The sequence below is a fragment of the Nocardia implantans genome (assembly GCF_035544775.1).
GTDB classification, from domain to species: Bacteria; Actinomycetota; Actinomycetes; order Mycobacteriales; family Mycobacteriaceae; genus Nocardia; species Nocardia implantans.
Genome location: NZ_JAYKYQ010000003.1, coordinates 1 through 461,373, shown reverse-complemented (window position 1 = coordinate 461,373; position 461,373 = coordinate 1). Strand labels below are relative to the sequence as shown.

Sequence of the window (461,373 nt, the reverse complement as noted above, 5' to 3'; positions counted from 1 at the left end):
ATTCGCGAGACGGTGGTGACCTCGACGTCCATCCGCTCCCCCTCGTGCAGCCCGGCGGTGATGAGCGCGATCGCCTCGTCGTTCAGGCCGCTGTTGCGCAGATAGATCTCGGTGGCCCGGTCGTCGGCTTCGCGGTCGGCGTAGAGACCTGAATTCGCCGACGCCCGTGGGTACCAGGTGAACGACGCGTTGCCGGGCGCCGCGCCGACCGCGACCGGCAACGGCACGCCGCCGGGCACGTGCGCGGCGATATTGCGCTGCAGACAGTCGAAGGTCGCCGGGGCGGGCTCGGCGGCGATCACCCGGACGCCGGGGCAGGTGTCGGCGAACATCATCGCGCTCAGCCCGATGTTCGCGCCGATGTCCAGTGCGATGTCCCCTGGCCGCAATAGCGCGGCCGCCAGCCGATAGAAACCCTCGGTCGACATCTCGCCCCACAACATCCGCGCCTCGGCCGGACTGGTGCAGGCGACCGTCCTGCCGTCTTCGAGCCGGAGTTGCTGGAGTTGTTCGAGAGTCCTCAGCATGCGTTCAAGAACCTTTCGAGGATCGGGCCGATGACGGCCAGAGCGTGCGGGTGGGTCAACTCGAGATGTCGTGCGTCGATGACCGTGTTGTGCAGGTCGCCGGTGACGAACGGCCGCCACGTCCGCGCGGCGGCGTCGTGGTCGGCGCGATCCTTGCCCGCGGTGAAGAAGACCAGATCGCCGTCGAAGACCTCCGGCCGGTATTCCTGGGCGATGTCGCTCGCGGTCCGGAAGCTCTCCATCACCCGGCCGACCTGGTCGGCGGTGAACATCCCGGTGGCGGTGACCTGGTCACGGATCACCGCCCAGGCCTGCTCGTGGGTCCGCGCGCTCACCTCGGCGCCGAGATCGAACAGCTCACGCCAGCCACCGAGCAGATCGGCCATCAGTTCGCCGGGCGCGGGCTCGTCCGCGGCGCCGCTCATCGATGCGGCCAGCGACTCGGCGTCGCCGACGGCGCTGTCCATCATGGCCAGCATGCCGACCTGCTGTCCCTCCCGCTGGAGCCGGACCGCGACGGCATGCGCGATCGCACCGCCCAGCGACCACCCCAGCAGGTGATACGGGCCGCTCGGCTGCACCCGGCGGATCTCGGCGACATAGCGTTCGGCGAGTTCGTCGACCGAATGCGCACCGGGTTCGCCCGCCACGACATGGGGATCCTGCAAGCCGTAGACCGGTCGGTCCTTGTGCAGGTGCTCGACCACGCCGCCGTAGAACCACGCCAGCCCGCCCGCGGGGTGCACCGCGAACACCGCAGGCTTCGGGCCGTGGGCGCGCAGTGGCAGCAGCACCTGCAGCCCCGAGCCGCCCGCCGTGCCGTCGGCCCTGGCCGCCAGGGCTCGCGGCGTCGCGTCGTCGAACATCCACGGCAACTGGATGGTCACGCCGCGCCCGCGCAACTCGGTCACCACCATGGTGGCCAGCAGCGAGTTGCCGCCCAGATCGAAGAACCCGTCGGTCGCCCCGACCCGCTGGACGCCGAGGACCTGCGCGTAGACCTCGCCGATCACCTTCTCCGTGTGGGTCCGCGGCGCAACGAACGCGGTCGTCGGCTCCTGGAACTCGGGGTCGGGCAGTGCTTTGCGGTCGAGCTTGCCGTTGACCGTCAGCGGCAGCGCGGGCAGCACCATGATCGTCGCGGGCACCATGTAGCCGGTCAGCACCTGGGCGGCGGTCTCGCGGACCTCGGCCGGGTCGATCCGCTCGCCGTCGACGCCGACGACGTAGCCGATCAACTGATCCACACCCCGCTCGTGCCGGTGCACCGTGACCGCGGCCCGGGTGACGAGCGGGTGCCGCAGCAGCGCCGACTCCACCTCGCCGAGTTCGATGCGGAAGCCGCGCAGCTGCACCTGGGCGTCGGCCCGTCCCGCGTACGCCAACTCCAGTCCGCTCCCGGACTTCCGCCACCGGCCGACGTCCCCGGAGCGGTAGAGCCGGGCGCCGCCGGGCTCGAAGGGATTCGCGACGAATCGGCTCGCGGTCAGCGCCGATGCGCCCAGATACCCGCGCGAGAGCTGGCCACCGGCCACGTAGATCTCTCCGGCGACGCCGATCGGCGCCGGCCGCAGCCGGTCGTCGAGGACGTACACCCGCAACCCGGGCAGCGGCACACCGATCCCCGCCGAGCCCGGCCGGGTCACCTCGGAGAACGTGACGTGCACGGTCGTCTCGGTGATGCCGTACATGTTGATCAGCCGTGGCGTACCCGGCGCGTGCGCGGCGAACCAGTCGTCCAATCGCGACGCGTCCAGCGCTTCACCGCCGAAGACGACATAGCGCAACGCGAGATCGCCTGCGGGGCAGCCGGACTCGCGATAGCGGCGCTCCGCGTCCATGAATCCGTAGAATGCCGACGGCGTCTGGCTCAACACCGTCACTCCCTCGCGCGCCACGACGTCGACGAACGCCTCCGGCGACCGGGAGGTGTCGTAGTCGACCACGACGACCTTGCCGCCGGACAGCAGCGCGCCCCAGATCTCCCACACCGCGAAATCGAAGGCGTAGGAATGGAACATCGTCCACACGTCGTCGGGTCCGAGGTCGAATCGCTCGGCCGCGTTGGTGAACAGGGTGACAGCTTCCCGGTGGCCGACCGTCACACCCTTCGGGCGGCCCGTCGATCCCGACGTGTAGATCACGTAGGCGACATTGCCCGGCCGCGCGCCCGATACCACCGCGTCGGAAGCGTCCGCATCGTCGCTCGCGCAGTCCTCGACGAACAGCACCGGCGCGGCGCACTCCGGCACCCCCGCGGACAGTACCGCCGAGGTCAGCACCGCAGCCGGACGAGCGTCGTCGAGCATGAATCGCAATCGCTCCGGCGGATACGCCACATCCAGCGGCAGATATCCCGCACCCGCGCGTACGACGCCGAGCAGGCCAACGATCAGATCCGCCGAGCGCGGCAACGCGACGGCCACAAGGGTTTCCGGACCCACGCCCAGCTTCGCCAGCCGAGCCGCCACCGCGGCGGAGCGCCGATCCAGCTCCGCGTAGGTCAGCCGCGACGCGCCGTCGGTCACCGCGACCGCGTCCTGGCGCGCGGCGGCCTGGGCGGCGAACAGTTCCGCGAGGGTCGTCTCCGGCACCGCGACTCCGGCGCCACCGGCCGCGCCGAGCAGCTCGCGACGCTGCGCCGGACCCACGAGGTCGATGTCGCCGACCGCGACGTCCGGGTTCGCGGTGACCTGCTCCAGGATCCGCACGAAGGCCGCCGCGAACCGGATCATCGTCTCCTCGACGAACAGATCGGTGGCGTAGGTCAGGCGTCCCCGGATACCGTCCGCCTCACCCTCGGCGCCGGACCGTTCGACCAGATTGAGGTTCAGGTCGGCCTGCGCCGGTTCGAAGCCGTTCTCGACCGGCTCGACGGTCAGCCCCGGCAGCCGCAGCGCGGCCTTGCCGGGATTCTGCACATCGAGCGTCACCTGGTACAGCGGCAGGTGGGCCGTTGACCGCGGCGGATTGATCGCCTCCACCACCTGTTCGAACGGCACATCGGCATGCGCGAACGCGGCCAGATCCGTTTCCCGCGTCGCGGCGAGCAGTTCGGTGAACGACCGGCGCGACGACACCCGTGACCGCAGCACCAAGGTGTTGACGAACATGCCGATCAGATCATCGAGTTCGCGCTCCCCTCGGCCTGCCACCGGGGTGCCCACCGCGACATCGCCGACACCGGCCGAGCGCGACAGCAGGACGCTCAGCGCGGCGTGCACGACCATGAACACCGTCGCGTTGGCCGCGCGCGCGACCGCGCCGATGCGCTCCTGCAACGCCGCGGGGATCTCGAAATCCACGGTCCGGCCGCGCATGGACGCCACCGGGGGACGCGGCAGGTCGGTGGGCAGTTCGAGCAGTTCCGGCAGCCCGCTCAGGGTGTCGGTCCAGAAGCGCAGCTGCCGGGACATGACCGAACCTGGGTCGTGCTCGTCACCGAGCACCTCGCGCTGCCACAGCGCGTAGTCCGCGTACTGCACCGCGAGAGCGGGCCAGAACGGTTGCGTGCCTTGCCTGCTCGCCTGGTAGGCCATCGCCACATCCCGCGCCAGCGGCAGCATGGACTGTCCGTCGGCGCAGATGTGGTGCACGGCGATGACCAGAACGTGCTCGTCGTCGCCGAGCCGGAACAGCGCCGTGCGCAGCGGCGGCGCCTGCGTCACGTCGAAGCTCGCCGAGACGGTGGCGAGCACGCGCTCCATCAACCGCTCCGGCTCGACCGGCACGGCGGTCAGACCGGTCGCGACCTCTTCGACGGGGACCACGACCTGATGCGGCGTCCCGTCGGTCATCGGGAACTTGGTCCGCAGCGACTCGTGCCGGTCGATGACCAGCTCGCACGCGCGCCGCAGCGCGTCGATGTCGAGTTCGCCTTTCAGGCGGATCACCAGCGGGATGTTGTACGCGCCCACGGAGGTGTCGAGCTGGTTGAGGAACCACATCCGCTGTTGCGCCAGCGACAGCGGCACCAGCGCCGGACGGCTGCGCGGGACCAGCGGAACCCGGACCGTCCGCTCGGAAGCGTCGAGGCGGGCGGCGAGTTCCGCGACCGCCGGGGCTTCGAACAGGTCGCGAACGCCGACGGCGACGCCGAGCGCGGTGCCCAGCTGGGCGGTCACCCGCGTGGCCGACAACGAGTTGCCGCCGAGGTCGAAGAAGCTGTCGCCCGCCCCGACCCGGTCGAGGCCGAGCACGCTGCCGAAGACTTCCGCGACTTGCCGTTCGGTCTCGGTACGCGGAGCGGTCCAGGCCCGCGCCGCAGCGAACCGCGGTGCGGGAAGCGCCAAGCGGTCGAGCTTCCCGGTTCGGGTGAGCGGGAATTCGGCGAGCACCATGCACACGTCGGGCACCATGTGCGCGGGCAGCCGCAGCCGGACGGCTGCCCTGACCTCCTCCGGATCCACATGGTCGGCGCCGACCAGATAGCCGACGAGCCTGCCGACGCCGCGTTCGTCCTCGCGCAGCACGACGACCGCGTGTTCCACATCGGGGTGCGCGGCGAGCGCGGCCTCGATCTCACCGAGTTCGATCCGCTGCCCGCGGATCTTGACCTGGAAGTCGCTGCGACCGAGGTATTCCACGGTGTGCTCCGGCGTCCAGCGGGCCAGGTCGCCGGTGCGGTACATGCGCGACCCCGGCGCGCCGAACGGATCGGCGACGAACGAGCCCGACGTCGCCGCGGGCCGGTTCACGTATCCGCGGGCCAATTGCACACCCGCCAGGTACAACTCACCGACCACGCCCACCGGCACCGGACGCAGCCTGGCATCCAATACGACGGCCTCGACGCCGCTGATCGGACCACCGATCGTGACGGTCTCACCGGGATGCAGCGGGCCGCTGATTCCGGCCAGAATGGTCGTCTCGGTCGGACCGTATCCGTTCAGCAGTCGCCGTCCCGGCGACCACTGCGTGACGATCTCCGGCGTCACGGCCTCGCCACCGGCCATCAGCACCCGCAGGGACTCCAGCCCCTCCGGCGACATCGTCGACAGCACGCTCGGTGTCATGAACGAATGCGACACCCGCTGTTCGCGAATGAATTCCGCCAGTTCGGGGCCGCCGAACACCTCCGGCGGCGGTACCACGAGCACCGCGCCGTTGGCGTGGGCCAGCAGCAACTCGAGGACCACGACGTCGAAACCGGGAGCGGAGGCGTTCAGTACCCGCGAGCGGCTGTCCACGCCGAAACGGTCGCGTTCCACGGCCGCGAAATTGGCCAGCCCCTCATGGGTGACCGCCACGCCCTTCGGCGTCCCGGTCGAGCCCGAGGTGTACAGCACGTACGCGGTGTCGCGGATGTGTGGCGTCCGCGTCCGGTCCGTGTCGGTCACCGCGGCCGGCGACCGCGCCTCGATCGTCTTCCTGGTTTCCGGATCGTCGAGCACCAGTCGCCGGACCGGGCCGGACACCAGTTCTCGCGACGCCAGCACCGTGACCGCCACCCGCACCTGGGAATCGGCGACCATGTGCCCCACGCGTTCGGCGGGGTTGCGCGGGTCGACGGGCAGGAAGGCCGCGCCGGTCTTGGTGACCGCCCACATGCCGACCACCAATTCGACCGATCGGGCCATCGCCAGCGCCACCTGGTCGCCGGGACCGACGCCCCAGTCGATCAACTCGCGCGCGACCCGGTTCGACCAGGCGTCCAACTCGGCGTACGACATCGTCCGTCCGATCGAAACCACCGCTGCCGCCTCCGGATCCACCGCGGCGCCGGCGGACAACAGGTCCGCCAGCAGGCGGGGCGGCGCGGCGGGTCCGCCCGTCGCGGGTACGAGGGCACGGCGTTCGGCCGCGCTCAGCAGGTCGACCGCGTCCAGCCGCGCCTGCGGATCGCGCGTGACGGCGCGCAGCACGGTCGCCATGCGGGCGGCCAGACCGGCGGCCGTCCGGTCGTCGACGCGGGACTGCTGATAGCGGATCCTGACGTGCAGCTCATCGGTCTGGTGAGCCTGCACGGTGATCGGGTAGTGCGCGGCGTCGCTTCCGTCCGCCGCGACCACCCGCATGCCGTCGATGTCCGCGTCGCCGAGGCCGCTGCTGTCGACCGGGTAGGACTCGAAGACGACCAGCGTGTCGAACAGCTGGGCAGCGCAGGCGGCCGAGAGGATCCGGGACAGCTCGACGTCGTGATGATCGAGCACGCGGGTGTTGTCATCCTGCAACCGGCGCAGCGCGTCCTCGATGGTGCACGTCGGCGGGACGTGCACCGCGACCGGGATGGTGTTGATGAACAACCCGATCATCGACTCCACGCCCGGCAGGTCGGCGGGACGTCCCGACACCGTGCTGCCGAACACCACGCGCTCGGCGCCGAGCAGATTCCCCAGGACCACGGCCCAGGCGAACTGGACGATCGTCGCCATGGTCAGCGCCCGCGCCCGGGCGAAGTCCACCAGTTCCGCGGTGACGGCACGATCCAGCACCACCGCCAGGTCGACCGGGATGCCGACCGTCGTGTGCGTCCGCGCGTCGGCGACCACGGTGGGTTCGGTGAAATCGCGCAGGACCTCGCGCCACACCTCGAGCCCGGCCGTCGGCTCGCGCCGATCCAGCCATTCCAGGTAGCCGCGATACGACGCCGCGGCGGGCAACAGGTTCGTCCGCGCGCCGACGGCGTACAGGCCGATCAACTCCCGCCACAGCAATGGCAACGACCAGCCGTCCAGCAGCAGGTGGTGCGCCGTCAGCACCAGCCGGAAGTCCTGCGGCCCGACCGCGATGAGCAGGAATCGCAGCAACGGAGGATCGGCGGGATCGAACGGGACCGCTCGCTCCGCCGCGATCAGCTCCTCCGGTGTCGTCGCGTCGCGCAACTCGACGCGCCGCCAGCGCACGGCCGTGGACGCCGGAATCACCTGCGCCGGAACACCGTCGGCCGTGCGGACGAAGGCAGCTCGCAGGTTGGGATGGCGCTCGAGCAAGGCCGCGGCGGAGCGCTCGAGCCGATCCTCGTCGATCACACCGGCGAGGGTGAGCGTCGATTGCGCCGTGTAGACGTCCAGGTCACCCGCGGCGAGCTCGGCGTGGAACAGCAGGCCCGCCTGCAGCGGCGCCAGCGACCAGACCTCGCCGAGGGTTCCGTAGCGGCCGGCGAAGGTGTCCAGATCGGATTGGGCGACCGTGACGAGCGGAACGTCGGCGGGTGAGAGTCCCCAGTCCTCGTCGGCGCGGGCCGCCGTGGCGATGGCGGTCACCGCACCGGCCCATTCGGCGGCGAGTTCGGCGACGTCGTCGTGCTCGAGCAGCCGGGACGCGTAGCCGATGTGCGCCGACAGGCGCGGTCCCGCCGCGGTGTCCTCGATGTGCACGTCGATCGTGACGGCCGCTGCCGCGGGCATGTCCGGATCGAAGGCTCCGCGCCGGTCGAACGACTCGTCGGTCGGAATCCACGCCAGCTCCGACAGGGCCGTGAGATCGACGCCGACCCGGCCGAGATTGTTGAAGCTGATCTGCGGCTCCGGCAAGGCCGCGAGCCGGTCGCGGGTGTCCGCGTGGAGGTAGCGCAGCAGGCCGTAGCCGATCCCCTTGTCGGGGATCGCGCGCAGCTGGTCTTTCACGGATTTCACCGCGGCGCGCGGATCGTCCGCGTCGACACCGCTCAGATCCAGCGCCACCGGGTAGGTGTCGGTGAACCAGCCCACCGTGCGGGAGACGTCGGCTCCCTCGGCGATCTGTTCGGCGCGGCCGTGACCCTCCAACAGGACTTTCACACCCGCGTGCGCGACACCGCGCCGGTGACGCCAGCGCGTCGCCGCCACGGCCAGGCCGGCCAGCAACGCGTCGTCGACGGTGCCGTGCGCCGCCTCAGGCACCGCGTCGAGCAATGCCGAAGTGACCTCCACCGGAAGCGACAGCGTCAGATGCCGCACGGTCGAGTGCGTGTCGATGGCGGGATCCAGCGCCGCGCCGCCGAGCAGCGGGTCGGGGGCAGCGCCCATCCGCCGCCACAGTTCGAGCTCCCCGACGCGGGCCGCGGCGGCGTCGGCCAGCGCGTGCGCCCACCGCCGCATGGACGTGCCCTGCGCGGGCAATTCCACCGCGCGTGCCTGTGTGACCTGCTGCCATGCGGTCGCGAAGTCGGGAATCAGGATGCGCCAGGACACGCCGTCGACCGCCAGGTGATGGATCACGATGAGCGCCCGCGCCTCCGCGTCGAGGCCCGGTTCGGGCAGCAGGCACACGACCTGCACCATCCGGCCCTCGGCCGGGTCGAGCCGGTCCGACGCCTCGGCCAGCGCCGCTTCCACCACCGCGGTGAAACCTTCGCTGCCCGGTGCATTGTGCGCGCCGAAGGTGCGGGTCAGCACCGCGCCCGCGGCATCAGCTGCGGTCGGGGGCGGTACCTGCATGCACTGTTCGCGCAGCCGCGCGCGCAGCATGTCGTGCTGTCGCAGCACGGCCAGCACGGTCGCGGTCACGTCGTCGACTCGCGCGTCGCTCGGCAAGCGCACCAGCATCGACTGCGCGAACCTGGGTGCGGCGCCGAGGCGTTCGGTGAACCAGCGGACGACCGGCGTGAACGGGATCTCGCCCACGCCGCCGCCCGGCAACTCGGCCAGGCCGATCCGTCCGGCGGCCGCGGCGACCCGCGCCAGACCGCGGACGGTCTTCTGCTCGAAGATGTCGCGTGCCGTCACGACGACGCCCGCGGACTTCAACCGGGACGCCAGCTGGATCGACAGGATGGAATCGCCGCCGAGGGAGAAGAACGAGGTGGAGACACCCACCGACGCGACGCCGAGCACATCGGCGAACGCCGCCGCGATCGTGCGTTCCAGATCGGTCGACGCCGCCTCGGCGTCGACCGCGGCGGCGCGGAAGTCGGGCTCCGGCAACGCCTTCCGATCGACCTTGCCGGTCGAGGTGATCGGCATGCGGTCGAGCACGGTGAGCACCGACGGCACCATGTGCGCGGGCAGCACCGAGGCGACGTGTTCGAGCACGGCGTCCGGGTCGGCGGCCGTCGCGGCCTCGGTGACGATGTAGGCGGCCAGCACCGGCTGTCCGCCCGGTCCGGTGCGGCTGACGGTCACCGCGGCGGCCACCGCCGGATGGGTGAGCAACGCGGCGTCGATCTCGCCGAGTTCGATGCGCTGGCCACGGATCTTGATCTGGAAATCGCTGCGGCCGACGTATTCCAGCGTGCGCCGCGCCGTCCAGCGCACGATGTCACCGGTGCGGTACATCCGCGCGCCCGGCCCGCCGTAGGGATTCGCGACGAACGCGCCTGCCGTGACCGCGCGCCGGTTGAGGTATCCGCGCGCCAACTGCGCACCCGCAAGGTACAGCTCCCCGGCGACTCCGACCGGCACCGGACGCAAGCGCGCGTCCAGCACCAAGGCCTCGGCGCCGCGGATCGGGCCGCCGATCGCGATCGGATCACCCGGCCGCACCGGATCGCTCATCGTGATCACGATGGTCGTCTCGGTCGGGCCGTAGATGTTGTGCAGCCGCCGTCCGGGCGACCACGTGGCGATCAGCTCCGCAGGCACCATCTCGCCGCCGACCGCGAGCATCCGCACCGACTCGAGACCGGCGGGCGCCATGGTCGCCAGCACACTCGGCGTCAGGAACGCGTGCGTCACCTCGTGTGTCCGGATCAGTTCGGCCAGCTCCTGGCCGCCGAACACCTCCGGAGGCGAGATGACCAAGGCCGCGTGGGCGGCATGGGCCATCAGCGCTTCCAGCAGCACCGCGTCGAACGCGGGCGCCGCCACCTGCAGTACCCGCGACGTGCCGTCGACCTGATAGCGATCGGTTTGCTCGGCCGCGAAGTTCGCCAATCCGGCATGCGTGACCACGACGCCCTTGGGCGTTCCGGTCGAACCGGAGGTGTAGATAAGGTATGCCGCGTCCTCGATCCGCAGCGCACGTCCGCGCTCCGCGTCCGTCACCGCGTCACCGGAACTCGCCGCGATCCGCTCCGCCGTGCGCGGATCGTCGAGCACCAGCCAGCGTACGGCGTCGGGCAGCTCCGCGCCGGCGGTCGCGACCGTGATCCCGATGTCCACACCGGAATCAGCGATCATGTGCGCGATCCGCTCGGCGGGGTAGCGCAGATCGATCGGGACGAACGTGGCGCCGGTCTTCGCGATCGCCCACATGGCGACGTGATAGCCGACCGACCGGGGCACGGCCAGCGCGACGAACGCCCCGGGCCGGGCACCCTGGGCGAGCAGATGACGAGCGAGCCGGTTGGCCCTGGCATCCAGCTGTGCGTAGGTGAGGGTTTCGGTGTCCCCGATCAGGGCGACCGCGTCCGGAGCGGCGGCCACGGCCGTGGCCAGCAGATTGGGAAGCAGGCACGGCCGCGTACCCTCGCTGCCTCGTGCGGGCACCAGACGTTCGGTATCGGCGGCGCTCAGCAGACCGATGCCCGCGATGGCTCGCGCCGGATCGGCGGTCACCGCTTCGAGGACGCGAACGAACCTCTCCGCCAGCGCATGCGCGGTCGACTCGACGAAAAGATCGGTGGCGTAGATGATCTCGCCGTCGATTCCGGCGGGCCGGTCACCTTCGCGGCGCTCGGTCACCAGCACGGTGAGGTCGGCCTTGGCCTGCGCGATGCCGGGGTCCATGACCTCGACGCCGATCCCGGGCAGCTCGAACCGGGCCGCCGCGGTGTTCTGCAATCCGAACATCACCTGGAACAGCGGCGAATACGCCGTGGAACGCGGACGCCCGATGACGTCGACGAGCCGTTCGTAGGGCAGGTCGGCGTTGGCGAGCGCTTCCAGGTCGACATCCCGCACCGCGGCGAGAAGTTCCCGGAACGAGCGGTTCTCGTCGACGCGGGTACGCAACACCACGGTGTTGACGAACATGCCGACCAGATCGTCGAGTTCGGGCCTGCCGCGTCCGGCCACCGGAGTGCCGACGGAGATGTCGTCGCTGTGCGCGGTGCGCGCCAGCAGGAACGCCAGCGCCGCGTGCAGCACGACGAACACGGTGACGCCCTCACGGTGGGCCAGCCGCACGATCTCGTCGTGCAGTCGCGCCGGCAGCTCGAAGCGGACGTTGCCGCCGTCGGTGGAGAGGGTGGCAGGCCGCGGCCGGTCCGTCGGCAGGGCGAGCAACTCGGGGGAACCGTCGAGAGCGTCGGTCCAGTAATCGATCTGCCGCGCGATGGGCGAGGCCGGATCGTCCTCGGAGCCGAGCAGTTCCTGCTGCCACAGGGCGTAGTCGGCGTACTGCACCGCAAGCGGTTCCCAGCGCGGCGCGTGGCCGCTCACCCGCGCCCGGTACGCGGCGAACACGTCGCGGGCCAGCGGAGCCATCGACGCGCCGTCGGCCGCGATGTGATGCACCACCACCACCAGCACATGCTCCCGCGGCGCGGTGCGATACAACCGCGCCCGCACGGGCACGGCTTGCGCGATGTCGAATCCCGCCTCGACCGCGGCCCGGATGCGATCGGCCAGCTCCGTTTCACCGGCGACCGGCTCGGCGTCGAACGCCAGGTCCGCGGCGACGCTCGCGACGTCTCGCACGAGCTGGCAGGGTTCGCCGTCGACGAGCGGATACACCGTCCGCAGGGGTTCGTGCCTGGTCACCACGTCGAGGAACGCGGCGCGCAGCGCATCGGCGTCCAGCGGGCCGGTCAGGCGGGCCGCGAAGCAGATGTTGTAGGCCGCCGACTCGGTGTCGAACTGGTTGAGCAACCAGATCCTTCGCTGTGCCGCCGCCAGCGGGACCGCGGCGGGGCGCTGCCGCGCGGTCAGCGCGACCACGGTCGACCGGCTCCGCGCCGCGATCCGCTCGGCCAATGCGGCGATGGTCGGCGCGTCGAAGACGTCCTTGATGCCGACATCGACACCGATACCCGCCTGCGCCCGCGCCGCGAGCTGCGCGGCCGACAGCGAGTTGACGCCGATCTCGAAGAGGTTCGCGGTCACGCTCACCCGCCGCGCGCCGGTGAGCTCGGCGACCAGGCGCGCCAGCACCGCCTCGGCGTCGGTGCGCGGCGAGACGAACTCGCCCTCGTCGAACACCGGCCGCGGCAGCGCCGACCGGTCGAGCTTGCCGTTGGCGGTGAGCGGCATCGCGTCGAGCACCTGCACGACGTCGGGCACCAGATAGGACGGCAGGGTGCGCGTCAGCTGCTCGCGGACCGTGCGCCCGTCGGTCACCGCGCCCGGCGCCAGCGTCACGTAACCGACGATGCGATCGGTCGTCACGATGGCCACCGCACGCGCCACCTGCTCGACCGCGCGCAACGCGGCTTCGATGTCGCCGGGCTCCACCCGCTGACCGCGCACCTTCACCTGGAAGTCACTGCGCCCCAGGTACTCCAGCTCGCCCGTCTTGCGCCACCGCACCAGGTCACCGGTCCGGTAGAGCCGCTCCCCCGCCGCGCCGAACGGGTTCGCGACGAAGGCGCCGCAAGTGAGGCCGGCGCGCGCGTGGTATCCGCGCGCCAATTGCACACCCGCGACGTACAGCTCACCGACGACACCGACCGGCACCGGCCGCAGCCGCGAATCGAGCACGTACACCTTCATCCCGGCGGCGGGCGCTCCGATCGGCACCGCCGCCACGGCCGCCGCGCCCGGCGCGCACCGCTGCGCGGTGACCACCTCCGCCTCCGCGGGGCCGTACCAGTTCACCAGCTCCGCGTGCGGGAAGACGGGCGCGGCGGCGTCGACCGTGCGCTGCGCCAGCGCCTCACCCGCGACGAACACCCGCCGGATCGACGGCAGTTCCGCGACGCCTGCCGATTCCAGCAGGACGTCGAGCATCGAGGGGACGAAGTGCACGGTGGTGATCTCGTGCCGTGCGATGACCTCGGCCAGGTATGCCGGGTCGCGATGTCCGCCCGGTTCGGCGACGACGATGTGCGCGCCGGTCTGCAACGGCCAGAACAATTCCCACACGGCGATGTCGAAGGTGATCGGCGTCTTGTGCAGCACCGCGTCGGACGTTCCGTGCGGCCACTGCCGCTGCGCCCACGCCAGCTGGCTCACGGTGGCGGCATGGGTCAGCGCCACGCCTTTGGGGACGCCGGTGGACCCGGAGGTGAACAGCACGTAGGCCAGATGGTTCGGCCGCAGCGGTGTGCGCCGCTCGGTATCCGTGATCCGGGCGCCGGACAGGCCGCTCACGTCCATCCGGTCGATCCGCTCGTATGCGAATCCGTCTGGCAGGCCGCGCCCGTCGTTCTCGGTCGTGAGCACGAGCAGCGGATCGGCCGCGCCGAGCACGTGCGCGATCCGCGCGCTCGGGTGATCCGGGTCGATGGGCAGGAACGCGGCGCCCGCCTTGACCACCGCGTACAGAGCCGTGACCAGCTCGGCCGACCGGCGGACGGCCACCGCCACGACCGTCTCCGGCCCGGCGCCGCGACCGATCAGCCAGCGGGCCAGCCGGTTGACGCGTGCGTCGAAGTCCCGGTAGGTCGCCGTGCTTCCGTCCGGAAGCCGCAGCGCCGTCGCGTCCGGGGTGCGCGCGACCTGTTCGTCGAAGACGTCGACGAGTGTGCGGCCGGGTGCGGCGGAGCCACCGGTGTCGTTCCACCGCTCCAGCACTCGGGACCGCTCCGCCTCGTCGAGCAACGCGATCTCGCCGACCGTGGCCGCGGCATCGCAGGCCGCGGCATCGAGGATCCGGACGAGCCGGTCGGCGAAGTGGCGCACCGTGTCCTCGTCGAAAAGGTCCGTGGCGTAGGTCAGGCGCAGCGTCATTCCGGTCGGCTCGTTGTGCGTGCCGTGCCCTTCGCTGATCATCAGCAGCAGGTCGTAGATCGCCGCGCTGTCGCCGGGGTCCACGTTCTCCACGGTGAGCCCCGGCAGCTCGACACGAGCACGCGCCATGTTCTGGTAGGCGAGCAGCACCTGGAACAACGGTGTGTGCGCGGTCGATCGCACCGGGTTCAGCGCGTCCACCAATTGCTCGAACGGCACGGTGGCGTGGTCGAACGCCTCGATGTCGGTGCGTCGCACCTCATCCAGCAGGTCGGCGAAGGTCTGGTCGAGCGTGACCCGCGACCGCAGCACCAAGGTGTTGACGAACATCCCGACCAGGTGGTCCAGCGACCGGTCGCCCCGGCCCGCGTGCGGCACGCCGATGGTGACGTCGGCGCTGCCGGACAGCCTCGACAGCAGCACCGCCAATGCCGCGTGCACCACCATGAACGTGGTGACGCCGGACCGCCGTGCCAGCGATTCCACCCGGCCCTGCAGTTCACCGGGTATGGCGAGGTGCAGTACCGCGCCGCGCTGCGACTGCTCGACCGGCCGCGGCCGGTCGGTCGGCAACTCCAGCAGCTCGGGTGCGCCCGCGAGGCGGGTTCGCCAGTAGGCGATGTCGCGGGCCACCACCGAGTCCGGGTCGTCCGCGGAACCGAGGACCGCGCGCTGCCACAAGGCGTAATCGGCGAACTGCACCGGCAGCGGCGCCCAGTCCGGCGCGACGCCGCCGGAGCGGGCGCGATACGCCGTCACCAGGTCGGCGGCCAGCGGCGCCACCGAGAAGCCGTCGCAACCGATGTGGTGCGCGGCCAGCGCCAGCGTCCACGCCTCGTCCGACAACTGGTACAGCGCCACGCGCAGCGGCACACCCTTGGCCACGTCGAATCCGGTTCCGCAGAATTCGGCCAGCCGGTGCGGCAGTTCCCGCTCGCCGACCGCCTGCGGGGTGAGATCGACCGTCGCCAGCACGTCCTCGGCGTTCAGCACGACCTGCGTAGGCGTGCCGTCGACCGCCGGATACATGGTGCGCAGGCTCTCGTGCCGCTCGACGACATCGCCGACGGCAGCGGTCAGAGCGGCCGGTTCGAGCGCGCCTTCCAGCCGGATCGCCAGCGGCACGACGTATCCGGGCGCCGCGGGGTCGAACTGGTTGAGCAACCACATCCGGGTCTGCGCGTGCGACAGCGGGATGCGGTCCGGCCGCGTCATCCGCGTCGGCGCGGGCAGACTCGGCACCGCGCGCAACCGCGCGATGCGCTCGGCCAGAGCGGACACGGTCGGGGCCTCGAAGATGGCGCGCACCGGAATGGTCACGCCGAGGACGTCCCCGATCCGGCTCAGCGCGCGCGTCGCGACCAGCGAGTTGCCGCCCAACTCGAAGAAGTCGTCGTCCGCGCCGATCTCGGGCCGGTCGAACAGTTCCGCGAAAACCGCGGCGACGGTCTGTTCGACCAGGCCGCGCGGCGCACGGAACTCGGCATCCTGGATGCTCGCGTCCGGCTCGGGCAATGCCCGGTAGTCCACTTTGCCGTTGGCGTTGAGCGGAATCGAGTCGATCCGGGTCACCGACGACGGCACCATGTAAGCGGGCAGCCGGTCCAGCAGCGCACCGCGGACCTGCCGGACGTCCAGCGCGGCGTCCGCTACGACGTAGGCCACCAGACGCTGCTCGCCGCCGTCGGCGCGGACCTGCGCGACGGCCGCGCGCACGTGCTCGTGCGCGATCAGCGCGGCTTCGATGTCGCCGAGTTCGATCCGCAGGCCGCGCACCTTCACCTGCGTGTCGGCTCGGCCGACATAGCGCAGGTTCCCGTCCTCGCCCCAGCGCACGAGGTCACCGGTGCGGTAGAGGCGCGCGCCGTGCGTACTGCCGAACGGATCGGCCACGAACGTCGCCGCCGTCAGATCCCGCCGTTCGTGGTATCCGCGAGCCAACTGCGCCCCGCCCAGGTAGAGCTCGCCGGTGACGCCGACCGGCACGGGATGCAATCGGGAATCCAGCACGTGTACGGTCACATTCGCCTCGGGAACGCCGATCGGCACGGCCGCGCCTTCGACCGCGTCGATCCGGTGCGCGGTGACACTGACCGCCGCCTCCGTCGGGCCGTACAGGTTGTCGATCCTGGCCTCGCTGAAACCCTGGAAGCGCCGGGCGATCTCGGCGGACAACGCCTCACCGATGCACAGGACGCGCCGCAGAGCCGGGAATTGGTCCGGAGTGGCCACATCGAGGAACGCCGCGAGCAGCGACGGCACGAAATCGACTGTGGTCACGCGGTACTCGGCCATCAGCCGGGCGATCTCGCGCGGATCGCCGTGCGCGTCGGGACCCGCGACGACCAAGGCGGCGCCACAGGTGAGAGCGGAGAACAGCTCCCAGACCGAGAGGTCGAAGGTCACCGGGGTGCGCAGCAGCATGACGTCGCCGCCGCCGAGCCGGTAGTGCTCGCGCATCCAGCGCAACTGGTTGACCACCGCGGCGTGCGGAACGGCGACGCCCTTGGGTACACCCGTCGAGCCGGAGGTGTAGATGACGTAGGCCAGATCCTCCGGCCGCAGCGGCCGGGTCCGGTCGGCATCGGTCAGCGGCGAGGCGTCCAAGCGCTCGTCCTCCAGATCGCCGAGCGTCCAGACCGGCACGTCGCCGGGCAGGTTCGCCTCGTCGTCCGAACGGGTGAGGATCGCGCGGGGACGCGCGGCGGAGAGCACGGAGCGCACCCGGTCGGCCGGATGGTCCGGATCCAGCGGCAAGTAGGCCGCGCCGGCGGCGTGGACGGCGTACAGCGTGACCAGCAGATCCACCGAGCGGCGCATCGCCACCGCCACGATGGCGTCCGGCCCGACGCCGCGCCCGATCAGCGCGCGGGCCAGCGAATTCACCCGCGCGCCGAATTCCAGGTAGTCCAGCCGGGCGCCGTCGGCGGCGTCGAGCACCGCAGGGTGTTCCGGCGTCGCCGCCACCTGCGCGGCGAACAGGTCCGCGATCGTCGCCGCTGGAGCCTGTGTCCGCACGCCGCTGGAGCGGGCCGCGATCCGCCGCGCCTCCCGCGCGGTCAGCAGATCGACGTCGCCGATGGCGCGGGTGGGGTCACCGACGACGGCGCGCAGCAACAGCAGGTAGCGATCGAACATGGACCGGATCGTCGCCTCGTCGAAAAGATCCGTGGCGTAACCGAATTCGACGGCCATGTCACCCGGCTCGCCATCCGCGGCCAAGGCGTCGACCAGATTCAGGTGCAGGTCGTATTTCGCCACGCTCGGGTCGGCCATCCGCGCCGACACGGTCAGTCCCTCGAACCGCACCGTCGGGATCTCGATGTTCTGGAACGAGAAGCCCACCTGCGTCAGCGGCGCGTGCGCGGTCGAGCGCGGCGGGTTCAGCACCTCCACCAGACGCTCGAACGGGATGTCGGCGTTCTCGAACGCGGCCAGGTCGGTGGCCCGCACCTGATCCAGGATCCGGACGAAGGACGCGCCTGGCTCGATGTGCGTCCGCAGCACCAGCGTGTTGACGAACATGCCGACCAAGCCGTCCAGCCCGGGCTCGCCGCGGCCGGCGATCGGTGTGCCGACCGCGATGTCCCCGGTGCCGGACAGCCGCGCCAGCAGTGCCGCGTAGGCCGCGTGCATCACCATGAACACCGTCGCGTCGTGGCGGCGGGCCAGCGCGACCACCGCGCGGTGCAGCTCCGCGGGGACGATGGCCGAGACGGTCGCGCCGCGGAAGGACTGCCGCGCAGGCCGCGGACGGTCGGTGGGCAGATCCAACACCTCGGGCAGGCCGGCGAGGGCCGCCAGCCAGTACCGGGTCTGGGCGACGGCCGGGCTGTGCGGATCGTCCTCGCTGCCGAGCGACTTCCGTTGCCACAGCGCGTAATCGGCGTACTGCACCGGCAACGGCGCCCACTGCGGCGCCTCGCCCCCGACCCTGGCGCGGTAGGCGGTCATCAGGTCCGCGGCCAGCGGCGCCAGCGAGGACCCGTCGAAGCTGATGTGATGGACGACGAGCACCAGGGCATGGTCGTCGGGCGCGCTGCGCAACAAGGCGACCCGGAACGGCACCTCGCTGGTGACGTCGAAGCCCACGGCGACCTCGGCGGCGACGCGAGCCTCGACCTCGTCGGCCGCGACCGGCACCGGCGTCAGCGCGGGCAGCGCCGTCGGCACCGAGACGATCACCTGATGCGGCCCGCTGTCGCTGTCCGGGTAGACCGTCCGCAGCGCCTCGTGCCGTTCCAGCACATCCGCGATCGCCGCGTGCATGGCGGCCACGTCGAGGTCGCCCGACATCCGCACGACCAGCGGGATGTTGTACACCGCCGAGCCGGTGTCGAATTGATTGAGAAACCACATCCGGGCCTGGGCGGGCGAGAGCGGGATCCGGGCCGGGCGCTCCTGCGGCGCCAGCGGCGTCCTGGTCGCCGCGTCGGCGCTGCGCAGCCGCTCCGCCAGCGCCCCGATGGTCGGCGCCTCGAAGATCGCGCGCAACGGCACCTCCACGCCGAACGCGCCGCTGAGCTGCGCGGCCGCGCGGGTGGCCGACAGCGAGTTGCCGCCGAGATCGAAGAAGCTGTCCAGCACGCCGACGCGTTCGATCCCGAGCACGCCCGCGCAGATGTCGGCCACGATCTGCTCGGTGGCGTTGCGCGGTGCGACGAACTCCACGGCGGGAGCGAATTCCGGTTCCGGCAGGGCGGCGCGGTCGACCTTGCCCACCGACGACAGCGGCAGCCGGTCGAGCACCACGACCGTGTCCGGCACCATGTGCGACGGCAGGCGCTGTGCCGCGTACCTGGTCAGTTCCGCGGTGTCGACGGCCCCGTCGGCAGGCACCACGTAGGCCGCCAACCGCGAGCCGGTCTCGGCCTGCACGCCCACCACGACCGCCGCCGCGACGGTGGGATGCCCGGCGAGCACGGCTTCGATCTCGCCCAGTTCGATGCGCTGGCCGCGAATCTTGACCTGGAAGTCGGTGCGCCCCAGGTACTCCAAGGTGTGATCGGCCGTCCAGCGCGCCAGGTCGCCGGTGCCGTACATGCGGGTGCCCGCCGGGCCGTACGGATTGGCGACGAACGTCGCGGCGGTAGAGGCGGGACGGTTGAGGTACCCGCGCGACAGCTGCACGCCCGAGACGTACAACTGTCCGGTCACCCCGACCGGGACGGGCCGCAACCGGTCGTCGAGTACCACCGCGTCGACGCCGCGGATCGGGCCGCCGATGGTCACCGGTTCGCCGACGCACAGCGGGTCGCTGATCGCCACCATGATCGTGGTCTCGGTGGGGCCGTAGCCGTTGTGCAGCCGTCGCCCCGGCGCCCAGACGGCGACCGTCTCGGCCGACACCGCTTCCCCGCCCGCCACCAGCACCCGCAGCGAATCGAGTCCGGCGGGCGACATCGTCGCCAGCACGCTGGGGGTCACGAACGCGTGCGACACCTCGTGCGCGCGAATCAATTGCGCCAGCTGCGTTCCCGCGAACACTTCCGGCGGCGACACGACCAGCACCGCGCCGTTCGCGTGCGCCATCAGCAGCTCGAGCATCACCGCGTCGAAGCCGGGCGCGGCCACCTGCAGCACGCGTGACCTGCGGTCCACCCGATAGCGCTCGCGCTGCTCGATCGCGAAGTTCGCCAAGCCCTCGTGGGTGACCGCAACGCCCTTCGGCTTGCCGGTCGAGCCCGAGGTGTACACCACGTAGGCCGCGTCGGCCACGCGGCAGGGGCGCACGCGATCCGCGTCGGTCACCGCGGCCGCAGACTGCGTGGCGAGGAACGCCTCGGTGCCCGGGTGGTCGAGGACCAATTGCCGCACATGGCCGGGAAGCAGGGCGCACGACGCCTCGACGGTGAGCGCGATCTCGATGTTCGAGTCCGCGACCATGTGCGCGACCCGCTCCCCGGGATGACGCGGGTCGATCGGCACGAACGCCGCGCCCGCCCGCGCCACCGCCCAGACGCCGACCACGAACTCCACCGACCGCCCCATGGCCAGCGCGACCTGATCACCCGGTCCGACACCCCAGTCGATCAGCACCCGCGCGAGACGATTCGACCAGTCGTCGAGCTCGCCGTAGGTCAGCACCCGGTCCCCCGCCACCACGGCGGGCGCGGTGCGCTCGCCGACCAGCAGCACGTCGGCCAGCACCCGGGGCGGCTCGGCGCGGCCGCCGGAGGCCGGGACCAGTCCCAGACGCTCGACCCCCGACAACAGGTCGACGTCGCCGACCCGCGCGCGTGGGTTCGTGACGAACGCCTCGAGCACCCGATTCAGCCGTTCGGCCAGCTCTTCGACGGTTTCCCGATCGAACAGGTCGGTCGCGTAGTTGACGCGCAGCGGGACATCGCCGCCCGCGGCGGTGTTCTCGGCCACGGTGACGATGAGGTCCACCTTCGCCGGTTCGGCGCCTGGATCGAGCAGCTCGACGGTCAGCTCGGACAGCTCCAAGCTCGCCCGGTCCATGTTCTCGAACGCCAGATACACCTGGCACAGCGGCGCGTACGCCAGCGACCGCTTCGGATGCAGTTCGTCCACGAGCCGCTCGTAGGGCAGGTCGCTGTTGGCGAAGGCGTCCACGTCGATGCCCTTGACGCGGGTCAGGAACTCGGTGAACGACTCATCGGCGGACACCTCGGTGCGCAGCGGCACGGTGTTGACGAACATGCCGATGAGCGGCTCGAGGGCGCGTTCACCGCGACCGGCGACCGGTGTGCCGACGGTGACGTCCGCCGAGCCCGACATCCGCGCCAGCAGCACGGCCAGGGCGGCGTGGACGACCATGAACGTCGTGACGTTGGCCGTGCGCGCCAGCCGCTCGACCCCGGCGAAGGTCTCCGCGGGGATCACGGTGTTCGCGACGTCGCCGCGCATGGAACGGCGGGCCGGACGCGGCCGGTCGGCGGGCAGCTCGAGCACCGGCGGCATTCCCGCCAAACGCTGTGCCCAGTACCGCAATTGGCGGGCAGCGCGGGAATCCGGATCGTCCGGGTCGCCGAGCAGGCTGCGATGCCAGACGCTGTAGTCGGCGTACTGGACGCTCAGCGGCTCCCAGTCCGGGATCTTCTTCTGCGCCCGAGCCTCGTAGGCGATCGCGACATCGGCCGCGAGGGGCCGCAGCGACGAGCCGTCGCAGCAGATGTGGTGCAGCACCACGGCCAGGACATGCCGCGTGCGGTCGGCGGTCGCCAGCAGCGCCACCCGGATCGGGGCGCGTTCGCGCAGATCGGTCCCCACCGACGCCAGGTCGCGAATCCGGTCCTCGATGTCGTCCTGGTCGGTCGGCCGCGGCGTCAGGTCTAGCCCGGCGACGACCTCGTCGGCCGGCAGGATCACCTGTGCCGGTTCGCCGTTCACGGCGGGGTAGACGGTGCGCAACGACTCGTGCCGATCGATCACGTCGGTCAGCGCCGCACGCAGCGCCGCCACGTCGAGACGTCCGGTGAGCTGCACGATCAGCGGGATGTTGTAGGCGGCCGAGGCCGGGTCGGTCTGGTTGACCAGCCACATCCGGTTCTGCGCCGGGGCGAGCGGAATGGGATCGGGCCGGGCCGCCGCCCGCAGCACCGGCCTGCCGGAGCGGTGTCCGTCCTCGATGTGTGCGGCCAGTTCCGCGACGGTCTGCTTGACGAACAGGTCGCGCACGGACACGTCGCACCGGGTCGCCTCCGCGATGCGCACCGCCGCGCTGGTCGCGGTGATCGAGTTGCCGCCGAGTTCGAAGAAGCTGTCGAACACGCCCACCCGGTCGGTGCCGAGCACCTCGGCGAACACGTCCGCGATCGACTCCTCGACGATCGTCCGTGGCGCGACGTACGCCGCGGCCGAATCGAACACCGGCTCGGGCAGCGCCCGGTAGTCCACTTTGCCGTTGACGGTCAGCGGCACCGCGTCGATCACGACGACGCTCGACGGCACCATGTATTCCGGCAGCATCTCGCCGACGTGGGCACGCAGGGCATCCGGCTCGCAAGTGGCGCCGACGGCGGGCACGACGTATCCCACCAGCCGGGCGGCCTCCGTGCCGGGCAGATGCACGACGACGACGGCCGCGGCGACGCTGCCGTGGGCCAGCAGCGCGTTGCGGATCTCGTCGAGCTCGATGCGGAACCCGCGCAACTGCACCTGCTGGTCGGCGCGGCCGCGATACTCCAGCTCGCCCTGATGGTTCCAGCGCGCCACGTCACCGCTGCGGTAGAGGCGCTGCCCCGGAGCGCCGAAGGGATCGGCGACGAAACGCGCCGCGCTCAGCGCGGGCCGGTTGAGGTAGCCGCGCGCCAGCTGCGTTCCCGCGACGTAGATCTCGCCCCACGCTCCGAGCGGGCACGGACGCAGCCGCTCGTCCAGGACATAGGTGCGCAAGCCCGGCAGCGCCGGACCGACCGTGCTCGGCGCGCCCGGAACGGCGATGTCCGGCGTGAGGGCGGTGTAGGTGACGAAGACGGTGGTCTCGGTGATCCCGTAGCTGTTGGCCAGCACCGGCAGGCCGGGGTTGTGCTCGTACCAGTCGGCCAGCCCGGCGGGATCGAGGGCTTCGCCCGAGAGGACGACCAGCCGCAGCGACAACTCACCCTCCGGTTCACCGGCGTGCGCGTACCGCTGCCGTGCCGCGGCGAATTGGTAGAAAGCCGAGGGCGTCTGGCTGAAGACGGTGACCTTCTCCCGCGCCGCGAGGCGCACCACGTCATCCGGAGAACGGGCCGTGAGGCCGTCCACGACGACGATCCGGCCGCCGGTGACCAGCGGGCCGAAGATCTCCCAGACCGAGTAGTCGAAGGCGAAGGAGTGGAACAGCGTCCAGACGTCGCCGAACCGGATCCCGATCTCCGCGCACGAGTTCACCAGGTAGGTGGACACGGCGCGGTGGGTGATCGAGACGCCTTTCGGGCGGCCGGTCGAGCCGGAGGTGTAGATGACATAGGCGAGGTGGTCGGGGCGCAGCAAGCCGGTCCGCTCGGCCTCGGTGATCGGATCGGCGGATTCCCGCGCGGCGAGAACGTCGTCGAACAGCACCACGCGGCCGGGATCGCCAGGCACGTGCTCGCGCATCTCCCGCGTGGTCACCACCGCGATGGGGTTCGCGTCGCTCAGTACGTATTCCAGCCGCTCGGCCGGATGGGCGATGTCCAGCGGAAGGTACCCGGCGCCGGATTTCAGCACGCCGAGCGCGGCGACGATCAGGTCGGCGTCGCGGGGCATCGCGATGGCCACCAGCGCTTCCGGCCCGGCGCCGAGCGCGATGAGCCTGCGGGCGAACCGGTTGGACCGTTCGTCGAGTTCGCGGTAGGTCAGGGTGGTGGACTCCGCGGTCACGGCCACCGCGGACGGCGTCGCCGCCGCTTGCCGGGTCAGCAGATCCACCAGTGTGGCCGAGGGGGATTCGCCGTCGCGGCCCGCGAGTTCGGTCACGATGCGCTGTTGTTCGGCGGGGCCGAGGAGCTGGATGTCACCGATGCGGGTGTCGAGGGGGACGTCCATCATCCGCTGCAGGAAATCGAGGAATCGGTCGGCGTGCGACTCGAGTTCGTCCTGCCCGTAGAGATTCGGATTGCCGTGCAGCTCGATCAGCAGCGGCGCGTCCGCACCGGAGCGATACAAATTCAGCTGCAGATCCTCGAGCGCGCCCGAGGTCAGCGCGCGGTAGCGCCCGACGGCCGAGCCGAGGCGGATCTCCGAGTCGAAGAACAGGATGTTCACGATCGGGCCGAACGAGTTCGCCGCCGAGTCGATCGCGGCGGAGTCGCGGCGCAGATCCTCGAACCGGTACAGCTGGTGGCGCATGGCCGAGACGATCTCGGACACCGAGGCCCGCACCAGCTCTCCGACGGTGGTCGAGTGGTGCACGGCGAAGCGGATCGGCACCATGTTCGCCAGCATCGCGGCGGCGTTGCGCAGGCGCTTGGTCACCCGCGCGGTCACCGGAAGCGACAGCGCGACGTCTTCCGTGCCGGTCATCCGGGCGAGGAACGCGGCGAACGCCGCGATCACCACCTGCGCGGCAGAGGCGTTCACTTCGTCGGCGAAGCGGTCGAGCCGGTCGGTGAGATGAGCGGGCAGCTGCAAACCGGCGACGCGATCGATCTTGCTGGAGCGGGCCGTGCGGCCGGACAGGCTGACCGGCTTCGGCAGATCGGAAACCTTGTCCAGCCAATACGCTCTGTCCGCCTCGTATCGCGAGCTGGCGCGATAGGCGTGCTCCGCGGCGACGATGTCGTGCAGGCTCGCCGCGTCCAGTCGCGTCGGCGGCCTGCCCTCCAGCAGGGCGTTGTAGTGCTCGGCCATCCGGGTCAAGCTGTTGAAGGCGCCGTACCCGTCGATCACCAGATGATGCGCGCGGCCGTACCAGAAGTAGTGGTCCTCGCCGACCCGGATGAGCCTGGTCTCGGTGAGCCGGTCGCGGCTGAGATCGACCGCCTTGGTGTTGTAGTCGCGGCGCATCCACTCCATCGCCGCCGCGACCGGATCCTCCGCGTCGCTGAAATCCAGCACCGGCTCGTCGTAGATGATGGTCCGGTCGACGAATTGGTAGGGCCTGCCGTCGGATTCGATCACGCGCACCACGAGCGACTCGGTTTCGTGACCGCCGTCGTTCACCGCCCGGGTGAACGCGTCGTAATCCACCGGCCCCTCGATCTCGACGCAGTGTGCGATGTTGACAGCCGGCGCACCGGGCATGTGGTCCGCGAGCCACATGCCGTATTGCGCACTCGAGAGCGGAATCAGACCCGGCTCGCCGTCGGCGCTTCCGTCTGACTTCAGATGCATCGCATGAACCCCTTATTCCTACCCGGACGCGCGAAGGTATGGCGGAAGCCCGCCGGGCTCTCCGCGTCCGAAATCCGGCTTTCTCTGCACTTCGTCTACTCAGAAGCGGCGCTACCCCTGCCGTACGCCGCGCCGTTCAGGTTTCGCGTGTAGCACGATCGGCCGGTTCCCGTATCCGAATCGGACACCCCGACCTCTGCGGCGGCTCCCACACCTCCCGTTTGTCGGCATTTCCAGTCGTCTCAAAATCTGAAAACAGAACTTTTGAATCTGCGGTGGAGCATCGACACTCTGGTGGGACAAGCTATCTGACAGCAGCCTGGCTCAGTCTAGTCGTATCAAACCTGTGGACCCCGCACGGAAGCCGGGTGTTTCGAATCCCGATTCGAGCAATGCAGACCCATGACACACCTCGCACGGCACCACGGACCTTACGCCCCATCCTCCGAGAAGAGCCTGGTTCCGAGGGACGAAGCCAACGAAGGACACCTGCGATCGGGCATCGTACATGCCGGGTCAGGGCGGCAAACAAGCCGGGACGGCCAAGACCGCCGAGGTGGCCGAGAGTGGACCGCAAATCCTCACCGCCCACACCTCCACTCGGTTGCCCAATTACCGATCCGTACATCAGCAATAAACCGGCAATCTGCCATTTATGCCAAACTATGCCACTATTACCAATCATCACCGAGCGCCGCCACTTTTATCCGATCCCGGATTCCATCACGCCGGAAATCAGTCACACCGGATTACTCTCCTGCAATACATATTTCCGTTCGGCAGTGTACTCATATCGGCCCCGCCGATCGCCTTTCGCGGTATCGCCCGCCTCGAAGAGGGCTTCCGGAGCAGGACGGGTCGCAGCGGCAGTTCCGCGTCCGCGACGATTTCCACGCGTTTGCGAGCGGCCGCCGATCAGCGCCCGCGAGCAGATCTCGCCCCGGTCAGGCCGTGGATGCGACGCGGCGGGCGGTTGATCGAGCATTGCTCCGGCGACCATGCCGGAGCAATGCAGGACTTTCGCGCCGGGCTCGCACCGGCACGGCGTCCAAGGCATTTCGACCGCAACCGAACCGGTCGGCGGCGAAGCCGCGTACCGGTCCGCCGGATACGTCTTCGCAAAGAATTCTCGGTAGGAGAGTGCGGCAAATTGGCGCGCGGTCTCCCACCGCAGGCGGGGCACGACGCCGACGGACAAATCACCGGCACCACGCGATCTCTTGAAACGCAGCTGTCACCCGCCCGGAGCGACCGAGCCCATCACGTGGATCTGTGACCGCCGCCCACCACCAGGCGTCTCGGCGGTCATGACGATCTTCCTCCGGCGAGGGCTACCCTTCCTCGCCGAGCAGCCGGACTCCCGTCACGATCGTGGGTTCGATCGCGACGACGGTGTCCATGACCCCGTCGGCCCACGGGCGAAGCAGGCGCGTATAGCGGGCGATTCGTTCCGGATCGGTGACCGTGCGGGCGAGACCGGTCACGACGACCGACCAGCCCGCATGGGTCACCGCGTCGATGTCGTCGGCCTCGTAGGCCACGACGACCGAGGGATCGGCACGGACGGTGTCGGTGAGCCGCGAGGTGACCCGGGTTCGCACGATGACCACACCGCCGTCGACGAAATGGTTGACCGGGCGGATCGCGGGCAGCGCGTCGCGGGTGTACACCACGCGGCCGTAGGCGACGCCCGCCAGCAACCGCAACGCCTCCTCACGGTCGATCTCGACCACCGTACGGGCCTGCGCGCCGTTGTCGGCGAGGCCGTTGGAGGCGATCATGAACTCGCCCCGGGGCGCGTCGCGTGTGCGATTCCGGTCTTCACTCGCCACCACGGCCTCCCGTACCATCACCGAGTCCCCCTGCCGGACAGGGCAGAAAGTCCCCGATCCGTCCTCTTCGCACGGCCGATCCCGGAGGCAGGCAGACCACGCCGGAAAGGCGCGTCACGGCAAGGTCACCTCCGGCCTGGACGGTCGCCGGATCCCGGCACGCTCCCGCAGCCGCCGGATCTCTCGCTCGATGCCTTCGGCGAGCACGGCGACGTCGGGCGCGGTGTCGTAATCCCCGGTGATGCCGAAGGTCAGGTGGCCCGCATAGCTGAGGACCGCGATCGCGGTGCGCAACCGCATCGCGATCGGCATGGCGGGCAGCAGCTGCGAGACCACCTGCCCGCGCACGGTCAGTTCTTCCCGCGGACCGGGCACATTCGTCACCAACGCGCCGACGGTTCGTTGCGGAAACCGCGCCAGCAGACGGAAAGTCCACGCCAGGGGCGCGAACGGCAGCAGGCCCGCCAACGCGAGCACCGAGTCCTCCGCTTGCGCTTGGCCGCCCGACTTGTGCCGGTTCATCCGCTCCCGGATCGTCTTCAGCCGCTCCACCGGGTCGGCGATTTCGATCGGCAGGAACGGCAGTACCGCCGAAACCCGGTTGTCCAGGGTGTATTTCGCCTGTTCGGACCGCATCGAGACCGGGACGAGGATACGCAGTTTGTCCGGCGACAGCCGTTCGCCGCGGCCGACCAGCAGTTCACGATAAGCGGCGGCGACCGCCGCCAGGACGACATCGTTGACCGTGACATCGAACGCCGCACCGATCTCATGGACATCCGCCAAGGCGGCGCGGGCCACGACATACCGGCGCTGCCGTCCGATGGGGCCGTTGAGCGAGGACTCCACGGCAGGCGACACGAGGGCGGACAGCAGCGGAGCCAGGCCCCGCGTCATGGCTGCCACCGACCGCGGCAACACGACGGGCAGCCGCGACACCTCACGAACCAGATCCGGCCAGCGCACCTCGGTACGCCCCTGCGGCTCGGCGGTGTCCCGCGGCTCCCCGGTCACGGCATCGCAGAAACTCTGGAACACCGAGATCCCGGAAACGCCGTCCACCAGGCTGTGATGCGCTTTGACCAGCAGTGCCCAGCGGTCTCCCGCGAGGTGTTCGACGACGACGCACTGCCACAGCGGATGATCGCGATCGAGTCGCTCCTCCAGCTCCGTGGCCACCAGTTCGCACAACGCGGTCTCGTCACCCGGCGTGGGCAGCGCGGTCCACCGGATGTGGTGCGCCAGATCGAAATCCGGGTCGTCCTCCCACACCGGCACGGTCAGGTCGAGCGGCGCGCGGCGCACCTTCTGGCGCAGGCGCGCGTTCCGCTCCACCCCCCTCGCGACAACGCCGCTCAGCTCGGAGCGGCTCGGCGGGGCTCCGGCGACGATCGCCACCGCGCCGATGCCGAGACTGATGTGCCGGTCGGCGTCCTCTAGTTCCATGAAGCCCGAATCGAGGGGGCGTAATTCTGTCATGCGGATGCTCGTTCAAGTCGCTTGGTCCTTCCAGCATCGCGCGGGGCGCGGGCGCAGATGATGGCCGAAGGTCACCGAATGCAGAGCACTCCGGCCACGGCGCGGGCCGCCGCGGGGACCTCGGTCGCCGGGGGGGACCGCAAGCGCTCGACTCGGCGGCGCAGGCAGGAGAAGAATCGGCGTATGCGAACCGTACTCATTCTCGGTGCGGGGTTCGGAGGGCTGGAGCTGGCCACCCGTCTGTCGGATTCGCCGGCCGACGAGTTCCGTGTCGTCGTCATCGACCGGAGCGACTCGTTCACCTTCGGCTTCGCAAAACTGGACATCCTGTTCCGTGACCTGTCGCCGGAGACCGCGCGGGTGCCGTACTCCCGCTTCACCCATCCGCGCGTGGAATTCCGGCAGGAGGAGGTCACCGCGATCGACCCGGTGGCCCGCCGGGTACGCACCGATCAGGCGGTCTACGACCCCGACATCCTCGTCGTCGCGCTGGGCGCCGACTACGACCCCGGGGCGACCCCCGGCTTCGCCGAAGACGGCTACGAGTACTACTCGATCGAGGGCGCCCGCCGGTTGCGCGAACGCATCGCGCGCTTCGACGGCGGGGCCGTGGTCCTGGCGGTGCTCGGTGTTCCGTTCAAGTGCCCGCCCGCGCCGTACGAAGGCGCGATGCTCCTGCACGAGACGCTCGCCCGGCGCGGGGTCAGGAGCCGCACCGACATGCGATTCCTCACCCCGATGGACGCACCGATCCCGGTGTCGGCCGACACGTCCGCCGCGATCGTCGAAGCGCTGGCCGGGCGTGGCATCGCCTACGCGCCGGGGCGCGCGGTGCACGCGCTCGATCCGGCCCGGCGCATGGCGCTCACCGAGACCGGCGATGTGCCCTACGACCTGTTCATCGGAATCCCCAAGCACCGGGTGCCCGCGGTCGTCGCGGCGTCGGGGCTCACCGAGGGCGGGACGGACGGCTGGATCGCCGTCGACCCGCACACCCTCGAGACGCCGTATCCGGGCGTCTACGCGCTCGGTGACTGCGCCGACGCACCGGTCCCCCGGGCGGGTGTGTTCGCCGAGGACGCCGCGGGCACGCTCGCCGCGGCCATCGGGGCGCGGTTGCACGGCCTCGCTCCGCCGGAACGCTACCGTGGGCGTGGCACCTGCCACATCGAGTTCGGCGGCGGGCTGGTCGGCAAAGTGGAGGCCGATTTCCTCTCCGGCCCCGCGCCGGTCGCGCCGTTCACCGCGCCGTCGGCGGAACTCGCGCGGGAGAAGGCCGCCGCGGCCGAGGCCAGGCTGCGCCGCTGGTTCACCGGCTGACCGGCTCGTCCCCGTCCGGTTCTGCCGCCCGCCAGGCGCGGGTCAGCACCCTGGCGATCTCGGCCAGACCGGATGCCACGGTCATCCGCCAATGCGTCGTCGGCACCAGGTGGTTGTGCACGCGTCCGTCGACCACCTCGCTCCAGATCGACGCACCGAGACAGCCGGTCGGATCGTCGAGCGCGGCGGTGAAATAGATGACGTCGCCCCGGTAGACCGGCGGGTCGTAGGCGCCGCGCAGCGCGACCGAGTGCACGGCCGCGTCGAGGATCCGGGTGACGCGGTCGGAGCCGAACGACGCGAAGGGTTCCGGAAGTCCGGCCATTCTCTCCGGCAGCGCGGCCCAGTCCACATCCGCGACGCTGCCGAGATCGCCGGCCTGCTCGCCCAGCAGACCGCCGATCAATTCGGCCACCGGGACCTGGCCCGCGTCACCCGGCGGCGTGCCGGGCGGATCCGCCATGTAGCTGTCCATCACCGCGAGCAGCGCGACTCGCTCGCCTTCGCGTTGCAGCTGGACCGCCATCTCGTGCGCGATGACGCCGCCGAAGGACCAACCGAGCAGATGGTAAGGACCGGTCGGCTGTTTCGCGCGGATCAGCTCGACGTAGCGGCGGGCCCATTCCTCGATCGAACCCGGCATGACCGCGTCGCTCGCCAGCACGGGAGTCTGCAGACCATAGAGCGGTCGTTGCGGGTCGAGGTAGGCGGCGAGCCCGGCATACGACCAGGAGATTCCCGACACCGGATGCACGCAGAACAGCGGCGCGGCCGAACCGCCCGGCCGCAGCGGCAGCAGCAGGTCGAAGGCCGCCTCGGTCTGGACTTCGCCGCTCGCCCGGCGAGCCAGGTCGGCGACCAGTTCCGCGGGGGTGGGCGCGGTGAACACCCGCATCACCGGAATCCGCGTGCCGAGCGCGGAGGACAGCCGAAGGGTCAGCTTCGCGGCGAGCAGGGAGTTGCCGCCCTGTTCGAAGAAGTTGTCGTCCATGCCGAAGCGCTCGGCGCCGAGCACCGCGGCGAAGGCGGCGGCGACGGTCGCTTCCACGGGAGTGACGGCCGCGCGGAACTCGCGGGCGCGGAAGACCGGCGCGGGCAGCGCTCGCTTGTCGAGCTTGCCGTTGGGGGTCAACAGGAGAGCATCGATCACGACGATCGCGGCGGGCACCATGTAGCCGGTCAGATACGCGGCCACCTGGTCGCGTACCTCGGCCGGATCCGGCCGCGCACCCGGCTCGGGCAGGACGTAGCCCACGAGCTGATCGCCGAGCGTGGGATCGGTCCGGACCAGCGCGACGGCCTGACGCACACCGGAGCACCGCACCAGCGCCGCTTCGATTTCCCCCAGTTCGATCCGGAATCCCCGCAACTGCACCTGCTGGTCGCCGCGGCCGGCGTAGGCCAGCCCGGCCTCGCCGCCGAAGCGGCCCCAGCGCGCGAGGTCACCCGAGCGGTACATCCGTGAGCCGGGCGGTCCGAACGGATTCGCGACGAAGCGCGTCGCGGTGAGTCCTGGCCGTCCCGCGTAGCCGCGGGCGAGCTGATCACCGGCGACATAGATCTCGCCGGGAGTGCCGGTCGGGGCCGGTCGCAAGCGGATGTCCAGCACATGGGTGTCCAGCCCTGGCAACGCGCGGCCGATCAGGCTGGCCGGGCTGTCCGTCAGTTCCGCGCCGACGTCGAGGAACGAGACGTGCACGGTGGTCTCCGTGATGCCGTACATGTTGACCAGTCGCGGCGAGTCCCCCGGATGGCCCTCGCGCCAGCGTCGCAGCTGCCGCAGATCCAGCGCCTCACCGCCGAAGATCACATACCGCAGCGCGAATTCACCGGATCCGGCCGGGGCGTCGCGGTCGGCGTCGATCAGTTGGCAGAACGCCGACGGCGTCTGGTTCAGCACCGTCACCCGCTCGCGAATCAGCAACTCGCGCAACAGTTCCGGTGAGCGCGATGTCGCGTAGTCGACCACGACGACGGTGCCGCCGGTCACCAGCGCGCCCCACAGTTCCCACACCGAGAAGTCGAACGCGAAGGAATGGAACAACGTCCAGACGTCGCGCTCGCCGAATTCGAACAGCGGTTGCGCCTCGGCGAACAACCGCACCGCATTGCGATGCGTCACGCCCACGCCCTTCGGCACGCCCGTCGACCCCGAGGTGTAGATGACGTAGGCGAGGTTGTCCGGCAGCAACGGCGCAACCCGGTCGGCGTCGGTGATCGGATCGTCGGAGAACTCCGCCGCCTCCTCCAGCAGAACGGTGGGCAGTGCGGTGTCCGGAAGGGCCGACCGCTCGGCGGCGGTGGTCAGCACGCACACCGGCGCCGCGTCGGCGAGCACGAAGGCCTGCCGCTGCGCCGGATAGCTGAGGTCGACGGGCAGGTACGCGGCACCGGCGGCCAGCACACCGAGCAACGCGACCGGGAGCTGTTCGGTGCGCCCGACAGCCACGGCGACAACGGTTTCCGGCCCGGCTCCGGCCGCGATCAGCGCGCGGGCGACGCGATTCGCCTGCCGGTGCAACGCGCCGAAGCTCAGCGTGGCGGCGCCGCACCGCACGGCCTGCGCCTCCGGTGCGCGCCGAGCCCGCTCGGCGATCAGCTCGGGCAGGGTCGGCGCGGGGGCGATCCCGGCCGGCGGCTCGTGCGACCGCGAGACCGCCGGGCGGCGTTCGCTCTCGTCCAGGATGTCGATGTCCCACACCCGCACCGAGGGATCTTCGGCGACCGCGGACACGATGCGCTCGAACCGGCGAGCGAAGGCGCGCACGGTCGCTTCGTCGAACAGGTCGGTGGCGTAGGTGAAGGTCACCGCCGATTCCGTCCGGCCGTCGCCGCGCACGCGTGGCTCGACGACCACGTGCAGGTCGAATTTGGCCGTGATCGCGCCGTTGTCCACGGCGGTGACCGTCAGCTCCGGCAACTCCAGGTCGGGCTGCTCGATGTTCTGGAACGACAGCATCACCGGGAACAGCGACGCGCGCGCGCCCGTTCGCGCGGGGTCGGCCTCCTCGACCACGCGCTCGAAGGGCACATCCGCGTTGGCGAAGGCCGACAGAGCCGCCGCACGGGACCGTTCGACGAGATCGTGGAACGTCAGGGCGGGCTCGACGTCGACGCGCAGCGCCAACGTGTTGACGAACATCCCGACCAGCTCGTCGAGCGCACGTTCACCGCGCCCCGCCACCGGGGTGCCGATGACGACGTCCGTGCCCCCACACAGACGCCCGATCAGCGTGGCGAGCGCCGCGTGCAACACCATGAACGGCGTCGCGTTGTGCTCACGCGCGATCTCGGCCAGCCGCTCGTCGACCCGCGCCGGGATCGTGCAGCCGGTCGACGCGCCGCGGGCCGAGACCGTCGACGGCCGCGGGCGGTCGGTGGGCAGTTCCAGCGGTCCGGCGAGCCCGGCCAGTTGCCCACGCCAATACGACAATTGGTGCGCCGCGACGGAATTCTCGTCGTCATCGGATCCGATCGCGGCATGCTGCCAGATCGCGTAATCGGCGTACTGCACCGGCAGCGGCGACCAGCCGGGCGTGCCGCCGCCGCGCCGGGCCGCGTAGGCGGTCACCAGGTCGCGGGCCAGCGGCGCGAGCGACGACCCGTCCGCGGCGATGTGGTGGGTCACGATGACGAGCAGGTGATCTTCGCCCGAGGTGAACAGCCGCAGCCGGACGGGCGCGGCCGCGGTCACGTCGAAGCCCGCGGACATCAGCGCCGCCACCACGGTCGCGACGTCGGTGATTCCGTGTTCGATCGCGATGCCGTCGGGAAGGGCCGCGCCGGTCGGCAGGACCTCTTGATACGGCTGCCCGTCGGCGTCGACCGGGTAGCGGGTGCGCAGCACCTCGTGCCGTTCGATCACGTCGGCGATCGCGTGGCGCAGCGCGGGCAGGTCGAGGGCGCCGGTCAGCCGGACGGCGAAGGGCATGTTGTAGGCGGGCGAGTCCGGCTCGAGCCGGTTGAGCAACCACATCCGCTGCTGCGCGAGCGACAGCGGTATCCGATCCGGCCGTGGCGAGCGCGTCAAAGGCGCGCGAGCGTTTCCTGCCCCACCGGCGGCCACCTTCGCGGCGAGTGCGCTCACCACGGGCGCCTCGAACAGTTCCCGCACGGTGACCCGCGATCCGAGCACCTCGTTCACCCGCGCGACGGCCCTGGTCGCGATCAACGAATTGCCGCCCAGCGCGAAGAAGTCGTCGTCGATGCCCACGCGTTCGACACCGAGCAGCTCGGCGAACACCTGCGCGACGGCTTGTTCGACGGGCGTGCGCGCCGCCAGGAACGCCTTGGTCTCGACCGCGGGCTCGGGCAGCGCCGAGCGATCGAGTTTCCCGCTCGCGTTCAGCGGCAGCGCGGTCAGCTCCACCAGTGCGGACGGGATCATGTAGGCGGGCAGGACCGCCGACATCCCGGCCACGAGTTCGCCGCGATCGACGACCTGCCCCGGTCGCGCGACCACATAGGCCGCCAGCCGCTCGCCCGACGGCGAGGGCACCACCGCCGCGACCGCTTGACTCACCGACGGCTGCGCGAGCAACGCGGTCTCGATCTCACCGAGTTCGATGCGCTGGCCGCGGAATTTGACCTGGAAGTCGGTGCGCCCGAGGTATTCCAGGCGCTGGGGCTCGTCGGCGCGCGGCGCGCGCCAGAGCGCCAGATCGCCGGTGCGGTACATCCGCCTCCCGCGCTCGAACGGGTTGGCGACGAAACGGCCGGCGGTCAGCGCCGCCTGCCGCACGTAACCGCGGGCGAGCTGATCCCCGGCCAGGTACAGCTCGCCCGGTACCCCGGCCGGAACCGGCCGCAGGCGCGAATCCAGCACGTATACCTGCGTGTTCCACTGCGGCCGGCCGATCGGCAGCGTCGCGCCGTCGCCTGTTCCGGCGGGCCAGTACGTCACCGAGACCGCCGCCTCCGTGGGGCCGTACAGGTTGTGCACCCGCGCGCCGGTGACCGCGCGGACCGCCCGGACGGTCTCCGGCGCGAGCGCTTCCCCGATGACGAACAGATCTCGCAGTGTCGCAAGGCGTTCCGGCGTCGCGTGCGCGGCGAACTCGGTGAGCATCGAGGGCACGAAATCGGTGACCGTGACGCCGTGCGCGGCGACGGTGGCGGCGAGGTAGTCCGCGTCACGGTGCCCGTCGTGGTCGGCGAGCACGAGTTTCGCGCCCGCGCGCAGCGGCATCAGGTAGCCCCACAAGGCGACGTCGAAGGTGGCCGCGGTCTTCTGCAGGTACACCTCGCGCGGACCCAGGGGGTACCGGTGGAGCATCCACTCGATCTGGTTGTCGATCGCGGCGTGCGAGACCACCACGCCTTTCGGACGTCCGGTCGAACCGGATGTGAAGATCACATAGGCGGGGTGCTGCGGCCGCACCGCCCCCGAAAGTTCGCCAGGATCAAGGGCGGCGCCCGAGCGCTGATCCGCGCCGAGGTCGTCCAGAAGCAGGACGGCGACATGATCGGGCAGCGGAATCGCGTCGGCGGACCTGGTGAGCACGCAGACCGGTCGGGCGAGGTCGAGCACGTGCGCGATCCGCTCGGCGGGGTGATCCGGGTCGAGCGGCAGGTACGCGCCGCCTGCGGTGAGAATCGCGTACATGCCGGTCACGAGGTCCAGCGATCGCCGGACCGACAGCGCAACAACGGTTTCGGGGCCGACGCCGTGGTCGACGAGCACCCGGGCGAGCCGGTTGACCCGCTGGTCGAACTCGCGGTAGGTCAGCCGCGTGTCCGCGTGGACGACCGCGATCTCGTCCGGATACCGGGCCACCGCACGCCGGTACCCGTCGAGCACCAGGCCCGCGGCGACCGGGTGCCCGGTGTCGTTCCACCCAGTCAGGATCGTGGTGCGCTCCACGGGGTCGAGCAGTTCGATCTCCCCGATCGCCCGATCCGCCGAATCCGCGACGGCCGCGAGGATCGCGCACAGCCGCCGGGCGAATGCCGCCACCGTGGCCTCGTCGAACAGGTCGGCGGAATAGGTGAACGCCGCCGAGATGCCCAGCGGCGTCCGCTCGTCCTCGTGCGGAACCATGGTCAACTCGAGGTCGAATTTCGCCAGCGGCAGCGCGAAATCCACCGGGGATACTCGCAGGCCGGGCAGTTCCAGCGCCGTCGGGGTGAAGTTCTGGAAGGTCAGCATGGTCTGGAACAGCGGGTGGTGCGCGCTCGACCGCACCGGGTCCAGCACCTCCACCAGGCGTTCGAACGGCACGTCGGCATGGCCGAACGCCTCGATGTCGCGGCCGCGTACCTGCTCGAGCAACTCGGCGAAGGTGTGGCCGGGGTCGATTTCGGTGCGCAGCGCGAGCGTGTTGACGAACATGCCGATCAGGCCGTCCACCGCGGTCTCGCCGCGACCGGCCACCGGCGCGCCGACGGTGATGTCACGGGTGTTCGACAGCCGGGCCAGCAGCACCGCGTAGGCGGCGTGCGCGACCATGAACAGTGTCGCGTCGTGGCGGTGCGCCAGCCGCTGCAGCGCGGCGTGCACCGTCGCGTCGATCTTGAATTCGTGAGTGGCGCCGCGTCCGGAGAACACCGAGGGGCGCGGCCGGTCGGCGGGTAGGTCCAGTCGTTCCGGCAGGTCGGCCAGCCGCTCTCGCCAGAAGCCGATCTGACGGGCCAGTGTCGAGTCCGGATCGCTTTCCGCACCGAGCGTTTCGCGCTGCCACAGCGCGTAGTCCGCGTACTGCACGGGCAGCGGCTGCCAATCCGGAGCGCGGCCCGCGATCCGGGCCGAGTAGGCGCTCATCAGGTCGGCGGTCAACGGGCCCATCGAGGAACCGTCGGCGGCGATGTGATGGACCACGCCGACCAGCACGTGCTCGGTCTCGCTCGAGCGCAGCAGACGCAGCCGGATCGGCGGCGCGGCCGTGACGTCGAAGCCGTCGACCACCGCGGCCACCGTGCGTTCGAGGATCTCGGCCTCGCCGACGTCGAGCACCCTCAGCTCGGGCACCGCGCCCGGCTCCGAGATGGCGTGCACGCGCTGGGTGCCCGCCCCGTCGTACTCCGGATAGCTGGTGCGCAGCACCTCGTGCCGCTCGACCAGATCCCGGATCGCCGCCCGCAGCGCGTCCACGTCCAGCTGTCCGCTCAACCGCACCGCCAAGGGGATGTTGTTGCTCGCTCCGGCCGGGTCGAAGCGATTCAGGAACCACATCCGTCGCTGGGCATACGACAGCGGCACCCGCTCCGGTCGCGTCATCGGTCGCGGCGCCGGATGAGCGACTCGGCCCAGTTCGTTCAGTCGTTCGGCCAGTCTCGCCACCACCGAGGCCTCGAACAGCAGCGTGACCGGGACACGAACGCCGAGCGCGGCGCCGAGCCGCGCCGCCGCCCGCGTCGCGATCAGCGAATTGCCACCCAGTTCGAAGAAGTCGTCGTTCGCGCCGACCCGGGCGGGGCCGCACTCGCCCGGCGGGAGGAGCAGCGCGGCGAAGACGTCGGCGACCATCCGCTCGGTCGGCGTGGCGGGCGCACGGAACTGCCGGGTGGCGAGCACCGGCTCCGGCAGCGCGGCGCGATCCAGTTTGCCGACCGGCGTGAGCGGCAGTTCGTCGAGCACTGTGATCGCGGCCGGAATCATGTATGCCGGAAGGGTTTTCGCCAGGAGATCGGCCAGTTCGGCGGTGTCGAGCCGCACCCGCTCGCCGCCGTCGGGAGCCCCTTTCGCTCGCGGTAATACGTAGGAGACCAGCGCGGTGGCGCCGGACGGGAGTGTGGTGCCGATGGTCGCGGCATAGTCGATGTCGGGGTGGGCGGTCAGCGCGTTGTCGATCTCGCCGAGCTCGATCCTCAGTCCGCGGATCTTGACCTGGAAGTCCACCCGTCCGTGGTGTTCGAGGAGTCCCGCCGAATTCCGCCGCACCAGATCGCCGGTGCGATACATGCGGGAGCCGGGCGTCGCGGCGAACGGATTTGCGACGAACCTGTCGGCGGTCGTTCCGGGGCGTCCGAGGTAGCCCTGCGCCAGCGCCGGTCCGGACAGATACAGCTCCCCGATCACGCCGGTGGGCACCATTCGTAGCCGCCCGTCCAGCACATGCACACCCAGGCCCGGTACCGGAGTGCCGATATGGGTCGCGTCGCCCGGACCGAGCGCTTCGGTGCCGGTGGCGAAGATGGTGGTCTCGGTCGGGCCGTAGACGATGTAGAAGGACCGGCCGCCGGTCGCCCACCGGGCGGCCAGCTCGGGGCCGACGCGCTCGCCGCCGCACAGGATAGCCCTGAGGTCGTCCAACCCCGCCGGATCGATCGATTCCAGTGCCGCGGGGGTGATGCACAGATGCGTGACCCGCTCGCGCCGCAGCAGATCCGCCAGTTCGACACCGCCGAACACCGTGGGTGGCGCCACGACCAGCGTCGCGCCCGCCGAGAAGGCCAGCAACATCTCGATCACCGAGAAGTCGAAGCTCGGGCTGCACAGATGCGAGACTCGCGATGCCCGGGTCACCGCACGGACGGCGAGCTCGTGTTCGACCAGCCCGGCCAGCCCGGCGTGGGTCACCGCCACGCCTTTCGGCTTGCCCGTCGAGCCGGAGGTGTAGATCAGATAGGCGAGGTGCTGCTCGGTGAGGGGACGAATCCGATCCAGGTAGCAGATCGAGTGGCCGGGTTCGGCGGCGACTTCTGCCAGGTGGGTTTCGGAATCGAGTTCGATCCACGTCATGCCGGGCGCGGTGAGCGCCGCGCGATGCGCCGAGGTGGTGAGGCCGACGCCTGCGCCGCAGTCGGCGATCATGTGCCCGACCCGGTCCGCCGGATAGGAGGGATCGACGGGCACGTAGGCGGCGCCGGTCTTGGCGACCGCCCACACCGCGAGCACCGACTCGATCGAGCGGGTGACGGCCACCGCGACGAAGTCACCCGGTCCCACCCCGAGCCCGATCAGGTAGCGGGCCCATCGCGAGGACATCTCGTCCAGTTCCCGGTAGCTGAGCTCACGCTGATCGGCAGGATCGCCCGTCGGATTGTACCGGACAGCCGCCGCGTCGAAGGCCGTGTCGACTGCCGCGGTGAGCAATTGCGGGAAAAGGAGATTGCGTGCTCGGGAGTGCTGAGCGCGACGTGCGGAACGGCGTGTCGGGGTCATGCGGCGGCGAGTTCACTCTCTGGTCGATCATCATCCGCTCTGGCTATGGAGCCAGAAGCGGCGCTTCAAATGCGTGAACCATGACCCGAGCGTGCAGAACGGACCTTAGCGAAGACCGATCGGATCGGCGCGCCCAGGTTGTGAAAGGTCTCAGGGTTACCCCGCGCGAGATTGGGCTATGACATGGTGTGATGTGAAAAACACTTGTTTGGGCAGCGCGAACAGGCAGTGTCTTTTGTGGCGAAGATAACTTTCCATCGTCATCTGCTATGACTCGGTCGGCTCGATACTCCAGGGCTGCCGCACGCCCAGAACGGCGCGATCGCGCGAAACCGATCCTTCGACCGCGAGCGAGGAGCAACCGTGCAGACACCATCCGTCCATGTCGCCTCCCTACGGAAGGGCGAGCAGATCCACCGCAGCGAACTCGGCTCGCTCACCCGGCTCACCGCCGACAACTTCCCGATCCTCAGCGGGCTGTCGATCAAACGCCTCACGCTCGCGCCGGGCGCGATCCGCGAACCGCACTGGCACGCCAACGCCACCGAACTGACCTATTGCACCGCGGGGCGGGCACTGGTCTCGGTGCTGGACGACGCGAGCAGATTCTCGTCGTTCCTGGTGAGTGCGGGCGAGATGTTCCACATCGACTCCGGCGCGCTGCATCACGTGGAGAACGTCGGCGAGACCGAGGCCGAGTTCATCCTCGCCTTCCGGCACGAACGACCGGAGGACTTCGGATTCAGCGCGAGCCTCGGCGCCATGACCGATTCGGTGCTCGGCAACACCTACGACCTGCCCGCCGCGGACTTCGCCAGGATCCGGCGCGACACCACCGCCAAGCTCGTCGTGCGACGCGAGGGCGAGCCCGACATCCCGCACGCCGCCCACTACGGCGACCCGCACCACTTCGCGATCGAGGCGATGCCCGCGCCGGTGGACTCGCCGGTCGGGTCGGCTCGCACCGCCCGCGCCCAGTTCTGGCCCGCACTGCACGACATCTCGATGTACTCGCTGCGGGTGCGCGAAGACGGCATGCGCGAACCGCATTGGCACCCCGTGACCGCCGAAATGGGTTACGTCCATCGCGGCTCGGCGCGAATGACGATCATGGACCCGGACGGCGCCTTGGACACCTACACCGTGCGCGAGGGCGAGGTGTACTTCGTCCCGCGCGCCTACCCGCACCACATCGAAGTCGTCGACTCCCCCGAGATCCACTTGCTGATCTTCTTCGACCAGCCCACGCCCGCCGACATCGGATACCGCGCCTCGATGAGCGCGTACTCCCGGAAAGTACTCGCGGCGACATTCGGCGTCGCCCTCGACGAACTTCCCGACCTGCCCTTCACACCGACCGATCCGTTGATCGTCACGCGCAACAACGCACTCGCCCCGTAATCACGCCTGAGCACCCGCCGCCCACAACCTTGCGCTCGACCATTCCCCGTCGATTGATCGTCAGGTAATTTACCATCCAGTCAATTCAGCGAGGAGCGATGCGGTGGCGACGAGATCGTGGTGGGGATGGGGCAACCGGGAAGACGCGGTGACCGGCGCCGAGCGGGAAACCCTCACCCGGCGCGTGGCGGCGCTGCTGCCGGAGGCCGAGTTGACGGTGCACGAGGCGCCGGATCTGATGTCGTTGCGCGTCCCCGCACCTCGCGTCCGGGTCCCGGACGCGCTTGCTCCCTTGGCTTCCGACGAGCTCGGCGATCGGGTCGCGCACGGCCACGGGCAGGCATTCCGCGATGTGGTGCGCAATCTGCTCGGCCGTCTCGCCCACGTGCCCGACCAGGTGTTGCGGCCACGAACCGAGCAAGACGTGCTCGACATCCTGGACTGGTGCGCGAGCGCCGACGTCGCCGTGGTGCCGTTCGGCGGCGGGACATCGGTGGTGGGTGGTGTCGAATTCCGCGAGGCCGACGCCTACGCCGGATCGGTGTCGCTGGACACCGGCCGACTGAATCGAATCGTGGAACTCGACCGCACCAGCCGGGCGGCGCGGATCCAAGCGGGCATCCTCGGCCCGGCGCTGGAGGCGGCATTGCGACCGGACGGGTTGACGCTGCGGCACTTCCCGCAGTCGTTCGAGTTCTCCACGCTCGGCGGCTGGCTGGCCACCAGGGCGGGCGGCCACTACGCCACCGTCTACACCCACATCGACGACATGGTCGAGTCGATGCGGGTGGTCACGCCCGCGGGGATCAGCGAATCCCGCAGACTGCCCGCGTCGGGGGCCGGTCCCTCACCCGATCGGTTGTTCCTCGGCTCGGAGGGCGCGCTCGGCGTCATCACCGAGGCGTGGATGCGTGTGCAGGACCGTCCGCGCTGGCGATCCGGAGCCTCGGTGGTGTTCGGCGACTTCGCAGCGGCCGTGGCCGCGACGCGCGCCATCGCCCAGTCCGCGTTGTATCCGGCGAACTGCCGATTGCTGGATCCGGTGGAGGCGTTCCTCAACGCGGGCGCCGGCGCGGCGGGCGGTGTGCTCGTCCTCGGCTTCGAGTCCGCCGACCATCCCGTCGACGAGCCGATGCGCCGTGCGGTGCAGATCTGCCGCGAGCACGGCGGCGAGATTCCGGACGGCGTCCGCACCACCGATTCGGCGGAGGACTCGGTTCGCACGGGCGCGGCCGACACCTGGCGCTCGGCGTTCCTGCGCATGCCCTACCAGCGCGACGCGCTCGCCGCGCAATCCATGATCGTGGAGACCTTCGAAACAGCGTGCACCTGGGACCGTTTCGACGCCCTGCGGGCGGCCGTGCAGGAAGCGACCACGTCCGCGTTCCGATCCGCCGGTGTGACGGGGGTGTCCACCTGCCGGTTCACCCATGTCTACCCGGACGGGCCCGCGCCGTACTTCGGCATCTACGCCGCGGGCCGATGGGGGCGGACCGTCGAACAATGGGACGAGATCAAGGCCGCCGTATCGGAGGCGCTGCACCGCAACGGCGCGACCATCACCCACCATCACGCCGTCGGCCGCGACCACCGCCCCTGGTACGACCGCCAGCGCCCCGACCCGTTCGCCGCGGCGCTGCGGGCGGCCAAATCGGCGCTCGACCCCGCGGGCATCCTCAATCCCGGCGTGCTGATCGACCCCATCGCGCACCGGCCCGTCGGGGAGGACCGGTGAGCAGGCCGGGCACCAAGGGCGTACCGCGCGAGCGGCGCGAGGAGCAGATTCTCGACATCGCCACCACCGAGTTCGGTGAACGCGGCTACGCCAAGGCTTCGGTCGCCGAAATCGCCTCGGCGGCGGGCGTTTCCAAGCCGCTCGTATACGCGTACTTCGGCTCCCGCGACGGACTGCACGCGGCTTGCGTACACCGCGCCGGGCAGGGACTGGTGGACGCGGTCGCGGCTGCGCAGTCCGCGCGCGGTGCGCACGACCGGGCGCTGGCGACCCTGACCGGGATCTTCCGCGCGCTCGATGGTCGAACGCAGAACTGGAAGATCGTCTACGACCCCACACTGCCGCGTGCGAGTGCGGCCCACACGGTGGCCCGGCACTATCAGGACGCCTTGAACGGCATGGGATCGGCCGGGGTTTCGGAAGTTCTGGCCGACGCCGGCATCACCGACCCCGACGATCACTCCCTGCTGCTGGCGCTCTGGTTCAGCGTCGTGTCCACCACCATCTCCTGGTGGAGCGACCACCCCGGCCACACACCGGAGGACATGACCCGGCGCTGCCTGCGCCTGTTCACCACGATCCGCGCGACGGCCGCCCCGCGGACCTGATCGTGCTCACCATTGGTTCCAGTGCAGGACCTCTTCGCGGGCAACACGTTTCGCGGGACGGAAATCGGTGCCGACGGTGAAGGCGAGTGGGAGGAACGCCGCCAGCATGATCTTCTCGTAGGGCACGCCGAGCGCGTCGGCGAGTTCTCGCTCCAGCGGCGCGTGCGCGGTGGTCCACACCGTGCCGAGCCCGCGGGCACGGGCGGCGAGCATGAAACTCCAGACCGCGGGGAGGATGGAGCCCCAGGTCATGGACTGTTCCAGCACTCCGGCGCGGTCGGTGCGGCCTTCCACGGCCGGAATCACGAAGGCCGGCACCCGATGGATGTTGTCGTACAGGTGCTGGAAGCCTTCACCGATGCGTCGCATCGACGCGGGATGAGCGGACATGCGCCGCACATCGGCGGGAGTGAGCGGCTGTCCCTCCGCGACATGCACGGCGCGGCGGAAGATGTCGGCGACCACCGCGCGCCGCGCGTCGTCGGTGACGACGAGGAAGTGCCATCGCTGACGGTTGCGTCCGGTCGGCGCCTGGGTCGCCAGGTCGACGCATTCCTCGATCAACCCGCGCGGCACCGGCCGGGTGAAGTCGAGACGTTTGCGCACAGCGCGCGTGGTGGACAGTACTTCGTCCGCGGAAAGGTGCAACGACATGACGCCAATCCATCTTCTCGAAAATAGTCTGCTGACAGATGATCTGTGACAGTACGGTTCATTCGATCTGGCGTCAAACGATCTGCCGACAGACGATTTGCTAAGCTGCGTCCATGCCGAGCAGGACCGATCACGCACAGGGCGAGTACCTGCGCAGGCTCGCTACGGAGCGCCCGGACATCGCCCTGTGCCGCGTGTCCACCGCTGTCGCCCGCGCGGCCGAGACGCACGCGCAGCAGCAGGGTCTCGGCGTCGGCCAGCATCTGGTGCTGAAGATGCTGGCCGATGTCGGCCCGCGATCGCAGCGCGTGCTCAGCGAGACACTGCGCATCGACCGCAGCGTGATGGTCGGCATCGCCGACGACCTCGAGGCAGCAGGCTACGTTCGGCGGGAAAGAGATCCCGCCGACCGGCGGGCCTACGCGGTGACGATCACCGAGGCCGGACAGCAGGCGCTGGCGAGAGCCGAAAAGGCGGTTCCCGACTACCTGAGCCGAACCTTCGCGGTCCTCGAGCCGGAGGAGCGCCAACAGCTGGTCCGGCTGCTCGACAAGCTCCTGTCGGGCGCGAGCTGAAGGTCCATGGCGGCGCGGAGTTCAGGCGCTCGGCGTCAGGGCGCGCAGCGGCTTGTCGAGTTCCCGGCGATAGAAGTCGAGGAAGCCGTCGGGGTCGGGGCCCGCGTTCTGCATCACGAGATGGTCGAAGCCTGCATCGGTGTACTGCTTGGCGGCGTCGAGGTAGCGGGCGGGGTCCGGGCCACAGGCGAAGTTGTCGAGGATGTCATCGAGCCGGACGGTGGTGGTCGCCGCGGCGAAATTGACCGGATTCGGCAACTCGCTCATCACCTTCCATCCGGTCACCGCCCAGCGGCTGGTATCGAGCGCGGCCTTCGCGGCCGTCTCCTCGTCGGGCGCCCAAGCCATGCCGACTTCCGCGTACCGGGGGCCCGCGCCGCCCGCCGCGCGGTAGCACTCGACGATTTCCGACTTCGGCTCGGTGGCGAACAGGCCGTCGCCGAGTTCGGCGGCGACGCGGGCGGCATCCGGCCCGCCGCCGGCGACGGCGATCGGCGGAAGTGTCTCGGGCAGATCGAAGACGCGGGCCTCGGAGAGGGAAAGGAACTCCCCGTCATAGGACTGATAGCCGCCGCTCCACAGCAAGCGGATGATCTCGATGGCCTCGCGCAGCATGCGATGCCGGATGCGCACGGAGGGGAATTCCCGGCCGACGACATGCTCGTTGAGACGTTCACCCGAGCCGACGCCGAGGGTGAACCGGTTGTCCGACAGGATCGCCAGGGTGGCCGCCGCCTGCGCGATGATCGCGGGGTGGTATCGCAGAATGGGGCAGGTCACGCCGGTCGCGAGGCCGATCCGTTCGGTCTTCGCCGCGATGGTTCCGAGCACGGTCCAGGCGAACGGCGAATGCCCCTGATTGTCCAGCCAGGGATGGAAGTGATCGCTGATCTCGACGAAATCGAAGCCAGCCTCTTCCGCTCGAATCGCTTGCCGGACGAGCTCGTTCGGACCGAATGCCTCGGCCGCCAGTTTGTACCCGATGCGCATCGCCACCTCCTGGTTTCGACTGGGAGCGGCCGGTCACCGCACGAACCGGCTCTCGGCGCGCGTACCCGGCACGCGGCGGCGAAAACTTCCCCGCGCCCGGCTCCGGTCCGCCCCCGATCGGCGACACGGCGTCGCGCCGTCGGCTCAGTCCCGGGTCGGCCAGTAACTTGCCGCGTGCCTGCCCTGCGGCACATAGGTGTTCTCGTCGTCGACTTCCGTGACACCCAGATGCAGCAGTAGCAGCACCGTCACCAGGCTGATGCTCACGATCAGCGGGGTGAGCAACTGCGTCGCGCCCGCCCCCGAAGGTGCGTGCATGTGCTCGGCCTCGTGCACATGCATCGCGAACATGCCCGTGTAGTGCATGCCGGACACCGCGACACCCATGACCAGGGCCGCGCCGACGGTGACGAGCGTGCTGCGGGTGTGCAGCGTGAACCACAACGCGGCGGTGGCAGCGACTACGGCGATCACCATGGACAACGCGACGATCCGTCCGTCGTAGCCGATCGTCGCGTCGGATTTCATGGCGTACATGCCCGCGTAGTGCATCGCCCCGACGCCGAGACCGGTAATGCCGCCGCCGGCCAGCAGTCCCACCGCTCCCAGCGCTCGCTGGTGGGCGATGCGCAGTCCGATCCAGACGACCGTGATGGCGATCAGCGCGCTGATCAGGGTGAGCGGAACGTCGTACCGGATCGTCGCCCCCTCGATGGCGAAGCCGAGCATGGCGATGAAGTGCATCACCCAGATGCCGGTGCCGCCGATCGCGACCGCCGCGGCGATCAGCCAGCCGTCGCGCGCGGAGCCAGTGCGCGATCTGGCCACGCAGCGGAGTCCTAGCAATGATCCGGTGAACGACATGACATAGGCGATGATGGGCGTTAGCCATCCCTGGCTGAAGTGATCGATTTCCAGCACGCGACACTCCCTCGCTGGATAGATTCGGACATCACGGACACGAGGCCCGAATCCCACATAGTGGAACTGCAGGTAGATAGTTTAGAGTACTACTATCCTCTTTAAAAACATAGGACGAGTTTCGGATAGCGGGAAGTGCGCTGGTGGCTGACGAAGCGGCAGCCCTTCGATCCGCCATCCTTCTCTCCGAGTGCCTGCGCGACCGCCAGCTAGCCGCTGGCTTCCACAGGGCGACAGCGTGCGGTCCACACCTCTCGCGCGCGACCCGCGGAAGAGCTCCGCGACGCGGTCGAGCGCCGGATGCACGTGCGGATGCGATGGCCCGCACGGCAGCAGCGCCGTTTCGGCGAACAGCTTCCGGCACAATCGCAGTTAACGCCGGCGAAGGGACAACCGCGCCGAGCGGACCTTCTGCGGCACAGCCCCGCCGGGCCTCCGATTCACCAGTGATCACCCTTTCACGGGTGGCACGAACGGGATGATCGAGGCACCGGTCCCGGCCCTCCTACCGCAGCGCGACAAGGGAATCCCGGTAGCGGCCGACGTCGATCCCCACCGAAATCGCGACATCTGGCGAACTTTCAGCGTTTCTTGATATGTCTCACCCGGGTAACGGCGTATGGTCGCGCTATGCCGACAGTGACGTCGATCGATACCGGAGCCGAACACCTCGCCTGCTGGGTCACCGTCGTCGGGCAACGCCTCAACGGGTTGCCGACAGCAAACCCGCGTGTCCAGCTCGCCCACGCCATGAGCGGCTTCCTCGCGATCGGGCGGGCGAGCATGGCCCTGCTGACCACGTCCGCCAATCCCACCGATATCCGAGACCACGATCTCGTCTTCGAGATCACGGCCGACGCGGAACGCTGGCTCACCGACGCGGCGACCGAATCGGTCGTCAACCGGATCACCGACCGGGGTGAGCACATTCAGCGCTATCTCAGCCCGGCCGCACTCGACACCGTCGCGAAAGCTCGGCTGCGCCGCTGCGCGCAGGCAACGGCGATCCATACCCGCGATCTGCTGACCGGGATCGACGCCGATCCGGACGCGTCGGAGGAGATCCGTGATCTGGCCCGTGATCTCGCCGCCCGCGCGAACGTCATCGCCACGGTCTACGCCGACGACCCGCAACAGCTGCTCTCGATGTCCAGCAGGTGACTCTGGCCACCGCGCGGCATCCGCTCGCGCTCGGCGAGCCGGCCGTGCCGTTCCAGGACGTCGGCGAGTATCACCGGCGCCCACGGGACCCACGCACCGCGTTCCCATCGAGACCACGATGATCGACAATGGGATCATGACGACGGTGCTGCTCGGCGGCGACGTCATGCTGGGGCGGGGTGTGGACCAGATCTTGCCGCATCCCGGTGACCCGAGGCTGCGCGAACGGTACGTCGACGACGCGCGAACCTACGTCGAACTGGCCGAGCGCGCGCACGGCGCGTTCCCGCACCCGGTCGGATACCGGCAATTGTGGGGCGATGTACTGCCGCTGCTCGCCCGGCTCGACCCCGAGGTGCGGTTGCTCAACCTGGAGACGTCGATCACCGCCGACGGCGCGTTCGCCCCCGCGAAGGGCATTCATTACCGGATGCACCCGGACAACGTGCCCGCGTTGACCGCCATCGCCCCGGTGGTCTGCGCGCTGGCCAACAATCATGTGCTCGATTTCGGGATTCCCGGGTTGGCCGACACCCTCGAAGCGCTCGACGCCGCCCATATCGGCCGCGCCGGCGCGGGGGCCGACCTGGCGGGCGCGCGTGCCCCCGCCACGGTGGAACTCGCCGACGGCCGCCGCGTGGTGATCGTCTCGGTCGCCGCCGGATCCAGTGGTGTCCCGGAATCCTGGTCGGCTCGACGCGACCGGCCGGGAGTGTGGCGAGTGGGCTACTCCCCCGGCGCCGCGGCAGCCGACGACGTCGCCGCCGAGGTGGCGGCGCACAAGCGCGGCGACGACATCGGCATCGTTTCGGTGCATTGGGGCCCGAACTGGGGCTACGAGGTCACGGGAACCGAAAGACAGTTCGCACACCGGTTGATCGACGCCGGAGTCGACTTGGTGCACGGGCACTCCGCGCATCATGCGCGTCCGGTCGAGATCTACCGCGGCAAACCGGTCCTCTACGGGTGCGGCGACGTCATCGACGACTACGAAGGCATTCGCGGCCACGAGCGGTACCACACCGATCTGCATCCGCTGTATCTCGTATCGGTCGATCGTTGTCCGGCGGAGATCCGGCTGATTCCACTGCAGGTGCGGCACATGCGCCTGGAATGGGCCCCGCGCGCCGAATCCCGCTGGCTGTGCGCGAAACTCGAGGACATCAGCCGCGGTTTCGGCACTCGTGTAATGCCCGGAACCGACGATATGCCACGGATATTCAGTGCCGCACGACAGTGAGGTGGCGCTGGAACCACTGCACCGCCGAGTCGGCGACTTGCTCGAGCGCACCGGGTTCCTCGAACAGGTGTGTCGCGCCGGGAACGATGTCCAGTTCGCTCGGGCACGGCATCCGTAGCTGGGCCTCCCGATTCATCTCCAGCACCCGTCTGTCGTTGCCACCCACGATGAGCAGGGTAGGCGCGCGTACCGCGCCCAACCTCGCACCGGCCAGGTCCGGACGACCGCCGCGGGATACGACCGCCGCGATCTCGGCGCCGGGTTCGGTCGCCGCCCACAGCGCCGCGCCCGCGCCGGTGCTCGCACCGAAATATCCGGTCGGCAGGCCACCGAGTTCCAGGCGCGTCCGCAGCCAGCGGGTCACCTCGACCAGCCGATGAGCGAGCAACGGGATGTCGAACACGCGGGCGCGGTCGCCTTCCTCCTCGGCGGTCAGCAGGTCCACCAGCATCGTCGCGAATCCGGCGCGATTGAGGGCCTCGGCGACGAACCGGTTTCGCGGACTGCGCCTGCCGCTGCCGCTGCCATGCGCGAAGGCGATCAGCGCGGTGCGCTCCGGCGGGACAGCCAGGATCCCGGCCAGCCGGGTGTACTCCGACGGCACGATGACCTCTTCTGTCCGCGTCGAGGACCGGTGTGCGAACGGCATCGAACACCTCCTGCACTCCGGCGTACCCGATCGGGCCGGTCGTGCGCAAGAGGGGAAGGGCCTTCGTCCGCGCATGGGCGCGGTGGCGGCAGAGCGGTTCGGGCGAAGCTAATCGGGCCCGCCGGGCGACGCCGGCGGCCGCTCCGTGTCCGCGGCTTCGGCCGGCCGCTCCGACCTCACGACCTGGACCCGCAACGGAAGCCGGAACAGGTTGCCCGATCGGTTGCGGACCCACTGGGTGACGGCCGCGACCGCGGAGCCGAGCGATGTCGCGCCCGCGAGCAGCGCCCACGGCGTGAGCGTCGCCGAGGTGTAGGCGACCTGCCCGATTCCTGGCACGACGAGCCTGCCGTTGCCGAACGCCCAGTTCATCAACGATCCGATCTGTCCACCGAGATCGTTCCTGCGTCCGACCATCGCCTTCAGCTCGGCGCCCTTGCTGTTGATGTAGAGCACGGTGCACACCACGAACAGCGCGGCGACCACCGTGGCCAGCGTCGCCAGCCGATTGAGCGCCTCCAGCCGGAGGCGCAGATTCACCACCACCGCGAAGATCGCGATGATGATCGCCGCACAGGCCAGCAGTGCCCAGAAACCGGTGATCTTGGCGCCGGGCGGCGCCGAGCGCGACCAGACGTTGAGGAACCGCGTGGTGATCTCCATCCGGCCGAACGCGTTGGTACTGACCTTGCCATCGGCGCCCGCGGCGGTGAGCCACGGCTGGAACAGCAGCACGAGCGTCACCAGGCCGCCGACCGCGGCCCACACATAGCCCCAGTATCCGCGCAATGCGGCCAGAATCGCCTTCGCCGGCACCACGGCGCCACGGGCCGCCCGGTTCTGCTGGGCGGAGCGGTCGTCTCGCGTTTCGTCCGACTGCCAGGGCGTTGGCTGCACCATTGCCTCAGTTTAGGGTCGCGTCACTGTCCGAATTCGGCGCCGACTCACCGCCGGTGGGAAGGCTCCGAATACAGATCCGGCGCGGGCGCCACCAGAACAGACGACCTCCGGTAACGATCGCGTTACCGAGTGACGCCACGCCGCACCGAACCAATCGCACAGCGCCGCCGGGGCAACAGTATCGGAGGCTAGTAGATCGCCGCACGACAAGATCGACGACCGGCAGGTCTCCGATAGGCAAAGGTGACCGGGCCACATATCGAAGCACGCAATACGGGCAGTTATAGGGCAGAAAGAAATCTGCCGGTACGTTATCCGGCCGAATCGGCTGCCGCTGCCCCGAAAACAACACCACCGGTGATGTTCCTGTTACGTAAGGCGGGGGAACTTGACGTTTCCTTGCCTGGTGCTCACCGGACTATGGGTGAAGCATGAAATCCGTGAGTCAGAGTTAGGTTTCATTCGAGTCGAAGGATGCGCAATGTCCACCAGAATCAAGAAATTCGTCGCCGCGACCTCGATGGCCGCCTCCTTGGGCGTCCTCGCGGCACCCGCGGCAACCGCCGAAACGACGCCGACGAACACCGCGACACCGGTGTGGGGCTCGGTAGTGTTCTGCATTCCGCTCTTCAGCGCCGTCTGGTGCATCTGAGAACACCTGGTGTGCGGCCGAGCCGCGTTCCGGCGGGTCGCATTCCGGTGGGAAGTCTTTTCCAATTCCGCCGACCGGCGGCGGGCGAAGCATTCCGCCGGGTCTCGCGCAAACCGACGTAAGGGAGGCAGAGCACCGTAGTTGCCGCCGCACGTGGATCGACCGTTGCGGCGGCACTGTGCGATCCTCGCCGGGCCGGTGTCGGGAGTGCGTGTAGCAGCTCTTGACTTCAGGTCGACCTCAACTCGCAAGCTGAGCGCATCACGAGGAGAGGTGACCATGACAACGTTCGGAGCAAAGCAGAGCCGAGGCTACGATCAGCGGGCTTCCCGGCTGCTCAAAGGCCTGTACCGCCGGATCGCCGCGGACATCGACGCGGACGCGCCAACGGGGGCGTGGGTGCTCGATGTCGGCACCGGGCCAGGAGAATTGCTGGCGCGGTTGGTTTCTCGGCGACCGGATCTGCACCTGCACGGCATCGACCTCTCACCACACATGATCGACCTCGCCGAGGCGAAGCTGTCCGGTGGCACGGTCGAACTCTCGGTCGGGGACGTCGCCGCGCTCCCTTACCCCGACGACAGCTTCGACTTGGTCGTCTCCAGCCTGAGCATGCACGAATGGCCGGATGTCGGCCGCGCGACAGCCGAACTGGCACGAGTATTGCGCCCGGGCGGCGCCGTGGCGATCTACGACTTCCGGTTCCTTCGGTCGGCGGCCGCGCTCAGCGCGTTGCGCCGTTCGTTCGATGCGGCGACCGTACGTCGCGAACCGGTGCGTCCGCCGCGTCATCCGGTCGGGCTGTACACACGCCTCACCGCCCGTACCGCCTAGAGTGCGGAGCATGGCTGGCGACGACATGCCGATCGGCGAGTTCGCAGCGCGGTTCGGTCTGGCCACCCATGTGCTGCGGCACTGGGAGGACGCCGGATTGCTCGCGCCGCGGCGGGACGGGGCAGGCCGTCGCCGCTATGGGGACGACGATGCGGAAACCGTGGCGATGATTCTGATCGGCAAGCAGGTGGGTTTGTCACTGGAGGAACTCGCCGCGCTCTTCGCCGAGGCGTCCGACCGCTCCGCTCGCCGCGATCTGCTGCGCGCACACCGCGACCAGCTCGTCCGCCGGATCGCCCAGGCCACCGCGGCGCTGGAGACCATCTCCCACGCGCTCGACTGCGCCGCCGCGGACTTCAGGCAGTGCCCGCATTTCCAGGCCAAGGTCGCCGACGCGCTGACACTGGTCACGAACCGGTCAAGCCGACGAGGGTAAATCGTTATGGCGCATCGAATTCCGCCCTGACGGCGCAATTCGCCGCCACACGGTGGCCGCGCGGTGCATCGGCGGCGACAGGGGGTGCTGCACCGCTTTTCCGGCATTAGGATCGAGTCCTGCGAACTCGGACACAGCAGCCATTGACACTTCGACTCGATAGAGGTGCCCCGTGAGCAGGACGATTCGGATACCCGCGGTGGAACTCGCCGATCATGTCGGCGAATCCGTCGTCGGGTACGGCACTCTCACCCAAGCAGGAGTGGTCCAGCCGGGCGGCGACCTCGTGGTCGCGGTCTTCGGTGTGGAAACCAACCGGCGCGAAAAATCCTTCACGCCGGGTCAATTGGTCGAATTGGAGGTCACCGACTGACCACGGCGGCCGGCTTCGGGCGCACCGGCGGGTGGGGTGCCGTTCCGCACTCCGCCGCGCCGTCCGCCCGATTCAGCCGATCAATGCGTTCATGATCGTCCCGGCGCTGGTGGCGATGACGCCGCCGAGCATGCCGCCCGCGACCATCTTCGCCGACGCCAGTGGACCGCCGTTCCATTTCTCCCAGGCGAATTTCCCACCGGCGTAGGCGATTCCGGTGACGCCGGAGAGAATTACGAACCACGTGAAATACCGGAACAGCTGGAGGATTTTTTCCGAGTTCGGGGGGGCCTCGGGGACCGGGTCGTCCACCTGAGCCAGGAGAAATGCTTCGACTGCCGTATGGATCGTCATTGATCTGTCTCCGTCGCGTATCCGCAGGACAAGTTATACGCAATCGCTATGACGTTCGAAGTATCGCGATCCCGATCGCTCGCGTCAACCCCTAGCCTGGGCGAAATCGCCGCGACGCCATCGTTCGTGTGCGCAACCGTGTCAGATGTCCACGGACGGGTAGTGCGTGCATGTGAGCTGCAACGGTGACTGGACGGCGGGCGGTGACCTCGACCCGGTGGCCGCGCGGGCGGTGATCGAACAAGCCAAAGGCGCGGTCATGCTGGTCTACGGTCTCGACGCCGACGAAGCGTTCGCCATTCTGCGCGTGCGATCTCAGGAGACCAACACCAAACTGCGTGTTCTGGCCGCCAACGTCGCCGCCGAGCTACCGTCGGTCGGCGTGCCCGCGGTGACCAGCGAACTGCGCAGCCGAGTCGACCGGCTGCTGTCGACGGCGCACGAACAAGACCGATGAGCGCTGCGGCTACCGCTTGCGGGCGACGGCGAAGACGCGCCGGAAGGGCAGCCAGGTGGTTCCGTCGGCGCGCCGCGGGTAGGCGCCGCGCAACAGGGGGGCGAGTTGTGCCGTGAATTCCCGCCACTGTGCGTCGTCGAGGGCACCGCGCACCGGCCGCAATGCCGTGCCGGTGACCCATTCGAGCACCGGATCGTCACCCGTCAAACGGTGCAGGTACGTCGTCTCCCATGCGTCGACCGCCCCGCCCGCCGCGGCGAGCAGATCGGCGTATCCGGCGGGATCGAGTACGGCCCTCGGCTCGAGGATGCCCGCTCGGGCGAGGCTGTCGCGCCACTCGTCGCGGGCGGCCACCTGACGGATCGCCCGGTGTGATGCCGCGTCGAAATTCCCGGGCACCTGAAGGGCCAGGAACGCTCCCGCCCGCAGCTGCCGCATCCACCGCGACAGCAGATCCGCATGCTCGGGCACCCAGTGGAGGACGGCATTGCAGATCACGACATCGGTCTGCGCGCTCGGCCGCCAGTCCTGCACCGACCCGAGCGTCGCATCGAGGCCGCGATCTCGCGCGGCCGCGACCATCTCCGGCGACGAGTCCAGCGCTTGCACGCGCGCGCCCGGCCAGCGCCGCGCCAGAACCTCGGTGAGATGCCCTGGACCGCAGCCCAGGTCCACCACCACCCCGGGTTCGGCCGCGGTGACCCGGCTCAGCAGGTCGAAGAACGGGCGCGACCGGTGATCGTCGAAGGCGAGGTACTGCTGGGGATCCCACATAGGCCACTCCGAGACTCGCTACCCAAACCGTACGCACGTACTGTACGCCTGGCGTCCGCTCAGAAGAAGGTGCCCGAGAACGGCAACGACTCGGTGGCGAACAGCGCGTCCGCGTCCGCGACCGCCCCGGGGCGATGCTCGTCGACACGGCCGGCGAAAGCCAGCTCGCGCCACGTGGTTGCGCCCAGATAGACCGCCGCGAGATCCGCGATCCCCGCGGTGAGGTCCGCGCTTTCCCGGACTCGTCGCACGCCCTCGCCCGCGATGCGATATCGGCCCGAGTTCGACGGCAGAATCGGGTCCACGACCTCCACCACCACCGCGGCGGCGTCGCGAAACGTGCGGCCCGCCAGCGCTTGCCCGACATCCACCAGGCGCAACCAGGTCTCGTCCCTGGTCGAAACCACGCGCAGCGCGCGTTCGTCGGTGAGCAGATGCCGCAGCGGGCTGTCCAGGGCGACGAACGGGAACACGAAGGTATCGACCAGGTCGATCGACAACAGCCTGCGGATCAGGCCGCGATACGCCGTGGGCGTCGTCGCGACGAAATCGTTGACCACCACTTGTCTTTCCGGCCGGGACAGCCAGCTCTTCGGATCGACCGGCTGGTAACGGACGAACCCGTCTTCAGCGCCCGCTGGGCCGTGGACCAGGCAGTAGCTCGGTTCCGTGCTCAGCAATTCCTGCAATCGCCACCAGTATTCGGGGCGTTCGACCGCGCCGGTCCATGCGACGTCGGCCGTCGCGTAGATCTGTGGGAGCAGTTTCCACGCGGCGGCGCCGTCGACGAAACGCACCGGACCGCAGGGCGGCACCGTGTCACGCAGCCGGGCCCGGTGGCGCTGCAACTCCACCCGCGCGAACGAACTGGCGATGCCATAGCCGAACCGCTCGTAGATCCCGCCCTCCGAGGCACGCAACGTGGCGACCGCTTCGCCCCGCTCCGCGATGTCGGCGAGTTGACGGTGCAGCAACGCGGTGAGCGCTCCGCGGCGGGTGTGCGTCGGCAGGACTCCGACGTGGGTGACCGCAGCGTGCGGCAGGCGCGCGCCGCCGGGAACGACCAGCCAGCTGGTATACGACTCCGCGGTGCCGATCAGTTCGCCATCGATGAAAGCGCCCAGCGTGCGGCCGGGCTCCGACAGCTCCGCAGTGGGGGTCATCGGCGGCAAGCCGACCATGGCCGTGCGGAAAAGGGCATTGGCGGAACGGATATCGTCCTCGGTCCGGAGGGTGTGCACTGCGACGGTCACGACTCGATCTTGCCCGAGCCGTTGAAGGGCGCTGACCTGCGCGCACGCCTTGGGCGGAGATTCGATCCGTCAATCACGGTTTCGTAACGGAGCGCCGTGGGTATCTCATAGCTATGACGGATTACCGACCAACCCGCATCGCCGGTGTGGATCCGGGAACCGGCGCGCTCGCTTTGACCACGTGCCTGGCCTTTTCGATCGGCATCGCCACGCTCACCCAATCGGCGCTCGCCACCCTCCTGGCCTGCCTGAGCATCGTGGCGGGACTCACACTCGTGCTGAACATCCTGCCGCGCAAGGCCTGACGACACCGACCTTGCCTCGCACGCCGAATCCTGGTGGCATCTACCCGGGACATCGACGTCAAATCGGAGGCAGGCATGCTGTCGTTGCAGGAGATTTCGGATCGACTCGAGATCGAAGACCTGATGGTGCGATATTCGCACGCGGTCGACACTCGGCAGTGGGACCTGCTGGACGAGGTCTTCACCCCCGATGCGCACATCGACTACTCGGCCATGGGCGGCTCGGTGGGCGATCTGGCGGCGACGAAGCGATTCCTGGCCTCCGTCCTGCCGAACTTCCCGGCCTTCCAACATCTGATCAGCAACTCGTCCATCCGAGTCGACGGCGACACCGCGACCGGGCGGACGATGTGCCACAACCCGATGCTCGTTTCCGGCGGCGACGGACCACCGACGATGATGCTGTGCGGCCTCTGGTACCTGGACACATTCGTCCGCGTGGACGGTCGGTGGCGGATCAAGGAGCGCGTCGAGGAGAAGAGCTTCCTCTTCGTCGCGCCGTCCGCGCCCGGCATGGGCTGACGCGACCGGAGCCGCTCGATGCGCCCGCGCCTCAGCGCGCCGACAGGGCCGAGGACGCCGCCTCGGATGCGCGGGCCTGATCGCCGGGCGAGAGGTCGTCGTCGCCCGCGACGTTGCGCCTGCTGGTGACCAGGAACAGCACGACAAGCACCACGCTGAACCAGACATAGGTGTTGCCGATGAAATGCTGCCACGGCGTCCACGCGGTCTCCCGGTGCTCGCCGTCGGGCAGCCAATTGTGCGGGCCGATGACGAACACCGCCGCGGTCACCACGAAGGTCACCCACCACCCGATCGCCCGCCTGACGGTCAGGCGGGAGGCGTAACCGGCCACGGCGAACAACGCGGGCGCGATCCACACCCAGTGGTGCGACCAGGAGATCGGCGAGACCAGCAAGGTGAAGACGGCGTTGATGGCCAGCGCGAGCGCGGGCAGGTCGGCGGCGCGGCGCATGGCGGTGACGACCAGCGCGAGCAGCAACGCGCCGAGGACCAGCCAGATGATGGTGAACGCGGGCTCTGGCACTTGGAAGCGAGCGAACACCGCTTGAATCGACTGATTGGTATGGAATGCCGAACCGCTCAGACCGGACACATTGCCCAGCCCCCCGAACCAGTACTTGACCGATTCCTTCGGCAGGATCGCGAAGCCCAGCGCCGTCGCGGCCGCACCGGTGATCGCGGCGGTCGCGGCCGCGCGGTAGTCGCGCCGGACCAGGAAGTAGAGCACGAACGCCGCGGGCGTCAGCTTGATCGCGGCGGCGACGCCGATCAGCATGCCCCGGGGCCAGCGCGGCTTGTGGGTGAGGCAATCGGCGGCGACCAGGGCCATCAGCAGCAGGTTGACCTGTCCGAAGTCCAGGGTGGAGTGGATCGGCTCCAACAGCAGCCCCAGCGGAGTCGCGCACGCGGTGGCCCAGACCGCCAGCCCCCGCTGCGACTCCTGCGGCCACACCCGCCGCGCCACCAGATACAGCGTCAGGGCCAGCGCGGCCACCGACGAGACGAAGAAGCTGAACGCGGCCACGTCCCACGGCAGCATCGCGAACGGACCGAGCGCGAGCGCGGCGAAGGGCGGGTAGATGAACGGCAGGCCCGCCCCGATGGTGGTCTGCGGCAATTGCCCGTACATGTCGGCGCCGTGCCGCATGGCATCCACGCCGAGGCGATACACCTGCAGGTCGATGAACCCGCCGGTGATCTTGTGGAACGGCCAGACCGGTGTCAGCAGACAGAACGCGGAGAACGCGAGCGCCAGGACCGGCGCCGGGCGCAGTACGCGCGCGAGTCGACGGTTCTGGGACATCGGCGTTCCGGCGGTGGCGGTGACACTACTCATCCGCGGCGACTATACCGACCCCGGTCCGGTCGTTCACCACATGGGAGGCAGATTCGCGGCTGTCGCGTGAGGGTCGCGGAAACGGGTAAGCCGCCACCAGCACACGGCGGCAGAGGAGGTCGGTCATGGCGACGAAGGCGCCCGGCGCCGCGATGTACGTCCCCGAGGACGCGGACCTGACGCGGCTGCGGCAGGCGGCCTGCGGCTGCCGCGGGTGCGATCTCTACCGGCACGCCACCCAGACGGTGTTCGGCGCGGGACCGCGGGACGCGGAGGTGGTGCTGATCGGCGAGCAGCCCGGCGATCAGGAGGACGTGGCAGGCCTGCCGTTCGTCGGTCCGGCGGGCCGGCTGCTCGATCGGGCGCTGGCGCAGGTCGGCATCGACCGCGACGCGGTCTACCTCACCAACGCGGTGAAACACTTCAAGTTCGTGGAGCGCGGCAAGCGGCGCATCCACAAGCAACCCGGCCGCACCGAAGTGGTCGCCTGCTCGGCGTGGCTCGACGCCGAACTCGCCCTGCTGCGTCCGCGGTTGGTGGTGTGTCTCGGCGCGATCGCCGCGCAGGCGGTGCTCGGCCCCACGTTCAAGGTCAGCACGCGTCGCGGCGAAGTGGTCGAGACGGCGGATTTCCGTGCGATCGCCACTGTGCACCCGTCCTCGGTGCTGCGCGCGCCCGACCGCACCGCCGCCTACGACGCGTTCGCCGCCGATCTGCGCATCGTGCGCGAACAACTGGGAAAGCCCGCGGCGGCGCGCTGACCGCGCGGCCGGGGAAGGAGTGAGCGGATGAGCACCGACGAGATCGACCCCGAACTGCTCGAACTGGCCGCCAAGGTGTTCGATTTCGCCCGGCGCGGCGACACCGCGCGGTTGGCCGCGTACGTGGACGCGGGCGTGCCGGTCGACCTCACCAACGACGCGGGCGACACCCTGCTCATGCTCGCCGCCTACCACGGACACGCCGATGCCGTGGCGGCGCTGCTGCAACGGTCGGCCGATCCGGACCGCCCCAACGACAAAGGCCAGACCCCGCTGGCCGGAGCGGTGTTCAAGGGCGAGACCGAGATCGTCCGGCAACTCGCCGCCGCGGGTGCCGACCCCGACGCGGGCACCCCGAGCGCCCGCGACGCCGCGGTCATGTTCGGCCGGACCGAGTTGCTGGAACTCTTCGGCTGAGCGGGCTACCCGCGCTCGCGCACCGCGGTGACGGCCTTGCGCGCCGCCACCAGAACCGGGTCCCACACCGGGGAGAACGGCGGCGCGTATCCGAGGTCGAGCATCGTCATCTGCTCGACGGTCATCCGGGCGGTCAGCGCGACCGCGGCGATGTCGACGCGCTTGCCCGCGCCTTCGCGTCCCACGATCTGGGTGCCGAGCAAGCGTCCGGTGAACCGCTCGGCGAGCATCTTCACGGTCATCGGCGCCGCGTCCGGGTAGTAGCCGGCGCGGCTGGTGGATTCGACCGTGACGGTCACGTATTGCAGGCCCGCCGCGTGCGCGTCCTTCTCGCGCAGGCCGGTGCGGGCGACCTCGAGCGCGCAGACCTTGCTGACCGCGGTGCCGACGACGCCGGGAAACAGCGCGTATCCCCCGCCGATGTTCGCGCCGATGATCTGACCGTGCTTGTTGGCATGGGTGCCGAGCGGGATATGACGTTCCCGGCCGGACACCAGGTCCAGCACCTCGACGCAATCTCCGCCCGCCCAGATGTTCTCGTGCCCGCGCACCCGCATGGCGGGATCGGTCCGCAGCCCGCCGTACTCCCCCAGCGGCAGACCGGCGGCGCGGGCCAGTCCGGTCTCCGGGCGCACGCCGATGCCGAGCACCACCACATCCGCCGGGTATTCGGCGGTGTCGGTGACGACCGCGGCCACCCGGCCGTCGTCGGTCCGGAACTGCGACACCTCCGCACCGCCGACCACTTTGATGCCCATTCCGCACATCGCGTCGCGCACCAGGGCTCCCATGTCGGTATCGAGCGTCGACATGGGTTCGGTGCCGCGGTTGACCATCGTGACGTCGTAGCCGCGCCGGATGAGGGCCTCTGCCATCTCCACCCCGATGTAGCCGGCCCCGACCACGACAGCCCGCTTGCCGCGGGTCCGCTCCAACGTGTCCAGCAGCGCCTGCCCGTCGTCGAGGGTCTGCACGCCGTGCACACCGTTCGCGTCGATGCCGGGCAGCGCGGGCCGGATCGGGCGGGCTCCGGTGGCGATGACGAGCTGGTCGTAGGACATCCATGCCGAATCGCCGGTGTCGCGGTCGCGGTAGCGCACGCGCGCCTGTTCGACATCTATCTCGGTCACTTCGGTGTGCAGCCGCAGGTCGATCTCTCGGGACCGATGTTCTTCCGGTGTGCGGGCGATCAGTGCGTCCCGGTCGGCGACATGGCCGCCGACCCAGTACGGAATGCCGCAGGCCGAGTAGGAGGTGAACCCGCCGCGCTCGAAGACCACGATTTCCAGCGCGCTCGCGTCCTTCATCCGGCGCGCCTGCGAGGCCGCCGACATTCCGGTCGCGTCACCGCCGATGACCACCAGTCGCTCGCTCATGGCTAAACGCTACGTTCGGCAGGCCCGGGGCGGGCACGTGGGCCGGGCACCCGCGCGAATTTGCTGGTTGGGCTGCGGGTGACCGATCGGTACTTCACACTGATCTTCTGGCAAACGTGGTTATGAGGGCCGCGTTTTCACCCGGGAGCGCGACATGACCGAGACCCGACCCCCTTCCGACGACGAACGCCGGCTCGCCGAACTGGGCTACAAACAAGAACTGGCCAGGTCCTGGTCGGGTTTCTCGAATTTCGCCATCAGCTTCACGATCGTGTCCATCCTGACCGGCGGATTGGCCAGTTACGGCATCGGTCTGGCCAACGGCGGCCCGATCACCATGGCCTGGGGCTGGCCGCTGGTCTCGGTCATGGTGCTGTTCGTCGGGCTGGCCATGGCGGAACTGGCCTCCGCCTATCCCACCTCGGGCGGGCTGTACTGGTGGGCCGCCGAACTGGGCGGGCCGGTATGGGGCTGGTTCACCGGATGGTTCAACCTGATCGGGCAGATCGCCGTCACCGCGGCGATCGATTACGGCGCAGCCATCTTCACCACCGTGGTGCTGAACGTCGTCGGAATCGACATCGGCACCGACCGCACCGCGATCTTCCTGGTGTTCGCCGCCATCCTCGTCTTGCACGCCGTTTTGAACGTCATCGGCCCGCACCTGTCGGCGGTGATCAACAACGTGTCCGCGTGGTGGCACGTGGGCGGCGTGGCGATCTTCGTGGTCGTCCTCGGTTTCGGAGCGCAGCACCATCAAAGCGCCCGATTCGTCTTCACCGAGACGGTCGACAACAGCGCCATCGGATTCGGCGGGGTGGCGTTCAGCTTCCTGCTCGGCCTGCTGCACGCGCAGTACACGTTCACCGGCTACGACGCCTCCGCGCACATGTCGGAGGAAACGCACGACGCGTCGCGGATGGCGGCCAAAGGCATCATCACCACGATCGTCGTGTCGGCGATCGCCGGATATCTGCTCATCATGGCGGTGACCTTCGCCATCCCGGATCTGGACGCCGCGCTGGATCCCGCGCAGAACAGCGGCTATCCCGTCATCTACATCCTGGAGAACTCGCTGAGCGGCTTCTGGTCGGGTCTGCTGCTGATCATCGCGGCGGTGGCGCAATTGTTCTGCGGATACGCCTCGGTCACCTCGGCGTCGCGGATGCTGTTCGCGTTCGCGCGTGACGGCGCGGTGCCGGGTTCCAGGTTCTTGGCGCGGCTTTCCACGCGCAAGGTCCCGGTGCACGCGGTGCTGTTCATCTCGTTCTTCGCGTTCCTGCTGCTGATTCCGTCGATGCTGGTGCCCGCGGCGAACGCGCCGACCGCCTACGCCGCGGCGACCTCGATCGCCACCATCGGGCTCTACATCGCCTACGGCATTCCGATCCTGCTGCGGCAGCGGCACGGGAGCCGATTCCGCACCGGCCCATGGCGATTGGGCGCGTGGTATCGCCCGGTGGGTGTGGTCGCCTTGGGCTGGATCGCGCTGATCAGCTTTCTGTTCATCCTGCCCACCGATGCCCGCGGCTATCCGTGGCACAGCGAGTTCACTTGGAACACCGTGAATTACGCACCGATCGCACTGGTCGGCGTAGTGGGCGCGATCGGCATCTGGTGGCTGGCGTCGGCCCGGACCTGGTTCACCGGGCCGAAACGGACGGTGGACGAGCCGCCCGCAGACCGGCCGGAGGAACAGGCGCAGGCCAACGCCTGAGGCGCGATCCCGGCCGGTCGCGGCCTCCCTGTTCTGGCGTGTCGAGATTGTCGGTCGCGGTCGCTAGGGTGTGTCGGCATGGAAAGGACCGACCTGGTGCGTTTTTCGCCCGCCGGGAGAATTGTGTTCCCGGGAAATCCGTGGCCGGAAGGGCACGCGATCGAGGAGTTCGCGTGGACCGGCCGCATGGACCAGGCCGGCAGCCTGTGGTTCGATCTGCACCTGCGCTCCGCCGCGTACAACGCCGAACGCGACCCCGACCACGGCGAGGAGGACGGCGAGGACTGGTTGTCGCCGATCGTCTGGCAGAACTATCACAGCTGCACGCTTTCGTCCACGTACTGGGGCGAGGACGACGCCACCGGGTTGCGCGCCGCGGCGCCCGGCCGGCCCTTTCTCCTGAAATCCGCACAGCCGCAGTGCCTCACGGTCGACCCGCTCCCCCTCGCGCGCGCCGACGACATCGAAGGCCTGGCGTTCAACATCTATCTGCTCGGGCACGACTCGGTCGCCGACCAGGAAGTGTCGTTCACCCGGCGCCCCGACGGCAGGCACGACATCGACTGGCGGGGTCGCATCGCGCTGACCTATGCGGGGCAGGTGGAATTCCGGTACGGATTCCGCGCCCGGATCTCCGGAGCCACCCTGGAGTACATCCGTTTTCCCGCGGAGATCTCCGCCGATCGAGCGCTTCGCCAGCTCGGCGCGGTGCTCGACGCTCCGGAGGAGTTCGAACTCGGCCTGGTCGACGGGCAGCCGGCGTGGGTGTCGAGGGATCCGGCTTAGCGCCTTCGGCGTCGGCTCACCGGTCGCCGGAATGACCCGGCAGCACGCAGACCGCGTCCAGGCCGAGCACATGGTTGAGCCGGCCGAACGCCAGCCACGATCCGATGCTCATGCTCAGTTCGACCACTTCGGCCTGGCTGTAGCGGGCCAGCATCCGGCCCCAGAACTCTTCGTCGAGGTGGTGGTGATCGGTGGCGTATCGCTCGGCGTATTCGGCGGCGAGCCTGGTGCGTTCGTCGAAGGCGTCGGTGGTGCGCCAGTTCGCGACGGCGTCGGCGAATTCGGGCTCGACCTTGCTCCCGTCGCGTTCGGTGCGCCAGTCCATGCAGAACAGGCAACCGTTGATCTGCGCGATCCGCAGCCGGGCCGCCTCGAACTCGCGCAGGCCCAGCGTGCTGTGCGAGTACACCGCCAGTGAGAAATTCGAGGCGGCGACGCCGATGCCGGGCACCATCTCGCCCCAGACGTAGCCGATCGGATCCTTGCCCTCGGGGACGTCGATGATCATGGATGTTTCCTTCCGAGTTTGCCGACCGCGGGACGCAGTGGGACATCCAGTGCGTCGTAGAGTCCCGGTTCCGCCGCCACCAGCCAGTCGATGGCGCCGACCAGGCGGCCGACGGCCGTGGCGTTTCCGCCCGCGGAGCGATTGCCGTCGTCGTCGGTCGCCTCGACGGTGACTTCGATGCGCGGGTGGCCCTCGATGATCACCCGGTGTGCCCCCGCGCCGCCGTCGGCGGGTGCGGGCCAGTCCGGCGCGCAGGACGGATGGATGCGGGTGACGTGCTCGACGATCAGCCTCGGCTGCCCCGCGACGATGCCCTGCACCTCGAACCGCACGGCGCCCTGGGTGCCGGCAGCGAACTGCCCCATGGAGGTCGTGGTCACGGTGGTGTCCAGGGCGCGCCGGTCCAGCGTCTCGCGGATCTCGTCGAGTTCGACGCCGAGCGCCCGTGCCATCAGCCGAATCTGCCCGCCCCACACCATGGTCGGCACCGACGGCGCGAGCATCGGCGGCTGGTAGTCCATCGGCTGGCCCATGCCGACCAGGTAGCGCACCGAATCGGGCTGGTCGTAGGTGGAGTAGTCGAAGATCTCCTGGCAGCGGATCGCCTCTACCGTGCTGCCGAGCCCGCTGATCAGCAGTGGCAGCACGTCGTTGCCCCAACCGGGATCGATGCCGGAGACGAACAGCGATCCGCCGCCCTCGGCGATCGCTGCCAGCACCGGGTCGCGCACCTGCGGCGGTGCGTTGCGCGGATCGTAGAGGGCGTAGAGAGCGGGCGTGACGACCACCGCGCCCGCGCGCAGCGCGCGCACGATATCGGCGAGCGCCTCGTCGGGCCGGATGTCGCCGGACGCCGCGTAGACCACCGCGCCGGGGCGCGCGCCGAGAACGCCGTCGATGTCGCTGTCGGCGGCGACGCCGAGTTCCCGCCCGAGTCCGGCGAGTTCGCCCGCGTCGCGCCCGATCTTCGCGGGATCGCGCACCAGCACCCCGGTCAATCGCAGCGCGGGGTGAGCGTCGACGGCCCGGATGGCCGCCCGGCCGACGTTGCCGGTTCCCCAGACCACCGTGGAGATCATCGATCGAGCGTAGCAAGCGCTTGGTCGGCTGATCGGCGTTCCGGAAAAGCGGTCCCGTGCCCCGCCGGCACGCGCCGCTCGATTCCGTGCGGACGGTCCACGCCCCACTGCGCACCATTGGGAAATAGCGCGAACTCCCCGGTAGCGTTGGGGCTCGGGGCATTACCTACCGCCTCGGGATTGCGGCGCGGTTCCGGTTGGCGGCGAGTACGGTATACCCCGCCGCCCGGCGCGGGGGCGGCGGTCGGGATCGGGTGGAAAGGCAGGCGCGCGACAGTGAACGAGCGGTATTCGTCGTGGGCTGCCCGGAATACGCCCGAAGAGCTGCCGCTGGCCGCGCGTTATCAGAGCGCGGATCCGATCCGCTGGCACGGCAGCATGGTCTACCCGATGTACACCGAGCAGGTCGGCCCCGCGCCCACCACCGTCACCTTGACGATGATCTCCGCCGCACCGCCCGCCGGACTGCGCGGGCTCGGCATGGGACTCTCGGTCGTCGACGGCTATCTGGACCTGCACGGACGCTCGCTCGCCGGAGTCGACGCGTGGAGCGACGCGCTCGCCGCGGGCGTCAGCTTCGACGTCACGCCCACCGCGCCGGTGACCCTGGTGACCCTGACACCGGTCTGGGTGGACGAATTCGGCACGCAGAAGTCGTGGGCAGGCAACTACGGGATCGTCGTCGAACACCGGCCCAACGGTCACGTCGTGTTGTGGTGCAGCATCGGCGAGGGGCCGCCCAACTTCGCAAACCTGGTCGTGGAATTGTCCACCGCTCCCACGCCCGTCGCACCGCAGCCGCCCGCGACCGCCGCGCCGATCGGCACGAACCCGCCCACTGCGCATCCGGTCTCGTCGGCGGGCCCGCCCACCCTGCCGACCATGCCGGTTCCGCGTATCGACGCCGCTCGCCTACCCAGGGCTCGTGCCGAACGGCCCGCCGCGGATCCGTCCGCGGCCGTCGGTGGCGGTCAGGGCAAAACGACGCAGCACGCCCCGCCGCGCCGCGCCGGTAGTCTCTTCGTGAATTTGCAGTCGTCCCGCGCCGCACGCTCCACTCCGGAAACTCCGCATCCTGCTCCCGGCACCCGAACCCGGGACGGCGCGCACCCGGCGCCGAGTTCGCCCGCCGAGGAATTCGTGGCCAGCGCCGCGCACAGCGGGCACGATTCCCGCGCCGGTGACATCGCACCCGAAGCGAATGGCGGTTTCCCGTCGCCCGGATCGCAGCCGCGGGCCGAGATCTCCGCCCAGCATCTCGATCCGCGCCCCAGGACGGCGCCCGAACGGCCCGCGGCGGACTCGTACGGAACCTTCGGACCGCCGGTCGCGCACACGTATCCACCCGAGGACCCGGCACGCTCCAGTACCGGCCGGCTGCTCGGCACTACGCACCCCGCATCGAGTGCTCCCCTCCCGGTGAACGGCCCGGGCACCGCATCCAGCCCGATCGTCGCGAACCCCTTGACCGCGGACCCGTACCGCGCGCTCGATGCCATCGGCACGCACACCCGGCCTCAGGCGGAACCTCCGCTTCCTCGATCCGGGTCCGTGCCGGTAGGTCCGCAAGCTACTCGAACTGTTCCGGGCCCCGCCGCGATTCCCCCGGCGGCGGACGGTCCGCGCTCCGCGTCGGGCGCGCAGGTCGCGAATTCGCGCGCCGCGGCGGAGCCGTATCGCGCCTTCGACCTCGCGGGCACGCACACCCCGCCCCCGGCGCAGACTTCGCCGTCGGATTCGGAGCCGAATCACACGGCGAGTGCATCGAACCTATCCGCCGGTGCACAAGTATCGCCGGCGCCACCCGCGGCTCGAGAACCCGTCCCTGAGGTGGACACGGCGGTCACCACCGGCAGCCCCGCGGCGAGTGCGCCGAGTACCGGAGCCCTCGATACCGCGTCGGCGCCGGAAGGAATTGCGCAATCCGCCGAACGCCCCGCCGCCCCGGCCGACGCGCCCACGCCTACCGGTGAGTCCGGGCAATCGGGCGACCCGGGCTATCGCGGGGCGCTCTACGACCTCGGTGTCGCGATGTACCGCCGCGGCGAGGAAGACCAGGCGTGCGGGCTGTGGACGCAGGCCTCCGATGCCGGGCACGCCGGCGCCGCGTACGAACTCGGCATGGTACGGCTACGGCGCGGCGATCCCGTCGGGGCCGAATCCTGGTGGCGCACCGCCGCCGACCGCCGGGAGCCGCGCGCCATCGCCGAACTCGCCGATCTGCTCGACCAACTCGGCAAGCACGCGGAGGCCAAGTCGTGGCGGGTCTACGCCGCCGAGCAGCGAGACCAGGACGTGGTGGGTCAGTCGGCGGCGCGCTGACCCCGATCCGAAAACAAGTGGCGGGCAACCGCGCGGACGTCATACGGTGCCGGACATGTGCGGTAGTCCCGGGATGAGCGGAGCGTACGCGGTCGGCGCGTATTACATCCGGCTGCGTACGGGGGCTCGGGCTCTGCCGGCGCACCGTAGCGCTCCGATCATCTCCTGATCCCTTCGAGCGCGATGCATGCCTGCGACCGATAGCGGTCGCGGGATTCCTCGTGCCCTGGCATGGGTCCGGGCGAATCGACCTTTCCGATTCGACCACTACTCCGTTCGGAGGACACCCATGTCCCGCCATCGCTCCCTTTCGCGCGCCCACGGCGGCGAGAGCCACCCGGCGACCACGCGAAAGCGGCTGTCGCAGAACTTCCTCACCGACGCGCGCGCCGCCCGGCTGATCGTGCGCGCCTCCGGCGTCGCCGCCGGTGACCTCGTCCTCGAAGCCGGACCCGGTGACGGCATGCTGACCAGGCAATTACTGGGCGCGGGCAGCCGGGTCCGCGCCTACGAGAAGGATCGCCGCTACGTGGCGCTACTGCGCCGCCGATACGCGGACGAGCCGCGAATCCGGTTGTACCACCGCGATTTCCGCACTGTGCGCCCGCCGCGGGAGCCGTTCGCGGTCGTGGCCAACGTGCCGTTCGCCGTCACGACCGACATCGTGCGCTGGTGCCTGGCCGCCGACGGGCTCACCTCCGCGACTCTGCTCACCCAGCTCGAATTCGCCCGCAAGCACTCCGGCCACTACGGCCGGTGGACCAAGCTCACCGTGACCTATTGGCCCACGACCGCGATCGAACTCGGGGCGCGCGTCGGCAGGTGCAGCTTCCACCCGGTTCCCGGCGTCGATGCCGCCATCCTGCGATTGCGCACCCGGCCTTCGCCGCTGCTGCCACGCGAGCAGCTCGGCGCTTACCGCAGGCTGGTCGAGCTGGGATTCTCGGGGGTCGGAGGCAGCGTGGCCGCGTCGTTGCGGCGGGAGTTTTCCGCGCGTGCGGTGCGCAGCGCCTGCGGGGCGGCCGGGATATCGCTCGACCAGCCGGTCGGGCTGGTCGCCCCGGATCGCTGGGTCGCCCTGTTCCGCGCGCTGCCCGCCTGAGGAGAACCAACCCGCTACACGAACGTATCGGATACATTCATGCATCGAGACGAGGACAGGAGCAGCGTGACCAACTTCGGCGACTACCAGAACGAGATCTACTTCCAAGGGCTCGGGGGCGTGCTGCCCGATTTCCCCATGACGTACGCCGACCTGGAAGCCAAGGCACAGGCGGCGCTGCCACCGGGCATCTGGTCGTATGTCGCGGGCGGAGCGGGCGACGAACTCACCCAGCGTGCCAATGTGACGGCCTTCGAGAAACTGGGCCTGATCCCCCGCATGCTGCGCGCGAGCAAGACACGCGACCTTTCGATCGAGTTGTTCGGCATGACGCTGCCGACGCCGATCTTCCTGGCTCCGGTCGGTGTGATCGGACTGTGCGCCCAGGACGGGCACGGCGACATCGCCACCGCCAAGGCCGCGGCGCGCACGGGCGTGCCGATGATCGCCTCCACCCTCACCGTCGACCCGCTGGAGCAGGTGGCGGCGGAGTTCGGCGACACCCCCGGGATGTTCCAGCTCTACACCCCCACCGATCGGGATCTCGCGCAGAGCTTGGTGCAGCGGGCGGAGGCGGCGGGATTCAAGGCCATCGTGGTCACCTTGGACACCTGGGTGCCGGGCTGGCGTCCGCGTGATCTGTCCGTGTCCAACTTCCCCCAGCTGCGCGGCCACTGCCTGGCCAACTATTTCAGCGATCCGGTCTTCCGAGCCCTGCTGCCGAGCCCGCCCGAACAGGATCCCAAAACCGCCATCCTGACCTGGATCTCGCTCTTCGGCAATCCGTTGACCTGGGACGACCTGGCGTGGCTCCGGTCGCTGACCGATCTGCCGCTGGTCCTCAAGGGCATCTGCCATCCCGACGACGCGCGGCGCGCCAAGGACGCGGGCGTCGACGGCATCTACTGCTCCAATCACGGCGGCAGACAGGCCAACGGCGGCATCCCGGCGATCGAGCATCTGCCGGAGGTGGCGGCGGCCGCCGACGGCCTGCCGGTGCTGTTCGACTCCGGCGTCCGCACCGGCGCCGACATCGTCAAAGCGCTTGCGCTCGGCGCCACGGCCGTCGGCATCGGCCGCCCCTACCCCTACGGCCTGACCCTCGGCGGTGTCGACGGCCTCGTGCACGTGGTGCGTTCGCTGCTCGCCGAAGCCGATCTGCTGATGGCGGTGGACGGCTACCCGACGATCGCCGACCTCGGCCCGGAAGCGATCCGGCGGCTGGACTGAGCAACGGAGAACCCGCGAAAACGCCTCGTGCGACCCGCCCCACGGAAGGGAGCGGGCCGCACGAGCGAGGCGGTCGGCGGATCAGGCCGACAGCGGCGTGAAGTCGCGGCTGCCGATGTACTCCGGTCGCGGCGCGGGCGCGGCGAACGGCTCGACCAGCGTGTTGTGCACGCTGTTGAACACTACGAAGATGTTCGAGCGCGGGAACGGCGTGATGTTGTTCGACGATCCGTGCATCAGGTTGGAGTCGAACAGCAGCGCCGAGCCGGCCCGGCCGGTGAACTGACTGATCCCGTACCGGTTCGCGAGGGCGGTGATGTCATCGGTCGTCGGTACGCCGATCTCCTGTTCCTGCAACGACTCCCGGTAGTGCTCGGCCGGAGTGCTGCCCAGGCACGGCACGAAGGTGTGGTGCGAGCCCGGCATCACCATGAGACTGCCGTTGATCGGATAGTTGTCGGTCAGCGCGATCGACAGGCTCACCGCGCGCGGCGCCGGCATGCCGTCCTCGGCATGCCAGGTCTCGAAATCGGAGTGCCAGTAGAAACCGGCGCCGCGGAAGCCGGGCATGTAGTTCACCCGGCTCTGGTGCACGTACACCGGCGACCCCAGCACCTGCTCGGCCAGCCCGAGCACCCGCGGCTGACGCACCAGTTCGGCGACCGCCTCGCTCAGCTTGTGCACCTCGAAGACCGAACGCACCCGGTTCGACGACTTCTCCACGATGACACGGTCGTCGTCGCGCAGTGCCGGATCGTTCGCAAGCCTGCCGATCTCCTCGCTGTACTCGGCCACTTCCGCGGGAGTGAGCAGCTGATCCAGGATGGCGAACCCGTCGGCGTCGAACGACGCCAACTCGGGGCTCTCGATCTCCCCCCACACCGCGGGGTCGGCCCGTTCCAAGTGCGGAGCGGGCGCGCCGAGACGGGTCGGGTAGCGATCGTAGCGAGCCGTCTCGGGCGGTGTTTCGATGTGCTGCAGAACCATAGGTGTGCTCAACCTCCGATCGTCGCGGTGACCAGCGGGTAGACGCCGTTGCTGTCGTGAACCTCCTGCCCGGTGACCGGCGGGTTGAACACGCACATCATCCGCATCCTGGTGCGCGCCTCCAAGCGGTGCCGCTCGTGTCCGTCGAGCAGGTACATCGAGCCGGGCCCGAGTTCGTAGGTGACGTCGTTGTCCAGATCGGTGAGCGTGCCCTCGCCCTCGATGAGCCACACGGCCTCCACATGGTGCACGTAATGGAACACGTGCACCGTCCCGGCGTCGATGGTCGTCTCGTGGAAGGAGAAGCCGACGCCGTCGCCCCCGAGGACGATGCGCTTGCTGCGCCAGCCTTCGCCCGCCACGTCGCGCTCGGTATCGGTGATCTCCGCGGTGGTGCGCACGATCATGCCAGCGCCCCCATCCCGCCGCACACCGACTCGACCGCGCCGGTGAGGATCTGCAGGCCCTGGTCGAGTTCGTCGTCGGTGACCGTCAACGGCGGCAGCAGCTTCACCACCTCGTCGGTCGAGCCGGAGGTCTCCACCAGCAGCCCGCGCTCGAAGGCGATCTGGCAGACCTTGCCCGCCTGCGAGGGATCGTCGAACACCACGCCCTGCACCAAGCCGCGGCCACGGGTCGAGACGCCCGGGAAGTACTCGGCCAGTTCGCCCAGAGCGCGTGCGACCTTCTCACCCTTGGCCCGCGTCGCCGTCTGCAACGTGTCGTCGGACCAGTAGTGGCGCAGCGCGGTCGTCGCGGTGACGAACGCGGGGTTGTTGCCGCGGAAGGTTCCGTTGTGCTCGCCCGGCGACCATTCGTCCAGTTCCGGCTTGAACAGCACCAGCGCCATGGGCAGCCCGTAACCGCCGATCGACTTCGACAGCGTCACGATGTCGGGCGTGATGCCCGCGATCTCGAAGGAGAAGAACGGTCCGGTGCGGCCGCAGCCCATCTGCACGTCGTCGACGATCAGCAGGATCTCCCGCTCCGCGCACAGGCCGGCGAGGTGGCGCAGCCACTCGGCGCGGGCGACGTTGACGCCGCCTTCGCCCTGCACCGTCTCCACGATCACCGCGGCGGGACGGTCGAAGCCGGAGGAGGTGTCGTCGAGCACCTTCTCCATCCACTGGAAGTCGGCGGTGGTGCCGTCGAAGTAGCCGTCGTAGGGCATGTGCGCGGCGTGCACCAACGGCACACCGGCCCCCGCGCGCTTGGCGGCGTTGCCGGTGACCGACAGCGCGCCGAGGGTCATGCCGTGGAAAGCGTTGGTGAAGCTGACGATGGTCTCGCGACCGGTGACCTTACGGGCCAGCTTGAGCGCGGCCTCCACCGCGTTCGCACCGGTCGGTCCGGGGAATTGGACCTTGTAGTCCAGGCCGCGCGGGGTGAAGAGCCTGTCGCGCAGCGTCTCCAGCAGTTCCCGCTTGGCTCCGGTCGACATGTCCAGGCCGTGGGTGATGCCGTCGCTGGCGATGTACTCCAGCAGCGCGCTCTTGAGCACGTCGTTGTTGTGGCCGTAGTTCAGCGCGCCCGCGCCCGCGAAGAAGTCGAGGTAGTCCTTGCCTTCCTCGTCGCGCAGCCAGCTGCCCTTCGCGGTGGTGAACACGGTGGGCCAGGCGCGGCAGTAACCGCGCACGTTCGACTCCAGACTCTCGAAAACGGTGGTGTCCGCGTTGATCATCGGTGATCCTCCTCGGTGGTGCGGGCGGTCGGGGCGATGCGATACAGGTCTTCGGGTGCGTGGCTGTCGGGGAAGACGCCCGCGTCGAACAACGGGCGCTTGTGCACTTCGGCGCCGCGCGTCGCGGCCACCGACGTGAACAGCGCGACGGAACCGGCGTTGTCCGGCGAGATGGTCGTTTCGAGTACCGAAACCCCCTGAGCGGCAACACTGTTGAGCAACGTATTGAGCAGCTGGGCACCGATGCCGCGGCCGCGCAGCGCGCGGTCCACCGCGATCTGCCAGACGAAGACGGTGTCGGGCGCCTGCGGACGGACGAATCCGATCACGTATCCCACGACGCGCCCGTCCGACTCGGCGACCACCGAGGTGCCGGCGAAATCTCGGCACCACAGCAGGTACGCGTAGCTCGAATTGACGTCGAGCACCGCGGAATCCTTGGCGATCCGCCACATCTGAGCGCCGTCGGCCAAGCGAGGCGTGCGCAGGACCACGGCCGGTCCGGCCCCTTTCCGAGCCGGGGCGGCCCGGAGAGCGGCCGCGGCGTTGCCGACGCGCGATCGCTCGATCTCCGCTGGGGACAGGGTTGGCGATGACATACAACTCCCTCGTCTGATCAGCACTACTTATCCAGGCTCGCCAAGCCACTTTGAGGTGAACCTGTCGAGTTCTTTACGGTCGTATTACGGATGGATGTCGCCGAGCCGGGGCAGGCGCACGACGAATCGCGCGCCGCCGCCGGGACGGTCGGTGCAGCGCACCCGGCCACCGTGCGTGGCGACCGTCTCGGCGACCAGCGCCAAGCCGATCCCCGTCCCGTCCGGTGAACGGCGCCCGCTGCGGGCGGTGGCGAATCGTTCGAAGATGCGCTCGCGGTCCGCGGCGGGCACACCGGGGCCCGCGTCGTCGACGGTGAGCACCGCGTCGGTGCCGTCGCGATCGACGGTGACCGCGACCACGCCGCCGCCGTGCCGGTCGGCGTTGTGCAGCAGGTTGGCCACCGCGCGCTCCAACTCCACCTTGCGGCCGCGCACGGTGACGTCCTGACGCACCGTGAGCAGTTCGGCCGGATAGCGGCGGTCGGCGAGGGTGTGGACCAGCAGGTCGCGCACCGACAGCGGCTCGGCGTCACCGTGGTGCATGCCCGCTTCCACCCGCGCCAGGGCGAGCAGATCGTCCAGCAGCTTGCGCAGGTGCTCGACCTCGGCGGTGACCAGTCCCAGCGCCCGCTGCGAGCGTTCCGGCAGATCGCCCCGGTGCCGGTTGAGCACGCCGACGCCGGCCATCAGGGTGGTCAGCGGCGTGCGCAGCTCGTGGCTGACGTCGCCGAAGAGCCGGTGTTCGCGCTCGATGCGTCGTTGCAGCGAGTCGACCATGGTGTTGAACGACTCGACGGTGATCGCCAGATCCTGGTCCCCGGTCGCGGGCAGCCGCTGGTCGAGGTCGCCGGAGGCGATTCGCGCCGCGGTGCCCGCGAGCTGGTGCAGCGGCGTCAGCACCCGCCTGCTCGCCCACCAGCCGACCGCGGCGCCGATCGAGGTGACCACGACGGCGCAGCAGATGAGCACGTTGCGCAGCAGATCCAGATCGGCGTTGAGATCTCCCGGCGACTCGCTACCCGCGTGCGTTCGCTGCCCTTCCAGGTAGCCGCGGCTGATCACGAAGACCGAAACGACCAGGACCAGCGACATCAGCGCGGCGATGGTCGCGAAGGCGGCGGTCACCCTGGCGCGGAGGCTCCAGGCGTTCGGATTCCAGCGTTCGGCGTCCGGACAGCGCTCAGCGGCGCACATCGAGGCGATAGCCGAGCCCACGCACCGTCACCACGACGCGCGGATCGGACGGATCCCGCTCGATCTTCGTGCGCAAGCGGCGCATGTGCACGTCCACTATGCGCTCGTCGCCGAAAAAGCCACGGTCCCATACCCGTTCGAGCAACACCGTCCGGCTGAGCACACGGCCTGGCGTCTCGGCCAGCTCACACAGCAGCCGGAACTCGGTGAGCGTGAGCCGGATCTCCTCGTCGCCGCGGCGCACCACCCCGCTGTCGCGGGCCAGGATCAGCGGCGCCGTGTCGTCGGCCTCGAGCACCATCTCTTGTGGCGTCTCCCGCTCGGCGGTCAGCCGGGCGCGGCGGCGCACGGCGCGCATGCGCGCGGTGATCTCCTTGATCTCGAACGGCTTGGTCACGAAATCGTCGGCGCCCGCTTCCAGCGCGGCCACCACGTCGTGGGTGTCGTCGCGAGCGCTGACCACGATGATCGGGACGTCATGGTCGCGGCGGATCTCCCGGATACATTCGAATCCGTCCATGCCGCCGAGCATCAGATCGACGATCATCACATCGGGAACACCATTGCTGCGCAGATGAGTGAGCGCGTCCTCGGCTTCCTCCGCCTCGTCGACGTCGTATCCCTCGTCTTCCATAGCGAGCCGTAACGCACCACGGACCCGGTCGTCGTCTTCCACGATCATCAGGTTTGCGCTCAAGACCTTATCCCTTGCAGACATGCGCAAGCGCGTCACGATGCGGACAACCGCACCCCCATACCGACGCGACTTTCCGCTTTTCGAGCAACCTTTGCTCGGCTACGAGTACCCCTGAGCCCGGCCGGTAAACATCCGGCAGACCGAGACGGGGCCTCGTGGTCGTTCCATCGACGCTATACGGCCGCCCGATTCCGGCAGCATCGGGGCGGCAGCGCAGTTCGTCTTCCGCGCGCCATCGCATTACACGGAGAACGATTTCGATCGTGAAAGTCGCACGCCAACAGCCTATTTCGAAGGCCCGATCCTGACGGTCCGCACCGGAGCTAACCGCAGGCGCGGCAACGGGACTCGCAAGGCAATCATGTCGTGCGTCACATCGCTTCCGCTGCGCCGTTCACGAACGCGCGGCCGTGACCGGTCTCACGGCCGCGCCAGCGCCCGACCGGCTATCGCGGCGGCTCCAAACGGTTGAAGTTGCTCGGCGGATCGTCGGCATCGCGCTCCACATACCAGAAGCGCAGTTTCCTGGCATCGAACGTGGCGAACCACTCGTCCCACCCCACCCGGCGCAGCACGGCGCCCCCGTAGCCGGGAAAGTCGAATCGCAACACCCCCAGCCGCCCGTCCTGCTCGCTGCCCGGCACCGTCGCGGGCCGCGCTCCGCGCTGGGCGGCCCAGCGGCGGATGACGTCGTGGTTCCTGGTGACGGAGATCCCTCGGGACTGCGTCGACGCCCCCGGCCCACCCGGTCCGAACCGCGGATTCCGGGTGCCTGGGCGGCGCTGGTCGGTCATGACGAGCTCCTCGAGCCATCGGCATCTGTTGTCCGGCTCCTGTCTGACTACCCGTTGGCCAGGATCGGCAAACTGGTCGGCCGCACCGGCGCCGGGCGCGGACCGGTTGGCCCCGTGATCGGTGGGTAACCGGCCGATGATCGGCTGGTCGAGCGCGGTCGCCGACTTCGCGCGAGCCGGTCACCCGAACGAGGAGGAGTTCGCATGTCCACCGACAGCGCGGCACAACCGGTCCCGCCCACGCCCGAGCCGGATCCCGTTCCGCCGATCCCGGAACCCGATCCCGTGCCGCCGATTCCCGATCCCGACCCCATTCCGGAGCCGAGTCCCGTTCCGCCGGAACCCGATCCGTCTCCGCTGCCGCCGGTGCCCGGTCCCGCGCCGCGTCCGCCGGGCCCCGGCCCCACGCCGACCCCGCCGGTGCCGGATCCCGGCCGTCCCTCGCCGGACCCCGGTCTCCCGGGACCGTCACCGGACCCGGCTCCGCCGAATCCGGTGTAGCGGGTCTGCGCTCAGTCGCGCAGCGCCTGCTCGCGCAGCGAAGTCAGGGTCCGGGAAAGAATGCGCGAGACGTGCATCTGCGAGACCCCGAGCCGCTCGGCGATCTGGTTCTGGGTCAGCGACTCGAAGAATCGCATCGTCAGCACCTGACGCTCGCGTTCGGGAAGCTCGCCGAGCAGCGGCCCGACCGCCATCACGTCCTCGACCAGGTGATAGGAGGGCTCCTCGGCGCCGAGGCTGTCCAGGAGCGGCTGCGCGGCGCTCTCGGCGTCCTCGCCGGTGGCCGCGTCGATGGACGAGGACTGGTAGGCGTTGCCCGCGATCAGCGCTTGGGTCACCTCCACCAGGTCGACGTCCAGCTCCGCCGCGATCTCCCTGGCGCGCGGCATCCGGCCCAGTCGCTGCGACAGCGCCTCGACGGTCGGACCGATGCTCAGCTGGATCTCCTTGGTGCGGCGCGGCACCCGCACGGCCCAGGTGTTGTCCCGGAAGTGCCGCCGGACCTCGCCCATGATCGTCGGCACGGCGAAGGACAGGAACGACGACCCGCGCGTGACGTCGAAACGGTCGGCTGCCTGCACCAGCCCGAGGCGGGCGACCTGCAGCAGGTCGTCGAAGTTCTCGCCGCGGCCGGCGAACTTGCGCGCGATGTGCTCGGCCAGCGGCAGGCATCGTTCGATCAGTTCCCGACGCAACGGCTCGCGGCGCGCATCGCCGGGGTCCAGCGCGGCGATCTTCTCGAACAGCGGCTCGATGTTGTCGTAGGTGTCCCCGCGCGACCTCGGTTCACCCGCCATTCGGGGCACCTCGCACCCAGCTGAAGTCGATCACCGTCGGATACCCGCCGAGCACGCTGTCGTAGGAGCCCTGCGCGGCCGCGATCGAGTCGGTCAGCGTGCGCACGATGTGCCAGCCGAGCCCGGCGTGCCCGAGCACCGACTCGGTGACCGCCACCGACGAGACGTGCACGAACATCTTGCCGTCGTCGTAGCTGAACTCGCAGTCGATCGTCGAGCCGGGGGCGGCGTCGATGATGAGCGAGGTCGCCACCTCGTCCAGCGCGAGCCGGATGTCGGTCACCTCGTCCAAGGCGAAGTCCGCGATGAGGGCGACCGTCTCGGCGAGCGCGCGCAGCATGGTCAGCTGTTCCAGCCGGGCGGGCACCCGCACACCGACTGTCGTCGTGTCCGTCGAGGATCGGGAAGTCGACTCCCCCATTGGCCCATCACCACCTTGTCCTCACAGCCACTCCACTGTGGCCTGCGTACCGCACACCCTGGCGCCACGGACTGTGGAGCGGAAATATCGCCACGTTCCTCGTTCGGGGACGTACCCGCCGCGCTGGGATCGAAACGCCGGTCAGGCGTCGTCGATGCGCTCGTGAGCGGTGAGCAGCAGATGATCGAATTCGGTTCGCAGCCCTGCCGTCACGCCGGCCAGACCGGGGAGATCGGCGACCAGCCGCGCGGCCAATTCACGCAGTTTGACATTGGTTTCCTGCGATCGCCAGCTCAGTACCCGGAACGCCTGTTCGGGGCCGACGCCATAGATCAGCATGAGCGCGCCCTTCGCCTGCTCGATCACCGCGCGGGCCGCGTACAGCTCGGGCAGGGCGTCGTCCAGCGTTTCCTGCCGGTGCTCTGCGAGGGTGTCGGTGACGTCGATGTAGTAGCCGGAGGTGCCAACCACCAGCCCGGTGTCATCGATCATCCGGTCGGCGACCAGGATCACGTGGTGCACGGCGCCTGCGGTGTCGATGATGCGGTGGCGACTGGAGAACGGTTCCGCGTCGGCGATCGACCGCGCCAAGGCGCTGGCCACCGCTTCGCGATCGTCGGGGTGTTTGTGCTCGAGCAACAACTCCGTCGTCGGGGTGACCGCCCCGGGCGCGTAACCGTGCATCGATGCGACTTCGTCCGACCATTCCCACCGCTGGCCGGCGAACCAGAAACGAAAAATGCCGACACTCTGCGGCGTCCCGGTACCGATCACCCGGTCCAGCGCGAAGGCGTTCTCGGGCTGGACCGACCTGCTCTCACTCACTGCTGAAGTATCCGATGCCGGTGCGCCCGGTGTGACCGGATCGGCACGGGTCAGTCACACCGGCGAGCACGGCTTCGTGTGGGCGGCCTTCGGCTCAGGCGTCCAACGCTGTGCGCATGGACGGGTAGCGGGGGAACTGCGACCGTACGCCGGTCACTTCCAGTGCCCGCTCCACTCCCGGCCCGCCCGCGACGATCCGCAGATCCGGACGACCCAACCCCTCGCCGCGCAGCGCGCCGAGGCGCACGGCCGCGCGCAGACTCAGGAATCTCGCCCCGCGCAGATCGATCACGACCGCATCGCACGGTGACTGCAACGCACGCTCGACCGTCTCGAAGAATTCGGCCGACACGGCGGCGTCCAACTCGCCTTCGACCCGGACCACCACACATTCGCGACGGCGGTCCACCCGCTGTGCCCACAACCGGTTGTCCCGACGACGTCCCGGTCCCGAACCATTGAGATGCACGCCGTCGGCGTGGTCCCGTAGCAGAGAAATGGCAGACAAGTCGAACCTCCCGTGTAGGGGGTATCCAGTCCTCCGCGACGGCCGGGGAAGGGCGGCGCGAGCGCGAACCGGTTGCCGTGCCGTCCCATCGACCGGCTGCGCCGAATGCGTCGAACCGGGGTCGGCTGTGATCTCAACCTCCCTACAGTGTGGCACGACCGACCCGTTCCCGACAGCGTTCGGTAGGAGAACGTGACCCGCCGCCGAAGGGCCCGCGACCGGGACGAACCGACCGTTCGGCCCGATATCTGACCGCTGACGTGGGGTTTCATCGGGCGGCCTGCGGGCATATCCCGAACATATTCCCGAACGTCACGCGATGCCGGTCGTAGGGCAACCGCGCGTACTCGCGCGTCCGGATGCTGCCCGCGACGAGAGAACGGAGCACCCGGTGAAGATTGCCATGGTTTCCGAAGACGCCAGCCCGCTCGCCGAGGGCAGCCCCGCGGACGGGGGCGGCCGCGGCGCCTATGTAGCGGAATTGTCGGCGGCGTACGTCCGCCGCGGCCACGACGTGACGGTCTACACCCGGCGCATCAGTCCGCGCGCCCCCGCCGAGCTGCTGGCCGACGGCGGCTATCGCGTCGTCCACGTCCCGGCCGGACCGCCGACTCCCCTGCCGAGCGACCGCACGCTGCCCTACCTCGGCGACTTCGGCACGGTGCTGCGGCGGCACTGGAGCACCGAACGTCCGGACATCGCGCACGCGCACTACTGGAAGTCCGGGCTCGCCGCCGAGCTCGCCTCCCGCGCGCACGGCATCCCGGTGGTGCTGACCTTCCACGGGCTCGGCACCGTGCAGCGGCGTTGCGAGGGTCTCGCCGACCCGAGTCCGCGCTCGCGGATCAGGTTCGAGCGGCTCATCGCGACGCGGGCGGCGCACGTGGTGGCGACCTGCTCCGACGAGGTCGCGGAGCTGGCCAGGATGGGCGTGCCGCGTTTCCGGACCTCGATCGTGCCGCACGGGGTCGATCTCACGACGTTCACCCCGGAGGGCGCCGCCGCCGATCGGCACGCCACGCACCGGTTGCTGGCGGCCGGAGAGCTGGTGCGCCGCAGCGGATTCGACCCCGTGATCCGGGCGCTGCCGCAGCTGCCGGACACCGAGCTGGTTATCGTCGGCGGTCCGGCCGCCGACGACGAGGACGACGCCGAAGGCCGCAGGCTGCGCCGGATCGCGTCGGAACACGGTGTGCGGGAACGGCTCCGGTTGGCCGGCCCGGTGTCGCGGCCGATGCTGCCCCGGCTGTACCGCTCCGCCGACGTCGTGGTCTGCACGCCCTGGTACGAGCCGTTCGGCCGGGTGGCGCTGGAGGCGATGGCCTGCGGGAAGCCGGTGGTCGCCACGGCCGTCGGCGGTCTGCTGGACACCGTGGTCGACGGCGTCACGGGACGATTCGTCGCTCCGCCCGAACCCGATGCCATCGTGCGGGCGGTGCGCCCGCTGCTGGCGGACTCGACGTTGCGCGAAACCTGGGGCGCCGCAGGTTATCAGCGCGCCGCCAGCCGCAGTTCCTGGGATCGGGTCGCGGTCGAGACGCTCAGCGCCTATCACCGCGGCGCTCCCGCGCACGCGGGCGAGGTCGTCTCGTGGGCCCGGTGACCCGGTAGCGCCGGCTCAGTAGTGCTCGGCGCGGACGTCCTCGGACGCGCTGCGCCAGCGCCACGGCGCGATCAGCCAGGTGGACACGAACAGCGCGACGGCGGCGACACCGGTCACGATCGCCGCGGCCACGCCGGTCACGTAGTCGACCACGAGGATCACCGCGCCGATCAGCGCGAGACCGAGCAGGGCGACGCCCGCCATCGCGCAGCGGTGGGCCGCCGCGACGACATTGCCGAGCCGGTGCCTGCGGAACAGGATCCGGTGCCAGGACACCGGTGCGATCAGGAACACGGTGGCGCCGAGCACAGCGGCCAACGTCGCCAGATACAGCGCTCGCATGCCCGGTGTCAGCGTGCCGAACGACGCCTGAAACGGCAGGACCAGCAGCGCGCCGAACAGGAATTGCACGCCCGTCTGCACCACGCGCAACTCCTGGACCAGGCTCCCCCAGTTCCGGTCCAGTCGTTCCAGCTCGGTCTCACCGCGCGCACGGCGGGCCCAGCCGTCGTCCTCACTTCCGGGCACGCGCGGCCTCCTGGCGATTGCGCTTCTTGATCGCCTCGACGAGTTCGCCCTTGGTCATCCGCGAGCGCCCGGTGACCTCCAATCGCCGGGCGATGTCCAGCAGGTGCTCCTTCGACGCGTTGGCGTCGACGCCTTCGGCGGTCTCGCCCCGCGCGCCCGGCCCGTGCTGGCTTGCGCGTTCATCCGACGGACCGCGGCGCGCTTTGGGCTCCCAGTGGTCGCCGACCTTCTCGTAGCTGTGTTTCAGCGCGGCGTAGGCGACACGGTGGGCGCGCTGTTCGTTGCCGTCGTATTGCTCCAGCGCCGCGTCGTGCGCCTCGGCGAAGGTGCGCTGCGCCTTCTCCTCCGACCGTTCCAGCGTGCTCGGCAACTCGGACTTCTTCACCTCGCCGCGCGCTGTCGTCTTGGGCATGTGTCGCTCCCTTCCCTGCTCGCGAGATCGGTCCGAAGTGGTCCGGAAACCCGGGGCGGGGCCACACCGGGCCCTCCGGATATCCGGACGCATACCCGGTGAAACGTCGATTAACCCGGTGTCCGCCGGGTACCACCGCTGCATGGCCGTTACCACCGATCAGCTGCTGCATGCGCTCACCCGCACGGTGAACGCGCTGGCGGCGACAGATATCCGATTCGCGGTGGCGGGCGGCTGCGCGGTCTACGCCCGTGGCGGCCCGGCCTCCCAGCACGACGTCGACATCTTCGTCAAACCCGCCGACAGCGCCCGCGCGATCAACGCGCTGGCTCGTGCGGGCCTGCGGGTGTGCGACCCGCCGGAGAACTGGTTGCGCAAGGTCTACGCCGACGACGTGCTGGTCGATGTCATCCACCGCCCGAACGATCGCGAGGTGACCGACGAACTGCTGGAGCGGGCCACCGAGATGCGGATCGGACCGGCGAAGGCCCCGGTGATCAGCGGCACCGACCTGATGATCGACAAGATGCTCGTCTTCGACGCGCACCGCCTGGATCTCAGCCCGATCCTGCACATCGCGCGCGACCTGCGCGAACAGATCGACTGGGAGGTGGTGCGCGAACAGACCAAGGCCTCGCCCTACGCGCGGGCGTTCATGGGCCTGCTCGACGATCTCGGCATCACCCGCACCGGAAAGGTGGAGTAGATGGAGCAGCCGCAATACCTGGTCGCACGCTTGCGCCGGGCGCTGGCCGAGGATCCCCGCACTGCCGAACTCGGTGTGCAGGTGACCATTCGCGGCGACGTCGTGGTGCTGTGCGGCGAGGTGAGCAGCGAGAACTGCAAGCAGCAGATGGAAACCGTCGTCCGCGAGCAGCTTCCGCACGCGCGCGTCCACAACGACGTCCATGTCACCCGACCCACGGCACCCGTCGAGACCGAGACGCTGGAGCCCGACGTATCCGAAAGGAGTTGAGCCGCATGCGGATAGCCGCCGTCGGTGACGTACATCTCGGCGCGGACTCGCGCGGCCAGTGGCGGCCCGCGCTGGAGGGACTGTCCGAGCGGGCGGATGTGCTGCTGCTGGCGGGCGACCTGACCCGCCACGGCGCCGTCGAGGAGGGCCGGGTCGTCGCGGAGGAGTTCGCCGAGCTGGGGGTGCCGGTCGTCGCCGTTCTCGGTAACCACGACTATCACGGCGACGCCGACCAGGAGATCAGCGCCGTGCTGGCCGACCACGGCATCACGGTGCTGGAGGGCACCTCCGTGACGCTGAACGTCGACGGGAGCACGCTCGGGGTGGCGGGCGCGAAAGGGTTCGGCGGCGGCTTCGCGGGCAAATGCGCGAGCGTCTTCGGTGAACCCCTGATGCGCGAATTCGCCGGACACACCGTGGACGTGGCCGCCGCGCTCGGCGACGCGCTGGCCGATCTGAAGACCGATGTCACCGTCGCGCTCACGCACTACTCCCCGATCAGCGACACCCTGCACGGCGAGCCGAGGGAGATCTATCCCTTCCTCGGCTCCTACCTGCTCGGCGAGGCGATCGATGCGCACGGCGCCGACCTGGCGTTGCACGGTCACGCGCACGCGGGCACCGAGCGCGGCACCACCCCGGGCGGCATCCGGGTGCGCAATGTCGCCCAGCCGGTGATCCGAGCGGCCTACGCGGTCTACGACATGCACCCGGCCGCGGTGTGAGTGCCGCCGGACTCAGAAGTCGGTCGAGATCGCTTCCACCGTGCTGCCCGACTGGGCGTTCTCGACGGTGGTGGCGACGTCGGCCTGCGCGATGATGCCGACCAGCCTGCCGTTCTCCAGCACCGGCACCCGGCGCACCTGATGCTGCGACATCACCGACATCACCTTGCGTACGTCGTCATCGGCTTCGACGGTGACCAATTCGCCCCCGAGTTCGCCCGCGTCGACGCCGAGCGGGTCCTTACGCTGGGCGATCACTTTCACGACGATGTCGCGATCGGTGAGCATTCCTTTCAGCTTGTCGTCCTCACCGCAGATGGGCAGAGCGCCGACGTTCAACTCCGCCATGCGCTGCGCGGCCGCGACCACCGTGTCGCTGGAGCGAACGCACTCCACGTTCGGGGTCATGATCTCCCGTGCTGTTGTCATCGGGATCCTCCTGGAACTTCTCGCGGGTACGAGCGGCCGGGAACGGGGCCGCTCGCTGAGGTGCTACCCCCGTTTCGGACGCCATAACGCGGGCATTCGACCGGTACGGCCGCCCAGGACGGCCCGCGTCGAACACCGCGGGCCACGGGCTGCCCGCGCACCGAAATCGTTGCCGCTCAGCAGAAAGGACATCCGATGCTGCCAGCACCGAACGAGCCGACCGCGGGATCCGGCCCCGGAGAGCAGCACACGCCCCGGACCCACGGGTTCCCGGACGACACCCGCACCATTCGGACACATGCCGGAGAATCCATCGAGGACGCCCGCAACTGGCCGGGCATCATCCTGGTCGCCGTCGGGCTCGTGGCCATGGCGCTGACGCTCACCGCAGCCGGGTACGGGTTCGAGGGGTGGGCGGTGGTGGCGGGGATCGTCTGCGGCGTCTGCATCATCGCGGGCGTCTCGGTGATCGTCGCCGAGCACCGCCGGGTCAAGGCACGGGAAGGCAAGCGGCTGCGAGACGCCGCCGGTCACTGATCGAGCGCTCACATCCGCCCGCCGGGAACGCGCCTTCGCACTCCAGGAGAAAGAAAAGATGAGAAACCAGCCCAACCGGCCCTTGGGTCACTTCACCCTGCTCGCCTGCGCCTTGGCCGCGGGCGCGGCGCTCACCGCCTGTTCGGTCGACGACGGCGATTCGGCGGCGGACACGCCCGCACCCGCGACCGTTTCGATCACCATGCCCGCGCCGAGTAGCCGCCAGGTGCCGAACACCGACCAGATCACCGCGGAAGCGGCGAAGCAACTGTGCGACATGATGGGTGCCGACATCGACACCTGGCGCGGCCAAGGCGCCACGGTGGCCAAAGTGACGTTCAACGGCACGGTGCACAACTGGGCGGCCCGTAACGGCGGGCTCAACGACGTGGTCGTCACCGATCGAGGCACGATCGACACCATCACCACCCAGACCTGCCCCGAGGTGCGCGAACAGGCGCTGCAGGCGCTCGGCGTGCCGGACCTGTCGTCGGCACTGGCGGGGTTCGGCCGATGAGCGCCGCGCGCCGGGTGGGCGTCGCCGTGCTGGCCGCGCTGGCGGTGTGCGCGGCAGGCTGCGGCGACGAGCCGGAGAAGATCGTGAACAAGGGCGGCGACACGCCGTGCAACGAATACGTCGCCCAGGACTCCGACAAACAGCGCATCACCACCGAGAAGTTCCTGGAAGAGGAGCGCGAGGGCAACGAGACGCCCGACGCCAGGACCGTCGACGCCGCGATCGCGGCGATCAAGCTGATGTGCGCGGCGCAGGCCAACCCGGACACCCCGATCCGCAAGGCCGACCTCACCGGCATCTTCGTGCCGAAATGACGGTCTTGCTCGCGCTGCGGGCGCACGGGTTGCGGGAACTGCTGACCGCGGTCCCCGCACTGCGTGCGCTGCGCGACGCGCGTCCGCGGCACCGGCTGGTCCTGGCCGCGCCGGGATGGCTGCGCCCGGTCGTGGAACTGGCCGCGTGCGCCGACGAGTTGCACGCGACGCCGATGGCGGGCGGGTTGCGCTGGAACGCCCCCGCGCCTGCCTTCGCCGTCAATCTGCACGACGCCGGAGCCGAGAGCATACGCGCGCTGCTCGCGACCGACCCGGAAAGCATCATCACGCACCGCCACAAGGACTTTCCCCGTGTACCCGGCCCGCTGTTGGAGCCCGGCCTGCCCGACACGGTGCGGTGGTGCAGGCTGCTGGAATGGGCGGGCATCCCGGCCGACCCGGCTCGACTGGACATCACACCGCCGCCGGAGTGCACCGGCGAGCGCCGCTCCATCGTCGTCTACCCGGGCGGGGCGCCGGCTCGGCGCTGGCCGGCCGACCGCTTCGCGGCGGTGGCCGCGGGCTTGCGCGAGTGGGGAGCGCCGGTGCGGATCGTGGGCAGCGCCGCGGACCGTCCGCTCGCGCGCAGCGTCGCCGAACAGGCCGGTCTCTCCGAGAACGATGTGCTGGCAGGCGAACTCACGCTGCGCCAACTCGCCGTGACGGTGGCCGACGCGTCCTTGGTGCTCAGCGGCGACACCGGCGTCGGGCATCTGGCCACGGCGTTCGGCACGCCGTCGGTGCTGATCTTCGGCCCCGATTCCCCCGCGGTCTGGGGACCGCCCGCGGAACGGGCGGCCCATGTCGCCCTGTGGGCCGGACACCCCGGCGACCCGCGGTCGGACACGCCCGCGCCCGGGCTGGCGATGATCAGCGCCGCCGAAGTGCTCGCCGCCGCCGATCGGCAACTCAGCAACCACGTGCGAGTGTGAGAAGGACGCCGCACGGGCGTTTCACCCCGTCGAGACCGGCTATCTCGGGCATATGACGTCCCTATGGTTGCACGGCGCGCAAGTTCCGGCGCGGTTGCGGTTGACGCCGGGATCGCGCTTCGACACGGTGGTGATCGGCGGCGGGCTCACCGGACTGGTGACCGCACTGCTGCTGGCCGAGAACGGCGTCGAGGTGGCCGTGGTCGAAGGAAGGCGCGTCGGTGCGGGCACCACCGGCGCGACCACCGGCAAAGTCAGCCTGCTGCAGGGGACGCGCGCTCAGCAGATCGCCCGGCACCACTCCGACGACGTCCTGCGCGACTACGTGGCGGCCAATCGCGAAGGGCAGGAATGGCTTCTGCGGTTCTGCGCGGCGCACGGCGTCACCGTCGAGCGGGCCGCGGCGTTGACCTACGCACAGGACGACGACGAATTGTCGGCCGTACGAGCCGAATACGCCGCGACACAGAAGGCGGGCCTGCCCACCGAACTGCTCCGCGAGGTGGACGCCCCTTTCCCGGTGCGCGGCGCGGTGCGCCTGGCCGATCAGGCCCAGCTCGATCCGATGGCGCTGCTGGCCGCGCTCGCGGCCGACGTGGAGTCGCACGGCGCTCCGATCTACGAATCCACCCTCGTGCGCGGCGTACATCACGGCGGCGGCGGTGAACTCGTCGTCGCGACCGAGCACGGCGATCTCGGTGCGCGCCGGGTGGTGTTGGCCACCGGGACACCGATCCTCGATCGCGGCGGATTCTTCGCCCGCCTCACGCCGCAACGCTCCTACCTGACGGCCTTCCGCTTGGACCGCCCGGCTCCGCGCGATATGTACATCAGCGCGGGCAGCCCGACTCGTTCCCTGCGTCGCGCCCAGGGACCGGACGGCGAGTTGCTGCTGGTGGGCGGCAACGGTCACGTCGTCGGCCGCGGCGGTTCGACCCGGGAGAAGGTGGAGGATCTGGTGAACTGGGCTCACACCTGGTTCCCCGGCGCCGAGCTGACGCACCGCTGGTCGGCTCAGGACTACTCCCCCGTCGGGGAGCTTCCCTATGTCGGTCCGCTGCTGCCGGGGCAGAACGACATCCAGCTGGCCACCGGCTACGCCAAGTGGGGCTTGACCAACGGGGTCGCCGCGGCGATCGCGCTGGTCGGACGCCTCACCGGAGCGACACCCCGATGGGCGGGCGCGCTGGCGAGCTGGCGTCCGGACGAGTTCAAGGCGCTGCCCGCGGCGACGAAGATCAACGGCGCCGTGGCGCAGAAACTCTCCGCGGGCTGGCTGCGGGTCGCGACCCGCCACGACGGCGCCGCTCCGGCCGAAGGCTGCGGCACCGTACTGCGCGAGGGCTTGCACCCGACGGCGGTGTGCACGGTCGACGGCGTCACCAACCGGGTCTCGGCGGTGTGCCCGCACCTGTACGGCATCCTCGATTGGAACGACGCCGAGCGCACCTGGGACTGCCCACTGCACGGCTCACGCTTCGCCGCCGACGGCACCCTGCTCGAGGGCCCGGCCACCAGCTCGCTGACTCCCCTGCACGTGCCGCGCGACAGCAGGTGAGGGGCGGACGGGCTGCTCAGTCCGCCAGCGGCGTGGCATCGGCGAGGATGCGATCGACCGTCTGCTCGACCGTCAGATCCGACGTGTCCAGCCAGAGCCCGATCCGGGGGGTGTCCTCGCGCAGCACTCGGTCCAATCCCGCGACGGTGAATGCGTCGTAGGCGTCTTTCGCGCGTCCGGCCTCTCGCGCAACGACCACGTCGGGGCGCGGCGCCAGCACTACGACGTACAGCGGTCGCGTGACGATCAGCTCCGCGGTCCAGGGCAGGAATTCGCCCAAGACGACATCTTGCAGCACCGCTGTGAACCCGGCATCGGCGTAGGCGTCGGCCGTCGCGGCGGCCAGGGTGTGCCGTAGCCGCAGCTGGGCCAGCGCCTCCGGCGAGGGGTCCGCGCTCATCTCCGCGCGCCCGTTCACGACGAACCGCCGGAAGACGTCCCCGCGCACGTGCGCCGAGCGCGGCAGCCGTTCGGCCAGCGCTTGCGCGACGGTGGATTTGCCCGCGGCCTGGATGCCGGTGATCAGATAGACAGCCGATGCCATGACAACGATCATCGCGGCCCGCCGCACGGCCGATTGCCGCGGCCCCGCCGCGCTCAGTTCGCGGGAGCGCCGGCCCGCTGCGCGACGTAGCGGTTCATCGCCCAGTTCAGTCCGCGCATCGCGACGTTGTACGCGGGCGGGAAATACCGCTGCGCCCAGAAACCCACCCGGATGTCCGGCGAGGTGAACACGAGATAGCGGTTGCGCTGGACACCGCGCACGATGGACCGCGCCGCCGCCTCGGGAGTGACCGCGTGCCGCATGAACAGCGCCATGCCCCGCTGCACCGCCTCGGCCGTCCGATCGACCCCCGCGATGTCGACGCTGTCGACCATGGGGGTGGCCATGGCGCCGGGACACACCAGGCTCACACCGATGCGGTGGCGCGCCAGATCGAAACGCAGCACCTCCGACACCCCGCGCAGGCCGAACTTGCCCGCGCTGTACGGCGCATGCCACGGCAGGCCGAACAGCCCGGCCGCCGAGGACACGTTGACCACGTGACCGCCGCGTCCGGCCGCGATCATCGCGGGAACGAACGCTTCGATCACGTGGATCGGGCCCATGAGGTCGATGTCGATGGTGCGCCGCCACTGCTCGTGGGTCAGCCGGTCGACGGTCCCCCAGGTCGCGATTCCGGCCACGTTCATGACGATGTCGACGCTGCCGACCACCTCGTGCACCTTCGCCGCCAGCGCGACGACCTCCTCGTAGTCGCTGACATCGGCCGCCTCGGCGAGGTGGACGGTCGCGCCTGCGGCGCGTGCGTCGGCCGCGGTCCGCGCCAGGCCGTCGGCGGCGATGTCGGTCAGCACGAGCGAAGCGCCTTCGGCCGCCGCCGCGAGCGCCGTGCTGCGGCCGAGACCGCTGGCCGCGCCGGTGATCAGACAGGTTTTGCCGGCGAACTTCGTCATAGTCGACGACCATACGCAACCATGAACACCGCTGTCTATGGAACCGAAGGGCTCTCCCCGGGAACGGGCGCGAGCGCGACCGTGATGTTGTCGCCGCCGCCGCACCGCAGCGCGAACTCCGCGAGCGCGCGGGCCGCCTCCGCGGGCGGCTTCCCCGCCACCTGCCCGGCCAGCGCGGACGGCGATGGCGAGTAGTTCCACAGTCCGTCGGAGCACAGCAGCAGCACGCCGGGGCCCGAGACGCGCACCGTCCGTACGCAGTTGTCCGCCCACGGCTTCGGCGGGCTGTCGGCCCCGAGCCAGCGGATCAGCGTATGCGCCCGCGGATCGGCCATCGCGGCGCGCTCGTCCATCGCGCCCGCCTCGACCAGCGCCTGCGCCCACGAGTCGTCGACGGTCAAGCGCTCGGCTCGCTCGTCCCCCTGGGTCGATGGCAGCCAGTAGGCACGGCTGTCGCCGACATTGGCCACGGTGATCTCGGTTTCCGCGCCGCGGTGGGCGAGGACGGCGGAGACGTAGGTGCACGAGGGCGCCGGGCCGTCGGGCACGTCCACGTCGCGCACCGCCTGCGCCGCCGCCGCCAGCCCGGCCATGATCGCCTCGGCCGCAGGCTGTCCGGTGGCGAGCGCGGCGGCGGTGGCGCCGACACCGGCCCGCACCGCCGCCCCGGAAGCCACCTGCGGCCGCGACGAGGTCGACACGCCGTCGCTCACCGCGATCACGACGGCCGTATCAACCTCCGCCATCACGTTCGGGAGCACCCCGGCCGCGACGGCGTCCTCGTTGCGCGCGTGGACGATGCCACGATCGGTGAGCACAGCGACCGCGCCGAGATCGGTGTCGAAGCGATCCCGCACCGGCCCGGACCGGCCACACCGCGCGCAGCGTCCGTCGGCGTAGAAGTGGTCACCCCCGCAATCGGCGCACGAGGTCGCCTCGGGACCGGGCAGCGCTACGTATCGATAGCCGAGTTCCGAACCGCAGGACGCGCACCGCTCGCTGTCGAGTCCGACAGCCGAGCATCCGGCGCAGCGTAGGTCGGCGCCTTCGTCGTTCATCGGACGGCTCCCCCGGCCGACGCCGCGGCGGCATGCTCCGGAAGTCGTTGGCCCAACCGTAACCACAGTGGCTCGTTGCTGGTGCGAACTTCCACACCCTCCTCCTTCATCTCCCCGGCAGGCCGACTCCGCTCGCGATAGTACGGGAGCGTTCGGGCCCGGGATTCCCGCGCCGGATCGACCTGCCCGCTGCCCGGCAGCACGATAGCCCACGGTCTGCCCGCGTCCACCGGGCACGGCACGCGGCGCCGGGCGGTCGGCACGACAGCAGCGTGCGTCGCTCAGACCGGCTCGGGTGCCCGATACGAGCGCCGCCCCTGCGAGCGGAACGTCTGCGGCGGACAGCCCTGCCAGCGACGAAAGGCCCGGATGAAGGAGGCGGCCTCCGCGTACCCCAGCCGCGCGGCGACCTGTTCTGTGGTCATATCGGTATGCGCGAGCAGCAGCTCCGACATGGTCTGGCGCACCTCGTCCAGCAGCGCCCGGAACGAGGTGCCCTCCTCGTGCAACCGCCGCGACAGCGTGCGCGAACTCATGAACAGCCCGAGGGCGACCGTCGCCTGATCGGGGATCTCCCCCGGAGTGCGGACCAGCCGGTCGCGCACCGACGCCGCGACGCCGGTGCGCGAGCGGCGCCGGTCCAGCACGTCGCGGCACAGTTGCCCGCAGTTGTCCCGCGCGGCGGCGCTCGCCGGTGGCAGCGGCCGGTCCAGTAACCCGCGGTCGAAGACCACCGCGCTGGTCGGCGCGCCGAAAACCGGCACGACGCCGAAGACCTCGCGGTATCGCTTCATGTCGTGCGGGCACGCGTGCCGGAAACTGACGCGCCGCACCGGGACGCCGACGGCGAACAATTCGCGATCGAAGGCGGGCAGCCCGGCCAGGGCCGCCTCGGCGAAGAACGCCTTCATACCGGGCGGGATGCCGGTGTCCTCGAACACCAGCCGCGCTTCGCCGTCGGCTTCCTCGACGGCCAGTCGCCCGCACGGCACCGTGCGACCGACGTAGCGCGACCCCACCTCGATCAGCTCGCGCAGTGTCCGGCTGCCCAGCAGGGCGAGGCGCCACGGCCCGCGCGACCGCGGATCGTGGCGAACCGCCGCGAGACCGAGCCCCGGCTCGTCGCCGAACCGGCCGAGCACCGTGTGCGTGACCCGCAGTTCGTCCTGCACGGTGACCGTGGCGGACGGGTCGCCCAGCTCGGCGGGCGCCAGGGCCGTGCCTGCCAGGCACTCGGCGGCCGTCATGCCCCGCTCCGCGGCGATGCGGACGAGAGCGCGCACGCCGGCGGTACTGCGGAGGAGATCCGGATCGACCATGGCTCGTATCCTCGATGAAGCGGTACTGCGCGGTGTCGGCGCAATGTATCAATCGGGTGTCGCGCGTATCGGCGGTTCGCGCAAATGCCGTCACGACAACCCCTGGCAATCGGCTGTTTTCGCTCGCCGCACCGGTCGCGGTGTCCGGTATCGTGCGAGATCCGCGCACTCAATCCCGCACGGCGATACCGATGGAACGCGCGAAGGCGGGCGCGAGATCCATCAGCTGCGGAATGCTGATCGTGGCGCCGCGCAGACTGTCGAGCCCGTCGGTGATGTCGAGCGCCGTCGCGCCGCGCAGGTCCACCTTCGTCAGGCGGGCATTGCGCAACGAGAGCCGCGCCAGTGCCGAGCCGGGCATCGTGATCTCGGTCAGCGCCGCGTCGGCGAAGTCGCAATCGCGCAGCACGCAGTCGACGAAAGACACCTCGCGCAAGCGGGCGCGGCGGAAGTTGACCGCGTCGAACTTGCAGCCTTCGAACCGGACCCGCCGCAGGTTCGCCCCCGCGAAGTCGACGCCGGACAGCGCGCCGGCGACCATCTCCCCGTCGAGCCATGTCGTGTCGGCCAATTCGGTGCCGACCCAGCGGACGTGGCGCAGCCACACATCGGTGAACCGGCTGTAGCGCAGGGTTCCCCGGGTGAAGGTGTTCGAGACGAACGCCGACTCGTTGAAGCGCGCGTGCGGCACGTCGAGGTCCTCCAGTGCACCGCCGTCCAGCCGGACGCAGTCGTAGTCGCCCTCCGCCTCCAGGTCGCCGTCCAAGGCGGTGAGGTACCGCGCGTAGGGCAGGTCGTCGAGTTCGCGCGCCATGCACTCCTCCAGTTCGGCTCGAGGATCGGTCGGCCCCGAGTATTCCGGTGCGCTGTGACAAGTTCGGGCGCGCAGTGAGGATCACTCGGCGTCGGGCTCGAGCCGGGCGGCGCGGGACAGCAGGTAGCGCTGCTGCGGGATGCTCGTCGTCCGCCGCGCGGCGGTCAGATACGCCTCGCGGGCACGGGCGATGTCGCCGAGCAGCTCCAGCAGGTGCCCGCGCACGGCGTGCAGCCGGTGGTCGTCGGCGAGACGGTCGCCGAGGTCCTCCGCCAGCTTCAGCCCCGCCGCGGGTCCAACGGCCATCGCCACCGCGACCGCGTGGTTCAGCGCGATCATCGGATTGTCGGCCGCCGCCAGCAGGCGTTCGTAGAGCAGTGCGATCTGCGGCCAGTCCGTGGCGGCGTAGCTGGGCGCCTCGTCGTGCAGTGCCGCGATCGCGGCCTGCAACTGGTACGGCCCCGGAATCCCCCGTGGCAGTGCGGCGGTGATCAGCGCGATGCCCTCCGCGATCGCATCGGCGTCCCACAGGCCGCGGTCCTGATCCTGCATCGGGATCAACTCGCCGCCGGGGCCCGTGCGCGCGGCGCGGCGGGCGTCGGTGAGCAGCATCAGCGCCAGCAGCCCCGCCACTTCGTTGTGCTCGGGCAGCAGGCGATGCACCAGGCGGGTGAGCCGGATCGCCTCGGCCGACAACTCGACTCGATGCAGACGGGGGCCGGAGGTGGCGGCGTAGCCCTCGGTGAAGATCAGATACAGCACATGCAGCACGGCGGCCAGCCGGTCGGCGCGGTCGGCCGCGGACGGAGGGGCGAACGGCACGCCGCTGGCGGAGATGGCGCGCTTGGCCCGGCCGATGCGTTTGGCCATGGTCGCCTCCGGGACCAGGAAGCACCGGGCGATCTCCGCGGTGGTGAGGCCGCCGACCGCGCGCAGTGTGAGCGCGACCTGCGAAGTGGGAGACAGCGCGGGGTGGCAGCACAGGAACAGCAGGATCAGCGTGTCGTCGGCGTCGCTGGGCTGCCGGTCGGCGGGCGGCGTCAGCCAGTCCTGCGGCAGCATCCACCGGGCCACGGTCTCTTCGCGTCGCCTGCGGGCCTGCTCGGCGCGCAACAGATCGGTGAGCCTGCGCGACGCGACGGTGATCAGCCAGGCCAGCGGCTTGGCCGGGACACCGTCGGCCGGCCACTGCGTCGCCGCGGCGAGCAGCGCCTCCTGCACCGCGTCCTCCGCGGTGTCGAAATGACCGTACCTGCGCACGAGCGCGGCGAGGACCTGCGGCGCCAGCGCGCGCAGCAGGTCCGTCGCCGCGGAATCGGGCACGCGTCGCTCAGCCGAGTTCGGGGGCGGCCTCGGCGATCGGGCGCACATCGGCGTAGACCGATTGGAGCACGTGCGCGGGCGCCGGGCACTTGTTCAGCTCGGAGGCGATTTCGGTGGCGCGGTCGAAGCTCTCGCATTCGACGATCCAGAATCCCGCGAGCACTTCCTGGGTCTCGGCGTAGGGGCCGTCGGTGACGAACGGTTTTCCGTCCTTGACGCCCAGCCTCCTGGTATGCACCGGCTCCACCAGGCCGCGGGTCTCCACGAGTTCGCCCGATTCCTCGAGCCTCTTGTTGAATTCGGTCATGAACTGGGCCATTGCCGCGAATTCTTCGGCGGTCCACGCGGGCTTGCCGGTGTCCTTGCCCACCATGCCGTCGTAGTCCCGCTGAGAGGCGTAGCTCAGGATCATGTATTTCATGGCGGTTCCTCTGCGTCGTCGGCGCCCTGGTGGCGCCGCTCGTCTGGAACGTCGGAGCCGCCGACCATTCTCGGACATCGCGGTGGACGCGCAGACCATTTCCGGGACGTGAGCTCGAGAAGACCATGCGGACGAGCCGGGGCACCGCGACCCGGAGGGTTTGGAACCCGGTCGGATAGGTACTATTGTTCTCATACCTTCGGCAGTCGCTCGCGTGCCGATGCGGTGGAGAGGAGTGGGTCGTGGCCGATGCGGATGGGCATCCCGATATCGAGGAGTTCGACCTCTCCACGGTGCTGGCCGCGCTCGCCGACGACAATCGGCGCAGTGTGATCGCGCAACTCTATGCGGAGCCGGAGGGCACCGAGCAGTTCTGCAGCGTGTTCGGGATGCCATGGGCGCCGTCGACGCGCACGCATCATTTCCGGGTGCTGCGCAAGGCGGGGCTGATATGGCAGCGTGATGTCGGCAACGGCCGGATGACGAGGCTGCGACGCGAGGACATGGAAAAGGTGTTTCCCGGCCTGCTGGCGGCGATTCTCGCCGCCGACAGGGGTCGCCATCCGGCCGCGCCCGCTACCAGGTGACCGGCAGCGATGTCGGTCGGTGCACGAGAATGCCGGTCTCCCAGGGAATCCGGTCCTCGGGAACGGCCAGCCGCAGGGTCAGCAGCTCGGTGACGAGCCTGCGCAGCACCTCGGTGATCTCCATGCGCGCCATGGCCGCACCCATGCAGTGGTGCATGCCGTAACCGAATTGCAGGTGCCGCTTGCCGTTACGGGCCGGGTCGATCACCGCCGGGTCCGGGTACACCTCGGGATCACGGTTGGCCGAATGCGCGTCGGCGTAGACGATGTCGCCGGGATACAGCGTCCCCTGCGACAGCGCGAGTTCACGTGTGCTGACGCGCGGGAAGGTCGAGATCCGTCCCAGCGGAAGCAACCGCAGGAACTCCTCCACCGCGGTGGGAATGGCGTCCGGAGCGTCCACCAGGTACTGCCACAGCTCCGGCCTGGCGAGGGCCACGTAGGCGATCTTGGTGATCACCGACAGGATGTTCTGATCGCCGCCGACCAGCGAGCCGAGCAGGATCGCCGCGTACTCCCCGTCGGTGACCGGCGGCGACACGGAATCGCGTGCCGCGAGCAGGTCGAGGATCAGGCCGGGCCGCAGCTCACGCCGCCCGGCGACGAGATCCTCGATGTAGTGGTACAAGGTCCAGAAATCGGCCAGCAGTTTGTCCACATCGCTGTCGTCGCCGAGTTGCATCTCCCGCGACAGATGCCGGAAATAGGCGAGGTCGGCGGTCGGGATGCCGAGGTAGTCGATGTTGACGCCGATGGTGACCGGATCCAGCAGCGCGCGAACGAGATCGGCCGATCCGCGCTCGTGCTGTGCGCGCAGGTCGGCGAGCGCGTCGTCGAGCACCCGGTGCACCGCGGGCACCCGCCGGGCCATGGTGGCGGCACTGTAGGCGGAAGCCACGAAACCCTTGAGCCGCCCGTGATCGGGGTGGTCGAGGTTGAGCAGCATTTCCGTCGGCATGATGGTCGGCAGGAAGCTCGGGCCGTCCTCGACGTTGGTTTCGGCGCGCGCGAAGCTGAGGTCGGTCAGGACCGCGTGCACGTCGCGGTAGGCGGTGACGTGCACGGCGGTGTGACCGCTGGGGAGTTTCACCTGCGGAAATCCGCCGGCGGAACGCTGCGGTAGCGGTTCGATCATCAGGGGCGGCGCGATATTGGCGATGCCGTCGAGATCGACGCGGACCGCGTCGAGTGCGTGGGTCATGAGGTGACTCCTTCCGGGCTGGAACCGATGTCACGGTTCTCGGTGGCTCGTGTGGTGCCGCGCACCGCGACGATGAGGATGGTGAGCACCACGAGCAGGGCGATGAGGACGCCGACGGTGACGGTGAAGGCGCAGCGGTAGACGTCGGGGTGGCCGAACTGGCCCGCGGCGGTGTCGTCGGCGGCCTTCCCGCTGAGCCGGGTGCCGACGACCGTGGACAGCACGACGGCGTATCCGGCGACGAACAGCGCTTCGCTGCCGATGCGGAAGAAGTTCAGCAGACCCGCGGCGGTGCCGCCCCGTTCGGCGGGCACCACGGACAGCGCGTGGCCGTCGACGAGACCGATGGGCAGGCCGAAACCGAGGCCGAGCAACACCATCGGCACGATGATCCAGGCCACCGAACGGTCTTCGGAGAGCGCGAGCACACCGGCGTTGCCGAGGATCGCGGCGCCCAGCGCGAGGTAGACCACCCGGCCGACGGTCAGTGCGGGGAAGCGGGTGACGAGCTGTCCGACGGCCACCGGCGCGACGAAGACCGGAATGGTCATCGCGAGCATGAGCAGTCCGGAGGCGCCCGCCGAGAGGTCGGTGATGCCGCTCAGCGCCGAGGGCAGGTAGGTCAGCAGGGTGACGAAGCCGATCGATCCGGCGACCGGGACCAGGCACATGGCCAGGAATTCCCGGTTGCGCAGCAGGCCGAGATCGAGGATCGGACCATGTTCGGCCACAGCGGGTTTCACGGCGGGCAGCACCCGTGTGCCGACGCCTGCGGCCGCGAGGATCACCGCGTGCACCAGGAAGACGCCCCGCCAGTCCAGCAGTGCGATGAGGATGCCGGAGATGGTGGGACCGAGCGCGAGACCGAGGCCGTTCACGGTGCCGAAGACGGCGAACGCCTTGGTCCTGCGTGGTCCCTCGTAAGCCGCCGACAGCAGCGCGGTGGCGCCGGTCAGGATGGCCGCGGCGCCGATGCCCGCGACCACGCGCGCCAGGTCGAGGACGAACAGGTTCGGTGCGGCGACGCTGCCGACACTGCCCGCGACCACGAGCGCGGTGCCGATCCCGAAGGTGCGCCGATGTCCGATGCGGTCGCTGACCGCACCCCACAGCAGCGTGGTGAGGGCGAAGGCGACATTGAATCCGTTGACGACCCATTGCAGCGCGGCGGGATTCGATCCGAGGTCGCGCGAGATGAGCGGAAGCGCGATGGCGGTGCCCGCGATGGCCATCGGCGTGACGAACTGGGCGGCGAGCACCACGGGCAGTGTCGCACCGCTGGGCGGCGCGCCGCGGGTTTCGGTTTCGGTGGTGACGGTCGACATGGATACCCCCTGGGGCGGTGGTCGGGTGGACTCAGCACGGCGGGAGGACTTCGGAACGCGCGTGAGGTACCACCGGGCTGATAGGTACTATGATGTTAGTAGCTACGATTAACTTCGTACAACTGTGTTGCCCCGGACCAGATCCCGACCTCGCCCCAGGAGCATGTGATGAGCACGGCGCACCGGCCCGGACCGGATTTTCTCGACACCGATGTGCTGGTGGTCGGCGGTGGCCCGGTCGGCATGCTGGTCGCCGCCGAACTGGCGCTGCAGCGCGTCCGGGTCGTCGTGGCCGAGACCCGCACCGAACCGGACCCGCGCCCGCGGGCGGGCACGGTGCACGCCCGGTCGCTGTCGCTGCTGGCACGCCGCGGATACCTCCCATCCCTGGATCCCGAAGCGATACAGCGTGATCCGCACGGTGTGCGCCGGACCCCTTTCCAGTTCGCGGCGCAACCGGTGCTGACGATCAGCGCGCCCAGCGTCGAGCCCGGTCCGATCGCAGGCATCCCCCAGGCACGGCTGGAGGCGGCCTTCGAGGAGCGCGCGGGTGATCTCGGCGCACGAATCCTGCGCGGCCATACCGTCACCGGCCTCGAGGTCCGCGACGACGCGGTGGAGGCCCAGGTGGCCGTCGAGGACGAACATCGCTCGCTGCGCGTCCGCGCCCGCTACGCCGTCGGCGCCGACGGCGCCCGCAGCCTCGTCGCCCGAACCGGCGATTTCCCGGCGCAGGTGTACCCGGCGACCATGAACGCCATTGCCGGGCTGGCGATCACGGCCACCGACGGCGGGATTCCACCGGGCTGGCATTCGACGCCCACCGGATGGACCCTGCACAATCCGAATCCACACGGTCCCGCGCGGATCATCGCCATGGATTTCAGCGGCGCCATCGACCACCGACCCGAGCCCGGCGCGCGGGAGTACCGGCAACGGCTGGAATACGTGCTCGGCGCACCGCCCGCGCTGAGCGGGATCAGCCATCTCACCCGGTTCAGCGACCACGGCCGCTACCGCACCCGCCTGCGGGACGGGCGGCTGCTGCTGGCAGGCGATGCCGCGCACAGCCACTACCCCCTCGGCGGGCAGGGCCTCAACACCGGCATGCAGGACGCCTTCGCGCTGGGCTGGCGACTGGCTCGCGTCGTCGCCGGACACGACCGGCCCGCCGTCCTCGACGAGTACTCGCGCGAACGGGTCACCGTCGCGGCGGCGGTGGTCGCCAACACCGTGCTGCAATCGCGGATGATGAACCCCCGCGAGCCCGAGCTGCGCGCGGCGATGCTGGCCGTACTCGCGGTCCCGGCGGTCCACGACGCCGTCGCGCAGCTCATCAGCGGCCAGTTCCAGTCCGGATTCCAGCACGATCTGGTGGTCACCGAGGCAGGCGGCGGCGTGCGGACCCTCACCGAACTGCTGCGGGCGGGCCGGTTCGTGGCGATCCGGCCCGACGAGCACGTCCCGGTACCGCACGCCCCCGCCGACGCGATCACGGTGACCGGCAAGGTGTCTCCGGATCAGACGTGGACCTGCGCGCTGGTCCGTCCGGACGGCTACCTTGCCCGCGCCTGGTGAGCCGGCGCTCAGCCCGGCCATCGCTCCAGCACCTCGCGCACCTCGGCGATCGCCTGGCCGGCGGCACGGAACCGCACCGCCTGCCAGCCGGCTTCCCGTGCCGCGGCGCAGTTCTCCGCGAGGTCGTCGATGAGCAGGCACCGGCCTGCGTCGACGCCCGCCTGCTCGGCGGCGATGGCGAAGATCTCCGGATCGGGCTTGCGGAACCCGACCTTGCACGAATCGACCAGGGCGCTCAAAACCCCGTCCAGATCGATCATCTCGTGCCAGTAGGGCTCCCATTCGACGACATTGTTGCTGAGCACCCCGACCGGAATTCCGCTGTCGGCCAGCTCGATCGCGAAGTCGCGGACCACGCTGTTGGCTCGGTGGCCGGCGAACCACTGCCTGCCGAAATCGGGTTCGCTGCGGGAGAGGTCGAGCTCGGGTTGCTTGGCCCTGAGCACGGCGTGCAGCTTGCCGACCCACTCGCGTTCGTCTAGCAGCGCCAGTTCGATCGGGGCCAGCGGCGCGAGCCCGTATTCGGCGCCCACCTCGGCGATGGCGAATTTCAGCAGGTCGGGCGGAATGCCCGCGACCTCCTCGTAGCGCAGGAACAGGTCATCGAGCGGCGGGGAGAGCACCCCGCCGAAATCGAACCAGACGAACGGCCCCGCCGTCTTCGCGGCGGTCACTGGACCATCGTCCCGACGTCGGCCGGACGGAAGCGCAGCTCCACCTCACCGGCGGCGATCACGTCCGCGCCCTGGGTCAGGGCCACCTGCGCACGTACGCCGCCGCCGGCACCGGGAAGCGGGGCGACGGTGGCCCGTGCGATGGTCTCGCGCTCGAATTCACCGAACTTGGTGAACTCGATCCCGAGCCGCTGCATCACCATGCGGCTGGTGTCCAGGCCGAGGACGGCGTTCGCCGCGGCCATCGCGACCTGCCGGGCCGCTTCGAACTGCAACATGCCCGGGACGTGGTCGAGGGCGTGATCGAACAGGGAGGGATGGTTGGTGTCGATGATGGTCGACGCCGTCAGCTCGTGCTCGGCCGACAGCACCGGATTGGCCAGGATCGCGTTGCGCGGGTTGTGCCTGCCGACCGAACCAGGCCGCATCCGCGCGACCGGCACCTGCTGCGGGATCGCGTGCTGGGCGGGCAGGCCGAGCGCTTCGCGCCCGCGCACCCTGATCCGGTTCCACACCGCGGCGGGCATCCACTGGTAGACCATCACCTCCCGTGCGGCTTCCCTGCCCTCGATCTCGGCGACCATCTCGAGCGACAGGCCGATGACCTGATCGTCACGACGCTTCTCGCCGATCACCCGCGCCTCGATGACGCAGTGCCCAGGGCAGTTGCCGATCCGCAGGGTGTCGGGGTCGGCGATGGTGAAATCCGCCGATCCGAAGATGAACTTCTCCTCGCGGGCCACTCCGAGGAAGGTGTGCGCGTAGTAGATCGCGACCTGCCGGAACACCTCGATGAGCAGGAGGGGATCGTAGGTGGTCGATGTGCCACGGTGGTCGCTGAAATACGAGTGGTTGCGGGGCAATTGGGCGGCGAACACCGCGCCGTCGAGAATCGGTTGCGCGTCGGTGAGGAACACCTCGGCGATCGATTCCCGGTGCACGATGCCGCGCGGGATATTGCGATCGAAGGTCAGGGTTTGCGTTGCGGCGGTCATGATCGAGCCTTCCTGGAACTATGGGTTGGCGGCAGACTGGTCAGCGGACGGCGATGTCGTATGCCCAGGCGTTGACGGTGTTGCGGGGCGGGTCGAACAGCGAGGTCACGTTGTGGATCGCGGAACTCGCCGCGACACTGTTGCGGTCGGTGTAGAGCGGGATCGCGACGGCGTTGTCGAGCAGGTGCGCGGTGATGGTGTCGAACAGCCGCTTGCGCTGTTGCGGGTCGGTCGCCTTGGTCGCTTCGATGAGCCACCGGTCCACCTGGGGGTCGGCGAGTTTGGCGCCCGCGACGATGGAACCGAGGGTGATGCCGTCGATCTGGCCGTATTTCAGATCGGGGGTGGTGGAGCCGTAGGCGCGGTTGAACTGCAGCGACAGGTCCAGGCCGCCGACTTGGCGCGGGAACGCCTCGTACCGGTTGCGTGCCAACAGGTCGTAGACCTGGGCGTTCTCGACGAACTGCAACTCGACCCGGATACCGAGGTTCTGGCGCAGCTCGGCCTGCCATGCCTTCAGGAAATCGTCCTCCGGGTAGGTCGGCGTCGTGGCGAGCAGGCGGACGGTCAGGCGCTGTCCCGCCGTGTCGGTGCGGTAGCCGTCGGCGTCCTTGCCGGTCCAGCCCGCCTGATCGAGCAACGCGCGGGCGGCGGCGATATCGGGCTTGTTCGCGGTCTCGTACTTGGCGTCGTAGTAGGCACTGTCCGGAGAGATGAGGCTCCAGGCGCGCTTCTGGGAACCCTTGGTCAGACTGTCCACCACCGCGGCGATGTCGACGCCCCTGGCGATGGCGCGCCGCACCCGCACGTCCGTGGTCGGGCCGTTGGTGAGGTTGAGCATGATCACCGTGGGCGCGGCCGACGAGCCGATCTGTTCGTACTGGAATCGGTCGATTCCGTCGAACAGGGCGATGTCGGTGGCCTTCACCGTGCCGATCGCGTCGACCTCGCCGCTGCGCAGCAGGCCCGCGCGGGTGGAGGCCTCGGGGATGTACTTGACGACGAGATCGTCCACGTACGCGGCGCCCCGATGCGCGGCGGTGGCCGGACCCCACCGGTAGCCGGGATTGCGGTGGAACCTCAGTTCCTGCCCCTGCACCGCCTTGTCCAGGATGAACGGACCCGAGCCGACCAGCCCGGCCCCGCTGGTGAGGGCCTCCTTGTCGACGTTCAGCGTGCTGGGAGCCACGATGGCGCCGCTGAGTCCGGCGAGGGTGGACAGGAAGTCCGCGCGGGGTGTGCTCAGCGTGATCCGCACCTTGTAGGGGTCGACCACGTCCACCGCGCTGACGCTCGAGTACTGCAGCAGGCCGAGCACCGTCCAGGAGGGGGTGTCCGGATTCCTCAGCACATCGATGTTCGCCTTGACCGCGGCGGCGTCGAACTTCTCCCCGTTGTGGAACGTCACGTCCCGGCGCAGCGTGAATTCGTACACCGTGCCGTCGGGGGAAACGGTCCACTCGGAGGCGAGCCACGGGTGGAACTGTTCGTCGCGGTCCTCGGCGATGAGGCTGTCGTAGCTGTTGCGCAGCACCTGGGAGGCGTCGAAGGCCGCGCCGACGTGGGGATTGAGGCCGCGGGTCGGATAGGACGGCAAGGCGATGGTGAAGGTGCCGCCCGGCTGTGCGGGCGAGGTCGGCCCGCCCTTGCCGCTCCCGGGTTCCGGGTCCGAAGCGCAGGCGCCGGCGGCGAGGACGACGCCGACGGCCAGCGCGGTGAACAGTCGAGTGAGGCGATTACGCACGCGAGGGGCTTTCTGTGGTGTCCGGTACCGCCAGGCGCGGCACGGAATCGAGCAGGGAACGGGTGTACGGGGAAGTCGGCGTCGTGAAAACGTCGTCGGACGAACCGGATTCGACGATCACGCCGCCGTGCAGGACGAGCAGGCGGTGACAGATCTGCCGCACCACGGCGAGATCGTGGGAGATGAACAGGATGCCGACCCCGCGCTCGCGCGCGAGTTCGGCGATCAGATCGAGGATCTGGGCCTGCACGGAGATGTCGAGCGCCGACACCGGCTCGTCGCAGACCACCAGTTCCGGCCTGTTGCCCAGCGCCCTGGCGATATTGACGCGCTGACGCTGTCCGCCCGACAGTTCGCGGGGGTGGCGATCGACGCAGGCCGCGGGCAGGTGCACCGCGTCGAGCAGATCCAGCACCTCGGCGCGCCGCTCGCGACGGCCGACCCGAAGGGCGACGCTCTCGCCGATGATCTCGCCCACCCGGTAGCGGGGGTCGAAGGACCCGGTCGAATCCTGCGCGACCAGGCCGATCCGGCCGGGACGGCGGGTGCGCGGCGTCAACGGCGCTCCGGCGAAACACATGTCGCCGCTGTCCGGCTCGATCAGCCCGGTGACCATCTTCGCCACCGTCGACTTGCCCGAACCGGATTCACCGACCACACCGAGCACCTCACCGGCCCTGATCTCGAAGCCGACGCCTGCGACCGCGGGTACCGAACGGCCACGCACCCGATACGACTTGCTCAGCGCGCTCGCGGTGAAGATCGGTGCGTCCGGACGGGACGGCGGTGCGCCCGCCCGGCCCCGCGGCACCGCGGCGATCAGCGCCCTGGTGTACTCGTGCCGCGGGGCGCCGATGACCTGTGCCGCAGGCCCCTGCTCCACGACGCGCCCCGCTTTCATCACCAGGATGCGATCGGCCACCGAGGCCACTACCGCCAGGTCGTGGCTCACCAGGATCATCGACCGCCCGTCGGCGACCTGCCGGACCAACAGGTCGAGCACCTGCGCCTGGACCGTCACATCCAGCGCCGTGGTCGGTTCGTCGGCGATGAGGATGTCCGGGTCGCCCGCGAGGGCGGAGGCGATCAGCGCGCGCTGGCGCTGGCCACCGGACAGCTGGAACGGACGCTGTCGCTTGCGCGCCTCTGGATCGGCGATCCCCACCGAGAGCAGCAGCTCGTCGGTGCGGGCGGCGCGCAGGGAGCGTGGTGTCGCGCGCAACGCTTCGGCCATCTCGTCGGCGATGGTGCGCAGCGGATCGAGCGCGACGAGCGCGTCCTGGAACACCAATCCGATTCGGGCGCCACGGATCCGGCGCCACTGCCGTTCGCTCAGTCCGAGTGCCGGGGCGCCGAACAGGTCGAAACGGTCGGCTCGCACCCGGGCGCCCGCCCCCGCGAGACCGACGAGGCTGCGTGTGGTCACCGATTTGCCCGATCCCGATTCGCCGACGATGGCGAGGATCTCGCCGCGCCGCAGGTCGAAGCCGACGCCCTCGACGACATCGCCCTCGGCCCCTGGGAAACCGACGCGCAGGTTCCGCACGCTCAGCACGGTCTCGGTCACGATGTCCGCGCTCGGCACGGCGGCGGCGGTTAGCGTCATGGCTGTGCCCTTCGTTCGAAACGGTGTCCCACGTGGCGGCCGAGCACCGTGGTGGCCAGGACCACGACCGTGACGGCGGCGCCGGGGAAGGCGACCGACCACCACGCGATACGCAGATCGCCGTGCGCCTCGGCGAGCATGGAACCCCACTCCGGGTCGGGGGGGTTGCGGGCCGAAGCCGAGGAAGCTGAGGGCGGCGGCGCCGAGAATGCTGGTCCCGAGGCCGAGGGTGACCACGACCGGCAGCGATCGCAACGCGCTCGGCAGGATGTGGCGAACGACGATCCGCGCGCGTGACCGAGTCAGCAGCCGCGCCTGCGCGACATGGTCGGCGGCGCGCACCGCTCGGGTTTCCGCCCGCATCACCCTGGCGAATCTCGGCGCCGCGGCGATGCCGAGGGCGAAGACGAGATTGCCGGTCCCGGTGCCCGTGAAGGTGATGAGCACCAGCGCGAGCAGCACCTCGGGGAACGCGCCGAGCAGATCGAAGGCGCGCGAGGCGACGGCGTCCACGATCCGGCCACCGACTCCGGCCACCAGTCCGGCGCTCACGCCGAGCAGCACCGCGAGTGCCGTCGCCGACACCCCGATGAACAGCGACAACCGGGTGCCGTGCACGACACGGGTGAACACGTCACGGCCGAGTTGATCGGTGCCGAACGGATGCGACAGCGACGGCGCGTGATGCGCGGCCACCAGATCGGTCTGTAGCGGATCGCCGGAGGCCAGCAGGGTGGGCACGAGGGCGGCGGCCACCGCGAGAACGAGCACAGCGCCCGCGATCAGGACGGCGACGGGACGGTGCGGCACCGGGAAGGTGAAGCGTTGCCGCAGTATGGCTGTCGTCATGCGGAGGCCTCCTGCAGGCGCGGATCGATCCAGAGATAGGCGATGTCGACGACGACCGTGACGATGAGATAGACCGCGGCCGACAACAGCGCGACACCGAGCACCACCGGAACGTCGGAATAGCCGACGGCCTCGACCGTCGCCCGTCCGACACCGGACCGGCCGAAGACCTCCTCGATGACGACGGTCCCGGTGAGCAATCCGCTCACGGCCCATCCGGCCAGGGTCGCGGCCGGGATCAGGGAGTGCCGCAGGCCGTGCCGCAGGCGCAGGCGGATAGCGCCGATGCCGCGCGATCGGGCCGTCAGCGCGAACGGCTGCTCGAGCGCGCGCTCGATCCCCTCCCGCATGACCTGGGCCAGCACCGCCGCGATGGGCAGGGCCAGGGTGACGGCCGGCAGGATCAGGCGCTGGAACTCGTTGCCCGCGGTCACCGGCAGCACCTTCAGCGTGAAGGCGAAGATCCAGATCAACAGCAGCCCGGTCCAGAAGGGCGGCGCGGAGGCGACCACGATCTCGGCCGTGGTGATCGACCGGCTCAGCACATCGCGCCTGCCCGCGGTGAGCACGGCCAGCAGTGGCGCGAGGACGAGCGCGAGGAGCAAGGCGAATCCGGCGAGCTCGGCGCTGCTGCCCATTTGTTCGCCGAACACGATGTCGGTCACGGGTTCGCCACGCACGTACGAGTAGCCGAGGTCGCCGTGCAGCAGCCGTCCGAGATGTCGCCCGTACTGCACGAGCAGCGGGCGATCCAGACCCCAGTCCTGTTCGATCCGCGCGCGCAGGGCCGGATCGCTGGACTCCTCCATGATCGCGGTGACCGGATCGCCGGGGGCGATGTGCACGGCCAGGAACGCCAGGGTGACCGCGGCCCACATCATCGCCACCGCGGACAGGACCACGCCCGCGATGCGGCCGAACACTGCGCGCCGGTGTGGATTCATCGCGGCTCAGTCCTCGATGGGCGCGCCGACCAGGCTGCCCCATTCGGTCCAGGATCCGTCGTAGACGCGGACCCGGTGATCGTCGAGCAGGTCGGTGAACACCAGCCAGCCCAGCGCGGCGCGATGGGAGAGCCTGCAGTAGGCGATGATCTGATCGGCATCATCGATGCCGAGCGCCGCCACCCGCTCCCGGAGTTCGGACACCGGCCGTAGCAGTCCTTGCTCGTCGAGCAGATCCTGCGCGGGCAAGCTCAGCGCGCCCGGAATCCGGCCCGCGCGTTCGGCACCGTGATCGATCGGCTCGGTGAGCGGGGACACCCGCTGTCCCGAATACTCCTGTGGCGAGCGCAGATCCAGGATCACGACGGGCGATCCGATGGCCGCGCGTACCTCGTCGCGGCCGACGACGATGTCCTCGTGGCACGGCGCGATCCGAGGCAGCGGTTCCGGCGTCTCGGCGGCCCGCGCAGCGGCAGTCTCCCCGGCCGCATCGGCGGCGCGCTCGATCGGTCCGGCAGAGGCGCTCGCGGCGGCTTCGGCCGCGCGCCACGCGGGCAAGCCGCCGTCCAGATAGCGCAGGTCACCACCGACCCCGACGGCCGCGGCCACCCAGATGGCGTACGCGGCGAACTGCGTCGGCTCGCCCGCGAAGACCACCGTCGACTCGGCGCCCGCGCCCAGTGCGCGCAGACGATCGATCAGGACCTGCGCCGAGGGGAATTCCCGGCGCGAATGGTGCCAGAGCAGATCCTTCCAGTACACGGTGCGCGCACCGGCGATGGCGTTGCGGTCCGGCTCGGCGCCCGGCGTGTTGGTCACCTCGATGACGACGACGCCGGGGTCCGAGAGACGGGTCCGCAACCATTCCGCGTCGACGACTCGGCTCGTCAGGACGTCTCCCACAGCAGCCCCTCCCGCTGATCTGTGCCGGGTCGGTCGACCTCGGCGCTGAAAACATATGAGCAGCACCGCGATACTGTGAACACAAAAAGTCACGAAGACCCGAATTATGTTTTCACCGCGTGGGGATACATATCCTCGGCACCGCCCGTCGTCCGCGCGTCGAAAGGATCGCGATGTCCGGTGCCCGTGCCGCCCACCTCATCTCGGCGAGCGAGTTGCGTGACGACCCACCGGAACGACTGGTGCTGCTCGACGTCCGCGTCGGCGCGACCGGGCCCGACCCGGGCGCATTCCGGCGCGGGCACCTGCCCGGAGCGCGGTTCGTCGACGTCGACGCCGACCTGGCGGGCACCGCCACCGCGGGCTCCGGCGCCCGCCCGCTTCCGGAAGCCGCGGCGCTCACCACCGCGCTCCGGCGCTGGGGCATCCGCGCCGACAGCGCCGTGGTGGTCTACGACGACTCCCGCTCGGTGCCCGCCGCCCGTGCCTGGTGGGTCCTGCGCTGGGCGGGACTGACCGACGTCCGGCTCCTCGACGGCGGGCTGCTGGCCTGGCGCGCGGCAGGCGGCCCCGTCGTCTCCGGCGCCGAAACCGTCGCGGCGGGAACCGCATCCGCGCGTCCGGGCGGACTTCCCGTGATCGGCACCGCCGCCGTGGCGACCCTGCCCGCACGCGGCATACTCCTGGATGCCCGCCCGCACAGCCACTATCGCGGCGAGGGCCCATTCGCCGGCCACATCCCCGATGCCGTGAGCGCGCCGGTCTTCGACGACTTCGACGAACACGGACTGCTGCGCGACGAACGCACCCTGCGTGCGCGCTATCACGGCCTCGGCCTCGGCCCCGCGACGCCCGCGGCCACCCACTGCGGCAGCGCGATGGCCGCGGCCCTGCAGGTCTTCGTCCTCGCCACGCTCGGCATCGAGATCGCCCTGTATCCCGGCTCGCTCTCGCAGTGGACCGCCGACCCGGCACGCCCCCTCGTCCGCGGCGACGCCCCCGTCCCGTCACTCTGACCCCGGAGACCCCCATGGCCGACCAACCCCGACATGTCATCCTCAACGCCAACCTGATACCCGGCGGCACCCTCGGCAGCCCGTGGCGGCGCGCCGAACAACCCGCGGCGCATTTCGTCGGGATCGAGCACTACCTCGACGTGGCACGCATCGCCGAACGCGGACGGCTCGATGCGGTTTTCCTGGCCGACTCACCGGACCTCCAGGCCAAGGACTGGAATGCGCCGAGCCGGCTGCTCGATCCGTTCATCGCCCAGTCCGTGCTGGCCGCGCACACCAGCCACATCGGACTGATCATCACCGCCACGACGTCCTACAACGACCCCTACAATCTGGCGCGCTCGTTCGCCGCGCTGTCGGCGGTGTCCGGTGGCCGGGTGGGCTGGAACTACGTCGTCACCGGCGGCGACGCCGCGGCCCGCAACTACTCCCTCGGCCGGGCCCTGCCGAAGTCCGAACGGTACGCCCGCGCCGCCGAGTTCCTCGACGTGGTGACCGCGCTGTGGGATTCGGTGCCCGCGGGCGCGCTCGTCGGCGACAAGGCCACCGGCCGCTATCTGGACCCGGCGGCGGTGCGGCCGATCGACCACGACGGCAAGTTCTTCCAGGTGGCCGGGCCGTTGAAGGCGCCGCCGCTGACCCACGGCAGGCCGGTGCTGATCCAGGCGGGCGCCTCCACCCACGGCGTGGAACTGGGTGCAAGGACAGCCGACGCCGTCTACTCCGCGCACGTCGATCCCGGGTCGGCGGCACAGCGTCGCAGCGAACTACGGCGCAGGGCCGTCGACGCCGGGCGCGCCCCCGACAGTGTGAAGCTGTTGCCGGGGTTGATCGTCGTGCTCGCCGATTCCGAATCCGCGGCCCGGCGACGTGAGCGCGAGCTCATCGACCTCATTCCCGACGAGGTCCAACTGGTCAATCTCGCCGATCGGCTCGGCGTCGAACCCGCCGATCTCGACCTGGACGCACCGTTGCCATGGGAGCGGATCCCCGACGAGAACACCGACGCGGGGTCGCGCGGACAGCGTGCGGTGCTGCTCGAGTACGTGCGCTCCAGTGGCGCGGACACGCGCGGCGCGGCGCGACTGCTGGCCTCGGGCAGTGTGCACGCCAAGGTGGTCGGCGGCCCGGAACAGGTGGCCGGATTCATCGCCGACTGGTTCGAGGCGGGCGCCGTCGACGGATTCAATGTGATGATCGACGAATTGCCCGGGGGCCTGGCCGATTTCGTCGACCATGTCGTGCCGCTGCTGCGCGGGCGCGGCCTCTTCCGCACCGAATACGACACCACCACCCTGAGAGGGCACTACCGGCTGTGATCACTTCGTCGTCACCAGCGGTGCTCACGGCACCGTCGCTGTTCGTGCAGTTGCGCAGCGGCCCGCCCGTCGCCGAGGTCTACCGGCACACCATCGACATCGGTGTGCGCGCCGAACGGCTCGGTTTCGGCGCCGTCTGGTTCGCGACCCGGCATTTCGAGGCCCATCACGCCGCGCTGCCCTCCGTGTTCCCGTTCGTCGCCGCGGTCGCCCAGCACACCAGCACGATCCGGCTCGGCACCGGCGTGGTCGCACTGCCGTTCGAACATCCGGTGCGGCTGGCCGAGGACGCGGTCGTCACCGACGCGCTCAGCGGCGGCCGGCTCGAGCTCGGTGTCGGCAAGGGCCTCGGATTCGGCCACTCCGCCACCAGTTACAGCGGATTCGGTGTCCCCGACACCGACCGGGAGGCGCTGTACGCCGAGCGGCTGGCCGCGCTACAGCGTCTCCTGGCCGCCGGGCGCGTCACCGACGACATCGCCCTGTATCCGCCACCGGACACCTTGCGTTCCCGGATCTGGCAGTCCACCGGCAACAGCGACACCGCTCGGCGAGCGGGCGCGGCCGGCGACGGGCTGCTTCCGCACGGCAATTCGCAGGCGCGCGCGGGCGGCGACGTCGCCGAACTCGTCGACGCCTACCTGTCTTCCTGCCGCGGCACACCGCGCATCGGGTCGAGCGTCACCGTGCTGCCCGGTGACAGCGAACGCGATGCGCTCGACCTGCTCGACACCGACATCCGGCTGAGTCCGGCCTACTACCCGCAGCTGCGGGGCACCGCCGACCGGCGACGGTTCCTGGCGGACAACCGCATCCGGGCCGGAAGCGCCGAGCAGATCGTCGAACAGCTGCGCGAGGACCAGGGCCTGGCCGCCGCCACCGAGGTGCTGTTCCAGATCCCACTCGCGGTCGGTCATCCCCGATACGCGGAATGCCTGCACCGGGTAGGCGCCGAGATAGCACCGCGGCTGCATCCGCGGCCCGTCCGCTAGTCGAGGAATTCCCGATGCGTGGCACCGGCGGCCTCGGCGAGCAGGCGCGCGAGTTCGGCCAGCCCGGCCTCCGCATCGGGTAGTTGCGGCACCGCGACGCGCACCACGCCCGGACGCTGCGGCGTCACATACGATTTCGCACCCGAGCCGACGACGATCCCGTGCCGGGCCAGCCCGAGCAGCGCCGCCTGTTCGTCGGCGACCTCCACCCACACGACCAGGCTGTTCACCCCGGAACAGGCGGTCACGCCGCGCTGGCGCAATGCCGCGAGCAGCCCGTCCCTGCGGGCGGTGTAGCGAGCGCGGGCGGTGTCGATCAGCGCGGCGGTCGCGGGGTCGAGGATGAGGTGCGCCAGTGCGTTCTGCAGGATCCGGCTGTTGGCGGCGATACCGTGGACCCGTGCCCGGATGGCCCGGTCGACCAATTCGGCGCTGCCGCCGATGACGCAGGTCCGGATGTCCATGCCGTAGGCCTTGCAATAGCTGCGCACCCGCACGCTGTGGCGCGGGAACCAGCGGCCGAGCGAGGGCGCCTGGGCCACGGCCAGCGGCCCCACCGCATCGTCCTCGACGATCCACGGCACCCGCTCCGCCGCGGCGAGCACCGCGGCCAGTTCGGTGGCCCGGTCCTCCGACAGCGCGCCACCCGTGGCGTACCCGCCCTCCGGCTGGAGCACCACCACCGACGGCTGCCGTCGCAGCACCGCCGCCAGCGCCCCGGGCAGCGCGCCCTGTTCGTCGGATTCGATACCGAGCACCTCGTACCCGACCTCCGCCAGAGTGTCGAGGAAGCCCGGCATCACCGGCTCCTCCACGGCGACAAGAGAACCCGCGGGCGCGGCGGCGTCCACCGCGAGGAACAACCCCTCCGAACCGCCGCCCGCCGCGGCGAAGGCCTCGGCCGCGAACGGCCAGCTGTCGAGGACGGCGGCGCGGAGCCGATCGGTGATGTAGTCACGACCGGGCCGGTTGAGCTGATCGGTGTGCAACCCGGCCAGCATGGCGGGCGCCAGATCGGGTTGCAGCGCGTAGTCCGGACTTCCGGTGAGCAGGTCGCGGGCCGCGAGCGCACGGCCCACCGGGACCTCCGCGAGCGCGGCCACCACCGTGCCACCGCGTCGATTGGTCGCGATCAGGCCTTCCTCGCGCAGCGCGCTCCACGCGGCGACGACCGTGCGCGTACTCAGCCCGCAGCGCCGGGCGACCTCGCGAATGGTCGGCAAGCGCGCGCCCGCGGTGAGCGCGCCGTCCCGGATCAACCGGGCCGTCACCGCGCGGACCGACTCGGGGGTGTGCGAATCATCGGCCTGCAACGCCCGCACCAGCAGTGCAGAATCCAGCTCCGTCACTGACACTCCACTCGTCGTCGGCCATCCGTACGGAGGATATATGTATCCGGAGAACCAGTTTGTTCCCGGTTTCCGGATATATGTTTCCAGCCCGCCAGCGACCTCGGAGCGACCACCGGATCAGCCGACGGCGGGCCGCCGTGATCGGGGCATCGCTGTCGACCAGGACTACCAGGCGCTCAGCGGTTCCGTGATCGGGAATCCACGGTCGCCAGCGCATCTGTTCCGACCCGTCCGGCCGCACCGAATGCCCAACCGCGGAATGCGCGATCTCGCGGCGGAAGACTTCTCGATGGTGGTCACCGGACCGGATGCCCGCCCGGACGCGGCGTGACAAGCTGGCCGGCATGATCATCGAGGGAACGGCCGACGCGGGCTACCAGGCCGTGCGCGAGGCGTTCGCGGCGAATTTCACCGAGCACGGTGACATCGGCGCCGCGGTCTGCGTGTACCGGGACGGCCGGCCGGTGGTCGATCTGTGGGGCGGGACGGCCGATCCCGGCACCGGGCGAGGGTGGCAGCGCGACACGCTGCAGCTGGTCTACTCGGCGACGAAAGGCGTCGTCGCCACCATCGCGCACCTGCTGGCGCAACGGGGAGAACTCGACCTCGACGCTCCGGTGGCGCAGTACTGGCCGGAGTTCGCGGCGGCGGGCAAGGCCGACATCCCGGTGCGCTGGCTGCTGACCCACCGGGCGGGCGTGGCGGCGCTGGACGAACCGGTCGCGCTGAGCGAGGCATTGGCTTGGCAGCCGATGGTCGACGCGTTGGCCGCGCAGGCGCCGAATTGGCGCCCGGGCACCGCGTTCGGGTATCACGGCCGGACCTACGGCTGGCTGGTCGGCGAAGTGATCCGGCGTGTCTCCGGTCGCACGCCCGGCCGGTTTCTCGCCGAGGAGATCGCGGGTCCGCTCGGCATCGATTTCTTCATCGGCCTGCCTGCCTCCGAGCGGGCAAGAGTCAGCCGCTTGGTGTTCGCGCCCGCACCCGACTTGACCGCGGTGCCCGAGGAAGCCGTTCCCGAGCCGCTGCGTCCACTGCTCACGGCGATGCGTGATCCCTCGGCGCTGGTCAATCGGGCCTTCCAGATCACCGACCCGGCGGACATCGACTTCGATTCGCCTGCCGTCCAAGCCGCGGAGCTGCCCGCGAGCAACGGCATCGGCACCGCCCGCGGCCTGGCCCGGCTGTACGCGGCGCTCGTCGGTGAGGTCGACGGCACGCGCCTGCTCACCGCCGACACCCTCGCCGCGGCCACCCGGGAGCAGGTCGCGGGCACCGACCACGTGCTGATGCTGCCCGGCCGGTATGCCTCGGGGTACATGCTGCCCACCGCGCAAATGCCGCTCGGCGGGCGTTCCTCGTTCGGCCATCCCGGCCGCGGCGGCAGTCTGGCGTTCGCCGATCCCGAACGCCGTCTCGCCTTCGCCTACGTCACCAACCACATCGTCGAAGGCGCGCTCGACCTGCGCGCCCGAAGCCTGGTCGACGCGCTCGACGACGCGCGCTGACAGATCAGGGCGGCAGGCGCGTTCGCGCAGGGGCGAGCGCTCAACGCTCGATCACCCGCACGCCGACGAATCCGGCGACGCGGTCGGCGATCCGCGTGGTCGTCGCGTCGTCGCCGCCGAGCACCACGCGCATCCGCGCCGTGCCGGTCGCCGGGTCCGCGGTCACGGTCAATTCGCGTACGGCGCCGCCGAATCGGCGCGCCACCAGGGCCAGTCGAACCAAGGCGCCGGAGGCATCGTCGACGAGCAGGTCGAGCGTCCTCATCGGCCGTCCTGCGCAAGGCTGCCCGAGGCGGGCGGCTCGTCCGCGTCGTCGAACAACGGCCGCAGGTCCCTGGCCGCCATGATCAGGTCGTTGCCCGCCCCGGCCGCGATCATCGGCCACACCTGCGCGTCGGCGCCCACGACGAAGTCCACGACCACCGGACGGTCCCGCACCGCGCGAGCGGCCGCGATCACCCCCGCGACATCCTCCTTCCGCTCGCAGCGCAGGCCCACACAGCCCAGCGCCTCGGCCAGCGCCGCGAAATCCGGGACGCGCCGGGAGTGCGTGCGCAGATCGCTCTGCGAGTACCGCTGGTCGTAGAAAAGGTTCTGCCACTGCCGGATCATGCCCAGGTGCCCGTTGTCGATCACCGCGACCTTGATCGGGATGCCTTCCACCGCGGCGGTCGCCAACTCCCGGTTGGTCATCTGGAAACAACCGTCGCCATCTATCGCCCACACCTCCGCGTGCGGCGCGCCGAGCTTCGCGCCGATCGCCGCGGGCACGGCGTACCCCATCGTGCCTTGACCGCCGGAATTGAGCCAGCTGCGGGGCTTTTCGTAGTCGATGAACTGCGCCGCCCACATCTGATGCTGGCCGACGCCCGCGCAGAAGATCGCGTCGGGCCCCGCCGCACGACCGATCTCCCGGATCACGAATTGCGGTGCCAGCGAGCCGTCCGCGGGCCACTGGTAGCCGAGCGGGTAGTCGGTGCGCAGACGTTCCAGCCGCGCCCACCACGACGACAGATCCGGCAGCGGCTGCGCGGCGACCGCGGCGAGCAACTGTTCCAGCACCTCGCGGCAGTCGCCGACGATGGGCACATCCGCGCGCCGGTTCTTGCCGATCTCGGCCGGATCGATGTCGGCGTGGATCACCGCGGCGCCGGGCGCGAACGTGCGCGGATCGCCGGTGACGCGATCGTCGAAGCGCGCGCCGAGCGCGATCAGCAGGTCCGCCTTCTGCAGCGCGGCCACCGCCGTCACGGTGCCGTGCATGCCCGGCATGCCCAGATGCTGCGGGTGACTGTCGGGAAACGCGCCGCGCGCCATCAGCGTTGTCACCACCGGCATCCCGGTGAGTTCGGCGAACGCGCGCAGCGCCCCGGCCGCCCCGGATTTGATCACTCCGCCGCCGACGTAGAGCACCGGTGTCCGCGCCGCGGTGATCAGGCGCGCCGCGGCGGTGATCTGCCGTGGATTCGGCGTCGTCACCGGCCGGTAGCCGGGCAGGCGCAACCGGGGCGGCCACTGGAAGATCGTCTGCGCGCGCAGCACGTCTTTCGGGATGTCGACCAGCACCGCGCCGGGTCGTCCCGTCGCGGCCAGATGGAACGCCTCCGCCAGGACTCTCGGAATGTCGGCGCCGCGGGTGACGAGCGCGTTGTGCTTCGTGATCGGCATCGTGATGCCGGTGATGTCGGCCTCCTGGAAGGCGTCGGTGCCCATCACCGGCGTGCCCACCTGACCGGTGATGGCGACCACCGGCACCGAGTCGGCCTGGGCGTCGGCGAGCGGGGTGACCAGGTTGGTCGCGCCCGGTCCCGAGGTCGCCATGCACACGCCGACTCTGCCGGTGGCCTGGGCGTAGCCGGTGGCGGCGTGCCCGGCGCCTTGCTCGTGGCGGACCAGGACGTGCCGGATCCGGCGCGAATCCAGCAGCGGGTCGTAGACCGGGAGAATCGCTCCGCCCGGGATGCCGAACACCACTTCGACGCCGAGTTCCTCGAGCGCGCGGACCACGGCCTGCGCGCCGGTCATGCGCTCCGTGGTCGCGGGCGGGAACGCCGGTTCGGGATGCTGCGGGCGCGGCGCGGTCGGCCGCGCGAGGGATGAGCTCACGGGAAACTCCGTTCTGGTGCGTCGAGGCGCGCGGATACCGCTGCGGCAGTACGTATTTCGCGCAGGCTGACGCCGGTGATCGAGGAAGCGGCCGCGCCAGGAGCGACACACCGGCTGGTCGCGGCAGGTCTCTCTGCCGTGGGTGCGTCGCGGGCGTTGCCCGGCTCGCCGGTCCGCGATCCCGTGGTGAGGACGGACCGTCCTGGCACGGCGCCTGATGGGGCGCGCGTGCGGATGACGATCTTAACCCGGCGGGCGTAGCGGGTCGCGCCGGATCCCCGGTCCGTGCCGAACGGCGGGGTCAGCGCAGGGTGCGGATCCAGCGGCGGGTGTCGGCCGGGTCGATGACGTCGTCGACTTCCAGGACGGTGGCGGCGGTCAGCGCCTTGCCGTTGGCGTAGGCGAGCTGGACCAGGTTGTCGAACGCTTGTTGCCGCTCGTCCGGATTCTCGATGGCGGCCAGTTCTTTGGCGAACCCGAGGCGGACCGCGCCCTCCAAGCCCATGCCGCCGATCTCCCCGGTCGGCCAGGCGACGACGAACCGGGGCGCGCGGAACGAGCCCGCCGCCATGGCCTGAGCGCCCAGACCGTAGCCCTTGCGCACGATGACGGTGCCCAGCGGCACCGAGAGCGCGGCGGAGTCGATGAACAGGCGGCTGAACTTCGTCACCGTGGCGTCCTTCTCCGCCTCCGGCCCCACCATGAAACCCGGTGTGTCGCAGAAGGACACGATCGGCAAGCCGTGCGCGTCGCACAGTCGCAGGAACATGCTGAGCTTGTCCGCGGCCGGAGCATCGATCGCGCCGCCGTGGTGGTGGCAGTCGTTGGCGATCAAGCCGAACGGCCTCCCCTCCACGCGGATCAGCGCGGTGACGATCCCGCCCGCCCAGTCGCGGCGCAACTCCAGCACCGAGCCGACATCGGCGACGGCTTCGATGGCGGCGCGAATGTCGAACGCGCGCAGGCGGTTCTCGGGGACCACATGCCGGGCCAGGCGCGGGTCCGGCGCGGTCCACTCCGCGATGTCGCCCCGGAAGTAGGCGAGATAGCGCCGCGCGGTGGCGACCGCCTCCGCCTCGTCCGCGGCGACGATGTGCACGACGCCGTTGCGGCGCTGCACGTCGATCGGGCCGATGTCCTCGGGGGCGTAGACGCCCAGGCCGCCGCCCTCGATCATGGCCGGACCGCCCATGCCGATATTCGCGTCGGGCGTGGCGATCACGACATCGCACATCCCGAGCAGCGCCGCGTTGCCCGCGAAGCAGCGCCCGGACACGATGCCGATCAGCGGCACCCGGCCCGACAGCGCGCCCATCGCGCGGAAGGTGGTCACGTCGAGGCCGGAGATGCCGGGATAGTCGGTGTCACCGGGTCGGCCGCCGCCGCCCTCGGTGAAGAACACCACCGGAAGCCCTTGCTCGCGCGCCAGTTCCAGCATGCGGTCGGTCTTGACGTGGTTGCGCATCCCTTGGGTGCCCGCGAGCACCGTGTAGTCGTAGGACAGCACCACCGCGCGGGACCGGACCGGACCGAACCGCTCGGCGTCGATGGTGGCGACGCCCGCGATCAGCCCGTCCGCGGGCGTGTTCGCGATCAGATCCTCCGGACTGCGGCGCAGACGCTGGGCCGCGACCGCGAGCGCGCCGTACTCCACGAAGCTGTCCGCGTCGACCAGGTCGGTGATGTTCTCCCTTGCGGTGCGGCGACCGAGGCGATGACGTTTGGCGACCGCCTCCGGCCGGGCTCGGTCGAGCACGACGCCGTGGCGAGCGTGGACTTCGGCGAGGTCGGCGCGCACCGAGTCCAGGTCTACCACGGTGTGATCCGGTACCGCGCCGTCGTGCTCGGCGGGGACGAAGGTCAGCAGCGGCGCGTGCGGATCGACGACCGCGCCGACCGCCGCGACGTGACGGCGCACCCGCAAGTCCCGCTCGGCGCGCACCACGTGCTGCATCTTCATCGCTTCCAGCACCGCGACCTCGCCGCCCGCCGCGACCACCGCGCCGGGTTCGGTGAGAGCGACCACCGTGCCGCCCATGGGCGAGCGCACCACTTCTTCGTCGTCGGCCAGCGTCACTTCGGCCGGGGCGGTCTGTTCCCAGCCGGACACGGCGGACAGGGTGACGGCGAAATCGCCTGCGCGCTCGACCAATTGGTCGACATTCTGCTCGAACCACGTGGTCGGCACCACGCGGCCTTCCGAGAGGTCCGCCAGCACCGCGCGCAGCACGGCGACATTGGTGTCCACCCCGGTCACGACCGTCTCGGCCAGGGCGTCGGCGCACCGGCGCAGCGCGGCCGGATAGGACGGGCCGGAGGCGATGATCTTCGCCAGCAGGGAGTCGAAGCGCGCGTCCTGCCGCATCCCGGTGAACGCGGCGGTGTCGACCCGCACGCCGGCGCCGGTCGGCGGCGCGAACCGGGTCAGCGTGCCGGTGCCGGGCAGCACGTCGCCGCCCGCGGTGACGGTTTCGGCGTTCAGCCGCGCCTGCACCGCGTAGCCGCGCGCGGCACCGGGATCGGGCAGGGCGAGATCGGCCAGCGTGGCGCCGTGGGCGAGGTCGCATTGCACCGCGACCAGATCGATGCCGAGGACGGCTTCGGTGACGGTGTGCTCGACCTGCAGCCGCGGGTTGACCTCGAGGAACCAGGCCTCGTCGCCGCGGGCCAGGAACTCGACGGTGAGCACGCCCCGGCAGCCGACGGATTCGGCCAGCCGGGTCGCCCAGCGATGCAACCGCTCGCGCAACCCCGCGGGCAAGTCCGGTGCAGGCGCGACCTCGAGCAGCTTCTGCCGCCTGCGCTGCACGCTGCAATCGCGATCGCCGACGGCCGCCGCCACCGCGCCGTCGGTGACGATCTGGACCTCGATGTGGCGTGCTCCGGTGATCAGCGCCTCCGCGTAGACCGCGTCGTCGCCGAATCCGGCCAGCGCCTCGGCGCGGCAGCGTTCGAACACCTCCGGCAGACGGCTCGCCTCGCGCACCGCCCGCATGCCCCGCCCGCCACCGCCCGCGGCGGCCTTCACCATCACACCGTCGGGATGCGCGGCGAGCAGGGCCTCCGCTTCGGCGATGTCCGCGCCGCGGCGGGTCGCCGGGATCACCGGGACACCCGCGCGCTCGGCCGCCGCACGCGCCGCGGTCTTGTCGCCGAAGATCTCCAGCGCCGCCGGCGACGGACCGACGAACACGAGTTCGGCCGCCGCGCACGCCCGCGCGAATTCCGCGCTCTCGCTGAGGAATCCGTAGCCGGGATGCACCAGCGCGCCGGGGCCCGCCTTTCGCGCCGCCGCGACGACGGCCGCGACGTCGAGGTAGGCGGCGGCTCCGACGCCCGGCAGCGTCACCGCGTCGTCGGCCAGGCGGACGTGCAGCGCGTCCCGTTCCTCCGCGATGTGCACCGCGAGGGTCCGCCAACCCAGTTCCCGGGCGGTGCGCAATACCCGCACCGCCACTTCTCCCCTGTTCGCCACGACGACCTGCATGCCGCACAGTCTCGTTGACATTGACGTCAACGTCAATATAGGCGACCATATCCGGCGTGACCCAGTCCACCTGGTCGGTGCGCGCCGCGCGCGAGCGTTCGCACACCTCCCGGCACCGCGCGCTGCTCGACGCCGCCGCCCGCGTGTTCGCCGAGCGCGGCTACGACAACACCACGGTCGCCGCCATCACCGCCGAGGCGGGCGTCTCCCGCGCGACGATGTACGTCTACTTCGCCTCCAAGGAGGAGATCTTCCTCGCCCTGGCCGAGCGGGTGCGCGACGACTTCCTCGCCGCGCAGGAGCCGGGCATAGAGGACGGCGATCCGCGAACGATGCTGCGCGCCACCATCGAGTCGTTCGCCGCCGCGGTCGCCGCGGCTGGACCTCTGCTGCGCCTGATCGACGAGCGCGGGGCAGTCGACCCGAAGGTGGCGGCCCTGGCCGAGGAGATCACCGAACGGCCGATCCGCCGCTTCACCCGCTACCTCCAGCGTCAACTCGACGCCGGCCGCGTCACCCCGGTGACGACGCCCCGGGTGATCGCGGAAACGATCGGCTACACCCTCACCGCGGGCATCCTCGCGCGCCGGACCGCCGACGAATCCGGCCTCGCGGAGTATCGCGACGCCATGGGGAAGGTCGCGGAGACCCTACTGGGTCTGTAGCAGCCCCCGCCTCGGCCCGACGTGCGTCATGTCCGCGACGGGCCGCGGTCCGGCAGGTTCTCGGCGACGCCGGTAGCTCGTCCGATGCCCCTCGGCGCGTGTCACGGCGGGGTCGTCGGCGTAGTGCCCCATGCGGGGAGCTCACGGATCACCTCGAGGCTGGGCAGGAGACCACAGCGCTCCGCCCAGCCGGACGCCCCGGCGAGCCACGGCGCGACGCAGGCAGGGGGGCGACGTGTCCGGCCAACCGGTGACTTGTTCCAGCGGGCCGGCGCGGCCACCGACTCCAGGACGTCCTACCCGGCCTGCGGCACCAGCGCGGGGTCACCCAGCGCGCCGATCAGCGGAGTCAGGCGCCGCAGTTCTTCCAGATGCGCGGCACCGAGCAGGGCGAGGGTTTGCCTGCCCGCCTCGGTCAGCGCCAGCCGGACCACGCGGCGATCCTTGCCCCCTCCTCGCCTCCGGATGACCAGGCCGAGCTGCTCGGTGCGGTCGATCAGTTGCACCACGCTGTGATGGCGCGCGGACAGGTATCCGGCGATCTCCCCGATGCTGGGCCCGTCCGGGTCGGCATGTCCCCGGATCGCCAGCAGCAGTTGGTGCTGCAAGTCGGTGAGGCCCACTTCCGCCGCCCGGCGCTCACTCCACCGCAGCAGTTGGCGCAGCCCGGTCCGGAACGCCAGCAGCTTGGAGTATTCCTGGTCGCTGAGGTGGGCAGTCGAGGACGTCGCCCCTTCAATCATGGAGTGATATTATCACGGCATGATATATGAGTGAGCGGCGATGCGACGGCCGCGCTGCGGACCGATAGCCGGCCGCCCGAGCTCGAGAGAGCTTCGATTCGCCACTATGTCCGAGGAGTGGTGGAGAACATGAGTAGTGAAACCATGATGAGCCGGCATCCCGACATCGTGGAGTTGCGGGAGAAGTACGAGCGCGCCTCCGAAGCGCCGGACGCCCAGGCGGTCACCGGACTGCTGTTTCTGACCGGGTTGTATCTCGCGATCTCCCCGTGGGTCGTCGGGTTCAACGGGTTTTCGACCTTGACCGTCAACAATCTCGTCTGCGGTATCGCTCTGGCGATGCTGGCGCTCGGGTTCGCCTCGGTCTACGGACGGACGCACGGCATCGTCTGGGCCGCACCGCTGATCGGCCTGTGGACGATCCTCGCCCCGTGGATCGTCAGCGGGAACGTCGACACCAGGTCGACGATCTGGAACAACGTCGTCACAGGCGCACTCGCCGTGCTGCTCGGCCTGGGGTCGATGTTGCTCGGGATGAGCCGGACCGCACGCCACGCCGGCCAGGCATCCCATGCGGGCGCGCCGCGAACCCAGCGACCGTCCGGGCTCCCGCCGGAAACAACTACGCGCTGAACCGAATACGGCACCGACAACCCCTGCTCGCGGCGGGCGCATACCGACGCCCGCCCCTCAGCCGACGTTCGAGCCGCCCCGCAGGACTACCGCATCGACCGAGACACCGTCGATGCGGTGAGCGCCTACCTGACGCGAGGAGACGCACACATGAACCAGCCTCACGACACCGCCGACGACGACTCGCACGAAACTCCCGGCGCGACAGAGAAGGACACCGCGGAAGGCCGATCCCAGAATTCCGGGAAGCTGGCGGGCCCAGGCCCCGGAAGCGGTCAAGACGAAGACCCCGATACGTAGGGCGCCTCCACCGGCCAGTTCAGCTCGGTGCGCAGTTCCGCGGGGTCCAGGTCCGGAGCGGGCCTGGACAGGTAGACCTCCCACCGCAGCGGCCCCACGGCGAGGCCCTGCTGATCGATCCAGGATCGTAAGTTCTCCCAGGCGGCGGCCAAGCCGTCGAATCCACCGGCGTGCACGACCCTGGCCACCCGGCCCGCGGGCAGACGACCGGCGCGGACGTCACGCTCCGCGCGCAGGCCCCGATCGACCGCGAACCCCACTTCCAGATCCAGCGCGGCTTCGGACTCTTCCCGATACACGCAGAACGCCGGCCCTTCGATCTTCGCGCCCTGACCGGCGACGATCTCCGGCAGGATCCGGAACGACCGATCGAAGAAGTCACGCAATCGCGCGGGCGCGACACGATCGCGGACCACCGCCGTGGTCACCTCGGGCACATCGACGAACTCGGGATCGGCCGCGGCGTCGGTCATGACTCTCCTTCATCAGGTCGGGATACTCCATCACCAACGACGCCGTCGCCGCCCCGAATTCATCGGTCCGCCGCCGATTGTACTGACCAGTTCAAATCAGTATCCGGACCGGTACGACTAAGACAGGTTCATAAATCTGAACCAGTCAGTAAAGTTGGCACCGTCTGTGCGTTACACTGCGAGCGTGCCAGCGGTGACATCGAATGCGGGCCGGCCGGCTTCGCGCGGGCGGATCGACAAACGACAGGCCATCCTCGACGCGGCATTCGCCGTCTTCGCACGCCGCGGCTACGCGCAGGCGTGCGTGCAGGAGATCGCCGAGGAGGCGTGCGTCGCCAAGCCGACCATCTACAACCACCTCAACGACAAGGAAACGTTGTTTCGGCACGCGCTGGCGGCCGCGAGCGACGCGGTGCTGGCCGAGAACCTCGCGGTGGTGCAACGATTGCGCGATCCAGGGCCCGACTTGCGCGCCGCGCTGAAAGACCTGGCCTACCGGCTGATCCGGGTCTGCTGCGCCGAACGATCCCGGTCGCTGCGCCGGCTGACCTACGGCCAGGTCGCCCAATTCCCCGATCTGATCGACATCGTCGTCAGCCGCACGTCCGACCGGTTGGCCGAGGCGTTGGCCGATCGGCTCGCGCGCCTGTCGCTGTCGGGCCGCTTGCGCGCGGACGATCCGGCCACCGCCGCGGAACAGTTCCTGGTGCTGATCACCGGCCCGATGGAGGGCCGTTCGCGATTGGGCACCCGCAAGGTCGCCCCCGCCGAGATGCGCGCGGTCGCCACGGCCGCGGTGGACACCTTCCTGCGCGCCTATGGCGTGCCGGAGGACGAATAAGCACCCTTTCCGCTTCGGCGCGACATCCGTCACCGCTGCCGATCCGACAGAACCGACCGCGCCCAGCGGGCGCCAGAACGATGTGCCGCGCGATATCTCGTCGCCGGTGGAAAGGACCGACGTGACCGGCTCACCCGAGGATCTGCTCGCGACCATCGAAGCCGAGCGGGCGATCTACCGGACGTTCTACCACTTCTTCCGCCTCGCGGACACCGGGGAGAGCGAACGTTTCGTCGAATGCTTCACCCCCGACGCGCTGATCGAGTACCGGATCATGCCGGGCCCGGTGCAGCGCTTCCACGGACGCGACGAGTTCACGGCGTACATGAGCCGCGTGCCGAAATCCCAGCGCGCCATGGTCGCCCACGTCGCAGGGCAGGCCACTATCGAGTGGACCGAGGAGGGCCCGCTGCTCACCGCCTACGCCACGGTGTGGCATTGGTCCACCACCAGGGAATCCGCCGACCCGAACCGGCCCGCGGACTGGACCACCATCGGCCTGGTGCAGGACAGATATCAGAAGTACGACGGCGAGTGGCTGATCTCCCACCGCGATGTGCGGCCGGTCGCGGGCCGCGTCGCCGCCGGGCGCGGACCGGTCTGACCCGCCCGCCTCTCTCGGGCGGGCCGGACGCACCCGGCTCCTACCCGTCCGCTCTCCGGTATCGCGGCGGTCACCGCCGGTCTCGGCGCCCCACGCACCGGCCGTACCGGAACCCACCCGCTCACGGCGCGCACCCGCGGATGAACTGGGATCACGCGCCACTCTGTCGCTGTTTGCGACCTCCCGATGACGCCTCCGCGTACACCGCCGAACTCGGCGGCCATCCGACGAAAACGCCTCTCGGACCGAGGAATTCATTCGTCCACCACCGCGCATGCCGCGAGATCGTCCACCGTGGTGTCAGGTCCGCCGACACCGTGAAATTCTTCGATGCGCAGGTCAGGAGGGTGGGCAAATAAGGCCGCGCCACAACGCCCTTCGCTCACGCACGCCGTCGCCGGGAGTTGGCGGAAGCGGCGAACGGGCCGCGGGGAGGATAACTCTGGGTGAACGGCTCGTACGACGCCAGCGTCCGCCGTATCCTGAATCGGTTGGGAAAGAGGGGTGATGACCGAACGGCAATGCCATCACGCCTACCTCCAGACCTCCGCATTCCCCCGCCGCGCCCTTGAGGCGCTGGCGAAATATTCTCTCCCGCAGCGGTTTTCATGAACGCCGTGCTGTCGTCCGCCTTCGGTGTCGCAGTTGACGCCCGGTGACGGCCCTCCGGCGGCAAGGTCACGTGCGGGCATTTTGGCAATCCTTCAGTAATCCGCGGTCGAGTAGTTCGTTGGTTGCTAAATAGCTTGTCACTATTGAGGATTCGCTATCAATTGCTACAATCGAATGGCGCACCGTTAGCATGGCTAATCAGTGGCAACCTTACTTCGTACGCGTCGAAGACCGCGGCCCGCACGGAGTTCTTCCGCACTGAGGCGGGCGCACGTTCCGTTGTCGGCAGTTCCAGGGAGTTCGCTATGGACAATCCGCATGTTCTGGTCATCGGTGGCGGCCCAGCCGGGTCGACCACCGCTGCGCTGCTCGCGAAATCGGGGGTCAGGGTGACCCTCCTGGAACGAGATAAGTTCCCGCGCTACCACATCGGCGAAAGTCTGCTGGCATCGGTGCTGTCGACCCTGCGCGTCTCCGGCGCCTACGACGCGGTGGCCGCGCACGGGTTCCAGATCAAACGAGGCGGCCACTTCCAGTGGCAGGACGACAACTGGTTGCTGGACTGGTCCAAGCTCGTGGACGCCGAAGCCTGGTCCTGGCAGGTCCAGCGCGACGTGTTCGACGACCTGCTGCTGCGCAACGCAGCCGAGCAGGGTGCGCAGGTGATCGAGCGGGCCACGGTCACCAACGTCCTGTTCGATGGCGACCGGCCGACGGCCGTGGAATGGACCGTCGCCGGTGACGACCGGGTCGACACCACCGAGTTCGACTTCCTCGTCGACGCATCCGGCCGCGCGGGCGTGCTGGCCAAACACCAGGTCATCGAACGTCAGCAGCATCCGGCCTTCCGCAACGTCGCGGTGTGGTCGTATTGGGAGGGCGCACACCTACATCCGGACAGCCCGGAGGGCGCGATCAATGTGGTGTCCACGCCCGAGGGCGGCTGGTTCTGGAACATTCCGCTGTCGAACGGCCGCCACAGCGTCGGCTATGTCGTCTCGGCGCGCAAGGCCGCCGGGAAACTTCGCGAACTGGGCCGCGAGGCGTACTACGCGCAGACCATCGCCGACAGCGCCGCGATGAGCGAGCTGCTCGTCGGTGCGCGGCAGGTCGCGGAGGTCAAGGCGGAGCAGGACTACTCCTACACTTCCGACCGGTTCAGCGGTCCGGGCTGGGTCGTCGTCGGCGACGCGGCCTGCTTCCTCGACCCGCTGCTGTCCAGCGGCGTGCATCTCGCGACGTACTCCGCCCTGGTCGCCGCGGCGGCGATCGCGACGATCCTGCGCGGCGAACTGAGCGAGTCCGACGCGCTCGGCTTCTACGAGCACGCCTATCGCCGGGCCTACACCCGATTCCTGGTGCTGGTGTCGCGGATGTACGAACAGTACGTGGGCTCGGAGGAGTACTTCGCGCACGCGGGCACTCTGACGACCGGGCACAGCGGCGACACCAAGCAGGCGCAGTTCACCGAGATCATGGCGGGCTTGACCGACATGGACGAATCCTCTGGCGCGCAACAGCGCACCGCGACCGCGACCATCATCTCCGCCGCCGAACACCTGCACGCGGAGTCGGCGAATCTCGAATACATGGGCCATCTGGACATGTCGGTCGTCTGGGATCACTGGCGTGATCCGCTGGCGGATACGACCACCGGCGAGCTGCGCATCACGACCGATCCGGTGCTCGGCCTGACCGATCGGCCGCGCACCGAAGCGGAGATCGCCGCCGTGGCTCGGCCCGTTCTCCCACCGACGGCGGCCACCACCCCGTAGCGGCCGGCACGGAATTCTCATGACAGGCACCACACGGAGCCGGTCGTGACGATCACGCACACCGGCACCGAACCACCGGGTGATTGCCCGCCCGGTGGTTCGGGCTTCCGCAAGCACGACGAGATCGGGCGGTTCGGCCACCCGCTGACCAGGATGCTGCTGGCGAGTGACGGATTCACCACGCCCGCGCTGGCGGCGATCCTGCGCACCGATCTGCACGTGCGCGTATTGCGCCAGGACGACATCTCGGCCGGTCGGCTGCCGAACACCGTCACCGACGCTCTCGGCGTCGCCGATTCCGATCGGGTCCTCGTCCGCAGATCCTGCCTGGTCAGCGCCGATCTGGTCACCGTGTCCGTCAACTACGTCGTCGCGGTGCGCGCGGGCGCGGCCGCTTCCGGCATGGACGACGTGCGGGTGCCGATCGGGACCGGCCTCATCGCCCGTGGCGTTTCCCAGCGGCGGCATCTGCTGCGGACGGGCGTGACGAGATGGCCGGACGGTCGCCTCTGCGCGGCACGGGCGTACGTCATGACGCTCGGCGATCGGCCACTGTGCTACATCCGGGAATCGTTCAACCCCGACGTCATCCCGCCCGACTACGACGCCACGGCCGGTGCCGATCCGCCGTGGGCCGACGAACCCCTCTCCGCGCGGCCGGGGTCGTTCGCGGTGGCGAACCGACTGTTCGCTGCGCGGGAATCCTCCGACAGCGAACAGCCGGGCGCGAAATCCACGGCACTCCCCATCCGCACGCGACGGCCACGGCACGGGACCGAACTCCCCCACCCGAGCGAATGCGACGCGCTGACGGCAGATCTCGCGAGGGCAGCACGAGGAGAAGGATTCGTGCTGCACCTCGATGGCCGGGACGACCTGTCCGGTGGCAGCGAGATCACGAAGCTCGCCGCGCGCAGGGCGCTGATGTATGCCGCCGCCGCCGTCATGACGCATGGGCTGGGCGCTACGACGATCACCATCGAGCGAGCGGCCAAGCGGCACGGCGACCCGCGCGCCGCCGCGGCGCTCGACGGATGGCCCGCCGACCGGCTGCCGCTCACGCTGTGCGTGCACCTCCTGCGCCGTGCCGCCGACCGGTCTCCCGCTCCGGTGCGGCGTGACCTGCTGCGCGCGGTGAGCGGACTGTTGCCCGTCGCGGCGATCGCACCGCCGGGCGCAGGCGAACTGCACACTTGGCTGCCCCGGCCGCGCGTCTCGCGCGAGCCGTCCGTCTCGCCCGGAGCGCAGCAGGCCGGCCGAGAACCCGACGGACGATGGTGGGATCGTTCGGCGCACCTCTTGTGGCTCGGCGATCGCGCTGGACCTTCCGCGCGCGGCCGGATGCGTGTCGCAGGCCGTGCAGGCAACCCCGTCGCGGTAACCCTCGGCCCTACCACCACCCCCGCGGATATCGAGTATCTGTGTCGCACGTTGAATCCGCGGAGACAGCCGGGCCGGCTCACGCTCGTACCGCAACTGGGCCTCGCCCGCACCCGTGACGCGCTTGCGGCCTTGTTCGCCGCCGCGGCGGCGTGTGAAACGCCGATCTGCTGGGTGTGCGATCCGATGCCGTACCCTCGAATTACGCGCGAGCGCAGCACATTTCGTTCCGAGGATGTCGTCGGCGCGATCGGCGCGTTCTTCCACGCCTGCCGGGCGAGCGGCACCGTTCCCGGCGGTCTGCATCTTCGATGCGGTCCCGATGCCGTCCTCGACGCGCCGGACGCGCACGGGGCGGAGCAGCCTGCCGCGCAACGCCGACGGCGTGGCGAGCCGGGTCTCGATCCCGTGGAAACGCTTCTCTGCGTCGTCGCCGCGCTCGAACTGCGGGCCGAATGGTCGCCGCGCTGACGGTTTCCCGTTCCCACGCTCCGGTAGAAGCCACTACCAGGGGAATCACCCATCATCGGTGCGGCCACATGGTGAATTCCCCGGCAGCGTTCGCACCGGCGTGATTGCCAGCAGCGGGAAACCGGAAAGCGAATCGGCGCTATATCATCGCCCGGTTCCGAGCGGCGTTCGCAGCCCTTCTCGGTGTCGGTTCGGATGACAGGAGCCGTCCGGCCACAGGGCACACGGGCGGCAGTCGCTGTATCGAGGGCATTGTTTTAATGACCAGAACTGTCGGTAAGTTAGCGATAGAGGTTCGCTCTGATTCCCGTAACAGCAGTTCGCGCAGTGATACCGCCGAGTAGCATCAGACCCGCGCGAACTCGGCGGTTGTCGACCGCGCTCGGTCGCGATGGCGCTCCGGCCCGCACGATACTGCCACGTAATAATTTCGGTTCACTTAACACAAGTCGCGAATCCGTGCGATTCGCGATCGAACCGCTACACTTTCGTTATTCTTCGGAACGGGTACAGGTGAGGTGCCGCCTGGGTTCGGGCGGGGCCGTGTCAGAGGTAGGCATTTTCAGCCGTGAGCAAGTGGTCTCAGCTTCGCGAATCCGCTATGGGAGTGGTTCGGTCGAGCCGGCGCGATGTCCGTGGTCGAGTCGGTGTCCGAGTACGACTGCTGGCGATCGTGCTCATATCGAGCGTCACGCTACTCGTCATCGGCGTCGGCGCCGCGGGTTATCTGGTGCAATCCGCCCGAGCGGCCAAAGAATGGGCGGAGTTGGCCAGCAGCACGACGGCGCCCGCCATCCAAATGGTCCAGGCGTTCCAGGAGGAACGCCGCCTGTCGTTGTTGTCCCTGGCCGGTGACACCGACGCCACCCGAGCGCTGGCCACCGCGCGCCAGCATTCGGACGCGGGGCTCGCGGCGGTGATGGCGAAAGGCGATGCCGCCCGCAAACTGAATCCCGACGGGTCGGCATCCGATATCGAGGCCTACAACAAGCTGTTCGCGATGGTTCCGACGGTGCGCGCCGGGGTCGACACCCGGCAGGCCGCGCCGAACGAGGTGGTCGAAATCTTCAGCGGGGTCATCGGCACGATCGTCGCCGCCTCGACGCTCGCCGCCCGGGTGGCGCCGGAAGCCGACATCGCCATGGAGCTGAACTACGGCGTCGAGGCTCTGCGCGCCGCCGAAGCCTTGTCGATGGCCGACACCTTGGGCACGGTGGCGCTCACCGTCGGCGAGAACACGCCCGCGCAACTGACCGAGTTCGCCCGGCTGGTGGGTGAATTCCGCAGCGAGGTCGCCTACGCCGGCCGGGTGTTGAAGGACAAGCGACTCGCCCAGCTCCAGGAGATCACCGCCGGACCGGCCTACCAGAAGCTGATCGCGATGCAAGACGCGGTGCTGGTGCACGGACCGGTGGAAGCGGGCTCCGACTCCGACGAGTCCACCGGCACCGGTCGGACCCAGAGCGGCCGGTCGACCTCCAGGACCACCCCGTTGCCCCTCAGCGTCGCGGCGTGGCAGGAGGCTTCCGGGCAGGTCTCCTCCGCCCTGCTGAAGGTCTGGGACGATCAGAGCCGCGCCGCCCACCAGATCGCTCGCGAGCGAGGTGACCAGACCGCGCGGCAGTCCATGCTCGGCGGCGCGGGCGTGCTGCTGGTCTCGACCATCGCCTTCCTCGCGGCATTGATCATGGCCAATCGCTTCATCGGACGAATGCGGCGGTTGCGGCGCGACACCCTGGAACTGGCGGACCAGCAGCTGCCCGATCTCATGAGCAGGCTGGGCCGAGGTGAGAGCGTCGGCTCCGGAGCCGAGTTGGCCCGGCTCGATTACGGCACCGACGAACTGGGCCAGGTGGCCGACGCCTTCAACCGTGCCCACGTCGCGGCCGTGTCCGCCGCGGTCGCGGAAGCGAAGACCCGAGCCGGCGTCAACGCGGTGTTCCTCAACATCGCCCATCGCAGCCAGGTCGTGGTGCACCGCCAGCTGGCGCTGCTCGATCAAGCCGAACGCAAAGAGGAGGACGCCGACCAGCTCGAGCTGTTGTTCCAGCTCGACCACCTGGCGACGCGGGCGAGGCGCAACGCCGAGAACCTCATCATTCTCGGCGGCGAGAAGCCGGGTAGACGCTGGCGCAAGCCCGTTCCGCTGGTCGATCTGGTCCGCGCCGCCGTCGCCGAAAGTCTCGACTACGCCAGGATCCAGACCGGCCGGCTTCCGGAACTCCAGGTGTCGAGCAACGCCGTCGCCGACTTGATCCACCTGATGGCCGAGCTGATGGACAACGCGACCTCCTTCTCTCCGCCGCAGGCGCGGGTCGAGGTGTCCGGCGTCGTGGTCGGGCGCGGTGTGGCGGTCGAGATCATCGACCAGGGTCTCGGCATGTCGGAGGCCGATTTCGCCGCGCGTAACGAGCTGTTGTCCAATCCACCGGATTTCAGTGTGGTGACCTTGTCCAGCGACACCAGGCTCGGGCTGTTCGTCGTCGCGAAACTGGCGCACCGACATGGCATTTCGGTGCGCTTGGGCGAATCGGTCTACGGCGGCGTCCGTGCGGTGGTGCTCATTCCGAGCGCACTTCTGCAATCGGATACGTCACCGCGCCTGCAGAACGACGCCGAGCCCGTCGAGCCCGTGCGCACACCGGCGCCGGGCGCCGCGCCTCGGCCTGCGGCGGTGCCGGGCCGATCGGCATGGTTCACCTCGGCCTCCGATCAGCAGGTACCAGCCCCGGCACCGCACGGCGACGACGGCAGCTTCGACACCGACGGCGGCAATTTCGACACCGGCAGTGGACGCGTCGAAACCGGCCACGGCCGCTTCGACACCAACGGTGGGCGCTTCGACGCCGGCAACAGCAGCTTCGACACCGGCAATAGTCGCTTCGACGCCGGCGCCACCGCGCAACCCGGTCCGGCCGACGCCCGGCCGCCGCTGCCACGCCGCCGCCGCCAATCTCCGCAGGAGCCGGAGCAACAGCCGCAGACGGCGACGCCAGCCCCGATCCGACAGCGGACCGCCGATGAAGCACGCAATCTGATGAGTGCCATCGAGAACGGCACCCGCCAGGGACGCCGGAAGCGTCCCGACTTCGACTAGTCCGCAACTCCCCATCTGCAGAAGGCGACCATGACTACTTCCCAGGGAACCGGTATCGGTTGGCTACTCGACGAGCTGGTCACCGGGCTGGCCGGAGCGCAGTCCGCGGTACTGCTGTCCTCCGACGGCCTGCTGATCGGCCACTCGGCCCAGCTGGACAAGGCCGACGCCGAGCGATTCTCCGCGATGGCATCGGCACTGCACAGTCTTTCCCGCAGTGTGGGCCACCATTTCGACGCCGGTGGCGTCTGCCAGACCGTGGTGGAACTCGACCGCGCGGTACTGTTCGTCACCACGGCGGGCGCCAACGCTTGCTTGGCGCTGCTGGCGTCCGAGACCGCCGATATGGGTATGGTGGCTTACGAAATGAACCAGACGGTGCAGCGAGTCGGGACACACCTGTCGGTCGACACGCGTCCGCATCCCCCCGCTTCGACACGGCCATGAGTTATCAGCACGATCCCTGGTATGAGGAAGACGCCGGTCCGATGGTCCGGCTCTTCGCCATCACCCGCGGCCGGGGTCGTGCCGTGCGCCGGGAACTGAATCTGGTCACCCTGGTGGTCGACGGCGCGCCTGGCACCGCACTGCGGCGTACCGAACCGGAATACGCCGCGATCGTGCAGTTGTGTCGCACCCCGCAGTCGGTGGCGGAGGTCTCCGCGCGCCTGAACCTGCCGCTGACCATGACGAAGGTCCTCATCGGCGACCTGCTCGACGACGGCAGGCTGATCTACCGGTCGGCGCAGCCAACGGCCGGGTCGGAGTCCGACCTCGGCCTCCTGCGCGCGGTGCTCGACGGCATCCGCGCGCTCTGACCGCGCCGACCGATCCTCAGCCCAACTGGGCGGCAAGCCTTTTGGCGTTCATGTAGGCGATCGCCTCGATCGAGACCATCGGGTTCACGCCCGACGCGGTGGGGAAGCTGGAGGCGTCGGCGACGACGATGTTCGCCACCTCCCAGGTGGCGCCGTCCGGGTTGGTGGCCGAGGTTTCCGGTGAGCCGCCCATCCGCGCCGAGCCCATGATGTGCAGTGCGCCCAGGGAGCAATGCCCCGGCCCGTACCCCGCGGCCCGGCACGCGACGGCGAAATCGGCGTGTGAACCCCGGCGGCCCGGTTCGTAGGAGACGCCCGCTTGGTGCCCGGAGAAGATGCGCCGCGCGCCCGCTGCTTCCAGAATGCTCGCCGCCCCCTCGAACCCGGTGTGCAAATGGGCGGCGTCGTAGTCCGACAACCGGTAATTCACGATCGGCTCACCATCGCGGTCGACGGCCACCGTGCCCGAATCGCGGTCGCGGGTGATGATGCCGATCGCGTTCGAATGCGCGAAATCGAGCATGGTGGTCCGATGCTTCTCGGCGCCGCGCCAGCTCATGAACCCGGTGGCGAGGCCGGGATGGATCGGACCGGTTTCGTAGATCACGCCGTAACCGTTGCCGTCCAAGTCGCTGTGCTCGCGGCAGATCCGGGTCTGCAAGCCGCCTTCCCACGGCCGGATCTCTTCCTCGAACACCCCGAAGACCGCCGCCGCCGGGTGCAGGCGCAGGTGGCGGCCGATGTTCTGGTTGCGCAATCCGGAGCGCCGCAGCAACGCCGGAGTCTGGATCGCTCCGGCCGCCGCCACCACCGCACGGGCGCGCACCTCGATCGCCACCCCGTCGGAGGTGACCGCCGAAACCCCCTGCGCTCGACCGTTGCGCACCGCGATCCGCCGCACATCGGCGTCCACGACCAGCCGTGCGCCCCGATCGGCCGCATCGGCGAGCCAGGTCTTGGTCACCGACTGTTTGGCGCCGAGCCGGCAGCCGTAGCCACACCGGCCGCACTCCACACCGGCGTCACAGGCATCGGTCACGTTGCGCGGCAACGTGTCCACCTCCCAGCCGAGCGCGCGGGCGCCGCGTTCCAGAACGCCGTCGCGAGCCGACAGCACCGACCGCCGATCGGTGACGCCGAGCCGCCGCTGCACCACGTCGAGCGCGTCGTCGAATTCGGCTTCGGCGAACTGGGCGGCGCCCAGCGCGGCCCACTCCGCCCGGACGTCCTGCGGGGTCGGCAAAGACGTGCTCCAGTTGACGACCGTTCCGCCGCCGAGGCAGGTGCCCGCGACGAGGGTGATCTGGCCTTCGCTCGATCCCGGCGGCCCCGGCGCGTACAGGTGCTGCAACCCGCCGAGTTCGCCGGTGCCGAAATCGCGGTCGTCGTAATAGTTCCCGCGTTCCAGCACCACCACATCGAGGCCCGCTTCGGCCAGCACCGCGGCTGCCACACCGCCTCCGGCGCCGGAACCGACGATCACCACATCACAGTCGAATTCGGTCGGCTCGGTGCAGCGCAGCGGTGTCAACGCGGGCGCGGGCGCCGTGGTCAGCGGGCCGGCCGGAGCCGGGTAACCGATCTCCTTCCACAGCGGATTGACACCCGCCGGGCCCGGAGTGATGTTGTAGGACAGCAGCGACGCTTGCTTGAGCGCCTGGAAGATCACCCGCACCGATTCGAAGCGCGAATCGGCGAGCCGCAGCAACGCCCGTTCCCGCTGCTCCTGCGACAGGCGGGAGAAGCGCCGCGGACCGCTGCCGGTGAGCAGCCCGGTCAGCCGGGAATCCCATAGGTTGAGCAACGTGGCCAGCTGCTTCTTCTCCGCCTCGCGCGGATTCCGCCCCAGTAGCTGGAAGACGGTGTCCACGGCGCCGAGCGCGCTTGCCGACGGCAGCGTCAACCCGTCGCCGGGGTTGAACGTGTCGCAGATGAGGTTCATCGCCGCGCGTTGCTTGGCTGTTGGTTCCATGTCGAACAGTCCCCTTCGTTTACGCCAGTGAGTTCTATCACACGACATGAACAACCACTAACTAAAGGCCCATCTGTCCTGGTGATTCCGGTTCAACCCAGGAGAATCCCTGCACACATAACGGGCACAGTTCGCGCTCACGCCCTGATGACGCTCGCGGCGGCGTATCCGACCGCGAGGAAGGCGTGCACGACCGACACGAGCGCCTTGCCGAGTTCCGCCACCGGATCCGCGCCCGCCCTCGGCCGCGCCAGCGACCACCGGGTGAAAATTCGCTCCGCGTGCACCGCGAGACGCAGCAACTCGGCGCGATACGACCCCAGCAGCGGCTGGTCACAGGCGCCCAGCGCCGCCGCGGTGAGATGCGCGCAGCGACCTATCGTCACCACGACTTCGAGCACCTCGTCCGGCACCGCGGTGAGCAGATAGGCGTCCGCGAGCGCGGCGGCCGCCCGCGTTCGCTCGACGACGCTTCCGAGCGCACGACCCAGTTCGGACAACTGCGCGCGGTCGGCGCTCGCGGGCCCGGACTCCAGCGCGGTGGTCAAGTTGCCGATGACCACGCCGAGCGCGTGCTCCACTCGGCGCAAGCGCTCCAGAATTCCCGACACATCGACCGGCGAGCATCCGAAGTCCGCCAGCACCGTCGCGGCCTCGACCAGTGTCGCGGCCGCCGCGCGGAAGTAGATCTCGGTAGTCGCGCTCGCCGTCGGCGTGCTCATGCCCACTCCTCGGGTTGTGCCTCGATCGGCAGCCGTGGGGGTGTCGACGCCGCCGGACAGCGTCGGCCGGTTGGCGTCGACAACCCAGTGCCGTCCGGGTAGCAATCGCCTCGAACCACCACGGTCGACAGTAATGATTCATAACATATCGCTGCTTTGAACTGGTAGATAGTCTCTTCATATTGAAAACAGTCGTTCACTTAATGCCTGATCCAACTGTTCGCCGACAGATCAGCTACAACCAGGCACAGGACAGGAGAAGCGGGGTTCCGCGGCCCGCGAAGTCCGAGCCCTCCGCGGCCCCGAGGCGACCGTCCGGGCCCGGCGCGCACCGCTCCGGTCCGCGCACGCGCGATGATGGAGCGGAGCCGATGATCGTCGAGAGGATCACGGATGGAACGTCTGAGGCGATTGCTGGTCGCGGTAGTCGTCGTGTTCGCAGCCGCCGGATGCGGGAACACCGAGCACGAACCGCCACCCGCTCGCGGCGAGATCGTTTCGGCCACGCCCTTGCTGAGTCTGACGCCCGAGCAGACCGCGGCGCTGTTGACGAACGGCGGAATCTCCACTCCGGTCCGCAACGGCGTCGACGCCTTTCGTCTGGAGTACCGGACGATCACCCCGCACGGCAAGCCGACCACCGCCAGCGGGCTGGTGGCGCTGCCGCGTACCGACTCCCGGCGACTGCGGGTGGTCAGCTATGAGCACGGGACCATGACGCTCAAGAGCGACGCGCCATCGGTCGATACCCGCGATCTTCCCGATCGGCTGCGCACGGTCGCCTTCGCCGCCGCGGGTTACGCGGCGACCGCACCCGACTATCTGGGCCTGGGGACCGGTCCGGGCACGCATCCCTACACCCATGCCCCCTCGGAGGTCAGCGCATCGGCCGACCTGTTGCGGGCGGCCGGCTCCCTCGCGGCCCAGCAGCGGCGAGAACTCGACCCGGAGGTGCTCGTGACCGGGTTCTCCCAGGGCGGCCACGCGGCGATGGCGCTCGGCAAGGCACTGGCCGCCGGGACCATCCCCGGCTTCGGGGTCGCCGCCCTGGCCCCGATCAGCGGACCCTACGACCTCCAGCACGTCCAGGCGCCCGCCGCGCTCGACGGGCGGGTCCTACCGGGCGCGGCGGTGTTGTTCCTCTCCTACTGGATCACCGCGATGAACCGGATCCACCACCTCTACGACGATCCGGCCGAGGCCTTCCAACAGGCCTACGCCGACAAGGTGGACGACCTGTTCGACGGCTTCCACAGCGAGATCACCATCGTGACCTCGCTGGCCCCCACTCCAGGGCAACTGCTGACCCCCCGGTTCCTCCGATCGGCCGCCGAGCCGACCGGCGCCGCCGCGGCGGCGATCGCCGAGAGCGACGGCACCTGCGACTGGACACCGCGCATACCCGTCCATCTCTACGCTTCCCGCAGCGACCGCGCCGTGCCGTATCCGAATGCCGAGCACTGCCTGCGAGCTCTCGGTGGCAACGCGACACTGCGCGACTTGGGCGATCTGGACCACGCCGGAACGGCCCGGGTTGCCGTCCCCGAGATCCTCGGCTGGTTCCAGCACCAGTTCCCGCCCAGCTGACCAGCGCCGCCGCGCGTGGGTGCGGCGGTCGAGCGGATCACGCCGACTGCGTCTCGGAGGCGAGATGTGCGCCGACACGGTCCACGACGATCCGGATATCGAGATTCGCGATCCGGCCCTCAGCGTCGAACTCGACCTCCCCCGCGAGCCCCTCGCCGCCGAACTCCAGCACCCGATAGTCGTCGAGGAATTCCGTGTCCAGCCCCCGCCGGGTCAGATAGCTGTACACGGCACGCCGGTGATCCGTCAACGGCAGCGCGCCGAAGCCGTGGGCCAGCACGCGAGCGAGGCCGGAGGGAGTGGGCGCCGGCAACTCGAAGGCGGGGTGGTCGATGAGGAACGCGACGCACGCGCCATCGATGACACCGCAGTAGGAGTTCCACCGCCCACAGACGATCTTCGCGGCGTCCGCCATCAACGATGCCACCTGATAGGGCTCCGGCGCCGCCGCGCCGAGCACCACGGGCAGTTCGGCCGAACACAATTCGGCGACACGGTAGCGGGAACCGAACTCGCGCACCGTCTCCGCGGCACGCAGCAGCGACCGCGGGTAGCCCCAAGGATTGACCCACCCCCACAGCCACGCGTCGTCGTCCGCCGTGCCGAGCAGGTGGACGTCGGTACACACGAAGGAGCGCTCCTCGCCGAGGAATTCGAGCCGACGTCCTTCCAGGTCGGCCTCCAACACGTGGGCGCCGAGCACCTGCTCGACGTGGAGCCGGTGTTCGAGCGACAGCAAGCCCGCGTCATCGAGAAGTCTCGTCAGTGGCACGGTTTGGGACACCGCGACAGCGTAGTCAACGCGCGGTCACTTCTCCGCTTCCGCTCGGGTTTCCGAACATCCGGAGCGCGGCGACGCCGCCGCCCGCCGCGCAGCCGTGCGGCCCTCGGCCCACTCGGTTCATCCCACCGAACGAAGGCATGCGATCCACGCGAATGTCGCGGGAGCGGTGGGGGTACGGCCTGCCGGTCAGTTCCTTCTCAGGGTGCCGACACCCAGCGATCCGTTCGCAGCGGGCCGCGCTTTCTTCTCTGCTCCCTCCTCTGCCGCGTGGACATAGCTGACCGGATCCTTGTCGACGGGCTGGACGCCGGCGAAGTTGCGCGCCTCGTAAGCGGCGAAAGCGACGGCCAGCTGATGGCGACGCGGCAGCCCGGCAAGGCGGCGGAAGTCGGTGAGGCCCTCGCGTTCTTCCTCGGCCATGTGATCGCTGTTGGCCGCGTTCGCCGCCGCGACGGCCGCGTACCAGGCGTCGGCGCCGACCTGATGACGGGCTACCTCGGCGATCGCGTCCCTGATCTCGTTGTGGTCGTGGATGGCGTCGAGTGTCTCGTTCTCCACCCCGCCCGCGCGCCGGGCCGCGATACCCACTTGCAGCAGGGCGGGGTAGAAGATCTCCTCCTCCGCCTGCGCGTGCAGCTCGAGGAAGGCCGCGAGCCGGTGCCAGATCGCGGAAAGCGCGCCGGTGTCCGCGCGATCGATCTGCTCCAGGATCGCGAACAGCCGCCGTTGTTCCTGGTGGTCGTCCAGAATCAGCTGGGTAATGTCCACGAATTCCTCCCTGAGATCGCACTTCAGGTCAGCACTGAACGCCGAGGCAGACGACCCTTGGGCAGCTGGCATCTCCTCAGGGGTCCTGACGTTAATTCACCGCCGAGCCATTCCGCTGCCGACGCACCGCCGCGTGTCCGCTTCACCGTTCAGGGGCCGAGTGCCCCGGCGGTCTTCGGTCGCGAGGTACTCGCTTCCGTGTCGTTCGTCGGCGTGCGGAGGACTACGAGGAAGGCCACACAACGCGTCCTCGAGCGACGTCTAGTTCGCGGCGCGGCGGTAGGGCGGAACGACCCGTTCCCGGTCGGTGGCGATCCGCCGGCGCCGGGCCGTCATCGCGTCCGCGGGCGAGGCCCCGGTGGACAGTGCGTGAAAGATGGCTGCCGCGTCCTCGATGGCGTCGCGCGCGCCGACTCCTTCGGCCGGTGTGATGGCGTGATCGGCGTCCCCGCAGAGGATGACCGGCAGCTGTGCGGGAGCGGCTGCGGTGAAAGGGACGTTGCGCGCATTGGAGATGTGCACGGTCTCCGTCTCGGCCAACAGGAGATCGACCACGTCACGGATGCCAGGGGCGACCGTTCGGATCAGTTCGGCCCACTCCACTACCGGATGGAATCCGAGGTCCGGAGCGGGAAGAGCTGGGCGGGTGACTCTGGCGAACCAGACGGACAGTCCTTCGTCCCAGTAGTGACCGAACGCGCCCGCTGGGCGGCCATCCGCACCGATGCGGCCGTCGAAGTGCAGCACCGCGCTCTTGGTGCGCAACGCCTGAGCACGCTCGGTGCGGCCGTAGAACACAATCTGTCCGGCGTACTCGGGCGTTCGTCCCGGCTCGATCCGGCGGCGGGCGAGGGAGTCGATGCCATCGGCCGCGATGACGACATCGTCGGCGGGCAGCCGGGTAGCGCCGCTGAACAGCATGCCATGGTCGATATCGGTCACCGCGGTGCCGTAGTGGAATTCCGCCGCTGTGGCAGTGGCGAATTCGGTCAGCACCGACATGAGTTCGGCACGCAGGTACAGCCGATGACCACGGCTCGGCCCGAAACGGGCTTCGCCCGGCTGGTACTCCACCCGCAGGGCGTCCACCGGATGGGCGACCTCGTCCAGCCGGTCGGCGGGCACGCCGAGAGTCGTCAGCGCGGCATGGGCACGGTCGTCCAGTACCAGGAACGCCCCGACGCCGACCGATGGCTGACTTTCGTACACACGGACCGGAATACCTTCGCGGCCAAGCGCTCCCGCCAGCACGGTCCCGGCGATTCCTCCACCGACGATGGTCACCATGTCACTCAGCGTAGAGCGGCATGCGCCGGTCGCGCCGCCGATCGCTGCCGACGCCAGGGCGGCAGAAGCACAGCGCCCGGTCTATCCCGGGATGACGTACTGCACCTGGACCGAATCGGGCGAGTGGAAGATCTCCTTCGTGGTGACGGACAATTCGACGTGACCGGGGCCGGAGGGGATGGTGGCCGAGTTGTACCACGAGCCGACCAGCTTGATCGTGGTGTTTCCGCGCGCCCCGGTATCGATGTTGTGCCAGGAGACGTAGGCGGTGGTCGCGCAGGTACCGATGCCCTGGAAGGCGCTGGTGAGGTGGAGCCCCTGGGACGAGTCCTGGTCCACGTTCCCGCGAATCGTGCCGTAGCACAGACCCGCTTCCGTCGCGGTGGTGTAGAGGACCGGCAGGTTGACCGCCTCGGCCGAGGCAGTACCGGCGAAGACGAACGCCGGAGCACAGGCCACGACGGCGGCAGCGGCGGTCGCGGCGAATTTGGTGACTGAGCGCATGAACTTTCCCCTCTGAGTCTGCACACTGATCGGCATGCCCGGTGGCCGGGCCCCTGGAAGCTCGAGAACACCGGACTGCACGTCTTATCCGTCATCAGCCCATGGGCGTTACGCCGAGGCCATGTCCACGACCGCCGTGATCCGCTGTTTCGCCTGATCGACGTAGTGTTGGATTCCGCAGGAGACGAGTAGGGATCAGGTGGCTTCAGACATCGTTGTGCAGGACATCAACCATGCCGAGATTCACCGCTTCGGTGACGATGCGGACGAAACGCTGTTCAAGCTGTGCACTGAGCAGCCCGAAACCAGCTTGGTACGGGGCATCTCCCGTTACGGCGACACCATGTTCAATCGGTACCAGCTCGGCTTGATCCTGGATCAGATCGAGGGGATCGAGGTACGGACCGATGCCGAGCGGCAGGCCATCGACCTGCTGAGGCTAGCATCGTCCATCGCGCTCCGCGCCAACGGATATCTCCTGTTCGTCGGCGACTGACGGGCGGACCGCTCGAATATGGGCGAGCAGAAGAAGAAAGGCACGGGAACCCCGATCTCAGGACCTTCGCTGCCGCCGCCCGCGTGCCTACTGTCGTCTTCGGTGAACACCGGCGATCGAGCAGGCGCAACTCAAGGCCGGTCGAACTGCCCGTCTCGCGCGCCCGACACAAACGTGTCCCACTCCGAGGGCGTGAACACCAGCACCCCGCTGTGAGGGTTCTTCGAGTCGCGAACCCCCACGCGGCCGCCGTCCAGATGCGCGATTTCGACGCAGTCACTACCGGCGGAACTACGAGTGCTCTTGAACCAGCGCGCTCCGGATAGATCCACGGACACAGTCGAACTCCTTCGCTGCCTGCCGCAGCAGGCGTTTGCTACTCGGCACGTCCAACGCTACCCGCTTCACCACCTCGATTGCAGTTCGATAGCGGCGAACGGTGCTGGGTCGCTCCAGGTAGATGTCACCGGTATAGCTCTGGACGTAGACCACCGGCGGCTCCAGCACCCGCCCGTCGTCGTCTGCCGCGAAGTCCAGAATCGTGAACGGTCCGGTGGATGTTCCCAGCGGGTACCCGGCCCCGAACGGAAGCACCTGCACGCGAACGTTCGGCGGCAGGTCAGCGAGGTGACGCAACTGCACTGACATGACGCGAGGGCCGCCGACCACTCGCCTGGTCGCCGCTTCGTCCAGCAACAGCACCGCATGATGGCCCGCGCCGCCACTTCGATGGACAGTCCCGCTTCCTGCCTCATCCTGCGCAGGCAGCGGCCGAGGCTGCGGTGTGGAACGCCCCCGGTCCCGCGAATGTCGGCCTCGAGCTGCCGAATACCGGCGCGCGCATCGCTCTCCCCCATACTGTTTGCTCCCTTCTGTGGAATATCCGCACCCGCTGACTGGAATATTTCGAAAGATATTGTGGAAGGCGGTTTTTCGGCCTTCTGGACGCCATTGTGCAGGATCGCTGGAAGGTGTCCAGGGCTTTTGCCACTTCGCATCGCGAATTTCCGCGGGAATATCCACACGGCCCGCGTCGGGTGCTCCACTGACCGCGTGATCGGCGCGGCGAGACTCCCCGTTCGCCGCCATTGGACCAGCGGAGGACACATGACCAACCGACTGCCGCAACGCGTTCCGTTCCCCCGGCCGCGCGCCCCCTACAAGGGCGTGCCGCTGCCCGTGCTCGAGCGCTACGCGGCCGCGCTGCGGCAGTGGTCCGCCGCACCCGAACGTCCCGGAGGCGGGGTGCCGACCCCTCCCCCGCCTCCGGTGACCCTCACCGAAGCCCTGTCATGGACCGAGTGACGGTCAGAGCGCGGAGGCCGTGACCGTGCGCCGGTACTACGTCGAGGTGCACTGCTGCGGCCCGCACTGGCTCATCCACGTGCCGGATGCGTACTGCTGGACGATGGCCGGCGACAAGTCGGCAATACGCACCACCGCCCGCGAGATGATCGCGGCGACGACCGGCCACAGCGACCACTCGTTCGAGTTGGATCTCGCCGCGGGCCGGGCCCTGCGCGACGCCGAGGAGTTCGCGGCGTGCTGCCGGGAGCTGACCCGGTGGCATCCACCCGGAGAACAGGGGAAACACCCACACCTCGAGTGACTTCGATCGAGGACGGAGGTCGCGGCGATCTGAGACGCATCCGACAACTCGCGTCGCGGGTGCGGGAGTCGCCTGCTCAGTGCATGGTCGGCGACGGTGTAACCAGGGCTTCGCGGTGGTCGGATCGGGTTCCGGTGGCGGCGGATAGGATGAAACCTCAGTCATATCGGGAGTTCCCGACTGTTCTCGCAAGAGATGCGTGGAGGGGGGACATGCGGCCCATGGCTGAGTCGAACCCGAGCGGAGGAGCATGGTGGGGTTGATGGTTCGTATTGCGTCCAGTCTGCTGGCCGCCGTCGCCGGTGTCGCAGTGCTGGGCGGTTGCGGTTCGGGCAGCCCGGTGGATTCGGCGGTGGAGCCGAGCGATGCGACGCCCTCGACGACAACCTCGACGACAACCAAACCAGCAAGCTGCCCCGCCCTGTCTGCCGACCCCCTGGTTACCGAGGAATTGAAGACCGCCCTGGCAGCGACGCACCTACCGGTGGGAGCGTGTCTCAATTCTGTGAACGTGGTGGGCGATCCCCGCCGACTGGACGAAATGAGATTCCTCATCACCCTCGATGTACCCACGGCGGCAACACCGGATGACCTACGCCCGATCGCCACCGACATCGCACATGTCTGGAAAGAAAGCGAACTCGGACAGAAGACGGCCGAGCTGGATATCACCAATTGGGGATATGCCGGAGCGAAATACATGGAGTACCTCGCGGACAATCAATTCCGGACCCATCCGTGGAACGGAACGCCGACTCGCGAAGCCGAGCTGGCGATATGGACCGTCACAGCCAAGGGATGAACGTCCGGCGTGGCAGCCGGTATCGGCGGCGAATTTTCGGGTCTCAAGGCAGCCGGTCGAGGAACCTGCGCACCCGAGCGACCTCGCCGCTCCCGGTTGTCGGCAGGCGCAGCAGTCCGAAGTTGTAGCGCCGGCAGATCTCGTCCTTCACCGCGTCGCGGGCGAGCTGCGTCGGGTTCGCTTCATGGGTGCTGAAGCCGTCCACTTCGATGGCGCCGACGCTCTCGTTGGTGATCCGGTTGTAGATGACGAAATCGAACGACGATCGGCGCCGGACGAACTCACGCTGCCGAGCATCGAGCCGGTCCAGACCACGTGGGAACACGTTCTGCAGGTAGACCTGCCGGTGTGCTGCGAGGTGACCGTAGCGGGGCTCGGCGAGCACCCCCTCCAGCATGGTGAGGGCGATGTCCTCCGAAGGCCATCGGGTGCGCCCCCACCCGATATGCGGGTGCGCGCGCCGCCGCCGCGTGTAGTCGGTGTACAGCAGGTCGAAGATCGACACCACATCGCTGTCGACGACCGCGTTGTCCGGGTCCCGGTACCGGATGTAGCCGATCAGATCGCGCAGGTGTCGGCTCTCCGGCAACCCGGAATGATGGGTGACCAGGACGAACAAGCGCATCGCCCGGGATACGGCCACATTGATCAATTGAGGATCGTCGGCGAACCGCAAAGCTGCCCGGCTGCTGGGGGTGTCGTCCAACACCGTGGTCATGACGACCGCGTCCTTCTCTCGACCTTGGAAGCGATGCACTGTGTCGGACTCGATGGCCTCGATCAGAGCATCGGTCGCCTTGTTCGCCTGACGGCGATACGGAGTGGTGACCCCGACCTCGTGCGGTGGAATATCGGCGGATATCCAGGGCAGCACCTCGTGCAGGATTACATCGATCTCGCGTTGGTTGCTCCGTCCCTTCGACTTCGGGTCGTCGTCGCCGTAGGCGCGGCGCATGTGGTTGCCGGGGGCCGTACGCACCACCGTCATCGGGGCCACACCGGGCGTGCTGCGCGTATACGGAATCAGCAGACCGTCGTAGAACTTCCGATTGCAGAACTCGATGATGTCCGGATCACACCGATAGTGTTCACGCAGCATCGTCCGGGGCAACTGATCGCTGTACCGTTCGATGACCGAGGACAGAACGCTGCGCCGGTAGTCGAAGACCGGATCGGGTGCCGGCGGAGGGTCGGTGAGGTCTTTCGTGACCGGCGGTAGCTGTGCCAGGTCGCCGACCACGATGAGGTTCCGCGCACATGCCAGTGCCGGGCTCACGGTCACCAGGTCCACTTGTGATGCTTCATCGATGATCAGATAGTCCAGGAGGGTGGAGCGCCCGATGCTGTTGTGGAGCGAATGGCAAGTACTCAGGATCAGCGGGTAGTCGTGGGTGAACTGCCCGAACTGCTGTCGATACTGTGGGGTGTAGACCGTGCGGGGTATCGAGCCGTATCGGGAGCGCAGCGCGTCATGGAGCAACTGCTGGGACAGCCGCGCCTGGTCCGCCAAGAGTGCTTCGAAGTCCTTGCGCTCCAGTGTTCTGGTCAGCTGTTCGGCCCGCCGCTCGAGTTCGGCGATCTTCTTCTCGTAATACAAGCGTTGAATCCGCAGCACGACGTCGATGTCCCCGGCGTCGACGTGGCGCAGCGCCCGGTACCTGAAGTAGCGATTCATCAACTCCACCATCCGCCCCAAGCCACGGTCGCGGATCCAGCGCGGATCGGTGTCGGCGATGAAATCGAGCAGTTTGTCCGCGCTGTAGCGGCGCAGCAGTGGCAGGTCGCCGGCGTCCGGTATCTCGTGGCGGTCGAAAAACGACTGGAAATGCTGTTGTTCCAGCCGGTATGCGTGCAGTTGATGGCGTAGCCGGGCGCGCAGACGGTCCTGTTCCAGTAGCGCGGCCAGTCGCCGGTTCACCTTGGCGAGTTCATCTGCAGCGTCCGCGGCGGGTGCGGTACCGACGCGCAGCATCGCATCGACTGCCACGTTGCGTGCCGCCTGGCGGTCGAAGAACTCCTGCCGCTTTTCGACGCGTCCCAGATTGGCCGCCACCATCCCGAAGCCTTCTTTGGTCAGCTTCTCGAAAACGTTGTCGACAGCGGAGTTGCTGAAAGACACCACCCCCACGGTCGCACCAGGTCGGCAGATGACGGAGGCGATGATGTTGAGGATCGTCTGCGTCTTCCCGGTGCCAGGTGGACCATCGATCACCGAGACGGGATACCGCAATGCGTTGCGCACCGCCGTACTTTGACTGATGTTCGTGCGGAAAGGGTACACCGCCAGCGGCACCTCGCTGTCCGGGCGGGGCTCTACCGGCGCCTGCTCGAGAATCCGGGTCAACGCGCTTTCTGGATGAATGAAGCTCAGGTTCTGGTGGTTTCGGAGCAGTAGGCCGGAATCGTCGGTCAGCCGCTCAGCCACCGTCCGCCAGTAGGTCAGCACATCCTTGGAGCGGGGGGCAGTGGCGGCGTTCGGCAGTACCTGCACCCGATCCATGCTGTAGACATTCCATCCGCCCGTACCGCGGACGTGCCACCACGATCCCGCCTCCGGCGGTCCGGTGAAAACGTGCGCCTCGATCGCGTCCATCGGGACTCCGTCGACGAACAATTGCGCATACGGGCCCAGCGATACCGGCGCAGGCCGGTCGAGAATCGTCACTCGCTCCCGCCCGAATGGATAGCTCCTGGACCTGCCGAACCGCACCCATACCCGGTCCGATCGCGGATCGAACTCGGTGATCTCCAGAGTCTTGTCCTCTGGGACCCAGTCCTCCTTGCGACGGATGACGACCGCGACAACTCGCGGATCGAGCATCGAACCCCCCTTGTGCCGGCACCACAGTGCGCGGTGCTCGATTTCCACGCCGCTGCGGCCACCGCTGCTTGCTTGACGTCCCCGCAGCGCACAGACTACACGTTTCGATTGAAACATACTGTCGCTGAGCAGCATTCGGTATGACAGACGCGGATAGACGTGTGGGTACCGACCGGTCGAGGCTCGACAGCACACGGCGTCCCGCACTGGGACGTCCAAGAGAAGGAAGGTGGTTATACGAACGTGTATCCAGCCGGAAAGTCGCGATGAACGGCACAGGCACCGTGGTCATCGAAGCCACCGGCGTCACGCACTACTCGCCGCACGACGAGGCGGTGTTCTTCGGGTGGCTCGACGCGATCCCCTGCATCGAGTCGTACCGAGGACAATCGCGCACGTTGTATCTCACCGTCGATCTCGACGCCGTCGATGAAGGCGGGTTGTACGAGATCGTCGCGCTCTACCGGAGATACCACATCGACCTGAAGGAACTACGAGTCCTCAGCGCGGACCGGGTCGGCCCCTGGTTCAGCCACCCCGATCGCTGGTGGCACGAAGAAGTCCTCGGGTAGCAGCCCCATCCGGTCTTCAGACACAGGCCACGCACACGGGTAGTTGTGGATCAATTTTCGCCACGACAACCCGCTCGTGGTCGTATGTGAGCTTCAGACCGAATTGCCGGCAAACCGGACGCGGTCGGCATCACCGGCAACGCGTGCCTTACAAAGCGTTCAGTGGTGGCGACGGTGGAAAGACGACCGGCAGGGCCGCCAGTGCCCGGTGGAACGGTCCCGGCCGCCAGACGAGTTCTTCGGCCGGTATCGCCAGTTCCAGTTCCGGGAGTGCGTCGAGCAGCAGGTCGATCGCGGCCTCGACGACCACGTACGCGGGTGAGCGGGCCGGGCAGGCGTGCGGGCCGATGCTCCAGGCCAGGTGGGATCGGTTGCCGGTGAAGTCGCCGCTTCGGATGGCCGGGTCGTTGTTGCACGCGGCCAGGCTGATCAGCACCGGCTGATTGGCCGGCAGCCATGTGTCCTCCACGAGGACCGCTTGACGCGGATAGGTGGTGCAGAAGTTCGCCAGGGGCGGATCGTTGAACAGCACTTCGTCCAAGGCGTCTCGGGTGGCCAGGCTGCCGCCGAGCATGCTGCCGCCGAATCGTTCATCGGTCATCATCAGCAGCAGGGTGTTGACGATGAGGTTCTGTTGCGGTTCCACCCCGGCGCCGTAGATGGTGCTCAGGTTGTAGAGCGCTTCCTCGTCGTCGAGATTCGACGGATGGTGCACCAGCCTTGAAGAGACATCGTCGCCCGGGTGGGCTCGTTTCTGGATGATGAGTTCCAGCAGCGCCTCGGCGAGATGCTTCATCCCCCATTCGGCGTCGATCCCTTCGAACAGCGCCGCCACCCCGGCCGCCACCCGCTGACCCAACTCCGGTGTGCAGCCGACCATTCGGTTGAGCACCTGGAAAACCAGCGGGAACGCGTACTGGGTGACAAGATCGGCCTTCCCCGACTCGCAGAACGAGTTGATGAGCGGGACGGCGATACGTTCCACATCCTGGCGCAACTCGTACAGGTCTATCCCGTCGAGGGCGTACACGTGAGCGCGCCGAAAGCGTTGGTGCAGTTCACCGCTGCTGCGCAGCACCGTCGGGTTCCACTCCATCATCGGCCGCACCGGTGAGTCGGCCGGGATACTGTTCTGCCAGTTGCGTGGATCGGCCGGAAACCGTTCGGGGTCGTTGAGGATGCGCAGAGCGGCGGCGTAGCCGATCACCAGGGTGGCCGGTACGCCCGGCGACAGTTCGATGGGGACCAGCGCACCGTGGCGATCCCGCATCTCGGCATAGGCACGGTGCGGGTCGTTGGCGAATTCCTCCCCGTAGATGGCGTAGCGCGGTCCCACCCCTCCGGTGGGCTCACCCTGGATCATCGGGCACCCGCGGACGAACGCTGTCGCGGCGGCACCGGGATGTAGTGCACGGTCAAAGACGAGACTCCAATCGATGGAACAGATCCTCGCCGAGCGTTCTCACTCCTGCGGGCAGGTACGCCGATCCCGCTCGGAGAGCAGTGCTGTTCACGAACCAACTCCGCCGATGCCCACACCGCGCGGCGATGACGCGTCGAGTCATCAGCAACGATGCAGATATCAGCGCTGTGCACGGTACCGCTCTCAGGAAAGATGCACAGGCAATTTCCAGTAAACCGTTGAAAATCAAAGCAGTTTCAGGACAGGCCCAGGTCCCTGGCGACGATCATCTTCATGACCTCGCTGGTTCCCGCGTAGATGCGGGCCACGCGCGCATCGGTGTACAAGCGCGCGATCGGGTACTCCATCATGTACCCGTATCCGCCGAACAGTTGCAGGCAACGGTCAACGACGCGCGCCTGCACCTCCGTGCAGAAGAGTTTCACGCGGGCGGCGTCCGCGCCGGACAGCGTGCCCTCCACCAGTTCGAGCACCGCGCGATCGATCATGGTCTGCGCGGCTTCGACTTCCGCCGACAGGGCGGCGAGTTCGAACTTGGTGTTCTGGAACGAGGCGACCGGCGTGCCGAAGGCCTTGCGCTGCTTGGTGTATTCGACGGTCGCGTTGATCGCGGCACCCGCCTGGGCGACCGAGCCGACCGCGACGGTGAGCCGCTCCTGCGGCAGATTGTGGCCGAGGTAGCCGAACGCCGCGCCCTCGGCGCCGAGCCGATTGGCCACGGGCACCCGGACGTCGTGGAACGCCAGCTCCATCGTGTCCTGCACCTTGCAGCCCATCTTCTCCAACATGCGGCCGCGGGTGAAGCCGGGCATCCCGTCCTCCACCACCAGCAGAGTCAGCCCGGCGCGCCGGTCGTCCGGGTCGGTGGCGGTGCGCGCCACCACGATCACCAGGTCCGCGAGCAGGCCGCCGGTGATGAAGGTCTTGGCGCCGTTGAGCACATAGTCCTCGCCGTAGCGCACCGCGCTGGTCCGCATGCCCGCCAGATCTGAACCGGTGCCGGGCTCGGTCATGGCGATCGCGGTGAGCAGTTGCCCCGACGCGAGTCCGGGAAACCACCGATCCCGTTGCGCGGCATCGGCGTACTCCAGGAAGTACGGCAGGATGACGTCGAGCTGGGTGCGCACGGTGCCGAGCGTGACCAGGGCTCGCGCCGCCTCCTCTTGCAGGATCACGTTGTACCGGTAGTCACGGATCCCGGCTCCGCCGTGGTCCTCGGGCAACGCGAAGCCGAGCAGCCCGAGTCGGCCCATCTCGGCGAAGATCTCGCGGGGCATCCTGCCGTTCTTCTCCCACTCGGCATAGTTCGGCGCGATCCGCTTGTCGACGAATTCCCGGACCAGCTCCCGGAACGCCTCGTGGTCGGTGGTGAACAGCTCTCGTCGCACGGCGCTCCTCCGTTCAGGACATCAGTTCGACGACGGTGGCGTTGGCGGTGCCGCCGCCCTCGCACATGGTCTGCAAGCCGTAGCGGATTCCGCTGTCCCGCATGTGGTGCAGCATGCGGGTCATCAGCACCGCTCCCGACGCGCCCAGCGGATGCCCGAGCGCGATCGCTCCGCCCAGCGGATTCATCAGCGCCTCCTCGGCGCCGGTCTCGGCGAGCCAGGCGAGCGGAACGGGTGCGAACGCCTCGTTCACCTCGAAGACGCCGATGTCTGCGAGCGCCAGACCCGCTTTGCGCAGCACCTTCTCGGTCGCGGGGATCGGGCCGGTGAGCATCAGCACCGGATCGGAACCGGCCACGGCGCCGGCGTGGTAGCGGGCCAACGGCGTCAGGCCCAGCTCCCGCGCCTTCCGCGGCGTGGTCACCAGCAGTGCGGCCGCACCGTCGGAGATCTGGGAAGCGTTGCCAGCGTGGATCACACCGTCGTCCTGGAAGGCGGGCTTCAGCCCGGCGAGCTTCGCCGCGGTGGTGCCCCGCCGTATCCCCTCGTCGGCGCGCACCACGCCCGACTCGGTGGTGACGGAGACGATCTGGTCGGCGAACGCGCCCGCGTCCTGGGCGGCGGCGGCGAGTTCGTGCGAGCGCGCGGCGTACTCGTCGAGCCGCGTGCGACCGAAACCCCACTTCCGCGCGATCAACTCGGCGGAGATGCCCTGGTTGAAGGCGAAATCCTGGTAGCGGGCCAATGCCTTCGGCCCATAGGGGGCTCCGGATGCCTTGGCCGCGTTCAACGGCACCCGGCTCATCACTTCCACGCCCCCGGCAACTACGATGTCCTGCTGTCCGGAGAGCACGGCTTGCGCGGCGAAATCCAGCGCTTGCTGGCTGGACCCGCAGGCCCGGTTGACCGTCGTGCCCGGGATGCTCTCCGGCCAGCCCGCCGCCAGCACGGCGTAGCGGCCGATGTTGCTGGACTGGTCGCCGACCTGGGAGACACAGCCCCAGATCACGTCGTCGATCAGTGCCGGGTCGATGCCGCAGCGCTCGGCCAGCGCGGTGAGCACCAGCGCGGACAGATCGGCCGGATGCGCCCCGGACAGTCCCCCGTTGCGTTTGCCGACGGCGGTGCGGACCGCCGCGGCTATGACTACCTCACGCATCTCGTCTCCCCTTCTCGGAATTCTCGGCGGCGCGGATCGGTGGCCGCCGAACCGTCCAGTGGCCGGTGAACCGCGGCTCACGCCGTTCGGCGAAGGCCGCGAACGCCTCGGGGACGTCCGCGGTGGCGAAGTTCAAGCCCTGCGCCCTCGCCTCGGCAGCGAGCGCTTCGCGGAGTGCCGAAACCGCGCCTTCGTGCAGCAGCGCCTTGGTCTGAGCCAGCGCCACCGGCGGTCCGGCCGCCAGCCGCGCACCCAGATCCGCGACGAATCCGTCGATCTCGTTCCCCGCTACGACCCAGGTCACCAGCCCGAGTTCCCGTGCCTGCGCCGCGTCGATCGTCTCGGCCAGCAGCGCCAGCCGTTTGGCCCGCTGCATGCCGATCAGCCGGGGCAGCAGCCAGGAGCCGCCGAGATCCGGCGACAGGCCGCGGCGGGCGAAGATCTGCGCGAACGTCGATTCCGGGGTGGCCACCACCAGGTCGCAGCCCAGCGCCAGATTCCAGCCCGCGCCGACCGCGACCCCGGCGACCTTCGCGACGGTGGGCAGCGGAAGCTCGTGCAGCAGCATCGCGACGTCGGTGAGGGCGCGCATCCGGTAGACCGGGTGCGCGTTGTCCGGAGTGGAGATGTCCGCGCCGGAACAGAACGCGCCGCCCGCGCCCGTGAGCACCAAGGCGCGAACGGTGCGGTCGGCCGCGGCGGCGCGCAGCGCGTCGGCCAGCGCGGCCCAGAGTTCGGCGTCGATCGCGTTCTTGCGATGCGGCCGGTTCAGCGTCAGCGTGCGCACGCCGTCGAGATCCTCCCGCAGCAGCACCGGCCCGGTCATCGGCGCGGCCCGATCGTTCCCGAGTCGCGCAGCGCCTCGATATCCGCTGCGGTGCAGCCGAGTTCGCGAAGCACCGCGTCGGTGTGCGCGCCGAGACCCGGCACCGGTCCCATCGGTGGCTCGAAACCCGCGAGGATCGCGGGTGGCAGCAGGGACGGGATCGGGCCTGCGGGGGTCTCGATGTCGCGCCAACGGCCGCGCTCGGTGAGCTGCGGATGGCCGAGCACTTCGCTCGGGCGGTGAAAGCAAGAGTTGCCGATCCCGGCGTCGTCGGCGATCTTCTGGATCCGCGCCAAGTCGTGACGCAGACACCACGCGGCAATCGCCGCGTCGATCTCGGCGCGGTGGCGCACGCGCCCGGGATTGGTGCGGAATCGTTCGTCGGCGGCGAGATCCGGGCGGTTCAAAATCTCGGTCGCCAAACGCTGCCACTCCCGGTCGTTGGTGGTGCCAAGCACCACTGTTCGCCCGTCGGCGGTGGCGTAGGCGCCGTAGGGCGCCACGGCCGGTGAACTCATACCGAGCGGCTGCTGATCCACCCCGGCGTGCCGCGCGTAGGTCAGGTGATAGCCCATCAGCTCGGCCATGGTGTCGAACAGGCTCACCGCGATCGTGTTGCCGTTGGCCGCGCCCCTGGCCCGCCCGCACAGCGCGGCCAGGATCGACAGCGCCGCGTACAGACCGGTGGTGACGTCGGCGACCGGCGGACCGGGTTTGGCCGGGGCGTCCGCGGTTCCGGTCACCGCGCAGACGCCCGATTCGGCTTGCACGAGCAGGTCGTAGGCGCGTTTGTGCGACAGCGGCCCGCCCGCGCCGAAACCGTCGATCTCCACCGCGATCAGATCCGGATGACGTGCGGCCAGATCCGCGGGCGCGAGGCCGAGGCGCGCGGTGGCGCCGGGCGCGAGGTTGGACACCAGCACGTCGGCCCGGCCCAGCAGGCGGTGCAGCAACTTTACGCCCGCGGGCGTTTTCAGGTCGAGGGTGACCGATTCCTTGCCGCGGTTGACCCAGACGAAGTGGGCGGCCTGCCCGTGCACCACGTCGTCGTAGTACCGGGCGAAATCGCCGCCGTCGGGGTGCTCCACCTTGATCACCCGTGCGCCGAAATCGGCGAGGGTGCGGGTGCACATCGGTGCGGACACCGCCTGTTCCAGGGCGATCACCGTGATACCGGCCAGTGGCCCACCGGACGACTCGACGCCCTGCGCGAGGTCCGCCATCAGATCACCGTGCCGCCGTCCACCGGCAGCACCTGGCCGGTGACGAAGGAGGCGGCGTCGGAGGCGAGGAAGACGAACGCGCCCGCGACTTCCTCCGGTTCGGCCCAGCGCCGCAACAGGATTCGGTTGAGCATCTGTTCGGAGAACCGCTCGTCGGTGCGGATGGTGTGGGTCATCGGCGTCGCCGCCAGCGGGGCCAACGCGTTGACCAGGATGTTTTTGCGCGCCAGCTCTTTCGCCAGTGATTTGGTGATGCCGATGATCGCGGCTTTGGCGGCCGAGTAGTTCACCTGGCCGAGCGTGCCGACGATGCCGGCGGCGGAGGTGACGTTGATGATGCGCCCCGTGCCGTCGGTGGGCAGGAACGGCAACGCGGCCTGCGAGCAGTTGATCGTGCCGAGCGCGTGGATGTCGAACAGCCGCCGCACCGATTCCGCTGTGGTGTCGGCGAACATCGCGGGCGCGGTGACCCCGGCGTTGTTCACGACGATGTGCAGCACGCCGCCGGCGAGCCCGGCGGCCTGCTCGGCGGCCGCCGCGGCGGAATCCCGGTCGGAGACGTCCAGGGCGCACGCGGCAGCGACGCCGCCGTCCGCGACGATCTTCTCCGCGACCGCGGCGGCCGCCTCGCCGTTGAGATCGGTGACCAGCACGGCCGCCCCCGCGGTGGCCAGCGCTTGCGCCACCGCCGACCCGATACCGCCCGCCGCGCCGGTGACCAGCGCAGAACGCTCAGTCAAGTCGAACAATGTCTGCTGCGGCATCAGTAGCTCCTCGGCAATCCCAGGGCATGCGAACCCAGGTAGTTCAAGATCATTTCTTGGCTCACGGGGGCGATGCGCATCACGCGCGCCTCCCGGAAGTAGCGGGCCACGTGATATTCCTCGGCGTAACCCATGCCGCCGTGCGTCTGCAGCGCCCGGTCGGCGGCGGTGAATCCGGCGTCGGCGCACAGGTATTTCGCCGTGTTCGCCTCGCGTCCACAGGATTTGCCGTTGTCGTAGCGCCAGGTGGCCTTGCGCAGCATCAGCTCGGCGGCGTCCAGCCGGGCCAGCGAATCGGCCAGCGGGAACTGGATGCCCTGGTTCATGCCGATCGGCCGGTCGAAGACCACGCGTTCCCGCGCGTATCGCACCGCCCGGTCCAGCGCCACCCGGCCGAGGCCGAGGGCTTCGGCGGCGATGAGCATGCGCTCGGGATTCAGTCCGTCCAGCAGGTACCGGAACCCCTCGCCCTCTTCCCCGACCCGGTCCTCCACCGGGATACGCAGGTCGTCGATGAACAGCTCGTTGGAGGTGACGGCGTTGCGGCCCATCTTGGCGATCGGACGGATGTCGACGTGCGCGCGATCGAGATCGGTGAGGAACAAGGTCATGCCGTCGGTCTTCTTGGTGACGTCCTGGTAGGAACTGGTCCGAGTGAGCAGCAGGATCTTTCGCGACTCCTGCGCTTTGGAGATCCACACCTTGCGGCCGTTCACCACGTAGTGGTCGCCGTCGCGGCGGGCGAAGGTCGTGATGCGCGGGGTGTCCAGTCCCGCACCGGGTTCGGTGACGCCGAAGCACACGTGCAGCTCGCCGTTCGCGACGCGCGGCAGGGTGCGGCGTTTCAATCCCTCGGAGCCGTGCACCACCACGGGATGCATGCCGAAGATCGACATGTGGATGGAACTGGCCGCGTTCATCCCGCCGCCGGAGCGCGACACCTCCTCGGCCAGCAGGGTGGCCTCGGTGATGCCGAGGCCGTGGCCGCCGTACTCCTCGGGGATGGTGATGCCGAGCCACCCGCCGCCCGCGATGGCGTCGTAGAACTCGGTGGGGAATTCGTGCGCCTGGTCCTTCGCCATCCAGTACTGGTCGTCGAACTTGCGGCACAACTCGGCCACCGATGTGCGGATCAGCTCCTGATCCTCGGTGAGCTCGAAATTCATGCCCTCGTCGTTGGCGTCACCAGACACTTCCGCACCTCCACTTCTCGTATCGCGGCTCGCTCACCGCACGCCGGTGCGGAAGGTCGATCCAGCCCTCCCGCACCGGCGGCATCCGACGGGCGACCGCTCGGTACCGCGCGTAAGGCCCTCCGTCTCCCCAGTCGAGGCGGACGACGCGCGAGCCGATCCCCGTCCCTCGGCGCGGCGGGCGCACCGAGGCTCATCGGGGCGCCGAGGCCGCCCCGTCGTAGCGCAACTCGGGGCCGAGCACCCGATTGCCGAGTTCATCCAGGTCGTAGGACTGGCGCGCCAGCCAGAAGCGCAGGAAGTTGGTCAGCGAATAGCGCAGGAACAGCGCCGAACCCACCACGCTGGCCGCCACACCACCGAGGGCCAGCGTGATGGCGTCGCGCTGGGTGAGCGCGTCGGTCGTGCCGTGCGAGAGGAAATACGCCAGCACCGCCACCAGCGGCCCGGCCACCATGAGGGTGACGCCGGTGCGCAGCCACAATCCGGAGCGGCCCACCGCCGGATCGGGGATCTTCAGTTGCTGCAGTTCGCGGACGAAACGCTCCGCGCGGGATTCGGTCATGGGGGACTTCCTAGGTAGAGGGCTGCCAATTCGTTGCGGATTGCGCTGTCGGGGTGTCCTCGCCGCACCACCCGGCCGCGCACCAGGACCGCCGCGTGATCGGCGATATCCAGCACGGCGGCCGCGAACTGCTCGACCACCAGCACCGCGACTCCCTGACGGGCGATCTCGGCGACCTCGTCGTAGAGCCTGCCGACGACCAGCGGGGCCAGACCCATGGACAGTTCGTCGAGCAGCAGCACGGCCGGATCGGTCGCAAGGCCGCGAGCCAGCGCCAGCATCTGCTGTTCGCCGCCGGACATGGTGCCCGCGATCTGGCCCGCGCGTTTGCCGAGGATCGGGAAGCGGCTGAAGGCGATCTCCTCGATCTCCTCCCGCGACCGCCCGGTGAAGGTCATCATCAGCAGGTTGTCGCGCACGGTGAGATTCGGGAACACGCCACGACCCTCGGGGATCAGGCAGACGCCCGCGCGGGCCAGGTCGCGCGGGGCGGCTCCGGTCACGTCGCGCCCGCCGAGCAGCAGCCGCCCCGCCGCGACCGGGTGGATGCCCGCGATCACCTTCAGCGCGGTGGTCTTGCCCGCGCCGTTGGGTCCGAGCAGTGCCACCACCTGTCCGGCCGCGACCTCCAGATCGACGCCGTGCAGCACGGTGATGGCGGCGTAGGCGGCGCGCACCTCGCGCATGGCGAGCAGCTGGGCGGGAGCGGACGACGTTGTCTGCGTTGTTGTCTCGAGTGCACTCCGCACGCTCATACGTCCCCCAGATAGGCCGCGAGGACGGTCTCGTCGGCGCGGATCACCGCGGGCGGACCCGAGGCGATCACCTTGCCGAGATCCAGCACGAACACCTCGTCGCAGACGTTCATCACCAAGCCCATGTCGTGTTCGACGAGCAGCACCGCGGCGCCGTCGTCGGCCAGCGAGCGCAACAGTTCACCGAACCGCTCGGTCTCGGTGGGGTCCTGCCCCGCGGCCGGCTCGTCGAGCAGGATCAGGCTGGGCCGCGCCGCGATGGCGCGCCCCACTTCCACCAGACGGCCGGTGCCGGTGGGCAGTTCGTCGGCGCAGGCGTCGGCGATCTCGTGCAGGCCGAGCCGGTCGATGATCTCGGCGACGATCCTGGCGGCGTGCCTGCGCTGCGGGCCGAGTTCGGCGGCGACCAGCAGGTTGTCGCGCACGCTCAGCCTGCCGAACAGCTCGAGCCGCTGGAAGGTGCGGGCCAGGCCGTGCCGGGCCCGGCGAGCCGGGCCGAGCCGGGTGACGTCGGCGCCGTCGATCGCCACGCGTCCCTTCGTCGGCTTGCGCAGGCCGCAGATCACGTCGAACAACGTGCTCTTGCCCGCGCCGTTGGGGCCGATCAACCCGGTCACCGCGCCGCGTTCGGCGCGCAATCCGGCGCCGTCGAGCGCGCGGTTGCCGCCGAAGACGACGGTGACATCGTCAACTTCCAGTAGCGACGGCACGGTCGAGCACCTCCTCGTCTCCGGAACTCCACGGTCGTCGCAGGCCCCACCACTCCACCGGAGTCCGGGCCGGATCCGGTGCGGGCCGCGTCCGCACGCCGTGCCCGACGCGCGCCGCGACGGCGGCCACCACCACGCCGAGGGTGAAGCCCCAGCCGTCGACGACGTCGATCAGCCGCAGGCCCCACAGCCCCAGGATCACCAGCACCAGCAGCGGTGCGACGATCCGGTCGCGCAGCAGCGGCAGCCAGTCCGCGCGCATCGTCGCGATCGCCCCGTCCTTCAGCACGCCACCGCCGAAGGCGATACCGCCGAGCGCGGGCAGCACCTGCGCCAGATTCTGCAGGCCCGGCCACAGCACGGGGATCACGTTCAACGGTCCGGCGAAGACCGCGCCGGTGAACAGGCCCGCCCCGACCGCGCCGAGACCGGCGATGGTCACGATCAAGAAGATCGGCAATCCGGCCACCAGATTGAACTGTTCCGGCGCGACGGCCTGCACCTGCATGCCGTACAGCGCGCCGCCGAGCCCGGCGATGGCCGCGGCCAGCGCGAAGACCAGCACCCGCGCCGCGAGCAGGCTGCCGCCGAGCGTGGCGTAGGCGGCCTCGCTGTCCCGCAAGGCGATCAACCGACGTCCGAAACGGCTGCGCCGCAACAACACCACCGTCAAGCCCGCCACGGCAAGGCACACGGCGGCGAAGACGGTCACCTTCGCGGTGGTATCCAGTTCCAACCCGAACAGATTCGGCCCGACCAGCGATACCGAGCCCTGGTCGAACAGCGCGATCCGCACGCCGAGGATCTCGAAGGAGGGCAGGGTGAAAATCCAGCGATCCAGGATGACCGCGAACGCCGCCGTCGCCAGCGCCAGGTACACCCCCGACAGCCGCAGCGCCGGCACCGCGACCACCGCCCCCACCACTGCGGCGATGCCCATCGCGGCGAGCAGTGCCCACCACTGACCGTCCGGTCCCAGATGCGCGTAGGCCACCGCGCCCACGCCGGCCAGGCTGAGCTGGCACAGCGAGATCTGACCGGCGAAACCGAGCAGCGGCACGTAGGACAGTGCGATCACGCCCCATGCGAACATCGCGCCGTAGGTGATCAGATCGGATTCGGTGAGCATGGTCGCGAGCATCAGGCCGAGCACGATCACCGCGACGGCGAACGCCACCGAACCGCGGAGCGACGGCAGCGGCACCGGGCTGAGCTTGCGGTCCCGGCCACGCAACCGGCCGTGCGGAAAGACCAGCAGCGCCACGAACAACAACAGCGCGGGCGCCGCCAGCCGCAGGCCGGGCAGATAGTCGTTCTGCGGGAGATACCCGGTGAGGTAGCTCTCCAGCAGACCGACCACCACCGCGCCCGCGAACGTCATGGGCAGGTTGCGCAGCCGCCCGAAGATGGCCGCGGTGTAGGCGCTGACGATCAGCAGCGACAGCTGCCCGGCATCCAGCGCCACGGTCGGCGCGATGAGGATGCCGCCGATCGCGGCCAGCTCGATGCCGAGCATCCAGGCGATCCGGTTCGCCCGCCGTGGATCGGCGCCGGTCAGACCGACCAGTGCGCGATCGTCCACGGTGGCCCGCATCTCGGCGCCGATCCTGGTGCGATACAGCAGGATGCGCAGCCCGGCGGCGACCGCCACCGCCACCGCCATGGTGAGGGCTTGATGCCAGGTGAGGATGACCGCGCCGAGGTCGATGGGTGGCTTGTCGGCGAAAAACCTGGTCAGCGAACGTGATTCGTTCGGATTCCAGATCCAGCGCGCCAGCACGATGAGGCCGCTGAGCAGGGCGATGGTCATCACCAGCCTCTCGGCGTCGCCGAGCCCCTGGGTCGGCGCCAGCGCCTTGCCGAACAGCAAGCCGAACAGCGGCGCGAAGACCAGCAGCACCGCGACGATCGCCACCGTCGCGGGCCAGCCCCAACCGATGGTGAGCTGCCAGTAGACGAACGCCGAGATCATTCCCGCCGCGCCGTGCGCGAAATTGAACACGCCGGTGGTGGTGTAGGTGAGCACCAGGCCGCTGCCGATCACGGCATAGATCGCCGCGGTGCTGAGGCCGACGATCCCGAAGGCGATGAACTGCTCCATCAGCGCGAATGCTCCGTCACTTCAGGTCGCTCATGCTCTTGCCGACGTCGGCGAGGGTCAGCGGCTTGCCGAAATCCCGGGTGTACTCGTACGGGGTGAAGCCGCAGCGGAATACGCCGTTGTTCGGCTTGAAATCCGCCGTCTTCCACCCGTCCGGCGTGGCCTGCTGGACGTTGAAGCATCGAGTCTGCTCCGACAGCGGCCGGGACAGATCGACCGGAGCCTGCAGGCCGCCGCCGGTCCACGCCGTCTCCTGATGCGCGGCGTTGTACACACACGCGCGGGTGAGATCGTCACCGCAACCGGTCGCCGACTTGGCGAACAGCAACCACGACTGGAAGGCGCGCAGCACCTGGAAGGTGATGGGACTGCTAGGCGCGTACTGCTCGAACAGATCCTTCAGCTGCTGCACCGCGGGCACCTGCGCGGCCGCGTCCAGCGGGGCGGTGCCGCTCAGGTCGGCGTAGTTGTTCTGCGCGGCCAGCGAGTTCTTCGTGACGTCGAGGAACGACTGGTTGTAGGAGTTGGCGTTGGCGTCGATCCAGTCCAGCTCGTAGTTCATGCTGGTGAGCACGTCCTGCAGTTTGGCGAGGTAGCGGTACTCGCCGAAGAAGATCAGGCCTTTGACGCCGGCGGCCTTGATCGCCTGCGCGTACGGCGTCCAGTCCGAGACGCCCGCGAGCGGATACAGGTCGTTGTAGACGATCTTCGCGCCCGCCGCCGTCAGCGATTCGGTCATCTTCTCGCCCATGACCTTGGTGATCGGTGAATCGCCGTTGATCATCCCGATCGCGCCGGCCGAATCGGGGTAGGCCTCCTTGATCAGCCAGTCCTGGAAACCGGTGTACGGGTTGACCGATTCCGAGGCCGACGAACCGCCGCCCAACTGCAGGTCGGAGCCGGTGTTCGCGGTCTGGGTGACCTGGGCGGGGAACTCGGGCAGCAAGCAGGACAGCCGGTCCTTCACGCCGAGCCCGTCCAGCGCCGCGCTGCCGCCGACGAGCGCGAAGTCCTCCCGGCAGGACTCCAGCATGCGCTGGCGCACCTCCATGAGCTTGGTGTCGCGCAAGTTGGTCACGAGCTTGCGGCCGTTGATGCCGCCTGCCGCGTTGCACCAAGAGGTGAACACCTTCGCGGCGTCGACCAGATCGGGATTCTTCGTGAAGCCGATGTCGGAGAAGACCCCGACTTCGATCTCGGTCGCCGTGACCCCCTGGGCGGAGGCGGTTTTGGCGCTCCCGGGCCGGCAGACGCCGGTCAGGTTGCCGAAGTTGCCGGAGGCGGCCGGGCCGGAACCCTCGTCGGCGCCGCGCCCACCGCCGTCACGCCCACACCCGGCCACCAAGAGCGCGATCGCCATCACGGCAACGATCATTCGCTGCGGTTTCACCGTAGTTCCTCCTCTGTGGGCCGCCCGGCACGCGATCGGTGGTCCTCGCCGAGGTCTCGCCCGTTGCTCTCCGATGAGCAGCACGTGCTCCGAGGGCACGCTCGCTGCCAGGGAAACTATCTTCTCAGATTCGGATAATCAATATCTACTCTTTGGAGAGCGAGATCCGGCAGCGGGCGGGGCCGCCGGTGGCGCCACGGCGCCCGATCAGCGTTGACAGTGTCGCAGCCGCATGGAAATCTACTAGTTGATTTTGAGAATGATATTCTCATTCGGAGGTAAGGAGGCGCATGTCACACTTCACCAAACCTGCCGCGGGAAGCTGGACGCAGAACTATCCCGAGCTGGGCACCGAGCCGGTCGACTACACCGACTCCATCGACCCCGCCTTCTACGAGGACGAGCGTCAGGCGATCTTCCGCAAGAACTGGCTCAACGTCGGCCGGGTGAACCGGCTGCCCCGGGTGGGCAACTACTTCACCAAGGAACTCGCCTGCGTCGGCACCTCGCTGATCGTCGTCAAGGACAACGACGGCGTGGTGCGCGCGTTCCACAACATCTGCCGTCATCGTGGCAACAAGCTGGTCTGGGACGACTACCCGGGCGAGGAGACCGCGGGTACCTGCCGCCAGTTCACTTGCAAGTACCACGCCTGGCGCTACAGCCTGAAAGGCGAGCTGACCTTCGTCCAGCAGGAGAAGGAGTTCTTCGACCTCGACAAGGACGAATTCGGGTTGAAGCCGGTGCGCTGCGAGGTGTGGGAGGGCTTCATCTTCGTCAATCTCGACGACAACGCCAAGCCGCTCACCGAATACCTGGGTCCGCTGGCCAAGGGTCTCGAGGGGTACCCGTTCGACCGGATGACCGAGGTCTTCAGCTACCGGGCCGAGATCGGCAGCAACTGGAAACTGTTCATCGACGCGTTCGCCGAGTTCTACCACGCGCCCGTGCTGCACCAGAAGCAAGCGGTCAAGGACGAGGCCGACAAGCTCTACGGCGTCGGTTACGAAGCCCTGCACTACGAAATAGCCGCCCCGCACTCGATGATCTCGTCCTGGGGCGGGATGGCCCCGCCGAAGGACCCGACGATGGTCAAGCCGATCGAGCGCGAACTGCGCAGCGGTCTGTTCGGTCCATGGGACCGGCCCGACATCGAGGGTCTGGAGCCGCTGCCGGAAGGCATCAACCCGGCCCGCCACCGGGCTTGGGGCGTAGACGAATTCGAGTTCTTCCCGAACTTCTCGCTGCTGTTCTGGGCGCCGGGCTGGTACCTGACCTATCACTACTGGCCGACCGCAGTGGACCGGCACATCTTCGAGGCGAGCCTGTATTTCGTGCCCGCCGCCGACGCCAGGCAGCGGCTGGCCCAGGAACTGGCCGCGGTGACCTTCAAGGAGTACGCGCTGCAGGACGCGAACACCCTGGAGGCGACCCAGACCATGATCGCCACCCGCGAGGTCACCGAGTTCCCGCTCAACGACCAGGAGATCCTGCTCCGTCACCTGCACAAGACCGCTCAGAAGATCGTCGAGGAGTACCGCGATGGCCGCGCCCACTGACCAGCCGACCGACCGTGCCCGCACCGCCCCGCTGCCCGCCGAGTTCGCCGACCTGGCGCAATTCTCGGACTGGATACTGGCCACCGAGCCGGAACGCTACGCCAAGCGCCTCGCCTCCTCCATGGACGAGATGCAGCGGCTGTACGACACGGTGTTCCCGCGCCTGCGATCCGCCCTTGACCACATCGACAAGTCCGACTGGAACGACCTGCCCGACGAGGCGCGCAACCTGTTCCACCTGTTGCAGTCGCTGGTGATGGTGTCGTTCCCGGTGGAGGTGTGGAAGCAGCCGCGGGTGCCGGATTCCGGCGCGGCGTATCTGGATATCGTCCGCGAGCCGGTGGTCTGACCCGTGGCGACGCTGACACTGAAGGCCGCCGGTCTGCTCGACCTCGATACCGGCGCGATCGTCCGGCCCGGCGTCCTGCGCATCGAGGACGACCGGATCGCCGGTGTCGGCGGCGCCGTCACGGGCGAGGTCGTCGATCTCGGTGATCTCGTCCTGCTGCCCGGCCTGATGGACATGGAAGTGAACCTGCTCATGGGCGGGCGCGGGGAGACCGGCCTGGCTTCGAGCGTCAAGGATGATCCGGCGCTGCGGGTGCTGCGCGCGGTGGGCAATGCCCGCCGGACCCTGCGCGCCGGTTTCACCACCGTCCGCAATCTCGGCCTGTTCGTGAAGACCGGCGGCTATCTGCTGGACGTGGCGCTGGGCAAGGCGATCGACGCGGGCTGGATCGAGGGCCCGCGCATCGTGCCCGCCGGGCACGCGATCACGCCGACCGGCGGGCATCTGGACCCGACCATGTTCTCCGCCTTCGCCCCCGACGTGCTGGAACTGACCCTCGAGGAGGGCATCGCCAACGGCGTGGACGAAGTGCGCAAGGCGGTGCGGTACCAGATCAAGCACGGCGCGCAGCTGATCAAGATCTGTGTCTCCGGCGGCGTCATGTCGCTGACCGGAGCGCCCGGCGCGCAACATTATTCGGACGAGGAGCTGCACGCGATCGTCGACGAGGCGCACCGGCGCGGCCTCAAGGTGGCCGCGCACACGCACGGAGCCGACGCGGTCAAGCACGCGGTGCTGGCCGGCATCGACTGCATCGAGCACGGCTTCCTCATCGACGACGAGGCGATCGATCTGATGGTGGAGCACGGCACCTGGCTGGTGCCGACCACCCGGCTGGCCGACGCGATGGACGTGTCGAAGGCCGATCCCGCCCTCCAGGCCAAGGCGGCCGAGATGTTCCCCAAAGCCCGCACCTCGGTGCTGGCCGCCTACAAGGCGGGCGTGAAGATCGCCGTGGGCACCGACGCGCCCGCGATTCCGCACGGGCGCAACGCCGACGAACTCGCGGCGCTGGTGGAGCGGGGGCTGCCGCCGCTGGAAGTGCTGCGCGCCGCGACGGTGGCCTCGGCCGAACTGGTCGGTGTCGACGACCGCGGACGGCTGGCGGAGGGGTTGCTGGCCGACGTCATCGGCGTTCCCGGCGACCCGGTGCGGGACATCGCCGTCACCCGCGACGTGCGATTCGTGATGAAAGGCGGAAAGATCCATGTCCAGAAGTGACGACCTGCTAGAGATCCAGCAGGTGCTGGCGCGATACGCGGTGACCATCACCAAGGGCGACATCGAAGGCCTGCTGGCGGTCTTCACGCCGGACGGCACCTACAGCGCCTTCGGCGACACCTACACCCTCGACCTGTTCCCGGAGTTGGTCGCGGCCGCGCCGAAGGGCCTGTTCCTCACCGCCACACCGGTGCTCGACATCGACGGCGACACCGCCACCGGCACCCAACCGCTGTGCTTCGTCGAGCACAGCACGCACGACATGCGCATCGGGTACTACACCGACACGCTCGTGCGCACCGCGCAGGGGTGGCGGTTGCGCACGCGCAGGATGACGTTCATCCGCCGCAACGGCGATCACGACTCCGGGATTCCGCACGCGTTCGAGCGTTCCAAGGCATGAGCGGCCACCCGAATCACGAGGTCGCCACGTTCCGGTCGAATCTGCGCGCCTGGCTGGAGGTCAACGACCTGACTCCCGGCCGGGATCACTCGCTGGACGGGCAGGTGGAACAACTGCTGCGGGTGCGGCGCGCTCTGTACGACGCGGACTGGATGCGCTACGGCTGGCCCGCCGCGGTGCGCGGCCTGGGCGGTCCCGCCGCGCTGCGCGCGGTGCTCGGCGAGGAGATCGCCTCCCGCGACCTGGCCGAACCCGGCATCTATTCGATGATCGAAGTGCTCGCGCCGACCGTGATCTCCTACGCCCGGCCGGAATTGGCCGCGGCGACGGTGCCGCTGCTGCTGTCCGGCCGCGAGCAGTGGTGCCAGGGGTTCTCCGAACCCGGGTCGGGCAGCGACCTGGCCTCGCTCGCCACCAAGGCGACGCGGCGGGGTGACGACTGGGTCGTCAGCGGACAGAAGGTCTGGACCAGTCTGGCGCAGTATGCCGCGCGCTGCGTGCTGCTCACCCGCACCGGGCCCGGTCACGACGGCATCACCGCTTTCTTCGTGGACATGGACTCCCCCGGCGTCAGCGTCCGTCCGTTGCGGACCATGCACGGCGTGGACGAGTTCGCCGAGGTCTTCTTCGACGAAGTGGTGGTGCCGGGGAATCGCATGCTGGGCGAGCCCGGCGACGGGTGGCGGGTGGCGATGGATCTGCTGCCCCACGAACGCTCCACCTGCTTCTGGCATCGCATCGCCTACCTGTTCAGGCGGCTGGACCACGTGCTCGCACAGACCTCGATCGCCGAGGACGCCGAACTGGGCGCCGCGTATCTGGCGTTGCACACGGCGCGGTGCCGCTCCCACGCGACGCAGCGGCGCCTGGCCGGCGGCGCCCGGCTCGGCGCGGAGACCTCGATCGACAAGGTGCTGCTGGCCACCGCCGAGCAACGGTTGTTCGACACCGCGCGCGAGGTGCTGCCCGGTGCCGTGGAACTCGCCGATTCGCCGTGGCGCACCGAGTTCCTCTACTCCCGCGCGGCCACGATCTACGGCGGCACCGCCGAGATCCAGCGCAATATCATCGCCCGCCGCCTGCTGGACCTGGGAAAGGAGTGAGCATGGCCGAAACACGGCCAGACCAGGACGAACTGGGCCTGCTCACCGACACGCTGCGCAAGACCATGTCGAGCGCCACCGGCCGGGAACTCGACGCGGCGCTGGCCGGCATCGGCTGGCCGGAGCTGCTCGCGGAACTGCCCGAAGTGGCCGTGCCGCTGGTGTTCCGGCTGCTCGGCGAGACCGGCGCGCACGCAGCGGTCCTCGACGACGTCGTCCGCCACCGCAGCGGGCGGCCTGGCCCCGGCCCGGTCCCGCTGCCGTTCGCGGGCGCCTGGGTGGTGTGGGACCGCGACGGCGCGCCTGGCGCCACGGTCGACGCGGAACTGCCGCTGCGCACCGTCGCGACCGGCGTGCGGCTGCCGGAACAGGCCTGTGCGGCCGGGCGGCGCGCCCTCGGCTGGTGGCTGCTCGGCACCGGACACGCGATGCTTTCGCTGGCGCGGCGGCATGCGCTGGCACGCACCCAGTTCGGTCGCCCGCTCGCCTCCTTCCAAGCGGTGCGGCACCGCCTCGCGGAGACCTTGGTCGCCCTCGAGGGCGCGGAGGCCGCGCTGCACAACGCCGAGGACGACTTCGGCGCACTGCTGGGCAAGGCCGCCGCCGGACAGGCGGCGCTCACCGCGGCCAGGCACTGCCAGCAGGTGCTCGGCGGCATCGGCTTCACCGCCGAGCACGACTTGCACCGGCACGTCCGGCGCACGTTGGTCCTGGACGGATTGCTCGGCAGTTCGCGCGAACTCGTGCGCGAGGCGGGCGCGCACATCCGCGCCGCGGGCTCGGCGCCGCGCCTCGCGCAGTTGTAACGCGCGGCCGAAAAGGCCGGCGGCGATCAGCAAGCCGGCGAGGTGCCGCCCTGCAGGGTCATCAACGCGCAGAACGTCGTCGCGGCGACCTTCCACCGGCCGCCGTCCTTGACCGCTTGCCCGGTCTGATCCGGCAGCACCGGGTTGCCGCCCAGCAACAGCGTGTAGGTGACATCGGCGTTGTTCGCGTCCACGAGCTTCACCGCCGAAACCGTCACCGACGTGCCCTGGGACTGCGGATTGCCCGCCTGCGCCTGCAGGATCGGCAGGAAGACATCGCCCTTCTGCACCTGCGCGGCCTTCTGATCCGGCGGCGTCGCGGCGCTGAAGAAGCTGGTGTACACGTCGGTGATCGCCTTGGTGGTCGCCGCGTCGGCCTGGGCGGGCGCCGCGCTGGTCGCCGGGGCCGCCGACGTGCCCGACGTGGAACTGGCCGACTCGTCGTCACCGCAGCCGGTCAGCGCCGCGGCCGCCACGACAGCGAGGCCGCAACAGGCCACGGCCTTGCGAAGGATGGAATCGCGCATGAAGGTCCTCGTTTTCGGGAAGGGAACAGCGAAGGCGACGGGCGCGTGACCGCCCGATCGCCGGTGGATCGCACGGACACGTGTCCCTTTCGATGCGGCAAGGGCCGTGCGACTACTGCCGGAGCGCTCCGGCAGACGATGACGCCGGTGGCACACCGGAACTACTGCATGGTGGCTTTCATGTCCTCGAGCCGGACCAGGATCGGGAAGCCGTTGACGCTCAGCGCGTTGCCGTGGCCGGTCTGGTGCACGTCGAACACGGATTGGATCGCGGCGTAGAAGCCCTGCACGTCCAGCGTCTGGTTGACCGCGCGCTTGGCTTGGCGCAGCCCGAACGGGGGCATGGCGGCGATCTGCGCGGCCAGTTCCCTGGTCCGGGCGTCCAATTCGGCGCGCGGCACCACCTTGTTCACCATGCCGGCCTGCCGCGCCTCCTGCGCGGTCACCGGCCTGCCGGTGAACAGGATCTCCTTCGCCTTGCGCGCGCCGAGTTCCCAGGTGTGGCCGTGGTATTCGACGCCGCCGATGCCCATGAGCACCACCGGGTCGGAGAACAGCGCGTCGTCGGCGGCCACGATGAGGTCGCACGGCCAGCACAGCAGCAGGCCGCCCGCGATGCACCGGCCCTGCACGGCGGCGATGGACGGTTTGGGGACGTTGCGCCACCGCAGCGAGTACTCCAGGTAGCGGCGCGACTCCAGCCCGTAGATGCGGTCGAGGGTGATCTTGCTGGGGTCCGGCCACGATTTGTCCTTCAGATCGTGGCCCGCGGAGAAGTGCTTGCCCTCCCCGCGCAGCACGATCACCGCGACCTCGTCGTCCTCGGCCGCGCGCACCCACGCGGCGTCGAGCTGGTCGAGCAGTTCGCCGTTCTGCGCGTTGGCCGCCTCCGGCCGGTCGAGAGTGATGGTGGCGATCCGGTCGGCGACCTCATAACGGATGTACAAATCGAGTTCCTCCAGTCCGGGACGGCGAGCGCGTGCGTGCGCCGCTGCTCGACTGGTGTGAGAATAGCATTCTCGCAACTGGAAAGGATAGTCTCTTTACTGTCCGGACACGGCGACCCGAGAACCCGATGACACACCGTTCTCCGGTACAGTGCATTCATGTTCTCTCCATATGACCGAGGACCGAGGCGCCCGTGACCAGCCCGAGCGAGAAACCGGCCTGGAAGCAGCGCGCCGTCGAGCGCTCCCTGCGCACGGCGAAGTTGCGCGCCGAGGAGCGCGTGCAGCGGTTCCTGGACGCCGCCCAGGCGATCATCACCGAGAAGGGCAGCACGGACTTCACGGTGCAGGAGGTCGTCGACCGCTCCCGGCAGTCTCTGCGCAGCTTCTACCTGCAGTTCGACGGCAAACACGAGCTGCTGCTCGCCCTCTTCGAGGACGCGCTCAGCCGCACCTCCGACCAGCTGCGCGCCGCCGCCGACGGCCAGACCGACCCGTTGGACAAACTCCAGGTGGCGGTCGAGCTGCTGTTCGAACTGTGCAGGCCGGACCCGTCGGCGCAACGCCCGCTGTTCACCGATTTCGCGCCGCAGCTGCTGATCTCGCATCCCGATCACGTGAAGGTCGCGCACGCGCCGATGCTCGCGCTGTTCACCGAGCTGATGGACGCGGCGAAGGACGCGGGGCAATTGCGCCCGGAGGTCAACTCGCGCCGGACGGCGGCGATGGTCATGCAGACCGTCATGTTCACCGCGCAGTCCGCGGGAGCGTCCGACGACGAGACGCAGCATCCGATCACCGCGTCCGAAGTATGGAACTTCTGCGCGCACGGTTTCGCTCGGGGCTGAGAATAGCACTCTCCCATAAGAGAATTTGACTTACACTCGGGCTCATGACCGAGCTGTGGAGTGATCTCGTCTCTTGCCTCGACTTGTCCGCGACGCCGTCCGGTGACGACGCCTGCTTCGAGGGCCGCAATCTGCGGTTGCCCTACCGCCGGGTGTTCGGCGGCCAACTGCTCGGTCAATTCGTCCGGGCGGCCGCCGCGGGCGTCCCGGACAAGTCGATCAAGTCGCTGCACACGGTGTTCGCGCGTGAGGGCCGCATCGACGAGCCGATCCGCTACCGGGTACACCGCCATCACGTGGGACGCTCCTTCGCGACACTGTCGCTGATCGCCGAACAGTCCGGTGGCGTCGTCGCCACCGCGTCGGTCTCCCTGCACGCCGAGGAACCGGGCCCGCACCGGCAGTCCGTCGCGGCACCGCCGGCCCTGCTGTCGGCGGAGCACAAGGTGCACTGGGACCTGCTGCCCTGGGAGACGCGCGCGAGCGTGGATCTCGACGATCTCGGCACCGCCGCACCGGAATTCGAGTTCTGGATGCGCACTCCGGAGGTGGATCCCGCCCTGGCGCCCGCGCTCGCGGCCTACGCGACCGACCTCACGCTCATCGGCACCGCGCTGCTGCCGCTGGACGGGTACGCGCAGAGCGGCAACGGCACCGCGTTCGTCTCGGCCGTCACCTCGCACACCCTCTGGTTCCACCGGCGTTTCCGGACCGACGAATGGTTGCTGCTGCGCCAGCACAGCCCGCTGCTGGCGCAGGCCCGCGCCTACGGCCGCGGCGACATCCTCACCGAGGACGGCACGCTGGTGGCTTCCTACGCCCAGGAAGCCATGGTGCGCATTCCGCAGGACTGACACGACGTCACCCGGGCGGCGACAGCAATCGCTCGGCCGCGCTGTAGGCGTCGCGATCACCCGCGGCGACTTCCGCAGCCAGCCGGTCGAGCCAGGGGTGCGCGCGCAACCGCGTCTGCGCCAGGGAGAGGATCTGCGCGCGGGCCCGCGCGGCGCGCCGAGCCGGGCTGTCGGCGCGATGATGCGCCTCGATCGCGTCGGCCAGTTCGGTGATCCGTTCCCCGCGCGCGGCGACCAGCGTGAGGATCGGCGCGTCGGACTCGGCACGCAGATCACGCACGGTCCGCGACGCGCCTTCGCGGTCGGCCTTGTTCACCACCAGCAGATCGGCCACCTCCAGCAGGCCCGCCTTCGCGGCTTGGATCGCGTCGCCGGCGCCGGGATTCAGGATCACCAGTGTGGGATCCGCGACGGCGGCGATCTCGATCTCCGACTGCCCCACACCGACGGTCTCCAGCAGCACGACGTCGTAGCGCAGCGCGGCCAGCAGCCGGATCGCGGCGGGCACCGCGGCGGCCAGGCCCCCCAGATGTCCGCGCGTCGCCAGCGACCGGATCAGCACACCGGGGTCGTCGATGTGCTCGGCCATGCGAATCCGGTCGCCCAGCAGCGCTCCGCCGCTGTAGGGCGAGGACGGGTCGACGGCGAGGATCGCGACGCGCAGCCCGCGCGCCCGGTAGACACCGACCAGCGCCGCGATCGTCGTCGACTTGCCCGCGCCGGGCGGGCCGGTCACGCCGATCACTCGCACGGGTCGGCGCTCCAGGGCGGCTTGGACCTCGTCGCGGCGGTCCCCTTCGACCAGACTGAGCAACCGGCCCGTCGCCCGTGCCGACCCGGCGCGCGCCTGGATCAGCAATTCGGCGACGGTCGCCGACGCCAGGGTCACGCCCGCCCCGATGCGCCGTCGCACGATCCGGTCACGGGGCGGGCACCTCGACCACCGTCGCCGCACCCATGCCACCGCCCGCGCACATCGCCGCGATCCCCAGACCGCCGCCGCGGCGGCGTAATTCGTGCACCAGCGTGACGATCATCCTGGCTCCCGTCGCGGCCACCGGGTGCCCGAGCGAGCAGCCGCTTCCGCTGACGTTCACCTTGTCCGGATCCAGGTCCAGCGCGCGGATCGCCGCGATCGGCACCGACGCGAAGGCCTCGTTGATCTCGATCAGCCCGACCGCCGACAGCGAAATACCGGCCCGGTGAACGGCTTTGGTGATCGCCTCGATCGGGGCGAGGCCGGTGTCGGCGGGATCGACGCCCACCGACGACCAGGCCAGGATGTAGGCCAGCGCGGGCAGACCGAGGCGGTCGCTGGCGATGGCGAGCGCGGCGGCGCCGTCGTTGGCGCCGGAGGCGTTGCCCGCGGTGATCGAGAAGCCTTCGATCTCCGGGTGCAGCACTCGAAGCGAGGCCAGCTTCTCCTGGCTGGTGTCGCGGCGCGGATGCTCGTCGGTGTCGAACAGGCCGTGCGGGGTCTCGATGGGCACGATCTCTTCCTTGAACCGGCCTTCGTCGATGGCGGCGATCGCGTTGCGGTGCGACCGCAGCGCCCAGGCGTCCATATCCGCACGGGAGATGCCCGACTTGACCGCGGCGTTCCAGCCGACGGTGATGGACATGTCCAGCGCGGGGGCGTCGGGGCGGTCCGGGTGACTCGGCGACACCCACGGATCGATCCACTCGTCCGGACCGACCCGGAATCGCGCCTTGGGAGCGGTGGATTCGGAATTCACGCCACCCGCGATCACGACTTCGTCCATCCCGGAGCGGATCCCGGCCGCCGCGGTCTGCACCGCGGACATGCCCGCCGCGCAATGCCGGTTCTGGGCCAGGCCCGGCACCATGGTCAGCCCCGTCGTCACGGCCGCGTGCCGGGCCAGCACGCCACCGCCGTAGCGCCCCTCGCCCAGGACGACGTCATCGATCCGGGCCGGGTCGAGGCCATCGGCGACCGCGCCGACGACGTGGTGGGCCAGGTCGAAGGCGGTGGTGTCGCGCAACGTCCCCTTGCGTGCGGTACCGATGGGCGTCCGCAGCGCGGACACGATGACGGCTTCGGGCATTGGTGGCCTCCGTTCCGGGCGACGCGATCGCGGCGCTACGACTTTTCGGTGCTCATGCCGGGGGAGTCATGAGAATATTATTCTCTCAAGTCGAGAGCACGAGTTGCAAGATTGGATTACGTTATGCAGATCAGTGGAAGTTCCGCGCTTGTCGTCGGCGGGACCGGGGGCCTGGGCGAGGCGACCGTGCGGCGCCTGCACGCGGCGGGGGCGAAGGTCGTGGTCGCCGACGTCGCCGACGAGAAGGGCGAACAGCTCGAATCCGAACTGGGCATTCGCTACGTACACACCGACGCCACCGACGAGGACTCCGTGCTCACCGCCATCGCCGAGGCGCAATCGCTGGGCCCGCTGCGCATCTCGGTCGACACCCACGGCGGCCCTGCCACCGGAGGCCGCCTGATCGGCAAGGACGGCACGCCGCTGTCGCTGGACGGTTTCCGCACCACCGTCGAGTTCTATCTGACCGCCGTGTTCAACGTGCTCCGCCTGTCGGCGGCCGCGATCGCGAAGACCGATCCCCGGGAGGACGGCGGGCGCGGCGTCATCGTGAACACCGCCTCGATCGCCGCGTTCGAAGGCCAGATCGGTCAACTGCCCTACTCCGCCGCCAAGGGCGGGGTGGTCGGGATGACGCTGGTTGCCGCGCGCGACCTGTCGCCGGTGGGTATCCGCGTGATGACCATCGCCCCCGGCACCGTGAACACCCCCGCGTACGGCAAGGCCGCCGACCAACTGGAGGCCTACTGGGGCCCGCAGGTGCCGTTTCCCAAGCGCATGGGCCGTTCCGAGGAGTACGCCGAGCTGGCCGCCGCCATCATCGAGAACGACTATCTCAACGGCGAAGTCATCCGCCTCGACGGCGCCTTGCGCTTCCCGCCGAAATAGCCCGCGAGGTCCGGCCGCGACACGTGACGGCCCGCCGCGCCCGCGAAGGATTCCGCTGGTTCTACACTGACCCCGCTCGGTGATCGACGTTCTAAGCTGGAATCCGGACGGCCTATGCCCTGGCAGTAGGGAGCGGATGAACATCGCCAAAGCGCCTCAGCCGACATACCGGCAGGCTTGCTTCGCCGATCTCGAAGACATCGCGGCCATCGAGGCCGAGGTGTTCGCCGAGCCGTATCTGTATCTGATGCTGCGCCAGCTGTTCGATCTGCACGGATCCGAATGGCTGGTGGCGGAGATCGACGGGGCGGTGATCGGGTACGCGCTGACGCTGGAGAAATCCGGCCGGGCGCTGCTGTTCACCTTCGCGGTGGCCAAGCGCTACCAGGGCGGCGGCTACGGCCGCACGCTGCTCGACCGCACGCTGCAGACCTGCCGGGCCGTGGGAGCGGAAGTCGTGTATCTGACCGTCCGGCCGGACAATCAGCTGGCGAGCCACCTGTTCAAGCAAGCGGGGTTCGCGTTCGTCGAGCGCGACGAGCGGTATTTCGGCCCCGGCGAACCGCGCGACGTTTTCGAATACCGGTTGAGAGGCCGACCGCTAGACTCATGACATGGGGGAGATTTCGCCCTTCGTCGCATCCATATCCACCCGGATCACCAGGCGCGCGGACGAATACACCGCCGAGCTCGATCGCGGTGACCGTACCGAGCAGGTGGAATTGGGCCGATTCGCGGCGCACGCCGACGCGATCCTCGCCGACTACGACCCGCCCAGCACGCGGCGGCACTCCGACTCGTTGGTGTTCGGGCACCTCTACGCCGCCGCACGGCAACCCCAACCGGACGAGGCGGGCTGGCGGGTGCCGAGCGCGATCCCCGCGGCACTACTGGCGGCGGAGATCGAGTTCCGCGGCCCGCTGCGGCTGAGCAGCAGGCAGAACACCATGCTGGCCGAGGAATACGAGCAGTTGGGCGCTCAACTCTCGGCGGCGCGGCTGCCCGCGCACGCGGCCCTCGCCTACCGCAGAGGGGCCGCGCTGTACCGGATGAACGAAGACGACGAAGCACAGGACCGCTGCGGGCTGCGCTTGGCGCGGGCGCGCACTCTCGCGTTGCCGCCGGGCTGGCGGCGCTGGGCGGGGCGATTGTCGTATGTGCTGTGCGGCTACGGGTACCGGCCGTTCTGGCTGCTGGGCTGGGTTGCCGTGCAGGTGGTGCTGTTCACCGTCGCCGCTTTGTTCTTCAGCGGCATTCCCTCGCCCGCCGCCACCGTCTACACCTGCGTGACCGGCTTCATCAATCCCCTCGGCCCCGGCGACACCGAGAACCTGCGCCCGGTCGCCCGGCCGTTGTTCGCCGTGGAAGCGTGGACGGGGACGGTATCGATGTCGGTGTTCTTCGCGCTGCTGGTGCGCAAGTGGTTCCGGATGTAGCCCGTCACCATTCGGTGTCGAAAGCCTTGTGCCGCAATGCCTCCAGCGTCGCGACGGCGATGCTGTTCTGCAGCCGCGCGACGAGGGCGTTCCACTGGCGGGACAACCCGGGATCGGTCTGCAACTTCTGCCACAGCGTCCGCATCGACGCCGGAGTGTGCGCTCCCGGCATCCACAGTCCGGTGAGATCCTCCAGCACGGGGGCGAGGATGTCGGTACGTTCGCGGCTGTGCGAGGGGAAGCGATCGGCCTCGGCCAGCGCGTCGGTGACGACGGTGAGCAACCAGTCGTGCGCGGCCAGATCCTCGCAGAAGCGCTGCGCCGCTAGCAGATCCGCTTCGTCGCGCACGATCATCCGGACCGTGCGCAGCGTGGGGTCGTCCAAGTGCAGCTTGGCCGTCGGCCCCGCGCCGCCGCCTATCCAGGCGACCCAGCGCAGACGGGTGGCGCCCGCCCGCACCGGCGGCTTCTGGTCCAGCCTGGTGTCGGCGCGCAGGCGGGCGAGCAGCCGTTCACTGATCGAGGCCAGGTCCAGCGTCTCGGCGCCGACCGTGCCGGTGAGGTAGCCTTCGGCCAACGCCTCCGCGCTGCCGGTCCGCTCGGGCAGGCGACTGATGACCTCGGTGACGCCCTTGCGGCTGAGGTAGTGCGACCAGGTCTGTCTGCGCCGGTTGGCGGCGCGAACCACTTGGGTGCGCGCGCTGGACTGCAGCACGCGGCCGCCGGACAGCACCGCGCTGGTAGCCACGGTCCCGACGATGTGGGCGGTCTGCTCGCCGAGGGCCAGATCGCAGTCGACGCCGACCGCGGTGGTCGGTGACACCGCGAGCGTGCCAGGCCGTTCCCGCCATCGCACCGTGCAGCCAGGCATGAGCGCCAGCAAATCACAGGCTTCCGGTCCGGTCAGCGCGGTCGCCGACGGCAGCAGGCAGGTGCGTACTTCACCGAGCACGACCAGAGGCGTGGTCGAGGCCATGTCAGGCTCCGTCGAGCAGCAGGTGCGAGAGCCGTTCGCTGACCGCGCGCGGCACCGGCACCGGCGGCAGCTCGTCGCCGCCGCGGGCGATGGTCTGCTCCACCACGTCGTCGTCGAGATCGAGATGGTCGAGCACCAGCCGCACGGCGTGCTCGATCGCGATGTACCGCTTGGGCAGCATCGACAGCGTCTTGTAGGCGGCGAACGGCGCGGCGGACGGATTGAGCTGCACCACCGGCGGAAGGTCCGGCCAGCGGCGCGGCGGGAGATCCACGCGGCGCCACGGTTGCGGATCCACCACGGCCGCACCGTGATAGCGCAGCATGCCCAGCCGCAGCAGATGCCAGACCGCCGCCAGGAACGGGCACGACCAGCGCGTCACCGCCACCCCGTCGACGACGTGCTTGCTCCACAGTTCCACGTCGAGGAAGATCGAATGCTCCCGCCGGCCGAACTCCTCCGGCGGCTGGTAGACCCGTTGCCGCATGGCCTGACCGCGTTCGTCCTCCGACGACCGCCGCCCGTTGCACAGCCAGCCCGACTCCGCGGTCGGCGGCCTGCGGCCGGTGCTCGGCGGCGCCGGCTCGGCCACGATGCGGGCGGCCACCATCTCCGCCACGGGAATCGGCTCACCGAATGCCACACCGTCGACGAATCTCGAAGCGCGCCAGCAGGCCGACTCCCTGGCCAGATAGTCGATGACCAATCCGGCCTCGTCCGCGGCGCCCAGCAGCTTGGTGAGAACGGCGGAGGGATCGGTGTCGGGCTGGAAGTAGTCGTCGATCAGATAGCAGGTGCTGACCCGGGCGTTCGGACCGAACTGCACCTTGGCCGCCTCGGTGAAGGCCGACACCAGCGGGACGATGCGGCGGAACTCCGCGCCGACCCGTTCGATGTCGGAGACGATGTCGTTGAGATAGAAATGCCCGACCTCGATCGACAAGTGCGACAACGGGACCTGTGCGATGCGCGGTTGTTCGGTGGCCTCGCTGTAGCCCTGTGTATCCCGCATCTACAGCCTCTCCCAGGTCGCGTTGTCGACCAGTCGCCGAGCGAGTTCGGCATAAGCCTGCGCGGTCTGCTCGTTGGCGATCTGGGCGTTGACGTCGGCGTCGAGAATGAGCTGTTCGCGCCGCTGCAGCACCGGCTCGATCGGGGTCGAGCCGAGCACCGCCGTCGTGCCCAGCCGCTTGGCGGTCGCCAGCCGGCGCAGCGCGGCGTCCTGCTCCTGCAGCCACGCCGCCTGCGCCGGGCGCTGGGCGACACCGTCCCAGTTGGCGTCGGGCACCGCGGTGCGCACGTAACGCACCGACCCGAGCAACTCCTCCGGGTCGTGGCCGCACTCGGCTCCGGCCTTCAGCAGTCCGTGCGAGCCGTAGACCAGTCCGGCGGCAGCGAGGATGTGCTGGCGCGTCCAGCGGTGGAAGATCAGCCATCGGGTGGTCAGGCCGCGCAGTTGCGGCAGGGCCGTCGCCTGCAACACGATTTGCAGCGCCGCGGAACGGCCCGCGCTCAGATCCACGACGACCACGCGGAATTCGTGATCCAGCGCCACCAGCAGTTCCGCGCACCGCTGGACCACCGCGTCGTCGTCGGTGAGGAATTCGGCGCCGCCCTCGTCCCCCGGCAGCAGCACCAGCCGTCCCGCATTGGGGCCGATGCGGCGCAGTTCCGGCCGATCCGTGGCCGCGCCGACGTCGAGTCTGGCGACGGTCCCGCTCTCGCCGAGCAGGTAGGAGTGCACGCCGCCGCGCGGCACGCCGCGTTCGGCCGCGCCGATCTCGAACAGCGCGCCCGCCGTCGGTGAGCCGAGGTCGAAGTCGGCGTAGGCGACGTTGCGGCCGGAACGGCACAGCCGGTAGGCGATGTTGCAACTGGTCACCGACCGTCCGGTGCCGCCCTTGTCGGAGGTGGAGAACACCAGCACGATGCCACCCCTACCGCGTCGCGTCCCTGCGGGCGTACGCCAGCTCGTCGAGCTGAACCAACGCCTGCGTGGCCAGGCTGTAGGCGGTGCCGGGACGTTCGCGCAGCACGCGGCGGGCCCGGTCGAGCGACTGCCTGATCCGGTTGATCGCCGCCTGTTTCGGCGAGAGATCCTGGCCCTCGACCTCCAGTTCCTCTTGGTTGAGCAGATGCTCGGCCTCGCTGAGCAGGTCCACCGCCCGCGCGACCATCGCCTGCGGCGCCAGCGGCGGTTGCTCGAAAGTGCTGTAGGCGATGACCAGGCACTCCATCATGCGCTCTGTGACGAACCAGGAGGGGCCTTCCGGCCCTGTGCCGCCCGCGCCGACCAACCTGCCGATGTCGTCCCACAGGCCGACCGCGGGGCCGTCCCGCAGCACCCGCTGGTCGAGGTGATCCATCGCCGCCTCGGCGAGCGCCATCAGCCGGTCGCGGGTGTCGACGTCGGTGCGCAGGCGAGCGGCCTCCAGGCAGCGTTTCAGCAGCATGGTCGCGAAATCCGGGACATACCAGATCAGCGGGGCCCCGCCGGCGACGTCCTCGCTGCCCGCCAGGTTCAATCGCACACCCGGATAGTGCAGCGGCGCGGCCGGATCACCGACGGTGAACCGGCTGGTGATGCGCCCGCGGCGGGCCAGCTGGTCGAGCACCGACACCGTGCGCGCCAGATCCTCGGTGCTCTCCCGGTAGACCAGGTCCTGGATGAGCACGGCGGCGACCACGAGACTGAAGTACTCCGACTCCTCGCCGTCGGAGGTGCGCCAGGGGATGTCCTCCAGCGGCCAGCGGCCACTGTCGAAACGGGCCACCCTCGACCAGTAGTTGCGGGTCAGCTCGAAGCGCAGCTGCAGCGCGTCGGCGAGGGTGCGCTGCTCGTCGGTCAGCAGATCGAGTTCCCGGATACGCTGCGAGGACAGGTCGATGATGCCGTCCAGGGCGACGGCCGTGAAGTACAGGTAGGGACGGGATTCGGCGTACCCGCGCGTGCTGCTGACCCGGCCCGGCACGAGAGCGATGGGTTCGGCGCTGCGCACGATGCCCCAACTCCATCCGCATTCGAACAGCCGCCCGTCGTCGGCGACATCGATCTCGGAGGTCTGACTGAGCCTGACCTCGTTGGCCGCCTGCACCCGCAGGCGTTCCAGCTGCGTCGACAACCGGCCGATGATCTCGTCGGACGGCGTGCGGGACTGATTGAGCATGTAGACGATGGACTGCCCGTACTCGGTCTTCGGCTCCGGCGTGTGGATGACGAAACTGCGGATCAGGCCCGCCATGGCCGCGGTGAGCCGCGCACTGACCTGTTCGATCACCGTGGGAATCCGCTCGCGCAGCTGCCTGGCCTCCAACCGGACCTCGCCGCTGACGAATCGCAGGAACCCGCGCAGGAACCGCAGCGCCGCGATGCACAGGCTCAACGACATCGAGTACGAGTCGACGACCTCCACCGCCTGTTGCTGCGCGGTGAGCGAACTGTCGTCGCCGCAACGCAAGTAGGTACCGCTGGCGAAGACCGGTTCGCCGTCGGGTCCGGTGTAGCGGCGCAGATAGTCCTCCACCAAGGCGACCAGGACGCCGCCGATGCGGGTCTCCTCACCGAAAGGGCCCAGCGCGGACCGCACGTCGGGACTCATGTCGTTCGGCTGGTCCAGCGCGAACGCTTCGATCTCGGTGGCCGGATACAGCAGGCAGAGCAGCTGTTCGGCGTCGCTGATGGAGTTCGCGCCGTCGCGCCCGCCCCACTTCCACGTTCCGTTGCGATAGGAGTAGGCCAGTATCGCTCGCCACAGCTCGAGCAACTGCTGCCTCGGCCGAATCCTCATGTGTTCTCGGACCTCGCCCCCGCGTTCGACCGGCGGCGCCGGACGTCGTTACTTAGAGTGTGCCCCGCGAATGTTCACTTGGCCAAGCACCCTTTGCGGGGTCACCGGTTGCTGCGAGATGTCCTGAGACGCAGAGCCTTCCGGTCGGTCGAGGCGACCCGCCCGGTCGCGGGGTGGCTGCGGGGCCTCGATCGGCGCTCCGCATCGTCCGGGTATCGGGGCAGATGGGAAATTCGCGCAACCTTCCCGCGTCCGATGAGGCTATCCCGCGGCTACTGCGCGGGGGTGAACCCCCGAGTCCGGTCGCGGGCGGATCGCCGCCCACAACCGGCGCGGCGGCGTCAGCTCCCATCCGGGTCAGCTCCTGCCCGCGGTGAGGCGGCTGATCACCGCACGGAAGTCCGCGGTCTGGAACGAGAGATCCTCCGCGGTCGTGGCGTAATCCAGAGTGGCCAGCACCGCGCGTTCCAAGTGCAGGTTCAGCAGCCGCTTGGTGCTCTCGACCGCTTGGCGCGGCAGTTCGAGAACGCGTTTCGCGCAGGCCAGCGCCTCGCTGCGGGGGTCGGCCACCACATGGTTGACCAAGCCCATCTCGCGGGCGCGCTCGGCGGGGATCTTCGCGCCGGTGAGGGCGTACTCCTTGGCCAGCAGCAAGCTGGTGTGCAGCGGCCAGGTCAGCGGGCCGCCGTCCGCCGCGACCAGGCCGACCTGGACGTGCGGGTCCTCGAGATAGGCGGTCTCGGCGATGTAGGCGATGTCGCTCAGCGCGACGAGACTGCACCCCAGGCCGACCGCGGGTCCGTTCACCGCCGCCACCACCGGCACCCGGCAGCGGGCCATGCCGAGCACGATGTCCCGGCCGTGCGCGATCGTCTTCGCCCGCAGCTCGGCGTCGCTGCCCAGCTCCGCGAGATAGGCGAAATCGCCGCCCGCGGAGAACGCCTTGCCCGCGCCGGTGAGCACCGCGACGCGCGCGTCTCGGTCGTCGGACAGGCGCGGCCACAGGCGCGCCAGCCCGGTGTGCAGGTCGTCGTTGACGGCGTTGAGCGCGTCGGGCCGGTTGAGCGTGATGATCCGGAGCGGTCCGTCGGCTTCGACGTGGATCTCTTCGGGCAGGTCGTACATGGTCAGACTCCTAATCCGAGGATGCGCGAGGCGATGATGTTCTTCTGGATCTGCGAGGTGCCGCCCATGACGCTCTGGGCGCGGCTGTAGAAGTAGCCGGCCAGCAGTTCGGGATCGTCCGTGCCGCCGACGGCCAGCGCCGCGTGCCCGACGGCTTGGTCCACCCAGGTCATGAGCAGTTTGTCCAGCGAGCCGTCCGGGCCGTGCATCACGCCGTCGAGCTGTTCGGACAGCCGCCGCCGCACGTGCAGGCGCAGCATCTCCGTCTGCACCGCCGCCCAGGCCAGTTCCGCCGGCGGCGGGCCGTCCAGGCGAGCGGCCAACTGGCGCACCGTTTTCCCGTAACGGGCCGCGTAGCCGAGAGTCGACGGTTCGCGTTCGTGCCCGACGACGGTCATCGCCAGCTTCCAGCCGTCGCCCGGCTCGCCCACCATCTGATCGGCGGCAACCGTGGCGCCGTCGAAGAGCACCTGCCCGAACTCCCTGGTCACGCCGCTGATCATCACCAAAGGGCGTTGCCGCACACCGGGCTGGTCCATCGCGATCACGAACGCCGAGATGCCCTTGTGCCGCGGCGCTTGCGGATCGGTCCTGGCCAGCAGCAGGCACCAGTCCGCGACGTCGGAGTAGCTGGTCCAGATCTTGTGACCGTGGACGACGTAGTGGTCGCCGTCGCGCGTCGCGGTGGTGCGCAGCGCGGCGAGGTCCGAGCCCGCCTCCGGCTCGCTGAAGCCCTGGCACCAGCGCTGGGTGCCGTCGATCATGCCGGGCAGGAAACGCCGCTGCAGTTGCTTGCCGCCGTGCCTGCCGAGTCCCTGCACGAGATACCCGAGGCTGGGTCGCGGCGGCGCGCCCGCGAGCGCGAGTTCTTCGTCCAGGATCACGTCGTAGACCGGCGGCAGCTCGTGGCCGCCGAATTCCTTCGGCCAGGACAACCCGAAGAATCCCGCCGCGTACAGCGCGCGATGCCATTCCCCCTGACGCGCCCAGTAGTCGTCGCCCGAAGTCGGGAACTTCCCGGCCGTCTCGGCGAGCCATGTGCGCAACCGAGCGCGGAATTCGGCCTCCTGGGGTGAATCACGAAAATCCAAGGTCGATCTCCTCCAGTCGAACAGGGAACAGCTCGGTCGAGACCAGCGCGCGCCGCAAGTAGACGTGGGCCAGGCATTCCCAGGTGTTGCCGATGCCGCCGTGCACCTGGATCGAGGCTTCGCACACCGTGCGGGCGGCCCGCGCGGTGTAGACCTTGGCGACGCGTGCGGCCCGCACGGCCGCCGCGGGTTCCAGCTCGTCCACCGCCCAGGCCGCGTGCCGCAGCACACTGACCGCCCCTTCGATGAGCGCTCGATTCTCCGCCAGCAGATGCGCCACCGCCTGGTAGGACCCGATCGGGTGGCCGTACTGCTGGCGGACTTTCGCGTATCCGACCGCGAGATCCTGCGCGCCGCGGGCGGCGCCGAGCAGGTCGGCGGTGCTCGTGGTGAGGGCGAGCGCGTGCCATCGGGTGGTGTCCACGGCCGTCAGCTCCCCGACGTGGCGCCGTTCGTCCGTCAACGCCGCGGTGCGCCGTGTCAGGTCCGCGCCGGGCAGCGTCGCGCCCAGCGATGCGGCCAGGACCCGCTCGCCCGCGACCAGCAGCGCCCCTTCGCTGCCGCGGGCGTCGACGGCCCTGCCGCCGACCGCGACCGTCCAGCCGCGTCCGTCGGCGCCGGATCGCCCGCGCAGGTCGTCGGCCAGCACCGGGCCGAGGAAGGCGACGTCGACCAATCCGCGGGCGAACTCCTCGGCCACGATCGCGACCTCGACGCCCGACGCGCCGTCGGTGCGCAGGGCACGCCAGCCGGTGGCCGCCACCGCTCGCTCCAACCGCGCCAGGCGGCTCTCGTCGTCGAGTCCGGCGACGGACCCCGGGCCGAGATCGTCGGCCAATTTCGCGGCGGCGTCGCGCAATTGGCGTTGTTCAGTGGTCAGCCGGACGTCCATGGCGCTCCCTCAGCACTCGGCGCAGCACCTTGCCCGAGGGCAGGCGCGGGATCTCGGGCACGAACACGACCCGGCGCGGTCGCTTGTAGGCGGCAAGGCGCGCGCCGACCAGCGCGATCAGTTCGTCCGCGGTGAGCGTCGCCGCGCCGGACACCGCCGCGACGACCGCCTCGCCGTCCGCGGCGTCGGGCACGCCGAACACGGCGCAGTCGGTCACCTCCGGATGACCGTGCAGGACGGCTTCGATCTCCGCCGGCGCCACCTGGAAGCCGCGTACCTTGATCATTTCCTTGGCGCGGTCGGTCAGCCGGATCCAGCCCTGCTCGTCGACGTAGCCCACGTCGCCGGTGCGGTACCAGCCGTCGGCGAAGGCGTGTGCGGTCTCCGCGGCGGGCAGATACCCGGCCATCACCGATTCCGCGGAGCATTGGATCTCACCGATCTCGCCGGGCGGCAGCGTTTCTCCGGTGTCCAGTGCGACGACGCGCACCCTGACCCCCGGCGCGGCTCTACCGACCGTGTCCAGCCGCGGGTCTTCGAGCGGGTTGCACGCGATCACCGGCAGCTCGCTGGCGCCGTAGGCGGGCAGCCAGCGCACTCCGGTACGCCGGGTGACGGTTTCGGCCACGCCCACCGTCACCGGCGTCGCGCCCCACATGATGTAGCGCAGCGAACTCAGGTCGTAGGACTCGAGATCCGGGTGCCTCGCCATGGCCAGAGCGATGGGCGCGACCGCCATCTCGACGGTGATCCGGTCGTCCTGCACGCACCGCAGCATGGTCTGCAGATCGAAGCGCCGGTGCAGCCGCATCCACGCGCCCGCCCGCAACGCGGTCACGATGTTGAGCAGGCCCAAGATGTGCGAAGGCGGCGTGGCGATCTGGATGCGGTCGGATGCCGTGAGGCCGAGTACCTCCGTCCACTGGCGCACCGCGACCGACAGCGACGCGTGGGTGTGCCGCACCGCCTTCGGCATGCCGGTGGTACCGGAACTGAAGACCAGCACGGCGTCCGAGGCCCGATCCGGCTGCGCGGCAGTGTGATTCGCGGCGGCGATCGGTGCGTCCAGGTGCCGCATCGGCAGCAACTCGGCCAGTACCGGGTGGTCGCCGACGCCGCGGCTCGGGCCGGTGACCGCCAGCGCGTGCGCGACCTCGTCGTGCTTCCAGGCCGGGCTGATCAGCACCGCCGCCGCGCCCAGCCGCCAGAGCGCCAGCACGGCGACGACGAACTCCGGCCGATTCGACGACATCACCGCCACCCGGTCGCCGGGACGCACGCCGTCATCGGCCAGTTCGGCGGCGAGACCCGCCGCCAGACCGTCGAGTTCGCTCCGGGTGTAGGCCCGCCCTTCGAAGACGAGTGCGCTCGAAGTGGTGGTCGAGGACATTTGAGAGATCCCGTCTCGTGAGCGAGAATATAATTCTCATACTGCTAGAATCTTCATACCAGGAGGAGGCGGTTCATGGCGAGAGTTTCTTTGTTCCAGCGCGCGACCGTGACCAGGATCGTGAAGGAGAGCGCCGGCGCGCGCACGTTCGTGCTCGCGCCGCAGGACGAGCCGATCGCCTACCGCGCCGGGCAGTTCTGCACGTTCAAGATCGCCGTGCACGGAACGGAGCTGTTCCGGTCCTACTCCATGTCCAGCGCGCCGGAGACCGACGGCGAGTTGATGACGACGGTCAAGCGGGTGCCCGGCGGCGCCGTGTCGAACTGGATGCATGACAACCTCTCCGAGGGCGACGTGGTGGAGCTGACCAAGGCGGCGGGACGGTTCTGCCTGCGCGAGACCGACGTGCCGCTGCTCGGCTTCAGCGGGGGCAGCGGGATCACACCGGTCCTGTCGCTCACCAAGAGCGCGCTGGCCACCACGCGCCGGCGGGTCCGGTTGCTGTGCGCCGACCGCGACGCCGATTCGGTGATCTTCGAGGCGACCTTGACCGAACTGGCGCGGCGCCACCCGGGCCGCCTCGAGGTGGTCAGGCACCTCGACAGCTCGGGCGGCTTCCTCGACGCCGCCGCGGTGCGGGCGTTCGTCGGAGCCGACGGCCACGCCGATCACTACGTCTGCGGACCGGAAGCGTTCATGGAGATGGTCGAACTGGCGCTGCCCGGACCGGGACTGGTGTTCAGCGAGCGGTTCGGCGCGCCCGCGCCCATTCCCGACGCACCGGCTCCGGCCGACAGCGTGACCCCTACGGTGTCGACCCCTTCCGCGACCACCGCGGCGACGGCCACCGTGACGATCATCCTCAACGGCAAGAAGAGGTCGGTGCCGGGCAAGAAGGGCGAAACCCTGTTGGAGAGCGCCCGCCGCGGCGGCCTCGCTCCGCCGTTCTCCTGCGAGGCGGGCAATTGCGCCACCTGCATCGCCAAGGTGACCTCGGGAAGCGCCACACTGCGCCAGAACAACGCGCTGACCGACGACGAACTCGCGGACGGCTATGTGCTGACCTGCCAGGCCGTTCCGGACACCGAGTCGATCACCGTCGACTACGAGTGAGAGCATGCGGCACGCCGACCCCGAGCGCGACTTCGCGGTCGAGGGGCGAGAGCGGCGGGTCGCGCCTCAGCCCCCGTGCTCGCCCAATCGCGGCGGCGGGGCGTACCGGGGCTCGTAACCGGCGATCCGGATGGGGCTGCCGACCAAGCGGAACTCCCCGGCCGTCACCACGGTGTCCGGGCTGGTGTCCAGCGCTTCCGGCAAGTCGCGGACAGCGGCCGCGGGAATGCCGAGTGGACGCAGGCGTGCTTCCCAGCCGGTCGCGGTGTCGGCCGCGAGCGCCGCGGTGACCACCGCCAGCACCTCGGCACGACGGGAAACCCGGTCGGCCATCGTCTCGAACCCGTCGACGCCCGCTTCCGCGGCGAAGGCCTTCCAGAATCCGTCGTGGGTGATGAACAGCGCCAGATGGCCGCCGGCGGTCGGGAAGATCTGCGCCGGAACGTAATACGAATGCGCGCCGTGGGGGCGGCGCTGTGGCCGCTTGCCGTCGTTCAGGTAGGCGGCGGCGTGGTAGTTCAGTTGGGAAAGCACGACTTCGAACAGCGACACGTCGACCTGACCGCCGCGCCCGGAGACGATCTGGGCCAGCAGTCCCAGCGCGGCCGTGAGACCGGTCGAGTTGTCCGCCGACGAATACCCCGGCAGTGTGGGCGGCCCCGCCGGATCACCGGTGAGGGCGGCGACCCCGGCCGACGCCTGGATCACGTAGTCGAATGCCGGATCGTCCCCGCCGGTCAGGCCGTAGCCGGTGATCGCGACACACACGATGTGCTCGTTCCACCGGCGCAGCGCGTCGTAGGTGAGACCGAGCCGCCGGATCGCCGAAGGTTTGAGATTCACCAGCAGCGCGTGCGACCGCGCGACGAGTTCGCCGAGCCGCGCACGCCCCTGCTCGCTGCCCAATTCGATGCGGATACTTCGTTTGCCGCGATTCAGGCTCGCGAAGTAGCTCTCGCTCACCTGGCGGGAGATATCGCCGCCCGCCGGTTCCAGTTTGGTGACCTCCGCGCCGAGATCGGCGAGCATCATCGTGGCGTACGGTCCCGCCAGCATGGTGCCGACCTCCAGAATCCGAATCCCGGCCAGCGGCCCGGCCGAACTCACCGCAGTTCCTCGGCGAGTTCGGCGATCATCTCCCGGGTGCGTCGCTTGGAAGCCACCAGTTCGTCGCGGGTCTCGCCGATCGGCAAGAGGCGCACCGAGATGTCGGTGGCTCCCGCCGCCGCGTAGCGGCGCAACCCGGCAGCGATCCGCGCTTCGTCGCCCGCAAGGCACAGATCGCCGATGTCACGGGCGTCGCCCTGATCCAGCAGTCGCTGATAGTTGGGGGAAACCTCGGCCTCCCCCAGGATGCGGTTGGCTCGCTCGCGCGCCTCGTGCACCCGGCCGGGTTCGCACAGGCATACCGGCAGCCCGGCGACCACCCGCGGGGCCGGGCGGCCCGCATCCGCCGCCGCTTTGCTGATCTTCGGGACGACGTGCGTGGCGATCGCCCGCTCGTCGGCCATCCACAGCACGGTGCCGTCGGCGTGCTCGCCCGCGATGCGCAGCATCACCGGCCCCAGCGCGGCGACCAGCACCGGCACCGGAGCCACCGGCCCGAGATCGAGCGGGTTGTGCACGGTGAACGTCGCGTTCTCCACGTCCACCGAGCCCGGCCCGCGCAATCCGGCGTGCAGCACCTCGAGGTAGTCCCGGGTATAGGCGGCCGGTCTGTCGTAGGGCAGACCGAGCATGTCCCGCACGATCCAGTGATGCGAGGGGCCGACGCCGAGCGCCAGTCTGCCGCCGGCCGCCGCATGCGCCGAAAGCGCCTGCCGCGCCAGGGCGATCGGATGCTGGGCTTGCAACGGCACCACGGCGGTGCCCAGCTCGATGCGCGAGGTGCGCAGTCCCATCGCGGCGATCGTGATCAGCGCGTCGAAATCGGTGGGAATCTGCGGGATCCACGCCGTGTGCAGCCCCGCCGACTCCGCCCATTCGATGTCGCGCAGCATCCGTTCGAGCTTGCGCCCGGAATCCCCCTTCTCCGGCCCGATCATCACTCCGATGCGCACGATTCCTCCAAGCTGTGTGAATTCGGCACCCGGCCGGTCATGGGGCCGGGTTCCCGGTCAACGCGCGGATCTCGGTGACGAGCGTCTCCAGCGGAGTGCTCGTCGGGAACACCGCGGCCGCACCGGCTTCCAGCAGCCGCGGCACATCCGCCTGCGGGATGGTGCCGCCGACCACGACCGCGATGTCGCCCGCGTCGGCGGCGCGCAGCGCGTCCACCACGCGGGTGGTGAGCGCGACGTGCGCGCCGGAGAGGATGCTCAGGCCGACCACGGCCACGTCCTCTTGCAGCGCGATGGCGACGATGTCCTCGACCCGCTGGCGGATCCCGGTGTAGACGACCTCGAATCCCGCGTCGCGCAGGGTGCGGGCGACGATCTTGGCGCCGCGATCGTGCCCGTCCAACCCCGGTTTGGCGACCAGCACGCGAGCGGGCATCAGAACACCACCGCCTGCTGGAACTCGCCCCACACCGACTTCAGCGTGGCGGTCATCTCGCCGACCGTGCAATAGGCGTTGGCGCAACCGATGAGGCGGTGCATGAGGTTCTCGTCTCCTTCCGCGGCGCGCGAGAGGGCGGCAAGGGCGTCGCGAACGGCTCCGGCGTCGCGCTCGGACCGCACGCGGGCCAGCCGCTTCAATTGCCGCTCGCGCCCGTCGGCGTCGAGTTCGTAGGTGCCGATGTCCGGCGCGGGCTCCTCGGAGACGAACTTGTTCACCCCGACCACCGGGCGCTCGCCCGACTCCACCGCCTGATGCAGCAGGTAGGCCTCGTCGGCGATGAGGCCTTGGAGGTAACCGTCCTCGATGCAGCGCACCATGCCGCCGTGCCGCTCCAGATCAGCCATGATCTCGACGATCTTCGCCTCGGTCGCGTCGGTGAGCGCCTCGACGAAGTAGGAGCCGCCGAGCGGGTCGGCCACCCGGGTCACCCCGGTCTCGTAGGCGAGCACCTGCTGGGTGCGCAGCGCCAGCGTCGCGGATTCCTCGCTGGGCAGCGCGAACGGCTCGTCCCACGCGGCGGTGAACATCGATTGGACACCGCCGAGCACCGACGCCAGCGCTTCGTAGGCGACGCGCACCTGGTTGTTGCGCGCCTGCGGCGCGTAGAGCGAGGCGCCGCCCGCCACGCAGCCGAAACGGAACATCGAGGCCTTGTCGGTGGTCGCGCCGTACCGCTCGCGCACGATGGTGGCCCAGCGGCGGCGTCCCGCGCGGTATTTCGCGATCTCCTCGAAGAAGTCGCCGTGCGTGTAGAAGAAGAACGAGATCTGCGGTGCGAACTGATCGATGGTCATCCGGCCCCGCTCGATCACCGTGTCGCAGTAGGTGACGCCGTCGGCCAGCGTGAAGGCCATCTCCTGCACCGCGTTCGCGCCCGCGTCGCGGAAGTGCGCGCCGGCCACCGAGATCGCGTTGAACCGCGGCACCTCCGCCGCGCAGAACTCGATGGTGTCGGCGATCAAGCGCAGCGACGGCTCCGGCGGCCAGATCCAGGTGCCGCGCGAGGCGTACTCCTTGAGGATGTCGTTCTGGATCGTGCCGGTGAGCTTCGCGCGCGGCACGCCCTGCTTCTCCGCGGCGGCCACATAGAAGGCCAGCAGGATGGCGGCGGTGCCGTTGATGGTGAAGCTGGTGCTGATCCGCTCCAGCGGGATGCCGTCGAAGAGCACCTCCGCATCGGCGAGGGTATCCACCGCGACACCGACCCGGCCGACCTCTTCGCTCACCTCGGGGTCGTCGGAGTCGTACCCGCACTGGGTGGGCAGATCGAGCGCGACCGAAAGCCCGGTGCCGCCCTGCTGGAGCAGATAGCGGTAGCGGCGATTGGACTCTTCGGCGGTGCCGAAGCCGGAGTACTGCCGGAAGGTCCACAACCGCCCGCGGTAGCCCGTGGCGAAATTGCCGCGCGTGAAGGGATAGACGCCCGGCGCGGGCGGGTCACCCCGCCGGTCTTCCGGGCCGTAGCTCGGCTCCAGCGGGATGCCGGACGAGGTCTGCACTTGGTTGTTCATCATTGAATACGGTACTTGCAGAAAATGAGAATGCCAATACCGTAGGAGCCGGGTGGTCCGCGACGAGCGCGCGTCCGAATGTCGTCAGCGTCATCCCGGCTACGAGGTGCCGACCGTTACGCGCTGCGCTCCGCCCAGATCCCCAGGAACCACCGTGACTCTCGCCGCCCGCGAGGCGGTCCCGGCGTACTGCACCGCTTGCCTCGTTCCCGCAGGGCTGCCGCCGTTGCGCTCGGTAAGCAGCGAGCTGGCGTTACCCAACGCATGCGCGACCGCGATTCCATCACTGACCGCGGTGGCGGCTTGGGCGGCGTCGGCGTAGTAGCGACGCGCGTCATCCAGGCGTCCCGCGTCGTAGTGCACCCAACCCGCCGCGACCATCATTTCGGCTGCAGCGCTGGTCAATGTCCGGCCGACGTCATCGGTGGACGCGCCCTTGTCCAGCAGCTGGACGACATAGCCCACCTCATCGGCCGCGATACGGCACAGCCGGTCGCGTCCTGCCAGTAGGACCAGCTCGTGAATCTGGTGCACCGCCGCATTGATCTCGGCGACCTCACCAGCGCCTATCCGGACGCGGCCCGCTGTTGACAGGGTGGCCTGCGCGGAACGAATCGGCCCCGGAGACATGGCCACGCCTGCACCGATCGCACCAGTTCGTATTCGGGCCACTGTACGGCGCAAACACACCCTTATCGTGGGGTCGGCACCCCGCCGCAGTGGGCCGGTGCCGCACGCCCTCGTGCCGGACGCGCGCCGTGCGCCGTCCAGCACCGGCAGCGGTCCTGGTTACCGCGTCAGAGTGAAACCGTCGTAGTCGTCGGCGGCTACCTGGTCGCACTTTTCGCGATATGCTCCGACGCCGCCGATATACGCGTACATCACTCTCGGTTTGCCCGGGACATTCGATCCCACGTACCAGGAGTCCGCCTTCGGATAGAGCGTCATATCGCCGACTTCGTCGACGTGCCGCGTCCATTCCTGCTCCGCGTCGGCCTCGGCCTCCATGGTCGTGACGCCCTCGGACCGCATCCTGTCCATCGCGTCCGCCACCCAGTCGACGTGCTGCTCGATGGACACCAGCATGTTCGACAGGACCGCCGGGCTGCCCGGGCCCGTGATCGTGAAGAGGTTCGGGAAGCCCGCCACGGCGAGACCGAGGTAGGTCACGGGCCTGCCGGCCCACTTCTCCCGCAGCGACACACCACCCCGGCCGCGGATGTCGATCGCGTCCAGCGCACCGGTCATCGCGTCGTATCCGGTGGCGTAGATGATGTCGTCGAACTCGAAATTCTCCTCTGTCGTCGCCAGTCCGGACTCGGTGACCTCGGTAAGCGGGGTCGCGCGTAGGTCCACGAGCCGGACATTGGGACGGTTGAAGGTCTCGTAGTAGTTGGTCCCCAGGCACGGGCGCTTGACCCCGAAGGGGTAGCCGGAAGGCTGCAGTATCCGGGCGACAGCCGGGTCCGTGACGATCTCGGCGATTCGATCGCGGACGAACTGGGCGGCGGTCTCGTTGGCGGCTTCGTCGGCGAGGATGTCCGTGAAGCCGACCAGCATGCTGACCAGTTCGCTGTCCTTGTCCTCCCATACCCTGCGGTAGAACGCGTTTCGCTCCTCCTCGCTCACCTCGAGCGCCCCCTTGGTGGCTTCGGGTTGCGCGATGCCGAACGACGATTCCCGGTTGGCCTTGCGCACATCGCGGTAGCGAGACTTGATCGCGCGCTGGAATTCGGGATCGATCGTGTGATTGTGCGCGGGAAGAACGTAGTTCGCGGTCCGCTGGAACACGGTGAGCGTCTCGGCCACTTCGGCGACCAGCGGAATGACCTGCACCCCGGAGGCGCCGGTGCCGATCACCGCGACCCGTCGGCCGGTGAAGTCCACGTCTCCCTCGGGCCAGTTGCCGGTGTGGAAGCTGCGACCCCGGAACGCCTCGATGCCAGGAACTTCCACCATCTTCGCCACCGACAGACAGCCGGTCGCCATGATCGCGAACCGCGCCGAGACGACCTCGCCCTGATCGGTCGATATCCGCCACCGCGCGGCGGACTCGTCGTAGACCGCGGCGGTGACCCGGGTCCGCAACCGAACGTCCTTACGCAGATCGAAACGATCCGCGACGTGGTTGATGTAGCGGAGCAACTCCGGCTGCGGCGGATACTTCTCCGTCCACTCCCACTCCTGTTCGAGCTCCGGGTCGAAGGAGTAGTTGTAGTACATGCTCTTCACGTCGACGCGTGCACCCGGATAGCGGTTCCAGTACCACGTGCCGCCGAGTCCGCCACCCGCTTCGTACACCTGCACCGAGAAGCCGAGCTCGCGCAACTTGTACAGCATGTGGAGGCCGGCGAATCCGGCTCCGACGACGACCGCGTCGATCTCGCGAGCTTCCTGCCCGGTCGAGGATGCGGAATGTTCCGACGTCATTGTCATCGTGGGGACCTGCCTTTCGAATGAGTCGCCATGGGACGCCCGGACAGCGGTTCGGTTCGACTGCGTGCCGAGCAATAAGCAGCCTTGGCCTCGCCTCTCAGGCGAAACGCACCGGCGGGCACGCCGGAAATCGAACCGGTAGCGTGGCCAATGCGCGGTGGAACTGCCCGGGCCGCCACTCCAGTCGCTGCGCGGGGCCTTGCGGACGGATGTCCGGCAGGGCATCGAGCAGCAGGTCGATGCCCTGCGAGGCGATCGTCAGGGCGAGGGACTGAGCCGGACAGGCGTGCGGACCGGCCCCCCACGCCAGGTGCGACCGGTTGCCCCTGCGGTCACCGCCCACGACGGGATCGTTGTTGCACGCGGCCAGGCTGATGACCACCGGCTGATCGGCAGGCAGCCACATATCGCCGACGAGTTGCGGCTGTATGGGGTAACTCACGCACCAGTTCGCCAGCGGCGGGTCCTCGAACAGCACGGCATCGATGGCGTCCCGGGTGGCCATGGCGCCGCTGAGGACCTCACCGCCGTATTCCTCGTCGGTCATCAACAGCAGCAACGCGTTGAGGATCAGATTGCAGGTCGGCTCCGTGCCCATGGAGAACAGCAGCGCGGCCTGATTCACCATCTCCATGAGATCGAGCCCGTCCGGATGCCTCAGCAGCTGCGAGGTCAGGTCGTCGCCCGGCTCGGCCTGCTTCTGCTGGACAACTCCGACCAGAGCCTGCACGAAACGCTGCTGCCCCTCCTCGGCGCCCACTCCCTCCAGCATCGCGGCCATCCCCTGGTAAGCCTCGGCCGCGGCGTCTTCGGGAAAGCCCAACAGTTCACTCAGAACCCGGAAGGTCAGCGGATACGCGTAGTCCATCCGCAGGTCGGCGCTACCGCGGTCGCAGAAGCTGTTGATCAGGGATTCGGCGGCCCGCGTGACCGCGTCGTGCACCTTGTGCAGGTCGACGGTTTCCAACGCGGCGATGATGGTGCGCCGGTAGCGCTCGTGTTCCGCACCCGCGGTTCGCAGCGCATTCTGGCGATAGCCCAGCATCGGCAGCAGCGGACAGCCCGGTGCGGCGTTCTTCTCCCAGCGGCGGGAATCGGCGGGGAAGTGGGTCTCGTCGTTGAGGATGCGCACGGCCACCTGGTAGCCGATCACGAGCGTCGCCGGCACACCGGCGGAAAGCTCGATCGGCACCAGCGGTCCGTGACGTCGCAGGTCTTCGTAGACGCGGTGCGGATCGGCCGCGAACGCGGGGTCATCCAGCCGAACATGCGATTCGGCGGAGACCGGAGACCCGTAGGCGATCAGGGATTCGCCATGCGAACCCGGCCCTGTGTTGCTCAACGCGCGACCCTCGCGTGCGATGCCGCGTCGTGTCCCTTCCCGCCTGCTGCGGGACTGCCTGGCGTTCGTTGTGTACGCACGTGCGGGACCTTACCGGAAAGTGTTGCAGTCCAACATTTTTAGGTGGACATCCGCTCAGCGCGATCGGATCCCGATGACTTCTCCCGCGGCGTCCCCCGTCTCGACCGGGTGAATGGGCCGTTCGGTGTCGGACAGCGAGCGCGCGGAGCCTCCGTGCCGGACGGCGACGATCTCGGCCCCGATGGCCACGGCCGTCTCCTCCGGGGTCCGGCCGCCCAATTCCAGGCCGATCGGCGAATGCAGCCGCCGCAGTTCGTGTTCGGTGAGCCCGGCCGCGCGCAACCGACGCCTGCGGTCCCGGTCGGCCCGGCGTGATCCCATCGCGCCCACGTAGGCCACTGGCAGGCGCAGCGCTTCCGTGAGCACCGGGATGTCGAATTTGGGGTCGTGGGTGAGGACGCAGATCACTGTGCGGGCGTCGACGCGCGTGCGCCGTAGATAGCGGTCCGGCCAGTCCCGGACCACCTCGTCGGCGTCCGGCATCCGGGCATGGTCGGCGAAGGCCGGGCGCGCCTCGCACACGGTGACGCGGTAACCCAGCAACCGGCCGACGCCGCACAGCGCGGTGGTGAAATCCGTTGCGCCGAAGACGAGCATGCGCGGCGCGGAGGCGAAGGACTCGATGAACACCGTGCGCTCGCGGTCCGCGCAACCCACGACGCGCACGCCGGTCGCACCGGCGCACAGCATCGCGCGCGCCTGCCGCACCACCGCGTCGTCGAAGTGCGCGCCGACGGCGCTCGCGGGTCCGAGCGCGGCCACCGCGCCGGTCGCCAAGTCGCGCACGAACGTCATCGGCCCGGCCGGATCCAGTGCCGCTTCCACGGCCGGGTACTCGGCGGGCGTGATCCGGTGCACGACGATTTCCAGTTCTCCGCCGCAGGTCAGGCCGACGGCGAAGGCGTCGGCGTCGCTGTAGCCGAACGTCCTGCGAACGGGCACGCCGGATTCGAGCACCTCCCGGCACAACTCGTAGACCTCGCCCTCCACGCAGCCACCCGACAGACTGCCGCGCACGTTCCCCGCTTCGTCCACCGCCATGGTGGCCCCGGCGGGCCGGGGCGCGCTGCCGGTCACGCGCACCACGGTGGCGAGCACGTAGACGGTATTCGCGGCATGCCAGCGCGATAGACGCGCAGCGAGTTCGCGCATGATGAACCCTCTCGGCAATCGTCGTCCCACCGCCGGCCCCGCAGTGCCGCCCATCTGGTGGCGAGAATGCAATTCTCGTACAATACTAGCGTCATACTCATTTTCGACATAGGTGGATTGACGCCGTGCGACTCCCGATGCTAAACAGGTGCTCAGCATTCGCGAGCGGCAATCGATCGGCGCGCGGGCATGCCGGAAGCCGCGGCAGCGGCGCCGCCCACGATGTCCGAGCTCGCCGAGGGCGACGTTCACCGGGCAGCCGGCGCCGAGGTCAACGGAGGACGAAACGGATGACGACCGAGCCCCGCATCGAATCCGGCTCACACCACCTGCGAGCCGAACGATGACCCGGACCGGAACGACCACCACGCCCGGCGTCGTCGGCACCCGGGTGCCGCGCCTCGAGGACGCACGCCTGGTGACCGGCAAGGGAACCTTCGTCGACGACGTGACCCGCCCCGGCATGGCGCACGCGTGCTTCGTCCGCAGCCCGCTCCCCCGCGCCGCGATCGGCGACATCGACGTCTCCGCCGCGCTCGAACTCGACGGCGTGCTGGCGGTCTACACCGCCGCCGACCTGAATTCCGGCGTCCACGAGATCTCCTACGCGCTGGACATCGTCGGCTTCCCTCCCGTGCCGCGGCCGCCGCTGGCCGAGCAGGAGGTGCGCTTCGTCGGCGACCCGGTGGCCCTGGTCGTCGCCGTCGACCGGTACGTGGCCGAGGACGCCGCCGAACTGGTGATCATCGATTACGAGCCGCTGGAACCGGTGGTGGACTACGTCACGGCGGCGGATTCGCCGAACCTCGTGCACGCCGGATTCGCCGGGAACTCCGCGGGCGAGATGGCCGGTCGTCCGGCCGCCGATCTGGCGCCACTGTTCGACTCCGCCGCACATGTGGTGCGGCAGCGGATCTTTCAGCAGGCTTACCTGCCGGTCCCGCTGGAGACCCGCGGGATCGTCGCGGACTGGTCGGCGCCGACCGCGGAGATGACGATCTGGAGCTCCACCCAGTCACCGCACGAGATGCGCGGGTTCTGCGCCCGGCTGCTCGGCATCGATGAACACCGGGTGCGCGTCATCGCCCGCGACACCGGCGGCGGGTTCGGCCTCAAGCAGGTGCCGCTGCGCGAGGACGCCTGCGTCCTGCTGGCCGCGCGCAAGCTCGGCACGGCGGTGAAGTGGATCGAGGACCGCCAGGAGAACCTGATGGCGGCCGGCATGTCGCGCCACGAGCACGCCGACGTCCGGATGGCGTTCGACGCCGAGGGCAAGATTCTCGCCGCCGCGATCGACCACGTGCAGAACGTGGGGGCCTATCCGACGCCGTCGCCGCTCACCGGAGGCGTCGTCGTCGGGCTGCTGTTCCCCGGGCCGTACCGGATCAGCGATGCCTCGTTCACCGCGAAGTTCCTGTACTCCAACACCGTCGGCAGGCTCGCCTACCGGGGGCCGTGGCAGTTCGAATCGGTGACCAGGGAAATCCTGCTCGACCACGCCGCACGGCGGATCGGCATCGACCCGATCGAACTGCGCAGGCGGAACATGTTGCGCCGCGACGAGTTGCCGTGGGCGAATCCGAACGGGATGACCTACGACAACATCTCGCCGCTGGAAACGCTGGAGCAGGCCGTCGAGATGCTGGACTACGAGGCCTTCCGCGAGCGGCAACGCGAAGCTCGCGCCGAAGGCCGCTACCTCGGCGTCGGCACCTGCACCTACGTCGAGCCGACCACCGGCGGCAGCCCGTTCCTGAGCACCGAGGGCGCCACCATCCGCATCGAACCGAGCGGCAAGGTGAACGTCTACGTCGCGGGCGGCTCCGCGGGCAACAGCTTGGAGACGACCGTCGTCCAGCTCACCGCCGACGCGCTCGGAACGGACCTGGCCGACGTGCGCACCATTCAGGGCGACACCGCGATCACGCCGTTCGGCGGCGGCACCGGCGGCAGCAGATCCGGCTCGATGACGGCGGGCGCGATCGCCGAGACGGCGTCTGTCCTGCGCGAACGCATCCTGGCGATCGCCGCCCACCGGTTGGGCGTCAGCCCCGCCGACATCGAGTTCGTCCGCAGCCGGGCCACCGTCCGCGCGGCGCCGGACGAAGGGCTGACGCTGGCCGAGATCGCCGAAATCGCCTACTACCAGACGGATTCGCTGCCCCCCGGGGTGCCGCCCGGCCTCGAGGCGAGCGAACGCTACAAGACCCCGCAGCTGGCGATCTGGGCCAACGCCACCCACGTGTGCACCTGCGAGGTCGACATCGACACCGGGGCGGTGCGGCTGCTGCGCTACATCGTCAGCGAGGACTGCGGCCCGATGATCAACCCCAACGTCGTCGAAGGCCAGATCTACGGCGGCACGGTGCAGGGCATCGGCGGCGCACTCTACGAACATCTCGCCTACGACGAGAGCGGCAATCCCGTCGCCACCACCTTCCTGGACTATCTGCTGCCCACCGCGGCCGAAACGCCGACGATCGAAGTGGGGCACATCGAGACACCGAGCCCAGGGCCCGGCGATTTCAAAGGTGTCGGCGAGGGCGGGGCGATCGGCGCCACCCCGGCCGTCCTCAACGCCGTCGCCGACGCACTCGCGCCGTTCGGCGTGGAGATCTCGAAGCTGCCTCTGTCCCCGGCCACGATCGTGGCGATGCTGGACGAGGCGCGCGCCGCCGGAAAGGGCTCGGCATGAAACCGGCGGCCTTCGAGTACCACGCACCCGCGACCGCCGACGAGGCCGTCGCGCTCCTGGCCGACCTCGGTGACGAGGCCAAGATCATCGCGGGCGGGCAGAGCTTGGTGCCGATGCTGGCGTTGCGGCTGGCCGTCTTCGAGCATCTGGTCGACCTGCGCCGCGTGGAAGAACTGCGTGGTATCGAGACGCGCGGCGGTACCGTCCGGATCGGCGCGGCGACCACGCACGCCGAGGTCGGCCGGTCCGAAGACGTCCGCCGCGGCGTGCCGTTGCTGGCCAGGGCCACGCCCCTCATCGGGCATTTCCAGATCCGCAACCGGGGCACGATCGGCGGTGCGATAGCGCACGCCGACGCCGCGGCGGAGTATCCCGCGGTGGCGCTCACCCTCGATGCCGAGATCGAGACGCTCTCCCCGCGCGGACGGCGCACGATCCCGGCAGCGGAGTTCTTCACCGGCATGTGGACCACCGATCTGGCTCCCGACGAGCTGGTGACCGGGGTCGCCTTCCCGATCCGGCGCGGCCGATGCGGCTTCGCGATCGAGGAGTTCGCCCGCCGCAGTGGAGATTTCGCGATGGCGGGCGCGGCGGTGGCGGTCCGGCTGGACGCGGACTCCCGCGTCGAGCGGTGCGCGATCGGCTTGTTCGGCCTCGCACCGACCCCGGTGCGGGCGGCCGAGACCGAAGCGGGACTGATCGGCACCGCCGTCGCCGCCACGTCGGCGGAGGAGATCGGCCGGAACGCGACCGCCGGACTGGACGCGATCTCGTCGGATGTGCACGGCAGCGCCGACTACCGGCGGCGGGTCGGCGCGGCAATGGTGGCGCGCGCTTGGCGACGCGCCGTAGAGGAGGCCGGGAATGACTGACGTCGACATCGAGGTGCGCATCAACGGCGCCCTGCGCCGGGACCGGGTGCCGCCCCGGCTCACCTTGGCCGACTATCTGCGCGACACCTGCGGTCTGACCGGGACCCACCTCGGATGCGAGCACGGTGTGTGCGGCGCGTGCACGATCCTGCTCGACGGCCAGGCCGTGCGCGCCTGCCTGCTGTTCGCCGTGCAGGCCGACGGCGCCGAACTCACCACCGTCGAGGGCATCGCGGGACCGGACGGCGAGCTCTCGCCGGTGCAGGCGGCGTTCCGGGAACACCACGGCCTGCAGTGCGGATTCTGTACCCCCGGCTTCATCGTGTCGGTCACCGCCTTCCTGCGCGACAACCCCGACCCCACCGAGACCGAGATCCGCGAGGCCATCTCCGGCAACCTGTGCCGATGCACCGGCTATCAGGGCATCGTCCGGGCGGTCCGCGCCGCCGCCGACTCGAGCAGCGCCGAGACGCCCGCCGCGCGGCAGGCGTGAGGACCGAAGGAATTCCATGAAACTCGACAACACCTTCACCATTCCCGTTCCGGCTGCGCAGGCCTGGCAGGTGCTGCTGGACCTGGAACGCATCGCCCCCTGCGTTCCTGGCGCCGTCATCACTTCCCGGGACGGCGACGACTTCCACGGCAAGATCAAGGTCAAACTCGGGCCCGTCGGGCTGAGCTACAGCGGCGTGATCAAGGTTCTCTCCCAGGACGAGGCCGCCGGGATCGCGGTGCTCGAGGGGCGTGGCCGCGAAACTCGCGGCAACGGAACGGCCAAGGCGACCATCACCTGCCGGCTTGTCGACTCCGGCGGCGCGACAGAGGTTTTCGTGGACACCGATCTGGCGATCACCGGCAAGCCCGCGCAGTTCGGCCGTGGTGCGCTCGCCGACGTGGCGGGCACGCTCATCGGCCAGTTCGCCACCAACCTCGCCGCGGAGATCACGGCATCCGCACCGACCGAGCCGGAGCCGGGCGCGCTGTCAGCGGTCCCAGCGGACGGTGACGACTCGGCCACGGCCACCGCAACCGCACCGCGCAAACCGGCCGAGCCGATCGATCTGCTCCAAGCCGCCGGTGCGAGCAGTGGCGCCCGGCTGGGCGTCCTGGCCTTGGTGAGTCTCCTCGTCCTACTCTTCGCCCTGCTGCGTAGGCGCTCCGCGCGATCGGCGCCCTGATGTCCCGGCCCGCCCGCGCGACGCCCGCCGGAGATCGATTCGCGCCCATCCGCGACCTGCGGCATATCCGCGTCGACACGGGCGCTTTCGCTGTGGAGTACCAGGCAGGCGCGGCGCAGATCGCGGACGTCGTCGCCGAACCGGGCGCCCACGCCGGATTCGTGGTCACCGTCGATGACGACATCCGCCCCGGCCTGCCGCCGCTGCCCTGCGGCGAACTCTGGAACTGACGCGAGAGGTGGAGTGCCCCTGACCCGCCCTCGCCGCCGCGGATCTGCACATGGTGATGTGCTGTGTGCTGTGCACTGTCTCGTGTGCGCGGTGCTGGGCTGCGGTGTGAGACGGGGAATCGAACCCCTCGCACTGCCCATCGTGCGCCGAGAAAGTGGCCGAATATCCCGTCGGCCAGTCGGGTTCGTGCACGCCTCCGCGACGGCTACCTGCTCCACCTCTCCCGGTCAATCCAGCAGGTCGACCTCCCAGTTCGAGCGCTGGATGCGCACGTCGAGCTCCCGCAGTTCCCTGGCGAGGTCATCGGCCTGCCCGCGCAGTTCGGCGACCGGCAACGCCGCGAACATCTTCAGCTCGGATCGCAGCTGGCGTGCGTATCCGGGCTGCCCCTTGCCCGCCGCGGCGTCGGCGGCGGCCGTGACCAGGGAGTGCCGCAGCCGCAACGCGTCCCGGCGGGCCAGCGCGTCGGTCAAGGTGCCGTCGTCTCCGATCCGCGCGGCGGCGTTGGTCCGATTGATGCGCCGGATCAGCGTCTCGTACTCACCGAGCGCCTGCCCCGCCTCGGCCAGCAGCTCCGCCGCGTTCTCGGCGGGCTCCTCCCCCTCCTGAAAGCGAGCGTTGCTCACGATGCGAGCCCGCAACTGCTCGATCCGGCGCGCCGTATCCGCGCGCAACGCCAACGCCTCCGCCAACTTCATTCCCCACCTCCGGCCATCGACTCGTGAAGGGTCGATTATCGACCGATCAGCCGCACGAGTCACGCGAATTACCTTGTCGCGCTGCGCTGGAGGTGTGCGTAGTCCCGGCTTCGATGGTGTCCCTGCCCGCCTTCCACGGGCGTCGATGGAACCGGCCAGGCCGCAGGCACTCGGCGTCACCGGGTTCGAAACCGGACCAGCACAACGGTCCTCGCGGCATTCCCCGGGCCGATCGGGCGCGGCGGCGGTCAGTGCGGCAGCATGTCGGTCCAGGTCCGGTCGGTCGAGGATGCCAGGTTGCTCTGCTGGTAGAGGCGGCCGTCCGGGCCGAGGTAGTTACCGGTCCGGGGGTCGTAGCGCGCGATGCCGATAGAGGGCGCCGCGGGGGCCGAGGCGGGTGCGGCCGCCGGTCCCGCGCCCTGATTCCAGCGTGAATCGGGCGGCACACCTTGCCCTTCCAGGCTCGGGTCGTGCGGGTAGGGACCCAGCAGGGGCTGTTCGGTGGCAAGAGGCTGGAATTCCTGGTCGCTGTTGCACAGGGCGGCGGTCGGCGCCCGCTTGGCGGGGTTGTTCGCGCACGGAATGTTGCGCACGCCGCGCACCGCGATGTCGGAATCCTGGGGCAGTTTGCAGTACAACCCGTCGGGGGTGTCGATGGTGTCGGTGTCCTCCGGCGATCGCCACGCCGACGGCGGCAGGAAACCGACGGTGCACGCGGGCGGGTCGGAGATGCCGCCGAGCCGGAAGTCGCCGAGGCCGAGCCCGGCGGCGTTGCGATTGGGTTGCACCGCTTCGATCATCGAGATCGCCGGTGGCAGCAGCACCAGGATCTGTTCCAGCCCGGGGTTGTAGGTGACGGCGAGCTGCCCGATCGAGGTCAGGCCGGACAGCAGGATCGGCAACGTGAGATGCACCGAGTCCAGCAGGTGCGCGACCTCGGCGGCGAATCCGGGGCCGGTCCGCAGCAGGCCGCGGATCTGCGGGTCGTTCGCGACGATCTGATCGGTGACGCCGGCGAGGCTGCGTGTCCAGATCCGGATGGCGTCGGCGGACCGGACTTGGGTATGCAGCAGTGGCCCTGAGTCCTCGATCAGGGCGCGGGCCCGGCCACCGGCACCGTTGAGATCGGCGGCGAGGGTCTGTGCCGAGTTCAGCAAGGAGTCCAGGTCGTATCGGGCGCCGTGCATGCCTTGGAACAGTTCTTCGAGCAGTGCGTGCAGTTCGTCGGCGGGAATGCTGCCGACCAGATCGCCGAGCTTGTCGAGCATCGGGCCGACCGGCTGCGGAACCGTCGCGTGCCGCAGATCGATCACCGATCCGTCACGCAGGTAGGGCGGCGCGTCCGTGCGGGGGCGCAGTTCGACGTACTGCTCGCCGACCGCGGACACGCTGCGCACTTGCGCGGTGAGGTCGGCGGGAATGCGGTAGGAGCTGTCGATCTTCAGCGTGGCGCGCACGCCGCTGCCGGTCAGCTCGACCGAGCTCACCTTGCCGACCTCGACGCCACGGAGGGTGACATTGCCGAAGCGATAGAGCCCGCCGGTGGTCGGCAGCTCGAGCGACACGTTGATGGTGCCGACGCCGGCCAGGTCGGGCAGGCGCATGTAGACGGTCGCCATCGTGCTCAGCCCGACCAGCGACAAGATCGCGAAGATCACCAATTGCGCTCGGACGAAACGGGATAGCAGCATCAGCGGCCTCCGTCGGTCGGCGGTGCGATCGCGGCGCCGAGCGGGTTCGAGGTCTGCCGGGCATACCCCGGGTCACCGACCGCGGCTTGCACGACGGCAGTCGGGTCGCCCCATGGGGTGCCAAGCAGCATTTCCCGCTTCAGGCGGGGAACGGTGAGATCGACCGTCGCGAACAGGTTCAAGTAGTCGCCCCGCACCGCGCGGTCGATGACGCTCTGGCCGTAGGGGAACACGGTCGCGTACGCCAGCGCGGCGTCGATCTGGGGGCCGACGTCGGCCAGCGCCCGCAGCGTCGGCTCGAGGTTGCGCAGATTCGTCACCAGATCGGTTCGGACGTCGGTGATCACGGCGGTGGCGGTGTCGCTGAACGCGCGCAGCCGATCCAGCGCCGCGGTGATGTTCGGCCGCTGGGCCAGCAGCACGTCGAGTGCGGGCGGAAGCCTTCGCAAGGTTTCGGTCACGACGTCGCGCTGCTCGGCGAACTGCCCCGCCAATCGCTCGAGCGCATCGATCGAACCGATGATGTCGTCGCGCTGGCCGTCGAGCACGCCCATCATCGTGTCGAGGCGGACCAGCAGCGAGCCGACCTGTTCCTGGCGCCCGCCGAAGGCGTCGTTCAGATTACGGATGATCTCGCCGAGCCGGCCGAGCCCTCCGCCGTTGACGACCACCGACAGCGACGCCAGCGTCTGCTCGGTGGAGGGATAGGTCGAGGATCCGTTCAGCGGGATCCGGGTTCCCGACGCCAGCCGCCCGGACGGCGCGACGCCCGCTGGGGTGTTCAGCGCGAGGTGGCTCGACCCCAGCAGGCTGGTCTGCCCGATCGTCGCGACGACGTTCGCCGGCACCGCGGCGTCCGGGCGGATCGACGCCTCGACCACCGCGTGCCAACCGTCGAGCCGGATCCCGCGCACGCTGCCGACCACGACATCGTCCACGAGCACGGGCGAGTTCGACACCAGCGTGCCGACGTTCGCCATCTCCACCTCGATGACGGTCGCCGCAGGTCCCTGCCCGGGCGCGCCCGGCAACGGCAGCGAGTTCACCCCGTGCCAGCCGCATCCGGTGAGCGCCAGCATCGAACAGGCGCCGACGGCGAGCAATCGGTGGCCGCGTCGGGGAGAAGCTCTCACGGTCAACGCCTTCCGCCGGGCAACAGGATGTCCGCGATGCCGGGCATGGGTGGTGGCGGCGGCCCTTCGGTCGCCACCACTCGGGGGATCAGGTGATCTTCGGTGTAGATCAGGCTTTCCGGGCGCGCGCTCGGCCCGTGCAGCGGGTTGACCGGGAACGGCAGGTAGTTGAAGTTCAGCAGACCGATGACCGGCCCGAGATAATCCCGGCACTTGCGCGCGGCCTCGGCGGTCGTCGTTTTCTCCAGGCTGGCGATGGACGAGCACACGAATTGCACGGGGTTGGAGAAATTGTTCAGCACGAATACACCCGCTTCGGTCGCGGTGTCCGGGTTGTAGATGTTGTAGAAGTTGGCGAGGCTCGTCGGGAAGATGTGCAGCAACTCCTCGAGGTCGTCTCGATGATCGACGAGATTCCGGGTCACGTTCGCCAGCCGCCGCACCTGCTCGGCGGCGCCGTCGCGGTTGGCGGCGACGAAGCGCTGGACGTCCGCGACGGCGACGGACAGTTCCGACAGCGCGGCATCGAGGTCGGATCTGCTGTCGTCGAGCACGCTGGACAGGCTGGCCAGCCGGTTCTGGAATTCGACGATCTGCACATCGCTGTCGCGCAGCACAGTCACGAAGTGCTGCAGTTCGGCGATGATGCCGACGATGTCGCCGCTGCCGTCGGCCAGGACCCGGCCGATCCCGGACAACTGCGCCAGCGTCTGCCGCAGCTTCTCGCCGTTTCCTGCCATCGCGTCCGCGGCTCGATCGATGAAACGGCCGGTCGAGCTGCTCGCGGAGCCCAGGCCGGGGCCGAGATCGGTGGCCAGGCGGGTGAGCTGGGTCTTGACCTCGTCCCACTCCACCGGGACGGCGGTGCGTTCCACGGGAATGACCGCCCCGTCGGGCAGCGTCGGCCCCTGCCCACGGTAGGCGGGGGTCAGCTGCACGTAGCGGGCGCCGACGAGGCTCTGGGCGACGATCACCGCCTTGGCGCCGGCGGGAATCGGGACGTCGCGGTCGACCTCCAGCTCCATTTCGGTGGTGGTGCCGCGCGGTCGGATGGAGCCGATCCGGCCGACCCGTACTCCGGCCACGCGCACGTCGTCGCCTTTGTATATAGCGGTGGCGGAGGTGAAGACAGCACGAATCGTCCTGGAACCGAATAATGTTCGGTATCCGAGGTAGGCGCCGGTGACGACCAGCGACACCACCAGCACCGCACCGACCGCGCCGAGGATTCTGGTCTTCATCGCGGCGGCTCCGGGGCCGGGACGGGGAACGCGCTGGGCGGCTGGATGCCGAAGGCTTGATCGATGAACGGCTGGATGAGCTGGGCGGGGATCAGATTGGCGACGTAGGCGTTGTAGAACGGCCCACCCGACACGGCTTCGCCCTGGGTGAGCGCGGCTTTCGCCAGCCCGGGGATCGCCGCGGCGATGTTGTCGCGATTCTTCTCCAGCATCGCCGCCACCGAGTTGAGCCGGGCCAGGGTCGGCGCGAGCTCGGCCTCGTTGTCGGCGACCAAGCCCGACAGCTGGCCGGCCACCGCGGCGGTGCCCGCCAGTAGGTCGACGATCGCCTGCCTGCGCGCGGCCAGCACGCCGAGCAGCGCGTTCGCGTTCAGGATCAGCGTGTTCACCTGCTCGCCGCGTTGGGAGAGGATCGCGGTGACGTCGGCGGTCGTGCGCAGCAGGTCGCGCAGCGAGCCGTCGCGGCTGTTGATCGATCGCGACAGCCGGGTCACTCCGTCGAACGCCGGGCCCAGCTGCGGCGCGATGCGGTCCAGTGTCGAGGACAGCATGTCCAGCGACCGGTTGAGCGCGTCGGTGTCGATCTGCGCGACGTTGGTGGCCAGATCGCCGACCGCGTCGGTCAGCGAATAGGGCGACGACGTCCGCTCCAATGGGATCACGCCGGACGGCCGCAGGGTGTGCGCGCCGGCAGGAACGAGGGCCAGCACCCGCTTTCCCAGCAGCGATCCGGTTTTGATCTGCGCCGCGGTGTCGTCGCCGAGCCGGATCGTCTCGTCGATCGCGAACGTCACCCAGGCGTCGCCTCCGCGCAGCGCGACCTTCGACACCCGGCCCACCCGCAGGCCGGACACGAGCACGTCGTCGCCCGCGGCGAGGCCGCCCGCCTCGCTGAAGACGGCCTGGTATCGCACGGTGGTGGCCCACTCGATGAACTTCTGGGACTGCAATCCGATCAGGATGACGCAGACCGCGAGCACGACCCCGATCACGCCGGGACGGGCCAGACGGGTTCCGCGGTACTCCAGCATGGCTACCCGCTGCACCTTCCGGTTTTCTGCTCGATCCAGGGCAGCACCGCCACCTGCCCCGTCTCGTCGGTCACCCGGACGGTGACCGCGCAGATGTAGTACTGGACGAAATTGCCGTAGGCGCCGGTGCGCACCAGCTTGCGGAAATTCCCCGGCGCCCGCTGCAAGGCGTCGTCGAGCAGTTGTTTGTCCTGGTCGACCAAGGGGGCCAAGCGCGCGAGCTCGTCGACGGTGCCCGCCAAGGGCGGCCGGGCCCTGGTGAGCAGATCGGCGACGGTGGCGGTGCCGTCGTCGAGGGCGTCGATCGCCGCGTCGATCGGATCTCGCTCCCGCGACAACTGCGTGACCAGCTGTTCGAGCCGGTCGACGGTGCCCGCGAACTGCTCGCCCTCCTTCGACAGCGTCGCCATGACCGCGCCGAGGTGATCGATCAGCCGCCCGATCACCTCGGAGCGCCCGGCGAGCGCGGTGGTGAACGACGACGTCCGCGACAGCAGCGAATCCAGCGTGCCGTCCTTGCCCTGGAAGATCTCCAGCAACGACCAGGTCAGCGCGTTCACCTCGCGCGCGTCCAAGCCTTGGATCACCGGCTTCAGACCACCGAGCAGCAGGTCGAGGTCGAGCGCGGGCGAGGTCCGCTCGACGGGAATCTCACTGCCCGCGGCCAGCATTCCGGTCGATCCCGGTGTGTCCGTCAGCTCCAGATAGCGGTCGCCGACGAGGTTGAGATAGCGCACGGCCACCGCGGTGCCGCTGGTCAGCGCGACTCCGCGGTCCGCGTCGAACGCCACCCTGACCTTGTGGTCGTCGCGCAGCGTGACCCGGCGAACCGTGCCCACCTCCACCCCGGCGATGCGGACGGTGTTGCCCGGCCGCAGTCCGGAGGAGTCGGTGAACACGGCGGCGTACTCCGCGCGCGTCCCGGTCCGGTACTCACCGAACACGAGCACCAGAAAGCCGGACAGCACGAGCATCACCACGGCGAACACACCGAACTTCAGCAACGGCGAGTTGCGCGGGTTCATCGGGGACCACCGTCCCCCGGTTGCCCGGCGAGCGGACCGAACAGGGCCTGCGGGAGGTTGCCCACGTTCAGCTCCACGGTCTGATTTCCCTTCTCGAACGGGTTCGCGCCGACGTCGGCGACGACGAACGGCGGCCGTCCCTCGTAGGGAACCGGCAGCACCGAACACTGCGGGCCACCCGTGGCGGCGACCTTGGGCAGATTCCGCGGATACCGGTACGGTTCGGTGCCGAACAGGAAGTTCGCCGACAGCCCGAGCCCGGGCACGTCGACCGGCTTGGATCGCGACAGCCACCCGAAACCGTCGAGCGCGCAGGTCAGCGCCTCGTGATAGCTGTTGGTGAGGGTGGTGGTCGGCACCAGCGCCGCCAGGGTGGTGTCCAACGCGGCATGGTTGTCGGCCAGCACCCGGGTTCCGGTGTCCGACAAGCCGATCAGCCCGATCAGCATGGCGTCGAGATCGCGCTGTTCGGCCACGATCGTCTCGCTGATCGCGGCGGCGTTGCGAGCGGTGTTTAGCAGGGGCGCGGTCGCGTCGGCGTAGTCGTTCAGCACCGCAGGCGCCATGGCGAGATCGGCGCGCAGCGCGGGCAGGCCCGGCTCGAGCTGGGCGAGGAAGTGCTCCGAGTCGCCGAGCATCACGCCCAGTTCGTGGCCGCGTCCGCCGGTAGCGTCGGCGATCGCGCCGAGCGTCTCGTTGAGTTTGTCCGGTTCGATGCGCCCGAGCACCGCGGTCAGCTGCTGGAACACGGTGTTGATCTCCACGGTGACGTGCTCGGCGCCGAGGACCTGTCCGGGCCGAAGCGCCTGCGGCGCAGGGTGTTCCGGTGGGAGGAACTGCACGAACTTCGCGCCGAACACCGTGGTCGAGGCGATGTCGACGCGCACGTCGGCGGGAATGAGGTGCAGCTGCCCGGCATCGATCGCCAACCGGATGGACGCGAGCCCGTCGGCGCGTTCCTCGATCGAGGCGACCTTGCCCACCGTGACCCCGCGCATCTTGACGTCGGCGTCCGGATACATCACCAGTCCGGCGCGCGGCGACAGCACGGTCACCGGCACGGTGTCGGCGAATCCGCCGTTGAACATGGTCACACCGAGGCCGACGACCGCGATCCCCACGGCGATCGAGGCCAGCCCCGCCGCGGGACGCAACAGTCCGCGCGACGCCACGGCCAGCGACTTCATCGTCGACAACATCGGCACCTCTCAACCGGACAGATCGAAGTTCCCGTTGGCGCCGTAGACCGCCAGCGAGACCAGCAACGTCACCGAGACGACCCCGATCAGCGAGGTCCGGACCGCGTTGCCGACGGCGATGCCGACACCCGAGGGTCCCCCGCTGGCGAAGTAGCCGAAGTAGGTGTGGATCAGCAGGATCGTCAGCGCCATCAGGATCGCTTGCACGAACGACCACACCAGGTCGACCGGGTTCAGGAAGGTCCCGAAGTAGTGGTCGTACAGCCCGGCGGACTGACCGAGCAGCACGACGGTGGTCAGCCTGCTGGCGAGGAACGAGGCGATGACCGCCAAGGCGTACAGCGGGACGATCGCGATCATGCCCGCGACTATCCTGGTGCCGACCAGGTACGGAATAGGTTGGATGGCAAGCGATTCCAGCGCGTCGATCTCCTCGTTGATCCGCATCGCGCCGAGCTGGGCTGTGGCGCCGGCGCCGAAGGTCGCGGCCAGCCCGATGCCGGCCACCACCGGTGCGGAGATGCGCACGTTGATGAACGCCGACAGGAAACCGGTCAGCGCTTCGATGCCGATGTTGCCCAGCGAGCTGTAGCCCTGGACGGCGAGGGTGCCGCCGGTGGCCAAGGTCAGGAATCCCACGATCACCACCGTCCCGCCGAACACCGCCAGCGCCCCGGAACCCATGCTGATCTCGGCGATCAACCGGACCGTCTCCCTGCGGTAGCGCCAGGCGGCGAACGGCGCGTACACCAGCGCCTTTCCATAGAAGATGGCGTGGTCACCGATCCGGCCCAGCGCCTGGTACGGCCGCCGGATCCGCCGGATCGTCTTCGGATAGCGCGCGATCAGGGTCACGGGCGCCGCTCCTTCACCGCACGGTCATCTGGATGCCGATCGCCGTGACGACCACATTGATGACGAACAACGACATGAAGGCGTAGACCACGGTCTCGTTGACCGCGTTGCCGACGGCCTTGGCCCCGCCGGAAACGATCAATCCCCGGTAGCAGGCGACGAGCCCGGCCACGAGCCCGAACAGCAGGGCTTTGACCGAGGAGATGATCACCTCATCGATCCCGGTCAGCAGCGTGATGCCGGCGGCGAAGGCGCCGGGATTGACGTCCTGGACGTAGACGGAGAACACGTAGCCGCCGATCACGCCGATGATGCACACCAGATTGTTCAGCAGGAACGCCACCGAGCCGGAGGCGAGCATCCGCGGCGTCACGAGTCGTTGCACCGGGTCGATGCCCAGCACCTGCATCGCCGCGATCTCCTCGCGGATGGTTCGTGAGCCGAGGTCGGCGCACATCGCCGTCGCGCCGGACCCGGCGACGATCAGCACGGTGACCATCGGACCCACCTGCGTCACCGCGCCGAACGCGGCGCCCGCGCCGCTGAGATCCGCCGCGCCGAGTTCGCGCAAGAGGATGTTGAGCGTGAAGCTCACCAGCACCGTGAACGGGATCGCCACCAGCAGTGTCGGCACCAGCGAAACCCGCACGAGGAACCAGGACTGCTCGAGGAATTCCCGAGTCTGGAACGGCCTGTGGAACAACAACCGCACCGCGTCCGCCGACATGGCGAACAACCCGCCGACCGCCTGCATGGGGCCCGCCGCCGCTCGCGTGATGGTCGTGAACAGTGCCCGTCCCGCCGGGCGGGCGGTCCCCCGCACCTCGGCCTCGGCTCGCATTAATCCCCCTCTCGTTCCCGAAAATGCCATTCTCATATATGAATATGATTACACGCTATTCAAGAGAACTCAATGAGGGAGAAGGGCAGCCGCTACGGACGGCCGGTGTCGGCTCGGCGGCACGGCGCGTCGATGACCGCGTCAACGAACAGCCAGGCCGATGCGCGAAACCCTTAGCCGCCCTGATCGCGGCGACGGGGTGTCGCACGGTCGACGGAGACGCGGAGGACGGCAGGTAGCGGCCGAAACAGGCAGCAGGCGAGAAAGTTTCGGGACGGATGCGAGTCAGCCGACGGGGCTGAGATCCGCGCCGATCGGAGGGAAGGACGACAGCCCGATGCGGAAGACCTCGGTCGTTGCGACCGAGGTGGCCGGAACCGCCGCCGCGGTCAGGGCTTGGGCCTTGAAGGCTTGCGCGGCGACGCTGAGCCGGTGCAGCACCGGATCGACCCGGTGTTCCGGGGGCGCGGGCCAGCCCTCACCCCAGACCACCACTTGCACGCCGCCGTCGTCCAACGCCTTCAGCAGACCCCGGCGCGCCCGGCGATCGCATTCGCAGACGTCGGCGGCCACCGCGAGCGCGTGCGGCTGCCGCCCCTGCCCGCGCGAGGCGAGCACCTGCTCCAGGTCCAGCACCTCGGCGCCGAGGATGCGCAGCGGCCGCGTATCCGAGGGATCGGCCACCAGCACCGTGACGTCCCACCCCGCGACCGAGCGGTCGAACAGCCATCCGCCCGCGTGCTGGACTACGTCGACGATGCTGGTCGCGACGACGTCGAGGCGGTATCTCTTCGTTCCCCATCCGGCGCGAAGTCGCGCGCCAGTGACCTGGTGTACTCGTGGAACACCTCGGTCAGCGGGATCGAGTGGTCGAGCATCCATGAGATCTCCATTCCATTGATGAAAGCGACGATTTCCACAGCCCGGATGTCTGGGTCGAAATCGGGCCGGTACCGTCCGATCTCCTGGTTGCGGCGGATGACGTCGGCGACGATGCCGACGGCCACCTTCCAACGGTCGAGCAGGCGCTCGTGCAGTGGAGCCTCGGGCAGCAGGTTCTCCACCAGCAGGACTACGAAGGTGCCCACCAGTTCCGGTGAGCGCTGGATGCGATCGGCGACTTTGCGGATCTCCAGGAACAGATCTCCCGTCACATCGGCTTCCATGGCGTCGTCCGCGTCGCGGGCGTCGAGCACGGCGTGCAGCAGTTGCTCCTTGGACTGGAAATGGTGCAGCAGTCCGGCCGGGCTAACGCCGGCTTCGCGCGCGATCTGCGCCAATGTCGTACTGCGCCAGCCATTCCGGGTGAGCAGGCGCTGGGCGACCGCCAGGATGCGCTGTCGGCGGTCTTCACCTTTGGCCAGCAGGGAGGCGTAAGGACGAGGAGTGGTCACGAGAATCCCTGTTCGATCAAACCTAGTGAACACACAGTAGGTTGGTTTCGGCAGTGTGACAAGGGCCCCTCACCGCGAGCAGAAGATAATTTCATTCTCGCAGTCCCGAGCCGGAAATCGGGTGCCTGGTCAATGACATATGTAGGTGTGGCTCTCACATTGTGATAACGTCATTTCCACGACGGAACCGCAGTGATCCGAAGGGGATCACCGCCACGCGGCTCGTCGCGAGCCCGGCGGCGATCTTCGGGTGCCGCCGCTGGCCCCACGCGCCGCCGACGCAGTCCGCATCCGCACCCCGCCGACGCGACAGCGGTTCCGTGCCGCGAACAGATCCATGGGAGGGTCAAGATGTCGGTTCCGACCAGCAGTGCCTCGTTGTACCCGCCCGGCGGCTTCGGCCCGCCGAAGGACCGCCGCGGCCACGCCGAGGGTTCGGCCGGCCTGCCACCGGGCACCGAGGTCTTCTCGGCCGACAACCACATCTCGCTGGCGCACGACATCTTCTACGAGCGGTTCCCGGAATCGCTCAAGGACCGCGCCCCGCGGGTGTGGTACGAGGACGGCGCATACCAGCTGGGCCGGAAGGGGAAGTCGTTCCTGCCCGGCGATTTCAGTCATGTGCTGATGCAGTACGACCCGCTGGACGGCTCCGGAAGCGGCAACCTGGAGGCGCGGATCGCGGATCTGCGCGCCGACGGCATCGCCAAGGAGCTCGCGTTCCCGAACGCGCTGCTGGCGCTGCTGTTCTACCCCGACAAGGAGATTCGCGAACTCTCCTTCCGGGTGTACAACGCCTACATCGCGGAGTTGCAGGAGCGCTCCGGCGGCAGCTTCTACGGCGTCGGACTGATCAACTGGTGGGACGCCGAAGGCACGCGCCGCACCCTCGCGGAGCTGAAGTCACTGGGGCTCAAGACGTTCCTGCTGCCGCTGTCGGCGGGCAAGGACGACGAAGGAAAGGTCATCGACTACGCGAGCACCGCGATGATCCCGGTGTGGGACGCGATCGAGGAGTCCGGCGTGCCGGTCTCCCACCACATCGGCGAGTCGCCGCTGTCGAGCCCCTGCGAGGTCAACAGCGTCGCCGTCGGCATGATGCACAACGTCGCCCCGTTCCGGGAACTGTTCTCCAAGTACATCTTCAGCGGCATCATCGACCGGCATCCCGGCCTGAGCATCGGCTGGTTCGAGGGCGGGGTGAACTGGGTGGCTTCCGCGATCCAGGACGCCGAGCACATGCTTGCCTCCTTCCAGCACATGCTCGATCGCCCGGTGGAGCACGAGGTGCGCTACTACTGGGACAACCACATGCGCGCCTCGTTCATGGTGGACCCGCTGGGCCTGTCGCTGATCGACCACATCGGCCGCGACCGGGTCATGTGGTCGTCGGACTACCCGCACAACGAGAGCACGTTCGGCTACTCGGAGAAATCCCTGCGAGCCGTGGTGCAGGCCGTGGGGCCGGAGGACGCCGCCCGGATCGTCAGGGGCAACGTGACCGCATTCCTGGGTCTGTCATGACGTCGTTCCCCGTCGCGGCCACCTCGTCCCTCGCGATCCCCGAGGTGCCGGATCGCGCGCGCATGCGGCGCGAGACCGGGGCGCGGCTGCGCTCGGCCATGGCCGAACAGGGCGTCGACGCGCTGATTCTGCTGAACAACAGCAACGTCGTATATGCGACCGGGGCGAACTGGCCGCTCGGCGACGCGGGGCTCGCCCACGTCGAACGGCCGGTCGCCGTGGTCGTGGCGGGCGATCCGTGGCCGCACCTGCTCCTGCCGTTCCGGGAGGGAGCCTCGGCGGAATCGGATCTCCCGGGCGACCACCTGCACGGTCCGGTGTATCTCGAATTCGACGAGGGCGTAGCGGCTTTCGCGCGCATCGTGGCCGATCTCGTCCCGGCGGGGTCGGTCATCGCGGTGGACGAGTGCACCGGAGCCATGCTGCGGGCGCGATCCACGCTGTTCCCCGGCGGCGCTCCCGCGGATGCCGCCGCCGTGATCGGCGCCGCGAAACTGATCAAGACACCCGACGAGATCGCCTGCATCCGCACCGCGTGCCGGATCACCGAGCAGGCCATGGTCGACGTGCAGGCGGCGCTCGCGCCGGGGCGCAGGCAGATCGATCTGTCGGCGAGCTTCGTGCGCAGGGCGTTCGAACTCGGCGCCACCGCCACCATGCTCGACGCCATCTGGCAGGTGATGCCGGAGACCAAGGCCGACGGCGTCTGGACCACACACGGCGATCTGGCTCTGCCACTGCTGACCACGGAGCGGGAACTGCGCGCCGGTGACGTGCTCTGGACCGACGTCAGCATCACCTACGGGGGCTACTGCTCGGACTTCGGCCGCACCTGGACGGTGGGCGCCGAGCCCGACGCCCGCCAGCAGCGGCAGTTCGAGCGCTGGCGCGAGATCCTCACCGCGGTGCTCGACGTGACCCGCGCCGGCGCCACGGCCGCCGATCTCGCGCGGGCGGCGATCGCCGCCGCCGGCGGCGCCGAGCCCTGGCTGCCGCATTTCTATCTGGGACACGGAATCGGCGTGAGCGCCGCCGAGATGCCGATGATCGGCACCGATCTCGGCGCCGAGTTCGACGAGAACTTCGTGTTCGAACCCGGCATGGTGCTGGTGCTGGAGCCGGTGGTCTGGGAGGACGGCACCGGCGGCTACCGAAGCGAGGAAATCATCGTGATCACCGAGGAGGGCTGGACCGCCCTCACCGACTACCCCTACGCGCCGTATGGCCACTGAGATTCTGCCCGACGCTCGCGCCCTGCGACATGGGCGGCGCGAACGTGCCATGGCACAGATGCAAGCCCATGATCTGGACGTTCTGGTGCTCGGACGCCAGGCCAACGCCCGCTACGTCTCCGGCACACCGCAATTGTGGGTCGCGGGCACCCGCCCGTTCGGGCCGGTGGCGACGGTGGTGCGGCGCACGCGCGCGGTGCATCTGCTGAGCACGTGGGACGAAGGCGTGCCGGAGGACATCCCGCACGAGAACCTGTACGGCATCGCGTGGAATCCGATGAACACCATCGCCGTGCTGCGCGGCATCGAGGGCGCCGCCACCGCGCGGCGGGTCGGCACCGACGCGCTGTCACCCGGCTTCGCGAAGCTGCTTCCGCTCGCCTTTCCCTCGGCCGAACTGGTCGACGGCGAACTGGCGATGCGCGCCGCACGCCGGATCAAGACTCCCGAGGAAGTGGAGGTGTTGCGCGCGACCCTCGCCATCGCGGAGGAAGGCTTGGCCGCGGCCGTGCGCCTGCTCGCGCCGGGCGTCACCGAGCAGGCGTTGATCGGCGTGCTGCTCGAGGCGATGGCCGCCGGCGGCGTCAGCACCCCGGCCTCGCAGGACTCGGCATGGGTGACCTCACGGGAACACCCCTGGCGGCGGGCGGGCGCGGACCGCCGCGCGCGGGCGGGCGACCTGGTGGCCTTCTCCTCGGGTGTGCTGGGCGAGGGCTATATCGGCGAGGTGGGCCGCACCTGGCCGGTCGGCGGCGAAGGCAACGACCGGGTCCGCAAGCTGTACCGGCGGTGGGACGGCCTGTGGGGCAGGCTGCTGGAGGCGTGCCGCCCGGGAGCGGCGGGCACGGACCTGCTCGCCGCCTACGAGATCGCGGGGGAACCGCTGCCGCCGATGCCTGTCGCGCGGGGGCTCGGCATGGGGTTCGATCCGCCGGTACTGACCGATCACCTGCGTGCGAGCGCCGCGGCCGAACGCCTCGAGCCGGGCATGGTCCTCGCCGTCACCGCGTACACGTGGGAATCCGGTGTCGGGGCGGTGTTCGGGCGCGACGCGGTCCTGATCACCGAGGACGGCGCCGAGGTGCTCACCACCGCTCCGCACTGGGAGCACTAGGAAGGAGCCCGTCCATGTCCGGTCCCGAGCAGCCGTCGGCGGAGGAGATCATCCGCTACGACAAGGACCCCAAGACCCGGATCGCGACCATCACCTTCGACCGTCCCGATCATCTCAACGCGCCCACCATCGCGGCCCGACTGCGCTACGCCGACCTGCTGCACCGCGCGAACGTCGACGACGAGGTGAAAGTGCTCGTCGTCCGCGGGGCGGGCGACGACCTCGGCACCGGAGCCGACCTGCCCGAGTTCATGGCGGTGCAGAGCGCGCCCACGCAGGGTCCGCGGTTGAGCGAGTACAAGATCGGCGAGGACGAGGTGCGGTATCCGCCCCGCGCGTCCTTCCGGCACGGCGCCACGATCAGCCAGTGGTACGCCAACGCCCAAGCCGGTTGCCGCAGCCTGCAGGAGTTCAAGAAGATCAGCATCCTGGAGGTGAAAGGCTACTGCTATGGCTGGCATTTCTATCAGGCGGCCGACGCCGACCTGGTGATCTCCTCCGACGACGCCCTTTTCGGTCATCCGTCCTTCCGGTACTACGGCTGGGGGCCGCGGATGTGGACGTGGGCCCAGACCATGGGGTTGCGCCGGTTCCAGGAGATGGTCTTCACCGGCCGGGCTTTCACCGCGCGGGAGATGTACGAGTGCAACTTCCTGAACAAGGTCGTCGCGCGAGCCGACCTCGAAGCCGAGACCGAGAAGTACGCCCGCGCCTGTGCCCGCAACCGGCCCACCGACACCGTGTTCATGCAGAAGGTGTTCTTCGAAGTGATGAAGCAGCACCAGGGCGAGTACATGGGCAGTCTGCTGAGCGGGTTCTTCGAATCGATGGGCGGCCACATCCACGCCGACGACGACGAACTCATGCTGGACAACGCGTTCGAAAGCGGGCTGAACAACTCGGTCAAGGACAATGACGCGCGGTTTCCGCCGGAATTCCGGCTGAGCAAGTCCGGTCGCAAGAAGAAGGTCTAGCCCGGCCCGGCCGAGGCCGGAGCACTCGGTCGCGGGAATCGGAACGGTGAGAGGTCATGGGATCGAAAGAATCCGCGAACAGCTCCGAGCGTCCCGTCGAACCGCCGTTGCGCGGTTGCGTCGTGGTCGACGTCTCCTCGGGGATCGCAGGCGCCTATTGCACCAAGCTGCTGGCCGACGGCGGCGCGGAGATCATCAAAGTCGAAGCGCCGGAGGGGGATTCGCTTCGCCGGTGGTCGGCATCGTTGGCCCGCATCGACCCGGGGTCCGACGGTGCGCTGTTCTCCTTCCTGGCCGGTTCGAAGAAGAGTGTCGTCGCCGCGCCGGGGGTGGCCGCGGACCTGGAACTCGTCGACGACCTGCTCGCGGCGGCCGACGTGGTGGTGTGGTCGCCGGGGTCGCGGCTCGCCGAGCACCCCCGGCTCGCCCCGGCCGCGTTGCGCCGCGCGCACCGTCATCTGGTGGTCACCGCGATCACCCCGTTCGGTCTCGACGGGCCGTGGCACGACCGCCCGGCCACCGAGTTCACCTTGCAAGCGTGGTCCGGCGGCATCGTCGGCCTCGGCCGAGGCGCGCCGGACCGAGCGCCGGTGCACGTGGGCGGCCGGATCGGGGAATGGTTCGCCGGCGCCTACGCGAGCGCGGCCACCATGACCTCGCGGCTGCGCACGCTCGGATCCGGCGCGGGCGAGCTGGTCGATCTGTCCGTGCTGGAGACCCAGATCCTCGGGCTCACCTATTTCCCCGTCTCGTTCTTCGACGCGCTCGGCCGCCCGTTCCGCACGGAACGACGGCTCAGCGTGCCCGGGGTCACCACCGCCGCCGACGGCTTGGTTGCGGTGGGCTGCGGCACCGCGCAGCAGTGGTTCGACCTGTGCGCGATGGTGGGGCATCCGGAGTGGATCGAGGAGGACCCCGCCCCGGCGATCACCCAGCGGGCCAACGAGAAGGCGCCGGAGATCTTCGCCTGGTTTGCCGAGCAGCCCGCCGAGGTGATCCGCGATCTGGCGACCGCCTTCCGCATTCCCAACGGCCCGGTGGTGAACGGAGCAAACGCCACGACCACTGATCATCACGTAGCGCGAAGATTCTTCACGGTGAACCCCCGCGACGGCTTCGTCCAGCCCGGCCCCCCGTATCGCACGACGCCCACGCTGCTGTGCGATCCGCGACCCGCTCCCCGGCTCGGCGAGCACACCGAGGAATATCGTGCCCGCCGCCGGAAACGCCCGCGCACGGCAGGACGCACCGCACCGCAACCCCTGCCGTTCGAACATCTTCGCGTCCTCGACCTCACGACGTTCTGGGCCGGGCCGTCGTGCACGCACTACCTCGGCATGCTCGGCGCCGAAGTCATCCACGTGGAATCGGCCGGACACCCCGACGGCACCCGCCTCATCGCGGGCGTGCCGCCGAGCGAAGAGCAATGGTGGGAGAAGTCCCCCGTCTTCTCCGGGCTGAACACCAACAAGAAGGGCCTCACGCTGGACTTCCGCTCCGATCGCGGGCGAGACCTGTTGCGGCGGCTGGCCGCCACCTGCGAGGTGATCGTGGAGAACTACACACCCCGCGTGCTCGAGCAGATCGGCCTGGACTATCCGGCCGTGCGGCGACTGCGCCCGGACGCGATCATGGTCCGGATGCCCGGTTTCGGCCTCGACGGTCCCTGGCGCGACAATCCGGCCTTCGCCTACGTCATCGAGGACACCTCGGGGCTGACCTGGCTGACCGGCCACCCGGACGGCAATCCGGTCGAGCCCTATTCGATCGGTGATCCCAACGCGGGCGTGCACGCCCTCAACGCCCTGCTCTTGGCCTTGGAACACCGGCGCCGCACCGGACACGGCGTGCTGGTGGAGGCCGCGATGGTCGAGGCCGCGCTCAATGTGGCCGCCGAGCAGGTGATCGAGTACTCGGCCTACGGTGCGCTGCTCCAACGCGACGGCAACCGCGGTCCCTGCGCCGCGCCGCAGAATCTCTATCGCGCCTCGGGTGTGGACGAATTCGGCAGGGAGGACTGCTGGGTGGCGATCGCGGTCGCCACCGACGCGCAGTGGCGGCGGCTGCGCGAAGCGCTCGGGACCCCGTTCTGGGCCTTGGATCCCGAACTCTCGTCCGCGCCGGGGCGCCGCCGCAGGCATGACCTGATCGACGAGCGGCTCGCGGAATGGTGTGCGCAGCGCGACAGCGACGAGATCGTCCGCATTCTCTGGGACGCCGGTGTACCGGTCGCGAAGGTCATGCAACCGCACCGGCAGTTCGAGCTGCCACAGCTACAGTTCCGGGAGTTCTTCGAGCCGGTCGCCCACCCGGTCGCCGAGACGGCCAGGCACAGCACCGTGCCGGTGCGGTTCTCCGCCGGTCCGCGGCGTTTCCACCGCGGGCCCGCTCCCCTGCTCGGCCAGCACAATACGGAGCTGCTCACCGCTGTCGGCCTGAGCGAGACGGAGATTCGCGCCCTGGAGGCCGACGGTGTCATCGGTGGGCTGCCCGGCGGTGGTGCGGTCGTCGGCGAAATCCGCATAGCCATCGGGTGATCGAGGTTCAGCCGACGTGCCCGCACCCGACTGCCGTCACCGCCGCCACGCCATGCCGCAAGCCAGCGCGAGGACCGACCCGCAGCTCGATGACCGCGTGGCCCTGTCACGACGCTCGACGGCTGCCTCCGTCCGGCGGCGACACATCGCACGGCGACCGGCCACCGGCGCCATGAGTCGAGAGCGGCAACGCCGAGCCGGGTGCGCGAAGGCTGGTCACGTGCTCGGCCGGATCGTGCCCGGCACTGGTCAATCGGCACTGCCCGTCGGCGCACGTACGCCGCAACCGTCCCCGCGACACGGTCTGGATCAAGCCGATCACCCAGCAGGTCGGGCATCCGCGCAAGGCGAGCAGACCGACCGGTGCGAGCAGCAAGCTGAACGCCCCGAATACCGGCAACAAGGCGACCGCGCCGATGAGTGCGCCGAAGCCCGCGACACCGCGCGCCAGATGCCGGGGCACGGAGGCGCTGGCGAAACTCCGCTCGTCAGGCATTTCGTTCGCTCCTCTCCTGAGCCGACCACGGTGTGGCCCGTAGCTCCTGCTGCACCGTCGCCCGGGCGCGGTGCAGCCGTGACTTCATCGCCGCGACGCTGAGCCCGAGCATGCCCGCGACCATGCGGCCGCTGTAGCCCTGCACGTCGCGCATGATCAGCACCCGCCGCTGGTCGGCGGGCAACGCGGCGATCACCGCAGCCACCCGGCCTGCTTCCAGCCGCCGCACCGCCTCTTCCTCCGCGGAAGCCACGGCCCCCTCCGGTATCGGTTCGTGCTGCCGGGTCATCATGCGCCACTGCCGCAGGCACTCGTTGCGGACGATGCGGAACATCCAGGACGCCAGCGCGCCGGAGGCCCGCAAGGTCCCGATCTTGCGGTAGAGGATGATCAGCGCCTCCTGCGCGGCGTCCTCCGCGTCCTCGGCGGAGGCGCACAGGGTATGGGCGAAGCGGCGCACATGCGGGTAGGAGCCCGATACCAGTGTGGTGATCGCCGCGGCGTCGCCTTCCCGCGCCGCGCTCACCAATTGCTCGTCGGGCCAGGTCAGGTCAGTCACGGGAGCGGCTCCGGCGGCGCAGCAGAGTCACGCTGCACCAGCCGACCAGTACGGCGGCGACAGCGATGGCGGCAATGATCACAACGACCTCCTCGATTGCGTGCCGACCCGGTTGTCGGCACAGCTATGAGAGGACCGGCCGTCGACAAAGGATTCACACCGAATCTCAGCACGACACCGTGCCGTATCCGAAGCGGTGACTCGGTCCTGGCCCGGCGGAGATATTCGCGTGCTTCCCGGATTCGCCGGTTGTAGCGTCGGCCGATGCCCGATACTTCGCTGCCGCAGCGCATTCTGGGAGCGGTGTCCCACGCGGCCCGGGCGCGGCCACGGTCGGCGATGGCCGTGGGCGCGCTCGGCGTCGCCACCTCGGGGATCTTCATCGGGCTGTCGGGCGCCGCACCGGCTACCGCCACGTTCTTCCGTTGTGCGCTCGCCTTGCCGTTGCTGTGGCCGTCGGCCCGTGGTGAACGCCGACGAGAGGGTGCGCTGTCGCGGCGGCAGGCCGCGGTCGCGGTGACGGCCGGTGCGCTGTTCGCCGCGGACGCGCTGTTGTGGACGCAAGCGATCTACGAGGTCGGCGCCGGGTTGACGGCGGTGCTGGTGAACGCGCAGGTCGTCATCGTTCCGCTGCTGGCGCTGCTCATCGATCGCGAGCCGATCCGCGGCGCGTTCCTCGTCGTGTCGCCGATCCTGGTGGCGGGCATCCTGCTCACTGGTGGCGTCTTCGAGACCGGGGCCTCCGGCAGCGCGCCGGTACAGGGAACGATCCACGCCGTCCTCGCCGCGTTGTGCTACTCGGGGTTCCTCTACCTCCTGCGCCACAGCGGGCACAGCGGGCAAGTGGTCCAGTCCTACCGGCTGGCGCTGCTGTCGGCGGCCGCCGTGGGTGCGCTGTGGCCGGGCGTCACGTTCACGCCCGGTTGGGCGGCGCTGGGCTGGCTGACCCTGACCGCGGTGTGCGGTCAGATCGGCGGCTGGCTGCTGATCGCGCTGGCCACCGCCCAGCTGAGCAGCACGGTGAGCGCGGCCATGCTCATGCTGACGCCGATCGGCGCGCTCGTCCTGGCCGCTGTCGTGCTCGACGAGCGGCCCACGGCGCTGCAGTTGTTCGGCTGCGCCCTGATACTGCTCGGCACCTACGGCGCAGCCACATCCGGCTCCGGACAACGCCGGATCACCGCCGTCGTGCGGAAACGGTGGAGCGCCGCACGCAGCGCCGATTCGTGAGAACCGTTGCCTGCCGCCACTTCTGCCGAGTGATGATCACAGGTGGCGGCGGTCGGGCCGGTACGGGAGCGGTCGCTCGACATCCGTCGGTTGGCCTCGGCGGTGTGCGGCGCGGCCGGGACGCCGGCGGCCTGGCGGCGAGGCATCCTGTCTACGAGGTGAACGCGGGCATCGTTTCCCAGCCGCGCACGGTGGAGGTGGGCGAGAGTCTCGCCGCGGCCGAATCCACCTCCCATTCGGGGAATCGGGCGAGAATCTCCTCCAGCGCGATCCGCCCCTCGAGGCGAGCCAGCGCCGATCCGAGGCAGTAGTGCGTGCCCACGCTGAACGACAGGTGCTGGCGGGTGTCGCGGTGGATGTCGAAGACGTCGCCGTCCGGCGGGAACTGGCGATGGTCCCGGTTGGCCGCCCCGATGAGCATCATCATCGCACTGCCCTCCGGCACGGTCCGGCCGTGCACCTCGACATCGCGGGTCACGTACCGCGCCACGTGCGGGGCGGGCGGTTCGAATCGCAGCAGTTCCTCCACCGCGTTGGGAATCAACCGCGGATTCTCCACCAGCTCGCGCCGCTGGTCGGGATGCTCGGCCAAAACCTTGCCCGCCCAGCCGATCAGGCGGGTCGTGGTCTCGTTGCCCGCGCCGGACACCACGTTCACGTAGGTGAGCAATTCCTCCCGGCGCAGTCGGCGCACCGTGCCGGTCTCGTCCTCGAACTCCACGTTGAGCAGCTCGGTCATGATGTCGTCGGAGGGATGCTCGGCCCGCCAGTCGATGTAGGCGGCGAAGATGTCGCCTCCGACCATGCCTTCGGAGGCCGCCTTCATCGGCTTGCCCTCCTCGGTGCGCATCTGCGCGTTCGCGAAGTCGCGGATGGTCTCCTGGTCCTCTTCCGGAATGCCCAGCAGCATGCCGATGGTGCGCATCGGCATCTGCGCGCCGATGTCGGCGATGAAGTCCAGCCGCCCGGTGCCGACATGCGGATCGAGGCTGCGCGCGCAGAACTCGCGGATCTTGTCCTCCAGCGCGCGGATCTTGCGCGGGGTGAACATGCGCGACAGCAGTCCGCGATGGATGTCGTGGATCGGCGGATCCTCGAAGATCAATACGCCCGGCGGGATCTCGATGCCCGCCTTGATCAACTCGATGATCGCGCCGCGCGCCGAACTGTAGGTACCCGGGTCCAGCAACGCCGCGTTGACATCCGCGTGGCGGCTGATCGCGTAGAAGTCGTGCTTCTCGTTGTAGTACAGCGGCATCTCTTCGCGGAGCCGCTTGAACATCGGATAGGGATCGGAGTTGAGTTCGACGTCGTACGGGTCGTAATAGACGTCGCTGGCCGCGCTGGTCGTCACAGGGTTTCGCCTCTCGCGGGAACTTCATCGTCCTCGGTGGTGCGTACGAGATCAGCCGAAGACCGAGTTGTGGGAGTTCTGCCAGTGTAAATCTGCCAATCTGCTGATGCAACTTATCTTCTCCGATTGCGAGATTGACATTCTCATATAGATCACGAAAACGGGCCCCGTATCCGATGGCGGTCGGATGCGGGGCCCGCGCGGTTCCCGATGGAGACAGGTTCAGTCGATGGCGCAGCCGGAAACGGGTTTGTCGGCCAGGCGGTCGAGCAGGTAGGTGACCGCGTTGTCGGGGCCGAATCCGTCGATCATCTCGGGCCCGAAGTGGTTCGGGATGGTCGCGCCGGGCAGGATCGGCGGCAGGTCGTTTGTACGGAAGGTGACCGTTGCGCCTTTCGCGCACCAATCTTCGGCGAGCCGGCGAGCCTGGCCGTAGGGGACGGTGTCGTCGTTCAAGCCGCTGGTGATCAGCACCGGCGTTTTCGGGGTCAGATTGCCGACGCGCATTTCGGCCAGCACGGGGGCGGCCTCGGGGATCTCGGCCAAGTGCTCGGTCAGCGAGCGGCCGTCGTTGGTCATCGAACCGGTCCGCAAAAACGCGTGGCGAGTGATGATGTCACCGATGCACTCATCGCTCAGCGCCGCGAGCATCGCGCGCCCGGCGGGACTGGTCACCCGGTCGACGGCCTTCTGCAGTTCGGGGTACCGCGCGAGCAGACCGTTGATGGCGAATCCGATGGCGCCGCTGATGAGCGAGCCGTCGATCCGTTCCAGGATCGCGGCCAGGTCCGCGACCGGCCCGCCCGCCCAGGCGCCCTTGAGATTCAATTCCGGCGCGTAGTCCGGTTGCATCTCCGCCGCGGCCGCGGTCGCGCCGCCGCCTTGCGAGTAGCCCCACAACACCACCGGGGTCTCCGGCCCGACGCCCGCCAGATTGTGGGCCGCGCGCACACCGTCGAGCACGGCATGGGCTTGCTCGATCCGGTTGGCGTAGGTGTGGATACCCGGCGTGCCCAGTCCGATGTAGTCGGTCACCAACACCCGCGCGCCCAGCCCGCTCCACAGCGCCGAGGCAGGCAGTTCCTGGTTCGCCGACAACCCCGGCGACGGGTCGTCGAACAGCGCCAATCCGGTCGAGAAGGCCACCGACATCGCACAGCGGTCGCCCTGCCCCGAGGTTCCCGGACCGATGACAAGGGTCGGACGCGGGCCGGGCCCCTGCCACGGCCCGGTGGCATCGATGAACGTCCCCGACACCGCGACCGGCGACCCGTCCTGCAACCGCGAGGTGTACATGACGTGCTGCGCCTTACCCGGCCACCCTTCGGCCGTGGGCGGAGCCGCGAACAAAGCCATCGGCCCGGTCTTGATGATCGCCCCACGCTCGGCGGGAACCTGAGCGGGCGCAAGGTAGAAGTCACCGACCGGAGAGGCGGCCGCCTCCTGCGTGTCCACCATCGCCACCGTCGTGACGCAAGCCACGGCCAGCGCCGCCGCCACCGGGACGGCCCACCGCCCCCACCTCGATCGAGACTGCCCCTGCTGTCGTTGCATCGATAACTCTCCATAGGTTCCACCCGGCACCGTCGCCGGAGTATTCCAGGCCGCAATAGCCGTTCGGCATGAGACATGTCACAGCCGCGGACCTACCGTAGAGTAACACGATTACTGAAGGTATGAATCCAGCTGGTACCAGATCCGCCGCAGCAGACCAGCGCGCAGCCGGGCATCACCGGTCCGGGAGATGAACTCGCAGACAAGCGTTCCGGCAGAGAGATTCGGTATGCGCGCTACCAGCTCACCGGCAGCTCGTACACCCCGTAAGCGAGCCGGTCGTGCTTGAACTGGACCTCATCGAACGGAATCGCCAAGCGCAGCGTCGGAACTCGCCGCACCAGCGTGCGGAAGACGATCTGCAGTTCGGCCCTGGCCAATTGCTGCCCGACGCACTGGTGCGGACCGAAACCGAACCCGAGGTGCGCGGCGGCGGGTCTGCGCAGGTCCAGCCGGTCCGGCTGCTGCCAGACCTTCTCGTCCCAATTCGCCGGCGCGAGGTCGAAGATCAGGCCGTCCCCGGCCCGGATGGTCTCCCCCGCGATCTCGATGTCCCCGACCGCGACACGGCGCTGGCCGTTCTGAATGATGCTGAGGTACCGCAGCAATTCCTCGACCGCGTTGACGACGATCTTCGGATCGTCGGTATCGCGCAGCAACGCGAACTGATCGGGGTTGCGCATGAGGGCGAGGGCCCCGAGCGAGATCATGTTCGCGCTCGTCTCGTGCCCCGCGATCAGCAGGCCGGTGCCCAACTGGGCGGCCTCCTTCATATCGATCTCACCGGCGCGGATCCGCTCGGCGATGTCGGAGACCACGTCCTCGGCGGGATCGTCCAGCTTCTTCTTCACCAAGTCGACCAGATACCGCGCCAGGCCCGCGCGGCCCTCGGCGGCCTGCTCCTTGGTCGCGTACCGGTCGACGTTGACGGTCGCGTGCCGCTGGAAGAACTCGTGGTCCTCGTACGGCACGCCGAGCATCGCGCTGATCATCAACGTCGGCACCGGCAGCGCCAGCGCCTCGACCAGGTCGGCCGGTCGCGGTCCGGCCAGCATCCGGTCGATGTGCTCCTCGGTGATCCGCTGGATGACCGGCCGCAGCGCTTCCACCCGCTTGAAGGTGAACGGCTTGGTCAGCATCCGCCGGAACCGGCTGTGTTCCTCGCCATCGGTGGTGAACAGCGACTTCGGCCTGCTGTCCACGATCGCGGCCATGCCCTCGTTCCAGTGCGGGAAGCCGGGACGATGGTCGTCCACGCTGACCCTCGGGTCCGACATCAGTGCCTTGAACTCGGCGTAGCCGGTGACCAGCCAGGGCGTGCTGCCGTCCCAGATCCGGACCCGGTTGAGCGGTTTGGCGCGCCCGAGCCGCAACGCCTCGGGCGGCGGCGCGAACGGGCATCCGGTCGACCTGGGCATGGGATAGTCGGGAACCTCCGTGGCGGAGGCTGTCGTATCGGTCGATGCTTCGGACACTGTTCACTCCTGGGGTGATCGGGACGGAAGAACCGCGAACCGCCGGTTCATTCCTCGATGTGGATGGCCATGGCCGGGCAGACCGCCGCGGCCTGGCGCACGTCATCGGCGAGTTCGTCCGGCGGGTCGGCGTCGAGCAGGACGACGATGCCGTCCTCGTCGCGCTGGTCGAACACGTCGGCCGCGTGCATGACGCAGTGCCCGGCCGCGACGCACTTGACCTGGTCGACAGTCACTTTCATCGGGGACCTTCTTTCTACGGGGAGTGAGCGGGGGTGGGTGGCGAAGCGAGCAGGGCGTGCGCTCGCGCCAACTCCTGCCGCCGCATCCTGGCCTGCTTGGGCATGTTCCAGCCCAGCACCGCGGTGACGTCCCCGCCCTGCTCGAAGCGCGCGACGAACCGTCCTTCGTCCGGGTCGCCGTCGACGACCGTGGCCACAGCCCCGGCCGTGATGACGCCGTGCACCTGGATCTTCGTGGTGAATTGATCGGTCCAGAAGTACGGGATCGGCTGATACGCCCGCCGCGCGCCGAGAATGTCGGCGGCCACCGCCGCTGCTTGCTCGGTCGCGTTCGTACGGTTCTCCAGGCGCAGGGTCCTTCCGAGGACCGGATGTTCCCACCGGGCGACGTCACCGACCGCGTAGACGCCCTCGGCGGCACGGCATCGCGCGTCGCACACCACGCCGTCGGCGAGCGAGAGCCCGCTGCCTGCGAGCCAGTCGGTGGCGGGCACCGCGCCGATCGCGACCACGACCAGATCCGCGGGCAGCGTCTCGGCGTTCGCCAGGACGACGCCGGTGACCTCGCCGCCGCGGTCGGTGAGGCGGGAGACGCCGACGCCGAGCCGCAGGCGGACGCCGTTGCCGGTGTGCAGGCCGGCGAGCAGGCCCGCGGCGAGATCGCCGAGCTGAGCCGCCATCGGGGCGCGCTGGGGGCCGGTCATCGTGACCTCGTGGCCGGATTGCCCTGCGGTGGCCGCGATTTCCGCGCCCAGTACGCCGTCGCCCACCACGACGACGCGCGAACGGACAGCCAGATCCGCGCGCAGCGCGAGCGCGTCGTCGAGCGTGCGCAGCACATGGACGCCGCGTAATCCGGGCGGCGCGGGCAGCATTCGCGGCACTGCCCCGGTGGCGATCACGATGTGCTCGGCAGCCACGGAACCGGTCGCGGTGTGCACGGTGCGGGCGGCGACGTCGAGGGCGACGGCGCGGGTGCCGAGGACGATGCCGGCATCGAGTTCGGCCAGTCGGCGCGGCTCGCGCAGCAAGGTGCGCTCGGGCCGCCAAGCGCCGGAGAGGATCTGCTTGGACAGCGGGGGACGATCGTAGGGCAGATGCGGCTCGGCGCCGAGCAGTGCGATCGGGTCCCGGTACCCGCCCCGGCGCAGCGCTTCCACGGTGGCCAGGCCCGCGGCAGAGGCGCCGACGACGAGAACTCCGGTGCGGCGGATCATCGCGGGCCCGCCGCGACGGACGGCTCGGCCGGCTTCCTGCGCGGTCGCAGCGGTTTGCCCGCGACCGTGCCGCCGTCCACCGGCAGCACGGTTCCGGTGACGTACCGCGACCGGTCGCCGCCGAAGTACACCGCGACCTCCGCCACGTCCTCGGGTGTGCCGTCGAGCGGCAACGGGCGATCGGCCTCCATCGACTCGCGCACCGCCTTGGTGAACCGCTCGCTGAGCTCGGCGGACATCTTCCTCGCCGACGAGGCGAGCAGCGGTGTCGGGATGTTGCCCGGCGCGATGCAGTTGACCCGGATGCCGAACTGCGCCAGTTCGATCGCCGCCGACTTGGTGAAGTGCGCCACCGCCGCCTTGGACGCCCGGTAGCTCTGCACTCCCCCACCCGCTTGGATGCCGCCGACCGAGGACACGTTGACGATCGAGCCGCCGCCGTGCTCGGCCATATGCCTGGCCGCGAAGCGGGTGCCCGCCATGACCCCCAGCAGGTTCACCCCGAGCACCCGGTGGAAGTCGGCGAGGTCGTCGTGCAGCAGGCTCTTGTGCATGGTGCCGGAGATACCGGCGTTGTTGCACATCACGTCCAACCCGCCGAAGGTCCGCACCGCCCGGTCCACGAGCCGCTCGACCTGGGCCGGGTCGGCGACGTCGACCTGTTCGAACACCGCCGCAGCGCCGTAGCAGGCCACCGAGGCCGCACCGCGCTCACGATCCACGTCGGCGACCACCACGCGGGCGCCTTCGGCGACGAACCGCGCCACCGTCGCGCTGCCGATCCCCGACGCTCCGCCGGTGACGATGGCGACCTTGCCCGCCAATTCGTCGGTCATGCCTTCATTTCCTTTCGTTTCGGTCCGGCCGAGTCCGGCAGGTCCGGTGCGTCTTCGGACTCGCGGGCCCGGCCCGCCTGCCCGCCGAGGAACGCCAGCAGCAGGTCGTTGACGACGTCCGGTTGCTCGATCTGTGGACAGTGCCCGGCGTCCGGTACGACGGCGGATCGTCCGTGCGGGACGCGAGCCGCGATCGCCGCGGCCCACCCCGCGGGCAGCAGCTTGTCGCGTGCGCCTTCGACGACGAGGCAGGGCACGCGAATGCGCTCGTAAGCCCGCTCGTTCGACGGGGCGGGCGGCGCCTCGGCGCCGGGACGGCGAAAACGCGCCGCCGCCAATGCCTCCCACGCTCCGGGGGCGATGCTCGATTCGTAGCGCCGCCGCACGTAGCCGTCGTCGGCGGGGTAGGACTCCGCGTGGAAGAGCGCCCGGACGACGGCGCGCATTCCGGAGAACGTGGCGTCGTAGTCGTAGAGCGCTCGCATGTGCTCGTTGCGCTGGATCGCACCGCCGCCGCAGATCGCGACCAGGCTGCGCATCGGCAGCTTCGGCGCGGTGGACGTCGCGTCGACGAGCAGGTTGATCGCCCCCATGGAATTGCCGACGAAATGCGCCGACTCGATGCCGAGCGTCGCGAGGAAGCGTGCGATGTGCCGGATACGCAGGCCGCGTCCGTCGTTGAAGTCGATCACCTTCGCCGACTCGCCGAAGCCGAGCATGTCCGGCGCCAGCACCCGATAGCGGCGGGCGAGCGCGTCGATGGTGTACTCCCAGCCCAGTTCCGCGCTGGCGCCGAATTCGCCGCCGTGCAGCAGCACGACCGGTTCGCCGGTTCCCGCCTCGAGATACGCGGTGCTGGAGCCGTCCACCACGACGGTTCTGCGCTGCGCGATCACGGGAGGCTCCCGATCCGGTCACCCGCGCGCGGCGTCACGAGCGTTTCCGCGTCTGGGTGACGAGCGCTGTGGGTCAACGGGATTCGCGCGACGATGCGCGCGCGCTCCGGCTCGACAGCGGCCTCCCCCGCGTCGCACAGCAATCGGATCTCACGCACGGCGAGCGCGTCGAGGATGTCGAATGCCGATTGCAGGTCGCTGTGACGCTGCGCTTCGGCGCTACCGCTTTCCCCGTCGGCCCGGCAGGCGCGCAGTGTGTCGCGTACGGCGGTGGTGCGCGCGCGGATGTAGACCAGCACGCCGCTGCCGTCGCGCGCGATCCGATCCAGCGCACGATCCAGCGCGCCCCGGCACCGGCAGCGCCGGGAACCGAAGACGTCACCGGCCAGGCATTCGAAATGCAGGCGCACCAGCGGCGCGACGTCCGCGGCCGGATCACCGTGGACGAACGCGACGTGCGCGCGGTCCAGCCCGTCGGTGAAGCCGACCGCACGGAACTCCCCCATCGGCAGCGGAATGCGCGCGACGCCTCGCCGACGCACCCGGCACAGCTCACGCTTGCGATAGGCGACCAGATCGTCGATGGACACCACGGGCAGCCCGTGGTCGCGACCGAGCGCGAGCAGCTGCGAGCGCCCGGCCTGTTCGCCGTCGGCCCCGCAGACTTCGCACAGCACCCCGACAGGCGCCATTCCGGCCAGCTCGGCCAAGTCCACCGCGGCCTCCGGGCAGGCGGGTACCGACAGCACGCCACCGGCGGCGCAGCCGAGCGGGAAGACGTGTCCGGGCCGGGCGAACGTGCTCGGTGTGCTGGCCGGGTCGGCCAGTGCGCGAACCGTCTGCGCGCGGCGGGAGGCCCGCACACCGTCGGCCTCGGCGCCCGCCAGTCGCACCGACACGCGGAACAGATCGCGATCCGGGCCGGTGGCGGCGGGGTCGGCCGGGGGTATCCCGAGGGCATCGAGGGCCGCCGCGCGCATCGAGACGTGGATGAGCCCGCATCCGAGGCTCGCCATGGCATTGACCGCTTCGGCCGTCACGCGCTGCGCGGCCATCACCAGATCGCCCCGGCACCCGTCGCTCGTCTCCCCGAGCACCAGGATCATCCGCCCGGCCCGCAGGGCGGCCGTCGCCTCGGCCACCCTCGTCCGGCCGGTCGTCCTGGGCGCGGCGGTCATGCGCGCGCCCCGCCGGCCGGAGCGAAGGTGAGCACCTGCGTGGCGAGCAGCTCGAGCTGGGCGCTGACGGCCTCGTCGGTCAGCGTGCCGTCGGCATCCCAGATCGGCTCGGCGGAATTGATCGCGACGCCGAGCGGGGTGGGCCACGCGCGCAACGCGTGGCCGATCACCCGCAGCTGGCCGAGCGTTCCCACGGCAGCCTGCCAGCCGTAGGCGCAGGTGATGCAGCCCCACGGTTTGTTGTCCAGGTACACCGTCGCGTCCCCGCGCAGGTCCTCGATGTAGTCGAGGGCGTTCTTCACCAGGCCGGAGACGCCGCCGTGGTATCCGGGCGAGCCGATGATCACCGCGTCCGCGCGGCGCAGCGCCTCGACCAGCGCGACCGCCTTCTCGGTGCGGGCCGGGTCGTGCGGGTTGTACATCGGCAGGTTGATCTCCTCGCCGCAGAACAGCGCGGTGCGTCCGCCGTGACGCCGCACCGCCGCAAGGCAGTGCCGCAGCGCTTGCTCCGTCGACGAGCCCGCCCGCAACGTGCCGCCGATGCCGACGACGAACGGCCGCCCGTCGCCGGCCACCTCGGTGGCGGTCGCACTTCTCGTGCCTGCGGTCATGACCGGAACCTCGTGCTTTCCTGTGTGTCCCTACTTGATGGCGATCGGGTTGACGGGCGATCCGACGGCGCCGACCACGCGCAAAGGCGGTGCGACCAACTGGAATTCGTAGACGCCGTCCGCGGCGCAGTCGGCCGCGAGCGCGGTGAGATCCCAGTACTCGCCGAGCATCAGGCCCATGTCCCGCAGGCACAGCATGTGCAGCGGCAGGAAGGTGCCGTCCACCCCGGACACCGGGTCCTCGACCATGAGGTTGTCCGCCGCGACGGCGGCGACCTCACGTTCGTGCAGCCAGGTGGCGCAGCGCCAGTCCAGGCCCGAGTACGGTTCCGTGCCGTCGCCCGCCTCCAGGAAGCGGGCCCACCACCCGGTGCGGATCAGCACGATGTCGCCGCGGCCGACGTCGACTCCCTGCGCCGCGGCGACCTCGTCCAGCTCGCCGGGAGTGATCGGGTCACCCGCCGCGAGGAACGTGTCGGCGCGTCGGTGACGCACCAGATCCAGCAGCACGGCGCGGGTCGTGATGCCTTTGCCGTCGACCTTGTCGATCCCGCAGTGGTACGCGCCGAGGCTGGTGACCGAACTCGCCGGAAAGCCGTTGTACAGGTGGTCGTCGTAGTAGACGTGCGACAGCGCGTCCCACTGGGTCGCCGCCTGCAACGGCATGATGATCAGGTCGTCGTTGAAGCGGAACGGGTTGTCCTCGAAGAACGCGCTGAGTTCGCGTCCGACACTGTTGCGCAGCCACTTCGGGCCGTACTCGGTCAAAGTGCGCGCGTCACCGCCGTCCACGGTCATCACGTGGACCGGGTTGTGCCGGAACTTGAACGCCCCTTGCGGTCCGGACGAGCCGAAGTCGACGCCGAGCGGGAACACCCGTCCGTGCCGCACGAGACTCGCCGCGTGGGCGACCTTGTCCGGGGTGATGAAGTTGAGCGTGCCGAGTTCGTCGGCCGCGCCCCAGCGGCCCCAATTCCGCACACCGTCGGCGACGCGCCGGAATTCCGTCAAAGTGGCCACGATGCCTGTCCTTTCACGCTGATCGCCGGTCTTCCACCGGTCATGACCGGGCCACGCCGGCGATGCGGGCGCCCACGTTCCCGCCGTCGACCCACAGCACCTGGCCGGTCACGTAACTCGCCGCCCGGCTGTTGAGGAACAGCAAGGCGGCCGCCTGTTCGGCCGGTTCGGCGACCCGGCCCAGCGGCTTGGGGATGGTGTCGAGATAGTCCGGGCCGTACGCCGAGCGCAGTTGCTCCAGGATGGGTGTCCGCGTGACGCCGGGACCGGTGCAGTTGATCCGGATGCCGCGCGCACCGAGTGCGACGGCGTTGCGCATCGTGTAGTAGATGATCGCTTCCTTCGACAGCCGGTATCCGCCGTCGGCCACGGCGTCGGGATGCGCCTCGCACCAGGCGATTCCGGCCGCCATGTCCGCGGTGTCCAGCAGGCCGCCGACTTGTTCGCGGTGCTCGAGATATCCGGCCGCCGCCAGCGAGGACACGCTGGCGATCGTGGCGCCGGGCCGCATCGTGCGCGCGAGCGCAGCGGTGAACTGCCGCAGGCCGAGGAAATTGATCGTGACCACGCGGATCGGGTCGCCGATGCCCGAGGAGACGCCCGCGACGTTGAACAGCGCGTCGACGGGTCCGCCGAGGGCGGCGACGGCCCGGTCGATCGACGCGGCGTCGGCCATGTCCACCCGGTGGAACTCCGCGACATCGGCGGCGGGCTCCACCAGATCGAGCCCGGCCACCCGCCCGCCGAGTTCGGTGACCTGGCGGGCCACGTAGGCGCCGATCCCGGAGGAGCAACCGGTCACCACGACCCGTTTGCCGTCGTAACGCCACAGCTCATCGGCTCGTCCGACTTCGGGCATCTGGTCCGTCTCATCTCGTCCGACTCCGCTCGTGCGGTCGCGGCGCGCGGCGCGACCGCACGGGCCGGGGATCACTGCGCTTCTTCCTTGGCGCGCTGCGCGGCCTGCACCCGGCCCTCGTTGATCTCGGCCATCGCTTCGGGAATCTCGCTCGCGGTGAAGCTGCCGCCCCGGCCCGTTGGCAGGCCGCCGAACGCGTAGTTCTCGTCGAACGCGAGCGAGGGCAACGGCTTGCGCCGCGCCTGGACCTTCTCGATGACCGGCTCGAGCCGCCGAGCCTTCGCGGCGACCGCCTTCTCGTCGCGCTCGATGAACTCCGGCAGCACCTGCTCGCCCATCAGTTCGATCGACTCCATGGTCGCCTCGTGGCTGCGCGGATTCAGCAGCAGAATGATCTCGTCGACGCCGCTTTCCTCGTAGCCGCGCAGGAATTCGCGCACGGTGCCCGGCGATCCGATGGCGCCGCGACCCGGACCGTAGGCCAGCGTCTCGTCCTCCTTGACGGCCTCGAGGTAGCGCTCCCACACGCCGGTGCGGCCCGGGGTGTGCTGGCCGGTCATGTAGTAGTGCATGATCCCGAAGGAGAAGAATCCGCCGCCGAGCCCGAGGCGCTGCAAAGCCTGTTCGTCGGTGGGCGCGACCATCATCGACAGGTCGCCGCCGATGGCCAGGATGTTCGGATTGAGCACCGGCAGCCAGGGCTCGGCCTTGTCCGCGAATTCCTGGTAGTACCCGCGCACCCGATCCGCCAGCGGACCCGGGCCCGTGTAGGCGAAGCTCAACGCGCCCGCGCCCAGCCGCGCCGCCATCTGAACCGACGAAGGCCGGGTACACGCCACCCACACCGGGGGATGCGCGCGCTGGTGCGGCTTGGGTATCACGTTGCGCGCGGGCATCTGGATGTGTTGGCCTTGGAAACCGGTGAACGGCTCCTCGATCATGCAGCGGATGGACACCTCCAGCGCCTCTTCCCACTGCGCGCGCTTGTCGGCCGGATCGATGCCGAACCCGCCGAGTTCGCCCACCGACGACGACTCACCGGTGCCGAATTCCACGCGCCCGTCGGAGATGAGGTCGAGGGTGGCGACACGTTCGGCGACGCGCGCGGGATGATTGATCGCCGGAGGCAGGTGCATGACGCCGAAACCGAGCCGGATGTTCTCGGTCCGCTGGCTGGCGGCGGCGAGGAAGATCTCCGGCGCCGTCGAATGGCAGTACTCCTCGAGGAAATGGTGCTCGGTCAGCCAGACGGTGGAGAACCCGGCCTTGTCGGCGGCCTCCACCTCCGCCAGACCCTCCTGGAACAGCAGTCGCTCGTCGTCGGGGACCCACGGCCGCGGCAGCGCGAATTCGTAGAACAGGGATATCTTCATTTACTTCCTCCGATGGAATCGAACGTCGAGCCGGTGCGGGCCGGTTCGGTGTGCTGCGCCGCCGCCGCGGCACTCGCGGCCAGGTGCTCGACCGCGATGTAGCCGAACGTCATCGCGGGCCCGATCGTCGCGCCCGCTCCGGCGTAGCTGCGGCCCATGAGCGCCGCGGAGGTGTTGCCCACGGCGTACAGACCACCGATGACGGTGCCGTCGGACCGGAGCACCCTGGCGTGCTCGTCGGTGCGCAGGCCGCCGGAGGTGCCCAGATCGCCGAGGATGATCCGGAACGCGTAGTACGGCGGCTTGCCCAGCGGACGCAGGTTGGGGTTGGGCAGCGTGGGATCGCCGTAGTAGTTGTCGTACACGCTGTCGCCGCGCTGGAAGTCGTCGTCGTGGCCGGTGCGCGCGAGTTCGTCGAAGCGCTTCGCGGTGGCGCGCAGCCGGTCCTCGGGCACGCCGATCTTCGCCGCCAGTTCCGTCCACGAGTTCGCGGCCACGACGACACCCGAGTCCAGCCAGGCCCGCGGGATCTTCCGCCCGGTCGGCACCGGGGCGAACGGGATCTTCGGCAGCGGTAGATGTCCGGCGACGACGTACCGCCGCCAGGAGCGCTCGTCGGTGATCAGCCAGCTCGGGATGTGCGTGATCCCCGATTTCTGTCCCTCGATCATCGCGTGACCGAAATCCATGTACGGCGCGGCCTCGTTGATGTACCGCTCGCCCGCGCCGTTGACGATGAACTGGGCCGGCATCATGCGCTCGTTGAGCATGAATTGCAGGCGTCCGTCGGGCCAGTGGATGGCGGGGAACCACCACGCCTCGTCCAGCAGGTCGGTGGCCGCGCCGACCTGCTGTCCGGCGCGGATGCCGTCGCCCATGGACGCCGGGTTGCCGAAACTCCAGTCCTGCTCGACGACCGGCTGATGTTCCTTGCGCCAGGCCATGTCGTGGTCGAAGCCGCCGGTCGCCAGGATCACGCCGCGCTCGGCCCTGATGCGCAGCGGCTGTCCGTCGCGCTCCACCACCGCGCCGACCACGGCGCCGTCGGCTCCGGTGAGCAAGGAGGTCATCGGCGCGTTCAGCCACAGCGGAATGTCGCGCTCGCGCAGGGCGAGGCGCAGCCGGGCCACCAGCGACTGACCGATGGCGGCGATCCGGTCGCCGAACACCCTGGCGCGGAACATCCGCCACACCAGCTTCACCAGCACGGCCTTGCCGCGCCAGGATTGACGTACCTGGTAGAACAGTCGTAAATCCTTGGGTCCCAGCCAGATCCCCTTCGGGGCCAGGGCCAGCGGACGCAGCAGGTTCTGCTCTTCGTCGCCGAGTCTGCGCAGGTCGATCGGCGGCACGTTGATGGTGCTGCCCTGCGCCGAACCACCGGGCAGTTCCGGGTAGTAGTCGGCGTAACCCGGCTTCCACACGAAGCGCAGCCAGGCGCTGCGTTGCTCGAGGAATTCCATCATCCGCGGCGCCGTCGCGACGTAGGCCCGCAGGCGCGCGTCGCCGACCAAGCCCTCGGTGATCGCGCGCAGGTACTCGACCACGCCCTCCGGATCCGGCGCGTAGCCGTCGCGCTTCTGCGCCGGAGCGCCGGGCACCCAGATGCCGCCGCCCGACAGCGCGGTGGAGCCGCCGTAGTGGGCCGCTTTCTCGACCACGAGGACCGACAGTCCTGCGGCCTCGGCGGCGAGGGCGGCGGTCAGCCCGCCGCCGCCGGAGCCGACGACCAGAACGTCGACGGTATGGTCGACATCGCCTGCCCCGGAGGGCACGCCGATCGGTTCGGATGTCACGCTCGCCTCCTGGCGGTCGAATCGTTGTCCTGGTCCGCGACGGCGGCGCGCACGGCGAATCCGGCGATCAGAGCGGGCGCGGACCGGTAGTAGCGCACCGTGGTCCGGTACGGGCCCTGCCCCGCGAGCGCCGCGAACGCGGCGACCCAGGTGCGCACCTCGTGCGCGGAGTTGCCCGCCGCGGCGGTGATCCGCGCGTTGGTCCAGTCGTCGAACTCCTCGAGCCGTCCGTCGTCGAGCATTCGCAGGAACCGCCGATCCCATTCGGGATTGAGCGGCTGGAGCCCGCCGCGCCCGGCGGCGAACTCGCGCGCCGCTTCGATCACCCTCTGCTGCCGCGCGTTTCGCTGCTCGGCGGTCATGCGCCCGCCGTGCACGATCCGCTCCCGCACGGGCCCGGTGGCCGTGGCCAAGGCCGGCACCGGCGGGTCGTGGGACAACCCGCCGGAACCGATCATCAGCACCCGCTTGCCCAGGGTCGACAAGTGACCGCCGACGGCCGCGCCCAGCGCCCTGGCGCGGCGCAGCGGGCCGAGCGGAACGGCTACCGAATTGACGAAGATCGGAACCACCGGGCGCGCCGTCGCTGACCCGAGCAACCGCTGCAACGGCTGCACCGTCCCGTGATCGACGTCCATCGCCAGCGAGACGGCGACATCGACACCGGCCGCGAGAACCGCCTCGGCGAGTTCGGTCGCCAGTACGGTCGGCACGTCGAGCGGCCCGGCGTGCGTGCCGTAGTCACCGACCCCGGCAGCCGCCGCTGCGATGCAGAACGGCGGCATGAGCTTGTAGAAGAACCCGTTGTAGTGGTCGGGCGCGAACACCACGACCACTTCGGGATCGAAGGCCCGCACGAACCGCGCCGCCTCGTCGAGCGCCGACTCGATGTCCGCGAGCAGCTCCGGATCGGGTCCGGGAAGATCAAGAAGGGGGCTGTGCGAGACGCAGCACACGGCCAGCGGCATCGTTTCCTCCCTGCGGCGAATAGAGGGTGTCGAGCAGGTCCGCGCTCAGTCCCGGCGCCGATTGCGCGATGGACGCGCCCGCGACGCAGCGATCGGGCCGCAGGAACAGCACCGAGTCGCGCTGGGCGTCGAACCAGCGTTTCAGCGCGCCGGTGCGGTCGCCGATCACGACGACGTCGGGGTCGTCGTGGCCGGTCCAGTGCATCTGTGCGGAGGGACGGAGTTCGAAGAATCTGGCGTCCAGAGATTTCCACCGATCGAACGCCGTCGCACCGAGGACGGCGCGAGGGCGGTTGTTCCAGCACAGCACGGCGAACCACGGCCCGAGCACCTCGTCGAGCAGGACGTCGGCGCGTTCCCTGGTATCCACCCGCGGCTGCACGAACAGCGTGCCGACCGCCGACTTCGGCGACCGGGACCAGTCGTGCACCACCGCCCCGCGCTCGTAGCGCGGCATCGGCTTGAACCGCATGCCCAGCACGTACTTTCGAACCGGCGCAATCGCGGCCGCCGCGCGCACCAGCGCGTCACGCGCCGCCGCGACCTTGCGATCGGTCGGCGAGATCACCCGGCCGACCAGCGTCGACAGATCGATCATGGCCCTGGCGTGCTTGCGCCGTTCGGAGTCGTAGCTGTCGAGCAGGGCTTCGCCCGCCTGCCCCCGGACGACCGCGGCGAGTTTCCAGCCGAGGTTCGCCGCGTCCCTGATGCCGCTGTTGTAGCCCTGCCCCTGCCACACCGGCATCAAATGCGCGGCGTCGCCAGCCAGTAGCAGCCGCCCGCGCCGGAAAGCGCCCGCGATGCGGGAATGATGGGTGTAGACCCGGCGCCGGATGACCTCCAGCCGCTCGGGATACGGCACGAACGGCGCCACCATCTTCGCCACGAAGGCCGGGTCCTCGGCCAGTTCGTCGGGCTCGTCGTCGTGGATCATGAACTCGAAGCGCCGGATTCCGTGCGCGATCGATACCGACACGTTCGGCCGGGCCGGATCGGCGGCGACCTCGATATTGGGGTGGCCCAGCGGATCCGAGGCGAGGTCGACCACCAGCCAGCGGGTCGGCGAGGTGGTGCCGTCGAAGGAGACGCCCATCTCCCGGCGCGTCGCGCTGCGCCCGCCGTCGCAACCCACCACGTACCGGGCGGTCACGGTGGACGGCCCGGCGCCGCCGTCGAGTGCCGCCGTCACCCGATCGCCGGAGTCGGCGCAGGAGGTCATAGCTGTCCCCCAGGCCACCTCCACCTGCGGATACCGGTCCAGTCCCGCGAGCAGTTCGGCGTCGACCAGCGGCTGGACGAATCCATTGCGTTTCGGCCAGCCGAATTGCTCGTCGGTGGGCGCGATCTCGGCCAGCAGCCTGCGCCGCGCGTCGACGAAACGCATGATCTGGTTCGGGGTGGTGTGCGGCAGGATGCGATCGACCAGCCCGATCGCCTGGAACGTCCGCAGTGATTCGTCGTCCAGGCCCACGCCGCGCGGGTAGTCGATGAGGGTCGGACGTTCCTCGACCACCAGGGTGCGCACCCCGTACATGCCGAGCATGTTCGCCAGCGTGAGACCCACCGGGCCCGCGCCGACGACGAGCACGTCGACGTCGGTGGCGCCCGGCGCGGCGGAGTCACGGTGTTCGGACACGGTCAGCCGCCCAGCAGGAAGTCGAGGTGCAGGGCGTCGAAGGCTTTGGCGTCCTCGTACTGCGGCCAGTGCCCGCAGTCCGGCAGAACCTCGAAGCGCGCGCCGGGGATCATCGACGCGATCCGCCTGCCCTCGCCGACGTCGGCGGTGGGGTCGTCACTGGTCCACAGCACGAGGGTCGGCGCGGTGATCCTGCCGTAGTCCTGCGGCCCCAACAGGTTTCGCCGCCGGATCTGCGGATCCTGCAACGCCATGATGTCGCGCATGGCGGCGACGAAGCCGGGTTGCCGGTAGATGCGCTGCCTGCTGGCCACCACATCGTCGTAGTCCTTCGACTTGTCGGCCATCAGCCACTTAATCCTGGCCCGCACCGTCTCCCAGGTGGGATCGGCGGCGGCCGCCATCGACAGCGTGACGATGCGCCGCATCACCTCCGGATCCGCCTGCGATCCGCCGGCGGTGTTGAGCACCAAGCGGTCGACGCGATCCGGATGATCGATCGCAAGGCGGGCGGCCACCCAGCCGCCCAGCGATTCCCCGCTGAGGCGGGCGCGGCGCACGCCCACGGCGTCGAGGAAACCGATGACGTGCTCGACGTAGTGCGCGATCTCCAGCGGATGCCCCGGCTTGTCGGTGTAGCCGTGTCCCAGCATGTCGATCGCCCAGGTGGAGAAGTGCGCGGCGTGCGACTCCAGATTGCGCACATAGGCTTCGGCATGCCCACCTGACCCGTGCAGCAGAACCAGAGCCGGGTCGGCCGGATCCCCCGCGTGCAGGTAGCGGGTTCGGACGCCGCCGGCGTCCAGGTATCCCTGGGTGAAGGGGACGCCTTGCAGATCGCTCCAGATGCTCTCGAATTCCGGCAACTCGTTACCTCCGTGCTCAGATCTCGGCCGATTTGCCGGTAGCAGCGGCGTATCCGGCCCGGAAGCCCCACACCATCGCGGGGCCGATGGTTCCGCCCGCGCCGCCGTAGGCTCGGCCGGTCACGCCGGCCATCGCGTTGCCCGCGGCGAACAGCCCGGGAACGACCGCCCCGCCGACGTGCCGCACGCGCCCGTCCCGGTCGGTGCGCGGGCCGCCTTTCGTGCCCATCGCCCCGACGGTGACCGGCACCGCGTAGTACGGAGCGGTGTCGATCGGGCCGAGCGTGCGACCGGCGACGGTGGCGGCGCGCTCGTCACCCCACCACCCGTCGTAGGCGCTCGAGCCACGCCCGAACTCGGGATCGATCTCGTCGGCGACCGCGCGGTTCCACGCGGCGACGGTCGCGGCGAGACCGGCCGGATCGATGCCGGTCTTCGCGCCGAGCGCGGCCAGATCCGGTGATTCGCAGAACCATTCGGGCACCGGATCGCCGGGTGCGACACCGAGGAAGCCGTACCGCCGCAAATGGACGGCATCGAAGACGATCCAGCCCGGATCGTTGACGTAGCCGCCCCTTGGATCGAGATAGTGGAAGGCGCCCGCCATGGAGTTGTACTCCGAGGCCTCGTTGACGAACCGCTTGCCGGCCCGGTTGACCATGATGCTGCGCGGGCGCGTCCGCTCCAGGCGCACGCTGCGGCTGCGCGGCTTGCCGTCGATGGTGTCGCCCGGAATCCGCACGATCGGCACCCACCAGGCCTCGCTCATCGTGCCGAGTTCCGCGCCGTGCGCCATGGCCATGCGCAGCCCGTCTCCGGTGTTGTTCGGCGGGGACACCGCGCCGCGCATCGGGCCGCGCAGATAGGACCGCACCAGCTGCGGATCCCACTCGAACCCGCCGGTCGCCAGGATGACACCGTTGCGCGCCCGCACCGTGGATTCACCGGCGGCCGTGGCGATCCTGACTCCGGTGACGGCGCCGTTCGCGGCGATCAGCTCGGTGGCCCTCGTCCCGGTGCGCGGCACCACTCCGGCGTCGAGCACGCCCGCGAGCAAGCCGGCGACGAGGGCGGTTCCGGCCACGCAGAGATCGGCCGATTCGGCACCGGCGGCCGCGTGCAGCCTGGCCCTGGTCTCGGCGTCGAATCCGACGTTGCTCCAGTCCGCGGGGAAGGAGGTGATGCGGTCGCGCCACACCCCGAGGCGGCCCGGATCGAAGGCGGCCGGGCTCAGCGACCGGCCGCCGCCCGGCCTGCCGCCGGGCAGTTCCGGCTTGTAGTCGGGAAATCCTTCGGCGATCTCGAAGCGCACACCGCTGTGCGCCTCGACGAAGTCGACCATCGCGGCGCCGGTGCGCACGAAGACCTCGACCAGTTCGTCGTCCATCGAGTCCAGCGACTGGGCGTGCAGGTAGCTCAGCGCGTCGGCCACGCTCAGCGGCCCGTCGGCGCAGCGGTCGTGGGCGGGAATCCACGCGATGCCGCCCGACACCGCGCTGGTCCCTCCGACGGTCGCCGCCTTCTCCAAGACCGCCACCGACGCACCGTGCACCGCCGCGGTGAGCGCCGCGGTCAGGCCGGCGGCGCCGCTGCCGAGGACCACGACGTCGACCTCGGCGTCCGGCGCAGGCTCGGATCGTTGCTGCTGCGAAGCCACTGCGCGGATTCCTCTCGCGTGAACGGAAGTTGGCCTGCGCCGTGCCGGTTCCACTCGGCCGAGCCGAACGCGACGGGCGCGTGGAAGCAGGAGACTTTCATTTACATCTGAGAAGAATGTTATTCTCAAAACAAAGATGTGGCAATCCTGCCCGCACGAGATGTTTTTGCACTTCCGCCAAGAGAGTAGTGCCGCTTCAATCGCCCGGAAGCTTCCACAGGGATCCGATCCGCCCGGGAAGCAGCCGTTATCCACGGCCACAGGGAGCGAGTCACGCCGGTCAGAGCCCACCTTGCGGTCCAACTTTGCGTAGAGTACCGTTCTCATTTGAAGCAAGTATTATTCTTGTAGGTGAGACGACGGGCGAGCTCACTTGGCCGAGTGTGCGCCCGGCATCAGCCCGGCCGCGCCGACCTCGGCAAGTTCCCGGCAGACGGACCGCATGCCGTTTCCGGCGCACCGCGCCAGCTGCGGTCCGGCCGACGCGCGATCCGTCGTCACCGGGCGGCCGCCGAAGAGAACGGAAGGTTCAGCTGTGGGACGTGCCGAGGGGACGGGGTCGCGTTCATCGCCGCACGCGGACCGGGACGCAGCCGCAGGCCGGATACGTCACCGGCCTGCGGCTGCACACCGGCTACCTGAGGTGGCGCGACCACCGCATCCGATCGACGCGCCGGACCCGCGGCGGCCGCGAAGGAACGAAGCGTGCTCCAGTCGCCGTGCGGGCACACCGGATCCCGTGAGCAGCAGAGGAACACCATTGTGAGCATTGACGACGTGGTCGCCGACGAGGACCGCAAGAAGAACCGGTATCACTTCGACCGGCACACGCCGGAATACCGCCACCGGTTCCAGGAGATCACCGAGGAACTGCACGCGAAGTGCCCGATCGCCTGGAGCGACACCTACGACGGTCACTGGGTGGCCAGCGGCGGCAACGCGGTGTTCGAACTCGCCCGCTGCCCGCACGTCTCCAACGACCACGATCTGCACGGAGAACGCAAGGGCTATCAGGGAATATCGATTCCGCCCGCCCGGCGCGCGCAGGTGGTGCGCGGGGGGATGCTCGAGATGGACGATCCCGAGCACCGCCTCTACCGTCAGGTGCTCAACCCCTACCTCTCCCCCGCGGCGGTCCGGCGCTGGGAGCCGGTCATCGCCGAGATCGTGCGCGCCGCGCTGGACGAGAAGATCGAGAGCGGCCGCATAGATTTCGTCGACGACCTCGCCAACGTCGTCCCGGCCGTGCTGACCCTGGCCATGCTCGGCATCCCGTTGCGGCAGTGGTCGGTCTACAGCGAGCCGGTGCACGCCTCGGTGTACACGCCGGAGGACTCCCCCGACGCGGCGCGCGTGGCCGAGATGCACCGGGCGATGGGCATCGATCTCCTGACCAACCTGGCCGAGATCAAGCAGAACCCACGGCCCGGACTGGTGCACGCGCTGACCGAGTTGCGCATCGACGGCGCACCCGCGCCGGATCTCGAACTGCTCGGCATGCTCGGCCTGATCATCGGCGGCGGATTCGACACCACCACCGCGCTCACCGCGCACGCCCTGGAGTGGCTCTCGGAGCACCCCGACCAGCGTGATCTGCTCAGCCGGGAGCGCGACACCCTGCTCGACTCGGCCACCGAGGAGTTCCTGCGCTACTTCACGCCCGCCCCGGGCGACGGGCGCACCATCGCCGCCGATTTCGTCGTCGAGGACACCCGATTCCGCGAGGGTGAGCGCCTGTGGCTGTCCTGGGCGATGGCCAACCGGGATCCGGCGATCTTTCCCGATCCGAACGAGGTCGTCCTGGACCGCAGGGGCAATCGCCACTTCAGCTTCGGGCTCGGCGTGCATCGCTGCATCGGGTCGAACGTCGCGCGCACGGTGTTCAAGTCCATGCTCACGGCCGTACTCGACCGGATGCCCGACTACCGCTGCGATCCCGAGGGGACCGTGCACTACGAGACCATCGGCGTCATCCAGGGCATGCGGCAGCTGCCCGCCACCTTCACTCCGGGACCGCGCCTCGGCCCCGGGCTGGAGCAGACCTTGGCGAAATTGCAGCGGATCTGCGACGAACAGCGATTGGCGGCGCCGGTGACCGAGCGCCCCGACATCGCGCGGATCGATTGATCGTTTCCGGGAGACATTGCATGAGAACGCTTTCCGACGGCACGAGCACACCCGTCATCGACGCCGGCGTGCACATCTTCTTCGCCTCGAACGACGACATGCGCGGCTTCCTGCGCGAGCCGTTCAAGAGCCGTGGCATTCCGGACGCCGAGATGGATTGGTACGGCGCCCCCGGCGGGGAGTACGCCAAGGGGACGCGCGGGCCCGACCGCGGGTATCCGGCGTCGGACCCGGATGTCGTCGGCGAGCAGCTGTTCGGAATGCGTGGCGTCGACGTCGCGATTCTGCATCCCATGACCAGGGGCATCCTGCCGGACCGGCATCTGACCACGGCGGTGCTGGCCGCGCACAACGAGATGATGGTGTCGCGCTGGCTGGATTCCGGCGCGTACGCGTCCAGGTGCCGCGGCACCATTCGGGTGAATCCGGAGGACATCCAGGGCGCGCTGCGCGAGATCCGCAAGTGGGCGCAACATCCCCGGGTCGTCCAGGTCGGTGTCCCGTTGCAGTCGCGAGAGCTCTACGGCAAGCCGCAGTTCTGGCCGCTGTGGGAGGCGGCGGCCGAGGCCGGGCTGCCGGTGGCCGCGCACATCGAGACCGGCGAGAGCATCGGCTTCCCGCCCACGCCGTCCGGGCACACCAGGACCTATGAGCAGTACCTCGGGTTCATGGCGCTGAACTACGTCTACCACCTGATGAACATGATCGCCGAGGGCGTGTTCGAGCGGCTGCCGCGCCTGCGGTTCGTCTGGGCCGACGGCGCCGCCGACCTGCTCACCCCGTTCTCCTGGCGGATGGACACCTTCGGCAGACCGCACCTGGAGCAGACGCCGTGGGCGCCACGGATGCCGAGCGAGTACCTGCCCGGTCACGTGTTCTTCGTCCACGGCAGCCTCGACGGGCCCGGCGACACCGCATTCGCCTCCGAGTGGCTCGGTTTCACCGGCAAGGAGGACATGGTGCTGTTCGGCTCCAGTTATCCGCACTGGCATTGCGGCGACATCGACGGGCTGCCGTCCACGCTCACCGCCCAGCAGCGCGAGAAGCTGCTGTGGCGCAACGCATCCCAGCTCTACGGCATCGACATGCCCGCCGAGCTGGTCACCGAGTAGTCGCGAACGAGGGAGACGACCATGAGGCTGGCCCACCAGCAGCACCGCGCCCCGGCGCCCGAGCAGGTCGCCGTCCGGGTCGTCGACTCGGACGTGCACCCCGTGCCACGCCGCGGCGAACTCGTCGAGCACATCCCCGAGCCGTACCGCAGCTCCTATTTCCTCAGTCACCGGGTCGGCGAGACGATCGTCTACGACGCCCCCGATTACGCGCATTCCTACGCGATGCGGGTGGACACCTTCCCCGCCGACGGCGAATTCGCCGGCAGCGACCCGGAGCTGGCCTTCCGGCAGTTGATCGTCGAAGCCGGTTCGGACATCGCGATCCTGGAGCCGACGGTCAAGGCCGCGCGCCTGTCCGAGGCCACGCAGGCGCTGGCCACTGGCGTCAACCACTGGCTGGCCGAGCACTGGCTGGACTCGAAGAACAACTGGCACCAGCGCTGGCGCGGTTCGATCTGCGCGGCGATCGACGACCCGCCGGGCGCGGTCCGCGAGATCGAGCACTGGGCCGGGCACCCGTATATGGCGCAGATCCTCATCAAGGCCGAACCTCGACCGGCCTGGGGCGACCCGAAATACGACCCGATCTGGGCGGCCGCGACAAAGCACGACCTGGTGGTCAGTTGCCATCTCGGCCGTGGCGCGTACGAGACGATGCCCATGCCGCCGGTCGGTTTCCCCAGCTACAACCACGATTTCATGGTCACGTACTCGCTGTTGGCGGCCAACCAGATCATGAGCCTGATCTTCGACGGGGTGTTCGACCGCTTCCCGGCATTGCGGATCGTGTTCGTCGAGCATGCCTTCACCTGGATCCTGCCCTTGATGTGGCGGATGGACGCGATCTACGCAGCGCGCAAGTCGTGGACAGGGATCCGGCGCAAGCCGTCGGACTACGTCAAGGAGCACATCAAGTTCACCACCCAGCCGCTGGACTATCCGGAGGACAAGACCGAACTCACCAGGGCGTTCGAATGGATGGAGGCCGACAGGATCCTGCTGTACTCTTCGGACTACCCGCACTGGACCTTCGACGATCCCCGCTGGCTGGTCAAGCATCTTCCCGGGTACGCACGCGACCGCGTGATGTACCGCAACGGCATCGAGACCTATCACCTCCCCGAGACGGTGCCCGCCATCGACGGCCAGAGGCGGGTGTTCTGAATGCCGGAGGAATCCCAGCCGCCACGGCTGGCCCAAGGGCGCGAGCACGTCGTCGCCACCGTGGACGAGATCCCGCCGGGATCGTCCAAGGTGGTGCCGATCGGCCGGCACGGTGTCGGCGTCTACAACGTCGGCGGAACCTTCTACGCCATCGCCAACTACTGCCCGCACGAGGGCGGCCCGCTCTGCGCCGGCCGCGCCCGCGGGCGCACCGTCGTCGACGAGTCCGTCCCCGGGGACGCGGTGATGGTGCGGGACAAGGAATTCATCTACTGCCCGTGGCACCAATGGGGTTTCGAACTCGCGACCGGCACCACAGCGGTGAAACCCGAATGGAGCATCCGTACCTACCCCGTCCGTGTCGTCGGCGACGACGTCGTGGTCATGGCTTGAGGCGGGCCGCGTGAGCAGCGGGACCGGCGCGGGCCGGGTGTCCTCGGTGGAGATCAACGGCGGCAAGGTGGTGTACGAGATCCTCGGCGACGGCGGCGAACTCGTCGTCCTGACCCCGGGTGGCCGGTTCGGCATGGACGTGCCCGGCTTGCGTCCGCTGGCCGAAGCGCTCGTCGCGGGCGGCCGGTCGGTGCTGCTGTGGGACCGCCCCAACTGCGGCGCCTCCGACGTGCAGTTCTACGGGCAGACGGAATCGCACATGCGAGCGGCGACGCTCGACGGCTTGCTCGCCGCGCTGGGCGCGGGTCCCTGCGTGCTCGCGGGTGGCTCCGGCGGCGCGCGCGACTCGATGCTCACCGCGATGCTCTACCCCGAGCGGGTCGCCAAACTGGCGCTGTGGAACATCGTGGGCGGCGTCTACGGAATGTTCAATCTGGGAGCCTATTACGTGCTGCCCAGCTTGCAGGTGGTGCGCAGCAGCGGGGTCGCGGGCCTGCCGCTGCTGCGGGAGTGGCGCGAACGCATCGCCAAGAACCCCGCCAACGAACGGCGCCTGCTGGGCCTGGATCGCGACGAGTTCGTCAAGTTGTCGTTGCGCTGGCTCGGCGCCTACGTCCCGAAACCGGGACAGACGATCCCCGGGGTGGACGACGAGATGTTCGATCGCATCCGGGTCCCCACGTTGATCATCCGTGGCGGCGCAGGCGATCTGGACCATCCCAAGCGCACCTCGCTCGAGGTGAGCTGCCTGATCGAGGGCTCGACGCTGATCGATCCGCCCTGGCCGGAGGACGCCTGGGAACGCGCGATGGAGAACCGCGCGAGCGGAAGAGCGACGCACTACAACATGTTCGACACCTGGGTGCTTGCGGCCCCTGCGATCCTGAAGTTCCTGGACGGCTGATGCCCGCGCGATCGATGCCAGGGCTGCGCCCGCGTCGCTCAGCGGGTGTGAATCCGGACCTCGCAGTTCAGCGACGCCTCCAGCGCGGTGTGGATCCGGCTCTCTGGCACCCGCTCCAGATCGGACGCGCGCAGCGTCACCGACACCACGTCGAAACCGTCGGCGTCCAGCGAGCGGGTGATCTCGCCGGTCACGCCGAAACCGGCGAGCACGCCGCGTGCGTCGTCATCGGTCCCGCGGCTGACGAAGGTCACCACACCGGGCGCAGGCGCGGTGCCGAACGCCGCGGCGCACACCCGGATCGCCGCGTCCATCACGGCGGCGGAATCGTCGGTCTCGACCAGCAACTGGACTTCCCGCCGTCGCGCGGGTTTCGCCGCCAGATCGTCGTCCGGAAGCTGCGCCGCGATCGAGGCGGCCTGTGCGCGCAACCGGGTCGTCCCGTCCGCCAGCTGTGCCGCGGTGAGCTGCCCGTCCGGGTCGACATTGATACGCAGCACCGCGGTCCTCATGGCGGAAAGCCTAACCGCCGCCATGCGACGACGTCGCGTCCCTCGCTCGAGATTCAGCCGGAAGAGGTTGCCATGCAGGAAATTGTCGAGCCGGTCCCGGGGCTCACCGTGGCCGCGGCGCCCGGCTGCGTGCCGCGCCTGCTGCGGATGAGCGGCGGCGACGAGGATCTGGCCGCCTATCGGGAAGCCGGGGGCTATCGGCGGCTGCATTCCGCGGACGCGGTGCTGGCGGAAGTGCGCCGCAGCGGGCTGCTCGGCCGCGGCGGCGCGGCGTTCCCCATCGCCGTCAAGCTCGCCGGGGTGCGCGACGCCGGTCTACGCGGGCGCGAAACCGTCGTCGTGGCCAACGGCGAGGAAGGCGAGCCTGCCTCGATCAAGGACAAATGGCTGATGCGCCACCGCCCACACTTGGTGCTGGACGGGTTGCGCCTCGCGGCCGGGATCGTCGGCGCGCGGCGCGCCTATGTCTACGTCTCGGATCCGGCATCCGCGCGCCGCGTCGACGCCGCTCTGACCGAACTCGACCGGGCCGGAATCGCAGAGATCGCCGTCGAATTGGTCACCGTGGACCCGGCATATGTCGCCGGAGAGGAGACGGCGGCGATCCGGGCGATCAACGGCGGCCCGGCGAAGCCGTCCGACAAGCCGCCGCGCCCGTTCCAGCAGGGTGTGGACGGGCTGCCGACGATGGTCGGCAACGTGGAGACCTTGGCGCATCTGCCGTTCGTCCAACGGCACGGCGGTGCGGCGTTCCGCAGTGTGGGCACGGCGCATTCCCCAGGGACCTTCCTGGCCACCGTCACCGGCGCCGGGCGGCCGCCCGCGCTCTACGAGCTGCCGCACGGCACGAGATTCGCCGACCTGCTCGCCCTGCACGGCGTCGCGCCGGACCAGGTGCGCGGTGCCATGACGGGCGGCTATTTCGCGGGCATGGTGGACCGCTCGGTGCTGACGGCCACCCTGGACCACGAATCGCTGCGCGCGCTCGGCAGCGGGCTCGGCTGCGGCGCGATATCGCTGATCACCGCCGAATGCCCCGTCGCGGTCGCCGCGGCGGTACTGAGCTACTTCGACCGTGAGAACGCCGGCCAGTGCGGATCCTGCTTCAACGGCACCGCCGCGATGGCGGCCGCGGCCACCGCGCTGCGCGACGGGACGGCCACCGCCGCCGACGTCGACCGGTTGCGGCGATGGTCGGTGGTGCTGCGCGGCCGCGGCGCCTGCGCAACGCTGGACGGCGCGGCCAACGCCACCGCCACTCTGCTGGCGCGGTTCACCGCGGAGGTGACCGCGCATCTGGAAGGCCGGTGCCCCACCTGCGCCCGCGGCGTCCACCCGGCCGAGCGGCCCTTCGGCGTGGAAGCGGCGTCCGCCTCATGAGGATTCGGCTCGACCGGACGCTGTGCGACGGATTCGGCCTGTGCGCCGCACACGCGCCCGCGCATTTCTCGCTCGACGACTGGGGTTACGCGTCGCTGGAGGGTACCGGCGTCGTGGCGGCCGCCGATCAGGACGCGGTGTCGCGCGCCCTGCTGGATTGCCCCGCGCACGCCATCATCGCCATGCCGGAGCCCGAATCCGGCACTGCGTCGGCGTCTTCGGCGGACACCTCGGCGCAGCGGGAGCCGCCTCGATGAACGTGTACCGCGCTGCCGATCCGCGGCGGCGCCACGTCGCCCACCACATCCGTAGCTCCCACGGCGGGCCGGGCACACCGACAAACGAAGGCGGCGCGATGAGAATCGAAATCGACTATCAGGCCTGCGAGAGCAACGGCATCTGCACGGGCATCGTTCCCGAGGTGTTCGACCTCGACGACCAGGACGAACTACACGTCCTGCGGCCGGAAGCGACCCCGGAGGTCGAAGCGCGCGTGCGGGACGCGGTGGCGCAATGCCCGCGCGGCCATCTCGCTCAGCGAGTGATCCGGGCGGGCGGCCTGCGTCCACCGGCCGTGCCGGGACGAACAGCCCAGGCGCGCAACGCGATCGCCGGTCGATCCCCGGAACATCGGCGGCGCCGTCACCGCCGGGGCAGTCCCAGGATGCGCTCGGCGATGATGTTGCGCTGGATCTCCGACGTGCCGCCCGCGATGGTGCCCGCGAAACTGCGCACGAAGCGCTCGAACCAGCCCGGCGCGGTCTGCTCCAGGGTGAACGCGCTGTGGCGTGCGGTGACGTCCGGGTGCGTCAGTCCCCTCGACCCCGCCGCCGCCAACGCGTGTTCGGCTCCGCGTTGCACCGCTTCGGAGCCGAGCAGTTTCAGCACCGAGAGTCCGGGACCGGCGTCCTCGCCGCGCGCGGCCTTGGCCAGCGCGCTCGATCCGAGCAGGCGCAGCGCGTGCGCGTCGAGGACGAGACTGGCGTAGCGATCGGCGGCCACAGCGGTTTCCGGCCGGAAGTCGGCCAGCAGGCCGTCCAGCCGGTCGGCGAAGCCGAGCCACAGCAGTGTGCGCTCGTGCCCGAGCGATCCGTTGGCCACCTGCCAGCCCTTGTTCAGCTCGCCGACCAGGTTTTCGGCCGGTACTTCCACCCCGGTGAGGAACACTTCGTTGAAGTCGAGGTCGTCCGGAGCGCAGACCGAGGCGAACGGCCTGCGACGCACTCCGGGCAGATCGGTCGGGATGAGCAGGGCCGAGATGCCGCGGTGCTTCGGCGCGTCCGGATCGGTCCGCACGAACGCGAGCAGGACGTCGGCATCGTGCGCGCCCGAGGTCCAGATCTTGTGCCCGTCCACCACGAAACGGTCGTCGCGCAGGACCGCCCTGGTGCGCAGACCGGCCAGATCCGAACCGGCTTCCGGCTCGCTCATCCCGAGTGATGCGGTGCGGTCTCCACGCAGGATGGGCACCGCCCAGCGCCGCTGCTGCTCGGGCGTCCCGAACGTGATCAGCGACGCGGCGACGATGCCGACGCCCTGCGGATTGAAGTTCTCGTAGATTCCGCGCCCGGCCAGTTCCTCGCGGTGCACATACTGCTGCAGGATCCCGGCGTTGCGGCCGCCGAACTCCGGCGGATGGCCTGGCACCAGCCAGCCGTTGTCGAACAGCAGCCGCTGCCACCGGCGCGCCCATTCGGGAATGTGCGAGGTCGACCGAGGGCGTTCGCCCGCAGCGGATTCCGGCGGCAGGTGCCGGTCGAGGAACTCGGCGAACTCGGCGCGGAACGCTTCCACGTCGTCGTCGAAACTCAGTTGCACGGTACTCCTTCGCGATCGTCGCGCGATGCTCCAGCAACATCCGGCCGCCCGCATCGACTACCGCCGGAAATACTTCCATCTCACCACTTTGAGAATATGATTCTTCTTCAACGATAATATTAGTTTCACCGCGACGATGCCACACGGTAGAGGAAAAACGATGGTTCCGAGCGAGTACCGGGCATGGACGGACCGGGCGCGGCCGAGGGCGTGCGCGTCGGCACGCGGGACGCGGCGGCCATGACCGATGTCGATGGGCGGGGCGAGCCCGCCTGGAAGCAGCGCGCCGTGGAGCGGTCGCTACGCACGGCGAAGCTGCGCGCGGGCCAGCGCGTGCAACGGTTCCTGGACGCGGCGCAGGCGATCATCACCGAGAAGGGCAGTACGGACTTCACGGTGCAGGAGGTCGTCGACCGGTCACGGCAATCGCTGCGCAGCTTCTACCTGCAGTTCGACGGCAAACACGAACTCCTGCTCGCCTTGTACGAGGACGCGCTCGGCCGCACCGTCGAGCAGATCCGCGCGGCCACGGTCAACAGCGGCGAACCGCTGGACCGGCTGCGGACCGCGGTCGAGCTGCTGTTCCATCTGTGCCGGCCGGATCCGGACGCGCGCCGACCGCTGTTCACCGAGTTCTCCCGCCAGCTGCTCGGTTCGCATCCCGCGCAGGTCCGCATGGCGCACGCGTCGCTGTTCGGGCTGTTCACCGAGTTGATGACGGAGGCGCAGACGGCGGGCAGGCTGACCGCCACCGCCAACCCCCGCCGCCTCGCCGCGATGATCATGCACACCGTGATGTTCACCTCGCAGCCCGCCAACGCGGACCCCGGCGCGAAACCACTCACGCCAGAAGAGGTTTGGAGCTTCTGCGCCCACGGGATCACTGCCGGCCATGCCCCCACCTGAGGGCGATCGCCGCCGGGGTATCGACGCCACCGTCCGTCGGAGTGTCCGGAGAAGCTCGTAGACCTGCTCGATCACCGGGCGCGGCGCGACCCACATGCTCACTCGGCCGCAGCGTGCCCTTTGCCGCGAGCGCGCCACACCGACACGGCGAGCGTCGAGACGTCCAGCGCCTCGTCGAGTTGGATCTGTCCGTTGCCCGCCCGCTCCAGAAACGCTCGCACGACCGTGTCCGGGTCGTCGCTCAGTTCGTACACCGCCAGATACCGGTGCGCGGGCGCTTCGGCATTGCCGCCGGGCAGTGCGGCGGGAACGAGCTCGAACCGCTGCCCGCTCGTCACGCCGGGCACCTGGACCACTTCGGCCAGATGCCGGGTGTCGTACCACTCGTTGAAGGCGTCGTCCTGTCCCGCCACGGCGTTGGAGAACACCAGCATCTTCGATTCCGTCACGTTTCGCGTCCTTCCGCTCCATACCCGGCCCCTGCGCCAGGGCTTGTGTTCGTGCGAGTTCTGATTTCGTCCGGCATCAGGGTCAGTCGCTGGCCGGGAGCGGCTGGGCTTCCTTCAGCGCCAACGGTGTGCTGCCGACGCTGAGCGTGCCGGCACCGGCCTTGGTGACGAGGATTTCGGCGCCGGAGTCGTCCACATAGCGCTTACCCATCAGATTGCCGCCGGCGTAGTCCGCGACCGGCTCGGCGCCCGGAGTCCGCTCCGCTCCGATGGGGATCATCGGAAGACCCCCTGCGCGCAGGTCGTCGAGACTGTCGGCGGCCTTCACCACGATCACCTCGGTGTCGCATACCTGGCTGCGCAGGCGAGTGCCGTTCTTGACCATTGTCGTCCTTTCCTGACGGTGACTACGTTTCGGCGACCGGCTGCGGGCCGTACTCGTCGGCGAGTTCGCGGCGCAGCACCTTGCCGGTCGGGGTCGTCGGCAGCGAGTCACGGAAGACGATCCGATCGGGCGTCCGCGAGCCGCGCAGGCGGGCGCGGACGTAGTCGCGCAGCGCGGCGGGGTCCGGTGTCGCGCCGTTCGCGGGCACCACCACCGCCACGATGATCTGGCCCCACTGCGCGTCCTCCACGCCGACGACCGCCACCTCGCGCACCGCGGGGTGCTCGACCAGCACATCCTCGATCTCGGCCGGCGCGATGTTCTCCCCGCCGCGAATGATCGTGTCGTCGGCGCGGCCACCGATGAACAGGTAGCCGTCGGCGTCGAGCATCGCCACGTCTTTGGTGGGAAACCACCCTTCCTCGTCCAGCACCGACCCGATCCCGGTGTACCGCCCGGACACCTGCGGCCCGCGGACGAACAACTCGCCCGTCGCACCGGCGGGCAGCACCCGCCCGTCGTCGTCGCGGATCTGCACCTCGATGCCAGGCACCGGACGCCCGACCGAACCGAGCCGCCGCGCCACCGCAGGGTCGCCGGACCGGTGCGCCGTCCGGTGATCGGCCGGTCCCAGAACCGCGATGGTGGAACTGGTCTCGGTCAGGCCGTAGGCGTTCACGAAACCGACCTCGGGCAGCAGGTCGAGCGCCTTGCGGACCAGCGGGAGCGCGACCTTGGCTCCGCCGTAGGCGAGATTGCGCAGAGCGGGCAGTTTCGCCCCGCAGCGCTGCAGTTCGGTCAGGATGCGATCCAGCATGGTCGGCACCACGGTCGCGGTGGTGACCGACGCGCTGCCCGCCAGCTCCACCCACCGCGCGGCGTCGAAGTTGCGCAGATACACCATGGTTCGCCCGGCGTACAGGTTGGACAGGGCCGCGCTGATCCCGGCGATGTGGTAGGGCGGCACGCAGATCAGCGCGGCGTCGGCGGGCTCGGCCGAATCGAAGTCGACGGTCCCGGTGATGTAGCCGACCAGATTGTTGTGCGAGAGCTCGACCGCTTTCGGCTTGGCTGTCGTTCCGGAAGTGAACAGCACCACCGCCACCTCGTCCGGATCGGGCGACTCGATGCCGGCGCGGGGATCGGTGGTGGCCGCCGCCTCCGCGAATGCCGTCGCGCGCATGATCCTGCCGCCGAACGCGGCCACGATGTCGTGGTACTCGTCGTCGCAGACCACCAGCGGATCATCCAGCCGAGCGATCAGTTCACCCAGGGAATCGGCGGCCAGACGATAGTTCAACGGCGTGAACGGGATCGCCGCGCCCGCCGAAGCGAAGATCAGCAGCGGAAGCAGATGGCCGCCGGTGCCCACGTAAGCCACGCTCCTGGCGCCGGAGTTCGCGATCACCGCGGCGCCGCCCCCGGCGCGCGCGCTCAGTTCGGACGCGGTCCAGCGCACCTCGTCGCATACCACCGCGAGCCGGTCCGGGTTGACCGCGGCGGCCATGTCCAGCAAGAGCGAAACGCTCATTCCGCACCCTTTCCGCCATCGTCCTCGAACGCACGATATTGTCATTCTCTCGATCGGAGAATAACATATTCAGCCGCAGGGAAAGCGATGCGCAGGAAGGTCGGAAACCGATGTTCCGGGTGATCGAGGTGACCGCGGCGCCGGATGCGGCAACCGACGCGGCGCCGCACGGCGTCGTCGTGGCGGTCGCCACCGGTCCCATCGGCCCCGCGGCCGAACACTGGCTCGAGCACGCCAGCTTCACCCTGACCGAAGCGCACAGCGATGATCCGCGGGTCGTCACCGTCGCCGCCGTCGACGGGTCCGTCGCGGCGCTGCGCGAGCGCTTCGAGCGCCACCCAACGGCCGCCACCATCTGCGACGACGTCTTGCGCGCCGCGCAGGCCTCGGACGTGCGGACCGGTCTGCTCACGGAGTCTTTCGCGTACTCCACGCTGCAAGGCGGGCCCGAGTTCGGCGCCTGGCTGCGGGAGCGCGGACCGGCGGCGATCCCGCCGGAGGAAGCCGAGCCGCTGGAAGTCGTGCGCACCGGCCACACCCTGACCATCCGCTTCGATCGGCCGCATCGGCACAACGCGTTCGACAACCGCACCCGCGCCGCCCTGCTCGACGCACTCGCGATCGCCCGGCTCGATCCGTCGGTGCTGGCCGTCGAACTCTGCGGCAACGGCCCCTCGTTCTGCAGCGGCGGCGATCTCGCCGAGTTCGGCGCCTTCACCGACGTGGCCGCCGCGCATCTGGCGCGCACCCGCCACAGCCCGGCGCTCGCGCTGCACGAAGTGACCGCACGTCTCGGCCGCGCCTGTCGCGCCGTGGTCCACGGGCGAGTACTGGGCAGCGGAGTGGAGATGGCCGCGGCCTGCGGCGCCGTCGTGGCCGACCCCGGTGCGGAATTCGGCCTGCCCGAACTGGACCTCGGGCTCATCCCCGGCGCAGGCGGCACCGTCAGCGTCACCCGCAGGATCGGCCGCTGGCGAACGGGGTATCTGGTGCTCAGCGGCCGCACCATCCCGGCGTCGACCGCGCTCGTCTGGGGCCTCGTCGATGCCATCGCACCCCGTGGGCGGACTCGGTGATCGTGCCGACGAGGACGTCCCCCGAGGCCGTCTGGGCCGCAGGCGGATTGGCCTGGCTGACCGGAATGCCGGACGGCGAGCCCGATTTCACCCGCGCCGCAATCCTGTCCAGGGCGCAGGCCGTCGCCGCGGACTTCACCGCGCACACCGGGATCCGGATCGACGTTCCTCTCGAACTGAGCGGGCGCGCCGCGTTGTCGGGCGCGACCCGGCGCGGCCGCGTTTCCGTAGGTGGGGCGAGCCGCCTGCTCGCCACCCGGGACGGCTGGTGCGCGCTCACTTTGTCTCGTCCCGCCGATCTCGAAGCCGTCCCGGCGCTGCTGGAGACGGCGGCGCCACCGGAGGAACCATGGGACGCGGTGACGCGGTGGGCCGCACGTCACCCCGCGACCACGGTGACCGAACGCGCGAGGCTGCTGGACATCCCGGCCGCCATACTCGGCGAAGCCCATGCCGCGCCACCGCGGGTCCGCCCGCTCGGCCCCAGGGGACGTCCGCGCCCGATGGCCGGATGCCTCGTGGCCGACCTCACCTCGATGTGGGCGGGTCCGCTGTGCGGCCGGTTGCTCGCCGCGGCCGGCGCCACGGTGGTCAAGGTCGAGCACCCGCGGCGACCCGACGGCCCGCGAGCGGGCTCCCCCGCGTTCTTCGACTGGATGAACGCGGGAAAGCTCTCTTACGCCGCGGATTTCGACGCCGCGGCATTGCGAGAGCTGCTGACGGCCGCGGACGTGGTGCTGGAAGGTTCGCGCCCGGCCGCGCTGACCCGCCGGGGGCTCGGCCCGGATCGGATCGCGAGCCGCCCCGGCCGCGTCTGGTTGCGGGTGACCGCGCACGGCGCCGACGCCGCGAACGCCCATCGCCCCGGGTTCGGCGACGACGCCGCGGTGGCGGGCGGACTGGTCGGCGGCAGCGGAACGGAACCCGTCTTCTGCGCCGACGCGCTCGCCGATCCGCTCACCGGACTGGAAGCCGCGCGCATGGTCGCCGAGTCGATGGCACGCGGCGGTGGGGAGCTGATCGAGTTGTCGCTGGCCGCCGTCGCCGCGACGTACGCGGCGACGCCACCGGGCCCGGCGGACGCCCGCCACGCCGCTGTCCCGCCGACGCCACCGCCCGGCCCACGCCCCCGCGCCTCCACGCTGGGCGCGGACGCTTCCGCCGTCCACGCGATACTCGCCGCGCGACGAGCACTGGGCGACTGATTCGGTTCGTGCCGCGCCGCCGCTTCCGGTCGGCGGACACCGATCGACTGCGGAAACCCCGCACCCGCCGCACCCCTACAACACCCTTCATCCAGGCAGAGAACAATATTTACGCTGTTAGATAGCGTTTCCAGACCGTGAAGAAGATGCATTTTCCGAGTGAACCCTTCCTTCTGTGATAACGTCATTCTCGTCACAGTCGACGCAACAGACCCGGCGACGCCCCAGCTCTGCCGACTCGTTCCGTTGCGCTACCGCGGAGGTGGTGATGAGCCCGAGCGCCGGACACACCCTGAAATCGCCACCCGTCCAGGACGGCGACGACCAAGCCGAGGGAAGCGACCCGCACGGCCGAGCCGAGGAACTCGCGCTGGCCGCCGAGGCAGCCGAGGCGGAGGCGCTGGCAGCCGAGGCACGCGCCGAAGCGGCTCGCGCCCGCGTGCGCGCGGCCGAGTCGCGCCGTCGAGCACGCACTTCGGCGGGGACCGGAACCGCCGAAAAGGTCGCGGTTACCGGTTTTCCGCCCCAGAAGGTCACACTCACCCGGCGTCTTCGCGGTCGCACCACACCGGCCGTCGGCGCCATGGCCGTGATCGCCGTCGCGCTGGCGAGCAGTGGATACATGGTCGAGCACCATCACGACGTCACCCAGAACGACCGCCGCGCAGCCGAATTCACCGCCGCCGCGCGACAAGGGGTGGTCGCCTTGACGACGCTCGACTTCAACCGGGCGAACGAGGACGTGCAGCGCGTCCTGGACAACTCCACCGGATCCTTTCGCGGCGACTTCCAAACTAGGGCCGCGGATTTCACGACCGTGATCCAGCAGTCGCGGGTCGCCACCGAGGGCAAGGTGAACGCCACCGCGCTCGAGTCGATGACCGAGAACTCCGCGGTCGTTCTCGTCGCCGCCACTTCACAGGTCACCAATTCGGCCGGGGCGCGGCAAGAGCCGCGCGCCTGGCGGCTGAGCGTGACCGTGACGCGGGACGGAGATCAACTCAAGATGTCGAAAGTCGAGTTCGTACCGTGAGCGCCGACAGCGCGGCGGTCGCCGAATCGAAGCAGGACGTTCCCGAGCCGCCGGATACGCCGCCCTCCGAAACGACGGAAGCCGGCGGCCGGAAGCCGAAGGCGCGGCGCCTCTCCCGGGTGTTGCGGACCGAATACGCCTTGCCCGCGCTCGCCGTCCTCGTCGTCGCGTCGGTTGTCGCCGCCGCCTGCTTGTTCTTCGTGCAGTACCGGCCGGACAACCGTACCGATGGCGACGCCGCGGCGGCGCTCGATGCCGCATCGCGCGGCACGGTGGCGCTGTTGTCCTACGCACCGGAGACCATCGACCACGATCTCGATGCCGCGAAGTCCTTTCTGACCGGCGGCTTCCTGGCGTACTACAGCCAGTTCACCCAGCAGGTGGTGGCGCCTGCGGCGAAACAGAAGTCGGTCCGCACGAGCGCGACCGTCGTCCGGGCGGCCGTGTCGGACCTACGGACGGACGAGGCCGTGGTCCTGGTGTTCATCAACCAGACCACCACGAGCGCGGAGAAACCCGACCCCGCCCTCGCCGCCAGCAGCGTCCTGGTGACACTGCGCAAAGCCGACGGCACGTGGCGCATCTCAGCGTTCGACCCGGTCTAGGCGGCGCTCGACCCACTCGCTGTTGGGCCACCACAGCCCGCTCGTCGCCCACGGCCGCTCCTTCGGCAGGAGCGACATGCACACGCCCGACGGCGCGCTCGTCGCCTCGTTCGCCCAGGACGGTCTGCTCCGGTTCCGGCCGTGACCAGCCTTCTGCCCCCTCCCCGACGCACGGAATGGACGCCAGCGATGGACCAGAACCCACAGTCACACGGTTACAACGGGACAGACGGCCGCTACCGGGTCGTCCAGTGGGGGACGGGCGGCGTCGGGGTGCACGCGTTGCGGGCCGTACTCGATCATCCCGACCTCGTGCTCGCCGGTGTGCGGGTGCACGATCCGGCCAAGGCGGGCGTCGACGCGGGCGCGTTGTGCGGGTGGGGCGGCGTCACCGGAGTCGCCGCGACCACGGAGGTCGACGAGATCCTGGCGCTCGGCGCCGACTGCGTGCTGTACCTGCCCCGCCTGTTCGACGTCGAGGACGTATGCCGCCTGCTGGTGGCCGGCGTCAACGTGGTCACCACCCACGGCGATCTGCGGCACCCCGGCACCGTGGACCCCGCGGTGTGCGCGCGCGTCGAGGCCGCGTGCTGGTTCGGCGGGGCGTCGATTCTGAGCACCGGCTTCGCGCCCGGCTTCGTCACCGAGACCCTTCCCGTCGCGCTCAGCTCGATCCAGCGCAGGATCGACCGCATGTCGATCGAGGAGAGCGTCGACCTCACCCACCCGGGAACGTCGCGATTGCTCCTGGAGACAATGGGTTTCGGCGCAGCCGCGGCGCCGTTCGACCGGCAGCGGCTCGCCCACGCCGCCCAGACCTTCGGTCCGTCGTTGCGACTGGTGGCCGATGCCGTCCGGTTGCCCTTGGACGCGTTCGACGTGGCGGGCGAGGTGGCTGTCGCGGAACACGACGTACCGCTGGGGTGCACCACGCTGGCGGCCGGAACCGTTGCCGCGCAACGCATCACCATCTCCGGACGGGGCGGCGGCCGCGTCCCGCTGCGCTTGCGGTCCACCTGGTACTGCACGACCGCACTCCGGCAGGCCTGGCCGGTCCGCGAGACCGGATGGCATGTGGCGATCGGCGGCGAGACCCCGATCGAGATGGATCTGCGTCATCCCGGCGACCCGGGCGGGCTCAGCGTCATGTCGCCGCGGTACGCGGCCAACCGGGCCGTCAACGCGGTCTCATACCTGTGTGCCGCGCCGCCCGGCATCCGCACCGCCCTCGACCTGCCCCCGCTGACGGCCAATCTGGGTTGATCGGCGGCCGCGTCACCACAGGTGGTGAGACCGGTTCCGCGCCGGTGCGGCCCGTAGCCCGTCCGAATCGGTCGCGATGAGCGGACTTCTCGACCGCCCCGCGGTGTTCGCGTTCAGCCCACCGCGACGAGGTCGGTGCCGCCCCACAATCCGGTCAGCAGCAGTTCACCGCTGCGGAACGTCTCCGCGGCGCCGACGTTCGAGGCCGGCGCACCCGCCGCCGTCAGCGCACAGCCCTTGAACGCCCGCGCGGCCACACTGAGCCGGTGATGTACCGGATCGAGCCTGCGGTCGAGCTCCTCCGGCAGTTCTTCGCCCCACAGCGCGACTTCGATCAGGCCGTGATCCAGGCAGTCCAGCACGCCCTGCCGGACCCTGGCGTCGGCCGCGAACAACTCCTGGGCCACCGCGACGGCATGCGGCCAGGTGTCGTGCACCGGCGTGGCCAGCGACCGCTCGAGATCGAGCACGGTGGCGCCCAGGATCTGCAGCGACCGCGCGCCGGAGCAGTCGGCGAGCAGCACGGTCACCTCCCAGCCCGCCATCGTCCGGTCGCACAGCCAGCCGCCCGCGTGCCGCACCACGTCGACGGCGGTGGCGGCGACCACCGCGAGCCGGTACCGCAGCAGATGCTTGCGCGCGTGGGCGCGCCACCCGGCGACCGAGTGCGCCGGATCGAAGCCCCGATCGGCGGAATCGAACCCTCGAGCACTCATGCTCACCCTCCTGCGCTGGGCCCGTCGGCCGATCTCGAGCGGCGGGGCAATGACCGCGTGGGAGTGACCGACCCCTTTGGTAACACACTCTCGCAAAAATGAAACGTATCTTCTCCAACAGTGAGAATCAATACTTGCCACAGATCGGACCCTGTCTCCACGGGAGGTGATGCCCGATGTGAACATCGCCGACCGCTACCGCCGCTTTCGGGGCGGCGCCACCGCTTACCTGGCGCATTGACTACCACCGACCGGTTTGGAAATGTAGTGATCAAAATGGAGAAGGACGTTTTCAACTAACAGGAGAAGGCCGATGACTGTGACCCCACTTCCGGAGGACCAGTGGGACGACGCGGTGGACGCCGCGCTGTCGCGGATGCTGCCCGCGCACCGCCGAAATCCGCAGGCCGCCGGCAACGCGCTCGCGACGATGGTGCGCCATCCGCCCCTGACCAAGGCCTTCCTCGGCTTCAACGTCCATCTGCTCTTCGGCTCCACGCTGGCGCCACGACTGCGCGAACTCGCGATTCTCCGGGTGGCCCACCAGCGGGGCTGCGCGTACGAATGGCATCACCATGTCCGCATGGGCGCCGAGGCCGGGCTCACCGACGACGACATCGCCGCGGCGAGGGGCGAGCGGAGCGCCGACGACGATTTCGACCGCCTGCTGCTACGGGCCGTGGACGAACTCGGGGAGAAGTCGGCGCTGTCCGAAGCGACCTGGACCGCCCTGGGTGAACGTCTCGACGAACGGCAACGCATGGACCTGGTGTTCACGGTCGGCGGTTACACGACGCTGGCGATGGCCTTCAACACTTTCGGCGTGCAGGTCGAACACTGACTCGCCGCCGCCCCGGCGCCTCCGCGGCCGGAAGCCTCGGGGCGGCAGTGTCTTCGCGCTTCAGCCGCGCGGCAGGCCGAGCACCCGCTCGGCGATGATCGTGCGCTGGATCTCCGAGGTGCCACCGGCGATGGTGCCCGCGAAGCTGCGGATGTAGCGCTCGAACCAGCCCGCGGAGAAGTGGTCGAGATTCAAGGGATTCGGGCGCGAACTCATCGCGGGGTGGGCGAGCCCGTCCACTCCGGCGGCATCGAGCGCATGCTCCGACGCCGATTGCACCGCTTCCGAACCGAGCACCTTGAGAATCGAGAGGGCGGGCACGTCCTGCTCGCCGCGCGCCTCCCGCGCCAGGGCGGCCGATCCGAGCAATCGCAGCGCGTGCGTGTCCATCACGAGTCTCGCGTAGGCGTCGCGGTCGAGCACCGTCCTGGGGCGGAAGTCGCCGAGCAGGTCCTCCAGCCGATCGGCGTAGCCCAGCCACAACAGCGTGCGCTCGTGGCCGAGCGAGCCGGTGGCCACCGACCAGCCCTGGTTCAGCGCGCCGACCAGATTCCGCGCGGGCACGCGGACGCCTTCGAAGTAGACCTCGTTGAAATCCAGATCCTCCGGCGAGCACACCGACGGGAACGGTCGCCGCGTCACTCCCGGTGCGTCGGTCGGGATCAGCAGCACACTGATTCCCCGATGTTTAGGGGCCGCCGGATCGGTGCGGACGAAGGTGAGCAGGACGTCGGCGTCGTGCGCGCCGGAGGTCCACACCTTCTGGCCGTCGACGACGAATTCGTCCCCCTCGCGTACCGCCTTGGTACGCAGCGAGGCGAGGTCGGATCCCGCGTTCGGCTCGCTCATGCCGAGCGCGGCGGTGATCTCGGCCCGCAGGATCGGCACCGCCCAGCGGCGCTTCTGTTCCTCGGTGCCGAACGACAGCAGCGAGGCCGCGACGATCCCGACCCCCTGCGGATTGAAACTGTGGTAGATCCGCCGCTTGGACAACTCCTCCAGATGCACGTACTGCTGCAGCACGGTGGCATTGCGCCCACCGAACTCCGGCGGATTCGCCGGGAGCAGCCAGCCGTTGTCGAACAGCAGACGTTGCCAGCGGCGCGCCCAGTGCGGCACGTGCGCGCTGGAGCGGGAGCGCTCCGCGGCCTCGGCTTCGCTCGGGAGGTGTTCGGTGAGAAAGGCGACGAACTCGGCGCGGAACGCCTCGACGACGGGATCAAAGGTGAGCCGCACGGTACTCCTCGGCGATCAGCGCCCGGTGCTCGGCCGCGCCGCCGAGCATCAGCTCGCCCGCCTTGGCCCGCTTGAGCGCGAACTGTAGGTCGTTCTCCCAGGTGAAGCCCATGGCGCCGAACAGTTGGAGACCGTGACGGAAGACCAGCGCCTGACACTCCCCCGCGGCGGCCTTGGCCATGGACGCCGCCATCCGCCGCCGCGGGTCGTCGGCGGCCAGGCACAGCGCGGCGAAGAATCCCAGTGCGCGGGCGCGCTCGATCGCGATGTGCATATCGGCCGCCTTGTGCTGCACCGCTTGGAACGATCCGATGGTCGTGCCGAATTGGCGGCGGCCGCGCACATGGTCGAGGGCCAGATCGAGGATGCGCTGGCAGGCGCCGACGGTGGTGAGCGCGAGCCCGGTGAGCGCGTGCTGACGCGCGCGCGCCGGATCGATCTCGCTGCGGTCGGCGTCGGTGACTCGCACATCGGCGAAGCCGACCTCCGCGACGTGCAGCACCGGATCGAAGACCGGCGTGCGGCGCGCGGTCACCGCCGCGGCCGCGACGACGAACACACCGGCATCGGTCACCACGGCCAGCCGCTCCGCACGGTCGCCGTCGAGCACATCGCGCGCGGTGCCGTCCAACCGCCAACCCGTGCCGTCACGTCTGGCCATGACGCCGGAATACACTGCCGCACAGGGTCGTTCGATCCGAGCCGTCCCCGGAACGAGGGGCGCGAACTGGGACATCGACGCCAGGAAAGGAGTCGGGTCGGCGGCGCGTCCCAGTTCTTCGAGCACGATGGCCAATTCGACGCTCAGGGCCGGGTCCGTCAGTTCCGTCCAGCCGATGTCCACGTACGTCTGCCACAGCGGGCCGGGTTCGAGGTCCTTGTCCACGAGGTCACGGATCAGAGCGGGTGGGCACTGCTTCGCGGTGACCTCACGCGCCGTCTCGCGCAATAGTCGCTGGTCGGCGTCGAACTCGAACAGCATGTCGGCCCTCTTCTCCTGTCATGGCAGCACCAACATGAGAATATCATTCTCATTTCCGGAAGTGTCAATTCGACGGCGGTTCAGACAGCGTGCGCGTCGGCGACCCGGCCCGTCGCGCGAACCAGCGCGGCATTGACGCCGCGCACGAAAGTCAGCAGTGTCAGCAGTGCCGCGTCGTCCTGCGGCAGATCCGCGCCGAGCGCGGCGAGTTCCCCGGACAGCGGAGCCACCGCCACCTCCGCCCGTACCGCGACGAGTTCCACCCGCACCCGCCGCCGGTCTTCCACATCGCGACGCCGCCGCACGTACCCCGCCCGCTCCAGTCGGTCGACCACCGTGGTGACAGCGCCGCCGCGACCGACCCCGAGCCGGTCCGCCAACTGCCCCGGGGTGAGCGGTCCCGACATCCCGATCAGGTTCAGCGCGCTGAGATCGATATCTCGACAGGACAGCTGCCGATCCGTGTGATGAGCACGCGAGGGCGCTGCGGAGGACGCAGGTGAGGTGATCGATGCGCGTCAGCTGTTCGGCGGCGTCTCGGCCGCGCGGCGGGCGCGGGCGCGCCGCTTGCCCTCGTGCATCGCTTGCACCCGGGCTACCGGGATGGTGTGCCCTTCGGCGATCAGGTCGTCCGGAAGCCGTTGCGGTGCGGGCATTTCGGTCCGCCAAGGATCCCGGTCCGCCAGCCGGTCGAGCGCCGTGCGCAGGGTGAAATCGGTCGGCGTCACGTCGTGGAGCTCCGACCACGCGAGGGGGAAGGAGACCGGGGTGCCGGGACGGATCCGCGGACTGTAAGCCGCGACCACGGTCGCGCCACCCGCGCGCGTCGAGTCGAGGAAGACTTTGCCCTCGCGGTCTTCCTTGATGAACGCCGTGGTCCCGAGGCCAGGATCGAGGCGTTCGGCCCTGGCCGCGATCGCGCGGGTGGCGGCGGCCGCGTCGTCCACGGGTGTGCCCGGCTCCACCGGCACGAAAACGTGCACGCCCTTGGCCCCACTGGTCTTCACCGCGCCCGCCAATCCGTCGTTCGCCAGTGCCGCGCGGATCAGTTCCGCGGCCTGCGCGGCGTGCCCGAACGTCTGCCCCGGTGACGGATCGAGGTCGAGCACCAGATGCGTCGGACCGAGCGTGTGGTCGGCGAGCAGAAGCGTGGGGTGGTACTCCACGGCACGCTGATTGCCGAACCACAGAAGGGTGCGCACGTCGTCGCACAAGGCGTAGGAGATCTCCCGCCGCGAGCTCTCGGCCCACACCGTCACCCGCCGAACCCACTCCGGCGTGTATTTCGGCAAGTTCTTCTGCATGAAGGCGTCTTGCCCCGGCCGGATCCGCACGACCGACATCGGCCGGCCCCGCACTGCCGGCACCAGCCGCTCCCCGACCGCCTCGAGATAGTCCACCAGGTCGCGCTTGGTCGCCTCTGCCCCGTCGAACAGCGGCTGCTCGAGGTTGGACATCGCCACCCCGTGGCGAACCTCTTCCTGACCCACCGGGCCACCATGCCCGCCCGCGCGGACCGGGTCAACCCGCCACTCCACCCGAAGCCACGAAACCGCCCGGTACACCGAATCCTTCGGGCGTGTCCGCGCCGATTCGGGCTCGGTTTCGGATCACGACGTCGCGGGCGGCGTGCCGCCTTCGGGCAACTATGTGACTGAATATTCTTCGGCCATGCAATACAATGAAGTGGTGAAATAGTCACCGAAGTTGCTGAAAGATCTCGTATCCTCAGTGGGGCGAATGCCCGCGATTCGAGGAGCCCCCGTGGAAACAACATCGGTAACGCCCTGCGACGGCACCCTGTACGAGCGAGTCGGAGGCCACGCCGCGCTCGAGGTCGTCGTAGCGGACCTCTATGCCCGCATCATGGCCGACGATGAACTGGCGCCGTTCTTCACCGGCGTCAACCTGCCGCGAGTGCAGGGTCGCCAAGTCGAGTTCTTCGCCGCCGCGTTGGGCGGACCCGCGCCGTACCGGGGGCCGGGAATGAAGCAGATCCACCAAGGTCGTGGGATAACCCGCCACCACTTCGATCGCGTCGCCGAACACTTGACCGAGGCTCTCCGTGCCGCCGGTGCCCACCCCGCGGTAACGGCCGAGATCATCGCAGCGGTCGCTCCCCTCGCCGACGACATCGTCACCAAGGCGATCGAATAGCGGGGCGCCCTCTGGCGATGGCCGGGTGACGCTGCGAGCGCCGTGCACCCACCACGGCGGGACACCTCCAGCACGTCGGTGCCGACCGAGCGGTCACCCGGTGCGCCCTTGCGACGCGGAAGGGATCCCGAGGAGGCGATCAGGACGAGACGGCGATGACGGACCGGTAGGTGTGCGGGTCGTCGACGGCGTCGAGGAGATAGTCGGCGAGGTCGGCACGTGACGTGCGCGGGCCGACCTTGCTGTTCGCCCCCGGCGAGATACGGGGACTGCCGCAGGCAGGCGCATCGGTCAGTCCCGAGGGCCGGACCGCGGTCCAGCGCAGACCACTGTGTGCGAGCAGATCTTCCATGCGCGCCATGTCCGAGTAGACGTGCCGCATGGCCCCGCGCAGGACGGCGGCGAGCATCCTGGCGCCCGTTCCCGCGTCGGCCGGGACATCCAGCGCCGCGGAGGAGATCACGAGAACTCGTCCGCCCGGACGCATGGCGGCGACGATCTGGGCGGTGGCGGCGGAATACACCGTGGTGGGACCGCGCCCGGTCGCACCGAGCGCGGAGATCACCGCGTCGTGGTCTCGAACAGTCCGGTCAACGCTCCTGGTACGCATGGATCGGCCGTGACCACGGTGGGGCCGTGCGCGAGCGCCGCGGTGGTGGCCGGGCGGACGATCGCGGTGACGTGATGTCCTCGGGCCAGCGCCCGGTCGACGACCATGCGCCCGGTGCGTCCGGTCGCGCCTAGGACCGCGATGGCGGCCATCAGTGCGCGGCCGGCCGGGTGGCGGGCTGGGACAGGAAGGACACCGCCTCCATCAGCGGCTTGCGCCGGGTTTTCTGCACGGCCGCGATGCGCCACTGTCCGTCGGTGGCGCGGACGACGGTGTAGGTGGCGAGCTTTCCGAGCTTGCGCGGCGGCCGCTTCGAGGATTCGCCGCGCGTCACGACGACGGCGGTATCCGTGCCGTAGCGGCGGATGTCGAGGATCTCGACGGTCAGGCGCGTGCCCTTCAGGAAGCTGTCGAACAGCGCCTGGTGCGCGCGGCCGATCTCCTCGCCGCCGTGGTAGACCGTGCCGACATAGGTGATGTCGGTGGCGTCGGCGGTGAAGCAGGCGCCGTAGGCGGCGCCGTCGCCGCTGTCCCATGCCTGCGTGCTGCGCTCGATGAGGGCGCGGATGGCGTCGATGTCGGTGGTGGTGGTCATTTCGGTCTCCTTCTATTCGGCCAGCAGGGCCAAGGTGGCCCGGCGGGGAAGCAACCGCGATGCGGCGACGAGCGCCCGATTGTGCGGGCTGGTGAACACGACGGCGCCAGTTCTGCCCGACAGCGCTTTGCGCGCACGGTCCACCACCTGCTCGGGGGTTTGGACCAGCCAGGGCGGCACGTCGGTGGCGGTCTGCGAGGCGGTGGCGGTGACGCCGGGGCACAGGGCAAGCACCCGCACGCCCCGCGTCCGCTGCTCGTGCCACAGCGTTTCGGACAAGGACGTGACGAACGATTTGGTAGCGCTGTAGACGGCAAGGCCGGGTTTCGGTGTGTGCCCGAGGGTGGAGGACACGTTCACCAGGACGCTGCCTGCGGTGGCCGCGCCGAGGAAAGCGTGGGCCAGCACGACCACCGCCCGGCAATTCACGTCCAAGGTGGCGATCGACGCTTCGAGCCCGACCGCGGTGAAATCACCGTGCGCGGCGATCCCGGCATTGTTGACCAGCAGCGTGTAGCCGCCGCCGCGCAGCCGTTCCGCGACTGCCGACAGGCCGTCTTCGGTGCCGAGATCGGCGGCGATGCGGTCGTGTCCGTCACCGAGTTCGGCGATCAGCGCGTCCAGACCGTCGGCGCCACGCGCTACGGCCGTCACCGAATAGCCCTGTGCCGCGAGAGATGTCGCGAAGGCACGTCCGATCCCCGCGCCGGCGCCGGTCACCAGCGCTCTCACCGTTCGGCCTCCGGCTCGGTGGCCGGGTCGAACAGGAACGAGATGCGCTCCATGACCGGCTGCCGCTTGGTGTTGTGGAAACTGGCGATCCGCCAGCGACCGTCGGTCTCCCGCACCACCGTGTAGGTCTGCGTCTTGGCCAACTTCGCCGGGCGATCGCCTTCGTAGCGATCACCCCGGCTGGTGACGATCGCGACGTCGGCGCCGAAGAAGCGCACCCCGAGGAAGGAGTCGGCGAGTTCGGTGCCCTTCAGGAATCCCGAGAACAGGGCGCGGTGCGCCTCGGTCAGATCCCGGCGGCCCGCGTAGTGGGTGCCGAGAAACGTGGTGTAGGTGGCGTTTTCGGTGAAGCTCGCGCCGAACGCGTCGGCGTCGTTGCGGTCCCAGGCCGCGGTCATGGTGGCGATGGTCGCGCAGACGGCCCGCAGGTCATCGGCGCTGCCGCCGTCGGCGACGACGTCCACGCACGCCGCGACTCCGGCATCGCGGACATCCGAGGTCCGATCCAGCCACAAGTAACCACCGCCGACGCCGACCGCGGCCGCCAGCGCGGCGACCCCCACGACTCGGGCGACGGTGCGCCGCCGCGTTCCGGGGGACACGGTCGGTTCGGTCCCGGTACTGGCCGATGTCATCACGAAAGCCTCTCCCTCAGCATCATCTACATCGAAGATGTTTCTTCTTAGAAGATGTTTCTTCGTTGAGGAAGATACTAGGAAGCGTGGCTTCGCGTGTCAACACGGTGGAGTGCCGCCGACCCGAGGACGACGGCGCGGATCTGTTCCACCCTCGCCCGAGCCGCCGACGAACGCGGCGAGGCGATCAGCGCTTCACCGGCAGCGATCGGGCGGACGGGTGCCCGTGGTCAACCCAGCGTTTTCAGCAGTTCGTCGGCCACACCCGCGGAAGAGGCCGGGTTCTGGCCGGTGATCAGCGTGCGGTCCACCACTACGTTGGGGGTCCACGGATCGGCCTCCCGGAAGTCGGCGCCGATCTCGACCAGCCGATCCTGCAACAACCACGGGGCCTTGTCCGCGAGACCCGCCTGGGTCTCTTCGGCATTGGTGAAGCCGGTCAGGGTATAGCTCCCGAACGGGTTCGCGCCGCCCTCCCCCTCGACGGCGAGCAGCGCCGCGGGCCCGTGGCACACCACCGCCAGCGGCTTGCCGGATGCCAGGATGGCGGCGAGCAGCCGACCGGAGTCGGCGTCGACCGCGAGATCTTCCATCGGTCCGTGCCCGCCGGGGTAGAACACCGCCGCGTAGTCGGCGAGATCCACCTTCGCCAGTTCGACGGGGTTGTTCAATTCGGTGCTCGTGGCGATCACCCGCGCTCGATGGTCGGCGGTCTCCTGGCCGTCGTTCACCTCGGGCGCGAGGCTGCCCTTGTCCACGCTCGGCACGACGCCGCCGGGCGTGGCCACCACGATCTGGTGTCCCGCCCCCTTCAGTTTCTCGAACGGCACCACGAATTCCTCGGCCCAGAAGCCGGTCGGGTGCTCGGTTCCGTCGGCCAGCGTCCAGTGGTCGGCTCCGGTCATCACGAAAAGGATCTTCGACATGGTTCTGTTCTCCGTCGTCGGGAACCCGCACGGCCACGTGCGGGCTTTCGAGTCGTGTCGCCCTGCTCCGAGGCGCGGGAGGAAGTCGACCGCGAGCGCCCGGATCGTCAGCTGCGACACTGTCGACGCTAGCCCTCCGCGACCACGGGGCTCCACTGCGAACGACCGGTTCCCGGCATCAGATCGTCGATGAATTCGCCTTCGGCCGACGCGGCTGCCGCACCACCTACATGGCTCGCTCGCCACCGAAGACATGGAGTTCGCGACGATTCCCGTTTCACTTTTGTCCCGGATCAGGGCGATGTGGCGTCGCCGGTCGGGCGCTCAGCGCCATCCTCCCGCCTGACCTGGGCTTGTTTCCGCGCCATACTGGACCGGTGACAGAGATGGGACAGTGCGCGCAGGACACTGCGCGCAAGATGCTCGGTGGTTGCCCGGATATCGGCAGCTTCCGATTCTGGTTCGCCGACCAACGCTGGGAATGGTCCGACGACGCCGCCGCGATCTACGGGTACGCACCAGGAGAGGCCGAGCCGTCCGCCGAACTGCTGCAGCGCCACCTGCACCCCGACGACCGCGAGCGGGTAGCCCAGGCGCTCGCCGACGCCGTCGAGACCGCATCGCCGTTCTGCACCCGCCACCGGATCATCGACACCGAGAACGAGACGCACGACGTCATCGTCATCGGCGACCAGCTGTTCGACGAGGATGGCGCCGTAGCGGGTTCCGCCGGTTACCTCATCGATGTCACCGAGACGCTCGAAGACAACCGGCAGGAAGCCCTGGACGATCTGCTACCGGACGTGATCGACGCCCGCGCGGTGATCGAACAGGCCAAGGGCGTGGTGATGTTCGTCTACGGCGTCAACGCCGATCAGGCGTTCCGGGTGCTGCGCTGGCGCTCGCAGGAAACCAACATCAAGATCCGCACGCTGTCCGAGCAGCTCGTCGCCGATGTCGTCGCGATGGGTGGCGCGCTCGTTCAGCAACGCACCCGCTTCGACCATCTCCTGCTGACCCTCCATCGCCGGGTGAAACGCGGGCAACCCGTCGTCGACTAGCTCCCGTCTGTCGCTTCCGAGTCCCGCCGCACCGGAATGTGGATCGGTCGCGGGAGAGGCCGGTTACCGGCTGAACCCCGCGTCGGCCGCGCCCGCGGTGAGCGCGTCGAGGCCGAACGCGTCGACCGGGCCGAGCGCACCGGTGGCCAGCAGGCCGCCGTCCAGCGCGGTCTGCGCGCCCCAGGTGAGGATCGCGGCGGTGAAGTCGTAGGGGTCGCCTCCGGTCAGCGTCACCGACGCCAGGACGCGCCCGGTGTCGTCGAATGCCTCGGCGACCGCCCACGAGCGGGTGCGCGCCCGCGACCGCGGCGTCGGGCCGCCGGTCGAGCCCTGCACGACGCGTTCGAGCAGGCCCTCGGCCAGCCGTTTCACCGGCTCGACTCGTGCTACGGCGCCGGTGAGCACCGAACCGGCCTGCAGGCCGCGAGCCGCCGCCGAGGGCAGGCCGAGGAAGACGTCGGCCTCCCGCAGCCGCGGGTGGGAACGGTTGAGGGCTAGGTGTTCCGAGGCCGGAATCGACACTCCGGTCCGCGGGCGGCCCGCGACGCGGAAGGTGCGAATCCGCGCGCCGGCCCGCTCGGGCACGACACGGCCACCGCGGAGGGCGAAACCAGGTTCGAACAGCATTCCGGCCATGGAGGCGCGGGTGCCGCCGCTGGTGCCCGGGCTGGCCATGAAGTAGCCGATGTCCGCACGAACGGCCTCCGGCGCTTCACGCAAGGCGAGCGCGGCGGCGAGATTGCCCGGCACGTAATCGAACCCGAACGCGGACAGCAGGCCCACTCCGGCTTCGCGCGCCTGCTCGTCGCGGTCGAACACACCGCGAATGAACGGGCCCTCGCCCGTGGAATCGAAGTAGTGCGCGCCCGCCGCCAAGGCCGCCGCCAGTGCGGGCCCGCCGTAACGCAGGAACGGGCCGACCGTCGTCACCAGCACGTCGCCCCTCCCCAGCAGTGCCCGTACCGATCCGGGGTCGGTCACGTCCGCCACCGCGGTCTGCGCGCCACCGAGGTCGGCGGCCAACTTCTCGACGGCGGTCGCGTCGCGGGCGGCCAGCACGGGCGCCGCGCCACGGGCGATGAGGGCTTCCGCGGTCAGGCGGCCGGTGTACCCGGTGGCGCCGAACAACACGATCTTCGGCATTGGCAGTCACCTACGTTTCTGTGCGACAGCTCCCGTCGCAGCGACGGATTTCCGGGTCCATCGTCGCAGAGTCACGAGTGACGCTGCGATACCGTCCCGGTTCGATGCGCCGCCGCCGGCGGCCGAGCCGAAGCGGTGACGTCGATCGCTCGACGCGCCGGGTGGGCACGGTCGGTGAGCCGGACCTTCGGCCAGAACGGCCAGCACCGCCGCAGTGTCGTGGTAGTAGGGCCGGAACTCGGTGATCAGGCCGTCCCGGAAGCTGATCCATTGCAGGAGCGAGGTTTCCAGTATCCGACCGGTGCGGCGCGCACGCAGACGACCCTTGCTGTAGACCACGACCCCGGACTCGTCGCTGAGATACGCCGCCTCCGCCGCGTAGAAGGCCCTCAGGGTGCTCATCACATCAGCTGTCATGCGCACGATCATCGCCACCGCCGCCCTGCCTCGCTGGCAGGAATCAGCCCTTGTGATCGACCGGGTGATTCGCTGCCGCGGCCTTCGGACGCTCGGCCGCGACGGGCCGATCCGCGCTCGAACGCCGTGCTGGGCGCGGGCAGGACGTGGCGGCGTGTCCGCGCCCGGAGTGGGGGTGACGCGCGCCGGACGGCGCTACGGTACGAGCACCGAAGATTCTCCGCGTTCCATTCGACCGACAGCACTCATTCGTGGAGGAACATTGCCGAGCTCGTTCACTCGCAGGGGATTTCTGACCAGTGCCGCCACTTCGGCCACGGCCGCGGCTGCCGTCTCGACCGTCGCCGCGCCGGGCAAGGCCCGAGCGGACACCGATCCGGACAAGCCGAACATCCTGGTCATCATCGTGGACGAGATGCGCACACCCGTGTGGTTTCCCGATCAGCAGACGCTGGACACCGTCCTGCCGAATATCGCACGGATCCGCCGGGGCAGTGTGTCGTTCGAGAATCACTACACCGCGGCCAACGATTGCACGCCTGCTCGCGGTTGCCTGCTGACCGGCCTCTACGCCCAGCAGACCGGGGTCATGGTCGTGTCGGAGTCGACGCTGTCGCCCCTGTTCCCGACCTGGGGCTCCATACTGCGCGACCACGGTTACGACACCACGTACTGGGGCAAATGGCATCTCGGCAGCTACCCGGACCGCACCCCGGGGGCGCTGGAGGCCTACGGTTTCCACGGCGGCACCTATCCCTCGCCGAACGGCGCGCCGGGTCAAGGGCTGCAGGCGGATCCGAAGATCGTCGACCAATTCGCCGACTGGTTCCACAACGATTCCGGCAGCGCGCCATGGTGCACGACGGTGTCGCTGGTCAACCCGCACGACATCCAGTGGTGGCCGCGCTGGACCCGGCGCGACCAGTTCAACGCCGACATCCCGCGCTGGATGAACGAACTGCCGCCCAACTTCGAGTCGCTCGAACAACTGTCGCGCAAACCCCGCCTGCAGATGGCGCTGGTCGAGGTCTCGGCGGTGGCGTTCGGGGCGGCGCCCTACGGAACGCCGGAGGCCGTGCAGTCCTGGATCGAGATGCGCAACCTGTATCTGTGGGCGCAGCAGCAGGTCGACATCCAGATCGGCCGCGTGCTCGACACCTTGCAGTCGCGTCCCGACGTGGCCGCCAACACGGTCGTCGTCTTCACCTCAGACCACGGCGATTACGCGGGCTCCCACGGTCTGCACGGCAAAGGCGGCGCCGCCTACGACGAGGCGCTGCGCGTCCCGCTCTACGTCCACGACCCGCGCGGCTACCTGAGCCCGGTGAACGGGACGAGCACCAGAGACCAGTTGACCTCCAGTGTCGATTTCACTCCCCTGCTGCTCACCATCGGCACCGGTGGCGACCAGTGGCGCGGCGACGGGCGCTACGAACATCTCAGCGGGCGTCTGGATATCGCCGCACTCTGCCGCAACCCGGCGGCCGCGGGCAGGCCGTGGGTCGCCCACACCACCGACGAGGCTTCGATCGAGGAAGCGGCGATGCTGTTCAACCAGGACGCCCCGGGCCACGTCGCGATGGTGCGCACCCCGGAGGCGAAGTTCGCCTCCTATTCCCATTGGGTGCACGGCCGCATCCAGATCGACCCTGCGGCCGGACAGGAATTCGAACTCTACGACTACAGCACCGACGGCGGCAGGCTCGAACTCGACAACCAGGCCGCGACGGGGAATCCGCTGCGCGGCGAGATGGAATCGCTGCTGGACAACGTCATCCGCACCGAGATCCAGCAGCCGTTGCCGCCGTATCTGCGGGCCGCCCAGGACGAAGGCATCGGCGACTACATCTCGGCGCAGACGAACGTGCTGGTCCAAGCCGAACGGATCGGCAACGCCCTGCTGGATGCCGTGCCGAGGCCCTCCTAGCTCCTACAGCAAGCCCCGCACCCGCAGGTCGGCGACGTATTTCTCGATGAGCTCCCGCGAGATCTGCGGAATATCATGATCGGCGCCGATTTTCGCGGCTCGGACGGCGGCCCGGAATTTCTCCGCGGGCAGAGCCGAGCCGCGAACGGCCGGGGCCGGTCGCCGATAGGCGTGCAGCAACGGCAGCACCGACGCCTGACGCTGTCCGTCCGGTAGCGCCCGCAGCGCGGTCTCGAATCGGGTGACCCACTCGTCGTAGTCGGCGATCCGCTCGATGCGATGGCCCGCGTCGATCAGCCAGTCGACGAACTCGTCGAGCGAGCGGCCGTCGTCGTGCGGGTTGAGCACGTCGTAACTGTGGAAACCCGTCCCGGTCGCCGCGCCGAGCGTGGTGATCGCCTCGGCGGTGAAATCGGCGGGCAGTCCGTCGTAGTGGGCACGCCCGCGGTTGCCGTCGGCGTCGGTGCGGTAGAAGGAGAACGGCGCGATCCCGGTCAGCAGCAGGCTCAGCAGCAACCGGGTGAAGATGTCCGGCACGTTGAGCTGACCGGCGTAGCGCCGGTCGGCGAGGATCATGTCCGAGCGGAACACCGCGACCGGCAGGCCGCACAGGTCGTTGGCCTCGCGCAGCAGCACCTCGCCCGCCCACTTGCTGTTGCCGTAGCCGTTGGCGTAGCTGTCGTCCACCGCGCGCACCGCGCTGATCTCGCGGATGTCGCCGTCCTCGGCGAAGACGGCCGGGTCGATCTGCGTGGCCACGGCGACGGTGGACAGATAGGTGAAGGGCTTGAGCCGCGTGGTCAGGGCCAGACGGATCAGCTCGGCGGTGCCGACCACGTTGGGGCCCCACAGCTGCCGGTACGGCAGCACGTGGTTGACCAGCGCGGCGGGATGCACGATCACGTCGACACGGTCGGCCAGACGCTGCCACGTCCGGTCGTCGAGGCCGAGGTTCGGCTCACCGATATCGCCGGGGATCACCTCCAGATGCGCGGCGGCCAGCTCCTGGAACTCCTGGAGCAGAGCGGGATCCCCGGAGTCGAAGGCGCCCTCGAGACGCTTGCGCGCTGCGGCCGCGTCCGAACCCCGGACCAGGCAGATCAGGGTGCCCGCGCTGTCGTGCATCCGCCGCAGCCACTCCAGGCACAGGAAACGGCCGAGGTAGCCGTTCGCGCCGGTCAGCAGCACCGTGCGCGCCGTCGCGGCGGGACGCGGCAGGGTCGGCGCCTCGGCGATCGTGGGGGCGTCGAGGAACTTGTCCAACGTCAGATCGGCGGCGCGGACCTGGGTTCCGGCGCCGTGCACCGCGGCGTACGTGGCGCCCCGCGTGCCGGAAGCGCGCTCGGCCTCGATGTATCCGGCCACCTCGCGCAGGCCGTTGGCCGGGCTGATCACCACCGACACCGGCACCTCGATCTCGAAGATCTCGTGCAGCAGGTTCGACAGCGACAGCGCCGAGAGCGAGTCACCGCCGAGATCGCCGAAGTGGGCGTCGGGACGCAGATCGGTGTCCGCGCAGCCGAGTACGGCCTTCGCCGCGCGGCTCACCGTCTCCAGCACGGGCAGATCGTCCGCGGTGCGGCGCAGGTCGAGCAGTTCGTTCGCCTGCCCGGCCGCCAGCTCGGCGTACAGTTCCTGCAAACGCGGCTCGTAGCGTTCTTTCAGCTTGGGGCGCAGCAGCTTTCCGATGCCGCTGAGCAACCCGTTGCCGGTGGTGAACGGCTCCGGCTCGATGAGGAATTCGCGCGGGATCTCGTAGGACTGCAGTTCGGCGTCCTTGGCGAGCTGTCGCAGCGACTCGCTCAGCGCGGTCTTCATCTTCTCGGGGTCACCCCAGGCCAGCACGTCCTCGGTGGGCACGATCACGGCGAGCAGGTAGGCGCGTTCGCTGCTGCCGTAGACGAAGATCTGCCGGATCAGCGGACTGGTCGCGTAGACCGACTCCAGGCGCGAAACCGCGACGAATTCGCCCTGGGACAGTTTCAGCACGTTGTTGCGCCGATCGACGTAGACCAGGCGATCCGGGGCGAGTTCGGCGACGATGTCACCGGTCTTGTAGAAGCCGTCGGAGTCGAAGACCTCGGCCGTGATCTCGGGCCGCTTGTAGTAGCCGGAGATCAAGGTGGTGCTCTTCAACAGCAGCTCGCCGCGCGGATGCGGTTTGTCGGTCCGGAAGTAGCCGAGCTCGGGGACGTCGACGAGCTTGTAGTCGAGCACCGGCGGCCGCTGCACCCGTTCGTCGATGACGACCACACCGCCCGCTTCGGTGGACCCGTAGCCGTCGTGCAGCTCCAGATCCAGCACCGACTCGATGAACGATTTCATCTCCGCCGACACCGGAGCGCTCCCGCAGATCGCGGTGACCAGGCGACCGCCCAGGAAATGTTCGCGCAGTTCGGTTTTCACCTGCGTTTCCAGCGCGGCCCGGTCCACGCCGGGCCCGTCGCGCCGGTCGACTTCGCTGCGGAAGCGCTGGAAGATCATGTCGCACACCCGCGGAACGAAGAACAGCTCGGTCGGGCGGGCCAGCGCGATGTCCTCGAACAGCGTCGACATGTCGCTCTCGGCCGCGAAGTAGGCGGTGCCGCCGCGCGCCAGCACGCCGGTCAGCGATCCGCGCCCGGCCACATGGCTCATCGGCATGTAATTGAAGTTGATCGCGGCGACCTCGGGCCGGTTCGCCCATCCCCTGGCGACCAGCCGCTGGCCGTACATCGCGCCTTTCGGCGTGCCGGTGCTTCCCGAGGTGTAGATCAGCAAAGCCAGCGGGTCCGTACCCGGCTCCGCGACGAACAGCGGCGCAGGGGGCAGCGACCGGCCGCGCGCCAGCACCTCGTCGAGCGATTCGACGCGCACCGGGCTGCCCGCCGCGGCCAGCCGCGCGCGAGCCGCGTCGAAGGCCGCGCGCTGGTCGTCGTCTCCGGGGTGGTAGTCGAAGACGACCAGCCGTTGCGGCCCGGAGTCCGACAGCGCGCACGTCACCGCGGCGTCGAGCAGCTCCGGCGTCGCCGCGAGCACCCGCGGCTCGGTCTCCGCCGCGATCGCGGCGAGCTGGGCGACCGGGGCGCTGGATTGCATGGGGACCGCGACCAGGCCGAGGTGGATGCAGGCCAGGTCGAGGGTGGTGTAGTCACTGCTGGTGAAGCCCAGGATGCCCACGAAGTCGCCGGCCCGCAGCGGTGTGCCGGCGTCACCGTGCCACGCGGCGGCCACCGCGCGCACGCGCTCCCACAGCTCGCCGTAGGTGATGGTGTCGAACCGCGGCAGCAGGGTCGCGGTGGTGCGGCCGGTCTCGTCGGTGCGCAGTTCGGTCGCGCGCCGGCCGAGGGCGGGCCGGTCGGCGTAGCCGACCATGACCGTCTCGACGATCTGGGCGAGTCCGGCTCCGGGCTCGCGAATCTTCGCGGCGACCTCCGCCCGCGGTATGGCGTTGCGGATGTCGTCGTTTTCGGCATACAGCCGGGAGATACGGCGCTTGAGCCGCTCCCCGCGTGTTTCGGGCGCCACGACGACCTCCTTTGGTCCTTGAACGCGCTTTCATGAACACGTTAGCTCGACTAAGTACTTCGGGCAGATGATAGCCGTCGCGCAGGTCTGTGATATTGGACACGATGCCAGGAATGTCTGAAAAGTACCCGGTACTCCGTTGTGCCGCACGCTCAGACTGGTGCTGCCGGTACCAGTGTCAACGGGCTCCTGTTACCGGTGCCCGGCGCACCCCATGCTCAGTGCATGACACAGACCATATCGCCGGGTGCGGCGGCGGCAACGACGCCCGCCGCGGCTGCGTCCGCACCGGCCGCGCTGGGAGCGCGCCGTTCGTTCGCCGTCCTCGCCGTCATCCTCACCGGCCAGTTCATGGCGGTGCTCGATTCCTCCATCGTCAACGTCGCCATTCCCTCCATCCGCGCTTCGCTGCACACCAGCGGCGCGGCACTGCAGCTCATCGTCGCCGGATACGTCATCGCCTACGCCGTCCTGCTGGTCACCGGCGCCCGGCTGGGTGACCGGTTCACCCAGCGCCGCGCGTTCATCGCCGGACTGGCGCTGTTCACCCTCGCCTCGCTGGCCTGCGGTCTGGCCTGGAACGAGACCTCGCTGATCGCCTTCCGGTTCGCCCAGGGCGTCGGCGCGGCGGCCATGGTGCCGCAGATCATGACGCTCATCCAGCGCACCTTCACCGGCGCCGCCCGCGCGCGGGCGCTGAGCGTGTACTCGGCCATCATCTCCGGCGGCATGGTCGCAGGCCAGGTCCTCGGCGGGCTGATCGTCAACGCCGACCTGTTCGGCAGCAGCTGGCGCGGCGTGTTCCTGGTGAACGTGCCGATCGGTGTCGCGCTGCTCGCGGCGGCGCCGCGCATCCTGCCTTCGGCGGCCCAGCGGCTCGAGCGCAAGCTCGACCTTCCGGGGCTGGCCGCGCTCACCGCGTCGGTGCTGCTGCTGGTGCTGCCGCTGGTGCTGGGGCGCGAGCTGGACTGGCCGTTGTGGTCCTGGATCGCCCTGGCCGCCAGTGTGCTGGGCTTCGCCTTGTTCGTCGCGATCGAACGAGTCGTCGCCAACCGCGGCGGTGAACCCCTGTTCGCGCGGCCGGTGCTGACCGCGCCCGGCTTGGTGCTCGCCGCGGTCGCGCTGTTCGTGATCATGGCGACCTTCGGCGGCTGGATGTTCGTCATGGCGATCCACCTGCAGAGCACGCTCGGCTACAGCGCCTTGCACGCGGGCCTGCTGTTCGTCCCGCTCGGCGTCACCTTCGCCGTCGCCAGCCTGAACTGGGAGCGCGTCCCGGCCCGGTTCCACCCGGCCATGATCCCGCTCGGCCTGGTACTCGGGGCGGTGAGCATGGTCGCCCTCGGCGCGCTGCTGCGCGACGGCGCCGAGGTGGGACCGCTCGCCCTGACCCTGCTCGGCCTGTGCGGCGCGGGCAACGGCATCGCCTTCAGTCCGCTCATGACCCGCACGCTGGCCAAGGTGCCGGTGAGCCTGGCGGCCGACGCGAGCGGCATTCTGGTGACCAACGTGCAACTCGGCATCGTGGTCGGAATCGCCGGTTTCGGATCGCTGTTCCTGGGTCTGGCGGGCAGCACGGTGAGCAGTGCGGCACACGCGCTCGGCGGCACGGCGGTCGCCGAAGGGGTCACGGTCCTGCTCGCGGCGGCTTTCGCGGCCCGCGCGGCGCGGTAGGCCCTGCCCTCGGTTCGACAACCTTCGAATCATCGCGACGCAAACCATCGCCATCGACCGCCCGCCGCGCGCATGCTCGCAACGGGTGCGCCGCGGGTGGCCCGAGCCGGATCGTGCCCGGCTCGGGCCACCGATCGTCGCGTCCTGGTTCGCGGGATGAAAGAAGGTGCGGGATGGGCGTTTTCGCGCTCGGTGTAGAACTGGACGGGGAGGGGTTCCGCCCCGAAGCGTGGCGGCGGGCGGCACACGCGCCGGACCGCCTGCTCAGCCCGCAGACCGTGCGCAGGCGGGTGGCCGCCGCGGAGAACGCCGGGTTCACCCTGGCCACGTTCGCCGACTCGATCCTGCCGGAGCGCGAGATTCCCGGCCGCATCGACGCGGTGACGCGAGCGGCCTTCGTCGCGGCGACGACCAGCACGATCGGCCTGGTTCCCACCGTGGCCACCACCTACGCCGAACCGTTCCACACGGCATCGCAGGTGGCGTCGCTGGACTACGCCTCGCGAGGGCGGGCCGGCTGGATCGCCGAACGCGCCGCCGATCCACGCGCCGCCGCCGCCTGGGGACGCCGGCCGGTGTCGGAAGACGCGGATCTGGCTCGCGAGCAACGCGATTCGATCGAGGTGGCCCGTCGCCTGTGGGACTCGTGGGAAGACGACGCGGTGATCCGCGACTACGCCGGCGGCCGCTTCCTGGACCGGAACAAGCTGCACTACATCGACTTCCAGGGCGAGACCTTCTCGGTGAAGGGACCCGCGATCGTGCCGCGGCCGCCCCAGGGTCAGCCCGTGGTGTTCGGCGCCGAAGGCGAGGTCGACGTCCGGCTCGTCGCCGCCGATTCCGTCGCGGCGGCCGTGGCGGGTGGCTCCGGCGGGGACGCCCTGGCCTTCGCCGAAGTCGAAGTGACCTTGGATATTCCGGGCACGCGCGCCGCGCAGCGATTCGGCGAATCCTCCGGTTCGCCGGGCCGCCTGGCGTTCTCCGGCTCGGCCGGGGAATTGACCGATCTGCTGACCGAACTCAGCGCGCACCTGGACGGAGTGCGGCTGCACCTCGCCGTGATCGACGAGGATCTGCCCGTGCTCGCGCGCGAGGTCGTCCCCGCGCTGTTGCGCACCGGCGTCGCGCACCGCCCGATTCCCGGTTCGACCCTGCGCGCCAACCTCGGCCTGCACCGACCCGCCAACCGCTACGCGGCCACCCGCTGATCGTCAGGAGATCGTTTCCGTGACCGACTTCCCGCGTCCCGACGCCAAGGTCCACTTCGGCGTCTTCTTCCAAGGCGTGAACCACACCACGATCTGGTCCGACCCCTCCAGCGGCTCGCAGATCGACTTCGAGACCTTCCGCCGGGTCGCGCAGACCGCCGAGCGCGGCCTGTTCGACGCGTTCTTCCTCGGCGAGGGCCTGCGCCTGCGCGAGCAGGACGGCGCCATCCTGGAACTGGACATCGCGGGCCGCCCCGACGCGATCACCCAGCTGGCCGCGCTGGCGGGCATCACCGACCGCATCGGCCTGGTGGCCACCCAGAACACCACCTACAACGAGCCAGCCGATCTGGCGCGCAAACTCGGCGGACTTGATCTGCTGTCCGGCGGCCGGGCCGGCTGGAACGCGGTCACCACGGACAACGCGTGGACCGGCGCGAACTTCCGGCGCGGCGGATTCCTCGACCACGCGCTGCGCTACGAGCGCGCCGCGGAGTTCGTCGCCGCGGTGCGCGCGATCTGGGACGCCTGGGACGACGGCGCGATCGCGACCTCGCAGCAGAGCCCGTCGTGGGCGCGCGCCGAGGCGATCCATCCGGTCGTGCGCACCGGCCCGCACTTCGACGTGACGATCACGCCCACGCTGCCCCGCAGCGCCCAAGGCCATCCGGTGATCTTCCAGGCGGGCGATTCACCGGCGGGCCGCGATTTCGCGGCGGCGCACGCCGATGTCATCTTCTCCAGGCACGGAACGCATTTCGACGACGCGCTGGCCTTCGCGAACGACATCCGCGCGCGCCTGCGTGCGGCGGGCCGCCCCGAGGACGACATCCGGATCCTGCCCGGCACGCAGATCATCCTCGCCGAGAAGGAATCCGAGGTCGAGGAAAAGGTGCGCTGGGTGAAGAACGGCCAATACACCGGCGCGACCGCGCTGTCGCTGGCCGGCCAGATCTGGGGCCGCGACCTGTCCGATCTCGACCCCGACGGCCCGCTGCCCGCCGACGACCCCGAGCCACGCCCGATCTCGGAGACCCGGGGCGCGCCGCGTTCCGGCCAGGACCCGGTCGCCATCGCCCGCGAATGGCGTGCCAGGGCCGAAGCGCAGAACCTCTCCCTGCGCGAAGTCGTCATCGCCTCCACCGAACGCTCCGGTTTCGCGGGCACCCCCGCCCAGGTCGCCGACGAATTGGCCCGCTGGGTCCGCCACGGCGCGACCGACGGCTTCAACATCTCCCCCTACCTGGTGCCGACCGGCCTCGACGAAATCGTGGACTGGCTCGTCCCCGAACTCCAAGAGCGCGGCGTCTACCGCACCGAATACACCGGAACCACCCTCCGCTCCCACCTCGGCCTCCGCGAGCCCCTCACCCGCCGCTCCTGACCGCGTCGCGAGTGGCACACCAGCGAGCGCTCTGCTCGCGTTTCGCCGCGGTGGTGTGCCACTCGTGGGGTCAGAGGACGGATTCGATGGCGGCGATCAGTTCCGGCGCGTCGGGGGTGGTGCGAGGGCGGAAGCGGCCCGCCACCTTGCCGTCGCGGTCGATGAGGAACTTCTCGAAGTTCCATTGGATGTCGCCCGCGTTGCCCTCGGCGTCGGGGGTGTCGGCCAGGCGCTGGTAGAGCGCGTGGCGCTGCTCGCCGTTGACGTCGGTCTTCTCCAGCAAGGGGAAGTCGACGCCGTAGGTGGTGGAACAGAACTGCTGGATCTCCTCCGCGGTGCCCGGCTCCTGGCCCATGAACTGGTTGCACGGCACGCCGACCACGCTGAAACCGCGCGGACCGAAGGACTCGTGCAGTTCGACCAAGCCGGAGTACTGCGGCGTCAGACCGCATTTCGACGCCACGTTGACCAGCAGGACGGCGCGGTCGCCGACCAACTCGGCCAAGGTCGTCGGTTCCCCGGACAAGGTGCGAAGCGGAACTTCTCGAAGGCTCATAGGTACCGCACGCTACCGGATCAGCGACATCTCGGACCGCCGCGGGCGCATCGGCTCACGCTCAGCGCAACCTGGTCCGGCGCATCAGCCGCAGCGACATCAAGGTCATCTTCAGCTGCTTGTCATAGGGCTGACCGGCGCGGGCGGCGAGCACCTGCTTCTTCAACACGCCGACGTTCACCGTGTCGGTGTACTTCAACAGGCCCTGGTCGCCGTGCCGGGTGCCGACGCCGGACTGCTTCACGCCACCCGACGGCGTGCCCTTGGCGGCGTAGGTCGCCACGAAACCGTCGTTGATGTTGATATTGCCCGCTTGCAACTGCGCGGCGATCCGCTCGCCGTGCGCCAGGTCCTTCGTCCACACGCTGGCGTTCAATCCGTAGTCGGTGGCGTTGGCCAGGCGCACCGCTTCCCGCTCGTCGTCGAAGGGGTACACGGTGACCACCGGGCCGAAGGTCTCCAGCGTCGCGTGGGTCATCTCGGGAGTCACCCCGGTCAGCACGGTGGCCTCGTAGAACGCAGGACCGACATCGGGGCGCGCTTGCCCGCCGACGTGCACGGTGGCGCCTTTGGCCCGCGCGTCCTCGACATGGGCGGCGACCCGCTCCAGGTGCTGCGGGGAGACCAGCGAACCGAATTCCGGCGTGTAGTCGTAGGTTCCGCCGATCTTTCCGTTCAATTCCGCCGCCGCGGCGACCAACCGGCGCAGGAACTCGTCGTGGACGGCGCGGTGCACGTAGATCCGCTCGATGTGCATGCACGCCTGCCCGGAGTTGGCGAACGCGGCGAACACCGCGCCGGGAATCACCTCGTCGAGGTTCGCGTCGGCGAGCACGATCATCGGGTTCTTGCCGCCCAGTTCCAAACTGCATCCGATGAGGTTGCGGCCGGCCTGCTCGCCGACGATACGGCCGGTGGCGGTGGACCCGGTGAACATGACGAAGTCGACGTTGTCGATCAGGGTCGGACCGATGTCGGGTCCTTCACCGCATACCACCTGGACCAAGCCGCGGGGCAGCCCGGCGCGGTGCAGCAGCTCGACGCCGAACAGCACGCACAGCGCGGTCTTGTTGTCCGGCTTGAGCACGACGCCGTTGCCCGCCATCAGCGCGGGCATGGCGTCGGACAGTGCGATGGCGAACGGGAAGTTCCACGGCGCGATCACCGCGACGAGCCCTTTGGGCCGGTGCTGCTCGATCGATGAGGTGATCAGCGGCATCGCGCCGCCGCGCCGCTTCGGGCGCAGCACCCGCCGCGCGGTCTTGAGGTAATGGCTGATCACCATGGGCACGTCGCACGATTCCTCGACGGCCATGCGCCGGGTCTTGCCGCACCCGATCTGGATGAGATCGGCGATGGTCTCCACTTCGCCGAGGATCAGCTCGTGCAGCCGTTCGAACACCCGCAGCCGTTGCCGCAGCGGCAGCGCGGCCCACTCCGCTTGGGCCGCGCGGGCGGCGGCGCACGCGGCGAGCACGTCTTGCGGGGAGGACTGCGGAAGCGCGCCGACGGGCGCGCCGGTGTAGACCTCGGTCATCTCGTACACAGCCGCGTCACCGTCGGCGGCGACCAGGCCGGTCAGCCGGGCGAGCAGTTCACCGGTGATCCTGGCGGGCAGGGCGCTCTCCGCCTTGCCTGTGTGTGTTGTGCTCATCGGATCTTCTCCATGACGTCGGGCATCGCCGCAGGTGCCGGGCCGGGCCGCGGGACTGAATTAGAACACGTTCCGGTTTTGCCTTCATCGTATTCGCCCCGGCTCGCCGTGCCTACGGACCGCCGGGACGAATTCCGCTCACTCGTCGGCGACGATCGACAACGCTCGGGTCGGGCAGTAGCGCACCGCGCGCTCCACCTCATCCCGCGCCTGCGGCTGCGCGGCGGCGTCCAGGATCTCGACCTTGCCGCGTTTGGGGACGTGGAACGCCTCCGGCGCCTCGTCCTGGCACACCGCATGGCCCTGACACAGATCCAGATCGGCCAGAACTCGCATCACGGCTCCTTATCGCTCGTTCGGTCCAACGCCGTCCGGCAGGGGCCGGATCGGCGCCTCGGGCTGCACCTCGACCAGCACCAAGTGCGAGCCGCGCGGCGTGGACACCACCGCGACCACCGCCGCGGCCAAGTCGCTCGCGCGCAACATGTACGGATGCCGGGCGAACCCCCACGCCTTCCAGTCCTCCAGCACCGGGCCGACGACTTCGGGCGTGGAGTCCATGCCCATGCCGGTCAAGGTGGGGCCGGGCCGGACCTGCGACAGGCGCACGCCGCTGCCCTCGAGTTCCATGCGCATCTGCGCGGCCATCGCTTCCAGCCCCGCCTTGGCGGCGCTGTAGGCGCCCGTGCGCGGACGCGGTTCGGAGGCACAGTCCGAACTGATCAGCACGACGTCGCCGCGCTGCCTGCGCAGCATGCCGGGCAGCACCCGGTGCACGAGACGCTGCGCGCCGACGAGATGAACCTGCACCTGGCGGGCGAATCGCTCCGGATCCATCGCGTGTGCCTGCCCGAACTCGATATCGCCCGCACTGGAGACCAGGATCTCGGTGGGACCGAGCGCGTCCTCGGCGGCGCGCACGAATTCCTCGACCGAGTCCGGCTCGGTGACATCGAGGCGGTGGGCGAACGCTTCGCCGCCGTCGGCCCGGATCTTGTCCGCCAGTTCGGCGCACTGCTCGACGCGGCGCGCGCCGAGCGCCACCGGATGGCCGAGTTCGGCCAGGGCGACGGCGGTGGCCGCGCCGATCCCGGAGGAGGCGCCGGAGACGAGCGCGGGCCTGCGCTCGGGATGGGGGGCGAATCTCGGCATTATCGGGTCTCCACGGTGATGGGTAGGTGTGCGAAGCCACGCACGTTGGACGAGTGCACGCGCGCGATCCCGGATTCCAGGACGTCGTAGGACCGCACTCGCGAGCTGAATTCGGTGAGTGCGACGGTCGCCTCCAGACGGGCCAGGTGCGCACCCAGGCAGAAATGCACGCCCGCACCGAAACTGGCCAACCCGGACTTGTCGGCACGATCGATGCGGAAGCTGTCGCCGTCGTCGAACACCGCCGGATCGCGGTTGGCCGAACCGATCAGCAACAGCACCTTCGCCCCCGCCGGAATCACGCCGCCGTGATACGCCAGGTCTTCGGTCGCGGTGCGGGCGATCATCTGGCTGGAGGTGTCGTAGCGCAAGGTCTCTTCCACCCAGTCGGTGACCAGGTCCCCGTCCGCGACGACCTTCGCGTACTCCGCCGGGTTGCGCGCACCCCAATACAGGGCATTGCCGAGCAATTTGGTGGTGGTCTCGTTGCCGGCCACGACCATCAGGAACAGGAAACCGATGATCTCCTCGTCGCTGAGCGTGTCACCGCCGATCTCGGCGTCGAGCAAGGCGGAGGTCAGATCCTGTTTCGGGGCGCGCCTGCGCTCGGCCACCATCTCGGTGTAGTAGCCGAGCAGTTCGATCGACGCCTCGACGGCGGCCATCGGGATGTCGAGCACTCCGTCCTCACGATGGACCACCAGATCGGCCAATCGGCGGATCTCCACCCGGTCCTCGGCCGGGACCCCCATCAACTCGGAGATCACGTCCATCGGCAACTTGCCCGCGACCTCGTCGATCCAGTCGAAGTCGGCGCCGGCCAACGCGGGTTCCAGATACGACAGCGTCAGCTCCCGGATCCGGTCTTCCATCTCCGCGACGCGTTTGGGCGTGAATCCCTTGAACACCAATCGCCGCATCCGCATGTGGCGCGGGTCGTCCATCGCCAGAAACGACATGGTTCTGTGCGCGTGCGGCCCCCACGCGGCCGGATCCAGTGACACTCCGTTGGCGCTCGACAGCCGCACGCTGTCGCGGAACGCCCCCACCACATCCGGATGCCGCGACAACGCCCAGAACCCCAGATCCGGGTTGTGATACAGCGGCGCTTCTTCCCGCAGCCGCCGATAGGTCGGATACGGATCCTCGTGGAAGGAGTAGTCGTAGGGATCGAACACCAGCGGCTCCACCGCGGCCGTCATCGCCCGCACTCCCGAACCGATAACACGTTCCGCCACGCGGCGCCGCCTGGCGACCCGAGCGAAGACAGATAGCTGGACATGTGTCTGGACACTACCACCGAATGCCGGATCGCCACAATCGCCCGACGGCAGTTCTACCTCTCCGACTCGGACCATCCTGACGGAGAGCGCCGACGCGAGCCGAGCCATCGCGCTCCGCATTCACGGCAAGGGTGGCAGAGTTAGAACCTGTTATTGCCACCGATCACTTCGCGAGACTATATTCCGTACACGTGTCCAGACAGTATCGGAGTCAGCCATGAGCAGCCTTCTGCCGCCCGACGGATCCCGCCTGCTGATCGGCGGCAAGCTGGTCGAGGGCGCCGACGGCGTCTTCGCGACGGTGAACCCGGCGACCGAGGAGGTCCTCGGCCTCGCCGCCGACGCGAACGCGGCCGATCTCGACGCGGCCGTCGACGCCGCGCGCACCGCGTTCGACGAGACGGACTGGTCGCGCGATCACGCCTTCCGCGCCCACTGCCTCGCGCAGTTGCGCACCGCGTTGGAAAACCACGTCGACGAACTGCGCGAGATCACGATCGCCGAGGTCGGCGCGCCGCGGATGCTCACGAGCGGCCCACAGCTGGAAGGCCCGGTCGCCGACCTCGGCTACGCGGCAGGGCTGCCCGAAACCTACGCCTGGGAAACCGATCTCGGCCTGGCCGAGCCGATGGGCATCAAAACCCGCCGGATACTGCGCAGGGAGCCGATCGGCGTGGTCGGGGCGATCACGCCCTGGAACTTCCCGCACCAGATTAACTTCGCCAAACTCGGCCCCGCCCTTGCCGCGGGGAACACCGTCGTGCTCAAACCCGCTCCCGACACCCCGTGGTGCGCGGCGGCGGTCGGTGCGATCATCGCCGAGGAGACCGACATCCCCGCCGGCGTGGTGAACATCGTGACCTCCGCCGACCATACGCTCGGCGCCCGGCTCACCGCCGACCCGCGCGTCGACATGATCAGCTTCACCGGGTCCACCGCCACCGGCCGCGCCGTCATGACCGGCGCCGCGGCGACGCTGAAGAAGGCGTTCCTCGAACTGGGTGGCAAATCGGCGTTCATCGTGCTCGACGACGCCGACATCGCGGCGGCCTGCTCGGTGGCGGCGTTCTCGGTGTGCGTGCACGCCGGACAGGGATGCGCGCTGTCCACCCGGCTGCTGGTGCCACGCGCCGCCTACGAGCAGGCGGTGCAGGCGGCGGCCGCCACGCTCGGCGGGATGAAGCCGGGCGACCCAGCCGACCCCCGCACGGTCTGCGGGCCACTGATCTCCGAACGTCAGCGCGCCAGAGTGGAACGCTATATCGACATCGCGCGCGCCGAAGGCGGGCGGATCGTGGTCGGCGGCGGCCGGCCGGCCCGCGAGCGCGGATTCTTCGTCCAGCCGACGTTGATCGCGGACGTGCCCAACAGCTCGACCGTCGCCCGCGAGGAGATCTTCGGTCCGGTGCTGGTGATCATCCCGCACGACGGCGACGAGGACGCCGTCCGCATCGCCAACGACTCCCCCTACGGCCTGTCCGGCTCGGTGTGGGGTAGCGACCCCGAGCGCATCCGGCGCGTCACCGAAGGCGTGCGCACCGGAACGCTGAGCGTCAACGGCGGCATCTGGTACTCCGCCGACGTCCCGTTCGGCGGTTACAAGCAATCCGGCCTCGGCCGTGAAATGGGCATCGCCGGTTTCGAGGAGTACCTCGAGACGAAAGTCATCGCCACCGCGGCCTGACCGCCGCGGGACAACACAGAGGAGCTGAACTCCATGGCCCGTTTCACGGGAAGATCCGCCATCGTCACCGGCGCCGCGCAGGGCATCGGCGCCGCCTACGCGCAGGCGCTGGCCGCCGAGGGCGCGAACGTCGTCGTCGCCGACAAGAACGCCGAAGGCGGCGCGGCGGTGGTCGAGAAGATCGTCGCCGACGGCGGCACCGCGGTGTTCGGGCAGGTCGACGTGTCCGATCCCGAATCCGCCTCCGCGCTGGCCGATTTCACCGTCGCCGAGTTCGGCGGCATCGACCACCTGGTCAACAATGCCGCCATCTACGGCGAGATGAAGATGAACCTGCTGCTGACCGTGCCGTGGGATTACTACAAGAAGTTCATGAGCGTGAACATGGACGGCGCGCTCGTCATGACCCGCGCGGTGTGGCCGCACATGTCCGAGCGCCGCAGCGGATCCATCGTCAACCAGTCCTCCACCGCCGCGTGGCTGTACTCCAGCTTCTACGGGCTGGCCAAAACCGGGATCAACGGCCTGACCCAGCAACTGGCCTTCGAACTCGGCGGGTCGAACATCCGGGTCAACGCCATCGCGCCGGGCCCGATCGACACCGACGCCACCAAGTCGGTCACCCCGGAGGTGATCGTCGACGACATCGTCAAACGCCTGCCGCTCAAGCGGATGGGCACCCCGCAGGACCTCGTCGGCGCCTGCCTGTATCTGCTGTCGGACGAGGCGAGCTGGGTCACCGGGCAGATCTTCAACGTCGACGGCGGACAGATCGTGCGATCATGAGCGCCCGCATCGGATTCCTCGGCCTCGGCAACATGGGCGCGCCGATGGCCGAGCGGCTGCTGGAATGGCCGGGCGGGCTGACGGTGTGCGATATGCGGCCCGAAGCGGTCGAGCCGTTCCTCGCCGCCGGAGCCGACGCCGTCTCCTCCGCCGCCGAACTGGCCAGGAAAGCCACCGTCATCTCGATCACCGTGGTGAACGACGCCCAGGTGCGCGAGGTGATCACCGGACCGGAGGGCCTGCTGCGGACCGCCGCGCCGGGCACCGTGGTCGCCGTGCACTCCACGATCAGCGACCGCACCGCCGAAGAACTGGGCGCGGTCTGCGGCGAGCGCGGCATCGAACTGGTGGACGCGCCGATCAGCGGCGGCGCCCCCGGCGCGACCCGCGGCGCGCTCGCGGTCATGGTCGGCGGAAGCGCGGCGGCGTTCGAGCAGGTGCGCGAACCGTTCGGCTGCTTCGCCGACCTGATCGTGCACGCGGGGCCGGTCGGCGCGGGCACCCGGATGAAGCTGGCGCGCAACCTGTTGCACTTCGTCTCCTTCACCGCGGCCACCGAGGCGCAGCGGCTGGCCGAGGCGGCCGGTCTCGACCTCACCGCGCTCGGCAAAGTGGTGCGGCACTCCGACGCGGTCACCGGAGGGCCCGGCGCCATCATGCTGCGCGACACCACCGCCCCGATCCAGGACGGCGACTTCTGGTTGCCGATCCTGCGGCACGTGCGCGACCTCGGGGAAAAGGATCTGGGTCTCGCCCTGGAGCTGGGCGAACGGCTCGGCGCCGCGCTGCCGCTGGCCGCACTCGCACTCGACCGGCTCGGCCCCGGACTCGGCGTCGGGCCGGGCACCCTCGCATCGGAAAGGCAATCCTCATGAGCGACAACGGTTCCGGCGACTCCGTGCGGCAGCGCGGACTGGCCAAGATGGCCGAGGTCTACGGCACGGAGTTCCAGGAGTATCCCGGCGCGCACTTCGCCGTCACCGCCGACCACCTCTTCGCCGACATCTGGTCGCGGCCGGGCCTCACCATCCGCGACCGCAGGCTGCTGCTGCTCGGCGCGCTGGCCGCGCAGGGCGCGATCGACACCGCGGGCATCCAGATCGGGGCCGCGCTGCGCAACGGCGAACTCACCGAAGACCAGCTGCACGAGATCGCGGTGTTCCTGTGTCACTACGTGGGATGGCCGAACGGCACCAAACTCGACATCCTGGTGGGCACGATCGTGGCGCAGCAGAAGAAGGCCGCCCGCGCGCAGTCCGCGCCCGCCGAACAGTGAAGGATCCGTTGATCATGTCCGACGCCACCACCATCCGCCCCCTGCGCGCGAGCCGAGTCGAGCACTGGGACCTGCGCGCCGACGTCGTCATCGCCGGATACGGCATCGCGGGCGTCAGCGCCGCCATCGAGGCCGCCCGCGCCGGCGCGGACGTGCTGGTCCTCGAGCGCACCGGCGGCTGGGGAGGCGCCGCCGCCCTGGCCGGCGGATTCATCTACCTAGGCGGCGGCACACCGCTGCAACAAGCGCTCGGTTTCGAGGACACCCCGGAGAACATGGAGACCTTCCTGCTCGCGGCGCTGGGTCCTGGCGTGGACAAGGCGAAGATCGCCGACTACTGCCGCGGCAGCGTCGAGCACTTCACCTGGCTGGTGTCCTGCGGCGTGCCGTTCCGCGAGGCGTTCTGGGGCGAACCGGGATGGGAGCCGCCGCACGACGAGGGGCTGATGTACTCCGGCGGCGAGAACGCCGCTCCCTTCAATACGATCGCGAGACCCGCTCCGCGCGGCCATGTTCCGCAGATGGCCGACAAGCGCACCGGGGAGAAGGGCGGCGGCTACATGCTCATGAAGCCGCTCGCCGACACCGCCGAAGCGCTCGGCGTCCGCGCGGAGTACGACATGCGGATCGCGCGGCTGATCGTCGACGACGACGATCGCGTGGTCGGCGTGCTCGCCCGTCGCTACGGAAAGCAGGTCGCCGTGCGCGCCGAACGCGGCGTCGTGCTGGCCACCGGCAGCTTCGCCTACCAGAAGGAGATGATCGAAGGCTACGCTCCGCGCCTGATCGGCAGGCCCGCCGCGGCGATCGAGGAGCACGACGGCATCGGCATCCGGCTGGCGCAGGCGCTCGGCGCGGAACTGGCGCACATGGACGCGACCGAGGTGGCCTTCTTCGGGGATCCGCAGTTGCTGGCGCGCGGCATCCTGGTCAACGGGCGCGGCCAGCGCTACATCCCGGAGGACACCTATCCCGGCCGGATCGGCCAGGCGACGCTGATCCAGCAGGACAACCAGGCCTACCTGGTGATCGACGAGGCGTCCTACGAGGAAGCGCTGACCACCGAGACCTCCACCCCGTTCTTCCGCCAGCCCCCGACCTGGGTGGCGGAGACGATCGCCGAGCTGGAAGCCGAGATGGGTCTGCCCGGCCAGGCGTTGCAGGCCACCGTGGACTGCTACAACCTGCACGCCGCCGACGGCGCGGATCCGCTGCTGGGCAAGAAGCCGGAGTGGGTGCGCCCGCTGCGCGGACCGGTGGCCGCGTTCGACATGCGCGGCTTCACGGCCGGTTTCACCCTCGGCGGCCTGCGCACCGACCTCGATTCCCGGGTGCTGCACGTCTCCGGGGAGCCGATCCAGGGGCTTTTCGCGGCGGGCCGCTGCACCTCGGGTCTGTGCGCGGGCGGTTACGTCAGCGGCGCGTCGCTGGGCGACGGCAGCTTCTACGGGCGCAGGGCCGGCATCGCGGCGGCCAAGAACTGAACCGTTCCAATCCGCCTAGTAGGATCCAGACACATGTCCGAACCCGATTCCGTCATCCTCGAGGCGACCCGCCGCAGGCTCTCCGGCAAACAGGCCGACACCGTCGACAAGCTGACCCGCGCGGCGGTGGAAGTGCTCGCGCGGGAAGGGTTCGCCGGCATGACCATCCGGATGGTCGCCGCGGCTGCCGGGGTCGGGACGGCCACGGCGTACACCTACTTCTCCTCCAAGGAGCATCTGGTCGCGGAGATCTTCTGGCGGCGGCTGGTCGCCTCGCCGTCGCCGGTCAGCGAGGATCCCGACCCGACCGTGCGGGTGGTCGCCGAACTGCGCAACATCGCGATGCTGGTGGCCGACGAACAGGAGCTGTCGGGCGCGGTCACCAGCGCGCTGCTCGGCCGCGACCCCGACGTGGAGCATCTGCGCGGGCGCATCGGCGCCGAGATCCGCAAGCGCATCATCCGCGCTCTGGATCCGGACCCGGATCCGGACGTGGTCGAGTCGCTGGAACTGCTCTACGCGGGCGCGCTGGTGCGCGCGGGCATGGGCTACGGGTCCTACTCCCAGATCGCCGACCGGATCGAGGCTTCCGCGCTGTTGATCCTGCGGTAGCGGGGACAATGCCGGACGAGTTCGAGCCGGTTACCCGAAACCGGGCCGCGAGGCGCGTCCTTGCTCGTATCTTTTCCGTAGTCGGTGCAGATCGGAGTGGGAAAAGTGCAACCTGGTGAGCTTTCCGCGGACTACGTCGTCGTCGGCTCGGGATCGGCGGGCGCGGTGGTGGCCAATCGGCTCAGCGCCGATCCGGGCACCACGGTGGCGCTGCTGGAAGCGGGCCCGCCGGACAAGAACAAGTTCGCGCACATACCCGCCGGGTTCGCGAAGCTGTTCCGCTCCGAGGTGGACTGGGACTACCTCACCCAGCCCCAGCCGGAGTTGAAGAACCGCGAGATCTACTGGCCGCGTGGCAAGATGTTCGGCGGTTCGTCGTCGATGAACGCCATGATGTGGGTGCGCGGCTTCCGCGCCGACTACGACGAATGGGCGCTGCTGGCGGGTGCGGAATGGGGCTTCGCCGCGGCGGTCGAGCAGTTCCGGCGCATCGAACGCGTGGAGAACGCCCAGTATCCCGACGAAGGCACCGAAGGTCCGCTGCACATCTCCCGTCAGCGCAGCCCGCGCGGCCTCACCGCCGCCTATCTGGCCGCGGTGCAGGAGGCGGGTTACCAGCTCGAGCCGCCCAACCGGCCGCAGCCGGACGGGTTCACCGAGACCATGGTCACCCAGCGCGCGGGTCGCCGCTGGAGCACCGCCGACGCCTATCTGCGGCCCGCGCTGCGTCGTCCGAATCTCACGGTGCGCAGCGAAGCGCTGGCCACCCGGGTGCTGTTCGACGGCACCCGCGCCATCGGAGTGGAATACCGTCACGGCGGCGCCACCCACACGGTGACCGCGCGGCGCGAGGTCGTGCTGTGCGGCGGCGCGATCAACAGCCCGCAACTGCTCATGCTCTCCGGCATCGGCGACCGGGACGAACTGGCCCGCCACGGCATCGAGGTGCGCCACCACGCACCGGAGGTGGGCGCGAACCTGCAGGACCATCTCGTCGCGGGCATCGGCTACGGCGTCGCGGGGGATTCGCTGTTCGGCGCGGAGAAGCCACGCCAACTGCTGGACTACCTGATCCGGCATCGCGGCATGCTCACCTCCAACGTCGGCGAGGCGTACGGATTCATCCGCAGCAGGGCGGATCTGGAGTTCCCCGACTTGGAGCTGATCTTCGCGCCCGCGCCGTTCTATTACGAAGGACTCCAGGACCCGACCGAACACGGCGTCATCCTGGCGACGGTGCTGCTGCGCCCACAGAGCCGCGGACGGATCGCTCTGTCCGGCGCGGACCCGTCCGCCAAGCCTCTGATCGATCCGCGCTATCTGTCCGACGCCGCGGGCGCGGACCGCGCCGCCATCATGGCCGGGCTGCGCGTGTGCGCCGCCATCGCCACCGAACCGTCGATGAAAGCGGTCCTCGGCCCGCTGATCTATCCGCCGCAGGCGCCTGCGGAACCGGAAGCCGTGCTCGAGCTGACGCTCAACTCCTACGCGCACACGCTCTACCACCCGGTCGGCACCTGCCGGATGGGCACCGACGCCGCCAGCGTCGTGACACCTCGACTGGAAGTGCGTGGCGTACAAGGACTCCGGGTGGCCGACGCCTCGGTGATGCCGCTCATCATCCGCGGGCACACGCACGCGCCTGCGGTGTTCATCGGCGAACAGGCGGCCAAGTTCATCCTCGCCGGGTAGTACGAATCCCGTCCCTTGCGCGGCGCGCCGAAATGCTCGCCCCACTGCGCCGACTCGCGTGCCGATACCGCCGGGCGAACCGTTCGAGCGTTCGCGCGGCGTCAGAGGCCGGTGTAGCGGCGGGTTCCGCGCCGCTCGACGCGGTCGACCCTGTCGCGGTCCACGCCGAGCACCGGCCGGGCAACCAAGGATGAACCGGTGCCGTCGCGTGCCGCCCCCGCCGCCGCGGCGAATCACCGTGCGGCGCCGGCAGGCGAGGCAAGGGGCGAGTCCGGCCGGGGCGACCAGGCGTGAACCAGGTCGGCGGCGCCGCCCACCGCGCCCGCTGCGGCGCCTCGTGCGGCCCGGGAGCGCACCTACGACGCGACGAACAGTCCCAGCGAGGCGGCGGCCAGCAGGAGATACGGCAGCGGATACCCGATATGCGTGTAGCGCCGCGCCCGCAGCACGGTCAGCACCGCGCCGACGAAGTAGAGAACCAGCCCGGCCGCCGCGGCCACGCCGATCGGCGGAATCGCCAGACCGGTCAGCAGGCCGGCCCCACCGATCGCCTTGACCACAGCCAACGGTGTCAGCCACGATTCCGGCACCCCGTAGGCGCGCATATTCGCCCGCACCCACTCGGCGCGAAGCACATCGATCCCCGCCGCGAGCAAGGCGGCCGCGGCGGCGAGCACCGTGGCGACGACATAGGCGATGTCCATGGCAATACCCTTTCCTCAGGTGCCGCGCCCGGTCCGGACGCCGGTCACCGATGAGCTGTCCGATCCGTCATCTCGATGACGGACCGCGGAGCGGAAAGGTGACCGATGCCCACCGAAGACGGCTTGGCAGGGGATTTCGAAGCCCAGCGCGGCCACCTGCACGCGGTCGCCTACCGCATGCTCGGTTCACCGAGCGAGGCCGACGACGCGGTGCAGGAGACCTGGCTGCGGCTGGTCCGTCACGACGTCGATGACGTGCGCAACCTCCCGGGCTGGCTCACCACCGTCGTGTCCCGGATCTGCCTGGACATGCTGCGCGCCAGGGCGGCGCGGCGCGAGGAACCGCTGGACCACCCGTCGCTCGACAGGGGCGCCGAGGAGAACGAACCGGAGGGTGAAGCGGTCCTGATCGAGTCCGTAGGCCGGGCGCTGCTGGTGGTGCTGGACCGGCTCGGACCCGACGAGCGGGTCGCGTTCGTCCTGCACGACCTGTTCGCGGTGCCGTTCGACGAGATCGCGCCGATCGTCGGCCGCACCACGCCGACCACCAAGAAGCTGGCCAGTCGCGCCCGGCAGCGCGTGCGGGGCGTGGACGTCACGGCCGACCCGGAACGCACCGCACAGCGACATGTCGTCGAGGCGTTTCTGCGCGCGGCGCGCGGCGGGGACCTCGACGGGCTGCTGACAGTCCTCGCGCCCGACGTGGTCCGCACGGCCGACGCCGCCGCGCTCCCGGCCGGAGTGGCCACGACCGTGCGCGGTGCGGCCTCGGTGGCCGCGGAGACCGTGTTGCTGCGGCGGCGCTCGCAGGTCGCGGCGCTCGCGCTGGTGGACGGTCACGCAGGTATCGTCGTCGCTCCGCACGGCAGGCTGCTGCTGGCGCTCACCGTCACGGTGCGCGGCGACCGGGTGGCCGGATACCGGGTGATCGCCGATCCGTCCCGGCTACGCGAGCTCCCGATCAGCCTGCTGCACCGGTGATTTCGACCCCGATCGTTTCACGGCACCGGCTGCTCGGCGCGCTCCGCCGCTCTGCGCCGCCGGAATTCGCGCGGCGTCTCGCCGAAACGGGCCTTGAACGCCGCGGAGAACCACGCCGGGGTGAATCCGGCGCGGATCGCCAGCTCGCGGATGGGATCGGACTGCGCGGGATCCTCCAGCAGATCGCGCGCGGCGCGCAGGGCCTCCTCCCGCCGCACGTCGCGGTAGGTGGTGCCGGCCTGATGCAACACCGAGCGCAACTGTCGCGGTGACCAGCCCAGCGCGTGCGCCACCGCGGGCAGGCGCACGTCGCTGCGGCCGACGTTCGCTCGCACGTACTGCCGGATCTGCGCGACGACCTGAGCGTGATGACTACGCTGCGGATGGGTTTCGCCGAGCGAGATCAGGCTCAGCAATTCGGCGATCCGGTCACAGACGGCGTTGAACTCGTGATCGGACAGGTTCGCCTGCTCGGTGTGGGTGCTGCGGATCATCGCCTGGGTGATGCGGCCGAGTCCGGAGTTCAAGTCGATCGTCATGCCGCGCTCGGCGAGCGGTCCCGCCCGATGGTCGAGTTCGGCTCTCGGCAGCTGGATCGCGTAGGCGGACAACAGCGGGATGTGGATCTGGCACAGGTCGTCGAGGGCGGTCACCGCGGCCTGGTGCGGACTCGCCTTCGTCTCCTCGCCGCGATAGCGCACCGAGTACACGCCCTGTTCGGGGATGACCACCCAGTAGAAGTCGTCGCACGGACCGTGCCGGATGTTCGTGCGGGTGCGGTAGGAGGTACTGGTCCCGCGCTGCTCCCAGCGCAGCAATCGGTAGGCGGCCGACTCCTGAACCGTCAGGCCCGAATACCACCGTTCCGGATCGCCGTACCGGTAATCCATCGGAACGAAGCTGTTGGCGATCGCGGTCCACGATGGGGCATCGTTGGCGGTCACGCCGTAGCACTTCATGGTGACAACCTATCGCCGCCGAATCCACCCGATACCGTACTGCCCATCACCACGATACGGCTCGTCGACGGTCCTCGCGTCACTGGGAAGTTCTCGCCGCGACACGTGGCCCACAAGCCGGAACATCTTGCCCCCGTGTACATTACGCGGTCGCTCAGCGCGCGGGCACCCGGGCGAATCCGAGCGGCGGCGTGGGAGCGGGCCCGGTGCGCAGCACGGGGCGGAATTCGGGCAGCACCGGCAGGACGTCGGCGTTTCTGGCGGCATAACATCGCACGACGGGCAGCGCACGGGCCACCTCGGCGCGCTCCACCGGCTCGTGATCGATGAAACCGACGGCGTCCAAGCCGAGACCGAGCGTGCGCGCGATCCGCAGGATCGCGGAGGATTTGGGTCCCCATCCGATCTCGACGGCCGAGAACATCTCGTAGACGCCGTAGCGGTACAGCTTGTCCAGCGTCCACTCGCGTTCGCCGCGGCTGGCCACGGCATGCCAGATGCCCCGTTCACTGAGCACGCGCAGGGTGCGCAGCGCGGCGGGCCGCAACGCACCGACGGTCGCGTCGCACACGACACCGTCCCACAAGGTGTTGTCCAGTTCCCAGACAAGACATCTCAGAGCCGGTGTCATCGCCCTGCCCCTATCGTTGCGTCATCACTGCCTTTCCGCCGTGGCGTGCGCGGCGGATGGGCACTGCACACCATCCAGGACACGACACGTGCCGGACAAGACCCTGGTTGCATGGCCATGACCGGCGCGGGTGATCCTACCGGCATGTCGGCCGCGACTCGCGGCAACGACCGAACCCGCCGCCCCCGGCATACGGCGCCGAGCCCGGGGTCCCCGTGCTCGAAGCCGGCCGTCCGCCATGGGAAATCGGTCGCCTGTCCAGCTGCTGTGACCGATAACAACTCCCCGTCGAACCGTCTCACCTGCTCTCACAGAACCCGTCGATCGGGTCCGCAGAGCAGATCGACCGATTAGTGTGAATGCGCTGCACAGCAATCGTGGGCGGAAGGGAGTCGCCAATGTCCGTCGACAGTTCGGCCCGGCCGAGTCTGACCCTGTCGGGAAAGCCGATGTCGTCGCCGCTGAAGGACGTGCGCGGGCTATCGCGTCAGATGGTCGGCCACTTCGTCGAGAATGTCATCCCGTGCGGAACGCTACCGGGTGACGCGATCGCGGGCGACGTCACCACCATCACCCGGGTCTGCCTGGAGCTGGCGGTGAGCATGCTCGACGGCAAGGACCTCCCGGAGAAACTCCAGCGCCTCGGCGACGCCGCCGCGGGATGGGCGCGCGAGGGGGTGCCCATCGACACCATCCACCACTCGATCCACGAAGGCTTCAAGATGGGCCTGGAACTGGTGGTGTCCGACGCGACCATGAAGGACTACGACGACCTCGTCGACGGCGCCAAGATGGTCGTGGAGATGCTCGACATGATCAACTCGGCCGTCTCCATGGCCTACGTCCGCGAACTGCGCGCGGTGGTCAGCGAGCACCACACCGCCGTGCACACGCTGACCTCCGCGCTGCTCGGCGGGCACAGCACCTCGACCATGGCGCGCGAATGCGGCATCGCCATCGCGCCGTCGTATGCCGTTCTGGCCGTGGCGATCCCGCCGCACCGCGAAGAACGCAACCCGATGGTGGACGGCAAGGTCGTCGCCCGCAGGAAACTGCGCAGGGTGCAGGCCGAGCTGGCCACGCGCTGCGGCGAGGCCGCGCTGTCGCTGCTGAGCGTGGACGGCGGCACGGTGCTCATCCCGTCCGGGCATCTGGACAACGAGCAGCTCGACGCCCTGGTCACCCAGCTGTCGCACGCCGCGCAGGTGGGCGTCACCGCGACCATGGTGGAGGCCACTCCCGAGAAGATTCCCACCGCCGCCGATCAGGCGCACGAACTGCTGGACATGGTGCAGCGATTGGAGGCGGTGGCCGGGCTCTACCGGTTCGACGAGCTGGCACTGGAATACCAGCTGACCAGACCGGGGCCCGGCCGCGAGTACCTCGGCTCGCTGCTGGATCCGCTGGACGCGCACCCGGAACTGCTGGAGACGCTGCAACGGCACATCGCCAACAATCTCAACCGGCAGCGCACGGCACGCGTGCTGCACGTGCACACCAACACCGTCGACTACCGGCTCAAGCGGATCGGTCAGCTCACCGGATTCGACCCGTCCCAGCCGTCGGGCCTGTGGTACCTGCGCTCGGCACTGGTCGCCCGCACGTATCGCACCACCTGATCCCCGGCCGCAGCGCTCCCCTCGAGCGGCAAGACGCTGATCGTTGTGGCGTCACGCCTCGGCGATTACCGTGAGCCACCAGTTCCGAAGGCCGGTGTCGGCACAGCCCCGATCGTCGCGACCGGAGGTACCGAGGAGGTTGCGATGACATGGGCAGGCGCGTCGGCCGGGGAGATCGCGGCGGGGGTGCGCAGCCGGACGGTGTCCCCGCTCGAGGTGGCCGACGAGCACTTGGCGCGCATCGCGGCGCTGGACGCGCGGATCAACGCCTTCCGGATCGTGCGCCACGAGCAGGTCCGCCGCGAAGCCCGCGCGCTGGCCACCCGGGGCGATCTCGCCGACCTCCCGCTGGCCGGAGTTCCGGTGGCGGTGAAGGACAATCTCGACCTCGCCGGGTGCGTGACCGGCCACGGGTCACGCGCGGCGCGGCAGACCGCGGCCGAGTCCGACACCGAGCTGGTCCGCAGGTTGCGCGCCGCGGGCGCGCTGCTGATCGGCAAGACCAATGTGCCCGAGCTGTGCCAGTGGCCGGTCACCGAGAGCGCCGCGCACGGCATCACCCGCAACCCGTGGCGCCTCACGCACACGCCGGGCGGTTCCACCGGTGGCGGCGCCGCGGCGGTCGCCGCCGGGATGGCCGCGCTGGCAATCGGTTCCGATGGCGGCGGCTCGATCCGCATCCCGTCGTCGTGCTGCGGGCTCGTCGGCCTCAAGCCCGGGGACGGCGTGATCGCGCGCCCGCCCGAACTCGGCTCCAACTGGCTCGGCATATCGACGTTCGGACCACTGGCCACCACGGTGTCCGACGCGGCCTTGCTCCTCGGTGTGCTCACCGGCGACCGGTATCCGGCACCCGCCGCACCCGAGCGGCCCCTGCGGATCGGCATGACCACCGAGCCACCGGTGCTCGGCGCGTCCGTCGACCCGCAGGTGCGCGCGACCGTGCTGGCGACGGCCGAAGCGCTGCGCGCTGCGGGGCACACCGTCACCGAGGTGGCGCCGCCGTGGCGGCCGCAGGACGCGCTCGGCTTCCTCGCCCGCTACTTCGCCGGCGTCGCCGAGGACACCACCGACCTCAGCGCCGACCTGCTGGAACCACTGACCCGCAAGGTAGCCCGGGCAGGACGGGTTATCGGCCGGGTGCGCCGCGTGCCCGACGCTCCCCCGGCACGGCAGTCCGAACGATTCGCCGCGTGGTTCACCGAACACGACCTGCTGCTCACCCCCACCCTGGCTACCCCGCCGGTGCCGGTCGGGGCCTTCGCCGGAAAAGGCTTTCTGCGCACCCTGCTCGACGTGCCGCGCTTCATCCCGTTCACGCCGCCGTTCAACACGGTTCGCTACCCGGCGATATCCGTTCCCGCCGGGCTGTCGGACATCGGACTGCCCATCGGTGTGCAGTTCGCCGCGGCGCCCGGCGGCGAAACGACGTTGCTTGCGGTCGCCGCGCAACTGGAGCGGATTCGTCCGTGGCCGCGCCACGCCCCGCTGGGTGACGCGACGACACCGTAGCTGGTCGCCACCCAACGGCTGCGGTCGGCGTTGCCGCGTGGACGACGGACTCGACATCCACGCCAACCGGATCGAACGAGTCGGCATCGCGCGGCCCGCAGGGGATCTCCCCGTCCATATGCCGTTAATGTCGCGTTTACGATGTCCCGGTGCTTGTGAACGACGTGCAGGGGAGCTTGACCCCACCGGGCGAGCGAGTGGGTATCGAAGAGCTCCGCGAGCGTCGGTTCCGGCCGGTGGTCGTGTGGTGCGGTGTCGCGGTCATCGCGCTCGCACTCGTCGGCGGTGAAGTCATGGCCGCGCACATCGGTGCGCTGGGACCGCTGACCAGCCTGGCGCGTGACTATGCCGGAACGCCGAAGTCGGCGACCACACCGTGGGCGGGGTTCCTGCTGGCCCTGGCCGGGATCACGGCGCGCGCTCGCGTCGGCGCCGTCGCCGCGGCCGTCGCCGTGGACCTGCTGTTCGTCGTGATCAGGGCGGTCGAAGGACGTCCGTTCACCGTCGGCAACGGTCCGACCATCGTGCTCACCGCACTGGCGGTGGTCGCGTTCGTGCGGTGGGACGGGCAGCGCCGCCACACGGCGTTGCGCACCATCGCCTTCGGCGCGCTGCTGGTAGCGGCGACGAAGATCAGCGAGATCTGGCTGGACATCACCGCGTGGGCCTGCCCGCTGGTCCTCGATCCATACCTGCAGGCCGCCGACCGCGCCCTCGCCAGCCCGTCGTGGCTGGTCGGCCACGCGCTCGAGGTGGCAGGACCGGTGGCGACGGGCGTGGTGCGCTGGGTGTATTTCGAGCTTCCGCTGGCGGCCGTGCTGGTCGCGGCCTGGCAGTTGCGCGACGTGACGACCGGCGGCTGGCCACGGCACTACCTGGTGCGCACCTTCCTGACCCTCGGCGTGGTCGGACCCATCTGGTACGTGGCCTTCCCTGTGGTGGGTCCGGTGCTCGCCTACGGACCGCAGGGGCTCGGCTTCCAGATCGCCGACGTCTGGCCGGATGTCGTACCCGCGGTGCCGTCCTCGATCGATGCGCTGCGCTTCGACGGCATCACCCCGCGCAACTGCATGCCGTCGCTGCACACCGCCTGGGCGCTGTCGCTGTTCATCCACTCCAGGCGCGGCCCGCTGTGGTTGCGCTGGGGCGGGGCGTTCTGGCTGGTGTGCACACTCGTCGCGACGCTCGGGCTCGGCGCGCATTATGGCGTCGATCTGGTCGTCGGCGCGGCATTGTGCCTGACGGTGGAATCCGCGCTGCGCGATCCGGATCGGGGCTGGGACCGCGGGCGCGCGCGACTCGTGGCCATGGGTGTCGCCGTCTGCGCCGGGGTGCTGCTGTGCATCCGCTTCCTCGCCGTGCCGATGGCGACGCACCCGATCCCGTTCGGGATCGTGATCCTCGGCGCGCTCGGTGCGTTGTCGATCCTGTTCTACGCCACGTGGTTCGGTGCGTCCTCGGCGGCGGAATCGAGCGAGTCGGCCCGGGGGTGAATCAACCGCCGCGCCGATCATCGGCCCGCCCTGGTCAGCGATCGGCCTCGGGATGATCGCCACCGTGGTGCGCGGCCAGCGTCGAGGCCAGCGCCGCGCGATCGAGTTTGCCCCGCGGCGTGCGCGGCAGCCGGTCCACGACCAGCACCCGCACCGGCATACTCGGACTCGGCAAGGTCGCGCGCAGCCGCCGCCAGATCTCGTCGGCGGCCGGTGCGCCGGCGCCGACCACGATCGCCGCCGCTGGCGCCTCCCCCATGCGCGGGTCGGGCACGCCGACGCAGGCGGCTTCGGCGACACCCGGTATCGCCGTGAGCGCCGCTTCGACGGCGGCCGGTTCGACGTTGAGACCCGCCCGGATCAGCATCTCGCTGTCCCGGCCGAAAAGTCGCAGGCGGTCGCCGATGACCTCGCCCCGGTCGCCGACCGTCATCCAGCCGTCGATGGGACCGCCCGCCACGCCGTCCGCGGTGAGGTAGCCGTCGAACAGCATGTCGCTGCGCACGTACACCAGGCCGTCGCGGATGCTGGCCTCGACACCGCGGAACAGTTCGCCCGCCGATTTCTCGTCGGCGCTGCCGAGCCCGCGATCGAAGGACACGAAGCTCAGTTCGGAGGCACCGTAGAAGTGCACGAGCGAGGCGTTCGGCAGGACTTCACGCAACGCCTGCCGCCCCGCGCGTGGCCACCGGGCCGCCGAGGACAGCACTTCCCGCACGCCGCCGACCGGGCCGATTCCCGCCCGTACCACGTCCCACGCGATCGTCGGCACCGAATACAACTGCGTCGCACCGGCGGTCAGCGCGTCGGTAACAGGTCGCAGATCGACCGTCGCGCCGCGGGTCAAGGCGTGCAGCGCGCCGTAGAGGAAATGCGTGTGGTCCAGCACGCCGGGCACCGAAACCCGGTCACCCGCACCGATGTCGAACGTGTGGTCGGAACGATCCAGCGTGGCGGCCCACGACAGCTGATCGCGCACGAACAGCTTCGGCTCGCCGGTGGTGCCGGAGGTGATCCCCACCAACAGTTCCGCGCCCGGGTGCGCCCCGGCCACCGCGCCCTCGGATTCCAGTGCGGCGGCGGTCCGCACCACGCCGTCGAAACCCAGCCGCCGCAACCGGCGGTGCTGGTGCGGGGCGGCCACGACGGCGCCCGGCCCGGCCAGCGCGAGCACCCGGCTCAGCTGATCGGGCAGCAGGTGCCGATGCAGCAGGACCACACTCACCCCGGCGTGCATCGCCGCGGTCACCGCCACCAGAGATTCGACATCGGACGTGGGAAGCACCGCCACCCGATGCATGCCCTCCAGTCCCGCGGCGGTGCGCAGGACCTTCGACCAGAACCGCTCGTAATCGACCCGCTCGCGTTTCGAGATGACCGCGACAGCCGTGGGATTCGCCGCGGCCCGCCGCGCGATCCGCGCGGCGAGCAGCTCAGTCATCGTCCACTCCTCGCGCGGCGAGGGCGTCGCCCATCGCGTCGGCCGTGCGCAGCGCGCGCACCAGCACCGGCGTGACCAGCGCCGTCATCGACCATTGCAGCCCGCGGGCGCGCCTGGCCTCGGCGACGTCGCGCACGATCCCCGCCAGCAACGGGACACACCGGATGGCCAGCGCCAGCAGCAGGCCGATCCGCTCGGGATCGACACCCACCCGGCGCAGCGGACCGAGCCACCGGGTGACCGCGTCGAGCATGTCGGTCACCCGGGTGGTGAGGGTGAACAGCGCCGCCAGCGCCACCGACGCCACCAGCACGCCGCACACCACCGCGGCACGCGCGGGCGAGGTGATCAGCACCTGGAACACGGCGATGAACACCAGCATCCACACCAGCGGACGCAGCTGGGCCACCGCGACCCGCCACGGGATCCCGGCCACCGCGAACAGTCCAGCCACCACCACCCCGACGGCCAGCACCTGTGCCGGCGTGCGCACGAACACCGCGGTCGCCACGATCGACACCAGCAGCAGCGCCAGTTTCACCCCGGCGGGTATCCGGTGCAGCGGGGAATCGCCCGCGAGGTAGAGGCCGATCATTCGACCGACGCCCGGTATGCCGTGACGGCGTCGCCGGGCGTTCCGTCGAACACCACCGCCCCGTCGTCGATCACGATGACCCGTTCGAAGCTCTCCAGCAGCGACAGCTGATGCGTCACGACGATCACCTGCTGATCCACCGCGTCCAGCGCCTCGGCGACGACCCTCGCGTTCCGCAGATCCAGCAGGGTGGTCGGCTCGTCGGCGACGATCACCTCCGGCCGCCGGATCAGGACCGCGCCGATGGCGAGCAACTGTTTCTGGCCGCCGGACAACAGATGTGCCGGGTGCTCGGCGTGGCCCGCCAGCCCGAAACGCTCCAGGACCTCCTGGACCCGCGCCGCGATCTCCTGCTTGCGCAGCCCCGACCGCCGCAGCGAGAACGCGAGATCCTCGGCCACCGTCGGCATCACGATCTGGGTGTCGGGGTCGGTGAAGACGAACCCCACCTTCCTGCGCACCTGCGCGCCCTTGCGGGCGGCGTCGACGCCGTCCACCGTGACCGTGCCGGAACTCGGCGCCAGCAAGCCGTTGATCATGCGCGCCAGCGTCGATTTGCCGGAGCCGTTGGATCCGATGACGCCCACGCGGCGCTCGGTGATCCGCAGATCTATCTCGCGCAACACCTTCCGCTCACCGAAGCGGTGACTCACCGAGTCGAAGACGATCTCGCTCACGACACTCGCTCCACCAGCACGGCGATCCCCTGCCCGCCGCCGATGGCGCAGGCCGCCAGTCCGAGCGCCGGGCCGTCCGCGCACAGCATCCGACTCGCCAGGCGCACCAGCAGGATGGCCCCGGACGCACCCCACGGATGTCCCATCGCGATGGCGCCGCCCTGCGGGCAGATCGTGGACTCGTCGAGGCCGAGCTCGTCGGCCACCGCGAGAACCACCGACGCGAACGCTTCGGTGATCTCGACGACACCGAGGTCCGCCACGCCGAAGCCGGTGCGCCGCAACAGTTTCCGGATCGCGGGTACCGGACCGAGACCCGGTAGCGCCGGGTCGGATCCGGCCACCGCGCAGCCGAGGATCCGCAAGGCGGGCAGCCCGGCCGCCATCGCCTCGGTGGTCACCGCCATGGCCGCAGCCCCGTCGGAGATGCCGCAGGAATTGCCCGCGGTGGCGGTGCCGTCGGCACCGAAGCTGGGGCGCAGGCGCGCGAGCCGGGCGGTGGTCATGCCCGCTCGAATGCGTTCGTCGCGGTGCACGCCGCCGACCGGCACGATCTCCGCGGAGAAATCGGCCGCCGCGGCGAGTGCGTGGGAGCGGGCCGCGTAGGCGTCCTGCCGTTCCCGGCTGATGCCGCGCGCTCGGGCGAGATCGTCGGCGGCCACGCCCATGTCGGGATCGGGGAATCCCGGTGGCGCGAAGGGGGCGCGGGTGTAGCGCACCGGCTCGGCGTCCGCCACGGGCGGCCAGAAACGCCACGGGGCGGTGCTGGCCGATTCGACCCCGCCGGCCAGGATGAGTTCCTCCGCGCCGCTGCGCACCCGCAAGGCCGCCTGCATCACCGCGTCGAGGCCGGAACCGCACTGCCGGTCGACGGTGACGCCGGGAACCTGCGCACCCAACCCCGCGCGCAGGGCGGCGACCCGGGCGGGATTACCGCCGGGGCCGAGGCAGTTGCCGAGCACCACGTCGTCGACTTCGGCGTCGATGCCGGCCGCGCGCACGGACGCCAGCACGTCGCGCAGCACGGGAGCGGCCAGGTCGGTGATGGTCAGGTCGGACAATCCGTGGCCTGCGTTGCCGATCGGCGTGCGGCGCGGCGCTACCAGAACGGGGACCGGGCTCATGCCAGCAAGTCTTTCAGCTCGCCCCTGGCCACCTTCCCCGCGGCGGTGCGCGGCAGTGCGGGCAGCGGCACCCACCGGCGGGGCATCGCCTCTTTCGCCAGAACGCGACGCGCTCGCGACCGCACCTCGTCGAGCCCGGCTCGGCCGTCCAATTGCACCGCGGCCGTGACGGTTTCACCGAACACCGCATGCGGCGAGCCGATCACCGCCACCGCGGCGATGCCGTCGAGCGATTCCAGGACCCGCTCCACCTCCTCGGCGACCACCACGGTGCCGCCGACGTTGATCGCGCAGTCACCCCTGCCCAGCACGGTCAGCTCACGGTCGTCACCCAGCTCGGCGAGGTCGCCGACGCCGAACCAGTCCGGCGCGCCGAGGACCCGGTAGGGCGTGCGGACGTAGAGCAGTCCGTCGCGCACCTCGGCCTCGACCCCGTCGAGCAGCCGCATCGGCTCGGGAACACGCCGCGCCGCCACCAGCGAGACCTCCGAGGAGCCGTAGTACTCGACGACCTGCAGGTGACCGGCCGTCGCCAGCGCACCGTCGTCGAGCGCGATGCCCGCGACGATCGCGGTGCGCAGGCGCGGGCAGCCGGCCACCACGTCACGCAGTACCGCGGGAACCGCGTGCACCACCGTGGCCCGCGCCCGGTCATCGGTGACGCACGCGCCGCGCCACAGCGCGTGCAGCGCACCGAACAGATGCATGGTGGCGTGCAGCGGTCCGGTGAGCAAGACGCGGTCGTCCGGTCGGACGCCGGTGATCCGGGTGAACGCGGGGAAACTGTCGTACCAGGAGGCGGCCGTCCGCGCCAGCGGCCGCGGGTGTCCGGTCGAGCCCGACGTCGCCACCAGCAGGAACGCCGCCGGCGGAAGATCGGCACGGTGCGGTCGCGCGGCGGGATTCTCGACGAAGACCGGGATGCCGCGGCGGGCAGCTGCGCAGACACAGATCAGCGCGTCCGCAACGGGGAGGTCCGACGCGTCGTAGACCGCCGCGTCCGGGTCGCGGGCGATCCAGCGCTCGATCGCACGGTCGAGTTCCCGGTAGGTGAAGCGGCGGCCGCCGAAGTCGACGGCAGGCGCGTCGCCCGCTCCGCCGAGTTCGGGACTACGCACGGATCACACCGGGATACGCGCGATGCACCCCTTTGGCCACCACGGTCGCGACGACGACTTTGAGCAGGTCGCCGGGGATGAACGCGAAATTGGCGGTGACAGCGGCCCGCACGCCGAGATCGGTGCGCAGCAGCAGGCCCGCGGTGCCGAAGAGATAGATGACCAGCAGGCCGCCGACGGCGTTGATCAGCAGACCGAGCACGACCGGGTATTTCGGCAGGATGCGGGCGGTGCCCAGTCCGATGACCAACGCGGCGGGAATCCAGCCGATCAGGTACCCGGCACTGGGACCGGCCAGCGCGGTCAAACCGGTACGCCCGCCGGACAGCAGCGGCAGGCCGAGCATCGTGAGCGCCAGGAACACCAGCACCGCGGCCGTCCCCTTACGCGCTCCGAGCACCGCACCGGCCAGGATCACGCCGAGGGTCTGCACCGTGATCGGCACGCCGCTGAACCCGACCGTGATGGCGCCGGGCAGGCCGAGCGCCGCGATCAGCGCCGCGAAGACGGCGATCTGCGCCATGTCCCGCGCGGAAACACCGACTCTCGGCTCCCGAGAGTTCTCGACACCCTCCACGACAACCCTCCGCCTAGAACTTGAACGACGTTCAAGGTAGCAAACCGGCCAGAGCGGCGCGCACCGAGCGTCGCAGCGCTACCGGTGGGTCCACTGCGGCTGCGCGAAGTGGGCGACTCTGGCCGCCGACGGGTCCGTGCCGAGCAGGACGACTTCGCGGAATTGCCACAGCAGCGCGCCGGTCGGTGCGTGAATGGTCATCTTCGGGCCGAGCCGCATCTGCAGCAGACCCGCTTCGCCCGCGGGCGCGGTGTCGTCGCGCAATTCCGCTTGCCGCACCGCGTCCTCGGCGCGGACCCAGCGCGGGGTGTCCTCTGCGGCGACCCGGGCCAGATCGACCAGGTGCGCCGAGTAGACCTCGTCCGGATCCGGCTGTAGCCGCGTCGCGCCGGTCAGCGCCAGAACAAGGGGCGTGATCGTGAAACCGGATGCCGCCGGGAAGTCGTCGAGCGCGCCGAGCAGGTCATCGGGAGTCGCGTCCAGGCCCAGTTCCTCGCGCAGTTCCCGTAAGGCGGCTTGTTCGGCGCTCTCGCCCTCCTCCAAACGGCCACCGGGCAGACCCCACTGTCCGGCGTTGCGTCCACGGTAGGCCCGCTTGATAACGATCACCGACAGCGGTCCGTCGGACTCCTCCACCACGCAGAGCACCACCGCCGCGCGGCGCACACCGGGCAGATCGGCGACCTCGACGCGCGGGAACGCGGCCAAGCGAGCCTGCGCGAGCACGCGGAATTCGTCGATGCTCCTGGGTAGCGGCGTTTTCGAGGTCGACTCCATGACTTCGATCCTGCCCGACCCCGCGGACGAGCGCGACAAAGGAAGTCGTTGACAGCAACTGTCTCACCTGTCACCGTATCGGGAACCTCCGGGGCCCGGATGCGCCCCGGGCGTTCGCGATCGGAGCGTGCTTGATGGGATTTCTCGAGCCCGACCTGCCGGTGGTCGACATGGCGGAGTGGAGCAAGGGCACGCGGGCCGAGCGCATCCGTCCCATGGCCCGGCACTGGGCCGAGGTCGGCTTCGGCACACCGGTGGCGCTGCACCTGTTCTACGTCGCCAAGATCTGCCTCTACGCCCTCGGTGGCTGGCTCATCGTGCTGACCACCGACGGCATCGACGGATTCACCGACATCGGCGCCTGGTGGTCGGAGCCGATCGTCTTCCAGAAGATCGTGCTCTACACGCTGCTGTTCGAGGTGGTGGGGCTCGGCTGCGGATTCGGACCGCTCAACAACCGGTACTTCCCGCCGTTCGGCTCGATCCTGTACTGGTTGCGCCCCAACACCATTCGCCTGCCACCGTGGCCCGGACGGATACCGCTCACCAAGGGCGACAACCGCACGCCGGTGGACGTCGCGCTGTACGCGGCACTGCTGGCGATGACAGCGGTCGCGTTGCTGTCCGACGGAACCGGCCCGATACCGGAACTGGGCACCACCGTGGGTTTGTTGCCGCACTGGCAGGTGCTGATGGTCCTCGCGCTGCTCGCGGTACTCGGACTACGCGACAAAGTGATCTTCCTGGCCGCGCGGGGCGAGGTCTACGCCACCCTCACAGTCGCCTTCCTTCTCCCCGGAGCCGATTCGATCGTCGCGGCGAAGGTCGTCTTCGTCGTGATCTGGATGGGGGCGGCCACCTCGAAACTCAACAAGCATTTCCCTTTCGTGGTGTCCACGATGATGTCCAACAGCCCGGTGTTCCGGCCCAAGCCGCTCAAACGCGCGTTCTTCGAACGCTTTCCCGACGATCTGCGCCCCGGGCGGTTGTCCCGCCTTTTCGCCCACGGCGGCACGGTCGTCGAGATGTGCGTTCCGTTGGTGTTGTTCTTCTCCCACGGGGGTTGGCCGACGACGATCGCGGCGATCGTGATGGTGTGCTTCCACCTGGCGATCCTCACCGCCATTCCCATGGGCGTCCCGCTGGAGTGGAACGTCTTCATGATCTTCGGCGTCGTCGCGTTGTTCGTCGCGCACGCCGATCTCGGTCTGGACAGCCTGCGCGAGCCCGTGCCGGTGGCGGTGCTGTTCGTCGTGCTCGCGAGCATCGTGATCGCCGGAAACCTCTTCCCCCGCAAGATCTCCTTCCTGCCGGGCATGCGGTACTACGCGGGCAACTGGGACACCACCATGTGGTGCGTCAAACCCTCGGCCGCGGAGAAGATCGGCAACGGCGTCGTCGCGATAGCCAGCATGCCGCAAGCCCAGCTGGAGCGGTTCTACGGCAAGGACCGGGCGCAGATCCCGATGTTTCTCGGGTACGCCTTCCGGGCCATGAACACCCACGGCCGCGCCTTGTTCACGCTCGTGCACCGCGCCATGCCGCCCGGCCGCGAAGACGAGTACACCATCACCGACGGTGAGCGGATCTGCAGCACCGCCATCGGCTGGAACTTCGGCGACGGCCACCTGCACAACGAACAACTCATCGCCGCGCTGCACCGCCGTTGCCACTTCGAACCCGGCGAAGTGCGCGTCGTGCTCCTCGACGCCCAGCCGATCCACCGGAAGACCCAGCAATACCGCCTCGTCGACGCCGCCACCGGCGAGTTCGAACGGGGCGAGGTACAAGTCGCCGACATGGTGACCCGCCAGCCGTGGGCCGACGACGTGCCGGTGCGCGTGCACTACAGCACGGAGCAGTGATCCGACAGCAGCGGCTCAGGCATCCACCGACGTCATGACGCCGGTCTCGGCCGGTTCCGGTTGTTTCGGCGCCGGCGGCACCCACCCCCGCAACGGCTGCACGACCGATCCGTAGAACGCATCCGTCGCCGCTGTCACACTGGCGATGAACGTCGCGGCGGTCCCGGAGCCGGATCGCCTGTTGCCCATCGGAAAAGACTGTTCCAGCGAGAAGGACACGATTTCCCCTGACCGGCCGTCGGTCAGTGCCTTCGGATTCTCTCGCACGGTGTCGAGGTGCTCACACGCTTCGTTGCCCCGCACCGAGAACACCGCTTCGACCCGCACGTCACCCGGAGCGTCCACGAGTTGCCTGAGCAACCATGCCAGCCGCCGGCCTGCGGTGCCCTCACTCGGCGCGTCCAGCGTGGTACGGCAGCGAATCCTGTTGGTGCGCACATCGGCGACCACCGTCAGATCGCCCACGGTGTCCGGAATCCGCAAGACCGCCTCGAAGCTACCCTCGCCCGCCAATCGCTCCGCGACGGCCGCGTTGCGTGCGGCCGGATCCGCTCGGTGCCGGCGGGGCAGCACATGCTTCACGCCGACACCGAGCTCCGCGGTCAGCCGCAGCGCGAGATGCCGCGACAGCGACATCCAGGCGTCCGCGACGGTGAGGACCTTCTGGTCGCCGGCCCGGAGGGTGCCTGCCACCACCGCGTCGCGGACGGCAACCCAGTGGCGGCCCATGTCGACGAACTCGTGCGCCCCGGACCGAGGATGGCCGAGGTACCGCAGGAACTCGCTCAGTATCCAGTTCTGCAGATCGTCCTCGATGCCACCGTGTGACAGCAGCATCCGCGCTTCGTGCATCACCTCCGCCCACGACAGATGCCGCAGCGCCACCTTCGCGAGTTTGCGGCGATCGACCTGGACGGGAAGCTCGCCCGGCCCGGCGGGCACGTCGTTCGACAAGCTGACCACCACGTCGTACTTGTTCTTGCGCGCCACTTCGAGGTAGCTCTCGAGCTGTTCGCGCCTCAGCTTGCCGTTGCCCGTCTTCACCTCCAGCAAACCCGTCCACAGCCGGCTGCCCCGGACGACTTTGAGCACCGCGTCCGGAATGACGGTCGACTCTCCCCGCTGGTACTGCACCTCGACGTACCCCTCGAAGGCGCCCGCGGGAGCGCCCATCCTGGCGCACAAGGCCCGCGCGAACGGACGCACGGCCTGCATGGTGGCGATCAGCGCCGACGTGGCACGCCGTTCCTGCTCTTCTCCTGCGCCGACGCCGAACACCGAGAACAGCCGGGCCGGTTGCCATCCCTCGTGTTCGGCGAGCTCGAACTCCATCGGCTTCGCCCTTTTCGCGACCCGCTTGGCGGTCCGCACGCCCTTGGCAGGCGTTGCCGGAGCATCCGTTCGGGTGATCTTCTCCGGCGTGGCGGCACCGGCTGGGCTCACGTCCGCAGGCACGGTCCGCTGGGGTTCCTGCGCGAGGACGTCACCGAGCGGCCGGTCGACCGGATCCGGCTCGGTATCGTCGTCCACGTCCACGCCGAAGTCCATCGCCAGCCCGGCCAGCCCGGATTCCCATCCCTGGCCCACGGCCCGGACCTTCCACACCCCACCACGGCGGTACACCTCGCCGAACACGAACGCCGACTCACTGGTGGCATCGGCGGTGACGTACTCGGCGAGCGATTGTCCCGCGCCGTCCACGACCCGGAACGCGAGTTTGCCGAGCTGCCCGAAGGTGCCGCTGCCGACGCTGCCCGCAAGCGCCACGGTGTGCACCGTGTCCGCAACCGTGGACAAGTCGATCGCGATCCGGGCCTGCGCTCCTTCCTCGGTCGCGCTCGTTCCCAAGAAGCGCACAGATCCGTCGGGCGATTCCGGCTGGTTGTAGAAGACGAAATCGTTGTCCGAGCCGACCTTTCCGTCCGCACGCAGCAATAATGCGGACGCGTCGACTTCGATCTCCGTCTCGGTCCACCCGAGCACGACATCGATGCGAACCACATCGTCCGGCAGCGAGACGTTCTGCCCTTTGGCCAGAATCGACGACATCAAGGCTCCACCCTTCTACAATCCGGAACGCGCGGTGACAGGAAATCCGCGTCAGCCGGTTCAGATCCCGGCCCCAATGCATCGCAGGCAACCTGGCTGCGACGCACTGCTATTCGGGGTAAGCGATTCCGCTGTTACACACTCCGCGAAGGGACCGCGGTGCGGGCTGCGGCGTGGCCCCCGCTGGAGCCGACGCCCGGCTCCTCCTTGCTTCGGTTATGCGGATCCGACTGCGCGCTTTGTAGGGAATTTCATAGTTGGATGCGCATATCGACAAACTTACATGTTGAGGCTGGGCTTCCCGTCGGCGCGGTTCCATAGCGGAGACAGGTCGAGACCGTTGGCCTACCGCGCGAGAATGACGCTATTCGTCTGTGCCGCTGTTGGTTTCCACACCATCGCCGAGCGCTGCCTGGGTCGCGGCTTCGTCGACGCGGTTCTCCACCCAAGCCAGGAAGGTTCGAACGTCGGTGGCGGGCAGTGGGAGTGCTGCCGAGCGTGGGCGCTGGAAGCTGCGCAGGGCTGTTTCGATGAGGGGGGCGAACTCTGGCTCCGAGGCCGCGATCATCTGCGCGGCTCGGCGTTTGGCCAGCCAGCGGCCCGTGCGGCAGAACGCTACCGCTCGGCAGCCGTTCAGCACCCGGTTGTCGCCCAGATGGCCCTCTCCCCCGGCGTGTTCGCGAACCGAGCCCAGGAGCGCGGCATGAACGTCGCGCCGCGACGGTGCCGCCATGATCTGCCGCACGGGAGCGCCGTACAGGAGACACGCGGTCTGGTATGCGATGGAGCGGTCGATGACGTACCAGAACGCTGCCGAATCGGACGGATCGAAACTGACGCGGTTCGGCAGCATCGGACCGGTGTTCAGGTCCATGAGATAACCGGCCGCTCTGGATGGCGCTGCGACGAAATCCGCGTCGTAGACCACGAGCTCCAGCCCGGCCGCCGGGCAGGGCAGCTCCGGATGCGCGAGCGATTCGGCCAGGTCATGCAAGCTCCGCGCAGGCAGCGACGCGGCGACGACGATCACCACATCGACATCGCTGCGCCCGTGCCGATAGTCGGCGAGCGCGACCGATCCCACCGCGAAGACACTCACCAGATGAGATCCGCAGACGGTGCGAGCGCGCAGCGCGAGAGCATCGAGGTACGGACGCAACTCGGCTGGAAGGACGTGGGGATCCACCAGGACGTGGGTCATGCGGGCCAGTATCCCGCCGAGGCCGGGTCCCGGGCCGGAAGTCGCAGGAATCACCGGAGCTGTCCGCCGGCGCCGACTCGGGCCGCCCGGACCCGCCGAGGTCGATCAGGTGGCAGCCATGCTCGGAACTCGGGATCCTCCGGCACGATGCGAACCACTTCTGATCAAGCCGCGGCGCCCGACGGCCTCAGTGCGGCAGGCCCAGCCCGTCGGCCAGTACGGGCCAGGAATTCTTCAGCGCTTCCTGCCAATAGCCCCAGGAATGAGTCCCGGTGGGCTGGAAATCATAGGTGGCGGGGATGCCGAGGGAGTCGAGGCGATCGCGCATGTTGTGCGTGCACCAGTTCACCGCGGCCTCGATCACGCCCCCTAGCACCAATTGGTTGAGGTAGCCACGGGGGCCGGGTTGCATATGCGAGCCGTTGTAGACGTCGTACATTCCGGGAACGCCGGTTCCGGTGGACAGGAACAGGCGTATGCCGCGTAACTGGTCGGCGTGCAGGTACGGATCATTGGCCGCCCACATCGGGTCGTCGGGCGGGCCGTACATGTTCTCGGTGTCGCCCCCGCCCCAGCTCTCCACCGCGAGTTTCACGAACTCGCGCCCGATCGGGTCGCTGACCTGCGCGCAACCGCTGTAAGCCGCGACCGCCCGGTACAAGCCCGGTTTGGCGATGGGCAGTTGCAGCACCGAGGTACCGGAGGTGGACAGGCCGGCGATGGCGTTCACCCCGGTGGTGCCGAACTCGGCGTCGATCAGCGGCGGCAGTTCCTCGGTGAGGAACGTCTTCCACTTGTACACACCCAGTTTCGGATCGGGCGCGCGCCAATCGGTGTAATAACTCCAGCGCCCGCCCACCGGCTGCACGACGTTGACGTCCTTGTCGGCGAGGAACCGCAGCACATCGGTGTTCTTCTGCCAGGTCGCGCTGTCCTGACCCCCGCCGCCCCCGTTCAACAGATACAACGTCGGCCGCGGAACCGAACGATCAGCCGGGCGCAGCACCTTCACCATGATGTCCTGCCCCATCGCCGCGGAATGCACCCGCACCTGCACCGTGCGCTCGTCCTCCGCCCACGAACCGGTGATCGACGCGGCATCGGCCCGCGCGGGCGATGCCGTCGTGACCGTACCCGCGGTCACCGCGAACACCGCCGCCAGAACAACGAGCGCGTGCACCATGGAGCGGCAGACCATTCCGATTCGCACTCTCGCGGAATCCTCGACAGGTCCGGCAGTCCATCCGGCGTCGAAGTCCGAACGTCGTCTCATCGTTTGGTTTCCTCCACCGTCGCGTTCGTCCACCCGGCGCCGATGCAGCTGCTCGACGCACATGAGTTCCGCCAACGCTAGAACCGGGGAAAGCGGCGCAGCTTCCCCGTTCGACAGATCTGGACACCTCACGAATCGGCTGGATCGCCTCTGAGGGTGCGACACAAGAGGCGAGACCGCGCCGCTGTCAGCGTCGCCAGAACAAGTGGTGTACCACCCCGCTGGGGCTGGGGACCCGTTCCAGATGGAAGCGGTCGGTCAGTTCGTCCGGGGTGGCCCACAGTCTTTCCCCACGACCGAGTTCGACCGGGGCGACGGCGATGTGCATCTGGTCGATCAGGTCCGCGTCGAGGAACTCGCGGACGGTGCGAACTCCACCACCGATGCGCACATCCTTGCCGTCGGCGGCCTCGAAGGCCTGTGCCAACGCCTCCTGTGGAGACGCGTCGAGGAAATGGAACGTGGTTTCGCCCAGGGTGAACGATGGCCGGGGGTGGTGGGTGAGGACGAACACGGGTGTATGGAACGGCGGCTCGTCGCCCCACCACCCCTGCCAGTCGTGGTTGTCCCACGGCCCGCGCTGGGGGCCGAACTTGTTGCGGCCCATGATCTCCGCTCCGATGTTGTTGCGGAAGTCGCGCGTGAAGTAGTCGTCGAGGCCGTAGGTCCCGCCGGGGTCGGTCCGATTGGGCCAGTGCGCGGTGGCGCCGCACCAAGCGAACAGCGCGCTCGGATCCGCGTGACCGAAGGGCCGCTCCAAGGTCTGCCCTTCCCCGGCGCCGTATCCGTCGCTGTAGATGTTGAAGTTCTGCACGCGCACCTGTTGTGACATCGAAACCCTTTCTGATTGCAATTTGCAATCGGTTGGAATCTACCCATACCGATCTCGGGTCGCAAGCAGTTGGGCACGACATTCCGACTCCGGACGGGGCGGAGTCGGATCAATCCGGCGATGAAGTTCCTCGGCGCGCGAACGAGGGCGCAGTCGGCGACCAGACGCAGATTTCATCGCCTCACCGATAGAGAGGTGGCTTTTACCTATCAACGCACGGATTCGGCAGCACGCCACGATTACAGCGACGTCTCCGCCGACTCAGCGCAACACATGTCTTGGACGAAAGCCCAGAGACGCCTTCGGTCCCCGACACTGGGCAAGCGCAGCACGGAATGATAGAATCAGAACATCTCTCTATCATTTGGATGGGGCGGACATCGCCCACCCGGATGACGGGACGGTATTTTTTTCGGGTCTTCCGACCTCACTCGGCAGCGAAAGAGACGGCTGAGAATGTCGACGATGAAACAGGAACCAGTGACGACGTCCGCGCTCCGCCCTGTGGGCCCGGGTTCGGCGACCTGGCGATGGGGCGTGGACTGGCGCACCGTGCTGGCGAGCCGGGCCGTGCTGCTGCTGGAGGTGGCGCACCCGGTGGTGGGCGCGGGCGTCATCGATCATTCCGAGTTCCTCAGCGATCGGTGGGCGCGCATCACCCGCACCTTCGCCTCGGTGCGGCGGATCAACGGATTCCACGGGTCGGAGGCCGCGCTCGCCGAGGGGCTGCGGCTGCGCGAGGTCCACCGCGACATCGCAGGCACCGACGCGCACGGACGCCGCTACCACGCGCTCAACGCCGACGCCTATCTGTGGGTGCATGCCACCGGCTACGCGGGCCCGGCGGAGGTCCGCCGAGTGTTCGACGGACATGTCGACACCGACCGCGAGGAGGCGTTGTTCCGGGAATGGCAGGACCTCGCCGGAGTTCTGCGCATCCCCGACCGGGTCGTCCCGCGCACGCGCGCGGAATTCTGGGCGTACTACCGGCGCACGGTCGCGGACGTCCTCGAACGCAATGCCGCCACCGATCTGCTGCTGGAACTCGACCGCAAGCCGATGCCGGTGCCGCCGCGGCTGCCTCTGCCGCAAACGGTGTGGAACGGGTTCGCCGTTCCGCTGGCGGCACTGCTCCGATTGACCACCGCGGGCATGATGCCGCCCGAGTTGCGGGACCGGCTGGGATTGGCGTGGTCACCCGCGCGCGCGAAGCGATTCGACCGCGCCGTCACCACGGTGCGGATGCTGGATCGGCTGTTGCCGGACAAGATCCGCCATCCGGTCGCCCACCGCACCGCCGTGCTCCCCTGACATCGTTGTCCCGTCGAAGAAGCCGGAGAAGGACGAAATCATGAGCCAGCCCGCGGCCCGGGAAGCCGCACCCGCGACCACGCGAGCGAGACGACGCGAAACCGACTCGCTCGACACACTGTTTCTCGCCGACGAGATCTCGGCATGGTTGTCACCGGCCTACGGGGCGGCCAATGTCGTGATGCAGCTCGCCGACGCCGGCGTCGCCTACGGGGTGATGGAGAGCAAAGTCGACAGCGGCAACCTCCACAAGCACCCGATCAAGCGCGGTCGCACCACAATGACCTACATCGCGGTGGCTGTCGCGGGCAATGCCCAGGACCGTCGCATCTATCGTGAGGCGGTCAACGACGCGCATGTTCAGGTGCGGTCGTCGTCGCGAAGCCCGGTACGCTACAGCGCGTTCGATCCCCACCTGCAACTGTGGGTCGCGGCCTGCATGAGCGCGGTCTTCGAAGACACCCGCCGGCTGCGCGGTGGCCGCACCTACCACGATCCCGACGCCGTGCACCGCGCCGCGGCCGTCTTCGCGACCACCCTGCAAGTGCCGCGCGAGATGTGGCCCGCTGATCGCGCGGCCTTCCAGCAGTATCGGAACAACCGACTCGATCGGCTCGAATTCGACGACCGGATGCGCGATTTCCTCATCGGCATCGCCCGTCTCGACTTCCTCCCCGCCCCGTTCCAAGCGCTGTTCGGCGACTGGAATCTGTTCATGACCGTCGGCTACCTCCCGGCACAGCTGCGCGACAAGCTGGGCTGCACCTGGACCGCCGTCGAGCAAGAACGATTCGATCGCTGGCAGCGCCTGCTACGGGTGCTCGACCGGCTCACTCCGCGGGCCGTCATGCGACTGAGCATGCGCGCCGCGGTCTGGGATATGCGGCTGCGCTACGTCACCGGAGCCACCGTCGTATAGCCCTCGGCGGAATATGCGAGGTCGCCGTGCGCACCAGCATGGCGCCGTAGCGGCCCCGGTGATCGGATCACCTGTATCGCAAGAGCATTGCGGTCTCCGGGTCATACCAGCGGCACGCCTCGGGCGGCAGGTACAGATCGGTCGTGTCGCCCTCGGCGGCGCGGAAGCCCGGCGGCGCCTGGACTTTCACGGTCTGCCCGCCGACGCGGAGGGTGAGCAGGGTCGATGAGCCGAGCGGCTCGAGCACTTCGAGTTCGCCGCGCATTGTCGCCTCCGCGGGGCCTTCGCGCACCACGATGGCCTCGGGACGGATGCCGAGCCGGAGCGTGCCGCCCGCGAACGACGACAGCGCCGCCGGAACGGCGAGCGACTGGCCGCCCAGATCGAAGCGCGGCCCGGCCTCGGTCGCGGCGACCGGGCCGGTGAGGAAGTTCATCGGCGGGCTGCCGAGGAACCCGCCGACGAATTCCGTCGCCGGGTCGTCGTAGACCTCGGTCGGCGGGCCGCACTGGACGACCGCCCCGTCCCGCAGCACGGCGACGCGGTTGCCCAGCGACAGGGCCTCGACCTGGTCGTGGGTGACGTAGATGGTCGTGGTGCCCAGCTCCGCGACCAGTCTTTTCAGCTCGGCCCGGAACGACAGCCGCAGTAGAGCGTCGAGGTTGGACAACGGCTCGTCCATGAGCAGCACATCGGCGTCCATCACGATCGCCCGCGCCACCGCGACACGCTGCCGTTGCCCGCCCGACAGCCGCGCCGGGTAGCGGTCCAGGTACGGGGTCAGCTGCAGCAGTTCGGCGGCCCAGGCGACCTTGCGCCGGATCTCGTCGGCGGGCACGCCGTGCACGCGCAGGCCGAAGCCGATGTTGTCGGCGACCTTCTTGTTCGGGAACACCGCGTAGGACTGGAACACCATCGACAGGTTGCGCCGCCGTGGTTCGAGGTAGGTGACGTCCTTGCCGCCGATCACGATCTGCCCCGAGTCCGGCAGCTCCAGCCCCGCGATCATGCGCAGCAAGGTCGTCTTGCCGCAGCCGGACGGCCCGAGCAGCACCATGAACTCGCCGTCGGCGATTTCCAGCGAGACCTCGTCGGTGGCACGGGCCGTGCCGCCGGGATAGGTCTTGACCAGATCGCGGACCAGCACCTCGGCCATCAGCGAACCCCTGTCATCTGAGCGTCGTCCCCCACATGTTCACCAGGTAGCGCCGCATCACGAAGATGAACGCCAGCGCCGGGATGATCAGTGCGAAGCCGCCCGCGAAACGGTAGGCGGTCGACGCCTCGTCCAGCGCCGTGAGCACCTGCGCGGGCAGCGTGCGGTGCCCGAGCGTCACGATCGTCGCGCCGAGGATCTCGTTCCAGGACAGGACGAAGGTGAAGATCGATGACGCGGCCAGCCCCGGCAGCGCCAGCGGCACCACGACCCGGCGCGCGGCCTGCCACCGCGTGCACCCGAAGACCTGGGCCGCCTCCTCCAGATCCGGGGGCACCGCGACGAAGATGCTCGCCGTGATGAGTACGGTGGTCGGCAACGCGAGCGTGGTGTGCACCAGGGTCACCGCGAACACCGTGTCGTACACATCGAGCCGCAGGAACACCGTGGCCAGCGGCACCGAGAGGACCACGATCGGCAGCGCGCGCACGAAGAGGACGAAGACCTGATAGGTGTCCTTGCCGCGAAAGGCGTGCCGCGCCAGCGCGTAGCCCGCAGGCGCCCCGATGACCAGCGACCAGAACACCGTGTAGAGGCCGACGAGCACCGAATTGCCCAGCGCGCCCGCGGTTCCCGTGGCCCGGAAGAACGAGACCAGGGTCTCGGTGGAGAACTCGCTGGGAATCAGCGGCTTCGGGAACTCGGTGAGCGCCGCGCGGGAGGACACCGCTGCGAGTCCGATGAGCACGATCGGCAGCGCCATGAACAGGCTCACCGCCGTGCAGGCCAGCTGCACCCACACCGCGCGCCTGCGACGCCTGCGCAGTGGTGCGCGGTCGATCGGCGGCAGTGCGCGCCGCGCGGCGCTGTCGGAGGTCATCGGGCCTGCTCCGGCTGCCGGACCGCCCGCAGGTAGAACACGGCGGTGCCCAGCGAGATCGCCAGCACGATCAGTGAGACGGCGCTGGCCACCGCCGGGTTCTGCAGATTCGCGTACCACTCGTAGGTCTCGCCGACCAGCAGCGGGAAGTCCCGGCCGGTCAACGCCTGTGCCACGGCGAAGGCCTGCAACGCGAGGATGGTTCGCAGGATCAGCGCCACTTGCAGGCTCGGCCCGAGCAGCGGCAGCGTCACGTGCCGCAGCCGTTGCCAGAGGCCGGCTCCGAACACCTGCGCGGCCTCGTCGTAGTCGCGCGGGATCATCTGCACGCCCGCCACCACGATGACGAACACCAGCGACGTGGCGCGCCAGACCTCGGCGACCACCACGGCCAGCAGCATGGTGCCCGCGTTGCGATAGCTGAGCCACTGCACCCCGTCGTCGGACAGCCCGATGCCGACCAGCAGCGAATTCAGGTAGCCGCGATTGTCGAAAACGGCCAGCCACACCAGGCCCGCGGCCAGTTCGGAGATCGCCAGCGGCAGGCACCACAGATAGAAGTGGCCGCCGGCGAACCGCGGCCGGGCCTGTATGAGCAGCGCCATGCCGACGGCGAGCACGAGCTGGACCGGCACCACGATCACGATCAACAGAAGGGTGTTGCGCAGGGCGGTGAGCACGTATGGATCGTCGAACAGCCGTTCCCAGTTGGCGAGGGTGAATCCGCCGCCGCCGCGGAACGCTTCGAGCACCGCCTGCACGAGCGGCCAGCCGAACAGGGCCAGCAGCAGGACGATCGACGGCAGCAGCAGGAGCCACGGGGAACGTAGTCGCGACAGCACTGCTCACCCCACCCGGCAGAGGTCGGCGGCCGGGTCGGGAGCCCAGCACGGCACTTTCAGCTCGTCGAGGATGCCTTGCAGGACCCGGGCCTGCTGATCCAGCGTGGAGCGGATGTCGGCCCCGTCGAGCACGATCGAGCGGAAGCTGTCCTTGAAGACCTTGCTCACCTCACCTTCCCGCTGGCCGAGACCCACCGGCGGCAGCGAGAGAACGGCGCCGGGCGCCTCCTGCTGCCTGCGCACCGCGTCGGCCTCGAGCTGGATGGCCGGGGGCAGGTCGGCGGGGATCGCCGTGTCCACCGCCGGGAAGAAACCGTTGGAACGCAGCAGCCGCAATTGGGTTTCCGGGCGGGTGAGCGTGCTGATCGTCCGCTGCGCGAGTTCGGGATCCGTGCTGCCCTTGGGGATGGCGAGCCCGGCGATCACGGCCATGTAGCCGAGACCATGTGCGCCCCGGGGCGCAGGAAGCATCCGCCAGTCGCGCGGGTCGCGCTCGGGCGCGTGAACCAGGCGCACGACGTGGTCCCATGCCATCCGTACTTCCCCGCTGTCGAGCGGTTCCTGCATGAAGTCGGCATTCGTGCTCGACGGTGCGCAGTTGGCCCACAGCTCCCGCAGGTACTGCCACGCCGTCACGGCCTCCCTCGAGCGAAAGGTGGTGATCTGGCCGCCGGTGAACGAGGGCAGCAGGAAGCCCTGGACGAACCGGTGCAGCAGGCCCTTCGGCCCCGCGGGCAGCCCGAGCACGGGGCGATTGCCGTTGGCGCGCCGCGCGGCGACGGCCCAGTCGAGGAACTGGTCGTAGGTCAGCGAGGCGGCGTCGACTCCGGACGGCAGGTGCGCGAGCGCGTCCGTATGCGCGGCGAGCACGTAACTGGCTGTGGCCCAGGGGATGTACCACGTGCGATCGGTGCCGACCTTCGCGAGGTCGAGGTAGTCCGCCTGCCAGCCGCGTCCGCCGAGGTCGGCGAGCAATCCGGTGAGGTCTTCCAGGTAGCCGTCGGCGAGTGGCGCGATGTCGCCGTGCAGACCGCCGAGCAGACCGATCCTGGTGGCGCCCGCGTCGACCTGGCTGCGCACCTGGCCTGCGAACGGACTCTCCTCGATGGTCACGTAACCGACGCCGGGTGCGGCGGCGGCCAGCAGGGTGCGGAACCGCTCAGCCTCGTCGGCGGGACGGAACTGGGTGGACAGGAAGATCATGCCGCCGTTGCCGCTGGTCGCGAAGCCGGTGCAGGCCGCTGCGGACAGGGCCGCCGCGCCGGAGCCCGCCGCGCGCAAGAAGGATCTGCGCGTCAAACCGGACACCAGCATGCATGGCTCCTGTTCGGGCACAAGGTGTTTCCGACTTCGGTCAGGTCGGTCAACATAGGTGCGCTGAGAGATATTGTCAATATGCCCGCGACGGTCCGCAGCACTCCCCGATGCCCACCGAGCGGAGGGTGCGAGGATCCGCTCGGTGGGCTCACCGCCGCGCGCCGGGGACGTGCGCGCCGGACAGAGGCGGGTTGAGGGATCCCGTCCGGCGGGCGTAACGCGTGGCGGTCGGCGCTTCCGTCGAGCGGGCGCGGCGAAGTCAGGGCACGAGCCACGCCGCCCGGCGGAAACACGTCATTCGGTGAACAGCGATGATCGACGGCCTGCGCTGGCCGACGGCACCGATGCCCGGCCAACGCTAGAACCGGCGCACGCGGCCGACCACGCGCACCGAGCGCGTCTGGAGACCTCACGAACACTTCCGCCGCGACTAGGGAAACGGCACAAAGCAAATGCGGAAGCAGGCAATTCCCGAATTCGGCGAAGGGTCGTCCGGCACAAGCGATCGGCTGGAAAACGGTGAATTGTCCAGATCACCAGGTGATCACGGTTCCGCAACGTTTTGCGGCCGCATCATGGAGGACGCTGCACCCCAGCCGCCGGTGGCCAACCGGTGGCTAACCGTTTGGAGATTCCGTGTCCGCCATCGCGATTCCCGTTGCTCGCATCGTGCTCGGCGCGGTCGCCGTCGCCGCCGCGCTGACCCATCTTCCTTCCGCCGCGGCGCAGGGCACCGGCTCCGCCGAGGCGGGACCCGCGACCACCGCCACGCAGGCGCCGATCCCCGCGCCCATGCCGATACCGCGCGGACCGGTGACCGCCATCGTCGTGCTCGGCTACGGACTGCTGCCCGACGGCGGCATGCGCCAGGAACTGGTCGAGCGCCTGCACGCCGGATACGTGCAGGCCCTGCTGGCTCCCGTCTCGCCGATCATCGTGACCGGCGGCAACGCCCGCAACGGTGTCACCGAGGCGCGGGCGATGGCCGACTGGCTGATCGCTCACGGCATGCCGGCGGCGCGCGTCCATCTCGAACCGGAGGCGGGCACGACCGCGCAGAACGCCGAACGCTCGGCGACGATCATGCGCGCGATCGGCGCACGCGACGCCGTGGTGATCACCTCGGCCGACCACCTCGACCGCGCGGTGGGCACCTTCCACGACGCGGGGGTGGACGTCGTCGGCACCGTCACTCCCGAGCAGGTGCCTCCCCTGGCCTGGCGGTTCGGGCCGCTCTTCTGACGCGACCCCGCCGCCGACCTCTTCGCAATACAGGAGCAACCATGAACGACACCGCGGCGAATCCGGCCGAGCAGGCCAGGTCACTCGTCGACCATCGTTATCGTTCCACTCTCCGCTACGAGGTGGAACGGGAGAAGATCCGGGAATTCGCTCGCGCGGTCCAAGATTCCCATCCCGCGCATCGCAGCGAGGACGCCGCAGCCGAACTCGGCTTCCCCGGACTCATCGCGCCCGCCACATTCAGCTCGATAATCCTCACCAGAGTGCACCGCGAAATCCTGGACACGCTGATCACCGGTTACGACCCGACCCGGATATTGCACGCCGACCAGGTTTTCGACTTCGGCAGGCCGCTGGTCGCGGGCGACCGGCTGACCTGCGACATCTATTTCGAATCCTTCCGCCACTTCGGCGACTACGACGTTCTCGCGATCAAGAGCGTGCTGATCGACCAGCACGGCATCGTGGTGCAGACCGGCTCCAGCGCCTTGCTCGCCCGGGTCGGCGGGCGCGATCCGGGGTTGGCCGACGCCGTGCGCAGAGTAGCCATGCGCCATCAGCGCCCGGACGCACCGGCCCGGGGCAGCGCCGTCGTCCCGGCCGCGGCCGATCACCTCGCGCCGACGCCCCTGCGCCGGATCCCGCGTCCGCGTATCGATTTCGCCGACCTGTCGATCGGCGACGAACTGCCCGTGCGCACCATGCGCCTGTCGCGGGGCGACCTGGTCAACTACGCCGGGGTGACCGGCGAAGCCAATCCGGTGCTGTTCGACGAGCGGGTCGCGGTCGCCAGCGGCCTGCCGACCGTGGTCGCCCCCGGCATGCTCAAGCTGGGTCTGGCGACCTCGTTCCTGAGTTCCTGGCTCGGCGACCCCGCGACGCTCACCCGTTTCCGGGCGCAGTTCGCGCACAACACGCACTACCTGCGCATACCTGCCTTGGGCACAGGCGTGATCCACTTCCGCGGCCGGGTCACCTCGCTCGACCCGCGCAAGCGGCGGGCGACCGTCGCGGTCGACGCGCGCGCCGAAGGACGCAGACTGTTCGGCTATGCCGCCGCCGAGGTGCGCTTCCCGTAAGGCGGTGACGCGCGGGCCCGATCAGGCCGCCGTATCGGCCCGACCGCGGGCACCCGCCTGCGGCAAGCCGGTGAGCAGCGCCAGCCTGCGGTGCGATTCCAACCGGGCGGCGCGGTCGTACGTGCTGGTGTGCACGAGGACCTCGTCGGCGCCCGTCCGGCGCACCAGCCGCTCCAGTCGGTCGGCGACCTCGTCCTCGGTGCCGTACAGATGGCCGCGCAAACCCTCGTCGAAGATCCGGCGCTCCCGGTCGGTCATGGTGCGCGCCTCGATGTCCGCCGGCGGCAGCAGCGGCGGGAACTCGCCCCGGGTGCGTGCGTACACGGCCGACCACGCTTCCGGCAACAGCAGCCGGTGCGCCTCGGCGGTGGTGTCGGCGACGACGATCGACGCGGACACCACCACGTAGGCAGCCGCGGCCACCGCACCGGGACGGAACTGGGCGCGATAGCGCTCGATGGCCTCCGCCATGCGATCCTCGCCGCCGACCGCGGCGATGACCAGCGGCAGTCCGAAGCGGGCGGCGCGCTCGGCGCCGGACCCGGTCGCCAGCAGGAAAGCCGGGACGCGCAGTCCCTCCGCGGGCCACGCGTGCACGCCGTGCCTGCCCTCGGTGAAGTACGCCAGCAGTTCGGCGAGCTGGGCGTCGAAATCCTCCGCGTCGCGTTTGTCGTGCCCGAGCGCCCGCCGCACGCCGTCGGTGAAGCCGACCGAGCGGCCCAAACCCATGTCGATGCGCCCCGGGTAGAGCGATTCCAGCACCCCGAACTGCTCGGCGACCACCAGCGGCTGGTGGTTGGGCAGCATCACACCGCCGGTACCGATCCGGATCCGGGAGGTCGCCGCCGCGGCGGCGGCCGCGAGCACGGTCGGCGCGGAGCCGGCCACGCCGGGCACACTGTGGTGCTCGGACACCCAAAAGCGGTGATATCCCCACTGCTCGGCGAGCCGGGCGAACTCGACGGTCTCCCGCAACGCGGCCGGATGGCTCTGACCGCGGCGGACGCGCGAGCGATCGAGGACGGAGAACCGGACAGAAGACAGCGCCGAGGTCATACCGATGTCAACGCGACCGCGCCGCGCTGATTCCGCCGGTTCACGACGGCGTCGGCAGCCCCAGCGCCTGCGCCAGCACCCGCCACGCCTTCGGCAGCTGCTCCTGGAAGTCCGGCCAGGTGTGCATGCCCTGCGCGGTGTATTCCAGGGTGGCGGGGATGCCGAGCTCGGACAGCCGGCCGGCGAACCGCTCGGTGCAGGCCCGCGCGCCCGCCTCCAACGCCGCACCGCCGCCCGCGGTTTGCAGAGCGTCGGCGACCGAGGGGGAGTTCGCCACCGACACCAGATCGGCTCCGGTCGGCAGCCCGGTGGCCGCCGAGAGGTAGATGGCGGTGCCGCGCAGATTCTCCGCGTGCAGCAGGCTGTCGTGCGCGGCCCATTCCGGTGAGCTGGGCGGCCCCCAGAGATTGTTCACGTTGCCGCCGCGCGAGGCGACCGTGATGGTGGTCACCGCGTGACCGAGCGGATCGGCGGTCGAGTAGCACCCGCTCATCCCGGCGACGGCCCGGTACCAGCCCGGATGACGCTGGGCGAGCATCATCGCCGCCTGCGCGCCCATCGACACCCCCGCGATGGCGCGGCGCCCGTCGGTGCGCAGCAGCGACTCGACGATGGGCGGCAGCTCGGTGGTGAGGAAGGTCTCCCAGCGGTTGAGTCCCAGCGCGGCGTCCTGCCGGACCCAGTCGCTGTACATGCTGCCGGTGCCGCCGCCGGGAAGCACGACGTCCACCGGTTTGCCGGCGAAGAACTCGGCGGCTCCGCCCTTGGTCAGCCAGGCCGACGTCGGATCGCCGTCGACACCGTCGAGCAGGTACAGCACCGGGCGCGGCGCCTCGCCGCCGCCGCGCAGGATGTCGACGGTGATGACGCGGCGCATCGCCGCAGAGGCGATCGACAGCCGTTCGTGTCCCCCGCCCATGTCCTCGATCGACAGCAGCCCGGTGCGGGTCATGGCCGGGTCGACGGCGGGCGGCGGGGTCCGCGGCGCCGGATCGGCGAGCACGGGCGCAGCGGCGACGGTGGCGATGAGGGCCATCGCCACCGCGGTGATCGGCACACGGGGACTCATCCGGCCGCGGCGGCCCGTTCCGCTTGTCTGACCGCGGCGCGTTCGCGCTGCTCCTCGAACCGCCGCGCCCGCATCTCCAGGTCTTCGAGGTAGGCGTGCAGCTCCTCGCGGGCGCGTTCGCCGTCGCCGGTCAGATCGTCGCGTTCGAACACGCGCCACGCGCGCAGCACCGGACGCAAAACCACGTGGAGATGCTGGGGCAGGTCGTAGATGCCGTGCTTGGCCAGCAGCACCGCGTTGCGCCGGAAGTTCGGCTGGCCCAGCCCCGGCATCTGGAAGCGGGTGACCACGGTGGTGATGGCGCGCAGCGCTTCGTTCGGCACCAGGTCGATGGCCGCGGCGCTGATGTTCCGGTAGAAGATCATGTGCAGGTTCTCGTCGGCGGCAACACGCTGCAGCATACGCTCGGCGATCGGTTCTTCGCAGGCCGTTCCGGTGTTGCGGTGGCTGATCCTGGTCGCCAGCTCCTGCAATGTGACGTACGCCACCGAGTGGAGGAATTGCTGCTCTGTGTGGGGTGTGGCGAAGCCGGTGGTCATGTGCGCCATCCGGGCCTGCTCCAGCAGCACCGGATCGACCGCGCGGGTCACCACCAGATAGTCGCGCATCACGATGGCGTGGCGGTTCTCCTCCGCGGTCCACCGGCCCACCCAGGTACCCCATACGCCGTCCAGTGAGAACGAGTCCGAGATCTCCCGGTGATACGACGGCAGATTGTCCTCGGTGAGCAGATTCGTGATCATCGCGGTCTGCGCGACCTCGGAAAGCGTGGACTGGCCCGGCTCCCAATCAATTCCGCCGAGAGCGGCGAAATTGCGCCCGTCGTCCCACGGTACGTAATCGTGCGGATTCCAGGACTTCGCCTTGCGCAGATGATCATTGAGCAGGCGTTCTGCGGTGGGTTCCAGCTCGCGCAGAATATCGCGATCGGACAACGCGGTGGTCACTCGAACTCCTTTGCTCACCCCAGAGATCAGGGCACAGTCGACGATACCGGCGAAATATCAGGCGGAACGACCGATCACGCGATCGTTGGGCGCGGTGACGATGGCCATATGGCCGGGCTGGGGCAGTTCACAACCAGGGGTTTCGCCGGCGTCGGCCACCCGATACAGTCCCGGCGGCCTGCCCGCGGCCCGCAGCCGGTCCAGCAGATCGTGTGCGCGGCCGGCCAGTTCCGGGATGCGCGCGGTGCGGCCGGTGGCCACCGCCGCGGTCAGCGGGACCTCGGCGGCCTCGCCGACGATGGCGAGCACGTCGTCGGTCATGGCGAAGGTTCCGGTACGGGCGGGCACGTCGTCGAGCGGAACCAGCACCGTGCCGCCCGCGGCGGACAGCACCGAAAGCGCCCGTGAGCCGAGCGGATCGGCCAGTGCGGCCTGCACCCGGCGCAGCTTGCGCCGGGCCGCGTCCGTGCCCGTGACGGGTCTTCGCTCGTCCGGGTGCGCCGGAATGCCGAGCGCGACGACCTGATACGACCGCGCGATCGGAATGCCGGTCGCCCTGGCGAGTTCGCCCACCGCGTGCCCGCCGAGCAGCGCGGAGACCAGCGTCTGAGCCGCGGTCTGATGTTCTCGCGCGACCGCCCGGTGCTCGTCGACATAGGCGGTGGACGCCGCCACGGTCACCATCTCCAGCACGTGGACCGCCAGTCGCGCACCCGCGAGGAAATGATCGCTGTGCTCGTCGGCGGCCTCGTCGGCGAGGAATTCCAATCCGCTGCGAATTTCGTCGTGATACGCGGCCAGCACCGTTTCCAGTGCGATGCCCTCCCGCGCCCAGCGCGAGGCGAAACCCGCGATCTCCGGCGGCCGGGCGGTGGCGGGCGCCGGACGGGGAGCCATCAGTTCGACGGCGGCCGCGAGACAATTCCGCGCGGTCGTCGCGACGTCGCCGGACGCGTCGCGGCCGGAACGCCCGGCCAGGTGTGCGACGAGTTTCGATGTCAACGTCTCGGTACTCGTTCTCGGCTGCCTGCCCATCATGCCTCCCGAAGGTTAGCGTCGGATCGTGATGGAATCGAGATATGTGCCGCCGAATCGGGTAAGTCATCAGCGGCCGCCCGACCCGTTGGGCGCAATCACAAGTTTTTCGATGGTAATTCGCGGGGCCTCGTCGGGCACGAACGGAACCGCTGCGGCACCGCGCTTTTCGGGTCCCGGCACGCGCCGCCGCGGACCCACCGCATTCCGGAGGATGTGACGCAGCGCCGTCCGCGCATTTCCGGCGCTGCGTCGAGATCACCCTAGATCCGGGGGCGCCGCCGTGAGTAGTCCCCGCCCGCGCTCTGAGGACGGTTCATCGACACTCACGGCCACGATTGGGACGTCGCACAGTCCGTGTCGTCGCACCGGCCCGCGTCCTCGCGTGCTATGAACCGTTGGATCGAGAGGCAAACCTGTGAGCTGTTCCGAGAGTTCTCCCGAATCGCTGTGCAGCAGCACGCGCCGCCGATAGCATCGAGCGCCGCGCTGCCGTACGGCGTCGCGACGAGTTTCGAAGGGCGACAAGACATATGAGCGGTACGCGCGAAAAGCTGGACGAGCTGCGGGGGATCCTGGAGCTGGCCGAGGAACCCGCGGGCGAGAACGGCATCGCCAAGCGCAAGGCCAAGGGCATTCCCAGCGCGCGCGAGCGGGTGCGCGCGCTGCTCGACCCGGGGAGCTTCGTGGAGATCGGGGCGCTGGTGCGCCAGCCGGGCACACCGGGGGCCATGTACGGCGACGGCGTGGTCACCGGTCGCGGCCGGATCGACGGCAGGCCGGTCGTGGTGATCGCGCACGATCAGACCGTCTTCGGCGGCTCGGTCGGCGAGATGTTCGGGCGCAAAGTCGCCGCGGCACTGGATTTCGCCACCCGCAACGCCTGCCCGGTCGTCGCGATCAACGACTCCGGCGGCGCCCGTATCCAGGACGCGGTCACCTCGCTGGCCTGGTACGCGCTGATGAGCCGCCGCCAGGAACGGCTGTCGGGCTTCGTGCCGCAAGTGTCGATCATGCTGGGCAAATGCGCGGCCGGGTCGGTCTACGCACCGGTGAACACCGACATCCTGATCGCGACCGAGACGTCGTACATGTTCGTCACCGGCCCCGAGGTGATCAAGGAGGTCACCGGCGAGGAGGTGAGCATGGAGGAACTCGGCGGCGCGCAGGCGCAGGCCGCCACCGGCACCGTCCACCACGTCGCCGCCACCGAGCGTGACGCCTTCGACTGGGCGAGGAAGTATCTGAGCTATCTGCCGACGAGTTGCCTGGAGCCGGGCCCTGTCGTCAATCCCGGGCTGGAGCCGCAGGTCACGCCGCACGATCTGGAGCTGGACTCGATCGTTCCCGATGCCGACCGGCAGGGCTACGACATGCACGAGATCTTGCTGCGCCTATTCGACGACGGCGACTTCCACGAGATCAGCGCGGCCACGGCGCAGAACCTGATCACCGGCTTCGCCAGGGTGGACGGACGCAGCGTCGGGGTGATCGCGAACCAGCCGCTGGTGCTCGGCGGCGCGATCGACGCCAAATGCTCGGACAAGGCGACGCATTTCATCCGACTGTGCAACGTGTTCGGGTTGCCGCTGATCTTCGTCGTGGACACTCCCGGCGTGCTGCCCGGTGTGGAGGAGGAGCGCAGCGGGGTGATCAAGCGCGGCGGGCGGTTCTTCCGCGCGGTGATCGAGGCGACCGTGCCGATCGTGACCGTCGTGGTCCGCAAGGCCTACGGCGGCGGCTACGCCGTGATGGGCTGCAAGCAACTCGGCGCCGACGTCAGCTTGGCCTGGCCCACCGCGCGTATCGCCGTCATGGGCGCGGAGAGCGCGGTGAGCATCGTCGGCAAGCGGCAGCTCGCGCAGGTGGACCCGCAGCACCGTGCCGCGGTGCGCGACGCCATGATCGAGCAGTACAACACCACGGTGGCCACCCCGTGGATCGCCGCCGAGCGCGGTTACATCGACGCGGTGATCGAACCATCGCGCACCAGGCTCGAGATCCGCCGCGCGTTGCGCCTGCTGCGGGACAAAGAGGCGAGCGCCGAGCCCAACCCGCGCAAGCACAGCCTCTTCCCGGTCTAGGCGGCACATGGATCCGGTTATGTTGTGTCACAACGTAACCGGATCCATGTGGTGGGATCTCCGGCGATCCGCGGCGAATCGGGCCGTCCGGTGCGCCGATGCCTTAATCTCAGGACAGTGCCGGACCAGCGTCGTTCGCCGCGTCGCGGTCCGGCACGCGACGTGCCCGCTGCGCCTGTTCCCTACCCTCGCCCGGCGGGCACGCCGCACCACGGCTCAGCCGTGCCCCCAGGTGAGATCGGCCGTCATCCACTCGGTCTCCCAGCGGCGCAGCCGCCGCCGATCGAGTCCGCGGCGCAGCAGCAGGTAGCAGCCCACGAGCAGGATCGAAACGCCGAGCACCGCACCGGCGGTCAGCATCACCGCCTTGCTGGCGGGCTGGGTCGACGACGGCGGCTCGACGATCGCGCCGCGTTCGTTCAGCCAGATCGGCACGGTGGAACCCGGCTCGACCACCGTGGTCGACTGGTAGTCGCCCGTGTGGTCCACGCCGTCGGCGTCCTTCCAGGACACGCGCGCGGGCACCACCGGCGCGTACAGCGGCGCCTTCCCCGTTTCGATCACGGTGGCGTCGACGCGGTGCAGCCGTGCCGTCTCGGCTTGCACCGCTGCGGTCTCGACGCGGTACACCCGGCCGCCGACCGTCACCGCCAGTATGGGCACGACGATCAGGAACACCAGGGCCAGCAGCACCGCCACCCCCGTCTGCACACGGTCTTCGCCGCGACGCAGGGGGTTGCGATCCAAGCCGACGCGTCGGCACGTGCGGCGGTACATGTTCACCGACCCGGTAGACATGACGGTGACTCCTCGTTGCGGATTTCGGCGGTGAGGGTGACGAGGGTGTCGAAGAACTCCTCGACGAGGCCGGGCAGTCCCATCGGATCCGGGCCTGCCGCCCAGCTCTGCAGCGCCGCGAGCAGCATGCCCGCACCGGCGCCGACCGCGACGGCCGGACGCGGATCGGTCTGCGGATCCACCCCCAGCCGCGCGGCGATGATGCGGACCGATTCGCGTTGCCCTTCGATGCGGATGCGCTGGTAGCCGGCGAACAGTTCGGGTTCGTCCTCGAAGCGCTGGAACAGCGCCCAGCGGCGGGCGAGCAGCGACGCGCGGGCTCCGCCGTACTCGGTGGCGAGCCAGTCGTGGACGGCGCCGCGATAGGCGACCAGGGGCGGCTCGGCAAGGGGACGACGGCACAGGGCTTCGTTGAACAGATGCACGTCTTGGTCGACATCACCGAGGATCGCCTCTTCGATGGAGGCGAAGTGCCTGCTGAACGTGCGCCGGGTGACCCCGGCCCGCAGCGCGATGTCCTCGACGGCCACCGCGTCGAGGCCCCGCTCGGTGAGCAGGTCGAACGCCGCGCGCGACAGCGCCTCGCGGCTGCGCCGAGTGCGCAGCCGACGGCCGTCCAGACCGACACCGTCGTCGCTCATGCACTCGAGCATACCCCTATTGTCCCAATGGGACAATACTTTGCTCTTCCCCTGCATGCGCATCACCTCGCAGGAGAAAATGCCCCATTCGGGCGCGCTGAATCGCCTGGGATGCCGGGCCGGAGCGGGCGGCGGGGTGCGGCCTGCGGCCGGTCAGTTTCTCCGTTTGTCCACGGGTTCGTCGACCGTCGGCGCAACGCCGTCGCGCAAGATCTCGAGCATCCGACGGGAGTGCTCCGGTGACGGGGCCAGCAGCGAAAGCTGGTTCAGCACCGCGTAGTACACGTCCAGGTCGGCGATCTTGTCCAGATACAGCGCGCTGGTCAGCTGCTGGAGGTACACGATGTCCGGCAGATCGGACTCGGCGAAGCGCAGGACGGTGAACGCGCCGTCGGTGAGCGCCGGGCCGCCGACATGATCGGCCAGGATCTGGATGGTGATGTTCGGCTGTGCCGCCGCGTGCAGCAGGCGGTCGAGTTGGGCGCGCCAGACGGTCGAGCCGCCGATCCTGCGGCGCAGCGCGGCCTCCTCGATGAGCATCCACACCTGCGGCGGGTGCGCACCGGCGAGGATCTCCTGCCTGCGCATGCGCAGCGCGACCCGGCGTTCGATCGCGTCCTGCGGCTCGCCCGGATGCGACAGCGTCAGCAGCGCGCGGGCGTACTCCGGGGTCTGCAGCAGTTCGGGGACCGCCCTGGGTTCATAGCAGCGGATCAGGCGTGCCGCCTGTTCCAACCCCAGATAGGTGTCGAACCACTTCGGCAGCCAGTCGTTGTCCCGCGCCCACCAGCCCGACGCGTTGGCCTGCCTGGCCAGTTCCAGGTACCGATCCCGTTCCGCCGGGTCGGTCACCTCGTAGAGGTCGAGCAGGTCGACCAGATCGCGTTCCCGGCAGCCGGTGCGCCCGAGCTCCAGCCGGCTGATCTTCGAATGCGACCCGCGAATGGCCTCACCCGCCGCCTCGCGGGTGATGTTCTTGGCCTCGCGCAGGCGACGCAGCCGTCCGCCGAGGACCATCCGCAGGACCGTTGGCCCGCCTCCGGACACCGGCTGGGCGCCGAGCCCCGCCGCATCGGCCGCCTGTCGTACGTTCGAAGGACGCATGCCCCGAGTCTGCCATGGTGACCCTGGCGTTATCTACGGCCGAAAGTCCCTGTAGCGCCGCGCATCCGCAGGCGCACGGATCGGCCGCCGGGTCCAGCCGATCAGGCGGAACCCGACGGCAGCTCGACGATCTGCGGCTCCCGCTCGCGCAAGGCCGCGATGAGATCGCGGGTGTACTCGGGGGGCGCGGCATGCACCGACAGCAGGTTCGCCACCGCGCGGTAGGCCGCGAGATCGGCGTCCTTGTCCAGGTACAGCGCGCCGGTGAGCTGCTGGAGGTACACGATGTCCGGCAGATCGGACTCGGCGAAGCGCAGCATGGTGAACGCGCCGTCGGACACCGCGGGACCGCCCACGTGATCGGCGAGCACCTGCACGGTGATGTTCGGCGCGTCCGCGACCCGCAGCAGGTGATCGAGCTGGGCCAGCCACACCTGCGATCCGCCGATCCTGCGCCGCAGCGCCGCCTCCTCGACGATCAGCCACATCTGGGGCGGGTCCGGCCTGGTCAGGATCTCCTGACGGCGCATACGCAGGGCCACCCGCCGTTCGATCGCCTCCTCGTCCTCGTGCGGATGCGCGAGCACGAACAGCGCGCGGGCGTACTCGGGGGTCTGCAGCAGCTCCGGGACGACCCTCGGCTCGTAGCAGCGGATCAGCTGGGCGGCGTGCTCGAGCCCGAGATAGGTGTCGAACCACTTCGGCAGCCAGTCGGTGTCGCTCTGCCACCAGCCCGAGGTGTTCGCCTGCTCGGCCAGCCGCTTGAACTCCGCGCACTCGCGCTCGTCGGTGACGCCGTACAGCGCGAGCAGGTCCACCAGGTCGCGCTCCCGGAAACCGGTCCGTCCCAATTCCAAGCGACTGATCTTCGAATGCGAGCCGCGGATCGCCTCGCCCGCTTCCTCGAGCGAGATGCCGCACGCCTCCCGCAGCCGCCGCATCCGCGCGCCGAGGATCATCCGTAAGGCGGTCGGACCGCCCTCGACGGCGGGAGTTGTTCCACGCCCGATGGATTCGTTCTGAGGCCGCACTACCGAAGCACGCATGCACAGAGTCTCCCATGCTCGGTGCCCGCACTCCAGCACCGAACCGGGCGCACCGAGGCGTATGCGCAGGTGTAAGCACATTCGCAAGGTCATCCAGACTCGGTGGGCGCTCGTTCCCGCGGATCCGCTGGACGGTCACGAGCCGCGGTGGTCCCGCGTCTGTTCGCGTGCCCGACCATCGGTTCCTACGAGCCACCGAAGGGCCACCCGCCGGGCAGCCCGCGTGGCGGGAAAAAGGCGCGGGAACGAAATACGTTGCGTCCGAAGCATCCTGCCGCGTGCCCGTGCACCGGCGCGATGCCCGTGGTTCCGGCCCGCCGGTGGCGGCGGACCGGATGCTCGGTTCAGCGCAGCACGACGTCCGCCGTCGCGCGACCGAAGAGCTTGCGGTCCCCGCAGGTCGCGGTCAACGCGATGGTGGCGGCACGGCGCCGCGGATCCAATTCCTTGACCCGACCGCGGAATTCGATCGCGCTCGCTTTGGTCGCCGCTACCGGGGCGAACCCGGCGAACCGCACGCCGTACCGGGTGACGGCGGCCGGATCACCGAGCCACGAAGTGAGATACCCGGCGCCGAGACCCATGGTCAGCAGTCCGTGCGAGACCACGTCGGGCAGCCCGGCGCTGCGCGCGACCACGTCGCTGAAGTGGATCGGATTCGAATCGCCGGACACACCGGCGTAATTCACCAGGTCCCCCCGCGACAGCGGCACCGTGCGCGCGGCGAGTTCCATGCCGACGGACAGGTCCTCGAACGCGGGGACGGTTCGCGGCGTGCGCGGCTCGTCGGCCGAATCCGCTGCCACCACCTCGTCGAAGACCTCGACCAGTCCGCCGTCGTCACCGGCCTCGCGCCCGGCCGCCGCGTCCGCGCGGTCGGTGGCCGACTGCCCGGTCATGATCACGCCGTCGACCGCGGCGCGCAGATCGGCGGCCAGCTCGACCCCGGTCTGCGCCACCGCGGTGGTGTGCGCGGTCTGCAACACTTCCTTGTGCTGGTTGCTCAGCACGTTCCTGGTGACCATGAAATCCTTGTCACCGAACTGCCGGAACGACTCGATGTAGGAATCGCACCGCACCTCGTCGCCCGCGACGATCGGGCGGTGCACCCGGATCGACTGCTCCGTCTGCAGCACCTGGCCGAGGTCGTAGCCGCTGAGCACGGACTCGAACATCTTGCGCTGCATCAGCATGAGGACGATCGAGGAGAACGTCAGCGGCGCGACGAGCCCGTCGAAGCCGAGCTCCGCCGCGGCGTCTTCGTGCCGATGGGCGGGGTGGCCGTCCCGCAACGCTCGCGCGAACTCCCGGATCTTCTCGCGGCCCACCTCGTACGGGTCGGTCAGGCGGTAGTGGCGCCCCACCAGTGCCTTGGCTTGTTCGGACGCGGTGGTCGTGATGTCGTTCATGTGCCTCTCTCGGGAATGCGCCGTCACCCCCGCACGGCCCGGCCCACCGTACCGAAGACCGCGACGATGCCGCGGCGCGCACTCGCCAGCTCTGGGCATACGGACCGAAGGGGACACGGTTTGATCGCGAAAGCGGGCACTCCGCGTTACCGCACCACCTGGTGCCGTGCGACGGTCAGCACTCGTCCGGCGCAGGCACGCCCCGCAGCCTGTCGTCCAGCCACATCATGGCCTCCGGATAACCGAGCGCACCCGCGATGATGTGCTCACCGAGCACACTGCGGTAGACCGCGGGCACGCCGAGGCGGCACTGCTCCGAATAGAGATTGCGCGCGCCCTCGGCGGGGATCCAGAACTCCTGCTCGCCGTTGTAGACGTAGAGCGGAGTGGCCGACCGCATGCCGGCCATCTTGGTCACCCGATAGATGTCCGTGGCCAGCGCCGAGTGGAGAGGATCGGGGAAGTTCGCGGCGATGTCGATGGGCAGCATCAGCACACCGATCGCTCCATAGCTGCTGCCGCACATGTTCTTCACCGGCGAGGTGGCCACCCACTGGGCGAGGTTGTTCATCCGGGCCAGGATCTCCGGCCGCTCGCGCCCGATGCCGAACACCGCGCCCATGAATATCGCCGAGGCGAGGTTGCCGTTCATGCTGCGGGCCAGGATCTCGAAGTCGGCCGGTACGCCGCCCAGCGCGGCGCCGACGATCACACCGGCCAATTCCGGTGCGTAGCCGTCGATCAGCTTCACCGCGCCGTGGGTCGCGATCGCACCGCCGGAGTACCCCGCCAGAGCGAACTTCGCGGCGCCGAACTCGTCCGGGAACAGTCCGCGCACCGCCCTGATCGAGTCGAGCACGGCGTGCCCGGCCACGATGGGTTCGGCGTAGGCCATCGACGGGCCCTCGTGGTCCGGGATCAGCACGGCGTAGCCGCGCAGCGCCGCCAGATGCGTCGTGGGCGGCAGGAAGTCGGTGCTGCTGGTGTCGGGGTTGAGCCCGTGCGCGAGGGTGTATCCCGGCGTGCAGCCGCGGCCGAGGGCGTCGATGGGCAGGTTGTTCACCACCACCGGCCGCTGACCCGGCCCCGGCCACGGTGCGGCGGGCACGATCAGCGTCGCCGTGGCGTACGACGGCGCGCCGTGCGCGTCGGTCGTGCGGTACTTCACCAGCAGCGCACGCTGGATCGGCAACAGCAGCAACGGCGCCGCCGTGGCGCGCACGTCGCGGACCTCGATGACCTGCCCCTCGGCCCATTCGCCGAGATTCTCGGGGCGTAGGTCGAACATCGGATCGCCGACGGCCGATGGCATCGCGGCCGAGCGCAGCGCCGCCAGCGACGGCGACAGCGTAGTCGCCTCGTGCGTAGGCGAAATCGGCTCGGGCAGCGGCGCGATCGGCGGCGGCGGGATCACCTGATCGATGAGTTGTTGCAGCGCGGGCAGCAATCCCCCGGGCGGCGGGGCGGGCGGAGGCTCCGCGGCGGCGGGGACGGCCAGGACTGAGCCGGCGGCGAGCAATGCCACAGCAATGGCACGCGAAATCTTCATGGCACACGCCCTCGGGTGCGAAACGGCAACGTCGTCTGGCACCCGGGCGCACTGGCCTCGACCCCCGAAATGTCCCCTGTCAGACCGGGAGCCAGGACGTCAGGCTACGTCAACGCCCAGGACTGGACGCAGTAAAGCATCCGAGTTGTGTTGTCGCGTATCCATATCGCAACAACCGGGCCGGGACCCCTTTTCCGCGAGTGGGTCCCGGCTCGGCCGTGCGCGTATCGTCGCTCAGCAATTGCTCGGCGCCGGCTCCCCTCGGAATCGGGCGTCCAGCCAGTTCAGTGCCGCGGGAATGCCCAGCACCGCCGCGGTCAAATGGTCCGGAACGGGGATCTCCTCGGTCTGCACTCTGGCGCCCGCCGCGCACCACCGCTTGTCGGTGTTGACCACCGCGTCGATCGGGATCAGGCCGTCGATCGGCGAATGCCATTCGAACACCGGCGTCTTCGGCACGCCGTCGTAGAGTTCCAGGCTGTTCTCCTCGACCACGGCGCGGGCGGTGTTGTCGTTGATCATCGAGGTCGTCTTGGCGAAGTCCAGCGCGCCGCGGCCCGCTCCGGTGGAGAGGATGTCGTTGGTGCAGCTGTTGGCGATCTGCGCGCGAGCGGCCAGACCCCGTTCGTTCAGCTGGTCGCTGAGCGGGAACCGGGTCGGGTACTCGCGTTCCAGCCCGAACCCGGCGGCGAACGCCAGACCGAACACCGGATGCGGGTTGAGCCCCAGCCCCTCGAGCATCTTCACCAGATTCATCGGCACGCCGCCCATGGCCGCGCCCGCGATGTCGAGTTCCGGCGCGTACCTCGGCTGCAGGGCCGCCGCCCACGCGGTGGCCATCCCGCCGCCGGAGTATCCGACCATCGCCACCGGGCTGCGCTGCACACCGAGTTCGGCGACCTGCTTCACGGCGCGGATGCCGTCGAGCGTGATCTGCCCGCCGAGCTTCGCGGCGCCGTAGGCGAAATTCGGGCCGAGGTGGTCGGGCAGCGCCACGCTCCAGCCGCGCGCCAGCAGCACGTTCCAGCCCGGCGCTTCCCGCACGACCAGGTTGGGATCACCGGTGTAGAGCACCCGGGAGACCGAGCACTCCGAGCCGAGCCCGTTGATGATGTGCTGGAACGACAGCAGCGGGCCGTCGGGACGGTGCGCCTTCGGCGTCAGCACCGTGGTGGTCGCCGCGATCGGTTTGCCCTCCGAGCTCGTCGACCGGAACCGGATCACGGTCACCGTGGTCTCCGGGAAGATCGCCAGCGGCGGCATCACCCTGGTCGCGAGCACGTCGCCGGGCTTGCGGTCGGCGATGTCCGCGGGGGTCGAATAGAAGGGATCCGGATCGGGATCGGGATACAGCGGCGCGCCGGTCGCGGCGCCGGCCAGGCTCGCGACCAGCACCAAGCCCGCGGCCATCGCTCCGATCGCACGTGCGAGACGTCTTCGCCGCACTCCCCTACCCAACGAACGTGGGCCCTGACTCATCGACGTGTGCCTCCTGAATCATCCGACACTGTGCTCATCCTCGCAACGGGACCCGCGCGGAACACCACCCGGCGCGATCATGTTGACAATTCACAACATTGGGTCGCCGGGCCTGTGCTCGCGGTGCGCCCCGGCTGGTGACTGTACCCCACGACGCCACGTCCGTTCTGTGACATTTCCAGCCGATAACTTGCAACATGTTCTCAGCAGTGGCGTGGCTCTACCGTCAGTCCTACCGGCGCGGCTGCCGCGCCGGCGGGAAGGAGACGGTGGCATGGACGGCACTGTGCGCGGACTCGCCGACCGCGACGACACCCAGGATCCGCCGACCCAGCGGATCACCGTCTACTTCGACGGGCCGACCCCCGAGGACGCGCTGGTCCTGGAGTACGCGGCCACCAGGACCGAGGCGGGGAAGTTCACCTCGGCCGCCGCGCACGCCGGGCTCACCGTCACCGTCGACGGCCAGGTCCGCCCCGGCCTGCGCAGACTACCGTGCCGATCGCTCTGGCGCTGAGCGAGCGGGATCAGGGCCGGTCGAGCACCCCGCGCAGGAAGGCGAGCGCATCGGGGAACGCCTCGCGCGCCGCACCCAGATGATCGCCGGGATACCAGCCCACCCGCAGATCGGTGCCCGCGGAGCGCAGTTCGGCGACCAGCTCGAGGGTCAGCGGCGCGGGCACCTCCAGATCCGACAGCCCTTGACCGAGATACAGCGGCACGGCGTAGCCGCTCGTCGGCACCCGCAACATCGCGCGCACCGCGGCCAGCAGCGCGGGATCGTCCAACGGCCGTGCCAGCATGGCCCCGATGCCGATCCCGGACACCTGCGCGTCCGCCTCGACGGCGCAGTCCGCTTCCACGATCCGCAGGACGTCGTGGCCCACCGGGGTCAGATAGCTGTCGATGTCCAGCTCGGGCGCACTGGCGCGCAATCCGGCCAGCAGCATGCCGAAGTAGGTCGTCGTCTTCTGCAGCGGCAGGCGCGGCAGCCAGGGACCGGCCAACGGGAACACCGCCTCCAGATTCGACGGCGCGCCGGTCGCGGCCGCGCCGCGCAGCTCGAGGTCCGGCGCGTCGCCGGGAGCGAACCGGGCGGTGAACAGCGCCGCGTGCCCGCCCTGCGACTGACCGAACACCGCCCAGCGTGTGCCGAGCGAGGGGGCGACCGCCCGTGCGGCACGTACGCCGTCGACGATGCTTCGGGCCTGGGCCGGGCCGTCCAGATAGGGATGCACGCCGGGGGTCCCCAGTCCGACGTAGTCGGAGATCACCACCGCGTAGCCCGCGCGCAGCAGATCCGGGTACACCGACGACAGGTAGTAGTCGCGGGGTTGCAGCGTGAACGCGCACTGGTCGGCGATGCCCGAGGTGCCGTGCGCGTAGGCGATGATCGGCCAACCCCCTTGCGGCGGATCGCCTTCGGGCAGATACAGCACCCCGGTGCTCAGCATCGGCCCGCGCGGGCCACGCGACCAATACGTCAGCCGTTCGGCGGTCGCCGCCCCCGCCACGCGCAGCCGCCCCGCCAGTTCCACCAGGTCCGTCACGGTGCCGGGCGCCTCACCCACCCCGGCGTCCGCGGCCCCGGCCACCGCGATCGTCATCGAGACCACGACGCCCGCCGCCCCCGCCATGAATCGTCCACACCGCACCGACCGACTATGCCCAGCCGCGACCGCACCGGCAAGCCACCACAATCGGTGGCCCGGCCGGGGACCCTCGCCGGGACCGCGCCGGCTCGCTAGGCTCGGTTGAGCACGCCGGAAACCGGTGCCGAGGAGAACACAGGAGGTTCGACCGTGGCGCAGCGGTACCCGTATCGCGTCGTCACCCGGCGTCGCGCCACCGCGCTGCTCGCGACGGGCCTGATATCCCTGACGGCCGCCTGCGGCGCCGACTCGTCCGATCCTTCGGCCGCGGCCACGACCACGACCGTCCGCACGACGACCGCGACGACCACCTCCGCATCGCCCCTGGCCGCCCTGCCGTCCGTCGACCCCTACGCGGGACAGCCGCTGATCGATCGCGTCGCGTGGACCGAGACCATCGACGGTCCCCGGCTGCTCGTCTTCCCGACGCAGGCCGGGCGGCGGACCACCTTCCCCGGCTCGGACGAACGGGCATGGCAGGAGATCGTGGCCGAGTCGGCGGACGCGGAGGCACCCGGCATGCGCGATCAGTTCATCTGCCACTGGGCGTGGGCTCGGCTGGTCCAGCCGGACAAGCCGAGCTGGAACCTGGAACCGTGGCGCCCGGCGGTGGGCTATCAGGCCACCGTCGAAGCGCGCTGTAATCCCGGCGGCCCCGAGCGCTGAGCGCGGGCGCCGCCCCGACCGGAAGGAGCCATCCATGCGCGTCGTCATCGCAGGGGGGCACGGAAAGATCGCACTGCTGCTGGCACCCGTGCTCACCGCGAACGGCCACGAGGTCGCCGCCCTCATCCGCAACCCCGGCCACACCGCAGAGGTGCGCGCCACCGGTGCGGAGCCGGTGCTGTGCGACCTGGAGAAGGCGGGCGCCGACGAGGTGGTCGACGTCGTCAAAGGATGCGACGCGGCGATTTTCGCCGCCGGCGCCGGGCAGGGCAGCGGCGTGGACCGGAAATACACCGTCGACCTGGGCGGCTCCGTCCGGCTCGCCGAGACCGCCGAGCGCACCGGGGTACGCCGTTTCCTGCAGATCTCCTCGATGGGCGCGGGCCGGGCACCCGCGCCGGGGACCGATGAGGTGTGGGCGGCGTACATCGACGCGAAGACCAAGGCCGAAGAGGATCTGCGCGCAAGGGATCTGGACTGGACCATCCTGCGCCCCGGCCGCCTGACCGACTCCCCCGGCACCGGACGGGTGACGCTGGCGCCGCCACCGGTCGGGCGCAGCGAGGTCCCGCGCGCGGACGTGGCGGCCGTTCTGGCCGGGCTGTTGCCCGCCGCGCACACCTTCGGGCTGACGCTCGAACTCGTCTCGGGTGACACTCCGATTAGCCAGGCAATTGCACAGCTGACCGACTGAGCTGTGGCGCACCCTGCCACCGCCCTTGCCGATCGACCGCAACGGTCACGATGGGAGAACAACCGTGTTCAGCCGAATCGTCTCGATGAAGATCCGCCCCGGTTCCCGCGCCGAGTTCCTCGCGGCCATATCCCGCAGCGCCGACGCCTCCGTCCGGACCGAGCCCGGCTGTCTGCGCTTCGACATCTGCGCAGATCGGGTGGATCCGCACCGATTCTTTCTCTACCAGCTCTACACCGACGACGAGGCGGCAGAGGCGCACCGTTTCACCGAACATTTCCTCGCCTGGCGGGCCGCGGCCGACCAATTCGTCGAGCCGGGTACACAGATCGATTACAGCACGGACGTCCTATTCGGCCGCGACTGAAATTTCCGGATCCGGCACCGTTTCCGCAAACTTCCGGCCGCGAAATACCCACTGCGCACGTGCAATCGATCGTGCAGATGTGCTTGCATTTGAAAGGTACGGCGGCATAAACTCGGTCCCGCAACGCTTTACAGGGGACCATCAGGGGAGGCCGCGTGGGCGAGCCGAAGGCCGAAGCCGCCGTGGGTTTGCCGCCGCCAGACAAACAGGGGCGTTCGAATGGAACAACCACTTACCGGCGGTCGGTTCGGATCAGCCGACACCGCACTGGCCGACCAGCCAGCGAACGGTAGACATATGAGCACATTACCGGCCCACAGCGGCCACACCGATACCACTTTTTCCCGAGAAACCGCCGTGGCATACGTCATCGATGCCGTCGAATCCACCGGGGCGGCAACTCGGCACGATTTCGATATCGACCGGATCGTCACCACCGCGCACGCGATGGCCGACGACTGGGATCTCGAGGCATTGCAGCCTGCGACGTTCTGGCGAATCGCCTCCAGCTTCATCAAGCAGTAGACCGTTGCGCCGTCCGAGCCCGGCGGAGCACGAAACAAGCGAGCGGCCCCCTCCGAATTCGGAGGGGGCCGCTCGCTTATCGGGTCTTCGGCCGGGTGGGCTCAGTGCCCCTCGGCATACTTCTCCAGGATCGCGATCGACTTGTCCGGCTGCAAGGCCTGGACGCTGAGCCGGTCCATCACCGAGAGGTACAGCGCCAGGTCTTGCCGCCGCTCGAGATACAACGCGCTGGTCAACTGTTCGAGATACACGATGTCCGGCAGTTCCGCCTCGGCGAAACGCAGGATACTGAAGGAACTGCCCGCCGCGGCGTGCTCACCCGCGGTGAACGGCAGCACCTGGATCGTCACGTTGGGCAGCTTCGCCAGGCGGACCAGGTGCAGCATCTGCTCGCGATGCACCTGGCGACCACCGACCGGCCGCACCAACGCGGCTTCGTCGAGCACCGCCCACACCACCGGCGGATCCGCGCGGAACAGGATTTCCTGCCTGCGCTGACGCACCGCGACCCGCCGATCGGTGTCCGCGTCCTCGTAACCGAGCGCCACCACCGCCCTGGCGTATTCGGGCGTTTGCAGCAACCCGGGAACAAGATGCGACTCGTAGGTGCGGATCTTGCTCGCGGCCTGTTCCAGACCGAGGTAGGTGCCGAACCACTGCGGCAGCAGGTCGCTGTAGCGATGCCACCAGCCGGGCTCGTTGGCCTGCCTGGCCAGCTCGAGGAACGACTCGCGCTCCGCGGCGTCGTGGACGCCGTAGAGGGTCAGCAGGTCACGGATGTCGCGTTCCTTGAAGCCGGTACGGCCCAACTCGAGACGACTGATCTTGGCGTGCGATCCCCGGATCGCATCACCCGCGGCTTCCCTGGTGATGCCCTTCTTCTCCCGGAGCTTGCGCAACTGGCCGCCCAATGCGATGCGTAGCACGGTCGGACCACGTTCCGCGACAACGGATTGCACATGACCATCGTCATCGGGTTCAGCGATCATCGAGTTCGTCTCCGATACTCCGGGGGTTGCCCACAGTGTGTCACAACCACCTGTCGCGAAACACACCGCACCGACCGCCAATGTTACCGCTCAGCTAGTCAAATAGTCGAACTCCCCGGCCTTCGCGCCGCGGACGAACGCATCGATCTCCGGACGCGTATAGATCAAGACCCCACCTTCGGGGTCACGCGAGTTACGCACTGCCACCTGGCCGTTGGCCGTTTCGGCCACTTCGACGCAGTTGCCGCTCGGATTGCTGAAGGAACTCTTGCGCCAAGTTCCGATGATCTCGTTGGTGGATGTATCCGACATCTTCCCCACTCCTCCGTTACCGCAGTCAGGCGATTCGGTTCGTGCAGATGCACGTTCAAACGTTCTTGCATCTGCACCGACACCGGACGATAGCACGAAGTTCGCCCTCTGTGCGTCCGCTGGCCGGGACCACCAGGAGCCAGATGTGAAACGCGGTCGCCTCGACCCGGAAACATCGAGATCAGCTCCCCGATCCAGCCCGCTGGACGCGCGTGAATCTTGTACTGTCACAGTGCACATCGGATGTACCAGTCATTCGCGACGACCCCACGCGCCCACCCGCACGGCAGCGTCGCCGACCCGTTTCGCCTAGGAGTACAACCCCATGCCCGAAGACCACAGCCCGCTCATCCGAACCGACATCCCCCACTCCGCGCGGATCTGGAACTACTGGATGGGCGGCAAGGACTATTACGAAATCGACCGCATCGCAGGCGACGCCGGGATCGAGGTGGATCCGGACATCACCACCATGGCGGTGCAGTCGCGCCAGTTCCTCATCCGCGCCGTGCGCTACCTCGCGGGCGAAGTCGGCATCCGCCAGTTCCTCGACATCGGGACCGGCCTGCCCACCATGCAGAACACCCACGAGGTCGCCCAGAGCGTCGCGCCCGAGTCCAGGATCGTGTACGTGGACAACGATCCGCTCGTGCTCACCCACGCGCGGGCGCTGCTCACCTCCACCACGCCGGAGGGCGTCACCACCTACATCGACGCCGACTACCACGATCCCGAGCTGATCATCGCCGACGCCAAACACGTCCTGAACTTCAACGAGCCCATCGCCGTGATGTTCATGGGCGTGCTCGGCCACGCCAAGACCTACGACGACCTGCTGCGCATCGTGCACACCGTGCTAAATTCCGTTCCGTCGGGCAGCTACCTGGTGATGTGGGACGGCACCGACGACAGCAAGGCGTATGTCACTCTGTGCGAGAACTACACCGGCACCGGTGGCACTCCTTACGTCCCCCGTCCGCAGGCTCAGATCAAGGCCGTCTTCGACGGTCTGGAGCTGGTCGACCCGGGCTTCGTGTCCATCACGCAGTGGCGCGCGGGCGACACGGAGGTGGGCGAGTCACGGCCGATCTCCGCCTACGGCGCGGTCGCGCGCAAGCCGTAAGGCCCCTGAACACCAAACCGCAAGCGGCACAGCGGCGGTCGCCGGTCTCGCACCGGCGACCGCCGTCCGCTTTTTCTCCGCCCGATCGTGCAGATGTACTTGCATTTGCAAGCGACGGGGGAATAGACTCGAACCCGAAATCGGGGAGGTACGCAGGGAGTTCGAGCCTGCGCCACCAGTACGCCGGCCTCCCCGCCGCACGCCGGACGCGAGGGGTAGTCGAATGATGGAGCCATTCCGAACTTCCCCCCTGGTTGCCGTCATCGATGGCGCGGGCGCCGATCACTTGCGTCAGTACTCCGCGCCCGAGCCGGCCATGGCCGATTGCAGTGTGGAGCCCCGCGGCCTCACCTACCGGCAGGCCCGCGACATTCTCTACGCCCACGAGGTCCACGGCCCGCAGTGCAGGCAGTGGCTGGCGGCCGCCGCGTACCTGTCAGCCGGGCTGGACGACGAATAGTCCGGCATTCGCGTCACTACGGAGCGCGCCGCGTTCCCAAGCGATCTCACAGATCACTCCCGGTCCATTCGCCCCTTTCGTATAGTGATCGATCGACCTGGGCGCGATTTCTCGCACGCCCGGCGTGGCATTTGGGGAGCGAATTCGTCATGACCTACTCCGCGTTGGATCTGTCCGCCGACTCGTCCGACCCGGTGCTGGAAATCGGTGGACAGCCGGCTTCGGTGCCTTTGCAGAACACCGAGAGCGTGGCCTCGCACATGGTCGGCTATTTCGAGAACGTCATGGCCCCCTGCCGCACGTTACCCGGCGAGCAATTGCGCGGAGACGTCACGAAACTCACCCGCAGCTGCCTGAATCTCGCCGCCGAGATGTTCGACCGGCGCACCGTGCCGGACGAGCAGCAGTTGGGCCCGGTGCGCGCGGCCGCCGCCCGCTGGGCGCGGGAGGGCGTGCCGCTGAGCACCATCCTGCGCGCCTACCACGAAGGATTGCGCATCGCCTTCGGTCTGGTCACCGCGCCCGCCGAGGCCGACGACGTCGACGAGGTGCTGGTCGCCGCCGATCTGCTGCTGGAACTGCTCGAGGCGATCAGCGCGGCGGTGTCGGACGCCTACGTCGACGAACAGCACCTGGTCGCCAAGGAGCACCAGACCGCGGCGCAGACGCTCGCCTCCGCGCTGCTGAGCGGTCGCGGCAGCTCGGCCCTGGCCCGGCAGACGGGCATTCCGATCGCGGAGTCGTATCAGGTTGTGGCCCTGTCGATTCCGGAGCACGCGGACGAGCGCGATCCGCGGGTCGACGGGAACGTCGCCGCGCGCCGCAAGCTGCGCAGGCTGCAGTCCGAGCTGGCCACCGTTTTCGCCTCACGCGCGCTCGCGCTGCTCAGCGCCAAGGGCGGCACGCTGCTCATTCCCTTGGACGACGAGGCCGAGACCGTCCTCACGGCGGCGACGCTCGAGCTGCTGGCCGCCGCCGCCGAGGTCCCGCTCACCGCGACCGTCGTCCCGACCGACACAGATCGGATTCCCGAGTCGGCGGATCAAGCACACGAGCTGCTCAATCTGGTGCGCGTCGGCGTCCGGCCGCCCGGCCTCTACCAGATGTCGGATCTGGCGGTGGAATACCAGCTCACCCGCAGCGGCCCGGCCACCCGGCGGATCGCGACCATCCTCGACCCGCTCGACGCCCATCCCGAGCTGTTCGACACCATGCGCGCCTATCTCGGCAACGACATGAACCGGCAGCTCACCGCGCGCCAGCTCTACGTGCACCCGAACACCGTCGACTACCGCCTGCGTCGCATCGCCCAGCTCACCTCGATCGACCTGGCCACCTCGGCGGGCATCTCCCAGGCGGCGATCGCCCTGCTGGCCCGGGATCTGGATCGCAGCGTCGCCCGCCGCCTGTGACGTCCGCACCGTGACCCGATCGTCGCCTGTAACGGATTCGTGCTGGTCACCGGGCGGTGAACTTGCGATCCTGGTAGTGCCGCGACGTCTGGATGGTGAAATATGCGAATTTCGGAGATCCTGCGCAGGAAGGGTAGCGACGTCTCCACGGTCGCGCCCGATACGACGGTACGCGCACTGCTGGCCACCCTGGCCGAGCGGAACATCGGCGCGGTCGTCGTCTCCCCCGACGGCAACGCGATCGCGGGCATCGTCTCCGAGCGCGACGTGGTGCGCAGTCTGCACGCGTGGGGCGCGGAACTGCTGGACACGCCGGTGTCGGCGATCATGACCTCGGTGGTGCGCACCTGCGCGCCCGACGACCGGGTCGACGGCTTGCGGCGCATCATGACCGACCACCGCATCCGGCACCTGCCGGTGGTGCACGAGGGCAGGCTGGTCGGCATCGTCAGCATCGGCGACGTGGTCAAGAGCGCGATCTCGGAACTGGCGGACGAACGCGAGCACCTCGTGGAGTACCTGCAGGGCAGGTACTAGAGCTCGCTGACGTTCCCCAGGTCGGCCGAGAGCCAGCGCTCGGGGCGCAGGAAGACCGCGACCTGCTCGCCGTAGGCCTCGGCCGCCTTCAGGTATGCGTCGACCGATTCGGGCGGTAGATACCGCGCGACCATTTCGCGGTGCATCTCGTCGGTCATCGGAGTGGTCCGGGTGACCGGGCCTTCCACGCTCACGTACCGGACCGCGGGTTCGACCTGCTGCACCATCAGACCGAACCGTCCGGCCTCCCGGAGGTAGCGCATCTTCTGCGACTGCGGGCCGGTCAGGATCCAGGCCTCGCCACCCGGGCTGTACTGGTACCAGATCGGGACGGTGAGCGGGCCGCGACCGGCGCCCGCGGCCACCGAGAACGCCGCGACATGCGGCTGCGCGAGGAACTCTTGACGCTCTTGCAGGGTCAGAGGCATACGTTCCAGGCTAGTCGTGAAAGCCGTTGTCCGCGACAAAGCTTCGAAGTGCGTACCGGAATTGCGTATCGTGGGTGACGTCCGAGTTACCGGTGTGAAGGGAGCGTCACGTTGCGGTCCCCCGCCCCGAGATCGCCGGTGACGCGAACGGCGGAGGCCGCACGGCCGCCGGAAACGCCGGCATTCGCGCCAGCCGCGGTGCGGTCGCTGTTCCCGGCGCTCGCCGGCGCAACCGAGGTCTACTTGGACAGCGCCGCCACCACACAGAAGCCGCTGCCGGTGATCGAGACCATCCAGCGCTACCACAGCAACGGCACCGCCAACGCCGGCCGCGGCACCTACCCCTGGGCCACCGGTCTGACGGCGCGCATCGCCGGCGTCCGCGAACGGGCCGCCGCGTTCATCGGCGCCGAGCATCCGGATGAGGTGGTCTTCACCGCGGGCGCCACCGCCGCGGTCAACGCCGTCGCGCTGTCGTGGGGCCTGACGGCGCTCGCCGACGGCGACGAGATTCTCTACAACGCGAGCGATCACGCCTCGAACGTGTATCCGTGGCAGCACCTGCGCGGGCTGCTCGCCCGGTTCGGACGCCGCATCCACCTCATCCCCTACCGGGTGACCGCCGCCGGTGAGGCGGACACCGACGACATCCTCGCCAAGATCACCCCGCGCACCCGGCTGATCAGCACCGGGCATCTGCATCATGTCTTCGGTGGCCTCAGCACGCTGGAGGAATTGCGCGACCGGATCGATCCGGCCATCCTGCTGTGCTTCGACTGCTCGCAGAGCGGCGGCCATCTTCCGGTCGACGTCACCGCCCTCGGTGCGGATTTCGCGATCTTCGCCGCGCACAAGATGTTCGGCGCGCCCGGCACCGGGATCCTGTACTGCCACCGACGCGTGCACGACCGATTGGCGCCGTTCCTGCCCGGCGGCAATTCCGGCGTCACGGTGGATCCGGACGGCCTGCGGCCGGGTCCGATGCCCGCGCTGCTGGAAGGCGGCACGCCCGACATCCCCGGCATCCTGGCCCTCGGCAGTGCGCTGGAGGTGCTGGAATCGATCGGCCTCGACGTCGTCGCCGCGCACAACCGCGCCCTGACCCTGCGCCTGATCGAGGGGCTGCGACCGGTTCCCGGCCTGGAGTTCCTGCCCGGCCCGGCGCACGCGACCTGCGAGGTCGGCTACGGCATCGTCTCCTTCACCCTGGAGGGGATCTCGGCCGCGGACGCGGGGTTCGTCCTGAGCGAGTTCGGCTTCCTGGTGCGCACCGGCGCGCACTGCGTCCCCGCCGACACCGACGGCGCGGGCTCGGTGCGGGTCAGCACGCACATCTACAACACGCCCGACGAGATCGACCGATTCGTCGCGTGCGTGCGAACCATCGCCGAGGAGGTCACGTGAGCAACGACATCCCCCGCTACGACCGGAAGGCCGCGTCCAGGGTTCTGGCCGGACTCGCGCAGGCAGGGTTGTGCGCAGAACCGGCTCCGGCCCCCCGACATCGGCGATTCGAATTCACCTGTACGCCATTGGGTCTGGAGCAGGGCAGCCATCTCACCTACTCCCAGCGGCTGTATCTGGAACGGTTCATGCGGCCGTGCCGCGCGGACCAGGTGACCAGCGCGACCCATCGGATCGCGTGGACCGACAGCGCAGGCATCCCGAATACCGGGCACTTCCGCGCCGACGGCCTCGGCCCTGCGGTGCCGATCGCGATGCGCGAGACCGTGCTGGCGCTGTGGCGCCAACTGGACGATGACGCCGAGTTCGCCGCGCGGGTCGCGGCGCTCGGCACGGACGACCACGCCGTGCTGGCGGGCACGACCACCGACCACGATCCGCGCGACATCTTCCGGGTCGGCATCGAGGCCGCCGGGCGCGTACTGGCCCAGCACGCGCTGCTTGCGGCGCAGACCCCCTACCGCGATGCCGCCGAATTCGCCGAGGGGCTGCGCGTTTCCGGGATCTTCGCCGCGGTGGCCACGCGCTGGTTCTGGGAATTGCAGGCCTCCACCTACCGCAGGGGCATGATCCCGGTGACGCTCGTCGCGCAGCCCGACGGCACCGTTCGCTATTCGGCGGAGACGGTGGCGACCCTGCGCGCGATGAAGGATGCCACGATCGCCGACGCGCGTGCCGTGATGGAACGCGCCACCACGGTGGAAGGTCTCACGACGGCCGAGGCGATCGCCAAGTATCACGACGACCTCGACCTGATCTCCCGCCAGTACGCCTTGTTGCCGGAGGGCAGTCATCCGGCCTGCCTGGCGGCCATGCCGCATCAGCTCGACGGCGGGCATTCCAGCGTCCTCCCGCCGCTGGTGGACCGATTCGTCGCGACGTTCATCGAGATCGCCGACCGCTGCGCGGCCACCGAGGTGAGCGCCGAACTCGACGAGGCCACCGCCGACCGCGCCGCCACCGCCGAGGACCAGGTGTTCTACGTGCCCGATATGACCTGCAAGCACTGCGTTCGCACGATCGGAGGAGTGCTGGAGTCGATGGACATCCGCGTGGCCGAGATCGATCTGGACAGCAAGCGGGTGGTGGCCGAGTTCCGCAGTCCGCGCAATCGCGCCCGCGCGTTCGAGGCGATCCGGGACGGCGGCTACAACCCGGTTTCGCAGCGCCCCGACGACGTGCCGCGGGCGTCGGCCGCCGAGCCGTCGGAAGCCGCCGTATGACGCCATTGCCGCAGGCGTTGCCCGCGAAGCTGCATCCGATCGTCCGCGCCTTCCTCGACACTCCCGGCCTCGCGACGGAGACGGTGAAGAGATTCGGATCGCCAGCGCATCTGGTGTTCCCGCAGGTCTATTCGGAGAATCTGCTGCGCCTGCGCACCGTGCTGGAACGAACCCTGCCCGGGCACCGCGTCTGCTACGCGCACAAGGTGAACCAGTCGCGCGCCTTCGTCCGCACCGCCGAACGCGAAGGCATCGCCATCGATGTCGCCTCACCGCACGAACTGACCAGCGCCGTCGCCGCCGGGTTCGATCCGCCACGTATCGAGGTCACCGGGCCCAAGGGGGAAGCCTTCCTGCGCGATCTCGTCAGCCGCGGGGTCACGATCAACGTGGACAACCTCTGGGAGCTGGGCCGCATCGAGGAACTGGCCGCCGAGCACGCGGAAATACCTGTGCTGCTGCGGGTTTCCGGTTTCGACGCCGGGCAGGTGAGTCGGTTCGGGATGCCGCAGGCGCACGTCGAGCGGGCCTTCGATCTGTTGTCGGCGCGGCGCGGGCGAGTCGCTTTCCTCGGGTTCGCTTTCCACCTGGACTCCGGCGACCTCGGCGAGCGCGTCCGGGCGATCGACGCCTGCCTGCGCCTGATCGAGCGCGCCTACGAGCGCGGGCTCGCCCCTTCGGTGCTCGACATCGGCGGCGGGTTCCGGCAGGTGTTCACCGCCGACGCCGAACGGTTCGACGCCTACGTGCTCGCACTGCGCGAATCGCTGCTCGGCCGCGGGGAGCCGATGACCTGGGGCAGCAACACGTTCGGCTATCACGTCGCGGGCGGGGCGGTGCACGGCACGCCGGTGTTCCACAAGTACGCCAACACCGTCCCCGCCGACCGGATGCTCGCCGACCTGCTCGACGCTCCGCTGGAGCGGCACGGCGGGCGCACGGTGGCGCAGGTGGCGGGTGACAACCTGCTCCAGCTGTGGCTGGAGCCGGGCAAGGCTCTGGTCGACCACGCGGGGATCACCGTGGCCACGGTCGAGTTCGTCAAGGAGGTCGCCGACGGCAGCGTGCTGGTGCACGTCGACCTCAGCCGTGATGCGGTGACGCCCGCCGATCAAGAGGTCATGGTCGATCCGATCCTCCTGCACGGGGCAGGCGCGGGCGACCGCGCGACGGGGCCGGTCGGCGTCTTCTTCGCCGGAAGGCTGTGCTTGGAACGCGATCTGATCACCAATCACAAGGTGTGGCTGCCCGCACGACCCGAGCCGGGCGATGCGGTGGTGTTCCCGAATACCGCCGCCTACCACATGGACCTGTCGGCCGCGACGGCCTCCATGCATCCCTTGCCCCCGAAACTCGCGGTCACCCGTGGGCCGGGCGGGTTCCGCGTCGTGCCCGACGCCGACTACGAACCCGGCTTCCCCGCCGAGTCGTCCCGCCCGCCGCACAGCGCCCCGCCCGCGACCGGCCCGGTCCGATCCGTGAAGGCTCCCTGATGCGCTACGACCACATCACCGAACTCATCGGCAACACGCCGCTGCTGCGGCTCGACCCAGCGGTGCACGGGTTGGCGAAGGTCGAGCTCTACGCGAAACTCGAGTCGCACAACCCGTTCGGTTCGGTCAAGGACCGGGTGGCCTGGGCGATGCTCCGTGACGACTTGGAGCAGATCCGCGCCGAGGGGCGCACGCTCATCGAGGCGTCCAGCGGGAACACCGCCAAAGCGCTGCGCGTGCTCGGCGCGATGTACGGGATCGGCCTGCGCGCGGTGACCAACCGGATCAAGGTGGGCGAGGTCCGTGATCTGCTGCAGCTGTTGGGCACCGAGATCGTGGAACTGCCCGGTCTGTCCGAGTGCCCCGACCCGACCACGCCGAACGACGTCTACTCGGTGATCGAGGCGACCATGGCCCAGCAGCCCGGCGCGTACCGGCACCTGTCGCAGTACACCAACGAGAAGAACATCGAGGCCCACCACCACGGCACCGGGCGGGAGATCCACGAGGACCTGGCGGCCGACGGCATCACCAGGATCGACTATCTGATCGGCGGGCTCGGCACCACCGGCTCCACCAGGGGCACCGCCACCTACCTGCGCAAGCACCATCCCGAATTGCGCACCGTCGCGGCGGTTTCGGAGCGGCCGGACTTCATTCCCGGCATCCGCTCGGAGAGCGAGATGTGGGATGTCGGGCTGTTCCAGCCGGATTTCTACGACCGGATCGTCACCGTGGCGGCGGGCGAGGCCGTGGACGCGACGCTGCGCCTGGCGCGCGGCTACGGCGTCCTGGCCGGGCCGACCAGCGGCGCGAGCTACGCGGCCGCGCTGCGGACGCTCGGCGCGCTCGATCTGTCGGCGACCGATCCGGCGGATCCGGTCGTGGCGGTGTTCATCGTCTGCGATCGGCTCGAGCCGTACCTGTCGTACTTCAAGAAGCGCAGGCCGGAATGGTTCGGCCGCGCCGAACGCGAAGCGGAGCCCACCGCCGATGAGCTGGCGGCGGTGCCGCGCCTTTCGCCCGAGCAGCTGGCGGAGCTGGACCGGACCGGGCGCCCCACCATCGTGGACAGCCGCGGCGCCATGGCTTACCGGATCGGGCACGTGCCCGGCGCGTTGAACATCCGCGACGACCAGCTCGACGACATGTTCGGCCAGGGCATCCCGTTCCCGCGCTCACGCCCCGTCGTCTTCGTCTGCCCCGTCGGTGAGCTGTCGGTGCGGTTCGCCGCGCGCGCCCGGCGCGCGGGCTACGACGCCGCCAGCTTGGCCGGTGGCGTGGTCGGCTGGCGCGACGCGGGGTTGCCGCTGGAACGCGGCTGATCACCCACGGGCGCGCGAGCCCGCCGCGCGGCCGGAATCCGGTTCGGCGAGCCACGGGAGGGCGGGGCGGGTGAGCGCGGCGCCGGGGCACGCCGGCAGGCACTATCGTTGGGCCGTGCAGACAGGTCAGGACGCAGACGACGACGGGGGCCCACGGATCTGGGGTGGGACGACGCTCACCGAGCGCAGGGAGACGCGGCGGGCTGCGCTGTTGGAGGCGGCGCTCGATCTGATCGGCGAGTCCGGCGCCAGCGGGGTCACCATGCGGGCGGTGTGCCGCAAGGCCAATCTCACCGACCGCTATTTCTACGAGAGCTTCGCCAGCCGCGACGAGTTGCTGGACGTGCTCTACCGTCAGGTCGCCGAGGAATTCCTGGAACCGATGACGGCCTTCGCCGCCACCGACGACCCGTCCCGCGACCGCGCGCTGTCGGAGATCCTGGTGGACAAGGTGCTCGCCGACCCGCGCAAATCGCGGCTGTTCCTGGTCGAGCCGTATTCCAGCACCGGGCTCGGGCAGACCACCTTCGCGGTGATGCCGGTGTTCACCCGGATCATGCAGGACCATCTGTTCGCCCACATCGACGACCCGGTCAAGCGCAGGCTGGCGGCCGTGACCATGGCCAGCGGGAACGCGGGCATGTTCTCGGCGTGGCTGAACGGTTCGCTGCGCGCCACCAGGGAGCAGATCATCGAGCACTGCCTCGCGATGCTCACCGTCTACCGTTCGCTCTACCGTTGCTGACCGCACCGCATGGCGTCCGGACGGTCGGTCCCGGATCGGTTTCGCCAGTACGCCAGGGTGCTCTGCGTCCGGATGGTGGCGGCGTGATTGGGGCCGAGGGCACGCAGCTCCGCGACCAGCAGCACCTCCAGTTCCGCGACCGCGCGGGTCAGGTCGCCGTGCTGGGCGCGGCAGCCCGCGAGTTCGTTGCGGGTGTCGAAGGTGTCCGGATGATCCGGGCCGAGCACCCGCAGCCGGTCGCCGAGCAGTTTCTCCAGATCGGTGATCGCGCCGGCGAGGTCACCGCTGTCCGCGCGGTATGCGGCCAGTTTGCCGCGGGTGAGCAAGGTGTCGGGATGGTCGGGGCCGAGCACCCGTAGCCGATCGTCGAGCAGGCGGGTGAACTCGGCGCCCGCCCCGGCCAGATCACCGCTGCGCGCGCGGAACGCCGCGAGGTTGTTGCGCGCGCCGAGCGTGTTGGGATGGTCGGCGCCGAACACGCGCAGGTAGTCCGCCACCAGCTGCTCGAACTCCGCCCGCGCGCCCGCGAGATCGCCGCTGCCTGCCCGCCAGTACGCCAGGCTGTTGCGGGTGCGCAAGGTGTCCGGATGGTCGGCGCCGAGCACGCGGGCACGGTCGGCGCGCAACTGCTGGAACCGGGCGATCGCCCCGGCGAAATCGCCGACATCGCCGCGATTGGACGCCAGATTGTTCCTGGTGCGCAAGGTTTCGGGATGGTCGGGCCCCAGCAGGCGCAGCTGGTCGGTGAGCAGCTGCTCGAACTCCTCGCCCGCGCCGGCGTAGTCACCGCAGCGCGCGCGGTAGCTGGCCAGCCTGTCGCGGGTGTCCAGGGTGGCCGGGTCGTCGGGGCCGCACACACGCAGCCGGTCGGCGAGCAGTTGCTCGAAATCGGCGACGGCGCCGACCAGGTCGCCGCTCTCGGCGCGGTGATAGGCCCACCGTTCCCGCGTGGTGAAGGTGTCGGGATGGTCGGGCCCCAGCGACTCGGCGAAGTCGGGCGCCCAGGCGGCCCACAGATCGCGGTCGTCGGCCGATCTGCCGGTCTCCAGTTTCTCCAGGAAGTCGACGGCCAAGGCGGAATCGCCGTAGGCCAGGCAGTGCCGTACGGCCGCGCCGCGCGCGTAGTCGGCGGCCGGGTCGCTGTCGTCGGCCTGGATCGCCGCGACCAGGGCGCGGTGCGCGTCCGCGATGCGCACGCCGAGGCGACGGCATTCCGCCTGCAGCGCGGGCAGGAACGCACCGTGGGTCACGCCGAGCGACTCGCGAACGGTGCCGGGATGACTGCGGGTGACCAAGGTGCCGAGGTTCACGGCGATGTCGCGGACCCTGGCGGCGCTGAGGTCGACCCCGAGCGAGGACAGCGCCGCGTCCAGCAGTTCCAGCGGCAGCACCGGACCCACCCCCGCCGCGACGAGCACACCGAGCAAAGTCGCTGTGTCACTGGTGGTTTCCGGATCGAGCCCGCGTAACGCCGTCTCCACCCGCAGCGCGATGACCCGGTCGAGGCCGATCCCGGAGGCGACCGCGCCGTCGGTCAGCCCCGAAGCGACCTCCAGCAGCATGCGCGCGACCAGCCAGCCGCCTGCCACCACCCGCGAACCGCTCGCGTCCGTGGGAGTCTCCGCCAGCAAGCGCTGAATCCAGCCGATCCAGTCCACCGGGCCCAGCGGCGCCGTGCCGCGCGCGGAGTCCACCACGGCCGCGATGTCGTCGGCCGCCGGTTCGGCGACGTCGATCCGGTACATGTGCGCCAGCCCCGGATCGTCCTCGACGCCGGTGCCGGGCCGGATGCCGACGATCACGCGCACGTGCCGGAGATCTTCGCGGCGGGTCAGATCGGCGATCGCGGCCACCAGCAACCGCCTGGTTCCCTCCTGCGGCTGATTCAGCCCGTCGAACACCAGGGTGACCCGGCGCCCCGCCGTGGACAGGCGGGCCAACGGGCGGCGGACCAGGATGTCGAAGATGTCGAACTCGTCCCTGGGCCGGTGCGCCCTGGCCGCGCGCGCCGCCTCCCGGAAGCCGGGCAGGCGCGCGTCGAGTTGCGCGGCCAGCTCCGCCGCCACGGATTCCACCGAACTGTTCACCGTCAGGAACACCGCGGCGGTGATGTAGTCGGGGGTGACGGCGAGCCCGTCGACGAGGCTGGGCCGGATCAGCATCGCCAGCAGCGTGGACTTGCCCACGCCCGCCGGGCCGAGCACCGCGCGCAGGCGGTGGCTGCCCGCGTCGACGATCGCGTCGAGACGCTCGCGCACATCGGGCGTCAGCAGCAGGCGCCGGGTGAGCTGATCGACGAACCCGGCGGCGGAGCGCCCGCTCACCGCGTCGCGGTGGCGCGCGGTGTTGGGCACCAGCCACAGTCCGGGGTCGACGCCCTGCGTCGTGGACACCGCACCGGAGCTGAACGACAGATGCTGCGGCTGTTGGTGGATGCACTGCACGGCGATCGGATCGACCAGGTCCGAGGGCAGCAGGTTCTCCCCGCGCAGCGGCAGGCCCAGGTCGAAGGTGGCGAGCATGGTCCTGGTGAAGCAGCCGGAGTACGCGGGCCCGTCGCCGGAGGCGACCAGCAGTTCCATCCGGCCGCCCGACTGCGCCAGCAGATCGGTCCACCGGCGCGCGGCGCCTTGCACACCCTGACCCGCCTCGCAGGCGTCCACGAGCAGCACCAGCCCGTCCAGCGCGGCCCGGTCCAGCCGCTCACGGATCTCCTGGGTCAGGTGGAAGGCGTTGTGCGAGTTGGGATCACCGGGCGAATCGTGACCGAGCAGGTAGAAGTCCTCCGCGCTCGTCGCCACACCGTGCCCGATGAAGCCGAGCAGCAGGGTCGCCTGCCGCTGCGCCGCCGCCGTGAAGGCCGCGTCGACGGCCTCGAACAGTTGCGCGGCAGTGGGATTGAGCACCGGGCCGTCCAGATCGATCGCAGGCCGCCATCCGCCCGCTTCGGTCAGACTGCCGTACAGGCCGTTGGCGAGTTCCTCGGTGAATCCCAGTTCGCCCAGCGCCGCGCATTCCGACCCCACCACCAGCGCCAGCCGACCTCCCATGCAAGAAACATACCCGCGCCGCCGCGGCCGTTACGCCGCGCCGTCGCGCCGGTCCGGTACCGAAAGACGCTGCGGGAGACGTAGGGTGACGGTCCGGTGACCGGAAGAAGGAGATCACGCGATGACCGACCCGGTGGTGGGTTTGACGGGTACGCTCACATCGCCGATCCGAGGTGCCGGGACGCTGGGCGAGGTCCTGGTCGCGATTCGCGGGGGAACCGAGCTGTACATCGCACAGTCCACCGAGCCGATTCCGGCCGGTGCGGCCGTGCTGGTCATCGCGGTCCATCCGGGGCGCGTCGTCGACGTCGTCCCGTGGATTCCGCTCACCCCGGACCCGGCGGCAGAAACCTGAGAGAGCAAGGGAGACAGACGTGCTGGGTTACCACGTGCCGGACCCGGACGAGGCGATGCTGGTCAGCGGCGGCAAGAGCCGCGACAACGCGCCGTTCAAAGTAGTCATCGGACGCGGCGCCTGGGTCGTTCCGCTGTTCCGCAAGGTCCGCTATCTGTCGCTGGCGATGTTCGAAGCCGAGATCAAAGAGCGCTGCGTCACCAAGCAGGCGATCCAGCTCGACGTCCGCGCGGTGATCGCGTTCAAGGTCGCCAACGACACCCAGTCCATCGTGAACGCCGCGCAACGGTTCCTCTCCGAGCAGGAGCGGGAGATGTCGGTGCTGACCGGGCGCATCTTCTCCGGGCACCTGCGTTCGATCGTCGGCTCGATGACGGTCGAGGAGATCATCCGGGAGCGCCAGAAACTGGCCGACGAAGTGCTCGTCGCATCGAAGGTCGAGATGAGCAATATCGGCCTGTGGGTGGATTCCTTCCAGATCCAGTCCATCGACGACGGCAACCTCGGCTATATCGCCGCGCTCGCCGCGCCGCACAATGCCGCCGTCCAGCGCGACGCGCAGATCGCGCAGTCGCAGGCCGCGCAGGCGGCGGCGCAGGCCGAGCAGGAATCCCAGCGCAGGCAGGCGGAATATCAGCGCGAGACCGCGATCCTGCGCGCGCAATACCAGCGCGACATCGACAAGGCCAACGCGGAGGCGGCGCAGGCGGGCCCGCTCGCCGAGGCGATGGCGCTGCAGGAGGTGCTCACCGCCCAGGCCGAGCAGGCGCGCAAGGAGGCCGAACTGCGCGAGCAGCAGTTGCAGGCCGAGGTCGTCAAACCGGCTCAGGCGGAAGCGGATCGGGTGCGCATCCTGGCCGAGGCGGAGGCCGACCGCACCCGCATCCAGGCCGAGGCGGCGGCCTCGAACAACCGGATCGCGCTGGATCAGTTGTTGATCGAACAACTTCCGGAAATCGTGCGGCAGGCTTCGAACGGGTTGTCGAACGCGAATCTCACCGTGCTGAACGGACCGGACGGAGTGAGCGAACTGGTGAACGGAATGGTCGGTCAAGGACTCACCGTATTCAACTCGTTGCAAAAGGCGCTTTCCTCCGACGACGGCGAAAAGGCGCGTTAAAGTTGCCCAGTAGCGACGGCGACGAGGAGCGGGTGTTGGTGTCCATCGGGAAATTGGTGTCGTTCGACAGCTCTCGGGGATTCGGATTCATTCGGCCGGAGGACGGTGGACCCGACGTATTCGTCCACGTCAACGACATCGGCCTGGACGAGGACGAGTTGCGGCAGGGGCGGGTGTTCGAGTTCGAGGTGACCGAGGGCGACCGCGGACCCAAGGCGGTGAATCTGAGTGTGGTCGGTGGGTCGTCGGCGCCTCCCACGCGGCACAAGGGCAAGGACAAGCCGGGTTCGGGCCAGCTCACCGTCGCCGAGCACAAACGCCTGATCACCGAGCTGCTGCTGGACGCGAGCCCCGCGCTCACCGCGGGGGAGATCCTCACCATCCGCGACCGGCTCACCGCGTTCGCCGACCAGCACGGCTGGCTGGAGAACTGACCGGCGAAGTCCACGAACCTGTCGGGACCGCCGCCTACGATCGAGTCGAGGCCGCAGACCGATGAGTTCGGTCCGTGCGCTCCGTCGGTATGGGTGAGGATCGACCCCGAGGAGGATCGCGTGGATCTACCGGTGCTGCCACCAGTGCGGCCGATGCTGGCCAAATCCGTGTCCGCGGTGCCCCGCGAGCCCGGTCTGAGCTACGAACCCAAATGGGACGGCTTCCGTTGCATCGTGTTCCGCGACGGCAGCGAAGTGGAGCTCGGCTCGCGCAACGACCGGCCGCTGACCAGGTATTTTCCCGAGGTCGCCGAATTGCTGAAGCAGGCGCTGCCCGACCGCTGCGTGGTGGACGGCGAGATCGTGGTGGTCACCGAGCAGGGGCTGGATTTCGACACTTTGCAGAATCGCCTGCATCCGGCCGCCTCCAGGGTCGCCAAGCTGGCCGCGGAGACGCCGGCCAGTTTCGTGGCCTTCGATCTGCTCGCCCTCGGCGACAAGGATCTGACCGGGGAGCCGTTCGTCGAACGCAGGCGGCTGCTGGAGACGATCCTGGACACCGCGCTCGCGCGCGTGCACCTGACTCCGCTCACCCACGATCCCGACGTGGCCGAGGACTGGTTCACCCGTTTCGAGGGCGCGGGGTTCGACGGGGTGATGGTCAAATCCGACGACCTGGCCTATCTCCAGGACAAGCGGGTCATGCTGAAGGTCAAGCACGAGCGCACCGCCGACTGCGTGGTGGCGGGTTTCCGCTGGCACAAGGACGGGGCCGGGGTCGGCTCGCTGCTGCTCGGACTCTTCGACGACGAGGGCCGCCTGCACCACGTCGGCGTGGCCAGCAGTTTCACCGCGGCCCGGCGCAAGGAGCTGGTCGAGGAGCTGGCGCCGCTGCGGGAGAACGCGCTCGCCGACCATCCCTGGCGGGATTGGGCCGATGCCGCGGCGCAGGCGGCGGCGGAGGGCAAGATGCCCGGCGGCGTCAGCCGCTGGACCGGTGGCAAGGACCTGTCCTGGGAGGCGCTGCGCCCGGAGCTGGTCGCGGAAGTGCGCTACGAGCACGTGCAGTCGGGACGGCTGCGCCACGGCGGCAGGCTGGTGCGCTTCCGCAACGACCGGACGCCGCAGTCGTGCACCTACGCGCAGCTGGACGAGGTCGCGCCCGCGGAATTGAGCACGCTGTTCGGCGAAAGCGCCGCGCGATGACCGAGTCCGTCGACATCGAGACCGACGGCCGCACCGTCACGATCAGTAATCCGGGCAAGGTCTATTTCACCGAGCGCGGCGAGACGAAACTCGATCTGGTGCGCTATTACCAGGCCGTCGCCGAACCGTTCCTGAACGTGGTGGGCGGACGGCCACTGCTGCTGGAGCGGTATCCGGACGGGGCGTCGGGCAAATCCTGGTTCCAGAAACGGGTGCCGAAATCCGCGCCGGACTGGCTGCGCACCGTGGAGGTGTCCACACCCAACGGCACCACCAGCGACGCGCTCGTCGCCCACGATCTCGCCCACATCCTGTGGGCGGTGAACCAGGGGTGCCTCGGGTTCCACGTCTGGCCCAACCGCGCCGACAATCTGGAGATCTCCGACGAACTGCGCATCGACCTCGATCCTTCGCCCGGGATCACCTTCGCCGATCTGCGGCACGCCGCGATCCGCACCAGGGATCTACTCGCCGAACTCGGCATCGAATCCTGGATCAAGACCTCGGGGTCGCGCGGCTTGCATCTGTATTCGGCGCTGGAACCGAAATGGGACGGTTATCAGGTGCGGGCCGCCGCGGTGGCGCTGGCGCGCGAATTGGAGCGCCGGTATCCGGAGGACATCACCGCGCAGTGGTGGAAGGAAGAACGCGGCAACCGGGTCTTCATCGATTTCAATCAGAACGCGCCGCACAAAACGGTTTTCGGCGCCTGGTGCGTGCGGCCGAAGGTCGGCGGGCAGGTCTCGACGCCGATCAGCTGGGCGGATCTGGATTCGGTTGTGCCCGACGAGCTGACCATCGCGACCGTCCCGCCCCGCTACGCCGAATCGGGCGACCCGTGGGCCGACCGCGCGCCCCAGTCGATCGCGCCGCTGCTGGAGATGTCCGAACGGGATATGGCGGCCGGTCTCATGGACGCGCCGTGGCCCCCGCAATACCCGAAGATGCCCAACGAGCCGCCCAGGGTGCAGCCGAGCCGCGCCAGGAAGGCCGAATAGCGAGCGTTACTCGGTCCACAGCACCCAGGTGCCGCTGCGGCCGCTCACCTCGCACACCAGGGCTCGGCCGTCGGCGGTGCGCCCGGTCTTCGCGCCCGAGGCGTCGCACTTCGAACCCGCCTGCTGCACGGCGGTCGCGACGACGTGCGGGCCCGCCCACTGGTAGCCCCCGGAGGTGCTGAGACAGATCATGGTGCCGCCGTCGGCGGCGCTGCCGATCTGACCCAGCTGCGCCTCGGTGCACGACGAACCTTTCGTGACCGGTCCCTGGGGCGTCGCGGGAGTGGTCACGGCAGGGCTCGGCGCTGCCGCCGTCGTCGTCGCCACCGGCCGCTCGACGGTCGTGGGAATCGACGCGACAGGCGTCGGCGCGACCACGGCTCGGCGGTTCATCACGTCCGGCAGCCAGTTGCCGCTGAGCAGCACGAACCCGGCCACCGCGGTGATCTCGGCGACGCCGAGCAGCAACGCGAACATCGCCATGACCCGGCCGCGCGGATGGCTGAAGGCGATGAAGCCGAACACGATGGCGACCGGGAACAGTCCCAGCAGCGCCGCCACCAGCGCGACGATCGCGTACGGATTGACGATCGGCGGGATCTCCACCCGTAGTCGCCCGGTCCTGCGGCGACTCGGCGGCTGCTCGGGCCAGCGCTCGTCCTCGTCGTCCCAGCCGCCGTCGGGCTCGGGCTCCGACCAGCGATCCGCAGGCTGCGCCTGCGGCCAGCGATCAGCATCACGCCGTTCTGCCCGTGTCATTCAGGTCCCTCTCCACACCAACACACCGCGCAGGAACCTCGGACTGCCCGGACCCGCCCCGATATACCGACACAGAATAGGGCGCGCACGGCGAAAAGTTGATTCGAAGTGTCCAATTCTTGTGATCGGGCCGTGATAACCATGGTGCCGCAACTCGCGCGAATGTATTAGCCGGGGACCATGCTGGTCGACAGGCCACCGTCCTGACCGCAGCCTTCCGAGGAAGATTCGTGGCGGATAAGACGACGTCGACCGGGCGGGCTACTCCGCGGTGGCGCGTTGGGGCCGAAGATTTGCTCGAAGACAAACGCCGGTCCCTCCCGCGCCGAGTAGGGCTCCCCAAGGTTCTGCGTCGCCGGGACAGGTGAGCGCGGCGCCGCGAATCACCGGCGACGGCCCCGGTTCGCCGGACATCACCTCGTACCGCGCGCCCTGCGCCCGATTCGCCACCGACGGCGCGAGCTCACTGCCTGCGGTCGACCTTGGGCAGCGATTCGGTGACCAGCGTCAGCAACATGTCGCACAGCAGTTCGTGCACCTGCGCGCGGGTGAGCGTGCCGCGGGTGATCCATTCCCGGCCCGCGACCTTGACCAGCCCGCCGTAGGCGCGCACCATCGCGCGCAGTTCGGCGTCGTGCGCGGAATCGGCGAGGCCGACCATCAGCAGCAGACGCTCGGCCGCCGCGTCGTCGGCGGCGTCGAGGATCTGCTGCACTTCGGGATCGTCGCCGACGCCCTCGTGGCTGGTCACCTTCACCCAGGTGCTGCCGTGCTCGGCGATGGTGTCCAGCAGCCAGCGCACACTGGCGTCGACCCGCTCCCGCCAGCTGCCGGTGGGCACCACCATGGTGTCGAGCTTGGGCAACGTCACCATGCGCCGCACCACCGCGAGGTAGAGATCGCGCTTGTTGCCGAAATAGTGGTTGATCAGACCGCGCGCCACACCGGCGCGCTGCGCCAGCTCGGCGGTGGAGACGGCCGCGTAGGGGCGCTCGCCGAACATCTCGATCGCACAGGCGAGGATCTGCGCGCGCCGCTCGTCGGGTTCGAGCCTGCGGCGGCGCGGTAGCGCCGGGTCGGCGCCACCGTCCGCGGCCGCGCTCCTGGTGTCAGAGAGACCGGGCAATGAGATCCTTCATCACCTCGTTGCTGCCCGCGAGGATGCGCAGGACGCGGGCGCCGGTGTAGAGCTGGGAAATCGGATACTCCGTCATGTAGCCGTAGCCGCCGAACAGTTGCAGGCAGCGGTCAACCACGATACCGAGCTGATCGGTCAGCCAGTACTTCGACATGGCAGCGCTGGGAATATCGAGTTCGCCGCGCAGGTGTTTGCCGATGCAGTCGTCGAGGAAGGTGCGCGAGACCTTGGCGATGGTCGCGCACTCGGCGAGTTCGAACTTGGTGTTCTGCATCGCGAACAGCGGTTTGCCGAACGCTTCGCGGCCCTTGGTGTAGTCGACGGTGAGCTGCACCGCCTTCTCCATCATGGCGACCGCGATGATCGCCGTGACCAGGCGTTCCTGCGCGAGCATCTGCATCATCTGGTAGAAGCCCTGGCCCTCGGCGGCGCCGAGCAGGTTGGACGCGGGCACCCGCAGGCCGTCGAAGAACAACTCGGCGGTGTCCTGGGCCTTGCCGCCGATCTTGTTGAGGATGCGCCCGCGCTTGAAGCCGGGGGTGTCGTCGCCGACTTCGGCGAAGATCAGCGAGACACCGGCCGCTCCCTTGGCCGGGTCGGTCTTGGCGGCGATGATGATGCCGTCGCAGAGCCAGCCGTTGGTGATGAAGATCTTCGAGCCGGTGATGACGTACTCGTCGCCCTCGCGTACCGCGCGGGTCTTGATGTTCTGCAGGTCCGATCCGGTGCCCGGCTCGGTCATGCCGATGGACAGCACGATCTCGCCGCTGGCGGCCTTGGGCAGCACCCGCCGCTTGAGCTCTTCGGAGCCGAACTCGTACAGGTACGGCGCGATGATCGAGCTGTGCACGGGGATGCCCATCGATCCGTCCCCGGCGCGCGCCTGCTCCTCGATGATCGCGGCCTCGTGCGCGAAGGTGCCGCCGCCGCCACCGTATTCGGCGGGAATCGCCGGACACAGCAGGCCGAGTTCACCCGCCCGGTTGTACAGCGCGCGATCAGGGTGCCCCTGGGCGACGAATTTCTCCTCATGGGGCACGACCTCCTTCTCGAAGAAGGTCTTCGCCAGGTCTCGTACCGCCTCGACCTCGTCGTCACTCCACGCCGCGCGCGCCATCGCTCGATCCTTTGCTAGCTCCGGTCCGGCCCCGTGCCGGTTTCCGCCCCAGATTCCCGAACTATTGGCGAGTTGTCAACAAGTGGCGTGCGCGGTCGCCGCCGCCGTTCGCCCCTCCGGTTGACCAGGCCCGGCCGGAAGCGGAGGCGGGCGGTGCGACGGCCGGCCGGGAAGACCGCCGCCCGTGCCGCGTCACCGGTGGTGAGCTGCGCCATATTCGGGCGTTTCACCTTTCCCTCCATGGGTCAATCCTTCGTAGTGTCCGTATCGGAATTACTGACGTTGGGCACGACGGCGACGTGTCATCGGATCGGTAGCCGGCAGCGAATGAGGTAAGGACATGACCGAACTGCTCGACACCACCGAAACGCCCCGGCCGGACCGCGCCTGGACGGTCGACCGCGACGGGGCCGAACTCGCCGTCTTCGAATGGGGTGATGCCGCCGGGGAGCCCTTGGTGCTGGTGCACGGACTGACCGATACCCATCGCGTGTGGTCGACGGTCGCCGCCCTGCTGACCGACGGCTTCCGGGTCATCACCTACGACGTGCGCGGCCACGGCGAATCGGCCGTTCCGGCAGCACTGGCGCAGTATCGCCTCGGCACGCTGGCCGAGGACTTCTTCGCGGTGATCGACGCCGCCAGCCCGCACCGGCCGGTGCACGCGTGCGGCCACGGCTGGGGCGCGGTGCAACTGTGGGAAGCGGTCTGCGACGAGCGGGCCAAGACCCGCATCGCCTCCTTCACCGCCATCGCGGGCCCGAATCTCGATCATCTCGGCCTGTGGCTGCGCGCGCTGGCGCCCCACGCGGCCCGCGAACTCCGCGACCCGGGCTGGTGGTTGCACGGCGCGCGCTGGGCGCTGAGGCCCGGTCCGATGGCCCGCAGGCTCACCCCGCCCCGGGTGCGCGCCCTGCTCGTGGACAGGCTCGGCGCAGTCGCGCCGCTGCCCGCGCGGATCGCGCCCACCTGGCGCGGCGATCTGCTCGCCGGCGCGCGCATCGCGCAGGCGAATCTGCTGCATCACCTGGGCACGCCGCGGGTACGGCGGACCGCGGTGCCGGTTCAGCTGCTGGTCGACACCACCGATCCGTTCGTCCCTGCGGCCGTCTACGACGCCTCCGCGCGCTGGGTCGACAAGCTGTGGCGCCGCGCCGTCCCGGCGGATCACTGGCTGCCGATCACCGAGCCCTTGCTGGTCGCGGAGGCGATCGCCAACTTCGTCGACGATCTGCGCGCCGACCGCGCGGCGATCACCCCGCGCAGCAACTGAGCGGGGCCTACCGGCCGGGGCGTGGCTGACCGGGTGGGCGGGTTTGCGACAATGGGCCGGTCGTCTGCCCAGCTCGATGAAGGATGTCCGCACCCCCGATGGCCGAGAGCATGATTGATCCCGAGGACCTCGCGACCTGTCTTCGGGTCCTGGAGCAGGCCGGAGCGCTGGAGAAGGATCACCCCGACTCGGTGGCGGTGCAGCGAGCGGTCGGGCACATGTTCAAAAAGCTCAAGCAGCGGCGCCGCTCCGATGCGCGCGCGGCGGTGTCGGCGGCCGATCGCGCGGTGGTCGCCGCGACCGCGACCGGCTCACCGAACCGGATCGACGACGAGACGGCGGGCATCCCGATCAGTTCGAGCACGAACGGAGCCAGCGCTGGCACCTTGATCCGCCCGCGCCCCTGCTACATCTGCAAGCAGCGCTACACCCGGGTCGACGCCTTCTACCACCAGCTGTGCCCGGAGTGCGCGGCGCGCAGCCACGCCAAACGCGACGCCCGCACCGATCTGACCGGGCGGCGGGCCCTGCTCACCGGCGGCCGCGCCAAGATCGGGATGTACATCGCGCTGCGATTGCTGCGCGACGGCGCGCACACCACCATCACCACTCGCTTCCACAACGACGCCATCCGCCGTTTCGCCGCGATGGACGACAGCGCCGACTGGTTGCACCGGTTGCGCATCGTCGGCATCGATCTGCGCGATCCGGCCCAGGTGGTCGCCTTGGCCGACGACGTCGCCGCCCAGGGCCCGCTGGACATCCTGATCAACAACGCCGCGCAGACGGTGCGCCGCTCCCCCGGCGCCTACAGCGCCCTGGTCGAGGCCGAATCGGGACCGCTGCCCGCGGGCGCGCTGCCGGAAGTGGTCAGCTTCGGCAAGACCATGCAGGCGCACCCCACCGCGCTGACCGCCTCGCTCACCCCGGCGCTGACCGCCGCCGACGTCGCCGAACTGGCCTTGGTCGCCGGGTCGGCGACGCCGGATCGGATCGCGCGCGGCGTGGCGATCGACGCGGGCGGCCTGGTGCCCGACCTCGCGCACACCAACAGCTGGGTGCAGACCGTCGCGGAAGTGGATCCGACCGAACTGCTGGAAGTGCAGCTGTGCAATTCGGTCGCGCCGTTCATCCTGGTCTCCCGTCTGCGCCCGGCGATGGCCGCCGCCGCGGCGCGCCGGAAGTACGTCGTGAACGTCTCCGCCATGGAAGGGCAGTTCTCCCGCGCGTACAAGGGCCCTGGACACCCGCACACCAATATGGCCAAGGCGGCGCTGAACATGCTGACCCGCACCAGCGCCAGGGAGATGTTCGAGCAGGACGGCATCCTGATGACCGCGGTCGACACCGGCTGGATCACCGACGAGCGCCCGCACTACACCAAGCTCCGCCTCGCCGAGGAGGGTTTCCACGCGCCGCTGGACCTGGTCGACGGTGCGGCGCGGGTCTACGACCCCATCGTGCAGGGTGAGAACGGCACCGATCTGTTCGGCTGCTTCCTCAAGGACTACCAGCCCTCCCCGTGGTAGCCGCCGAGACGGGCTCCGCCGCGCCGGGGAAGGCTACGCTGGAGGCGTGCTGTACCGGCTGTTGGCCGACGCCACCGCCGTCACGCATTTCGCTTTCGTGGCCTACGTGGTGGTCGGCGGATTCCTCGCGTGGCGCTTCGGGCGCACGATCTGGCTGCACCTGCTCGCGGTCTGCTGGGGCTTCAGCACGATCGTGTTCGGCTTCGACTGTCCCCTCACGCATCTGGAGAACTGGGCCCGCGAGCGCGCCGGGGAGCAGCGGCTGCCGTCGAGCGGGTTCATCGACCACTATCTCACCGGCGTGATCTACCCCGAGAGCGCCCTCGGACTGGTGCGGGCGACGGTAGCGGCGCTGGTGGTGGCGTCCTGGCTCGGCTACGTCTCGGCGCTGCGCCGACGGGCCGCCCCGGCCGGTGCGCACGCACCGCGCTGACCACGGGTGCTCAGGCGCCGAGGTGACGGCCCACGAATTCGGCCACCTGCGCCCCGTGCTCGTCCAGATAGAAATGCCCGCCGGGGAACGTCGCGCGGTCGAATCCGCCGCTGGTGTGCGCTCGCCATTCGTCGGCCTGTTCGGGCCGCATCGTCGGGTCCTCGGTGCTGACCAGCGCCGCGATATCGGCGCGCAGCGGCTCTCCCGGCTGATAGCGATAGGTCTCGACCGCCTGGTAATCCGCGCGCACGGCGGGCAGCACGAGTTCGGCGAGGCCCGGCTCGGCGCGCAGCATCTCCAGCGGAGCCGGATCGGAGGCCAGCAGCACCAGGTCGTCGATGAGGGCGTCGTCGGAGGCCAGGTGCAGCCGCTTCGTCTCCTCGAATGCCGGTGCGGGGCGGCCGGATACGAACAGGTGGTGCACCGGCCGGCCGGCGCGCTCCAGTTCGCGCGCGGTCTCGAAGGCCACGGTCGCGCCCATGCTGTGCCCGAACAACGACAGCGGCTCCTTGCGGTCCTGCGCGAGCACCGCATGGGCGATCCGATCCGCCAGCGTGATCAGGTCGGTGATCAGGTTGTCACCCAACCGGTCCTGCCGCCCGGGGTACTGGACCGCGGAGACCTCGACGCCGGCACCGAACCGCTGGGCCAGATCCCGGTATGCCGTGGCCGAGCCCCCGCCCGGCGGGAAGCACAGCAGGTGATGCCGCGCGTTCGCGGCGGAGCGCAGGGTCCGCAACCACTCCGAGCCGGTGTCGCCGCCTGCCACGTTCGATCTCCCTTCGGTCGCCGGTCCCGCCGCGCGGCCGGACCAGACCACGGTAGTCGCCCCGGCTGCCGGACCGGGTCGAAGCCGCCACGAACCCGAGGTCACCGCGGCCGGGTATGACCGCGATCGGCGCGCCGCGATCACAATCCGACCCAGCGGTGCCGAAGTCGTGATCCCCGGGTTCGGTCGGGGGGGGGGGGAACGCGTCCGCGTCACCGGTCAGGACGACCGCCGCGACGAAGGCGCTGGCGGCGGATCGATCGGCGCATGCCCGCCGGGGCCGATCGGGCCGAGCACACAACCGCACTGGCGGCGCTGCGGCATCCGGCTCGATGGGATCCGCGGCATGATCCGTGCCGCCGAGGCCGCTCAGGCACGAAGGCCAGCGGATCTCTGTACCGACGCGGGCACTGTTCGCGGAGGCTGCTACGGCGCCAGGCGTGCCGAACGGCTCAGACCTCGCCGGGGCCGGTTTGGGAGAGCCGCTGTTCGAGTTCGATGATCCGCTGCCGACAGTCGGCCAATTCCGCTGAGCGAGAATCCATTTCGTCGGTGAGCTGAGCGATCCGGCCGAGGTAGCGGTGTGCGGGGTGGTCGGCCCAGTAGGCGCCGGCGCGGCCGTACTCCCGCGCGCGATCGACGTCGTCCGCGGCGACTCCCGCCGCGATCGCGTCCGTCGCCGCCGCGGCGAGCGCCGCCTCGAGCTGCCGCACGCGCAATCGCGTCGCCTGGTCGTGACCGGCGGTCCCGAGCGCCGCGCGCTCGGCGGCGAGGTCCTGGATCTCCCGGAGGTATCCGGCGTTCTGCGCGTCCTGCACGGCCATCAGCTCGTAGTCGAGGGTGATGGGCGCGGTGCGAACCCGGTCGGGCAGCAGAGCCGCGCGCGGCCGCAGGTCGATACCGAAGACCGGAACCCGCTCCCGCGCGGCAGAACCCGGCTTCTTCCTGATCGCCGGGACCGTGTATTCCGCGCTTCCGGCGTAGACGTTCGTCATCGTCGACCTCACCTACGGCCGCCGCGCCGCGATGCGGCACGACCGGCCGTGTTCTGCCCCTCTGCCCGCACGTGACGGGCGAGTCGTCGGATCGGCGCGGCGTCACCGCGCCGGGTGCTGCGGTGCAGCATGGGGACATCTTGGCCGAAGCCTCCGGTTCCGCGCCCGCCACTATCCTCACTGGCGAGAAAAGCGCTCGCACAGACTGTTTCGCACGAGCAGTGTCGAATTCCGGTCCAGCGCGGGGAACCAGGAAGCATCCGCGCGGACGCCCGCGCTCGTCAGCATTCCACCCGCTACCTCGGCGGCGTTCATGGGCGAATCGGTGGTCGCCGTCCGAGCGACCCGGCGGGCCAGACCCGGACGAGCGCGCCATCCTGGCGGCGACCGCACCGCCGGATCGAGTCGCCTCGCGCCCGCGCGCGAGGCCCGCTGGGCTCCGACACGAATCACCGCAGGTGACGCCACAGAACGACGCCGCGGCACGGCGACCGAGGTCCACACCGGCCGTGGTCGCGGTGACCACGGCGCCCGAGTTCGCCGCGACGGCAACTAGGCTGAAGCGAGTGAACACGCACGCACGGCTCGTCCAGGACTACGAGGCCGGTATCGGTGTCACCGCCTCGCGCATCTCCCCCGCGCCGGATCCGGGTAGCAATCTCGCCGCGACATTGCCGGTGTGGGCGCTCGCCGCCGGTTCGGTCGCGGCGCTCACCGCCGCGGCCAACCGCATGCGCGCCGCACGCGGTCTGGAGCACGTGGCGCATCGCATCGATCCGGAGCGCATCACCGCGGCCTTCTCCAGCGAGCGGCTGTTGCGCATCGGCGACCGCGTGCCGACACCGTTCGCCGAGCTCTCCGGCTTCTTCCCGACCTTCGACGGATGGGTCCGCACGCACGCCAACTATCCCCATCACCGGGCTCGGCTGTTCGCCGCGCTCGGCCTGCCCGACTCGGCACCCGTCGACCTGGCCGTCGCCCAGATGGCCATGATCCGGGCTTCCGACCTGGAGAACCTGGCCGCCGCGCAGGGCGCGATCGCCGTCCGGGTCCGCACCGAGCAGGAGTGGACCGCGAGCCCGGAGGGACAGGCAGCGGCGGCGGGCCCGTTGGTCGCGATCGACCCGCGCGCCGACCGCGGGGAGGCCGGGCTACCCGCGGGCGCGACACCGTTGCAGCCGCTGCGTGGATTGCGTGTGCTCGATCTGACCAGGGTGATCGCGGGCCCGGTCGCCACGCGGGCGCTGGCCTTGCTCGGCGCGGAGGTGTTGCGGATCGACCCGCCGCAGATGCCGGAGATCCCCTGGCAGTTCGCCGACACCTGTCAGGGCAAGCGCTCGACATTGGTCGATCTGCGCACCGACGGCATCGATGACCTGATCGCCGCCGCCGATGTGCTGATCACCGGATACCGGCCGGGCGCGCTGGAACGCGCCGGGGTACGGGCAGCCGCCCGCGCCGGGTTGATCCACGGGCGGGTGTCCGCGTGGGGTGAATCCGGTCCGTGGGGTGAGCGGCGTGGCTTCGACAGCATCGTGCAGGCCGCGTCCGGCATCTCGATCCTGGAGGGCGCGCCCTCCGTACCCGGCGCGCTGCCCGCGCAGGCGCTCGACCACGCGTCGGGTTATCTGCTCGCCGCCGGTGTGATCGACGCCTTGGTCGCCCGTAGCCAGGACGGTGCCGGGCGGGACGTGCGCGTGGCCCTGGCCCGCACCGCGTCCTGGCTGCTCGGCGCGCCGGACCGCACACCGCGTCACCCCGGGGCCGCGCAGCCGAACGCGGCGCTGGGGGTACGGCACGGGCAGGTCCTCACCGCGCCGCCCGTGCTCGCCGAATACTCCGACTACGCCTGGCCCGCGCCCGCCTACGGCGGGGACCGTCCGGCCTGGCCACTGCCCGCGCACTGAGCCGTCCGGCCGGGGCGCCGCGGGGATTCCGTCGTCGAACGGGCCGCTAGCCCTCGCCCCCGGTCAGTGCGGCGACCGCCTGTGCCAGGCGGTCGCCGTCCGGGAGGTTCGCTTCCGGCGCGATGGTCCGCAGCACGCCGAGCCCTTGGACGAGCACGAAATACAGCTCGGCGATCGCCTCGGCCTGGTCCTCGCTCAGCCGCGGGTGCGCCTGCCTGAGCGCGTCCGCGATGTCCCGGTAGGCCCCCGGCAGGCTCTGCGCGAAGAACTTCTGCAACTGCGGCGAGCGGGCGACGCGGACCAGGTTCTCCATGCTCGCCAGCATGCTGTCGTGGTTCTCGGCGAACACCGCGGGCATGCCGTTCCACAGCGCGGCGAACGCCGCCAGCGGCGCGGCGCCGCCGCCCTCGCGAATCTTCCGCTCCATGCTGTCACCGATCGCGGTGCCGAGCGAGTCGGTCAGCGCCTCGGTGATCAACTGGTCCTTGGAGCCGAAGTGGTAGCCGATCGCCGCCAGGCTCACCCCGGCCGCCGAGGCGATGTCGCGGGCGGTCGCCTTGGCGACGCCCCGCTCGATGATGACTTTCCGTGCTCCCGCCAGCAGATCCTCGCGATTTCCCATGTACCGAGGCTACAACGTCTTAGACATACGTACTAGACGTATGTCCTATCACCTGCGATCACCGAGCTATCGACACCTCGGCGTCACACCGGCGCCCCCGCTCGCTAGTCTCGTGCCGTGCGGCAGAAGATCCTCCTGGACGTCGACACCGGCATCGACGACTCGCTCGCGCTGCTGTACCTGCTCGGCTCCCCCGAGGCCGAGATCACCGGGATCGCCGCCACCGCGGGCAACGTCGCGGCGGCGCAGGTGGCGGCGAACAATCTGGCCTGGCTGGACGTCTGTCACGCGCCGGACATCGAGGTCGCGCTCGGCGCGGCCGAACCGCTTGCGATCCCGCTGCGCACCACCGAGGACACGCACGGACCCCAGGGCATCGGGTACGCCGAACTTCCCCCGTCGCCTCGCCGCCTTTCGCCGCGATCGGCCGCGCGGATGTGGGCGGATCTGGTGCGCGCGCATCCCGGCGAGATCGTCGGCCTGTGCACCGGGCCGCTGACCAACCTCGCGCTCGCCTTGCGGATCGAACCCGAGCTGCCGCTGTTGCTGAACCGCCTGGTGATCATGGGCGGCGCGTTCAACCACCCGGGCAACACGACACCGACCAACGAGTGGAACGTGCACGTCGACCCGGAGGCCGCCAAGGAGGTCTTCGACGCCTTCGCCGCGGCCCCCGCCCAACGTCGGCCGATCGTGTGCGCGCTCGACATCACCGAGACCATCGAGATGCGGCCCGAGCATCTGGTCCGCCTCGCCGAACGCGCGAAAAGCTACCCGGTGGAGGTCGTCTCCCCTGCCGATCCGCCCGAGGCCCGTTCATCGGCGAGCAATCCGATCGTCCGGTACGTCACCGATGCCGTGCGGTTCTACTTCGACTTCCACCACGGCTACGACTTGGGCTACGTGGCCCATATGCACGATCCGTTCGCGGCCGCGGTGGCGCTGGACCCGGCGCTGGCCCGCACCCGCCCGGCGACGGTGGACGTCGAACTGGCGGGCACCATCACTCGCGCGACCACGGTCGCCGACTGGACGGGCATGTGGGGCCGGGAGCCCAACGCCGAGATCGTGATCGGCACCGACCAGGAGCTGTTCTTCGAGCGACTGATCGCGCGGGTCGGCGACCTCGCGTGCACGGTGCATCCGCCCGCGACGCAGGAGGTCCGATGAGCGACGCCGACGAGACGACGTACCTGTCCGGATTCCGCGACCGGCTCGGGCTGCCCGGGATCATCGATGTCCATACGCATTTCATGCCGGACCAGGTCCTGCGGAAGGTGTGGGCGTACTTCGACTCGGCGGGCCCGCTGATCGGCCGCACCTGGCCGATCACCTATCGCGCCGACGAGCAGGTTCGCTTGAAGACGCTGCGGGACTTCGGGGTTCGCGCGTTCACCGCTCTCGTGTATCCCCACAAGCCGGACATGGCCGCGTGGTTGAACGAATGGACCGCCGATTTCGCGGCGCGCACCCCCGATTGCCTGCACACCGCCACGTTCTTTCCCGAACCGCGGGCGGCGAGCTACGTACGGGAGGCCGTCGAGCGCGGCGCCCGCGTCTTCAAAGCACACGTCCAAGTCGGCGGCTACCATCCGGGCGATCCGCTGCTGGACCCGGTGTGGGGCCTGCTGGAGGACGCGCGCGTCCCGATCGTCATCCATTGCGGTTCCGGCCCCGCACCGGGAACGCACACCGGGCCGGAACCGATCGCCGGCGTGCTGCGGCGTTTTCCGCGCCTGCGCCTGATCGTCGCGCACATGGGCACGCCGGAGTACTCCGAATTCCTCGATCTGGCCGAGACGTACGCCGACGTGCGGCTGGACACCACGATGGTGTGGACCGATTTCTCCGAGGCCGATGCCCCGTTCCCGGTGCACGAGCGCGCCAGGCTGCGCGCCTTCGCCGACCGCATCCTGTTCGGTAGCGACTTCCCCAACATCCCGCATTCCTATGGTCATTCGATCGAGGCGCTCGAACGGCTCGATCTGGGTGACGACTGGTTGCGGCGGGTCTGTCACCACAACGGGGCGGCGCTGTTCGGCCTCGCATAGCCGGTTTCGACCGGCTCGGGTTGCCACACCTGGGTAGCCGAAATCGGATCATCGCTGCTAGGTTGACCGTATTTACTTGGAGGCCAACGCTATTCGGCCGCAAAGCTGCGATACGGCCGCTGTCGCAAGATGGTGCAGGGAAGGAAGCCTCGAATGATCACGGATCCGACGCTCATCCGGATCGGTCAGGCCGTGCAGCTCAGCCACAGCGGCGAGCGGGAGGCCGCTCGTCGCCAGTTCGCCGAGATCTGGGACGAGATCGGCGGCGAGGAAGGGGACCCCCTGCAGCGTTGCACGCTCGCGCACGCGATGGCCGACGTGCAAGACGACGTGCACGAGGAGCTGATCTGGGACCAGCGAGCGCTGGCGGCCGCCGACCTCATCACCGATGCGCGGGTCGCACAAGCGGGGGTGTCGCTTCCGGTGGCCGGCCTGCGTCCCTCGCTTCACCTCAATCTGAGTGAGTGCTATCGCAAGTTGGGCGATCTCGATCGTGCTCGTGAGCACCTCCAGCGTGCGCGGGAGACGATCGGCGCGCTCGGCGACGACGAGTACGGACAGCTGATCAGGGACGGACTGGAGCAGGTGGCCGAACAGCTGCGCCGAGCCGGCATCGGATGACCGCAGAGGCGAACACCACGACCGCGGGAATGTGTGTTCGAATATCGGCGTGATTCGAAGTCGATCCTGGTCGTCGTCCAGCTACTGGCCTGCCGGCCGCTGACCGTCGTCGCGGCGCGCCGGATCGGCGTCCTGGCGGGTCAGCGGCCGTCGAAGGCGTTCAGCAGTTCCTCGGCCGCGAGCGCGGCGGTGAGGGTGCCGTCGCGGACCTGCTTTTCCACTTGCGCGCGAATGGCTTTCACCTGCGGGTTGTCCGCGAGCCTTCGCAGCAGCTGGTCGTGCACCATGGTCCAGGTCCAGTCCACTTGCTGGCGGCGACGCTTCTCGTCGAACTCCCCGGCGTCGGTGAGCACGCGGCGATGTTCCAGCACCGTGTCCCAGAACCGGTCCAGGCCGATGCCTTCCAATCCGCTCATGGTGAGCACCGGAGGCCGCCACAGCGCGTCGTGCGGGTGGATCAGGCGCAGCGCGCCCGCCAGTTCCCGGGCCGCGGATCTGGCCTCGACCTCGTGCTTGCCGTCGGCCTTGTTCACCGCGACCAGGTCGGCGAGTTCGAGCACGCCCTTCTTGATGCCTTGCAGCTGGTCGCCGGTCCTGGCCAGGGTCAGGAAGCAGAACACGTCGACCATGTTCGCGACGGTGACCTCCGACTGGCCCACCCCGACGGTCTCCACCAGGATCACGTCGTAACCCGCCGCCTCGAGCAGCACGATGGTCTCGCGCGTCGCCTTCGCGACGCCGCCCAGCGTGCCCGCCGTCGGGGAAGGCCGGATGTAGGCGTCGTGCTGCACCGACAGCCGCGCCATCCTGGTCTTGTCACCGAGGATGGAGCCGCCGGTCCTGGTCGAGGACGGATCGACCGCGAGCACCGCGACCCGGTGCCCCCGCTCGATCAGGTACATGCCGAGCGCGTCGATGAAGGTCGACTTGCCGACGCCGGGAACGCCGGTGATGCCGACGCGGTTGGACGGCGCGCCGCCCGCGCCCGCCTCGGGCGAAACCTTCAGCAGCAGCTGCTGCGCCAGCGCCCGGTGATCGGCCCTGGTGGATTCCACCAAGGTGATCGCCCGCGCCAAGGCGGCCCGCTCGTTGGCGCGGACCGCGGCGGCGAGGGCGTCGACGTCGATCGCCCGGCGCGCGGCCCCGGTCGGGGTGTCGCGCGCCGGGGAACCCGCTTCGCTCATTCCGTCGCGGCGGAATCCGCGGCGCCGCTGCCGAGTTCGTGACCGAGTTCGGCGCCGAGCTTCTTCAGCAGGTCGATCGCCGCGTCCGCGATCACCGTGCCGGGCGGGAAGATCGCCGCCGCGCCCGCCTGGTAGAGCTCGTCGAAGTCACCGGGCGGGATGACGCCGCCGACGATGACCATGATGTCGGGGCGCCCGACATCGGCCAGCGCCTGCCGCAGGGCGGGCACCAGCGTGAGGTGGCCGGCCGCCAGCGACGACACACCGACGACGTGCACGTCGTTGTCGGCCGCCTGCTGCGCCACCTCTTCCGGGGTCTGGAACAGCGGGCCCACGTCGACGTCGAAGCCGAGGTCGGCGAAGGCCGTGGCGATCACCTTCTGGCCTCGGTCGTGGCCGTCCTGCCCCATCTTCGCGACGAGGATGCGCGGCCTGCGGCCCTCGGCCTCGGCGAATTCCTCGACCAGCTCGCTCGCCTTGGTGATGTTGGTGACCTTCCCTGCCTCGTCGCGGTACACCCCGGAAAGCGTACGGATTTCGGCCTGGTGGCGGCCGTACACCTGCTCCAGCGCATCGGAGATCTCCCCGACGGTGGCCTTGGCCCGCGCGGCGTCGATGGCCAGCGCGAGCAGGTTGTTGGCCATGCCGCCCTCGGAAGAGGCCGCGGCGCGGGTCAATTCGGCCAGCGCCCGCCGCACCGCGTCGGGATCGCGCTCGGCGCGCAGGCGCCGCAGCTTCTCGATCTGCTCGGCGCGCACCCGCGAGTTCTCGACCTTGAGGACCTCGACCTGCTGGTCCTCTTCGACCTGGTACTTGTTGACGCCGATCACCGGCTGCTGGCCGGTGTCGATGCGCGCCTGGGTACGCGCGGCGGCTTCCTCGATGCGCAGCTTCGGGATGCCCTCGCCGATCGCCTGCGCCATGCCGCCGTGCGCCTCGACCTCCGCGATGTGCGCGCGGGCGCGGTTGGCCAGCTGGTGGGTCAGCCACTCGACGTAGTACGAGCCGCCCCACGGGTCGATCGGGCGGGTGGTGTTGGACTCCTGCTGGATCAGCAGCTGGGTGTTGCGGGCGATGCGGGCGGAGAAGTCCGTGGGCAGCGCCAGCGCCTCGTCGAGCGCGTTGGTGTGCAGCGACTGGGTGTGGCCCTGGGTGGCGGCCATCGCCTCGATGCAGGTGCGCGCGACGTTGTTGTAGGCGTCCTGCGCGGTGAGCGACCAGCCGGAGGTCTGCGAATGGGTGCGCAGCGACAGCGATTTCGTATTCTTCGGGTCGAACTTCGCCACCAGCTCGCTCCACAGCAGGCGCCCGGCGCGCAGCTTCGCGACCTCCATGAAGAAGTTCATGCCGATGGCCCAGAAGAACGACAGCCGCGGCGCGAACTTGTCGACCTCCATGCCCGCGTCGATGCCCGCCCGGATGTACTCGACGCCGTCGGCGAGGGTGTAGGCCAGCTCCAGGTCGGCGGTCGCGCCGGCCTCTTGGATGTGGTAGCCGGAGATGGAGATCGAGTTGAACTTCGGCATCTTCGCGCTGGTGTAGGCGAAGATGTCGGAGATGATCCGCATCGATGGCTTCGGCGGGTAGATGTAGGTGTTGCGGACCATGAACTCCTTCAGAATGTCGTTCTGAATGGTTCCGGCCAGCTGCTCGGGCGCGACGCCCTGCTCCTCGGCGGCCACGACGTACAGCGCGAGGATCGGCAGCACCGCGCCGTTCATCGTCATCGAGACGCTGACCTGGTCCAGCGGGATGTGGTCGAACAGCTGGCGCATGTCCAGGATCGAGTCGATGGCGACGCCCGCCATGCCGACGTCACCTTGCACCCGCGGATGATCGGAGTCGTAGCCGCGGTGCGTGGCCAGGTCGAACGCGACCGACAGACCCTTCTGGCCCGCCTGCAGGTTGCGCCGGTAGAAGGCGTTGGAGTCCGCGGCGGTGGAGAAACCCGCGTACTGGCGGATGGTCCACGGCTGGTTGACGTACATGGTGGGGTACGGCCCGCGCACGAACGGCGCGACGCCGGGCACGCTGTCGAGCGGATACCCCTCGGCCGCGATCGCGTCCCGGTCGGCCTTGGTGAACACCGGCGGCACGTCGATGCCTTCGGGGGTCGACCACACCAGTTGCTCGGGGGCGTACCGGTTGGCCGCGGCGGCGGCGCGCACGTACTCCGTCACCTGCGCGGCGTCGACCGCGGCGGGCTCCGGTGCGCCCTCGGCCAGCGGCACGTCGGCGAAACTGCCGATCACGTGCTTGATCTCACGAGTAGTCATCAGGCTCCCACCTTCTCCAGCAGGCCGGACAGCGCGGCGACGGCGTCGATGCGCGCGGCGAGGAATCCGTCCGGGCGCTGCGCGTCGTCCAGGCCTGCGACGGCCTTCGCCGCACCGGCCAGCAGCACGGTGGGCACGCCGGCGGCACGCAGTTGCTCCACCGCCGCACCGGCTTCGGATTCGTAGCGCTTGTCCGAGCCGCACAGCACCGCGATCGGCGCTCCCGCTTCGGTGGCCGCCGCGGCGATCGCCTCCACCGTGAGCGGCCCTGGATTGATCGACTCGATGCCGCCCGAAGCCAGCAGATTCGCGATGAAGGTGACCCGCACGTTGTGCTCGGCCACCGAACCGAGCGGCACCAGCAGCGCTTTCGGCCGCGCGCCGTGTTCGGCGAGGTAGGCGTCGGAACGGTTGCGCAACTGCTCGAACGCCGCGCCGTAGCGAGCGACCCGGCCGGCCTGCCGCGCCGCCTCCGACAGCGGCTGCTCGGCCAGATTCGGGAACTCGTTCACACCGGTGACAGCGGTCTTGCGGTGCGCGACGTCGGTGTCGCGCGCGGCCTTCGTGTCGGCGACGCGCTCGGCGAGCAGACCGGAATCCAGCGCGGCGAGGTAGCCGCCCGCCGCCTCGATCTCCTGGAGGAACTCCCATGCCTTCGCCGCCAGCGCGGCGGTGAGGTCTTCGACGTACCAGGATCCCGCGCCGGGGTCGGCCACGTGGCCGAGGTGCGATTCCTCGAGCAGCAGCAGCTGGGTGTTGCGGGCCATGCGGTCGGCGAACGCCTGCGAGACGCCGAGCTCACCGGGCGGCAACGCGACGTCGAACGGCAGCACGGTCACCGTGTCGGCGCCGCCGATGCCGGCTCCGAACGCGGCGAGGGTGGTGCGCAGCATGTTCACCCACGGATCGCGCTGACTCATCATGGCGGCCGAGGTGACCGCGTGCTGCGGTGCGCCGCCGAAATCCGGTGCGCCGCAGACCTGGGCGACCCGCGCCCAGAGTTGCCTGGCGGCGCGGAACTTCGCGATGGTGGCGAACTGGTCGTCGGTGGCCGCGAACCGGAACTCGAGTTGTCCCAGCGCGTCGGCGATGTCCAGGCTCTCCGTCATCGACCGCAGGTAGGCCAGGCCCGCGGCGACGGCCGCGCCGAGCTCCTGCGCGTCGGAGGCGCCCGCGTCGTGGAAGACGGTGCCGTCCACGGTGATCGCGCGTACCGTTTCCTTGCGCCGGGCCGCTTGTCCGGCCAGCGTGGCGGCCTCGGCGAGACCGATGTCGGCGAGACCGGCGAAGCGGCTGGTCAGCGGCGCGGCGCCGAGCGAGACCCGGATGTCCTCGCGCGCGGGCGCGGTGTAGCCGTCCAGCGCGGTGAACACCTGCGCCGCCGCGGCGGCGACCTCGTCGCCCGCGTCCAGTGTCAGCGGGGCGAGTTCGAAGAGCAGGCCGCGCAACGCGGTCGGCAGATCCGCCACCGGCACGCCGCGCTCGCCCGCGCCGAGCCAGATCGCGCTGATCCCGTTCTCCAGTCCGGCCAGGATCTCGCGGTTGGCCGCCGCGGCGTCGCGCTGGGCGAACCGCGCGCTGACGAACCAGCCCCGGTGCACGTCGCGGGTGGCGTCCCGGCCGCGGACGAAGGGGAAGGCGCCCGGCAGGGGCAGCTCCGGCAGTTCATCCCGCCGGGTGTAGAGCGGCGCGACGGTGAGCCCGTCGTAGGTCGTCTCGTCGAGCAGTCGCTCGGGCTCCTCGGGAAGTTCGCTCACCTCGACACGGCGAGCCTTCGCCAGCACCCCGGCAACGCCCTTGCGCCATGCGCCGTATTCGGGCACCGGGTCGGCCCCGGCATCAGAAGCAATCGGCATAGCTTGCTGTTCCTCTTCCTCACCACGGGCGCACCGCCAGTGCGCGCCCGAACCCTCACATTCGCCCAGCTCAGCGACTACTTCGGTTAACGGGCATTCGTCCCGCTTCCACTGATGCTAGCGGCAGTGTTCCCGGCCGGTTGATCCTGCCCGCCACTACCAACCGGTAACCTGTCGGCCGTGACGAGGCTGATCCGTGACCCGCGTATCGTCGCGCTGATCACCGGCGCGGTGGCGCTGTTCGGCGCCGCGCTGCTGGTCCCCCTGCCGTCGCCGCGTCAGGTGCAGGACTGGGCGACGTCCGTCGGGCCGGTCTTCCCGTTGCTGTTCTTCCTGGTCCACGCGCTGGTGACGGTGGCGCCGATCCCGCGCACCGTGTTCACCGTCAGCGCGGGACTGCTGTTCGGGCCGCTGCTGGGCATCGCGCTGGCGGTGGGCGCGACGACCGTCAGCGCGGCCCTGGCGATCCTGCTCATTCGCGCGCTCGACCGCAATCAGGTCGCGGCCCGGCTCACCCATCCCGCGGTGCGCGCGATCGATGAACGTCTCGCCCGGCGGGGGTGGCTGGCGGTCGGCTCGCTGCGGCTCATCGCGGCCGTGCCGTTCTCGGTGATCAACTACTGCTGCGGCTTGTCCTCGATCCGCTTCTGGCCGTATCTGATCGCCACGGTGCTGGGTGTGCTGCCCGGCACGATCGGCACCGTCATCCTCGGCGACGCGCTCACCGGAAGCACCCATCCGGCGATGCTCGCGCTGTCCGGCGTCTGCCTCGCGGTGGGGCTGGTGGGCTTGCTCGTCGACGCGCGCTGGAAGCCGCAGGCCCCCGCCGCGGTCGACACCGCCGCGCCCGTCCCCGCTGCCGATTAGGTCCGCTCAGTCCGCCACCAATTCCACCGGGACGGCGATCACGTCCACCATGGCCCCGTTGCGCAGCACGGTGACGGGCAGTTGCACACCGATCGCCTCGGCGAACAGCTGCCGCTGAATGCCCTGGGCGTCGCGCACCTGCGACCGGGCCACGCTCAGCACCAGATCACCGCGGCGCAGCCCGGCTTCCTCGGCGGGGCCGCCACGGACCACCTCCATGATGCGCACCCCGGCGGCCTGCCCGGTGCGCTCGGCGACCGGCTCCGGCAGCGGCGCGGGCACGCCGACCAGACCGAGGTACGCGCGCCGGACCCGCCCCTCGGTGTGCAGCGTGCGGATGATCCGGCGGGTCGTCGCGTTGATCGGGATGGCAAGGCCGAGCCCGATGCCCGCGACCGCCGTGTTGACGCCGACCACCCGGCCGGCCGAATCCGACAGCGCGCCACCGGAGTTACCGGGGTTGAGCGCGGCGTCGGTCTGGATCACGTCCTCGATCACCCGCCCGGCACGGCGCGATGCCACCGGAACCGCGCGTCCGAGCGCGCTCACCACGCCCGCGGTCACCGAGCCCGCCAGGCCGAGCGGATTCCCGACCGCCACCACCAGCTGGCCGACCACCAACCGGTCGGCATCCCCCAGGGGCACCGCGCCGGGCGCGCCGCCGCGGGCGCGCAGCACCGCCAGATCCGACAGCGGATCGATCCCGACGACGTGGAACCGGGACTCCACCCCGTCGGCGAAGACCACCTCTCCCTCGCGGGCCGCGCCGACGACGTGCGCGTTCGTCAACAGGAATCCGTCGTCGGTGAAGACCACCGCCGACCCGCTCCCCCGCCTGGTCCGCACGCTGGCCACGTGCGGCGTCACCGAGGCCGCCACGGCGATCACCGTGCGGGAGTAGGCATCCATCGCGGCGTTGTCCACGCCGACCACCACCCTGTATGCCGGAATTGCACTACCGGGTCCAGGATGCCCCCGGGCGGCGGACGACGCACCGTGTTCGCCACAGGCGCAACCGGACCACGGGTGAGCCGGGCGTGTCACTGGGCGGCGGATCGCAGGCGGCGATTCGCGAATTCCGGGCTTCGCGCCGAACCCGCCGGAACCGGTCTCGGGACACGTATCCGCCGGGACGGCGGGCGCGAACCTGCCACCGGCAAGCCGCTGCACACCGCATGCCGATCCGGTGTGCCGAGTTTCCGCAGCCCCGCGGACTCGAAGGGAACCGCCGCCAGGCGCGGGTCTGCGCGCCTACGCCGTCGGCACCCGGTCGAGAAAACCGTGCACGCTCGTGATCCGGCCGTCGGCTCCCAGGGTGATCACGTCCGAGCCTGCGACCGGGGCGCTGCCGTCGGCCGCGGAGACCAGTTCCCAGGAGAAACGGGCGATGTCGTGGTGGCCGTCGACCGCGCCGAGGCGGCGGAACTCGAAGCCGGGGAACTGCGCTTGCACGCCACCGATGGCCGCCGCCAACTGGGCGTGCCCGCTGACCTCCGCGAGGGGATCGGTGTAGCTTCCGTCCTCGGCCCAGGCCGCCGCCACCGCCGCGGCCCTGGCGTCCTCGTCGGTGGCGTTCCACGCGGCGAAGTACCGATCGACCGCTTCCTCGTAGCGTGTCATGATGAATCCTCCTGTGCGGTAAAGGTTTTCCTCAGCCGTACCGGTCTTCCGATCGGCTGTCTCCAACCTTGCCTCGCTAGGAGCGCAGAGTCGATTACGCGCGAGGTAATGATCGACGGACACCCGCGATCGCCTGGCGACTCAGCGCAGCAAGCCCTTTCGGTTCAGGTAGGCCAGGGGAATCAGCGCGGCCACCAGGGTCAGCAGCGTGGTGAGCAGAAGTCCGGTCTGCCAGGACAACTCGGCGATCAGATCCACGCCATAGCAGGTGGCGATCAGCGCGGGCGGCAGGAAGACCGCGGCGACGGCGAACCTCTTGACGATCTCGTTCTGTTGGGCATCCAGCCAGGCCAGCGCCGATTGCTGCTGATAGCGGGCCTTGTCGTACTCGATGCTCGCCTGCTGCCCCACCCCGTCGATGTCCGCGAGCAGAACGCCGATGGCATCGTTCAGCTCGCCGCGGCCGGACGGACCGTCCGCCCGCAGGTGGCGCGCGGCGCGAGCCAGTTGCAGCTGCGTAAGCCGAGTGCGCGCGACGATGCGCTCGGTGGCGTTCATCCGCGCCAGCGTGCCGCGCACGTCGGTGATCGCGAGATCGCTGCGGTTGTGGCCGGAGATCGCCCGCTCGATCTCGGCGTGCGTCGCCTCCAGCGCGGCGCCGGCATGGTGGAGCACCCGCTCGGACGCCTCGTTCAGCGCCCACAGCAGCGCGTACATCACGCCGTGCGCGGAGCCGGCGAGTTCCGGGTTGCGGCGCATCTTCGCCACCGCCTTGTCGAAGGGGACGAAATGCTCCGACGGCTGCAGCGTCACCAAGAACTCCCCGCCGAGGGCGAAGACGATCGTGGCCCGTTCGACGGCCTCGCCGCGCTGGTAGTCGGCGACCACGGGGAGATAGAGGAAGTTGTCGGTCTCCCACACCTGGTCGCGGGCGGCGGTGAAGTCTATGCCGAGCCGTTCCCGGAGCACAGCCGCCGTGTCGGCGTCGTCGGCGGCCAGCGGAATCCAATGCTGCTGGAGCACTTCGGTATCGAAGTGATCGGCGGTCACAGCGCTGAGAAAGGTCGTCATCGCCTACCGCTGCCCGGAAGAGGATCGGATCGGCCAGTAGCCGGTCGGCTCGCGGTCCGGCCCTGGTGGGCGAGGCGATGATTCGGCTTTCTCTGGCAATGTGGCCATAGCGGGGGCTCCAATACATACTGTCGTGCGGGGCTGGCGCACCCTTCCGGGGCAGAGGGCGCGCGCACAGGGGGCGAGCAGCGTCGAAATGAACGTCGCGCCGCGGCGAAGGACTACGTGTGTCGGCCGAACCCGGACCTGCCGTCCGTACGCGTCGTAACACAAGGGTGGCGTTCGCGCCGCATCGGCCGACCGGGGCACCGTTGCCCGCTCGCCGATCGCGGACACGGATCAACGACGCGGCGGCGCGACCCGTTTCTCGAGGGCGGCGCGGTTGTCGATGTCGATACTGTCATCCGGCATCTGCCGCTCACCTCGCTTCGTCGATCGACCGGCGCACGAATTGCGCCATCCATCATTAGAAACCCGCCGATCGGGGTACGTCAATCGATGGCGCAAGTGTTCGACAGCGCGCCATCCGGCGGAAATCTCGGGGCACGAAAACGCCGGACGACAGCGCGCGACAGCAATTTTCGGAACCGATGCGGGCGAAGGAGCGGGCCGCATCCATACCGCCATCCGATCAGCGGTGGCAACCCGCGACGGCGAGCAGGCCGAGTGGCGGCGCGGAAGGGGCCGCCACTCGCCGGGCTCTCAGTGACTCCGGTAGTAGTCGGCGAGTGCGCCGAACGCGGCCTTGGGCTCCCAGGGAACGCCGGGGTAGGTCTCGCCGTCACGGTCTTCGAGCACTTTGACCACGCCGTAGCCGGCCAGGTCCAGGTCGTCGCGCGGGTCGCCGTCGGGGCGGTGGACATGGTCGTAGAGCGCGAGGACGAACACGAACGCGCTGTCGACGCCCTCGGCGTCGAAGATCTCCAGTAGCTCGCGCAGATACCGCCCCTGCCCGTCCTCGTCGCGGGCGTAGTCGCCGTTCAACCGGACCGGCCCACGGATGTCGTCGTACTCGACGATCTCCAGCCCCCGCGCTCCGAGATCACCGGCGCCCGCGAAGGTCGCCGCGCCGAACTCGGTGATCGCCAGCGGCTTTCCCTGCGCGACGAGTGCGCGAACGCCTTCGCCGAACCGGCCTGCGGTCTCGGCCGTCCGGTACAGGTCCACCGACACGATGTCGAACGGCGTCCAGTCGACGCGTTCGAGCGGGATGGACGCGTAGGTGATCGGGCCGCCGAAGCGTGCGCGAACGACCGACACGGCCTCGCCCAGGAAGTCGTTCACCCGCGCACCGACTGCGGCGACCAGCTCGCCGAGATCATCGGGCTCGGCGGTCAGCAGCCGGACGCGCTCTTCGACGGTGTCGCCCGGGAAGAACCCCTTGTGCATCAAGCTCAGTTCGGCGCCGGTCACGAACACGACCTCGGCGCCACGCGCGCGGATCCGCTCCGCCCGCTCGGCGCAGTCGGCGAACAGGGTAAGCATGTCGGCCACGCTCGACTCGAGAGGGTACGGCGAGAACCATACTTCGAGACCGAGATCGGCGGCGCACGCGGCAGCGATCTCCAGTCGTTCGGGATCGCCGCCGATGATCCTGACCGCGTTGCAGTGCAGCTCGTCGCGAATCAACCGCAGCTCGCGTGCCACGATCTCGCGGTCGAATCGGACGCGGGAGGACCGTCCGCCGCGGACGAAACCGGTCTCATAGCTGATGCCCTTGGCGCGCATGGCAGCCGTCCTTTCCTCAAAGTAGGGTACGAACCGTACCCTAAATCGCGCGGGGCATCCCGGCGAGCCCGCAGTCGGCAAGTACGATCGGCACCTATTGCGAAAGGGGTCACGGTGGAGGATGCGGCGCGGCGGCCTGGCGCCGGACAGACGCGCAGGCGCGGACCAGCCCTCGAAGAGGCGATCCTGCGGGCCGCGGCGGACGAACTGCTGGAATCCGGGTACGCCGCGCTGACCATGGACAAGGTCGCGGCACGAGCCGGAACCAACAAGAACGCCATCTACCGGCGCTGGCCCAACCGCCTGACGCTCGGCATCGCCGCCTACGGGCAGCTGGCCACGGCGATGCGGCCGCCCGACACCGGAAACCTGCGCGAGGACGCGCTCGAGCTGCTGCGCCGCGTCAACCGCCATTGGAGCTCGCCGTCGGGCGCGATCCTGCGCGAACTCATCGCGGCGGCCGGCGGCGCCGCGGAGCTGCTGGCACAGCTTCCCGGCCAGTCCGGCGACGCGACCGCGGCCCCTTGGCTCACCATCCTCGGCCGCGCGATCGCACGCGGCGAAGCCGCTCCGGAAGCACTGCATCCGAGGGTGGCGACCGTGGCTCTCGTCCTGCTCCGCAACGAGTTCGTCGTCCGCGGCGCGCCCACCGCTCCCGACGACGTCCTCGTGGAAATCGTGGACGAGGTCTACCTGCCGCTCGTGCGCCGTCGCGGCCCGGACGCGGGCTGACCACCACCCGGGCCGCCCACCCGTTGCCGAAGTGGTCGCCCGTTCAGCTCAAGTGGAGGCGATTCGTCCGGTTCGCTGCGCCGGACACCGCCGCCGCCGCTCGCGCACAGCTCGGGGCCGGATTCTCATTCGCGCAGGTAACGAACCGGCGGGTACCGTTCGCGGCGCATCACACGACCGCGCGCACCGAACCCGCCAGTAGGGTTGACCACGGCGTTGCCAGCCCGGATGCTCGTGGTTGGCCGAAACAGCTCGAAACCGGATATTCGAACGATCTTCATCGTCGTAGCGCCGAGTTGTGGCGGCGACGACACCGATGCGGACCCGCACCGGTGTCCGGTACTCGAGGGGAGATTCGCGTGACCCACCGCCTGACCGATATCGATTGCGTGAGTGCCCGTGGGCACTCCGCGCTAGGGGGAACCCTGGCGATACAGGCGGTCTGGCGTTACGACCGTCCCGTCGATCTCGCGGCGCTGGAACATTTCCACGAGGCATTGCGGCACGGCAGACTGGGCCGAGCGGTCGCGCCCGCGACGATCCCCGCCGCCGGGGACCGGTGGACCACCCGAGTCGAATTCAGCCCGCTCGAGGTCGCGGACGAGCCCATTGCCGCAGGCGATCTGGAGGCCTGGATCGCCGAACAGGGGCACGCGGAGTTGCGCACGTTCGGCGGCCCCGCGTGGCGTTTGGCGGCGACCCGCATCGACAATGGGGAAAGCGCGGTGTCGCTGCTGGTTTCGCACACGCTTGCGGACGGCTCCGCATTCTGCGCGGCGGTGACCGACGCCGTCGCGGACAAACGGCTCGACCTGTCCTACCGCACCGACGAGTTCGGCCGGATGCGCCTGCTGGCCGCCGACCTTCGCGACGCCGCGCGGCGGGCCCGCTCGTTCCCGTCGGCAGCCGGTCTGGCGCTGCGGTTGGCCGTCACCGGCCGCGGCGGGGCCGGGCCCTCCGAGGACGAGGCGCGCTTCCGGCTTCCCACCGTCACCGCGACGGTCCCGGCGCAGCTCTGGCACGCGGCGGCACGGGCAAGAGGCGGAACCGGCACCACCTTGGCGGTGGCGATGATGACCGCCATCGCCACGCGGCTCGGCCGCACCGACGAGGCGGGCCGGGTTCGCATGATGATGCCGGTCAGCACCCGCACCGCCGACGACCTCAGGGCGAACGCGCTGACCTCGATCGCCTTCGAAGTGGACGTGCGCGACGGCGCACCGGCCGACCTCGCCGCACTGCGCGCGGTGATGAAGGAAAAGCTCACCGCGGCCGCCGCCGGCGGACAGGACGTGCCGCCGCTGGTTCCGGTCGCGGTGGCGCTGCCGCGCGGACGCTACGCCCACCTGGCGCGGCAGGCCGCCACCGACCCCATCTCCACGGTGTGCTCCAGCCTCGGCAAGCTCGACCCCGAGATTCTGCGCATCGACGGCCGCCCGGCCTCGGCGATGATGCTCGGCTTGGTCAATCAGAGCCTGAACTCGCCCCGCGTCGTGACCGAGCGCGGCGGCAACCTGTACGTCGCGCTGGTCGAGGCCGCCGACCAGATCGCGCTGCGCGTCATGGGGTACCACCCGCCCGCCTTGCTCGACGCCGGGCAGCTCAGCGAACTGGTGCGGACCGCGCTCGCCGAGCACGAGCTCACGGCGACCTTCTGGTAGCACCCCGATGCGGCCCGCTTGTCACCGCCATGTGGCACGATCGCGTTCGTGACCAGCAGACCCGCCGCCACACAGCACCTGCGGGACCTCGCGCGGCTGCGCCGCGTCCGCGACCGCATCGATCGGGAGTACGCGCGGCCGCTGGACGTGGAGGCGCTCGCGCGCGACGCGCACATGTCGGCCGGGCACCTCAGCCGCCAGTTCCGGCTCGCCTACGGCGAGTCGCCGTACTCCTACCTGATGACCCGCCGCATCGAACGCGCGATGTCGCTGCTGCGCCGTGGCGACCTCAGCGTCACCGAGGTGTGCTTCGCGGTCGGCTGCTCGTCGCTGGGCACCTTCAGCACCCGTTTCACCGAGCTGGTCGGCGTGCCGCCGAGCGTCTACCGGCGCGAGGCGGGGCGCGCCACCGCGGGCATACCGTCCTGCGTGGCGAAACAGGTGACCAGACCGATCAGGAATCGAGAAGCGCCGGTTACCGAGCCGCAATTAGCCTGACTGCCATGGACATCACCATTCACGCGAGCTTCCTGCCGCACGACGACGCGGAGGCGGCCCTCGCCTTCTACCGCGACATTCTGGGTTTCGAGGTCCGCAACGACGTCGGATACGAAGGTATGCGGTGGCTCACCGTGGGCCCCGTCGGTCAGCCCGAGACGTCCATCGTTCTGCACCCGCCGGGCGCCGATCCCGGCATCACCGAGGACGAGCGTCGCACCATCACCGAGATGATGGCCAAGGGCACCTACGGCGGCATCCTGCTGGCAACCAAGGATCTGGACGGCGCCTTCGAACGGCTGGCGGCCAGTGACGCGGAGATCGTCCAGGAGCCGACCGAGCAGCCCTACGGCGTGCGCGACTGCGCCGTGCGTGATCCGGCCGGCAACCTGATCCGCATCCAGCAACTGCGCTGACCCGCCCGAAGCGAACTGGTTGAATCGAGCCCGGCGACGCCGAGGGAGACCGCCGCGGCGGCCCCCGCCAGAACAGATGGAGACACGATGAGCACGGCCACGACGACGGACACGCAGGCGCCCGCGCCGCACGCCGCCGACAGCCACGATCTGATCCGCGTGCACGGTGCGCGCGAGAACAACCTCAAGGATGTCAGCATCGAGATCCCGAAGCGAAGGCTGACGGTGTTCACCGGCGTCTCCGGCTCGGGCAAGAGCTCGCTGGTGTTCAGCACGATCGCCGCGGAGTCGCAGCGGCTGATCAACGAAACCTACAGCGCGTTCGTCCAGGGCTTCATGCCGACGCTGGCCCGGCCCGACGTCGACGTGCTCGAGGGACTGACCACCGCGATCATCGTCGATCAGCAACGTATGGGTTCCGACCCGCGCTCCACGGTCGGCACCGCCACCGACGCCAACGCCATGCTGCGCATCCTGTTCAGCAGGCTCGGGAAGCCGCACATCGGCTCGCCGCAGGCGTTCTCCTTCAACGTCGCCTCGATCAGCGGTGCGGGCGCGGTCACCACCGAGCGCGCCGGAAGGACCGTGAAGGAGCGTCGCAGCTTCAGCGTCACCGGCGGGATGTGCCCGCGCTGCGAGGGCAGGGGTTCGGTGTCCGACATCGACCTCACCCAGCTCTACGACGATTCCAAGTCGCTGGCCGAAGGCGCGTTCACCATCCCGGGCTGGAAGTCCGACAGCTTCTGGACGGTGCGGGTGTACGCGGAGTCGGGGTTCATCGACCCGAACAAGCCGATCCGCAAGTACACCAAGAAGGAGATGCAGGACTTCCTCTACAAAGAGCCCACCAAGGTGAAGGTCGAGGGCGTCAACCTCACCTACGAGGGCTTGATCCCCAAGATCCAGAAGTCCTTCCTGTCCAAGGACCGGGAGGCGATGCAACCGCACATCCGGGCGTTCGTGGACCGGGCGGTCACCTTCGCCACCTGTCCCGAGTGCGACGGCACCCGGCTCACCGAGGCGGCTCGCTCGTCGAAGATCGACGGGATCAGCATCGCCGACGCCTGCGCGATGCAGATCAGCGACTTGGCCGAATGGGTCGGCGGGCTGAACGAGCCGTCGGTGGCGCCGCTGCTGGCCGCGCTGCGCCACACGCTCGACTCGTTCGTCGAGATCGGGCTCGGTTACCTTTCGCTGGACCGGCCCTCCGGCACCCTCTCGGGCGGAGAGGCCCAGCGCACCAAGATGATTCGTCATCTCGGCTCCTCGCTCACCGACGTCACCTACGTCTTCGACGAGCCGACCATCGGCCTGCACCCCCATGACATCCAGCGGATGAACGACCTGCTGCTGCGGCTTCGGGACAAAGGCAACACCGTGCTCGTCGTGGAGCACAAACCCGAGGCGATCGTGATCGCCGACCATGTCGTCGACCTCGGTCCAGGGGCTGGCACGGCGGGCGGCACCGTCTGCTTCGAGGGCAGCGTCGATGGCCTGCGCGCGAGCGGCACCGTCACCGGCCGCCATTTCGACGACCGGGCCACGCTCAAGGCCACCGTACGGGAGCCCAAGGGCAAGCTGGAGATTCGCGGCGCGACAGCGAACAATCTGCGCGACGTCGATGTGGACATTCCGCTGGGTGTGCTCGTCGCCATCACCGGCGTTGCGGGCTCGGGCAAGAGCTCGCTGGTGCACGGATCCATCCCCGCGAGCGAAGGCGTGGTTGCGGTGGACCAGACGCCCATCCGCGGCTCGCGGCGCAGCAATCCGGCGACCTACACCGGGCTGCTCGAGCCGATCCGCAAGGCGTTCGCGAAGGCCAACGGCGTCAAGCCCGCGCTGTTCAGCGCGAATTCCGAAGGCGCGTGCCCCACCTGCAACGGCGCGGGCGTCGTCTACACCGACCTGGGCATGATGGCGGGCGTCGCCACCACCTGTGAGGAGTGCGAGGGCAAGCGGTACCAGGCGTCGGTGCTGGAATACCACCTCGGTGGCCGTGACATCAGCGAAGTGCTCGCGATGTCGGTGCTCGAGGCCGAGGAGTTCTTCGACACCGAGGCGGCGCGCACCCCGGCCGCACACGCCATCCTGCGCAGGCTCGCCGACGTCGGGCTGGGCTACCTCAGCCTCGGCCAGCCGCTCACCACGCTGTCCGGCGGCGAGCGGCAACGGCTCAAGCTGGCCACGCACATGGCCGACAAGGGCGGGGTCTACGTCCTCGACGAGCCGACCACCGGCCTGCACCTCGCCGATGTCGAGCAGTTGCTGGGCCTGCTCGACCGGCTCGTCGACTCCGGCAAGTCGGTCATCGTCATCGAGCACCACCAAGCGGTCATGGCGCACGCGGACTGGATCATCGACCTCGGGCCCGGGGCCGGACACGACGGCGGCCGGGTCGTCTTCGAGGGCACTCCCGCCGATCTCGTCGCCGCCCGCTCCACCCTCACCGGCGAACATCTCGCGGCCTACGTCGGCGCCTGAACGGCGCGCGGGAGCGGGTGGCCTGCGCGCCGGAACGCGGGACCTTTCCTCCGGCCGCGCGTCCGAGAACGAGCGGCCGGAGGGCAGCGGGTCAATTCCAGCTGTCGATCTTGACGTCGTCGGGATCCGGCGCGCCTTTGCCGGTTTCGATCAGCGACTTCAGGCTCAGCAGGAAGACCGCCCATTTGGTGCTGCAGTGGTGCATGAAGTCCACCGGTTCCCGCCAGCCTCGGTGCGTGAAGAGGACGGAGGTGTAATCGCCCTCCTGATCGAGACTCCAGTCCACCTGGGTGCCGATCCATTCCTCGGGTCCGCCGACCACCTCCCACAGCACGCGCTTCGCCGGGTCGAGTTCACGCACCCGCATGTCGAATCCACCCGCCGCGAAGCGGAATTCGAGCAGGCCGCCGACATCGCCGCCGTTTCCCTCGGTATCGGTCGTCCACCACCCGGACAGTCCCTCGGTGGTGGTCAAGGCGGCGTAGACCTCGTCCACCGGCGCCTCGATGCCGACTTTGTGCAGGATGTCCACCATGTTCGATTCCTTTCACTGTTGATCTTGTTTGCGCTGAATCGCCTCCGCGATGCGCTTGATCCGCCGGAGCCTGGCGTCCCACGCCGCCCCCACCGAGGACAGCTGGGCCACGGCGCGAGCGAGTTGGGCCTCGTCCACCCGGTACCGCCGCTCGCGCCCGGCGGGCGTCGCGTGCACCAAGCCGACCCGGTCGAGCACGCCGAGATGTTTCGCGACCGCCTGCCGGGTCACCGGCAGGCGCTCGCTGAGGCTGGTCGCCGTGCCATCCCCCTCCGCGAGCAGCAGGTCGAGCATCCGCCTGCGCGTCGGATCCCCGATGGCCGACCACAGGTCGTCGTCGACGGCGGCGGTCACGGCGTCGACACCAGCCGCGCGATGTACTCCCCGAGCCGGGGCACGAAGGTGTCCCACCCGGTGGTGTGGTCGCGGTAGAGCTCCTCGAGCTTCGCGGCTTCCCAGCCCATCTCCCGGAAACCGGTCTCGGTGAGCCGAATCCTGGTACCAGCACCGGACGGCGTGAGCTCGAACGTCACCAGCAGCGAACCGGCGGGGTCGTCGACCACTCCGCCCGGATGGCACCAGCGGAACGAGAACACCCGGGGCGGCTCGGCGCGCTCCACTTTGATCGGCGCGACCTGGGCCCGGTCACCCCAGACGAGTTCGCCGACGGCGCCGGGAGCCGCGCTGAACTCGGCGTCGTCGCTCCACCACTGCGAGATGTGCTCCGGGCTGCTGACCACCTCGAAGACCACCTCGGGCGAGGCGTCGACGTGTATCTCCCGTTCGATGCTGCCGTACTCCATCATCGCGACCTCCAATATGCAACGTTTGGTTGCATATGACGCTAGTCGACGGCCAGTCATCACGCAACTATTGGTTGCATATCCTCGCGAGCTCGAACCGAGCCCTCCTTGCCTGCGACACATGCGACATTTATAGTTTTTTCGTCGCACCACGAGAGAGGGGTCGAGGATGACCGCACATCTTGAAGCCGTGCCGGACGAGGCCACGCAGGAGGACCCGCGGCTCGGACCGGGCACGCTGCTCTGGCGCTACCTCGGTGACCTGCGACTGTTCCTGGTCGCCGCGCCGTACGGCATGTTGGAGCTGATGCATCCCGCGGTGGGGGCCGGCGTCACCGAACACTCCGACTTCTTCGGCGATCCCTGGGACCGGGTCCTGCGCTCGATACCCGAGATCATCGGCACCGTCTACGACCCCGTCGAACGCGGCACCGGTGCCCGGGTCCGCGACTACCACCGCGACATCCGCGGCACCGATGCGCACGGGGACCGGTACCACGCCCTCAATCCCGAGACCTACTACTGGACCCACGCCACGATGGTGCAGGCGGTCATCGACATCGCCGACGTGTTCGGCGACGGACTGACCGGCGCCGAACGCGAGCAGCTGTACCAGCAGAGCAAAACCTGGTTCCGGCGATACGGCGTCAGCGACCGGCCGATGCCCCCCGATTACGCCGGCTTCCAGCGGTACTTCGACGACATCTGCCGTGACGTGCTGGAAGCCACCGAGTCGGCGCGCTGGCTGACCGATCGGCTCCGGTTCACCAGCGACATGCGGCTGCCGTATCTGCCGCAACCGGTCGAACGGCTGCTGCGGCCGGTGATCATGTCCGAGTACCGGGTGATCACCGCCGCCATGCTGCCCGAGCCGGCCCGCGACAAACTCGGCCTGCGCTACAACCGGGCCGATCAGGCCCACTTCCGCGCCGTCGCGACGCTGATCCGCAACGCATGGCCTTTGATTCCGGAACCCCTGCGCTACCACCCCCGGGCGCGCGCGGGCATGCGCCACGCCCGGGCGGTCGGGCAGGATTAGGTCCATGCGCAGTGCCCGGCAGACGAACGCCGCCTTCGATGTCGACCGGCTCGCGGCAGGCATCGAAGGCGACCCGCAGGCCACCCGGATCATCGACGCGGCCCTGGCGGAGTTCCGCGACCACGGCATCGACCGGGTCCGCATGGAGCACATCGCCCGCCGCGCCTGCCTGCACCGCGCCACCGTCTACCGGGCCTTTCCCAGCAAGGACCTGCTCGTCACCACGGCCTTGACCGTGTGGCTGCGGCGCGTCCTGTCCGGGATCACCACGGCCGTAGCCGACCACACCGACGTACGCGACCGCGCGGCAGAGGGCTTCGCGATCGCACTGCGCACGCTGCGCACGGATCCGCTCACCAACCGCATCCTGCTCGCCGACGAAGGCGGCCAGCCCTTCGTCATCACCTACGGCGCGACGCTCCTCGCCGCCGCGCGCGCGTTCTTCGCCGAACAACTCCGCCGCGCCGACGACATCGGCGACATCGATCCCGACGCGTCCGCCGAGATCGCCGCGCGCCTGTCCCTCACCCTCCTGCTCATTCCGGACAGCTACTTCTCGCTCGATACCGACGAAGAAGCCCGCGCCTTCGCCCGTCACCACCTCATCCCCACCGCCATTCGCTAGCGGCGACCGCGTCCGTACCGGCCTCGACCGCTTCCGACTTCCCGGCAGGTGGCATTCGGATCACGAGAGCACCGTTAGAACACGGGCTTTCGGGGCAAGTCTCCACCTTGTGACCGTCCTGCCGCGCCAGAGCCTTGCCGTCCCCGCCGGAACGCACCACGCCTTCGTGTTTCGAGACGCCGGGGTGGTGATCGGTAATGTCGGACACGTGAGTAGCTGGGTGCGCCGGAAGTTCCACGGCATCGGACGAATCGATCGAGCGATCGGCGGAGCGGTCGCCGAACTGCCCGCCTCGGCGGTCGACCACGGTTTGCTGCGGCTCACCAGCAGTGCGAATTTCAGCGGACTGTGGCTGGCCATGGCGACATTGCTCGCCACACGCCAAGGCGCGCCGCGGCGGGCCGCGCTGCGCGGTGTCGTCTCCGTCGCCGGAGCGAGTCTCGTAGTGAACGTCGGCCTCAAGTCGCTGATCGCGCGGCGCAGGCCCGCCGCCGAACTCTTGCCGGTGCACCGGCGACTCGTCCCGACCCCGAGGTCCTCCTCGTTCCCCTCGGGCCACAGCGCCTGCGCCGCGGCATTCGCCACCGCCGTCGCACTCGAAAGCCCGCGTACCGCACTGGTTGTCGCCCCGTTGGCCGCCACCGTCGCCTACTCGCGGGTGCACACCGGCGTGCACTGGAGCTCCGACGTGCTCGTCGGTGCGGCCGTGGGTTCCGGTGTCGCCCTGGCCACGCGTCGCTGGTGGCCCGTGCGCGAATCCGATGAGGCGCAGGCCCGTCCGGTCCGCGAAGTGCCCGTGCTGGTGGAGGGTAAAGGCCTTGTGGTCATGGTGAATCCGATGTCCGGCGACCCGAATTACGATCCGACCGACGACGTCGTCGACGCCCTGCCCGCCGCCACCGTGCTGCGCACGCGACCCGATCTGGACTGCGCGCAGCAACTCGAGCAGGCCATCGCCGAGCACGGTGAACCGGTGCTCGCGGTCGGCGTCGCCGGTGGTGACGGCACGGTGGCCGCGGTGGCCGCGGTCGCGTTGCGCCACGAGCTGCCGCTGGTCGTGATCCCCACCGGCACGCTCAACCACTTCGCCCGGGATCTGGGCGTCTACGACCTGCGCGAGGTGATCGATGCGACCGGCGCGGGCGAGGCGGTGGCGGTGGACATCGCCGCCGTCGAATGCGAGGACGACACCGGCTCCCGCACCCGTCACCTGATCAACACCGCCAGCCTCGGCGCCTATCCGGACCTGGTGCAGCTGCGCGAGAAGTGGCAGTCGCGCTGGGGCAAGTGGCCCGCCTTCGCCGCCGCGCTCGTGGTCACCCTGCGCCGGGCCGAGCCGATCGAGATCTGCCTGGACGGGCAGTGGCGGCGAGTCTGGTTCCTGTTCGTCGGCAACGGTCCCTACCACCCGCACGGCGCGGTGCCCGCCTTCCGCGACCGGCTCGACGCCGGGCTGCTCGACATCCGCTGGCTGCGCGCCGACCTGCGCTGGTCGCGCACCCGCGCCGTGCTGGCGCTGCTGCTGGCGGCGATCGGCCACAGCAAGGTCTACGGTGAACGCCAGTTGCCGGAACTGCTGGTGCAGGTACCCACGCCGCAGGCGCTGGCGACCGATGGTGAGGTGGTCGGCACAGCCACCCGGCTGCACTTCGCCATCGCCGGACAGCTCGCGGCCTACCGCCGGGACGAATCCAATCCGCTCTGGGCCGACCGCAGCCGTCCGCACCACCGCCGGGCGCCCTGGCTGCGCGACGTCTTCCGAACCGGGCGGCCGTTCCAGCGGCGAGCGGGCGAGGACTGAGCGAACGCGCGTTACTTCATCGAGCGCAGCAACCCGAGGTCCGGCTCCAGCGCGCCGTCCTGCCCCAGCACCAGGAAGTCCGCCTCGACCGCATCGCGCGCCAGCGCCCCGGACCGCACCGCGTGGTAACGCACGACCGACCAGAGGAAGACATCCAGGTCGTCGAAGCGGGTGCCACCCTCGACCACTTCCTCCTCGTGGAACCAGAGCGCGACCTGCCCGTTGGTGAGCACGACGTACAGGTTGCCGCCGCCGTCCGCGCCGATCGAGTAGACGTCGTCGTCGGTGAGCTCGGTTTCGTAGTCGGAATCCCTTATACCGCAATCATTTCCGGCGAAGTCGAAACCATAGGACCAATCGTGGATGTCCAGGAACTGCGGCATCCGCCCGGACCGCACCCTGCGGTCGAACGCAGCCAGCGCCGCCGCGGACGCGGGCGCCAGGCGCTGGAGAAAGGGCGCCACCGGCCGGGTCTGCTCCGGCACGACGACCGGCGGGCGATCGGCGAACCATCTCGCCAGCTCGGCGTCCAAGTCGCGTTCGACGTATCCGGCCAGGTCGGCACGAGTAAGTGTCATCGCCGGATCCTACGGCCCCGCAATGGCATTCGCTGAACGCCGAGAACCAGCCCGTTGCGTGCGCCGGACCACCCGGCACCGAAGGAAGCTCGACCCCGGCCGACGCCTCCGTCGGCACTAAGCTCCTGCAGCTATGGCACTCAGCGCGACACTGCATACCTTCGCCGTCCAGTTGGCCGACGTCGATCGAGGCGTCTACCAGGAGCTGGAGTTGCGGGTGGCGCGGCATCCGTCCGAATCCGCGGAGTTCATGCTGACCCGGGTGCTCGCCTACTGCCTCGAATACGAGGAGGGCATCGCCTTCAGCGACGGTGGCGTCTCCGCGACCGACGAGCCCGCCGTGCTGGTGCGCGACCTCACCGGACGCCTGACCGCCTGGATCGAGATCGGCGCACCCGACGCGGAGCGGGTGCACCGAGGCAGCAAACTCGCCGACCGCGTCGCCGTCTATACCCACCGCGACCCGGCCAAGGTACTGGCGCAACTCACCGGCAAGCGCGTGCACCGCGCCGAAGCGATACCGCTGTACAGCTTCGACCGTGAATTCATCGATGCCGCCGTCGCCGCGACCGAACGCCGCAACGCCATGACCGTATCCGTCACCGAGCGTCTGCTGTACCTCGACCTCAACGGCACCGCGCTGAGCGCACCGATCCACGAGCACCGGCTCACGTAGGTTTCGATCCGTTCGTTGGCGAAGGACGGATCCGACCGGTCATCGGATCCGGCTTTCGCACTCTCCGAATTCGGCTCCCGTCGCGAAGCAGTCGTACAGCCCGCTCTGCACGTCGCCGCTGGTGGGAGGCTCGCCGCACAGGAGACCGCAGCGCTGATAGTTCGGAACGGCGCTGCCGTCGGGCCGGTGGCAGGTATCGCTGTCACAGGTGTAGTCGCGGGTGTGGGGATCGCGAGGGATCGGGCCTCGGCTGTAAGACCACACGAACGCGTCGGTGTTCTGCACCTGTGTGCAGTAAACCGTCCGGCCGTCGGCGAGGTGGCCCACCGCGCCGTGCTCCTGGCAGTAGTCGTTCAATGCGACCGTCGAGCTCGCCGACCCGCTGCCGGGCGACAACGGTGCGGCAGCCGATGTCGCGAACATCGCGGCCAGAAGCGTCCCCGCCCCCACACAACCCACCAGAACACGGCGCCCCACCCCCCGCTCGCCTGACCGAGGCATCCTTCCCTCCCTTCCTCCGAGTCCAGCGGACTATACGCTCCGCGCCGGTTCCCCACGAGTGGCACACCATCGAGACTTCTTCTCGCATTTCTCCGCAGCCATGTGCCACTCGCGGGGTGTCAGAAGAGGAAGTAGCGCTGGGCCATGGGGAGGGAGGGGGCGGGGTCTTCGTGCCAGACCTCGCCGTCGATGCGGACGGTGAAGGTGTCGGGGTCGACCTCGATGCGCGGCATGGCGTCGTTGTGCGGCAGGTCCGTCTTCCGCACGCCACGGACGTCGCGGACCGGCACGAGTCTGCGCCGGACCCGCAACCGGTCGGCGAGGCCGTCCTCGATCGCCTGCTCGGACACGAAATGCAGCGACGTCGCGGCGGCGGCCGCCGGGGCGGCGCCGAACATGGGGCGCGGCAGCACGGGCTGCGGCGTGGGAATGGAGGCGTTGGCGTCGCCCATCGCGGCCCAGGCGATCGCGCCGCCCTTGAGCACGGCGTGCGGGCGCACGCCGAAGAACGCGGGCTCCCACAGCACCAGATCGGCGAGCTTGCCCACTTCGACCGACCCGATCTCGTGGTCGAGGCCGTGCGCGACGGCCGGGCAGATGGTGTATTTCGCGATGTAGCGCTGGACGCGCGCGTTGTCGGCGGCGCCGTCGCCCGGCAGCGCGCCGCGGCGGCGCTTCATCACGTGCGCGGTCTGCCAGGTGCGCAACACGACCTCCCCGATGCGGCCCATGGCCTGCGAGTCGCTGCCGATCATCGAGATGGCGCCCAGATCGTGCAGCAGGTCCTCGGCCGCGATGGTGGAGGGGCGGATCCGGCTCTCGGCGAAGGCCAGATCCTCCGGGATCGACGCGCTCAGGTGGTGACACACCATGAGCATGTCCAGGTGCTCGTCGAGGGTGTTGATCGTGTGCGGGCGGGTCGGGTTGGTGGAACTGGGCAGCACGTTGGGATGGGCGGCGACGGTGATGATGTCGGGCGCGTGCCCGCCGCCGGCGCCCTCGGTGTGATAGGCGTGGATGCCGCGGCCCGCGATCGCCGCGAGGGTGTCCTCGACGAAACCGGCCTCGTTCAACGTGTCCGAGTGCAGCGCCACCTGCACCCCCGCCGCGTCGGCCACGGTGAGGCAGGCATCGATCGCGGCGGGGGTCGAGCCCCAGTCCTCGTGCAGCTTGAAGCCCGACGCCCCGGCCCGCAATTGCTCCCACATCGCCTCGGCGCTGACGGTGTTGCCCTTGCCGAGCAGCACGATGTTCACCGGCCAGCCGTCGGTGGCCTCCAGCATGCGCGCCAGATGCCACGCGCCGGGCGTCACGGTGGTCGCCTTGCTGCCCTCCGCCGGACCGGTGCCACCGCCGATGAGGGTGGTGATGCCGCCGCCGAGCGCCTCCTCCAGCAGCTGCGGGCAGATGAAATGCACGTGACAGTCGATCGCGCCCGCGGTGAGGATGCGGCCGTTGCCGGAGATGATCTCGGTGGACGGCCCCACGACCAGGTCGGGATGCACCCCGGACATGGTGTCGGGGTTGCCCGCCTTGCCGATCGCGCTGATCCGCCCGTCCCTGATGCCGACGTCCGCCTTGACGATTCCCCAGTGATCGATGATCACCACGCCCGTGATCACGGTGTCGGGAGCGCCCTCGGCGCGCGTCGCGCGGGATTGGCCCATGGATTCCCGCAGGACCTTGCCGCCGCCGAACACGGCCTCGTCGCCCGCGCGGCCGGGTCCCCCGCTGCGGTCCTCGGTGATCTCGATCAGCAGATCGGTGTCGGCCAAACGGATCCGGTCGCCGGTCGTCGGTCCGAACAATTCGGCGTATCGCGCCCGGCTCAGCTCACTCATCGCGTCCTACCTCCCCGCACCGAGTCCCGCGCCGGTCATCGAGACGGCCCGGCGGTGTACGGCTGATCCCGTGCACCTCGCGGGCGCCGCCCAGCGGCACCAGCCGCACCCGTTGCGCGAGACCGGGTTCGAAGCGCACCGCGGTACCGGCCGGGATGTCGAGGCGGTGACCGTGCGCGGCCGTTCGATCGAACTCCAGGGCCGCGTTCGCCTGCGGGAAGTGCACATGACTGCCGACCTGCACGGGGCGGTCGCCGGTATTGATCACGTCGAGTTCGATGCGCGCGGCGCCGGCGTTCAGTTCGACGACGCCCTCGGCGCAGAAGTATTCGCCGGGGATCACACCGCGCCTCGATCCGTCCCGGGGACGCTCGCGAACCGCATCCCGCCCGCCTAACCGATCGGGTGGTGCACGGTGACGAGCTTGGTGCCGTCCGGGAAAGTCGCTTCGACCTGGACCTCGGGGATCATCTCCGGCACCCCTTCCATCACGTCGGCGCGGGTGAGGACCGTCCGCCCGGAGGACATCAGCTCCGCGACGGTGCGGCCGTCGCGCGCGCCTTCCAGCACGTGGTCGGTGATCAGCGCGACCGCCTCGGGATGGTTCAACGCGAGTCCGCGCGCCCGCCTGCGCCGGGCAAGCTCGGCGGCGTAGCTGAGCAACAGGCGCTCCTGCTCGTGCGGTGACAGTCGCATCCTGGCTCCTCACCGGTTCACCGTGACGGGTGAGGCACATTCTGGCACGCCCGTTCCGCCGCCGCCGGTCGAGCGGTCAGGACCGATGCGGCAGATTCTGCAATCGCACCTGCCCGCGGGCCACGGTGCGGCCCTGCTCATCGGTGATGACGACCTGCCACAGTTGCTGCAGCCTGCCCCGGTGCAGCGGCGTCGCCTCCCCCGTCAGAGTGCCTTCGCGCACCGCCCGCAGGAAATCGGTGTTGTTGTTGACCCCGACGACCGTGCCTCGGTCGCCGAACCAGATGCCGCCGGCGATGCTGGCGAGCGTCTCGATGACGGTGCAGTACACGCCGCCGTTCTGGATACCGGCGGGCTGGTAGAGATGCGGTTTCACGACCCACTCGCCGCGCACGCGCTCCGGGCTCAGCTCGGTGTAACGCAGGCCGATCAGATCGGCGAAGGTGCCTTCGCTGTAGGCGTTCATCTGCTCGGGTGTGACATCCGCCAGCGAGCCGAACTGACGGGTTTCCTGCTGTGTCATGTACTCACTGTCGCACAGCGCCCGGACCAGGCCGTCGCGGCCTCACCCGCCCGCCAGCGTGACCGTCCGGCCGTTCAGCGGCTGGGTCGGCCGGTTGCTGTGCGCGAACAACGTCCGGTACCGGTCGGCGTCGGCCGGGGCCACCGCGACGGGATTGCCCAGCACCGTCCACGAAACGCCCTCGCTGCACGGCGGGGTGGTGAGCGAACCCTGATAGCGGTATTGGTCGGTCGCACCTGGCAGCATCGCGCGCAGATCGATCGGGCCCGGCACGACGGTCTCGGCGTCGACGGCCCGCGGCGCGACCGAGAGGATCGGCGCGAAGGCCGACGGTCCCGGCGCGGCGCGCAGCAGCACACCGAGCACGGCCACCGCGCCCGCCGCGCTCTTGTGCACGAAGTGCGCTTCCATCGTCGTGCCCACGCCGTCCACGGTGTGCTCGCTGGGCAGGTGGAAGTGGAATTGCACGAGTTCGTACGGAACACCGTCGACGACGATGCGATTTCCATTTCCCGCTGGAAGATTCGCCTGCACCGTGTGCCCGTTGTTCCGCAGCGTCACAGCCGGGGCCGCGTGATAGTCGATGGTGATGTGCTCGGACGGCTCGAGTTTCGCGTGACCTGGCAGGTCGACGGGCGACTGCTGGTGGCCGCTCTTGCAGGTCAGGTAGTCACGATCCAAGTCGGCCCAGTGATCGGGGCCTTCGGCGTCGTAATCCCAGTGCGGCGCAGGGGTGCTTCGCGCCCGCTGCTCACCGAATCCGCAAGCGGGCACGGCGAGCAATGCGACAGCGGTGAGCACGGCAGCGATCGAACGGCGGCGGGACGATCTGCGGGTGGACAAGCTGACAACCTCGAATTCTGTTGACCGTCGTGCGTCCGGTCCGCGACGGTGGGCATCGGCGCGGCCTCGGAGGTGGCGCGCCGATGGGCGCGACACGGCACCGGGCCGGGTTCCCCGGTGCGGCGGTGGCCGGGCGAGGACGGCCGGACGACGAATACCCCTGCTGTACAGGGGGTTCGCGATCGTGTCGGCGTCAGCGTAGAACCAGGGCCGGACGGCGCGCCAGAGTCGGCGACGCACTTCACAGACGGACAGAGCGGCGGGCCCCACCGAAGGTGGAGCCCGCCGCGGCAAGGGATCGGGGGTCACCGCAGCCCTCGGGACGCTCACGCGATCCGTACGCCGGATCCGAGTATAGGTCAGGCTTACCTAACTAAGCAACCACCCGACCGCCGCACGGGCAGCCCGCGCTCGGCCATCGCCGCCAGCAGGGCCTGGCCGCGGCGCGCACCGGCGACGGAATCGGTCCGCGCCAGATCGGGCACGTAAGCCGAAGCGCCCGCGACGGATTCACCCACCAGGGACCAGAACCGCCGTGCGCTCAATCCGGAGCAGCGCGTCAGGTTCCGCTGGACGACGGTCAACGCGGACTCGCAGCGATGCGCGAGCCAGACGGACATCGCCTCCGGGCACGGCAAGGCGACCACACCGGGTCCACCCGCCAGCGGATCGCCGTCGACCACGCGAATCGTGGTGTCGGACAAACCCGCCCAGTCGATGCCGCCGTCGTTGTCCGTGTGGATCCAGAGATTCTCCAACCCGGGGTCCCATGCCCGACCCTCCGCGACGAGCAGCGCCACCACCCGTCCGGCGATCGCATGGATCAGCGCCGTGGCAACCACTTCCGCCGCGATGTCGGCGCTGATCATCTCCGCGGCATGCCTGCGGTACATGAGTTCGACGCGACCTTCGCGCACTCCGTCCGCCAGTTGCCACCAGCGGCGCTTACCCTGCTCGGCGATCGCGGCGACGGCATAGACCCGTGGATGCTCCGGCTGCAGCGCGCGCAGCCGGGCACAGGCGCGTCCGAACGCCGTCGTCGAGCGATGTGGCGTGGTGATGAGCTCGGTCATCGAACCTCCTCGGGGATCGGCTCCGTCGCGCGGCGCGGCGGACATTCGGCCGTGCCCGTCCGTACAGCGAAAGATAGGTTAGGCTTACCAGACCTAGCAACCGTATCGTTGATTTCAGGAGCAGTTCGTCGCCGTGACCTCTCTTGCCACCGTGAGGCGGCGACGTCTTTGCGGACTCCTCGTCTCGACCGTCCTACTGCTGCTCGCCGTGCTCGCCGGTGTCGCGGTGGGCGCGCGCTCGCTCGCACCGGGGACGGTGTTCGACGCCGTGCAGCACGCGCTCGCCTGCCCGGGCGGACCCTTCACCTGCGCGGCCGGTTCCACCGAGGAAGAGATCGTGCGCGGACTGCGCCTGCCGCGCACCGCGTTGGCGCTGGTCTGCGGCGCGGCGCTGGGAACAGCGGGCGCGCTGGTACAGGGGTACACCCGCAATCCGCTCGCCGACGCCGGGTTGCTCGGACTGAACGCGGGCGCGGCGTTCCTCGCCGCGCTGAGCGTGTACCTGTTCGCCTTCAGCGCACCGGAGCAATACATCTGGTTCGCGCTCACCGGCGCGCTGATCGCCGGGGCGGCGGTGTTCGCGACCTCTTCGGTGGGCGGCGGCAAGGCGAGCCCGCTGACCCTCGTGCTCGCCGGCGCGGCGGTCACCGCCTTCCTGCAGGCCATGACGAACGCCGTCGTGCTGTTCGACGCCGCCGCGCTGGACACCTACCGATTCTGGGTGATCGGCACCGTCGCGGGCCGCGACGCCGCGGTGTTCTGGCAGGTGCTGCCGTTCCTGGCCGCAGGGATGCTGCTGGCGGTGCTGGCGGCGCCGGGACTGAATCTGATCGGCCTCGGCGACGACGTGGCGCGCGGGCTCGGCGTGCATGTCGGCCGCAGTCGCGCGCTCGGACTCGCGGCCGTCGTGCTGCTGGCGGGCGCGGCGACGGCGGCGGCCGGGCCGATCGCCTTCCTCGGCCTGGTCGTTCCGCATCTCGCGCGGGCGATCACCGGACCGGATCATCGCTGGCTGATTCCCTATTCCGGGCTCCTCGGCGCGTTGCTGCTGTTGATCGCCGATGTGGCGGGCCGGGTGGCGGCTCGCCCCGGTGAGCTGGAGGTCGGCGTGGTGGTCGCCGTGCTCGGCGTTCCGTTCTTCCTCGCGTTCGTGCGCAGACGAAAGCTGGTGAACCTGTGACGATCTCGCTGCGCACCACGGGTGCGCGACCCGCGCTGCGCGTCGGGCCGGTGTCGACGGTGCTGCGACCGCGGATGATCCTGATCATCGCCATCCTGATCGCGCTGGCGCTCGCGCTGTTCTGCCTGGACATCGCGGTGGGCGAGTCCCACATGCCGCTCGGACGCGTGCTGGAGGTCCTGACCGGCGGCGGTACCAGAGCGCAGCGGTTCATCGTGCTGGAATCCCGGCTGCCGCGCGCGCTCACCGCGCTCGTGGTCGGCCTCGCGCTCGGGCTGGCCGGCGCGATCACCCAGTCCATCCTGCACAACCCGCTGGCCGCACCGGACATGCTCGGCATCACCTCGGGCGCGAGTTTGGGCGCGGTCGCCGTGCTGGTCGGCACCGGCGGCGCGAGCACCGGGCTGGCCGCCTCGGTCGGCGCGCCGGTGGCGGCGCTGGCGGGCGGCCTGCTCACCGCGGTCGCCATCTACCTGCTCGCCTGGGGACGCACCGCCACCGGCGGGTACGGCGCGACCGGGCTGCGGCTGGTGCTGATCGGCGTCGGCGTGAACGCCCTGCTGACCGCGGCGATCAGCTGGCTGCTGACCCGCGCCAGCCTGGCCGATGCCCAGCGAGTGCAGTTGTGGCTCAACGGATCGCTCAACTCGGCCGACACCGCGCACCTGACTCCCGCGGCGATCGCCGCGGGGATCGCCGCGCTCGTCGCGCTCGCCGCCGCCCGCACGCTCGCCGCGCTGCGCCTCGGCTCCGACACCACGCGGGCGCTCGGCGTGCGCGTCCAGACCCAGCAGGCCATCCTGATCGCGGCTGCCGTGGTGGCCGCCTCGGTGGCCACCGCCGCCGTCGGGCCGGTCGGCTTCGTCGCCCTCGCCGCGCCGCAGATCGCCCGCCGCCTGCTGCGCACGCCGGGCGAGCCGCTGGTCGGCTCCGCGGTGGCCGGGGCCATCCTGGTGGTCGGCGCGGATGTCGCGTCCCGCACGGTGTTCCCGGTCGACCTGCCCCTCGGCGTGGTGACGGCGGCGTTCGGCGGGCCGTTCCTGCTGTACCTGCTCGTGCGTATGAACCGGAAGGCGACGCTGTCATGACGATCGCAGACCTCACCCCTGCCGCCACCGAGCGGGCGAGCGCTCCCGGTCACCGGCTCGGCGCCGAGGAGATCACCCTCGGCTACGGCGATCAGGTGATCGTGAACGGGCTGAGTTTGACCATCACTCCGGGTGTGATCACCACGGTCATCGGGCCAAACGGTTGCGGGAAGTCCACCCTGTTGCGCTCGCTCGGCCGCCTGCTGCGCCCCCGGGAAGGCCGGGTGATGTTGGACGGCAAAGCCATTTCGACGATGAAGACCAAGGACGTCGCCCGCATCGTCGGCATGCTGCCGCAGTCGCCGGTTGCGCCGGAAGGGCTCACCGTCGCCGATCTGGTCGCCCGCGGACGTCATCCGCACCAGTCCTGGTTCCGGCAGTGGTCGGGCGCCGACGAATCCGAGGTGACGACGGCGCTGGAACAAACCGGGATCGCCGACCTCGCCGGCCGCCCGCTCGACGAGCTGTCCGGCGGCCAGCGTCAGCGGGCCTGGATCTCGATGGCGCTGGCGCAGGGCACCGACATCCTGCTGCTCGACGAGCCGACCACCTACCTGGATCTGGCGCACTCCATCGAGGTGCTCGACCTGGTGGACCGATTGCACGCCGATCTCGGGCGCACCGTCGTCATGGTGCTGCACGATCTCAATCTCGCGATCCGCTACAGCGACCAACTGGTCGTCATGCACGCCGGGCGCGTCGTCGCCGCGGGCGCGCCGGGCGAGGTGGTGTCGGCCGAGCTGCTGCGTGAGGTCTTCGACCTGGACGCCAGGGTGCTCGAGGACCCGGTGTCGGGGCGGCCGATGATCGTCCCGATCGGCACGCGGCACGTGCGTGGAAAAGTGGGCGGACCGGCTGCCACACCGCCCGAGACCGCGCCGTATGAGAAATGACACACCAGCTACTCCATAGTTACGACACCCCGTAGTACGCATCCTCGTCGTTGAGTCCCTAAAATTAGGGAATGGCAGGTCTTGGTGAACTCGAGAAAGCGGTCATGGATCAGTTGTGGTCGGCCGACGAACCACAAACGGTCCGGCAGGTGCACGAGGCGCTCGCCGCACGCCGTGAGCTCGCGTACACCACGGTGATGACCGTGCTGCAACGCCTCGCGAAGAAGAACCTCGTGGTGCAGCGGCGCGACGACCGCGCCCACCGTTACGCGCCGGTGCACACGCGCGACGAACTGGTGGCGAGTTTGATGGTCGACGCGCTGCAACAGGCCGACGCGGCGGGCAGCCGCGCCGCGGCACTGGTGCACTTCGTCGAACAGGTCGGCAAGGACGAGGCTGCCGCTCTCCGCGAAGCACTCGCTAAGCTCGAAGCAACCGAGGACTCGGCGCCGCCGCCGCAGTAGACTCCTCGGGCGCCCTGGCCCCACAACGCAGTGAGCTGAGTCGATGAACGCAACCGCGCCGGTATTCGCCGGACTGGCATTGCTTCTCGCGGGGCCTGCCCCGGCCTTGCTCAGCCGGGCGACCTGGACCTATCGGACGCCTCGGGCAGCGCTGGTGCTCTGGCAGGCCATCGCGCTCGCCGCCGTGCTCAGCGCGTTCGGCTCCGGGCTGGCCATCGCCGCCGAACTGCTGGTCCCCGGCCCCGACGGCCGCCCGACCACCGCGCCGACCAGGGAGATCGACGCGCTGGGGTTGCCGTTGTGGCTGGCGTACGTGTTCGTGTTCGCGCTCACGCTGCTGATCGGCGCCCGGTTGATCTACGCGATCATCCGGGTCGGCGTGCACACCCGCAGGCGGCGGGCGCGGCACCGCATGCTCGTCGATCTGCTCGACCAGAGCGGTCCGCACCGGCGCGCGGCCGACATCAGGGTGCTGGCCGCCACCGAGCCGATCGCCTACTGCCTGCCCGGCCTGCGCCAGCGCGTCGTGCTCAGCGAGGGCACCCTGACCAATCTGGCCGACGCCGAGGTCACCGCCATCGTCAGCCACGAGCGTTCGCATCTGCGGGCCAGGCACGATCTGGTGCTGGAGGCGTTCACGGCCGTGCACGAGGCGTTCCCCAGGGTGGTGCGCAGCAAGGCCGCGCTCGGCTCGGTGAAACTGCTCATCGAGCTGCTCGCCGACGACTCGGCGGTCAAGGTCACCGGGCCGAAACCGCTGGCCCGCGCTCTGGTCGCCTGTGCGAAGTCCACCGCGCCGCAAGGCGCGCTCGCCGCGGGCGGTCCCACCACGCTCATCCGCATCCAGCGGCTCAGCGGCCGGATCGGCGACATCCGCATCGCCACGGCCGCCTATCTGGGATCGGCCGCCATCCTGGTGGTGCCGACGCAGGCGGTGGCCGTACCCTGGCTGGTGGAACTGAGCCGGCTGTTCCACGGCTGACTTCCCGGCGCGTATCCTGGAGCTTCGGCCCGTCTCCGGTCGGCCATCCTCTTCGCTCCACCCGGCGCGCGTCATCCTCGCGCCACCGCGCGGTGAAACCGCATCGCGCGCCGCTCTCCATCCCACCGAACAGCGCGTTCCGCGTGGAACCCGCCGTGCGACGAAAGGCACATCCTCCTCGTGACCCCCTCGACCACCGTCGCCGCGGCGCCCCCCGCGACCTTCGCGGATCTGGGCCTGCCCGCCGTGCTCGTGCAGGCACTGCGACGCGACGGCATCGAGATGCCGTTTCCCATCCAGGCCGCGACGACGCCCGACGTCCTGGCGGGCAAGGACGTACTCGGCCGCGGACCGACCGGTTCCGGCAAGACCTTGGCCTTCGGCCTCCCGATGCTCACCCGGCTGGCGGGCCGGCCGGCCAAGCCGGGCCGCCCGCGCGGCCTGGTCCTGGTGCCGACCCGTGAGCTGGCCGCGCAGATCGAGCGGGCGCTGGACGAACCGGCGCTCGCGCTGGGCCTGCGCGTCGCCTCGGTGGTGGGCGGCGCCCCGATCAAACGCCAAGCCGACCGGCTCGCCCGCGGCGTCGACCTGCTGATCGCCACACCGGGACGGCTCGCCGACCTGCTCGCCCAGAAATCCGCCGATCTGTCCGACGTGACGATCACCGCGCTCGACGAGGCCGACCACATGGCCGACATGGGCTTCCTGCCGCAGGTGACCAAGCTGCTCGACCGCACGCCGCGCGACGGTCAGCGCCTGCTGTTCTCGGCCACGCTGGACGGCGAGGTCGACAAGCTGGTCAAGCGTTACCTGCGCTCCCCCGTCACGCATTCCACCGCGCCGCCGTCGGCCTCGGTCGCCACGATGTCGCATCACCTGCTCTACGTCGGCGACAAGGTGACCAAGCGCGCGGTCGCCACCGAGATCGCCGCCCGCGAGGGGCTGACCATCATGTTCGTCCGCACCAAGCACGGCGCCGACCGGCTCGCCAAACAGCTGCGGGCGGCAGGCATCCCAACGGGCGCGCTGCACGGCGGCAAGGCGCAGAACAACCGCACCCGCACGCTCGCCGCGTTCGCCGACGGCTCGGTGCCGGTGCTGGTCACCACCGATGTCGCCGCCCGCGGCATCCACGTCGACGGGATCTCCCTCGTCGTGCACGTCGACCCGCCGCCGGAGCCGAAGGCGTATCTGCACCGGGCCGGGCGCACCGCCCGCGCGGGCGAGGACGGCGTGGTCGTCACGCTGGTCATGGACGAAGAGCGCCGCGAGGTGGAGGCGATGGCCCGGAAGGCGGGTGTCGAGGTCGACGGGGTCGCGGTCCGTCCCGGCGACCGCGCGCTGGTGAAGATCACCGGCGCCCGCCGTCCGTCCGGTGTCCCCGTGGTCCCGGCTTCCGCCGCGCCCGTGGCCGCCCAGGCGCCCGAACCCGCACGCCGCCGAGCGAACCGGCGCTCGGAGACAGCTCCGGCCGGTGGTCGCGGCGCCGGTGCCGTGAAGCAGTCCCGATCGGGCTCGGTCTCGGGCCGTGGTGAATCGGTCACCGCGCCGGGACGCCGGCGCGGCCACGCGAAAGTCGCCGGGAAGCCCGCCGCGGGCAACACCGCCGGATACGGTGCGAGTTCGGGCGAGGGCGCGTCCACCCGCCGTTCCGGCGCGGCGGGCGGATTCTCCGGACGCGCCGCGGCTTCCGGCTCCGGCGACACGCCGGGCCGGCCCCGGCGACGCGCCGTGCGAGCCCAGCAGTCGCCACAGCGGGGCAATCGCGGAGCAAACTAGAAGGTGTCGACCCACGCGGCAGCGGCCGTCCTCTGCGCATTGCTCGCGGCGCTGCTGTTCGCGGTCGCCGCGGTCGCACAACAGCACGCTGCTGCCGCGGTGCCGGAGGACGCGTCGCTGATCCGCTCGCTGCTGCGTACCCCGCGCTGGTGGGCTGGGGTCGTCGGCGACGCGGGCGGATACGGCATGCAGGTCCTCGCGCTCGCGTTGGGGGCGGTGCTGCTGGTGCAGCCGCTCCTGGTGAGCGCGCTGGTGTTCGCGCTGCCGCTGTCGGCCCGGCTCAACGACCGCCGCGTCGCGCCGCGCACCTGGGCGACCGCGCTCGTGCTGGCAGCCGCGCTGGCCTGCTTCCTGCTGGTCGGCAATCCGACCGAGGGTGATACCAACGCGCCCCTGCGCGAATGGCTCGTGCCGCTGGGCATCCTGCTCGGATTGATCGTCGCGGCAGCGGTCGGTGGGATCGCCGCGCGTGATCCGGCGTGGCGCGCTCTGCTGATCGGGGCCGCGAGCGGAGCGCTCTACGGACTGGCCGCCGCGCTCACCGACTACGTCACCGATCTGTTCGAGCACGGTCTCGGCGACGTGCTGAGTGGCTGGCAGACCTGGGCGCTGGTCGGAGCAGGCGTCACCGGCGTCTATCTCCAGCAGCGCGCCTATCAAGCGGGACCCCTGACCGCGTCGCTGCCCGCCGTCACGGTCGTCGAGCCACTGGCCGCGGCGTTCATCGGCATCGCCGTGCTGGACGAGCGGTTGCGGACGGACACCGCGGGACTGGTCGTCACCGCCGGTGCGGTGGTCGTGATGGCCGCCGCGACGATCATGCTCTCCCGCTCGCAAGCCGCCGCCTGAATCCACGGGTGCGGCGGCCCCGCGCGGTGCTCGCTCGGCCCGACCCCATCGAGCAGGCCCAGGGTGCGCTGATGCTGATTCCAGGAAGGCGTGACAGCGGGTCGAAACCGGACGAAATCGGACTTCGGATCCCTTGTCGAAGAGCCGTCGCCGGAGGCTTACTGAATATGTAGCGGTTGCCGCAGAAGATCGACATCCGTTGCACGATAATCTCTTTCACTACTCGGCTTGGAGTCGAACCATGGCAGCTGTACTCACCTCCCTCACCCCCGACACCGGCCCGGCGACGACTTTCAGCACTGTGGTGATCACCGGCTCCGGGTTCAGCAATGTCGGTCCTCTGACCGTGCGCTTCGGTACGAAGGCGACCACGTTCACCATCGACTCCGACACCCAGATCACGGCCATCTCCCCGACGGGAACAGGCACGGTGGACGTCACCGTCGAAGTGGAGCTGGACGGCATCAGCAACGCACTCCCCTTCACCTACGTCTGACCGCGCGTGCGCCCGGGCCGTCGGTGGGCAACTGCCTGCCGACGGCCCATCGCGTTGTGTCCCGCGCCTTTGCCCGCACCCGTTACGACGCGATCGCGTCCTCGGAGAACGGCGCGCACCGGTCGGCGCGCGGATATCATCGGTCGAGTGCGCTTTCTCCCCGGTCATCAGCCGCCGTACGACCTGACCTACGACGACATCTTCCTCGTCCCGAACCGGACGGACGTCGCGTCGCGCTTCGACGTCGATCTGTCGACGACCGACGGGTCCGGCACCACAATCCCCCTCGTCGTGGCGAACATGACCGCCGTGGCCGGGCGCAGGATGGCCGAGACCGTGGCCCGCCGCGGCGGCATCGTCGTCCTGCCCCAGGATCTGCCGATCACCGCGGCCGCCGACACCATCGCCTTCGTCAAGAGCCGCTCGCTCACCGCCGACACCCCGGTCACGCTCGCCCCCGACCGCTCGGTCTCCGAGGCGGTGGCCCTGATGCACAAGCGCGCGCACGGCGCGGTCGTGGTGGTCGACGGCGGACGTCCGGTCGGTGTGGTGACCGAGGCCGCCTGTGCCGACGTCGACCGCTTCGCCCGCCTGCGCGAGGTCGCGGTCACCGATTTCGTCCGGGCGCCCGCCACCACCACCCCGCGTGACCTGTTCGATCTGCTGCACGCCGAGCACGCCGACTTCGCGGTGCTCACCGCCGAGGACGGCGCCCTGGCGGGGATACTGACCCGCACCGGCGCGCTGCGCGCGGGCATCTACCAGCCCGCCGTCGACACCGCGGGCAAGCTGCGCGTCGCCGCCGCGGTCGGCATCAACGGCGACGTGGCCGCCAAGGCCAAGTCCCTGGTGGATTCGGGCGCCGACCTGCTGGTCATCGACACCGCGCACGGACACCAGACCAAGATGCTCGAAACGCTCACCGCCGTGCGCGATCTCGGGCTCGGCGTCCCGCTGGTCGCGGGCAACGTCGTCTCCGCCGACGGCACCAGGGAATTGGCCGCGGCGGGCGCGGACATCGTCAAGGTCGGTGTCGGGCCCGGCGCCATGTGCACCACCAGGATGATGACCGGCGTCGGCCGCCCGCAGTTCTCCGCGGTAGCCGAATGCGCCGCGGCGGCCGCGGAAATCGGCGTGCACGTCTGGGCCGACGGCGGCGTGCGTCATCCCCGCGACGTGGCGCTGGCGCTGGCCGCAGGCGCGTCCAACGTGATGATCGGCTCCTGGTTCGCCGGTACCTACGAGTCCCCGGGCGACCTGCGTGTCGATCGCGACGGCAACGCCTACAAGGAAAGCTTCGGCATGGCCTCCAAGCGCGCCGTCGCGGCCCGCACCGCCTCCGACAGCGAGTTCGACCGCGCCCGCAAGGGACTGTTCGAAGAGGGCATCTCCAGCTCCAGGATGCGGCTGGACCCCGAGCGTCCCGGCGTGGAGGATCTCATCGACCACATCTGCTCCGGCGTCCGCAGCGCGTGCACGTACGCGGGAGCGCGCACGCTCGCCGAATTCCACGACAAGGCCGTGCTCGGCGTGCAGTCCGCCGCGGGGTTCGCCGAAGGCCGCCCGCTGCCGAGCGGTTGGTGAGCGCCGACACGCGCATCGCACCGGCACCGGCCCGCGCCGCGCGGCACGTGGGCCGGTAGCATGGTGGTTGCCGGACACCGGCACCACGACTCATTTGCGAAAGGATCCAGTTGTCACCCGCGTCCGAGGGCGCCGCACAGGAGGGCTCCTCTATCGAGCCGGGTGACCAACCCGGCGTCCTCCGCTCCGCAGTAGTCCCATTCCGCACAGGCCGTCACGCAGCACCGTCCGGGTGGTGCTGATCATGTCCGTCGCGCTCACCGCGCTCAGCCTGATCGGATTCATCGCTCTCACCGTCGGCACGGCCCTGTTCGTCGCCGCGGAATTCTCCCTCACCGCCCTCGAGCGCAGCACCGTCGAGGCGCACGCCCGCACCGGTGACGTCCGCGCCCGCATGGTCCGCAAGGCGCATCGCACGCTGTCGTTCCAGCTGTCGGGCGCCCAGCTCGGCATCACGATCACCACCCTGATCACCGGTTATATCGCCGAGCCCGTGCTGGCCAGGCTGCTGCATCCGGTGTTCGCCGGCCTCGGGCTGAGCGATGCCGCCGCGAGCGGCGTCGCGCTGACGCTGGCCCTGGTCCTGGCCACCTCGCTGTCGATGATCTACGGCGAGCTGGTGCCCAAGAACATCGCCATCGCCAAGCCGCTGGCCACCGCCCGCGTCACGGCCGGACCGATGATCGCGTTCTCGGTGGTGTTCAAGTGGATGATCCATTTCCTCAACGGCACCGCCAACTGGGTGGTGCGCAGGCTCGGCGTCGAGCCCGCGGAGGAATTGCGGTCGGCCCGCTCGCCGCAGGAACTCGGTTCCCTGGTCCGCACGTCCGCGCTGCGCGGCGCGCTCGACCAGCCCACCGCCCAGGTGATGGACCGCTCCCTGCAATTCGGCGAGCGCAGCGCCGAGGAGCTGATGACGCCGCGGGTGAAGATCGAATCGCTCGACAAGGACGACACCATCGCCGATCTGATCGACGCGGCGGGCCGCACCGGCTACTCCCGCTTCCCGGTGATCGACGGCGATCTCGACAACACCCTCGGCTTCGTGCACGTCAAGCAGGCGTTCACCCGCCCAGCGCACGCGCGCACCACCACCCCGCTGTACCGGCTCGCCCAGCCGGTCCCCATCGTGCCCGCCAGCTTGGACGGCGACGAGGTGCTCGAACGGGTCCGCGCCGACGGCATGCAGGTCGCCCTCGTCGTGGACGAATACGGCGGCACCGCGGGCCTGGTCACCATGGAGGACATCATCGAGGAGATCCTCGGCGACGTCCGCGACGAGCACGACGAGGAGGAGCGCGACGTCCGGCGCGTCATCGACGGCTGGGACTGCTCGGGCCTGCTGCGCATCGACGAGGTGTCCCGGGCGACCGGATACGACGCGCCGGAGGGCGAGTACGAGACGCTGGGCGGCCTGGTGCTGACCCGGCTCGGCCGCATCCCGGTGCCCGGCGACGAGGTCGTGCTGCCGAATCCCCGCTCGCAGCAGTGGACGGCGCCGGAAAGCCACGGTTCCGGCGGCTGGATCGCCCGGGTGGAGCGCATGGACGGGCGGCGCATCGACCGCGTCCGCCTGATCCCGGTCGACGCCGACATCATCGCGACCAAGGAGCACAGCCATGGGTGACCTGTTCGGCGTCCTGCTCACCGTCGTGCTGCTCGGCGGCAACGCCTTCTTCGTCGCCGCCGAGTTCGCGCTCATCTCCGCCCGCCGCGACCGGCTGGAAGCGCTGGCCGCACAGGGCAAGCGCAACGCGAACACCGTCATCCGGGCGGGTGAGAACCTCTCGATGATGCTCGCCGCCGCGCAGCTCGGCATCACCATCTGCTCGATCCTGCTCGGCCGCGTCGGCGAACCCGCCGTCGCGCACCTGCTGGAAGGTCCGTTCGAGCTGCTCGGCCTGCCGCAGCAACTGCTGCACCCGGTGGCCTTCGCCCTCGCGCTGACCATCGTGGTGATCATGCACATCCTGTTCGGCGAGATGATCCCGAAGAACATCGCGCTGGCCGGGCCGGAACGCAGCGCGCTGCTGCTGGTGCCGGTGCACCTGATGTGGCTGCGGCTGGCCCGCCCGCTCATCGCGCTGTACAACCTGGCCGCCAACCTGTCGCTGCGCATGTTGCGGGTCGAGCCGAAGGACGAGCTCGAAGCCACCGTGTCGACAGTCGAACTGGCCGAGATGATCGGTGAGTCCCGGTCGGAGGGGTTGCTCGACGAGGAAGAGCACCGCCGCCTCACCCAGGCCCTCGGCACCAGCGACCGGGTGGTCGCCGACGTGATGGTGCCGCGGGACGCGACCAGATCGATCCCGCTGCGCGGCAACGGGACCACACTCGGCGACATCGAGTCCGCCGTCGCCGAGACCGGTTTCTCCCGCTTCCCGGTGCGGGCGAACGACGGCTCGCTGGTCGGCTACCTGCACGTCAAGGACGTGCTCGACAAGGTGGCCGACGAGAGCGCCGGCCCGGGGACGCCGATCCCGCGCACCGATATCCGCCCGCTGCCGACGGTGGGCATGGGCGCGACGCTCTACGAGGCGCTGGCCCGGCTGCGGCGCACCAACAGCCATCTCGGCCGGGTGGTCGACGACCGGGGCAACACCACCGGCATCGTCGCCCTGGAGGACTTGGTGGAGGAGTTCGTCGGCACCGTCCGAGACGGAACGCATCGAGTGGGCGAGTGACGATCGGGCCAGGCGGGGTGCGGTAGCAATGCGGGTGTTGTCCGGTGTGCGGTGGCGAACGTCCGCCGCCGCACATCGGGCCCGGCTGGACGATCTGGTCGGGCCCTATCTGGAGCGACGAGCACATGGTTCGTCGCACCCGGTGATCGATTTCTTGTTCACCTACTACGGGCACAAACCCGCGCAGTTGCGGCGTTGGCATCCGGGATACGGCATCGGGCTGGCCGACGCCGCGGAATACCGGGGGGCCCGCGGCTACCGCCACGTCGTCACCGATTCCGGTACGGACTGCTACTCCGCTGATCCCGCCTACCTCGGCAAACGCCGGGATACCGTCGCGTTCGTCGCGCAGTTGTTGCGCGCCACCGCGTCTCGGCCCGCCCACCTGTCCTGTTTCGGCCTGCACGAATGGGCGATGGTGTACCGCACCGAGGACATCCGCCACCAGAAGGTTCCCCTGCGGCTGGGACACGCGGGCACCGACGCCGTGCTCGACTCGATGCAGTTGCGGTGCACGCATTTCGACGCCTATCGCTTCTTCACTCCGGACGCCGTGGGCCGCAACGCCGAGCCGCTCACCCGCGCCGACCAGCTGCGCCGCGAACAGCCGGGCTGTCTGCACGCGAACATGGATCTGTACAAGTGGGGCTTCAAACTCGTCCCGCTGATCTCCTCGGACCTGCTGCTGGACTGCTTCGAGCTGGCTTGCGCCGCCCGGGAACTCGACATGCGCGCCAGCCCCTACGATCTGTCGGAGTTCGGTTACGAGCCGGTTCGCATCGAGACGCCGTCCGGGCGCGCGGAGTACGTTCGCGCGCAGTCCGAGTTGGCGCAGCGCGCGGCCGGATTGCGACGCACCTTCCTGGGTGTCTGCCAGCATCTCTTGTCGGCGCATCTCGATTCCGCCGCTCTCGGCACCGAACCGACTCAGCCGCGCTGACCACGCCGGACGGAAAACTTCGCGAATTCGGCCGCGATTCGGCGAAACTCACGCTCGCGCCGAGCGGAATCATTACCATTCAGTCAGTTCGGCGGTGACTGTCCCAGCCACCCTGGGCAGCCAATCTCGACGACGAAGTTGGGGGGTCGCGACGATGCGCCCATCGGCCACACTGCGCCGCGCCAAACCGCTGGCTCTGCTCACCATCGGCCTGATCACGGCCGCGCTGCTGCCCGTGAGCGCGTCGGCCGATCCGCGATCGGCCCCCCGTGACGCCGTCCAGGAATTCCTCGACGTCGGGCGCACCTCGGTCCCCCGCGCCGACTGCGGACCCGGCTCCGCCCCCGAGAACGGACTGCAAGGCGATGTCACCGCCGCCGATCGCGACAGTGGGCGCAGCACGCAGGGCTACCGGTGCAACATCTCCTTCGTCGGCGGCTACGCGGGCCGCGGCGCGGGTATCACCTCCACCAGCTTCGAGCACTGCGCCTATCTGGGTTCGTTCTTTCCCGGCGACCTGATCAGCGAGGGCCGCGGCGTCCAGGTACTCGACGTGTCCGATCCGGCGCGTCCGCGGCCGACGGTGACGCTGACCGAGCCCGCGATGCTGGCCGGAACCTGGGAGAGCCTCAAGGTCAACACCGAGCGCAAACTGCTGGTCGGCACCGGCGTGCCGGTCGGCGAGGGCGTCGGCTACCTGTCGGTCTACGACGTCTCCGATTGCGCGCATCCGCGGCTGCTCAATCCCGGCCCGGGGACGAATCTGGCGATGCCGCTGCCGATCACCACGCACGAGGGCGGCTTCTCCCCCGACGGCAACACCTATTGGGCCTCGGGGATCGCGCCCGGCTTCGTCAGCGCGGTCGATCTGACCGATCCGGCCAACCCGCACGTGGTCTGGCAGGGACTGACGGGCATCGAGGCGCACGGGTTCGGCATCAGTCCGGACGGCAACCGGATGTACATCTCCGCGCTCGGCGGGTTCACCGTCCTCGACATCAGCGCGGTGCAGCGCCGCGACCCCAACCCGCAGGTGCACCACCTGGGCCGGGTGTTCTGGACCGACGGCTGGGCGACCCAGCACAGCATCCCGGTCAGCTACGACGGCAAGCCCTACCTCTACACCGTCGACGAAGGCGGTTCCGGCGGAGTCAAACTCATCGACATCTCCGACGAGACCGCGCCGAGGGTGGCCGGCAAGATCAAGCTCGAGATCAACCTGCCCCAGCACATGGACAGCAATATCGGTTCGTCGATGGGCGGTTCCGCCTTCGCCTACGAATCGCACTACTGCGCCGCCGACCGGCAGGAGAACCCGACCGCGTTGGCCTGCGGATGGATCTCCTCCGGCATCCGGGTGTTCGACATCCGCGATCCCTACGCCATCCGCGAGATCGCCTACTACAACCCGCCTGCCCGCACCGGGCAGAACCTCGGCCTGTGGAACTCGCCGCACGCGCTCGCCTCGATCATCGGCGTTCCGCTCATGAGCACCCCTTCGGCGGTGCGCGCCGTGCTCGAGGGGCAGTTCAACCCGCTGGATGCCCTTACCCCGCGCACCGGCCGCCTCGCCTTCGGCGACGTGTCCACCGACTGGTGTCTGTCGCCGCCGGAATGGCGCGGCTCGCAGCTCTACGTCGCGTGCTCGGACAACGGCTTCATGGTGCTGCGACTGGACGACGACGTGTACTCGCCTCCGGCGGACCAGCGGTCGATCGTCGGGTCGTAGCGATGCCGCGCTGGATGCGGATCGCCGCCCTGGCTTCGACGGCCTTCGCCCTGCTCGTGCTCGGCGCCGCGCTGCGGCCGCTGGTGTTTTCGGAACACCGTTCGGCCGCACCGGTTCTCACCGAGGTCGAGATCGGCTTCGTCCAGGACATGACCACCCATCACCAGCAAGCCCTGCTCATGGTGCAGCGGCTGGACCGCGCGGTCGATCCGGCGGTCACCCGGCTGGCCGAACAACTCGACCGCGCACAGCGCATGGAGATCGGCACCATGCTCGGCTGGCTGCGCCTTGCCGACGCGCCGCCCACCTCCGCACAGCCGATGGCGTGGATGCACAGCGCGGACGCGTCGCCGCATCGGCACCACGCCGCGGCCGCGCAGACCGCCGGGGTGATGCCGGGGATGGCGAGCGCGGCGGAACTGGACGAGTTGGCCGCGGCGCGCGGCCCGAACGCGGAGATCCTGTTCCTGCAATTGATGTTCCGCCACCACCAAGGCGGAATCGCGATGGCCGAGGCCGCCGACGGTCTGCTGCGCTCCGGGCCGGTCAAGGAGATCGCCCGGTCCATGATCCATGGGCAGGGGCAGGAGGCCGGGGTGATGGGCATGCTGCTCACACGGCGCGGGGCGGCCCCGCTGCCCTGACCACCGGGCCGCCACGGCACCGCATACGACCCGCAGCCGGAGGCTTCGCTGACCTCGCGGCCGGCTGCGAGGCGCATGCTCCGGTCGTACGGAAGGTCCGCGAACACGGCGGCCCGGCTGAGGACCGGCGCTCTCCCGGCGGTATCGTCGGCTGGGCCGGGTCATGATCGTCGGCCGGAAAGGTTGGGCAGCTGATGATTCGGACCGATGCGTTCACAGTGCCCCCGCACGTGCGTGGTTATCCGGGCGTGGCGTTCGGCGGATATGTGGCGGGAGTGCTCGCCGCCGCGAGCGGCGCCACGCAGGTGCGCGTCGACTTCCGCCGCGGAGTGCTCGTGGACACTCCGGTGGTGCTGGCCGCCGACGGCTCCGGCGGCGCATCACTCACCGACCTGGACGGCGCGATACTCGCCGAGGCTTCCCCGTCGGCGGTCACGGTCACGCCACGGCCCGCGCCCACGTGGGAACAGGCGCGGACAGCGAGCGCGACCGCGGGCGCACTGCGCAAAATGAGCCACTGCTACGGCTGCGGCGCGGCTTGTGCCCCCGGACGCGGATTACGCCTGTCGCCCTGGGCCATGTCCGCGCACGACATGGTCATCGCCGCCTGGACACCGGATCCGCTGCTCGCCGGCCCGGACGGCTACCTGCCCACCGAAAACGTCTGGGCCGCTCTCGATTGCCCCGGTGGCTGGGCCGCGATGGCTTTGCGTGACCTGCGCCCCGGAGCGGTCACCGCCGCCCTCACCGCCACCCAGTTCCAACCGGTCCGCGCCGGCGACCCCTACGTCTCCTACGGCTGGCCGGTCTCCGCCGACGGCCGCAAACACACGGTCGGCGTGGCCTTGGCCCGCGCCGACGGAACGCTCTGCGCCCTCGCCGAGGCGCTGTGGATCGAGCCCCGCCAACCGCTGCCCTTCGAATGGTGACCCACCCCACCCGAACCTGTCGGTGGCTATCGGTAACCTCCGCGCCATGCCTTCGTCGGTACACGAAGTCCTCATCGAATTAGTCAGGCGCAGAGCGTGGTCAGGTAGACCGGCCAGCTCCACATCTTGTCGTCGTCGCGTTGCAGCTGGACTTCGACGACGATGCCGAGAACCGGGACGTCGGCCTCGGTGAGTGTGACGGACCAGGTCCGCACGGTACTCGGTGGGTTCGATATCAGGTAGGTCGCCCGAATCGACGCGGGCGTGATCGAATTCCGGGAGGGACAGTCCCAGTGTGGAAGTCAGCAAGATCAAAGCATGCCGCGACAACGCCCGCCTGACCATGTGGATAGCCCGCGCCGCCAACGCCGACACCCTCGAAGCGATCTTCGGCGACCGGGTTCAGTGAGTGTCGGCGAAGCGGTACCACTGGCCGTCGAAGGCGGAGTATTCGATGCCGTTGGTGGCGGGTGGACCGAGGTGGGGTGGGGTGGCCGGGTCACGGAAGAAGGCGAAGCCCTCCGAATTCGAGTCTCCCGACTGGGTATAGAACAGGCAGCCGCCGTCGCGGGGGGTGATGAAGGTGATCGTGTAGACGCCGAGGCGGGTGCGGTGGCCCGAATGCGCGCAGTCGACGGCTTGGTCTTCGAGAATCCCCCGGGAGAGGCGCCAGCCGGTGTCCTCCGGGACGTCGTAGAGCGTCAGCGCCAGGAGCACGACGATGAGCACGGGCGAGGCGAGGCTGTGGAAGACGGCACGGTAGCGCAGCAGCCCGAGCAGTCCGAACAGGACGGCGATCCCGCCGAGCACGCCGAGCACCGCCCAGAGCACGACGAGGGTCGGAAACGTGCCCTCCGCGGCGAGTTGCCAGAACAGCGCCGCGCAGCAGAGCGCGACCAGGGCGGTCACCAGCCCCATCCACAGCACGAACCAACGAGGAATACGCGACCGCGTGCGCACGGACCCTGCGGAGTTCACGTGTTCAAGATACGAGGGGCAGCGGCTTCGCGCGCGGGATCGGCGGCGAAATCCCCCGGGGCGTCAGGGATCACGACGACGCGGACGCCGCAGCGGGCGTGGCGCAAAAGGTACGCGGCCCATCCGAATCCGCGGGCCACCCATGGTCCGATGCAGAGCTGCCCGGCGAATTCCGCGACCTGCTGATCCCGCGCTCACCGAGCAACGGTGCCCACAGTGTGAAAACGAACAATTCGGAACGTTTCACGATTGCGGCCCGAATCGGAAAATCCCCCGGCCAGTACACCTGACCAGGGGATTTCACTACTCGGAGCACATCGTGCACCGCATGCTCACAGCGGCGGGAAGCCCGCCGATCCGGTGGCCATCCAATTCCAGAACATCGCCGCGCGATTGGCGAGCAATGCCACGATGTCGAGCACAACGCTTCCCATGAATCTTCCTCACAAATCGAACGATCTCGTGCGGCACCCAGGGTAACGGACCGATAAACAAGAGTCGAAACTCCGATTGCCCGCAAAAGCACGAATCCCCCGGCCGAAAGACCGGGGGATTCGCGACACCCGGGGACTAGACGCAGGCCAGCGCCTTCGCCTCACGACGACGGCGGTGCAGGATCGGCTCGGTGTACCCGTTGGGCTGCTTGGTGCCCTCCAGGATGAGCTCCTTGGCCGCCTGGAACGCGATGCTGCCGGCGAAGTCCGGCGCCATCGCCCGGTAGTTCGGATCACCCGCGTTCTGCCGGTCGACGACGGGGGCCATCCGCTCCAGGCTCGCGACCACTTCCTCTGCGGTGACGATGCCGTGGCGCAGCCAGTTGGCCATCAGCTGGCTGGAGATGCGCAGGGTCGCACGGTCTTCCATGAGCGCGACGTCCTTGATGTCGGGCACCTTCGAGCAGCCGACGCCCTGGTCGATCCAGCGCACCACGTAGCCGAGGATGGACTGCGAGTTGTTGTCCAGCTCCTGGCGCTTCTCCTCGTCGGTCCAGTTCGGCGCGGCGGCCAGCGGGATCTCCAGGATCTCGTCGACGGTGGCGCGGCGACCGCCCTTGGCGATCTCCTGCTGCCGCTTGAACACATCGACCAGGTGGTAGTGCGTGGCGTGCAGGGTGGCGGCGGTGGGCGAGGGCACCCACGCGGTGTTGGCGCCCGCGCGCGGGTGACCGATCTTCTGGGTGAGCATGTCGGCCATCAGGTCCGGCATGGCCCACATGCCCTTGCCGATCTGCGCCTTGCCGGGCAGGCCTGCCGCGAGGCCGGTGTCGACGTTCCAGTCCTCGTAGGACAGGATCCACTGCTGGGACTTCATGTCCGCCTTGCGGACCATGGGCCCGGCCTCCATGGAGGTGTGGATCTCGTCGCCGGTGCGGTCGAGGAAGCCGGTGTTGATGAACACCACCCGCTCGGCGGCGGCCTGGATGCAGGCCTTGAGGTTCACCGTGGTGCGGCGCTCCTCGTCCATGATGCCGACCTTGAGGGTGTTGCGCTCCAGCCCGAGCACGTCCTCGATCCGGCCGAACAGCTCGTTGGTGAACGCGACCTCGTCGGGGCCGTGCATCTTCGGCTTCACGATGTAGACCGAGCCGGTGCGGCTGTTCTTCAGCTGCACGTCCTCGGCCAGGCTGTGCTTGGCGATCAGCGAGGTGATCAGGCCGTCCATGATGCCCTCCGGCACCTCGCTGCCCTCGGCGTCCAGGATGGCGTCGGAGGTCATCAGGTGACCGACGTTGCGCACGAACAGCAGCGAACGGCCGTGCAGCACCAGCTCGCCGCCGTCCAGCGCGGTGTAGACCCGGTCGGGGTTCATGGTGCGGGTGAAGGTCTTCTCGCCTTTGGTGACCTTCTCGGCGAGATCGCCCTTCATCAGGCCGAGCCAGTTGTGGTAGCACAGCACCTTGTCCTCGGCGTCCACCGCGGCGACCGAGTCCTCGAAGTCCATGATCGTGGTGACGGCGGACTCCAGCACGACGTCCTTCACACCCGCGGTGTCGGTGCTGCCGATCGGGGACTGCGGGTCGATCTGGATCTCGATGTGCAGACCGTTGTGCTTGAGCAGCACCGAGCTCGGCGCCTCCGGGTCGCCGAGGTAGCCGACCAGCTGGGACGGGTCGGCCAGACCGATGCTGGTGCCGTCCTCCAGGCCGACCTCGAGCTCGCCGTCGACGATCTTGTAGGACGTCGAGCCGATGTGCGAACCGGTGATCAGGGTGACCGAGTCGTCGAGGAAGTTGCGCGCCCACTCGATGACCTTGTCGCCGCGCACCTTGTTGTAGCCGGCGCCCTTCTCCGCGCCGCCCGCCTCGGAGATGGCGTCGGTGCCGTAGAGCGCGTCGTAGAGCGAGCCCCAGCGCGCGTTGGCGGCGTTGATCGCGAAACGGGCGTTCATCACCGGCACCACCAGCTGCGGGCCCGCGGTGGCCGCGATCTCCTCGTCCACGTTCTGGGTGGTGATCTGGAAATCGGCGGGCTCGGGCCGCAGGTAGCCGATCTCGGTCAGGAAGTTCTTGTAGGCGGCCTTGTCGTAGTTCGCGCCGGGGTGCTCCGCGTGCCAGGCGTCGACCTTGCCCTGGATCTCGTCGCGTTCGGCCAGCAGAGCGCGGTTGCGCGGAGCGAGATCATTGATGACCTGCTCGGCGCCGGCCCAGAACGCGGCGGAATCCACGCCGGAACCGGGGAGCGCCTCGTTCTCGACGAACTCGTGGAGAACGCGTGCCACCTGGAGCCCGCCGACCTGAATCCGCTCTGTCATCTACTGCCTCACTTCCGGGAAAGCCGAGTGGGAAAACAGTGCCATGTTACCCATGGGTAGCGGTGTGACCGCGCGCCGGGTCGCCCAGGCCCTGTGCCCGAATCCGTCCGCCACGCCGAGGCGAGCTGGTCGGGCACCCGGCGGGTCGTGAGCCGTCGGCGGTCGGCCGGACAGCCCCTTGATCCTAACGTGCGCCCGATTTAATGTACTGATCGGAACATTTCCGAGCGCAGGAGTCGAGTTGTCACTCACCGACAAGGTCGTCGTCGTCACCGGGGGAAGCCGGGGGCTGGGCAAGCAGATGGTGCTCGCGTTCGCCGAGGCGGGCGCGGACGTGGTGATCGCCAGCCGCAAGCTGGACAGGTGCGCCGCACTGGCCGATGAGGTGCAGGAACGGTTCGGCCGCCGCGCCCTGCCGGTGGCCTGCAACGTCAGCGACTGGGCCCAGTGCGACGCCTTGGTGCAGACCGTCTACGACGCGTTCGGCCGGGTGGACGTGCTGGTCAACAACGCGGGCCTGTCACCGCTGTATCCCAGTCTGGACCAGGTCACCGAGGCGTTGTTCGACAAGGTCATCGGCGTGAACCTCAAAGGACCGTTCCGGTTGTCGGCGCTGATCGGCAGCCGGATGGCGGCCGGCGGCGGCGGCGGCTCGATCATCAACATCTCCTCGATCGAGGCGATCAGGCCGGAGCCCTTCGCGGTCCCCTATTCGGCGGCCAAGGCGGGTCTCAACGCCCTGACCGGCGGACTGGCCCAGACGTTCGCGCCGAACGTGCGGGTCAACACCATCCAGTGCGGGCCGTTCGAGACCGATATCGCCACGGCGTGGCCCGACGAGCTGCGCGCGGAGCTCACGAAGCACAACGCCCTGCGCCGGGTCGGCAAGCCGGAGGAAATCGTCGGGGCGGCTTTGTTCTTCGCCACCGAGGCCTCCGCGTTCTGCACCGGAGCCACCCTCGCGATCGACGGGGGATGGCGATGAAGGCGCTGACTTACGAAGGACCGCGGGAGATCTCCTACGGCGAACGGCCCGATCCCGTCCTGCCAGGATCCGACGGCGCGATCGTCCGGGTCACCGCGGCGGGCATCTGCGGCAGCGACTTGCACATCTACGCCGGCCACGGATTCGTCGCGGGCGCCGGTTACGGCGTCGGGCACGAAGCGGTCGGCGAGATCGTGGAACTGGGCCCGTACACCCGCGGCTTCGCCGTCGGCGACCGCGTGCTGGTCGCCGCGTCGGCCGGGTGCGACGGCTGCGCGCAGTGCCGCGCCGGAATCGTCACCGCGTGCGCTCGCCACCCGCTGCCGGTTGACGCCTGCTACGGGCTCGGCGGCGCGCTGGAAGGGTGCCAAGCCCAGTTGCTGGCCGTCCCGCACGCCGCGGGCAACCTGGCGAAGCTGCCCGGCGAGGTGAGCGACACCGCCGCCGTCGTGCTCACCGACAACGCGCCCACCGCCTGGTACGGGGCCCGCCGCGCCCGCATCGCGCCGGGCGACACCGTGGTGGTGATCGGACTCGGTCCGGTCGGGCTCATGGCGGTCCAGTCCGCGTTCGCGATGGGCGCGGCCCGGGTGCTCGGCGTCGATCTGCTCGCCGAGCGCCGCGAGCGCGCCGCCGATCTCGGCGCCGAGCCGGTCGAGTCGGACGATCCGAAGCAGGCGATCCGCGAGATGTCGCGCGGCGGAGCGGATGTCGCGATCGAAGCGGTCGGAGCCGACGAAACGATCAAGCTGGCGATCAGCGCCGTCGGGCACGGTGGCCGGGTCAGTGTGATCGGTGTGAGCCACAACCGCGCCTATCCGTTCCACCTGATGGCGGCGCAGGTGAAGGACCTCGAATTCCACATCGGGCTGTGCTCGATCCAGTACGAGCTGCCCACGCTGCTGAAACTCACCGCGGGCGGCAGGCTGCGCCCCGAGGCGGTGGTCACCCACCACCTCCCGATGTCCGAAGGAGCCGCCGCCTACCGTCTGTTCGCCGAGCGGGCCGACGGGGTCGGCAAGATCGTGCTGGACCCTTCGGCATGACCGCCCCGTCGCGCAGGCGGGGCCGTCCGCCCGCGGCCGAATCGACGGCGAGCGACACCAGGGCGCGCATCGTGCGGGCCGCGATCGAGTTGTTCGCCGAGCAGGGCTTCCACGGCACCGGCGTGGCCGAGATAGGCGAGCGCGCCGACGTGCAGCGCGGCGCGCTGTACTACCACATCGGTTCCAAAGAAGAGCTGCTCTGGCAGATCCTGCGCGACTACACCCAGCTCATGCTGGCCGAGGCCGAACAGATCGCCGACGGCCCCGGCGATCCGATCACCAAACTGCGCGCGCTGATCCACAGTCATGTGCGGCTGATCATCCGTCATCAGCGCGAGGTGTCCATCCAACTGCGCGACGTCGGCGCGCTCACCGGCGAGCGCGCCGCGCAACTGCAGGACCTGCGCGACCGGGTGCAGCACTGCTGGCAGCGCGTGGTCGACGCAGGTCATGCCGAAGGGCTGCTGCGCACCGACGACCACGTGGTCACCAACAGCGTGCTCGGCATGCTCAACACGGTGTCGTTCTGGTACCGCCCGCGCGGCGGACGCTCCCCCGGCGAGATCGCCGACATCCTCGCGACCACTTTGCTCGACGGCGTGGTGACCGGCACCGCGCGGGACACGAAAGGCTGACCATGGCTTGGGATTTCGAGACCGACCCGGAATACCAGCGCAAGCTGGACTGGGCCGCGGAGTTCGTTCGCACCGAAGTGGAGCCGCTGGACCTGCTCTACCCCAATCCGTACGACCGCACCGACCGCGAGGCGATGGCGCTGATGCGGCCGTTGCAGGAGCGAGTCAAGGAGCAGGGCCTGTGGGCCTGCCACCTCGGGCCGGAGCTGGGCGGCCCCGGCTACGGGCAGATGAAGCTCGCTCTGCTCAACGAGGTGCTCGGCACCTCGGTGTGGGCGCCGTCGGTATTCGGCTGCCAGGCGCCGGATTCCGGCAACGCGGAGATCCTCGCCCACTACGGCACGCCCGAGCAGAAGAAGACCTATCTCGAGCCGCTGCTGGCCGGGGAGATCGGCTCGTGCTACGTGATGACCGAGCCGACCGGCGGCTCGGACCCGACGCTGTTCCGGACCCGCGCGGTGCGCGACGGCGACGAGTGGGTGATCAACGGTGAGAAGTGGTTCAACTCCAACGCGGAGTTCGCCGCCTTCCACATCGTGATGGTGGTGACCGATCCCGAGGTCAGCCCGTACCAGGGCATGTCGATGTTCATCGTGCCCGCGGGCGCGCCCGGGCTGGAGATCGTGAAGAACTACCACGTGGCCGGGTTCAGCGAGCACGAAGGCCACTTGCGGTTCACCGACGTCCGCGTCCCGGCCGACCATCTGCTCGGCGCGGAGGGCGAGGGTTTCGTCGTCGCGCAGACCCGCTTGGGCGGCGGGCGGGTGCACCACGCGATGCGCACGGTCGCCATGGTGCGCAAAGCGTTCGACATGATGGCCGAGCGGGCGGTCTCGCGCCCGATGCGCGGCGGTCCGCTGGCCGGGTTGCAGATGACCCAGGAACGCATCGCCGACAGCTGGATCGAGATGGAGCAGTTCCGGTTGCTGGTGCTGCGCACGGCCTGGCGCATCGACAAGGAGCAGGACTACAAGAAGGTGCGCAAGGACATCGCCGCCATCAAGGTCGCCATGCCGAAGGTGATGCACGACATCGCCCAGCGCGCGCTGCACCTGCACGGCGCGCTCGGCGTCAGCCAGGACCTGCCGTTCGTCGACATGCTCAGCTACGCGGAGGTGATGGCCATCGCCGACGGACCGACCGAGGTGCACAAGATCACCCTCGCGAAGGAGGTCCTGAAGGACTACGCCCCGGGCGACCCGGTGTACCCGAGCGGATACCGGCCCGCGCTGCGCGAGAAGGCCCGCGAACTGGTCGCCCGGCGTCTCGAGCACGTCGTGGGGAATCTCTGACGGAGTTCACGACGCGCGCCGGGCGGCCGCCCCCATGGGCGCGGGGTCCGCGTACCCCGCGACGGGGCTGAGCCGCAGCACCGACGGCATCCGGCGGGTGAGCGCGGGCGGACCGGTGAAGGCCACCCGGCCCGCCCGCAGCGCGTGCGCCAGCGGCAGCCGCCCCAGCCACACCTGGTACAGCGAGGCGACGTCGGAGCTGATCGCGACGTCCACCGGATAGCCGGGATCGGATTCGCAGACCGAGGGCACGCCGGCCTCGATCACGATCCAGAAGCGGCGCAGGTCGTCGGTGAAGCGCACGTGCAGCACGTGGCGACGGCCAGGGAACGACGAGGTGTCGACCCTGGTGTGCATCCACCACACCAGCAGGGCCGGGTCGCGCTCGTCGTCGCGCGGCGCGCCGAAGGTCCAGCGCGCGCCCCATTCGCCGAGGCCGAACAGGATCGGTTCCAGGTCCCGTCCGGCGTCGGTGAGCAGGTACTCCCCGCCCGGTTTCGCCACCAGCCCGGCTCGCTCGAACTGCCGCAGGCGTTTGGCGAGCAGGCTGCGCGACAAGCCGGGCAGGCCGCGCGCGAGGTCGTTGAACCGGGTGGTGCCCAGCAGCAGGTCGCGCAGGATGAGCAGCGACCAGCGCTCGCCCACCATCTCGAGCGCCCGGGAGATCGGGCAGTACTGGCCGTAACTCGGCGTCGAAGTCGTCATGGCACCTCGCGAACGGGTCTCGTCGGCGGACCGGGGCGGTCCACTTTCTGCACTATCCGGTTATCGCGGCCGTTCCTAACTTCGAAACATGACCACTACAGCTCCTGCCCCCACCGACGTCACCACCGACTGGATCGCCCGCGCACGCCGCGTCGGCGAAGCCCTCCGTCCCGAGGTCGCCGCCCGCGACCGCTCCGGCGAGCTCTCCCTCGCCGCCTTCGGCTCGCTGCGCGAGAGCGGGCTGTCGGCGGCTCTCGTTCCCGCCGAGTTCGGCGGCGGCGGGGTCACGCACCGCGAGATGGGCGCGATCCTGCGTGAACTCGGCCGCCACGATCCCTCCACCGCCGTCGCGTTCGCGATGCACACCCACCTGGTCGCCGCCCAGGTGTGGCGGCACAACCACGGCATCGATGCCGCGCCGCTGTTCGCCAAGGTGGTCGCGGGCGCGATCCTGGTCAGCACCGGCGCCTCCGACTGGGTCGGCTCGGGCGGACGCGCCGAGCGGGTCGAGGGCGGCTACCGGGTGCACGCGCGCAAAGCGCCGGCCAGCGGATGTGAGGCGGGCACCGTCCTGGTGACCAGCGTGCGCTGGGACGACGCACCCGGCGGGCCGCAGGTGCTGCACTGCGCGATCCCGTTCGCCGCCGAAGGCGTGCGAATCGAGAAGACCTGGGACACTCTGGGTTTGCGGGCCAGCGGTTCGCACACCGTGGTGCTCGACGATGTGTTCGTGCCCGACGCGGCGGTCTCGCTCATCCGCCCGGCGACCGTGTGGCCGCCGCTGTTGAACGTCGTCATCGGCGCGGCGATGCCGCTGGTGATGGCGGCCTACCTCGGCATCGCCGACGGCGCGGTCGACCTGGCCACCGCGCTGGCGGCGGGCCGGGCCGACGCGCCGACCGTCCAACTGGCCGGTGAGATGGCCACCGCGCACACCACCGCCGGCGATCTCGTGGACGCCATGTTCACCGGGTCGGAGAATCTGCGTTTCGCCAACACCGATCAGTACGCGAGCCGGACGCTCAGCCGTAAGACCGCCGCCGCGGACGCGCTCGTGCGGACCGTCCGCCTCGCCATCGAAACCGTCGGCGGACTCGGCTTTTCGCGCGACTGCGAACTGGAAATGCGCTACCGCGACGTGCACGGCTGCCTGTTCCACCCGCTGCCACGGGCCAAGCAGACCCACTTCACCGGTCACGTCCTGCTCGGGCACTCCCCGATCGGATGACGTCCTTTCCGCCAACGCCACCCCCGCTCGCCCCCATACTCGGATGGGGGCGAGTTTCCCCACGTAGTGCACCAGCCCTTCCGGTCCCGCGACGACACTTCGAGGAGCAGCCATGGCGTCCGCACGGAGCATCGCTCGATCGCCGATCACCTGGGTGACGGTGACACTGCTGATCGCCGGCCTGGGCGCGGGACTGGCCGCATTCCAGCCGTGGCGGCTGTTCACCGACACCACCGTGCAGGAGGCCGCGCCGTCGGCTTCCCCAGCGCCGGGCTCCGGCGGGCCGTCGCAGCCGCGCACCATCGCCGAGGGCGCCTTCATCTCACACGAGCACACCACCACCGGCGCCGTCACCGTCTTGCTGCTGCCCGACGGCAGCAGAGTGCTGCGATTGACGGACCTCGACACCTCCGACGGCCCCGACCTGCACGTCTGGCTCACCGACGCGCCGGTGCGCGCGGGCCGCGACGGGTGGTTCGTCTTCGACGACGGCGACCACACCGATCTGGGCAAGCTCAAAGGCAACCACGGCTCGCAGAACTACCCCATTCCCGCCGATGCCGACCTGGCCCGGCTGACCAGCGTCGCGATCTGGTGCGACCGGTTCGACGTGTCCTTCGGCGCGGCCGAACTGCGACCGGCCTGACCCACCGCGCCGCCGCCGGAAAATGACCCGACAACGGCGGGTGCGCTGTGCCACCATGTGTTTCGACACCGGTCACCGCCTCGAGGTGGCCGCAGAGCAGTGGAGAGGAGGGGCGGCAGTGATCCCGGAGACGACGAAGCGAATGAATGCCATCGCGGCGTGCTCGTCGGCCGCGGGCGACGCGCTCGGCAGGCCGTTGCGCGCGCGGCACGACGAACCGGTCGGCAGCCGCCTCCAGATCCTCGGCTGATCGCCGCGACTCTGCTCATTCGCTCCCGCTCGCACGAAACATGGTGATTCCCATGACCTTTTGCCGTGCCGCCGATCAGGCGGCGATAACCGCCGACAATTGGATACACACCGGGGTACTCGTGCTGAACGCCTCCTACGAGGCGCTCGACGAGATCAAGGCCGACCGGGCCGTCGTGCTGCTGGTCGCCGGAGCGGCGGAGTCCGTCGCCGACCGCGAGCCGCGTTTCCCGATCCGGTCCCGGCACGTGGAAATCGCTCTGCCGCAGTCTATTCGGTTGCTGCGCTACGTCTACCTCGAGCACACCGTACTGGTGCACGACGAGAGCAGGGCCACCTTGGCGGGCGTGCTGCGCCGCGACCGGAACCGGTGCGGTTACTGCGCCGGGTGGGCGCGCACCGTCGACCACATCCGCCCACGGTCGCGGGGCGGTCCGAACACCTGGAGCAACCTCGTGGCCTGCTGCGCGCCGTGCAACACGGCCAAGGCGGACCGCACCCCGGAGGAGGCGGGCATGCGCCTGCTCTGGGAGCCGAAGGCCCCCACCCACCGGATCCGGCAGCAGCGCCGGATCTGGAAGCAACTCGCCGCGACCTGACCACGACCCGAGAAAGGAGAAGATCGCGATGACGCGCACCGAGACCACCGCCGTCGCGGAGCTGACCCTGGCCGACCTGCTCCCGCTCTCGGATTCCCGAGGGTGGCACCGGGCGGCCTGCCGCGGCGACCCGAACCACGAAGCCTGGTTCCCGTACCCATCTCAGGACTTCGACTACGCCCGGGAAGTCTGCGCCCGCTGCCCGATCCGGGATGCCTGTGGCGAATTCGCCGCCCGTACGGGGCAATCCGGCGTGTGGGGCGGACACGAGTTCGACCGCGGACGAGTCATCCGCGACTGAGGAGTCCCGCCGTCGTGCCGTCCGGCGCGGCGGGGGGACAGCGCGACCGCGCCGCACCCGTGCCGGTGCGGGGGAGCCTCGACGACTTCGCCCGGCGCCGGTGACCATACACTGAGCGCGTGGGCACTCATCGCAGCGCAACCAGATCCCGGGGCGTCAGCAAAGGTCCGGTTATCGCAGTGCTCGCTGTTGCGTTACTGGCCGCGATCGTCGTCGGCTGGTTCCAGTTGCGCGATCGCGCGGCGAATCAGGACAGCGCGGCGGCGGCCGAATGCGTGGAGGGGCCCGCGACGCTCTACGTCACCGCCGATCCCGGGATCGCCGCGCAGGTGCGCGCCGCCGCCGACGGCTACAACGCCACCCAGCCGAAGGTGCGCGACCACTGTGCGCGGGTCGAGGTGACCGCGCAGCCGTCCGCCGCGGTCGTTTCCGCGTTCACCAGCGGCAAGCCGTGGGATCAGGCGCTCGGCCCGCAGCCTGCGCTATGGATCGCCGATTCCACCCGCTCCATCGAGTCCATGCGGGTTCCCGGCCTGATCGAGGGCACGCCGGTGTCCGTCGCCGCCAGCCCGATCGTGCTCGCCGTGCCGGAGGACCTGCGTCGCGCCCTGGAGCAGGCCGACGCGTCCTGGGGGGATCTGCCGCGATTGCAGCAGGGCTCGCTCGGCGAGATCGGCCTGAACGGCTGGGGCGGGCTGCGGATGGCCCTGCCCGCGGGTGACGCCACGCTCGCCGCGGCCACGGCGGTCGGCTCCGCGGTCTCGGGCGCGGAACCGCTCAGCGAGCAGGCCGCGCGGTCCGGCCAGGTGGTCGCCGCGATCTCCGGGCTCGCCGCCGACGCCCCCGAAGCGTCCGACGCCGCGGCCGCGCTGACGCGGCTCACGGCACAGGACGGACCCGTGCACGCGATTGCCGCTACCGAACAGCAACTGAAGGGGTTTCCCGGCGTCGCGGCGTTCCGGCCCGCCGGGTCCGCGCTCGTGGCCGACTACCCGGCCGCCTTGATGTCCGGCGCGTGGGTGGACAAGACGCAGAACCTCATCGCCGGACGGTTCACCGACTACCTGCGCAAGCCCGAGCAGGCGCAAGCCTTCGTCGCGGCGGGATTCGCCTCGCCGCAGACCGCGGCCGCCGTCCCGCCCCGTGGCGCGCTCGACAAGGTGCGCGCCACCCTGGCCGACCCCGTCCTCGGCGTGCGGTCCACCGCCCTGGTCGACGTGTCGGCGTCGATGGGGACCGCGGAGGGCGCCACGACCCGTCTGGCGAACGTCCTGGCCGCGCTGAATTCCACGATGACGGTCATGCCACCCGAGTTCGGGCTCGGTGTGTGGACCTTCGGCAAGAACCTCGACGGCAGCACGCCGTACCAGGTGGCCGCCGCCACCGCCCCGCTGACCACCGACCAGCGCACGAAGATCGGCACCGCGCTGAGTTCGGTTCGCCCGAGCGAGAACCGATCGGACCAGGCCTACCCGTCGCTGATCGCGGCGTACAAGAGCGCCGTCGCCGGGTACACGCCGGGCCGCACCAATTCGGTGCTGCTGATCACCGACGGACCCGACGACGATTCGTCGGTCACCGGCACCCAACTGGCGGCGGACATCACCGCGGCGACCGACCCCGCCCGGCCGGTGCGGGTGGATGTCGTCGTGATCGGCGGCAACGGCACCCAGACACTCCAGGACCTGGCGAAACAGACCGGCGGAAGCTACACCCGGCTGACCACCTCCGACGACATCGGCTTCGGCTCCGCCGTCGTCAAGGCTCTCACCACGCCGTAGCGCCCTGCTCTGCGGAAGACCGAACTCTCACCAGTCCATGCACGACGCCGTCGGCAGCGCGGGCGGCTGACCCGATCCGGCGAACACCTACGCGAAGGCGGCCGCCGCGCGGTGAGGCAGATACGCGACCGGACCGGTGGTCAGTCCGCGTACGCCTCCAGCGGCGGACAGGCGCACATCAGGTTCCGGTCGCCGTAGGCGCCGTCGATCCGGCGCACCGGCGGCCACACCTTCGCCCTGGCATGCCCGAGGCCACGGGGATACACGGCGACTTCCCGGCTGTAGGGGTGATCCCACTCGCCCACCAGCGACGCCGCGGTGTGTGGCGCGCCGCGCAGCGGGTTGTCGGTCACCGGCCACACCCCTGCGGCGACCTGGTCGATCTCCGCCCGGATCGCGATCATCGCCTCGATGAAATCGTCCAGTTCGGCGAGGTTCTCGCTCTCGGTGGGCTCGACCATCAACGTGCCGGCCACCGGGAAACTCATCGTCGGCGCGTGGAACCCGTAATCGGCCAATCGTTTCGCCACATCGTCGACGGTGACGCCGGTGCGTTTGGTGATCTCGCGCAGGTCCAGGATGCACTCGTGCGCCACCATGCCGCGCTCGCCGGTGTAGAGCACCGGGAAGTACTCGTCGAGCCGCCGCGCGATGTAGTTCGCCGAAGCGATCGCCGACAGCGTGGCGCGACGCAGCCCGTCGGCGCCCATCATGCGGATATAGGCCCAGGTGATCGGCAGAATCGAAGCCGAACCGTACTTCGCCGCCGACACCGCGTGCGACCCCGTTTCCAGCGGATCGCCGGGCAGGTACCGCGCCAGGTGCGCGCGCACCGCCACCGGACCGACCCCGGGGCCGCCGCCACCGTGCGGGATGCAAAAGGTCTTGTGCAGGTTCAAATGGCTCACGTCGCCGCCGAAGCGGCCCGGCCGCGCGAGTCCGACCAGCGCGTTCAGGTTCGCGCCGTCCACGTAGACCTGTCCGCCCGCGTCGTGCACCAGCGCGCACAGCTCGGCGACCTCGTGCTCGTACACGCCGTGCGTGGACGGATAGGTGATCATGATGCAGGCCAGGCGATCGGCGTGATCGGCGATCTTGGCGCGCAGGTCGTCGAGGTCGACGTCGCCGTTGGCGCGGCACTTCACCACCTCCACCCGCAGCCCGGCCATGGCCGCCGACGCCGCGTTGGTGCCGTGCGCGCTCGACGGGATGAGGCAGGTGTCGCGATGGGTGTCGCCGCGATCGAGGTGGTAGCGGCGGATCGCCAGCAGTCCCGCGTACTCGCCCTGGCTGCCCGCGTTGGGCTGCAGGCTCACCGAGTCGTAGCCGGTGATGTCCGACAGCCAGCGTTCCAGGTCAGCGATCACCCGCAGCAGACCGGGCGCGTCCTCGACCGGCGCGTAGGGATGCACCCGCGCGAATCCGGGCCAGGTGATGGCCTCCATCTCGGCGGTGGCGTTGAGCTTCATGGTGCAGGAGCCCAGCGGAATCATGCTGCGGTCCAACGCGATGTCCTTGTCGGACAGTGCGCGCAGATACCGCAGCATCGCCGTCTCGGTCCGGTACTTCGTGAACGCCGGGTGGGTCAGGAACTGCGAGGTCCGGTTCTCGATCGCCGCGACCGGCGCGGGCGCACCGGATTCGGCGGACACCGCGGTACCGAAGGATTCGAGCACGGCCGCGACGTGCGCGTCGGTGGTGGCCTCGTCACACGCGATGCCGACGTGGTCGGCGTCGACCAGGCGCAGATTGATCCCCCGCGACTTCGCTTTCGCCACAACGGCTTCCGCGCCGCCGGGCACGTGCGCCAGCACGGTGTCGAAGAAGCTGTCGTGCACCACGGCGCCGTCCAGCCCGGCCGCGATCGCCGCGGCGTGCCCGTGCACCCGGCGAGCGATCGCCCGCAGCCCGTCGGCGCCGTGGTAAGAGGCGTACATGGCGGCCACGACGGCCAGCAGCACCTGCGCGGTGCAGATGTTCGAGGTCGCCTTCTCCCGGCGGATGTGCTGCTCGCGGGTCTGCAAGGCGAGCCGGTAGGCCACGGCGCCGTCCGCGTCCACCGAGACGCCGACCAGGCGGCCGGGCAGCTGGCGGGCGTGCGCCTGCCGCACCGCGAGGTATCCGGCGTGCGGGCCGCCGAAACCGAGCGGGACGCCGAAACGCTGGGTGGTGCCGAAGCACACGTCGGCGCCCTGCTCACCGGGCGGCGTGATCAGCGTCATCGCCAGCAGGTCGGCCCCGACCGCCACCAAGGCGCCGCGCTCGTGTGCCGCGGCGATCACCTCGGTCAGGTCGACGATGCGGCCGGACGCGCCAGGCGTCTGCGCGAGCACACCGAAGAACTCCCCCTCCGGCAGCTCACCGGCCGACAGGTCCGCCTCCACGATCTGCAGGCCGAGCGGTTCGGCTCGGGTGTAGAGCACGGTCCTGGTCTGCGGGAACAGGTCGCGGTCGACGACCAGCCGGGCGGACTTCGATTTGCCCGCGCGTCGCAGCAGCGTCATCGCCTCGGCGGCGGCGGTGGCCTCGTCCAGCATGGACGCGTTGGCGACATCCATGCCGGTCAACTCCGACACCATGGTCTGGAAGTTGAGCAGCGCCTCCAGCCTGCCCTGGCTGATCTCGGGTTGATAGGGCGTGTAGGCGGTGTACCAGGCGGGATTCTCCAGCAGATTGCGCACCAGCACCGGCGGGGTCAGCGTGTCGTAGTAGCCGAGCCCGATCATCGAGGTGGCCACGGTGTTGGACGCGGCCAGTTCGGCGAGTTCGGCGAGCACCTCGTGCTCGGAGCCCGCGGTGGGCAGCCCGGCCAGGCCGTCGCCGTCCAGGATGCTCGCCGGCAGCGCGGCGGCGGCCAGCTCGTACAGCGACGACACGCCGACGACGTCCAGGATCCGGGCCAGTTCCTCCCGGTCGGGTCCGATATGGCGGTCGGCGAATGAGCGAGTCACAACAGCTCCCAAGGTCGGGCGGGGTCGACCGGGCGGTCGACGGGTACCGGCCCTCCCCCTCTGTCGTGGCGCCTGAGAGATTCGGGTACCCCGACCGGTGGCCGAGCCCCTTTCCCCATGGGCGGGCGGCTCGAAGCCGCCGCTTTCCAGAGGCGCCGAAGCCCGCACGGTCCTTTTTGCCTGAGAGATTGACGGGGAGGTGCTGCTCCTTCGGCGCTCGGACTCGTTTCCGGACCGAGGCTCTCCCGCACGGCGGCGACGCACCGCCAGTCTAAGCCGACGACACGCCGGAGCGCGCCACGGGACCCCGCCCGCCCCGTGTCGTTCTGGTCACTCGTGGACCGAGCCGGCGTCACCCGTCAGATGGCCAGTCCCGCGCGCAGCCTCGTCGCGGCGAGCACGATGGACTCCGCTTGCACGCCGACCAGACGAGCCAGCGGCACCGCGACGCCGGGCGCGTTGTGCTCCACGTCGGCGCACCATCGGTCGAACACCGCGGCGAACCGGTCGCGCTCGACGGCCAGCGCCGGCGCGCCGCCGCGCGCGTACTCCTCCTCCAGCAGGCGCAGCAACATGCCGCCCAGCCGCAGGCGCAGCATCGCGGTCCAGTCGTACTGCTCGACGAAAATCTCGCCCCTGGTCGCGATCCGATCCCGCTGCGGCACGGACTGCCTGCTCACGGCGAGACCGGGCAGCCCGGCGACCAGTGCGCGCACCGATCGTTCGAACGGGCTGCGACCGCTCAATTCACCGTCCACGCGGGCCAGCACCGCGGCGGCGACCTCGGCCATGGCCCGATAGTCGGCGGCCGTGGCGTCGAGCAGGTCGCCGAGCACCCGGTCGCCCGCCGAGCCGTCGCCGATGCGGGAATCCACCCAGAGCGGCAATTCGCAGACCAGGATGGCCGTGCCGTAGCGCGCCGCGTAGTCCCGGCAGCCGCCTCCGCCCAGCGCGGCGACCGCGTCGAGCCCTTGGGCCGCGAGCAGATCGGCCATCGCACCGAACAGCGGCAGCTCGAAGACGCCCGGCGCCAGCGCGCGAGCGCCCGGCGCGTCGGGTTCGCCCTGGTAGATCGGCACGCCCGCGGCGGAAAGCCCGGCGGTCAACGCCGCCCAGTACTCGGGATCGCCGCCGGCGGTGTAGAAGAACCCGCCGCCGAATTCCGCGTTGTGCAGCGAGGCGATCAGCGCGGGCCGGGTGCGGTCGATCAGCGCCATCATCGCCTCCGTCTCCGGCAACGGCACCCCCACTCGCTTGCCGCGCCACTCGGTCGGGAAGCACCATTCCGGCTGCTCGGTCGCCGGTGGGCGGTAGAAGCCGCGTGCCACGCCGGTTCTGGTGTGCGGACCGGCGAACCAGCCCTCGTTCAACCGGGTGCCGTCCGGGTCGACGCACAGCAGGAAATGCCAAGTGGCGCCCACTGTCACCGTCTCGTCCGCCGCCATCCGGCCGAGCAGGTGACGGATCGTGGCCATGCCGATGGGCTCGTTCGGGTGCGGATTGCCGAACACCAGAATGTGCCGGTCGCCGGACCCGATCGTCACCTCCCGGATCGGGTCGCCGCCGCGGGAACGTCCGAGTTCGGTGATCGAGATCCGGTCCGGATGACCGGCCGCCAGCGCGTCGGCGAATCGGTTCAGTTCGTCGACGGTCGGAAACGCGTCGATGCGGCCGATCGGGCCGACGAGCCCGGTGATGTCGCCTGTCTGCACAGCGCCCCCCTCTCGCTGCCACCGTGGCCCTGCTACCCACCGCCGACGGCATGTCCACAACGCACGGCCGGGAGGCTCGACGCCTTGCCCGGCCGTGCGTGCGTTTTGTTCATTTCGTTCCGCGCCGAACCCGCGAATCCTAGCCCGTCTTGCGGTTCATCCGCGCCTTGCGACGGAACGACAGCTCGTCCTCCGGACGTTCGGTGATCGCCGACGCGCGCTCCGCGGGGAAGTTCGCGATGGCGCCGGTCAGCTCCCGCATGGCGCCGCTCACCGCGATCCCGAAGACGCCCTGCCCGCCCTGCAGTAAATCGACGACCTCCTCGGCCGAGGTGCACTCGTACACCGAGGTGCCATCGGAGAACAGCGTGATCCCCGCCAAGTCCTGCACCCCTCGACTGCGCAGATGATCGACGGCGATCCGGATGTTCTGCAGCGAGATGCCCGCGTCGAGCAGCCGCTTGACGATCTTCAGGACCAGGATGTCCTTGAACGAGTACAGCCGCTGACTACCCGAGCCCGCCGCGCTGCGGATGGAGGGCACCACCAGACCGGTGCGCGCCCAGTAGTCGAGCTGCCGGTAGGTGATTCCGGCCACCTGACACGCACTGGGAACGCGATAGCCCACCAGATCGTCGGGTACCGAGTCGTCGGGGAACAGTCCTGGCTGTACCACATCCTGCGATTGCTCTGCCACTGACCACTCCCTTGCTTCGCCGACGCATTCCCAGCCTCATCGATGACCCGGCGCCGTCACCGACCGAATCGGTGCGGATTCGGCCGAAACGGTCGTGGCCCAACTGTCGAGATTACTCCCCACGATTGTCCAGCCAGCGACGTCATCGAGCCAAACGCGACGCGCGGGAAAAGTCTCGACCTCTACTTCAGCTATCGGTCGCCTTGAAGTCGTCGGGAGACACCGACTCCAGGAATTCTTTGAACTTCTCCACCTCGTCCTCGCGCTCGTCCGGCATGACGAGGCCGGCCTCCTCCAGAACCGACTCCTCGGCATGGATCGGGCAACCCACCCGCAAGGCGATCGCAACCGAATCCGACGGCCGCGCCGAGATCCGCAGATCGTTCTCGAAGACCAGATCCGCGTAGAAGGTGCCCTCCTGCAGATCGACGATCCGCACTTCCTTCAGGGTGTGCCCCAACTCGGTGATCAGGACCTTGATCAGGTCGTGCGTCAGCGGGCGGATCGGGGTCACCCCCTCCTGCTCGAGCACGATCGCCGTCGCCTCGGCTTGCCCGATCCAGATCGGCAGATACCGGTCGCCCGCCACTTCGCGGAGCAACAGCACGGGCTGGTTCTGTGGCTGCTCGACACGGATGCCGATCACGCGCATTTCGCTCATCGCACTGCCTCCCATACTCGCCGCCGGCCCGGCATGACCGCTGCAGAGCTCGCCGTACCACGAGTCTAGGCGAACCGGCACCGGTCCAGCGATCCGTCTGCACAGCAGAAATCAGGGTGTTGGATCGCCGCGACCTCCGGGCCGAGGGGCCCGACGGGGGTCAGCCCCCGAGCGAGCCCCGGACCGAGGACTTGACCAGACAGGTGTGCAAGGTCAGCGACAGCGCGGCCAGTTCGCGCACCGTCTCCTCCGCGCGGGCGCGCGCACCAGCGTCCCGGCTCTTCGCGATCGGGGCGACGATCTGCGCCACGAGCGCGGCCTCCCGGTCGGCGGCGAGCTTGAACGCACGCAGATGCCGTGCCTCCAAACCGAATTCGGCCATCGCCCGTGCGGTTTTGGCCAGCGTGACGGCGTCGGCGTCGAAATATCCCGCCGGGCCCGGCGTGATCAAGTTGGCCCGGATGAGGTCGTTGAGGAACTTCTCCTCGATCCCGGCCTGGTCCAGGAGATCGGCGCGGGTGACCCGGATTTCGTGATCGAACCGCAGATCTTCCGGGGAGATCTCGCTCGGCACGACGCCGAGCCTGCGCGGGGCGGCCACCGGGCGCGCACCCCGCTCGGAACCCGGCACGGCCGGTTCGGTGTCGGGCGTGCCCCGCCCGGACTCCGGCGCCCCGGGCCGGACGGAGTGCGCTCGGGCGCGGGCTTCCCGCACGCCGAGCGTCGCCGCACCGCTATCGATCGCCTCGAGCTGTTCCTTGATCACCTTCAGCGGCAGGTACTGGTCACGCTGCGCGGTCAGTACGAACCGGAGCCGTTCCACATCCGCCACGGAGAACCTGCGGTAGCCCGAAGGCGTCCGCTCCGGCCGGATCAGGCCCTCCGCTTCCAGGAAGCGGATCTTGGAGATGGTGACGTCGGGAAAGTCGGGGCGCAGCAGGTCGAGCACGGAGCCGATCGACATCCCTCCGCGTGCCCACTGCGCCGCACCGGTCACAGCGCCGGGTCCTTCATGACTCCGAGCCTTTCATGAGTGCGCGACCCGGCGCCGACGCTGTCATAGACTCCCCGCGCCCGCCGACGAGTCGGACACCTGGGCGCGCGGTCCGGTGAGGAACACCAGCCGGAACTTGCCGATCTGGACCTCGTCACCGTTCTGCAGTTCGGAGGAGTCCACCGGCTCCCGGTTCACATACGTGCCGTTCAGGCTGCCCACGTCGACGACCTGGAAGGAATCGTCGTCCTGTCGGAACTCGGCGTGCCTGCGGCTGACGGTGACGTCGTCGAGAAAGATGTCACTGTCGGGGTGGCGCCCCGCCGACGTGGTCGGCTGATCCAGCAGGAACCGCGAGCCCGCGTTCGGGCCGCGCTTGACGACCAGGAGGGCCGCGCCAACGGGCAGACCCTCGACCCCTTGGACCGGCTGCTCGCCGGTCGGCTCTCCGGAGCGCGACGCGTCGACCTCGTTCAGGAAATCCGCGCGGAAGACCGACGTCGTCTCGGCCGCGGTCTCCCCGTAACCCGGGTCTTTGTTCTCGCTCACCGTTTCTCTCCTCCTCGAACCTGATTATCCATGCAAGCAGGTGATGCCTCTGGCACCACGACCTGCCGTCGAGTCTCTAGATTCCCGGCGCAGCCGCCGGGTGCATCTGTTGGCATTGACCGTACCCTGCCGGGCCGCACCCGTGCAGGTAGAACTGGGAAGGCTGCCTCAGCCCCCGATAACTCCTTGATAACCTGCGGCATCGAGCAGTTCACCGAGCGTCGCGTCGAGACTCGCCGCATCGCCCACCTCCAACTCGAACAGCCATCCGTCACCGTAGGGATCGGTGTTCAACGTCTCCGGCTCCGAGGTCAGCTTGTCGTTCACCGCAACGACTTTCGCGCTCAGCGGCGCGTAGATGTCGGACACGCTCTTGGTCGACTCCACCTCCGCGATGCTGTCCGCGGCGGCCACGTCCGCGTCCGTCTCGGGCAGCTGCACGAACACAACGTCACCGAGTTGAGACTGGGCGTAGTCGGTGATGCCCACCCGCACCCGGGTCGGGGCGATCCGGCGTACCCACTCGTGCTCCTCGGTGTAGCGCAGATCCTCGGGGGTCTGGGTCACAGGCCGTCCTTTCGTTTGAACGTTGCACGCAAACTCTATCGGCTAGGCCGTCCGATGCCCCACAGCCGGTATCGCTCTTGCGACCGCGATGGCTTTGCCGGTATAGAGCACGCCGGTCCAGACATAGACCACGGTGCCCCAGATCAGCAGTGCCCCGCCGAAGGCACGCCCGAAACCGGCGGCAGCCCAGTCCATCTGCCCGGCCAGCAGCCACGGCAGCGCGGACATCAGCGCGAAGGTGGCCGCCTTGCCCAGGTAGATCACCTCCGGCGGGGGCAGGTCGCGGCGCTTGTACACCGACAGCGTCGCGGTGAGCACGAGGTCGCGCCCCACCAGGATCACGGCCACCCACCACGGCATCAGGCCGCGGATCACGAAGGCCGCCAGCGTGGTGACCAGATAGAGCCGGTCGACGAACGGGTCGAGCAGGGCTCCCAGCCGGGAGGACTGCTCGAGCAGCCGGGCGAGCTTGCCGTCCAGGAAGTCGGTGACGCCGCTGACGACCAGCAGAGCGAACGCCCAGCCATCGGCCCGCTCGATCAGCAGCAACCACAGGAACAGCGGGACGCCGAGCAGGCGCAGCACGCTCAGCACGTTCGGCACGGTCAGGATGCGGTCGGCGAAGATGCCCCGCACTCCGCCGTCGGCGGCGCGTTCCTCCGGTTGGGTGGCGCCCGATTCGGTTGTCACGCCCCGTGCATACCCCACCGACCCCGGTCCTCGCCATCCGCACGGGCCGAATTTCCGGATATCGGGGCGGCGTCCCCCGTGCGAGGATGGTTCCCGCCACAGCGCGGCGATGACAGAATGATTTGAAATATTTCTCACTGTGTGGCCGGTGAGCGAGAGGAAGTCATGTCCGCATTCGACTACGACGTGGTGGTGATCGGCTCCGGCTTCGGCGGGAGCGTCAGCGCCCTGCGGCTCACCGAGAAGGGTTACCGGGTCGGCGTGCTCGAGTCGGGCCGCCGATGGAACGCCGAGGACATCCCGCGCACGAATTGGAATGTCCGCAAATCGATCTGGGCGCCGCGCCTGGGCCTCACCGGTCCGCAGCGGATCAGCCTGCTCGGCAAGTGCGCGGTCTTCTCCGGCGCCGGCGTGGGCGGCGGCTCGCTGATCTACGGGAACACGCTCTACGAACCCCTGCCGAACTTCTACACCGACCGGCAGTGGGCGCACATCACCGATTGGCGCGCGGAACTGGCGCCCTACTACGACCAGGCCAAGCGCATGCTCGGCGTGGCGCCGAACCCGCGCACGACCCCGGCCGACGAGGTGATCCGGGAGATCGCCGAAGACCTCGGCGTGGCCGACACCTACCATCCGACCGATGTCGGGGTGTTCTTCAACGAGAGCGATCCGGGCACCGAGGTCGACGACCCCTACTTCGGCGGAGCGGGCCCGCGCCGCAACGGCTGTGTGCACTGCGCGCGCTGCTTCACCGGCTGCCCGCACAACGCCAAGAACACCACCACCACGAACTATCTCTACCTCGCCGAGCAGGCTGGTGCGCAGGTTCACCCGATGACCACCGCCACCGCCGTGCGGCCACTGCCCGGCGGCGGGTACGCCGTCGACACCGAGCGCTCCGGCCGCTGGATCCGCAAGCAACGCAGAACCTTCACCGCCGAGCAGGTGGTGTTCGCCGGCGCCGCGCTCGGCACCCAGAAACTGCTGCACAAGATGCGCGACGACGGCGCGCTGCCGCACCTGTCCCCCCGGCTCGGCGAACTCACCCGCAGCAACTCCGAGGCCATCCTCAACGTGGTCAGCCGGGCCCGCCGCGACTTCGCCGAGGGCATCGCGATCACCTCATCGATCCACCCGGAGCCCGACACCCACGTCGAGGTGTGTCACTACGGCAAGGGCCAGAACGCGCTGTTCCCGATGTCGGTGCCGATCGTGGACGGCGGCGCGTTCCGCTTCCTGCGCTTCCTGCTGGCGATCGTGCTGCATCCGCTGGTGTTCCTGCGCAGCCTCGACGCGCGGCACGCCTCGGAGAAGTCGGTGATTCTGCTGATCATGCAGTCGCTGGACAACTCGCTGACCTCGTTCCGCGAACGCGGGCGGCTGCGCACCAGGCAGGGCACCGGCGAGCCGAACCCGACCTGGATCCCGCTGGCCCACGACATCGGCAGGCGGTTCGGCGCGAAGGTCGACGGCGACACCCACGGGCTGATCATGGACGTGTTCGACATCCCGGCCACCGCCCATTACATCGGCGGCTGCGTGATCGGCGACAGCCCGAGCACCGGCGTGGTCGACCCCTACCAACGGGTTTACGGCCATCCCGGCCTGCACGTCGCGGACGGCTCCGCGGTCACCGCCAATCTCGGCGTGAACCCCTCGCTGACGATCACCGCGCAAGCCGAGCGCGCGATGGCGTTCTGGCCCAACCGTGGCGATCCGGACCCGCGACCGGAACTGGGGTCGCCCTACCGGCGCGTCGCCGCGGTGCCGCCCGCGCGACCAGCGGTACCCGCCGCTGCGCCGGGCGCTCTGCGTTTGCCGATCGAGCCCGCACCGCCTCGCATTCCGGCCCAGTGAGGCCGACACCACGCGGCAGGGACGGTTGCCACCGGCTAGCGTGATCCGTCGTGTCAGACAGTGGTATCGACCTGCGCTCCTATGTTCCCGCCGCGGAGGTGCGCGCTCGGGGACACGCGCTGCGTCAGCGGGTTCCGGTCATCGCGCGGGACCGGGAGGCCACCGGAGCCCGGCGTCCCAGCGTGCTCGACTTCGTCGCGGCGAGCAACGCGGGCCGGCTGCCGCATCTGATCCCGCTGCGGATCGGGCGGATGATCGCCTCGCCGTTCACCTTCTACCGGGGTGCGGCGGGCTTGATGGCGGCCGATCTGGCGGGCGGCCCGGACAGCGGTCTCACCGCCCAGCTCTGCGGTGACGCGCACCCGGCGAATTTCGGCCTGTACGGCACCGCGCGCGGCGAGATCATCATGGACATCAACGATTTCGACGAGACCGTGCCCGGCCCGTGGGAATGGGACCTGGAGCGCCTTGCGGCCGGTCTGGTGCTGGCCGGCCGCGAGGCAGGCGCCGACGAGGACGAGTGCCGCACCGCGGCGCGCGACGCCGCCCGTTCCTACCGCCTGGCCGTGGCGGAGCTGGCCGCGATGCCGTTCATGACGTCCTGGTGCGCGCTGCCCGACGAGTCGGTGCTGGCCAGGGCCAAGGCCGACGACCTGCTCGACGACTTCGAGAAGGCGGCGAAGAAGGCCCGCAAGAACACCAGCGCCAAGGTGGTGGCCAAGTGGACCGAGCACCTCGAGGATCACCGGACCGGCATCCGCAAGCACCGCTTCGTCAGCGATCCTCCGATTCTCACCGCGGTGGACGAGCGCGTCGCGGAGGCGGTGATCGGCGGGCTGGAGCGTTACGCCGACACCCTGCCCGAATCGCGGCGCAATCTGCTGGCCCGCTTCGCGGTGTCCGACATCGCCTTCCGGATCGTCGGGACCGGCAGCGTCGGCCTGCACAGTTACCTGGCGCTGTTGCACGGCAACGACGGCGAGGCGCTGGTCCTGCAGGTGAAGCAGGCCGCGACGGCGGCGCTCGCCCCGTTCCTGCCGACGCCCGCCGCCCGGCACGAGGGTGAGCGAATCGTGCGGGGCGCCAGGCTCGTTCAATCCGAGTCCGATCTCCTGCTCGGATGGACGTCCCTCGTCCCGGGCGGAGACGGCGCGGAATTGCCGTTCATCGTCCGGCAATTCCGCAACATGAAGGGCAGCATCGATCCCGCCGAGCTGCCCGCGGACGATCTCGACGACTACGGACGGCTGGCGGGCGCGCTGCTGGCCAGGGCCCATTCCCGCTCGTTGGACCCGCGGTTGCTCTCGGGGTATCTGGACGACGACGAGCGCTTCGACGACGCGGTGGCCGCGTTCGCGGTGCGCTATGCCGACCGCACCGAAGCCGACCATGCCGAACTGACCGAGGCCGTGCGAGCGGGCCGGATCGACGCCGAGGAGCCGGAGTAGCCCGGCCACCGCGCTTCGCGCCCGACACGCCGCCGGGCGGCACTGGCGCGGCGAATCCGTTGCGGCACCTCGTATCCTGTCCACTGTCGAGTGCCGACGTGAAGGGTGGACGCCAATGCTCGTGCGAGTCCAGAACGCCGCAGGCACCAATGCCGAGCGGGCGCTGATCGATTGGCTGCGCACCTGGAAGGACCCCGACAGTCCGCACGGTGTCGCGACCATCACCTGCAGCCTGTTCCACAAGGATCGGCTGCACCAGTTCGATGCCGTGATCTGGACCCCGACCAGTTGCGTGGTGATCGAGGCCGACGCGCTGGTCGCGCGCCAGGACGGCGTGCTCGAGGTCCCGCTGAACGGCGAGTGGACCATCAACGGCGAACCGGTGGCGACGGAGAGCCGCGACCGCCGCACGCCGCTGGACAAGTCGCGCGAGCACACCTTCGCGCTGCAGGAATGGCTGGCCGCCCGCGGCCTCGGGCAGCGGGTGGTGCACGGCGTCGCCCTGCTCGTCCCGATGCCGGGCGCGCAGCTGCAGCTCGAACAGCGGTGGGCCGACCCGAGTTTCGACGTGATCATCGGCGACGATCCGCGGCGGCTGCGGCACTATTTCGACGCGCTCGCCACCGAGGAGAAATTCCTCTGGACGGCCAACGACGTCGCCGTCGCGTTCCGCGGTCTCGGCATCCTGCCCTACCTGCCCGCGCCGCAGGAGTTGCTCAACGAGGGCTTCCTCGGCCCGATCGACATCACGCTCTGGCACGGCGGGCCCAACCAGGCGCAGGCCGAGGCCTACGCGGAGGAACTCGCCCAGGCCGAACGGGAAGCGCAGGCCTCCGGCTTCGTCATCCGGGCGCCCTGGTACAGCCCGTGGAAGCTGTACCCGCGCGAGTCCGGCGACATGGACTTCGGGCGCGCGGTGATGCGCACCGTACTGGCCATCGGCATGGTCGTCGGCTTCGTCTGGGTCGTGTGGTTCCTGGTCACCGCGCTCGCGGCGTACGGACCGGGCTGACCGGCCGCCGGCGAGCGCGGCGGCAGGGCCGCTACGACGACGCCGGCACCGGCTGGTCGCGCTGGAAGACGCTGGCGTCGTCGAGCATGGCCGCGCGCAGCATGGTCTCCGGCACGCCCATGGCCTCCACCAGGGTCAGCGCGTGCGGACGCAGCCGGTCGACCAGTTCGTTCACCCCGCGGCGCACGGTCTTGGCCCGGTCCACCGACATGAACCGGTGCATGATGTACCAGGCCTGGTTCTCCTCGATGGTGGAGTAGACGAACAGGTCGCACATCCAATCGGCGAGTTCGCGCGCGGCCGGATCCTCGATGTCGGAGATTCCTTCGATGAACGCCTCCAGCACCAGCCGGTCGATATGCGCGGCGCCCGCGGCCAGGATGTGGTCCTGGGCGTTGTTGAACGCCTCGAACGGGCCGGTCTCCTCGGCCCTGGCGCGCAGCCGGTGCGCGGCGGTGCGGACCAGGTAGTCCTCACGGTCGGCGAACAATTGCAGCTGCACCACCCGGCGCGACAGGTCGCCCTCGTCGATGGAGTCGTCCCCGCGGTCACGCAGGGTCTGGATCAGTTGACGCACACCGGACCGCTTGCGCACCACGTCACCGGCCATGGTGGCGGCGAAGCGCACCCAGCCCAGCGCGTCCAGGTCGCGCACCTCGTCGGCGTAGGCGGTCAGCAGTTCCTTCGCCACCAACTGGGTCAGCACGACGTTGTCGCCTTCGAAGGTGGTGAAGACATCGGTGTCGGCCTTCAGCGTGACCAGCCGGTTCTCCGTGAGATACCCCGCACCGCCGCACGCCTCGCGGCATTCCTGGATGGCGCGGGTGGCATGCGCGGTCTGCGCGACCTTCAGGCCGGCCGCGCGCTTCTCCAGTGCGCGCTGCGCGCCGGGCTCGAGATTCTGGCCGGTCTGCACCAGGTGCATCCGCCGCACCAGGTCGTTCTGCGCGAACGCGAGCGCGTAGGACTTCGCGACCAATGGCAGCAGGCGGCGCTGATGGCTGCGGTAGTCCAGCAGCACGGTCTCCACCCCGGTGTCGGGGTCGGAGAACTGGCGGCGCTGCAACGCGTAGCGCACCGCGATGCTCAAGGCCACGCGCGCGCCCGCCGCCGCCGCGCCGCCGACACTGACCCGCCCGCGGACCAGCGTGCCGAGCGTGGTGAAGAACCGGCGGCTCGGATTCTCGATCTCCGAGCTGTAGGTGCCGTCCGGCGCGACGTCGGCATAGCGGTTGAGCAGGTTCTCCCGGGGCACGCGCACGTGATCGAAGACGATGCGCCCGTTGTCCACGCCGGGCAAGCCGCCTTTGAGACCGTCGTCGTAGGTGGTCACGCCCGGTAGATCGGCGCCGTTCTCGTCCCGGATCGGCACCAGCAGGCAGTGCACGCCTTTGTTCTCGCCGCGCGTGATGAGCTGCGCGAACACCGCGGCCATCCTGGCGTGTTCGGCCGCGCCGCCGATGTAGTCCTTGCGCGCCGACGGCGTCGGCGAGTGCACCACGAACTCCTCGGTCTCCGGGTCGTAGGTCGCCGTGGTCTCCAGGTTGGCGACGTCGCTGCCGTGCCCGGACTCGGTCATGGCGAAGCAGCCGAGCAGGTCCAGCGAGATCAACCGCTCGATGTACTCCCGGTGCCGTTCGGTGCCGAGGTTCTCCACGGCGCCGCCGAAAAGTCCCCACTGCACACCCGATTTGACCCACAGCGACAGATCCGCGTACGCCAGCATCTCCAGGCCGACCACAGCGGCGCCCGGCTCACTGGTGCCGCCGTTCTCCCTGCGGAAACCGCGTTCGGCGAAACCCATGGTGGAGATCGCCTTCATCTGCTCGAGCACCCGCGCCCGAGCGGCCTTGTAGTCGAGGTAGGGATCGGCGGTGAACTCCTCCCCGGCCAGCAGGGTGCGGGCTTCGTCCCGGACGGCCGCCCATGGGCCGTCGAGTGCCGCGCGAAGGTGGTCCGCCGTCGTTGCCGTGCCGCTAGTCATGTCTCGACGATAGCCCCGTACACGCGCGGCAAACCGTGACGCAGGACAAGTCGGCGCAAGGTCTTGCTCGACCGTTGAACGAGTGTTTAATATACTGAACATGTGTTTAACCAACAGCCCGTTCCGCAAGGATCCGCCGAGGATCTGACCACCGCGGCGCGCATTCGCGATACCGCGATCGAGGTGTTCGGCGAACACGGATTCCAGGTCGGAGTCCGCAAGATCGCCGCAGCCGCCGGCGTCTCCCCCGGTTTGGTCAACCATCACTTCGGTTCCAAGGACGGCCTGCGGGCCGCCTGCGACGATCGGGTGTTGCAGTTGATCCGCGACGAGAAGGTCAAGGCGATCACCGCGTCGTCGGTGAAGGCGGGCATGCTCGATGCCCTGGCCGAGATCGAGTCGTACGCGCCGCTGGTCGCCTACATGGTGCGCAGCCTGCAGGCGGGAGGACCGATGGCGGAATCACTGTTCGAGCACATGGCCGCCGATGCCGAGGGATACATCGAGAAGGCGGTCGAGGCGGGCACGATCAAACCGAGCCGCGATCCGGCGGCACGCGCCCGTTACCTGATGCTGCTCAACGTCGGCGCAACGATGCTGTACATGCAGATGCGCCAGCACCGCGACGAGAAGATCGACTATCGCAAGGCGATTCGCGAGCTCTCCGAAGAACTCACCCCACCAGCCCTGGAGTTCTACACCCAGGGGCTGCTCACCGATCCCACGATCTTGGACACATTCACCAAGGAGAAGTGATGTCCGACATCATCGAAGTCCGCGATCTGCGTAAGACTTTCGGTCACGTCACCGCGCTGGACGGCCTCGACCTCACCGTGGCCGAAGGCGAGATCCACGGCTTCCTCGGCCCCAACGGCGCGGGCAAGTCCACCACCATCCGGGTGCTGCTGGGCATCCTGCGCGCCACGGGCGGGCGAGCCAGGTTGTTCGGCCGCGACCCGTGGGCCGACGCGGTCGCCCTGCACCGCGAATTAGCCTATGTGCCAGGCGATGTCACGCTGTGGCCGTCGCTGTCGGGCGGGGAAACCATCGATCTGCTGTCCCGGATGCGGGGCGGTCTCGACGTGCGGCGGCGCGACGAGCTGATCGAGCGCTTCGATCTCGATCCCCGCAAGAAGGCACGCACCTATTCCAAGGGCAATCGCCAGAAGGTCGCGCTCGTCGCGGCGCTGGCCTCCGACGCGCCGCTGCTGCTGCTCGACGAGCCGACCTCGGGTCTGGACCCGCTGATGGAGCAGGTCTTCCGGGAGTGCGTGCGCGAGGCGCGGGAGCGCGGCGCGACCGTCCTGTTGTCCAGCCACATCCTGTCCGAGGTCGAGGTGCTCTGCGACCGGGTGACCATCATCCGGGCCGGGCGCACGGTGGAGAGCGGGTCGCTGTCGGATCTGCGCCATCTGTCGCGCACGTCGATCACCGCCGAATTGACCGGGGACGCGGGCGATCTGAGCCGCATCCCGGGCGTGGAGGACATCGAACTCGACGACCACACGCTGCGCTGCCAGGTCGACAACGAGCACCTCGGCGAGCTGATCCGGGTGCTCGGCGACGCGGGCGTGCGCAGCCTGACCAGCACGCCGCCCACGCTGGAGGAGCTGTTCCTGCGGCATTACCACGTCGACGGTCACGACGCCGAGTCCGGCGCGGCCACCGGGGAGAAGGTGCGAGCATGACCACCGCCATCGCCGGCCGCGCCGCGGCGGCGCCGGCATTCGGTGTTTCCGGCGACTTCGCGGGCACCGGACGGTTGCTGCGGTTGTATCTGCGGCGCGACCGGATCGTGCTGCCGCTGTGGACGCTGCTGATCGGAGTGATGCCCGCCTTCCAGGTCGTCAGCATCAAGGATCTCTACGACAATCAGGCGTCCCTGGACAGCTTCGCGCGGACCACGGCCGACAGCCCCGCGTTGATCGCCATGTACGGGCCGGTGTTCAGCTCCGCGCTCGGGTCGATCGGCACCTGGAAGGCCGGGGCCATGTACACCATGATCGCCATCGCCACGGTGCTCACGGTGATCCGCCACACCCGCGTCGAGGAGGAGACCGGCCGCGCGGAGCTGGTGGGCGCCACCAGCATCGGCCGCTACGCCGGTCTCACCGCCACCGTGATCATGACCTACGCGGGCGCGGCGCTCGCCGGAGTCGTGTGCGCGCTGTCGCTCTACGGCACCGACCTGCCACTGGGGGGATCGCTTGCCTTCGGCTCCGCCCTCGCGGCGTCGGGCATCGTCTGGGCCGCGGTGGCCGCGGTCGCCGCCCAGGTGAGCTCGGGCGCCAGGGTGGCGCGCGGCGTGGCGTTCGGCGCGCTCGGCGCGGCCTTCGCCCTGCGCGCGGTCGGTGACGCCGGAAACGGCGTGCTGTCCTGGTTGTCCCCCATCGGCTGGTCGCTGCAGATCCGCCCGTACGCCGAGGAACGCTGGTGGGTGCTGCTGCTGTTCGCCGCACTCGCCGTGCTCGCCACCGCCGTCGCCTACGCGTTGCTCGGCAATCGCGACATCGGTTCGGGACTCATCGCCGAGCGTCCGGGGCCGTCCGCGGCGGCGGCGATCCTGTCCGGCCCGTTCGGGCTCGCCTGGCGGTTGCAGCGCGGCACCCTGCTGGCGTGGACGATCGGCTTCGCCCTCTACGGCCTGCTCATCGGCGGCGCGGTGAACAGCGTCGGCGACATGCTCGACGGCAGCGCGTCCATCCGCGACATGGTCACCAGGATGGGCGGCTCACAGCAGTTGCAGCAGTCCTTCATCACCTACGCGATCACGATGCTCGCCGCGGCCGCGTCCGCCTACTCGATCTCCGCCGCCCTGCGGTTGCACGACGAGGAGACCAGCGCCAGGGTCGAAGCCACGCTGTCGGGCGCCGTCGGGCGCGTCCGCTACGCGCTGAGCCACATCGGCTTCGCGCTGCTCGGCCCCGCCGCGGCACTGCTGGTCTCCGGCGTGGCGATCGGCGTCGTCTACGGCGGCACCGGCGGCGACCTCGGCACCAAGCTCGGCCAGTCGCTGGCCGCCGCCGCCGTGCAGGTGCCCGCCGTGTGGGTGGTCACGGGGATCGCGGTCGCGCTCTACGGCGTCGCACCGCGGTTCGCGCCGGTCGCGTGGGGCGTGCTCAGCGCCATGGTGGTGATCTTCTTCGTCGGCTCGCTCGACGGCCTGCCGCACTGGATGCTGGATCTCGTGCCGTTCGTCCACCCGCCGAAGGTGCCCGGCTCCGAATTCCAGGCTCAGCCGCTGCTGTGGCTGCTCGCGCTCGCCGCGACGCTGCTCGCCGTAGGCATCACCGCCTTCCGCCGCCGCGACCTGCGCTGACAGGTCCGGCTCGTGGCCCGCGCGAATCCGCTTCGCGCGGGCCGCTTCCCCGGCCACTGGAAACCTGCACCGACGATCGCGCACCCGAGCCGTCCTCGACGCGGGCACGTTCGCGTCGAGGCCGACGCCAGGGCGGTCGAGCTGCGTAACGCGACGGGACAGGTCGTGCTGCCCATGGCGTTCGAGCTTTCAGCGCGACACGGGCCCAGCCCCCACGATGAGCGACCCGGGCCGCACCCTCACAGTCACGCCGGTGGGCGCGCCCCGAGCGCCTCAACCAGTCCGTCGGCGAGGATGCGCCGGCGTGTCACCCGGCGTGCTCGATCCCCAGCTTCCCCGCCAGGCGGGTGAGATAGGCCCGCACATCCTCCGCGGAACGGTCGGGCAGTCCGAAAACCGCTTCCGTGACCCCGGATCCGGCCCAGCGCGCCAGTTGCGCGGCGTCGTGCCGCCCGGCCAGCGCCACGACCTCGGGGCTGTCGGCGCGTTCTTGCTCGCGCCATACCCGGTGCAGCAGAGCGATCTTCTGGTCCAGGTCGTCCTCGGTGGGTGTGGTGATCCATCCGTCGGCGTGCTTCGCCAGCCAGGTGAAATTCTTCTCGGTGCCCGCCGCGCCGAGCAGGACGGGAATGCGCTTCTGCACCGGCTTCGGCCAGGACCAGCTCGCGCCGAAGGTGACGAACTCGCCGTCGAAGCGGGCCTCCTCTTCGGTCCACAGCGCGCGCATCGCCTCCAGGTGCTCCCGCAGCACCGTCCTGCGCTTGCCCGCCGGCACGCCGTGGTGGGCCAGTTCGTCGGTGTTCCAGCCGAATCCGACACCGAGGCTGACCCGGCCGCCGGAGAGATGATCCAGCGAGGCGATGGTCTTGGCCAACGTGATCGGATGGTGTTCGGCGGGCAGCGCCACCGCGGTGGACAATCCGATGCGCTCGGTCACCGAAGCGGCGGTGCCCAGCGCGACCCACGGGTCCAGGGTCCGCAGATAGCGGTCGTCCGGCAGGCTCGCGTCGCCGGTGCGCGGGTGCGCCGCGGCACGGACCACCGGGATGTGGGTGTGCTCGGGCACATAGAACGTGTCGAATCCGGCACGCTCGGCGGCCACCGCCGCGTCCGCGGGGGTGATGCCCCGATCGCTGGTGAACAACACGATTCCGTACCGCACCGTACGCGCTCCCATCGCCGAAATTAGAACAAGTTCTACCACGGATCGCCGGGGGCACCAAGGGGCCGGGCACAACCGGCGCGCCCGCCGCGACCCGCACGGATGCCGAGAAGTCATCCGATGACTAGGTTCGCCTCCATGAGTCCTGACGCAACTTCCGTAGGCGATCCCACCACCGAACGGGTGGATCACTTCGGCTGGCGTCGCGGGCTTCGCCTGCGGCGCGCCCGGCCGATTCCGGTCGTCACCCAGGCCGTCGGCCTGCTGGTCGCGGACCGGCAGGCGACCGCGGACACCATCGTCACCGCGCCGACGCCGTTGCAGCCGATCGACCTCACCGACGACGCCAGGGTCGCCGAGGTCCTCGACCTCGCGGTCCGGGTCGGCGAAGTGGTGCTGGCCTCAGGCACCGGCGTGGTGGACACCACCACGACGGTGCGGTTCATCGCCGCCACCTACGGGCTGTCCCGTTGCAGCATCGACGTCACCTACGACGCCATCCGCATCTGGGCCGACCGCGGCCCCGCGCTGCCCCCGGCCAGCACGATGCGGATCGTGCACTACCGCGCCCTGGATTTCACCCGGCTCGCCGCCGTGGACCGGCTCACCCGCCGGATTCGCAACGAGGTGGTCCCGCCGCAGCAGGCCCGCGCCGCACTGGACGCGATCACCTCGGCGCCACACCCGTATCACCGGTGGACGGCCACCGCGGCGTGGTCGCTGATGGCGGCGGCGATCGCGGCGCTGCTCGGCGCGGGCGCCCTCGTGGCCGCGGTCAGTTTCGCGACCACCGCGGCGATCGACCGCGCCAATCGCGTCCTCAATCGCTACGGGCTGCCGTTCTTCTTCCAGCACATGGTGGGCGGGGCCATCGCGGCGATCCCGGCCATCGTGCTGGCGAGCCTGGCCGCGCGCCTGCGGATCGACGTCGACCCGACCCTGATCATCGCGGCCGGAATCACCGTGTTGCTCAGTGGATTGCAGCTGGTCGGCTCGGTGCAGGACGCGATAACCGGCGCGCCGATCACCGCAACGGCCCGCATGCTGGAGGTGATGATGATGACCGGCGGCATCATCGCGGGCATCGCGCTCACCCTGCGCATCGCCGATCTCCTCGACGCCACCGTGCCGCCGGTCTATCTGACCTCCTCCCGCGACCTCACCGACCTGCCGGTGAAGATCCTGGCCGGTGCGGTGGCCGCCCTGGCGTTCGCGCTCGCCTGCTACGCCGAACGACGGGCGCTGGCCGCAGCGGCGGGCAGCGGCGCCGCTGGCATCATCTGCTTCCTCGCCATCCAGGAGGCGGGTTTCGGCCCCGTCATCTCCTCCGGCGTCGCGGCGACGCTGGTCGGCCTGGCCGGTGGCCTGATGGCCCGCCGCGCGCTGACACCGCCGCTGGTCGTCGCCGTCGCGGGCATCACTCCGCTGCTTCCCGGCCTCAAGGTCTACCGCGGGCTCTACGCGCTGCTCAACGACGAACTGCTGATCGGGGGCAATCAGCTGCTGTCGGCCTTCGGCATCGGCTGCGCGCTCGCGGCGGGCGTCACCCTCGGCGAATGGTGCGACCGCACCGTGCGCAGACCGCGGATACTGCGCCGGTTCGGCTCGCTGCGCCGCCCGATCGTGCGGCGCCGCCGCCGTTCGGCGCCGGCGCAGTGAGCCGCGAGGCGCATGCGCGCCGAACGCCCGCCCGGTAACCTCATATCGAACTGGTCAGGGCGCCGCGATCGGGCGGCGCCCCGGTGTGAGGTGAGGTGGTTCGGACATGTCGGAAGCAGTGCCGTTCTCGACGCAGATCCGCACCGCCACCGCGCAACAGCATGCGGAGGCGGAGAACTCCCGCTTCATGAGCGACATGCTCGGCGGATCGCTCGGTGTCGACTCGTATCACCGCTACACCGGTCAGCTCTGGTTCATCTATCGCGCGCTCGAACAGCGGTGGGCCACGCTGGCCGACGACCCGGTGGCCGGGCCGTTCATCCGGCCCGAGCTGGCCCGCACCGCCGAACTCGAGCGCGACCTCACGCATCTGCTCGGTCCCGGCTGGCGAACCGGCCTGGAACCGTTGCCGGCCACCGCCGCCTACGCCGAACGCATCGACGAGTGCGCGCGCGAGTGGCCCGCCGGGTACATCGCCCATCACTACACCCGTTATCTCGGCGACCTGTCCGGTGGGCAGGTCATCCGCGGCACCGCGGAGAAGCTGTGGAACCTGCCCCATCGCGGCGACGGAGTCCGCTTCTACGTCTTCGACGGCGTGGGTAATCCGGCGGCGTTCAAGCGGGAATACCGCGGCCTGCTCGACCAGCTGGACCTCGACGACCTGGAACGCCGCCGCGTGCTCGACGAGGGCAAGCGCGCTTTCGCGATGAACACCGCGGTCTTCGAGGAACTCGCCGAACAGTTCCCGGACGCGCAGTAGCCGGACCGGCACGGCGCATCCCCTTGTGCCGCGCCGCATTTCGGCCGTCGTGCGCGAACGCCGCCGCCGTGGGACAGTCATGGTATGAGAGCGCGCCGTCGCATCGCCGTGATTCTTGCCGGTCTCGCCGGCGCCGGTCTGGTAGGGGGTTGCGGCACGACGTCCGATCCCGGCAGTGGTCCCGGCCCGTCGACGGTCGCCGGGATCGTGCCCCTGATCTCGACGAACGACCTGCGCGGGGCGCAACCGGACGAGGTGCACCTGTTCGGCTTCAACGACCTGCACGGGAATCTGCAGCCGCCGAGCGGATCCAACGGCAAGATCGCGCACTACGAGGCGGGCGGAGCCGCGTACCTCGCCACCCATCTCGCCCGGCTGAAGGCGGCGTATCCGTCCAGCGCCGTGCTGGCGGCCGGGGACAACATCGGGGCCAGTCCGCTGATCTCCAGCCTGTTCCACGACGAGCCGACGATCGACTTCCTCGATCACGTGGGAGTGGCCGCGTCCGCGGTCGGCAATCACGAATTCGACGACGGCGTACTGGAATTGGCGCGCTTGCAGCGCGGCGGGTGCGCCTACGACGGATGTTCTCCCGGCGCCCCGTTCACCGGCGCGAAGTTTCCCTATCTGGCGGCGAACGTCACCGACGCGCAGGGCAACCTGCCGCCCGCGCTGCGTCCGTGGACCATGCTGGAGGTGGGCGGCCACCGCATCGGCGTAGTCGGCACGGTCACGCCCGAAACCGCGAGTATCGTGCTGCCCGAAGGGATCCGGGGCTTCCACTTCGGCGACGAAGCCGCCGCGATCAACCGCTACGTGCCGGAGCTGAAGGCGGCGGGCGCCGAGGCGATCGTGGCGCTGGTGCACGACGGCGGTTCCCAGCGGCCAGAGCGGGACGCGGCGCTGGACTACAACGGTTGCGCGAACGTCACGCCGAACGTCACGGGACTGGCCGAGCGCATCGACCCCGCGGTCCGGACGGTCTTCACCGCGCACAGCCACCAGCCCTACGTGTGCACCATCGGCGGCAAGGTGATCACCCAGGCGGCCTCGTACGGGCGGCTCATCACCGATGTCACGCTGCGTTTCGGCAGCGACGGCGTGCACGCCTCGGCGGTCAACCGCGTGGTCACCCGCGAGGTGACGCCCGACGCGGAGACCACCGCGCTGATCGATTTCTACACCGAACAGTCGCGCCCGCGCGCGGGCCGCGTGGTCGGCGCGACCGCGACCACTCTCCCGCACGATCCGGCGCCTGCGGGCACCTCACCACTGGGCGATGTGATCGCCGATTCCATGCTGTCGGTCACGGCGGGTCCGTCCGCCGCCGTCGCCGCCTTCATGAACCCCGGCGGCGTGCGCGCGGACCTGAAGCAGGGACAGGTCACTTACGGCGACCTCTTCACCGTCCAACCGTTCGGCAACCAGGTCGTCACGCTCACGCTGACCGGCAGCCAGCTCCTGCGCCTGCTGGAACAGCAGTGGAACGACTCCGGCAGAGCGACGATCCTCTCTCCGGCGGGGATCGGCTACGCCTACTCCGCCACCGCCCCCGCGGGCGCGAAGGTGATCGCGGACAGCGTCCGCATCGCGGGCCGGCCGCTCGACCCGGTCGCCACCTATCGCATCACGACCAACAACTTCCTGGCCTCGGGGGGCGACGGATTCACCGTCTTCACCGAGGGCACCGATACCGCGGTGGGCCCGACCGACCTGGACGCCCTCGAGACGTTCCTGCGCGACAAGCCTCCACTGCAGACGCCGCCCGCCCGCGTCGAGAAGAAGTAGCGGCACCGGACGCCATCTATTTGCTGGACACCCGACCAGAATCCGGGTAACTGGAAATCTTTGTAACACATACCGTTTGACCTGCGCAGACGGGTGATCAGTCCCACATGGTGAACGGCTCATGATCGCTTGCCGGGGTCGAGAGCGGTCGATTACTCTTCAGTAATAAGTCAGGACGAAGGTGTTCCTACTTTCGGCCCGACGTCTGTCGCTGGGGGCCGAATCACGCTGTCCGCATCCATTGCCGCATGCCGGATGACTTGTGCGACAACAAGGTTCGAGTGAACAGCAGGAGAGTGCGATGGCCACTTACATCGTGACGGGCGGAACCGGATTCCTCGGCAGGCGGGTTGTGCAAGACCTGCTCGACCACGACGCGGAAGCGATCGTCCACGTGCTGGTGCGTGAGACGTCGCTGGGGAAGTTCACCGATATCGCCTCGGGCTGGCGCGGCGCCGAACGGGTCTACGCCCTGATCGGCGATCTCACCGCCGAAGGACTCGGCTTGGCGTGCGAGGCGCCGCAGGCCGACCACATCGTTCACCTCGGCGCCGTCTACGACATGACGGCCGACGAGGACACCGCGCACGCCGCGAACGTCACCGGCACGCGTTCGGTGCTGGCCCTGGCCGCCGAACTGGGCGCGGTGCTGCACCACGTGTCCTCCGTGGCGGTGGCGGGCGACCACAAGGGCAAGTTCTTCGAGGAGGACTTCGACCTCGGGCAGCAGCTGACCTCGCCGTACCACCGCACCAAGTTCGCCGCCGAGAAGCTGGTCCGCGAGTCGCGCGGGGTGCGCTGGCGGGTCTATCGGCCCGCGATCATCGTGGGCGATTCCCGCACCGGCGAGATGGACAAGATCGACGGCCCCTACTACTTCTTCGGCGCGATCGCGCGGCTGGCCACGCTGCCGTCCGATCTGCCGTTGCCGCTGCCCGATCTCGGCGCGACCAATATCGTTCCGGTCGATTACGTTTCGGCCGCCATGGGAGAACTGATCCGCCGCCCCGGCCTGGACGGACGGACCTTCCACCTGGTCAACCCGGAACCGCAGCCGTTCGCGGAGGTGTACCGCGCGCTCGCCGCGGCGGCGGGCGCCCCGACCGGCCTGGGCACGGTGCCCGGCAGCGGCTTGGCCCTCAGCGGCCTCGCACACATCCCCGGCGTCACCACCGTGCGCGATTTCCTGCTCGAACAGGTGGGCATCCCCGCCGAAGTCGCTCCGCACACCTCGTTCTCCGCGGAGTTCATCAGCGACTCCACCCGCGCCCAGCTGCGCGGCGCCGGTCTGACCGTGCCGTCGTTCGACAGCTACGCCGAGCGGTTGTGGCAGTACTGGCGCGATCACCTCGACCCGCAGCGCGGCCGCGTGTCGGTCACCGGCGACCCGCTCGCCGGACGGATCGTGCTCATCACCGGCGCGTCCTCCGGGATCGGTCTGGCCACCGCGCACGCGGTCGCCCGGCGCGGCGCCACGGTCCTCATGGTCGCGCGCGGGCACGACGACCTCGCGGCCGCCGCCGAGGCGGTGCGCGGGGAAGGCGGTGTCGCGCATACCTATCCGTGCGACATCACCGACTCCGAAGCGGTCGAGAAGCTGGTGCAGTGCGTCCTCGACGACCACGGCCACGTCGACTACCTGGTGAACAACGCGGGCCGCTCGATCCGCCGCTCCGTGCTCAATTCGACCGACCGGATGCACGATTTCGAGCGCACCATGGCGGTGAACTACTTCGGCGCCGTGCGGTTGATCCTCGGACTGCTGCCGTCGATGCGGGCGCGCCGCTTCGGGCACGTGGTCAACATCTCCTCGATCGCGGTGCAGACCAAGGTGCCCCGGTTCGCCGCCTACGTGGCGAGCAAGTCGGCGCTGGACAACTTCAGCGAGATCGCGGCGGTGGAGAACCGGGATGCCGGGATCACGTTCACCTCGGTGCGGATGCCGCTGGTGCGGACCCCGATGATCGCGCCGACCGACCTGTACCGCGCGCTTCCGGTGCCGGATCCGGATCAGGCCGCCGCGATCGTGGTGCGCGCGCTCGAGGACCGGCCGCATCGCATCGACACGCCGGTCGGCACCTTCGCCCAGGCGGTCGAATTGCTGATGCCGTCGGTGAAGCGGCAGATCATGCACCAGGGTTTCCGGTTGTTCGGGGAGTCCCGCGCGGCGCGCGGCGACTCGCACGACCGTCCGGCCGAGTCGTCGCCCGCCACCGAGGCGTCCGGCGGCCCGCTGTCCGCGCTGGCTCCGGTGATCATGCCGCTCATGGCGCTGCCAAGGCCCGCGGCGCGCGTCGCGCGGGTCGTTCCGGGTCTGCAGTGGTAGCCGCGCACAGCTGAGGGTGGGGCCGGGTTCGAACCGGTCCCACCCTGTCGTTCCGGGATGTCACACCCGGTCCACCGCGAACGCCACGGCGGGCCGCATGGCCCACCGGTAGTCCGTGTGCGCAGCCGGACGGATGCCGCCTTCACACACCGGATCGCCGCTCGCGCAGTAGTTTCCGGTCCGCCAGGCGTATGGGTCCGGCACGTTCCAGCCGATCAGCCGGATCGGGTCGCCGAACAGCAGCACCGCGGCCACCCGGGATTCCAGATCCGCGGGCAGTGTGTGGATGCCACCGAGCACCGTCACGATGCCGGTGCCGAGCACCCCGTGGGTGACGACGGCGCCTTGCGAGAAGCCGACCAGGATGAACCGCTGGTCGGGGCACCTCGCCGCCTGCCAGATCACGTGAGCGGTCATGTCCTGGGTGCCGCGGCTGATGGAGGACGGGTCGAGCAGGTCGGCGGGGTAGTCCACCCGATAGGCCTGCGAATCGATCGGAAGCGTCTGCCACAGTGCGTCGTAGAGCGGGTCGCCCACCACCGAACCCAGATATCCGGGTTCATGGGTGCCTCTCGCGACGACGACGTCGACCGCCGCGCAGGACGCCGCCCATGCGTGCATGCCCGTCGCGGCCCCGAACGCCGCTGCGAGCAGTAGCACGGCGAATGCCCTTGCCACACGCCACTTCTCGAACTGGATTACCTTCCGGTTGGCCATCGTGCTCACCTACTCACGCCGTTGTGAGACAGCCGAGCGACACTTGTCAGTGACAATTACTCGGCTATATCCGCGAAGGTAGGAACGGCTTCGCCGGTCGTCAAGCAACTCCATCCGACCGATACGGAGTCAGCGCCGAATCGTGTTCTACGGGACGAGAACTGCCGCTCCGGCGAATCGTCCGCGCGCGAGGTCGGCGAGCGCCCGATCGGCCATGTCCAGGGAATACCCGTGCGTGGTCAGATGTATCCGGTGTTCGCCCGCGAAAGCCAGGAATTCGCGAGCGTCCGCGCGGGTATTCGCGGTCACCGAGCGAATCTCCCGTTCCTGGAACAGATGCCGCTGGTAGTTCAATGCGGGAATGTCGCTGAGATGGATACCGGCGACGGCGAGGACTCCGCCCCGATCGAGCGCCGCGAGCGCGGGCGGCACCAGTTCACCGACGGGCGCGAACAGGATCGCCGAATCCAGCGGCACCGGAGGGGGATCCGCCGCCCCCTGCACGGAGGCCGCACCCAGCGCGGCGGCCAGCTCCCGCGCCGCCGGGTCCCTGGTCATCACGTGCACCTGCGCTCCGCGTGCGGCGGCCACCTGAGCGGCGATGTGGGCGCTGCCGCCGAAACCGTAGATGCCCAGCCGCCCGCCCGGCGGCACCGCGGCCCGTAGCAGCGCGCGGTACCCGATGATGCCCGCGCACAACAGCGGAGCGGTGTCGGCGTCGGAGTACCCGGCGGGCAGGCGCAGTGCGTATGCCGCTGGGACACAAGCAAATTCGGCGTAACCGCCGTCGGCATCCCAGCCGGTGTAGGCCGAATGCGGACAGAGGTTCTCCGCTCCGCGCAGGCAGAACTTGCACTCCCCGCACGTGTGCCGCAGCCAGGCGATGCCCACCCGGTCCCCCACCGCGAAGCCCTCCCCCTCCGCGGCCGGCCCGAGCGCGGCCACCTCGCCGACGACCTCGTGCCCCGGCACCACCCCGGGGCGGTGCACCGGAAGGTCGCCTTCGGCCACATGCAAGTCGGTCCGGCACACTCCGCAGGCCAGCACACGCACCAGCAGCTCCCCGGGACCGGGTTCGGGGACGGGTGCGCGCTGCGCGTCCAGCGGCCCGCTCTCGATCGCACCGGGCCTGCGCACCCGCCAGCAGCGCATCGCGGGCGCATCGCTGCGAACTTCGCTCATCGGATCACCTCGCACCGATCGGATCGACACGGATGGGGCACCCCGGCGGTAGCCAGCGCCGGAATCACCCTACTCGGGAAATACGGCACGCAGCCCGACGACCTCTGATACATTCCTGTATCGAGTACATTCCTGTATCCAATGCACCCGAACGAGGAGGTGCCCGATGACGTCCGACGCCGCGCAGGCCGCGCCGGCCCGGGTCACCCGCCGCCGCGCCGAAACCAGGAACCGGCTGCTCACCGCCGCCTACGAGGCGTTCGCCGAGGAGGGCTTCGGCCGCGCCACCGTGGAGCGGGTGTGTGAGCGCGCCGGATTCACCCGCGGAGCGTTCTACTCGAACTTCAGCTCGCTGGACGAGTTGTTCCTGGCCATGTGGGAGCAGCGCTCCACCGCGATGCTCACGCAGGCGAGCGCCATCCTGGACGAGATCGCGGCCGAGGGCACCGACGACATCCGCGCCGCGGTCCAGCGGCTGGAACGCGCGGTGCCGGTCGATGAGGGCTGGTACCGGATCACGGCCGAATTCACCGCGCACGCCCTGCGCACCCCCGCGCTGCGCCGAGTGATGGCCGCCCGCGAGGAGGCCATCGTCGCAGCCCTCATGCCGACGATCGTCGCTGCGCTCGCCCGCGGCGGCCGCATCGTGCCCGATCCGGAGGCATTCGGGCAAGCGCTCATCGCCGTGCACGACGGCACCAGCGTGCAGGTGCTGATGGAGCCGGACAACCAGGCCGTGCGCGAGCGCCGCACCGAACTCTTCCACCACGTCGTGCTGGCCTACAGCACCGCAACCGAAGGATGAACATGTCCCACAGCAGCCCCGAAGTGGACGTCCTCGTCGTCGGCGCCGGGCTGGCCGGCCTGGTCGCCACGCACGAACTGGTCAAGGCCGGCCGCACGGTGCACGTGCTGGACCAGGAGAACCGCAACAATCTCGGCGGCCAGGCGTTCTGGTCGCTGGGCGGGCTCTTCTTCGTCGACAGCCCGGAGCAGCGGCGTCTCGGCATCGAGGACTCCTACGAGCTGGCCCTGCAGGACTGGCTCGGCTCGGCCGGGTTCGACCGCGACGACGAGGACAAATGGGCCCGGCAGTGGGCGCAGGCGTACGTGCGGTTCGCCGCCACCGAGAAGCGGGACTATCTGCGCGAACTCGGCCTGCGCGTGACGCCGCTGGTCGGCTGGGCCGAACGCGGCGGCGCGGGCGCCGACGGGCACGGCAACTCGGTGCCGCGCTTCCACCTCACCTGGGGCACCGGCCCGGAGGTGGTGCGGGTCTTCGCCGAGCCGGTGCTCGAGGGCGAGCGGCGCGGGCTGGTCCGCTTCGGTTTCCGCCACCGGGTGGACGAATTGATCGTCGAGGACGGCGCGGTGATCGGCGTGCGCGGCGCCGTGCTGGAGGACACCGATCTGGAACGCGGCCGCGCCTCGTCCAGGACCGAAGTCGGCGGGTTCGAGTTGCGCGCCAAGGCCGTGATCGTGGCTTCCGGCGGAATCGGCCACAACCACGAGCTGATCCGGCGCAACTGGCCCACCGAGCGACTGGGCCCGTGCCCGGAGACCATGATCTCCGGCGTGCCCGCGCACGTCGACGGCCGGATGCTCGCCATCACCGAGGCCGCTGGCGGCGCCATCGTCAACCGGGATCGCATGTGGCACTACACCGAGGGCATCGTCAACTGGGACCCGATCTGGCCCGACCACGCCATCCGGATCATCCCCGGGCCGTCCTCGCTGTGGTTCGACGCCAACGGCAAGCGCCTGCCCGCGCCGTGTTTTCCCGGATTCGATACGAACACGACCATGAAGGAGATCCTGAAGACGGGTTACGACTACTCCTGGTTCGTGCTCACCCAGTCGATCATCGAGAAGGAGTTCGCGCTGTCGGGCTCCGAGCAGAACCCGGACATCACCGGCAAGGACCTCAAGCTCACCCTGAAGAGCCGCGTCGCCAAGGGCGCGCCGGGCCCGGTGGAGGCGTTCAAGCGGCACGGTGCCGATTTCGTCGTCGCGGACACGCTGCGCGAGCTGGTCGAGGGCATGAACAAGATCGCGCGCGGACCCCAGCTCGACTACGACGACCTGGAACGCCAGATCATCGCGCGCGACCGGGAACTGGCGAACAAATACGGCAAGGACAGCCAGCTCATGGCGATCGCCAACGCGCGCCGGTACCTCGGCGACCGGGCGGGCCGGGTCGCCAAACCCCACCGCATCCTCGATCCCGCCGCGGGCCCGCTGATCGCCGTGCGGCTCAACATCCTCACCCGCAAGACTTTGGGCGGCCTGCAGACGGACCTGGATTCGCAGGTGGTCCGGCCGGACGGCACGGTGTTCCCCGGCCTGTACGCCGCGGGTGAGGTCGCCGGATTCGGCGGCGGCGGGGTGCACGGCTACAACGCGCTCGAGGGCACCTTTCTCGGGGGGTGCATCTTCTCCGGCCGGGCCGCAGGGCGCGCGCTCGCCGCGAAACTGGCCTGATCGGCCTATCGCCGGCAGCCGGACGCGACCGTGACGGGCCCCGTCGCGGTCGCGAGCGACGGCGACGACGCGAAAGACGGCGCGCCCGAATAGAGCCGGGTACCCGCCGGATACCGGCCCGGTTCCACCACCACCTCGGCGATCTCGGCCTCGTTACCGAAGACGTCCGTCACGCGCGCGGTGAACGGGCCGGGGCCAGCACCGGAGATGGTCCAATAGTTGTCCCCTCGGCGGGTGAGCTGTCGCCACGGGCCGCCATCGGCTGGGCGAACAGCCGCTTCGCGCAACGGATTCCCGGTGCCGCCGAACAGGATGCCGAACCAGGACGCGGAGGAATCCGGTTGTACCTCGTAGGTCAACTCCTGCGCCGGTTGCGGGTCGCGGACCAAGCGGTAGCCGACCCGCGCCACGCCGTCGCGCGGATCGGCGATCCGCTCGAACGCCGCCGCGCTCAGATCCAGTTGCCCCGGAGCGCATGCCGGGCAGTGGTCGACCACCATCGCCCGGACCGACCCGCGTGGACCCGCGATGTCCAGATAGGCCCCGCAGAGGTCGGCGCGCCCGTAGCCGGGAGTGGACAGCCCGGCATAGTAGCCGTCGGGCGGCAGCGCACGGAACGAGCACGAGACCTGTCTGCCGAACACGTAGTAGCGCGCCTCGGCGGACATATCCGGCCCGATCGGCGCGAAAGTCACCGCGGACACCGGGAATCGGGACGGTGCGGACACCTCGTCGAGCGGACGCGCGGCGCCGCAGGTCGGCGCCGACGGCCGCACCAGCCAGACGACCACCGCGAGGGTGGCCAGCGCTCCTGCGGCAAACCATAGCCATTCGGCACGGAATGGTCGCTCCTGGATCGGTACCCGGTGCATCGCTCCCCCGGCTCCGGCTCGGCTGCTCACGGACTTTCCATCCTGACCTCACCAGGAAAGCAGCCCGGCCGCCGCCGCGCACGGCGAACGAAAATTATCCGCAGTGAAAGGCAGGCGATTCAGCAAGTGCGCCGCTAATTCCGGCCATTCCACTCAGCGACGGCAGCCGCGGATCGGAAATGATCCGGGCGTGGCCCGTGCGCACCGGAGCAGGCCCCCTTCACCGCCTGTATCGAGGGCAGAGGGTTCGCGCTGCCTCACGGGCGATCTCGGCCAGCGCACGAGCCAGCCGCGCGGTGTCCGGCGCCGCCACGTCGGCGCAGGCCCGGCTCGACAGCGACACCGCGGCCACCGCCGCGCCGCGACCGCGAATCGGCACGGCCACGCACGTGATGCCGGGCACGGATTCCTCGTTGTCGACGGCGACGCCCTGGCGGTTGCGGATGCGGCCGAGTTCGCGATGCAGTTCGGAGCGGTCGGCGAGCGTGCGGGCGGTCAACTGGGGCAGGCGATCCCGGAAGGACGCCTCCACGATGCTCGGGTCCAGCGTCGCCAGCAGCGCCTTGCCGAGGGCGGTGCTGTGCGCCGGCATCCGGCCGCCGAGCCGGGTGGGCACGCTCGCGGCGATCCGGCCGCCGATCTTGTCCAGGTACAGCACATCGTGGCCGTCCAGAACGCCGAGGTGGCCGACCATGCCGGTCTGCAGGCACACGTCGTGCAGCAGCGGACTCACCGCGTCGCGGATCTCGTTGTGGTCGGCGGCGAGGCCGCCCAACTCCAGTGTGCGCAGGCCGAGACGGTAACCGCCGGGCGCGTGCGCCAGCCAGCGCAACCGGACCAATTGATCGAGGATGCGATGCACGGTCGAGCGCGGCAGCCCGGTGCGCTCGGACAGTTCGACGAGGGTGAGCGTCGGCGTAGCGCCGTCGAACGCCTCCAGAATCAGCGTCATCCGCTCGATCATCGATACCGGAGGCGGGCTCGGTCGTGCTGCCGATCCTGATCCGTACGGTAACTCCCCCGGCTCGGGATCGGTCATCACCTCGACCGTCATTGCCAACAACCTCCACGCGTGCTCGCGTAGAGCTTAGAGGGCACTAAGCGGACCCGTGCCCGGAATCAGCCTGGGCGAACAGCCACTCGCGGGTGTTCCGCTCGGCCAGCAGCGGCAAGAAACCGACCACGGTGGCGTGGTCGGCGACCTGGTCGTAGGAGGCCTGGAGATGGTCCTCGATCGCGGCTTCGCTGACGACGCCGCCGAATTCGTTCTCCAAGCGCCGCGCGGCAGCTTTCAGCGCGAGTTCCTGATCGAGGGCGGTTTCCTGGCTCGGCTGGTGGGTGGCGGGACGGTCGGTCATCGCGAATTCCCCTGGTCGTGACGAGATCGGGCACCTCGGCGCTGCCGTGACCGCACGGCAACGCCCGTCCCACGAATACCCGGTCGTGCCGGCTCGACACCCTCGGCCGAAATCCACCAAAATAGAACACGTTCTTGTCTGTGGAAGCTGCGCGTGCCAGGCTCGACAGATGGATCTCGACGCCATCGAAGCCGTCCGCCAGCTGAAGTATCGCTACTTCCGCACCCTCGACCTCAAAGAGTGGGACGAGTTCGCCGACACCCTCGCCGCGGACGCGCAGGGGCGCTACGGCACGCACGCCATGGGCGAGCCGCTACAGCTCGACGGCCGTTCGGCCATCACCGCGTTCATGCGGGAGAACCTCGGGCCCTCGCTGGTCACGGTCCATATCGCCAACCACCCCGAGATCGTCGTCGACGGCGCGACGGCCACCGGATCCTGGGCGTTCGAGGACACCGTGATCGCCACCGAGTACGGGGTGCTGATCCGGGGGGCCGGCTACTACACCGACACCTACCGCCGCGACGCCGACGGCAAGTGGCGCATCGCCTCCACGGCCTACCGGCGCGTCTACGAATCCATGCAGTCGCTGTCGGACACACCCAGCTTCCACCTGCTGTCCAACATGTGGGCGCCGGACAAGTGACGGGCGCACCGGGCGCCACCCGATAGTCGCGCGAAATCGGTCCACTATCCGCCCGGTGGCGCTGGACGGTCCCGCGCCGCCCGGCGGATGCTGCCACCATGCCCTCGCTAGCGCCTGACGAGTTCACTCCCGAGATCACCTATCTGAACACCGCCTCCTTCGGTCTGCCGTCCGCCCGCGCCCTTGCCGCGGTGCGCGATGCCAGCGCGAGCTGGGCGACCGGCCGCAACGGGCCGACCTCCCAGGTGGACCTGCTGGTACCCGACCTGCGCGCGGGGTTCGCCCGGCTGCTCGACGGCGCTACCGCCGACGACATAGCGCTCGGCAGCGGTGTCGCGGGGCTGATCGCGCCCGTGGCCGCGGCACTGCCACCCGGCGCGGAGGTGCTGCTGCCGGAAGGCGAATTCGCCTCGGTGTCCATGCCTTTCGTCTACCGGGGCGACCTGGCCGTGCGGTTCGCGCCCTTGGCGGAGCTGGCCGCCCAGGTGCGGCCGGAGACCGCGCTGGTGGCGGTGAGCGTCGTGCAATCCGCGGACGGCCGGGTCACCGATCTCGCCGAACTGCGCGCGGTCACCCGAGCCAACGGCGCGCGCCTGCTCGTGGACGCCACCCAGGCCGCGGGCTGGCTGCCACTGCGCTTCGCCGACGCGGACTATTGGGTCTGCGCCAGCTTCAAATGGCTGATCGGCGCGCGCAGCGTCGCGTTCCTGGCCACGCCGCCCGAACTCGTCCCGCAGCTGCGCCCGATCGGCTCCAGCTGGTATGCCGCCGAGGACCGCTGGGCGGAGCTCTACCGCCCCAGCGCGCTACCCGCGACGGCACGGCGTTTCGACACGACGCCCGACTGGCTCGGCGTCGTGGCCGCGCTGGCAGGGTTGTCGCTGATCGAAGAACTCACCGTCGACAAGATCGGCGCACACGACCTGGAACTCGCCGACGATTTCCGAGCGGGACTGCGCGCACTGGGTTTCGAGCCGGTCGATGCGCGCTCGCCGATCGTCTCCGTTCCTGGCGCGGGCGATCTGGCGGCCCGGCTCGAACAGGCGGAGGTGGTCGCCTCGGCCCGTGGCGGCGGTCTGCGGTTCGCCTTCCATTTCTACAACAGCGCCGAAGATGTCGAACGGGCGCTGTCCGCACTGCGCGCCGGGTAGATCCCGCCGCCTGCTGCCCGACCGGGACCACCGGGGGCAGACCCGAGCACGGTAGGCCGGTGGGTCCGCAACCGCATCTCGACTGCGGACCCGCGACTGGAGCTCGCGGATGAGGTCGAGCGGGCACTGCTCCCGCGAGCCTGTCAGCTCCAGCGCGTGACCGCGGTCCGATCGGCCGCAGCGGGTCTGGCAAAAACACTCTGCTGCGCGCGCTGGCCGAAGGCTGAGGTCGAGCGGGGACTGCTCGTGCCGAGAGCCGGCCTACTGTGCTCGGTCCGTCCTGGTCCTGATCGGTCGAGCAGCAGTCAGGCGCTGGGACTGATGGGCTTGCGGGAGCAGAGCAGTGCCGGTTCCGAAGCCGTCCGGCAGATCCAGTGTTGGACCCGCGACCGAGGGTGCGGTTGCGGGTCCCCCGGTCTACCGTGCTCGGGTCCGCCCTGATCCTGATGTCAGTCCCCGTGGCGGCCGCGACCGCCGGGCGGGTCGGGACCGGCGGCGCGGCATGCCTTGAAGCCCCGCCGCCGGTCGCGGACCGCCGAACCGCCGCCCCGAATCAGTTGGGAACCCGATCGAGCCGGAACCTCCGCGCAGCCGACGCGGCGATCACCGGCCAGGGCGGTGCGCGGGAGCGGTGATCAGCGGGAGATCCAGCGCGGTGCGGATTCCGGCGGGTGCCGCGACCACCGCGGGAATGGCGTTGACGATGCGCAGGCCGGTCGCCAGGACGGTCGCGTAGTTGTGATCCCCGTTGCGGCTCGAGGTCACCAGGTCCAGCGCGTAATTCGGCTCGCCCGTGATCTCGACGCGGTAGGAGCCCTCCGGGTCCGCCGGCTGCGGCCAGTCGGGACACAGGTCGGGGCGCAGCCGGGTCACGTGCTCGAGCACCGTGACGGGCGTGTCCCCGACCATGCCCCTGACTTCGAAGCGCAGCGCCGCCGCGGTGCCCTCGGCGATGTGCCCGGTCGCGATGTCGAACGACTCCGGCGCGGGGATGCGCTCGTAGGTCTGCGTGACGGCGTCGAGGGTGACCCCGATCCCGGCCGCGAGCTGACGAACCGTGCCGCCCCAGGCGAGCGACAGCACGCCGGGTTGCAACAGCATGGGCGTCTCGTCCATGGGCTTGCCGAAGCCCATGATGTCGAACATGACCGCGCGATTGTCGTAGCTGGCGTAGTCCACGATCTCCAGACAGCGCAGCTGGTCGATGCGCAGACAGGTCCCCGCGAGCGCGAGCGGCAGCAGGTCGTTGGCGAAACCTGGGTCGATGCCGTTCACCCACAGCGACGAATTGCCCTGCCCTGCCGCCTCTTCCACCGGCTTCAGCAGCTCGTCGGGCAGCACACCGTAGGGATACTGGAAGAACACGGGGGCACACGCGACGACATTGATCCCCGCGGCAAGGATGCGCTGCAGATCCTGCACGGCCTCGAAGAGCCGGTTGTCGGTCATGCTGCAGTAGACGACGCAGTCCGGACGCGACGCGAGCAACGCGTCCGCGTCGGTCGTCGCGGTGACTCCCACCGGATGATCCAGCCCCGCGAGCGTTCCGGCATCCGTGCCGCTTTTGGCGGGACCGGACACCCACACGCCGGTCAATTCCAGTTCGGGATGGGCGATCACGCCGGCCAGGGCATGCCTGCCCACATTGCCGGTGCCCCATTGCACTACGCGATATGTCATGTCACAGGTCCGGGATCGGGAGGTCGAGGTTGGGAACGATCAAGCCTCCGTCCGGCTCGAGAATCTTGCCGGTGAGGTACTTGCCCGCGGGCGACACCAGATAGAGCGCGGCCGCGGCGATGTCCTCGGGTTCGCCGATCCGGTGCAGCGGCGTTTTCGACTCCAACTCCGCCCGCATGGCGTCGTTCGCGGCGACCACCTCCAGCGCGGAGGTCAGGATGGAGCCCGGCGCGATGGCGTTGACCCGGATACGCGGATTCAGATCGAGGGCGGCGAGTTTGGTGTAGTGGGCGAGAGCGGCCTTGGCGGTGCCGTATGCCGCGAACGCACGTCCTGGCAGCCGCCCCATCGTGGACGTGATGTTGAGAATCGACCCGCCACCTGCTGTTTCGAGCATGCGCGGCACCGCCGCCCTGACCAGGGCGTGCGCGTTGGTGACATTGAATTCGAAGGCTTCCGTCAATGCCTGCGGCGTCGTGTCCAACAGCGGGCACGGCAGCGCGCCGCCCACGTTGTTGACCACGATGTCCAATCGCCCGAAGCGTTCGACAGCCGCCCCGGCGAGCGCCGCCGTGACCTCGGCGTCGCTCAGATCCGCGGGCACCACGTGCGCCTGCCGTCCGGCGGCGGCGACCCGCTCGGCAACCTCGTCGAGCTGGCTCTTGGTGCGGGCGGCGATGACGACATCCGCGCCCGCCTCCGCGAAAGCGACCGCGATAGCCGCGCCCAGGCCACGACCCGCGCCGGTGACTATGGCGACCTGATCATCGATGCGGAACCGATCCAGAATCATTGGCGCTCCCTACCCGTCGAACTGACGAATATTCGACAGTCTGTGATCTAATATTCGTCATCGTAGGTCGCTCACCCGAGCCGGGACAAGAGGTTGCCGCCATGCCGGACCGATCCGCGTCGCCGCCGACGCGTCGCGTCGTCGATATCGTGTCGCTGCTGGCGACTTCCGGGGAGCCGATCAGCGTCGCAGGCATCGCCGAACGGCTGGGCATAGCCCGCGCGACCGCGACCGCGATCCTGGCCGAATTGGATACGGCCGGTTGGGTCGTGCGCGATCCGGCGCGCGGTTACGGCATCGGTCCGGCTCTGGTGGGATTGCACGGGGCCGCGCTTCCCCATGACGTGGGCGAACTTCTCGCCGGCCTGGCCGCCCGGACCGGTTACGGCGCCACGTTCAGCCGCATCGAACCGGATCGGCTCACCGTGCTCGACGTCCGGCACGGCGTCGACCGAGTGGTGCCGGGAATCCCGGTGGGACATCGCATTCCGCTGCAATTCCCCGCCGGGGCCAGTGTGATGCCGTGGCGTCCGGCGAATGAGCAGAACACCTGGCTGGGCACTGCCACCGGGGCGGATCAGCGTATGGCGGGTGCGCTGCTGGCGTTGGTGCACGAACGCGGGGTCGCGGTGTTCCGGCCGCGCGCGGATGATGCGGGCATGGTCGATCTTCTCGCCGATCTGCTCGGCGCGGTCGGATCCGAATTGCTTCGACCGCATCTGCGTACTCGCGCTCTTCGCCAGCTCGCCGCGCTCACGTCCCGGCCTTTCACGCGGGCGGAATTGGATTCGGACGACATATTGCCGCTGAGTTATCTCGCGGCCCCGGTTTTCGACGCGAGCGGCACCGCGGCCTACGAAATTCAGCTGGGACCGCTGCGTGCCGCGACGACGCGCGTGGAACGCGACGAATTCATCGATGCGACGCGCGGCACGGCAGCCGAATTGACGACCGCGCTCACCGCCGGCCGGCATGGCAAGTAATTCCTGGAATTTTCCAGAAACGACGAAAGGCCCTCGACTGTGTCGAGGGCCTTTCGTGAAAGGATGTTCCGGCGGTGTCCTACTCTCCCACACCCTGTCGAGTGCAGTACCATCGGCGCTGGCAGGCTTAGCTTCCGGGTTCGGAATGGGACCGGGCGTTTCCCCACCGCTATGACCGCC

General features: G+C 69.6%; 410 protein-coding genes, 1 rRNA gene, 4 pseudogenes and 1 riboswitch (1 of these 416 only partly in view). Of the genes and pseudogenes, 189 read left to right on the top strand and 226 right to left on the bottom strand.

All coding sequences use genetic code 11. The annotated features are described in order from the left end of the window. The 4 genes from U3653_RS09910 to U3653_RS09895 form a co-directional block, all read right to left on the bottom strand. Positions 1–527, bottom strand: partial view of an FkbM family methyltransferase gene (locus tag U3653_RS09910; protein WP_195079306.1) — the 5' portion only. It extends 268 nt beyond the left edge of the window; 527 of the gene's 795 nt are visible here — the first part of the coding sequence; its start codon is at positions 525–527; its stop codon lies beyond the left edge, outside the window. Further along, positions 521–24,982 carry a non-ribosomal peptide synthetase gene (locus U3653_RS09905; protein WP_195079305.1) on the bottom strand — a complete coding sequence of 8,154 codons (24,462 nt, stop codon included), beginning with the start codon at positions 24,980–24,982 and terminating at the stop codon, positions 521–523. Before U3653_RS09905 ends, U3653_RS09910 begins: the two co-directional genes overlap by 7 nt. 1,331 nt (positions 24,983–26,313) lie before the next feature. Further along, the gene (locus U3653_RS09900; protein ID WP_195079304.1) at positions 26,314–26,763 is read right to left on the bottom strand and encodes a pyridoxamine 5'-phosphate oxidase family protein; all 450 of its coding nucleotides are present in this window, start codon (positions 26,761–26,763) and stop codon (positions 26,314–26,316) included. Positions 26,764–26,928: 165 nt separating this feature from the next. Beyond that, the gene (locus U3653_RS09895) at positions 26,929–28,293 is read right to left on the bottom strand and encodes a wax ester/triacylglycerol synthase family O-acyltransferase (RefSeq protein ID WP_195079303.1); all 1,365 of its coding nucleotides are present in this window, start codon (positions 28,291–28,293) and stop codon (positions 26,929–26,931) included. A gap of 183 nt (positions 28,294–28,476) precedes the next feature. Between U3653_RS09895 and U3653_RS09890 the strand changes: the two genes are divergently transcribed. After that, entirely contained in the window at positions 28,477–29,613 is a 1,137-nt protein-coding gene (locus U3653_RS09890; RefSeq protein WP_195079302.1) for an NAD(P)/FAD-dependent oxidoreductase, read from the top strand. Here U3653_RS09890 and U3653_RS09885 read toward each other — a convergent pair. After that, on the bottom strand, positions 29,603–38,716 hold the full coding sequence (locus U3653_RS09885; RefSeq protein WP_195079301.1) for a non-ribosomal peptide synthetase: 9,114 nt from the start codon (positions 38,714–38,716) through the stop codon (positions 29,603–29,605). The two genes, U3653_RS09890 and U3653_RS09885, sit on opposite strands and share 11 nt — an antisense overlap. A gap of 363 nt (positions 38,717–39,079) precedes the next feature. On the opposite strand from U3653_RS09885, the gene U3653_RS09880 reads away from it, so the two are divergent. The 3 genes from U3653_RS09880 (at position 39,080) to U3653_RS09870 (ending at position 42,460) form a co-directional block, all read left to right on the top strand. Beyond that, a complete protein-coding gene (locus U3653_RS09880; protein WP_195079300.1) occupies positions 39,080–40,117 on the top strand; it encodes a cupin domain-containing protein in 1,038 nt (345 codons plus the stop codon). 103 nt (positions 40,118–40,220) lie between these two features. Continuing rightward, positions 40,221–41,852 carry an FAD-binding oxidoreductase gene (locus U3653_RS09875; protein WP_195079299.1) on the top strand — a complete coding sequence of 544 codons (1,632 nt, stop codon included), beginning with the start codon at positions 40,221–40,223 and terminating at the stop codon, positions 41,850–41,852. Continuing rightward, positions 41,849–42,460 (top strand): TetR/AcrR family transcriptional regulator, encoded by a 612-nt coding sequence (locus U3653_RS09870; RefSeq protein WP_195079298.1) that lies wholly within the window; start codon positions 41,849–41,851, stop codon positions 42,458–42,460. The genes U3653_RS09875 and U3653_RS09870 overlap by 4 nt, the downstream gene beginning before the upstream one ends. A 6-nt stretch (positions 42,461–42,466) precedes the next feature. Here the strand turns inward: U3653_RS09870 and U3653_RS09865 are convergent, their stop codons facing one another. Continuing rightward, positions 42,467–43,114, bottom strand: coding sequence for a nitroreductase family protein (locus tag U3653_RS09865; protein ID WP_195079297.1), 648 nt, complete (start codon positions 43,112–43,114; stop codon positions 42,467–42,469). A gap of 113 nt (positions 43,115–43,227) precedes the next feature. Here U3653_RS09865 and U3653_RS09860 point away from each other — a divergent pair, with 113 nt between their 5' ends. Then, entirely contained in the window at positions 43,228–43,689 is a 462-nt protein-coding gene (locus U3653_RS09860) for a MarR family winged helix-turn-helix transcriptional regulator (protein ID WP_195079296.1), read from the top strand. A 21-nt stretch (positions 43,690–43,710) separates the two neighbouring features. On the opposite strand, the gene U3653_RS09855 is transcribed toward U3653_RS09860, so the two are convergent. Next, positions 43,711–44,679, bottom strand: coding sequence for a TIGR03557 family F420-dependent LLM class oxidoreductase (locus U3653_RS09855; protein ID WP_195079295.1), 969 nt, complete (start codon positions 44,677–44,679; stop codon positions 43,711–43,713). Positions 44,680–44,823: 144 nt separating this feature from the next. Continuing rightward, positions 44,824–45,600 carry an MHYT domain-containing protein gene (locus U3653_RS09850; protein ID WP_195079294.1) on the bottom strand — a complete coding sequence of 259 codons (777 nt, stop codon included), beginning with the start codon at positions 45,598–45,600 and terminating at the stop codon, positions 44,824–44,826. A 630-nt stretch (positions 45,601–46,230) separates the two neighbouring features. On the opposite strand from U3653_RS09850, the gene U3653_RS09845 reads away from it, so the two are divergent. Further along, positions 46,231–46,761: a hypothetical protein gene (locus U3653_RS09845; RefSeq protein ID WP_195079293.1), complete on the top strand. Its 531-nt coding sequence runs from the start codon at positions 46,231–46,233 to the stop codon at positions 46,759–46,761. Between the two features lie 118 nt (positions 46,762–46,879). Beyond that, positions 46,880–48,001, top strand: coding sequence for a CapA family protein (locus U3653_RS09840; protein ID WP_357205580.1), 1,122 nt, complete (start codon positions 46,880–46,882; stop codon positions 47,999–48,001). On the opposite strand, the pseudogene U3653_RS09835 reads toward U3653_RS09840, so the two are convergent. Together U3653_RS09835 and U3653_RS09830 are read right to left on the bottom strand one after the other, a co-directional pair. Continuing rightward, positions 47,982–48,623, bottom strand: a pseudogene (locus tag U3653_RS09835) (dienelactone hydrolase family protein); the annotation flags it as partial. The gene U3653_RS09840 and the pseudogene U3653_RS09835 overlap by 20 nt on opposite strands. A 135-nt stretch (positions 48,624–48,758) precedes the next feature. Continuing rightward, entirely contained in the window at positions 48,759–49,550 is a 792-nt protein-coding gene (locus U3653_RS09830) for a hypothetical protein (RefSeq protein ID WP_195079291.1), read from the bottom strand. A gap of 481 nt (positions 49,551–50,031) precedes the next feature. Between U3653_RS09830 and U3653_RS09825 the strand changes: the two genes are divergently transcribed. The 4 genes from U3653_RS09825 (at position 50,032) to U3653_RS09810 (ending at position 51,845) form a co-directional block, all read left to right on the top strand. Beyond that, entirely contained in the window at positions 50,032–50,202 is a 171-nt protein-coding gene (locus U3653_RS09825) for a hypothetical protein (RefSeq protein WP_195079290.1), read from the top strand. Positions 50,203–50,481: 279 nt separating this feature from the next. Continuing rightward, entirely contained in the window at positions 50,482–51,036 is a 555-nt protein-coding gene (locus U3653_RS09820; protein WP_195079289.1) for a class I SAM-dependent methyltransferase, read from the top strand. Positions 51,037–51,046: 10 nt separating this feature from the next. Then, positions 51,047–51,472 carry a MerR family transcriptional regulator gene (locus U3653_RS09815; protein WP_195079288.1) on the top strand — a complete coding sequence of 142 codons (426 nt, stop codon included), beginning with the start codon at positions 51,047–51,049 and terminating at the stop codon, positions 51,470–51,472. A gap of 172 nt (positions 51,473–51,644) precedes the next feature. Further along, positions 51,645–51,845 (top strand): hypothetical protein, encoded by a 201-nt coding sequence (locus tag U3653_RS09810; protein WP_169810655.1) that lies wholly within the window; start codon positions 51,645–51,647, stop codon positions 51,843–51,845. A gap of 72 nt (positions 51,846–51,917) precedes the next feature. Here U3653_RS09810 and U3653_RS09805 read toward each other — a convergent pair whose 3' ends face one another. After that, positions 51,918–52,199 (bottom strand): hypothetical protein, encoded by a 282-nt coding sequence (locus tag U3653_RS09805; protein ID WP_195045607.1) that lies wholly within the window; start codon positions 52,197–52,199, stop codon positions 51,918–51,920. Positions 52,200–52,371: 172 nt separating this feature from the next. On the opposite strand from U3653_RS09805, the gene U3653_RS09800 reads away from it, so the two are divergent. After that, entirely contained in the window at positions 52,372–52,656 is a 285-nt protein-coding gene (locus tag U3653_RS09800) for an ANTAR domain-containing protein (RefSeq protein WP_323124057.1), read from the top strand. Positions 52,657–52,665: 9 nt separating this feature from the next. Here the strand turns inward: U3653_RS09800 and U3653_RS09795 are convergent, their stop codons facing one another. Then, positions 52,666–53,430, bottom strand: a complete 765-nt coding sequence (locus U3653_RS09795) for a trans-aconitate 2-methyltransferase (RefSeq protein WP_195079287.1) — start codon at positions 53,428–53,430, stop codon at positions 52,666–52,668. Between the two features lie 59 nt (positions 53,431–53,489). Then, positions 53,490–54,683: a GNAT family N-acetyltransferase gene (locus U3653_RS09790; RefSeq protein WP_323124058.1), complete on the bottom strand. Its 1,194-nt coding sequence runs from the start codon at positions 54,681–54,683 to the stop codon at positions 53,490–53,492. Between the two features lie 113 nt (positions 54,684–54,796). Here U3653_RS09790 and U3653_RS09785 point away from each other — a divergent pair, with 113 nt between their 5' ends. Both U3653_RS09785 and U3653_RS09780 read left to right on the top strand, forming a co-directional pair. Continuing rightward, positions 54,797–54,988, top strand: coding sequence for a hypothetical protein (locus U3653_RS09785; RefSeq protein ID WP_323124059.1), 192 nt, complete (start codon positions 54,797–54,799; stop codon positions 54,986–54,988). A gap of 75 nt (positions 54,989–55,063) precedes the next feature. Beyond that, complete coding sequence (locus U3653_RS09780; protein WP_195079457.1) at positions 55,064–55,510, top strand: nuclear transport factor 2 family protein; 447 nt, start codon at positions 55,064–55,066, stop codon at positions 55,508–55,510. Positions 55,511–55,541: 31 nt separating this feature from the next. On the opposite strand, the gene U3653_RS09775 is transcribed toward U3653_RS09780, so the two are convergent. Further along, positions 55,542–56,849: a glycosyltransferase 87 family protein gene (locus U3653_RS09775; protein WP_195079286.1), complete on the bottom strand. Its 1,308-nt coding sequence runs from the start codon at positions 56,847–56,849 to the stop codon at positions 55,542–55,544. Between the two features lie 125 nt (positions 56,850–56,974). Between U3653_RS09775 and U3653_RS09770 the strand changes: the two genes are divergently transcribed. Further along, complete coding sequence (locus tag U3653_RS09770; protein WP_195079285.1) at positions 56,975–57,610, top strand: UdgX family uracil-DNA binding protein; 636 nt, start codon at positions 56,975–56,977, stop codon at positions 57,608–57,610. Between the two features lie 27 nt (positions 57,611–57,637). Continuing rightward, complete coding sequence (locus tag U3653_RS09765; protein ID WP_195079284.1) at positions 57,638–58,027, top strand: ankyrin repeat domain-containing protein; 390 nt, start codon at positions 57,638–57,640, stop codon at positions 58,025–58,027. A 5-nt stretch (positions 58,028–58,032) separates the two neighbouring features. Here the strand turns inward: U3653_RS09765 and U3653_RS09760 are convergent, their stop codons facing one another. Next, complete coding sequence (locus U3653_RS09760; protein WP_195079283.1) at positions 58,033–59,403, bottom strand: FAD-dependent oxidoreductase; 1,371 nt, start codon at positions 59,401–59,403, stop codon at positions 58,033–58,035. Between the two features lie 154 nt (positions 59,404–59,557). Here U3653_RS09760 and U3653_RS09755 point away from each other — a divergent pair, with 154 nt between their 5' ends. Both U3653_RS09755 and U3653_RS09750 read left to right on the top strand, forming a co-directional pair. Next, positions 59,558–61,120, top strand: coding sequence for an amino acid permease (locus tag U3653_RS09755; protein ID WP_195079282.1), 1,563 nt, complete (start codon positions 59,558–59,560; stop codon positions 61,118–61,120). A gap of 78 nt (positions 61,121–61,198) precedes the next feature. Further along, positions 61,199–61,906: a hypothetical protein gene (locus tag U3653_RS09750; protein ID WP_195079281.1), complete on the top strand. Its 708-nt coding sequence runs from the start codon at positions 61,199–61,201 to the stop codon at positions 61,904–61,906. A gap of 16 nt (positions 61,907–61,922) precedes the next feature. Here U3653_RS09750 and U3653_RS09745 read toward each other — a convergent pair whose 3' ends face one another. Then, positions 61,923–62,414 carry a carboxymuconolactone decarboxylase family protein gene (locus U3653_RS09745; protein WP_195079280.1) on the bottom strand — a complete coding sequence of 164 codons (492 nt, stop codon included), beginning with the start codon at positions 62,412–62,414 and terminating at the stop codon, positions 61,923–61,925. Then, on the bottom strand, positions 62,411–63,493 hold the full coding sequence (locus U3653_RS09740; RefSeq protein WP_195079279.1) for an NAD(P)H-dependent amine dehydrogenase family protein: 1,083 nt from the start codon (positions 63,491–63,493) through the stop codon (positions 62,411–62,413). Before U3653_RS09740 ends, U3653_RS09745 begins: the two co-directional genes overlap by 4 nt. 276 nt (positions 63,494–63,769) lie before the next feature. Between U3653_RS09740 and U3653_RS09735 the strand changes: the two genes are divergently transcribed. From U3653_RS09735 to U3653_RS09725, 3 genes are all read left to right on the top strand, one after another. Continuing rightward, a complete protein-coding gene (locus tag U3653_RS09735; RefSeq protein ID WP_195079278.1) occupies positions 63,770–65,815 on the top strand; it encodes a hypothetical protein in 2,046 nt (681 codons plus the stop codon). A 289-nt stretch (positions 65,816–66,104) separates the two neighbouring features. Continuing rightward, entirely contained in the window at positions 66,105–66,917 is an 813-nt protein-coding gene (gene erm, locus U3653_RS09730) for a 23S ribosomal RNA methyltransferase Erm (RefSeq protein WP_195079277.1), read from the top strand. A 66-nt stretch (positions 66,918–66,983) separates the two neighbouring features. Further along, positions 66,984–68,147 carry a lactate 2-monooxygenase gene (locus tag U3653_RS09725; RefSeq protein ID WP_324722358.1) on the top strand — a complete coding sequence of 388 codons (1,164 nt, stop codon included), beginning with the start codon at positions 66,984–66,986 and terminating at the stop codon, positions 68,145–68,147. Positions 68,148–68,228: 81 nt separating this feature from the next. On the opposite strand, the gene thpD is transcribed toward U3653_RS09725, so the two are convergent. The 7 genes from thpD to U3653_RS09690 form a co-directional block, all read right to left on the bottom strand. Beyond that, complete coding sequence (thpD, locus tag U3653_RS09720; protein WP_195079275.1) at positions 68,229–69,134, bottom strand: ectoine hydroxylase; 906 nt, start codon at positions 69,132–69,134, stop codon at positions 68,229–68,231. A gap of 8 nt (positions 69,135–69,142) precedes the next feature. Further along, complete coding sequence (locus U3653_RS09715; protein WP_195079274.1) at positions 69,143–69,541, bottom strand: ectoine synthase; 399 nt, start codon at positions 69,539–69,541, stop codon at positions 69,143–69,145. Next, positions 69,538–70,815: a diaminobutyrate--2-oxoglutarate transaminase gene (ectB, locus tag U3653_RS09710; protein WP_195079273.1), complete on the bottom strand. Its 1,278-nt coding sequence runs from the start codon at positions 70,813–70,815 to the stop codon at positions 69,538–69,540. The genes U3653_RS09715 and ectB overlap by 4 nt, the downstream gene beginning before the upstream one ends. Then, positions 70,812–71,414: a diaminobutyrate acetyltransferase gene (gene ectA / locus U3653_RS09705; RefSeq protein ID WP_195079272.1), complete on the bottom strand. Its 603-nt coding sequence runs from the start codon at positions 71,412–71,414 to the stop codon at positions 70,812–70,814. The genes ectB and ectA overlap by 4 nt, the downstream gene beginning before the upstream one ends. A gap of 84 nt (positions 71,415–71,498) precedes the next feature. Further along, entirely contained in the window at positions 71,499–72,629 is a 1,131-nt protein-coding gene (locus U3653_RS09700; protein ID WP_323124060.1) for a sensor histidine kinase, read from the bottom strand. After that, complete coding sequence (locus U3653_RS09695; protein ID WP_195079271.1) at positions 72,595–73,305, bottom strand: response regulator transcription factor; 711 nt, start codon at positions 73,303–73,305, stop codon at positions 72,595–72,597. Before U3653_RS09695 ends, U3653_RS09700 begins: the two co-directional genes overlap by 35 nt. A 446-nt stretch (positions 73,306–73,751) precedes the next feature. Continuing rightward, positions 73,752–74,099: a hypothetical protein gene (locus tag U3653_RS09690; RefSeq protein ID WP_323124061.1), complete on the bottom strand. Its 348-nt coding sequence runs from the start codon at positions 74,097–74,099 to the stop codon at positions 73,752–73,754. Positions 74,100–74,303: 204 nt separating this feature from the next. Between U3653_RS09690 and U3653_RS09685 the strand changes: the two genes are divergently transcribed. Continuing rightward, positions 74,304–74,600: a hypothetical protein gene (locus U3653_RS09685; protein WP_195079270.1), complete on the top strand. Its 297-nt coding sequence runs from the start codon at positions 74,304–74,306 to the stop codon at positions 74,598–74,600. 11 nt (positions 74,601–74,611) lie between these two features. On the opposite strand, the gene U3653_RS09680 is transcribed toward U3653_RS09685, so the two are convergent. The 4 genes from U3653_RS09680 to U3653_RS09665 form a co-directional block, all read right to left on the bottom strand. Next, positions 74,612–75,397, bottom strand: a complete 786-nt coding sequence (locus U3653_RS09680; protein WP_195079269.1) for an RNA polymerase sigma factor SigF — start codon at positions 75,395–75,397, stop codon at positions 74,612–74,614. After that, positions 75,387–75,818 (bottom strand): ATP-binding protein, encoded by a 432-nt coding sequence (locus U3653_RS09675; protein ID WP_195079268.1) that lies wholly within the window; start codon positions 75,816–75,818, stop codon positions 75,387–75,389. Before U3653_RS09675 ends, U3653_RS09680 begins: the two co-directional genes overlap by 11 nt. Before the next feature lie 141 nt (positions 75,819–75,959). After that, positions 75,960–76,643 (bottom strand): PAS and ANTAR domain-containing protein, encoded by a 684-nt coding sequence (locus U3653_RS09670; RefSeq protein WP_195079267.1) that lies wholly within the window; start codon positions 76,641–76,643, stop codon positions 75,960–75,962. A gap of 94 nt (positions 76,644–76,737) precedes the next feature. Next, positions 76,738–77,151 carry an STAS domain-containing protein gene (locus U3653_RS09665; RefSeq protein ID WP_195079266.1) on the bottom strand — a complete coding sequence of 138 codons (414 nt, stop codon included), beginning with the start codon at positions 77,149–77,151 and terminating at the stop codon, positions 76,738–76,740. Positions 77,152–77,542: 391 nt separating this feature from the next. Here U3653_RS09665 and U3653_RS09660 point away from each other — a divergent pair, with 391 nt between their 5' ends. After that, positions 77,543–78,754 carry a glycosyltransferase gene (locus U3653_RS09660; protein WP_195079265.1) on the top strand — a complete coding sequence of 404 codons (1,212 nt, stop codon included), beginning with the start codon at positions 77,543–77,545 and terminating at the stop codon, positions 78,752–78,754. Between the two features lie 15 nt (positions 78,755–78,769). On the opposite strand, the gene U3653_RS09655 is transcribed toward U3653_RS09660, so the two are convergent. Further along, the gene (locus tag U3653_RS09655; RefSeq protein WP_323124062.1) at positions 78,770–79,282 is read right to left on the bottom strand and encodes a DUF6328 family protein; all 513 of its coding nucleotides are present in this window, start codon (positions 79,280–79,282) and stop codon (positions 78,770–78,772) included. After that, positions 79,269–79,694: a ChaB family protein gene (locus U3653_RS09650; protein ID WP_195079264.1), complete on the bottom strand. Its 426-nt coding sequence runs from the start codon at positions 79,692–79,694 to the stop codon at positions 79,269–79,271. The genes U3653_RS09655 and U3653_RS09650 overlap by 14 nt, the downstream gene beginning before the upstream one ends. Before the next feature lie 142 nt (positions 79,695–79,836). Here U3653_RS09650 and U3653_RS09645 point away from each other — a divergent pair, with 142 nt between their 5' ends. The 3 genes from U3653_RS09645 to U3653_RS09635 are packed head-to-tail and all read left to right on the top strand — an operon-like array spanning position 79,837 to position 81,395. Further along, a complete protein-coding gene (locus U3653_RS09645) occupies positions 79,837–80,400 on the top strand; it encodes a nucleotidyltransferase (protein ID WP_323124063.1) in 564 nt (187 codons plus the stop codon). Further along, entirely contained in the window at positions 80,401–80,670 is a 270-nt protein-coding gene (locus U3653_RS09640) for a BON domain-containing protein (protein WP_323124064.1), read from the top strand. It begins immediately after the preceding gene. Positions 80,671–80,675: 5 nt separating this feature from the next. Beyond that, positions 80,676–81,395, top strand: coding sequence for a metallophosphoesterase family protein (locus U3653_RS09635; RefSeq protein WP_195079263.1), 720 nt, complete (start codon positions 80,676–80,678; stop codon positions 81,393–81,395). Between the two features lie 12 nt (positions 81,396–81,407). On the opposite strand, the gene U3653_RS09630 is transcribed toward U3653_RS09635, so the two are convergent. Next, positions 81,408–81,824: a CBS domain-containing protein gene (locus U3653_RS09630; protein WP_195079262.1), complete on the bottom strand. Its 417-nt coding sequence runs from the start codon at positions 81,822–81,824 to the stop codon at positions 81,408–81,410. A gap of 195 nt (positions 81,825–82,019) precedes the next feature. Between U3653_RS09630 and U3653_RS09625 the strand changes: the two genes are divergently transcribed. Genes U3653_RS09625 through U3653_RS09605 form a run of 5 tightly spaced genes read left to right on the top strand, consistent with a single transcriptional unit; the run spans position 82,020 to position 85,682 of the window. Then, a complete protein-coding gene (locus tag U3653_RS09625; RefSeq protein ID WP_323124065.1) occupies positions 82,020–82,361 on the top strand; it encodes a hypothetical protein in 342 nt (113 codons plus the stop codon). 58 nt (positions 82,362–82,419) lie between these two features. After that, positions 82,420–82,878 carry a hypothetical protein gene (locus tag U3653_RS09620; protein ID WP_195079261.1) on the top strand — a complete coding sequence of 153 codons (459 nt, stop codon included), beginning with the start codon at positions 82,420–82,422 and terminating at the stop codon, positions 82,876–82,878. After that, a complete protein-coding gene (locus tag U3653_RS09615) occupies positions 82,875–83,192 on the top strand; it encodes a hypothetical protein (RefSeq protein WP_195079260.1) in 318 nt (105 codons plus the stop codon). The genes U3653_RS09620 and U3653_RS09615 overlap by 4 nt, the downstream gene beginning before the upstream one ends. After that, entirely contained in the window at positions 83,189–84,124 is a 936-nt protein-coding gene (locus U3653_RS09610; protein ID WP_195079259.1) for a glycosyltransferase family 9 protein, read from the top strand. Before U3653_RS09615 ends, U3653_RS09610 begins: the two co-directional genes overlap by 4 nt. A gap of 52 nt (positions 84,125–84,176) precedes the next feature. Further along, positions 84,177–85,682, top strand: a complete 1,506-nt coding sequence (locus tag U3653_RS09605; RefSeq protein ID WP_195079258.1) for an FAD-dependent oxidoreductase — start codon at positions 84,177–84,179, stop codon at positions 85,680–85,682. A gap of 16 nt (positions 85,683–85,698) precedes the next feature. Here the strand turns inward: U3653_RS09605 and U3653_RS09600 are convergent, their stop codons facing one another. The 7 genes from U3653_RS09600 to U3653_RS09570 all read right to left on the bottom strand — a co-directional run bounded on the left by U3653_RS09600 (position 85,699) and on the right by U3653_RS09570 (position 92,075). Continuing rightward, entirely contained in the window at positions 85,699–86,226 is a 528-nt protein-coding gene (locus U3653_RS09600; protein ID WP_195079257.1) for an AAA family ATPase, read from the bottom strand. A 53-nt stretch (positions 86,227–86,279) separates the two neighbouring features. Then, positions 86,280–87,140, bottom strand: coding sequence for an SDR family oxidoreductase (locus U3653_RS09595; protein ID WP_195079256.1), 861 nt, complete (start codon positions 87,138–87,140; stop codon positions 86,280–86,282). Between the two features lie 35 nt (positions 87,141–87,175). Further along, positions 87,176–88,198, bottom strand: coding sequence for a PP2C family protein-serine/threonine phosphatase (locus U3653_RS09590; protein ID WP_195079255.1), 1,023 nt, complete (start codon positions 88,196–88,198; stop codon positions 87,176–87,178). 281 nt (positions 88,199–88,479) lie between these two features. Next, on the bottom strand, positions 88,480–89,517 hold the full coding sequence (locus tag U3653_RS09585; RefSeq protein WP_195079254.1) for an AraC family transcriptional regulator: 1,038 nt from the start codon (positions 89,515–89,517) through the stop codon (positions 88,480–88,482). A gap of 169 nt (positions 89,518–89,686) precedes the next feature. Continuing rightward, positions 89,687–90,331, bottom strand: coding sequence for a pentapeptide repeat-containing protein (locus U3653_RS09580; protein ID WP_195079253.1), 645 nt, complete (start codon positions 90,329–90,331; stop codon positions 89,687–89,689). A gap of 81 nt (positions 90,332–90,412) precedes the next feature. Further along, positions 90,413–91,654, bottom strand: coding sequence for an RNA polymerase sigma factor (locus tag U3653_RS09575; protein ID WP_323124066.1), 1,242 nt, complete (start codon positions 91,652–91,654; stop codon positions 90,413–90,415). 7 nt (positions 91,655–91,661) lie between these two features. Further along, positions 91,662–92,075 (bottom strand): YciI family protein, encoded by a 414-nt coding sequence (locus U3653_RS09570; protein WP_195079251.1) that lies wholly within the window; start codon positions 92,073–92,075, stop codon positions 91,662–91,664. Between the two features lie 242 nt (positions 92,076–92,317). Here U3653_RS09570 and U3653_RS09565 point away from each other — a divergent pair, with 242 nt between their 5' ends. After that, on the top strand, positions 92,318–92,662 hold the full coding sequence (locus tag U3653_RS09565) for an ArsR/SmtB family transcription factor (protein ID WP_195079250.1): 345 nt from the start codon (positions 92,318–92,320) through the stop codon (positions 92,660–92,662). Here the strand turns inward: U3653_RS09565 and U3653_RS09560 are convergent. Both U3653_RS09560 and U3653_RS09555 read right to left on the bottom strand, forming a co-directional pair. After that, positions 92,652–93,863, bottom strand: a complete 1,212-nt coding sequence (locus U3653_RS09560; RefSeq protein ID WP_195079249.1) for a cytochrome P450 — start codon at positions 93,861–93,863, stop codon at positions 92,652–92,654. The genes U3653_RS09565 and U3653_RS09560 overlap by 11 nt on opposite strands. Then, positions 93,860–95,188, bottom strand: coding sequence for an MFS transporter (locus U3653_RS09555; protein WP_195079248.1), 1,329 nt, complete (start codon positions 95,186–95,188; stop codon positions 93,860–93,862). The genes U3653_RS09560 and U3653_RS09555 overlap by 4 nt, the downstream gene beginning before the upstream one ends. A gap of 168 nt (positions 95,189–95,356) precedes the next feature. Between U3653_RS09555 and U3653_RS09550 the strand changes: the two genes are divergently transcribed. Next, positions 95,357–96,766: an FAD-dependent monooxygenase gene (locus U3653_RS09550; protein ID WP_195079247.1), complete on the top strand. Its 1,410-nt coding sequence runs from the start codon at positions 95,357–95,359 to the stop codon at positions 96,764–96,766. An 8-nt stretch (positions 96,767–96,774) separates the two neighbouring features. On the opposite strand, the gene U3653_RS09545 is transcribed toward U3653_RS09550, so the two are convergent. From U3653_RS09545 to U3653_RS09520, 6 genes are read right to left on the bottom strand one after another with little or no spacing between them, the layout of a single operon-like run. Then, a complete protein-coding gene (locus U3653_RS09545; protein ID WP_195079246.1) occupies positions 96,775–97,440 on the bottom strand; it encodes an HAD family hydrolase in 666 nt (221 codons plus the stop codon). Beyond that, the gene (locus U3653_RS09540; protein ID WP_195079245.1) at positions 97,437–98,435 is read right to left on the bottom strand and encodes a ScbA/BarX family gamma-butyrolactone biosynthesis protein; all 999 of its coding nucleotides are present in this window, start codon (positions 98,433–98,435) and stop codon (positions 97,437–97,439) included. Before U3653_RS09540 ends, U3653_RS09545 begins: the two co-directional genes overlap by 4 nt. Positions 98,436–98,475: 40 nt before the next feature. After that, positions 98,476–100,179: an ABC transporter substrate-binding protein gene (locus U3653_RS09535; RefSeq protein WP_195079244.1), complete on the bottom strand. Its 1,704-nt coding sequence runs from the start codon at positions 100,177–100,179 to the stop codon at positions 98,476–98,478. After that, on the bottom strand, positions 100,172–102,634 hold the full coding sequence (locus U3653_RS09530) for an ATP-binding cassette domain-containing protein (RefSeq protein WP_323124067.1): 2,463 nt from the start codon (positions 102,632–102,634) through the stop codon (positions 100,172–100,174). The genes U3653_RS09535 and U3653_RS09530 overlap by 8 nt, the downstream gene beginning before the upstream one ends. Next, positions 102,631–103,578 (bottom strand): ABC transporter permease, encoded by a 948-nt coding sequence (locus U3653_RS09525; protein WP_195079242.1) that lies wholly within the window; start codon positions 103,576–103,578, stop codon positions 102,631–102,633. Before U3653_RS09525 ends, U3653_RS09530 begins: the two co-directional genes overlap by 4 nt. A 6-nt stretch (positions 103,579–103,584) precedes the next feature. Beyond that, a complete protein-coding gene (locus U3653_RS09520; RefSeq protein WP_195079241.1) occupies positions 103,585–104,481 on the bottom strand; it encodes a sulfurtransferase in 897 nt (298 codons plus the stop codon). 173 nt (positions 104,482–104,654) lie between these two features. On the opposite strand from U3653_RS09520, the gene U3653_RS09515 reads away from it, so the two are divergent. Genes U3653_RS09515 through U3653_RS09505 form a run of 3 tightly spaced genes read left to right on the top strand, consistent with a single transcriptional unit; the run spans position 104,655 to position 107,808 of the window. After that, positions 104,655–105,497: a sulfurtransferase gene (locus U3653_RS09515; RefSeq protein ID WP_195079240.1), complete on the top strand. Its 843-nt coding sequence runs from the start codon at positions 104,655–104,657 to the stop codon at positions 105,495–105,497. Between the two features lie 14 nt (positions 105,498–105,511). Further along, complete coding sequence (locus U3653_RS09510; protein ID WP_195079239.1) at positions 105,512–106,816, top strand: NtaA/DmoA family FMN-dependent monooxygenase; 1,305 nt, start codon at positions 105,512–105,514, stop codon at positions 106,814–106,816. Next, on the top strand, positions 106,813–107,808 hold the full coding sequence (locus U3653_RS09505; RefSeq protein ID WP_195079238.1) for an LLM class flavin-dependent oxidoreductase: 996 nt from the start codon (positions 106,813–106,815) through the stop codon (positions 107,806–107,808). Before U3653_RS09510 ends, U3653_RS09505 begins: the two co-directional genes overlap by 4 nt. On the opposite strand, the gene U3653_RS09500 is transcribed toward U3653_RS09505, so the two are convergent. Continuing rightward, the gene (locus U3653_RS09500) at positions 107,805–109,157 is read right to left on the bottom strand and encodes an aminotransferase class I/II-fold pyridoxal phosphate-dependent enzyme (protein ID WP_195079237.1); all 1,353 of its coding nucleotides are present in this window, start codon (positions 109,155–109,157) and stop codon (positions 107,805–107,807) included. The two genes, U3653_RS09505 and U3653_RS09500, sit on opposite strands and share 4 nt — an antisense overlap. Before the next feature lie 347 nt (positions 109,158–109,504). On the opposite strand from U3653_RS09500, the gene U3653_RS09495 reads away from it, so the two are divergent. Beyond that, positions 109,505–110,668: a serine hydrolase domain-containing protein gene (locus U3653_RS09495; protein ID WP_195079236.1), complete on the top strand. Its 1,164-nt coding sequence runs from the start codon at positions 109,505–109,507 to the stop codon at positions 110,666–110,668. A 40-nt stretch (positions 110,669–110,708) separates the two neighbouring features. Here U3653_RS09495 and U3653_RS09490 read toward each other — a convergent pair whose 3' ends face one another. From U3653_RS09490 to U3653_RS09480, 3 genes are all read right to left on the bottom strand, one after another. Next, a complete protein-coding gene (locus U3653_RS09490) occupies positions 110,709–110,933 on the bottom strand; it encodes an acetolactate synthase small subunit (protein WP_195079235.1) in 225 nt (74 codons plus the stop codon). Next, positions 110,930–112,774, bottom strand: a complete 1,845-nt coding sequence (locus U3653_RS09485) for an acetolactate synthase large subunit (protein WP_195079234.1) — start codon at positions 112,772–112,774, stop codon at positions 110,930–110,932. Before U3653_RS09485 ends, U3653_RS09490 begins: the two co-directional genes overlap by 4 nt. Positions 112,775–113,075: 301 nt before the next feature. Beyond that, complete coding sequence (locus U3653_RS09480; protein WP_195079452.1) at positions 113,076–116,261, bottom strand: acetyl-CoA carboxylase family protein; 3,186 nt, start codon at positions 116,259–116,261, stop codon at positions 113,076–113,078. Positions 116,262–116,317: 56 nt separating this feature from the next. On the opposite strand from U3653_RS09480, the gene U3653_RS09475 reads away from it, so the two are divergent. Then, a complete protein-coding gene (locus U3653_RS09475) occupies positions 116,318–116,926 on the top strand; it encodes a TetR/AcrR family transcriptional regulator (protein WP_195079233.1) in 609 nt (202 codons plus the stop codon). 296 nt (positions 116,927–117,222) lie between these two features. Here U3653_RS09475 and U3653_RS09470 read toward each other — a convergent pair whose 3' ends face one another. After that, positions 117,223–117,669, bottom strand: coding sequence for a MarR family transcriptional regulator (locus tag U3653_RS09470; RefSeq protein ID WP_195079232.1), 447 nt, complete (start codon positions 117,667–117,669; stop codon positions 117,223–117,225). A 129-nt stretch (positions 117,670–117,798) separates the two neighbouring features. On the opposite strand from U3653_RS09470, the gene U3653_RS09465 reads away from it, so the two are divergent. Beyond that, a complete protein-coding gene (locus tag U3653_RS09465) occupies positions 117,799–118,302 on the top strand; it encodes an SPW repeat protein (protein WP_195079231.1) in 504 nt (167 codons plus the stop codon). A gap of 275 nt (positions 118,303–118,577) precedes the next feature. On the opposite strand, the gene U3653_RS09460 is transcribed toward U3653_RS09465, so the two are convergent. Then, entirely contained in the window at positions 118,578–119,075 is a 498-nt protein-coding gene (locus U3653_RS09460) for a GyrI-like domain-containing protein (protein WP_195079230.1), read from the bottom strand. Between the two features lie 184 nt (positions 119,076–119,259). Here U3653_RS09460 and U3653_RS09455 point away from each other — a divergent pair, with 184 nt between their 5' ends. The 7 genes from U3653_RS09455 to U3653_RS09425 all read left to right on the top strand — a co-directional run bounded on the left by U3653_RS09455 (position 119,260) and on the right by U3653_RS09425 (position 128,673). Beyond that, positions 119,260–119,916: a TetR/AcrR family transcriptional regulator gene (locus tag U3653_RS09455; protein WP_195079229.1), complete on the top strand. Its 657-nt coding sequence runs from the start codon at positions 119,260–119,262 to the stop codon at positions 119,914–119,916. Positions 119,917–120,037: 121 nt separating this feature from the next. Continuing rightward, positions 120,038–120,520 (top strand): nuclear transport factor 2 family protein, encoded by a 483-nt coding sequence (locus U3653_RS09450; protein ID WP_323124068.1) that lies wholly within the window; start codon positions 120,038–120,040, stop codon positions 120,518–120,520. 917 nt (positions 120,521–121,437) lie between these two features. Next, complete coding sequence (locus tag U3653_RS09445) at positions 121,438–122,907, top strand: NAD(P)/FAD-dependent oxidoreductase (protein ID WP_195079227.1); 1,470 nt, start codon at positions 121,438–121,440, stop codon at positions 122,905–122,907. 45 nt (positions 122,908–122,952) lie between these two features. Next, positions 122,953–124,758 (top strand): 3-deoxy-7-phosphoheptulonate synthase, encoded by a 1,806-nt coding sequence (locus U3653_RS09440; RefSeq protein ID WP_195079226.1) that lies wholly within the window; start codon positions 122,953–122,955, stop codon positions 124,756–124,758. A 673-nt stretch (positions 124,759–125,431) separates the two neighbouring features. Next, entirely contained in the window at positions 125,432–127,855 is a 2,424-nt protein-coding gene (locus U3653_RS09435) for a sensor histidine kinase (RefSeq protein WP_323124069.1), read from the top strand. Positions 127,856–127,885: 30 nt separating this feature from the next. Continuing rightward, a complete protein-coding gene (locus tag U3653_RS09430; RefSeq protein ID WP_067799109.1) occupies positions 127,886–128,302 on the top strand; it encodes a roadblock/LC7 domain-containing protein in 417 nt (138 codons plus the stop codon). After that, entirely contained in the window at positions 128,299–128,673 is a 375-nt protein-coding gene (locus U3653_RS09425; protein WP_195045546.1) for a DUF742 domain-containing protein, read from the top strand. The genes U3653_RS09430 and U3653_RS09425 overlap by 4 nt, the downstream gene beginning before the upstream one ends. A gap of 16 nt (positions 128,674–128,689) precedes the next feature. Here the strand turns inward: U3653_RS09425 and U3653_RS09420 are convergent, their stop codons facing one another. Next, positions 128,690–130,645: an FAD-dependent oxidoreductase gene (locus tag U3653_RS09420; RefSeq protein WP_195079225.1), complete on the bottom strand. Its 1,956-nt coding sequence runs from the start codon at positions 130,643–130,645 to the stop codon at positions 128,690–128,692. A 137-nt stretch (positions 130,646–130,782) separates the two neighbouring features. Next, on the bottom strand, positions 130,783–131,367 hold the full coding sequence (locus tag U3653_RS09415) for a hypothetical protein (RefSeq protein WP_195079224.1): 585 nt from the start codon (positions 131,365–131,367) through the stop codon (positions 130,783–130,785). 393 nt (positions 131,368–131,760) lie between these two features. On the opposite strand from U3653_RS09415, the gene U3653_RS09410 reads away from it, so the two are divergent. Continuing rightward, on the top strand, positions 131,761–132,954 hold the full coding sequence (locus U3653_RS09410) for a lipase family protein (protein ID WP_195079223.1): 1,194 nt from the start codon (positions 131,761–131,763) through the stop codon (positions 132,952–132,954). 37 nt (positions 132,955–132,991) lie between these two features. On the opposite strand, the gene U3653_RS09405 is transcribed toward U3653_RS09410, so the two are convergent. From U3653_RS09405 to U3653_RS09390, 4 genes are all read right to left on the bottom strand, one after another. Beyond that, positions 132,992–133,738 (bottom strand): DUF6882 domain-containing protein, encoded by a 747-nt coding sequence (locus U3653_RS09405; RefSeq protein WP_195079222.1) that lies wholly within the window; start codon positions 133,736–133,738, stop codon positions 132,992–132,994. A 186-nt stretch (positions 133,739–133,924) separates the two neighbouring features. Continuing rightward, positions 133,925–134,578 (bottom strand): hemerythrin domain-containing protein, encoded by a 654-nt coding sequence (locus tag U3653_RS09400; protein ID WP_323124070.1) that lies wholly within the window; start codon positions 134,576–134,578, stop codon positions 133,925–133,927. Positions 134,579–134,767: 189 nt separating this feature from the next. Next, positions 134,768–135,793, bottom strand: coding sequence for an FAD-dependent monooxygenase (locus U3653_RS09395; protein WP_195079221.1), 1,026 nt, complete (start codon positions 135,791–135,793; stop codon positions 134,768–134,770). 81 nt (positions 135,794–135,874) lie between these two features. After that, positions 135,875–136,297, bottom strand: a complete 423-nt coding sequence (locus U3653_RS09390; RefSeq protein WP_195079220.1) for a hypothetical protein — start codon at positions 136,295–136,297, stop codon at positions 135,875–135,877. Between the two features lie 199 nt (positions 136,298–136,496). On the opposite strand from U3653_RS09390, the gene U3653_RS09385 reads away from it, so the two are divergent. Further along, the gene (locus U3653_RS09385) at positions 136,497–136,793 is read left to right on the top strand and encodes a hypothetical protein (protein ID WP_195079219.1); all 297 of its coding nucleotides are present in this window, start codon (positions 136,497–136,499) and stop codon (positions 136,791–136,793) included. A 131-nt stretch (positions 136,794–136,924) separates the two neighbouring features. On the opposite strand, the gene U3653_RS09380 is transcribed toward U3653_RS09385, so the two are convergent. Together U3653_RS09380 and U3653_RS09375 are read right to left on the bottom strand one after the other, a co-directional pair. Next, positions 136,925–137,125: a DUF397 domain-containing protein gene (locus tag U3653_RS09380; protein WP_435406557.1), complete on the bottom strand. Its 201-nt coding sequence runs from the start codon at positions 137,123–137,125 to the stop codon at positions 136,925–136,927. Next, on the bottom strand, positions 137,085–137,882 hold the full coding sequence (locus U3653_RS09375; RefSeq protein ID WP_323124071.1) for a DUF5753 domain-containing protein: 798 nt from the start codon (positions 137,880–137,882) through the stop codon (positions 137,085–137,087). Before U3653_RS09375 ends, U3653_RS09380 begins: the two co-directional genes overlap by 41 nt. 18 nt (positions 137,883–137,900) lie before the next feature. Here U3653_RS09375 and U3653_RS09370 point away from each other — a divergent pair, with 18 nt between their 5' ends. The 3 genes from U3653_RS09370 (at position 137,901) to U3653_RS09360 (ending at position 139,204) form a co-directional block, all read left to right on the top strand. Then, on the top strand, positions 137,901–138,098 hold the full coding sequence (locus U3653_RS09370) for a hypothetical protein (protein WP_067799146.1): 198 nt from the start codon (positions 137,901–137,903) through the stop codon (positions 138,096–138,098). A gap of 19 nt (positions 138,099–138,117) precedes the next feature. Next, positions 138,118–138,402 (top strand): hypothetical protein, encoded by a 285-nt coding sequence (locus U3653_RS09365; RefSeq protein WP_195079216.1) that lies wholly within the window; start codon positions 138,118–138,120, stop codon positions 138,400–138,402. A gap of 250 nt (positions 138,403–138,652) precedes the next feature. Continuing rightward, complete coding sequence (locus U3653_RS09360; RefSeq protein ID WP_195079215.1) at positions 138,653–139,204, top strand: hypothetical protein; 552 nt, start codon at positions 138,653–138,655, stop codon at positions 139,202–139,204. A 43-nt stretch (positions 139,205–139,247) separates the two neighbouring features. On the opposite strand, the gene U3653_RS09355 is transcribed toward U3653_RS09360, so the two are convergent. Then, the gene (locus U3653_RS09355; protein WP_195079214.1) at positions 139,248–142,025 is read right to left on the bottom strand and encodes an AAA domain-containing protein; all 2,778 of its coding nucleotides are present in this window, start codon (positions 142,023–142,025) and stop codon (positions 139,248–139,250) included. A gap of 159 nt (positions 142,026–142,184) precedes the next feature. Here U3653_RS09355 and U3653_RS09350 point away from each other — a divergent pair, with 159 nt between their 5' ends. Together U3653_RS09350 and U3653_RS09345 are read left to right on the top strand one after the other, a co-directional pair. Next, the gene (locus U3653_RS09350) at positions 142,185–142,295 is read left to right on the top strand and encodes a polymorphic toxin type 37 domain-containing protein (protein ID WP_323124072.1); all 111 of its coding nucleotides are present in this window, start codon (positions 142,185–142,187) and stop codon (positions 142,293–142,295) included. Then, entirely contained in the window at positions 142,292–142,597 is a 306-nt protein-coding gene (locus U3653_RS09345) for a hypothetical protein (protein WP_195079213.1), read from the top strand. Before U3653_RS09350 ends, U3653_RS09345 begins: the two co-directional genes overlap by 4 nt. Before the next feature lie 148 nt (positions 142,598–142,745). On the opposite strand, the gene U3653_RS09340 is transcribed toward U3653_RS09345, so the two are convergent. The 12 genes from U3653_RS09340 to U3653_RS09285 form a co-directional block, all read right to left on the bottom strand. Then, a complete protein-coding gene (locus U3653_RS09340) occupies positions 142,746–143,960 on the bottom strand; it encodes a cytochrome P450 (protein WP_195079212.1) in 1,215 nt (404 codons plus the stop codon). Between the two features lie 296 nt (positions 143,961–144,256). After that, positions 144,257–145,408 (bottom strand): acyl-CoA dehydrogenase family protein, encoded by a 1,152-nt coding sequence (locus U3653_RS09335; protein ID WP_195079211.1) that lies wholly within the window; start codon positions 145,406–145,408, stop codon positions 144,257–144,259. Between the two features lie 13 nt (positions 145,409–145,421). Then, a complete protein-coding gene (locus U3653_RS09330) occupies positions 145,422–146,567 on the bottom strand; it encodes a thiolase family protein (RefSeq protein WP_195079210.1) in 1,146 nt (381 codons plus the stop codon). Next, the gene (locus tag U3653_RS09325) at positions 146,560–147,393 is read right to left on the bottom strand and encodes an enoyl-CoA hydratase/isomerase family protein (RefSeq protein ID WP_195079209.1); all 834 of its coding nucleotides are present in this window, start codon (positions 147,391–147,393) and stop codon (positions 146,560–146,562) included. The genes U3653_RS09330 and U3653_RS09325 overlap by 8 nt, the downstream gene beginning before the upstream one ends. Continuing rightward, positions 147,390–148,616 (bottom strand): CaiB/BaiF CoA transferase family protein, encoded by a 1,227-nt coding sequence (locus U3653_RS09320; protein ID WP_195079208.1) that lies wholly within the window; start codon positions 148,614–148,616, stop codon positions 147,390–147,392. The genes U3653_RS09325 and U3653_RS09320 overlap by 4 nt, the downstream gene beginning before the upstream one ends. Then, positions 148,616–149,380, bottom strand: a complete 765-nt coding sequence (locus U3653_RS09315; RefSeq protein ID WP_195079207.1) for an SDR family NAD(P)-dependent oxidoreductase — start codon at positions 149,378–149,380, stop codon at positions 148,616–148,618. Before U3653_RS09315 ends, U3653_RS09320 begins: the two co-directional genes overlap by 1 nt. Further along, the gene (locus U3653_RS09310) at positions 149,380–150,546 is read right to left on the bottom strand and encodes an acyl-CoA dehydrogenase family protein (protein WP_195079450.1); all 1,167 of its coding nucleotides are present in this window, start codon (positions 150,544–150,546) and stop codon (positions 149,380–149,382) included. The genes U3653_RS09315 and U3653_RS09310 overlap by 1 nt, the downstream gene beginning before the upstream one ends. Positions 150,547–150,766: 220 nt before the next feature. Further along, a complete protein-coding gene (locus U3653_RS09305) occupies positions 150,767–151,138 on the bottom strand; it encodes a hypothetical protein (RefSeq protein ID WP_195079206.1) in 372 nt (123 codons plus the stop codon). Then, positions 151,135–151,824 carry an ABC transporter ATP-binding protein gene (locus U3653_RS09300; RefSeq protein WP_323124107.1) on the bottom strand — a complete coding sequence of 230 codons (690 nt, stop codon included), beginning with the start codon at positions 151,822–151,824 and terminating at the stop codon, positions 151,135–151,137. The genes U3653_RS09305 and U3653_RS09300 overlap by 4 nt, the downstream gene beginning before the upstream one ends. Before the next feature lie 65 nt (positions 151,825–151,889). Continuing rightward, on the bottom strand, positions 151,890–152,603 hold the full coding sequence (locus tag U3653_RS09295) for an ABC transporter ATP-binding protein (RefSeq protein ID WP_195079204.1): 714 nt from the start codon (positions 152,601–152,603) through the stop codon (positions 151,890–151,892). Further along, positions 152,581–154,704: a branched-chain amino acid ABC transporter permease gene (locus tag U3653_RS09290; protein ID WP_195079203.1), complete on the bottom strand. Its 2,124-nt coding sequence runs from the start codon at positions 154,702–154,704 to the stop codon at positions 152,581–152,583. The genes U3653_RS09295 and U3653_RS09290 overlap by 23 nt, the downstream gene beginning before the upstream one ends. 16 nt (positions 154,705–154,720) lie before the next feature. Next, entirely contained in the window at positions 154,721–156,079 is a 1,359-nt protein-coding gene (locus tag U3653_RS09285; RefSeq protein ID WP_195079449.1) for an ABC transporter substrate-binding protein, read from the bottom strand. 305 nt (positions 156,080–156,384) lie between these two features. On the opposite strand from U3653_RS09285, the gene U3653_RS09280 reads away from it, so the two are divergent. From U3653_RS09280 to U3653_RS09255, 6 genes are read left to right on the top strand one after another with little or no spacing between them, the layout of a single operon-like run. Then, a complete protein-coding gene (locus U3653_RS09280) occupies positions 156,385–157,653 on the top strand; it encodes an aromatic ring-hydroxylating oxygenase subunit alpha (RefSeq protein WP_195079202.1) in 1,269 nt (422 codons plus the stop codon). After that, positions 157,637–158,002, top strand: a complete 366-nt coding sequence (locus U3653_RS09275; protein ID WP_195079201.1) for a hypothetical protein — start codon at positions 157,637–157,639, stop codon at positions 158,000–158,002. The genes U3653_RS09280 and U3653_RS09275 overlap by 17 nt, the downstream gene beginning before the upstream one ends. Positions 158,003–158,005: 3 nt before the next feature. Next, positions 158,006–159,223: a metal-dependent hydrolase family protein gene (locus tag U3653_RS09270; protein ID WP_323124073.1), complete on the top strand. Its 1,218-nt coding sequence runs from the start codon at positions 158,006–158,008 to the stop codon at positions 159,221–159,223. Further along, positions 159,210–159,626: a nuclear transport factor 2 family protein gene (locus U3653_RS09265; protein ID WP_195079200.1), complete on the top strand. Its 417-nt coding sequence runs from the start codon at positions 159,210–159,212 to the stop codon at positions 159,624–159,626. The genes U3653_RS09270 and U3653_RS09265 overlap by 14 nt, the downstream gene beginning before the upstream one ends. Continuing rightward, complete coding sequence (locus U3653_RS09260) at positions 159,623–160,729, top strand: acyl-CoA dehydrogenase family protein (protein ID WP_195079199.1); 1,107 nt, start codon at positions 159,623–159,625, stop codon at positions 160,727–160,729. Before U3653_RS09265 ends, U3653_RS09260 begins: the two co-directional genes overlap by 4 nt. Before the next feature lie 2 nt (positions 160,730–160,731). Continuing rightward, positions 160,732–161,535, top strand: a complete 804-nt coding sequence (locus U3653_RS09255; protein WP_195079198.1) for an acyl-CoA dehydrogenase family protein — start codon at positions 160,732–160,734, stop codon at positions 161,533–161,535. A 26-nt stretch (positions 161,536–161,561) separates the two neighbouring features. Here the strand turns inward: U3653_RS09255 and U3653_RS09250 are convergent, their stop codons facing one another. After that, positions 161,562–162,062: an MTB12 C-terminal domain-containing protein gene (locus U3653_RS09250; RefSeq protein ID WP_195079197.1), complete on the bottom strand. Its 501-nt coding sequence runs from the start codon at positions 162,060–162,062 to the stop codon at positions 161,562–161,564. A gap of 161 nt (positions 162,063–162,223) precedes the next feature. After that, a complete protein-coding gene (locus U3653_RS09245; protein ID WP_195079196.1) occupies positions 162,224–163,009 on the bottom strand; it encodes an enoyl-CoA hydratase in 786 nt (261 codons plus the stop codon). Between the two features lie 194 nt (positions 163,010–163,203). On the opposite strand from U3653_RS09245, the gene U3653_RS09240 reads away from it, so the two are divergent. After that, positions 163,204–163,857, top strand: coding sequence for a TetR/AcrR family transcriptional regulator (locus U3653_RS09240; RefSeq protein WP_195079195.1), 654 nt, complete (start codon positions 163,204–163,206; stop codon positions 163,855–163,857). 44 nt (positions 163,858–163,901) lie between these two features. Then, positions 163,902–164,711, top strand: a complete 810-nt coding sequence (locus tag U3653_RS09235; RefSeq protein WP_195079194.1) for an acyl-CoA thioesterase — start codon at positions 163,902–163,904, stop codon at positions 164,709–164,711. A gap of 7 nt (positions 164,712–164,718) precedes the next feature. On the opposite strand, the gene U3653_RS09230 is transcribed toward U3653_RS09235, so the two are convergent. Beyond that, entirely contained in the window at positions 164,719–165,624 is a 906-nt protein-coding gene (locus U3653_RS09230; protein WP_323124074.1) for an ArgK/MeaB family GTPase, read from the bottom strand. 7 nt (positions 165,625–165,631) lie between these two features. Continuing rightward, the gene (locus tag U3653_RS09225) at positions 165,632–166,777 is read right to left on the bottom strand and encodes a thiolase family protein (protein WP_195079193.1); all 1,146 of its coding nucleotides are present in this window, start codon (positions 166,775–166,777) and stop codon (positions 165,632–165,634) included. A 123-nt stretch (positions 166,778–166,900) separates the two neighbouring features. On the opposite strand from U3653_RS09225, the gene U3653_RS09220 reads away from it, so the two are divergent. From U3653_RS09220 to U3653_RS09210, 3 genes are all read left to right on the top strand, one after another. Further along, entirely contained in the window at positions 166,901–167,665 is a 765-nt protein-coding gene (locus U3653_RS09220; protein WP_195079192.1) for an SDR family NAD(P)-dependent oxidoreductase, read from the top strand. 136 nt (positions 167,666–167,801) lie between these two features. Continuing rightward, on the top strand, positions 167,802–168,278 hold the full coding sequence (locus U3653_RS09215) for a GNAT family N-acetyltransferase (protein ID WP_195079191.1): 477 nt from the start codon (positions 167,802–167,804) through the stop codon (positions 168,276–168,278). 1 nt (position 168,279) lies between these two features. Beyond that, positions 168,280–169,101 (top strand): hypothetical protein, encoded by an 822-nt coding sequence (locus U3653_RS09210; RefSeq protein WP_195079190.1) that lies wholly within the window; start codon positions 168,280–168,282, stop codon positions 169,099–169,101. 4 nt (positions 169,102–169,105) lie between these two features. Here U3653_RS09210 and U3653_RS09205 read toward each other — a convergent pair whose 3' ends face one another. From U3653_RS09205 to U3653_RS09170, 8 genes are all read right to left on the bottom strand, one after another. Then, a complete protein-coding gene (locus U3653_RS09205) occupies positions 169,106–170,077 on the bottom strand; it encodes an SCO2521 family protein (protein WP_195079189.1) in 972 nt (323 codons plus the stop codon). Between the two features lies 1 nt (position 170,078). After that, complete coding sequence (locus tag U3653_RS09200) at positions 170,079–171,089, bottom strand: SCO2522 family protein (protein ID WP_195079188.1); 1,011 nt, start codon at positions 171,087–171,089, stop codon at positions 170,079–170,081. Beyond that, the gene (locus U3653_RS09195; protein ID WP_195079187.1) at positions 171,090–172,004 is read right to left on the bottom strand and encodes an SCO2523 family variant P-loop protein; all 915 of its coding nucleotides are present in this window, start codon (positions 172,002–172,004) and stop codon (positions 171,090–171,092) included. Positions 172,005–172,014: 10 nt separating this feature from the next. Beyond that, the gene (locus U3653_RS09190) at positions 172,015–173,865 is read right to left on the bottom strand and encodes an SCO2524 family protein (RefSeq protein ID WP_195079186.1); all 1,851 of its coding nucleotides are present in this window, start codon (positions 173,863–173,865) and stop codon (positions 172,015–172,017) included. Positions 173,866–174,222: 357 nt separating this feature from the next. After that, positions 174,223–174,990 (bottom strand): enoyl-CoA hydratase/isomerase family protein, encoded by a 768-nt coding sequence (locus tag U3653_RS09185; RefSeq protein ID WP_195079185.1) that lies wholly within the window; start codon positions 174,988–174,990, stop codon positions 174,223–174,225. A gap of 2 nt (positions 174,991–174,992) precedes the next feature. Then, a complete protein-coding gene (locus U3653_RS09180; RefSeq protein ID WP_195079184.1) occupies positions 174,993–176,081 on the bottom strand; it encodes an acyl-CoA dehydrogenase family protein in 1,089 nt (362 codons plus the stop codon). Next, entirely contained in the window at positions 176,068–176,973 is a 906-nt protein-coding gene (locus U3653_RS09175) for an acyl-CoA dehydrogenase family protein (protein ID WP_195079183.1), read from the bottom strand. Before U3653_RS09175 ends, U3653_RS09180 begins: the two co-directional genes overlap by 14 nt. Continuing rightward, a complete protein-coding gene (locus tag U3653_RS09170) occupies positions 176,951–178,363 on the bottom strand; it encodes a class I adenylate-forming enzyme family protein (protein WP_195079182.1) in 1,413 nt (470 codons plus the stop codon). The genes U3653_RS09175 and U3653_RS09170 overlap by 23 nt, the downstream gene beginning before the upstream one ends. 75 nt (positions 178,364–178,438) lie before the next feature. Here U3653_RS09170 and U3653_RS09165 point away from each other — a divergent pair, with 75 nt between their 5' ends. Beyond that, entirely contained in the window at positions 178,439–179,476 is a 1,038-nt protein-coding gene (locus U3653_RS09165; protein WP_195079181.1) for a 2Fe-2S iron-sulfur cluster-binding protein, read from the top strand. Between the two features lie 66 nt (positions 179,477–179,542). Here U3653_RS09165 and U3653_RS09160 read toward each other — a convergent pair whose 3' ends face one another. From U3653_RS09160 to U3653_RS09125, 8 genes are all read right to left on the bottom strand, one after another. Continuing rightward, positions 179,543–180,583 carry a CaiB/BaiF CoA transferase family protein gene (locus tag U3653_RS09160; RefSeq protein ID WP_195079180.1) on the bottom strand — a complete coding sequence of 347 codons (1,041 nt, stop codon included), beginning with the start codon at positions 180,581–180,583 and terminating at the stop codon, positions 179,543–179,545. Continuing rightward, positions 180,580–181,536 carry a TIGR03564 family F420-dependent LLM class oxidoreductase gene (locus U3653_RS09155; protein WP_195079179.1) on the bottom strand — a complete coding sequence of 319 codons (957 nt, stop codon included), beginning with the start codon at positions 181,534–181,536 and terminating at the stop codon, positions 180,580–180,582. The genes U3653_RS09160 and U3653_RS09155 overlap by 4 nt, the downstream gene beginning before the upstream one ends. A gap of 37 nt (positions 181,537–181,573) precedes the next feature. Further along, the gene (locus tag U3653_RS09150) at positions 181,574–181,972 is read right to left on the bottom strand and encodes a cobalamin B12-binding domain-containing protein (RefSeq protein WP_195079178.1); all 399 of its coding nucleotides are present in this window, start codon (positions 181,970–181,972) and stop codon (positions 181,574–181,576) included. Next, complete coding sequence (locus U3653_RS09145; protein WP_195079177.1) at positions 181,972–183,549, bottom strand: methylmalonyl-CoA mutase family protein; 1,578 nt, start codon at positions 183,547–183,549, stop codon at positions 181,972–181,974. Before U3653_RS09145 ends, U3653_RS09150 begins: the two co-directional genes overlap by 1 nt. A gap of 99 nt (positions 183,550–183,648) precedes the next feature. After that, positions 183,649–184,239: a hypothetical protein gene (locus U3653_RS09140; RefSeq protein ID WP_494338307.1), complete on the bottom strand. Its 591-nt coding sequence runs from the start codon at positions 184,237–184,239 to the stop codon at positions 183,649–183,651. Between the two features lie 99 nt (positions 184,240–184,338). Then, positions 184,339–185,985, bottom strand: a complete 1,647-nt coding sequence (locus tag U3653_RS09135) for a flavin-containing monooxygenase (protein ID WP_323124075.1) — start codon at positions 185,983–185,985, stop codon at positions 184,339–184,341. Between the two features lie 97 nt (positions 185,986–186,082). Beyond that, the gene (locus tag U3653_RS09130) at positions 186,083–187,327 is read right to left on the bottom strand and encodes a cytochrome P450 family protein (RefSeq protein ID WP_323124076.1); all 1,245 of its coding nucleotides are present in this window, start codon (positions 187,325–187,327) and stop codon (positions 186,083–186,085) included. A 135-nt stretch (positions 187,328–187,462) separates the two neighbouring features. After that, positions 187,463–188,560 carry an XdhC family protein gene (locus U3653_RS09125; protein WP_195079175.1) on the bottom strand — a complete coding sequence of 366 codons (1,098 nt, stop codon included), beginning with the start codon at positions 188,558–188,560 and terminating at the stop codon, positions 187,463–187,465. Between the two features lie 343 nt (positions 188,561–188,903). Here U3653_RS09125 and U3653_RS09120 point away from each other — a divergent pair, with 343 nt between their 5' ends. Genes U3653_RS09120 through U3653_RS09100 form a run of 5 tightly spaced genes read left to right on the top strand, consistent with a single transcriptional unit; the run spans position 188,904 to position 193,535 of the window. Further along, positions 188,904–191,255, top strand: a complete 2,352-nt coding sequence (locus U3653_RS09120; RefSeq protein ID WP_195079174.1) for a xanthine dehydrogenase family protein molybdopterin-binding subunit — start codon at positions 188,904–188,906, stop codon at positions 191,253–191,255. Further along, positions 191,252–192,127: an FAD binding domain-containing protein gene (locus U3653_RS09115; protein WP_195079173.1), complete on the top strand. Its 876-nt coding sequence runs from the start codon at positions 191,252–191,254 to the stop codon at positions 192,125–192,127. Before U3653_RS09120 ends, U3653_RS09115 begins: the two co-directional genes overlap by 4 nt. Then, positions 192,120–192,620, top strand: a complete 501-nt coding sequence (locus U3653_RS09110) for a (2Fe-2S)-binding protein (RefSeq protein ID WP_195079172.1) — start codon at positions 192,120–192,122, stop codon at positions 192,618–192,620. Before U3653_RS09115 ends, U3653_RS09110 begins: the two co-directional genes overlap by 8 nt. A gap of 16 nt (positions 192,621–192,636) precedes the next feature. After that, the gene (locus U3653_RS09105; RefSeq protein ID WP_195079171.1) at positions 192,637–193,305 is read left to right on the top strand and encodes an SRPBCC family protein; all 669 of its coding nucleotides are present in this window, start codon (positions 192,637–192,639) and stop codon (positions 193,303–193,305) included. Then, a complete protein-coding gene (locus U3653_RS09100) occupies positions 193,305–193,535 on the top strand; it encodes a hypothetical protein (RefSeq protein ID WP_195079170.1) in 231 nt (76 codons plus the stop codon). Before U3653_RS09105 ends, U3653_RS09100 begins: the two co-directional genes overlap by 1 nt. 228 nt (positions 193,536–193,763) lie before the next feature. Here the strand turns inward: U3653_RS09100 and U3653_RS09095 are convergent, their stop codons facing one another. From U3653_RS09095 to U3653_RS09045, 11 genes are all read right to left on the bottom strand, one after another. After that, positions 193,764–194,234 carry a DIP1984 family protein gene (locus U3653_RS09095; protein WP_195079169.1) on the bottom strand — a complete coding sequence of 157 codons (471 nt, stop codon included), beginning with the start codon at positions 194,232–194,234 and terminating at the stop codon, positions 193,764–193,766. A gap of 248 nt (positions 194,235–194,482) precedes the next feature. Further along, a complete protein-coding gene (locus U3653_RS09090) occupies positions 194,483–195,922 on the bottom strand; it encodes an MCE family protein (protein ID WP_195079444.1) in 1,440 nt (479 codons plus the stop codon). A 2-nt stretch (positions 195,923–195,924) separates the two neighbouring features. Further along, on the bottom strand, positions 195,925–197,058 hold the full coding sequence (locus U3653_RS09085; protein ID WP_323124077.1) for an MCE family protein: 1,134 nt from the start codon (positions 197,056–197,058) through the stop codon (positions 195,925–195,927). Between the two features lie 2 nt (positions 197,059–197,060). Further along, positions 197,061–198,299 (bottom strand): MCE family protein, encoded by a 1,239-nt coding sequence (locus U3653_RS09080; protein WP_195079168.1) that lies wholly within the window; start codon positions 198,297–198,299, stop codon positions 197,061–197,063. Further along, the gene (locus U3653_RS09075; RefSeq protein ID WP_195079167.1) at positions 198,296–199,330 is read right to left on the bottom strand and encodes an MCE family protein; all 1,035 of its coding nucleotides are present in this window, start codon (positions 199,328–199,330) and stop codon (positions 198,296–198,298) included. Before U3653_RS09075 ends, U3653_RS09080 begins: the two co-directional genes overlap by 4 nt. Positions 199,331–199,332: 2 nt before the next feature. Then, a complete protein-coding gene (locus U3653_RS09070) occupies positions 199,333–200,355 on the bottom strand; it encodes an MCE family protein (protein ID WP_195079166.1) in 1,023 nt (340 codons plus the stop codon). Further along, positions 200,352–201,542 (bottom strand): MCE family protein, encoded by a 1,191-nt coding sequence (locus U3653_RS09065; protein ID WP_195079442.1) that lies wholly within the window; start codon positions 201,540–201,542, stop codon positions 200,352–200,354. The genes U3653_RS09070 and U3653_RS09065 overlap by 4 nt, the downstream gene beginning before the upstream one ends. 21 nt (positions 201,543–201,563) lie before the next feature. After that, entirely contained in the window at positions 201,564–202,403 is an 840-nt protein-coding gene (locus U3653_RS09060) for an MlaE family ABC transporter permease (RefSeq protein WP_397070405.1), read from the bottom strand. A 19-nt stretch (positions 202,404–202,422) separates the two neighbouring features. Beyond that, entirely contained in the window at positions 202,423–203,163 is a 741-nt protein-coding gene (locus tag U3653_RS09055; RefSeq protein ID WP_195079441.1) for an MlaE family ABC transporter permease, read from the bottom strand. A 372-nt stretch (positions 203,164–203,535) separates the two neighbouring features. Continuing rightward, positions 203,536–204,009, bottom strand: coding sequence for a hypothetical protein (locus U3653_RS09050; RefSeq protein ID WP_195079440.1), 474 nt, complete (start codon positions 204,007–204,009; stop codon positions 203,536–203,538). Then, on the bottom strand, positions 203,997–204,644 hold the full coding sequence (locus U3653_RS09045; protein WP_195079164.1) for a TetR/AcrR family transcriptional regulator: 648 nt from the start codon (positions 204,642–204,644) through the stop codon (positions 203,997–203,999). The genes U3653_RS09050 and U3653_RS09045 overlap by 13 nt, the downstream gene beginning before the upstream one ends. A gap of 351 nt (positions 204,645–204,995) precedes the next feature. On the opposite strand from U3653_RS09045, the gene U3653_RS09040 reads away from it, so the two are divergent. From U3653_RS09040 to U3653_RS09020, 5 genes are read left to right on the top strand one after another with little or no spacing between them, the layout of a single operon-like run. Further along, a complete protein-coding gene (locus tag U3653_RS09040) occupies positions 204,996–206,168 on the top strand; it encodes an amidohydrolase family protein (protein WP_195079163.1) in 1,173 nt (390 codons plus the stop codon). Continuing rightward, entirely contained in the window at positions 206,165–207,400 is a 1,236-nt protein-coding gene (locus tag U3653_RS09035; RefSeq protein ID WP_195079162.1) for a M24 family metallopeptidase, read from the top strand. Before U3653_RS09040 ends, U3653_RS09035 begins: the two co-directional genes overlap by 4 nt. Beyond that, positions 207,390–208,514, top strand: coding sequence for a M24 family metallopeptidase (locus tag U3653_RS09030; RefSeq protein WP_195079161.1), 1,125 nt, complete (start codon positions 207,390–207,392; stop codon positions 208,512–208,514). The genes U3653_RS09035 and U3653_RS09030 overlap by 11 nt, the downstream gene beginning before the upstream one ends. 14 nt (positions 208,515–208,528) lie before the next feature. Then, complete coding sequence (locus U3653_RS09025) at positions 208,529–209,488, top strand: enoyl-CoA hydratase/isomerase family protein (RefSeq protein WP_195079160.1); 960 nt, start codon at positions 208,529–208,531, stop codon at positions 209,486–209,488. Positions 209,489–209,544: 56 nt separating this feature from the next. Beyond that, positions 209,545–212,025 carry a CaiB/BaiF CoA-transferase family protein gene (locus U3653_RS09020; protein ID WP_195079159.1) on the top strand — a complete coding sequence of 827 codons (2,481 nt, stop codon included), beginning with the start codon at positions 209,545–209,547 and terminating at the stop codon, positions 212,023–212,025. 106 nt (positions 212,026–212,131) lie between these two features. On the opposite strand, the gene U3653_RS09015 is transcribed toward U3653_RS09020, so the two are convergent. Next, positions 212,132–212,521: a hypothetical protein gene (locus U3653_RS09015; RefSeq protein ID WP_195079158.1), complete on the bottom strand. Its 390-nt coding sequence runs from the start codon at positions 212,519–212,521 to the stop codon at positions 212,132–212,134. Continuing rightward, positions 212,514–213,080 (bottom strand): RNA polymerase sigma factor, encoded by a 567-nt coding sequence (locus tag U3653_RS09010; RefSeq protein ID WP_195079157.1) that lies wholly within the window; start codon positions 213,078–213,080, stop codon positions 212,514–212,516. Before U3653_RS09010 ends, U3653_RS09015 begins: the two co-directional genes overlap by 8 nt. Positions 213,081–213,344: 264 nt before the next feature. On the opposite strand from U3653_RS09010, the gene U3653_RS09005 reads away from it, so the two are divergent. Next, entirely contained in the window at positions 213,345–214,310 is a 966-nt protein-coding gene (locus U3653_RS09005; RefSeq protein ID WP_323124078.1) for a DMT family transporter, read from the top strand. Between the two features lie 151 nt (positions 214,311–214,461). Here U3653_RS09005 and U3653_RS09000 read toward each other — a convergent pair whose 3' ends face one another. From U3653_RS09000 to U3653_RS08920, 17 genes are all read right to left on the bottom strand, one after another. Then, positions 214,462–215,664 (bottom strand): cytochrome P450, encoded by a 1,203-nt coding sequence (locus tag U3653_RS09000; RefSeq protein ID WP_195079156.1) that lies wholly within the window; start codon positions 215,662–215,664, stop codon positions 214,462–214,464. Positions 215,665–215,886: 222 nt separating this feature from the next. Beyond that, positions 215,887–217,218 (bottom strand): lipase family protein, encoded by a 1,332-nt coding sequence (locus U3653_RS08995; protein WP_195079155.1) that lies wholly within the window; start codon positions 217,216–217,218, stop codon positions 215,887–215,889. Positions 217,219–217,454: 236 nt separating this feature from the next. Beyond that, a complete protein-coding gene (locus U3653_RS08990; RefSeq protein ID WP_195079438.1) occupies positions 217,455–218,636 on the bottom strand; it encodes a cytochrome P450 in 1,182 nt (393 codons plus the stop codon). Between the two features lie 104 nt (positions 218,637–218,740). Continuing rightward, positions 218,741–218,935, bottom strand: a complete 195-nt coding sequence (locus tag U3653_RS08985; protein WP_195079154.1) for a ferredoxin — start codon at positions 218,933–218,935, stop codon at positions 218,741–218,743. 14 nt (positions 218,936–218,949) lie between these two features. Next, positions 218,950–220,152 carry an NAD(P)/FAD-dependent oxidoreductase gene (locus U3653_RS08980; protein WP_195079153.1) on the bottom strand — a complete coding sequence of 401 codons (1,203 nt, stop codon included), beginning with the start codon at positions 220,150–220,152 and terminating at the stop codon, positions 218,950–218,952. After that, positions 220,149–220,988, bottom strand: a complete 840-nt coding sequence (locus U3653_RS08975) for an SDR family NAD(P)-dependent oxidoreductase (RefSeq protein ID WP_195079152.1) — start codon at positions 220,986–220,988, stop codon at positions 220,149–220,151. Before U3653_RS08975 ends, U3653_RS08980 begins: the two co-directional genes overlap by 4 nt. Next, complete coding sequence (locus U3653_RS08970) at positions 220,985–221,884, bottom strand: alpha/beta fold hydrolase (protein ID WP_397070296.1); 900 nt, start codon at positions 221,882–221,884, stop codon at positions 220,985–220,987. The genes U3653_RS08975 and U3653_RS08970 overlap by 4 nt, the downstream gene beginning before the upstream one ends. Then, positions 221,881–223,062, bottom strand: a complete 1,182-nt coding sequence (locus U3653_RS08965) for a 3,4-dihydroxy-2-butanone-4-phosphate synthase (RefSeq protein ID WP_195079151.1) — start codon at positions 223,060–223,062, stop codon at positions 221,881–221,883. The genes U3653_RS08970 and U3653_RS08965 overlap by 4 nt, the downstream gene beginning before the upstream one ends. Beyond that, entirely contained in the window at positions 223,059–223,673 is a 615-nt protein-coding gene (locus tag U3653_RS08960; protein ID WP_195079150.1) for an NADPH-dependent FMN reductase, read from the bottom strand. Before U3653_RS08960 ends, U3653_RS08965 begins: the two co-directional genes overlap by 4 nt. A gap of 30 nt (positions 223,674–223,703) precedes the next feature. Then, on the bottom strand, positions 223,704–224,693 hold the full coding sequence (locus tag U3653_RS08955) for a cyclase family protein (RefSeq protein ID WP_195079149.1): 990 nt from the start codon (positions 224,691–224,693) through the stop codon (positions 223,704–223,706). A gap of 40 nt (positions 224,694–224,733) precedes the next feature. Beyond that, a complete protein-coding gene (locus U3653_RS08950; RefSeq protein ID WP_195079148.1) occupies positions 224,734–225,552 on the bottom strand; it encodes a coniferyl-alcohol dehydrogenase in 819 nt (272 codons plus the stop codon). Positions 225,553–225,623: 71 nt separating this feature from the next. After that, positions 225,624–226,925 carry an LLM class flavin-dependent oxidoreductase gene (locus tag U3653_RS08945; protein WP_195079147.1) on the bottom strand — a complete coding sequence of 434 codons (1,302 nt, stop codon included), beginning with the start codon at positions 226,923–226,925 and terminating at the stop codon, positions 225,624–225,626. After that, the gene (locus U3653_RS08940; protein ID WP_323124079.1) at positions 226,922–228,721 is read right to left on the bottom strand and encodes an FAD-binding protein; all 1,800 of its coding nucleotides are present in this window, start codon (positions 228,719–228,721) and stop codon (positions 226,922–226,924) included. The genes U3653_RS08945 and U3653_RS08940 overlap by 4 nt, the downstream gene beginning before the upstream one ends. Continuing rightward, the gene (locus U3653_RS08935) at positions 228,718–229,689 is read right to left on the bottom strand and encodes a 3-carboxyethylcatechol 2,3-dioxygenase (RefSeq protein WP_195079146.1); all 972 of its coding nucleotides are present in this window, start codon (positions 229,687–229,689) and stop codon (positions 228,718–228,720) included. The genes U3653_RS08940 and U3653_RS08935 overlap by 4 nt, the downstream gene beginning before the upstream one ends. Beyond that, positions 229,646–231,331, bottom strand: coding sequence for a bifunctional 3-(3-hydroxy-phenyl)propionate/3-hydroxycinnamic acid hydroxylase (locus tag U3653_RS08930; protein WP_435406556.1), 1,686 nt, complete (start codon positions 231,329–231,331; stop codon positions 229,646–229,648). Before U3653_RS08930 ends, U3653_RS08935 begins: the two co-directional genes overlap by 44 nt. Then, positions 231,328–232,191 carry an alpha/beta fold hydrolase gene (locus U3653_RS08925; protein ID WP_195079144.1) on the bottom strand — a complete coding sequence of 288 codons (864 nt, stop codon included), beginning with the start codon at positions 232,189–232,191 and terminating at the stop codon, positions 231,328–231,330. The genes U3653_RS08930 and U3653_RS08925 overlap by 4 nt, the downstream gene beginning before the upstream one ends. Positions 232,192–232,207: 16 nt before the next feature. Beyond that, positions 232,208–233,848, bottom strand: a complete 1,641-nt coding sequence (locus U3653_RS08920) for an FAD-dependent oxidoreductase (RefSeq protein ID WP_323124080.1) — start codon at positions 233,846–233,848, stop codon at positions 232,208–232,210. 762 nt (positions 233,849–234,610) lie between these two features. Here U3653_RS08920 and U3653_RS08915 point away from each other — a divergent pair. Genes U3653_RS08915 through U3653_RS08895 form a run of 5 tightly spaced genes read left to right on the top strand, consistent with a single transcriptional unit; the run spans position 234,611 to position 239,551 of the window. Continuing rightward, positions 234,611–235,975, top strand: a complete 1,365-nt coding sequence (locus U3653_RS08915; RefSeq protein WP_195079142.1) for a cytochrome P450 — start codon at positions 234,611–234,613, stop codon at positions 235,973–235,975. Between the two features lie 20 nt (positions 235,976–235,995). Further along, the gene (locus U3653_RS08910; RefSeq protein ID WP_195079141.1) at positions 235,996–237,087 is read left to right on the top strand and encodes an amidohydrolase family protein; all 1,092 of its coding nucleotides are present in this window, start codon (positions 235,996–235,998) and stop codon (positions 237,085–237,087) included. 21 nt (positions 237,088–237,108) lie between these two features. Beyond that, positions 237,109–238,254, top strand: coding sequence for an amidohydrolase family protein (locus U3653_RS08905; RefSeq protein ID WP_195079140.1), 1,146 nt, complete (start codon positions 237,109–237,111; stop codon positions 238,252–238,254). After that, positions 238,255–238,647 carry a Rieske (2Fe-2S) protein gene (locus U3653_RS08900; protein ID WP_195079139.1) on the top strand — a complete coding sequence of 131 codons (393 nt, stop codon included), beginning with the start codon at positions 238,255–238,257 and terminating at the stop codon, positions 238,645–238,647. Positions 238,648–238,684: 37 nt separating this feature from the next. After that, a complete protein-coding gene (locus tag U3653_RS08895) occupies positions 238,685–239,551 on the top strand; it encodes an alpha/beta fold hydrolase (RefSeq protein WP_195079435.1) in 867 nt (288 codons plus the stop codon). Between the two features lie 38 nt (positions 239,552–239,589). On the opposite strand, the gene U3653_RS08890 is transcribed toward U3653_RS08895, so the two are convergent. After that, the gene (locus U3653_RS08890; protein WP_195079138.1) at positions 239,590–240,063 is read right to left on the bottom strand and encodes a hypothetical protein; all 474 of its coding nucleotides are present in this window, start codon (positions 240,061–240,063) and stop codon (positions 239,590–239,592) included. A gap of 72 nt (positions 240,064–240,135) precedes the next feature. Between U3653_RS08890 and U3653_RS08885 the strand changes: the two genes are divergently transcribed. The 3 genes and pseudogenes from U3653_RS08885 to U3653_RS08875 all read left to right on the top strand — a co-directional run. Continuing rightward, on the top strand, positions 240,136–241,443 hold the full coding sequence (locus U3653_RS08885; RefSeq protein WP_195079137.1) for an NADH-ubiquinone oxidoreductase-F iron-sulfur binding region domain-containing protein: 1,308 nt from the start codon (positions 240,136–240,138) through the stop codon (positions 241,441–241,443). Next, positions 241,440–241,700, top strand: a complete 261-nt coding sequence (locus U3653_RS08880; protein ID WP_195079136.1) for a ferredoxin — start codon at positions 241,440–241,442, stop codon at positions 241,698–241,700. Before U3653_RS08885 ends, U3653_RS08880 begins: the two co-directional genes overlap by 4 nt. A 98-nt stretch (positions 241,701–241,798) precedes the next feature. Continuing rightward, positions 241,799–241,966 (top strand): annotated as a pseudogene (locus tag U3653_RS08875) (ferredoxin); the annotation flags it as partial. A 119-nt stretch (positions 241,967–242,085) separates the two neighbouring features. Here the strand turns inward: U3653_RS08875 and U3653_RS08870 are convergent. Then, the gene (locus tag U3653_RS08870; protein ID WP_195079135.1) at positions 242,086–243,261 is read right to left on the bottom strand and encodes an acyl-CoA dehydrogenase family protein; all 1,176 of its coding nucleotides are present in this window, start codon (positions 243,259–243,261) and stop codon (positions 242,086–242,088) included. A 240-nt stretch (positions 243,262–243,501) separates the two neighbouring features. On the opposite strand from U3653_RS08870, the gene U3653_RS08865 reads away from it, so the two are divergent. Further along, positions 243,502–244,167, top strand: a complete 666-nt coding sequence (locus tag U3653_RS08865) for a TetR/AcrR family transcriptional regulator (RefSeq protein ID WP_195079434.1) — start codon at positions 243,502–243,504, stop codon at positions 244,165–244,167. Between the two features lie 98 nt (positions 244,168–244,265). Here the strand turns inward: U3653_RS08865 and U3653_RS08860 are convergent, their stop codons facing one another. The 3 genes from U3653_RS08860 to U3653_RS08850 form a co-directional block, all read right to left on the bottom strand. Then, complete coding sequence (locus tag U3653_RS08860) at positions 244,266–244,616, bottom strand: DUF4286 family protein (protein WP_195079134.1); 351 nt, start codon at positions 244,614–244,616, stop codon at positions 244,266–244,268. 82 nt (positions 244,617–244,698) lie between these two features. Further along, a complete protein-coding gene (locus U3653_RS08855; protein WP_195079133.1) occupies positions 244,699–245,001 on the bottom strand; it encodes a hypothetical protein in 303 nt (100 codons plus the stop codon). Positions 245,002–245,023: 22 nt separating this feature from the next. Continuing rightward, entirely contained in the window at positions 245,024–246,532 is a 1,509-nt protein-coding gene (locus U3653_RS08850) for a class I adenylate-forming enzyme family protein (RefSeq protein ID WP_195079132.1), read from the bottom strand. Positions 246,533–246,642: 110 nt separating this feature from the next. Here U3653_RS08850 and U3653_RS08845 point away from each other — a divergent pair, with 110 nt between their 5' ends. From U3653_RS08845 to U3653_RS08825, 5 genes are all read left to right on the top strand, one after another. Further along, positions 246,643–247,608 (top strand): enoyl-CoA hydratase/isomerase family protein, encoded by a 966-nt coding sequence (locus U3653_RS08845; protein WP_195079131.1) that lies wholly within the window; start codon positions 246,643–246,645, stop codon positions 247,606–247,608. Positions 247,609–247,673: 65 nt separating this feature from the next. Beyond that, a complete protein-coding gene (locus U3653_RS08840; RefSeq protein WP_195079433.1) occupies positions 247,674–248,813 on the top strand; it encodes a CoA transferase in 1,140 nt (379 codons plus the stop codon). 268 nt (positions 248,814–249,081) lie between these two features. Beyond that, on the top strand, positions 249,082–249,846 hold the full coding sequence (locus tag U3653_RS08835) for an Rv1363c family protein (protein ID WP_323124081.1): 765 nt from the start codon (positions 249,082–249,084) through the stop codon (positions 249,844–249,846). Then, entirely contained in the window at positions 249,843–250,451 is a 609-nt protein-coding gene (locus U3653_RS08830) for an Rv1363c family protein (RefSeq protein WP_195079130.1), read from the top strand. The genes U3653_RS08835 and U3653_RS08830 overlap by 4 nt, the downstream gene beginning before the upstream one ends. Positions 250,452–250,640: 189 nt before the next feature. Further along, entirely contained in the window at positions 250,641–251,714 is a 1,074-nt protein-coding gene (locus tag U3653_RS08825; RefSeq protein ID WP_195079129.1) for an NAD(P)H-dependent amine dehydrogenase family protein, read from the top strand. A gap of 113 nt (positions 251,715–251,827) precedes the next feature. On the opposite strand, the gene U3653_RS08820 is transcribed toward U3653_RS08825, so the two are convergent. After that, the gene (locus U3653_RS08820; RefSeq protein WP_195079431.1) at positions 251,828–252,340 is read right to left on the bottom strand and encodes a hypothetical protein; all 513 of its coding nucleotides are present in this window, start codon (positions 252,338–252,340) and stop codon (positions 251,828–251,830) included. 403 nt (positions 252,341–252,743) lie between these two features. Between U3653_RS08820 and U3653_RS08815 the strand changes: the two genes are divergently transcribed. After that, positions 252,744–253,271 (top strand): carboxymuconolactone decarboxylase family protein, encoded by a 528-nt coding sequence (locus tag U3653_RS08815; RefSeq protein ID WP_195079128.1) that lies wholly within the window; start codon positions 252,744–252,746, stop codon positions 253,269–253,271. Positions 253,272–253,331: 60 nt separating this feature from the next. Here U3653_RS08815 and U3653_RS08810 read toward each other — a convergent pair whose 3' ends face one another. The 4 genes from U3653_RS08810 to U3653_RS08795 form a co-directional block, all read right to left on the bottom strand. Continuing rightward, complete coding sequence (locus U3653_RS08810; RefSeq protein ID WP_195079127.1) at positions 253,332–254,507, bottom strand: acyl-CoA dehydrogenase family protein; 1,176 nt, start codon at positions 254,505–254,507, stop codon at positions 253,332–253,334. Then, positions 254,491–255,489 (bottom strand): acyl-CoA dehydrogenase family protein, encoded by a 999-nt coding sequence (locus U3653_RS08805; RefSeq protein ID WP_195079126.1) that lies wholly within the window; start codon positions 255,487–255,489, stop codon positions 254,491–254,493. The genes U3653_RS08810 and U3653_RS08805 overlap by 17 nt, the downstream gene beginning before the upstream one ends. Positions 255,490–255,569: 80 nt before the next feature. Next, positions 255,570–255,911 carry a MarR family transcriptional regulator gene (locus tag U3653_RS08800; protein WP_324722361.1) on the bottom strand — a complete coding sequence of 114 codons (342 nt, stop codon included), beginning with the start codon at positions 255,909–255,911 and terminating at the stop codon, positions 255,570–255,572. 96 nt (positions 255,912–256,007) lie between these two features. Next, positions 256,008–256,979 carry a DNA polymerase domain-containing protein gene (locus tag U3653_RS08795; protein WP_195079124.1) on the bottom strand — a complete coding sequence of 324 codons (972 nt, stop codon included), beginning with the start codon at positions 256,977–256,979 and terminating at the stop codon, positions 256,008–256,010. Positions 256,980–257,253: 274 nt separating this feature from the next. On the opposite strand from U3653_RS08795, the gene U3653_RS08790 reads away from it, so the two are divergent. Then, the gene (locus tag U3653_RS08790; protein WP_323124082.1) at positions 257,254–257,646 is read left to right on the top strand and encodes a group I truncated hemoglobin; all 393 of its coding nucleotides are present in this window, start codon (positions 257,254–257,256) and stop codon (positions 257,644–257,646) included. Positions 257,647–257,785: 139 nt separating this feature from the next. Here U3653_RS08790 and U3653_RS08785 read toward each other — a convergent pair. From U3653_RS08785 to U3653_RS08765, 5 genes and pseudogenes are all read right to left on the bottom strand, one after another. Beyond that, positions 257,786–258,408: pseudogene (locus U3653_RS08785) on the bottom strand (NAD(P)-dependent oxidoreductase). Continuing rightward, positions 258,408–258,851 carry an SgcJ/EcaC family oxidoreductase gene (locus U3653_RS08780; RefSeq protein ID WP_195079121.1) on the bottom strand — a complete coding sequence of 148 codons (444 nt, stop codon included), beginning with the start codon at positions 258,849–258,851 and terminating at the stop codon, positions 258,408–258,410. Before U3653_RS08780 ends, U3653_RS08785 begins: the two are co-directional and overlap by 1 nt. A 12-nt stretch (positions 258,852–258,863) precedes the next feature. Continuing rightward, on the bottom strand, positions 258,864–259,583 hold the full coding sequence (locus U3653_RS08775) for an SDR family NAD(P)-dependent oxidoreductase (protein ID WP_195079120.1): 720 nt from the start codon (positions 259,581–259,583) through the stop codon (positions 258,864–258,866). Beyond that, the gene (locus U3653_RS08770; protein WP_195079119.1) at positions 259,580–260,218 is read right to left on the bottom strand and encodes an SgcJ/EcaC family oxidoreductase; all 639 of its coding nucleotides are present in this window, start codon (positions 260,216–260,218) and stop codon (positions 259,580–259,582) included. The genes U3653_RS08775 and U3653_RS08770 overlap by 4 nt, the downstream gene beginning before the upstream one ends. Positions 260,219–260,448: 230 nt before the next feature. Further along, on the bottom strand, positions 260,449–261,144 hold the full coding sequence (locus U3653_RS08765; protein WP_195079118.1) for a type 1 glutamine amidotransferase domain-containing protein: 696 nt from the start codon (positions 261,142–261,144) through the stop codon (positions 260,449–260,451). A 386-nt stretch (positions 261,145–261,530) separates the two neighbouring features. On the opposite strand from U3653_RS08765, the gene U3653_RS08760 reads away from it, so the two are divergent. Next, positions 261,531–262,205, top strand: a complete 675-nt coding sequence (locus U3653_RS08760; RefSeq protein WP_195079429.1) for a PAS and ANTAR domain-containing protein — start codon at positions 261,531–261,533, stop codon at positions 262,203–262,205. A 63-nt stretch (positions 262,206–262,268) separates the two neighbouring features. On the opposite strand, the gene U3653_RS08755 is transcribed toward U3653_RS08760, so the two are convergent. Both U3653_RS08755 and U3653_RS08750 read right to left on the bottom strand, forming a co-directional pair. After that, on the bottom strand, positions 262,269–263,348 hold the full coding sequence (locus tag U3653_RS08755) for a saccharopine dehydrogenase family protein (protein ID WP_195079117.1): 1,080 nt from the start codon (positions 263,346–263,348) through the stop codon (positions 262,269–262,271). A 6-nt stretch (positions 263,349–263,354) separates the two neighbouring features. Continuing rightward, positions 263,355–263,783 carry a nuclear transport factor 2-like protein gene (locus U3653_RS08750; RefSeq protein WP_195079473.1) on the bottom strand — a complete coding sequence of 143 codons (429 nt, stop codon included), beginning with the start codon at positions 263,781–263,783 and terminating at the stop codon, positions 263,355–263,357. Between the two features lie 244 nt (positions 263,784–264,027). Here U3653_RS08750 and U3653_RS08745 point away from each other — a divergent pair, with 244 nt between their 5' ends. Beyond that, on the top strand, positions 264,028–265,692 hold the full coding sequence (locus tag U3653_RS08745; RefSeq protein ID WP_323124084.1) for a sulfatase-like hydrolase/transferase: 1,665 nt from the start codon (positions 264,028–264,030) through the stop codon (positions 265,690–265,692). 3 nt (positions 265,693–265,695) lie between these two features. Here the strand turns inward: U3653_RS08745 and car are convergent, their stop codons facing one another. Further along, positions 265,696–269,199: a carboxylic acid reductase gene (gene car, locus U3653_RS08740; RefSeq protein ID WP_195079115.1), complete on the bottom strand. Its 3,504-nt coding sequence runs from the start codon at positions 269,197–269,199 to the stop codon at positions 265,696–265,698. Positions 269,200–269,424: 225 nt separating this feature from the next. Here car and U3653_RS08735 point away from each other — a divergent pair, with 225 nt between their 5' ends. From U3653_RS08735 to U3653_RS08725, 3 genes are all read left to right on the top strand, one after another. Further along, positions 269,425–270,873, top strand: a complete 1,449-nt coding sequence (locus U3653_RS08735; RefSeq protein ID WP_195079114.1) for an MFS transporter — start codon at positions 269,425–269,427, stop codon at positions 270,871–270,873. Positions 270,874–271,046: 173 nt separating this feature from the next. Further along, the gene (locus U3653_RS08730) at positions 271,047–272,081 is read left to right on the top strand and encodes an LLM class flavin-dependent oxidoreductase (protein ID WP_195079113.1); all 1,035 of its coding nucleotides are present in this window, start codon (positions 271,047–271,049) and stop codon (positions 272,079–272,081) included. Positions 272,082–272,100: 19 nt separating this feature from the next. Continuing rightward, entirely contained in the window at positions 272,101–273,465 is a 1,365-nt protein-coding gene (locus U3653_RS08725; protein ID WP_195079112.1) for an NtaA/DmoA family FMN-dependent monooxygenase, read from the top strand. 70 nt (positions 273,466–273,535) lie between these two features. On the opposite strand, the gene U3653_RS08720 is transcribed toward U3653_RS08725, so the two are convergent. The 5 genes from U3653_RS08720 to U3653_RS08700 all read right to left on the bottom strand — a co-directional run bounded on the left by U3653_RS08720 (position 273,536) and on the right by U3653_RS08700 (position 278,029). Then, positions 273,536–274,021 carry a glutathione peroxidase gene (locus tag U3653_RS08720; RefSeq protein ID WP_195079111.1) on the bottom strand — a complete coding sequence of 162 codons (486 nt, stop codon included), beginning with the start codon at positions 274,019–274,021 and terminating at the stop codon, positions 273,536–273,538. A gap of 61 nt (positions 274,022–274,082) precedes the next feature. Beyond that, the gene (locus U3653_RS08715) at positions 274,083–275,675 is read right to left on the bottom strand and encodes a succinic semialdehyde dehydrogenase (protein ID WP_195079110.1); all 1,593 of its coding nucleotides are present in this window, start codon (positions 275,673–275,675) and stop codon (positions 274,083–274,085) included. A 138-nt stretch (positions 275,676–275,813) separates the two neighbouring features. Then, positions 275,814–276,011, bottom strand: a complete 198-nt coding sequence (locus U3653_RS08710) for a ferredoxin (protein WP_195079109.1) — start codon at positions 276,009–276,011, stop codon at positions 275,814–275,816. Positions 276,012–276,020: 9 nt separating this feature from the next. Then, a complete protein-coding gene (locus U3653_RS08705) occupies positions 276,021–276,827 on the bottom strand; it encodes an SDR family oxidoreductase (RefSeq protein WP_195079108.1) in 807 nt (268 codons plus the stop codon). Continuing rightward, on the bottom strand, positions 276,827–278,029 hold the full coding sequence (locus tag U3653_RS08700; RefSeq protein ID WP_195079428.1) for a cytochrome P450: 1,203 nt from the start codon (positions 278,027–278,029) through the stop codon (positions 276,827–276,829). The genes U3653_RS08705 and U3653_RS08700 overlap by 1 nt, the downstream gene beginning before the upstream one ends. Before the next feature lie 298 nt (positions 278,030–278,327). Between U3653_RS08700 and U3653_RS08695 the strand changes: the two genes are divergently transcribed. The 7 genes from U3653_RS08695 (at position 278,328) to U3653_RS08665 (ending at position 285,644) form a co-directional block, all read left to right on the top strand. Next, a complete protein-coding gene (locus U3653_RS08695; RefSeq protein WP_195079107.1) occupies positions 278,328–279,794 on the top strand; it encodes an aldehyde dehydrogenase in 1,467 nt (488 codons plus the stop codon). 33 nt (positions 279,795–279,827) lie between these two features. Next, a complete protein-coding gene (locus tag U3653_RS08690; protein WP_195079106.1) occupies positions 279,828–280,580 on the top strand; it encodes an SDR family oxidoreductase in 753 nt (250 codons plus the stop codon). Continuing rightward, positions 280,577–281,455: an NAD(P)-dependent oxidoreductase gene (locus tag U3653_RS08685; RefSeq protein ID WP_195079105.1), complete on the top strand. Its 879-nt coding sequence runs from the start codon at positions 280,577–280,579 to the stop codon at positions 281,453–281,455. The genes U3653_RS08690 and U3653_RS08685 overlap by 4 nt, the downstream gene beginning before the upstream one ends. Next, entirely contained in the window at positions 281,452–281,856 is a 405-nt protein-coding gene (locus U3653_RS08680) for a carboxymuconolactone decarboxylase family protein (protein ID WP_067799296.1), read from the top strand. Before U3653_RS08685 ends, U3653_RS08680 begins: the two co-directional genes overlap by 4 nt. A gap of 14 nt (positions 281,857–281,870) precedes the next feature. Then, positions 281,871–283,340 (top strand): FAD-dependent oxidoreductase, encoded by a 1,470-nt coding sequence (locus U3653_RS08675; protein ID WP_195079104.1) that lies wholly within the window; start codon positions 281,871–281,873, stop codon positions 283,338–283,340. A 33-nt stretch (positions 283,341–283,373) separates the two neighbouring features. Then, the gene (locus U3653_RS08670; RefSeq protein WP_195079103.1) at positions 283,374–283,952 is read left to right on the top strand and encodes a TetR/AcrR family transcriptional regulator; all 579 of its coding nucleotides are present in this window, start codon (positions 283,374–283,376) and stop codon (positions 283,950–283,952) included. 105 nt (positions 283,953–284,057) lie between these two features. Next, positions 284,058–285,644 (top strand): GMC family oxidoreductase, encoded by a 1,587-nt coding sequence (locus U3653_RS08665; protein ID WP_195079102.1) that lies wholly within the window; start codon positions 284,058–284,060, stop codon positions 285,642–285,644. Between the two features lie 356 nt (positions 285,645–286,000). Here the strand turns inward: U3653_RS08665 and U3653_RS08660 are convergent, their stop codons facing one another. Continuing rightward, the gene (locus tag U3653_RS08660; protein ID WP_195079101.1) at positions 286,001–286,348 is read right to left on the bottom strand and encodes a DoxX family protein; all 348 of its coding nucleotides are present in this window, start codon (positions 286,346–286,348) and stop codon (positions 286,001–286,003) included. Between the two features lie 105 nt (positions 286,349–286,453). On the opposite strand from U3653_RS08660, the gene U3653_RS08655 reads away from it, so the two are divergent. Next, the gene (locus tag U3653_RS08655) at positions 286,454–287,329 is read left to right on the top strand and encodes a sigma-70 family RNA polymerase sigma factor (protein WP_195079100.1); all 876 of its coding nucleotides are present in this window, start codon (positions 286,454–286,456) and stop codon (positions 287,327–287,329) included. A 17-nt stretch (positions 287,330–287,346) separates the two neighbouring features. Here U3653_RS08655 and U3653_RS08650 read toward each other — a convergent pair whose 3' ends face one another. Both U3653_RS08650 and U3653_RS08645 read right to left on the bottom strand, forming a co-directional pair. After that, positions 287,347–288,288, bottom strand: a complete 942-nt coding sequence (locus U3653_RS08650; protein WP_195079099.1) for an AraC family transcriptional regulator — start codon at positions 288,286–288,288, stop codon at positions 287,347–287,349. Positions 288,289–288,442: 154 nt separating this feature from the next. Then, positions 288,443–288,919, bottom strand: a complete 477-nt coding sequence (locus tag U3653_RS08645) for an HAD-IIIC family phosphatase (protein ID WP_067799307.1) — start codon at positions 288,917–288,919, stop codon at positions 288,443–288,445. Positions 288,920–289,317: 398 nt separating this feature from the next. On the opposite strand from U3653_RS08645, the gene U3653_RS08640 reads away from it, so the two are divergent. From U3653_RS08640 to U3653_RS08630, 3 genes are all read left to right on the top strand, one after another. Beyond that, a complete protein-coding gene (locus U3653_RS08640; RefSeq protein ID WP_067799311.1) occupies positions 289,318–290,538 on the top strand; it encodes a PucR family transcriptional regulator in 1,221 nt (406 codons plus the stop codon). Positions 290,539–290,682: 144 nt separating this feature from the next. Next, on the top strand, positions 290,683–292,050 hold the full coding sequence (locus U3653_RS08635) for an amidase (protein ID WP_195079098.1): 1,368 nt from the start codon (positions 290,683–290,685) through the stop codon (positions 292,048–292,050). Between the two features lie 149 nt (positions 292,051–292,199). After that, entirely contained in the window at positions 292,200–293,543 is a 1,344-nt protein-coding gene (locus U3653_RS08630; RefSeq protein WP_323124085.1) for a phosphatase PAP2 family protein, read from the top strand. A gap of 34 nt (positions 293,544–293,577) precedes the next feature. Here the strand turns inward: U3653_RS08630 and U3653_RS08625 are convergent, their stop codons facing one another. The 7 genes from U3653_RS08625 to U3653_RS08595 all read right to left on the bottom strand — a co-directional run bounded on the left by U3653_RS08625 (position 293,578) and on the right by U3653_RS08595 (position 299,852). Continuing rightward, entirely contained in the window at positions 293,578–294,984 is a 1,407-nt protein-coding gene (locus U3653_RS08625) for an AMP-binding protein (protein WP_195079097.1), read from the bottom strand. Beyond that, entirely contained in the window at positions 294,977–295,579 is a 603-nt protein-coding gene (locus U3653_RS08620; protein ID WP_195079096.1) for an energy-coupling factor transporter transmembrane component T family protein, read from the bottom strand. The genes U3653_RS08625 and U3653_RS08620 overlap by 8 nt, the downstream gene beginning before the upstream one ends. Then, positions 295,576–296,256 (bottom strand): energy-coupling factor ABC transporter ATP-binding protein, encoded by a 681-nt coding sequence (locus U3653_RS08615; RefSeq protein ID WP_195079095.1) that lies wholly within the window; start codon positions 296,254–296,256, stop codon positions 295,576–295,578. Before U3653_RS08615 ends, U3653_RS08620 begins: the two co-directional genes overlap by 4 nt. Next, the gene (locus U3653_RS08610) at positions 296,253–297,380 is read right to left on the bottom strand and encodes a thiolase family protein (RefSeq protein WP_195079094.1); all 1,128 of its coding nucleotides are present in this window, start codon (positions 297,378–297,380) and stop codon (positions 296,253–296,255) included. The genes U3653_RS08615 and U3653_RS08610 overlap by 4 nt, the downstream gene beginning before the upstream one ends. Then, positions 297,377–298,498 (bottom strand): class I adenylate-forming enzyme family protein, encoded by a 1,122-nt coding sequence (locus U3653_RS08605; protein WP_195079093.1) that lies wholly within the window; start codon positions 298,496–298,498, stop codon positions 297,377–297,379. The genes U3653_RS08610 and U3653_RS08605 overlap by 4 nt, the downstream gene beginning before the upstream one ends. Continuing rightward, positions 298,491–299,075, bottom strand: coding sequence for a biotin transporter BioY (locus U3653_RS08600; protein ID WP_195079092.1), 585 nt, complete (start codon positions 299,073–299,075; stop codon positions 298,491–298,493). The genes U3653_RS08605 and U3653_RS08600 overlap by 8 nt, the downstream gene beginning before the upstream one ends. Positions 299,076–299,153: 78 nt before the next feature. Continuing rightward, positions 299,154–299,852, bottom strand: a complete 699-nt coding sequence (locus U3653_RS08595; RefSeq protein ID WP_195079091.1) for an NUDIX hydrolase — start codon at positions 299,850–299,852, stop codon at positions 299,154–299,156. Between the two features lie 134 nt (positions 299,853–299,986). Between U3653_RS08595 and U3653_RS08590 the strand changes: the two genes are divergently transcribed. Next, entirely contained in the window at positions 299,987–301,717 is a 1,731-nt protein-coding gene (locus U3653_RS08590; protein ID WP_195079090.1) for a DUF3556 domain-containing protein, read from the top strand. A 15-nt stretch (positions 301,718–301,732) separates the two neighbouring features. Here the strand turns inward: U3653_RS08590 and U3653_RS08585 are convergent, their stop codons facing one another. The 4 genes from U3653_RS08585 to U3653_RS08570 all read right to left on the bottom strand — a co-directional run bounded on the left by U3653_RS08585 (position 301,733) and on the right by U3653_RS08570 (position 307,072). Further along, positions 301,733–303,766, bottom strand: coding sequence for a TerD family protein (locus U3653_RS08585; RefSeq protein ID WP_435406554.1), 2,034 nt, complete (start codon positions 303,764–303,766; stop codon positions 301,733–301,735). 364 nt (positions 303,767–304,130) lie between these two features. Next, positions 304,131–304,967 (bottom strand): DUF4111 domain-containing protein, encoded by an 837-nt coding sequence (locus U3653_RS08580; protein ID WP_195079088.1) that lies wholly within the window; start codon positions 304,965–304,967, stop codon positions 304,131–304,133. Positions 304,968–305,154: 187 nt separating this feature from the next. After that, positions 305,155–306,165, bottom strand: a complete 1,011-nt coding sequence (locus U3653_RS08575; RefSeq protein ID WP_397070414.1) for an alpha/beta hydrolase — start codon at positions 306,163–306,165, stop codon at positions 305,155–305,157. Between the two features lie 262 nt (positions 306,166–306,427). Continuing rightward, positions 306,428–307,072, bottom strand: a complete 645-nt coding sequence (locus U3653_RS08570) for a dihydrofolate reductase family protein (protein ID WP_195079087.1) — start codon at positions 307,070–307,072, stop codon at positions 306,428–306,430. A 465-nt stretch (positions 307,073–307,537) separates the two neighbouring features. Here U3653_RS08570 and U3653_RS08565 point away from each other — a divergent pair, with 465 nt between their 5' ends. Beyond that, positions 307,538–308,383 (top strand): oxygenase MpaB family protein, encoded by an 846-nt coding sequence (locus tag U3653_RS08565; RefSeq protein ID WP_195079086.1) that lies wholly within the window; start codon positions 307,538–307,540, stop codon positions 308,381–308,383. A gap of 40 nt (positions 308,384–308,423) precedes the next feature. Beyond that, positions 308,424–309,302, top strand: coding sequence for an oxygenase MpaB family protein (locus U3653_RS08560; RefSeq protein WP_195079085.1), 879 nt, complete (start codon positions 308,424–308,426; stop codon positions 309,300–309,302). A gap of 67 nt (positions 309,303–309,369) precedes the next feature. On the opposite strand, the gene U3653_RS08555 is transcribed toward U3653_RS08560, so the two are convergent. The 4 genes from U3653_RS08555 to U3653_RS08540 are packed head-to-tail and all read right to left on the bottom strand — an operon-like array spanning position 309,370 to position 313,494. Further along, positions 309,370–310,458, bottom strand: coding sequence for an ABC transporter ATP-binding protein (locus tag U3653_RS08555; protein WP_195079084.1), 1,089 nt, complete (start codon positions 310,456–310,458; stop codon positions 309,370–309,372). 13 nt (positions 310,459–310,471) lie between these two features. Beyond that, complete coding sequence (locus tag U3653_RS08550; RefSeq protein ID WP_195079083.1) at positions 310,472–311,338, bottom strand: carbohydrate ABC transporter permease; 867 nt, start codon at positions 311,336–311,338, stop codon at positions 310,472–310,474. Beyond that, positions 311,335–312,180: a carbohydrate ABC transporter permease gene (locus tag U3653_RS08545; protein ID WP_323124087.1), complete on the bottom strand. Its 846-nt coding sequence runs from the start codon at positions 312,178–312,180 to the stop codon at positions 311,335–311,337. Before U3653_RS08545 ends, U3653_RS08550 begins: the two co-directional genes overlap by 4 nt. A gap of 3 nt (positions 312,181–312,183) precedes the next feature. Next, on the bottom strand, positions 312,184–313,494 hold the full coding sequence (locus U3653_RS08540; protein WP_195079082.1) for an ABC transporter substrate-binding protein: 1,311 nt from the start codon (positions 313,492–313,494) through the stop codon (positions 312,184–312,186). Between the two features lie 639 nt (positions 313,495–314,133). Between U3653_RS08540 and U3653_RS08535 the strand changes: the two genes are divergently transcribed. Together U3653_RS08535 and U3653_RS08530 are read left to right on the top strand one after the other, a co-directional pair. Continuing rightward, the gene (locus tag U3653_RS08535; protein ID WP_323124088.1) at positions 314,134–314,739 is read left to right on the top strand and encodes a YdcF family protein; all 606 of its coding nucleotides are present in this window, start codon (positions 314,134–314,136) and stop codon (positions 314,737–314,739) included. Positions 314,740–314,780: 41 nt separating this feature from the next. Then, positions 314,781–315,818 (top strand): fused (3R)-hydroxyacyl-ACP dehydratase subunits HadA/HadB, encoded by a 1,038-nt coding sequence (locus tag U3653_RS08530; protein WP_195079081.1) that lies wholly within the window; start codon positions 314,781–314,783, stop codon positions 315,816–315,818. 21 nt (positions 315,819–315,839) lie between these two features. Here U3653_RS08530 and U3653_RS08525 read toward each other — a convergent pair whose 3' ends face one another. Genes U3653_RS08525 through U3653_RS08510 form a run of 4 tightly spaced genes read right to left on the bottom strand, consistent with a single transcriptional unit; the run spans position 315,840 to position 319,892 of the window. Next, the gene (locus tag U3653_RS08525; RefSeq protein WP_195079080.1) at positions 315,840–316,874 is read right to left on the bottom strand and encodes an LLM class flavin-dependent oxidoreductase; all 1,035 of its coding nucleotides are present in this window, start codon (positions 316,872–316,874) and stop codon (positions 315,840–315,842) included. A 40-nt stretch (positions 316,875–316,914) separates the two neighbouring features. Further along, on the bottom strand, positions 316,915–317,931 hold the full coding sequence (locus U3653_RS08520; RefSeq protein WP_323124089.1) for an alpha/beta hydrolase: 1,017 nt from the start codon (positions 317,929–317,931) through the stop codon (positions 316,915–316,917). 8 nt (positions 317,932–317,939) lie between these two features. Then, positions 317,940–318,890: an acyl-ACP desaturase gene (locus U3653_RS08515; protein WP_195079078.1), complete on the bottom strand. Its 951-nt coding sequence runs from the start codon at positions 318,888–318,890 to the stop codon at positions 317,940–317,942. 57 nt (positions 318,891–318,947) lie between these two features. After that, positions 318,948–319,892, bottom strand: a complete 945-nt coding sequence (locus U3653_RS08510; protein WP_323124090.1) for an RsbRD N-terminal domain-containing protein — start codon at positions 319,890–319,892, stop codon at positions 318,948–318,950. Positions 319,893–320,458: 566 nt separating this feature from the next. Here U3653_RS08510 and U3653_RS08505 point away from each other — a divergent pair. Continuing rightward, on the top strand, positions 320,459–322,009 hold the full coding sequence (locus U3653_RS08505) for an acyl-CoA carboxylase subunit beta (RefSeq protein WP_195079076.1): 1,551 nt from the start codon (positions 320,459–320,461) through the stop codon (positions 322,007–322,009). A 216-nt stretch (positions 322,010–322,225) separates the two neighbouring features. On the opposite strand, the gene U3653_RS08500 is transcribed toward U3653_RS08505, so the two are convergent. The 7 genes from U3653_RS08500 to U3653_RS08470 form a co-directional block, all read right to left on the bottom strand. Continuing rightward, a complete protein-coding gene (locus U3653_RS08500) occupies positions 322,226–322,807 on the bottom strand; it encodes an Rv1733c family protein (RefSeq protein ID WP_195079075.1) in 582 nt (193 codons plus the stop codon). Then, the gene (locus U3653_RS08495) at positions 322,789–323,448 is read right to left on the bottom strand and encodes a TetR/AcrR family transcriptional regulator (RefSeq protein ID WP_195079074.1); all 660 of its coding nucleotides are present in this window, start codon (positions 323,446–323,448) and stop codon (positions 322,789–322,791) included. Before U3653_RS08495 ends, U3653_RS08500 begins: the two co-directional genes overlap by 19 nt. A 153-nt stretch (positions 323,449–323,601) precedes the next feature. Next, positions 323,602–324,552: a Sco1979 family transcriptional regulator gene (locus U3653_RS08490; protein WP_195079073.1), complete on the bottom strand. Its 951-nt coding sequence runs from the start codon at positions 324,550–324,552 to the stop codon at positions 323,602–323,604. Positions 324,553–324,653: 101 nt separating this feature from the next. Beyond that, positions 324,654–325,598: a Sco1979 family transcriptional regulator gene (locus U3653_RS08485; protein WP_323124091.1), complete on the bottom strand. Its 945-nt coding sequence runs from the start codon at positions 325,596–325,598 to the stop codon at positions 324,654–324,656. Between the two features lie 344 nt (positions 325,599–325,942). Continuing rightward, a complete protein-coding gene (locus tag U3653_RS08480; RefSeq protein ID WP_195079072.1) occupies positions 325,943–327,007 on the bottom strand; it encodes a fused (3R)-hydroxyacyl-ACP dehydratase subunits HadA/HadB in 1,065 nt (354 codons plus the stop codon). A 175-nt stretch (positions 327,008–327,182) separates the two neighbouring features. Beyond that, positions 327,183–328,556, bottom strand: coding sequence for a lipase family protein (locus U3653_RS08475; protein WP_195079071.1), 1,374 nt, complete (start codon positions 328,554–328,556; stop codon positions 327,183–327,185). Positions 328,557–328,790: 234 nt separating this feature from the next. Beyond that, positions 328,791–329,966 carry a lipase family protein gene (locus U3653_RS08470; protein WP_195079070.1) on the bottom strand — a complete coding sequence of 392 codons (1,176 nt, stop codon included), beginning with the start codon at positions 329,964–329,966 and terminating at the stop codon, positions 328,791–328,793. A 343-nt stretch (positions 329,967–330,309) separates the two neighbouring features. On the opposite strand from U3653_RS08470, the gene U3653_RS08465 reads away from it, so the two are divergent. Then, the gene (locus U3653_RS08465; protein WP_195079069.1) at positions 330,310–330,552 is read left to right on the top strand and encodes a hypothetical protein; all 243 of its coding nucleotides are present in this window, start codon (positions 330,310–330,312) and stop codon (positions 330,550–330,552) included. A gap of 10 nt (positions 330,553–330,562) precedes the next feature. On the opposite strand, the gene U3653_RS08460 is transcribed toward U3653_RS08465, so the two are convergent. Next, complete coding sequence (locus U3653_RS08460) at positions 330,563–331,672, bottom strand: alpha/beta hydrolase (RefSeq protein ID WP_324722353.1); 1,110 nt, start codon at positions 331,670–331,672, stop codon at positions 330,563–330,565. 165 nt (positions 331,673–331,837) lie between these two features. Between U3653_RS08460 and U3653_RS08455 the strand changes: the two genes are divergently transcribed. From U3653_RS08455 to U3653_RS08440, 4 genes are all read left to right on the top strand, one after another. Then, on the top strand, positions 331,838–332,353 hold the full coding sequence (locus U3653_RS08455; RefSeq protein ID WP_323124093.1) for a DUF2599 domain-containing protein: 516 nt from the start codon (positions 331,838–331,840) through the stop codon (positions 332,351–332,353). Positions 332,354–332,387: 34 nt separating this feature from the next. Beyond that, complete coding sequence (locus U3653_RS08450) at positions 332,388–333,047, top strand: SDR family oxidoreductase (protein ID WP_195079068.1); 660 nt, start codon at positions 332,388–332,390, stop codon at positions 333,045–333,047. Positions 333,048–333,111: 64 nt separating this feature from the next. Continuing rightward, positions 333,112–333,414 carry a putative quinol monooxygenase gene (locus U3653_RS08445; RefSeq protein WP_043690427.1) on the top strand — a complete coding sequence of 101 codons (303 nt, stop codon included), beginning with the start codon at positions 333,112–333,114 and terminating at the stop codon, positions 333,412–333,414. A gap of 297 nt (positions 333,415–333,711) precedes the next feature. Next, positions 333,712–333,939, top strand: a complete 228-nt coding sequence (locus U3653_RS08440; protein ID WP_323124094.1) for a hypothetical protein — start codon at positions 333,712–333,714, stop codon at positions 333,937–333,939. A 101-nt stretch (positions 333,940–334,040) separates the two neighbouring features. Here the strand turns inward: U3653_RS08440 and U3653_RS08435 are convergent, their stop codons facing one another. Both U3653_RS08435 and U3653_RS08430 read right to left on the bottom strand, forming a co-directional pair. Then, positions 334,041–334,928, bottom strand: coding sequence for a Sco1979 family transcriptional regulator (locus tag U3653_RS08435; protein ID WP_195079066.1), 888 nt, complete (start codon positions 334,926–334,928; stop codon positions 334,041–334,043). 90 nt (positions 334,929–335,018) lie between these two features. Beyond that, entirely contained in the window at positions 335,019–335,240 is a 222-nt protein-coding gene (locus U3653_RS08430; protein ID WP_039797917.1) for a DUF397 domain-containing protein, read from the bottom strand. 325 nt (positions 335,241–335,565) lie between these two features. On the opposite strand from U3653_RS08430, the gene U3653_RS08425 reads away from it, so the two are divergent. The 4 genes from U3653_RS08425 to U3653_RS08410 all read left to right on the top strand — a co-directional run bounded on the left by U3653_RS08425 (position 335,566) and on the right by U3653_RS08410 (position 338,772). Next, positions 335,566–336,363, top strand: coding sequence for an SAM-dependent methyltransferase (locus U3653_RS08425; protein ID WP_195079065.1), 798 nt, complete (start codon positions 335,566–335,568; stop codon positions 336,361–336,363). 223 nt (positions 336,364–336,586) lie between these two features. Next, a complete protein-coding gene (locus U3653_RS08420) occupies positions 336,587–336,823 on the top strand; it encodes a hypothetical protein (RefSeq protein ID WP_195079064.1) in 237 nt (78 codons plus the stop codon). Between the two features lie 149 nt (positions 336,824–336,972). Next, positions 336,973–338,235 carry a PucR family transcriptional regulator gene (locus tag U3653_RS08415; RefSeq protein WP_195079063.1) on the top strand — a complete coding sequence of 421 codons (1,263 nt, stop codon included), beginning with the start codon at positions 336,973–336,975 and terminating at the stop codon, positions 338,233–338,235. Between the two features lie 102 nt (positions 338,236–338,337). Next, complete coding sequence (locus tag U3653_RS08410; protein ID WP_195079062.1) at positions 338,338–338,772, top strand: CBS domain-containing protein; 435 nt, start codon at positions 338,338–338,340, stop codon at positions 338,770–338,772. Here the strand turns inward: U3653_RS08410 and U3653_RS08405 are convergent. Next, positions 338,769–339,200 carry a pyridoxamine 5'-phosphate oxidase family protein gene (locus U3653_RS08405; protein ID WP_195079061.1) on the bottom strand — a complete coding sequence of 144 codons (432 nt, stop codon included), beginning with the start codon at positions 339,198–339,200 and terminating at the stop codon, positions 338,769–338,771. The genes U3653_RS08410 and U3653_RS08405 overlap by 4 nt on opposite strands. Positions 339,201–339,338: 138 nt before the next feature. Between U3653_RS08405 and U3653_RS08400 the strand changes: the two genes are divergently transcribed. The 5 genes from U3653_RS08400 (at position 339,339) to U3653_RS08380 (ending at position 345,450) form a co-directional block, all read left to right on the top strand. Beyond that, positions 339,339–340,604 carry an aminotransferase class V-fold PLP-dependent enzyme gene (locus U3653_RS08400; RefSeq protein WP_195079060.1) on the top strand — a complete coding sequence of 422 codons (1,266 nt, stop codon included), beginning with the start codon at positions 339,339–339,341 and terminating at the stop codon, positions 340,602–340,604. Then, entirely contained in the window at positions 340,601–341,887 is a 1,287-nt protein-coding gene (locus U3653_RS08395; RefSeq protein WP_195079059.1) for a heavy-metal-associated domain-containing protein, read from the top strand. The genes U3653_RS08400 and U3653_RS08395 overlap by 4 nt, the downstream gene beginning before the upstream one ends. After that, the gene (locus U3653_RS08390; RefSeq protein WP_195079058.1) at positions 341,884–343,380 is read left to right on the top strand and encodes a type III PLP-dependent enzyme domain-containing protein; all 1,497 of its coding nucleotides are present in this window, start codon (positions 341,884–341,886) and stop codon (positions 343,378–343,380) included. Before U3653_RS08395 ends, U3653_RS08390 begins: the two co-directional genes overlap by 4 nt. Continuing rightward, positions 343,380–344,705 carry a pyridoxal-phosphate dependent enzyme gene (locus U3653_RS08385; protein ID WP_195079057.1) on the top strand — a complete coding sequence of 442 codons (1,326 nt, stop codon included), beginning with the start codon at positions 343,380–343,382 and terminating at the stop codon, positions 344,703–344,705. The genes U3653_RS08390 and U3653_RS08385 overlap by 1 nt, the downstream gene beginning before the upstream one ends. Before the next feature lie 115 nt (positions 344,706–344,820). Next, positions 344,821–345,450 (top strand): TetR/AcrR family transcriptional regulator, encoded by a 630-nt coding sequence (locus U3653_RS08380; RefSeq protein WP_195079056.1) that lies wholly within the window; start codon positions 344,821–344,823, stop codon positions 345,448–345,450. On the opposite strand, the gene U3653_RS08375 is transcribed toward U3653_RS08380, so the two are convergent. Further along, a complete protein-coding gene (locus U3653_RS08375) occupies positions 345,438–348,500 on the bottom strand; it encodes a tetratricopeptide repeat protein (RefSeq protein WP_195079055.1) in 3,063 nt (1,020 codons plus the stop codon). The genes U3653_RS08380 and U3653_RS08375 overlap by 13 nt on opposite strands. A 121-nt stretch (positions 348,501–348,621) precedes the next feature. Between U3653_RS08375 and U3653_RS08370 the strand changes: the two genes are divergently transcribed. From U3653_RS08370 to ligD, 5 genes are all read left to right on the top strand, one after another. After that, entirely contained in the window at positions 348,622–348,855 is a 234-nt protein-coding gene (locus U3653_RS08370; RefSeq protein WP_067799437.1) for an NfeD C-terminal domain-containing protein, read from the top strand. Positions 348,856–348,874: 19 nt separating this feature from the next. Beyond that, positions 348,875–349,975 carry an SPFH domain-containing protein gene (locus tag U3653_RS08365; RefSeq protein ID WP_195079054.1) on the top strand — a complete coding sequence of 367 codons (1,101 nt, stop codon included), beginning with the start codon at positions 348,875–348,877 and terminating at the stop codon, positions 349,973–349,975. A 32-nt stretch (positions 349,976–350,007) separates the two neighbouring features. Continuing rightward, entirely contained in the window at positions 350,008–350,409 is a 402-nt protein-coding gene (locus U3653_RS08360; RefSeq protein WP_195079420.1) for a cold-shock protein, read from the top strand. 120 nt (positions 350,410–350,529) lie between these two features. Continuing rightward, positions 350,530–351,615, top strand: coding sequence for an ATP-dependent DNA ligase (locus tag U3653_RS08355; protein WP_195079053.1), 1,086 nt, complete (start codon positions 350,530–350,532; stop codon positions 351,613–351,615). After that, positions 351,612–352,613 (top strand): non-homologous end-joining DNA ligase, encoded by a 1,002-nt coding sequence (gene ligD, locus U3653_RS08350; protein ID WP_195079052.1) that lies wholly within the window; start codon positions 351,612–351,614, stop codon positions 352,611–352,613. Before U3653_RS08355 ends, ligD begins: the two co-directional genes overlap by 4 nt. Positions 352,614–352,619: 6 nt before the next feature. Here ligD and U3653_RS08345 read toward each other — a convergent pair whose 3' ends face one another. From U3653_RS08345 to U3653_RS08335, 3 genes are all read right to left on the bottom strand, one after another. Beyond that, positions 352,620–353,372 (bottom strand): DUF4190 domain-containing protein, encoded by a 753-nt coding sequence (locus U3653_RS08345; protein ID WP_195079051.1) that lies wholly within the window; start codon positions 353,370–353,372, stop codon positions 352,620–352,622. Between the two features lie 463 nt (positions 353,373–353,835). Continuing rightward, positions 353,836–354,498, bottom strand: coding sequence for a TetR/AcrR family transcriptional regulator (locus U3653_RS08340; RefSeq protein ID WP_195079050.1), 663 nt, complete (start codon positions 354,496–354,498; stop codon positions 353,836–353,838). Then, positions 354,482–355,627: an acyl-CoA dehydrogenase family protein gene (locus U3653_RS08335; RefSeq protein ID WP_195079049.1), complete on the bottom strand. Its 1,146-nt coding sequence runs from the start codon at positions 355,625–355,627 to the stop codon at positions 354,482–354,484. The genes U3653_RS08340 and U3653_RS08335 overlap by 17 nt, the downstream gene beginning before the upstream one ends. Before the next feature lie 340 nt (positions 355,628–355,967). Here U3653_RS08335 and U3653_RS08330 point away from each other — a divergent pair, with 340 nt between their 5' ends. The 3 genes from U3653_RS08330 to U3653_RS08320 all read left to right on the top strand — a co-directional run bounded on the left by U3653_RS08330 (position 355,968) and on the right by U3653_RS08320 (position 358,862). Beyond that, entirely contained in the window at positions 355,968–356,900 is a 933-nt protein-coding gene (locus U3653_RS08330; RefSeq protein WP_195079048.1) for an alpha/beta fold hydrolase, read from the top strand. Between the two features lie 98 nt (positions 356,901–356,998). Next, positions 356,999–358,429 (top strand): SDR family NAD(P)-dependent oxidoreductase, encoded by a 1,431-nt coding sequence (locus U3653_RS08325; protein ID WP_195079047.1) that lies wholly within the window; start codon positions 356,999–357,001, stop codon positions 358,427–358,429. 46 nt (positions 358,430–358,475) lie between these two features. Next, a complete protein-coding gene (locus U3653_RS08320; RefSeq protein ID WP_195079046.1) occupies positions 358,476–358,862 on the top strand; it encodes a DUF2784 domain-containing protein in 387 nt (128 codons plus the stop codon). Between the two features lie 10 nt (positions 358,863–358,872). Here U3653_RS08320 and U3653_RS08315 read toward each other — a convergent pair whose 3' ends face one another. Both U3653_RS08315 and U3653_RS08310 read right to left on the bottom strand, forming a co-directional pair. Continuing rightward, on the bottom strand, positions 358,873–359,631 hold the full coding sequence (locus U3653_RS08315) for a thioesterase II family protein (RefSeq protein ID WP_195079045.1): 759 nt from the start codon (positions 359,629–359,631) through the stop codon (positions 358,873–358,875). Positions 359,632–360,083: 452 nt separating this feature from the next. Beyond that, positions 360,084–360,626, bottom strand: coding sequence for a hypothetical protein (locus U3653_RS08310; protein ID WP_195079044.1), 543 nt, complete (start codon positions 360,624–360,626; stop codon positions 360,084–360,086). 566 nt (positions 360,627–361,192) lie between these two features. On the opposite strand from U3653_RS08310, the gene U3653_RS08305 reads away from it, so the two are divergent. Continuing rightward, positions 361,193–362,533: a CoA transferase gene (locus tag U3653_RS08305; RefSeq protein ID WP_195079043.1), complete on the top strand. Its 1,341-nt coding sequence runs from the start codon at positions 361,193–361,195 to the stop codon at positions 362,531–362,533. 46 nt (positions 362,534–362,579) lie between these two features. On the opposite strand, the gene U3653_RS08300 is transcribed toward U3653_RS08305, so the two are convergent. Continuing rightward, positions 362,580–363,155 (bottom strand): TetR/AcrR family transcriptional regulator, encoded by a 576-nt coding sequence (locus tag U3653_RS08300; protein WP_195079042.1) that lies wholly within the window; start codon positions 363,153–363,155, stop codon positions 362,580–362,582. A gap of 117 nt (positions 363,156–363,272) precedes the next feature. On the opposite strand from U3653_RS08300, the gene U3653_RS08295 reads away from it, so the two are divergent. From U3653_RS08295 to U3653_RS08285, 3 genes are all read left to right on the top strand, one after another. After that, positions 363,273–364,325: a nucleoside hydrolase gene (locus tag U3653_RS08295; RefSeq protein ID WP_195079041.1), complete on the top strand. Its 1,053-nt coding sequence runs from the start codon at positions 363,273–363,275 to the stop codon at positions 364,323–364,325. Beyond that, complete coding sequence (locus U3653_RS08290; protein ID WP_195079040.1) at positions 364,322–365,206, top strand: amidohydrolase family protein; 885 nt, start codon at positions 364,322–364,324, stop codon at positions 365,204–365,206. The genes U3653_RS08295 and U3653_RS08290 overlap by 4 nt, the downstream gene beginning before the upstream one ends. 153 nt (positions 365,207–365,359) lie before the next feature. Continuing rightward, positions 365,360–365,827 (top strand): tetratricopeptide repeat protein, encoded by a 468-nt coding sequence (locus U3653_RS08285; RefSeq protein WP_195079039.1) that lies wholly within the window; start codon positions 365,360–365,362, stop codon positions 365,825–365,827. 140 nt (positions 365,828–365,967) lie between these two features. On the opposite strand, the gene meaB is transcribed toward U3653_RS08285, so the two are convergent. From meaB to U3653_RS08270, 3 genes are read right to left on the bottom strand one after another with little or no spacing between them, the layout of a single operon-like run. Then, the gene (gene meaB, locus U3653_RS08280) at positions 365,968–367,011 is read right to left on the bottom strand and encodes a methylmalonyl Co-A mutase-associated GTPase MeaB (protein ID WP_195079038.1); all 1,044 of its coding nucleotides are present in this window, start codon (positions 367,009–367,011) and stop codon (positions 365,968–365,970) included. Further along, positions 367,008–369,287: a methylmalonyl-CoA mutase gene (scpA, locus tag U3653_RS08275; RefSeq protein ID WP_195079037.1), complete on the bottom strand. Its 2,280-nt coding sequence runs from the start codon at positions 369,285–369,287 to the stop codon at positions 367,008–367,010. Before scpA ends, meaB begins: the two co-directional genes overlap by 4 nt. Continuing rightward, on the bottom strand, positions 369,287–371,143 hold the full coding sequence (locus U3653_RS08270; RefSeq protein ID WP_195079036.1) for a methylmalonyl-CoA mutase family protein: 1,857 nt from the start codon (positions 371,141–371,143) through the stop codon (positions 369,287–369,289). Before U3653_RS08270 ends, scpA begins: the two co-directional genes overlap by 1 nt. Before the next feature lie 180 nt (positions 371,144–371,323). On the opposite strand from U3653_RS08270, the gene U3653_RS08265 reads away from it, so the two are divergent. Then, positions 371,324–372,010: a TVP38/TMEM64 family protein gene (locus U3653_RS08265; RefSeq protein ID WP_195079035.1), complete on the top strand. Its 687-nt coding sequence runs from the start codon at positions 371,324–371,326 to the stop codon at positions 372,008–372,010. 6 nt (positions 372,011–372,016) lie between these two features. Here U3653_RS08265 and U3653_RS08260 read toward each other — a convergent pair whose 3' ends face one another. The 4 genes from U3653_RS08260 to U3653_RS08245 all read right to left on the bottom strand — a co-directional run bounded on the left by U3653_RS08260 (position 372,017) and on the right by U3653_RS08245 (position 376,510). After that, positions 372,017–372,919, bottom strand: coding sequence for a S1C family serine protease (locus tag U3653_RS08260; protein ID WP_195079419.1), 903 nt, complete (start codon positions 372,917–372,919; stop codon positions 372,017–372,019). A 342-nt stretch (positions 372,920–373,261) separates the two neighbouring features. Next, on the bottom strand, positions 373,262–373,630 hold the full coding sequence (locus U3653_RS08255; protein ID WP_195079034.1) for a nuclear transport factor 2 family protein: 369 nt from the start codon (positions 373,628–373,630) through the stop codon (positions 373,262–373,264). A gap of 141 nt (positions 373,631–373,771) precedes the next feature. Next, positions 373,772–374,701, bottom strand: a complete 930-nt coding sequence (locus tag U3653_RS08250; protein WP_195079033.1) for a CorA family divalent cation transporter — start codon at positions 374,699–374,701, stop codon at positions 373,772–373,774. Positions 374,702–375,403: 702 nt separating this feature from the next. Continuing rightward, positions 375,404–376,510, bottom strand: coding sequence for a glycoside hydrolase family 113 protein (locus U3653_RS08245; protein ID WP_323124095.1), 1,107 nt, complete (start codon positions 376,508–376,510; stop codon positions 375,404–375,406). Between the two features lie 33 nt (positions 376,511–376,543). On the opposite strand from U3653_RS08245, the gene U3653_RS08240 reads away from it, so the two are divergent. The 5 genes from U3653_RS08240 to U3653_RS08220 all read left to right on the top strand — a co-directional run bounded on the left by U3653_RS08240 (position 376,544) and on the right by U3653_RS08220 (position 382,217). After that, positions 376,544–377,161 (top strand): TetR/AcrR family transcriptional regulator, encoded by a 618-nt coding sequence (locus U3653_RS08240; protein WP_195079032.1) that lies wholly within the window; start codon positions 376,544–376,546, stop codon positions 377,159–377,161. 359 nt (positions 377,162–377,520) lie between these two features. After that, positions 377,521–378,822 carry a condensation domain-containing protein gene (locus U3653_RS08235; protein ID WP_195079031.1) on the top strand — a complete coding sequence of 434 codons (1,302 nt, stop codon included), beginning with the start codon at positions 377,521–377,523 and terminating at the stop codon, positions 378,820–378,822. 48 nt (positions 378,823–378,870) lie between these two features. After that, on the top strand, positions 378,871–379,320 hold the full coding sequence (locus U3653_RS08230) for a helix-turn-helix transcriptional regulator (RefSeq protein ID WP_195079030.1): 450 nt from the start codon (positions 378,871–378,873) through the stop codon (positions 379,318–379,320). Positions 379,321–379,325: 5 nt separating this feature from the next. Beyond that, the gene (locus U3653_RS08225) at positions 379,326–379,736 is read left to right on the top strand and encodes a VOC family protein (protein ID WP_195079029.1); all 411 of its coding nucleotides are present in this window, start codon (positions 379,326–379,328) and stop codon (positions 379,734–379,736) included. A gap of 87 nt (positions 379,737–379,823) precedes the next feature. After that, positions 379,824–382,217, top strand: coding sequence for an ATP-binding cassette domain-containing protein (locus U3653_RS08220; protein WP_195079028.1), 2,394 nt, complete (start codon positions 379,824–379,826; stop codon positions 382,215–382,217). Positions 382,218–382,308: 91 nt separating this feature from the next. Here U3653_RS08220 and U3653_RS08215 read toward each other — a convergent pair whose 3' ends face one another. Genes U3653_RS08215 through U3653_RS08205 form a run of 3 tightly spaced genes read right to left on the bottom strand, consistent with a single transcriptional unit; the run spans position 382,309 to position 383,570 of the window. Continuing rightward, positions 382,309–382,752 carry an SRPBCC family protein gene (locus U3653_RS08215; RefSeq protein WP_195079027.1) on the bottom strand — a complete coding sequence of 148 codons (444 nt, stop codon included), beginning with the start codon at positions 382,750–382,752 and terminating at the stop codon, positions 382,309–382,311. 12 nt (positions 382,753–382,764) lie between these two features. Further along, positions 382,765–383,106 (bottom strand): ArsR/SmtB family transcription factor, encoded by a 342-nt coding sequence (locus U3653_RS08210; RefSeq protein ID WP_067810800.1) that lies wholly within the window; start codon positions 383,104–383,106, stop codon positions 382,765–382,767. Beyond that, positions 383,103–383,570, bottom strand: coding sequence for an SRPBCC family protein (locus U3653_RS08205; protein WP_435406553.1), 468 nt, complete (start codon positions 383,568–383,570; stop codon positions 383,103–383,105). The genes U3653_RS08210 and U3653_RS08205 overlap by 4 nt, the downstream gene beginning before the upstream one ends. A 154-nt stretch (positions 383,571–383,724) precedes the next feature. On the opposite strand from U3653_RS08205, the gene U3653_RS08200 reads away from it, so the two are divergent. From U3653_RS08200 to U3653_RS08190, 3 genes are all read left to right on the top strand, one after another. Continuing rightward, positions 383,725–384,594 (top strand): oxygenase MpaB family protein, encoded by an 870-nt coding sequence (locus tag U3653_RS08200; RefSeq protein WP_195079025.1) that lies wholly within the window; start codon positions 383,725–383,727, stop codon positions 384,592–384,594. A gap of 4 nt (positions 384,595–384,598) precedes the next feature. Further along, positions 384,599–385,219: a TetR/AcrR family transcriptional regulator gene (locus tag U3653_RS08195; protein ID WP_195079024.1), complete on the top strand. Its 621-nt coding sequence runs from the start codon at positions 384,599–384,601 to the stop codon at positions 385,217–385,219. A 208-nt stretch (positions 385,220–385,427) separates the two neighbouring features. Continuing rightward, on the top strand, positions 385,428–387,020 hold the full coding sequence (locus U3653_RS08190; RefSeq protein WP_323124096.1) for a bifunctional phosphatase PAP2/diacylglycerol kinase family protein: 1,593 nt from the start codon (positions 385,428–385,430) through the stop codon (positions 387,018–387,020). 11 nt (positions 387,021–387,031) lie between these two features. On the opposite strand, the gene U3653_RS08185 is transcribed toward U3653_RS08190, so the two are convergent. Then, positions 387,032–387,598: a hypothetical protein gene (locus U3653_RS08185; RefSeq protein ID WP_195079023.1), complete on the bottom strand. Its 567-nt coding sequence runs from the start codon at positions 387,596–387,598 to the stop codon at positions 387,032–387,034. A 133-nt stretch (positions 387,599–387,731) separates the two neighbouring features. Here U3653_RS08185 and U3653_RS08180 point away from each other — a divergent pair, with 133 nt between their 5' ends. Then, positions 387,732–388,274 (top strand): YaeQ family protein, encoded by a 543-nt coding sequence (locus tag U3653_RS08180; protein ID WP_195079022.1) that lies wholly within the window; start codon positions 387,732–387,734, stop codon positions 388,272–388,274. A gap of 39 nt (positions 388,275–388,313) precedes the next feature. Here the strand turns inward: U3653_RS08180 and U3653_RS08175 are convergent, their stop codons facing one another. The 7 genes from U3653_RS08175 to U3653_RS08145 all read right to left on the bottom strand — a co-directional run bounded on the left by U3653_RS08175 (position 388,314) and on the right by U3653_RS08145 (position 393,751). After that, the gene (locus tag U3653_RS08175; protein ID WP_195079021.1) at positions 388,314–388,697 is read right to left on the bottom strand and encodes a hypothetical protein; all 384 of its coding nucleotides are present in this window, start codon (positions 388,695–388,697) and stop codon (positions 388,314–388,316) included. Between the two features lie 197 nt (positions 388,698–388,894). Beyond that, positions 388,895–390,616 (bottom strand): urease subunit alpha, encoded by a 1,722-nt coding sequence (locus U3653_RS08170; RefSeq protein ID WP_195079020.1) that lies wholly within the window; start codon positions 390,614–390,616, stop codon positions 388,895–388,897. Next, on the bottom strand, positions 390,609–390,959 hold the full coding sequence (locus tag U3653_RS08165) for an urease subunit beta (RefSeq protein ID WP_195079019.1): 351 nt from the start codon (positions 390,957–390,959) through the stop codon (positions 390,609–390,611). Before U3653_RS08165 ends, U3653_RS08170 begins: the two co-directional genes overlap by 8 nt. Before the next feature lie 50 nt (positions 390,960–391,009). Then, complete coding sequence (locus U3653_RS08160) at positions 391,010–391,312, bottom strand: urease subunit gamma (RefSeq protein ID WP_195079018.1); 303 nt, start codon at positions 391,310–391,312, stop codon at positions 391,010–391,012. Positions 391,313–391,388: 76 nt separating this feature from the next. After that, positions 391,389–391,778, bottom strand: a complete 390-nt coding sequence (locus U3653_RS08155; protein WP_323124109.1) for a PaaI family thioesterase — start codon at positions 391,776–391,778, stop codon at positions 391,389–391,391. Between the two features lie 99 nt (positions 391,779–391,877). Then, positions 391,878–392,636 (bottom strand): carbonic anhydrase, encoded by a 759-nt coding sequence (locus tag U3653_RS08150; protein WP_323124097.1) that lies wholly within the window; start codon positions 392,634–392,636, stop codon positions 391,878–391,880. 407 nt (positions 392,637–393,043) lie between these two features. Further along, on the bottom strand, positions 393,044–393,751 hold the full coding sequence (locus U3653_RS08145; RefSeq protein WP_195079016.1) for a hypothetical protein: 708 nt from the start codon (positions 393,749–393,751) through the stop codon (positions 393,044–393,046). A gap of 151 nt (positions 393,752–393,902) precedes the next feature. Between U3653_RS08145 and U3653_RS08140 the strand changes: the two genes are divergently transcribed. The 15 genes from U3653_RS08140 to U3653_RS08070 all read left to right on the top strand — a co-directional run bounded on the left by U3653_RS08140 (position 393,903) and on the right by U3653_RS08070 (position 409,992). Continuing rightward, the gene (locus tag U3653_RS08140; RefSeq protein ID WP_323124098.1) at positions 393,903–394,931 is read left to right on the top strand and encodes a FecCD family ABC transporter permease; all 1,029 of its coding nucleotides are present in this window, start codon (positions 393,903–393,905) and stop codon (positions 394,929–394,931) included. Continuing rightward, positions 394,928–396,019: a FecCD family ABC transporter permease gene (locus U3653_RS08135; protein ID WP_323124099.1), complete on the top strand. Its 1,092-nt coding sequence runs from the start codon at positions 394,928–394,930 to the stop codon at positions 396,017–396,019. Before U3653_RS08140 ends, U3653_RS08135 begins: the two co-directional genes overlap by 4 nt. Continuing rightward, a complete protein-coding gene (locus U3653_RS08130) occupies positions 396,016–396,912 on the top strand; it encodes an ABC transporter ATP-binding protein (RefSeq protein ID WP_195079014.1) in 897 nt (298 codons plus the stop codon). Before U3653_RS08135 ends, U3653_RS08130 begins: the two co-directional genes overlap by 4 nt. A 71-nt stretch (positions 396,913–396,983) precedes the next feature. Further along, positions 396,984–397,376 carry a BlaI/MecI/CopY family transcriptional regulator gene (locus tag U3653_RS08125; RefSeq protein ID WP_039797864.1) on the top strand — a complete coding sequence of 131 codons (393 nt, stop codon included), beginning with the start codon at positions 396,984–396,986 and terminating at the stop codon, positions 397,374–397,376. A 43-nt stretch (positions 397,377–397,419) separates the two neighbouring features. Further along, positions 397,420–398,358, top strand: coding sequence for a M56 family metallopeptidase (locus U3653_RS08120; protein WP_039797863.1), 939 nt, complete (start codon positions 397,420–397,422; stop codon positions 398,356–398,358). 180 nt (positions 398,359–398,538) lie between these two features. Continuing rightward, the gene (locus U3653_RS08115; RefSeq protein WP_195079013.1) at positions 398,539–400,137 is read left to right on the top strand and encodes a DEAD/DEAH box helicase; all 1,599 of its coding nucleotides are present in this window, start codon (positions 398,539–398,541) and stop codon (positions 400,135–400,137) included. 3 nt (positions 400,138–400,140) lie between these two features. Continuing rightward, positions 400,141–400,986 carry a DMT family transporter gene (locus U3653_RS08110; RefSeq protein WP_195079012.1) on the top strand — a complete coding sequence of 282 codons (846 nt, stop codon included), beginning with the start codon at positions 400,141–400,143 and terminating at the stop codon, positions 400,984–400,986. Between the two features lie 241 nt (positions 400,987–401,227). Further along, entirely contained in the window at positions 401,228–401,482 is a 255-nt protein-coding gene (locus tag U3653_RS08105) for an IPT/TIG domain-containing protein (RefSeq protein WP_195079011.1), read from the top strand. 147 nt (positions 401,483–401,629) lie between these two features. Further along, complete coding sequence (locus tag U3653_RS08100) at positions 401,630–403,066, top strand: GuaB1 family IMP dehydrogenase-related protein (RefSeq protein WP_195079010.1); 1,437 nt, start codon at positions 401,630–401,632, stop codon at positions 403,064–403,066. A 244-nt stretch (positions 403,067–403,310) separates the two neighbouring features. After that, a complete protein-coding gene (locus U3653_RS08095; protein WP_195079414.1) occupies positions 403,311–404,693 on the top strand; it encodes a hemolysin family protein in 1,383 nt (460 codons plus the stop codon). Continuing rightward, entirely contained in the window at positions 404,686–405,750 is a 1,065-nt protein-coding gene (locus U3653_RS08090) for a hemolysin family protein (RefSeq protein WP_195079009.1), read from the top strand. The genes U3653_RS08095 and U3653_RS08090 overlap by 8 nt, the downstream gene beginning before the upstream one ends. 28 nt (positions 405,751–405,778) lie before the next feature. Beyond that, positions 405,779–406,690, top strand: coding sequence for a 3-methyladenine DNA glycosylase (locus U3653_RS08085; protein WP_323124100.1), 912 nt, complete (start codon positions 405,779–405,781; stop codon positions 406,688–406,690). 154 nt (positions 406,691–406,844) lie between these two features. Continuing rightward, on the top strand, positions 406,845–408,419 hold the full coding sequence (locus tag U3653_RS08080) for an LVIVD repeat-containing protein (protein WP_195079008.1): 1,575 nt from the start codon (positions 406,845–406,847) through the stop codon (positions 408,417–408,419). A 2-nt stretch (positions 408,420–408,421) separates the two neighbouring features. After that, positions 408,422–409,063, top strand: a complete 642-nt coding sequence (locus U3653_RS08075; protein ID WP_195079007.1) for a DUF305 domain-containing protein — start codon at positions 408,422–408,424, stop codon at positions 409,061–409,063. Between the two features lie 194 nt (positions 409,064–409,257). Further along, positions 409,258–409,992, top strand: a complete 735-nt coding sequence (locus U3653_RS08070; protein WP_195079006.1) for a PaaI family thioesterase — start codon at positions 409,258–409,260, stop codon at positions 409,990–409,992. A gap of 83 nt (positions 409,993–410,075) precedes the next feature. Here U3653_RS08070 and U3653_RS08065 read toward each other — a convergent pair whose 3' ends face one another. The 3 genes from U3653_RS08065 to U3653_RS08055 form a co-directional block, all read right to left on the bottom strand. Continuing rightward, complete coding sequence (locus U3653_RS08065) at positions 410,076–410,207, bottom strand: hypothetical protein (protein WP_323124101.1); 132 nt, start codon at positions 410,205–410,207, stop codon at positions 410,076–410,078. Positions 410,208–410,394: 187 nt separating this feature from the next. Next, positions 410,395–410,970 (bottom strand): hypothetical protein, encoded by a 576-nt coding sequence (locus tag U3653_RS08060; RefSeq protein ID WP_195079005.1) that lies wholly within the window; start codon positions 410,968–410,970, stop codon positions 410,395–410,397. Between the two features lie 570 nt (positions 410,971–411,540). Beyond that, positions 411,541–413,721: a malate synthase G gene (locus tag U3653_RS08055; RefSeq protein ID WP_195079004.1), complete on the bottom strand. Its 2,181-nt coding sequence runs from the start codon at positions 413,719–413,721 to the stop codon at positions 411,541–411,543. Between the two features lie 241 nt (positions 413,722–413,962). Here U3653_RS08055 and U3653_RS08050 point away from each other — a divergent pair, with 241 nt between their 5' ends. Genes U3653_RS08050 through U3653_RS08035 form a run of 4 tightly spaced genes read left to right on the top strand, consistent with a single transcriptional unit; the run spans position 413,963 to position 417,679 of the window. Further along, entirely contained in the window at positions 413,963–414,706 is a 744-nt protein-coding gene (locus tag U3653_RS08050) for an SDR family NAD(P)-dependent oxidoreductase (protein WP_195079003.1), read from the top strand. Then, on the top strand, positions 414,703–415,752 hold the full coding sequence (locus U3653_RS08045) for a zinc-binding dehydrogenase (RefSeq protein ID WP_195079002.1): 1,050 nt from the start codon (positions 414,703–414,705) through the stop codon (positions 415,750–415,752). Before U3653_RS08050 ends, U3653_RS08045 begins: the two co-directional genes overlap by 4 nt. Beyond that, positions 415,749–416,387 carry a TetR/AcrR family transcriptional regulator gene (locus tag U3653_RS08040; RefSeq protein ID WP_195079001.1) on the top strand — a complete coding sequence of 213 codons (639 nt, stop codon included), beginning with the start codon at positions 415,749–415,751 and terminating at the stop codon, positions 416,385–416,387. Before U3653_RS08045 ends, U3653_RS08040 begins: the two co-directional genes overlap by 4 nt. A gap of 2 nt (positions 416,388–416,389) precedes the next feature. Further along, positions 416,390–417,679 carry an acyl-CoA dehydrogenase family protein gene (locus U3653_RS08035; protein WP_195079000.1) on the top strand — a complete coding sequence of 430 codons (1,290 nt, stop codon included), beginning with the start codon at positions 416,390–416,392 and terminating at the stop codon, positions 417,677–417,679. A gap of 6 nt (positions 417,680–417,685) precedes the next feature. Here the strand turns inward: U3653_RS08035 and U3653_RS08030 are convergent, their stop codons facing one another. Next, positions 417,686–418,384 (bottom strand): winged helix-turn-helix transcriptional regulator, encoded by a 699-nt coding sequence (locus U3653_RS08030; protein ID WP_195078999.1) that lies wholly within the window; start codon positions 418,382–418,384, stop codon positions 417,686–417,688. An 88-nt stretch (positions 418,385–418,472) separates the two neighbouring features. Here U3653_RS08030 and U3653_RS08025 point away from each other — a divergent pair. From U3653_RS08025 to U3653_RS08005, 5 genes and pseudogenes are all read left to right on the top strand, one after another. Further along, positions 418,473–419,483, top strand: a pseudogene (locus U3653_RS08025) (acyl-CoA dehydrogenase family protein); the annotation flags it as partial. A gap of 241 nt (positions 419,484–419,724) precedes the next feature. Further along, entirely contained in the window at positions 419,725–420,258 is a 534-nt protein-coding gene (locus U3653_RS08020) for a DM13 domain-containing protein (RefSeq protein WP_195078997.1), read from the top strand. Between the two features lie 302 nt (positions 420,259–420,560). Further along, positions 420,561–421,106, top strand: a complete 546-nt coding sequence (locus tag U3653_RS08015) for an HNH endonuclease (protein WP_323124102.1) — start codon at positions 420,561–420,563, stop codon at positions 421,104–421,106. Positions 421,107–421,134: 28 nt separating this feature from the next. Continuing rightward, complete coding sequence (locus tag U3653_RS08010) at positions 421,135–421,407, top strand: WhiB family transcriptional regulator (RefSeq protein ID WP_195078995.1); 273 nt, start codon at positions 421,135–421,137, stop codon at positions 421,405–421,407. Positions 421,408–421,586: 179 nt separating this feature from the next. Continuing rightward, positions 421,587–423,188, top strand: a complete 1,602-nt coding sequence (locus U3653_RS08005; RefSeq protein WP_323124103.1) for a VWA domain-containing protein — start codon at positions 421,587–421,589, stop codon at positions 423,186–423,188. Between the two features lie 140 nt (positions 423,189–423,328). Here the strand turns inward: U3653_RS08005 and gcvP are convergent, their stop codons facing one another. From gcvP to U3653_RS07965, 8 genes are all read right to left on the bottom strand, one after another. After that, the gene (gcvP, locus tag U3653_RS08000) at positions 423,329–426,139 is read right to left on the bottom strand and encodes an aminomethyl-transferring glycine dehydrogenase (protein ID WP_195078993.1); all 2,811 of its coding nucleotides are present in this window, start codon (positions 426,137–426,139) and stop codon (positions 423,329–423,331) included. A gap of 157 nt (positions 426,140–426,296) precedes the next feature. Then, a riboswitch (glycine riboswitch) is annotated at positions 426,297–426,397 on the bottom strand. A gap of 101 nt (positions 426,398–426,498) precedes the next feature. Beyond that, on the bottom strand, positions 426,499–427,851 hold the full coding sequence (locus U3653_RS07995; protein ID WP_195078992.1) for a M14 family zinc carboxypeptidase: 1,353 nt from the start codon (positions 427,849–427,851) through the stop codon (positions 426,499–426,501). A gap of 139 nt (positions 427,852–427,990) precedes the next feature. Beyond that, positions 427,991–428,548, bottom strand: a complete 558-nt coding sequence (locus U3653_RS07990) for a MerR family transcriptional regulator (RefSeq protein WP_039797830.1) — start codon at positions 428,546–428,548, stop codon at positions 427,991–427,993. A 187-nt stretch (positions 428,549–428,735) separates the two neighbouring features. Continuing rightward, positions 428,736–429,209, bottom strand: a complete 474-nt coding sequence (locus U3653_RS07985) for a bifunctional nuclease family protein (protein WP_159848783.1) — start codon at positions 429,207–429,209, stop codon at positions 428,736–428,738. A 160-nt stretch (positions 429,210–429,369) separates the two neighbouring features. Then, on the bottom strand, positions 429,370–430,173 hold the full coding sequence (gene ftsR, locus U3653_RS07980; RefSeq protein ID WP_195079413.1) for a transcriptional regulator FtsR: 804 nt from the start codon (positions 430,171–430,173) through the stop codon (positions 429,370–429,372). 93 nt (positions 430,174–430,266) lie between these two features. Continuing rightward, positions 430,267–430,752: an oxoglutarate dehydrogenase inhibitor Odhl gene (odhI, locus tag U3653_RS07975; protein WP_040866480.1), complete on the bottom strand. Its 486-nt coding sequence runs from the start codon at positions 430,750–430,752 to the stop codon at positions 430,267–430,269. A 168-nt stretch (positions 430,753–430,920) separates the two neighbouring features. Beyond that, positions 430,921–431,319 (bottom strand): glycine cleavage system protein GcvH, encoded by a 399-nt coding sequence (gene gcvH, locus U3653_RS07970; RefSeq protein ID WP_067811038.1) that lies wholly within the window; start codon positions 431,317–431,319, stop codon positions 430,921–430,923. 42 nt (positions 431,320–431,361) lie between these two features. After that, complete coding sequence (locus U3653_RS07965) at positions 431,362–431,955, bottom strand: CDP-alcohol phosphatidyltransferase family protein (protein ID WP_323124110.1); 594 nt, start codon at positions 431,953–431,955, stop codon at positions 431,362–431,364. A 219-nt stretch (positions 431,956–432,174) separates the two neighbouring features. On the opposite strand from U3653_RS07965, the gene U3653_RS07960 reads away from it, so the two are divergent. From U3653_RS07960 to U3653_RS07950, 3 genes are all read left to right on the top strand, one after another. Next, on the top strand, positions 432,175–433,869 hold the full coding sequence (locus U3653_RS07960; protein WP_195078990.1) for a GMC oxidoreductase: 1,695 nt from the start codon (positions 432,175–432,177) through the stop codon (positions 433,867–433,869). Positions 433,870–433,919: 50 nt separating this feature from the next. After that, on the top strand, positions 433,920–435,317 hold the full coding sequence (locus U3653_RS07955; protein ID WP_195078989.1) for a DUF2252 domain-containing protein: 1,398 nt from the start codon (positions 433,920–433,922) through the stop codon (positions 435,315–435,317). Positions 435,318–435,432: 115 nt separating this feature from the next. After that, the gene (locus U3653_RS07950) at positions 435,433–436,329 is read left to right on the top strand and encodes a nuclease-related domain-containing protein (protein ID WP_195078988.1); all 897 of its coding nucleotides are present in this window, start codon (positions 435,433–435,435) and stop codon (positions 436,327–436,329) included. Between the two features lie 31 nt (positions 436,330–436,360). Here U3653_RS07950 and U3653_RS07945 read toward each other — a convergent pair whose 3' ends face one another. Continuing rightward, complete coding sequence (locus tag U3653_RS07945; RefSeq protein WP_195078987.1) at positions 436,361–438,313, bottom strand: acyl-CoA dehydrogenase family protein; 1,953 nt, start codon at positions 438,311–438,313, stop codon at positions 436,361–436,363. A 102-nt stretch (positions 438,314–438,415) separates the two neighbouring features. On the opposite strand from U3653_RS07945, the gene U3653_RS07940 reads away from it, so the two are divergent. Genes U3653_RS07940 through U3653_RS07930 form a run of 3 tightly spaced genes read left to right on the top strand, consistent with a single transcriptional unit; the run spans position 438,416 to position 441,632 of the window. Beyond that, the gene (locus U3653_RS07940) at positions 438,416–439,069 is read left to right on the top strand and encodes a TetR/AcrR family transcriptional regulator (protein ID WP_195047157.1); all 654 of its coding nucleotides are present in this window, start codon (positions 438,416–438,418) and stop codon (positions 439,067–439,069) included. After that, positions 439,069–440,001, top strand: a complete 933-nt coding sequence (locus U3653_RS07935; RefSeq protein WP_195078986.1) for an ABC transporter ATP-binding protein — start codon at positions 439,069–439,071, stop codon at positions 439,999–440,001. Before U3653_RS07940 ends, U3653_RS07935 begins: the two co-directional genes overlap by 1 nt. Next, positions 439,998–441,632, top strand: a complete 1,635-nt coding sequence (locus U3653_RS07930) for an ABC transporter permease (protein WP_195078985.1) — start codon at positions 439,998–440,000, stop codon at positions 441,630–441,632. The genes U3653_RS07935 and U3653_RS07930 overlap by 4 nt, the downstream gene beginning before the upstream one ends. Positions 441,633–441,939: 307 nt before the next feature. Here the strand turns inward: U3653_RS07930 and U3653_RS07925 are convergent, their stop codons facing one another. Beyond that, on the bottom strand, positions 441,940–442,794 hold the full coding sequence (locus U3653_RS07925; RefSeq protein ID WP_195079412.1) for an LLM class F420-dependent oxidoreductase: 855 nt from the start codon (positions 442,792–442,794) through the stop codon (positions 441,940–441,942). 138 nt (positions 442,795–442,932) lie between these two features. On the opposite strand from U3653_RS07925, the gene U3653_RS07920 reads away from it, so the two are divergent. The 4 genes from U3653_RS07920 (at position 442,933) to U3653_RS07905 (ending at position 449,330) form a co-directional block, all read left to right on the top strand. Beyond that, positions 442,933–444,453 carry a threonine/serine exporter family protein gene (locus U3653_RS07920; RefSeq protein WP_195078984.1) on the top strand — a complete coding sequence of 507 codons (1,521 nt, stop codon included), beginning with the start codon at positions 442,933–442,935 and terminating at the stop codon, positions 444,451–444,453. A 106-nt stretch (positions 444,454–444,559) separates the two neighbouring features. Continuing rightward, positions 444,560–445,216, top strand: a complete 657-nt coding sequence (locus U3653_RS07915) for a biliverdin-producing heme oxygenase (RefSeq protein ID WP_195078983.1) — start codon at positions 444,560–444,562, stop codon at positions 445,214–445,216. 84 nt (positions 445,217–445,300) lie between these two features. Beyond that, complete coding sequence (locus U3653_RS07910) at positions 445,301–447,004, top strand: bifunctional metallophosphatase/5'-nucleotidase (RefSeq protein ID WP_195078982.1); 1,704 nt, start codon at positions 445,301–445,303, stop codon at positions 447,002–447,004. 301 nt (positions 447,005–447,305) lie between these two features. Next, the gene (locus tag U3653_RS07905; RefSeq protein ID WP_195078981.1) at positions 447,306–449,330 is read left to right on the top strand and encodes an SDR family oxidoreductase; all 2,025 of its coding nucleotides are present in this window, start codon (positions 447,306–447,308) and stop codon (positions 449,328–449,330) included. 60 nt (positions 449,331–449,390) lie between these two features. Here the strand turns inward: U3653_RS07905 and U3653_RS07900 are convergent, their stop codons facing one another. Both U3653_RS07900 and U3653_RS07895 read right to left on the bottom strand, forming a co-directional pair. Beyond that, positions 449,391–450,047: a cutinase family protein gene (locus U3653_RS07900; protein ID WP_195078980.1), complete on the bottom strand. Its 657-nt coding sequence runs from the start codon at positions 450,045–450,047 to the stop codon at positions 449,391–449,393. A gap of 147 nt (positions 450,048–450,194) precedes the next feature. Continuing rightward, positions 450,195–451,199 carry a zinc-binding alcohol dehydrogenase family protein gene (locus U3653_RS07895; RefSeq protein WP_195079411.1) on the bottom strand — a complete coding sequence of 335 codons (1,005 nt, stop codon included), beginning with the start codon at positions 451,197–451,199 and terminating at the stop codon, positions 450,195–450,197. A 196-nt stretch (positions 451,200–451,395) separates the two neighbouring features. Between U3653_RS07895 and U3653_RS07890 the strand changes: the two genes are divergently transcribed. Beyond that, positions 451,396–452,034: a TetR/AcrR family transcriptional regulator gene (locus U3653_RS07890; protein ID WP_195078979.1), complete on the top strand. Its 639-nt coding sequence runs from the start codon at positions 451,396–451,398 to the stop codon at positions 452,032–452,034. Beyond that, a complete protein-coding gene (locus U3653_RS07885; protein ID WP_195078978.1) occupies positions 452,031–453,710 on the top strand; it encodes an FAD-binding dehydrogenase in 1,680 nt (559 codons plus the stop codon). The genes U3653_RS07890 and U3653_RS07885 overlap by 4 nt, the downstream gene beginning before the upstream one ends. 5 nt (positions 453,711–453,715) lie before the next feature. Here U3653_RS07885 and U3653_RS07880 read toward each other — a convergent pair whose 3' ends face one another. The 3 genes from U3653_RS07880 to U3653_RS07870 form a co-directional block, all read right to left on the bottom strand. Beyond that, positions 453,716–454,612, bottom strand: coding sequence for an expansin EXLX1 family cellulose-binding protein (locus U3653_RS07880; protein ID WP_195078977.1), 897 nt, complete (start codon positions 454,610–454,612; stop codon positions 453,716–453,718). Positions 454,613–454,802: 190 nt separating this feature from the next. Further along, on the bottom strand, positions 454,803–455,534 hold the full coding sequence (locus U3653_RS07875; protein WP_323124104.1) for an IclR family transcriptional regulator: 732 nt from the start codon (positions 455,532–455,534) through the stop codon (positions 454,803–454,805). Positions 455,535–455,679: 145 nt separating this feature from the next. Further along, the gene (locus tag U3653_RS07870) at positions 455,680–455,940 is read right to left on the bottom strand and encodes a three-helix bundle dimerization domain-containing protein (protein ID WP_195078975.1); all 261 of its coding nucleotides are present in this window, start codon (positions 455,938–455,940) and stop codon (positions 455,680–455,682) included. Between the two features lie 169 nt (positions 455,941–456,109). Here U3653_RS07870 and U3653_RS07865 point away from each other — a divergent pair, with 169 nt between their 5' ends. Next, a complete protein-coding gene (locus U3653_RS07865; protein WP_195078974.1) occupies positions 456,110–456,586 on the top strand; it encodes a nuclear transport factor 2 family protein in 477 nt (158 codons plus the stop codon). Positions 456,587–456,684: 98 nt separating this feature from the next. Continuing rightward, entirely contained in the window at positions 456,685–457,737 is a 1,053-nt protein-coding gene (locus U3653_RS07860) for an aminotransferase class V-fold PLP-dependent enzyme (protein ID WP_195078973.1), read from the top strand. A gap of 603 nt (positions 457,738–458,340) precedes the next feature. On the opposite strand, the gene U3653_RS07855 is transcribed toward U3653_RS07860, so the two are convergent. Further along, positions 458,341–459,417 (bottom strand): NAD(P)H-dependent amine dehydrogenase family protein, encoded by a 1,077-nt coding sequence (locus U3653_RS07855; RefSeq protein ID WP_195078972.1) that lies wholly within the window; start codon positions 459,415–459,417, stop codon positions 458,341–458,343. Between the two features lies 1 nt (position 459,418). Next, on the bottom strand, positions 459,419–460,210 hold the full coding sequence (locus U3653_RS07850) for an SDR family oxidoreductase (protein ID WP_195078971.1): 792 nt from the start codon (positions 460,208–460,210) through the stop codon (positions 459,419–459,421). On the opposite strand from U3653_RS07850, the gene U3653_RS07845 reads away from it, so the two are divergent. Further along, on the top strand, positions 460,210–461,193 hold the full coding sequence (locus U3653_RS07845) for a helix-turn-helix domain-containing protein (RefSeq protein WP_323124105.1): 984 nt from the start codon (positions 460,210–460,212) through the stop codon (positions 461,191–461,193). The two genes, U3653_RS07850 and U3653_RS07845, sit on opposite strands and share 1 nt — an antisense overlap. A gap of 66 nt (positions 461,194–461,259) precedes the next feature. Here the strand turns inward: U3653_RS07845 and rrf are convergent. Further along, a 5S ribosomal RNA gene (gene rrf, locus U3653_RS07840) occupies positions 461,260–461,373 on the bottom strand; the annotation flags it as partial.

Coding starts and splice junctions, on each gene's coding strand:
- U3653_RS09905 (WP_195079305.1), bottom strand. CDS start 24,982: ATGCATCTGAAGTCAGACGGAAGCGCCGACGGCGAGCCGGGTCTGATT.
- U3653_RS09900 (WP_195079304.1), bottom strand. CDS start 26,763: ATGATCGCCTCCAACGGCCTCGCCGACAACGGCGCGCAGGCCCGTACG.
- U3653_RS09895 (WP_195079303.1), bottom strand. CDS start 28,293: ATGACAGAATTACGCCCCCTCGATTCGGGCTTCATGGAACTAGAGGAC.
- U3653_RS09890 (WP_195079302.1), top strand. CDS start 28,477: ATGCGAACCGTACTCATTCTCGGTGCGGGGTTCGGAGGGCTGGAGCTG.
- U3653_RS09885 (WP_195079301.1), bottom strand. CDS start 38,716: ATGACCCCGACACGCCGTTCCGCACGTCGCGCTCAGCACTCCCGAGCA.
- U3653_RS09865 (WP_195079297.1), bottom strand. CDS start 43,114: ATGTCGTTGCACCTTTCCGCGGACGAAGTACTGTCCACCACGCGCGCT.
- U3653_RS09860 (WP_195079296.1), top strand. CDS start 43,228: ATGCCGAGCAGGACCGATCACGCACAGGGCGAGTACCTGCGCAGGCTC.
- U3653_RS09855 (WP_195079295.1), bottom strand. CDS start 44,679: ATGCGCATCGGGTACAAACTGGCGGCCGAGGCATTCGGTCCGAACGAG.
- U3653_RS09845 (WP_195079293.1), top strand. CDS start 46,231: ATGCCGACAGTGACGTCGATCGATACCGGAGCCGAACACCTCGCCTGC.
- U3653_RS09840 (WP_357205580.1), top strand. CDS start 46,880: ATGATCGACAATGGGATCATGACGACGGTGCTGCTCGGCGGCGACGTC.
- U3653_RS09830 (WP_195079291.1), bottom strand. CDS start 49,550: ATGGTGCAGCCAACGCCCTGGCAGTCGGACGAAACGCGAGACGACCGC.
- U3653_RS09825 (WP_195079290.1), top strand. CDS start 50,032: ATGTCCACCAGAATCAAGAAATTCGTCGCCGCGACCTCGATGGCCGCC.
- U3653_RS09820 (WP_195079289.1), top strand. CDS start 50,482: ATGACAACGTTCGGAGCAAAGCAGAGCCGAGGCTACGATCAGCGGGCT.
- U3653_RS09815 (WP_195079288.1), top strand. CDS start 51,047: ATGGCTGGCGACGACATGCCGATCGGCGAGTTCGCAGCGCGGTTCGGT.
- U3653_RS09805 (WP_195045607.1), bottom strand. CDS start 52,199: ATGACGATCCATACGGCAGTCGAAGCATTTCTCCTGGCTCAGGTGGAC.
- U3653_RS09795 (WP_195079287.1), bottom strand. CDS start 53,430: ATGTGGGATCCCCAGCAGTACCTCGCCTTCGACGATCACCGGTCGCGC.
- U3653_RS09785 (WP_323124059.1), top strand. CDS start 54,797: ATGACGGATTACCGACCAACCCGCATCGCCGGTGTGGATCCGGGAACC.
- U3653_RS09780 (WP_195079457.1), top strand. CDS start 55,064: ATGCTGTCGTTGCAGGAGATTTCGGATCGACTCGAGATCGAAGACCTG.
- U3653_RS09775 (WP_195079286.1), bottom strand. CDS start 56,849: ATGAGTAGTGTCACCGCCACCGCCGGAACGCCGATGTCCCAGAACCGT.
- U3653_RS09770 (WP_195079285.1), top strand. CDS start 56,975: ATGGCGACGAAGGCGCCCGGCGCCGCGATGTACGTCCCCGAGGACGCG.
- U3653_RS09765 (WP_195079284.1), top strand. CDS start 57,638: ATGAGCACCGACGAGATCGACCCCGAACTGCTCGAACTGGCCGCCAAG.
- U3653_RS09760 (WP_195079283.1), bottom strand. CDS start 59,403: ATGAGCGAGCGACTGGTGGTCATCGGCGGTGACGCGACCGGAATGTCG.
- U3653_RS09755 (WP_195079282.1), top strand. CDS start 59,558: ATGACCGAGACCCGACCCCCTTCCGACGACGAACGCCGGCTCGCCGAA.
- U3653_RS09750 (WP_195079281.1), top strand. CDS start 61,199: ATGGAAAGGACCGACCTGGTGCGTTTTTCGCCCGCCGGGAGAATTGTG.
- U3653_RS09745 (WP_195079280.1), bottom strand. CDS start 62,414: ATGATCATCGACGTCCCCGAGGGCAAGGATCCGATCGGCTACGTCTGG.
- U3653_RS09740 (WP_195079279.1), bottom strand. CDS start 63,493: ATGATCTCCACGGTGGTCTGGGGAACCGGCAACGTCGGCCGGGCGGCC.
- erm (WP_195079277.1), top strand. CDS start 66,105: ATGTCCCGCCATCGCTCCCTTTCGCGCGCCCACGGCGGCGAGAGCCAC.
- thpD (WP_195079275.1), bottom strand. CDS start 69,134: ATGGTTCTGCAGCACATCGAAACACCGCCCGAGACGGCTCGCTACGAT.
- U3653_RS09715 (WP_195079274.1), bottom strand. CDS start 69,541: ATGATCGTGCGCACCACCGCGGAGATCACCGATACCGAGCGCGACGTG.
- ectB (WP_195079273.1), bottom strand. CDS start 70,815: ATGATCAACGCGGACACCACCGTTTTCGAGAGTCTGGAGTCGAACGTG.
- ectA (WP_195079272.1), bottom strand. CDS start 71,414: ATGTCATCGCCAACCCTGTCCCCAGCGGAGATCGAGCGATCGCGCGTC.
- U3653_RS09690 (WP_323124061.1), bottom strand. CDS start 74,099: ATGACCGACCAGCGCCGCCCAGGCACCCGGAATCCGCGGTTCGGACCG.
- U3653_RS09685 (WP_195079270.1), top strand. CDS start 74,304: ATGTCCACCGACAGCGCGGCACAACCGGTCCCGCCCACGCCCGAGCCG.
- U3653_RS09680 (WP_195079269.1), bottom strand. CDS start 75,397: ATGGCGGGTGAACCGAGGTCGCGCGGGGACACCTACGACAACATCGAG.
- U3653_RS09675 (WP_195079268.1), bottom strand. CDS start 75,818: ATGGGGGAGTCGACTTCCCGATCCTCGACGGACACGACGACAGTCGGT.
- U3653_RS09650 (WP_195079264.1), bottom strand. CDS start 79,694: ATGCCCAAGACGACAGCGCGCGGCGAGGTGAAGAAGTCCGAGTTGCCG.
- U3653_RS09645 (WP_323124063.1), top strand. CDS start 79,837: ATGGCCGTTACCACCGATCAGCTGCTGCATGCGCTCACCCGCACGGTG.
- U3653_RS09640 (WP_323124064.1), top strand. CDS start 80,401: ATGGAGCAGCCGCAATACCTGGTCGCACGCTTGCGCCGGGCGCTGGCC.
- U3653_RS09635 (WP_195079263.1), top strand. CDS start 80,676: ATGCGGATAGCCGCCGTCGGTGACGTACATCTCGGCGCGGACTCGCGC.
- U3653_RS09630 (WP_195079262.1), bottom strand. CDS start 81,824: ATGACAACAGCACGGGAGATCATGACCCCGAACGTGGAGTGCGTTCGC.
- U3653_RS09625 (WP_323124065.1), top strand. CDS start 82,020: ATGCTGCCAGCACCGAACGAGCCGACCGCGGGATCCGGCCCCGGAGAG.
- U3653_RS09620 (WP_195079261.1), top strand. CDS start 82,420: ATGAGAAACCAGCCCAACCGGCCCTTGGGTCACTTCACCCTGCTCGCC.
- U3653_RS09615 (WP_195079260.1), top strand. CDS start 82,875: ATGAGCGCCGCGCGCCGGGTGGGCGTCGCCGTGCTGGCCGCGCTGGCG.
- U3653_RS09610 (WP_195079259.1), top strand. CDS start 83,189: ATGACGGTCTTGCTCGCGCTGCGGGCGCACGGGTTGCGGGAACTGCTG.
- U3653_RS09605 (WP_195079258.1), top strand. CDS start 84,177: ATGACGTCCCTATGGTTGCACGGCGCGCAAGTTCCGGCGCGGTTGCGG.
- U3653_RS09600 (WP_195079257.1), bottom strand. CDS start 86,226: ATGGCATCGGCTGTCTATCTGATCACCGGCATCCAGGCCGCGGGCAAA.
- U3653_RS09595 (WP_195079256.1), bottom strand. CDS start 87,140: ATGACGAAGTTCGCCGGCAAAACCTGTCTGATCACCGGCGCGGCCAGC.
- U3653_RS09590 (WP_195079255.1), bottom strand. CDS start 88,198: ATGAACGACGAAGGCGCCGACCTACGCTGCGCCGGATGCTCGGCTGTC.
- U3653_RS09585 (WP_195079254.1), bottom strand. CDS start 89,517: ATGGTCGATCCGGATCTCCTCCGCAGTACCGCCGGCGTGCGCGCTCTC.
- U3653_RS09580 (WP_195079253.1), bottom strand. CDS start 90,331: ATGGCGCGCGAACTCGACGACCTGCCCTACGCGCGGTACCTCACCGCC.
- U3653_RS09570 (WP_195079251.1), bottom strand. CDS start 92,075: ATGAAATACATGATCCTGAGCTACGCCTCTCAGCGGGACTACGACGGC.
- U3653_RS09560 (WP_195079249.1), bottom strand. CDS start 93,863: ATGACCCACGCACTCGACGCGGTCCGCGTCGATCTCGACGGCATCGCC.
- U3653_RS09555 (WP_195079248.1), bottom strand. CDS start 95,188: ATGTCGACCGTCACCACCGAAACCGAAACCCGCGGCGCGCCGCCCAGC.
- U3653_RS09550 (WP_195079247.1), top strand. CDS start 95,357: ATGAGCACGGCGCACCGGCCCGGACCGGATTTTCTCGACACCGATGTG.
- U3653_RS09540 (WP_195079245.1), bottom strand. CDS start 98,435: ATGACCGCCGCAACGCAAACCCTGACCTTCGATCGCAATATCCCGCGC.
- U3653_RS09530 (WP_323124067.1), bottom strand. CDS start 102,634: ATGACGACAGCCATACTGCGGCAACGCTTCACCTTCCCGGTGCCGCAC.
- U3653_RS09525 (WP_195079242.1), bottom strand. CDS start 103,578: ATGAATCCACACCGGCGCGCAGTGTTCGGCCGCATCGCGGGCGTGGTC.
- U3653_RS09515 (WP_195079240.1), top strand. CDS start 104,655: ATGTCCGGTGCCCGTGCCGCCCACCTCATCTCGGCGAGCGAGTTGCGT.
- U3653_RS09510 (WP_195079239.1), top strand. CDS start 105,512: ATGGCCGACCAACCCCGACATGTCATCCTCAACGCCAACCTGATACCC.
- U3653_RS09495 (WP_195079236.1), top strand. CDS start 109,505: ATGATCATCGAGGGAACGGCCGACGCGGGCTACCAGGCCGTGCGCGAG.
- U3653_RS09490 (WP_195079235.1), bottom strand. CDS start 110,933: ATGAGGACGCTCGACCTGCTCGTCGACGATGCCTCCGGCGCCTTGGTT.
- U3653_RS09480 (WP_195079452.1), bottom strand. CDS start 116,261: ATGCAGGTCGTCGTGGCGAACAGGGGAGAAGTGGCGGTGCGGGTATTG.
- U3653_RS09470 (WP_195079232.1), bottom strand. CDS start 117,669: ATGATTGAAGGGGCGACGTCCTCGACTGCCCACCTCAGCGACCAGGAA.
- U3653_RS09465 (WP_195079231.1), top strand. CDS start 117,799: ATGAGTAGTGAAACCATGATGAGCCGGCATCCCGACATCGTGGAGTTG.
- U3653_RS09460 (WP_195079230.1), bottom strand. CDS start 119,075: ATGACCGACGCCGCGGCCGATCCCGAGTTCGTCGATGTGCCCGAGGTG.
- U3653_RS09445 (WP_195079227.1), top strand. CDS start 121,438: ATGGACAATCCGCATGTTCTGGTCATCGGTGGCGGCCCAGCCGGGTCG.
- U3653_RS09430 (WP_067799109.1), top strand. CDS start 127,886: ATGACTACTTCCCAGGGAACCGGTATCGGTTGGCTACTCGACGAGCTG.
- U3653_RS09425 (WP_195045546.1), top strand. CDS start 128,299: ATGAGTTATCAGCACGATCCCTGGTATGAGGAAGACGCCGGTCCGATG.
- U3653_RS09420 (WP_195079225.1), bottom strand. CDS start 130,645: ATGGAACCAACAGCCAAGCAACGCGCGGCGATGAACCTCATCTGCGAC.
- U3653_RS09415 (WP_195079224.1), bottom strand. CDS start 131,367: ATGAGCACGCCGACGGCGAGCGCGACTACCGAGATCTACTTCCGCGCG.
- U3653_RS09410 (WP_195079223.1), top strand. CDS start 131,761: ATGGAACGTCTGAGGCGATTGCTGGTCGCGGTAGTCGTCGTGTTCGCA.
- U3653_RS09400 (WP_323124070.1), bottom strand. CDS start 134,578: ATGCCAGCTGCCCAAGGGTCGTCTGCCTCGGCGTTCAGTGCTGACCTG.
- U3653_RS09395 (WP_195079221.1), bottom strand. CDS start 135,793: ATGGTGACCATCGTCGGTGGAGGAATCGCCGGGACCGTGCTGGCGGGA.
- U3653_RS09390 (WP_195079220.1), bottom strand. CDS start 136,297: ATGCGCTCAGTCACCAAATTCGCCGCGACCGCCGCTGCCGCCGTCGTG.
- U3653_RS09375 (WP_323124071.1), bottom strand. CDS start 137,882: ATGGCGGCGAACGGGGAGTCTCGCCGCGCCGATCACGCGGTCAGTGGA.
- U3653_RS09370 (WP_067799146.1), top strand. CDS start 137,901: ATGACCAACCGACTGCCGCAACGCGTTCCGTTCCCCCGGCCGCGCGCC.
- U3653_RS09360 (WP_195079215.1), top strand. CDS start 138,653: ATGGTGGGGTTGATGGTTCGTATTGCGTCCAGTCTGCTGGCCGCCGTC.
- U3653_RS09355 (WP_195079214.1), bottom strand. CDS start 142,025: ATGCTCGATCCGCGAGTTGTCGCGGTCGTCATCCGTCGCAAGGAGGAC.
- U3653_RS09345 (WP_195079213.1), top strand. CDS start 142,292: ATGAACGGCACAGGCACCGTGGTCATCGAAGCCACCGGCGTCACGCAC.
- U3653_RS09340 (WP_195079212.1), bottom strand. CDS start 143,960: ATGATCCAGGGTGAGCCCACCGGAGGGGTGGGACCGCGCTACGCCATC.
- U3653_RS09330 (WP_195079210.1), bottom strand. CDS start 146,567: ATGCGTGAGGTAGTCATAGCCGCGGCGGTCCGCACCGCCGTCGGCAAA.
- U3653_RS09325 (WP_195079209.1), bottom strand. CDS start 147,393: ATGACCGGGCCGGTGCTGCTGCGGGAGGATCTCGACGGCGTGCGCACG.
- U3653_RS09320 (WP_195079208.1), bottom strand. CDS start 148,616: ATGGCGGACCTCGCGCAGGGCGTCGAGTCGTCCGGTGGGCCACTGGCC.
- U3653_RS09315 (WP_195079207.1), bottom strand. CDS start 149,380: ATGCCGCAGCAGACATTGTTCGACTTGACTGAGCGTTCTGCGCTGGTC.
- U3653_RS09310 (WP_195079450.1), bottom strand. CDS start 150,546: ATGAATTTCGAGCTCACCGAGGATCAGGAGCTGATCCGCACATCGGTG.
- U3653_RS09305 (WP_195079206.1), bottom strand. CDS start 151,138: ATGACCGAATCCCGCGCGGAGCGTTTCGTCCGCGAACTGCAGCAACTG.
- U3653_RS09300 (WP_323124107.1), bottom strand. CDS start 151,824: ATGCGCGAGGTGCGCGCCGCCTACGCCGCCATCACCGTGCTGCACGGC.
- U3653_RS09290 (WP_195079203.1), bottom strand. CDS start 154,704: ATGGAGCAGTTCATCGCCTTCGGGATCGTCGGCCTCAGCACCGCGGCG.
- U3653_RS09285 (WP_195079449.1), bottom strand. CDS start 156,079: ATGATCGTTGCCGTGATGGCGATCGCGCTCTTGGTGGCCGGGTGTGGG.
- U3653_RS09280 (WP_195079202.1), top strand. CDS start 156,385: ATGTCACACTTCACCAAACCTGCCGCGGGAAGCTGGACGCAGAACTAT.
- U3653_RS09275 (WP_195079201.1), top strand. CDS start 157,637: ATGGCCGCGCCCACTGACCAGCCGACCGACCGTGCCCGCACCGCCCCG.
- U3653_RS09265 (WP_195079200.1), top strand. CDS start 159,210: ATGTCCAGAAGTGACGACCTGCTAGAGATCCAGCAGGTGCTGGCGCGA.
- U3653_RS09260 (WP_195079199.1), top strand. CDS start 159,623: ATGAGCGGCCACCCGAATCACGAGGTCGCCACGTTCCGGTCGAATCTG.
- U3653_RS09255 (WP_195079198.1), top strand. CDS start 160,732: ATGGCCGAAACACGGCCAGACCAGGACGAACTGGGCCTGCTCACCGAC.
- U3653_RS09250 (WP_195079197.1), bottom strand. CDS start 162,062: ATGCGCGATTCCATCCTTCGCAAGGCCGTGGCCTGTTGCGGCCTCGCT.
- U3653_RS09235 (WP_195079194.1), top strand. CDS start 163,902: ATGACCGAGCTGTGGAGTGATCTCGTCTCTTGCCTCGACTTGTCCGCG.
- U3653_RS09225 (WP_195079193.1), bottom strand. CDS start 166,777: ATGCCCGAAGCCGTCATCGTGTCCGCGCTGCGGACGCCCATCGGTACC.
- U3653_RS09220 (WP_195079192.1), top strand. CDS start 166,901: ATGCAGATCAGTGGAAGTTCCGCGCTTGTCGTCGGCGGGACCGGGGGC.
- U3653_RS09215 (WP_195079191.1), top strand. CDS start 167,802: ATGAACATCGCCAAAGCGCCTCAGCCGACATACCGGCAGGCTTGCTTC.
- U3653_RS09210 (WP_195079190.1), top strand. CDS start 168,280: ATGGGGGAGATTTCGCCCTTCGTCGCATCCATATCCACCCGGATCACC.
- U3653_RS09205 (WP_195079189.1), bottom strand. CDS start 170,077: ATGGCCTCGACCACGCCTCTGGTCGTGCTCGGTGAAGTACGCACCTGC.
- U3653_RS09200 (WP_195079188.1), bottom strand. CDS start 171,089: ATGCGGGATACACAGGGCTACAGCGAGGCCACCGAACAACCGCGCATC.
- U3653_RS09190 (WP_195079186.1), bottom strand. CDS start 173,865: ATGAGGATTCGGCCGAGGCAGCAGTTGCTCGAGCTGTGGCGAGCGATA.
- U3653_RS09185 (WP_195079185.1), bottom strand. CDS start 174,990: ATGTACGACCTGCCCGAAGAGATCCACGTCGAAGCCGACGGACCGCTC.
- U3653_RS09175 (WP_195079183.1), bottom strand. CDS start 176,973: ATGGACGTCCGGCTGACCACTGAACAACGCCAATTGCGCGACGCCGCC.
- U3653_RS09170 (WP_195079182.1), bottom strand. CDS start 178,363: ATGTCCTCGACCACCACTTCGAGCGCACTCGTCTTCGAAGGGCGGGCC.
- U3653_RS09165 (WP_195079181.1), top strand. CDS start 178,439: ATGGCGAGAGTTTCTTTGTTCCAGCGCGCGACCGTGACCAGGATCGTG.
- U3653_RS09150 (WP_195079178.1), bottom strand. CDS start 181,972: ATGCCCGCTCGCGTGCTGGTCGCCAAACCGGGGTTGGACGGGCACGAT.
- U3653_RS09145 (WP_195079177.1), bottom strand. CDS start 183,549: ATGAACAACCAAGTGCAGACCTCGTCCGGCATCCCGCTGGAGCCGAGC.
- U3653_RS09135 (WP_323124075.1), bottom strand. CDS start 185,985: ATGACAATGACGTCGGAACATTCCGCATCCTCGACCGGGCAGGAAGCT.
- U3653_RS09125 (WP_195079175.1), bottom strand. CDS start 188,560: ATGCGCGAACTCGCTGCGCGTCTATCGCGCTGGCATGCCGCGAATACC.
- U3653_RS09120 (WP_195079174.1), top strand. CDS start 188,904: ATGACCCGGACCGGAACGACCACCACGCCCGGCGTCGTCGGCACCCGG.
- U3653_RS09115 (WP_195079173.1), top strand. CDS start 191,252: ATGAAACCGGCGGCCTTCGAGTACCACGCACCCGCGACCGCCGACGAG.
- U3653_RS09110 (WP_195079172.1), top strand. CDS start 192,120: ATGACTGACGTCGACATCGAGGTGCGCATCAACGGCGCCCTGCGCCGG.
- U3653_RS09105 (WP_195079171.1), top strand. CDS start 192,637: ATGAAACTCGACAACACCTTCACCATTCCCGTTCCGGCTGCGCAGGCC.
- U3653_RS09100 (WP_195079170.1), top strand. CDS start 193,305: ATGTCCCGGCCCGCCCGCGCGACGCCCGCCGGAGATCGATTCGCGCCC.
- U3653_RS09095 (WP_195079169.1), bottom strand. CDS start 194,234: ATGAAGTTGGCGGAGGCGTTGGCGTTGCGCGCGGATACGGCGCGCCGG.
- U3653_RS09080 (WP_195079168.1), bottom strand. CDS start 198,299: ATGAAGACCAGAATCCTCGGCGCGGTCGGTGCGGTGCTGGTGGTGTCG.
- U3653_RS09075 (WP_195079167.1), bottom strand. CDS start 199,330: ATGCTGGAGTACCGCGGAACCCGTCTGGCCCGTCCCGGCGTGATCGGG.
- U3653_RS09070 (WP_195079166.1), bottom strand. CDS start 200,355: ATGAACCCGCGCAACTCGCCGTTGCTGAAGTTCGGTGTGTTCGCCGTG.
- U3653_RS09065 (WP_195079442.1), bottom strand. CDS start 201,542: ATGAAGTCGCTGGCCGTGGCGTCGCGCGGACTGTTGCGTCCCGCGGCG.
- U3653_RS09055 (WP_195079441.1), bottom strand. CDS start 203,163: ATGCAGGCGGTCGGCGGGTTGTTCGCCATGTCGGCGGACGCGGTGCGG.
- U3653_RS09040 (WP_195079163.1), top strand. CDS start 204,996: ATGTCGGTTCCGACCAGCAGTGCCTCGTTGTACCCGCCCGGCGGCTTC.
- U3653_RS09035 (WP_195079162.1), top strand. CDS start 206,165: ATGACGTCGTTCCCCGTCGCGGCCACCTCGTCCCTCGCGATCCCCGAG.
- U3653_RS09030 (WP_195079161.1), top strand. CDS start 207,390: ATGGCCACTGAGATTCTGCCCGACGCTCGCGCCCTGCGACATGGGCGG.
- U3653_RS09025 (WP_195079160.1), top strand. CDS start 208,529: ATGTCCGGTCCCGAGCAGCCGTCGGCGGAGGAGATCATCCGCTACGAC.
- U3653_RS09020 (WP_195079159.1), top strand. CDS start 209,545: ATGGGATCGAAAGAATCCGCGAACAGCTCCGAGCGTCCCGTCGAACCG.
- U3653_RS09015 (WP_195079158.1), bottom strand. CDS start 212,521: ATGCCTGACGAGCGGAGTTTCGCCAGCGCCTCCGTGCCCCGGCATCTG.
- U3653_RS09005 (WP_323124078.1), top strand. CDS start 213,345: ATGCCCGATACTTCGCTGCCGCAGCGCATTCTGGGAGCGGTGTCCCAC.
- U3653_RS08995 (WP_195079155.1), bottom strand. CDS start 217,218: ATGCAACGACAGCAGGGGCAGTCTCGATCGAGGTGGGGGCGGTGGGCC.
- U3653_RS08990 (WP_195079438.1), bottom strand. CDS start 218,636: ATGCCCAGGTCGACCGGATGCCCGTTCGCGCCGCCGCCCGAGGCGTTG.
- U3653_RS08985 (WP_195079154.1), bottom strand. CDS start 218,935: ATGAAAGTGACTGTCGACCAGGTCAAGTGCGTCGCGGCCGGGCACTGC.
- U3653_RS08980 (WP_195079153.1), bottom strand. CDS start 220,152: ATGATCCGCCGCACCGGAGTTCTCGTCGTCGGCGCCTCTGCCGCGGGC.
- U3653_RS08975 (WP_195079152.1), bottom strand. CDS start 220,988: ATGACCGACGAATTGGCGGGCAAGGTCGCCATCGTCACCGGCGGAGCG.
- U3653_RS08965 (WP_195079151.1), bottom strand. CDS start 223,062: ATGACCGCCGCGCCCAGGACGACCGGCCGGACGAGGGTGGCCGAGGCG.
- U3653_RS08960 (WP_195079150.1), bottom strand. CDS start 223,673: ATGACCGCAGGCACGAGAAGTGCGACCGCCACCGAGGTGGCCGGCGAC.
- U3653_RS08950 (WP_195079148.1), bottom strand. CDS start 225,552: ATGCCCGAAGTCGGACGAGCCGATGAGCTGTGGCGTTACGACGGCAAA.
- U3653_RS08945 (WP_195079147.1), bottom strand. CDS start 226,925: ATGAAGATATCCCTGTTCTACGAATTCGCGCTGCCGCGGCCGTGGGTC.
- U3653_RS08935 (WP_195079146.1), bottom strand. CDS start 229,689: ATGCCGCTGGCCGTGTGCTGCGTCTCGCACAGCCCCCTTCTTGATCTT.
- U3653_RS08910 (WP_195079141.1), top strand. CDS start 235,996: ATGAGAACGCTTTCCGACGGCACGAGCACACCCGTCATCGACGCCGGC.
- U3653_RS08905 (WP_195079140.1), top strand. CDS start 237,109: ATGAGGCTGGCCCACCAGCAGCACCGCGCCCCGGCGCCCGAGCAGGTC.
- U3653_RS08900 (WP_195079139.1), top strand. CDS start 238,255: ATGCCGGAGGAATCCCAGCCGCCACGGCTGGCCCAAGGGCGCGAGCAC.
- U3653_RS08890 (WP_195079138.1), bottom strand. CDS start 240,063: ATGAGGACCGCGGTGCTGCGTATCAATGTCGACCCGGACGGGCAGCTC.
- U3653_RS08885 (WP_195079137.1), top strand. CDS start 240,136: ATGCAGGAAATTGTCGAGCCGGTCCCGGGGCTCACCGTGGCCGCGGCG.
- U3653_RS08880 (WP_195079136.1), top strand. CDS start 241,440: ATGAGGATTCGGCTCGACCGGACGCTGTGCGACGGATTCGGCCTGTGC.
- U3653_RS08865 (WP_195079434.1), top strand. CDS start 243,502: ATGACCGATGTCGATGGGCGGGGCGAGCCCGCCTGGAAGCAGCGCGCC.
- U3653_RS08855 (WP_195079133.1), bottom strand. CDS start 245,001: ATGGTCAAGAACGGCACTCGCCTGCGCAGCCAGGTATGCGACACCGAG.
- U3653_RS08850 (WP_195079132.1), bottom strand. CDS start 246,532: ATGAGCGTTTCGCTCTTGCTGGACATGGCCGCCGCGGTCAACCCGGAC.
- U3653_RS08845 (WP_195079131.1), top strand. CDS start 246,643: ATGTTCCGGGTGATCGAGGTGACCGCGGCGCCGGATGCGGCAACCGAC.
- U3653_RS08840 (WP_195079433.1), top strand. CDS start 247,674: ATGCCGGACGGCGAGCCCGATTTCACCCGCGCCGCAATCCTGTCCAGG.
- U3653_RS08835 (WP_323124081.1), top strand. CDS start 249,082: ATGAGCCCGAGCGCCGGACACACCCTGAAATCGCCACCCGTCCAGGAC.
- U3653_RS08825 (WP_195079129.1), top strand. CDS start 250,641: ATGGACCAGAACCCACAGTCACACGGTTACAACGGGACAGACGGCCGC.
- U3653_RS08815 (WP_195079128.1), top strand. CDS start 252,744: ATGACTGTGACCCCACTTCCGGAGGACCAGTGGGACGACGCGGTGGAC.
- U3653_RS08805 (WP_195079126.1), bottom strand. CDS start 255,489: ATGCTGTTCGAGTTCGACGCCGACCAGCGACTATTGCGCGAGACGGCG.
- U3653_RS08780 (WP_195079121.1), bottom strand. CDS start 258,851: ATGACCACCACCACCGACATCGACGCCATCCGCGCCCTCATCGAGCGC.
- U3653_RS08770 (WP_195079119.1), bottom strand. CDS start 260,218: ATGACATCGGCCAGTACCGGGACCGAACCGACCGTGTCCCCCGGAACG.
- U3653_RS08765 (WP_195079118.1), bottom strand. CDS start 261,144: ATGTCGAAGATCCTTTTCGTGATGACCGGAGCCGACCACTGGACGCTG.
- U3653_RS08760 (WP_195079429.1), top strand. CDS start 261,531: ATGGGACAGTGCGCGCAGGACACTGCGCGCAAGATGCTCGGTGGTTGC.
- U3653_RS08755 (WP_195079117.1), bottom strand. CDS start 263,348: ATGCCGAAGATCGTGTTGTTCGGCGCCACCGGGTACACCGGCCGCCTG.
- U3653_RS08735 (WP_195079114.1), top strand. CDS start 269,425: ATGACACAGACCATATCGCCGGGTGCGGCGGCGGCAACGACGCCCGCC.
- U3653_RS08730 (WP_195079113.1), top strand. CDS start 271,047: ATGGGCGTTTTCGCGCTCGGTGTAGAACTGGACGGGGAGGGGTTCCGC.
- U3653_RS08720 (WP_195079111.1), bottom strand. CDS start 274,021: ATGAGCCTTCGAGAAGTTCCGCTTCGCACCTTGTCCGGGGAACCGACG.
- U3653_RS08715 (WP_195079110.1), bottom strand. CDS start 275,675: ATGAGCACAACACACACAGGCAAGGCGGAGAGCGCCCTGCCCGCCAGG.
- U3653_RS08710 (WP_195079109.1), bottom strand. CDS start 276,011: ATGCGAGTTCTGGCCGATCTGGATCTGTGTCAGGGCCATGCGGTGTGC.
- U3653_RS08705 (WP_195079108.1), bottom strand. CDS start 276,827: ATGCCGAGATTCGCCCCCCATCCCGAGCGCAGGCCCGCGCTCGTCTCC.
- U3653_RS08700 (WP_195079428.1), bottom strand. CDS start 278,029: ATGACGGCCGCGGTGGAGCCGCTGGTGTTCGATCCCTACGACTACTCC.
- U3653_RS08695 (WP_195079107.1), top strand. CDS start 278,328: ATGAGCAGCCTTCTGCCGCCCGACGGATCCCGCCTGCTGATCGGCGGC.
- U3653_RS08690 (WP_195079106.1), top strand. CDS start 279,828: ATGGCCCGTTTCACGGGAAGATCCGCCATCGTCACCGGCGCCGCGCAG.
- U3653_RS08685 (WP_195079105.1), top strand. CDS start 280,577: ATGAGCGCCCGCATCGGATTCCTCGGCCTCGGCAACATGGGCGCGCCG.
- U3653_RS08680 (WP_067799296.1), top strand. CDS start 281,452: ATGAGCGACAACGGTTCCGGCGACTCCGTGCGGCAGCGCGGACTGGCC.
- U3653_RS08675 (WP_195079104.1), top strand. CDS start 281,871: ATGTCCGACGCCACCACCATCCGCCCCCTGCGCGCGAGCCGAGTCGAG.
- U3653_RS08670 (WP_195079103.1), top strand. CDS start 283,374: ATGTCCGAACCCGATTCCGTCATCCTCGAGGCGACCCGCCGCAGGCTC.
- U3653_RS08660 (WP_195079101.1), bottom strand. CDS start 286,348: ATGGACATCGCCTATGTCGTCGCCACGGTGCTCGCCGCCGCGGCCGCC.
- U3653_RS08655 (WP_195079100.1), top strand. CDS start 286,454: ATGCCCACCGAAGACGGCTTGGCAGGGGATTTCGAAGCCCAGCGCGGC.
- U3653_RS08650 (WP_195079099.1), bottom strand. CDS start 288,288: ATGAAGTGCTACGGCGTGACCGCCAACGATGCCCCATCGTGGACCGCG.
- U3653_RS08645 (WP_067799307.1), bottom strand. CDS start 288,919: ATGACACCGGCTCTGAGATGTCTTGTCTGGGAACTGGACAACACCTTG.
- U3653_RS08640 (WP_067799311.1), top strand. CDS start 289,318: ATGTCCGTCGACAGTTCGGCCCGGCCGAGTCTGACCCTGTCGGGAAAG.
- U3653_RS08635 (WP_195079098.1), top strand. CDS start 290,683: ATGACATGGGCAGGCGCGTCGGCCGGGGAGATCGCGGCGGGGGTGCGC.
- U3653_RS08625 (WP_195079097.1), bottom strand. CDS start 294,984: ATGACTGAGCTGCTCGCCGCGCGGATCGCGCGGCGGGCCGCGGCGAAT.
- U3653_RS08620 (WP_195079096.1), bottom strand. CDS start 295,579: ATGATCGGCCTCTACCTCGCGGGCGATTCCCCGCTGCACCGGATACCC.
- U3653_RS08610 (WP_195079094.1), bottom strand. CDS start 297,380: ATGAGCCCGGTCCCCGTTCTGGTAGCGCCGCGCCGCACGCCGATCGGC.
- U3653_RS08595 (WP_195079091.1), bottom strand. CDS start 299,852: ATGGAGTCGACCTCGAAAACGCCGCTACCCAGGAGCATCGACGAATTC.
- U3653_RS08590 (WP_195079090.1), top strand. CDS start 299,987: ATGGGATTTCTCGAGCCCGACCTGCCGGTGGTCGACATGGCGGAGTGG.
- U3653_RS08585 (WP_435406554.1), bottom strand. CDS start 303,766: ATGTCGTCGATTCTGGCCAAAGGGCAGAACGTCTCGCTGCCGGACGAT.
- U3653_RS08580 (WP_195079088.1), bottom strand. CDS start 304,967: ATGACCCACGTCCTGGTGGATCCCCACGTCCTTCCAGCCGAGTTGCGT.
- U3653_RS08575 (WP_397070414.1), bottom strand. CDS start 306,165: ATGGTCTGCCGCTCCATGGTGCACGCGCTCGTTGTTCTGGCGGCGGTG.
- U3653_RS08570 (WP_195079087.1), bottom strand. CDS start 307,072: ATGTCACAACAGGTGCGCGTGCAGAACTTCAACATCTACAGCGACGGA.
- U3653_RS08565 (WP_195079086.1), top strand. CDS start 307,538: ATGAAACAGGAACCAGTGACGACGTCCGCGCTCCGCCCTGTGGGCCCG.
- U3653_RS08560 (WP_195079085.1), top strand. CDS start 308,424: ATGAGCCAGCCCGCGGCCCGGGAAGCCGCACCCGCGACCACGCGAGCG.
- U3653_RS08555 (WP_195079084.1), bottom strand. CDS start 310,458: ATGGCCGAGGTGCTGGTCCGCGATCTGGTCAAGACCTATCCCGGCGGC.
- U3653_RS08550 (WP_195079083.1), bottom strand. CDS start 311,338: ATGACCTCCGACAGCGCCGCGCGGCGCGCACTGCCGCCGATCGACCGC.
- U3653_RS08540 (WP_195079082.1), bottom strand. CDS start 313,494: ATGCTGGTGTCCGGTTTGACGCGCAGATCCTTCTTGCGCGCGGCGGGC.
- U3653_RS08530 (WP_195079081.1), top strand. CDS start 314,781: ATGAACGACACCGCGGCGAATCCGGCCGAGCAGGCCAGGTCACTCGTC.
- U3653_RS08525 (WP_195079080.1), bottom strand. CDS start 316,874: ATGACCTCGGCGCTGTCTTCTGTCCGGTTCTCCGTCCTCGATCGCTCG.
- U3653_RS08505 (WP_195079076.1), top strand. CDS start 320,459: ATGAGCGGTACGCGCGAAAAGCTGGACGAGCTGCGGGGGATCCTGGAG.
- U3653_RS08500 (WP_195079075.1), bottom strand. CDS start 322,807: ATGTCTACCGGGTCGGTGAACATGTACCGCCGCACGTGCCGACGCGTC.
- U3653_RS08495 (WP_195079074.1), bottom strand. CDS start 323,448: ATGAGCGACGACGGTGTCGGTCTGGACGGCCGTCGGCTGCGCACTCGG.
- U3653_RS08490 (WP_195079073.1), bottom strand. CDS start 324,552: ATGCGTCCTTCGAACGTACGACAGGCGGCCGATGCGGCGGGGCTCGGC.
- U3653_RS08485 (WP_323124091.1), bottom strand. CDS start 325,598: ATGCGTGCTTCGGTAGTGCGGCCTCAGAACGAATCCATCGGGCGTGGA.
- U3653_RS08480 (WP_195079072.1), bottom strand. CDS start 327,007: ATGAACGACATCACGACCACCGCGTCCGAACAAGCCAAGGCACTGGTG.
- U3653_RS08475 (WP_195079071.1), bottom strand. CDS start 328,556: ATGAAGATTTCGCGTGCCATTGCTGTGGCATTGCTCGCCGCCGGCTCA.
- U3653_RS08470 (WP_195079070.1), bottom strand. CDS start 329,966: ATGGCCGCGGGCTTGGTGCTGGTCGCGAGCCTGGCCGGCGCCGCGACC.
- U3653_RS08465 (WP_195079069.1), top strand. CDS start 330,310: ATGGACGGCACTGTGCGCGGACTCGCCGACCGCGACGACACCCAGGAT.
- U3653_RS08460 (WP_324722353.1), bottom strand. CDS start 331,672: ATGGCGGGGGCGGCGGGCGTCGTGGTCTCGATGACGATCGCGGTGGCC.
- U3653_RS08450 (WP_195079068.1), top strand. CDS start 332,388: ATGCGCGTCGTCATCGCAGGGGGGCACGGAAAGATCGCACTGCTGCTG.
- U3653_RS08440 (WP_323124094.1), top strand. CDS start 333,712: ATGAGCACATTACCGGCCCACAGCGGCCACACCGATACCACTTTTTCC.
- U3653_RS08435 (WP_195079066.1), bottom strand. CDS start 334,928: ATGATCGCTGAACCCGATGACGATGGTCATGTGCAATCCGTTGTCGCG.
- U3653_RS08430 (WP_039797917.1), bottom strand. CDS start 335,240: ATGTCGGATACATCCACCAACGAGATCATCGGAACTTGGCGCAAGAGT.
- U3653_RS08425 (WP_195079065.1), top strand. CDS start 335,566: ATGCCCGAAGACCACAGCCCGCTCATCCGAACCGACATCCCCCACTCC.
- U3653_RS08420 (WP_195079064.1), top strand. CDS start 336,587: ATGATGGAGCCATTCCGAACTTCCCCCCTGGTTGCCGTCATCGATGGC.
- U3653_RS08415 (WP_195079063.1), top strand. CDS start 336,973: ATGACCTACTCCGCGTTGGATCTGTCCGCCGACTCGTCCGACCCGGTG.
- U3653_RS08410 (WP_195079062.1), top strand. CDS start 338,338: ATGCGAATTTCGGAGATCCTGCGCAGGAAGGGTAGCGACGTCTCCACG.
- U3653_RS08405 (WP_195079061.1), bottom strand. CDS start 339,200: ATGCCTCTGACCCTGCAAGAGCGTCAAGAGTTCCTCGCGCAGCCGCAT.
- U3653_RS08390 (WP_195079058.1), top strand. CDS start 341,884: ATGACGCCATTGCCGCAGGCGTTGCCCGCGAAGCTGCATCCGATCGTC.
- U3653_RS08385 (WP_195079057.1), top strand. CDS start 343,380: ATGCGCTACGACCACATCACCGAACTCATCGGCAACACGCCGCTGCTG.
- U3653_RS08375 (WP_195079055.1), bottom strand. CDS start 348,500: ATGGGAGGTCGGCTGGCGCTGGTGGTGGGGTCGGAATGCGCGGCGCTG.
- U3653_RS08370 (WP_067799437.1), top strand. CDS start 348,622: ATGACCGACCCGGTGGTGGGTTTGACGGGTACGCTCACATCGCCGATC.
- ligD (WP_195079052.1), top strand. CDS start 351,612: ATGACCGAGTCCGTCGACATCGAGACCGACGGCCGCACCGTCACGATC.
- U3653_RS08345 (WP_195079051.1), bottom strand. CDS start 353,372: ATGACACGGGCAGAACGGCGTGATGCTGATCGCTGGCCGCAGGCGCAG.
- U3653_RS08335 (WP_195079049.1), bottom strand. CDS start 355,627: ATGGCGCGCGCGGCGTGGAGTGACGACGAGGTCGAGGCGGTACGAGAC.
- U3653_RS08330 (WP_195079048.1), top strand. CDS start 355,968: ATGACCGAACTGCTCGACACCACCGAAACGCCCCGGCCGGACCGCGCC.
- U3653_RS08325 (WP_195079047.1), top strand. CDS start 356,999: ATGGCCGAGAGCATGATTGATCCCGAGGACCTCGCGACCTGTCTTCGG.
- U3653_RS08310 (WP_195079044.1), bottom strand. CDS start 360,626: ATGACGAACGTCTACGCCGGAAGCGCGGAATACACGGTCCCGGCGATC.
- U3653_RS08300 (WP_195079042.1), bottom strand. CDS start 363,155: ATGGGAAATCGCGAGGATCTGCTGGCGGGAGCACGGAAAGTCATCATC.
- U3653_RS08290 (WP_195079040.1), top strand. CDS start 364,322: ATGAGCGACGCCGACGAGACGACGTACCTGTCCGGATTCCGCGACCGG.
- U3653_RS08285 (WP_195079039.1), top strand. CDS start 365,360: ATGATCACGGATCCGACGCTCATCCGGATCGGTCAGGCCGTGCAGCTC.
- meaB (WP_195079038.1), bottom strand. CDS start 367,011: ATGAGCGAAGCGGGTTCCCCGGCGCGCGACACCCCGACCGGGGCCGCG.
- scpA (WP_195079037.1), bottom strand. CDS start 369,287: ATGACTACTCGTGAGATCAAGCACGTGATCGGCAGTTTCGCCGACGTG.
- U3653_RS08270 (WP_195079036.1), bottom strand. CDS start 371,143: ATGCCGATTGCTTCTGATGCCGGGGCCGACCCGGTGCCCGAATACGGC.
- U3653_RS08260 (WP_195079419.1), bottom strand. CDS start 372,919: ATGGATGCCTACTCCCGCACGGTGATCGCCGTGGCGGCCTCGGTGACG.
- U3653_RS08255 (WP_195079034.1), bottom strand. CDS start 373,630: ATGACACGCTACGAGGAAGCGGTCGATCGGTACTTCGCCGCGTGGAAC.
- U3653_RS08250 (WP_195079033.1), bottom strand. CDS start 374,701: ATGACGACCTTTCTCAGCGCTGTGACCGCCGATCACTTCGATACCGAA.
- U3653_RS08225 (WP_195079029.1), top strand. CDS start 379,326: ATGGACATCACCATTCACGCGAGCTTCCTGCCGCACGACGACGCGGAG.
- U3653_RS08220 (WP_195079028.1), top strand. CDS start 379,824: ATGAGCACGGCCACGACGACGGACACGCAGGCGCCCGCGCCGCACGCC.
- U3653_RS08215 (WP_195079027.1), bottom strand. CDS start 382,752: ATGGTGGACATCCTGCACAAAGTCGGCATCGAGGCGCCGGTGGACGAG.
- U3653_RS08200 (WP_195079025.1), top strand. CDS start 383,725: ATGACCGCACATCTTGAAGCCGTGCCGGACGAGGCCACGCAGGAGGAC.
- U3653_RS08195 (WP_195079024.1), top strand. CDS start 384,599: ATGCGCAGTGCCCGGCAGACGAACGCCGCCTTCGATGTCGACCGGCTC.
- U3653_RS08185 (WP_195079023.1), bottom strand. CDS start 387,598: ATGACACTTACTCGTGCCGACCTGGCCGGATACGTCGAACGCGACTTG.
- U3653_RS08180 (WP_195079022.1), top strand. CDS start 387,732: ATGGCACTCAGCGCGACACTGCATACCTTCGCCGTCCAGTTGGCCGAC.
- U3653_RS08175 (WP_195079021.1), bottom strand. CDS start 388,697: ATGTTCGCGACATCGGCTGCCGCACCGTTGTCGCCCGGCAGCGGGTCG.
- U3653_RS08170 (WP_195079020.1), bottom strand. CDS start 390,616: ATGAGTGAGCTGAGCCGGGCGCGATACGCCGAATTGTTCGGACCGACG.
- U3653_RS08160 (WP_195079018.1), bottom strand. CDS start 391,312: ATGCGACTGTCACCGCACGAGCAGGAGCGCCTGTTGCTCAGCTACGCC.
- U3653_RS08155 (WP_323124109.1), bottom strand. CDS start 391,778: ATGAACGCCTACAGCGAAGGCACCTTCGCCGATCTGATCGGCCTGCGT.
- U3653_RS08145 (WP_195079016.1), bottom strand. CDS start 393,751: ATGACCGAGCTCATCACCACGCCACATCGCTCGACGACGGCGTTCGGA.
- U3653_RS08130 (WP_195079014.1), top strand. CDS start 396,016: ATGACGATCGCAGACCTCACCCCTGCCGCCACCGAGCGGGCGAGCGCT.
- U3653_RS08125 (WP_039797864.1), top strand. CDS start 396,984: ATGGCAGGTCTTGGTGAACTCGAGAAAGCGGTCATGGATCAGTTGTGG.
- U3653_RS08120 (WP_039797863.1), top strand. CDS start 397,420: ATGAACGCAACCGCGCCGGTATTCGCCGGACTGGCATTGCTTCTCGCG.
- U3653_RS08105 (WP_195079011.1), top strand. CDS start 401,228: ATGGCAGCTGTACTCACCTCCCTCACCCCCGACACCGGCCCGGCGACG.
- U3653_RS08095 (WP_195079414.1), top strand. CDS start 403,311: ATGTCCGTCGCGCTCACCGCGCTCAGCCTGATCGGATTCATCGCTCTC.
- U3653_RS08090 (WP_195079009.1), top strand. CDS start 404,686: ATGGGTGACCTGTTCGGCGTCCTGCTCACCGTCGTGCTGCTCGGCGGC.
- U3653_RS08085 (WP_323124100.1), top strand. CDS start 405,779: ATGCGGGTGTTGTCCGGTGTGCGGTGGCGAACGTCCGCCGCCGCACAT.
- U3653_RS08080 (WP_195079008.1), top strand. CDS start 406,845: ATGCGCCCATCGGCCACACTGCGCCGCGCCAAACCGCTGGCTCTGCTC.
- U3653_RS08075 (WP_195079007.1), top strand. CDS start 408,422: ATGCCGCGCTGGATGCGGATCGCCGCCCTGGCTTCGACGGCCTTCGCC.
- U3653_RS08070 (WP_195079006.1), top strand. CDS start 409,258: ATGATTCGGACCGATGCGTTCACAGTGCCCCCGCACGTGCGTGGTTAT.
- U3653_RS08055 (WP_195079004.1), bottom strand. CDS start 413,721: ATGACAGAGCGGATTCAGGTCGGCGGGCTCCAGGTGGCACGCGTTCTC.
- U3653_RS08045 (WP_195079002.1), top strand. CDS start 414,703: ATGAAGGCGCTGACTTACGAAGGACCGCGGGAGATCTCCTACGGCGAA.
- U3653_RS08040 (WP_195079001.1), top strand. CDS start 415,749: ATGACCGCCCCGTCGCGCAGGCGGGGCCGTCCGCCCGCGGCCGAATCG.
- U3653_RS08035 (WP_195079000.1), top strand. CDS start 416,390: ATGGCTTGGGATTTCGAGACCGACCCGGAATACCAGCGCAAGCTGGAC.
- U3653_RS08030 (WP_195078999.1), bottom strand. CDS start 418,384: ATGACGACTTCGACGCCGAGTTACGGCCAGTACTGCCCGATCTCCCGG.
- U3653_RS08020 (WP_195078997.1), top strand. CDS start 419,725: ATGGCGTCCGCACGGAGCATCGCTCGATCGCCGATCACCTGGGTGACG.
- U3653_RS08015 (WP_323124102.1), top strand. CDS start 420,561: ATGACCTTTTGCCGTGCCGCCGATCAGGCGGCGATAACCGCCGACAAT.
- U3653_RS08010 (WP_195078995.1), top strand. CDS start 421,135: ATGACGCGCACCGAGACCACCGCCGTCGCGGAGCTGACCCTGGCCGAC.
- U3653_RS07985 (WP_159848783.1), bottom strand. CDS start 429,209: ATGAGCGAAATGCGCGTGATCGGCATCCGTGTCGAGCAGCCACAGAAC.
- ftsR (WP_195079413.1), bottom strand. CDS start 430,173: ATGTCGATCGGCTCCGTGCTCGACCTGCTGCGCCCCGACTTTCCCGAC.
- U3653_RS07960 (WP_195078990.1), top strand. CDS start 432,175: ATGTCCGCATTCGACTACGACGTGGTGGTGATCGGCTCCGGCTTCGGC.
- U3653_RS07950 (WP_195078988.1), top strand. CDS start 435,433: ATGCTCGTGCGAGTCCAGAACGCCGCAGGCACCAATGCCGAGCGGGCG.
- U3653_RS07945 (WP_195078987.1), bottom strand. CDS start 438,313: ATGACTAGCGGCACGGCAACGACGGCGGACCACCTTCGCGCGGCACTC.
- U3653_RS07935 (WP_195078986.1), top strand. CDS start 439,069: ATGTCCGACATCATCGAAGTCCGCGATCTGCGTAAGACTTTCGGTCAC.
- U3653_RS07930 (WP_195078985.1), top strand. CDS start 439,998: ATGACCACCGCCATCGCCGGCCGCGCCGCGGCGGCGCCGGCATTCGGT.
- U3653_RS07920 (WP_195078984.1), top strand. CDS start 442,933: ATGAGTCCTGACGCAACTTCCGTAGGCGATCCCACCACCGAACGGGTG.
- U3653_RS07915 (WP_195078983.1), top strand. CDS start 444,560: ATGTCGGAAGCAGTGCCGTTCTCGACGCAGATCCGCACCGCCACCGCG.
- U3653_RS07910 (WP_195078982.1), top strand. CDS start 445,301: ATGAGAGCGCGCCGTCGCATCGCCGTGATTCTTGCCGGTCTCGCCGGC.
- U3653_RS07905 (WP_195078981.1), top strand. CDS start 447,306: ATGGCCACTTACATCGTGACGGGCGGAACCGGATTCCTCGGCAGGCGG.
- U3653_RS07900 (WP_195078980.1), bottom strand. CDS start 450,047: ATGGCCAACCGGAAGGTAATCCAGTTCGAGAAGTGGCGTGTGGCAAGG.
- U3653_RS07895 (WP_195079411.1), bottom strand. CDS start 451,199: ATGCGCTGCTGGCGGGTGCGCAGGCCCGGTGCGATCGAGAGCGGGCCG.
- U3653_RS07890 (WP_195078979.1), top strand. CDS start 451,396: ATGACGTCCGACGCCGCGCAGGCCGCGCCGGCCCGGGTCACCCGCCGC.
- U3653_RS07885 (WP_195078978.1), top strand. CDS start 452,031: ATGAACATGTCCCACAGCAGCCCCGAAGTGGACGTCCTCGTCGTCGGC.
- U3653_RS07875 (WP_323124104.1), bottom strand. CDS start 455,534: ATGACGCTGATTCTGGAGGCGTTCGACGGCGCTACGCCGACGCTCACC.
- U3653_RS07870 (WP_195078975.1), bottom strand. CDS start 455,940: ATGACCGACCGTCCCGCCACCCACCAGCCGAGCCAGGAAACCGCCCTC.
- U3653_RS07865 (WP_195078974.1), top strand. CDS start 456,110: ATGGATCTCGACGCCATCGAAGCCGTCCGCCAGCTGAAGTATCGCTAC.
- U3653_RS07860 (WP_195078973.1), top strand. CDS start 456,685: ATGCCCTCGCTAGCGCCTGACGAGTTCACTCCCGAGATCACCTATCTG.
- U3653_RS07855 (WP_195078972.1), bottom strand. CDS start 459,417: ATGACATATCGCGTAGTGCAATGGGGCACCGGCAATGTGGGCAGGCAT.
- U3653_RS07850 (WP_195078971.1), bottom strand. CDS start 460,210: ATGATTCTGGATCGGTTCCGCATCGATGATCAGGTCGCCATAGTCACC.